This is a genomic window from Pseudomonas svalbardensis, from assembly GCF_030053115.1.
GTDB classification, from domain to species: Bacteria; Pseudomonadota; Gammaproteobacteria; order Pseudomonadales; family Pseudomonadaceae; genus Aquipseudomonas; species Aquipseudomonas svalbardensis.
In genome coordinates this window covers 929,059-1,390,431 of the sequence record NZ_CP125619.1, presented here as the reverse complement: position 1 = coordinate 1,390,431, position 461,373 = coordinate 929,059, and the positions used below count along the sequence as shown (strand labels likewise).

Genomic DNA, 461,373 nt, shown 5'->3' with positions numbered 1-461,373 from the left:
CAGGTTGGCAATTTCTTCGGGTGAGGGTTCGTGATCGAGTTTTTGCGTCAGCTCCCGTGCAGCCCGCAGGTACACGTTGAGCTCTTTGACCACATGAATCGGCAACCGGATGGTCCGGGTCTGATTCATGATCGCGCGCTCGATGGTCTGACGAATCCACCAGGTCGCGTAGGTTGAAAAGCGGAAGCCGCGTTCGGGGTCGAACTTCTCTACCGCCCGGATGAGCCCGAGGTTGCCCTCTTCGATCAGGTCCAGCAGCGACAGACCCCGATTGACGTAACGCCGGGCGATTTTCACCACCAGCCGCAGGTTACTTTCAATCATGCGTTTGCGCCCGGCCGGATCTCCACTTTGCGACAAGCGCGCAAAATGAACTTCTTCTTCGGGGGACAACAGAGGGGAAAAGCCAATCTCATTGAGGTACAGCTGCGTGGCATCGAGTGCACGCGTGTAGTCAATGTACTTGTGTTGCTTTAACGAGGCGGAGTGTTTGGATTTGGCACGAACGGAAGGTGGAGCAGCCCCTTCATCATTCGACATCGAATCCGTAGCGATGCCGGTCTCCATCAGGAGAACCTCATCGTCGATGTCAAACTCCGGCACTTCTTTACTGAGAGCCATTGTTATAGTCCTTTGGTGAGTTCGACCTCAGGCTCAAGCGGCGCCTATATCCTTGGCAACGCTGGAGCCTGTTCCCTCTACGCGACGGAACAGGCTGGAAAGCGATCAACGACGTGGCAGGAATTGCAGCGGATCTACAGGTTTACCTTGTCGGCGAATCTCAAAATGCAGCTTCACCCGGTCTGTACCCGTTGACCCCATTTCGGCAATTGTCTGTCCGACCTTGACCTGCTGCCCCTCCCGAACTAACAGCCTGCGGTTATGTCCGTAGGCACTGACGTAGGTATCGCTGTGTTTGATGATGACTAATTCGCCGTAGCCCCTTAAGCCACTCCCGGCGTATACCACCGTCCCATCAGACGCAGCTAAAACAGGCTGTCCCAAATCCCCGGCGATATCAATTCCTTTATTCAAACTGCCGTTTGAAGAGAATTTACCAATGAGAATGCCATTAGATGGCCATCCCCAGCCGGTCGGGGCCGGACCGGCAGGAGGCATCGGAGCAGGGGTCGGCTTGCTGGCGACGGACGGTGCAACCACTGCTGTGCTCGTGGTTGCGCCATTCGCCTGGCGCCGGATAACCGTGGTTTTCAGCGACGAAGAAGGCGTTGAATCGGCGGAGCTGACCACCGGTGTCGGCGTTGAACCGGTGCGACCGTCAAAGCGAATCGTCTGACCCGGATGGATCGTATAAGGCGTAGGAATGTTGTTGCGTGCCGCGAGGGCTTTGTAGTCCCAGCCGTAGCGAAAGGCAATGGAGAACAAGGTGTCTTTAGGTCGGACGACGTATTGACCCGTGGTCACTGCCGGACGCTGGGCGACGGCGTTGTTGCGATCGACGACGCGTACATCGCTCGATTTATTGCTGGAGCACCCGACTAGCAAGGTGCTCAAGACAAGGCCAGTCACCAGGCGCTGAAAGCTCGTTTTACCCATTCGCTGCGCAATGACTGTGAGACTCACCCGCCGCTCCCTTTGTGGTGGCTGAAAATGTGGATTGCCGTGTACCGGCATTGAAATGTCGCAAGTATAACGAGCCGTGCAGGCTTTACCTTTAATGAAGCGTAATGGCTTCGCGCACACGTTTGCTGCCTGACGATGATCCCGTTTAACTGATCGATCCCGCTGTAAGACAGGAGCAATCGAAGAGAATTCAGCGCCCTGAAACAAATGCTCAGGCAAGTGGCCCATTGAGCAACGGGACGAAGCGAACAGCCCCCAGAACACGCCTGGAAAAGCCCTGCTCTTCCCGGATGATCAGCATCAATTGTTGAACCTCACCCGATCCGACCGGGATCACCAGCCGCCCTCCCGGCGCCAATTGATCAAGCAGCGCCTGAGGTACATCGGTCGCCACCGCAGTCACGATAATGCCGTTGTAAGGCGCCAGCGCCGGCCACCCTTCCCAACCATCGCCCCAGCGGAACACCACGTTGCGCAGGTTCAGCTCCACCAGGCGTTCCTTGGCCCGGTCCTGCAGAACCTTGATGCGCTCGACGGAAAATACCCGCTCGACCAGTTGCGACAGCACCGCCGTCTGATAGCCCGAGCCGGTGCCGATTTCCATCACCTTGTCGAGAGGACCTGCCTCCAGCAGCAACTCGCTCATGCGAGCCACCATATAAGGCTGCGAGATGGTCTGGTTATTGCCGATCGGTAGCGCCGTGTCTTCGTAGGCGCGGTGAGCCAGCGCCTCGTCGACGAACAGGTGACGCGGTGTACGGCGAATGACTTCCAGCACCTTGGCGTTGCAAATTCCCTCTTCATACAGGCGCTGAATAAGGCGCTCACGGGTCCGTTGTGAGGTCATCCCGATGCCACGACGCAGAATATCGTCTTGTTCACGAGCCATTAGTTGAGCCCCTCCAGCCAGCCATCGAGACTTCTGAAGGCATCATTAAAGGTGCGATCCAGTTGCAGTGGGGTGATTGAAACATAGCCTTGCATCACCGCATGAAAATCGGTGCCCGGGCCGCCGTCTTCGGCATCCCCTGCCGCCGCAATCCAGTAACCGGATTTACCGCGCGGATCGACCATTTTCATCGGCGCTGCAGCACGTGCTCGATGTCCGAGGCGGGTCAGCTGAATACCGCGGATGTGGTCCAGCGGCAAATTGGGAATGTTCACGTTCAGTACCGTACGCGGTGGCAGTTCAAGGTCCGCGTGAGCCTCTACCAGTTTGCGCGCAAAGTACGCTGCTGTGGGAAGGTTCTCCACTTGCCGTGAGACCAACGAAAAGGCAAACGAAGGACGCGCCAGGAAACGTCCCTCAAGGGCCGCCGCCACAGTGCCGGAATACAACACGTCATCACCCAGGTTGGCGCCCAGGTTGATCCCCGAAACCACCATGTCCGGCTCGCGTTCCAGCAAGCCATTGAGGCCCAGGTGCACGCAATCGGTCGGTGTGCCATTGAGGCTGATAAAGCCGTTGGCCAGGGTTTGCGGGTGTAACGGACGGTCGAGCGTCAGCGAGCTGCTGGCGCCGCTTTTGTCTTGGTCCGGGGCGATAACCACGCATTCGGTGTAATCCGCCAGCGCAGCATAAAGCGCGGCGAGACCGGGTGCGGTTACCCCATCGTCGTTAGAAATCAGAATACGCATGGGCTGTCCGTCTGCCCCACCGGCACCAGATCAACGAGCTCGCGCACCAATACGGTGGCGAAGCATCCGGCCGGGAGGACGAATTCCAGTTGCAGAATGTCAGGCTCGGGATAATGCCACGTCAACCCATCAATGGGCAGCCGCAGGATGCGACGTTCGTGGCTCATACCGGCGTTAATCAACCAATCACGCAAGTCCGCTTCGCGAGTGGCGATTGCCTGCTCCAGTTCATGGACAGCGCCAGTGGCCGGCGAGTCACCTTCGCCCCACTGCGGACCGGTCGGGTGCAGATCGAGAATTGCCAGACGCGGGTCGCTGCACTCGGCAACACCTGCCGGAAAAAAGCTGCGACTGTCGGTGAAGGCCAGCAGATCGCCAACCTGGGCACGCTGCCAGCTGCCATCGGCGACACGCGCCGCCAACACCTGATTAAACAGAAAACTGCGCGCCGTCGAGAGCAGACGCGAACGCACGTTGCGCTGCTCCGGCAAGGCTTTGCGAGCAGCCCACGCACGGGCATCGACCACGTTACCGCCGTCAAACCCAAAACGCTGGGCGCCGAAATAATTGGGAATACCTTGCTTGGCGATCAGTTGCAGACGCTCCTCGATCGCCGCTTTGTCGCCAGCGAATTGCGTCAGTCGCAACGTGAAGCCATTGGCCGAATGAGCACCGCGTTGCAGCTTGCGTTTGTGCCGGCCGGTCTTGAGGATCTTCAGCGTATCGTTTTCCGCCGCCGACAGATCAGGGTCGGCCTTTCCCGGCAGCTGCACGCTGAACCACTGGCGAGTCAGCGCCTGACGATCCTTGAGCCCCGCATAACTGACAGTGCGCAATGGCACGCCCGCCGCCTTGGCGATTCGCCGTGCCGCTTCTTCGGTATTCAGACCGCGCTTTTCCACCCAGATCCACAAGTGTTCGCCGTCGCCACTGAGGGGGATATTGAGGACTTCATCGACCTGAAAATCTTCCGCCGTGGCTTTCAGTACCGCGGTGCCGAGGGCTTGGCCATAGGCCCGCGGGCCGAGCAATTGCAGTTCGTTCATGCGCGCAGCAACAAGGCAACGGAGTGCACGGCAATGCCTTCTTCGCGACCGACAAAGCCGAGCTTTTCGGTGGTGGTAGCTTTCACGTTCACTTGATCCAACTCAACTTGAAGATCCGCGGCAATCAGCGCGCGCATCGATTCGATATGCGGGGCCATTTTCGGCGCCTGGGCGACGATGGTGTTATCGACGTTGCCGACTTTCCAGCCCTTGGCGTGGATCAGTGCGACGACATGACGCAACAGCACCCGGCTGTCGGCGCCCTTGAATGTCGGGTCGGTGTCCGGAAAATGTTTGCCGATATCACCCAGCGCAGCGGCGCCGAGCAAGGCATCGCTCAAGGCGTGCAGCAGGACGTCACCGTCGGAGTGAGCGAGCAGCCCGAAGCCGTGTGCAATGCGCACGCCGCCCAGAGTAATGAAATCGCCTTCAGCGAAACGATGCACATCATAGCCGTGGCCAATACGCATAAAAAAACGCCCCGATTTTTGTCAGGGCGTGATTCTACCTGCATTAGACGCCTAGGGCGCGTCCATGATGTTGCAAGTGGTCGTCGATAAAACTGGCGATGAAGAAATAGCTATGGTCGTAGCCGGGTTGCAGGCGCAACGTCAGCGGATGACCGGCCAGTTTGGCGGCCTGTTGCAAGGCTTCAGGCTTGAGCTGGGTGGCCAGGAAATCGTCGCGATCACCTTGGTCGACCAACAACGGCAACTTCTCGTTTGCTTCGGCAATCAGGACGCAGGCATCCCACTCGCGCCATTTCGAACGATCTTCCCCCAGGTAGCGGGAAAAGGCCTTCTGCCCCCAAGGACAGTCCATCGGATTGTTGATCGGCGAGAACGCCGACACCGACTGATAACGCCCCGGATTACGCAACGCACAGACCAGCGCACCGTGGCCGCCCATGGAGTGACCACTGATGCCGCGCTTGTCCGACGCCGGGAAATGGGCTTCGACCAATGCGGGCAATTCCTGCACGACATAGTCATGCATCCGATAGTGCCGGGACCAGGGTTCCTGCGTGGCATTCAGATAAAATCCGGCACCGAGACCGAAGTCCCAGGCGCCATCCGGATCACCCGGCACATCGGGACCGCGAGGGCTGGTGTCCGGTGCAACGATGATCAGCCCAAGCTCGGCGGCCAAGCGCATGGCGCCGGCCTTTTGCATGAAGTTTTCGTCGGTGCAGGTCAGGCCGGACAACCAGTACAGCACCGGCAACTTGCCGCCCTGCTCCGCTTGCGGCGGCAGGTACACGGCAAACACCATGTCGCAGCCGAGCACATCGGAGCGGTGCCGATAGCGTTTGTGCCAGCCGCCGAAGCTTTTCTGGCAGGAGATATTTTCCAGGCTCATGACCGACCTCAGAAATGGATGACGGAACGGATGCTCTTGCCTTCATGCATCAGGTCGAACGCCTTGTTGATATCTTCCAGGCCCATGGTGTGGGTGATGAACGTATCCAGCGGGATTTCGCCGGTTTCAGCCATCTCGACATAGCTTGGCAACTCGGTACGGCCACGCACGCCGCCGAACGCCGAACCGCGCCAGACGCGACCGGTCACCAACTGGAATGGACGCGTGGCGATTTCCTGGCCAGCACCGGCGACGCCGATGATTACCGACTCGCCCCAACCCTTGTGGCAGCATTCAAGTGCGGCACGCATCAATTGCACGTTGCCGATGCATTCGAAGGAAAAGTCGACGCCGCCGTCGGTCATGTCAACGATGACTTCCTGGATGGGACGATCAAAATCTTTCGGGTTCACACAATCGGTTGCGCCCAACTGCTTGGCGATCTCGAATTTGGCCGGGTTGATGTCGATGGCGATGATCCGCGCAGCCTTGGCTTTGACGGCGCCGATCACCGCCGACAGACCGATGCCGCCGAGGCCGAAAATGGCGACGGTATCACCTGGTTTTACCTTGGCGGTATTAAGGACTGCACCGATGCCGGTGGTGACACCGCAGCCCAGCAGGCAGACTTTTTCCAGCGGCGCTTCTTTTGGAATTTTGGCGACGGAGATTTCCGGCAGCACGGTGTACTCGGAGAACGTCGACGTCCCCATGTAGTGGAAAATTGGTTGGCCCTTGTAGGAAAAGCGCGAAGTGCCATCCGGCATCAGGCCTTTACCCTGAGTCGCACGAATCGCCTGACACAGGTTGGTTTTGCCCGACAGACAGAATTTGCACTGGCGGCATTCCGGGGTGTACAGCGGGATCACATGATCGCCAACTGCGACGGAGGTCACGCCCTCACCAATCGCCTCAACCACCGCGCCACCTTCGTGACCGAGGATCGACGGGAAGATGCCTTCCGGGTCCGCGCCCGACAGCGTGTAGGCATCGGTATGACAAACACCGGAGGCAACCACTCGCAGCAGGACTTCACCGGCCTTGGGCATGGCGACATCGACTTCAACGATCTCGAGGGGTTTCTTGGCCTCGAAGGCAACGGCAGCGCGCGACTTGATCATGTGGGTTCTCCAGTGAATAAAAACGAGACAAGGAGTGTAATACACCGCCTGACGGTGAATAATCCGGACAAAAGCAAAACATTATTGCCATACAGGGATAATCCTTGATGTCCGAAAACCGCTGGGAAGGTATCGACGAGTTCGTCGCCGTGGCCGAGTGCAGCCAGTTCACGGCTGCCGCGGAACGCCTCGGAGTTTCCTCCTCCCACATCAGTCGACAAATAGTACGCCTCGAAGAGCGCCTTCAGACGCGACTGCTTTATCGCAGCACTCGCCGGGTCACGCTGACCGAAGCAGGGCAAACCTTTCTGCAACATTGCCAGCGCTTGCAAGATGGCCGCGAAGAAGCGCTGCGGGCGGTGGGTGACCTGACCAGCGAACCCAAAGGCATGCTGCGCATGACCTGCGCCGTGGCGTACGGCGAGCGATTCATCGTGCCGCTGGTGACGCGATTCATGGGGTTGTATCCGCAACTGCGCATCGACATCGAACTGAGCAACCGCCAACTCGACCTGGTCCATGAAGGCTTGGATCTGGCAATCCGCCTTGGCCGTCTGCAAGACTCACGCCTGGTGGCGACACGTCTGGCGCCACGACGCATGTACCTGTGCGCATCGCCGTCCTATCTGGAACGCTACGGCCGCCCGCATAGCTTGTCGGAACTCAGCCGCCACAACTGCCTCATCGGCGGCTCGGATATCTGGCAACTGGAACAGAACGGGCGGGAATTTTCCCAGCGAGTGCAGGGAAACTGGCGCTGCAATAGTGGGCAAGCAGTTTTGGATGCGGCCTTACAGGGTGTGGGTTTGTGCCAGCTGCCGGACTACTACGTGTTGGAGCATCTGAAAAACGGCGAATTGATTTCGCTGCTGGAAGCCCACCAACCGCCGAACACTGCCGTGTGGGCGCTTTATCCACAGCAACGGCATCTGTCACCCAAGGTGCGCAAGTTGGTGGATTACTTGAAGGAAGGATTGGCGCAAAGGCCAGAGTATGCAGCTTAGCGGCGGTTAGACCAGCGCTGGCGCAACCACTCAAGGTCTTCGGGGCGAGTTACTTTGAGGTTGTCGGACCGACCTTCGATCAAACGTGGCGCCAGGCCTGCCCACTCCATGGCCGAGGCTTCGTCGGTGATGACCGCATCGGCCACCAGACTGTCGGCCAACGCCCGATGCAATGCGCCAAGGCGAAACATCTGCGGCGTGTAGGCTTGCCAGATCACACTGCGATCCACGGTTTCGACCACACGACCTTGTTTGTCGACCCGTTTGAGAGTATCGCGTGCCGGAACCGCCAGCAGTCCACCGACCGGATCATCTGCGAGTTCACCCAGCAACTTGTCCAGATCATCACGGCTCAGATTCGGCCGCGCAGCATCGTGAACCAGCACCCATTCCTCATCGTCAGCGCCTTGCGCATGCAAATGCAGCAACGCATTGAGCACCGACCCGGAGCGCTCGGAGCCGCCTTCAACCCGCTGAATTCGCGGATCACTAGCACACGCCAGGTTCGGCCAGTAAGGATCATCAATAGCAAGACTGACCACCAACCCTTTCAGGGAAGGATGATCAAGGAAACAGCCGAGGCTGTGTTCGAGAATAGTGCGCCCGCCCAGTTGCAAGTATTGCTTGGGACGGTCCGCGGCCATACGGGCACCGACGCCCGCGGCAGGAATTACAGCCCAGAAGGCCGGTAACGAGGGATTCATTGAGCCAACTGGTAAAGGGTTTCACCGTCCTTGACCATGCCCAACTCATGACGAGCCCGCTCTTCAACGGTCTCCATGCCCTTTTTCAATTCACTGACTTCAGCGTCCATCACCCGATTGCGCTCAAGCAGCCCCTCGTTCTCAGCGTGTTGATCTGCGATCTGCTGAGTCAGTTCGGCCACTTGCGCCAGACTGCCATTACCCACCCACAGGCGGTATTGCAGGCCAGCCAGCAGCAGGAGCAAAACGAGGAACAACCAATTGGGACTGCGCATCGAATATCAGGTATCCAGTGAAAAAAGACAGCCATGCCAAAACTTTGAAGCTTCTGATAGCACGAAGCCTGGAAGACCCAGGCTTGTGCTTATAAGGCATCAGATTAGTGGCAAATCCATCGCTGTAGCGATTTTTCCGACACAATCCGGTGTCTTTTTACCAATTAACGATTAACCGCGGAATTCGCTGCGACCGTTGTACTTGGCTTTGCCATTCAACTGCTCTTCGATACGCAGCAGTTGGTTGTACTTGGAAACACGGTCCGAACGGCACAGGGAGCCGGTCTTGATCTGGCCAGCCGCGGTGCCCACAGCCAGGTCGGCAATGGTCGAATCTTCGGTTTCGCCGGAGCGGTGCGAGATCACGGCAGTGTAACCAGCGGCCTTGGCCATCTGGATGGCTTCCAGGGTTTCGGTCAGGGTGCCGATCTGGTTGAACTTGATCAGGATCGAGTTGGCGATCTTTTTATCGATGCCTTCTTTCAGGATCTTGGTGTTGGTCACGAACAGGTCGTCGCCCACCAACTGAGTTTTCTCGCCGATCTTGTCGGTGAGGATTTTCCAGCCAGCCCAGTCGGACTCGTCCAGACCGTCTTCGATCGAGATGATCGGGTAACGCTCGGTCAGGCCTTTCAGGTAGTCAGCGAAACCTTCAGCGGTGAACACCTGGCCTTCGCCGGACAGGTTGTATTTACCGTCTTCGTAGAATTCGCTGGCCGCGCAGTCCAGCGCCAGGGTCACGTCGGTGCCCAGCTTGTAACCGGCGTTGGCCACGGCTTCGGAGATCACTTTCAAAGCGTCTTCGTTGGAGGCCAGGTTCGGTGCGAAGCCACCTTCGTCGCCCACAGCAGTGCTCAGGCCACGGGCCTTCAGAACAGCTTTGAGGTGATGGAAAATCTCGGTGCCCATGCGCAGGCCTTCCGAGAAAGACTTGGCGCCGACTGGCTGAACCATGAATTCCTGGATGTCGACGTTGTTATCGGCGTGCTCGCCACCGTTGATGATGTTCATCATCGGAACCGGCATCGAGTAAACACCCGGGGTGCCGTTCAGGTTGGCGATGTGAGCGTACAGCGGCAGGTCCTGGTCCTGTGCGGCTGCCTTGGCGGCTGCCAGGGAAACGGCGAGGATCGCGTTGGCGCCCAGGGAACCTTTGTTTTCAGTACCGTCGAGCTTGATCATCGCGTGATCCAGCGCTTTCTGGTCGCTTGGGTCTGCACCTTTCAACAGGTCGCGGATCGGACCGTTGATGTTGGCGACGGCTTTGAGTACGCCCTTGCCCAGGTAACGGCTCTTGTCGCCATCACGCAGCTCGAGCGCTTCACGCGAGCCAGTGGAAGCACCGGACGGCGCGCAAGCACTGCCGATGATGCCGTTATCGAGAAGCACGTCCGCTTCCACGGTGGGGTTGCCACGGGAGTCGAGAACTTCACGACCTTTGATGTCGACGATTTTTGCCATTGTTGTAAACACTCCAAAGTTGACGAAAACGACGCAGCTGAAGGAAATCTTGTATCGCCGGCAAGTAATGTGCAGCGGGCAGACTTGCGGACGATAAGGCCCAGACCCGAGGGCCTGAGCATTAATTCGTGCGGTACTTTACCGGAGAAATGAGGATTACGCGGTTTCTACCGTCGGAAAACTCTTCACCAGTTCGTCCAAAGCTTTGAGCTGGGCCAGGAATGGCTCCAGTTTGTCCAGACGCAAGGCGCAAGGGCCGTCGCATTTGGCGTTGTCCGGGTCCGGGTGGGCCTCAAGGAACAGGCCGGCCAACGACTGGCTCATACCCGCTTTTGCCAGGTCGGTGACCTGGGCGCGGCGACCACCAGCGGAATCGGAGCGACCGCCGGGCATTTGCAGCGCGTGGGTCACGTCGAAGAACACCGGGTATTCGAACTGCTTCATGATGCCGAAGCCGAGCATGTCGACGACCAGGTTGTTGTAGCCGAAGCTCGATCCGCGTTCGCAGAGGATCAACTGATCGTTACCCGCTTCCACGCATTTGCTCAGGATGTGTTTCATTTCCTGAGGCGCGAGGAACTGGGCTTTCTTGATGTTGATCACCGCACCGGTCTTGGCCATCGCGACCACCAGGTCGGTCTGGCGCGACAAGAAGGCCGGCAGCTGGATGATGTCGCAGACTTCAGCGACGACCGCGGCCTGATCAGGCTCGTGGACGTCGGTGATGATCGGCACGCCAAACGCTTGCTTGATGTCCTGGAAAATCCGCATGCCCTCTTCCAGGCCGGGGCCACGGTAAGAGGTCACGGAGGAACGGTTGGCCTTGTCGAAGCTGGCCTTGAACACGTAAGGGATACCGAGTTTCTCGGTGACCTTTACGTATTCTTCGCAGACCTGCATCGCCATGTCGCGGCTTTCCAGCACGTTCATGCCACCGAAAAGCACCATTGGCTTGTCGTTGGCAATCTCGATATCGCCTACGCGGATGATCTTCTGGGCCATCGGATTTACGCCTTCTTCTGGTGTTGAACCAAAGCTGCTTTAACGAAACCGCTGAACAACGGGTGACCGTCGCGTGGTGTCGAGGTGAACTCAGGGTGGAACTGGCAAGCGACGAACCATGGGTGATCCGGGGCTTCAACCACTTCTACCAGGGCGCCATCACCGGAACGACCGGTAATTTTCAGACCGGCTTCCATGATTTGCGGCAGCAGGTTGTTGTTCACTTCGTAGCGGTGACGGTGACGCTCGACGATCACGTCCTTGGCGTAGCAATCGTGCACCAGGGAACCCGGTTCCAGCAGGCAATCCTGAGCGCCAAGGCGCATGGTGCCGCCCAGATCGGACGTTTCGGTACGGGTTTCGACGGCGCCGGTGGCATCTTCCCACTCGGTGATCAGACCCACGACCGGATGACCGCTGGCACGATCGAACTCGGTGGAGTTGGCGTCTTTCCAGCCCAGCACGTTACGAGCGAACTCGATCACGGCCACTTGCATGCCCAGGCAGATGCCCAGGTACGGAACCTTGTTTTCGCGAGCGTATTGAACGGCAGTGATCTTGCCTTCCACGCCACGCAGACCGAAGCCGCCAGGTACCAGAATCGCGTCGACACCTTCCAGCAGCGCAGTGCCCTGGTTTTCGATGTCTTCGGAGTCGATGTAGCGCAGGTTGACCTTGGTGCGGTTGCTGATGCCGGCGTGACTCATCGCTTCGATCAGCGACTTGTAGGCGTCCAGCAGTTCCATGTACTTGCCGACCATGGCGATGGTGACTTCATGCTCAGGGTTGAGCTTGGCGTCGACCACGGCTTCCCACTCGGACAGATCGGCGCCGCCACATTGCAGGCCGAAACGCTCGACGACGAAATCATCCAGGCCCTGGGCGTGCAGAATGCCCGGGATCTTGTAGATGGTGTCGGCGTCTTCCAGCGCAATCACCGCACGTTCTTCAACGTTGGTGAACTGAGCGATCTTGCGACGCGAGGAGATGTCGATCGGGTGATCGGAACGGCAGACCAGGACGTCTGGTTGCAGACCGATGGAACGCAGTTCCTTGACCGAGTGCTGAGTAGGCTTGGTTTTGGTTTCACCGGCAGTGGCGATGTACGGCACCAGTGTCAGGTGCATCAGCATTGCGCGCTTGGCGCCGACTTCGAAACGCAATTGACGGATCGCTTCGAGGAACGGCTGGGATTCGATGTCACCCACGGTGCCACCGATCTCGACCATGGCCACATCGGCATCGCCGGCGCCCTTGATGATCCGGCGCTTGATTTCGTCGGTGATGTGCGGGATCACCTGAATGGTGGCGCCCAGGTAATCACCACGGCGCTCTTTGCGCAGGACGTGTTCGTAGACACGGCCGGTGGTGAAGTTGTTGTTCTGGGTCATGGTCGTGCGGATGAACCGCTCGTAGTGGCCCAGGTCCAGGTCGGTCTCGGCGCCGTCGTGGGTGACGAACACTTCACCGTGCTGGAACGGGCTCATGGTGCCCGGGTCAACGTTGATGTACGGGTCCAGCTTCAGCATGGTGACCTTAAGTCCCCGCGCCTCCAGGATGGCCGCCAATGAAGCCGATGCGATGCCTTTCCCCAATGAAGAAACAACACCGCCCGTGACGAATATGTAGCGCGTCATGAAAAACCCTAGAAGTCTGCGTTAAAGCGGTCCGAGCCGCCGGGGAAAGCGAAGGAAGGCCGAAGCCCCCGATCACCTGCATTAATCACAGTGCACCTTTCAAAAAAACCGCCGCGTTGGGACAGACCGGAAGATGAAACACCGGTACGTTGCTCGCTACACATTTTTTGGAATCGCCCAGCAAAGACTGCTTGGTAATCGGCAACTCCTGCAATTCAGGCGAATCCACAGAAGTTGTATCAAGAAGGGAGCGTAGTCTACCGGAAAGCCCCTTTCAGCTCAAACCTAGATCTTCGTGCGGCGGCTGCCAATGTAAATTCCAACGGTCCTTTGCACTGCCGTCCAAGCCCCGCAGGTTGGCCACCGCCAGCAATTGCTCGCCGCGGTACAGCAGCGGCAATCTGCCACGGGCGAACGCCGGCACACCACGTTCATTGAGCAAACGCTTCAGATCGCGATGGCCGCGACCGGGCAAATTCATTACCTCACCTCCCTCACGATAGCGGATATGCAGCAGGCCATCGGGGATTTGGCCGGTGAGTGTGAGCACGCCGTTGTCCGGCAACACCAGCGATAGCGAGGGGTCGGGCCAGTTTCCGACGGCGGGCGGCGGGCGCAACCAGCTACCGGACAACCACCAGATGCGCCCACCCGCCCGATGCAGTTCGCCATCTGCCAGCCGCCAGATCGGACAGGCATCGCCGGTGGCATCACGTAAATTCTCCCAACCCGACCAATGGTCACTGTCCGGCAGTCGCGTCAGCGGTTCGAGCCAATGACTTAACGCATTACGCTGACGAGCAGCGGACAGCGTTTCCAATGCCCCCAGTTCCAGGGTCGGCAATCCCAGCCAATCAAAATCATTGGCAGTGCTGGCGCCAACCAGGTCGATTTGCGCAAGCTCGTCGAGCAATCCCTGCGCTTCGCTCAGGTGCGCAGCGCTGCGGGCCATGGTCGTTACCGCTTGCGGCCAGCGCTCGGTCAATACCGGGAACACCTGATGGCGCAGGTAATTACGCGAGAATTGCCGATCCTGGTTCGATGGGTCTTCGATCCAGCTCAGCCGATGCTCCGCCGCATAGGCCTCAAGCTCAGCCCGAGTGACATCGAGCAATGGCCGCAGCAGCCGCCCTTTACCGAGTGGGCGCTGGCGTGGCATCCCCGACAACCCCCTCACCCCTGCCCCACGCAACAGCCGAAACAACAACGTTTCCGCCTGATCGTCACGGTGCTGGGCGGTCATCAACACTTCATTGGCCTGAGTCGCCTCGATGAACGAGGCATATCGCGCATCCCGGGCGGCACGCTCAAGGCTGGCGCCGGGTTGAACCTGCACACGAACAACCTGCAGCGGCACACCCAGCGCATCACAGACCGACTGACAATGGTCCGGCCACGCATCAGCCACAGCCTGAAGGCCGTGATGAACATGGATGGCGCTTAGCGCCGGAAGGGATTCGGTTTTTGCGAGGTGTACGAGAAGGTGCAGCAGAACGGTGGAGTCGAGACCACCGGAGAAGGCGATGCGCCAGGTTGCGACGTTGCGCCAAGACTTGAGATTCAGCAAGAGCCTGGCAGGAAGATCAATCTTCGAAGGATTCATAGACGTCTGTCGCTTCACATAGACCCAATGTGGGAGCGAGCCTGCTCGCGAAGGCTGCTTAACATTCAACACATTTGTTGACTGTTATACCGCTTTCGCGAGCAGGCTCGCTCCCACAATGGTTTTGCGTCGTTTACCGAAGCAACGTCAGATCAGAGACCGTAGCTCATCAGACGCTCGTAACGGCGAGCCAACAGCGCTTCGTTATCGAACTTCTTCAACATCGCCAGCTGCGAGCTCAGCTCGGCACGGATCGATGCAGCCGCGGCAGCCGGATTACGGTGCGCGCCGCCCAAAGGCTCGCTGATTACTTTATCCACAATACCCAAGCCTTTGAGGCGCTCGGCAGTGATGCCCATGGCTTCAGCGGCGTCCGGTGCTTTTTCGGCGGTCTTCCACAGAATCGAAGCGCAACCTTCCGGCGAAATCACCGCGTAAGTCGAGTACTGCAACATGTTCAGTTGATCGCAAACGCCGATCGCCAGAGCACCACCGGAACCACCTTCACCGATCACGGTGGCGATGATTGGGGTCTTCAGGCGCGCCATGACGCGCAGGTTCCAGGCAATCGCTTCGCTCTGGTTGCGCTCTTCAGCGTCGATACCAGGGTAAGCACCCGGGGTGTCGATGAAGGTCAGGATCGGCATTTTGAAACGTTCGGCCATTTCCATCAGGCGGCACGCCTTGCGGTAGCCTTCCGGACGCGGCATGCCGAAGTTGCGGCGAACTTTCTCGCGCACTTCACGGCCTTTCTGGTGACCGATGATCATCACCGGCTGGTCGTCCAGACGGGCAATGCCGCCGACGATCGCAGCGTCGTCGGAGAAGTGACGGTCGCCGTGCAGTTCGTCGAACTCGGTGAAGATGTGTTCGATGTAGTCCAGGGTATACGGACGTTTCGGGTGACGCGCCAGACGCGCGATCTGCCAGCTGGTCAGCTTGCCGAAGATGTCTTCGGTCAGCGTGCTGCTTTTGTCCTGCAGGCGGGAGATCTCATCGCCGATATTCAGCGAATTGTCATTACCGACCAAGCGCAACTCTTCGATCTTGGCTTGCAGGTCGGCGATCGGCTGTTCGAAATCTAGAAAATTCGGGTTCATAGGCGTCCGTCTTGGGTCGACATCCAAGAGAGCTTGGGCCGGCCGGTTGTCTATTCGCGCCCTACCTTAAGGGAGAGGCGCGTTCAGGTCGAGATTAAAAATTGGGTCGAGATCAGAGCTGCTCCCTTTTGGAAGAGCGGCACCTGACCGTCAACGGTATTGGAGGAAGACGTTGTCTCGCCCGAACTGGTCACGCAGGGCTTGAATCAAGGCATCCGCCGGGTCGATCCGCCAGGTCTCGCCGAACTGCAGCAAGGCCTTCGCATCGGGACTGGTGTATTCCATGGTGATCGGGCACGCGCCACGGTGACGCTTGAACAACTCACCGAGCCAGCGTAGCTGATCGCCTTTCAAATCCTGGGTCTGCAGCTTCAAGCGCAGGCTTTCGGCCAGGTTGGTGCGCGCATCTTCCATGCTCATCACCCGCTTGACCCGCAGCCGCAAGCCACCGGAGAAATCGTCGTTGCTGACTTCGCCTTCGACCACCACCATCGCGTCGGTCTGCAACAGCGACTGCGCCGAATGGAATGCTTCGGCGAACAGCGACGCTTCGATCCGCCCGGAGCGGTCGTCGAGGGTAATGAAACCCATCTTGTCGCCCTTTTTGTTCTTCATGACTCGCAGGGCGATGATCATGCCCGCAACGGTCTGGGTATCACGGGCCGGTTTCAGGTCGATGATGCGCTGACGGGCGAAACGGCGGATCTCACCTTCGTATTCGTCGATCGGGTGACCGGTCAGGTACAGGCCCAGGGTGTCTTTCTCCCCTTTCAGGCGTTCCTTGAGGGTCAGTTCCTTGGCCTTGCGGTGATTGGCGTAGACATCGGCGTCTTCTTCAACGAACAGACCCCCAAACAGGTCGACATGACCACTGTCGTGGGTACGCGCGGTTTGTTCGGCCGCCTTGATCGCACCTTCCATCGCGTTCAGCAAGACCGCTCGGTTGCGGTCGATATTGGCCTGATAGGCTTTCTGCTCGTCATGGAAGTAAGGCCCCAGACGATCCAGCGCACCGCTACGGATCAATCCATCCAGGGTGCGCTTGTTGATACGTTTGAGATCGACACGGGCGCAGAAATCGAACAGATCCTTGAACGGACCTTCCTGACGCGCCTCGGTGATGGCTTCCACCGGACCTTCGCCCACACCTTTGATCGCGCCGAGGCCGTAAATAATTCGGCCTTCGTCATTCACCGTGAACTTGAACTCCGAAGTATTCACATCCGGCGCGTCGAGACGCAGCTTCATGGTGCGAATTTCTTCGATCAAGGTCACGACCTTGTCGGTGTTGTGCATATCCGCCGACAGTACCGCAGCCATGAATGGCGCCGGGTAGTGCGTTTTCAGCCAGGCGGTCTGGTATGACACCAGGCCATAAGCGGCGGAGTGGGATTTGTTGAAGCCGTAACCGGCAAATTTCTCTACCAGGTCGAAAATGTTACCGGCCAGGTCGGCGTCGATATTGTTGGTCTTGCAGCCGTCAATGAAACCGCCGCGCTGCTTGGCCATTTCTTCGGGTTTTTTCTTACCCATGGCTCGACGCAGCATGTCCGCGCCGCCAAGGGTGTAACCGGCCATGACCTGGGCAATCTGCATCACCTGTTCCTGATACAGGATGATGCCGTAAGTCGGTGCCAGAACCGGTTTGAGGCCTTCGTACTGGTAGTCCGAGTGCGGGTACGCGAGCTCGGCGCGACCGTGCTTACGGTTGATAAAGTCGTCCACCATGCCCGATTGCAACGGGCCCGGACGGAACAGGGCTACCAATGCGATCAAGTCTTCCAGGCAGTCGGGCTTGAGCTTTTTGATCAGCTCTTTCATGCCGCGCGACTCAAGCTGGAACACCGCGGTGGTTTCGGCTTTTTGCAGCAACTGGTAAGTCGGCTTGTCATCCAGCGGGATGAACGCGATATCCAGCGGCGGCTCATCGACCTTGGCGCGATCGCGGTTGATGGTTTTCAGCGCCCAGTCGATGACCGTCAGGGTCCGCAAACCGAGGAAGTCGAACTTCACCAGACCCGCCGCCTCAACGTCATCCTTGTCGAACTGGGTGACCAGACCATCACCGGCCTCATCGCAATAAATTGGCGAGAAGTCAGTCAGTTTGGTCGGGGCAATAACAACACCACCGGCGTGCTTACCGACGTTACGCACAACGCCTTCCAGCTTGCGGGCCATTTCCCAGATTTCCGCAGCTTCTTCATCGACCTTGATGAAGTCACGCAGGATCTCTTCCTGTTCGTAGGCCTTTTCCAAGGTCATGCCGACTTCGAACGGGATCATCTTCGACAGACGATCCGCCAAACCGTAGGACTTGCCCTGCACCCGCGCCACGTCGCGGACTACAGCCTTGGCCGCCATGGAACCGAAGGTGATGATCTGGCTTACCGCGTTGCGGCCGTATTTTTCGGCCACGTAGTCGATTACACGGTCACGACCGTCCATGCAGAAGTCGACGTCGAAGTCGGGCATGGATACCCGTTCAGGGTTAAGGAAGCGTTCGAACAGCAGGTCATATTCCAGCGGGTCGAGGTCGGTGATCTTCTGCACATAGGCCACCAGCGATCCGGCACCCGATCCACGGCCAGGGCCGACTGGCACGCCGTTGCTCTTGGCCCACTGGATAAAGTCCATAACGATCAGGAAGTAACCGGGGAACCCCATCTGGATGATGATATCCAGCTCGAAATTCAGCCGGTCGACGTAGACCTGACGCTTGGTTTCGTAGTCTTCGGTGGTGTCCTTGGGCAGCAGAACGCTGAGGCGATCTTCCAGACCATCGAAGGAAACCTTGCGAAAATACTCGTCGATGGTCATGCCATCGGGAATCGGGAAGTTGGGCAGGAAGTGAGTGCCCAGCTTCACTTCGATGTTGCAGCGTTTGGCAATCTCGACGGTGTTTTCCAGCGCTTCCGGAATGTCGCTGAACAGCTCGGCCATTTCCTCAGCGCTTTTGAGGTATTGCTGATCGCTGTAATTCTTCGAACGCCGCGGATCGTCGAGGGCGCGGCCCTCACCGATGCAAACGCGGGTTTCGTGAGCGGCAAAGTCTTCCTGCTTGATGAAGCGCACGTCGTTGGTCGCGACCAGCGGCGCACCGATTTTTGCAGCCAGGGCTACGGCACCGTGCAACTGTTCTTCGTCGTTGGGGCGGTTGGTGCGCTGGATTTCCAGGTAGAAGCGATCCGGGAACACGGCCATCCATTCGCGTGCCAGGTTTTCCGCTTCGGCCGGGTTGCCACTGAGCATGGCCAGGCCGATCTCGCCTTCCTTCGCCGCCGACAGCATGATCAGGCCTTCGCTGGCTTCGGCCACCCACTCACGCTCGATGATGACCGAGCCATTGCGCTGGCCGTCGATGAAGCCGCGAGAGATCAGTTCCGTGAGGTTGCGATAACCCACGGCGTTCATCGCCAGCAGGCTGATCCGGCTCAGAGCGTTATCCGGATCCTTGTTCGACAGCCACAGGTCGGCGCCGCAGATCGGCTTGATCCCGGCGCCCATGGCGGCTTTATAGAATTTGACCAGGGAACACATGTTGTTCTGGTCGGTGACCGCTACGGCAGGCATGTTCATGCCGACCAGGGTCTTGACCAGCGGTTTGATCCGCACCAGACCGTCGACCAGGGAATACTCAGTGTGCAGGCGTAGATGAACGAATGAAGCCGGCATAGTGATCCTGTCTAGAAACGTGAAGACAACAAGGCCCGGAAATCCGGCATTTAAAGCTACTACGCTTGGTAATCCAGCGTTGAACGGCAACTCGAAATGCTCATTGACTGACGTCAACTCCGCTTTCTCGCTGCCGTTCGCCTTGTCTTACCTGCGCTCGTGACGCTTTAAATCGCCGGATTGTACCGGGCCTTGGCAAAAACATCAGCCTTGCGACTAACTCTCGATCAGGCTTTCCCGTGCCTCGTAAGCCAGGCGTACCGGGGCGAACGAGCGGCGGTGAATCGGCGTTGGCCCCAAGCGGGCCAGCGCCTCCAGATGAACGGGCGTCGGGTAGCCTTTGTGGCCACCGATGCCGTACCCCGGGTAAATCAATTCGAACGCTGCCATCTCGCGGTCGCGGCTGACCTTGGCCAGAATCGACGCTGCGGCGATGGCCGGTACCTTACCGTCGCCCTGCACCACCGCTTCGGCACGCATCGATAGCTTCGGGCAACGATTGCCATCAATCATCGCCAGTTTCGGCGTGATGTGCAGACCTTCGACCGCGCGCTGCATGGCCAGCATGGTGGCGTGCAGGATGTTCAGCTCGTCGATTTCTTCAACTTCGGCGCGAGCGATGCACCAGCTCAGGGCTTTTTCGCAGATCTCATCGTAGAGCTTTTCGCGGCGTGCTTCGGTGAGTTTCTTCGAATCATTCAGGCCCAGAATCGGACGGTTTGGATCGAGGATCACTGCGGCTGTCACCACTGCACCACAAAGCGGGCCGCGACCGACTTCGTCAACGCCGGCGACCAGATCTTCAACTTCGGCGACCAGGGTGAAGTCCAGGCCCATCTGAATGTTTGCTTTGCTCATTGTGTTTTGCCGATCAGGTTCAGTACCGCGTTCGCCGCCTGATTGGAGGCGTCCAGACGTAAGGTACGGTGAATTTCATCGAAGCCGCGGGTCTGCTCTTCACCGCCTTCGATCAGTGGCGACAGCGTTTGGGCCAAGGCTTCAACCGTCGCATCGTCCTGCAACAACTCGGGCACCAACAGGCGCTGGGCCAGCAGGTTCGGCAAGGAGATGTAGGGACTTTTCACCATGCGCTTGAGAATCCAGAACGTCAGCGGTGCCAAGCGGTATGCGACCACCATCGGCCGTTTGTACAACAACGCTTCCAGGGTCGCCGTTCCGGAGGCAATCAGTACCGCGTCGCAGGCCGCCAGAGCCAGATGGGATTTGCCATCGAGCAATGTCAGCGGCAGATCTCGGCCCGCCAGCAGCTCTTCAAGCTGCTTGCGGCGCTCGGGGCCGGCGCAAGGCATGACGAACCGCACACCAGGGCGCAGGGCTCGCAGACGCTGGGCCGTATCGAGGAACAACGCACCTAGCCGGCCAACTTCGCCACCACGACTGCCCGGCATCAGAGCAACCAGCGGCCCGTCGGGCAAGCCGAGTTCAGCCCGCGCGGCGGCGCGATCGGCTTCAAGCGGGATCGCATCGGCCAGTGAGTGCCCGACAAACCGCACCGGCACGCCCTTCTCTTCATAGAATTTCGCTTCGAACGGGAACAACGTCAGCATCAGATCGCAGCCTTCGCGAATCTTCAGCACCCGTTTCTGCCGCCACGCCCAAACCGACGGGCTAACGTAATGCACGGTCTTGATTCCGGCCTGACGCAGCTTGAGTTCGATATTGAGGTTGAAGTCCGGGGCATCAATACCGATGAACACGTCCGGCTTCTCGGCGATCAGGTCGGCAACCAGTTTCTTGCGACGTGCCAGCAACTCGCGCAAGCGGCCCAGCACTTCCACCAGGCCCATGACCGAAAGACGCTCCATCGGGAAATACGAGGTCAGGCCTTCGGCCTGCATCAGCGGACCGCCGACACCGATGAACTCGACTGCCGGGTGCTGAGCCTTAAGTGCGCGCATGAGACCCGCGCCAAGAATGTCGCCGGAAGCCTCACCCGCCACCAGCGCAATACGCAGATTAGCCATGATTAACGAGTGATGCCGCGGGTCGAAGACTGGATGGAATCACGGAACACCGCGACTTCCGGAAACTGGGCCGACGGTTCGGCCAGTTCGGCGAGCGCCTGTTCGACCGTCAGCCCCTGGCGATAAACCACCTTGTAGGCACGACGCAGCGCGTGGATCGCATCTTCGCTGAAACCGCGACGACGCATGCCTTCGAAGTTCATGCTGCGAGCTTCGGCCGGGTTGCCGAACACCGTAACGTAAGCCGGGACGTCCTTGCCGATAGCCGTGCCCATACCGGAAAAGCTGTGGGCGCCGATATGGCAGTACTGATGAACCAAGGTAAAACCGGACAGGATTGCCCAGTCTTCAACGTGCACATGGCCCGCCAACGCGGTGTTGTTGACCAGGATACAGTGGTTGCCGATGACGCTATCGTGGCCGATGTGGGCATAGGCCATGATCAGATTGTGATCGCCCAGGGTTGTTTCAGAGCGGTCCTGAACGGTCCCACGGTGAATCGTCACGCCTTCACGGATGACGTTGTGGTCACCGATGACCAGACGGGTTTCTTCACCCTTGTATTTCAGATCGGGCGTGTCCTCACCTACCGAAGAAAACTGGTAGATGCGGTTGTGCTTTCCGATTCGGGTCGGGCCTTTGAGAATCACATGCGGCCCGATCACTGTCCCCTCGCCGATTTCCACACCTGCACCGATGATCGACCAAGGGCCGACCTCGACGCCGTCGGCCAGGATAGCCGTCGGATCGATGATTGCGCGAGGGTCAATCAAACTCATAGTTTGCGTTCCGCGCAGATGATTTCAGCAGAACAGACTGGCTTGCCATCGACCGAAGCCTGGCATTCGAACTTCCATATCTGGCGCTTGCAGCTGATGAAGCGGGCTTCGAGGATCAACTGATCGCCTGGGGTGACGGGCTGGCGAAAACGCAGCTTGTCGGAGCCGACGAAGTAGTAGAGCGTGCCGTCGGCAGGCTTCACGTCGAGCATTTTGAAGCCAAGGATGCCGGCAGCCTGAGCCATCGCTTCGATGATCAACACACCCGGCATGATTGGATGCGCAGGGAAGTGACCATTGAAGAACGGTTCGTTGATGCTGACATTCTTGTAGGCGCGAATGCGCTTGCCTTCCACATCCAGATCCACGACCCGGTCCACCAGCAGGAACGGGTAACGGTGAGGCAGGTATTCGCGAATCTCGTTGATGTCCATCATTTCGGGGGGAAGCCTATGTAAAGATTGGGAGGCGCGACTGACGCGCACCCCTCTAGCAAATCAAGGAGGCAGTCTAGCGGCTGTGCACACTTGATATGGAAATGGTATCAGCCATCTGATGAAGCATTACCGTCAGGGGTCACTTCCCCTACACGCTTTTCCAGCTGTCGCAGACGCCGCGCGATGTCATCGAGCTGACGGATGCGGGCCGCGCTTTTGCGCCATTCGGCTGCCGGTTGCATGGCTGTACCGGAAGAATAGGAACCCTTTTCGGTAATCGAGTGGGTCACCATGGTCATCCCGGTGATGAAAACGTTGTCGCAAATTTCGATATGCCCCACCAGCCCTACGCCACCGGCGAGCATGCAATGCTTGCCGATTTTGGTGCTGCCGGAGATCCCCACGCACGCGGCCATGGCGGTGTGATCACCGACCTGGACGTTGTGGGCGATCTGAATCTGGTTGTCGAGTTTCACCCCGTTACCCAGAACGGTATCGGCTAGCGCACCGCGATCAATAGCGGTATTCACGCCAATCTCCACGTCATCACCGACCAGCACACCACCGATCTGGGCGATTTTCTGCCAGACTCCTTTCTCGTTGGCAAAACCGAAACCTTCGCCACCGAGCACGGCACCCGATTGAATCACCACCCGTTTACCGATGCGAACATCGTGGTACAGCGTGACTCGCGGGGCCAGCCAGCCGCCCTCGCCAATCTCGCAGCGGGCACCGATGAAGCAGTGCGCGCCAACGGTCACGCCCGCAGCAATACGCGCGCAGCTTTCGATCACCGCAAAGGCGCCAATGCTCGCCGCCGGATCGACCATTGCATCCGCTGCCACAACGGCTGTCGGATGAACACCGACAGCGGCCTTTGGCTTGGGATCGAACAGATGGGAAATCCGCGCGTAGGCCAGATAAGGGTCAGGCACCACCAGCGCATTACCTGCAAAACCTTCAGCGTCAGCGGCCTTCAGCAACAGGGCTGCGGCCCGGCTGTCAGCCAGGTATTTACGGTATTGGGGGTTTGCGAGAAAGCTCAACTGAGCTGGGCCAGCCTCTTGCAAAGTGGCTAGCCCAGTAATTTCTTTCTCCGGGTCGCCACGCAGTGTGGCGCCGAGGAACTCGGCCAATTGGCCGAGCTTTATAGTCGCTGTCATGGTTACTTCAGCTGATTCATGCGCTCGATAACCTGGCGAGTGATGTCGTACTGAGGTTTGACATCAATCACTGCGCCACGCTCGAAGACCAGGTCAAAAGCACCTTTCTTGATGACTTCTTCCACAGCGCTGTCCAGTTTCGGCTTGAGCTGCTTCAGCATTTCACGGTCGGCAACGGCTTTGGCTTCGTTCAGTTCCTTGGACTGGAACTGGAAATCACGGGCCTTTTGCTTGAACTCGAGTTCCAGGCGTTCACGCTCGCCTTGCTGCATCTTGTCGCCGCCAGCCATCAGACGATCCTGAATACCTTTGGCACTGCTTTCCAGAGTCTTGAGCTTGGACAGCTGTGGACCGAACTTCTTCTCGGCATCAACGGCGTACTTCTTGGCCGCATCGGATTCCAGCAGAGCCATCTGATAGTTCAGAACGGCGATTTTCATGTCGGCAAAAGCCGGACCTGCTACCAGTACGGTCGCCAGGAGAACCAATTGAGTCAACTTACGCACGATGCACTCCTACAAAATCCATTGTCGTTATCTTGGGTCAGACGCTTAGAACGTCTGGCCGAGGGAGAATTGGAACACTTGAGTCTCAGCGTCATCCGGTTTCTTGATCGGCATGGCCAACGCGAAGCTCAGAGGACCCAGTGCGGTAACCCAGGTCACGCCTACACCGACGGAGCTGGCCACGTTGCTCAGGCTGATGTCGTTACACTCTGTTTGAGCGGCTGAACCGACATTTGCGTTCGTGGTTTTTTCGCAATTGGAGTCGAATACGTTACCCACATCCCAGAATACCGAAGTACGCAGGGAACGCTGATCCTTGACGAATGGCAGCGGGAACAGAACCTCGACACCACCCTGGATCAAAACGTTACCACCGAACGGCAGCGGATCCTGGTCCGGGTCAGCGAGCGTACCGGTGTTACCCGTCACAGCCGCACCGCGACTTGGGGTACTGCGAGGACCGAGGGTGCTGTCCTTGAAGCCACGAACCGAGTTGAAACCACCAGCATAGTAGTTTTCATAGAACGGCAAGCCATCGGTAGAACCATAACCATCGCCATAGCCCAGTTCGGTGTGCAGGCGCATGGTGTAATTTTCAGACAATGGCTGGAACAACTGGCCACGGTAATCAAGCTTGAAGAACGACAGGTCGCTGCCTGGCGTGGTGGTTTCCAGTGTCAGGCTTTGGGAATGACCACGGGTCGCCAATACGCCTTTGTTCAGTGTGGATTCGGACCAGCCGGCCGAAGCCTTGAAGTTCAGGTAGTTGTCGCCTTCCTTGTTAACGAAGTCGAAGATCTCGTCAACGGTGTACTGACCGGTCTTGATCTTATCTTGTTGCGCAGTCAGGCCGAAGGTCAGACGCGAAGTCTCGCTGATCGGATAGCCGACGCTCACACCTGCACCCAGGCTGTCTACGGCATAGCTGGCTACATCGACGTCAAGGTCGTCGTAGTCGGTGGTGCGATAGAACGCGTTGTAACCCAGGCTCACGCCATCAGCAGTCCAGTACGGGTCGACATAACCGAAGTTATAGCGACTCTGGTATTCACTGCGGGTCAAGCCAACGCTGACCTTGTTACCGGTACCGAGGAAGTTGTTCTGAGTGATCGAACCACCGAGGATCAGACCGGCACTCTGGGCGAAACCGACGCTGGCAGTGATCGAACCGGAAGCTTGTTCCTCAACGCTGTAGTTCACGTCAACCTGGTCATCAACGCCCGGTACAGCCGGGGTTTCGACGTTGACTTCCTTGAAGAAGCCCAGACGTTCAAGACGAGTCTTGGATTGGTCGATCAAGTAAGTAGAAGCCCAGCCGCCTTCCATCTGACGCATTTCACGGCGCAGCACTTCGTCTTCGGACTTGGTGTTGCCACGGAAGTTGATGCGGTTCACGTAAGCACGCTTGCCCGGATCGACGGCGAACGTGATGTCGACGGTGTGGTCTTCATCGTGAGGCTGAGGCACGCCATTGACGTTGGCGAAGGTGTAACCCTCGTTACCCAGACGGCGGGTGATCAGTTCGGACGTGGTGGTCATCAACTTGCGCGAGAACACCTGGCCTTTCTGGACCAGCAGCAGGGACTTGACCTGGTCTTCAGGGACTTTCAGGTCGCCGCTCAGCTTGACGTCACGGACGGTGTACTTCTCGCCTTCATTGACGTTGACGGTGATATAGACGTGCTTCTTGTCCGGAGTGATGGACACCTGGGTCGAAGCGATATCCATGTTGATATAGCCACGGTCCAGGTAGTAGGAGCGCAGACGCTCCAGGTCACCGGAAAGTTTTTCACGAGCATACTTGTCATCGTTCTTGAAGAACGACAGCCAGTTGGTGGTCTTGAGTTCAAACAGGTCGATCAGGTCTTCATCAGGGAAGACGGTGTTACCCACCACGTTGATGTGCTGGATAGCAGCAACGGTGCCTTCGTTGATATTGACCTTCAACGCAACGCGGTTACGCGGCTGCGGCACCACTTCAGTGTCGACGGTAGCCGAGTAGCGACCCTGAGCGACGTATTGGCGCTGCAGCTCGTTACGCACACCTTCGAGGGTGGCGCGCTGGAAGATCTCGCCTTCGGCCAGACCGGATTGCTTGAGGCCTTTCATCAGGTCTTCAGTGGAGATCGCCTTGTTACCCTCGATCTCGATACTGGCGACCGACGGGCGCTCGACTACCGTGATGACCAGGACGTTGCCATCGCGGCCCAGCTGGATATCTTGAAAGAAACCGGTTTTGAACAACGCACGAGTGGATTCCACCAGGCGACGATCATCCGCCTGTTCCCCGACGTTCAACGGCAAAGCACCAAAGACGCTACCCGCGGAGACCCGCTGGAGGCCATTGACGCGAATATCAGAGATAGTGAAGGACTCGGCGTGAACTTCGGCGATCATCAACACGGTGAGAACCGCAGTTAGCAGCAGACGTTTCATGAAGTCCTTTCTTATTCCAACTGGCAATAAACAAACTGCCGCAAAATGCGGCAGATTCGCAATTCAGCGAAGCGTTACAGTCGACCCAGATCATTGACAAGAGCAAGCAACATCACCCCGATCACCAAACTGATACCGATCTGTATCCCCCAACCCTGCACCCGATCCGACAAGGGGCGACCACGCGCCCACTCGATCAGATAAAACAACAAATGCCCCCCATCCAGTACAGGAATGGGCAACAAATTCAGAACTCCCAAGCTAATACTCAGATAAGCAAGGAAATTCAGGAAATCAGCGACACCCGACTGGGCAGAAGCGCCCGCCACTTTAGCAATGGTTATCGGTCCACTCAAGTTTTTTACCGAGAGCTCACCGAACAACATTTTCTTGAGCGAATCGAGGGTCAGTACACTCATGGTCCAGGTGCGTCGAGCACCCTCCCCAATCGCTGCCACAGGACCATAACTCACTTCGCGAATCATCTCTGGCGGCCAATCAACTGCCTTCACCCCAGCTCCCAGATAACCACTGGGTGCCTTCTTCTCGCCGCGAGCGGCCAGCGTCACAGGGACGTCGATTTGAGCACCATCACGCTCGACGCGCAGCATGATTTTGGTATCAGGGTGCATACGGACCGTGTCCACCACCTGCTGCCAGTCATCAAGCGACTTACCGTCCAGAGCCAACAGTCGGTCACCGGTCTTCAGGCCAGCAGCCTGTGCCGGGCCTTTCGGGTCAAGTTCGGCCAGGACCGGTGGCAGCGCCGGACGCCAAGGGCGTAAACCCAGCGAACGAATCGGATCTGGCTCATCGGCACCCTTGAGCCATTTATCCAGCATCAGCTCACGGGGCGAATCCGCGGTGGAACCCTGATCACGGACCAGCAACTGCAGGGAACCGCTCTCCCCAAGACGACGGACCAACTGCAGGTTCACCGCGGCCCAGCCGGAAGTTGGCTCGCCATCGATGGCAATGATTTCCTGGCCCGCGCTCAAACCAGCCTTGGCGGCGATGCTGCCGGATTCGACTGCACCAATGACCGGGCGCACTTGCTCGCTGCCGAGCATGGCGAGTACCCAGAAAAAAATCATCGCCAGTAAAAAGTTGGCAATCGGACCCGCCGATACGATAGCGATGCGCTGGCGGACGGATTTGCGATTGAAGGATTGATCAAGCTGATCGGCCGGCACTTCGCCTTCGCGCTCGTCGAGCATTTTCACGTAACCGCCCAGCGGGATCGCGGCGACGACGAATTCAGTGCCTTTCTTGTCGTGCCAGCGCAGCAACGGCATACCGAAGCCCACGGAGAAACGCAGCACTTTGACCCCACAGCGACGTGCGACCCAAAAATGGCCGAATTCGTGGAAGGTGACCAGCACACCCAAAGCCACCAGGGTGCCGACAATCATATAGAGCGCGCTCATCTACTTTCTCCGCAATCCTGTCCAGTGCCGCATGGGTCAACGTATTGCAGCACTTACCGCCCGTGACGACTCAACCATTGTTCGGCCAGTACTCGCGCTTTTGCGTCGGCCGTGAACACTGCCTCGAGATCGTCAACCGCAACCACGGGCTCGAGATTCAATACTTCTTCGATGATACTCGCGATTTCCGGGTAGCGAACACGTCCGTCGAGAAAGGCCGCGACCGCCACTTCATTCGCCGCATTTAGCATGGCCGGCGCGCTATTGCCGGATTCAGCCGCCTGACGCGCAAGGCGCAGACACGGGAATCGCTCTTCATCAGGCGCCTGGAAGTCCAGCCGCGCAATTGCAAACAGGTCCAGCGGCGCAACACCCGAGTCGATTCGCTCCGGCCAGGCCAGCGCGTTAGCGATCGGCGTGCGCATGTCAGGGTTACCTAACTGGGCCAATACCGAACCGTCGATGTAATCGACCAGCGAATGAATCACGCTTTGAGGATGAATCAGCACTTCGACCTGAGACGGCTTGGCATCAAACAGCCAGCAGGCTTCGATCAGCTCCAACCCCTTGTTCATCATGCTGGCCGAATCCACCGAAATCTTGCGCCCCATGGACCAGTTCGGGTGGGCACACGCTTGCTCAGGGGAAACATGCACCAGTTCAGCCATAGGTGTCTGTCGGAACGGACCGCCAGAGGCCGTGAGTAAAATCCGACGCACCCCGACGGCACTGAGCCCACGAGCGAAATCCTGTGGCATGCACTGGAAAATCGCGTTGTGCTCGCTGTCGATCGGCAGCAACACCGAACCACTCTTGCGCACTGCCTGCATGAACAGCGCACCGGACATCACCAGTGCTTCTTTGTTGGCCAGGAGGATTTTCTTGCCGGCTTCGACCGCCGCCAGGGTCGGTCGCAAGCCCGCAGCGCCAACGATGGCCGCCATGACCGCATCGACCTCAGGATCGGAAGCAACCTGACACAGGCCCTCCTCACCCACCAACACGCGAGTCGACAGACCTGCGGCGCGCAAGTCGTCCTGCAAGCCTCGGGCAGCACCCGCCTCAGGCACCACGGCAAACCGCGGCGTATGACGAACACACAGCGCCAACAGCTCGCTCAGACGGGTGAAACCGCTCAAGGCGAAAACCTGATAGCGCTCGGGATGGCGAGCGATGACGTCAAGCGTGCTCAGACCAATCGAACCGGTCGCCCCCAGGACGGTAATCTGCTGCGGGCGGCTCACGGTGCCGCCATCCACAGCAGCACGGCAAACACTGGAATCGCTGCAGTCAGGCTGTCGATACGGTCCAGCACGCCGCCGTGACCCGGCAATAGATTGCTGCTGTCCTTGATCCCGGACTGACGCTTGAACATGCTTTCGGTGAGATCACCTACCACCGAGATAAACACGATGATGGCTGCACCCATCAGACCTTTGAACAGCTGCGCCACCGTCCAGTCTCGAACCAGACCGACAATGACAGTAATGACCAGACTCACCGCGAGGCCGCCGTAGACGCCCTCCCAGCTTTTGCCGGGACTGACCTGTGGCGCCAGCTTGCGCTTGCCAAAGGCCCGACCGGAGAAGTAAGCACCGATATCAGCGCCCCAGACCAGCACCATCACCGCCATGATCAGCCAGTTGCCCAAAGGCTCCTGCTTGATCTGAACCAGACCTTGCCAGGCGGGCAGCAGGATCAGCAGGCCGATCACCAGCTTACAGGCAGCGCTGGACCAAAGTTCGCTGGAGCGCGGATACGTCAGCACCAGATAGGTTGCAACGCCCCACCAAAGTACCGACGCGCCCAATACCCAAGGCGCGAGCCCAGGCAGGATATGCATGACAAACAGCATCAACGCGACGACAGCCGCATAGGCAGCGCGGACCGGCTGCTCAGTGAAGCCCGCCAGGCGTGCCCACTCCCATGCACCAAGGGTCACGACCAGCCCGATGAACAGCGCAAAACCGGTGCCTTCGAGCAGGAAAAACCCGCACAGGGCAATCGGCAGCAGGATCAGCGCGGTGATGATTCGTTGTTTAAGCATTAAACCCGGGCTCCAGCCTCGACCTGCTCGCTCGTTTTACCGAAGCGGCGCTGCCGAGAAGCAAAATCGGCCAGCGCGGTACGCATGGCATCGTGTTTGAAGTCCGGCCAGAACAGGTCGGAGAAGTACAACTCGGCGTAAGCCAGCTGCCACAGCAGGAAGTTACTGATGCGGTGCTCGCCACCGGTACGGATGCACAAGTCCGGCAACGGCAGATCGCCGGTAGCCAGACAGGTTTGCAACAGTTCCGGGGTAATGTCTTCGGGGCGCAGGTGCCCGGCCTGAACTTCCCGAGCCAGACGCTGTGCAGCCTGCGCGATATCCCACTGTCCGCCATAGTTGGCAGCAATCTGCAGAACGAAGCGATTGGTGCCCGCCGTCATCGCCTCGGCTTCACGCATGGCAGCCTGAAGCTCTGGATGAAAGCGCGAACGGTCACCAATGATGCGCAAACTGATGTTGTTTTCGTTCAGGCGCTTGGCCTCGCGACGCAATGCCTTGAAGAACAGATCCATCAAGGCACTGACCTCGTCGGCCGGGCGCTGCCAGTTCTCGCTGGAGAAGGCGAACAGGGTCAATACTTCGACCCCGGCCTCGGCGCACACCTCGATCACCGCACGAACAGCATCCACGCCCGCTTTATGACCGGCGACACCCGGCATAAAGCGCTTTTTCGCCCAGCGATTATTACCATCCATGATGATCGCGACATGGCGCGGCACCGCGGACGGCGCAGTCTGCTTGGTCTTTTCCATGAAAACGTGACCCTTATACGGCCATCAGGTCTTTTTCTTTCTGCGCCAGATTCGCGTCGATTTCAGCCACGAACTTTTTGGTCAAATCATCGATCTCGCCAGTGGCGCGGCGCTCTTCGTCTTCGCTGATTTCTTTTTCCTTGACCAGATCCTTGAGCTGACTGTTCGCATCACGACGGATGTTGCGCACCGCAACACGAGCATCTTCAGCGACATCGCGAGCCTGCTTGGTGAAGCCCTTGCGGGTTTCTTCGGTCAGGGCCGGCATGGAGATCAGCAGCAATTCACCCAGGTTGGTCGGGTTGAGGTTCAGGCCCGCGCTACCAATGGCTTTGTCGACGGCACCCAGCATGTTGCGCTCAAAGGCAACGACTTGCAGGGTACGGGCGTCTTTGACAGTGATGTTCGCCACCTGTTTGATCGGGGTGTCAGAACCGTAATACGGCACCATCACGCCTTCCAGAATGCTTGGGTGCGCCTGTCCAGTACGAATACGGCCGAAGTTGTGCATCAGCGACTCGACGGATTTCTGCATACGCTCTTTAGCGTCTTTCTTGATTTCGTTGATCATTGTTGGCCTTCCTCGATCAGGGTCCCTTCAGCGCCGCCATGTACGATGTTCAGCAGGGCGCCGGGCTTGTTCATGTTAAATACGCGCAACGGCATCTTGTGGTCGCGGCACAGGCAAATGGCGGTCAGATCCATCACGCCCAGCTTGCGATCCAGCACTTCATCGTAAGTCAGATGATCGAACTTCTCGGCATGCGGGTCTTTGAATGGGTCAGCGGTGTAGACGCCATCGACCTTGGTCGCCTTGAGCACGACATCGGCATCGATTTCGATTGCACGCAAGCACGCTGCCGAATCCGTGGTGAAGAACGGATTGCCGGTACCGGCCGCGAAAATCACGACTTCCTTGGCGTTCAAGTGGCGCATGGCTTTGCGGCGATCATAGTGATCGGTTACGCCAACCATGGAAATGGCCGACATCACGATGGCCGAGATATTGGCACGTTCCAGCGCATCGCGCATGGCCAGGGCGTTCATCACAGTGGCCAGCATGCCCATGTGGTCGCCGGTGACCCGGTCCATGCCGGCCGCGCTCAGCGCTGCACCGCGGAACAGGTTGCCGCCGCCGATCACCAGACCGACCTGAACACCGATGCCGACCAGTTGGCCGACTTCCAGCGCCATGCGATCCAGAACTTTCGGATCGATCCCGAACTCTTCCGAGCCCATCAGGGCCTCGCCGCTAAGCTTGAGTAGAATGCGTTTATAGCGAGCCTGATAACCACTGCCCTGCTGAGCCATTGCGAATCTCTCCTGCGGCGTATTTTAAAAATTCTTTGCGAGCTGTTTACAGCTGGCGTTCACTCTAACTTGGCGCTGCTTCAGCGCCATCGGAACATGGCTTTGTAAGCCAGTTCCAAGGGGAAACCAATTAAAAATTGGTGCCCCATCTGAAAAGAGGCTGCGCGCGTGAGCGGGCAGCCTCTTCAGGGCGACAGTTAAAAAACCGTCTTATTGCTTGGCGGCAGCCAGCTGGGCAGCAACTTCTTCAGCGAAGTTGTCGACCGGCTTCTCGATGCCATCGCCTACTTTGAAGTAGGTGAAGGAAACAATTTCAGCACCGGCTTTCTTGGCCAGTTCGCCAACCTTGATTTCAGGGTTCTTGACGAACGCCTGCTCAACCAGGCTCGCTTCAGCCAGGAATTTGCTGATACGGCCTTTGACCATGTTTTCAACAATGTTTTCTGGCTTGCCGGCGATCTTGTCAGCGTTGAGGGTCAGGAACACGCCCTTCTCACGCTCGACCGCTTCAGCGGAAACTTCCGATGGCAGCAGGAATTCAGGGTTGGTCGCCGCTACGTGCATGGCGATGTCCTTGGCCAGCTCAACGCTGCCGCCTTTAAGGGCAACCACAACACCGATCTTGTTGCCGTGCAGGTAACCACCAACAACGTCACCTTCAACGCGAGCCAGGCGACGGATGTTGACGTTTTCGCCAACCTTGCCGACCAGAACCAGGCGATCGGCTTCTTGAGCTGCGATCAGAGGAGCAACGTCAGTCAGTTTGTCAGCGAACGCTTTTTCAACGCTGGAAGCGACAAATGCCTTGAAGTCATCCTGCAAAGCCAGGAAGTCGGTCTGCGAGTTCACTTCCAGCAGAACGGCGGATTTACCGTCTTCCTTCAGAGCGATTGCGCCTTCAGCAGCCACGTTGCCTGCTTTCTTGGCAGCCTTGATAGCGCCGGAAGCACGCATGTCATCAATGGCTTTTTCGATGTCGCCGCCGGCCTTGGTCAAGGCCTTTTTGCAGTCCATCATGCCTTCGCCAGTACGCTCGCGCAGTTCTTTGACCAACGCTGCAGTAATCTCTGCCATTTCAAAATTCCTCTTGGATAGGTTTTCAACCATTCCACCCGATCGAACGGGCGATCAATTCTTCCCGAACCACCCTTGCTGGCTGCTGCAGGTTACAAGGACTGTAACTGCGCTGCCGACAAACGGTTTTCGAGGTGGCAAAAAGGGGGCCAAGCCCCCTTTTTGCTTACTGAGTCAACGCCAAGGCGTCAATTACTCAGCTGCTGCTACCGGAGCTTCTTCAACGAACTGCTCGGTGCCACCAGCAACGTGGTTGCGACCGCGGATTACAGCGTCAGCCATCGAACCCATGTACAGCTGGATAGCGCGGATTGCGTCATCGTTGCCTGGGATGATGTAGTCAACGCCTTCCGGGCTGCTGTTGGTATCGACTACGCCGATAACCGGGATGCCCAGCTTGTTGGCTTCGGTGATCGCGATGCGCTCGTGATCAACGTCGATAACGAACAGAGCGTCTGGCAGACCGCCCATATCCTTGATACCACCCAGGGAACGATCGAGCTTCTCAAGATCGCGAGTGCGCATCAGCGCTTCTTTCTTGGTCAGCTTGGCGAAAGTACCGTCTTCGGCTTGCACTTCAAGGTCACGCAGACGCTTGATGGAAGCACGGATGGTTTTGAAGTTGGTCAGCATGCCGCCCAACCAGCGGTGATCGACGTACGGCGAACCGCAACGTGCTGCTTCTTCAGCAACGATCTTGCCAGCGGAACGCTTGGTGCCGACGAACAGAATCTTGTTTTTGCCCTGGGCCAGACGCTCTACGAAAGTCAGAGCTTCGTTGAACATTGGCAGGGTTTTTTCAAGGTTGATGATGTGGATCTTGTTACGCGCGCCGAAAATGTACTTACCCATTTTCGGGTTCCAGTAACGGGTCTGGTGACCGAAGTGCACACCGGCCTTCAGCATATCGCGCATGTTGACTTGGGACATGATAGTTCCTTAATAAGTCGGGTTTGGCCTCCACGTATCCCAATGACCAACCAGCAGCATCAGCTGAAGGCACCCAGGTCATCGTGTCGACACGTGTGTGGATTTAAGCCTTTCGGGGGATCCCCGGAAAGCGGCGCATTTTATATCACAAGGCTGAAAAAAACGGAACCCGGATTGTTAAATCCTGACGCCTGCCTTGGTTCCGTCCCTTGGAATCCTCCAAGAATGCGCCATTCTATAAGGAGAAGCGATGCACAGAGGCTCAGATTTGCGCTGCTCGTCTGTTAGAATCGCGTTTTTCAGGGCCGCGAAGATCGACCGCGCAACGCCCATTCCGTTTTAGAAGGCGCCATCGAGCGCAGAGAGAGCCTGTATGACCGTCACCCTCAAAACCCCAGAGGACATCGCAAAAATGCGCATCGCCGGCAAACTGGCCGCCGATGTGCTGGAAATGATTGCCGAACATGTCAAGCCGGGCATTACCACTGAAGAACTGGACCGCATCTGCCACGACTACATCGTCAACGAGCAAAAAGCCATCCCTGCCCCGCTCAACTACAAGGGCTTCCCGAAGTCGATCTGCACCTCGATCAACCACGTGGTCTGCCACGGCATTCCGAACGAGAAGGCCTTGAAGGATGGCGATACGCTGAACATCGACGTCACCGTCATCAAGGACGGCTACCACGGCGACACCAGCCGCATGTTCCATGTCGGTACCGTGCCGGTCTGGGCCGAGCGCCTGTCGCAAGTGACTCAGGAATGCATGTACAAAGCCATCGAAATTGTCAAACCCGGCTGCCGCCTGGGCGACATCGGTGAAGTGATTCAGAAGCACGCTGAAAAGAACGGTTTTTCCGTGGTTCGCGAATTCTGCGGTCACGGCATCGGCAAGGTATTCCACGAAGAGCCGCAGATCCTGCACTACGGCCGCGCCGGCACCGGCATGGAACTGAAGGCCGGCATGACGTTCACCATCGAGCCGATGATCAACCAGGGCAAAGCCGACACCAAGGTATTGGGCGACGGCTGGACCGCGATCACCAAGGACCGCAAGCTGTCGGCACAGTGGGAACACACCCTGCTGGTAACCGAAACCGGTTACGAGATCTTCACCCTGCGCGCCGACGACACCATCGCGCGCGTTTCGGTCTGATCCGAGCGCGCAGCTCCTCAGCCTTACAGACAGGAAAGCCAATCGATGCCGCAGGTGGATCCCGAACTCTTCGACCGTGGCCAGTTCCAGGCTGAACTGGCCCTGAAGGCAAGCCCGATCGCGGCCTTCAAGAAGGCGATTCGCCAGGCCCGCGAGGTGCTCGACGAGCGCTTTCGCAGCGGCCGCGACATTCGCCGGTTGATCGAGGATCGTGCCTGGTTCGTCGATAACATCCTGCAAAAGGCTTGGGAGCAGTTTAATTGGAGCGAAGACGCCGACATCGCGCTGGTCGCGGTCGGCGGCTACGGTCGCGGTGAGTTGCACCCTTATTCCGACATCGATTTGCTGATCCTGCTGGACAGCGCCGATCACGAAGTTTTCCGAGATTCCATCGAGCGTTTTCTGACGCTGTTGTGGGACATCGGCCTTGAAGTGGGCCAGAGCGTTCGCTCTGTGGACGAATGCGTCCAGGAGGCCCGCGCCGACCTGACGGTCGTCACCAACCTGATGGAAAGCCGGACCATCTGCGGCCCCGAGCGTTTGCGCCAGCGCATGCTGGAGGTCACCAACACCGCGCACATGTGGCCGAGCAAGGACTTCTTCCTGGCCAAACGCGCCGAGCAGAAGGCCCGTCACCACAAATACAACGACACCGAATACAACCTGGAACCCAACGTCAAAGGCTCTCCCGGCGGCCTACGGGATATTCAGACGATTCTGTGGGTGGCCCGTCGCGAGTACGGCACCCTGAACCTGCGGGCCCTGGCCGGCGAAGGTTTCCTGGTCGAGAGCGAAAACGCACTGCTGGCCTCCTCCCAGGAATTCCTGTGGAAGGTTCGTTACGCCCTGCACATGCTCGCCGGCCGTTCCGAAGACCGCTTGCTGTTTGATCACCAGCGCACCATCGCCGGGCTGCTGGGCTTCAAAGGCGATGACGCCAAGCAAGCCATCGAAAACTTCATGCAGCAGTATTACCGGGTGGTCATGAGCATTGCCCAGCTCAGCGACCTGATCATCCAGCACTTCGAGGAAGTCATCCTCGCGCCGGAAGACGAAGCGCCGCCGCAGCCGATCAACTCGCGATTCCAGCTGCACGACGGCTACATCGAGGCGCGCAACGACAACGTATTCCGCCGTACACCGTTCGCCATGCTGGAAATCTTCGTACTGATGGCCCAGCAGCCGGAAATCAAAGGCGTGCGCGCCGATACCATTCGTCTGCTGCGAGAACACCGCCACCTGATCGACGACGATTTCCGCAACGACATCCGCAATACCAGCCTGTTTATCGAGCTGTTCAAGTGCAAGATCGGCATCCACCGCAACCTGCGACGGATGAACCGTTACGGAATTCTCGGGCGCTACTTGCCGGAATTCGGCTTCATCGTCGGGCAGATGCAGCACGACCTGTTTCACATCTATACGGTCGACGCTCACACCCTGAACCTGATTAAACATCTGCGTAAGTTGCAGTACACCCAGGTGTCGGAAAAATTCCCGCTGGCCAGCAAGCTCATGGGCAAACTGCCCAAACCTGAGCTGATCTACCTGGCCGGCCTGTACCACGACATCGGCAAGGGCCGGCATGGCGACCACTCGGAAATCGGTGCAGTGGATGCCGAAGCCTTTTGCCAGCGCCACCAGTTGCCGGTGTGGGACAGCCGCCTGATCGTCTGGCTGGTGCAGAACCATTTGGTGATGTCGACCACCGCCCAGCGTAAGGACTTGTCCGACCCGCAGGTCATCCACGATTTCGCGCAGATCGTCGGCGACGAAACCCACCTCGATTATCTGTACGTGCTGACCGTCGCCGACATCAACGCCACCAACCCGACGCTGTGGAATTCCTGGCGCGCCAGCCTGTTGCGCCAGCTCTACACCGAGACCAAGCGTGCCTTGCGTCGCGGCCTGGAAAACCCGGTGGACCGTGAAGAGCAGATTCGCCAGACCCAGAGCGCAGCACTGGACATTCTGGTGCGCGGCGGCACCGATCCAGATGACGTCGAGCAGCTGTGGTCGCAATTGGGCGATGACTACTTCCTGCGCCACACCGCTGGCGACGTGGCCTGGCACAGTGACGCGATCCTCCAGCAGCCGGCCGACGGCGGGCCGCTGGTGCTGATCAAGGAAACCACCCAGCGCGAGTTCGAAGGCGGCACGCAGATCTTCATCTATGCGCCGGATCAGCACGACTTCTTCGCCGTGACCGTGGCTGCAATGGACCAGCTCAACCTGAACATTCACGACGCCCGGGTCATCACCTCCAGCAGCCAGTTCACCCTCGACACCTACATCGTGCTCGACACCGACGGCGACTCGATCGGTGATAACCCGGCACGGGTCAAACAGATTCGCGAGGGCCTGACCGAGGCCCTGCGCAACCCGGACGACTACCCGACCATCATTCAGCGTCGGGTGCCGCGCCAGCTCAAACATTTCGCGTTTGCGCCACAAGTGACGATCCACAACGACGCCCAGCGTCCGGTGACCGTGCTGGAGCTCAGCGCCCCGGACCGTCCGGGCCTGCTGGCACGCATCGGCACGATCTTCCTCGAATTTGATCTGTCACTGCAAAACGCCAAGATTGCGACCCTCGGCGAGCGCGTGGAAGACGTGTTCTTCATCACCGATGCCAACAATCAGCCGCTGTCCGACCCGTTGCTGTGCAGCCGTTTGCAGGATGCAATCGTCGAACAGCTGACCGTCAGCAACGAACCCGATATTAAACTGTCGCGCATCAGCATCTGATTGCGCGTCAGGATTCAGCCGCTTTGAACGAGACCCCGTACCGATGAACAACGCTCTGAACCAGTTGCAGCCCTACCCGTTCGAGAAGCTCCGTGCCCTGCTCGGCAGCGTCACGCCAAACCCGGACAAGCGTGCCATTGCGCTGTCCATTGGCGAGCCGAAACACCGTTCGCCAAGCTTTGTCGCCGAAGCCCTGGCAAGCAATCTGGATAAGATGGCCGTGTACCCGACCACCCTCGGCATTCCGGCCCTGCGTGAAGCCATCGCTGCGTGGTGCGAACGTCGTTTCAGCGTTCCGAACGACTGGCTCGACCCGGCGCGCAATGTGCTGCCGGTCAACGGCACTCGTGAAGCACTGTTTGCCTTCACCCAGACCGTAGTCAACCGTGGCGACGACGCCCTGGTGGTCAGCCCGAACCCGTTCTATCAGATCTACGAAGGTGCAGCGTTCCTTGCCGGGGCCAAGCCGCATTACCTGCCATGCCTGGACGAAAACGGCTTCAACCCGGATTTCGACGCCGTTTCCCCAGACATCTGGAAACGCTGCCAGATTCTGTTCCTGTGCTCGCCGGGCAACCCGACCGGCGCGCTGATCCCGGTCGGCACGCTGAAAAAACTGATCGCCCTGGCCGACGAATACGACTTCGTGATTGCCGCCGACGAGTGCTACAGCGAACTGTACTTCGACGAACAAACCCCTCCGCCCGGCTTGCTCAGCGCCTGCGTGGAACTGGGCCGCAAGGACTTCAAGCGTTGCGTGGTGTTCCACAGCCTGTCCAAGCGCTCCAACCTGCCGGGCCTGCGCTCGGGTTTTGTGGCAGGTGATGCCGAGATTCTCAAAGGCTTCCTGCTGTATCGCACCTACCACGGCTGCGCGATGCCGGTGCAGACCCAATTGGCCAGTGTTGCCGCATGGAATGACGAAGTGCACGTGCGCGCCAACCGTGCGCTGTACCGCGAGAAGTACGATGCGGTGCTGGAAATCCTCAGCCCGGTGATGGATGTGCAGCGTCCGGACGGCGGTTTCTACCTGTGGCCGAACGTTGAAGGCGATGATGCCGCGTTCTGCCGTGATCTGTTTGTCGAAGAACATGTGACCGTGGTGCCGGGGTCTTATCTGTCCCGTGAAGTCGATGGGCTCAATCCGGGTGCCGGACGGGTGCGCATGGCATTGGTTGCACCGCTGGCAGAGTGCGTGGAAGCGGCAGAGCGGATTCGCGCATTTATCACTCGCCACAAGTAAACGATAATTAAGCCCGCACTATGCAATGTAGTGCGGGCTAACCCGGCGCCAACATAAAGCAACAACCCCAACAACAAAACCCTTCCAAGCTGCGCACTAAACATTAATACTCGCCCCATCCCACTCCAACTAAAACCAATCGCTCAATCAATTATAAAAATATTCTAATCGAATACACACAAATAAGCCGGCAGGACAACTGCCATTTACCGCAACCGATAAAACATGGACGTTATAAGCATGAATAACAAACCTTGCACTGTCACAAATAGTATTAACCCAATCGCCTCCTATGAAGCAGCCATCAATGAGCGACCAGACAACGTCGTACCCAACAGCTCCACACGCCCCAAGAGGAGCGTTGCCAGTCATACAAAATACTGGAAGCCGGGCCGCACATTGAAAATAGCCATATATGACGGAGACCAGGAAACTATCGAACTGGTAAAAAAAGCTGCAAGCAAATGGTTACCGCACATCAACCTGAAGTTCGATTTCGTCTCGGGAGAAGAAGGTGATATTCGCATCTACATCAATTACAGCGGCGATGGTGGAGGCACATCAGCACTCGGGACGGATGCTTTAACAGCACCCGCTGATCGTTCAACAATGACTTTACATATCGACCCGACGAACGCCAGATTTGGATACGTAGTGCTGCATGAGTTCGGCCATGCACTGGGATTTGCGCATGAACATCAACATCCCGATGCCGACATTCCATGGGACAGGCCAAAAACTTATGCACTGTATCAACAGAAATTTGGCTGGAACCGCGAGGTAGTTGACTCCAATGTTCTGCCGCTATCACGTGTACCAGGTCATACCTACGGCAGCTACGATCGCCATTCAGTGATGCATTATGAAGTCACCAACGAATACACCATCGGTGACTGGAAACAGGACGAAAACTGGACGCTGAGTGCAAAAGATATCGAGGCAGCCCAAAACGCATACCCTCGGTAATTTGCGTCTTGGCTGCAGAGGGAGGTAAAACGCTCACTGACCTGCCTTGAATTGACCTGACTCAACGCCAGTTCAACCAACACTTCCCGCCATACGTCATCACCCTCTGGGTGATGACGACTGAGGCTATAGAGTTCCAGGTGCTGCGCCCGTAGCGCCTCCAGTCACATGCATCACTCAAGCAAATCCATCTGAAACGTCAGCGTCCCGACTTGCACCGAATCATTAAACACTCCCAGCTGATGCTGATACTCGGACATGATCCGCGCCTTGAGGGCACTCGACATCATCGAAGCGCCATACTAGTCGCTTAGACTGTTGGCTGACCGACACACCAATGTCGCACGCAACCAGCGATTGCCCGGATAAAAAGACAAACCCGAGCACGACCGACGCGAAACCGTCCGGTCATGGCATAATCCGTCACCTTTAATTTCCAGCACCTGCAAAGGGGGCAATTCCTTGACCGTTTCAAGCAAAACGTTGCACCTTTTCGGCATCAAAGCCTGCGACACCATGAAAAAGGCGCGCACCTGGCTCGATGAACACGCTGTCAGCTATAACTTCCATGATTACAAAGCGGCCGGAATCGACCGTGAACACCTGACCCAATGGTGCGATGAGCACGGCTGGCAAGTGGTGTTGAACCGTGCAGGTACGACCTTTCGCAAGCTCGACGACGAACGCAAAGCCGATCTCGACCAGCCGAAAGCCATCGAACTGATGCTCGCACAACCCTCGATGATCAAGCGCCCGGTGCTTGATCTCGGTGACCGAACCCTGATTGGCTTCAAGCCAGATATCTACGCGGCAGCGCTCAAGTAAGGCAGCCCGTTCCATTTTGTTAGAGGTATCAACATGTCCACTACCCTGTTCAGCCTGGCCTTTGGTGTCGGTACTCAAAACCGTCAAGGCGCATGGCTGGAAGTGTTTTACGCGCAGCCACTGCTCAACCCGTCGGCCGAACTGGTCGCTGCCATCGCGCCTGTTCTGGGCTACACCGAAGGCAATCAGGCCATCGCGTTCAGCACCTCTCAAGCGTCGCAACTGGCCGAAGCACTGAAAAGCGTCGACGCTGCCCAGGCTGCCTTGCTGACCCGTCTGGCCGAGAGCCACAAGCCGCTGGTCGCGACCATTCTGGCCGAGGACGCTCAGCTGACGTCTACGCCTGAGGCTTACCTCAAGCTGCACCTGCTGTCCCATCGTCTGGTCAAGCCACACGGCCTGAACCTGGCGGGTGTGTTCCCGCTGCTGCCGAACGTGGCATGGACCAGCCAGGGCGCAATCGACCTGGCCGAACTGGCCGAGCATCAACTGGAAGCCCGTCTGCGCGGTGAGCTGCTGGAAGTGTTCTCGGTGGACAAGTTCCCGAAAATGACCGACTACGTGGTTCCGGCCGGCGTGCGTATCGCTGACGCGGCACGTATTCGTCTGGGCGCTTACGTCGGCGAAGGCACCACCGTGATGCACGAAGGTTTCGTCAACTTCAACGCTGGCACCGAAGGCCCGGGCATGATCGAAGGCCGCGTTTCCGCTGGCGTATTCGTCGGCAAGGGTTCGGACCTGGGCGGCGGTTGCTCGACCATGGGCACCCTGTCGGGCGGCGGCAACATCGTGATCAAGGTCGGCGAAGGCTGCCTGATCGGCGCGAACGCCGGTATCGGCATCCCGTTGGGCGATCGCAACACCGTTGAGTCGGGCCTGTACGTGACCGCTGGTACCAAAGTGGCGCTGCTGGACGAAAACAACAAACTGGTCAAAGTCGTGAAGGCGCGTGAACTGGCCGGTCAACCTGACTTGCTGTTCCGTCGTAATTCGGAGACCGGTGCCGTGGAATGCAAAACCCACAAATCGGCGATCGAACTGAACGAAGCGCTGCACGCTCACAACTAAGCGTCGCATGATCACCTGTGGGAGTGAGCCTGCTCGCGAAGGCGTCCGTGAAGTCGCCAAAAGCTTCGCGAGCAGGCTCGCTCCCACAGGTTCGGCGCAACCCCACCAGGGCCGAACAACATGATGATTCCCTCTCCCTGGCGCGCCGATTTTCCGGCCATCGCCGCATTGCAACGGCAAGACCAGACCTATCTGGACAACGCCGCCACCACGCAAAAACCTCAAGCCCTGCTGGATGCCTTGGCGCATTACTACGCCAACGGCGCGGCCAACGTGCATCGGGCGCAACACCTGCCCGGCGCCCACGCCACCCAGGCGTTCGAGGCCAGCCGCAGCAAAGTCGCCCACTGGCTCAATGCCGGCGATTGTGGGCAGATCATCTTTACCCACGGCGCAACGTCTGCGCTGAACCTCCTGGCTTATGGCCTGGAGCATCTTTTCAATCCGGGCGATGAAGTTGTCATCAGCGCCCTGGAGCATCACGCCAACCTGCTGCCGTGGCAGCAACTGGCCCACCGCCGCGACCTGAAACTGGTGATCCTGCCACTGGACGCTGACGGTTTGATTGACCTTGATGCCGCCGCGCAGCTGATCGGTCCGCGAACCCGTTTGCTGGCGGTCAGTCAGCTGTCCAACGTGCTCGGCGCCTGGCAGCCGTTGCCCGCCCTCCTGACGATGGCCAAGGCGCATAACGCGCTGACCGTGGTCGATGGCGCTCAAGGCGTGGTCCACGGTCGGCACGACGTGCAGGCGCTGGGCTGCGACTTCTATGTGTTTTCCAGTCACAAGCTCTACGGCCCCGATGGTCTGGGCGTGCTGTTCGGGCGCAACGAAGCGCTTGAACAACTGCGCCATTGGCAATTCGGCGGTGAAATGGTGCTGGACGCGGATTACCACAGCGCTCGCTTTCGCCCGGCGCCGCTGGGTTTCGAGGCGGGTACGCCGCCAATTGCCGGTGTGATTGGGCTGGGGGCGACACTGGATTATCTGGCCGGGCTTGATCAGGACGCGGTTTGCGCCCACGAAGCAGCGCTGCATGACTATTTGCTTAAAGGCCTTGAAGCGCGCGACGGCATTCGGTTGTTGGGCAAACCGCAATTGGCATTGGCCAGTTTTGTCGTCGAGGGTGTGCATAACTCTGATTTGGCGCATTTGCTGACGGAACAGGGGATCGCGGTGCGCGCCGGTCATCACTGCGCCATGCCGTTGCTCAAGCGTTTTGAGCTGGCCGGGGCGATTCGGGTGTCGTTGGCGCTGTACAACGATTCCGAAGACCTGGAGCGGTTCTTTGAAGCGCTGGATCAGGCGCTGGAGCTGTTGCGATGAACTTGCCTGCCGATGCGGTTGCGGCGCTGGAGGTTTTTCAGAATGCTGCCGGTTGGGAACAACGGGCGCGTCTGTTGATGCAATGGGGCGACCGTCTGCCGGCGTTGAGCGATGTGGAAAAGGTCGATGCCAACCGCGTGCATGGCTGTGAAAGTCAGGTATGGCTGGTGGGTAACTTAAAGGATGGTCACTGGCAGTTCGCCGCGAGCAGCGATGCGCGGTTGATTCGCGGGCTGGTGGCGTTGCTGCTGGCGCGGGTTAACGGGTTATCAGCGGTTGAGTTGCAGCAGGTGAATTTGCCGGATTGGTTTAATCAGCTTGGACTGAGCAGACAGTTATCTCCGTCGCGTAGTAATGGCCTTAATGCAGTGCTACAGCGAATGCGAGAAATCGCCGCCTGACTGATCGTTCCCACGCTCTGGTCTGCGTGGGAACGATCACGGTTCAAGCAGGTTTAACCCGATCCGCGGGGCGTCTTACACCCGCCACAATCTTATCCACAGCCTTGGTCGCCGCGACCATGCCAAACGTCGCCGTCACCATCATCACCGCACCAAACCCTCCGGCGCAGTCGAGCTTCACGCCATCCCCGACAAAACTCTTCTGCAAGCAAATGCTGCCATCCGGTTTCGGGTAGCGCAGTTGTTCGGTGGAAAATACGCACGGCACGCTGTAATGGCGGGTCACGGTACGTGAGAAGTTGTAATCCCGGCGCAAGGTCGAGCGCACTTTCGAGGCCAACGGATCATTGAAGGTCCGATTCAAATCGCAAACCTGAATCAGCGTCGGATCAATCTGCCCGCCCGCACCGCCGGTGGTGATGATCTGAATCTTGCGGCGCTTGCACCAGGCAATCAGCGCCGCCTTGGCATTCACGCTGTCGATGCAATCAATGACGCAGTCGATGTTCGGCGTGATGTATTCGGCCATGGTCTCGCGGGTGACGAAATCCGCCACCGCGTGCACGGTGCAGTCCGGGTTGATCCCGCGCAGGCGCTCGGCCATCACGTCAACCTTGGGTTTGCCGACGGTGCTGTCCAGCGCGTGTAACTGACGGTTGGCGTTGCTGACGCAGACGTCGTCCAGGTCGAACAGCGAAATCTCGCCCACGCCACAACGGGCGACGGCTTCCGCCGCCCAGGAACCGACGCCACCAACGCCGACGATCGCCACGTGGGCCGCGCGCAATCGCTCCAGGCCGTCGATGCCATACAAACGGGCGATGCCTGCAAACCGCGGATCTTCTGTACTCATGACCATTACCCCAAAAACCGGCGCGCATTATAGGGCCGTCGGCGGCCAAGAGCATCTTTGGGCTATGAACGGGCGTCTTTACCTCTTTAATCAGCCTACACAGAACCAAGATTTAACCTACAAGGTCCAACGAAAGAACTTAAACCGAGTTGGATTGCCCAACGTCCGGCATTTCCCTGTCCGCTGTACGGTCAGTGAACGCCCGGTGTAGGATGCGCGCCCTCTGCCCCTTTAGCAGCCAGCCGCAGACCGTTCCTTCGTTCCACAGCCTCCGGAACCTGAAATAGCTATGTCATCGCGTAAATTTGGACTCAACCTGGTCGTGGTGCTCGCCATCGCAGCCTTGTTTACCGGCTTCTGGGCGCTGATCAATCGCCCGGTCACCGCCCCCAACTGGCCTGAACAGATCTCCGGCTTTTCGTACTCGCCATTCCAGCAAGGGCAGTACCCGCAAAAAGAGCAATACCCGACCGACGATGAAATGCGTCGCGATCTGGAGATCATGAGCAAGCTGACGGACAACATCCGTACTTACTCGGTCGATGGCAGCCTGGGTGATATCCCCAAGCTCGCCGAAGAATTCGGTTTGCGCGTGACGTTGGGTATCTGGATCAGCCCGGATCTTGCGCGCAACGAGCGTGAAATCCTGCGCGCCATTGACCTGGCCAATACCTCCCGCAGCGTGGTTCGCGTTGTGGTCGGTAACGAGGCGATCTTCCGTAAGGAAATTACCGCCGCCGAACTGAGCGTGATCCTTGATCGCGTCCGCGCGGCAGTGAAAGTACCGGTGACGACCTCCGAGCAATGGCACGTCTGGGAAGAAAACCCGAGCCTGGCCAAGCACGTCGACTTGATCGCCGCCCACGTCCTGCCGTACTGGGAACATGTTCCGATGGAGCAGTCCGGGCAGTTCGTACTCGACCGCGCCCGTGATCTGAAAAAGATGTTCCCGAAAAAACCGCTGCTGCTGTCGGAAGTCGGCTGGCCGAGCAACGGCCGTATGCGCGGTGGCGCCGACGCGTCGCCGGCAGACCAGGCGATTTATCTGCGGACCTTGGTCAACAAGCTCAATCGCCAGGGCTTCAATTACTTCGTGATCGAAGCCTTTGACCAACCGTGGAAGGCCAGTGACGAAGGTTCCGTGGGCGCTTACTGGGGTGTTTTCAACGCCGCGCGCCAGCAGAAATTCAACTTTGAAGGCCCGGTCGTCGCGATCCCGCAATGGCGCGTGCTGGCCATCGGTTCGGTGGTGTTGGCTCTGCTGTCCCTGACCCTGCTGATGATCGACGGCTCGGCATTACGTCAACGTGGCCGCACCTTCCTGACCTTCATCGCGTTCCTCTGTGGTTCGGTGCTGGTGTGGATCGGTTACGACTACAGCCAGCAATACAGCACTTGGTTCAGCCTGACGGTGGGCTTCTTGCTTGCCCTCGGCGCACTCGGGGTGTTTATCGTGCTGCTGACCGAGGCCCATGAACTGGCCGAAGCGGTCTGGACCCACAAACGCCGGCGTGAATTCCTGCCGGTGGTGGGTGATTCGGACTACCGACCGAAAGTCTCGATTCACGTACCTTGCTACAACGAGCCGCCGGAGATGGTCAAACAGACCCTCAACGCCCTGGCCAACCTCGACTATCCGGACTTCGAAGTCCTGATCATCGACAACAACACCAAGGACCCGGCGGTCTGGGAACCGGTGCGCGATTATTGCGAAACCCTCGGCCCGCGCTTCAAGTTCTTCCACGTTGCACCGTTGGCCGGTTTCAAGGGCGGCGCGTTGAATTACCTGATTCCGCACACCGCCAAGGATGCCGAAGTGATTGCGGTGATCGACTCGGACTACTGCGTCGACCCGAACTGGCTCAAGCACATGGTGCCGCACTTCGCCGATCCAAAAATCGCCGTGGTGCAGTCGCCGCAGGATTACCGCGACCAGAACGAAAGCACCTTCAAGAAGCTCTGCTACGCGGAATACAAAGGTTTCTTCCACATCGGCATGGTCACCCGTAACGACCGTGACGCGATTATCCAGCACGGCACCATGACCATGACCCGGCGCTCGGTGCTCGAGGAACTGGGCTGGGCTGACTGGTGCATCTGTGAAGACGCCGAGTTGGGTCTGCGTGTTTTCGAAAAAGGCTTGTCAGCGGCGTATTACCACACCAGCTACGGCAAAGGCCTGATGCCCGATACCTTTATCGACTTCAAGAAGCAGCGTTTCCGCTGGGCTTATGGAGCGATTCAGATCATCAAGCGTCACACCGCCAGTCTGTTGCGCGGCAAGGACACCGAGCTGACCCGTGGCCAGCGTTACCACTTCCTCGCGGGCTGGTTGCCGTGGGTGGCGGATGGCATGAACATCTTCTTCACCGTGGGCGCCCTGTTGTGGTCGGCAGCGATGATCATCGTGCCGCAGCGGGTCGATCCACCGTTGTTGATTTTCGCGATCCCGCCATTGGCGCTGTTCGTGTTCAAGGTTGGCAAGATCATCTTCCTGTACCGCCGTGCGGTCGGGGTCAACCTCAAAGACGCATTCTGCGCGGCACTGGCCGGTCTGGCGTTGTCGCACACCATCGCCAAAGCGGTGCTGTACGGCTTCTTCACCAGCAGCATTCCGTTTTTCCGCACCCCGAAAAACGCCGATAACCACGGCTTCTGGGTGGCGATTTCGGAAGCTCGCGAAGAAATGTTCATCATGCTGCTGTTGTGGAGCGCGGCACTGGGGATTTTCCTGGTGAACGGCCTGCCAAGCAACGACATGCGCTTCTGGGTGACGATGTTGCTCGTACAATCGCTGCCGTACCTGGCGGCGCTGATCATGGCGTTCTTGTCTTCGCTGCCGAAACCTTCGGTCGAGGCCGAACCGGCACCGGCGGTCTAAATCGTTCCAGATGCACTAAACGGCGGCCAATGGCCGCCGTTTTGCTTTAAGATAACCGCCATTTTGCGCGCCTTGCCCCCCAGCTTTCGGAGTTCCCCATGACGGCCCACGCCGACCTTTCGCCGACCCTTCAACTCGCCATCGACCTGATCCGCCGTCCGTCCGTGACGCCGGTCGACGCCGATTGCCAGAAGCAGATGATGCAGCGCTTGGGCGATGCCGGTTTTGCGCTTGAGCCAATGCGCATCGAAGATGTGGATAACTTCTGGGCGACCCACGGCAAACACGACGGTCCGGTGCTGTGCTTCGCCGGCCACACCGACGTGGTGCCGACCGGCCCGGTGACTGCCTGGCAGATCGACCCGTTCAACGCAGTTATCGACGAACACGGCATGCTCTGCGGCCGTGGCGCGGCGGACATGAAAGGCAGCCTCGCCTCCATGACTGTGGCGGCCGAGCGTTTTGTCACCGACTACCCGGATCACAAGGGCAAGGTCGCTTTCCTGATCACCAGCGACGAAGAAGGCCCGGCGCACCACGGCACCAAAGCGGTGATCGAACGCCTTGCCGCCCGTAAGGAGCGTCTGGACTGGTGCATCGTCGGCGAACCGTCGAGCACCACCCTGGTGGGTGACGTAGTCAAGAACGGCCGTCGCGGTTCCCTCGGTGCCAAGATGACCGTGCGCGGCGTGCAAGGTCACGTGGCCTATCCGCACCTGGCGAAGAACCCGATCCATCTCGCCGCCCCGGCACTGGCCGAACTGGCCGCCGAGCACTGGGACCACGGCAACGATTTCTTCCCGCCGACCAGCTTCCAGATTTCCAATGTGAACTCCGGCACTGGCGCGACCAACGTGATTCCGGGTGACCTGGTGGCGGTGTTCAACTTCCGCTTCTCTACCGAATCCACCGTGGAAGGCCTGCAAAAGCGCGTCGCCGATATTCTCGACAAACATGGCCTGGACTGGCACATCGACTGGGCGCTGTCCGGCCTGCCGTTCCTCACCGAACCGGGCGCGTTGCTGGATGCTGTCGCGTCGAGCATCAAGGACATTACCGGTCGCGAAACCAAAGCCTCCACCAGCGGCGGCACCTCCGACGGGCGCTTCATTGCGACCATGGGTACGCAGGTGGTTGAACTGGGCCCGGTCAACGCGACGATTCACCAGGTCAACGAGCGTGTACTGGCTGCCGACCTCGATGTGCTGACCGAAATCTACTACCAGACCCTGATCAAGTTGCTCGCCTGATGCTGGCCTGCCCGATCTGCAGCGAACCGCTGAACGCGGTGGACAACGGCGTGGCCTGCCCCGCCGGGCATCGTTTCGACCGTGCGCGTCAGGGTTACCTGAACCTGTTGCCGGTGCAGCACAAGAACAGCCGCGACCCTGGGGATAACCTGGCGATGGTCGAAGCCCGACGCGATTTTTTGAACGCAGGCCATTACGCGCCGGTGGCCAAGCGTCTGGCCGAACTGGCAGCTCAGTACGCACCGCAGCGCTGGCTGGACATCGGTTGTGGCGAGGGTTACTACACCGCGCAAATCGCCGAGGCTTTGCCGAGCGCCGACGGTTACGCGCTGGATATCTCCCGGGAAGCCGTCAAACGCGCCTGCAAACGTAACCCGCAGCTGACCTGGTTGATCGCCAGCATGGCGCGGGTGCCGTTGGCCTCCGGCAGCTGTCAGTTTCTCGCCAGCGTCTTCAGCCCGCTGGACTGGGACGAAGCCAAACGCCTGCTCAGCCCCGGTGGTGGCTTGATGAAAGTCGGGCCGACCAGCGGCCATCTGATGGAATTGCGTGAGCGGCTTTACGACGAAGTGCGTGAATACACCGACGACAAGCATCTGGCTTTGGTGCCGGAAGGCATGGCGCTGCAGCACAGCGAAACCCTGGAGTTCAAACTGCTGCTTGCAAGTGGTCAGGACCGGGCGAACCTGTTGGCCATGACGCCCCACGGCTGGCGCGCCAGTGCTGAACGCCGGGCGGCGGTCATCGAACAGGTCGAGCCGTTCGAGGTCACTGTTTCAATGCGCTACGATTACTTCGTACTTCAATAATTTTTAATTTTTTGGTCTTCGGCATTTGCCGTAGACCGGCTAAATCCGCGAATGGATTTTTCAGACCCGCAGTGAGGACATCCATGCGCCAACCCGATATCGAGATTTACCTGAAAGACGCCGACGTCGACTACAAGGCCGTCGCGGCCTGGCTCGGCACTGCTTTGGGCCCATGCACCGACTGGGTCCAGAAAGGCCAGACCTACAAGTGCAAGGCCGGCAACGTGTCGGTCACCTGGCTGCCGAAAGCCGTGGGCAAATGGAACAGCCTGTTCCTGGACAGCGACCAGACCCCGTGGGAAGACGACATCGCCTGCGCCCGCGCAGCGTTTGCCGCGCTGAACGTCGAAGTGCGTTGCGCACCGGGTAGCTGGGTCGAGGAAGAAGGTGAAGAGACCGCGGATCGCTGGATGCGCATCAGCGCGGATGGTGAAGAAGAAATCACCTGGAAAACTGCCTGAACACCTCAAACGCCATGCTCGTTGATGAACGAACATGGCATCGGGTACCAATCCCTTTTAAATTCCTTGGTCTGCGCCAAAGTAGCTGAAGACATTGCCCGTCGTGATATTCGGCGTGACCCGAATCACAGGAATTCGCCTGCCTGTCATTTTGAGGAAGTCCCTCTGGATGTTCTTCGCCCCTTCGACGCCCACCGCTCGGCTCGCGGTATTGAAGTAGATGAAAGCCTTGATCGGAAGGTTCGAGGTGTTCTGGGGCCAGGTTTTGATCATCACCTCATTCTGTCGCCAAGCGGCAAGCTCTGCCGCAGGATTTTCTCGCGAGGTCAGGCTGAGTGCGAATGACGCCTGATCCGGACCGAAACTGCATTGATGGTGATAGCGGTTAGTACTGTTTGCCGGATACTGCTGAAAGTGTGCACGCCAGGCCGTCAGTGTATTGATCCCCTGCGCAGCACACGGGCCACTGTTGCTTGGAAAGTTGGACGCCGCACCGCAGCCGGCAGCACTGCGATTCAAAGTGCCTCCATCATAAGGATATGAACACAACACCTGAAGGGGATAGCCTCCGTTGGCCGTAAAGTATTGACCCGGCTCAAGTACAAAGCCTTGGGTACGACTGCCCTGCAGCTGATTCATACCAATGCCGATTTTCATGTAGCTGAACGAGACCCCACCCAGCGTGACCGCCCCGGGGCTTGGATTCCAGGCACGAAACGCCGTCGAATCATCCACTGTGCGGATCAGCACGCCATTGCATTCATATGCAGCTTTATTACCCGGACAGGTATTGCTGGTGTTGGAATACTGCGCATTAAGCTCATTCGCCACACGCTGTCCATCGGTCGGAGCTGTTGAACCAACGATCCTGATTTCCAACGGCGACGACGTAATCAGACTGCCCGCGCCGCTCACCTTGTAGGTGTAGGTGAGGTTGACACTGCGGTTGAGGTTCTCGGTGATCCATGCTTTAGGCAAGCTGAAGCTTAAGACGCCGACCGTGGATACCGTCTGGATTGGCGCATCCCGCAGTGTCACGCCGGCCAGGCGCACGCCGACGGTATCGCGGGTCGCCAGTGTCGGGTAATTCACCTGCACGGTGGCGTTAGCGCCCAGGGTGTCGGCATTCAACTGACCGGCCGGCGCTTCCACGACCTTGAACACCGCTTGGCCCTGAGCTGCACCCACTACGCGGATGCTTAAGGGTGAGGAGGTAATTAAGCTGCCTGCACCCCCTACCTTGTAGGTATAGGTCAAGGTTACCGTGCGATTGAGGTTCTCGGTAATCCACGCCTTGGACAAGTTGAACGTCAGTACGCCGACCGTAGAGACGGTCTGAATCGGTGCATCACGCAACGCCACGCCTGTCAGTCGCACACCGACGGTATCGCGGGCCGCCAGCGTCGGGTAACGCACCTGCACTGTTGCGTTATCGCCCAAGGTGTTGGCGTTCAACTCGCCGGCTGGTGCTTCGACGACCTTGAACACCGTTTGGCCCTGAACGCCTATCACACGGATGCTCAAGGGTGACGAGGTGATCAGATTGCCGGCTCCGCCCACCTTATAGGTGTAAGTCAAGGTCACCGTGCGATTGAGGTTCTCGGTAATCCACGCCTTGGACAAGCTGAACGTGAGTACGCCGACCGTAGATACGGTCTGAATCGGCGCATCACGCAACGCCACGCCTGTCAGTCGCACACCGACGGTATCGCGGGTCGCCAGGGTCGGGTAACGCACCTGCACGGTGGCATTGGCGCCCAGGGTGTCGGCATTCAACTCACCGGCAGGTGCTTCGACCACCTTGAACACTGTGGCTTGCTGGGTAGTGGCTACCTCGCTACCGCCCTGCACCGGTATTGCCATGACCGAAGACTTTGCCTGGCCGGAAGTTGGCAGTTCATGGTCGGATGGGATGGCTTGTGAATTGCACCCGGCCACAGTCAACACCAGCAAAAAGCCAATGATTCTCCACATGTCGATCACTCCCGACTGTTCCTGCGCCCGCCAATGCGAGCTCAGAGATGATGTTCGCCGAGGTTAGGCTGGTGAAAAAAAGCAGTCTACTGTCAGATATGACAGGTGGTTGAACATCCAGCATCAACGTAAGGGTGAGAAAATTACGCTACGTGGGTTGAGGAGGAAGGTAAGGAGACAGCGGATCGCTGGATGCGCATTAGCGCTGATGGTGAAGAAGAAATCACCTGGAAGACTGTCTAAAAGCTGTACACAAAACCTGTGGGGGAGCTTGCTCGCGATAGCGAACTGACATTCAACATTGATGTTGACTGAAAGGGCCTCATCGCGAGCAAGCTCGCTCCCACAGTGGTTTTGGGTGATCCGTAATATATGGATTACAGGCCTACAACATCCTCAGCCTGCAAGCCCTTCTCGCCGGTCACCACGCCGTATTCAACCTGCTGACCTTCAGCCAGCGAGCGGTGCCCTTCGCCGCGAATCGCGCGGTAATGCACGAACACGTCCACCCCGTCCTCGCGCTGAATGAAGCCGTAACCCTTGGCGTCGTTGAACCACTTCACATTGCCGGTTTCGCGCGTTGCCATGTAACAGTACCCCTTCTTTTTATTGTTGAGCCGCCGAGTATATGACAGGCGCGAAAACTCTCAACTCAACTTTACTTAGGCGCTTTTTTGCCGATTTTCGGCGAATACGGCACACTAGGGGGCTTTCTCAACCAGTTTCCGCGCCGCGCCGAAACTGGTTGAGAAAGCCCCCTACGACCGCCCGAGCAAACGCTCGGTTTTATTCACTCATGCAGATGCCGTATGACCCGTTCCCCGTTCCGCCGTCTTGTGTTTGGCACCTTGCGCCGACTGCTCTACCTCTGGGTTCGCTCGGAGACGATCAATCAGTCGTCGTTCACCCTCAACCTCGACCGCAGCCGGCCGGTGTTCTACGTCCTGCAAAACCCTTCGCTGACCGACCTGGCCGTGGTCGATACCGAGTGCAGCAAGGCAGGTTTGCCCCGCCCGGTGTTGCCGGTCTCGGCAGGTACGCTGGAGGAACCCGCGGCGTTCTTTTACCTGACGCCAGAGCCCGATTGGCTCGGCCGTCAGGATAAGCGTGGTGCACCGCCGACCTTGACTCGTCTGGTCAGCGCGTTGAGCCAGAACGCCGCCGAAGACGCGCAGATCATTCCGGTCAGCGTGTTCTGGGGTCAGTCGCCAGACAGCGAGTCGAGCCCATGGAAATTGCTCTTCGCCGACAGCTGGGCGGTCACCGGGCGCCTGCGCCGGTTGCTGAGCATCATTGTGCTGGGGCGCAAAACCCGGGTGCAGTTCTCGGCGCCGATTCATCTGCGTGAACTGATCGATCACAACAAAGGCCACGAACGCACCGTGCGCATGGCCCAACGAATTCTGCGGGTGCACTTCCGCAACCTGAAAGCGGCGGTGATCGGTCCGGACATTTCCCACCGTCGCAATCTGGTCAAAGGCCTGCTGAATCAGCCGCTGGTCAAGCAAGCGATCCTTGACGAAGCCGAGCGAGAGAACATCTCCCCAGAGAAAGCCAAGGCCCAGGCCCTGCGCTATGGCAACGAGATCGCCTCCGACTACACCTACACCGCGATCCGCTTTCTGGAAGTGGTGCTGAGCTGGTTCTGGAACAAGATTTACGACGGGATCAAGGTCAACCACATCGAAGGCGTGCAGAAGGTCGCTCAGGGTCACGAAGTGATCTACGTGCCGTGCCATCGCAGCCACATCGACTATCTGCTGCTGTCCTACTTGCTGTTCCGCAACGGCCTGACCCCGCCGCACATCGCTGCCGGGATCAACCTCAACATGCCAGTGATCGGCAGTCTGCTGCGGCGCGGCGGTGCGTTCTTCATGCGCCGCACCTTCAAAGGCAACCCGCTCTACACCTCGGTGTTCAACGAATACCTGCACACCCTGTTCACCAAAGGCTTCCCGGTGGAGTACTTCGTCGAGGGTGGCCGTTCGCGCACCGGGCGCATGCTGCAACCGAAAACCGGCATGCTGGCGATTACCTTGCGCAGCTTCCTGCGCTCGTCGCGGATGCCGATCGTCTTCATCCCGGTCTACATCGGCTACGAGCGCGTGCTGGAAGGCCGGACCTACCTCGGGGAACTGCGTGGCGCGAGCAAGAAGAAAGAATCGATCTTCGACATCTTCAAAGTCATCGGCGCCCTCAAGCAGCGCTTCGGCCAAGTGGCGGTGAACTTTGGCGAACCGATCAAACTGGCGGAATTCCTCGACAGCGAACAGCCTGACTGGCGTAAACAGGAACTCGGCCCGCAATTCAAACCGGCCTGGCTCAACGAAACCACCAACCGCCTCGGCGAGAAAGTCGCGCAGCATCTGAACGAAGCGGCGGCGATCAACCCGGTCAATCTCGTGGCCCTGGCGCTGCTGTCCACCAGCCGTCTCGCGCTGGATGATCGCGCCATGGCGCGGGTGCTTGATCTGTATCTGGCGCTGTTGCGCAAGGTCCCGTATTCGCCGCACACCACGCTGCCGGAAGGTGACGGCCGCACGCTGATAGAGCATGTGAAGGACATGGATCTCCTGTCCGAGCAGAGCGATGCCCTGGGCAAGATTCTGTATCTGGACGAGCAGAATGCCGTCCTGATGACCTACTACCGCAACAACGTTTTGCACATCTTCGCCTTGCCGGCGCTGCTGGCGAGTTTCTTCCAGAGCGCCTCGCGCATGAGCCGCGAACAGATCCTGCGCTACACCCGCGCGCTCTATCCGTACCTGCAATCGGAATTGTTCATTCGCTGGTCGCTGGACGAACTGGATGCGGTGATCGATCAATGGCTCGAAGCCTTCGTCGAGCAAGGTCTGCTGCGTTTTGAGAATGACGTCTACCTGCGGCCGGCGCCGAGCTCGCGGCATTTCGTGCTGCTGACCCTGCTGTCGAGAAGCATCGCCCAGACCTTACAGCGCTTTTACATGACGGTCTCGCTGCTGCTCAACAGCGGTCAGAACAGCATCAGCGCCGAAGAGCTGGAAGACCTGTGCACGGTCATGGCCCAGCGCCTGTCGATCCTCCATGGCCTCAACGCCCCGGAGTTCTTCGACAAGAGCCTGTTCCGCCACTTCATCCAGACGATGCTGGATCTGGACGTGCTCAAGCGCGACGAGGCCGGCAAGCTGAGCTATCACGAATTGCTCGGCGAACTGGCCGAAGGCGCGGCCAAGCGGGTGTTGCCGGCGGAGATTCGCTTGTCGATCCGCCAGGTGGCGTTGCATCGCAGTGAAGATGCGGCGGATCAGGTCGCGGCTCCGACTCTATCCGACTAAATTCCTACGGGCGCCAGGCCTCTTCTGGCGCCTTCGATACGGAGATCTCCGATGAAAAAACTCTCTTTATTGGCCATGACCACCCTGATGGGTGCCTGTCAGTCGATGCAACCTGCCGCCAAAACCAGCCTAGATGGCGAAGTCTTCTACTTGCAACGCATTGCCCTGCCGCCCAGCGCCATCTTAAGCGTCAGCTTGCAGGACGTGTCCCTGGCCGACGCGCCCGCCGTGATCCTCGACGAACAGAAAGGCCCGGTCAAAGGCCAGGTGCCGCTGCCGTTTCATCTGAGTTACGATCCAACGCAGGTCAAACCGGGTCATCGTTATTCGGTCAGCGCACGGATCGAAGTGAATGGCGAACTGATGTTCATCACCACCGAACATCACGCCGTGCAGCTGGATGGCAGCGACCCGCAGCCTCTGAAAATCCGCGTCGACGCCGCTCGCTAACTCTCAATTTTTGAACAAAGGAAGCTGCCATGTTCCGCCCTACCCTTCGCTTCGCCGGCCTGTGCGCAGGCTTGATGATCTCCGCCAGCGCCCTGGCGCTGTCACTCAGCGACCTGTCGCAAAAAGACGCCACCGGCGGCCTCAAGGATGCCCTGACCCAAGGCGCGCAGCTGGCCGTGAAACAACTCGGCACGCCGGGCGGTTTCAGCAACAACCCGGACGTGAAAATCGAACTGCCGGGCAAACTGGGCAAAGTCGCCAGCAAGATGAAGCAGTTCGGCATGGGCGAACAGGTCGACCAGCTGGAAACCAGCATGAACAAAGCGGCTGAAACCGCCGTGACCCAGGCCCAGCCAATCCTGGTGGACGCAGTGAAGAAGATGAGCGTGGAAGATGCCAAGGGCATTCTCAGCGGCGGCAAGGACTCGGCCACTCAGTACCTGAGCAAAACCAGCCGCGAACAGATCCGCGTCAAGTTCCTGCCAATCGTCAAGCAAGCCACCGACCAGGTGGGCCTGGCCAAGCAGTACAACTCGTTCGCCGGGCAAGCCGCGACGATGGGTGTGGTGGATGCGAAGAGCGCCAACATCGAAAGCTACGTGACCGAGCAGGCGTTGAACGGTCTGTTCGAGATGATTGGTAAACAGGAAGAAGCCATTCGCCAGAATCCTGCAGCAGCAGCGACGAGTTTGGCGAAGAAGGTGTTTGGTACCCTCTAATACTCTCTCCCGCTGATCGTTCCCAGCTCCGCGTGGGAACGATCAGAACGGGGTTGTGTTTTGAGCCCTCAGAAAGAAGACCCACTCGCGCCTAATGCCAATCAGTTAAGCCAAAACGCGATCCGTAGCAGCTGGCGAAGCCTGCGTTCGGCTGCGCAGCAGTCGTGAAATCAGACGATGCGGTGTTTCAGGAAGACCGCAAACTCAGGTTTTACGACTGCTGCGCAGCCGAACGCAGGCTTCGCCAGCTGCTACGGATTGTGTCGTTCCTTAACTGATCGGCATTACCCACTCGCGACCGATCTTTCGCTTCTCAAAAACTCGGCATACACCAGACTTTTCCGATATGCCTCGGTGAAACCGCTGACAGCCCGCAGGATGACCGAACACTGGAAATCGATGAAATAAGTCAGATCGAGGTCATCAGCCTCGGAGTTCAGATACGAGCGCCCGTATTTCACCGGCGCACTGCGCAGCAAAATGCTGATCGCAATGTAACGAAAGGCAGAGAAGTCATTCTTGAACATGAACCAATAAAACAGCGCCCGCGCCACCCGGCCGTTGCCGTCGCGGAAAGGATGCTCATAGCCCAGTGCAAAATGCAGTGCGATGCCTTTGGTCAGTGGATGAAGGTAATCCACTTGATCGGGATCGTTATGGGGCTGGTTGATCCACGTCGACAACACCCGCAATCGTGACATCAGCCCTGCTGCGGGCGGCGGTGTATGCACGGTGTTGCCCTCGCCGTCCTGCACCACTACATCATCGTTGGCCCTGAACTCCCCCGGCGAATATTGCGTGTCATCAATGCCCTCGACACCCACCCGGTGCATGGCTGAAATCAGTTCGACACTCAGGGCGTCATAACGCTTTTCCCAGGCGAAATTCATCATCTTGTAATTGCCGATCACCATTCGCTCATCCGGCGTGCGCGGCAGGCGATTGCGTTTGAGCATGTCCTTGGCCACCCGCGTGGTGGTCGCCGCGCCTTCGAGCTGGCTGCTGCTGATGGCTTCGTCTTCGATCAAATCGTTGAGCAGATAGCTGAAGTGCGCATGCTCGCCAATCTGACTGGTCATGTACTCCAGCTCGGCCGTTGTGGCTTGTCGATCGACGGCGGAAATAGCTTTCTGCGCCAACGGCGTGAGCACAAAATTGCCCCATTGAAGCGGCTCGCCCAGCGGCAACAAACTTGAGTACTGCGCAGTCCGGGCTTTCTTCACCAGCGCCCAGCACAGATTAGAATCCAGCCCCGGCGCCCAGCGGTAGCGCAACTCATCGAAAGGCAGATAACGCCCCTGATCGTCCAGCGGCTTGAGCAGGGCAAGGTAGTCCGAAAGGCGTTCCTTGTGGGGTGACTTCCCCAACAGGTCGAATACCGGGTCGGTCCTCCCCATCAAAATGGGTGGCTTTTTCATTATTGCTGTCTCAAAAACTCATAAAACTGAGTCTTGAGTACAGCACTCAGATCTCTCTGACTCAATATCAGAGGGATCTGAAATACACGTAGGACGTTAGACCGGGTCTTTCTTGATCCTGAACCACGCCGCATACAGCGCTGGCAGAAACAGCAACGTCAGCGCCGTCGCCACAATCAACCCGCCCATGATCGCCACCGCCATTGGCCCGAAGAACACGCTACGCGACAGCGGAATCATCGCCAGCACCGCCGCGAGTGCAGTCAATACAATCGGCCGGAAACGCCGCACCGTGGCTTCAATAATCGCCTGCCAAGGCTTGAGCCCGGAAGCAATGTCCTGCTCGATCTGGTCCACCAGAATCACCGAGTTACGCATGATCATCCCGGACAGCGCGATCGTCCCGAGCATGGCGACGAAACCGAACGGCTGACGGAATACCATCAGGAACAAGGTCACACCGATCAAACCCAAAGGCGCCGTCAGAAACACCATTATCGTGCGTGAGAAACTGCGCAGTTGCAGCATCAGTAACGTCAGCACCACCACGATGAAAAGCGGCACACCGGCCTTCACCGAATTCTGCCCGCGAGCCGAGTCTTCCACCGTGCCACCGACTTCCAGCAAGTAGCCGTCGGGCAGTTCGGCGCGAATCGGATCGAGGGTCGGCATGATCTGCTTCACCAGCGTCGCCGGTTGTTCCTTGCCGTAGATGTCGGCGCGGACCGTCACGTTCGGCAAGCGGTTGCGGTGCCAGATGACGCCTTCTTCGAAGCCGTATTCCAGGGTCGCAATTTGCGACAACGCTACGCTGCGGCCATTGTCGGTCGGCACCGCCAGGCTTGGCAGAAGCGACAGTTCGGTGCGTTCATGCAACGTGCCGCGCAACAGAATCTCGATCAACTCGTTGTCTTCACGGTACTGGCTGACGCTGGAACCAGTCAGAGAGCTTCGCAGGAACGTCGACAGGTTCGCAGTGCTCACGCCAAGCGCCCGTGCGCGGTCCTGATCGACGTTCAGATAAACGACTTTGCTCGGCTCTTCCCAATCCAGATGGACGTTGACCACATGCGGGTTCTCGCGAACCTTGGCGGCCACTTTACGGGCCAGCGCGCGAACTTCCTCAATGTGCTCACCGGTGACCCGAAACTGCATCGGATAGCCAACCGGCGGCCCGTTCTCCAGACGTGTCACCCGCGCTCGCAGGGCCGGGAATTGTTCCTTGAGGGCTTCGATCAGCCAGGTGCGCAGGACTTCGCGCTCCTCGATGGTTTTGGCCAGGACTACAAACTGCGCGAAGCTTGCTGCAGGAAGTTGTTGATCCAGCGGCAGATAAAAACGTGGCGAACCGGTGCCCACATAAGCGACATAGTTGTCGATACCGGCGTGATCCTTGAGCAGTGCTTCGAGGCGTTTGACCTCATCGCGGGTGTTGCTCAACGAGGCGCCTTCGGCCAGTTTCAGATCGACCATCAATTCCAGACGACCCGATGCTGGGAAGAACTGTTGCGGCACAAAGCGAAACAGGATGACAGAACCGATAAACAACACGGCCGTCAGGACAATGACCGTCTTGCGCCGCCGTACGCACCATTCCACCAGGCGTCTGACGCGCTGATAGAACGGCGTGCCGTAAGGGTCGGGCTGGCCGTCGCCGGTGCCATGTTTGGCTACATGAATCTTCGCCAGATCCGGCAAGAGTTTTTCCCCCAGATAAGGCACAAACACAACCGCGGCCACCCACGAGGCCAGCAACGCGATGGTCACCACCTGGAAGATCGAACGGGTGTATTCACCCGTGCCCGACTGCGCAGTGGCAATCGGCAGGAAGCCGGCAGCGGTAATCAGCGTACCGGTGAGCATCGGGAATGCGGTGCTGGTCCAGGCGTAACTGGCCGCCTTAATCCGGTCGAAGCCCTGCTCCATTTTGATCGCCATCATTTCCACGGCGATGATCGCGTCGTCCACCAACAATCCCAGCGCCAGTACCAACGCCCCGAGGGAGATCTTGTGCAGGCCGATTCCCAGGTAATACATGCAGGCGAACGTCATCGCCAATACCAAAGGAATCGCCAGCGCGACCACCATGCCGGTGCGCACACCGAGGGAGAAGAAACTCACCAGCAGGACGATTGCCAGCGCTTCCACCAGCACCTGAACAAATTCACCGACACTGCTTTTCACCGCGGCGGGCTGGTCGGAGACCTTGCGCAACTGCATACCGGCAGGAAGGTTTTTCTGGATCCGGTCGAACTCGACTTCCAACGCCTTGCCCAGCACCAGAATGTCGCCACCGTCCTTCATGGCCACGGCCAGACCGATGGCGTTTTCCGCCATGAAGCGCATGCTCGGCGCCGGCGGATCGTTGAAACCCCGACGCACATCCGCCACATCGGCGATGCGGAACGTACGATCACCGACGCGGATCGGGAAGCTCTTGATCTCCTCGACCGTCTGAAAATTCCCCGAGACGCGTAGTTGCAATCGCTCGCTGGAGGTCTCGAAGAACCCGGCGGTGGACACCGCGTTCTGCTCTTCAAGGGCCTGCTGCACCGCCGACAACGGTAGGCCGAGGGTGGCGAGTTTGACGTTGGAAAGTTCGATCCAGATCTTCTCGTCCTGTAACCCGAGCAGATCGACCTTGCCCACATCCTTGACCCGTTGCAGCTGAATCTGCACGCGGTCGGCGTAGTCCTTGAGCACCGCGTAATCAAAACCTTCGCCCGTCAGCGCATAGATATTGCCAAACGTTGTGCCGAACTCATCATTGAAGAATGGCCCCTGGATGCCCGGTGGCAAGGTCTGACGAATGTCGCCGATCTTCTTGCGAACCTGATACCAGAGGTCCGGGATGTCCACCGAGTGCATGGAATCGCGGGCGACGAACGTCACTTGGGATTCGCCCGGACGGGAGAACGAAACGATGCGTTCGTACTCGCCGGTTTCCATCAGCTTCTTTTCAATGCGCTCGGTGACCTGACGCGACACTTCCTGCGCCGTGGCCCCAGGCCAGTTGGTACGAATCACCATGGCCTTGAAGGTGAACGGCGGGTCTTCACTTTGGCCGAGTTTGGTGTAGGACAGTGCGCCAACAACTGCCAGCAAGAGCATCAGGAACAGTACGATCTGGCGATTACGCAGCGCCCATTCGGAAAGATTGAAACCCATCGGGATTACTCCTTGTCCGCCAGATTGACCACGCGGTTGGAGCGATCCACCGGGCGCACTTGCTGTCCTTCAAGCAGCACATGGACGCCAGCGGCCACCACCCAGTCGCTGGCATTCAGGCCTTCGAGCACCGGTACGGTTTTCTCGCCGAAGGCACCGACCCGGACCGGGGTTTTCTTCAAGGTGTTGTTGGCAGTGACAACCCAGACGTAGGTCGCGCCATTTTCCGCGGTCAGCGCGGAAAGCGGCACCGACAGCGGCACCACATCGGAGGTTTGAACGAACACCCGGGCACTCTGGCCGAGTTCAGCGGGAACCTTGCCGGCGGTGAAGGCTATCCGGGCGGCAAAGGTGCGCGATTTTGGATCGGCAGCGGGCGACAGCTCACGGATGCGCCCGGCGAAACGTTGGTCGGGTTGGGTCCAGAGTTCGACTGACACTGGCTGACCGACCTTGAAGCGGCCAAAGCTCTGCTCCGGCAAGCTGATCAACACTTCGCGTTCGCCATCGGTGGCGAGGGTAAATACGGTTTGCCCGGCCGCCACCACTTGCCCGACTTCAACTGCGCGCTTAGCCACAACCCCATCCTGAGGCGCACGCAGCACAGCGTAACTGGCCTGATTGGTCGAAACGTTGAATTCGGCTTTGATTTGCTTGAGGCGTGCTTCACCGGATCGGTAAAGGTTTTCGGAATTGTCGTACTGCGAACGGCTGACCATCTGACGGTCCATCAGGGTCTTGTAACGATCACGTTCGGCGCGCACCAGGCTCAGATTGGCCTCGGCAGCGGCGACCTGGGCACGGGTGGCTTCCAGTTGCAGGCGTACGTCCTGAGGGTCGAGCTCCGCCAGAGGTTGGTCGGCCTTGACCCGCTGCCCTTCCTCGACCAGTCGTCGACTGACTTTACCACCAATGCGAAACGCCAGGTCCGGCTCAAACCGTGCACGGACTTCACCGGGGAAACTTTCCATCGCCTGGGCCGATGGCTCTGGCTGCACGACCATGGCCGGGCGAACGGTGACTTGAGGCGCCTCTTCGTGGCCACACGCAGACAATAAAAACGCCAGACTGACTGGCAACGCGAGGGGCAAGGCATAGCGGAACATGGTGAAGGACCTTTCGCTAATGGTGCTTGGAATAATTATACTGAGCGGTATGTTATTAATAGCAAACTCACCAGTCCAGTATTAAAAGCGAAGAATGTCGAACAATCTTTCAGCACCCAACGGTCCGGGCCGTCCCAAGGATCTGGCCAAGCGCCAGGCGATCCTCGATGCGGCGAAAATTCTGTTTCTGAGCAAGGGTTATGCGAATACCAGCATGGACGCCGTCGCGGCCGAGGCCGGTGTGTCAAAGCTGACGGTCTACAGCCATTTCAACGACAAGGAGACGCTGTTCTCCGCTGCCGTGATGGCAAAGTGCGAAGAGCAATTGCCGACGCTGTTTTTCGAATTGCCGGACGGCACTGCCGTAGAAACGGTGCTGTTAAACATCGCGCGCGGCTTTCATCAGCTGATCAACAGCGACGAATCGGTCAACCTGCATCGGCTGATGATGACGCTGGGCAGCCAGGACCCGAAACTCTCGCTGATCTTCTTCGAGGCCGGGCCTGAGCGCATGCTGCAGGGCATGGAGCGGTTGCTGGCCAAGGTTGATCACAGCGGCGCGTTGAGCATCGACAAACCGCGCAATGCGGCCGAGCATTTCTTCTGTCTGCTCAAGGGTGCGGGGAATTTCAGGCTGCTTTATGGCTGCGGCGAGCCGCTGACCGGGGATGCGGCCGAGAGCCATGTGCAGGAAGTGGTGGAGTTGTTTATGCGGGCGTATCGGCCAGAGACAGCCTGATAGGTTTCGGTTGTCTGATCGGCCCCTTCGCGAGCAGGCTCGCTCCCACACTGGATCTATGCAACACCGTAGATCCCCTGTGGGAGCGAGCCTGCTCACGAAGGGGGGCGACGCGGTCTTAAGGCTTCAGCGCCTTCTTCGGATAAATGTCATACCGACTGGATTTACCGTCCAGCGCATGGCTCGGCTTCGGCCCTTCAATGCACGGCGCCTTGCGCGGCCGCTTGACCACCACCCGGTGGCTGGCCAACGCCAACGCCGCTTCGAGCAGTGCAGGCGCATCCGGGTCATCGCCTACCAGCGGCCTGAACAGGCGCATTTCCTTCTTTACCAGAGCCGTTTTCTCACGATGGGGAAACATCGGGTCTAGGTAGATCACCTGCGGCGGCTCGCCTTCCCAATTGCGCATCACCTCGATCGAGTTGCCCTTGAGCAAGCGCATCCGCGCCACGATCGGTGCCACGTCAAAGTCTTCCGCGCCGCGTGCCAGGCCATCTTCAAGCAACGCGCCAATCAGCGGCTGACGCTCGATCAGGCTCATCTCGCAGCCCAGGCTCGCCAGCACGAACGCATCTTTGCCCAGCCCCGCCGTGGCATCCAGCACGCGCGGACGCACGCCTTGGGCAACCCCGACAGCCTTGGCGATCATCTGACCGCTACCGCCTCCGTACAAGCGGCGATGGGCCGCACCGCCCTCGACAAAGTCCACCCGCACCGGTCCCGGCGCGTCCGGGCCCAGTTGCTGCAGCTGCAAACCCTGGTCGCCGACCTGCAAAGCGAACTCACCGTCATCCACCTGCATCGGCAAACCCAGGCGCTCGGCCCATTGTTCGGCCTGTGGCTGAAAAGTCGCGGCCAGGGCCTCGACATGGATGCGGCAGGCCGCAGGTTGCTCAATCATGAGAAAACACGCTCAAAAAATTAATGATCGGCAAAAACGGCCGATAACAAAACTATCGAGCATTTTGCCAGAGCTGAGCGTCGACCGAGAGAAATGTCAGACATTCAAACCACATCCATAGGCTACCTATCGCGTCATGGCGATTTTGGTCTACGAAACTCCCAAGCACTGAGCGGCGTCAGTCACCTGTGGCAGGATTTTTTTGCCCAGGCCCTGGCCGAACAGTCGAGCGATGTGGTGCCTGCCTGCGGGACTTTCCCACCGGTTGATCTCGAGAGCCCGGTCGAGCCGACCGTCGGCAGCGAGCTCTACGCACACATCGTTTCCCAACGCGAATGCGATGTGAAAGAAACCCAGGTCAAACCGCCAGAGCCGCTGTTCCTGCCGATTGCCGAGTTCGAAATGGACTTGGCCGACAAACCCTTCCCGCCGTTCCCGCCGGAAGAAATCGTCGCTCAACAGCAGCAGCAGAACTTCGAAAGTGGCTGGGTCCGTCCGATCGTACTCACCGCCGGCCAGCCTGTACCCGAAGCCGGCCCGGCACCGCAGCCGCGTCCGCTGCACCTGCCAATCGCCGAGTTCGAATTGCACCTGCTGGACAAACCGTTCCCGCCGTTCTCGCCCGAAGAGCGGGTGGAGCAACAGAAACAACTCGATTTCGATAACGGCTGGGCTCGCCCGATCGTCCTGCAAAACCTGCGCATCGCCGCCTGACTTTCAATAACAAGCCCTCAGCGACACACCCACCACGGCCCGACATCCACATGAAAGTGATTGCGATGGGCGGCGTTGTAATCCGGACTCAAGACCACACTGAACATGTCGCAGGCGCCATCGCGGACCTGACGTAAAAACCGTGCGTCCTGATTATCCTTCGGCCAATCCTTGAGCACGCTGATGGATCGGCCATCGGCCAAGCGAAAACCGGCGATATCCAGCGCATCGGCACTGGCATGCTGGCTGCGCCTGCCATTTTCGCGGCCGTAGACGTTGCGACAGGCAAAGCTGCCGAGATGGTCGACACGCGTTACTGCTTGACCATAGACCGCTTGCGCCGCGGGTTGCAGGGCGTGGTGTTCGAACAGGGCGAACGACACCGCCAGGCGGCAACTGGCGAGGAAACTGCTGCTCAGCGCCACCTCGCCGCCTTGCACACGCAAGGTGTTGATCAACGGGCACGTGGCGTCGGGGCTGTCGGCCTGATGGGTTACGCGCAATCCAGAGCTGCTCAGGGCTTGATCGCACAACTGCGGATCATCGCGCAGGCGCATCAGTTTGTAGCGGGTCAGAAAATTGGGCGCGGCCTTCACGTCCAGCGGCGCCCAGGGATTCCAATGGGGTGGCAGCGAGATCCAGCCACGCCAGACGCTCACGGCTGCCGCGCCAAGAATTAACAGCATCAACAGCAGCCACCACCGAAACCGCATCGTCAGCCCTTGAACAATTGATTGGCCTGGGCATACGGCATGGACCGCGACGTGAACCCGAACGTGCCCGATGTCTTGATCTCTTCGGCAGCGCGGAAAAACTCCCCATACGCCGCCAGCGCCAGAGCCGAACCGACGCTGATGCGCTTGACGCCCATTTCGCTCAACTGCTCGACCGTCAATTTCAGTCCGCCAGACATCAACACATTCACCGGTTTCGGCGCCACAGCACGGACCACCGCCAACACGTCTTCAGCACTGCGCAGACCCGGCGCATAAAGTACGTCGGCACCTGCCTCGGCAAACGCCTGCAAGCGGCGAATGGTATCGGCGAGATCAGGATTGCCGTGCAGAAAGTTCTCCGCTCGCGCGGTCAACATAAAGGGAAACGGCAAGCTGCGAGCGGCTGCCACGGCAGCCTCGATGCGCGCCACGGCATGTTCGAAGCAGTAGATCGGCGCTTCTTGACGGCCCGTGGCATCTTCGATCGAGCCACCAACCGCGCCGGCCTCTGCCGCACGCAAAATACTCTGTGCGCATTCGGCTGGATCGTCAGCGAAGCCGTTTTCCAGGTCGACGGCGACGGGCAGATCAGTTGCCGCAACAATCGCCCGAACGTTTGCCAGGGTGTCGTCCAGCGTCAGCGCGCCATCGGGGCGGGCGTTGGAAAAGGCGTATCCGGCACTGGTGGTCGCCAGCGCTTCGAAACCAAGGCTGGCGAGCATTTTCGCCGAGCCGGCGTCCCATGGGTTGGGAATGACAAAAGCCCCCACGCGTTCGTGCAGTGCTTTGAACGCTTGGGCTCGAAGGGTTTGCGCATCCATTGGCAGGCTCCTGAAAAGGGCAAGGAATCCGCTTCAGAGCAGGCCAAGTTGCTCGGCAGCGGGCTCTCTGTATAGCTCAGGCAGCGGCGGCAAGCCAGGCAAACGCAGCATCAGTTTTGCGTGAAAACGTTGCGCCAGTTTGGCGGCCAGCAGGTTGTCGGCGGTGTGCAGGAAGATATAGGGCGTGCGGCCCTCTTCGATCCACACGGCAATTTTCTCGATCCATGGCAGCAGGAACGGGTCGTTGGCCTCAAGCTGTGGATGGCCGATGAAGCGTACCTGCGGACATTGCGTGAAGGCGGCCGGACGCGGCGGCACCCTGGGCTTTTTCGATTGGGCGTGAAGTACAGAAGGATCGGTCGATGTGCAGCTGAACAGCGCGCGGGGATCGAGGCAAATACGCTCGACACCGCGATCCAGTAGCAGGCGATTGAGCATTCGCTCGGCATCGCCCTTGGCGAAGAACTCGTCATGCCGCACTTCAACCGCCAGAGGCCGGTCCACGGCGTCGATAAAACCGGCAAGCTCTGACAGTCGTTGAGGTGTAAAGCTTTTGGAGAGTTGCAGCCACAGCGGTGAAACCCGCTCACCGAGGGGACTGAGCAATTGCAGGAAGGTTTCGACAGCGGTCAATTGTTCGCGCAGATCACCGCTGTGACTGATGTCACCGGGGAACTTGGCAGTGAAGCGAAAGTGTTCGGGCATGGTCTCGGCCCAACGCTGCACGGTGGTCGCAGCCGGGCTCGCGTAGAAGGTCGTGTTGCCTTCCACGGCGTTGAACACTTGGGAATAGAGATTCAGAAATTCGGCGGGTTTTGCGTCTTGCGGATACAGGTAGTCACGCCAGGCGTTTTCACTCCAGGACGGACAGCCCAGGTAGTAAGGCAGCTGCATCAGATGTACAAGTCGAGGCCCAGCACATCCGAATCCCAATCAACAAAACCGGCGGTGCTCAGGTAGCTGGCCAGGGCCTTCGCGACACTGTTGCTCATGGCACGGTGATAAATCATGTCTTGTTGACGGGCGGGGAGATTACTCAAGCGTTGCGCAGAGGCTTTGGCGGCGCGGGCGGCCATTTGCTCTTCGGATGGAATTTCCAGCTCGCCGTCGATATCGACGTAGTCGTCATCCGCCACAGGGCCTTTGCGAGGCTTGCGCTTGATGGGGTAGGACTGAGAGGGAACGCCGTCTATACGCATGAGTACATGTCCGGGATCAATGATGGCAGTTTAGTGGCGCAAAACCCACTGCGCAAACCGCCGAGTGATAACTAGAACACAGAAAATGGAAAAGGTTTAAAAGCGGGGGCATAAAACGACGATTGGCTGCGTTGCGCAGTCCGCCTTCGCGAGCAGGCTCGCTCCCACAGGGCTTTCGCTAACCCTGTGGGAGCGAGCCTGCTCGCGAAGGGACCAACTCTAGAGAATCAACGTGCTTTTGGGGTGGCGACTTTATCGCGCAAGTACACTGGCTGAGCCTCATCAGCCACGATCGCCTCGCCACGCGCCCAGGCAAAACGCGCCAGGGTCAGCAGGTCCTCAGCGTGAGGCAACATGCCCGCATCCTGCCCGGTCAGGCTGACGGCGATACGCTCGGCATAACCCCAGCCAGTGCCGGCGCCAAACCACTCACCGCTGGCGTCAGCCGGCAACGCGGCCACTTCCGGCGGCAGCACTGCTTCATTGCCGACCAGCCGCATCTCCCCCGCCGTTTCGCGGTAGCAACCCCAATACACCTCATCCATCCGCGCATCGATAGCGGCAGCCACCTGGCTCACGCCGTTTTCGCGATAGGCCCGCTGCGCCAGCACGGCCAGATTCGATACTGGCAACACCGGACGATCCAGCGCAAACGCCAGCCCCTGCACCACGCCGATGGCGATCCGCACGCCGGTAAACGCACCCGGACCACGTCCGAAAGCGATTGCATCGACCGCTTGCAGGGTGGTCCCGGCATCCGCCAGCAACTGCTGAATCATCGGCAGCAGCTTCTGCGCATGCAGGCGCGGGATCACCTCGTAATGGCTCGTGACTTTGCCGTCATGCAGCAAGGCAACGGAGCAAGCTTCAGTCGCGGTGTCCAGGGCCAGCAAGGTGCTCATCGATGTTTCCGTAAGAGAGGTCAGAAAAAGTGCGCCAGTATAAACAACTACGGCCCGCAAGCGGGCCGTAGAAGATGAAGCGATTCAGACTTTTCAGCTCAGTGCTTCAAGCACCTTGCCGGTGATCACTTCAACCGAGCCGACGCCCGCAATGTGGCTGTACTTCGGCTTGCCATCAGTAGCAGCAGACAGCGTCTGGTAGAACTCGACCAGAGGCTTGGTCTGGGAATGGTAGACCGACAGGCGATGACGAACGGTTTCTTCAGTGTCGTCCTTGCGCTGCACCAGCTCTTCACCGGTGATGTCGTCCTTGCCGGCGATTTTCGGCGGGTTGTAGACGGTGTGGTACACGCGGCCGCTGGCCTCGTGAACGCGACGACCAGCGATACGCTGAACGATTTCTTCGTCGTCGACGGCGATTTCGACCACGTGATCCAGCTCCACGCCGGCTTTCACCAGGGCTTCAGCCTGAGGAATGGTGCGCGGGAAACCGTCGAACAGGAAACCGTTGGCGCAATCGGCCTGGCTGATGCGTTCCTTGACCAGATTGATGATCAGGTCATCGGAAACCAGACCACCGCTGTCCATGACGCTCTTGGCGATCAGGCCCAGCTCGGTGCCAGCCTTGACCGCGGCACGCAGCATGTCGCCGGTGGAGATTTGCGGAATGCCGAATTTTTCGGTGATGAACTTAGCCTGAGTACCTTTACCGGCCCCGGGAGCTCCCAGCAGAATGACGCGCATCGATGTGCTCCTCAATTTTTTATATAGATAACGTCAGATTCGCCTCGTGGGGCCAATCTCAAAATAAGGGTCGTAACCGCCCAAACGGTCAAAGGCTGATCAAGATACACAGCAGGCCCGGAGCACACAAGCCGCCGAAAGTCGGAGAAACCCACGCCTGATGTGGCCTTTCGTCGGGGTAACCCTAGTCGCAACCCCATCACTAACTGTCGCCTGGCAGCACTTTCCAAGCCCTCGCCCACAGGCAACTCGACGCGCGCGCCGAGTGCCTTGCCCCACGACGAAAACCTTAGCCGGTATTACGCAAACCGGCGGCAATCCCCGCCACAGACACCAGCAGCGCCTGTTCTACCGGGCTGCCCTGCGCCACTTCCTGTTGTCGCGACCGCGCCAACAACTCGGCCTGCAATAGATGAAGAGGGTCGAGGTAAGTGTTGCGCAAGCGGATGAATTCAAGCGTGGCTGGGCTATGTGCCAGTAGCTGCGACTGACCAGTCAACCCAAGGACCACCGAGCAGGCCTGCGACAATAGGTCGCGTAAATGCGCACCCAAAGGGAGCAGATCCGGCTCGACCAAGCGCTCATCGTAGGACCGGGCGATATCGGCATCGGCCTTGGCCAACACCATTTCCAGCATATCGATGCGCGTGCGGAAGAACGGCCACTGCTCACGCATCTGCCCCAGCAGCTCACCTTCGCCGCGCTCCAGCGCCTTGCTCAGCGCCGCTTCCCAGCCGAGCCACGCCGGCAACATCAGACGCGTCTGGGTCCAGCCGAAGATCCACGGGATCGCCCGCAGGCTTTCAATCCCGCCGGCGCGGCGCTTGGCCGGGCGACTGCCCAGCGGCAGGCGTCCCAGTTCCTGCTCCGGGGTGGACTGGCGGAAATACTCAACGAACTGCGGGTTTTCCCGCACCACGGCGCGATAAGCGCTGACACCGTCGGCGGCCAATTCGTCCATCAGATTGCGCCAGGCTGACTCTGGTGGAGGCGGCGGCAGCAAGGTCGCTTCCAGTACTGCTGCCAAGTACAGATTGAGGTTCTGCTCGGCGATATCTGGCAGGCCGAATTTGAAACGAATCATTTCCCCCTGCTCGGTGGTACGGAAACGCCCCGCCACCGAACCCGGCGGCTGCGACAGAATCGCCGCGTGTGCCGGGCCGCCGCCACGTCCCACGGTGCCACCGCGACCGTGGAACAACAGCAGTTCCACTTGTTGCTCGCGACAGATGTCGACCAAGCGCTCCTGCGCCCGATACTGCGCCCAGGCCGCTGCCGTCGTGCCGGCGTCCTTGGCCGAGTCGGAGTAGCCAATCATCACTTCCTGCGGCCCTTGCAGGCGCGAGCGATAACCGGGCAGCAGCAACAGTTTTTCAATCACCGGGCCGGCGTTGTCGAGGTCGGCAAGGGTCTCGAACAGCGGCACCACACGCATCGGCCGCAACACGCCAGACTCTTTGAGCAGCAGTTGCACGGCCAGCACGTCGGAAGCAGCGCCGGCCATGGAGATCACATACGAACCGAGCGATGCGCCCGGTGCGGCAGCGATTTCCCGGCAGGTCGCCAACACTTCAGCGGTGTCGGCCGATGGCTTGAAGTACGCCGGCAGCAACGGCCGGCGGTTGTTCAGTTCGCGCATCAGGAAAGCAATGCGCTCTTCCTCGCTCCAGTCCTCGTAGCGCCCCAAGCCCAAGTAATCGGTGATCTCGTTCATGGCCGCGGTATGTCGCGTCGAGTCCTGACGCACATCGAGCCGCACCAGGAACAGCCCGAACGTCACCGCCCGGCGCAGGCAATCAAGCAGCGGACCATCAGCGATCACGCCCATGCCGCACTCATGCAGCGAGTGGTAACACAGCTCCAGCGGATCGAGCAGCTCGCGGTTGTTTTGCAACACATCGGTGGGTGCCGGCGTGGTCTTCGTCAAGGAGGCGTGAGCCCAGTTACGCGTCGCGCGCAGGCGTTCACGCAGCTGTTTAAGCACTGCGCGGTAAGGTTCGGCGCTGTCCCCGGCCTTGGCCTTCAAGTCGTCGCTGGCCTGCTGCATCGACAACTCGGCTGCCAGGTGATCGACATCGCGCAGGTACAAGTCCGCGGCCATCCACCGCGCCAGCAGCAAGACTTCACGGGTTACGGCAGCGGTCACGTTGGGGTTGCCATCCCGGTCACCGCCCATCCACGAGGCAAAGCGAATCGGTGCGGCCTCCAGTGGGAGGTGCAGGCCAGTGGCGTCATGCAGGGCTTTATCAGCCTTGCGCAAATAGTTGGGGATCGCCTGCCACAGCGAGTGTTCGATCACAGCGAAGCCCCATTTGGCTTCATCCACGGGGGTTGGGCGGGTGCGACGGATTTCTTCGGTGTGCCAGGCTTCGGCGATCAGGCGCTGCAACTTCGTGTGGATCTGCTCGCGTTCGGCAGTGGTCAGGTCGCGATGGTCCTGGGCGGCCAATTGAGCGGCAATTGCGTCGTACTTCTGGATCAGCGTGCGGCGCGCCACTTCGGTCGGGTGCGCGGTGAGGACCAACTCAATCTCCAGCCGTCCCAGTTGCCGGGCCAGGGATTCAGCGCCATGGCCTTCGGCAAGCAGGCGAGCAAGCAATTCCGGCAGTACCCGCGCTTCGAACGGCGCAGGCTGTGACTCTTCGCGACGGTGAATCAGCTGATATTGCTCGGCGATATTGGCCAGGTTGAGAAACTGGTTGAACGCCCGCGCCACCGGCAGCAACTCTTCTTCGCTCAATTGGTTGAGGCTGGCGCTCAGTTCAGCGTCCATTGAACCGCGACGGTCGGCCTTGGCGCCCTTGCGGATCTGCTCGATCTTGTCGAGAAAACCGTCCCCGTACTGTTCACGAATGGTGTTGCCCAACAGCTCACCCAACAGGTGAACATCCTCGCGCAAGCGTGCATCAATATCGGTCATCAGCAGTTCTCCAGCGAAAATCCGGGTGTGCTTTGTCGTTAGAGAGTGCCGCTCTAAAGCGGTTCTTACAAGCGGGCGACGATGGGAATGCTGTTCGCACGAGAAAGTTCTGGGATTGGGATTGGGGTTGGTGGGTACATATCCGTTGCTGCGGTGATGGCTGATTACGGTTTCGCTTTTACAGCGAGTCACTTTCGAAAAGCGCGAAAGTAACCAAAGCGCTTCTGCCCCGCCATTCGGTGCCTCGCCTAGGCTCGGCATGCCCTCACTCCGGCATTGCTCCGGGGGCCCGCCGCCATCGGCCATCCATGGCCGGGGGCGGCTACCGCGGCATCCTTGCCGCGGTGCCCCCTGCGCAACACCTGCGTTCGGCCTCTGGGAAAGGGGCAACAGATCAAAATCAAAAGCAACGGCAACCGCAACCGCAACGGCAACGGCAACGGCAACGGCAACGGCAACGGCAACGGCAAGATCAACAGCTTCGCGAGCAAGCCCCACACATAAAGCAGATCGGCGTACAGCTTTTGCTTCTCACCACTCAACAGGCCGAGCGTTAGCTCGCCTGCAGCTTTTGATCTTGATGCACCGCCCCTCGAGAGGCCGAGTGGAGGTTCTGCGTAGTGGGCAACCCGGCATGGATGCCGGGTTAGCCGCCCCCGGCCATGGATGGCCGATGGCGGCGGGCCCACGGAGCAGGACCGGAGCGAGGCACCGAACGAAAGGGGCAAGAGCCCTTGGTTACTTGGGGCTTTTCCAAGTGACTCGCTGTAAAAGCGAAACCAATAGCCGCCGCTACCGCAAAAACGGATATACACCCAATCCCCCACTAAAGCCCCCAGGCAACGCTCACCATTAGACGACGAAGGGACTTTAAACCTTGGGCGTTAAAGCTAGTCTGAAGAGTAAGCCTTACAACGGCTGCCGCCGGCGATTGCCGGACACTGACACTGCCTGCCACGAGCAGGTGCGCATTGAGGTCACTATGAAAATCCGCGAGCTTGCCCATCACTGGGAAGAAAACGCCAAGGGTCGCCTGACCGACACCGGATACTCGATTCATCTGGATGTGGAGGCCGCCGCACGGCTGGCGGCAATTATCGATATGTACCCCAAACGGCAGCCCGAAGAACTGCTCGGCGAGCTGATCGGCGCCGCCCTGGAAGAGCTCGAAAAGAGCTTCCCGTATGTGAAGGGTTCGACCGTCGTGGCCACCGACGAAGAAGGTGATCCGCTGTACGAAGACGTCGGTCCGACTCCACGTTTTCTCGCGCTGTCCCGTCGTCATTTGCACGATTTGTCGGCCGTTGACGATAAACAGAAACACTGATTACCGCGCTTCTTTTCCCTCCAGAAATGCCTATTCCCAGGCCCGTTCAGGGCCGGGAATACTCCTGCATGTGATGGTAATTCCCGATTTAGAGCCTTGTCCGCTCGGTCAAAGTTTTTTCGGGCGATTGGCCATATTCTCTGAACTTTCGAAAAACGCCTTGGGTCACAGCCATTAACCACGCCTGGGACGGCCGTTTCAAAACACCCCCGGAAATTGAAGGTTGCGGCTCCTTGCCCAGGATGGATTTTTAAGTTTTTCAGGAGTTATTCCAATGGAGTTGAAGACCATGAAAACCCGAACTGCCAAATCCTCATTCACCCACCTGCGTGGCCTGAAACTGGCTGCCCTGGCAATCGGCAGCAGCTTCGTTCTGGCCGGTTGTGCCGGCAACCCGCCAAGCGAGCAATTCGCCGTGACGGAATCGGCGGTCAACAGCGCCGTCAGTGCCGGCGGCACCGAGTTTGCGGCGGTGGAAATGAAGTCCGCGCAGGACAAGCTCAAACAAGCCGAAATCGCCATGCACGACAAAAAGTATGCCGAAGCCAAAATCCTCGCCGAACAGGCCGAGTGGGACGCTCGCGTGGCTGAACGCAAAGCCCAAGCGATCAAAGCTGAACAGGCTGTGAAGGACTCTCAGAAAGGGGTTCAGGAACTGCGTCAGGAAAGCCAGCGCACTGTGCAATAAGCGGCGCCGCACGACGTACTTCTTACTCGACTAAAAGGACGAAACCACCATGCGTAAACAATTGATGATTCCTGCCCTGCTCGCCGTAAGCGTTGCACTGGCTGCCTGCTCCACGCCGCCGAACGCGAATCTGGAACAGGCCCGCACTAACTACACCGGCCTGCAAACCAACCCGCAAGCCAGCAAAGTCGCGGCGCTGGAAACCAAAGAAGCCAGCGATTACCTGGACAAGGCCGACAAGGCTTATCAGGACAAAGAAGACCAGGCCAAGGTCGACCAACTGGCTTACCTGACCAATCAACGTGTTGAAGTGGCGAAGCAGACCATCGCCCTGCGCAACGCTGAAGCCAACCTGAAAAATGCTTCTGCGCAGCGTGCCCAGGCTCGTCTGGATGCCCGCGACGCGCAGATCAAGCAATTGCAGGACAGCCTGAACGCCAAGCAGACCGATCGCGGCACCTTGGTGACGTTCGGTGATGTGTTGTTCGCCACTGACAGGGCTGATCTGAAGTCCAGCGGTCTGGTGAATATCAACAAACTGGCGCAGTTCCTCTCGGAAAACCCTGATCGCAAAGTGATCGTCGAGGGCTACACCGACAGCACGGGCACCGCAAACCACAACCAGTCGCTGTCCGAACGTCGTGCCGGTTCCGTGCGCACGGCGCTGGTGAAAATGGGCGTTGATCCAGTGCGTATCGTGGCGCAGGGTTACGGCAAGGAATACCCGGTGGCCGAGAACAGCAGCGTCTCGGGCCGTGCGATGAACCGTCGGGTGGAAGTGACCATTTCCAACGACAACCAGCCGGTGATCCCGCGTTCGGCGGTTAGCTCGAACTAAGCTCCACTCGCTGAAACACAAAAGCCCCGCCTGATCTGATCAGGCGGGGCTTTTGTTTTTAAGATCAAAAGATCGGGCGCGCTACGGTTGCAGCTTCTGCGGGGTTTCCTCGCCCATGCAACGCACGGCTTTTTTCTTGTTGTTGACCAACACGCCGCTCAGGCCTTTCTGTTCGGTGTCGAACATCACCAGCACGCCATCGATGCATTGCGCCACTTGCGCGGCCGGTTCCAGGGAGATCTTGTAGTCTTCGCCCGGCACCGTCTTGAGCAGGGTGAAGTCGCTGAGCAGCAGCGCATCTTCGGGTTTGGCGAAGTGCAGGTAGCCGTAGAACCACAAGGCCCCGACGGTGCCGAGGATGGTGCAGATACCGGTGATGATCAGCGGGATGGCGTTACGTTCTTCACTCATTGCGGACTCTCTGGTGGTTCATCTTCAGAATTTTTCGGCGCCGGGTAATTCGGGACTTCGCCCAGGCGGCGCAGACCGTTGAAATGCTGCGGGTCGTCGAGAAAACGCAGCATGACTTTGCGCCAGACCGGGTCGGCGAACGTCTGCACATGACCACCACGGGTCAGTTGCAGCACCCGCGGCGGCGGCGCAGCTTGATACAGACGTATGCCGTTGGAAAGGGGCACGATCGGATCGTCGATGCTGTGGTAGATCAGTTTCGGCACGCCATTGAGCTGCGTCATGGAATGGATCGCGCTGTCGCCGTCCGGCACCAGCCAGGACAGCGGCACCTGAACCAGCCAGGTCAGCCAGGAATGGCTCAGGGCAAATTGACCGATACTGCGGTAACTGGCGGGCACGCCGTCGAGGACGAAGGCCTTGAGTTGTTTCTGGCGTTCAGGGTGCTGAACCAGATAATGCACGGCCATCGAACCGCCAAGGCTTTGGCCCAGGAGGATCAACGGCTTGCCCTTGACCTCCGGCGCCTGATCGAGCCATTTGAACGCGGCGTCGATGTCCTGGTAGATCGCTGGCAGCGTCGGTTCACCCTCGGACAGACCGTAGCCGCGATAGTCCAGCAGCAACACTTGATACCCTTCTTTTGGCAACCACCAACTCCCCCCGAGATGCATGGGCAGATTGCCGCCGTTACCGTGCAAATGCAGCACCGTGCCCTTGACCTCGACACCTTGTTTGGCCGGCAACCACCAGCCGTGCAGCTTGAGGCCGTCGGCGGTGGTCAGGGTGACGTCGCGGTATTCGAGTTCGGCTTTTTCCGGGGTAAACAGCTGGCCGGGCTCGGGGTAAAACAGCAGCGAGCTGCAACCGTTCAAGGTCAGCAGCAGGCAAAAAATCCCGAGGAATCTCATCCGTTGAAACCTCGCAAAAATAGGGGTTGGAACACAGTACCTGTGGGAGCGAGCTTGCTCGCGATAGCGGTATGTCAGGCGATACAAATGTTGAATGTAATTCCGCCATCGCGAGCAAGCTCGCTCCCACAGGGGATCTCATTGTTCACAGGATATTGGAGTAATCCGCTTCGATCCGGTCCAGGCTCAGGTGATTGAGGAAGTTGGAGAAGCACATCCACGCCGACAGCGCGTTCAGGTCACGGATCTGATCCGGCAAATACTTCGGTGGCACCACCAGCCCTTCATCCACCAACTGGCGCAAGGTCCGCATGTCTTCCAGCGTGGTCTTGCCGCAAAACAGCAGCGGTATCTGCTCAAGCTTGCCTTTACGCACGGCCAACTGAATGTAGTTGTAAACCATGATAAAGCCCTTGAGGTAGGACAAGTCTTTGGTAAATGGCAGACCTGTCGGCACCGAGCCACGGAAAACCCGACTGGCGTTGCCGTAGCTTTCCGCCATTTCAAAACCTTGCTCGCGGAAGAACTCGAAGATCTGCAGGAAGTCCGCGCCCTCTTCCACCATGTGAATGGCGCGGGTGCGGTTGGTCAGTTTGCGCAGGCGACTCGGGTACGAGGCGAAAGTGATGATTTCCATCAGGATCGCCAGGCCTTCCTGAGTCACCGTCGACGACGGCGGACCTTTGGAGAGGAAGGTGCAGATCGGCTGGTTCAGACCATTGAGCGTGGTCCCCACATGCACCAGCCCTTCGTGGACTTCCAGGGCGCGCACGTCACGGTCGTTGAACATCGCGTCGGTGCGGATCTTGATGTAGTCGGCGCCAGCCGCCGCATCGGCAACGATCCCGTCGGACTCGAATACGCGAATGGTTTCCTCGGCCTCGCCGAATACCTTATTCAAGCGGGTTTGCAGCAGGTGGACGGCTTCCTTGGCGGTGAGGATTTTCGGTTCGTCCTTCAGGTCGCCACGGCCATCGATATTGTTCAGGTAATCCGAGAGCATCAGGCCCAGGTCGGAAAGTGTCGGATCGCCAGCGTGGAACGCGTCGGAAGCGGCACCATAAAGCTCCTGTGAAATCAGCCCGAAATCCTCGGTGCCGCGCGCTTCGAGCATGCGCACCACCATGCGGTATTCCTTGCACATGCGGCGCATGATCTGGCCGACCGGGTTGAACTGACCAAGCTGACGGGTGATGTCGCGTTCGATGTTCTGGAATTCCAGCTTCACCTTGCTGGAGTCGAACGCCAGCGGCCGGTTCAGGTAGTAATCGCGATCCACCGCCGGCATTTCCTTGCCCTTGGCCTTGAGGAAACCCTTGCGGATGCTGTCGTCCCACTTCACCGCATCCAGGACGCGAATCGGCGTCTGCGCCAGCACAATGCGATCGGACAAAATGCGTATCGACTGCTGGTAATCGTCCACCCGAAACTCCTGTAGAAAAACCGTTTACGTGCTGGGTTTATTTGGCTTTGGCCAGGCGCTGATAGCGCACGGCCTCGACGAACACATCGGAATTGGCCGGATCGTCGAGGTAGGCGAAAACCTGGTCCAGATCGTTGTTGATCAACACGCCGTCGCCGTCGTCGGTCTGGAAGCCTTCGCCGCTGAGGACTTTTTGCCTCAGGGCCTGGTTGATCTGCTCGAGGTCGAGGTTGTAGACCACCAGTTCATGCTTATCGGTGAGTTCGAAACCGAAGAGCGTGAAGTGCCCGCCGAACTGCGCCGGCACCTTGGCCGACAGGTACCAGCGACTGCCATGGCGGGTCACCGTGAAGGGATAGGCTTCACGCTCCTTGGGTTTAGCCTTGAAGTAGCTGACCGCCTGATAGTGATTGTCGCCCAGGCGTGTCAGTTCCAGATTCAGCGGTTCGCCCCAGGCGTTGGTGCTGGTCCATTTGCCGAGCAACCCTTTAGGCGCGGGCTCGCTCGAGGGCAGCGGCTCCTTGAAGGTCACCAGACAGCCGCTAAGCAGCAGGAACGACAAGGCGATCACAACGACACGCCAGGCTTTCATTCAACACTCCCTATGAACACACTTTGCCCTGGGCTAACACCGGCCCCCTGTGGGAGCGAGCCTGCTCGCGAAGGCGGAGTGTCAGACAACAGAGATGTTGAATGTCAGACCGTATTCGCGAGCAGGCTCGCTCCCTCAGGGGTTGAGCGTACAACCCTGAGGGTTACACCGACGCCAATACCAGGTGCATATACCGCGTGAGGATGCCGAGCATTTCGGCTTCGGCGACAGGCTCGCCGTCGTTGAGCAGGCCCTGATATTCCATCCGTCCGATAATCGCCGTCAACACTTTGGCATCCTGTTGTGGCTCGCGGGAACCCAATACCTCGAAAAAATGGCAGGTGCCTTGCAGAAGAATTTGCTGATGCGAGCGCACCAACTCCGCCAGACGCGGGTTCAACAGCGCCTCCTGACGGAACGCCTGCTCGGCCATCAAGTGTTCGCGACGGTTGTGCAATTGGCGCTGCACGTAATCGGCGGTCAGCCGCGCGATATCGTCAGCCAGCTGGGAACGCGACTCGGGGCTGCCATCGCCATAAGCAACCATCTCGCGCAGCAAGCCTTCGTTGCTGGCCCACAGCTTGGCCATGAACGCCGCGCTGCGTTCCACGTATTGGGCAAAGGTATCGGTGAGCAGGTCATCGATGTCCTTGAAATAGTAAGTGGTGGCCGACAGCGGCACACCGGCCTCGGCAGCCACCGCGCGGTGACGCACGGCCCGCACGCCATCGCGCACGACAATGCGCATCGCCGCATCGAGAATGTCCTGTCGACGCTGCTCACTGCCCTGTCGGCTGGCCTTGCGACCCTGGTACTGAACACTTTCAGCGACCGCAGTGGCGACGTCCGCTGCACCCTCTTGAGCAATTGCACGGTTCACGACAGGTATTCCTCTCTTACTTCAAAAGTAACCAATTGATACGTTTGTACCAGACAGGCAATAAAAAGCCGCCTGTTTTAGGCGGCTTTTTTATTGAAACACTTACGCTTGTGGCCGCATGTGCGGGAACAGGATCACGTCGCGGATCGACGGGGAGTTGGTCAACAGCATCACCAGACGGTCGATGCCGATACCTTCACCGGCCGTTGGCGGCATGCCGTACTCCAGCGCGCGAACGAAGTCGGCGTCGTAATGCATGGCTTCGTCGTCGCCGGCGTCCTTGTCAGCCACCTGCGCCATGAAGCGCTCGGCCTGGTCTTCCGCGTCGTTCAACTCGGAGTAGGCGTTGGCGATTTCGCGGCCACCGATGAACAGTTCGAAACGGTCGGTGACGTTCGGGTTGTCGTCGTTACGACGGGCCAGCGGCGACACTTCGAACGGGTATTGAGTGATGAAGTGCGGCTGCTCCAGCTTGTGCTCGACCAGCTCTTCGAAAATCATCACCTGCAATTTGCCCAGACCTTCGAAGCCCAGCACCTTGGCGCCGGCCTTCTTGGCGATGGCGCGGGCCTTGTCGATGTCGGTCAGGTCGTCAGCGGTCAGCTCAGGGTTGTACTTGAGGATCGAGTCGAACACCGACAGACGCACGAATGGTTCGCCGAAGTGGAACACTTTGTCGCCGTAAGGCACGTCGGTGCTGCCCAGAACCAGCTGCGCCAGCTCGCGGAACAGCTCTTCGGTCAGGTCCATGTTGTCTTCGTAGTCGGCGTAAGCCTGGTAGAACTCCAACATGGTGAATTCAGGGTTGTGACGAGTCGAAACGCCTTCGTTACGGAAGTTGCGGTTGATCTCGAACACTTTTTCAAAACCACCGACCACCAGACGCTTGAGGTACAGCTCCGGCGCGATGCGCAGGTACATGTCCATGTCCAGGGCGTTGTGGTGTGTTTCGAACGGCTTGGCCGCTGCACCGCCTGGAATGGTTTGCAGCATCGGTGTTTCGACTTCCAGGAAGTCTCGCTTCATCAGGAAGCTGCGGATGTGCGCGATGACTTGCGAACGAACGCGGAAAGTCTGGCGCACGTCTTCGTTGACGATCAGGTCAACGTAACGCTGACGATAACGGGATTCGGTGTCGGTCAGGCCGTGGTGCTTGTCCGGCAGCGGGCGCAGGGATTTGGTCAGCAGGCGCACGCTGGTCATTTCGACGTACAGGTCGCCCTTGCCGGAACGCGCCAGGGTACCTTCGGCGGCGATGATGTCGCCCAGGTCCCATGTTTTCACCGCGGCCAGGGTTTCTTCGGACAGGGTTTTACGGTTGACGTAAACCTGGATGCGCCCGGACATGTCCTGGATCACCATGAACGAGCCACGGTTGAGCATGAGACGACCGGCAACCTTGACCGGGATTGCAGCTTCTGCCAGCTCTTCCTTGGTCTTGTCCGCGTACTGTTTCTGCAGGTCTTCGCAGTAGTTGTCGCGGCGGAAGTCGTTCGGGAAGGCATTGCCCTTGGCGCGCTCGGCAGCCAGCTTTTCCTTGCGCAGGGCGATCAGGGAGTTTTCTTCCTGTTGCAGGGCTTGCGGGTCGAGTTCTAGGTCGCTCATGTCTTTAAAAATTCCATCACAGGTTCGTTGCCCCCGCGGGTGGCAGGGGACTTAAGGTCTTGACTGGCGGTTTACAGGCCTTGCTTCAGGCTGGCCACCAGGTATTCGTCGATGTCGCCGTCGAGCACCTTGTCGCAGTCACTGCGTTCGATGTTAGTGCGCAAATCCTTGATCCGCGACGCATCGAGCACGTAAGAGCGAATCTGGTGACCCCAGCCGATGTCCGACTTGGTGTCTTCCAGGGCCTGGGAGGCGGCGTTGCGTTTCTGCACTTCCTGCTCGTACAAGCGCGCCCGCAACATTTTCATCGCAGTGTCTTTGTTCGCGTGCTGGGAGCGTTCGTTCTGGCAGCTGACCACGGTGTTGGTCGGTACGTGCGTAATACGCACGGCCGAGTCGGTGGTGTTTACGTGCTGACCACCGGCACCGGAGGAGCGGTAGGTATCGATGCGCAGGTCCGACGGGTTGATGTCGATTTCGATGTTGTCATCGATTTCCGGCGACACGAACACGGCCGAGAACGAGGTGTGGCGACGGTTACCGGAGTCGTACGGGCTCTTGCGCACCAGACGGTGCACGCCGATTTCGGTACGCAACCAGCCGAAGGCGTATTCACCCTTGATATGGATTGTGGCGCCTTTGATCCCGGCGACTTCACCGGCCGACAGTTCCATGATGGTCGCGTCGAAACCGCGTTTGTCGGCCCAGCGCAGGTACATGCGCAGCAGGATGTTGGCCCAGTCCTGAGCCTCGGTGCCGCCGGAGCCGGCCTGGATGTCCAGGTAGGCGTTGTTGGCGTCCATCTCACCGCTGAACATGCGACGGAATTCGAGTTTTTCCAGGGATTCGCGCAGACGCTCGACTTCGGCAGCGACGTCATCGACGGCGGCCTGGTCTTCTTCTTCGGCGGACATCAGCAGCAGGTCTTTGGCGTCGGCCAGGCCTGTGTGCATTTCGTCGAGGGTTTCGACGATCTGAGCCAGCAGGGACCGCTCGCGGCCCAGCTCCTGAGCGTACGACGGGTTGTTCCAGACAGACGGATCTTCAAGCTCGCGATTGACTTCAGTCAGACGCTCATGCTTTTGATCGTAGTCAAAGATACCCCCGAATAGTTTCGGAGCGCTCGGACAGGTCCTTGATACTGTTAAGGATCGGGTTGATTTCCATGGCGGGCAGCACTCGTTGGCGAACTTTTGAAAGCCGGCGAGTATAACGTAATCAAGCTGTCACGGCAGCCCGCCTGGCGGCTTTAGGGGCGAATGGTTTTTGCTGAAGACCGGGGGGGGGAAACGCGTGTAGCAGCTGCCGAGCTGCGCGAGGCTGCGTTCGAGGACGAAGTCCTCGCAAATCGTCTGTACGCGGTTTACCCGAAAGAACCCGTTGCCTGATTTGGCGACGGCTACGCCGCCGAACGCAGCCTCGCGCAGCTCGGCAGCTGCTACAGGGAGTTGTATTTCGTAGCGAATTACTCAATCCCAACCTGATTACGCCCATTGTTCTTCGCCAGATACAGCCCCTTGTCCGCCGCCGAGATCAATTGGCGGCAATCGCCGCCCTGTTGCGGGGTTAGGGTCGAAAGGCCGATGCTGATGGTCAGGCTCGAACCTTCGGCCGGGAAAATGTGCGGGATCTTCAGCGCCGCAACGGTCTGGCGGAGCTTTTCCGCGACCAGTCGCGCGCCGCCCAGCGAAGTATTGGGCAGCACCAGGGCGAACTCTTCGCCGCCATAACGGGCCGGCAGGTCCGAAGGTCGCGCGCCGGCATCACGAATCGCCGTGGCCACTTTGCGCAGGGCTTCATCGCCTTCAAGGTGGCCGAAGCTGTCGTTGTAGGATTTGAAGTAGTCGACATCGATCATCAGCAGCGACAGTTGACTCTGGTCACGCAGCGAACGGCGCCACTCAAGCTCCAGGTATTCGTCGAAATGCCGGCGGTTCGACAGCCCGGTCAGGCCGTCCGAGTTCATCAAGCGCTGCAGCACCAGGTTGGTGTCGAGCAACTGCTGCTGGCTGACCCGCAGCGCGCGATACGCTGCGTCACGCTGCAGCAACGTCATGTAGGAACGCGAGTGATAGCGGATGCGTGCCACCAGTTCGATGTTGTCCGGCAACTTCACCAGGTAATCATTGGCTCCGGCCGCAAACGCCGCGCTCTTGATCAGCGGGTCTTCCTTGGTCGACAGGACAATGATCGGGATGTCCTTGGTCGCCGGATGGTTGCGGTACTCGCGCACCAGGCTCAAGCCGTCAAGACCGGGCATCACCAGATCCTGAAGGATCACCGTCGGTTTGATTCGGATCGCCTGGGCGATGGCCTGGTGCGGGTCGGCGCAGAAGTGGAAGTCGATATTGGCTTCGTTCGACAACCCGCGGCGCACCGCCTCGCCGATCATTGCCTGATCGTCCACCAACAACACCATGGCGGCGTTTTCGTCGGTTTTGAAGTCGTCGAGCTGTAAATCATTCATAGGCAGTCACCTGAGTACTACTTGGGCCAGATTGCTGTGAAATGTCTTCATTTGGGGAAAATCTCCAGCAATCGTGGCGCTATCTTTTCCAGTGGGCGAATCTCCACAGCGGCACCAATGGCCGCTGCCGCCTTCGGCATTCCGTACACCGCGCTGCTGTTCTGATCCTGAGCGATGGTCAGGTAGCCCTGTTGGCGCATGAGTTTAAGCCCCTGCGCACCATCGCGTCCCATGCCGGTGAGCAAAACACCCACGGCATCGCCGTTCCAGTAATTGGCCACGCTCTCGAAGAACACATCGATCGAGGGCCGGTAGATCTCGTTGACCGGTTCGGCGGTGTAAGCCAGCGTGCCGTTTTTCAACAAGCGAATATGGTGGTTGGTGCCCGCCAGCAACACCGACCCGGCCTGCGGAGGCTCGCCTTCCTGGGCCAGGCGCACGTTCAGGCCGCTGGCGCTGCTGAGCCATTCGGCCATGCCGGCGGCGAACACCTGGTCAACATGCTGCACCAGCACGATGGCGGCCGAAAAATCTCGCGGCAACCCCTTGAGCAATACTTCCAGCGCGGCCGGCCCACCTGCCGATGAGCCAATGGCGATCAGGCGCTGGCGCGAAGCTGAACTGCGCAGCGGGCTCGGGGCGGCTCGCTCCCGATTGCCCCGGTCACCGATCAGCCAACCGATGTTCATGATCTTGCGCAGTAACGGGGCCGCTGCCTCTTTGGCATTGCCGGCACCGATGGCCGGCGTATCGACCACATCCAGCGCTCCGTGGCCCATGGCCTCGAACACCCGATGCACGTTCTGCTCGCGGTCGACCGTAACGATGACAATCGCGCACGGCGTCTCGGCCATTATCCGCCGGGTCGCCTCCACGCCATCCATCACGGGCATGATCAGGTCCATCAGGATCAGATCCGGCGTATTTTCAGCGCATCGCTGCACCGCCTCGGCCCCATTACTGGCGACCCAGACCACCTCGTGCGCCGGATCGAATGCCAGGGCGCGGCGCAGAGCCTCCACCGCCATGGGCATGTCGTTGACAATCGCTATTTTCATGCACGCGCTCCTCCAATGAGCTCAACCACCGCGTCAAGCAGGGCGTCGTCATGAAAACTGGCTTTGGCTAGATAATAATCGGCTCCAGCGTCCAATCCACGACGACGGTCCTCTTCACGATCTTTGTAAGACACCACCATAACCGGAAGCGATTGCAGGCGATTGTCCCGGCGCAATAAAGACACCAGTTCAATGCCATCCATACGCGGCATATCAATGTCGGTGATCAGAAGATCGAAATCCTCCGAACGCAAGGCGTTCCAGCCATCCATACCGTCCACCGCCACCGCCACGTCGTAGCCGCGATTGAGTAACAACTTGCGTTGCAGCTCGCGCACGGTCAGCGAATCGTCGACCACCAGAATCCGTTTTCGAGCCGCTTCAACCGCCTGGCTGCCTTGACGGGCAATGCGCTCAAGACGCCCGGTATTGAGCAGTTTGTCCACCGACCGCAGCATGTCTTCGACGTCGACGATCAGCACCACCGAACCGTCGTCGAGCAAGGCCCCGGCGGAAATGTCCTGCACCTTGCCCAGACGCTCGTCCAGCGGCAAAACGACCAACGTCCGCTCGCCGATAAAACGCTCGACCGCCACGCCGTAAATCGCCTCGCGCTCGCGAATCACCACCACTTTGAGGGTTTGCTGACTGTTCTGGCTCACCGGACGTTGCAACAACTGACTGGCCGCGACCAGCCCGACATGCCGGCCTTCGTGCCAGAAATGCTGACGGCCTTCGACCTGGACGATGTCCGCCGGCTCCAGATCGCACATCCGTTCGATGTGGGCCAGCGGAAAGGCATACGCCTCGTCACCGACTTCCACCACCAGACTGCGCACCACCGACAGGGTCAGCGGCACTTCGAGATGGAAGCGACTGCCCTCGCCCGCCACCTGCTCCAGCACGACCGCGCCGCGCACCTGGCGGACCATGTGCTGGACCGCATCCAGTCCGACGCCGCGCCCGGAGACTTCGGTGACTGTGTCGCGCAGGCTGAAACCCGGCAGAAACAGGAAGGTCAGCAGCTCTTCTTCACTCAATTGCGCGGCGGTTTCGGCCGGGGACAATTGGCGCTCGATGATGCTGCGGCGGACCTTTTCCAGATCGACGCCATTGCCGTCATCGCTCAGCTCCAGCACCAGCAAACCGGCCTGATGGGAAGCGCGCAAACGGATCAGGCCTTCAGCGGGTTTGCCCGCCAATAGCCGTAGCTCCGGCGATTCGATGCCGTGATCCACGGCATTGCGCAGCAGGTGGGTCAGCGGCGCTTCAAGCTTCTTCAGCACGTCGCGATCGACCTGGGTTTTCTCGCCCTCGATCTCCAGTCGCACCTGCTTGCCGAGGCTACGACCGAGGTCGCGAACCATGCGCTCTTGCCCAGTCAACACATCGGCAAACGGCCGCATGCGACAGGCCAGCGCGGTGTCGTACAACACTTGCGCCCGTTGACTGGCCTGCCAGGCGAACTCATCCAGTTCGGCGTTCTTTTCCATCAGCAACTGCTGAGATTCAGCCAGTAGCCGACGAGCGTCTTCGAGGGCTTCCTGTGCTTCCAGACTCAAGGCATGTTCCTTGAGGTGGACGTTGAGGTTTTCCAGTGCCCGCAGCCCGTTGTTCTGCATACGCTTGAGGCGTTGCATGGTGGCCAGGTGCGGTTTGAGCCGCAGGGTTTCCACTAGGGATTTGCTCGACAGATCAAGCAGGCTGTTCAGGCGTTCGGCCGTGACCCGCAGCACCCGCTCGCCGTTTTCGGTGGTGCGTTTGGCCTTGCGCGGCGGCTCTGCGGGGTGCAGTTCGGCGACCGGAACTGGCGTCTCGACCTTGGGCGTCGGTGGTTCGAGCTGAAGTTCCGCCATCACTGGGGCGACAGGCGCAGTGACCGGCGCGGGCGCCGCCATCGGATCAAGCAACCGCGCCATCAACACCACATAGGCCTCGATCTCCGCCAGTTCAGGGTTGTTGTCCGGCGTCGCAATACGCATCAGCAAATCGGTGCCTTGCAACAAGGCATCGATGTGCTCGGGTCGCAGGTACAGGCGGCCTTCCTGGGCGCAGACCAGGCAATCTTCCATCACATGCGCAACGCTGACCCCGGCATCGACGCCGACAATCCGCGCCGCGCCCTTGAGCGAATGCGCCGCGCGCATGCACGATTCAAGGTGATCGGCCTGGGTCGGGTCGCGTTCCAGCGCCAAAAGACCTGCGCTCAGCACCAGCGTCTGGGCCTCGGCTTCCAGACTGAACAGTTCCAGCAAAGAGGCGTCGCGCATTTGCTCGGGGGTCATGTAAGGCTCCGGGTCACGGCGGACAGCAGCTGTTCTTCATCCAGCCAACGCAGGCTGCGACCTTTGAATTGCAACACGCCACGGGTGTATTTGGCGCTGGCCTGAGTGCCAGAGCGGGACGCAGCCTCGAGGATGCGTTCGTCGATGGCGTGAATCCCGTCCACTTCATCCACCGGTACCACCACCGGCCCGCCGTGGGCGGCGATGATCAGCATCCGCGGCATGACTCGCGCGCCGGACGCCACGCTGCTGGCGCCGTCGAGCCCGAGCAATTCCACCAGCGACAGGCACGCCACCAACGCGCCGCGCACATTCGCCACGCCGAGCAAGGCCCGGGAGCGCTGGTGCGGCAACGAGTGAATCGCTTGCAGCGGCGCGACTTCCACCAGACTTCGAGTGGCCAGGGCCAGCCATTCTTCGCCCAGACGGAACATCAGCAGCGAACGGGTTTTCACCTCGCTCTCGACCGCCGTGGAAACTTGCCCCCGATCTTCCTGCTGCAACGCGTAGCGGTCGAGCAAGCGCGTAGCCGCGGCCGAATACACCGCGCAATTGCGGCAGTGAATGTGATCGCTCAGTAGCGGGCAGGACTTGTCGCCGTGGATACCGATGCGGTTCCAGCAGTCGTCGATGGCCTGGGCATCTTCATGGGTGAGGCTAAAGGTGTCGGCGGCGTTCATCGGTTACGCTCACTGTCAGCGGCGCGCTCGCTGCGGGCGGCGCGGTCCTGAAATCGTTTGGCTCCTGCCGTGTCGCCCAAGGATTGCAGCAACGCCGCCAGGTGCATTAACGCGTCGGGATGTTGCGGGTCGAGGTACAACGCCTTGCGATAAAAACCCTGAGCCTCAAGAACTCTGCCGGCGACATCGCTGAGCAAGCCCAGCCAGTAAAAGACCTGGGCCACCGGCTCGTGACTGCGCAAATAGCTATCGCACGCGGCGCGGGCCTCGGCACTTTTGCCTTCGTTGGCCAGCGCGGCGATATTCGCCAGCAGCGCGGCAGTGTCCGGGTTGGCGACTTTCGCCACGACAGGCAGCGGCGCTACCGTTGCGAAGGGCCGACTGAGAACGAGCGGCGGTGTCACGCTGCGCACCGGTTGGCGCACGGGCAGAGGCGTCGGCACGAACGTCGCAATGGGCGCAGGCTCTGGTGCACTTTGACGACTGAACGCAAAGGACTGCGGGATGCCGATCGAACGCATGCCAAAACGGCCGAGCAAACTGCCCTCGGCCGGGCCGATAAACAGCACGCCATCCACATGGGTCAGACGCTTGAGCACTTCGAACACTTGCTGCTGGGTCGGCTGATCGAAATAGATCAGCAGGTTGCGGCAGAACACAAAATCATAAGGCGGCTCGTTGGCCAGCAACGTCGGATCCAGCAGATTGCCGACCTGCAAACGCACTTGTTCGAGCACTCGCCCGCTGAGGCGATAGCCCTCGCCTTCGGCGGTGAAATGCCGGTCGCGAAAGGCAATGTCCTGACCCCGGAACGAATTCTTGCCGTACAACGCGCGCCGGGCTTTTTCCACCGACAACGGGCTGACGTCCATGCCTTCGACCTTGAACTGGTGCAGCTGTAGCCCGGCATCGAGCAACGCCATGGCGATGGAATACGGTTCTTCACCGGTGGAACACGGCAGGCTGAGAATCCGCAGCGCGCGCATATTGTTGATGTCGCTCAGGCGTTTGGTGGCCAGTTTTGCCAACGTGGCGAAGGATTCCGGGTAACGGAAAAACCAGGTCTCGGGGACAATCACCGCTTCGATCAGCGCCTGCTGCTCGTCCTGCGAACCCTGCAAGGTGTGCCAGTACTCATCGGCGGTCAGCGCTTTGGACGCCGTGCTGCGTTGACGCACCGCACGCTCGATGATCGCAGGTCCCACCGAGGTCACGTCAAGACCGATGCGCTCTTTGAGGAAATCGAAAAACCGCTGATCGCTGCTCATGGCCGCTCCTCAAGCAGCGCCAGGTCCAACGGCTGCGACGGAAACAGCAACGCGCGAACCTGATCGTCGAGCAAGTCGGCGACCCGCACCCATTGCAGCAAACCCTGGGCATCTTCACGTACCGGCCCGAGGTACGGCGCCTGACGATTGTCCAGGCCATAGGGCTGAAAATCCGCCGGGTTGCAGCGCAAGGTATCGGAGGCCTGTTCCAGAATCAGCCCGAGCAATTGCGCCTCAGCGGTTTCATCCGGACGGTAATTGACCAGCACCAAGCGCGTGCTGGTGCGGGCCTGAGCCGGTTGGCCGAACGTCAGCGCACTGAGGTCGATCACCGGCACCACCGCGCCGCGATAGGCGAACACCCCGGCGACCCAGTCCGGCGCGCAGGGAATCGGTTTCAACGGCAGGCGCGGCAGCACTTCCGCCACCTCGACGGCCTGCAAGGCAAAGCGCTCGTTGCCGATGCGGAACACCAGAAACAATGATTGCAGCGCCGGCTTCACGGCGGTGCGTTTGGCCGTGAGTTCGCTCATCAGACTTTGAATCGCGAAACGCCGCTGCGCAGCCCTACGGCCACCTGGCTCAGTTCATCGATGGCGAAACTGGCCTGACGCAGGGACTCGACGGTCTGGCTGCTGGCATCGCCCAACTGCACCAACGCATGGTTGATCTGTTCGGCGCCCGTGGCCTGGGCCTGCATGCCTTCGTTGACCATCAACACCCGTGGCGCCAGCGCCTGAACCTGATGAATGATCTGCGACAACTGCTCGCCGACCTGCTGCACTTCGGACATGCCGCGGCGCACCTCTTCGGAGAACTTGTCCATGCCCATGACCCCGGCCGACACCGCCGACTGGATCTCGCGCACCATCTGCTCGATGTCGTACGTGGCGACGGCGGTCTGGTCCGCCAAACGCCGCACTTCGGTGGCGACCACGGCAAAACCGCGGCCGTATTCACCCGCCTTTTCGGCCTCAATCGCCGCGTTGAGCGACAGGAGATTGGTCTGATCGGCGACCTTGACGATGGTCACCACCACCTGGTTGATGTTGCCGGCCTTCTCATTGAGGATCGCCAACTTGGCGTTGACCAGATCAGCCGCGCCCATCACCGAGTGCATGGTCTCTTCCATCCGCGCCAGGCCTTGCTGCCCGGAACCGGCAAGCACCGAGGCCTGATCGGCGGCGGTGGAGACTTCGGTCATCGTGCGCACCAGATCCCGAGAAGTGGCGGCAATCTCACGGGACGTCGCGCCGATTTCGGTGGTGGTGGCGGCGGTTTCAGTGGCGGTCGCTTGCTGTTGCTTGGAGGTGGCAGCGATCTCGGTCACCGAGGTGGTGACCTGCACTGAGGAGCGTTGGGCCTGGGACACCAGCGAGGTGAGTTCGGCCATCATGTCGTTGAAGCCGGTTTCCACGGCGCCGAATTCGTCCTTGCGCGCCAGGTTCAAGCGGCCGCTCAAATCACCCGTGCGCATGATTTCGAGGATCTGCACGATACGGTTCATGGGCGCCATGATCGCGCGCATCAGCAACAGGCCGCAGAGACCAGCGGCCAAAACCGCCACCAGCAGGGAAATGCCCATGATGACTTCAGCGGTGAGCACGGCGTCATGGATGTCCGCCATGGCCTGATCTGCCCTGGCTTTGTTGTGCTCAAGAATGTCATTTAGTTTCAGACGCCCCGCGGCCCACGTCGGGGTCAGCTGTTCGTTGAACAACTTGATGGCGTCGGCTCGCTGATTGCGCTGATGCAAGTCGAACACCGCGGCCAGCATCTTGCCGTAATCCTGATGGATTTTTTGGAAAACCGCGAACTCAGCTCTGTCTTCTTCGGTAGTCACAGTGCCGCGATAGTTGTTGATCGCTTCCTGCACTTGCGCTTCATAGTTCTTGAGGTCGGCGACATCTTCGGCACTGATACCCTGCTCTTCCTTCAAACCCAGCATCTCCTCGATGTGGAGGAAGCTGTCGACCCAAGCGCCACGAATCATCGAACTGTAATAGACCCCGGGAAGCGCGTCGTCACGTACGCTGTCTTCGCTGACCTCGATCTTCAACAGCCGGGAATACGAGACGACGACCATCAGCAACATGATGGCGATAATCACCGCAAAGCTCGCCAAAATGCGTTGGCGCAACGTCCAGTTCTTCACAGTCAGTCCTCGGGGTGCAGTTGAAATGTTGCGGAGTATAGCTGAGGGCGGTGTTTCATTTGTAAGACGGGTGCGCACCACGTCTCATCCCTGTGAAAATCGCTGAAATACCTGTGCGGCGAGGGGCTTGAGTCGTTTCGGAGCGCACTGTTGTGATGCAAAAAATCGCAGGCTCCGCCAGTGCCTACGGTCGATGTAGGCATTGGCGAAACCTGCGATTTTTTAAGACAACGCTTAAATAGAAGCCTGACGCACCTGCTTCTCCAACTCAGCCTTCAACCCCGGCTCAAGCTTCAGTTGCCGCGCCAGTTCATCGAGATAGGACTTCTCCATGAAGCTCTCCTCATCCACCAGCATCACACTGGCGATGTACATCTCAGCGGCCATTTCCGGTGTGCTCGCAGCGCGGGCGACGTCGGCCGGGTCCAGCGGTTTGTTCAGTTCGGCGTGCAACCAGTGCTGCAACTCTTGATCGTTATCGAGCTTGGTGAACTCGCCTTCGATCAGCGCACGCTCACGCTCATCGACATGACCATCAGCTTTGGCGGCGGCCACTAGCGCTTTGAGAATCGCCTGGCTGTGCAGCTCGACTTGCTCTGCTGGCAAACGATCAAGGGTTTGTGGTTCGGTTTTGGGTGCGATGCCTTGCTGAGCCTGCCAGTTGCCATACGCCTTGTAGGCAATCACGCCCAACGCAGCCAGGCCGCCATAAGTCAGGACCTTGCCGCCAACACTGCGCCCTTTCTTGCTGCCCAGCAGCAAACCCATGGCACCGGCCGCCAACGCCCCGCCGCCTGCGCCCGAGAGCAAACTGCCGAGGCCGCCCGAACCGCCGCTGCCGCCGAGCAATCCGCCCAGGCCACCGCCGGAGCTCTTGTTTTGTGAGCCGCCGGCCTTGTTCTGCAACATGTCCTGACCGGACTTGAGTAGCTGATCGAGCAATCCACGCGTGTTCATTTTCCGCCTCCAAAAAAGGGGTTAACCGGATCAATAAGGCCATTAGCCTAGATCGAAAGTGCCCGGCATCCGGGGCGAGAGTGCTTCTAGATGTTGCGCAGTGCCGCTCAGCCGTCCGCAGCACCTCAGAAAAATAGATATACACTCCAGTGAATCTATAAAAACCGCCCACCGGGTACTTTCTCCATGATGACCTTGCGTCAGATTCGTCATTTCATCGCCGTGGCCGAGACCGGTTCAATCTCCGCCGCCGCGCAAACCGCGTTCATTTCTCAATCCACCTTGACCCTGGCCATCCAGCAACTGGAGCAGGAAATCGGCGTCGGCCTGTTCAACCGTCACGCCAAGGGCATGACGCTGACCCACCAGGGCCACCAATTTCTACGTCAGGCGCACCTGATTCTGGCGACGGTGGACAACGCCAAACGCAGCCTGCAACAGAGCACCGATCAAGTCGCCGGGCAGTTGATCATCGGCGTGACCAGCCTGGTGGCCGGTTACTACCTTGCGGATCTACTCACCCGTTTCCAGCGCGCCTACCCCAACGTCGAGATCCGCGTGATGGAGGACGAGCGCCCTTACATCGAGCATTTGCTGGTCAGCGGTGAGATCGATGTCGGCGTGTTGATCCTCTCCAACCTCGAGGACCGCCACGCCTTGCAGACCGAAGTGCTGACCCACTCGCCCCATCGGTTATGGCTACCAGCCCAGCATCCGCTGCTGGAACACGACAGCATCAACCTCGCCGACGTGGCCCGTGAGCCGCTGATTCAGCTGAACGTCGATGAAATGGACCGCAATGCGCAACGCATGTGGACGGCGGCCTCCCTACAACCGCGGATCACCTTAAGAACGGCGTCGACAGAAGCGGTGCGAAGCCTGGTGGCAGCGGGTTTGGGCGTGTCGATCCAGCCCGACATGACCTACCGCCCGTGGTCACTGGAGGGCGACATCATCGAAGCGCGCCCGATAGCGGACTTGAGCCAGACCCTCGACGTCGGTCTGGCCTGGCGTCGTGGCACCGCACGCCCAGCGCTGGTGGACCCGTTCCTGACCGTCGCCCGCGAACAACCCCACGGCGGGCGCAAGCCATCTATTTAATCGAACGCCACCTTCAGTATTTAGTATTTGTCGACCTCGGGTGCGGCGCCTAGTCTTGGTACATCTATAAGACGGCCGCGCCCCAGTCACAGGGAGCAGCATGGCCACACAAGAAAAGAGAACCCGAAAAATGGCTGGCGCGCAGACCCCGTTGTTCACCGCGTTATTGATCGATGGCGAATTGGTCGCGGGCCAGGGCTTTGTCGAACCGATCCTCAACCCGGCCACCGGGGAAGTGCTGACGCACATCGCCGAAGCGAGCACCGAGCAGGTTGAAGCCGCGATCCTCGCCGCTCACCGCGCCTTTGCCGGTTGGTCGCGGACCACGCCGCAACAACGCTCGAACCTGTTGCTGGACATCGCCAACGCCATCGAAAAACAAGCCGACCTCCTCGCCCGCCTCGAATCCTTGAACTGTGGCAAGCCGTTGCACCTGGCTCGTCAGGATGACTTGAGCGCCACGGTCGATGTGTTCCGCTTCTTTGCTGGCGCCGTGCGTTGTCAGACGGGTCAGCTCAGCGGCGAATACCTGCCGGGTTACACCAGCATGGTCCGCCGCGATCCGATTGGTGTGGTGGCATCGATTGCGCCGTGGAACTACCCGATCATGATGGCCGCGTGGAAAATCGCCCCGGCCCTGGCCGCTGGCAACACGCTGGTGTTCAAACCGTCCGAACACACGCCGCTGTCGATTCTGGCCCTGGCGCCCGCGCTGGCCGAGATCCTGCCGCGCGGTGTGATCAACATCATTTGCGGTGGCGGTGAAGGCGTCGGCAGCCACTTGGTCAGTCATCCTAAAGTGCGCATGGTGTCGTTGACCGGCGATATCGTCACCGGGCAAAAAATCCTTCAGGCCGCTGCAAAAACCCTGAAGCGCACTCACCTCGAACTCGGCGGCAAAGCGCCGGTGATCGTTTGCAACGATGCGGACATTCAAGCCGTGGTCGAAGGCGTGCGCACTTACGGCTATTACAACGCCGGCCAGGATTGCACCGCGGCCTGCCGAATTTATGCACAGGCCGGGATTCATGATCGCTTGGTGGCTGAACTCGGCGCAGCGGTCAGCAGCCTGCGCTTCGCCGGCAAACGCGACGCCGACAACGAGATCGGCCCGTTGATCAGCACCCGCCAGCGCGACCGGGTAGCCAGTTTCGTCGAGCGTGCCCTCGGCCAGCCGCATATCGAACGAGTGACCGGCGCGGCGGTGCATTCCGGTGCCGGCTTCTATTACCAGCCCACGCTACTGGCCGGTTGCAAGCAGAGCGATGAAATCGTCCAGCGCGAAGTATTCGGGCCGGTGGTCACCGTGACCCGTTTCGATCAGCTCGAACAAGCCGTGGACTGGGCCAACGACTCGGAATACGGCCTCGCCTCCTCGGTCTGGACCCAGAACCTGGACAAGGCGATGCAAGTCGCGGCGCGCTTGCAGTACGGCTGCACCTGGATCAACAGCCATTTCATGCTGGTCAGCGAAATGCCCCACGGCGGCCTGAAGCGTTCGGGCTATGGCAAGGACTTATCCAGCGATTCGCTTCAGGACTACAGCGTGGTGCGGCACATCATGGCCCGCCACGGCCAGCATTTGTAAAAGCGCACTACGCTAACAATTAGCCGTAAAGGCATCGGCTTCACCACGTTCAAAACTGCCCCGACCATAATTAAAGAAGAGGGAAACCCCATGTTCGTGCACAAGACCGCACTGCTCAGTGCAATCACCACGGCGCTGTTGGCCAGTGCCAGTATCCAGGCCGCCGAACCGCTGAAAGCCGTCGGCGCCGGCGAAGGTCAGCTGGATATCGTGGCCTGGCCCGGCTACATCGAACGTGGCGAAAGCGACAAGGCCTACGACTGGGTCACCGGCTTCGAAAAGGAAACCGGCTGCAAGGTCAATGTGAAAACCGCCGCCACTTCCGATGAAATGGTCAGCCTGATGGCCAAGGGTGGTTACGACCTGGTGACTGCGTCTGGCGATGCCTCCCTGCGGTTGATCGCCGGCAAGCGTGTGCAGCCGATCAACACGGCGTTGATCCCGAACTGGAAGAACATTGACCCTCGCCTCAAGGACGGCCCTTGGTACGTCGTCAATCAGCAAACCTACGGCACCCCGTACCAATGGGGCCCGAACGTATTGATGTACAACACCAATATCTTCAAAACAGCGCCGGACAGCTGGAGTGTGGTGTTCGAAGAGCAAACCCTGCCGGACGGCAAGTCCAACAAGGGTCGGGTCCAGGCCTACGACGGCCCGATCTACATCGCCGATGCGGCGCTTTATCTCAAATCGAAACAGCCGGAACTGGGCATCAAAGACCCATACCAGCTCAACGAAGCACAATACAAAGCGGCGCTGGACCTGCTTCGCAAGCAACAGCCCTTGATCCACCGCTACTGGCATGACGCAACGGTCCAGATGAGTGACGTCAAAAACGAAGGCGTGGCGGCGTCCAGTACTTGGGGTTACATGGTCAACGGCCTGGTGGCGGACAAGCAGCCGGTTGCCTCGGTCATTCCAAAAGAAGGTGCAACGGGTTGGGCCGACACCACCATGCTGCACGCCGAAGCCAAGCACCCGAACTGCGCCTACAAGTGGATGGACTGGTCGCTGCAACCGAAAGTCCAGGGTGACCTGGCGGCATGGTTCGGTTCGCTGCCGGCGGTTCCGGCGGGGTGCAAGGAAAGCGAATTGCTCGGTGCCGAGGGCTGCAAAACCAACGGCTTCGACCAGTTCGAGAAGATCGCCTTCTGGAAAACCCCGCAGGCTGAGGGCGGCAAATTCGTGCCGTACAGCCGCTGGACCCAGGACTACATCGCGATCATGGGCGGCCGTTAAGGCCCCTTCGCGAGCAGGCTCGCTCCCACATGTAATCGCATTCCAATGTGGGAGCGACGGTGCGGCGATCCGACCTGCTCGCGAAGCTTTTAAGATTCTGTTTTTCGGAGCACCGCACCATGACGCTTGCAGTCCAGTTCACCAACGTTTCCCGTCAGTTCGGCGAAGTGAAGGCCGTTGACCGGGTTTCCATCGATATCCAGGACGGCGAGTTCTTTTCCATGCTGGGCCCTTCCGGTTCGGGCAAAACCACCTGTCTGCGCCTGATCGCCGGTTTCGAACAACCGAGTACAGGCTCTATCCGTATTCACGGCGAAGAAGCCGCCGGGCTGCCGCCTTATCAGCGTGACGTGAACACTGTGTTCCAGGATTACGCGCTGTTCCCGCACATGAACGTACTCGACAACGTCGCCTACGGTTTGAAAGTTAAAGGCGTCGGCAAAACCGAACGCCAGAAACGCGCCGAAGAAGCCCTCGACATGGTCGCCCTCGGCGGTTATGGCGAGCGTAAACCGGTGCAGCTTTCCGGCGGTCAGCGCCAGCGTGTGGCCCTGGCCCGCGCCCTGGTCAATCGTCCGCGAGTGCTGCTGCTCGACGAACCGTTGGGCGCGCTCGACTTGAAGCTGCGCGAGCAAATGCAGGGTGAACTGAAGAAGCTGCAACGCCAGCTCGGCATCACTTTCATCTTCGTCACTCATGACCAGACCGAAGCGCTGTCGATGTCGGATCGTGTGGCCGTGTTCAACAAGGGGCGCATCGAGCAGGTCGACACCCCGCGCAACCTCTACATGAAACCGGCTACAACGTTTGTGGCGGAATTCGTTGGCACCTCCAACGTGATTCGCGGCGATCTGGCGAAACAATTGAGCGGCAATCCACAGCCGTTTTCGATTCGCCCGGAACACGTGCGTTTCGCCGAAGGTCCGCTGGCCAGCCATGAAATCGAAGTCAGCGGTTTGCTCCATGACATTCAGTACCAGGGCAGCGCCACGCGTTATGAACTGAAACTGGAAAACGGCCAGACCCTGAACATCAGCCAGGCCAACGTCCAGTGGCTGGACGTCAGCGCGCAACATCAGACCGGCCAACGCATTAGCGCGCGCTGGGCACGGGAAGCGATGATCCCGCTGCACGACACCGTTGTCGGCGGGGTGTGAGATGAACAGCGTGGCTCTCCCTCAAACCCCGGCCGGCGGCTCGGCGTTGCGCAGGTTTTCCAACCTGCTGTATCGCCGGCCAAACCTGTACCTGTCGATGCTGCTGGTCCCACCGCTGCTGTGGTTCGGCGCGATCTACCTCGGTTCGCTGCTGGTTCTGCTGTGGCAAGGTTTCTACACCTTCGATGACTTCACCATGGCGGTCACGCCCGACCTGACCCTGGCGAACTTCGCTGCCCTGTTCCAACCGTCGAACTTCGACATCATCCTGCGCACCTTGAGCATGGCCGTCGTCGTCTCGATCGCCAGCGCCATCGTCGCGTTCCCGATCGCCTACTACATGGCGCGCTACACCACCGGCAAGACCAAGGCGTTTTTCTACATCGCGGTGATGATGCCGATGTGGGCCAGTTACATCGTCAAGGCGTATGCCTGGACGTTGCTGCTGGCCAAGGGCGGCGTCGCGCAGTGGTTCGTTCAGCACCTGGGTCTTGAGCCCGTGTTGCAGTTCGTGCTGGGCATTCCGGGGGTGGGCGGCAGCACGTTGTCGACCTCGCACCTGGGCCGTTTCATGGTGTTCGTCTACATCTGGCTGCCGTTCATGATCTTGCCGATCCAGGCCTCGCTGGAACGTCTGCCGCCGTCCTTGCTGCAAGCGTCTGCTGACCTTGGCGCCAAGCCGCGTCAGACCTTCATGCAAGTGATTCTGCCGCTGTCGATTCCAGGCATCGCGGCCGGTTCGATCTTCACCTTTTCGCTGACCCTGGGCGACTTCATCGTGCCGCAACTGGTGGGGCCACCGGGCTACTTCGTCGGCAGCATGGTGTACGCCCAGCAAGGCGCAATCGGCAACATGCCGATGGCCGCGGCTTTCACGCTGGTGCCGATCGTGCTGATCGCCATTTACCTGTCCATCGTCAAACGACTGGGGGCCTTCGATGCGCTCTGACGCTTCGTCTCAAGATCAGGCTTCTCTGGGCCTGCGCATCGCAGCCTGGGGCGGGTTGGTGTTTCTGCACTTCCCGATCCTGATCATCTTCATGTATGCCTTCAACACTGAAGACGCAGCGTTCAGCTTCCCGCCCAAGGGCTTCACCCTGAAGTGGATCGGCGTGGCGTTCTCCCGTCCCGACGTGCTGGAAGCGATCAAGCTGTCGCTGCAGATTGCCTCCGTCGCGACGTTGATTGCATTGGTCCTCGGCACCCTTGCGTCGGCGGCGTTGTACCGCCGGGATTTCTTCGGCAAGCAAGGCATTTCCCTGATGCTGATCCTGCCGATTGCCCTGCCGGGGATCATCACCGGCATCGCGTTGCTGGCGACCTTCAAGACGCTGGGCATTGAACCGGGGATGTTTACCATCATCGTCGGTCACGCGACCTTCTGTGTGGTGATCGTCTACAACAACGTCATCGCCCGCTTGCGTCGCACTTCTCACAGTTTGATCGAGGCTTCGATGGACCTCGGCGCCGACGGCTGGCAGACCTTCCGCTACATCGTCCTGCCGAACCTCGGCTCGGCATTGCTGGCCGGCGGCATGTTGGCGTTTGCCCTGTCGTTCGACGAAATCATCGTCACCACCTTCACCGCCGGCCATGAACGCACCCTGCCGCTGTGGCTGCTCAACCAGCTCAGCCGCCCACGGGACGTGCCGGTGACCAACGTCGTCGCGATGCTGGTGATGATGGTGACCATGCTGCCGATCCTCGGCGCCTATTACCTGACCCGTGGCGGCGAAAGCGTTGCGGGCAGTGGTGGTAAATAACTGACAACTCATTACCACTGTCGAAACCGAATCAATGTGGGAGCGGCGGTGCGACGATTCGACTTGCTCGCGAAGAGGCCATCACATTCAACATGAGTGTTGGCTGACACACCGCTTTCGCGAGCAAGCCCGCTTGTGTCTTGCGCAGGAATTAGACTGAGGGTGAGAGCGGTGAGTGGCAAGCTGAATGCCCGGAGTGCTTAAAGCACGTGTGGGAGCCCATGCTGCCATTCACCTCTCCGCTCTGGTTATTGAGCCCGAACAGTTGAACGAGCCGACCTCGAACATTACAAGCGTGGTGCCCAGCCAGAGCGCTCTCACCTTTGAGTGTAAGAGGGATCGGCTATGTTTTCCTGCGCAGGCATCGATGTTTCCAAAGATACCCTTGAAGTTCGGATTAACCCGCAAGACGTTGGCGCGAGTCACCTCAATACCGCCAGTGATTTCCTTGCGCTGATTGACTGGTTAAAGCGCTATCAGGTCAGCCGCGTATTGCTGGAAGCCACCGGCGGCTATGAGCGAGAGGTCATGAAAGCGCTTCAGGCTGCCGGCTTCGAAGTCTTGCGGATCAACCCTCGCCGAGCCAGGGATTTTGCCAAGGCCATGGGGCAGCGCGCTAAAACCGACCCGATAGATGCGCGGCTGCTCGCGCAGTTTGCCGAAGTCATAAAGTCGCCAAGCAACCGAATCACCAGCCCTGAACAGGACAATTTGCGTGCGCTGGTACAGCAGCGCGAAAATTTTGTTCAGCAGCAAGGCGACGATATACGGCGCCTTAAAACAGCCTCTGCTGACACGGTAAAACCCTGTCTGCGAAGTCATATCGACTATTTATGCCAAGCCATAAAGTCGATAGAAAAGCTGATCCGTCAAACTGCTAAAGACCTGGACAGTGATAAAACGGCCCGTTTGTGCTCGGTCAAGGGTATAGGGCTCGTGACGGCAGCCAGCTTGATGGCCTACTTACCCGAACTGGGCGAGGTTGGACGGCACGAGATTGCAGCGCTGGCAGGCATAGCCCCCTACAACGACGACAGTGGCAAGCATGAAGGCCCCCGCCACATTAGCGGCGGCAGGTTTGCTGCGCGTCGGGCAATGTACATGGCGTGCTGGGTGGTGATTCAGCGACAGCCTGAGTTCAAAGCGCGGTATGACGCACTGCGTCATAAGGGTAAATGCGCAAAAGTAGCGCTCATCGCCTGTATGCGTGTGTTGTTGATACGGCTGAACGCCATGATCCGAGACCGAACTGAGTGGAAACAACCCTTGGCCTAAAACGGGTCGCGGTGTTCCTGTAGGGCATCGCATGGCGTAAAGCTGTGGGAATTCAGCTGTCTATCAATATGCTTTCAAAATAAAGGTCATCAAGACAGTTGCTCCCACATTTGGGTCGGTTCCGACAGAGAAAAAACAACAGTTCCGAAGAGGACAAAGCCATGCAAACCAAACTCTTGATCAATGGCCAACTGATCAACGGAGAAGGCCCCGCCCAACCGGTGTTCAACCCGGCCCTCGGTCGTGTGTTGGTGGAAATCAACGAAGCCAGCGAAGCCCAGGTCGATGCCGCCGTGCGGGCCGCCGACAGCGCCTTCGAAGGCTGGTCGCAAACCACGCCGAAAGAACGTTCGCTGCTGCTGCTCAAACTCGCCGACGCCATTGAAGCCCACGGCGAAGAGCTGGCCAAACTGGAGTCGGACAACTGCGGCAAGCCTTACAGCGCTGCACTGAACGACGAGATCCCGGCAATTGCCGACGTGTTCCGTTTCTTCGCCGGCGCCAGCCGTTGCATGAGCGGTTCGGCGGGCGGTGAATACCTGCACGGCCACACCTCGATGATCCGTCGCGACCCGGTTGGCGTGATCGCGTCCATCGCACCGTGGAACTACCCGCTGATGATGGTCGCCTGGAAAATCGCCCCGGCCCTCGCAGCGGGTAATACCGTGGTGCTCAAGCCGTCGGAACAAACCCCGCTGACCGCGCTGCGTCTGGTGGAACTGGCGTCGGAGATTTTCCCGGCCGGCGTGCTTAACCTGGTGTTCGGTCGTGGTCCTACGGTTGGTAGCCCATTGGTCACACACCCGAAAGTGCGCATGGTCTCGTTGACCGGTTCGATTGCCACCGGTTCGAACATCATTTCCAGCACCGCCGACAGCGTCAAACGCATGCACATGGAACTGGGCGGCAAGGCTCCGGTGATCATCTTCGACGACGCCGACATCGACGCCGCCGTGGAAGGCATTCGCACCTTCGGCTTCTACAACGCCGGCCAGGACTGTACCGCCGCCTGCCGCATCTATGCGCAGGAAGGCATCTACGACACGTTCGTCGAGAAACTCGGCGAAGCGGTCAGCAGCATCAAGTACGGTTTGCAAGATGATCCGTCGACCGAGCTCGGTCCGTTGATCACCGCGCAACATCGCGACCGCGTGGCCGGGTTTGTCGAGCGTGCCGTGGCGCAAGCGCACATCCGTTTGATCACGGGCGGCAAGGCTGTTGAGGGTAATGGCTTCTTCTTCGAACCAACTGTGTTGGCCGACGCTCAGCAGGACGACGAGATTGTTCGTCGCGAAGTATTCGGACCGGTGGTGTCGGTGACCAAATTCACCGATGAAGCGCAGGTGCTGAGCTGGGCCAACGATTCCAACTACGGCCTGGCGTCATCGGTCTGGACCTCGGACGTCGGTCGTGCGCATCGCTTATCCGCACGCTTGCAGTACGGCTGCACCTGGGTGAATACGCACTTCATGCTGGTCAGCGAAATGCCTCATGGCGGTCAGAAACTGTCCGGTTATGGCAAGGACATGTCCATGTACGGGCTGGAGGACTACACCGTCGTTCGGCATGTGATGTTCAAGCACTAAAAGCATCGCAACACAAAACAAAAATTACCGATCCGGGCAGCGCCGTCATGGCCCTGCCACGGTTTCGGACATCCGAAATCTGCCGATTTTCCGGAGTTAACACACCATGAGTGCATCATCCGAACTCTCCGCAGTCGTTGCCGACAGCGACGCCGAGCAACTGCGCAAGCTGGGCTACACCTCGAACTTCAATCGCAGCATGAGCCTGTGGGAAAACTTCGCCCTGGGCTTCACTTATCTCTCTCCGGTCGTAGGGGTTTATACGCTCTTCGGCCTGTGCCTCGCCGCCGGTGGGCCACCGATGTTCTGGGCTTATTTGCTGGTCGGATGCGGCCAGTTGTTGGTGTGCCTGATCTTCGGTGAAGTGGTCTCGCAGTTCCCGATTTCCGGTGGCGTGTACCCGTGGGCTCGTCGCTTGGTGGGCAAGCGCTGGGCGTGGATGGTCGGCTGGATCTACTCCATCGCCCTGTGCGTCACCATCGCCGCCGTTGCGGTGGGCGCCGGTCCGTACCTTGCCGCCATGATGGGCTTTGAACCGAGCAACAACACCAACATCGTCATCGCACTGTTCCTGACGTTGTTCGCCACCCTGGTCAACCTCAGCGGCACCAAAGTGCTGGCGCGGATCGCCATGTTCGGCTTCCTGTGCGAGCTGGTCGGTGCGGTGATCGTCGGCGTTTACCTGCTGATCTTCGAGCGTCATCAATCGATCAGTGTGTTGTTCAACACCTTCGATATCAGTGTCGATGGCTCGTATCTGCCGGCGTTCCTCACCGCTTCGCTGGCGGGGATGTTCCTGTACTACGGCTTCGAGGCCTGCGGCGACGTGGCCGAAGAAACCCCGAACCCAAGCAAGCAGATCCCGGTGGCCATGCGCATGACCATCTACATCGGCGGCATCGCGGCGATGTTCGCCTGCCTGGCGCTGATCCTCGCCGTGCCAGACATGCAAGCGGTGATCAACGGCACCGACAAGGATCCGGTCACCACTATTCTCAACAACGCCTTCGGCCCGGTCGGTTCGAAAGTGGTGATGGGCGTGGTCATGATTTCCTTCATCTCCTGCGTCATCAGCCTGCAAGCGGCGGCGAGCCGTCTGCTGTATTCGTACGCTCGGGATGAAATGGTCATCGGCAGCTCACTGCTGAAGAAGATTTCCCCTACGACTCAGATTCCAGTTGCGGCGCTGTTCGTGTCCGGCGTCCTGCCGGCGCTGATCATTGTGCTGGGCTTCTTCCTGCAGGATGCAGTGGCAACCATCGTCAGCTTCGCGGCGATTGGTATCTACCTGGCGTTCCAGATGATCGTGCTCGCCGCTTTGTATGCGCGCATGAAAGGCTGGAAACCAAGCGGCAAGTTCACCCTCGGCGCCTGGGGCTGGGCCGTGAACATCGGCGCACTGGTCTATGGCGTTGGCGCGATCATCAACATGGCCTGGCCGCGCACGCCGGATGCGGCGTGGTACATCAACTACGCGATGGTGTTGAGTACTGCCATCGTGATTGGGTTGGGGCTGGTTTACATGTGGCTTGCCAAGCCGTATGACCATGGGACTGCGCCTGCGGGGGATGCTTGGAAGGTTAGTCGATAAGGATTTTGCTCTCTCGGCACCGTTAGTACTGCCGATGCTGAAATATCCCCTTTCTCACACTCCTAGAGAAAGGGGAGTTAATGGCAGCTATTGACTGAAGAGAAAACCATCAAAGCAACAGTTCTGCTTGATCGTGCTTCAGCAAAGATATGCGATCGAAAAGCTTGATTTTTTCATCTGCCTTTTGTTTAGCGTAGTCCGACATAAACGCAACAAGCTCCTCAAGCTGACTCACATTCCCTACCACCTTAAAAGCTTTTTCTTTATTAACGAAAACGAGCGACTTTTTCTTTCGAGACAACAGCTCAATTACGTTACTCAATGTTCCAGTACTTTTTGCATCCCATATCATCAAGCCGTAATCCGCGGCCTCGGCCATGACAACATCCTTCGCCGTAAAAAAAGCTCGCGACCCTTTGGAGTGCTTGGTTTCCACTGTCCTAGCCGGCCATTCTCCAAGATTGTTTCGCGGGACCACGCCACTGCAATAAATAGTAGTTTTAGATCGGGCCAGGCTTAACAGATACTCTTGAATAGAAGTATCGGCTCCGCCTGCGTCGCCAACCACGACATCAAACTCTGAATCAACGATATTACTGATACGCTCTTTAACCTTCGGATCAAGGTGCTTGATATTAATAGAGCCCGCAATAAATACAGTTGTCATCTATCTTATTTCCAAGTTAATGCCGCGACGTAGATTGGTGCTTGTCCAGCACCCATCCCAGGCCCCAAGGACCGTTTATCTGTTTGAGGGATACTTTCAAGATATTCTCCATTTTTAAACCCTGTCCATAAGCACCGAAATTTCCTTGGCGCTTTTTGACCATAGGCAATGAAAAACAGAGTTTCCAGTCAAACGCCGCGTGGCGCTGACTCTCGTGCAAAAACAGGCAATTCCTACAGATCGAACCTTCCAGAAAAGACACCGATTCCTACAGCATGCGGCGCCAAGGTAGACTTGGCGCCGCGAGCGCCTGAACGATAGGCTTTACCTCGTCGCTGCAAAATCAGCGACCCGGGGTCGAAGCCGGGAAATTTCAAAACGGTGCTTATGCGCCCCCATAGAATTGAGGCAGTTTCATGTCTTCAGTTCTGATTTATGGCGGGCCGTGTGGCGCGGGCCTTCCGGCTTCCGTTTTGATTGGAAGTGTCCCGACTTCGAACGCCACTCGGTCCGCCACCCAACCTGTCGAAGGGTTGGTGGCGACTTTCCTACTCAAAACGGAAGTCACTTCATGTCAGCACACGCTCAAAACTCGCTTCTACCTTACTTCTCCCCAACCATCTTCACCCGCCACAACCGCTTCCTCCACGCCTTCATGCAGGACAACCAAGCCTGGTTCTGCGTCCAGGATCTGGGTCGTTTGATGGGCCGTCCGATGGACCAACGCCTTACCCTGAAACTTGATCCCGATCAGCGCCAATATGTCTGGATGCTGAAGAACGGCAAAACGGTCGAATCGCTGATGGTCAGCGAATCAGGGATGTACGCCCTATTGATTCACCATTTTGTCCCAGAAAACCGAAACCTGCGCCAATGGCTGAGCAATGAAGTCATACCCACGCTGCGTGAGTCGAAAGCAACATCTGTGGATAACATTCCAAGCCTGAGTTCATTGCAGTGGGCCGGGATCTCGGTGCCGCTGCTGCGTTGGCAGCATCAGGCCTGGATCAAATGGCGGGACATGCCTGATCTGATGCAGGCACAACGGCCATTCACCACTGGTTGCCGTTGAGTTGATGCACAAAGGGACGGACTTTGCAGTCCATCCCTTTGGTTTTCCAACATGCCTCAATCTCCTTCCTTCAAAACCGCGAAACACTCCTCATCGCATCCACCAGATACCGCATCGCAATCTGGTCGCTTTCCGACAACTCCCGATAGCGCTCCAACAACTTCATCTCGTCCGAACTGACCCGACGCCTTCGGCGCACAGTGGTCAGGCAAGGAAGGATTCCCAGCAACTGGGTGATGCCTTGTACTTTCGTCATGGACGATGTCCTTCTATAAGCCCGAGAAAACTTCAAAAACCGCATCGCCCTCTCCTTTTTGTAGTCGCCGGCCTGAAGGGCAGAGGTCGGTCATGAACACAGAATAGAAACTATCGCGGCGGTGAAAAGCGATTTTTAGAGTAATTAGTCAAAAAAAGCAGAAATGCCCTATAAATCAGAAAGTACTGTCAGAAAACTTAACCGACATTTCTTGTTTCATTGCCACGAAGCCAAAGTGCTACCAATCATTTTTTCTACACAACCGAACGGTTTAAGCTATTTGTTATCTGTTTAATGTCCGTTGCGTTTGGCCGAAGGCATGTCCGAACCTTTATTTTTGATCCAGCACGTGCCAGGAACGGCCCGGGATTGTTCACGACAGGTTGAACTTATGTACCGCAGGAATTTGCTCAAAGCATCCATGGCCATCGCTGCCTACACCGGATTATCAGCCACCGGTTTGCTGGCTGCCCGGGCCTGGGCCGGTACCGGCGCGGCGGATGGCGAGGCTCAGGCGTTCGACTTCGAAGCGCTGAAGATCCAGGCCAAGCAGCTCGCCGGCAATCGCTATCAGGACACCAAGCAGGTGTTGCCGCCGACCCTGGCGACCATGACACCGCAAAACTTCAATGCGATCCGCTACGACGGCAACCACTCGCTGTGGAATGACCTCAACGGTCAGCTGGATGTGCAGTTCTTCCACGTCGGCATGGGTTTCAAGCAACCGGTGCGCATGTACAGCGTCGACCCCAAGACTCGTCAGGCGCGGGAGGTGCATTTCCGCCCTTCCCTGTTCAACTATGAGAAAACCACGGTCGACACCAAGCAGCTCACGGGCGATCTGGGGTTTTCCGGGTTCAAGCTGTTCAAGGCTCCGGAGCTGGACCAGCACGACGTGCTGTCCTTCCTCGGCGCCAGCTATTTCCGTGCGGTCGATGCCTCGGGCCAGTACGGTCTGTCGGCACGCGGTCTGGCGATCGATACCTATGCCAAGAAGCGTGAGGAGTTCCCGGACTTCACCAAGTTCTGGTTCGAGACCCCGGACAAGGACAGCACCCGCTTCGTGGTCTACGCCCTGCTGGATTCACCGAGCGCCACCGGTGCCTACCGTTTCGACATCGACTGTCAGGCCAGCCAGGTTGTCATGGGCATCGATGCCCACATCAATGCGCGCACTGCCATCGAACAACTGGGCATCGCGCCGATGACCAGCATGTTCAGCTGCGGCACCCATGAACGACGCATGTGCGACACGATTCACCCACAGATCCACGACTCGGATCGCCTGGCCATGTGGCGCGGCAACGGTGAGTGGATCTGCCGCCCGCTGAATAACCCGGCCACCCTGCAATTCAACGCCTTCGCCGACACCGATCCGAAAGGTTTCGGCCTGGTGCAGACCGATCATGAGTTCGACAGCTATCAAGACACCGTCGACTGGTACAGCAAGCGTCCGAGCCTGTGGGTAGAACCTACGACCGCGTGGGGTGAAGGCTCTATTGATCTGATGGAAATTCCTACAACCGGCGAAACCCTGGATAACATCGTCGCGTTCTGGACCCCGAAGAAACCGGTCGCCGCCGGCGACTCCCTGAACTACGGCTACAAGCTGTACTGGAGCGCACTGCCACCGGTCAGCACGCCGTTGGCGCGGGTCAACGCCACTCGTTCGGGCATGGGCGGCTTCATCGAAGGTTGGGCCCCCGGCGAGCATTACCCGGAAGTCTGGGCGCGACGGTTTGCCGTGGACTTCACCGGAGGCGGTCTGGACCGTTTGCCTGAAGGCGCAGGGATCGAGCCGGTGGTCACGTGCTCAAATGGGCAAGTGAAGGATTTCAACGTGCTGGTGCTGGATGACATCAAGGGTTACCGCATTACCTTTGACTGGTACCCGACCAATGACAGCGTGGCGCCGGTGGAACTGCGGTTGTTCATTCGCACCAATGACCGGACGTTGAGTGAAACCTGGTTGTACCAGTACTTCCCGCCTGCACCGGATAAGCGTAAGTACACCTGAGGGTAAGTCACCGTTTGAGAGGTCCCCTTCGCGAGCAGGCTCGCTCCCACAGGTGATCTTTGTCGGACAAAAATTTGGTGTCTCATGGAGATCCAATGTGGGAGCGAGCCTGCTCGCGATGACGCCAGGCCAGACAATAAAAATCCCGGCCTAGAAACGCAAAAGCCCCGGTCAACTCGATCGGGGCTTTTTGGTTTTACAGCATCACTCAGTCGCGCAAATCCGACTCGTGAATCGGCTGTTCACGATGGGTGGCCCGCTGATACTGCGCCGGCCAGATGGCCTTGCGTCCACCCAGGTCATCATCGGCATGCAGCGGCCAGTACGGATCACGCAACAGCTCACGGGCAAGGAAGATGATGTCCGCCTGGCAGGTGCGCAGAATGTGCTCGGCCTGCGCCGGCTCGGTAATCATTCCTACCGTGCCGGTGGCAATACCTGACTCTTTGCGCACTCGTTCGGCGAAGCGGGTCTGATAACCGGGACCTGTAGGAATTTCGGCGTTGGCCGCAGTACCGCCCGACGAGACGTCAATCAGGTCTACGCCCAACGCTTGGAGGCGTCGCGCCAGCTCCACGGTTTCATCCGGGTTCCAGCCGTCTTCCACCCAATCGGTGGCCGAGACCCGCACGAACAGCGGTAGCTCTTCAGGCCACACCGCACGCACCGCTTCGGTGACTTGCAGCACCAGCCGGATGCGATTCTCGAATGAACCACCATATTGATCGCGCCGCTGATTGCTCAGGGGCGAAAGAAACTGATGCAACAGGTAGCCGTGAGCGGCGTGTATTTCCACCACTTTGAAACCGGCGGTCAGTGCTCGCTGGGCTGAAGCGACAAAGGCCTGAATGACCTCAGCGATCTCACCATCATCGAGCTGCTTGGGGTGGGTGTGCTGCGGGTCGAAAGCAATCGGCGAAGGGCCCACCGGAACCCAGCCACCGTCTTCGGGTTTGACGCTGCCATGTTTACCGATCCACGGCCGATGGGTGCTGGCCTTACGCCCGGCGTGAGCCAACTGAATGCCGGCCACAGCGCCTTGTGCCGCAATGAAGCGAGTGATGCGTTGCAACGGTTCGATCTGTTCATCGTTCCACAGGCCGAGGTCCTCGGCGGTGATGCGTCCGTCGGCGGTCACCGCCGTGGCTTCGGTAAATACCAGGCCGGCCCCGCCGACAGCGCGGCTGCCAAGGTGGACCAGGTGCCAATCATTGGCCAGTCCATCAATGCTGGAGTACTGGCACATCGGCGATACCGCAATGCGGTTGAGCAGGGTCAATTGGCGAAGGGTATAGGGTTCAAGCAGCAGACTCATGGGGCACCTCTCGAATCAGTGGGCAGGCTCCAGGGTTCTGTTTGAAAAGTCGACGAGTGACAGGAAAAAGGTGCAGCACCCGCCCCCGCGGGCAAAAAATTCGACAAGACGTCACAAGGATAATCAAGCAGTGCTTAGAGACTAGTCGACATCGGGGGATGAGGGAGGGTTCAGATGGATTGGGTGCCAGAAGATCGCTTCAACGCGGTTCGATATGGGCAATCATCAACTGCACCGTCTCGTTGCCACGGAACTCGTTGAGGTCGAGTTTGTAGGCCAATTCCACCCACTTGATGGTCGGATTCGGCCAGATGTCGCGGTCGATTCCGAAGGCAATGCCATCCAGCTTTACCGAGCCGCATTCGCTTTTCAGCACCACTTTGAGGTGCCGCTCGCCGACCACCCGCTGCTCGACCAACTGGAACACGCCGTGGAACAGCGGTTCCGGGAAGTGCTGCCCCCAAGGTCCGGCATGACGCAGGGCGCGGGCCAGTTCAAGGTGAAATTCCTCGACCGCCAGTGTGCCGTCCGACAGCAATCGCCCGGTCAGGTCTTCTTCGCGTAATTGCCTGCGCACTTCCGCGTCAAAGGCTTCGGCGAACAACGGAAAGTTCGCTTCCGGCAGCGTCAGTCCGGCCGCCATCGCATGGCCGCCGTATTTGCTGATCAGGTTCGGATGCTGCGCCGCCACCACGCTCAACGCGTCGCGAATATGAAACCCCTGAACCGAACGCCCCGAGCCCTTGAGCAAGCCATCGCCGGCATCGGCAAAGGCAATGGTCGGACGGAAATAGCGTTCTTTCATACGCGATGCGAGGATTCCGATGACACCTTGGTGCCACTCGGGATCGAACAGGCACAGACCGAACGGCATCGACTCGACCGGCAAATCCTTCAGTTGAGCCAGCGCTTCACGCTGCATGCCCTGCTCAATGGATTTACGGTCCTGGTTCATGCCGTCGAGTTGAGCGGCCATTTCACGCGCCAGACCGGCGTCTTCGGTGAGCAGGCATTCGATGCCCAGGCTCATGTCATCCAGACGCCCCGCCGCGTTCAGACGCGGGCCAACAATGAAACCCAGGTCGGTAGAGGTGATGCGTGTGTGGTCACGCTTGGCGACTTCGAGGATCGCCTTGATCCCCGGCCGCGCGCGCCCGGCGCGAATCCGCTCCAGGCCTTGGTGCACCAGAATCCGGTTGTTGGCATCCAGCGGTACCACGTCGGCGACGCTGCCCAGCGCCACCAAGTCCAGCAACTCGCCGATGTTCGGCTGCGGCTTGCTCTCGTACCAGCCGAGGCTGCGCAAACGCGCACGCAGGGCCATCAGCACATAGAAAATCACCCCCACGCCGGCCAGCGCCTTGCTCGGAAACTCGCAACCTGGCTGGTTGGGATTGACGATGGCATCGGCCAACGGCAACTCGTCACCGGGCAAGTGGTGATCGGTGACCAGCACCTGGAGCCCGGCCTTTTTCGCCGCCGCCACGCCTTCAACGCTGGAGATACCGTTGTCCACAGTGATCAGCAACTGTGGTGTACGGGTCAGCGCCACTTCAACGATTTCCGGCGTCAGGCCGTAGCCGTACTCGAATCGGTTCGGCACCAAATAGTCGACGTGCGCCGCGCCCAGCAAGCGCAAGCCCAGCATGCCCACGGTACTGGCCGTCGCGCCATCGGCGTCGAAGTCACCGACGATCAGAATCCGCTGACACTGCTCGAGCGCCGTCACCAGCAAATCCACCGCTGCATCGATGCCTTTGAGTTGCTGGAATGGAATCAACCGCGCCAGGCTCTTGTCCAGTTCAGCCTCGGACAGCACGCCCCGCGCCGCGTAAAGACGGGTCAGCAGCGGCGGCAGATCACCGAGGAATGGCAGGGTGTCGGGCAACAGGCGAGGTTCGATGCGCATGGGGTGACAGGTGCTTCTCTTGGATACGTAGGACAAAACCGGATAAAGCGGACCAGCAGCGAGTAATCAGCCGCGTTCGCCGCTCAGCCACTGCAACTGGACTTCATGCTGACCACGGTCGTCGGTGACGAAAATCGTCCCTTCGCTGATCATCACGTCCCACTTGATAACCCGCGGCATGTCCTTGGCCAGGGTTTCCAGCACTTCCTGCGGAACAGCAGCGATGTGCACGTTTTTCAGGTTTTTGATCGCCGGGATCACTTTGGTCTCCCAGACGCGCAGGCTGCCGTAGGCCAGCAGGCTGGTGCGTTCGGTGCGACGCGAGCACCAGGTCAGGCGATCGGCGTCTGGCTGGCCGACTTCGATCCAGTGCAGAACGCGGTCGTCCAGGCTCTTTTCCCACAGGGCTGGTTCGTCCACGTCTGACAGACCGCGACCGAACGACAACTGCTCGTTGTACCAGAAGGCGTAGGCCAGCAGCCGCACGGTCATGCGCTCTTCGGTCTCCGAAGGGTGACGGGCGATGGTCTGCTTCACGCTCTCGTACACGCTGCGGTCGAGGTCGGTAAGGTTCAGTTCAAACTTGTAGGTCGTGGACGGCTGGGCCATGAACGGGCTTCTTGATACGGGGAAAGGCGGCAAGTCTAACCGATGCGGTAGGCAATCCACGAATTGAAGGCGATCAACCTTGGTCGTCTGACGTTCGGCTATGTTAAAACCCTGTATTCGCTCAACCTTTGTCCTACAGGATCCAGCATGCCGCTCACCGGAAAACCGCTCTCAGGTCTGAAAGTCATTGAATTGGGTACGCTGATCGCCGGGCCGTTTGCCTCGCGCATTTGCGGCGAGTTCGGTGCCGAGGTGATCAAAATCGAGTCCCCCGATGGTGGCGATCCGTTGCGTAAATGGCGAAAGCTGTATGAAGGCACCTCGCTGTGGTGGTTCGTCCAGGCGCGCAACAAGAAATCCCTGACCCTGAACCTCAAACACCCCGACGGCCTGGCGATCCTGAAAAAACTGCTCAGCGAAGCGGACATTCTGATCGAGAATTTTCGCCCGGGCGTGTTGGAAAAACTCGGCCTGGGCTGGGACGTCTTGCACGCTTTGAACCCGAAACTGGTGATGGTGCGTCTCTCGGGTTTCGGTCAGACCGGGCCGATGAAGGATCAGCCAGGCTTTGGCGCCGTCGGTGAATCCATGGGTGGCCTGCGCTACATCACCGGCTTCGAAGACCGACCACCGGTGCGCACCGGAATTTCCATCGGCGATTCCATCGCCGCACTCTGGGGTGTGATCGGCGCATTGATGGCGTTGCGTCATCGCGAGGTCAACGGTGGCCTCGGCCAAGTGGTGGATGTGGCGCTGTATGAAGCGATCTTCGCCATGATGGAAAGCATGGTCCCGGAGTTCGACGTGTTCGGTTTCATCCGCGAACGCACTGGCAACATCATGCCGGGCATCACGCCCTCCTCGATCCACACCAGTGCCGACGGCAAACATGTGCAGATCGGCGCCAATGGCGATGCGATCTTCAAACGTTTCATGCTGATCATTGGTCGCGAGGACCTGGCCAATGACCCTGCGTTGGCGAGCAACGACGGACGCGATAGCCGTCGCGACGAGATTTATGGGGTGATTGATCGCTGGGTTAACTCGCTGCCGCTGGACACTATCATCGAGCAGTTGAATCAGGCCGATGTACCGGCCAGCCGGATCTTCAGTGCTGAAGACATGTTCAGTGATCCGCAGTACCTGGCCAGGGAAATGTTCCTGAAGGCCAAGTTGCCGGACGGTAAAGATTTCAAGATGCCGGGAATCGTGCCGAAACTCTCTGAGACACCCGGTACTTCGGAATGGGTCGGGCCGCAGTTGGGCGAACACAATGCGCAGGTACTCAACGATCTTGGTTACGACAAGGAACAGATCGCAAAACTGCGTGAAGACGGGGCCATCTAAGCTGAGGCGCCTGCTTGCGCGGCCCATCAACCACTGCCTGACGCGCGGCGGACGAGCATTGTGCGCGTACGCGTTTTTCCTGTTGCTCGCCGGCCAGGCTCAGCCAACGTTGGCGCAACCGAGGGAAACCCTGGTCTGGCTGTTGCGCGATCTTCCACCGCTGATGATTTTCGAAGGATCGAAAAAGGGCCAGGGCGTCATCGATAAACTGTTACCGCTGCTGATCGCCCGCATGCCGCAATATGAACACTCCCTGATGCGAGTCAATCGCGCTCGTGGCTTGCAAATGCTCCACGAGCCATCCCTCACGTGCGATGCAGCGCTGAACTGGAGCAAGGAGCGCGATGGCTGGATCGCATTTTCCATTCCGGTGTTTCGGGCCATGAGTAACGGCCTTGCAGTGCGACGCGTTGATCGGGAGATGTTGACGCCCTTTATCAAGGACGGCGAAGTGGACCTGGCGGCTCTGCTGGCCAGTGGCCGCGAGACACTGGGCATTATTGCCGAGCGCAACTACGGCGAATATCTCGACGCGCTGCTCAAACAAGCGCCAGCCAACTCACTGACCCTCCACTACGGCAACGACGCTTTGGGCAGCCTGTTGCAAATGCAACGCTTGGGGCGCTTGCGGATGCTGTTGGGGTACCGCTCGGAAATCCGCTACCAGGCCCAGCAGCAAGGGATCGCGGAAGATGAATTGCAGTTCTACCCGATTCGCGGCACGGGCAAATACCTGTCCGGTTACATTGGCTGTACTGACACTCCCCAGGGCCGGCAGGCGATCATCGAGATCAACCAACTGCTGCGCACCCTGCCCCACGATCACTTAAGCGAGGCATACGCCGCCTGGCTGGACCCCGAGAGTCGCAGCGACTACCTGGAAGCCAGCCGGGCATTTTTCTTACAGCAGGCCGAGCAATGACAAATCGCAGGCAAAAAGAAACCCCGAGAAGTGGGGAGACGACTCGGGGTTAAACGTGGCCTATATAAAGGCCAGTGGCAGCAAGCTACAAGCACCGGAGCACAATGCTTGATCCTGCTGTTACATGGTCTGACTGACCTAAGCGCAGGAAGGTTCCCACAAAAAACAATTCAATTTCGGTTGGCCAGGATCTTGTCCTGAGCAGCATTACGCAACGCCGCGATGACGCAGGGCTCCAGCCTGCCTTCGGCGATCAGCACGTCGCGATGCAAACCGTCGACGACATCCGTCAGCAGACGTTTGCTGGTCAACTGGTCCTGATTGAACGCCCGCTCGACCACGATCGCGCCGGTCGCATTTTTCAGTGTCACCAGGCATTCGCCATGGGTCCCCGACGGGGTCAACGTTACCTGATACGGGCTCAGAGCTTCACCGAGCAATAGACTGATACTTTCCATCTCGATCACCACTCAATAGTCCGAAAACAAAGTGCCTGGGGCGTGCCTACAGTAAATGACCACTGGCTCGAGAAGAAAGTTCTGGATACCGACTGCTGGTGAAACTGCGCCGCGGGTCAATAGAGCATGCACGGCCAAGATGACAGAGAAAAAACAGCCGCGTCACGCCTGCTTCTTACGCTTGCCAATATCGGTCCAGCCTCCCAGCAGGCCCCGCAATTGTCCGTCGGCACTGTAAAAAGGCACCGTCCACTGATAGACATGCCTGACGCCGTTGTTGAACATCAATTGACGCTCACTGAAGCGGGTCTTGCGCGTTCCGAGCTGGGCCATGAACTCTGCATGCAGCAGTTCGGCAGTCTCTTTGGGCAAGACGTCCAGTTCAATCAGCTGTCGCCCCTGAACCTGGTCGAAACGGGTCGACAAGCCCTCCTCATAACTTTTGTTGCACATGATCAAACGGCCTTCCAGATCACGAACAAACATCGGATCGGGCATGGCGTCCATCAACGCATGCTGGAAGGCGAGCTGATCACTCAGACTTTTCTCGGCATCCATGCGTTGCTGGATCAATACCGTGAGCCGTCGGTTCCAGAGCAGGGACAACAGGCCGAACAGACTGACGATAAACATTCCCCAGCAGCCCCACTCGGCGAGTCGGTGCCAGGCGCCAGGCACCTTAATGGGGGCAATCCCATTGAGCCATTTCAGGCGAATGGCGCGCAATTCAGCAGGATCAAGCGCTTCAAGCGCCTTGTTGAGGATGCTCGACAGCTGAGGCTGACCTTTGCGTACGGCCAGGTGGTCCGCCTCCCATTTGCCCTCGACCGTATACCCGACCTTGAGCTGCCCGGACGGATAGAGTTGTGCTCCGGTTTCGTTTTCGATGGTGGCATAGGCCTCACCGCTCTCGACCAGCGCCCGGGCCTCCGCATAGGTTTTAACCGAGCGCAGGTCGATGTCCGGATAGTCGCGGCGAATCGTGGCCTCCAGCGCATGCCGGGTCGGCAACACCAGAACCTGTCCCGACAGCTGCTCCAGGGATTGCACCTCTGGCGCCCCGGCCCGCCCGACGAACACCCAGCCAGCGCCACCGAACGCATGACTGAAATCCAGAAACGTCTTGCGTTCGTCATTCATCGCCAGCGTCGTGCTCATGTCCGCTGCGCCACTTTCCAGTCGCCCGAGCAACTGATCGGTGGAAAACGATTCCTCGTGAACAAACTGCAATCCCGTCATCGCACTGATGCGGTTGAGCAGATCATTGTTCAAACCGCTCCATTGACCGTGCTCATCCTTGAACAGGTACAGCGGATATTGCACCGATGCGACGATGACTTTTGAATGCTCGGCAATCCATTTCGACTCCTGAGCATCCAGCTCGATCATTAGGCCAGCAACCGATCCTTTGGAATCGGTCGCCGCCAATTGCGACGCGCTCCCCCATTGAGCAAAACCCAGGGTGCCGACTAAAAAAAACATCCAGCATGCAGCTGGTTTTAACCCTTTGAAAAACAGCATTGCCACTTCCTTCGTGATCAACTCGCCCGTCCTTCATGGGGCGAAAACCCAACAAGTGTGACATGCAGAAATGAGAAAGCCCGTCAGGAGACGGGCTTCAAAATGTGACAGTTTTAATTGGTTACAGAGGCTTGCCGCGGTTGCCATGCTGACTGACAAAGGCCTGCACGGCTTTCAGGTCATTTGGCAGCACGGTGCAGCGCTCATCTCGCTCAAACAAATCAGAAAGATGTGCAGGTAGTTCGAGTGCTTTTCCTACGCCTGCTTTTTCCACTGCGTCCGGAAATTTGACCGGATGCGCCGTACCGAGGATCACCATCGGGATATCCAGGCTGCGACGGCACTCGCGCGCCGCCTTCACGCCGATGGCGGTGTGCGGATCCAGCAGTTCGCCGGTTTGCTCAAAAACTTCGGCAATGGTTTCGCAGGTTTGAGCGTCATCCACGGCCAGCGAATCGAACAGCTTGCGGGCTTCGGTCCAGCGTTCCTGTTCGACGCTGAAACCACCACCTTGTTTGAAGGTGTCCATCAGCCCGGCGATCGCTGCGCCGTTGCGACCGTGCAGGTCGAACAGCAGGCGTTCGAAGTTCGACGACACCATGATGTCCATCGACGGCGACAGCGTGGCGTGCAGCGTGTCCTTGACGTACTGATTGCCGCTCATGAAGCGGTGCAGGATGTCGTTGCGGTTGGTGGCGACGATCAACTGGTTGATCGGCAGGCCCATGTTGCGCGCCAGGTAACCGGCGAAAATGTCGCCAAAGTTGCCGGTCGGCACCGAGAACGATACCGAACGTGCCGGGCCGCCCAACTGCAGGGCTGCATGGAAGTAGTAAACGATCTGGGCCATGATTCGCGCCCAGTTGATCGAGTTCACGGCCACCAGACGCGTGCCTTTGAGGAAGCTCTGGTCGGCGAAGCTGGCCTTGACCATTTCCTGGCAGTCATCGAAGTTGCCTTCGATGGCGATGTTATGGATGTTCTCGCCGAAGATGGTGGTCATCTGGCGACGCTGCACTTCGGACACACGGTTGTGCGGGTGCAGGATGAAGATGTCGACGTTTTCGCAGTGCTTGCAGCCTTCGATGGCGGCCGAACCGGTGTCGCCGGAGGTGGCGCCGACAATCACTACGCGCTCACCGCGTTTTTCCAGCACGTAGTCGAGCAGACGACCCAGCAGCTGCAAGGCAAAGTCTTTGAATGCGAGGGTCGGGCCGTGGAACAGCTCCAGCACCCATTCGTTGCCGTTTAGCTGACGCAATGGCGCTACGGCGTTGTGGGAAAACACGCCATACGTTTCTTCAAGAATCTTCTTGAAGTCGGCATCGGGGATGCTGCCGGTCACGAACGGGCGCATCACCCGGAAGGCCAACTCGTGATACGGCAGGCCGGCCCAGGAAGCGATTTCTTCCTGGGTGAAACGTGGCAGGTTTTCCGGGACGTACAGACCACCGTCCGTGGCCAGACCGGCCAGCAGGACGTCTTCGAAATTCAGGGCCGGTGCCTGGCCGCGGGTACTGATATAACGCATAACTGGCTCCAATAGACAGTGTTCGCAAACCCGGGCTCGCAGGCGAGCCCGGTGAACGATAACGGCTTAGTTCAGGTGCTCGACGCGGATCCGTACGACCGGACCGACTACGCCCGCCAAGGCTTCCAGGGCGGTGATCGCGTCGTTCATGTGCTGTTCCAGCACGCGGTGAGTCAGCAGGATCATCGGCACCAGGCCGTCGTGTTCTTCGACTTCCTTCTGCATGATCGATTCGATGTTGATGCCGCGCTCCGACAGGATGCTCGCCACCTGCGCCAACACGCCCGGATGATCCTTGGCCTGGATGCGCAGGTAATAGGAGCTTTCGCAGGCCTCGATCGGCAGGATCGGGTGGGCCGACAGCGAATCCGGCTGAAAGGCCAGGTGCGGTACGCGGTTTTCCGGGTCGGAGGTCATGGCGCGAACCACGTCCACCAGGTCGGCGATCACCGACGAAGCGGTCGGCTCCATGCCAGCGCCAGCGCCGTAGAACAGGGTCGAACCGGCGGCATCACCGTTGACCATCACCGCGTTCATCACGCCATTGACGTTGGCGATCAGGCGGTCGGCCGGGATCAGCGTCGGGTGCACGCGCAGTTCGATGCCGGCCGCGGTGCTGCGCGCCACGCCCAGGTGCTTGATGCGATAGCCCAGCGCTTCGGCGTAGTTCACGTCAGCGGTGGTCAGCTTGGTGATGCCTTCGGTGTAGGCCTTGTCGAACTGCAGCGGAATACCGAACGCGATGGACGCCAGGATCGTCAGCTTGTGGGCCGCGTCGATGCCTTCAACGTCGAAGGTCGGATCGGCCTCGGCATAACCCAGGGCTTGCGCCTCGGCGAGTACGTCTTCGAAAGTCCGGCCCTTCTCACGCATTTCGGTGAGGATGAAGTTACCGGTGCCGTTGATGATTCCGGCGACCCAGTTGATGCGGTTGGCCGACAGACCTTCACGGATCGCCTTGATCACCGGAATGCCACCGGCCACGGCGGCTTCGAACGCCACAATCACGCCCTTCTCCCGGGCCTTGGCGAAAATTTCATTACCGTGAACGGCGATCAACGCCTTGTTCGCGGTCACAACATGTTTTCCGTTCTCGATCGCTTTGAGTACCAGCTCGCGGGCAACGGTGTAGCCGCCCACCAGCTCTATGACGATGTCGATCTCAGGGTTCGTGGCCACTTCGAAGACATCGTTGGTAATCGCAATACCGGTCGTCTGGAACTGAGGCTTTGGCGTGCGCATGGCAATTTGTGCCACTTCGATTCCACGCCCGGCACGACGAGCAATTTCCTCGGCGTTACGCTGAAGTACGTTGAAGGTGCCGCCACCGACGGTCCCTAACCCACAGATGCCTACTTTGACCGGTTTCACTGTGAACTCCCCATAAAACGGCCGACTCAAGGCCGGCCGTGAAAACAACCGCATACTCGCGGTTCTCTATTAATGGCTCGGCGAACGCTGCCGCCGAACCATGATCGTCAATGGCTGACCGTGACGATGCGAATTTATTTCGCGTCCAGCGCCAGTTTGGCGACTTGTGGCGCAGGCTGGTAGCCCGGAATGACCTGGCCGTCGGCCAAAACGATGGCCGGTGTACCGTTCACGCCGATCGACTGACCGAGGGCGAACTGCTTGGAAACCGGGTTATCGCACTTGGCGGCCTTGATTTCCTTGCCGTCGACCATCTTGTCCATGGCGGCTTTCTTGTCTTTCGAGCACCAGACCGCTTGCAGCTGCTCATCACCCGGTGAGCCCAGGCCCTGACGCGGGAACGCGACGTAACGCACTTCGATGCCGCGCTTGTTCAGCTCAGGCACTTCAGCGTGCAGCTTGTGGCAGTACGGGCAGGTGGTATCGGTAAACACAGTGATGTGCGATTTGGTTTCGCCGATCGCCGGGTAGACCACGGTTTCCGCGACTGGAATTGCGTTGACCAGTTTGGACACGCCCAGGCGTTCGGTCTTTTCGGTCAGGTTGACCGGTTTGCCGTCCTTGAGCTGGAACATGTAGCCCTGAACGACGTACTGGCCATCGGCGCTGGCGTAGAGCACGCGGCTGCCCTTGAGTTTGACTTCGTACAGACCTGGCAGCGGGCTGGCGGTGATGGTTTCTACCGGCACCTCGAGCTGGAGGTTTTCCAGGCTTTTACGAATGGCTTTGTCGGCCGCGTCATCGGCGACGGCAAAGGTGCTGACCAACGCAATAGCTGCGGCGGCGAAAATCTGGGTCAGACGCATGAGAACTCCTGAAGGCGGACAAATGGGACGATCAGAACGCCCGTGCCGAAACACCGGGTCATAAACGCCCATCGTGCAAACCGGCAAAGCCTACCACATAAGGCCCGCGTGGCCGAATGCGGGTGACAAGACACCTAACTCCCGGTGTACGACGCTTTATGTAGCAGCTGGCGAAGCCTGCGTCCGGCTGCGTAGCAGTCGTAAACCCTGAATCGTCGGTTTAACTGAAGTACCGCAGTGTCTGATTCACGACTGCTGCGCAGCCGGGCGCAGGCTTCGCCAGCTGCTACAAAGCCCTGCGCTTATCCGCGCGGGTGATGTTTGGCATGCAAGTCCTGCAAGCGGGCGCGGGCGACGTGGGTGTAGATCTGCGTGGTCGACAGATCGCTGTGGCCGAGCAGCATTTGCACCACCCGCAAGTCCGCACCATGGTTGAGCAGGTGCGTGGCGAAGGCATGGCGCAAGGTGTGCGGCGACAGCGATTTGCCGATCCCGGCAACCTTGGCCTGGTGCTTGATGCGATGCCAGAAGGTCTGCCGAGTCATCTGCTCGCCGCGCTGGCTGGGGAACATGACATCGCTGGGACGCCCGCCGAGCAGCTCCTGGCGGCCATCGCGCATGTAACGCTCGACCCAGACAATCGCCTCCTCGCCCATCGGCACCAGCCGCTCCTTGCTGCCCTTGCCCATCACTCGCAACACGCCTTGGCGCAGATTGACCTGCTCCAGTGTCAGGCTGATCAACTCAGTCACACGCAAGCCGCAGGCATAAAGCACTTCGAGCATGGCGCGGTCGCGCTGGCCGATGGCTTCGCTCAGGTCTGGTGCTTTTAGCAGTGCTTCCACGTCGGCTTCCGACAACGATTTAGGCAATGGCCTACCGAGTTGAGGCATATCGACGCGTAACGTTGGATCGACCGCGATCAACTTTTCACGCAGCAAATAGCGATAGAAGCCACGCACGCCGGAGAGAAATCGCGCCGTCGAGCGGGGTTTGTAGTTTTGCTCCAGACGCCAGGCCAAGTGATCGAGGATCAATTCGCGGCCGGCATTGACCAACTCCAACCCTTTTTCCTGCAGCCAGCCGTGGAACAGGGCCAGGTCGCTGCGATAGGCATCGCGGGTGTTATCGGAAAGACCTTTCTCCAGCCACAGAGCGTCGAGGAATTGGTCTATCAGTGGATGATCGATGGCGGGCATAAAGGCTCAGGCAAGACGGGCAATACGGCCAAGGAAGATAAATCGCGGGCAACAAAAAAGCAGCCCGTAGGCTGCTTTTTTCTGCATCGGAAGCTGGACTTAAGCCAGTTTTTCCTTGATGCGAGCTGCTTTACCGGACAGGTCACGCAGGTAGTACAGCTTGGCTTTACGTACGTCACCGCGACGTTTAACGGCCATGCTGTCGATTTGCGGGCTGTAGGTCTGGAAAGTACGCTCTACGCCAACACCGTTGGAGATTTTACGAACGGTGAAAGCACTGTTTACGCCGCGGTTACGCTTGGCGATAACAACACCTTCGAACGCTTGCAGACGCGAACGGTCGCCTTCCTTCACTTTCACCTGAACGACAATAGTGTCGCCCGGGGCAAAGGTAGGGATCTCTTTGGTCATCTGCTCTGCTTCGAGTGCAAGGATGATTTTGTTAGTCATGCTGTGCTCCTAAGGTAAATCGTCGGATCTACCATCGATACGTTGTTAACTATCGTCCCGCTCGCGGATGTATTCCTCGAGCAGCTTCTTCTCTTCTCCAGAAAGCGAGCGGCTTTCCAGAAGATCGGCGCGTCGTTCAAAGGTCCTACCAAGGGACTGCTGTAAACGCCAACGCCGGATATGCGCGTGATTGCCACTTAGCAACACGTCGGGAACACGCTGATCCGCATACACCTCCGGTCGGGTGTAGTGCGGGCAATCCAGCAAACCATCCGTAAAGGAATCTTCCTCGGCGGAGTCCGCATGCCCTAAAGCTCCAGGCAGCAGTCGTGTAACCGCATCGATCAGGACCATCGCCGGCAGCTCGCCGCCAGACAGTACATAGTCGCCAATCGACCACTCTTCATCGACATGAGCCTCTATAAAACGCTCGTCAATGCCTTCATAGCGGCCGGCAATCAGGATCAATGCATCCAGATTCGCCAACTCGCGTACCGCCGACTGAGTCAGTTGACGGCCTTGGGGGGACAGGTAAATTACCTTCGCCGCCTCCCCGGCTGCTGCCTTGGCCTGAACCAACGCATCTTCCAGGGGCTTGATCTTCATCACCATGCCCGGGCCACCGCCAAATGGGCGATCGTCCACAGTGTGATGTCGATCCGTCGTGTAGTCTCGCGGATTCCAACAGGTGAGCTGCAAGAGCCCCTGTTTCACCGCACGACTGGTGATGCCGTACTCGCTGATGGCGGAGAACATCTCGGGAAACAAACTGATCACTTCTACGCGCAAGTTAGCCACGCTTAGAAGTCCGCATCCCATTCCACCTTCATCTCGCCTGCGGCAAGGTCGACGGCCAACACGCATTGCTCCGTATAGGGCAACAGGCGTTCGCGATCATCCAGGCTGCCAGCGCAAGGCTTGACCACCATTACATCATTGGCGCCGGTTTCCAGAAGATGATCGATTTTCCCGAGCAATTGCCCGAGTTGATCAATGACCTTCAGACCTTCCAGCTGGTACCAGTAGTACTCGCCGTCGGTCAATTCAGGGAACAGGTTGCGCGGCACGCAGATCTCATAACCGGCCAGAAGACGCGCTTCTTCACGATCATCAAGACCCTTGAGCTTTGCGACCAGGAACTTGTCGCTCCCACGTCCGCTGACCAGCTCGACCTGTTTCACATTACCTTCGCGCTTGAGCGTCCAGGTTTTGTACTGCAACAGGTTTTCAGTCGGATCAGTAAAGGAATACACCTTCACTTCGCCGCGAACGCCATGAACCGAATAAATTTTGCCGATAACGATCAAATCATCAGCAACAGCTGGCGTCGCGTTCATATTGCTCAGGCCGCAGCCTTAGCCGCGTCCTTCAACAACTGAGCAACACGCTCAGAAGGTTGTGCACCAACGCTCAGCCAGTAGGCTACGCGCTCTTGGTTCACGGACAGACGGACTTCTTGACCACGAGCAACAGGGTTGAAGAAACCAACCTGTTCCTTGTGCGAACCGTCGCGCGGGTTGCGGCTGTCGGTTACGGTCAAGTGGTAAAACGGGCGCTTTTTGGAGCCGCCAAGGGCAAGACGGATTGTTAGCATGTGAACATCGTTCCTGTAGTCGGTGCTGCAAATCTAAAGGCACAGCGGGCATAGGTGCCCGAAAGGCCGCATATTCTAAGGAATATCCGGACTTTTGCAAATGTCTTTTTCCGGCTGCCTATCGGCCGCCATCAAGATTTGCTATAGAGCCGTCGTTGAAAACGGCCAGTCAGCTCCCGCCAAGTGCGGGTTTGCTGGAGATCCCACTTCCGTGTGGGAGGTGCAAGGGCAAGCCCCTGCGTAAATTATTTACATTCTCGGCATGCCGCCGCCGGGCAACATACCGCCCATGCCGCGCATCATTTTGGCCATTCCGCCTTTCGCGGAGAACTTCTTCATCATCTTCTGCATCTGCTTGTGCTGCTTGATCAAGCGACCGATGTCCTGCACCTGAGTGCCGGAACCCATGGCGATCCGGCGTTTGCGCGAACCACTGATCATCTCAGGGTCGCGGCGCTCGGCCGGGGTCATGGAATTGATGATGGCTTCCATCTGCTTGAATTGTTTCTCTGCCGCGCCCTGGGCGTTGCCCATCTGCGCCAGGTTCATACCGCCCATGTTTGGCAGTTTGTCCATGAGGCCGCCGAGGCCGCCCATGTTTTTCATCTGTTGCAGCTGATCGCGGAAGTCTTCGAGGTCGAAGCCCTTGCCCTTTTTCAGCTTCTTGGCCAGTTTGTCGGCCTTGTCCTTGTCGAGGGTCTGTTCGGCCTGCTCGATCAGACTAAGCACGTCGCCCATACCGAGGATGCGCGAAGCAATACGCTCCGGGTGGAACGGCTCGAGCGCGTCGCTCTTCTCGCCCATACCGATGAACTTGATCGGCTTGCCGGTGATGGCGCGCACCGACAGTGCGGCACCGCCACGGGCATCGCCGTCGACCTTGGTCAGGATCACACCGGTCAGCGGCAGCGCGTCGCCAAAGGCCTTGGCCGTGTTGGCGGCGTCCTGACCGGTCATGGCGTCAACCACGAACAGCGTTTCGACCGGATTGATCGCGGCATGCAGCGCCTTGATCTCGCCCATCATCTCTTCATCGATGTGCAGGCGACCGGCGGTATCGACGATGACCACGTCGATAAACTTCAGTTTTGCTTCTTTAATAGCTGCTTGCGCGATGTCGACCGGCTTCTGGCTCAGGTCGGACGGGAAGAAGGTTACGCCGACTTCACCCGCGAGCATTTCCAGCTGCTTGATCGCCGCCGGACGGTAAACGTCCGCAGACACGACCATGACCGACTTCTTCTTGCGCTCTTTGAGGAAGCGCGCGAGCTTGCCGGCGGTGGTGGTTTTACCCGCACCCTGCAAACCGGCCATCAGCACGACGGCCGGAGGAACGGCGCTCAGGTTCAAGTCTTCGTTGGCCGCGCCCATCAGGCTTTCGAGTTCGGCCTGGACGATCTTCACGAAGGCCTGGCCCGGCGTCAGGCTGCGCGACACCTCAGTGCCGACGGCGCGTTCCTTGACCGAATTGACGAAGTCCTTGACGACCGGCAAGGCGACGTCAGCTTCGAGCAACGCCATGCGCACTTCGCGCAGGGTGTCTTTGATGTTGTCTTCGGTCAGCTTGGCCTTGCCGGTGACATGGCGCAGCGTCTGCGAGAGACGGTCGGTTAAGTTTTCAAACATTGCGCGATCCTTTCAGGCCCTGTGTAGACCGGGATAATGGCGGCCCAGACCGGAATAAACATGTGCTCGGCGAGCCTGCGGCGTGGGCAGGTCGCGGATTATAGCGAAGACTGCGTCTGGCGGACACCTCGTCGTCAGGTTGCATGGTCTTTCGTGCTGCGGGGGTTCTATGCCAAACTCAGCGCCTTTCGGGCTTGCCTAACAGGATTTATGCTCCCCTTGTCACCCAGTTTGCTAACTACCCTCGCCGCCGCCTGCTTATATGCCGCTGCGACCCTCTATCAGGGCACTCGTCTGGCCACCGGTGCCAAGGCGAACAAACGCCTGCTGGTCACGCTCGGCGTGCTCGCCGTGCTGGCTCATAGCGCCAGTCTGTTCACCCACCTGCTGACACCGATTGGCCTGGGCCTGGATTTTTTCAGCGCCGCCAGCCTGATTGCCGCCGCGGTGATTGCCCTGACCCTGTTGGCCTGCTCGCGGATCCCGGTGGAAAACCTGCTTGTATTGTTGTTCCCGCTCGGCGCCGCCACCGTGCTGCTCGCACAGTTGGCCCCCGCCGGCACAGTGCAGATCATCGACGAAGAACCGGGCATCCTCGCCCACATCCTGCTGTCGATCCTCGCCTACGGCATGTTCACCATCGCGGTATTCCAGGCGTTGCTGCTGCTGGTTCAAGACCATCAGCTCAAGCACAAGCACCCGTCCGGCCTGATCAAGAACTTCCCGCCGCTGCAAACCATGGAAAGCCTGCTGTTCGGCTTCCTCTGGGCCGGCTGGACCCTGCTGTCGCTGTCGCTGATCTCCGGCTGGCTATTCGTCGACAACCTGTTCGCCCAGCACCTGGTGCACAAAACCTTGCTGGCCTGCATCGCCTGGATCGTATTCAGCGTGCTGCTCTGGGGCCGTAACCGCCTCGGCTGGCGCGGACACAAGGCCATTCGCTGGACCCTCGCCGGTTTCTGCCTGCTGATGCTGGCCTATTTCGGCAGTAAGCTGGTTCGTGAATACATCCTGCATATCTGACGGGCGGCATTAATGGACGACTTGCCCATAGGGCCGATGCTCGCGGTAGTGGCCCTGCTGATTTTATGGTCGGGGCTGTTTACCGCCATCGAAGCTGCGCAACAGCACTTGCTCGCCCAGCGGACAGCTTCGCGCTCGAGCGACAAGCCGGTGGCAAAGCTGAGCTTTTCACTCAATAGCCTGATCCTCTGCAACACCCTGTGCCGCGCACTGGTCGTGGTCATCAGCACCTTGCTGGCGATTTTCACCTGGGCGGAAAGCGGTCCATGGGTGGCCTTCCTGGGGGCTGGCGCCGTGCTTCTGGTGTTCGCCGACTACCTGCCGCGTACCCTCGCCGTCCGTTATCCGGACGCAGTCCTGGCCCTGGGCAACACCTTGCTTGGCGCGCCACTGAAAATCATCTATCCCGTCGCCTGGTTGCTCAGTGGCATAAGCCAGCTGCTGATGCGACCGTTCGCCCGCAAAGTCAGAGTGGTGCAGCAGAGCGAAGACGAGTCGCCGAACGATCGGCTCGACGATCACGAACACGCCGCCTGCCGCCCTCACCCGCTGTCAGGCATCCATGCGCTGGACAACATCACGGTCAACGACATTCTGGTGCCACGCAGTGACGTCGACGGGGTCAATCTGGACGACTCCCTCGAGGAAATCATTGAGCAGCTTCGCGCCAATAAACGCACACGCTTGCCGGTTTTCCACAGCGACATCAACCAGGTCGAGGCAGTGCTCAATACCCGGCAGATCCGCCATCTGCTGTCCGACGCCAGTCTGACCCGAGAAGCACTGCTGGCAGCCTGTCACGACCCCTACTTCGTGCCGGAAAGCACCCCGTTGCAACTGCAGCTGTTGAATTTCCACAAACAACAGCGACGCCTGGGCATGGTGGTCGACGAGTACGGCGAAGTGCTCGGCGTCGTGACTCTGGAAGACATTCTCGAAGAAATCGTCGGCGAGTTCGAAAGCCAGCACAGCCTGAATAACCCGCACATCCACCCACAGGCCGATGGCCGACTGGTGATCGAAGGGGCGGCGTCGATTCGCGAATTGAACAAGAGCCTGGGCTGGCACTTGCCGAGCGACGGTCCGAAAACCCTCAACGGGTTGGTGACCGAGGCGCTGGAGACGATTCCGGAAAGTGCGGTATGCCTGAAGATTGGGCGTTATCGGCTGGAGATTCTGGAGACTGAAGACAATCGGGTCAGTCGCGTACTGATCTGGCATACCAGTTTAGTTCCCGTTCTCCAATAACCACCACCGATCACGCTCTGAAGCAGCTGGCGAAGCCTGCGTTCTGCGGCGCAGCCGTCGTAAATCCCGAGCCCACGATTAACCTGAAAGATCGTATCGCCAGATTTCACGACGGCTGCGCCGCCGAACGCAGGCTTCGCCAGCTGCAATTACAAAGGGTTTGCCCCTTGTTCGATCGTTAGCCGCCTTTCTATAATCGAGCCGCTTACCCAAGCCCCGCCATACCCAAGTGCTACCCGCACTCTGCGCTAAGCCCACATCCCTGGGTGTTCGACCATAATAATTCGCTCCACTGGGGCACATGACTGTCAGGGATAACCGCATGACGACCAGTACGACTTATAACGACACCGCGCCTGCGCAACCGACGAACTCAGCCACCCGCGTGGCGACCGCAAGTTTCATCGGCACCGCCATTGAGTTCTACGACTTCTACGTCTATGCCACTGCCGCTGCGCTGGTAATCGGTCCGGTGTTCTTTCCGCAAACTTCCGGCACGGCCCAGATGCTGTCGGCGTTCCTCACCTTCGGCATCGCCTTCCTGGCTCGACCGCTGGGATCAGCACTTTTCGGTCACTTCGGTGACCGCATCGGGCGCAAATCGACGCTGGTTGCCTCGCTGCTGCTGATGGGCGTGTGCACCACACTGATCGGCGTGCTCCCGGGATACGACAGCATCGGGGCCTGGGCGCCGATCCTGCTCTGCGTGCTGCGCTTCGGCCAAGGCCTGGGACTCGGCGGCGAATGGGGCGGCGCGGCGTTGCTGGCGACGGAGAATGCGCCGAAGGGCAAACGCGCCTGGTTCGGCATGTTCCCGCAACTCGGCCCCTCGATCGGTTTCCTCGCAGCCAATGGCCTGTTTCTTACGCTGGCAATGACCCTGAACGACGAGCAGTTCCGCTCGTGGGGCTGGCGGATTCCGTTCCTGCTCAGTGCCGCGCTGGTGATGGTCGGCCTGTATGTGCGCCTCAAGCTTCACGAAACGCCGGTGTTTGCCAACGCAATGGCTCGCCAGGAGCGGGTGAAAATCCCGCTGGTCGAGCTGTTCAGCCACTACTGGGCGCCGATGTTGCTGGGTGCCGGGGCGATGGTGGTGTGCTACGCGCTGTTCTATATCTCGACGGTGTTTTCGCTGAGCTATGGCGTGTCGACGCTCGGCTACACCCGCGAAACCTTCCTCGCACTGCTGTGCTTCGCCGTGCTGTTCATGGCCGCCGCTACGCCGCTGTCGGCCTGGGCCAGTGATCGATACGGGCGCAAACCGGTGCTGATCATCGGCGGTGTGCTGGCGATTCTGTCCGGCTTCCTGATGGAGCCGCTGCTGACCCAAGGTTCGACCTGGGGCGTGGCCCTGTTTCTGTGCATCGAGCTGTTTCTGATGGGCGTGACATTTGCGCCGATGGGCGCGCTGCTGCCGGAGCTGTTTCCGACTCACGTGCGTTATACCGGTGCGTCGGCAGCCTACAACCTGGGCGGCATTGTCGGAGCCTCGGCGGCGCCGTTCTTCGCACAGAAGCTGGTGGCGATGGGCGGTTTGAGTTATGTCGGCGGGTATGTGTCGGGGGCGGCGGTGCTGAGCTTGATTGCTGTGCTGTGCCTGAAGGAAACGCGCAATAACGATCTGAATCGGGTTGCCTGATAGAAAAAGCTTCGCGAGCAGGCTCGCTCCCACAGGGATCACACTGAACCTGTGGGAGCGAGCCTGCTCGCGAAAGCCGCGCCTCGGTTACAGCTCTACAACAACAGCCTGAGCAGCGCGGGTGGCTTTAGCACGAGCCGCGTCAATCGACTCATCACGCGCCAACGCCACACCCATCCGACGCTGACCATTGACCTCAGGCTTGCCGAACAGACGCAACGCCGTATCCGGTTCGCTCAACGCAGCACCGAGATTGGCGAAAGCCGTCTGAGTCGACTGCCCTTCCACCAGAATCACCGCCGAAGCCGATGGACCGAACTGACGGACCAGTGGAATCGGCAGGCCCAGAATCGCCCGTGCGTGCAGCGCGAACTGCGACAGGTCCTGGGAAATCAACGTCACCAGACCGGTGTCATGTGGACGCGGCGAGACTTCGCTGAACCAGACTTGATCGCCTTTGATGAACAGCTCAACACCAAACAGACCACGACCACCCAAGGCTTCAGTGACGGCTTTGGCAACGCGCTCGGATTCGGCCAGGGCAATCGGGCTCATGGCTTGTGGCTGCCAGGATTCCTGATAGTCGCCCTTCTCCTGACGGTGACCGACTGGCGCGCAGAACGTAGTGCCGCCAACGTGACGCACGGTCAACAGGGTGATTTCGTAGTCGAAGTCGATAAAGCCTTCGATGATCACGCGGCCTTTACCGGCACGGCCGCCTTCTTGAGCGTAATCCCAGGCTTTCTGCACGTCATCGACGCTACGCAGCAGGCTCTGACCTTTACCCGAGGAACTCATGACTGGCTTGACCACGCACGGGAAACCCAGGTTCTGAACGGCCTGGCTGTAATCCTCGAAGGTGTCGGCGAAGTGGTACGGCGAGGTGGGCAGGTCCAGCTCTTCAGCGGCCAGGCGACGGATGCCTTCGCGGTTCATGGTCAACTGCGCGGCGCGAGCAGTCGGGATCACGGTGAAGCCTTCGGCTTCCAGCTCCACAAGGGTCGCGGTGGCAATGGCTTCGATTTCCGGCACGATGAAATGCGGCTTTTCGACTTCGATCACCGCACGCAGGGCGGCGCCGTCGAGCATGTTGATCACATGGCTGCGATGGGCTACTTGCATGGCCGGCGCATTGGCGTAGCGATCCACTGCAATCACTTCGACGCCCAGACGTTGCAGCTCGATCACCACTTCCTTGCCCAACTCGCCACAGCCACACAGCAATACGCGGGTCGCGGTTGGCGACAATGGAGTTCCGATACGGGTCATCTCAGGTCCTCAAGAAGCGGATCATCGAGGGTCGCAGCGCCTGGCGCGCTTCCCATGGGGAGAAAGCGCGGCATTTTACATGAACCTGCGGGTTTGGCTTCAGCTGACGACGGCCTGTTTGCGCAAGCGCCAGGCCATGATCAACCACACGACCGTCACGCCGGCGAACTTCGAGCCCATGGCGGTGAGGATCACGCCTGGAGTGAACGCATCGATCATGCCGAAGAAGATGAAGGTATCGAGGGGAATGCTCAGGGCCGAACTTATCCACAGGCGGTCGTGCAAGGGACGCTTGGTGATGCTGAACACCAGCCAATCGATGCATTCGGACACCGCGAACGCCGTGGCGCTGGCCAGCGCGATGGAGGGATCGGACGTCACGTAAGACAACACCAGCGCTGCGAGCATCGCCGCGATCGCGCCATGGCCGAAACGGGTTTGCACCATGTCGCGCAAAACGAACACCAAACCACCCCAGGCCGACCAGATGATGTCCAGGTGCGGGGCGGTGGAAAAGGCGTAGTTGATCAGCACGACGCTGCTGATGTAAGCGATCAGGAAGAACATGGGTCGGCGGGATACCTGTCAATTTGGCGCACAGGGTACTTCAGCCATACACAAGCACCAAACCCAAACGCGAGTCCATCCAATTACAGATTGGGAGTTTTGCCGATCATCCAGAGTAGGCCACTGGATTTGGCCCGCTCATGACACAACCCCAACACCTTGCGCCGCTCCTCGTTGTCCATCCGGCTCCAGCGTGTGATCTCTTCCACCGTGCGCTGACACCCGGTGCAAATATCGTCATCGTCCAATGCGCAAATGTTCACGCAGGGCGATAGCACCGGCCGTTCAGTGGCGCTCATTCTTCCTGCTCAACCAGATCGCGGGCATAACGTTGCGAGTTATGAACATAGTGAGCAGCGCTGGCCTCCAGCATTTTTTTCTGCGGCTCGGTCAGCTCGCGCACCACTTTGCCCGGGGAGCCCATGACCAGCGAACCATCCGGGATTTCCTTGCCTTCGCCGATCAGCGAATTGGCGCCGATGATGCAGTTCTTGCCGATTTTCGCGCCATTGAGGATCACCGCATTAATCCCGATCAAGCTGTAATCGCCCACCGTGCAACCATGAAGCATGGCGTTATGGCCGATGGTCACGCCGGTGCCGATCGTCAGTGGGTAGCCCATGTCGGTGTGCATCACCGTGCCGTCCTGGACGTTGCTGTTCTTGCCGATCAGGATCAGTTCGTTGTCGCCACGCAGCACAGCGTTGAACCAGACGTTGGCGCCCTCTTCCAGTTTGACCTTACCCACCAGCACGGCATTGGGTGCGACCCAGCTCTGCGGATGGGTTTCGACGCGGGCGTCGCCCAGGCGATATTTCATCTTATTGTCCTCAAGGCCAGGCTGGCTCACTTACAAAAAGCGGGGGTTCACGCCTTACGGGCGATGGCTTCAGGTATTGATAAACGTCTTGGGTGGCTGGTGCAGGCTGATTTTGGCGTCATAGAGCAGGTTGATCAACTCGACGATCATAATCGCCGTGAGGCCCCAGATTTTGTACTCGCCATAACGATAGCTCGGCACGTACCAACTGCGGCCCTCGTAATCGATGCGATGGGTGTGTTCGCGCGGATCCTTGCGGAAGAACTCCAGCGGTACGCTGAAGACTGCGGCGATCTCGGCGTCGTTGGGCTGGTACTCGACAAAGTCCGGAATCACACCGACATAGGGGGTGACCTTGATGCCGTGCAGGGAGATCAACGGGCTCAGCGGGCCGATCACTTCAACCAGTCCCGGCGGCAGGCCAATTTCTTCTTGGGCCTCACGTAGCGCAGTGAAAATCAGGTCAGGGTCTTCAGGGTCACGTCGACCTCCGGGAAAGGCCACTTCACCACCATGGGTCGAGAGCCCGCTGGCGCGCAGGGTCAGAACCAGTTCAGGTTCGTCACTGCGGGTGATGGGCACTAATACCGCGGCTTCGGGGAAACGTCGGTCGGTTTCCAGGGTTAGCGGCGTGTGGTTGCTTACCCGGTGAAGTAGCTCGTCCAGCATGAGTCTTCTCGATTTGTTCTCTACTTTGCATCATGCACCAATCGAACCGACCGCCCAACCCCATAACCACTGCATGTCGCTAAACGACAACTTGCCGACAGACACCGTCGCACGCCAAGATAGGCGCAGCATTCAGGAACCCAAGCATGAAATTTTGCAGTCAGTGCGGCAACCCGGTGACCCAGCGCATTCCAGAGGGCGATTCGCGCCTGCGTTTTGTCTGTGACAGCTGTCAGGCGATTCACTACCAGAACCCCAATATCGTCGCCGGTTGCGTGGCGACCTGGGGCTCCAAGGTCTTGCTGTGCCGACGCGCCATCGAGCCTCGGCTCGGTTACTGGACCCTGCCCGCCGGTTTCATGGAGAACGGTGAAACCATCGAGCAGGCAGCCATTCGCGAGACGGCCGAAGAAGCCTGCGCGCGGGTGCGCAACCTGACCCTCTATACGTTGATCGACGTGCCGCACATCAGCCAGGTGCATGTGTTCTTCCGCGCCGAACTGGTGGACCTGGACTTTTGCGCCGGTCAAGAGAGCCTGGAAGTGCAGCTTTTCGAAGAAGCCGACATCCCTTGGTCCGAGCTGGCTTTCCGCACAGTGGGCCGTACCTTAGAATGCTTCTTCGCTGACCGGCGGACCGAGGTCTACCCCGTGCGGTCCGAGTCGATCCCGCCGCTTGCTCAGCCTGCCATCACATAACGCTCCTGGTTCTAAAATCACCTATAACTTAATAGTCGCGACACCTCTTAGGGATATCGTTTCAATGCGCTGGCTGCTTGCCCTGTTTTGCTTGTCATTTGTCGTTATCTCCCAGGCTTCCGTTGCGGAAACCCTGGACGGCAAAGTCATCGAAAAAATCCTGGTTCTCAAATCCGCCCACCAATTGCAATTGATCAATGACGGCAAGCCGCTCAAGACCTATCGCATCTCATTGGGAAAAAGACCCGTCGGCCCGAAACTCATGGAAGGCGACAAACGCACGCCTGAAGGTTTTTATTGGATGGACTGGCGCAAGACCAGTGACCGTTTCAACCTGTCGATGCACATCTCCTACCCGAACATCAGTGACTCCGTCCGCGCCCGGCGCGAAGGCGTCGAGCCCGGTGGCATGATCATGATCCACGGCACCCCGGACACCGAAGAAAACCCCGAAGACCTGTTCCACACGCTGGACTGGACCGACGGCTGCATCGCCATGCGCAACATAGACATGCGCGAAGTCTGGAATCTGGTGCCGGACGGCACGATGATCGAAATCCGTCCGTAATTCCCCCCCACAATGATCGTTCCCATGCTCTGGAACGATCAAAACGATCAATTGGCTACCTTCGGTCGCCATCGAAAAAATAAATTCAAAAGATCGTCCGAACGCGGCCCGAACCTTCGGCAGCTCCGGGTAGATACCACTCCCATCGGTAGGAGCTGCCGCAGGCTGCGATCTTTGCTTTCAAAACCCCCACCTCTAATACCACTTAAAACCAACATGCTTTCAGCCATCCAGCAGGGCAAGCTTTTCTGCGCCTTGAGCAAAGTGGCCTCATTGACATGGTATTCAAGTGGTATTAGGTTTCACCCCACCACCGGGCGACAACAATCCTATATCCGCATCGGACCAAACCTACATGAATGACCTCCAGGCCCTACGCCCTGACGACACCCAGCCCACGCCGTTGTACCTGCAACTGGCGCGCAATCTGGAAGCGGCGATCCATGCCGGCCAGTGGAAAGCCGAACAGGCCATGCCGTCGGAGCGCAACCTCAGCGAAATGCTGGGCATCTCCCGGGTCACTGCACGCAAAGCGCTGGAAGTTCTGTTCGAGCAAGGCCTGATCCGCCGCAACCAGGGTTCCGGCACCTTCATCACCCCACGCCTGGAACAACCGCTGTCGCGCCTCTCGGGATTCAGCGAAATGCTGCGGTTAAAGGGCTTCGTCCCCGGCTCGCAATGGCTGGAGCGTGAAATCACTCCGCCGACCCACGAAGAACTGATCCGCCTGGGCCTCTCGCCGAACGACAAGGTCGCGCGGCTCAAACGCCTGCGTAAAGCCGACGATACGGTAATGGCGATCGAGATGAGCACCCTGCCCGCCTCGATCATTCCCAAGCCGCAAGCCGTGGGCGACTCCCTGTACGAATACCTCGACGGCATCGGTAAGCCGATCGTCCGTGCACTGCAGCACATTCAAGCGATCAACGCCTCGGACGAATTCGCCGCCCTGGTGGGCATCGCCCCCGGCACCGCCATGCTGCTGATGACCCGGGTCGGTTATCTGGAAGACAACACACCGATCGAAGTCACCGACACCTATTGCCGCAACGACTACTACGACTTTGTCGCAGAGCTTCGTCGATAACCCGCTTCGCCGCTAAAGAACCGAGAACCGATCATGTCCGTAGACAACATCCTCACCGCCCACGGCTGGGTTCGCGGCCGGCTGATTCACGAACACGGCAAGGTCGTGTCGATCGAAGGCGAATCGTGCGATCCGGCCGACAACGACCTGCCTTACCTGCTGCCGGGTTTCATCGACCTGCACGTTCACGGTGGCGGCGGAAAAGACATCATGGAAGGTGCGTCAGCCTTCGAGACCATCACCAAAACCCACGTGCGTTTCGGCACCACGTCGCTGCTGGCGACCACCATGACTGCGCCGCCTGCAGAAATTTCCAGCGTGCTCAAAGCCGTCGGCGAATATTGCGAACAGCGCCCGAAAGGCAGCGCCCGAGTCCTCGGCGTGCACCTCGAAGGCCCGTACATCAACCCCGGCAAACTCGGCGCCCAACCGAATTTCGCCCACACCGCGTTGATGGCCGAAGTCGAAGAATACCTGGCACTGGCGCCGATCCGGGTGATCACCATCGCCCCGGAAATCGCCGGCCACGACGCCTTGATCCGTGATCTCAGCGCTCGCGGCGTGCGCATGCAAATCGGCCACACCCTCGGCAGCTACGAGGAAGGCGTTGCCGCGCTGAATGCCGGCGCCAGCAGTTTCACCCACCTCTACAACGCCATGAGCCCGCTGCATCACCGCGAACCAGGCATCGTCGGCGCGGCACTGGCTCACGCCAAATACGCCGAACTGATTCCGGACTTGCTGCACGTGCACCCCGGCGCCATCCGTGTGGCCCTGCGCTCGATCCCGTGCCTGTATTGCGTCACCGATTCCACCGCCGCCGCTGGCATGCCCGACGGTGAATACAAGCTCGGCAGCCACACCGTGACCAAATGCCTGGGCGGTGTGCGCTTGCCCGACGGCACGCTGGCCGGCAGCACGCTGACCATGGATCAGGCCCTGCGCAATCTGGTGAAGATCGGTTTGCCGATCGCCGAGGCCTCTCAACGTCTTTCGCAATTCCCCGCCGACTACCTCGGCCTCACCGAACGCGGGCGCCTGCAACCCGGCAGCTGGGCCGACTGCGTGCGGCTCGATCGCTCACTCACACTGACCGCCGTCATGGTCGAAGGAGAAGACATTGACTTCAAAAATGCTTGAAGAGGCGCTGTCCTCATTCGAGGCCGTGCAAGCCCAATTGCAGCAACTCGACCCGCAGATGATCGAGATCGCCGGGCGCCTGCGTCGTCAACCACCGCAAGTGGCGATGACGGTCGCTCGCGGTAGCTCCGATCATGCCGCCAGTTACTTCGCCTACCTGACCATGCAGCAATTGGGCTTCCCGGTGGCGTCGTTGCCGATGTCGGTGGTGACCATGCTGCAAGCGCCGTTGAAGGTCAGCGGCCAAGTGGCGTTCGCCTTCTCGCAGTCCGGGCAAAGTCCCGATCTGGTGAACAGCATGCGTCTGCTGCGCAAGCGCGGCGCCCTGAGCATCTCGATGGTCAACGCCGAGAGTTCGCCGCTGGAAGCCGCGTGTGAGTTCAGCCTGCCGCTGTGTGCAGGCACCGAAAAAAGCGTCGCCGCGACCAAGAGTTTTATCGCCACCCTCAGCGCCAGCGCCCGTCTGATCGCCCACTGGAAAGAGGATGCGCAATTGCTGGAGGCTGGCCTCGCACTGCCGGAAGGTTTGCGCGAGGCGGCAAAACAGGACTGGAGCCTGGCCATCGATGCCCTGCGTGATTGCCAGCGCCTGATGGTGATTGGCCGTGGCGCCGGTTTCGCCATCGCCCAGGAAGCTGCGTTGAAATTCAAGGAAACCTCGGCGATCCAGGCTGAAGCCTTCAGCAGCGCCGAGGTCCGTCACGGCCCGATGGCGTTGATCGACGAAAATTACCCACTGCTGATCTTCGCCCCTCGCGGCGCCGAGCAAGCCGGTTTGCTGAGCCTCGCCGCCGACATGCGCCAGCGCGGTGCCCGCGTATTGCTGGCCGCACCGGATGACATTGCCGAACGCGACCTCACCCTGACCCGCGCCGAGCACCCGGCCCTCGACCCGATTCTGGCAATCCAGAGTTTCTACGTCATGGCCGCCGGTTTGGCCGTCGCCCGAGGCATGGACCCGGACCAGCCGCGTCACTTGAGCAAAGTGACACGCACGCACTGAGTGGAGAACCCTGTAGCAGCTGTCGAGTGAAACGAGGCTGCGATCTTTTCAACGCAGGATCAAAAGATCGCAGCCTCGTTTCACTCGACAGCTGCTACAGGGCGAGTTGATCCGAACCGTTTTTACTGATGAGACCGAGCCATGCACAACAATAATAAAGAGCTGACCCTCAGCGCCCCGCTCAGCGGCCCGGTGCTCACGCTCGCCAAAGTCCCGGACCCGGTGTTCGCCAGCGGCGCCATGGGCGACGGGATCGCCATCGACCCGCTGAACGACACCCTCCATGCCCCGTGCGCCGGCATCGTGGTACACGTCGCGCGCACCGGCCACGCCATCACCCTGCGTGCCGACAACGGTGCCGAATTGCTGCTGCACCTGGGCCTCGACACGGTCGAGTTGCAGGGCGAAGGCTTCTCGATGCTGGTCAAGGACGGCGCGCGAGTCAGCAACGGCCAACCGTTGTTGCGCTATGACCTGGACAAGGTCGCGCAACAGTGCAAAAGCCTGGTCAGCCTGATGATCCTGACCAACAGCCAGGACTTTCAGGCGCGACCGATCACGCTGAAGTCGGTAAAAGTTGGCGAGCCATTGCTGCACATCATTCGTCGGCACGCACCTGGAGCGCAGGCTGACGCGGAGCTATCCGGGGAAGAGATTTACGGCCACATACGTATCGCCCATCGCGGCGGACTGCATGCTCGTCCGGCAGCGCTGATTCGTCAGACGGCGCAAGGTTTCAAAAGCAAATCGCAGCTGCACTTCGCTGGCAAATCGGCGACCTGCGACAGCTTGATCGGGTTGATGGGTTTGGCTGTCGGCGAGCAGGACGAGGTTCAGGTCAGTTGCCAGGGCCCGGACGCCGAAGCAGCGTTGCAGGCGTTGCTGATCGCGTTATCCACAGCACTGGCCGAAGACAGCCACGCCGCCGCGCCGACACCGCTTGCCCGACGCACCCGAGCTGCAGAAGCGGGCGTGCTGCACGGTGTTTGTGCAGCCCCCGGTTTGGTTGGCGGGCCGTTGTTCCGCTTGAACGCAATCAGCCTGCCGGTGGACGTCGGCAACCATGATCCCGAGCAACAGCTGCGAGCCCTCGACACCGCACTGATCGTCGTGCGCAGCGAAATCGATCACACGCTGGTCCAAGCCAGGAAACATAAAAACACTGACGAAGAAGCGATCTTCGCCGCGCACCTCGCCTTGCTAGAAGACCCGGCGCTGCTGAACGCAGCGAACACCTCCATCGACCAGGGCATGGCCGCAACCCACGCCTGGAGCCAATCGATCGACGTACAGTGCGAGGTTCTCCAGCAACTTGGCAGCCCGCTGTTGGCAGAACGCGCCAACGATCTGCGCGACCTCAAACAACGCGTGCTGCGCGCCCTGCTCGGCGAAACCTGGCACTACGACGTGCCGGCCGGCGCCATCGTCGCCGCGCATGAATTGACGCCGTCCGATCTGCTGCAACTCAGTCAGCAAGGTGTCGCCGGGTTGTGCATGGCCGAGGGCGGCGCGACTTCCCACGTGGCGATTCTCGCTCGCGGCAAAGGCTTGCCGTGCATGGTTGCACTGGGTTCTACGCTGCTGGATCAGCAGCAAGGCCAAGCGGTTGTGCTGGATGCCGATGGCGGTCGCCTTGAACTGATGCCAAATGCCGAACGTTTGGCCGAAGTGCATCAGGCGCAACTCGATCATCAACAGCGCCGCGCCGAGCAACAGGCTCAGGCTCACATCCCGGCGCTGACGCTCGACGGTTTGCAGATTGAAGTCGCCGCCAATGTGGCCTCCAGCGCTGAAGCGGCCGAGGCGTTGGCCAATGGCGCCGACGGCGTCGGCTTGCTGCGTACCGAGTTTCTGTTTGTAGATCGCAGCACCGCGCCGGACGAAGAGGAACAGCGCGCCGCCTATCAAGCCGTGCTCGACGCCATGGGCGACAAGTCGGTGATCATCCGCACCATTGACGTCGGCGGCGACAAACAACTCGACTACTTGCCGCTGCCGGCTGAGGCCAATCCAGTGCTCGGCCTGCGCGGTATTCGCCTGGCTCAGGTCCGTCCGGAAATCCTCGATCAGCAACTGCGCGCCTTGCTGCATGTCAGCCCACTGTCGCGCTGCCGGATCCTGTTGCCGATGGTCACCGAAGTCGATGAGCTGCTGCACATCCGCCAGCGCCTCGACGCGTTGTGCACTGAACTCGGTGTGAATGAGCGCCCGGAGCTGGGCGTGATGATCGAAGTCCCCGCCGCCGCGCTGCTGGCCGAGCAGCTTGCAGAGCATGCGGACTTCCTGTCCATCGGCACCAACGATTTGTCGCAATACACCCTGGCCATGGACCGCGACCACGCTGGCCTCGCTTCGCGGGTCGACGCCATGCACCCGGCGCTGCTGCGGCTGATCGCCCAGACCTGCGCCGGTGCTGCGGTGCATAACCGTTGGGTCGGTGTCTGCGGCGCGCTCGCCTCCGATCCGCTGGCCACGCCGGTCCTGATTGGCCTGGGGGTGAGCGAATTGTCGGTCAGCCCGGTACAGATCGGTGAAATCAAGGACCGTATCCGCCACTTGGACGCGAGCGAATGCCGACGCATCAGCCAGGACCTGCTCAAGTTGAGCAGCGCCGCTGCTGTGCGTCACGCCTGTCACCAGCAATGGCCTCTGAGCTGAACAACTACAAAAAGAATCCAGGGAGATCCGCCATGTACCAATACTTTATCGAAGGCCTGCAACGCCTCGGTCGCGCGCTGATGCTGCCGATCGCGATCCTGCCGATCGCCGGCCTGTTGCTGCGCCTGGGCGACACCGATCTGCTGAACATCGCGATCATCCACGACGCCGGCCAGGTGATCTTCGCCAACCTGGCGATGATCTTCGCCATCGGCATCGCGGTCGGTTTCGCCAAGGACAACAACGGCACCGCAGGCCTCGCCGGAGTCATTGGCTACCTGGTGATGATCTCCACCCTCAAGGTGCTCGACGCGAGCATCAACATGGGCATGCTCGCCGGGATCGTCAGCGGCTTGATGGCCGGCGCGCTGTACAACCGTTTCAAGGACATCAAACTGCCGGAGTACCTGGCATTCTTTGGCGGCCGGCGCTTCGTGCCAATTGTCACCGGGTTCGCCGCCGTCGGTCTGGGCGTCATCTTCGGCTTGATCTGGCCGCCCATCCAACACGGCATCAACAGCTTCGGCACGTTGATGATGGAAAGCGGCAGCTTCGGCGCGTTCGTCTTTGGCGTTTTCAACCGCCTGCTGATCGTCACCGGGCTGCATCACATCCTCAACAACATGGCGTGGTTCGTCTTCGGTAACTTCACTGATCCGACCACCGGCGCCATCGTCACCGGCGACTTGTCGCGCTACTTCGCCGGTGACCCTAAGGGCGGCCAGTTCATGACCGGCATGTTCCCGGTGATGATCTTCGGCCTGCCCGCCGCGTGCCTGGCGATGTACCGCAATGCCTTGCCGGAACGCCGCAAGGTCATGGGCGGGATCTTCCTGTCGATGGCGCTGACGTCGTTTTTAACGGGGGTGACTGAGCCGATCGAATTCGCCTTCATGTTCCTCGCGCCACTGCTTTATCTCGTGCATGCGTTGCTGACTGGCCTGTCGATGGCGATCACCAACCTGTTGAATATCCATCTCGGCTTTACGTTTTCCGGTGGCCTCATCGACATGATTCTCGGCTGGGGAAAATCCACCAACGGCTGGTTGATGGTACCGGTCGGTCTGGCGTATGCGTTGATCTACTACGTGGTGTTTGATTTCTGCATTCGTCGGTTCAACTTGAAGACGCCGGGGCGTGAAGATGTTTTGAATGGCGACAAAGTAGTCATCGCCGAGAATGAACGGGCCGGGGCTTACATCAAGGCGCTGGGTGGTGCACAGAATTTGATCACCGTGGGTGCGTGCACCACTCGGTTGCGGCTGGACATGGTGGACCGCAACAAGGCAAACGATGCGGAGTTGAAAGCGCTGGGGGCGATGGCGGTTGTGCGTCCGGGCAAGGGTGGGAGTTTGCAGGTCGTGGTCGGGCCGATGGCAGACAGCATTGCCGATGAGATTCGCTTGGCGATGCCTGCGTTGGGGCGCGCACTTGTTTCCTCCCCTCCTGCTGTTATCGATGCGCCGAAACCTGCTGCGGTGGCGAATTCAGAAGCACAGCAATGGCTGAACGCTTTGGGCGGCGGCGAGAATGTGTTGCAAATGGATTGCATCGCCATGACCCGGATCCGGTTGCAGCTGGCGGATGGCAAGGCGTTGTCGGAATGTGATTTGAAGGCGCTCGGTTGCCAGGGTGTGAGTCAGTTGGAAGGTGGGATTTGGCATCTGCTGATTGGCGACAAGGCATCGAGTTTGAATGATGCACTGGATGCGCTGGTGAATCGCAGTGAGGTGACTGCCAAGGTTTAGATTGTTTGTGCCTGGCAGTCAGTCATCGTCGGAACGCCGCCCGGAGCAAGCTCCCACAAAAAGCGAAGCAGCGCATACCCTAATGCCGATCAGTCAAGGTACGACACAATCCGTAGCAGCTGGCGAAGCCTGCGTTCGGCTGCGCAGCAGTCGTGAAATCAGACGATGCGGTGTTTCAGGAAGACCGCAAACTCAGGTTTTACGACTGCTGCGCAGCCGAACGCAGGCTTCGCCAGCTGCTACGGATCGCGTTTTGGCTTAACTGATTGGCATTAGCGCATACCCGCCTTGCTTCTCACCACTCATCAGGCCGAGCGTTAGCTCGCCAGCAGCTTTTATCCCCGTTCAGTTGCGCAGCAGCCGTAAAACCTGTGGATGCGGTATGAAAGGACACAGGGGAGCGCTTGACGATGAGAATTCAAGATTTGTGTATTCACAATTTTTTCACCAAGGCCAACCACCGTCTAAGCTTCAGACAAGTCCTCTCAATCTGCGTGAATGGATCAGTCGACTATGGGCGTTTTATGGCAAACCGATCCGAGAAAAAATGTGGTTCCGACTGAACGTGTGGATGAAGCGCCTTTACCTGAAAAACCCCCTCGCAGTCGTACGAAGCACGGTTGGGGGGCGTTCTGGTTGTTGTTGCTGATAATTCTGATTGTCCTGGGGCTGGCCGCGGCCAAGGAAATGCGCACGTCGAAGTTTCAATCCCGGGAACTCAGCCAATTCGCCGCCACCCTGAGCTACGAGCTGAAACCCGGTCCCAGCGATGCCATTCACTATCCCGGCGCCGGTCCTTTCGACCTGCGCCTGGGCTACAGCTCTCTGGATGAATTCCTGCCGCGTCTGATCAAGCGTGACTACGTTGTGTCGTCACAGACCCGGTTTTCCCAAAAGTTGATGGACTACACCGATAAGGGCTTTTTCGTGCCCTACGCGGAGAAAATCCAGGCTGGATTGTCGATCACTGATTGCCGTGCGGCACCGCTTTACCAGTACAAATACCCACAACAACTGTATTCAAGCTTTGCGGCGATCCCCCCCGTGGTGGTCAACAGTTTGCTGTTCATCGAAAACCGCTTTCTGCTCGATCCCCGTCAGCCCCGGGCCAACCCTGCCGTGGATTGGCCTCGGTTCGGCATGGCGGCGTGGTCCCAGGTCGCCAAGTTGTTGCACCTGCCGGGCCAGTCGGCGGGCGGCAGTACCCTGGCAACGCAACTTGAGAAGTACCGGCATTCGCCCAATGGCCTGACCGTGTCAGGTGCGGAAAAAATCCGTCAGATGATTTCTGCCAGTGTGCGCGCCTATCAGGCCGGACCGCAGACCCTCGAAGCCCGGCAGAACGTGATTCGCGATTACCTCAACAGCGTGCCCCTGTCGGCAGTGCCGGGCCACGGTGAAGTGCATGGCATGGCCGAAGGTTTGCGCGTCTGGTACGGCGCCGATTTCAACCAGGCCAACGAGCGGCTGGCCAGCAAGGAGACGGATCCGAAAAGCATGTCGGAAAAAGGTCTGGCCCTGCGTGAGATGCTGTCTTTAATGATTGCCCAGCGCCGCCCTTCCCACTACCTGACCAAGGGCCACGATGAACTGGCCGACCTCACCGAGAGCCACATTCGTCTGCTGGCACTGAATGGCGTGATCGATGCGCCACTCGCGGCAGCGGCATTGACCAGCAAAGTGACCTATCGCGACTGGCAGACACAGCCAACCATTCAGCCGATCGAAACCAACAAGGGCATCAGCGTGGCACGCAGTCGTCTGGGCGGGTTGCTCAACCGTCCGCTGTACGACCTCGATCGCCTTGATCTTTCCGCCACCAGCACCCTGCAAGGCGAGTTGCAAACCCAGGCCACCGAGTACCTGAAGCATCTGGCCGACCCTGTGTTTGCGGCGCAGATCGGCTTGATGGGCGAACGCCTGCTGACCCCCACCAGCACCACCCAAGTGCGCTACAGCTTCACGCTGTTCGAACTGACCCCGGACGGCTCGCGGGTGCGGGTGCAGACCGACAGCACCGACCAGCCGTTCGATATCAATGAAGGCAGCAAGCTGGAACTGGGCTCCACCGCCAAGATGCGTGTGCTGACCACCTATTTGCAGATCATCGCCGAGCTGCACGATAAGTACGCAACGATGACCGTCCCGGAACTGAAGAAGGTCGACGTCCCTGATCAGGACCGCCTGAGTCGCTGGGCCGTCGATTACCTGATCGAGAACAAAGACCGCAACTTGCCAGGCATGCTCGGCGCTGCGCTGGATCGCAAATACTCGGCCAGCCCCGGCGAAGCTTTTTTCACCGGTGGCGGGCTGCACACATTCGTTAACTTTCGCAAAGAAGACAACGGCCGCCTCCCTACCCTGCGCGATGCCCTGCGCGAGTCGATCAACCTGCCGTTCATTCGGCTGATGCGTGACCTGGTGCGTTACACCACGTATTCCGGGGCCAATAGCAGCGCCGAATTGCTCAAGGACGACCGCGACCCTCGGCGTCAGGAATACCTGGCCTCGTTTGCCGACCGCGAAGGCACATCGTTCCTGCTGAAGTTCTGGAAAAAGTACAAGAACAAGGACACCCAGGCGCGGCTCGAGACCTTCCTCGACAGCATGCGCCCGACACCGATTCGCATGGCCGCAGTGCATCGTTACCTGTTGCCACAGGCCAGTCAGGAAAGCTTCAACATGTTCGTGCGCTCGCACCTCAAAGGCGCCAAGCTCACCGAAAAACTGACCGACGAACGCCTCCAACGGCTCTATGAAAGCTACGGCCCTGGCGCCTACGACTTGCCGGACCAGGGCTTCATCGCCAAGGTTCACCCGCTCGACTTGTGGTTGATGGGTTACCTGTTGAACAACCCCGACGCCAAGTTCAGCCAGATCGTCAAAGCCAGCCAGTTCGAACGCCAGGAAGTCTATAGCTGGCTGTTCAAAAGCCGTCACAAGGGTGCCCGCGACAGCCGCATCCGCACCATGCTGGAGATCGAGGCGTTCCTCGACATTCACCAGCGCTGGCAGAAAGTCGGCTATCCGTTCGATCACCTGGTGCCGTCGCTGGCCACCGCCATCGGCAGTTCCGGCGACCGTCCGGCAGCATTGGCGGAGCTGATCGGTACCATCCTCAACGACGGCGTGCGCATGCCGACACTGCGCATCGACAACCTGCACTTCGCAGCGAACACGCCGTACGAAACCAAACTGATCAATGACCCGGATGTCGGTAAACGGGTGATGCCTTCCGAGGTGGCCACGGCCATGCGCGAAGCCTTGTCGCAGGTGGTGGATGCCGGTACGGCCAAGCGCGTGTCCGGCAGTTTCGTGACGCCCGATGGCAAAGCATTAGGCATGGGCGGCAAGACCGGCACCGGGGACAACCGCATCGAAGCCTTCGGTTCGGGCGGGCGAATTCTGAGTTCGAAATCCATTAACCGCACCGCGACCTTCGTGTTCTACATCGGCGATCGTCACTTCGGCACGATGACTGCGTTCGTGCCCGGGCAATCGGCCGAAACGTTCAAGTTCACCTCGGCGTTACCGGTGCAAGTGCTCAAGGGGATGGCGCCGATTCTGACGCCGTACCTGCAGCCGGGTAGCCACACGATGTGCCTGCCGGTCGAGACGGCGCAGCGTTGAGCGCCTCCATTCAGAGGGCGAGCTGAGTCGCCCGTTGCGCGAGCCACACCGCTGGTGCCGGGTTCGCCTATGGGAGCGAGCTCGCTCCCACAGTTTTCTATCAAACTTCCGAATCCCAGATAACCGTGACATCGCCGGAATACGTACTGGCAACACCCGATACCAGCATTTTCTCGACTTCGTCGCGTCCGACTTCGAAGTGCAGCGTTCCCTCCCCACGACTCACATAAAAAGCGGGCTGGAAGAAATCAGTACCGACGCCATCCAGACGCAAGGGACGGCTTTTGACGGCTTCTCCGCCACGGCTGGTCAAGCCATAGGGCAAGCTCACGGCAATATCCAGCGCCACCGTTTGATTAGACACCGGATCCTTCAAGGCACAGGTGTTATTAGCCTGATGCTGGCATTCCAACGTCATTTTAAAAGCCGAGGAGGACGAAACGCTGAAGGTCTGGTCCCTGAACAACCGCGTCGGTTTGCGTCCTTGATTCAGCCAGGCTTGCCAGCCGCCCTGGGGCACCAGTTCGACTTTATTGCCGCCCGGTGGAACCTCGATCTTCAGCTGATGCTTCACAGTGAGGGTGAAGTTGAATATGAAAGTATTACCGCTCACGACATTCATAAGGTCACCGAAATCGAAGTCATTACTTCGACCCACCGAATAACTCGTGGTGCCTGTGTACTGCCCGTCGGACATCCCCAATGGATTAGGCGTTTTGAGTTCGTAGGCAAATTCAAGTGAGCGCAAAGTGAACCAATTGACATCCATCGACGGTTGCCGGCTGCAGGCACCCGCCCCCTCCGGCACAAGCCAGAAAAAACTGGCGTCCCTGACGCCTGCCGCCAGATGGCCAGTTCTCATGCACGGGCTGGGGGCTTCCCGCCATTGAGCGATCCAGCCCCCTCCCGCCTCCGGTGCCCAGGCGCTGACCCCGGGTGGTCGAGGCATTTTCCACGCCGAGCCGACGCCGGCAATCCGCATTTGAACAACCTCCGTTCTGTTCGTACCGACATGATTTACCACCACGTCTTTGAACGTCGAAGGAACCTTGAACATTGCTCCTTCTCTGGGGTTTGTATGGTTCGCCAGAAAGGGCCCTGTGCTGTCTGCGGCGAACCCTTCAAATCGAAGACTGAAAATGTTCAGGCTTTTGCATTGTGCGGGAATATGAACCCGGCAAATGCTGCTTATTGGCGTGGTATTTTTAAAGATGTTTTCAGTCGGCTTGTTCACATTCGGCTCAAATAACGCCTCGATTTCATAGACGAGGTCATCGGCACTGGCGGCCTGCAAGTGCAGAAACAACAACGCCCCGAGAGCAAGTACCGAAGCACGGTTCTTTGTAATTCTCTTGTTTAAATACATCATTTGGGTCCTGAAAAGCAGCAAAGTGGCCGTTCTTGAGGCGGTCTTGCGATTCACCTTCAGAGCGTTTTCCATCACGTCCAGCTAAGGCGCCAAGGCCTCGAAAATCATGTACACGCTGCCGTAGTAACTGCCCGGCTGATAACCATTCGGCACTTCCACTGCGGCCACTTCCAGACCTACGCGCCGGCCGGCCCGCCCATCCAGTTCGGAAATCACCTCTTCGGCGTCCACAGTCAGTCGCTTACTGTTGAACGTCACGATCAAGGGAATGTCTTCACCGGCCTGGCCATTGCTCAGATACGGCTCGACACTGAGCCTGGCGGAAATACCGCCGTTGGTATTTTTCACATCGAAGTTTTTGCGCAACGGAGCCAACCGGTTTGTTATCGGGCTATAGGGCAGCAGTTGTTGCTGATGAATCCAGCCCGGTTCCGACGGGATCACGTAAAACTCCGCGATGGGAATGGTCACCGCCACCTCGAAGGTTTCCCGGAAGGCGGTCGCCTGAACGACGCCACTGACCGCTATGAGCAGCGCCAGCGATGTAGTTACGAGTGTTGCCTTGAACATGATTAATCACCTGACACGGTCAAAAATGGCGCTTGCGCAGCGAGCTTCAGCCCTTGAGCTCCAGCACCTTCGTAGCCTTGCCTTCGATCATCGTGAAGCGATATTCGCGACCGCTCTGTTTGTCGAACTGGAATGTGCGGCCCGGCAGGATGTGATGCTTGGTGGTCGGCTGGCAGTCGGATTCGTTCTTGGCCGAGCAGTCCCTGAACTCATCGATCACCACCACCGAATTGCCTTGATTGCGGATGCGGTACTGACCCGGGCCGTCATCGATCGTGCTGTCGAAGCGTGTTTGCTCGGGTCGGACAAAAAATATCGTGCCGTAACCGGCCAGCACATTGACCCCGGCTGACAGACCTTTTTTGTACGCTTCGCGCTCGTCGCTGGACACGGCGAACTCGTCTTCCTTTTCCGGTACGACAGGCACAAATCGCACTCGAAAATAACGCTCACGGTCCCGCTTGCCCATGTACACCAGACGGGTGCCCTGCATGCCGTTGGCCGGAACGATCAAGCGTGCGGGGCTGGCCATCAGACCGTTGCGGGCAGCCATATCGGCCTGAGCCGTCAGAGGAATTTCCCGCGAGGTGCCATCCGCGTCATAGACGATTTCCAGGATATTGACCTTGACGAAGGCCGTGGCATCGCCGCCGTTGAACACCCGTTTCAAGTACGTACTTTTGTCAGCGTCCAGGTAGTCGTAGACCACCCCGACATTGATCGCCGGCCCCGCATTGGCCATCAGCGGCAACCAGCCAGCAAACAGCAGTGCCCATCGATAATTCATTTTCTTGTCCTCTTGGTGGTGACCTGTGAGCAGCCTTGATTGAGTCCTTGAACCGCTCATCAACCCGGTGCATGAAGGGTGTCGGGCCCCTGCGCCAACGTATCGCTGGTGCACCGAAGATCGCCGATCAGCAACAGGTTGTTTTCAGTGCGGGCCTTGCTCGGATCAAGCCGGAATTGACACAGCAACTGCTCGCCGCGTCGTACTTCCAGCGTCGGCGAACCGGCATTCATTTCCATGGAGAAGAAACCGTCCACTTCCGTCACCCCACGACTGGCATGATTGATGATGTGGTGACCCTTGAGCGGCTTGCCCTGGGGGTCGAGCAACCGACCGAGCACGGTCAGGGTTTTGCTCACGGTGATCTTTCTGTAATCCACCCCGCCCTTGTTCAGGTGATAGCGGGTGCGCGGCGGCTGAATGCTCGCCGACGGCACGTGATTGCCTTCGAAGTCGAAGCTGACCGAACTGTTTTTGTAGGCGGTCAGCGGCACGTAGTTGCGGCCGGGCCGCAACGTCGCACTGCCGCCGCTGAAGTCGTCGGCTCGCAGGGCGATCTCATCGAGATCGGTTTCCACATCAATGATCATCCCGGCGCCACCGCGGTGTTGCTCGCTGCTCATGACGATGTGCTGCCCGCCCACGGCCACGGTGCTGTCGAAGTTCAAGCCGCCGGTGTAATTGCCGTTGTAGGACGACCGCTGGACGAAGGCATCGCCATTGAACGTGTCGGTCCGGAAACTGCTGAGTCCGGAAAGGCCCACGCCATAAGTGTCGGCGAGGGCCATGACCGAGACGTTTTGCAGAACGTGGTCTTCAAGGGTTTTGCTATAGGTCAGCGAGCCGTTGTTGTCGCGTCCGCCCTCCCGGGCCGTACGAGTGCCGATGCTGCCCGACCATTGTTCACCCGGTCCGCCGAGCGCCACGTTGACGCTCAGGTCGACCCCGCGATTACGTTCGTCGCCACTGCTGAAACTGCCCGGCCGGTCGAACACCGAGAAGCGCCAACTGGCGTCACTGCCGAACAACCGGGTTCTTTGCGACCAGCCCAGATCAAGCGCGACACCTTCCGTGTTGCCCTCACTGTAGGAAACCCGACCATTGAATGAATTCTTGCTGCTGAGCCGATGGTTGATCGCCAGTGAGCTGTTGCTGGTCTGGCCGGTGAACACGTTGCGCTGGCGTATGCGTGTGCCGTCCGGCAAGTTTTCATACGTATTGGTGGTGTCCAGCCAACTGCGGGTGTGCGTGGCGAAAAGATTGCCTGAGCCGTAGTTGTAGAGGGCTTGCAGGTCCATGCCGGTGCCGTGGTCTTTGGTTTGATAGAGGTTGGCATACAGGCTGGTGTTGTTGGCCAGGGACCAGTCGATCGACGAACCATACTGCTGTTTGTCCTGCAGCTGACGCGCCGACAACCCCAGAATCACCCGCGGATGCAGCAGGTAATTGACTGCCGCACCGGCCGTCAAATCGCCATGGGACTGTTGATCCCAATTGCTCAGCAATTTGCTTTCCTGGCCGGCGAACAGGCTGTAGCGCCAGCGCTCATCGTGGTTACGCCAGTTGGTGGGTTTGTACACCAGCTCCTCGGTGGTCGAGGTGATCTGGCCGTCTTCGATCAACCGCACCTCGACTTCGTAGATGCCGCCGGGCAATGACCGCGTATCGAGGGTTTGCAGGCCAGCACCGATAGCCTGGGTGTTGATCAAGACGCCGTTGCGAAAAATCTCCACCGACGCCTGGCGGTTGGCCGTGACGTAGATCGGATAAACGCTGGGTGCCGAGCTGTTGATCGCCAGACTGTCGGAGCTGCCGTACATCAGGCCTGCTGCCGTATCGGGGCTGGCACCAAACGAGCGCAGTTGTCGGGTAAGGCCTTCGGAGCTGGGGGTGAAATAGCCGAGTCGCAGAAAACTGCCCTGCAATTCCCGCTGGCTGAATAACTCGTGAACCGCGTGATAGAGCTTGTCATCCGGGCCACCGAGCCGGGCCAGTTGCAGGTTCACCCGCTGGGTCCAGTTACCCAGGCTGCTGCTGGCCTCAAGACCATAGCGCCCACCCAGGTCCTGATCCTGGCCGCCATTGAGGTTGAGCTGGTTGCGCACGATCAGGCCAGTACTGCCGCTGTCGGGTAATTCGTAATAACGCGGGGTCTCGACATCGCGCTCGGCATTTTCGGTGGCCATCGAAAGCAGTGAGTTCTGCAGGTTGTAATGCACCGCCTGCATCTGTTCCGGGCAGCTGCCCTGGCAGGCACCCAAGGCAACGCCTTGCTTCAGGTAAGTGGCCCAGACCTCTCGCTCACTGGCGGGGATGCGACTGTCACCGACGTCGGTAAAATCTATCAGGGTGACACGATCATCTTTGGTCAAAACGATCATCGCCTCACCGAGAAACTGCTGATCACGCTCCACCCGAACCGCTAATGGCACATCGAAGAAGTGCTCTTCGAATTCCGCCGGCAACCCTTTGGCCTGCGCAAGCAGACTGCGCGGTGTGTTGTCGTTGTTAGTGGGGGCAGCGACGGCACTGGCACAAAAAAAAAGTGCGAGCGCGGTCGCGATGGTGGTCATCGGGAACATGATCTGAAATCTCAATTACATAAGAACTCGGCGCCCACTTGTCATCCAGTGATGACAAGTGGGCAAGACCGCTGAATAAAAAACTTTATTCAAAAAGATATTTCAATTACGGCTTGATAACAGGTTCAAATACCACAGCAAAACTGGTTGAGTAATCACCCGTCTGGGTCGCTGTCGGAGTTTGGGCCCTGATGACCATTTCCCGTTGCACGCCCGGTACGGAGTCCAGTTCGTTGACGACTTCAGTGGTGGTGCTGCCCAATTCAACGCCACCAATCGTAACTGTCAGTGGAATGCTGTCACGGCCGTTGTACAGCGCCGCATCACCATCGATCAGTGCGTTGATGGCACCTTTCGGGTCGGTGTGTTTCAGGTTGAAGAGACCGCGTACGGTGGTCAGATCACCGCTGCCCTGCCGGGTCATGGTTTCGTCACGCCCGAAATCCGGGTTTTGCGGCGCAACATTGAACAGCGAAGTAGGAACGAACGCCTTGATGTTGATGACCTGGTTAATCGGTTCTGCGGCGAATGCCATGGACGAACCCAGTGCCAGGACGGCCAGAGGAGCAGCAAATGCGATTTTTTTGAACATCGATCAGTACCTGTTTTTTAAGTGATTAGATCATTGAAAGTTCAAACAACACCTACCAGGTTCGGTCATGTTTACCTGCACTTCCAACGCCAGACCATGATCGACTGTTCGCTCTGGAAAATAAGCAAGCAACTTCCGACAATCACGTAGTTAATCGCCCCCATGACCAGCCAGAAAAAAGAACAAAAACAAGAATCACAACACAACAACTGTAGGCTGTGCCCTACATACAGTTTTACGGAAAAAAACATACAGCGCTTTCAACTAACAAACTTGGGACTTTCGAGGACTTTTATAATATAAACTCAGTAATTATTAGAGCAATGACTTTAATTAATTCTCAACTCGCAGTAACTAAAGAGTAAGCGTGCCACGCCAATTGAAAGTCAACGTTCAGGTTGCCTGCCACTCGTCGCTTGAAAGGTGCTGCCCAAAAAACACCTTGCTTTCGCATTAAGATATATCTTAAGTTGTATCTAAATACGACGAGAGAGAAGGAAAATGAGAGACCATCATTCCCCCCACCGCGAACACAGCGACGGCCGCGACGGCTTCGAGAAACGCCCTGGCCCCGGCCGCGAACGCGGTGGCCGAGGCCCACGGGTGTTCGCCCCCGGTGATCTGAAACTGCTGCTGCTGGCGCTGATCGCCGAACAGGCTTGCCACGGCTATGACCTGATCCGCCAGATCGAAAGCATGTTCGACGGCGCCTATAGCCCCAGCCCCGGTGTGATCTACCCGACCCTGACCTTCCTTGAAGAAAGCGAGATGATCCTGGGCGACGCCGAGGGCGGAAAAAAACGCTACACCATCACCGATGCCGGACGTCTGTCGTTAAGCGAACAGGCGATCGCACTGGACGGCGTGCGGATGCGTATCGAAGTCAGCAAGCGCTCATTGCGCGGCCATGACCGCCCCGCCGAGATCCACGAAGCGGTGCACAACTTGCGTCATGCCTTGCAGATGCACCACGGCCGCTGGAGCCCGGAAGAAATCCTGCGTGTGCGCGACCTGCTCAACAACACCGCCAAAGCCATCGTCGATGGCCCTGTCGTTCAACCCGTTCAGGAGCAAGCCGAATGACTGAAGTGATCGTGCAAACCATTCACCGTGTCAGCCACGAGATCAAACGCCGTCGTCTGGAAGTGTTGCGGGTGGTCGACCTGACGCCGCGCATGCGCCGTATCACGCTGGGTGGACCGGAACTGGCGGGCTTCGTCAGTCTCGGCACGGATGACCACGTCAAACTGCTGTTTCCACAAACCGCGGCGGAACAAGCGGCGCTGGAAACCCTGGTGCTCGGTGCCGGTAAAGACAACGGCCCGATGCCGGCGATGCGCGACTACACACCGCGTCGTTACGACCTGAACACGCTGGAACTGGACATCGACTTCGTGCTGCACGGCGACGGCCCTGCCTCGACCTGGGCCGAACAGGCCGAGCCCGGCCAATTCCTGCACATCGGCGGCCCACGGGGCTCGATGATCGTGCCGGACATCTTCGACAGCTACTTGCTGATCGGTGACGAAACTGCCCTGCCCGCGATCGCTCGGCGGCTGGAAGGCCTGGCGGCCAATCGCCGGGCATTGGTGATTGTGGAAGTAGAGAACGGCGCCGAACAGCAACGACTGGAAAGCGCCGCGCAGGTCAACGTGATCTGGGTCTTGCGCGAGGGCGGCAAGGACAACCTGCTGAAGACGGTGAAGCAGCTGCAAGTGCCCAGCGGCAATCTGTACGCCTGGGTGGCGACCGAGAGCAAAGTGTCGCGGCAGATACGCCGGGTGTTGCTGGATGAGCACGGGCTTAACGAGCAGTCCGTCAAAGCCGTCGGCTACTGGCGGCTGGGTGACAGCGACGAGGAGTGATTCGTGCTGGCGACGCTATCGGCGCCGCCCAAGCTGGCGGTCGATACCCATCAATAGCAGGGCAATCACCACAAACCCCACCAACAACCCGCCAGCATTCACGAACACCTGTGGATAACCAAGCTTCTCGACATCAATGAACGGATAGGGATAAACCGCCAGCAGACGCCCGCGCCACAACGCATACGCGAAGTACACCACTGGATAGATCACCCACGCCGCGATATGCCGCAGTCGTAACGTGCCTTTCGGCACACAAAACCACCAATAAGCCAGAAACAGCAGTGGCATGACGTCATGCATCAGCTCATCGGCCAGCCATTGCCAGCCTTGCGGATGCCATAAATGGCGCAACAACACGTTGTACCCCAGGCCGACCACGGCGATGCTCACGGCAATGCCGCTACTCACCCACGGCTGCAAAAACCAGCGGCGCGCCGCCGACTCGCGGGACGTCAGCTCACACGTCAGCACGGTCGCCACCAGCGTATTGCTCAGCACGGTGAAATAGCTGAAGAAGCTTACCAGCCCACCGAGCAGGCTGGCCGCCAGCGTCCAGCGTGAGTAGAAAATCAAGTACAGCTGAATGCTCAGTCCCGCCCAGCCGAGCACCGCCGCCACAGCGACAAAACGACGCCTCGCGGCAGAACCTGGCGTCGGTGGGTTGACCATGCTCAGACCGGGCGCTTGGTGCGCATCAACTTCACGTACAAGCGTTCTACCTTCTCCCGTGCCCACGGGGTTTTGCGCAGGAAAGTCAGGCTCGACTTGATGCTCGGGTCACTCTTGAAGCAGCGGATATCGATGCGCTCGGCCAGCCCCGACCATTCGTAGTGTTCAACCAGCGCGTTGAGGATTTGCTCCAGCGTCACGCCGTGCAGCGGGTTGTTGTTCTGTTCGGTCATGCCGGGCCTTCGAGCGGTGAAAGAATGGGAAGCCGCGCACCTTAGCCGAGGGTGTGGTCGGGTGGAAGCGCTCTGTGCGCTATCTGTTAAATGTAGGTGAACCCGCAAAGATCGCCTCCCGGCACTGTTACCGAATACGAAAGAATTCATGTCGTTAAAAGCGCTTTCTCTATTTGTAACAGGACATTATCCTTGCGCCCGTCAAGCTGAAACGCTTCCGCTGCCCGCGACATACTGCCGCTTCAGTTCACTTCTCAGAAAAAGACCCAGAATTACGTCCCCTATGCCTTATCTTAAAACTCCGCGAGACAGCGCTGTCTGCACCACTATTGCTCGTCGAAAAGCCCTGAACCTGATCGGCGGATTCACCGCGTTGGGCCTCGCCACTTGCACCCAGGCGGCTCCGGCCTTCGATAGCGAGTCGCCGTGGGTGCTCGGCGACTGGAACGGCACGCGCACCGAACTTTCGGAAAAAGGCTACGACTTCAAAGTCGATTACACCGGCGAAATGGGCAGCAATCTGCACGGCGGTTACGACCATGACCGCACCGCTCGCTACAGCGACCAGTTTGGCCTCGGCACTCACATGGACTTGCAGAAGATTCTGGGCTGGGACGACGCCGAGCTTCAGCTGACCATCACCGAGCGCAACGGCAATAACATCAGCAACGACCGGATCAACGACCCACGGGTCGGAGGTTTCACCTCGGCCCAGGAAGTGTGGGGCCGTGGCCAGACCTGGCGCCTGACGCAGATGTGGTATCAGCAGAAATTCTTCGATCAGAAACTCGACATCAAGGTCGGCCGCTTCGGTGAAGGCGAAGACTTCAACAGCTTCCCCTGCGACTTCCAGAACCTGGCGTTCTGCGGCTCGCAGGTCGGCAACTGGGTCGGCGGCATCTGGTACAACTGGCCGGTCAGCCAGTGGGCGATGCGGGTCAAATATCACCTGACACCGGAACTGTACGCGCAGGTTGGCGCCTATGAGCAGAACCCGTCGAACCTTGATCGCGACAATGGTTTCAAGCTCAGCGGCAGCGGCACCCAGGGTGCGATCCTGCCGGTGGAACTGGTCTGGTCGCCGAAGCTCAACGGCCTGCCGGGTGAATACCGCGCCGGTTATTACTACAGCAACGCCAAAGCCACTGATGCCTACAAAGACAGCAACGGCCAGCCGGCCGCCCTGAGTGGCGAGGCGTACCGCAGCGCGTCGAGCAAACACGGCGTGTGGCTCGGTGTGCAGCAGCAGATCACCAGACGCGCCAGCGACAACTCCCGCGGCCTGAGCGTGTTCGCCAACGGCACGATGCACGACAAGAAGACCAACGCCATCGACAACTATGTCCAGGCAGGCGTCGTCTACAAAGGCTTGTTCGATGCACGCGCCAAGGACGACATCGGTTTCGCTTTGGCTCGCGTCCACGTCAACCCGGCCTATCGCAAGAACGCTGAGGCGACCAATCAGGCCCGCGCGGTCTTCGACTATGACGACCCGTCCTATCTGCCACCGCAGGACACCGAATACAGCGCCGAACTCTATTACGGCGTGCACGTCACGAACTGGCTGACCGTGCGCCCGAACCTGCAATACATCCGCCACCCCGGCGGCGTGGACAAGGTCGATGACGCGCTGATTGGCGGTATCAAAGTGCAATCGTCCTTCTAACCCAGTTTCTTAATGAACCCTGCCCGCACAGTATCGTCATCTACAGTGAACTTGCGCGGGACTACTTGAAACGTCACGGAGAACCACACTATGAGCACTGATGGTGCTTTGAGTCGAAGCCGTCTGCTGCCGAGCCTGCTCGGCATCCTGCTTCTGCTAATGGGCCTGGCCATGCTGGCCGGGGGGATCAAGCTGAGCTTGCTCGGCGGCTCGCTGTATTACCTGCTGGCCGGTATCGGCCTGGCGCTGACCGGCGTGTTGATGATCTTGGCACGCCGCGCTGCGCTGGGCCTTTACGCGCTGGTGCTGTTCGCCAGCACCGTTTGGGCCTTGTGGGAAGTCGGCCTCGATTGGTGGCAACTGGTGCCGCGCCTGGCGATGTTGTTTGCGCTGGGCCTCGTCATGCTGCTGCCGTGGTTTCGCCGTCCGCTGCTGATTACCGGCCCTGCGCCGATGGGCACCGGTGCACTGAGCGTGGCCGTGGTGCTGGCCGCCGTTGCTGCGCTGGCCAGCCAATTCACCAACCCCGGTGAAATCAAAGGCCAACTGGACCGCGACAGCGTGCCGGGCATGACCAACACCGCCCCGGCCATGCCTGACGGTGACTGGAATTCCTACGGCCGCAGTGCTCACGGCGATCGTTACTCGCCACTGGCACAGATCACCCCGCAGAACGTGAACAAGCTCGTTCCGGCCTGGACCTACCGCACCGGTGACATCCCGGGCCCTAACGACCCGGGCGAAACCACCGCTGAAAACACTCCGCTGAAAGTCAACGGCATGCTCTACGTCTGCACGCCGCACAGCCAGGTGATCGCGCTGGACCCGGACACCGGCAAGGAACTCTGGCGTTTCGATCCGAAGCTCTCCACGCAAAACGCGGCGAACTTCAAGGGTTGGGCGCACATGACCTGCCGTGGCGTGACGTATCACGATGACGCCGCTTACGCGTCCGAGCAAAGCCCGACCGGCACCGCCAACCCTGCGCCGGTCAGCAACGTCTGCCCACGCCGCATTTTCCTGCCGACTGCCGACACCCGCCTGATTGCCCTCGACGCCGACACCGGCAAGATGTGCGAAGACTTTGGCGACAAGGGCCAGGTTGATCTGCGCGCCAACATCGGCGGCTTCACAGCGGGCGGTTACTACTCCACCTCACCTCCAGCGGTCACTAAAGACCTGGTGGTGATTGGCGGCCACGTCACCGACAACGTCTCCATCGACGAGCCTAGCGGTGTGATCCGCGCGTTCGACGTGCACACCGGCAAACTGGTGTGGAACTGGGACAGCGGCAATCCGGACGACACCACGCCGATTGCCGAAGGCAAGGTCTACACCCGCAACTCGCCGAACATGTGGTCCATGTTCGCCGTCGATGAAAAACTCGGCATGCTTTACCTGCCGATGGGCAACCAGACGCCGGACCAGTTCGGTGGCGCGCGTACGCCTGAATCGGAACTGCACGCCGCCGGCCTGACCGCCCTCGACATCGCCACCGGCAAGGTGCGCTGGCACTTCCAGTTCACCCACCACGACCTGTGGGACATGGACGTCGGCGGCCAACCAACCCTGATGGACCTGAAAACCGCTGACGGCGTGAAGCCAGCGGTACTCGCGTCCACCAAGCAAGGCAGCATCTACGTGCTGGACCGCAGCACCGGCCAGGCGATCGTGCCGATCAACGAAGTGCCGGTGCCACAAGGCGCTGTCGAAGGTGATCACACCTCGCCGACCCAACCGAAATCCGACCTGAACCTCATGCCGCCGCCGCTGCAAGAACGCGACATGTGGGGCGTGACGCCGTTCGACCAACTGATCTGCCGGATCGACTTCAAATCCATGCGCTACGACGGCCCGTTCACGCCGCCATCGCTGCAAGGTTCGATCGTGTATCCAGGCAACTTCGGCGTGTTCGACTGGGGCGGCATCTCGGTTGACCCGGTGCGTCAGATTGCTTTCATGAACCCGGACTACATGGCGTTCAAATCGAAAATGATCCCGGCCGCCGAAATCGCTGCCCAAGGCCCGCGTAAAAGCGAAACCGAAGGCGTGCAGCCGAACAAAGGCGCGCCATACGGCGTCGTCCTCGAACCCCTGCTCTCGCCATTGGGCCTGCCGTGCCAGGCACCGGCCTGGGGTTACGTGACAGCGGTCGACCTGACCACCAGCAAAATCATCTGGAAACACAAAAACGGCACCGTGCGCGACAGCTCACCGGTTCCGATCCCGCTGAGCATGGGCGTACCTAGCCTGGGCGGGACTTTCACCACTGCCGGTGGCGTGGGCTTCCTGAGCGGCACACTTGACCAATACCTGCGTGCCTATGACGTGAAAAACGGCAAGCAGTTGTGGGAAGGCCGCCTGCCAGCCGGCGCGCAAACCACGCCGATGACCTACACCGGCAAGGACGGCAAGCAATACGTGCTTGTTGTTGCAGGCGGTCATGGGTCGCTGGGCACCAAGCAAGGTGACTATGTGATTGCGTACAAACTGTCCGAGTAAGTTTTAGCGGCGGTTAAAGGAAAGGCGACTCCTGTGAGGGGGTCGCCTTTTTTGTGCTGACCGGGCATGGACGCAATCCCTTGTAAGAGCGAAGCTTGCTCGCGAAAGCTTGACCGTGAACAGAGTATCTACAGGGATCGCATGCGAATCGGTGTTATTTCTCAATCACGTCAGGGCGCATGGGTGCCAGTCTGGCGATCAAGCAGTTTTGTACGGGGACGCTGATGCCCTGTTCATCCATCGCGGCGATAAGGTCTTCGACCAGTGCATTGAAGTCGCTGCGGCTGACGTTCTGACCCTTGTGACTCTCGGCCATGCTGTCGCCGGTGTACACACAAGGACCGCCCGCTTCGACGCAGAACTGTTCGATCAGTTTGTCCCGCAGGCGCTGGATATCAATCTTGCGAAAACGCTCGACGATGCGTTCATCTCTGGCGATGTTCAGCAACATGCCTTCAACAATCCGAGTGATCCCCGGACGCTCGCCGAGGTCGCGGTAGAGGCTGTCGTCCTTGGGCGGTTGCTGTACGCAGGCACTCAACAGCAGCGCCAGAATCAGAGGGGAAATCCGCATCAGAAACTCCCCTGGATCGACAGATACGTGCCGTTCTGGTTATCCAGCGTGGCGATTTCGCCGAGCCGGGCGTAGGCCAACACCACCGAGACATGCTTGTTGGGGAAATAGCCGACAAACAGATCCGCCCAATCGCTTTCCCCGGAGAACGACAGGTTGTCTGGTTTCTCTCGATATTCAACGCCCACCGCCCAACGCGGATTGAACAGCACCGCGACCGAACCTTCTTTCAACAGGCTGCGCGAGTCGCGACGATCACCGCCAAACCCCAGCAACCCCAACTCGTTCGCACGGCTGTAACGCAAGCTACCATTGACCAACAGGTTGTAGCCAAACGCTGCGCCCATGAACAAACGACTGGCGGCCAGATAACCTTCGGTATCGCTGTCACGCTTGGCGCCAACCAGGCTGGGGATCAAAAAATCACGATGATGTTTGTATTCCAGTCCCAACGAAACCTGCGGCAAGTCGTCGTAGATCACGTCGCCAAACAGCCGAACCTTCACCCCAAGCACGTCCTGTCCGAGGCTGTCTTCCGGCAGGTTCAGCTTGTGCACCAACGAACCGAGATCAAAGCGTTGCCGGGCAAAGGACAATTCAACGCGGTTGTCATAGGCCAACGCGAGACCCGCCACATCCAGCCGATAGTCCGGCAGGTTGACGGTGGTGGCGAACGCCGTGGCGCCCCACTCACTCTTTTCGCCATAACCGGCGAGCACCGCCCACGGCGTAATGCCACCGCCCGCCGTACCTTCGAGGCTGCTGGCGCCGCCGGTGGCGATCAGACGACCGTTATCGGCCACGGCGGTTTGCAGGGTCAGGCCGACGAGACAGCCGAGCAACAGGGAAAAACGTGAAGTCATGAATCAATGAACCATGGAAGTTTGAGCGCTCAGGGGCAACGCCACCCAAGCTTCGAACGCCGCCGCGCTCAGCGGGCGACTGATGAGATAACCCTGCGCCGTGTCGCACTGCCAGCGTTCGAGCAAACGCAGGCTGTGGGCATGTTCAACGCCCTCGGCCACCACTTTGAGTCCCAGGTTATGGCTCATTTCGATGGTCGAACGAACGATCACCGCGTCCTCGCTGGTTTCATCCAGATCGCGAACGAAGGACTGATCGATCTTCAACTCTTGCACCGGCAAACGCTTGAGGTGAGCCAGCGATGAGTAACCGGTGCCGAAGTCATCCACCGACAAACTGATGCCGCAATCACGCAACTGATGCAGCACTTTCAGGGCTCGCTCCGGTTCACGCATGACCGCGCTTTCGGTGATTTCGAAAATCAATTGTTCAGCCGGCAAGCGATAAACCCGCAACAGCGCCGAGACCCGCTCGGCCAGGTCATCACTGAGCAAGTCATCGGCAGAAATGTTCAGCGACAGCTGCAAACGCAGGCCCCGGCGATTCCATTCCGAGAGCTGGCGCATGCCTTCGCCGATCACCCAATTAGTCAACGTTTGAATGCTGCCGGTGCGCTCGGCCAAGGGAATGAATTCTGCCGGCGAGACCATGCCAAATTGCGGATGCTGCCAGCGCAGCAAGGCTTCTGCCTGGCGTACATGGCCTTTGCTGATGTCGAGTTTGGGCTGGTAATGCAGCAGGAATTCGCCATTGCTTGCGGCGTGGCGCAAGTCACGGATCAGGGTGATCTGGCGGCGATGTACGAGGTCACGGCCCTGTTCGTAGATTTGCAGGCGACCGGGCAATTGCGCCGCGTCTTTCATCGCAATCGCGGCGCGCTCCAGCAAGGTGTTCGCGCTCAAGCCATCCACGAGATAGGCCGCGATGCCCAGACGACACTCAAGCATCAGGTCATGGCCGTTGATGCGTTGGGGCTTGAGCAACAATTGTTGAAGCTGATCGGCCACCGCCACAGCTGCGTCACTGTCCATACCGTCGAGTAACAACAGGAATTCATCGGCAATCAAATGCGCCACGGTATCGCCGGGGCGCAGCGCGACTTGCAGGCGTTCGCCGGTCTGGCGCAGTAGTTGATCGACCGACTCAGGGCCAGCGGTTTCGTTGATCGCCCGCAGGTTATCGATGCCCATGTACACCAGCGCCATCGGTCGTTGTGCGGAGATCGCACTGCCCAAGCGTTCCATCGCCAGCGTGCGATTGGGCAGGCCGGTGAGTGGGTCGTGCAAAGCGTTGTGGGCCAGTTGCAGTTCACGCTCGGCGATGCCGCTTTGCATGGAATTGAACGCCGTGGCGAGCAGGCCCAGTTCATCGCTGCGCTTGAGGCTGACCGGCGTCTGGTAATCGCCCTGACCAATCCGCTCGGCGGCCTCGGCCAGCGCGCGCACCGGTTGCGACACACCACGGGCCAGTAACAAGGCGCCGGCCAGCGAGCCGAGCAACGCCACCAAGGCAATGCCGAGGATCTTTTCATCCAGCGGCGCGAAAGCTTGCATCGCTGCATCCAGCGGACTTTGCAACAGCGCGATCACCTGGTTATCGCTACCTTGCGGAGCACTCGCCAGCATCAACGACTGGCCGAGGAAATTCTGATCGTGAAGCTCACTCAACTGCACCTGGCTGCCCTGCCGACTGCCGAGCATTAATCGCATGAGGCTGTCGTTCATGGCACTGGGCTGGGTGCTAACCAACTCGCCGACGTGCTGGCGATCGACGGTGAGGAACGACACTTCAAGGTTGGTCAGCGACTGCAATTCAGCCGCCCAACTTGCGTCCATGCTGAACCCCATGACCACCCGAGCGATCGGCAGCGGCGCCAGCACCGTGGCTTCCACCAACAAATGCGGCTTGCCTTGCAACGGCACGATCACCATGGTCTGTTGCGTGCGTCGGGCTTCTCGCAAGGCTTGGTCGTAGCGGAACGGCGTACCTTCGACGACGTCATCGAGGGTGCTGGCCAGGACCTTGCCGTCCATGCCCAGCAAAATCATGTCGCTGGCATTGATGCGTTTGCCATGGTTGAGCAGCACCGAGGCCATGGTCGCTGCGTCGCCGCTGGCCACCGCTTCGCGAAAACCGAAATCCGCCGCGAGCAACTGCGCGCCGTCGGCCAGCCGTCGGCCCCGCACTTCCAGTAACCGTTCGAATACCCGTGTGCCGACTTCCAATTGCGCACTGGCCTGGCCGCGCACCGCCGAGTTGGTCGCCGCCTTCACGCTGAAGTACAGCGCGCCGACCACCACCAGCAACAGCAGAACCAGGACACAGGCGACCCGCGCCTGAAAGCTACTGCGTAGTTTCATGGGTGGCTCGCTTAAAGGCATCGCCAAAGGCACTCGGTGCCGGCGCGGTCGGGGTTTGCTCGGCCTGGGCCTCGATGGTCAGGGTGAAGGCCTGCGTGAGGCCGGCCGCAGCGATTTTTACTTCTCCGCCGTCGACCGGTTGCATCCCCGAGGCTTGCGGGTGCCAGAGGGTGGCGTGATAAACCCCGGCCGGCGCGTCGAGGGTCAATTGGCCTTGGGCGTCGGTCACTCCGAAACGCGGGTCATCGGTGACATAGACGTAGCCGAGCATCCAGTCGTGAATGTTGCAGCCGAGCACCACCACGCCAGGTTTGTCGAACAGCACCGGGTCGGACGGCGTGCCTTCGTACAGCCGCAGTTCAAAGCGCTTGGCCGGCGAAAACGAATAGACCTGATGGCGGATGTTGTCGCTGTTGGGAAATTTGATCGGCGTGCCGGTGTGCACCGCCAGCACGTGGGGCGCGAATTGCTGACTGCGCTGGTCCATGTCGGCCTTGAACGCGCCCACCGGCAGACCGACCGGACCTTGCAGGGTGACGACCGCATCGGCCAGGGATTTGCCATTTTGATCGTGCATCTGGATTTGCAGCGTCGCGGCATTGGCCAAACCAATGAGGCAGAGCGCTGCGGCTATGAATAAAGCAGAAATCAAACGGGCCATGGGCTTCCAAAAAAGTCAGGGAGTCGAAATGGCCTGCCTTGGCGATAGGATCGTACTGAAGCCCGACACGAAGCGGATGATGCCTGAATTAAGGCCAAGTGCCATCACTGAATAGTACATGACAGATGACCGCTCGCCCGGCCAAAACTTATGCAACAAGTTAGCTTCTGTATAAGTTATCGACCACGAATGAAAAAACTGAAGACGGGACGCACGTCCTATCGGGCAATGACCTGTCAAAATCCTGAACACACCCTGAAATATCCATCGCCATTGAAACCACCCCCCACCTGCCCCATCTAACACCCATACCCAATTGCGCAGGTGCCCCATGAGCGACCAGCAAGAATTCCCTGAAGACCCGAGCGAATACGCCGACCCAGAGAACGCCGAACACCACTCCACCGGCAAAGGCCTCGCCCTGCCAGGCCAGAACCTGCCGGACAAGGTCTACATCATCCCGATCCACAACCGCCCGTTCTTCCCGGCCCAAGTACTGCCGGTCATCGTCAATGAAGAACCGTGGGCTGAAACGCTGGACCTGGTGAGCAAATCCGATCACCACTCCCTGGCCCTGTTCTACATGGACACGCCCCAGGAAGATCCGCGTCATTTCGACACCTCGGCCCTGCCGCTCTACGGCACGCTGGTCAAGGTGCATCACGCCAGTCGCGAAAACGGCAAACTGCAATTCGTCGCCCAAGGCCTGACTCGCGTGCGCATCCGCACCTGGCTCAAGCACCATCGCCCGCCGTACCTGGTAGAAGTCGAATACCCGCACCAGCCCACCGAGCCGACCGACGAGGTCAAGGCCTACGGCATGGCGCTGATCAACGCGATCAAGGAACTGCTGCCGCTCAATCCGCTGTACAGCGAAGAGCTGAAGAATTACCTCAACCGCTTCAGTCCCAACGATCCGTCGCCGCTGACCGACTTCGCCGCCGCCCTCACGTCGGCCACCGGCAGCGAGCTGCAAGAAGTGCTCGACTGCGTGCCCATGCTCAAACGCATGGAAAAAGTCCTGCCGATGTTGCGCAAGGAAGTCGAAGTCGCGCGCCTGCAAAAAGAGATTTCCGCCGAAGTTAACCGCAAGATCGGCGAGCATCAGCGCGAGTTCTTCCTCAAGGAACAACTCAAGGTCATCCAGCAAGAGCTGGGCCTGACCAAGGACGACCGCAGCGCCGACATCGAGCAGTTCGAACAGCGCCTGGAAGGCAAGGTTCTGCCCGCTCAAGCGCAAAAACGCGTCGAAGAGGAAATGAACAAGCTGTCGATCCTCGAAACCGGTTCGCCGGAGTATGCGGTCACCCGCAACTACCTCGACTGGGCAACCTCGGTGCCGTGGGGCGTGTACGGCGAGGACAAACTTGACCTCAAGCACGCACGCAAGGTGTTGGACAAACACCATGCCGGCCTCGACGACATCAAGGACCGCATCCTCGAGTTCCTCGCGGTCGGGGCCTACAAAGGCGAGATCAGCGGCTCCATCGTGCTGCTGGTCGGCCCGCCGGGCGTAGGTAAAACCAGTGTCGGCAAATCCATCGCCGAATCCCTCGGTCGGCCGTTCTACCGCTTCAGCCTCGGAGGCATGCGCGACGAAGCCGAGATCAAGGGCCATCGCCGCACCTACATCGGCGCGCAGCCGGGCAAACTCGTCCATGCGTTGAAAGATGTCGAAGTGATGAACCCGGTGATCATGCTCGACGAGATCGACAAGATGGGCCAGAGCTACCAGGGCGACCCGGCCTCGGCTCTGCTGGAAACCCTCGACCCGGAGCAGAACGTCGAATTCCTCGACCACTACCTGGACTTGCGTCTGGACCTGTCGAAAGTGCTGTTCATCTGCACCGCCAACACCCTGGACTCGATCCCCGGCCCGTTGCTGGACCGGATGGAAGTGATTCGCCTGTCGGGTTACATCACCGAAGAAAAAATCGCCATCGCCAAGCGTCACCTGTGGCCCAAGCAACTGGAAAAGGCCGGCGTGTCCAAAGGCAGCCTGAGTATCAGCGACAGCGCCCTCAAAGCGTTGATCGACGGATACGCCCGTGAAGCCGGCGTGCGGCAGTTGGAAAAACAACTGGGCAAACTGGTGCGCAAAGCCGTTGTGAAACTGATCGACGAGCCGAAAGCGGTGATCAAGCTCGGCCCGAAAGACCTCGAATCCTCACTCGGCCATCCAGTCTTCCGCAATGAGCAAGTGCTGTCCGGTACCGGCGTCATCACCGGGCTGGCCTGGACCAGCATGGGCGGCGCGACCTTGCCGATCGAAGCCACGCGCATTCACACCCTGAATCGTGGCTTCAAACTCACCGGGCAATTGGGCGATGTAATGAAGGAGTCGGCGGAAATCGCCTACAGCTACGTCAGTTCCAACCTGAAGTCTTTCGGCGGTGATCCGAAGTTCTTCGACGAAGCCTTCGTCCACTTGCACGTCCCGGAAGGCGCCACCCCGAAAGACGGCCCAAGTGCTGGCGTAACCATGGCCAGCGCCCTGCTCTCGCTCGCCCGAAACCAGGCGCCGAAAAAAGGCATCGCCATGACCGGCGAACTGACGCTGACCGGGCATGTACTGCCGATTGGCGGAGTGCGCGAGAAGGTGATTGCAGCGCGGCGGCAAAAGATCTTCGAGTTGATCCTGCCGGAGCCTAATCGCGGTAGCTTTGAAGAATTGCCGGATTATCTGAAGGAAGGCATTACCGTGCACTTTGCCAAGCGGTTTGCGGATGTGGCGAAGATATTGTTCTGATAATCATCTAGCGCCTGCACCACTGCTTTCGCGAGCAGGCTCGCTCCCACAGGGTTATCGCAATCCATTGTGGGAGCGAGCCGGCTCCGGGCGGCGTTCCGACGAAGGCGTCGGCACTGATGACGATGACTCCCTGTCGCCGTCACACTTTGTCTCATCTTCAGTTATGCTCGCCGTTCGTCGTGAACGCCGGAGCCACTGACCTTATGTCCCCCACCCGCGTGTTTGTCCCCCTCGCCCTCTCCTTGCTGGCCGCGTGCGCCACGCAACCGAAACAGAACGTGACCGTGGAAAAACAAAGCGAATGCCCGGTAAAACTGCACAGCGGGCAAAACCTGATCCTGACCCTGCCAAGCAACCCGACCACGGGTTATCGCTGGGCGATCCAGGATTCGGCCGGTGGCGTATTGCGCGCGCTCAGCCCCGAGGTCTACAGCAATCCGCAAGACGCGGGGATCGTCGGCAGCGCCGGCCTCTCGACCTGGCGCTTCCAGTCCTTCGCCGCTGGCACGGGCCGTTTGCGCCTGACCTACTCACAGCCATGGGCACCGGAAGTACCGGCAGTGGAAACCTTCGACTGCGCGATCTCGGTTAACTGATCGTGGGCTGGCTGATTCTGGCGCTGATGGGCGCGGTGACCTTTCTCTACGGCGTGAGCGTGCACGCTGCGTTGCTCTGCCTGCTGGTCAAGCCGCTGCCAGTATTGGCGCTGCTCGGTTGGTTGCACGACGCACCGCCCAGCGAGTACCGCCGCTGGATCAGCCTTGGATTGATTTTCTCCCTGCTCGGCGATGTGTTGCTGGCGTGGCCGGGGGATTTGTTTGTGTTTGGTCTTGGGGCGTTTTTGGTCGCCCACTTGGCGTATCTGAAAGCCTATTTGAGCGATTGCCGGCGGGTGGCGCCGTTACCGCTGATCATCGCTTTGAGCGTCGGCGCGGTGTTGTTGGGGATCTTGATTTCCAATGGGCTGGGTCCGCTGCTCATCCCGGTGATCGTCTACGGTCTGGCCATCAGCGCCATGCTTTGGCGGGCGCTGGCTCGACTCGGCACTGACGTGCCCAAACGCTCGGCGCTGCTGGCGGCCGCAGGTGCGGTGGCGTTTGTGTTTTCGGACAGCGTGATTGGCATCAACCGGTTTGTTGCGCCGTTCCATGCCGCACCTTACGTCATCATCCTCAGCTACTGGCTGGGACAATGGGGTATCGCAGCCTCGGCATTTAATAAGGACAAATAGCAACTTAGCCAGGTTTCATAACCATAAAATCGATAAACCATCTCGAAAAGTTATAAAAACCTGTCAGCTCTGACAGTAGCTCAGATTTTCTAACCCACTTACTCTCCCAGTGGCGTTATCCAACCACGAGCGTAAACCAAGGAAGAAAATCATGAGTCTTTTTAAAAGCAAAAATTCGACACTTTCTTTAGACCCCTTTGTCAGCGTCAACTGCGATATTGAAGCCAAGGTTTCAAACCGCGTAAAGTTTCATACTCAAAACATCCAGTTCGACAAAGACACTAACAGCAATTTGATTGCTTATATCGGTCGAAGCTATGAAAACGGCTTTAACGATTCCAAAAAAGGGATGATGTTTGTTTTCCCAAGTGACATTCAGTCCGACACCTATTCACCCAAAGACTCAAACTTTCCATTTGAGACATTTTTTTATTATGAAAATGGAGCTAACGCCGACTTTACGACGGCTTACCAATACAAACCCGAAAGCGGCACTATTACCGTCGAAGTAGTCCAGAACAACTCCGAGGCATTGCGCTACCTCATCAACTTTGACTTTAAAGGCAAAGACAACAGGACCGAAGAGCTGCACATCGCTGGCAAAGCCGAACTCAATGTTTTCATGCGTCCTAGATGATCTCGCTCTAAACAATAAATGACCAAGTCTTGCTTCTCGACTTGGTCATTCATTTGTCTTTTCCACATGCTCTCTGCAGCCAAATCCCCATCTGCCCCCTTCGCAAATCCCCCACGGTTTATCAGACAACCCGCGCATCCCCCCGTCAATTTGGCTAAAATGCCGGCCTTTTCCACTTATGCCGCTGGAACCGCCGTGAGCAAAGAACCCGATCGCCTTTTCGCCCAGCCTTTGGCCCAGGTGCCTGACTTCGCCTTTAACGAGGACGTGGTGCGGGTGTTCCCGGACATGATCAAGCGCTCGGTGCCGGGTTATCCGACCATCGTTGAAAACCTCGGCGTACTCGCCGCGCAGTTCGCCCAGCCCAACAGCGTGCTCTACGACCTCGGCTCGTCCTTGGGCGCCGTGACGCAGGCGCTACGTCGCCATGTGCGCACTGACGGCTGCCGTGTCATCGCTGTGGATAACTCGGCGGCGATGGTTGAACGCTGCCGCGAGTACCTCAATGGTCAGGACTCGATGTTCCAGGAGCTGCTGCCGGTGGAAGTGATCGAAGGCGACATCCTGGCCCTCGAATTCCAGCCAGCCTCGGTGGTGGCGCTGAACTTCACCTTGCAATTCATCGCCCCGGAGCAACGCACAGCGTTGCTCTCGCGTATCCACCAATCGCTGTTGCCCGGTGGCGCGCTGATTCTGTCGGAGAAGCTGCGCTTCAACGACCTTGAAGAACATGCGCTGCTCACTGACCTGCACGTCGCGTTCAAACGCGCCAACGGCTACAGCGAACTCGAGATCGCCCAAAAGCGCAGCGCCATCGAAAACGTCATGAAGCCCGACAGCCTCGAAGAACACCGTGAGCGCCTGTTGGCCGCCGGGTTCTCGAAAGTCGTGCCGTGGTTCCAGTGTCTTAACTTTGCCTCGTTGATTGCCTTGCCATGATTGATCTGTCCCCCCTCGCCCGCCGTCTGGCCGGCACACCGCTGGCCGACTGGGCCAACACCCTGCAGCGTCAGCTCGACAAGAAAATGGAAAAGGGTCACGGCGATCTGGAGCGCTGGCAGAGTGCGCTGGACGCTTTACCGAAGATTCAGCCGAGCGAAGTCGATCTGCTTAACGGCCTGACGCTGGACACCGATTGCGACGACGAAACCCGTGCGCAAATGCGCATCGCGCTGATGGGACTGTCACCGTGGCGCAAAGGGCCGTTCGATTTGTTTGGTGTGCACGTCGATACTGAATGGCGTTCGGACTGGAAGTGGTCGCGGGTTGCACCGCATCTGGATCTGAAGGGTAAACGCATCCTCGATGTCGGCTGCGGCAATGGCTACTACATGTGGCGCATGCTCGGCGCCGGGGCCGATAGCGTGATTGGTGTCGACCCGAACTGGCTGTTCTTCTGTCAGTTCCAGGCGGTGCAGCGTTACCTGTCCGAACCCAATGCCTGGCACCTGCCGTTCCCGTTCGAAGACCTGCCGCCGAACATGGAAGGCTTCGACACGGTGTTTTCCATGGGGGTGTTCTATCACCGCCGCTCGCCGATCGAGCATTTGCTGGCGCTGAAGGATTGCCTGGTCAAAGGCGGCGAGTTGGTGCTGGAGACCCTGGTGATTGAAGGTGATCAGCAACAGGTATTGGTGCCGGAAGACCGTTATGCGCAGATGCGTAACGTGTGGTTCCTGCCGTCAGTACCGGCGCTGGAGCTGTGGCTGCGCCGGGCCGGGTTCACGGATGTTCGCTGTGTGGACGTGAGCGTGACGACGGTCGAGGAACAGCGCGGGACAGAGTGGATGAAGTATCAGTCGCTGAGCGATTTCCTTGACCCGGAAGATCACAGCAAGACGGTTGAAGGGCTGCCGGCGCCGATGCGCGCCGTGATCGTCGCCCGTAAGTAGCGTCACAGTCCCCCAAACACCGAAGAAACCTGTGGGAGCGAGCCTGCTCGCGATGAAGGCCTGACAGTCAACGATGAGGTTGAATGACAGATCGCTATCGCGAGCAGGCTCGCTCCCACATTGGTTTTGTATCTAGTCTGAAGGCTTTGCGCGTCGGGCCTTGAAGAACTCACTCAACACCGCCCCGCATTCCTCAGCCAACACCCCGCCTTCATACAGCACCCGGTGATTCAAAAATCCCTGGGTAAAAAACTGCCCCTGGCTCTGCACAATCCCGGCCTTCGGCTCCAGCGCCCCGTACACCACCCGCGCAATCCGCGAATGCACGATCAGCCCGGCGCACATGCTGCACGGCTCAAGCGTCACGTAGAGCGTGCTGCCGGGCAGACGATAGTTGCTGGCCGCCAACGCGGCAGCGCGGATCGCGACCATCTCGGCATGGGCGCTCGGATCATTACCGCTGATCGGGCAATTGAAACCCCGACCGATGATTTCACCATCCTGAACCAGCACCGCGCCCACCGGCACTTCACCGAGCGCCGCGCCTTGGGCGGCCAGGGTCAGGGCTTCGCGCATGAAGTCACGATCACGGCTGCGGTCGATGATTGCTGTCGGGCGTATCTGACGCATCACACCACCTCGATGGCGGCCATCAGGCCGGTTTCCATGTGGTCGATCACATGGCAGTGGAACATCCAGATCCCAGGGTTATCCGCCACCAGCGCGACTTGCGCGCGCTCGTTTTTGCCGAGCAAGTAGGTGTCAGTGAAGTACGGTATGACCTTGTGCCGGTTCGAGGCAATGACCTTGAAGCTCATGCCGTGCAGATGAATCGGGTGTTGATACTGAGTCATGTTCTTCAATTCAAAAATGTAGCTCTTGCCCTTCTCGAGCTTGGCAATCGGGCGGTCGGCGCAGGTTTTGTCGGTGATGTCCCAGGCCTTGCCGTTGATCTGCCACAGGCTCGGCGGCTTGCCATTGTCGACGTTCACCGACACTGAGCCTACCCATTCGAAATTGAAGTTTAGTTTCTCGGCATTGGCCAGGTCCGGCTCGGCCACCGGGTTGGCGGGCAACGCGGGTGGCCATTCGGTCGGTGTATCGGTGTTCGCTACCGAACGGAACGTGCCCAGTCGTACCGGGCCATTGCGCAGGGACAGTTCTTCACCGGCCGGCGGTGCCTTGATCGCCAGACAGATACGCATGCCCGGGCCGAGCCAGTATTCCTTGCCCAACGGGCGCGGTTCGATCGGGTTGCCGTCCAGCGCGTAGATCTGCGCTTCGACGCCTGGAATGTTGAGGCGGTAAGTCAGAGTGTTATCGAGGTTGAGCAGGCGCACCCGGGTGATCTGCCCAGCGGGCAACTCGATCACCGCTTGCGAGACACCGTTGATGGTCGACAGGCGCCCCGCCGTGCCACCACGGGCCGCTTCGCGAGGAATGCTGAACGCAACAAAAGCGCCCTCTTCATCGACGTGCCAGCTCTTGAGGCTCAAAGTCTTTTCGTACTTGAAGCCGGTAGGCTCGCGCTCTTCGATGATCAACGGGCCGACCAGCCCGCGTCCGAGTTCTTCGCTGCTGTTCACATGCGGGTGATACCAGTAGCTGCCGGCGTCGGGCACGCGGAATTTGTAGTCGAAATATTCGCCTGGCAGCACTGGAAGCTGCGAGACGTAGGGCACCCCGTCCATTTCCAGCGGCAGGCGGATGCCGTGCCAGTGAATGGTGGTCGCCACCGGCAGGTGGTTGATGAAACGTACCCGCAGCCATTCGCCCTGACGCACGCGCAACTCGGTGCCCGGCGCCGACGGGCCGAAGGCCCAAGCTTCGGTCTTGTGCCCGGCCACCAGTTCAACGTCCAGCGGTGCGGCGATCAGCTCATAGTCGTGGCCCGCGTCGGCGTCGGCCATCTTGCCCAACCAGTACCGCGACGCGCCCCCCGCTCCGACACCAACGACAACAAGACCGGCCAGGCCACCGAGGATTTGGCGACGGGTAAAGGACATGAACTCAACTACCTCACGTATCAGCGACAGGCCTGGGGCCTGTAAAAGGCGAATACGATACACCTGCGGTTGAGAAACAGTAAGGGCGGCGCGGCGTTCTGGGACAAGTTCAAAGGCCACCCCTCACCCTAACCCTCTCCCTAGGGGGTAGAGGGGACTGACCGAGTTGTTCTTGAGCTACATCGACCTGAGAAATCGAGTCGAACTCAGGCTTGAAAACCATGAAGATCAGCTCCCTTTCCCCCTCTCCCCGTTGGGGAGAGGGCTGGGGTGAGGGGTGGTTCTTGAAGCTGATCAACTAACGTCCGGCGACCACCAACCCCATCAACAAATGCACAACGCCTTCGTCCAGCACCATGACTCCAGGTACACCTGCCATATTTAAAGCCTGCCGATCCATCCGCCCAACATCCCGCAACTTCACCCGAACCCGGGTCAGTGCCACCGGCTGCTGCGACTTGAGGTTATCCATTCCGCCCAGTGCGGCGACGATTTCCGGGGCCAGACCAGAAACAGGCTGAGCAACCACTTTCGGCTCATCCACGATCAGGTCCGGAGTCAACGCTTTCCAGAACGCCCGCTGCATTTTCTCGAACATGCTCAGTTCTCCAGTACCCGTGAAGTATCGACCGTCGCCTCGTGATACAGCCGCAACGCCTCGCGCACTTGCTCGGCGCTTTCCAGCCCCAGCACCTGCTGGGCGATGGCCTGGCAGTCCACCAGATCCACTTCGCGAACCGCCGCTTTGATCGCCGGAATCAACGGCACGCTCACCGACAGTTCATCCACCCCCAATCCCAGCAGCAGCGGCACCGCCAGCGTCTCGGACGCCATGGCGCCACACACGCCGACCCATTTGCCATGGGCGTGGGCAGCCTTCACGGTGCTGGCAATCAAACGCAGCACCGACGGATGAAAGCTGTCGGCCTGACTGGCCAGGCGCGGATGATCGCGATCCATGGCCAGGGTGTATTGGGTCAGGTCGTTGGTGCCGATCGAGAAGAAATCCACCTCGGGCGCAAACAGATCCGCCATCAGGGCTGCTGCCGGCACTTCGATCATGATCCCCAGTTTCGGCAGGTCAGTGAGCCCCAATGACAGCGCCTCTTCCTCAAGCAACTGCCGGGCCCGTCGCAACTCCGATAGCTGCGTGACCATGGGCAACATGATGTGCAGACGGGCCAGCCCGGCGCTGCTCAGGATCGCCTTGAACTGGTCGCGCAACAGCTGCGGGCGCTCCAGACACAATCGAATTCCGCGCATGCCGAGGAACGGGTTGGTTTCGCTGTCCATCAGCACGTAGGCCAACGGTTTGTCGCCGCCGACATCCAAAGTCCGCACCACCAGATTGCGCGCCGGCCCCAAGGCGCGGGCGATGGCGCTGTAGGTGGATGCCTGTTCGTCATGGCTCGGCGCATGATTGCGATCCAGATAAAGAAACTCCGAACGCAGCAATCCGACGCCCTCGCCTCCCAGTGCCATGGCCTGCTCCGCTTCAGCCAGCGAGGCGATGTTGGCCGTCACTTCAAAGTGGTGACCATCGCGGGTACAAGCCGCCAGCGCAGCGTGCGCCAACTCATGTTGATGGCGCTTCTGCTGGCGCTGACGATTGGCTTGCAGCTGCTCGATGGCTGCCAGGTCCGGGGCCAGATGCAGCTCGCCCTTGTCGGCGTCGAGCAATACTTGAGTGCCATTGACCAGCGCCAGCACCTGAACGGGCAACCCGCAGATCGCCGGTAATCCGGACGCCCGAGCGAGAATCGCGACGTGGCTGGTAGCGCCGCCACCGACCGTGGCGAACCCCAGTACCTTGCGGGTATCGAGCCCGGCGGTCTGTGACGGCGTCAGTTGTTCGGCGATCAGGATCGCCCCCTCAGGCAGCTCCATCGCCTGATCCTGTATGCCGAGGATCAGCTTGAGCACTCGCTGGCCGACATCGGCCAGATCCGCCGCCCGCTCCGCCAGCAAGGCATTGCCCAGGCTTTTGAACAAGGTTGCCGCCGACTCGGTGGCCGCGCGCCAGGCGAACCCGGCACTTTTGCCTTCGTCGATCAGCACGTGAGCCACTTCCAACAAACCCGGGTCTTCGAGCAGTTCCTGGTGAGCCTTGAAGATGTCTGCCTGCGCGCTGCCAATGGCGTTGTCACGCAACTGTTGCAGGGCCACCAGCGCCTCGGCCAAGCCGCGGGACAGATGATCGCGTTCAACCTGCGGTGTGGCGCCGAGTTCATTCACTTCCAGGTGTTGTTCGGCTATCTGCACCACTTGGCCAAACGCCGATCCGGCCGATGCGCAAACCCCACGCAACACCGTCAGCGATAAAGCCGCAATCGCATCCGCCTGCACCTGCACCTGCGCCGAGGCCGCCACCGCTTCACCGCATCCAGTCAGCAGCAGCTCGGCCAGCGTCTTGATCGCCGCTTCAGCATCCGGGCCGGCCGCGCTGACTTGCACAACGTCACCGTGAGCGGTCTGCAACGTCATGATCGCCACCAGGGATTTCGCGTTCACGCTGACCTGCTGTTTATGCAGGAAAATACTCGCTGAAAACCTCTTGGCGGCCTGAGCGAACACCGCCGCCGGGCGGGCGTGCAAGCCGTTCGGGTTGGCCAGCGTCACCGGTTTGGAGAACAGCGCCTCGCCCTCCTCCGGCACCACTTCATCCGTCATCTGATCGGCCGTATTCAAACCCAACAACGGTTGGCCGCTGTCCACCAGACCCGTTTCAGGTACCAGCCAAGTGAAGGGCTCGGCACTGACCACCAGCATCAAAGTCAACAAACTGCGCGCATGCAAGGCGATGTAATCGGCATCGAACTCGATCAGCGACTGCCCAACGTCAACCTGCTCGCCCTCCTCCACCAACCGCGTGAACCCCTTCCCGGCCAGGTTCACCGTGTCGAGGCCAATGTGCATCAACACCTGCACGCCATTTTCGCCGGTGATGCTGATCGCATGCCCGCTGGCCTGCACATTGCTGACAACCCCTGCCAGCGGCGCGCACAACGTCGTTGAAGTCGGATCGATGCACAGGCCATCGCCGATCACGCGGCTGGAAAACACCGGATCGGGCACGAAGTCCAGTGGCATCAATACGCCGGACAGGGGCGCGTGCAGTTGCAATTGTTGGGGTGTGGCCATGACGTCACCTGCTGTTTTGTTCTTTGAAGTGCCGATGGAGCGCGAGGCTCCGACAGCATCGCTTATTTCCACCAGTACTCGACCTGCAATCCGACATTCGAACCGTGTCGCGCCGTGCCAAAGGCGCCGGTGTCGGACAATGCCGAACCCTGCGCCAGTTCATTGGCCGCCCGTTTGGCCGCCTCGTTCCAGCTGGCATAGGTGTAATACAGACGCACCTCGGGGCGCGCCCAGAATTCCGGACCTTTGGGCGACCAGGTCGGGGCGAAGGTGAACTTGCTCAGCTTGCGCGTGCCGCCCGTGGCTTCGACCTGATCGTGACCCAGTTCGGTCACCAGTTTGAACTGCTCGGTGAGCGCATAAGTCGGGCGAACGCCCAGGGAAATCCAGTTCTGGTCCGATCCGTCCGGGCGAATGTCTTTCTGGTAAACCGCCTCGACTTGCCCGCCAAATCGCGGCGTCACCTGCCAGTCGAAGAACTCCACCACCCGGTAACTTTTGTTGCTGTCGTCCAGCTTTACGTTACCGGTATAACCCAACCCGGTGCCGGGACCTTCGCCGTACTGGAAAGCCAGTTTGTTCTTGCCGCCCAGAAAACCTTTCTGCACATGCTGGGTGGTGATCGCCCAGCCACGGTGAGCATCGCGGCTGTCGGGTTTGTCGATGTAACTCAGGCCAAACTCCAGTTCACCGCCGGGGTTGGTGTTGAAACCAGCGACGTTGAAGTCGTGACGGTTGATGTAGTCCTTCTGGTACAGGTTGTCCTTGCGCGAGAAGGCATAGCTGTATTTCAGATCGCCGATCAGCACGTCCTCGATACCGCCGCCGGTGGCGCTCTGGTTCCAATAGTAGAAGTCGGAAATGTGAATATCGTTCCGTTTGTAGTAACGCCGACCGGCCCACAGCGAACCGCCGTTGAGGCTGGGCATGTTCGACCATTGCACGTACGCCTGCGGCAAGCGCACCGAGCCATTGTCACCGTTGAACGTCAGGTCCTTGTCGTACTGGTTATACAGCGACGCCATGCCATCGACGCTCAGCACCGAACCGTCATCCAGCGTGTACAAATCCTGTCGTAGTTCCAGCTCCGCGTACTGCTCACACTCGTTGCCCAAGCGGTATTTGGTCTGCGCACCCGGCAGTTGGAAACACTGCTGTTTACCGCTGTTGACCGAGGTCCCGACGCCGCTGCGCAAGTAACCGGCGAACTCCAGCGCCTGGGCCGAAAGAGGCAAAACCAGGCATACGCTCGCGGCCGCAAGACTGCGATTTATTGTTGTTTTCAAGAACCACCCCATTATTTTTATTGTGTTCAGCGGCAAAATCGGCGCGCAAAACTCCCCCGCGCAGCGTTCTGCGTGTTGTTTTAAAACAGTGTTTTTTAGTGGTTGGTCAGGTGCAGAACGAACGACTCAAAGGGCCGTAAAAACACCTGCCGATTACGCGGCGGACAGTCCGGGTAGTTGCTGATCACCAACCGCTGCGTCATCGCCTCGCTGATCACTTCATTCGGCAATACGACTTCACAGGTTGTGCCGTAGAAGTTGTTCAACACCAGTAACCGTTCGCCATTGCCCTCACGCACGTACGCCCAGATTTGCGTGTGCTCGGGCAACAGTTGCCGGTAAACGCCGTCGGACATCAACGCTTCACTGCGGCGCAGAGCGATCAGTTGGCGGTAGTGATGAAGCACCGAATCCGGGTCATCGAGTTGGGCGGCAACGTTGATCTGCGTGGCGTTGGCCGGCACACCGATCCACGGTTCACCAGCGCTGAAACCCGCGTTGGGCTCGGCATTCCAGTGCATCGGCGTACGGCCGTTGTCCCGGGACTTCTGCATGATCGCCGCCATGTTGTCGGCGTCGCTCGCACCCGCCTCGCGCTTGAGCCGGAAGATGTTCAGCGTCTCGACATCGCGGTACTGATCGATGTGATCGAAACCCGGATTGGTCATGCCCAGTTCCTCGCCCTGGTACACGAACGGCGTGCCCTGGAGGAAATGCAGCGCCGTGCCGAGCATCTTCGCCGAGAGCACGCGATATTCGCCGTCATGACCAAAACGCGAGACCACCCTTGGCTGGTCGTGGTTACACCAGAACAACGCATTCCAGCCACCGCCGGCCTGCATGCCGGTTTGCCAGTCGGAGAGAATGCGCTTGAGTTCGAGGAAATCGAAATCGGCACGAATCCACTTCTGCAGGTTCGGGTAATCAACCTTCAGGTGATGGAAATTGAAGGTCATCGACAGCTCTTTCGACTCTGGCCGCGAGTAACGAATGCAGTGTTCCAGGCTGGTGGAAGACATCTCGCCGACGTTGATCAGGTCATGGCCTTCGAAGACTTCACGGTGCATTTGCTGCAAGTACTCATGCACGTTCGGGCCATCGGTGTAGAAGCGTCGACCGTCGGTGTTGTCCTCGGGGAAGTCCGCCGGCTTGGAGATCAGGTTGATCACGTCCAGACGGAACCCGCCTACGCCCTTGTCGCGCCAGAAACGCATCATCTTGAAGACTTCGGCGCGCACCTTGGGGTTGTCCCAGTTCAGGTCGGCCTGAGTGTGGTCGAACAGGTGCAGGAAATACTGACCGGTCTGGGCTTCGTACTCCCATGCCGAGCCACCGAACTTGGATTCCCAGTTGTTCGGCTGGTCGCGCCAGATGTAGAAATCGCGGTATGGGTTGTCGAGGCTGCTGCGGGCCTGCTGGAACCAGGTGTGCTCGATGGAAGTGTGGTTGACCACGATATCGAGCATCAGCTTGATCCCGCGCTTGCCGGCCTCGGCGATCAATAACTCGCAATCGGCCATGGTCCCGTAGCTCGGGTCGATGGCGTAGTAATCGCTGATGTCGTAGCCATTGTCGCGTTGGGGTGAGCGCAGGAACGGCGTGATCCACAGGCAATCGACACCCAGCCAGTGCAGGTAATCGAGTTTAGCCACAACGCCAAGCAAATCACCCGTGGGGTTGCCGGCGTGGCTGTGAAAACTCTTCGGGTAGATCTGGTAGATCACCGAACGTTGCCAGTCTTGCATGGCGGGATTCCTTCAACAAATTGATGTGGCGACCGTCAGGCGACCCGATACCCAGGCCGAACAATCTTCATGCTCAATCCGCAGGTCAGAACAAACGGCACGACCATGGCAATGACCATCCCGATCACGAATAACGGAATGAACTGCGGAATGATCGAGATAAAACCGGGCAAGCCGCCGACGCCGATCGCCGAGGCCTGGACCTTGTTCAGCGACAGGAAGATACAACCCATGGCCGAACCGATCAGGGCTGCGTAAAACGGAAATTTGTAGCGCAGGTTGACCCCGAACATGGCCGGTTCGGTGATGCCGAAGTACGCGGAAATCGCCGAGGTCGATGCCATGCTTTTATCCCGCACGTTACGGGTCATGTAGAACACCGCCAGTGCCGCGCTGCCCTGGGCCAGGTTGGACATGACGATCATCGGCCAGATAAAGGTGCCGCCCTGGGTGGAGATCAGCTGCAAGTCGACCGCGAGGAACATGTGGTGCATGCCGGTGATCACCAGCGGCGCGTAGAGCAGACCGAAAATCGCACCGCCGACCATCGGCGCCAGGTCGAACAGCATGACCACACCTTCGGTGATGAGAATCCCCAGATGCCGGGTCACCGGGCCGATCACTGCCAGCGCCAGCACGCCGGTGACGACAATGGTGGTGATCGGTACGACCAGCAATTGAATCGCGTTCGGCACCCGCGCCCGCAGCCATTTTTCGATGACGCTCATCACATAGGCCGCCAGCAGGATCGGCAAGATCTGTCCTTGATAGCCAACCTTCTCGATCTGGAACAACCCGAGGATGTCGAAGTAGGGCAGGCTCTGCCCATCCAGCCCGGCCACCGCTTTGCCATAGTTCCAGGCATTGAGCAAATCAGGGTGAACGAGCATCAGGCCGAGCACGATGCCGAGGATTTCGCTGCCGCCAAACCGTTTGGCCGCCGACCAGCCCACCAGCGCCGGGAGGAACACAAACGAGGTATTGGCCATGAGGTTGATCAGACTCCAGAGCCCGTCAAGCTTCGGATAGGCGTCGAGCAGGGTCTGGCCCTCGATGAACATGCCCTTGGCGCCAATCAGGTTGTTGATGCCCATCAGCAGGCCGGCAATGATCAACGCCGGGAGGATTGGCATGAAGACGTCGGAAAACACCCGCACCAGGCGCTGCATCGCGTTGATCTTGTCGGCGCTTTTTTGTTTAACGTCGGCGATGGTTGAAGCCGCGAGACCGGTTTGACGGCGCAGTTCGGCGTAGACCTTTTCAACCTCGCCAGGGCCGATAACCACCTGAAACAGGCCACCGGTGAAGAACGAACCTTTGACCAGATCAATCTGGTTCAGCGTGGCGCTGTCGACCAGGCTCGGGTCCTTTAGGGCCAGGCGCAGGCGGGTGACGCAGTGCGCGGCCTGCTCGAGGTTGTCGCTGCCACCGAGGCTTTGCAGCAGCTCGCTGGCGATGTTCGGGTAGTCGTGGCTCATGCTTGTTCTTCCGCTGTAGTTTTTTGTTATTGGCAGCACGCCGAAACGAAAAGTACTCGTCTGTACGAGTTAAAGCAACAACTCGTACAGACGAGTTTGTTTTTGTTTCTCCTGAACCCGACCGGCGGCGACATTTCCTACCTCAAAAGTCAAAGAAACCTAACGCCGCATGGACAAACCCCTACCCTGCCCTTAAGGTTCGAAACCTTGAGCACAGCGCCGTACAGAGCCATCCCCATGAGTAAATACAACCAGATCTACAGCGATCTGCTTGCCAGCATCACGACCGAACGTCTGGAACGCGGCGCCCGGTTGCCTTCCGAAACCGAACTGATGGACAGCTACCAGGCCAGTCGCGGCACCGTGCGCAAGGCCATCGAGCAACTTCAGGAGCGCGGTTTCGCTCAGAAGGTCCACGGCAAAGGCACGTTCGTCCTGTCGACCAACCCGATCGAATTCCAGTTGGGCGGCATCGTCAGCTTCCAGGAGACCTACCCGCGCCTGGGCAATGACGTCAGCACCGAAGTGGTCGAGTTCACTCAAATCTCCCTCGAAGGCCCCTTGCTTGAACACATCAAGGCCGAAGAAGGCAGCCTGATCACACGGATCAAGCGAGTGCGGCGGATCGACGGCAAACGCGTGATCCTCGACATCAACCATTTCGTCAGCGACGTGATTCCCGGCCTGTCCCGAGACATCGCCGAGCACTCGATCTACGCCTTCATCGAGCAGACCTTGCAACTGCAAATCGCCTACGCCCAGCGCACCATCGAAGCAGTGCCCCGGAGCAAGGACGACCAGCAACACCTGGACCTCGACGGCCAGAGCCATGTGATCGTGGTCAGCAACCAGACGTTTTTGCAGGACGGACGGCAGTTCGAATACACCGAGTCGCGGCACACCCTGGACAAGTTTTACTTTTCTGACATTGCACGGCGCTGAGCCTGACTCAGACCTTCGTCATGCCCTACTTCTTCTATCAGCAACAGACCATCACCAGATACCCAGTAGCTTACAGATGGCACCGATGCCCCTTGAGATAGTGAGCGCCCCAACCACCTCTCAAGGAAAACATCATGGACGATGCTCAAAAAATCACCCTGCCCGACGCTGCAGATGTGTTGGCCCTCCAGGCCCTGATCACTGATCTCGTTGCCGATTGCCCCGACCTGCACGCCATGGCGTATCAGGTCGCCAAGGACATTCTCGTCCAGCACAACATCACGGATATCGAACCCGACAAGGTCTACTGGCATCGGTTTAATGCCGCTCAAAGCAGCTCGAAGACCTTTACCGGCTGGCAGCATGTGTTTGAAACACCCAGGGAGTCGATGACCTTCCCGCAACTGGTCATGCAGCGTTTCAGTGTCCACGACCAGGACAACGGGGACCTGCTGGACGTTGACAGCGGTTTCTACCGTGCCGACGGCAATGCCGGAAACTACGATGAAACCAACGAGATTCGCCTGCATGCCAGGGATGTGTTGAAAACCTTCTGGGATATCAATTTCGCTGACCGTTACAAAACGGCCATCGCGACGTTCTGGGAAAAGCACAGCGACATCTTCCGTGCGCTGGCCAAGTGCACGTTTATTGCCAAAGCCATTGAAGACTACGAGAAGGGTCACTTGACCCGAGAACACTTCACCACGGTGCTCAGGGCTGTCGTCGGTAATGTAAGCAGGCCGCTCACCGGGCAAATGCTGCTGGACGAGGCGTCAGCGGGCAGCGGTTTATCGATTCGCAAGTTTTGCATTGACCACTTCGTGTCGACGGACATCCTCAGCATCACTGACGACAGTGACCTGAACATTCTCTACATTCCGGGCGAACCCAGAGGATTTCACTGCTTTAACAAGGTCGAGGAGCTGCACGAATGGCTGGTCAATGAGGTCAAGGACGCTGAAGGCCGCGAACGCATGCTCATGCACTTCAAACAGGAAGAGCGGGATATCCTTCAGGAAAAGCCCACTTCCCTGGGGCACAAGCTCGCCAATTTCACCGGCATTGGTCTGATCGTTCATGCGTTTGAGGAGACGGAAACCGAAAATATCGGCCTCACCCATGCCTATGACGTATTGCCCGGCGAATATGCAGGCGCGGACCATCATTTGCTCCACTACCGTGGCGAGAAAATTGCCGGTGATGTGTTCACCCATCTGAACCGGTCCACTCATGAGCGCATGCTCAGCGACGCCAATTACCTGCTGCACTCCAACGGCGAGATCAGGAAAAAACTGTGGATAGGCTATCTCAATGCCTTCAACCACACCTTTGGACCGATGGCCGCCCTTGCTTGGCCGGCAGCGCTGGTTGTCATTGGCGCGGGCATTGCCAATGTCGGGCTTCACATCGACCAGGCCATCAACGCTACTACCCCTGCGGAACGCAAGGCAGCCGTCACAGGTGCCATTCTCGGTAGCGTGGACGTGCTGTTCAACTTGCCATTTTTACGAGGGGCGGCCGAATTCGCAGAAGCAGCGGAAACAGAAGAAGCCGAGGAGGTACTCACGGCCGAGGAAGATCCAGGAGAGTCGGGCATAACAGTGCATCCCCCCGTCGAAGCCATTGCACCCCGCCCAAGCGATTCCGACATATTGGCTCCTTTTGAAACCAATGAAATTCTCGATGGCTATTCCCCAATCAACGCCGAAGGCAAGTTTCAAGGTATCTATCAGCCTGAGACAGGCGGTAATTACATTGCCATCGGTGACAGTTTCTACCTGGTGCGTTACAGCAAACTGAAAACCTGGGCAATCATTGACCCGGTCAATCCTTACTCCTTTTACCGCAACATACCGGTACGCCTGAATGACATGGGTGAATGGGTGCCCCTCACGCGTCCCGGCCTGGTGGGCGGGGGCAAGTTTGCCGATCTGTTTGCCAGGGCCGAGCCGCCACTCCCGGACTTCGATGCCCCGGCGACTGAATACGATGTTCCGCAGGACATCAAGCCAGCCCTCAAACAGGCGGCCAAGGGTATGGCCTCGAAGGGGGATTTGAAGGACGGCTTTGTCAATCCCAATAATCCGAACGATGAGCTGGAAGCCTTCAAAAGACTGCGCCGAACGCTGCACGACGACGCCGTGACCTTCTATTCGCAACCGCCGCTGCCACCCAGACCGACCATTCCATCGTTCATCGCGAATGCAAAGCTCCAGGACATCATCAAGACCCTTTTCAAGCGGTCACAGAGCCTGGTCATCGGTGAAAGCCACGACAGCGTGGGCAGCAAACAGTTTCTGGTCGAGAACATGAGCGTGCTGCGCAAACAAAAGGTCAAAACCCTGTACATGGAGCATCTGCTGACCGATTTCCATCAGGCTGACCTGGATGTGTTCAATCGCACTGGAGTGATGTCCGAGGATCTGGAAAGCTACCTCAAGGACCTTGATGCAGGTTTTTCGACTGACCCCAGCGAACAATTCACCTTTGAGCAGGTGGTCAGGACGGCGCAAAAAAACCATGTTCGCGTTCAGGCCATCGACTGCCTCGCCAGTTACCGCAGCACTGGCATTCAGGGAGCAAACATCAATTTTCGGCAAAAAATGATGAATTTCTTCGCCCGCCAAGTCATCGGCGCCGACCAGACGGCCAGAGGCGCGCATCGCTGGGTGGCGTTGGTCGGGAACAGCCACGCCAATACCTATGCCGGCGTAGCGGGTGTCAGCGAACTTGAAGGCAGCATCGGGCTGCGTATTGAAAGCGTGGGCCCGGATGAGCTCGGCGGTATCAAGGTCGACCCGGGGGTGGCCGACGAGCCGCGCCCGGGGCAAGCGGCCGGTTTTGCCAAAAATGACTTGTTGCTGCAAATCCCGACGCCGAAAAGCGTGATCCTGGCGCAAAGGCTGGAGGATGGCCTGCCCAGGCCGGGCATGTACGCCCTCAGCACCAGTACCGGTGAACCCTTTCTGGTTCACCGCAGCAGAACCCTCACCAACAGAGTCATCACCAGTAACGGCATCATCACCCGTGGCAAACTCGTTCGAACACCCATCAAGCATGATGCAGAGGGGTACTACGTCGAACGGGATGCCTGGCAGATCAACGGCCGACGCTTTCAAACCCCCGACACCTTGAGTTCAGCGCTGCACAGAATGGGCATGACCCCCGTCCGACTACCCGGCGTCTAAAACGAAAAAGGCCGAGTGAACAGTGTTCACACGGCCTTTTCGGTTACCTGCGATCAAGCCATCAAGGCTAGCGCGGGATTATTCCCACTCAATCGTCGCTGGCGGCTTGCTCGACACGTCGTAAGTGACGCGGGAGATGCCTTCGATTTCGTTGATGATCCGGCCGGAAACAGTTTCCAGCAGTTCGTAAGGCAGGTGCGCCCAACGCGCGGTCATGAAGTCGATGGTTTCCACGGCTCGCAGGGCAACCACCCAGGCGTAACGACGGCCATCACCTACAACGCCAACCGACTTCACCGGCTGGAACACCACGAATGCCTGGCTGACTTTGTGGTACCAGTCGGCCTTGCGCAGCTCTTCGATGAAGATGTGGTCGGCGCGACGCAGCAGGTCGGCGTATTCCTTCTTCACTTCACCGAGGATCCGCACGCCCAGGCCCGGGCCCGGGAACGGGTGACGGTAGACCATGTCGTACGGCAGGCCGAGTTCCAGGCCCAGACGACGGACTTCGTCCTTGAACAGCTCGCGCAGGGGTTCAACCAGCTTGAGGTTCATTTCTTCCGGCAGGCCACCCACGTTGTGGTGCGACTTGATGACGTGAGCCTTGCCGCTTTTGGCGCCAGCCGACTCGATCACGTCCGGGTAGATAGTGCCTTGTGCGAGGTACTTGATGTTGTCCAGTTTGTTGGACTGGGCATCGAAGACGTCGATGAAGGTACGGCCGATGATCTTGCGCTTCTTCTCTGGGTCGCTTTCGCCAGCCAGGTTGTTCAGGAACTGATCTTCAGCGTTGGCGCGGATCACCTTGACGCCCATGTTCTCGGCGAACATGGCCATCACTTGCTCACCTTCGTGCAGACGCAGCAGGCCGTTGTCGACGAAGACGCAGGTCAGCTGGTCGCCAATGGCTTTGTGCAGCAGCGCGGCAACCACCGAGGAGTCCACACCGCCGGACAGGCCGAGCAGTACGTTGTCGGTGCCGACCTGGGCGCGAATGTTGGCGATGGCGTCTTCAGCAATCTTCGAAGGCGTCCACAAGGCTTCGCAGCCGCAGATGTCGAGGATAAAGCGCGAGAGGATGCGACCGCCCTGCTTGGTGTGGGTCACTTCCGGGTGGAACTGCACGCCGTAGTAGCCACGCGCGTCGTCGAACATGCCGGCGATCGGGCAGCTCGGGGTGCTGGCCAGGATGTGGAATTCCTGAGGCATCTTGGTGACCTTGTCACCGTGACTCATCCACACGTCGAGGCCGAACAGGCCGTCGGCGTCGATGTGGTCTTCGATGCCGTCGAGCAGGCGGCTCTTGCCGACCACGTCGACACGGGCGTAACCGAACTCACGCAGCTCGGAACCTTCGACCTTGCCACCCAGCTGTTCAGCCATGGTCTGCATGCCGTAGCAGATACCGAAGACCGGTACGCCCAGGTCAAACACCGCTTGCGGGCAGCGCGGGCTGTCGGCTACGTGCACGGACTCGGGGCCACCAGCGAGAATGACGCCTTTTGGAGCGAATTCGCGAATCGCTTCGTCGTCCATGTCGAACGGATGCAGTTCGCAGTACACGCCGATTTCACGCACGCGGCGGGCAATCAGCTGGGTGTACTGGGAACCGAAGTCGAGGATCAGGATGCGGTGAGCGTGAATGTCGAGGGCCATGATTCAGTCTCGTCTAAGTAATTCAGAAACAGTCGTGATTCAGAAACAACTCGGGGCTGAATAAAACAGCCCCGGTTACTTAACTTTTTGCTGGAAGGCTCAACCTACGCGGTAGTTTGGCGCTTCTTTGGTGATCTGTACGTCGTGAACGTGGGACTCGGCCATGCCAGCACCGGTGATCCGCACGAACTCAGGCTTGGTGCGCATTTCTTCGATGTCGGCGCTGCCGGTGTAACCCATCGAGGAACGCAGGCCGCCCATCAGTTGATGGATGATGGCGCTCAGGGTGCCCTTGTAAGGAACACGCCCTTCGATACCTTCCGGAACCAGTTTCTCGGCGCCTGCCGAGGAGTCCTGGAAGTAACGGTCGGAGGAGCCTTGAGCCTGGGACATGGCGCCCAGCGAACCCATGCCGCGGTAAGCCTTGTACGAACGACCCTGGAACAGTTCGATCTCGCCCGGCGCTTCTTCAGTACCGGCGAACATCGAGCCCATCATCACGCAGGAAGCACCGGCAACGATGGCCTTGGACAGGTCACCGGAGAAACGGATGCCGCCGTCGGCGATCAACGGAACGCCAGTGCCTTCAAGGGCCGCGGCGACGTTGGCGATGGCGCTGATTTGCGGGACGCCAACACCGGCGACGATACGGGTGGTGCAAATCGAGCCTGGGCCGATACCGACCTTGACGGCGTCGGCGCCTGCTTCGGCCAAAGCCTTGGCGGCAGCGCCGGTGGCGATGTTGCCGCCGATGACCTGCACTTCAGGGAAATTCTGTTTGACCCAGCGAACGCGGTCGATCACGCCTTTGGAGTGACCGTGAGCGGTGTCGACCACCACCACGTCAACGCCGGCATTGACCAGGGCAGCTACGCGATCACCGGTGTCTTTACCGGTACCGACAGCAGCGCCAACACGCAGACGACCTTGATCGTCCTTGCTGGCCAGCGGATAAGCCTTGGCTTTTTCGATGTCGTTGACGGTCATCATGCCTTTGAGGGCGAATTTGTCGTCGACGATCAGCACGCGTTCGATGCGGTTTTTGTGCAACAACTCGCGGACGTCGTTCTTGTCGGCGCCTTCCTTGACCGTGACCAGACGCTCTTTAGGCGTCATCACTTCACGGACGGTGGCGTCCAGACGGTTTTCGAAACGTACGTCGCGGGAGGTGACGATGCCGACCAGGTCGCCATCGTGCAGTACCGGAACGCCGGAGATGTTGTGCATGCGGGTCAGTTCGAACAGTTCACGAACCGTGGCGTCAGCCTCGATGGTGATCGGGTCCTTGACCACGCCGGCCTCATAACGCTTGACCTTGCGCACTTCGGCAGCTTGCTGCTCGATGGTCATGTTCTTGTGGATAATGCCGATGCCACCTTCCTGAGCCATGGCAATTGCCAGACGGGCTTCAGTAACGGTGTCCATGGCGGCAGAAACCAGAGGAATATTCAGCTCGATGCCACGGGTTAGGCGGGTCTTGAGACTGACTTCGTTAGGAAGCACCTCGGAATAACCAGGCACTAGGAGAATGTCGTCGAATGTCAGAGCTTCTTGGCTGATACGCAGCATCGCGGGGGCTCCCGAGCGGGAAAATGGAAGCGCGCCATTATAGTCAGACACCCCCTCGGGTTCAATGTAAAACTTTGTCTATTATTAGCATTACTGATATACGGAAAAACGACGTCCCTGTAGGAGCTGCCGAAGGCTGCGATCTTTTGACTTTGATTTTCAAAAACAAGATCAAAAGATCGCAGCCTGCGGCAGCTCCTACAAAGGCGCCCGCGTTCAGAGTTCGACCTTGACCCAACTCACGGGTTGATCGAGCCAATCGGCAAATTCGTCGATAAAGCTCTGCTTGAACCCGGCCTCGGCCCAGTTGTTGAAGATAAAACCCAGGTTGGAAAAGCCGCATTCCTGCAGGAAAAGAAAGCCGTTGATGTCATCTTCATGCCCGCACTCCGGACACGTGAAGTTATCGGTGCGCCCCGGCATCCAGTCTTCCAGGCTTTCGAACAGCGCTTCGCCGACTTCCTTGCGGCACTCGGCGCAGCCCGCCTCTTCAAGGAAACCCTTTGCGGGCGTATAGATGCAGCGCTTGGTGATGATTTCCAGGCCATTGATCGGTTCGCCGAACGGCAGCGCTTCAGGATGCAGCACGACAGCGCGGGCGCCGTCGCCGATGGCATGAGCCATGCGGTTGCCGGTACGGCCACAGGTGGTCAGTTCTTCCTTGACGATGTTCTTGCGCACCAGCCAACGCACGACCGCCCGGGCCCGGGGTTCGTGCACCGGCAGTGTGGAGATTTTCGGGACAATAATGCTTTGCGAATTCATGGTGCGGCCTGCTGCAACGCTTTAACGAAGCCCGGCAGCATAAGCACCCGGCTTCAGAGGTCAAGCACTCAAATATCGTCCGATCAAGGCGATTCCGCTGACCAGCACCAACCAGGTCACCAGCCGCACAAACGCCTCACGGGACAATCTCATGGTCAACCGCCGGCCGATCCACAGCCCCAATGCCATGGCCGGCAACAAACACAGCGCCAAGACCAACAAGGGTAGCTCGGCATACACACCCGCGACAGCAAACAGGCTCAAGCGCACCACCGTGCTGCAACTGATCAGTGCACTCTGGGTCGCCCGGGCCGCCTCTTTGGGCAGGCGACTGTTCAAGTAGATCGCATATAAAAAGCCGCCACTGCCAAACAATGCCCCGAACATGCCGCCCACCGTGCCCATCGGCACGGCCCAACCGGCGGACAATTGCGTCGGCCGGGTTTTGACCCACAAGCTGTAAATCGCATAAGCGCTGATAAACAGCCCCATCAACAGCAAAAGCACATCGGATTTCAGGTTCAACAGAAAAATCACCCCCAGCGTGCAGCCGACCGCCATGCACGGCAGCAGCCGCAACAACTCAGGCTTCGCCACATCCCGCTGCGAAGGCAGCAAATTACCGAACGCCGCGACGAAATCCAGCAGCACCAACAGCGGCACGATCTTCGACAGCGGCATGAACAGGATCAATATCGGCCCGGCCACCAACGCAGTGCCGAAACCGGCAATGCCGAACACGATGTAGGCCAGGGCGATGCCCAACCCGATCACCAGCCAGTCCGTAGCGCCGAATGGCCATTGGTTCAACAACTCAAGTACATTCATTCCATGTCTTCCCTGAATCCCGGAGCTGACTTTAAACCTGTGGGAGCGGGCTTACTCGCGAATGCGGAGTATCAGTCGATAGCAATGTGAATGACAGAATGCATTCGCGAGCAAGCCCGCTCCCACAGGCAATGCTGTTCACTTAAGGATTGTTGACTAATCCTCAGGCAGCCGGAAAATCCGGAATCTGATAAGGATTCCGGATTTTTTATGTCTGTTGCTCAGGATTTAAGCGCGGTTTTGGATTTTGCTAAGCAACCGCTCTCTCGCCTTGAGGTGTTCACCGATCATATTCCTCATGATTGGATCACCGCAGCGGCCGCTCTGGCGGATAAAGCCACGATCCGACGTCGGCGCTTGCCTTCGGACATAGTCCTTTGGCTGGTAGTCGGGATGGCACTTTTCAGAGGTGAGCCAATAGTCGAGGTCGCTCGCCGACTGAATATTTGTGCCGACGGTCTTGCTAATGAGGTGCTGTTAGCCAAAAGCGGGTTGTCGCAGGCGCGCCAGCGTCTGGGGAATCAGCCTGTCGCTTGGTTATTTCAACAGTGCGCCAATGTCTGGGGATACGAGCGCTACCCGCAAGATGACTGGCACGGTCTTCAAGTCTTTGCCGTCGACGGTGCCTTGTTTCGAACCCCGGAAACGTCGTCATTGCGGGACCATTTTGGCTCCGGCAATACCTCCTCCGATCGTCAAACCCCTTATCCGGTGCTGCGCCTTGTTGCGTTGATGAACGCCCGTTCTCATATCATCGCCAACGCGGCCATCAGCCCTTACCGCAAAGGGGAGATCCCGCTGGCCAAGGACTTCATCGAGAGCATACCCAACCACTCAGTGACCCTGCTGGACAAAGGGTTTTTCAGTGCGGACCTATTGTTGAGTATCCAAAGTACTGAAAAAAACCGGCATTGGATGATCCCGGAGCGTAAGGGTACTGTTCGCACGGAAATTGAACACTACGGCGATGGTGATTACCTAGTCCAGATGAAGGTCTCGCAGCAAGCGCGTAAAAAGAACCCACTGTTGCCTGAGTACTGGCAAGTACGGGCGGTCACCTACGAGGTCGCCGGGAAAGAAAAAACCGTCTTCACCTCCCTGCCAGCCTCGCACTTTAGCGCTGAGCAGGTCGCCACCCTTTATCACGAGCGATGGGAAATCGAACTGGGTTTCAGGGATATCAAAAGCTCAATGCAAGACAATGCCTTGACCCTTCGCAGCAAGACTGTAGATCTGGTGTATCAAGAATTATGGGGGCTGTTACTGGCTTATAACGTAGTGCGTCGAGAAGCCAGTCAGGCGGCTGTAGCTCATAAGCGGGCTCCCAGCGAGGTGAGTTTCAAGTTTGCCTGTCAGCACATCGCCAGCCATCTGGTGGTCATGGCCGGAGCGGTCTCGCCCTCACACACGCCAAGACGCCTGGACGAGCTTCGCGGCAGCATTGGTGTGCTCTTCATAGTAAAACGCCCCAGGCCTGCGAGGCCTAGGGCGGTGAAGATGTCAAAAACCCGGTATCCGGTTAACCGCAAGGCTGCTCCGCTTAAGTGAACAGCATTGCGCTCCCACAGGGGATTTGCGTGGACTCATGGAGATTGTTTGCCGAATGCCTTTATCATGCGCCCCATGATTAAAGATCCCTTTGCAAGACTCGGCCTGGACCGTGAAGTCCTGACTGTCAGCCAGCTCAACGGCCGCGCGCGGGTGTTGCTCGAAGACGTGTTCAGCAACATCTGGGTCGAAGGCGAAATCTCCAACCTCGCCCGCCCTGCGTCCGGCCACGTGTATTTCACCCTCAAGGACAGCGGCGCCCAGGTGCGTTGCGCGCTGTTCCGGCAGAACGCGGCGCGAGTGCGTCAGGCATTGAAGGATGGCCTAGCGGTCAAGGTCCGCGGCAAGGTTTCGCTGTTCGAGGGCCGTGGCGACTATCAGCTGATCCTCGATACCGTGGAGCCGGCCGGTGACGGTGCGCTGCGTCTGGCCTTCGATGCGTTGAAGGAGAAACTCAGCGCCGAAGGCCTGTTCAGCGCCGAGCGCAAAGTGCCGCTGCCAGCGCATCCGCAACGCATCGGCATTATCAGCTCGCCCACCGGCGCGGTGATTCGCGACATCATCAGCGTATTCCGGCGCCGTGCGCCGCAGATCCAACTCACGTTGATCCCCACTGCCGTGCAGGGCCGCGAAGCCACTGCGCAGATTGTCCGCGCACTGAAACTGGCGGACGCCCGCGGTTTCGACGCGCTGATTCTGGCCCGCGGCGGTGGTTCACTGGAAGACCTCTGGTGCTTCAACGAAGAAGCCGTGGCCCGCGCCGTGGATGCTTGCGTGACGCCGATTGTCAGCGCCGTCGGCCATGAAACCGACGTGTCGATCAGCGACTTCGTGGCCGACGTTCGCGCCCCGACGCCTTCCGCCGCCGCCGAACTGCTCGCGCCGGATTCCAGTGACCTGGTCCGCCGGGTCGAAAGCCTGCATCGACGGCTGGTGATGCGTATCCGCGACCGCTTGATGCGTGATCGACTGCGCCTGGAAGGCATGTCTCGCCGCTTGCGCCATCCCGGCGAACGCCTGCGCCAGCAAGCGCAGCGCCTGGATGATCTGGACATGCGCATGCGCCGCGCGTTCGAACGCAGCCTCAATACCCGTCGCGAAAGGTTGATCCGTCTGGAAACCCGCCTCGCCGGGCAACATCCCGGGCGGCAACTGGCGATGCTCCGTCAGCGCCTCGACAGCCTTGCCGAACGCCTGCCCCGTGCCATGCGCGAAGGGCTCAAATCCCGTCGCCTGCAACTGCAAAGCCAGATGCAGACGCTGCATGTGGTCAGCCCTTTGGCGACCCTTGGCCGTGGCTACAGCATTTTGCTGGACGAACGCGGCAACGCGATCCGCAACGCCGCGCAAACCCACAATGGTCAGCGCCTGAAAGCCAGACTTGGCGAAGGCGAACTGCAAGTGCGGGTCGAAGACAATCACCTGACGCCTGTCACCCTTTCTTTACTGGATTGATCCATGCCGCGTTTTTTAGCTCCGCTGCTGTTGCTGTGCCTGACCTTCAATGCCCACGCCGACAGTTACATCACCCGCCTGTTGAACAAACCGGTGCCGGGCGGCGTGGCCGTGGTGGATCTGGGTGCCTCTGCGCAGGCGCCGAAGGCCAGTTATCAAGGCAAGCCTGTGCTGGTGGTCAAGGAACAGAACAACTGGCTGGCGATTGTCGGTGTGCCGCTGACGGTTAAACCGGGCACGCAGCAGGTCAGCAGTGGCGGGCGGAATCTGAGTTTCACGGTCGGCAACAAGAAATACCCGGAACAGCACATCACTCTGAAGAATAAGCAGCAGGTCAACCCGGATCCGGAAAACCTCAAGCGCATTGAGCGCGAATTGGCCGAGCAGATTACTGCCTACCGCACGTTCAGCCCGAATACGCCGAGCAATTTGTTGTTGGACAAACCGGTGAACGGCCCGCTGTCGAGCAAGTTCGGCGTGCGCCGCTTCTTCAATGGTGAAGAGCGTAATCCCCACTCTGGCCTGGATTTCGCCGTCGGCGCTGGCACACCGATCAAGACCCCGGCTGCCGGCAAGGTGATCCTGATCGGCAACTATTTCTTCAACGGCAACACAGTGTTTGTCGACCATGGGCAGGGGTTTATCAGCATGTTTTGCCACATGTCGAAAATCGACGTGAAGGTTGGCCAGCAATTGGCCCGTGGTGGGGTGGTCGGGAAAGTGGGGGCCACCGGGCGGGCGACCGGGCCGCATATGCATTGGAACGTCAGCCTGAATGATGCGCGGGTTGATCCGGCTATCTTTATAGGTGCATTTCAGCCCTGAATATTGAGTGAGGCGACTGGCCCCATCGCGAGCAGGCTCGCTCCCACAGTTGATCGGCGTGAATGCAGATTTTGTATTCACCAAAAATCCAATGTGGGAGCGAGCCTGCTCGCGATGGGGGCATCACTGACGCCGTTTATTCCGCCTCAAGGTCTTCAATCCCATGGATTTCCCTGTGCGCCAGGCACTCTTTGATCCAGGCCTGAGTTTCCTCCGAAAAGCCCGCCAACTCCTCAGCGCTGATCAACTCATGAGTACACAACCCCAGCAAGTGACCAGGCGCCTCATTGCGTGAGTGCCTGAACACGCCAAAAGCCCAATACAGTTCTTGTTGACCGGCCTTCAGCCTTTCTTCGCTGGCTTCTATCCGCTCATAAGGTCCAATGCTTTTATCCAGCACCGTGCGCTCGACCTCCTCCATGATCCGGATGCATAGCCGCTCATGGGCCAACGGACGCAGTGCGCTATAAAGCTTCCAATCCGACTCGTTCATTGTCGACTCCTGCCTGCCAGTAGTCCTTGGTGAGGCTTTAAGAATAGCCGCGCTGACACGCCCCATCACCGAAAGCCTTCAATTGCGCATCGCTCAAACCTCGCGCAAACATAAAAACAATCACCACCCTTCACCGCAATAAAATCTCGATATAGAAGACTTTTAGAGGATTCCTCTCAATTTTTTTCGACCGCTTGCCATCCTTCACCCTCGCGGTTAGGGTTGAAGGCATGAAAACCTCTCACACCCTCATCCAGCTTCGCCAGCACCGCAGCCTGTGCCTTGTCAGTGCACGACTGCCGGGCTGAATTTGCGGTGCCTCGCCCTTCGCTTTCCCCAAGAACATTTGATCCACCGGCAGGCCGCCTTTTTTCGGCCCACACAATAAGGATTTCCCGATGAGCATGCTCAAAGACCCGTCTTCGAAATACCGCGCGTTCCCGACCATCGACATCCCGGACCGCACCTGGCCGTCGAAGACCATTACCGCCGCGCCGATCTGGTGCAGCTCCGACCTTCGGGACGGTAACCAGTCGCTGATCGAGCCAATGGACGCGGTCAAGAAGCTGCGTTTCTGGAAAACCCTGGTGTCGGTCGGCGTGAAAGAAATCGAAGCGTCGTTCCCGGCGGCTTCGCAAACCGACTTCGACTTCGTGCGTACCCTGATCGAAGGCAACCACATCCCGGACGACACCACCATTCAGGTGCTGACCCAGGGCCGTGAAGACTTGATCGAGCGCACCTTCGAATCCCTGCGCGGGGCGAAGAAAGCCATCGTTCACCTGTACAACGCGACCTCCCCTTCCTTCCGCCGCATTGTCTTCAACCAGGACAAGGAAGGGGTCAAGGCCATCGCCGTGAACGCGGCCAAGCTGTTCGTCAAATATGCCGCCCAGCAGCCAAACACCGAGTGGACCTTCGAGTACTCGCCAGAAACCTTCAGCGCCACTGAGCTCGAGTTCGCCAAAGAAGTCTGCGACGCAGTCATCGAAGTCTGGAACCCGACGCCTGAGCACAAGGTGATTCTCAACCTGCCAGCCACCGTCGAATGCGCGACCCCGAACATCTATGCCGACCAGATCGAATGGTTCGGCCGGCACATCAACCGTCGTGACAGCGTGATCATCAGCCTGCACACCCACAACGACCGTGGCACTGGCGTTGCAGCTACCGAACTGGGCCTGATGGCCGGCGCCGACCGTGTCGAAGGCTGCCTGTTCGGCAACGGCGAACGTACCGGTAACGTCGACCTCGTGACCGTGGCGCTGAACCTCTACACCCAGGGCATTCACCCTGAGCTGGACTTCTCCGACATCGACGGTGTGCGCAAAGTCGTCGAAGAATGCAACCAGATCCAGGTGCACCCACGCCACCCGTACGTCGGCGACCTGGTTCACACCGCGTTCTCCGGCTCCCACCAGGACGCCATCCGCAAAGGCTTCGCCCAGCAGAAACCGGACGCCCTGTGGGAAGTACCGTACTTGCCGATCGACCCGGCCGATATCGGCCGCAGCTACGAGGCGGTGATCCGTGTCAACAGCCAGTCGGGCAAGGGCGGTATCGCTTACCTGCTGGAACAGGAATACGGCATCAGCTTGCCGCGTCGCATGCAGATCGAGTTCAGCCAGGTTGTGCAACGTGAAACCGATCGTCTGGGCCTCGAAATGACGGCTCAGCAGATCCATGCGCTGTTGCACAGCGAGTACTTGCAGGCCAACACCCCGTACGCGTTGGTCAGCCATCGCCTGCAGGAAGAAAACGGTCACAGCGCCGTGGAAGTGGAAGTCTCTGGTAAAGGTCAGGGTGAAACCAACCTGCACTGGCGTGGCAAGGGCAACGGCGCCCTGGAAGCGCTGGTGGCCGGTCTGCCGATTCCGGTTGAAATCATGGACTACAACGAACACGCCATCGGTTCGGGCACCAATGCCAAGGCGGCGGCCTACATCGAGCTGCGTGTGAACGGTGAACGTGCGGTGCACGGCGTCGGTATCGATGAAAACATCACCACCGCCAGCTTCAAGGCCCTGTTCAGCGCACTGAACCGCTCGTTGAGCCAGCCGGAAGCGAAAGCGGCGTAAGCCTTCGCTGAAATGCAAAAGGCCCCAGGGTGAGAACCTCGGGGCCTTTTTGTTTGCCTGTATTTTTTGTGTCGCCTGTCATGGCCTCATCGCGAGCAGGCTCGCTCCCACATTGGGTTTTGGATGAACACAAAATTGGGGGTTCACACGATCTACTGTGGGAGCGAGCCTGCTCGCGATGACGGCAGGTCAGGCAACGACAATTTCAGGTGAACTCGAAGGTATCGGCGTCCAGATTCGCTGGAAAGCGAGTTCTATAAGCCTGAAGATCTGCAGCGTTCAGAACGACCTGAAACACGCCATCGGCTTCGCCCGCACTGAGTAACGTCTCCCCCTGGAAGTCCAGCACCTGGCTGTCGCCGGTATACGCAAAACCTTTGCCGTCAGTACCAATGCGATTCACAGCCGCCACGTAGCAGAGATTTTCGATCGCCCGTGCTGGCAGCAAACGGTTCCAGTGCTGACGCCGTGCCCCCGGCCAGTTGGCGGTGTACAGCAGCAAATCGGTGTCCTGAGCATCGCGGCTCCAGACCGGGAAGCGCAGGTCGTAGCAAATCAGCGGACGCACTCGCCAGCCCTTGAGTTCGAACTGCACCTGACGCTCGCCGGGGGTGAAGTGGTTGTGTTCGCCGGCCATGCGGAACAGATGGCGCTTGTCGTAGTGCCACACCTCCCCGTCCGGCCGCGCCCACAACAGGCGATTGCGATGGCTGCCGTCAGCCGCCTGGACGATCACGCTGCCGGTGATCACCGCATCGAGTTTCGCTGCCTGAACCCGCAGCCATTTGCTGGTCGGACCGTTTTCCGATTCGGCGAGGGTCTTGGACTCCATCGAGAAACCGGTGGTGAACATCTCCGGCAAAATGATCAGGTCAGCGCCGCGAGCCTGTTCCAGCAACGGCTCGAAATGCTCCAGATTGGCCTGACGATCGTGCCACGCCAGGGTGGTCTGGATCAGCGCGATGTTCAGATTGGGTAGCGCACTCAGATCACGCATAGTTTTGCCGCTGCTTCACGCAGGGTCTCCTCGCGTTTGGCGAAGCACAGGCGCACCAGGCGCTGGCCTTCGGGTGGGGTCTGGTAGAACACCGAGATCGGGATGCTCGCCACGCCATGTTCGCGGGTCATCCACAACGCCATCTCGACGTCATTGAGGTCCGGGCGGATCTGCGAGTAATCGACCAATTGGAAATACGTGCCGGCCACTCGGGTGAAACTGAAGCGAGACGGCGCCAGCAAATCGCAGAACAGATCGCGCTTGGCCTGATAGAAAGCCGGCAGTTCTTCGACGTGTTCCGGGTGCTCGGCCATGAAGTCGGCCAAGGCATATTGCAGCGGTGTGACGCCGCAGAAACTGACGTATTGGTGAACCTTGCGCAGCTCGGCGGTGAGGGCCGGCGGTGCGACCACGTAGCCGGTTTTCCAGCCAGTGACGTGATAGGTCTTGCCGAAGGAGCTGACCACGAATGCTCGCTGATACAGCTCTTGGTGATTCAGCACGCTGACGTGGGGCACGCCATCGAACACCAGGTGTTCGTAGACCTCATCGCTGATGACATAGATGTCGCGGTCGCGAATCAAAGCCGCCAGTTGATCCAGCTCGGCACGACTGATCAGCGCGCCGCTTGGGTTATGTGGAGTGTTGAGGATGATCATCCGCGTGCGTGGGGTAATGGCTTCACCCAGCTTCTGGAAGTCGATGTCGAAGTCATTCAGGCCCAACTGCACATGAACGCAGCGCCCCCCGGCCAGCTCAACTGAGGGCTCATAACTGTCGTAGGCCGGATCGAAAACAATCACTTCGTCGCCGCTGTGGATAACCGCCTGAATGGCGCAAAAGATCGCCTGAGTTGCACCGGGCGTGACTGTCACTTCATGGTCGGCATCCACATTGACGCCGTAGCTGCGGGCGATCTTCGCCGCAATCTGCTGACGCAATGCAGGAAGGCCGGTCATCGGCGAATACTGGTTGTGGCCACTGGCGATATGCCGACCGACCGCATCGCACAGGGCCTGCGGCGCATCGAAATCGGGAAAACCCTGGGACAGGTTCAGCGCCCCGGTTTGCGCCGCGAGCTGAGACATCTGAGTGAAGATAGTGATGCCGACATTCGGCAGCTTACTGGTGATCATCGGTGATTCCCTGCTCTACACCCGGCGCTAACGGCGGCGCGGGAGAGCCGAGGATAGCCCAAACGGCGCCCATAAAAAAAGGGCGCCTTAAGCGCCCTTTTTGGAACCCGATCCTGTGGGACAGGAGCCAGGCAAGTCTACAATCAGCGCTTGTCTCTACGCTTCTTGTCGGCTTTCTTGTGGTGCGACATCATGCGACGCTTCTTGTTGACCTGACGGTCGGTGAGCGAGTTCTTGTTGCCTTCGTACGGGTTCTCGCCGCCCTTGAACTCGATGCGGATCGGCGTACCGACCAGCTTCAAGACACGACGGTAAGTGTTTTCCAGGTAACGAACGTAAGACTTCGGCACCTTCTCGATCTGGTTACCGTGAATCACGATGATCGGCGGGTTGGCACCACCCAAGTGGGCGTAACGCAGCTTGATCCGGCGGTTGTTGACCATCGGTGGCGCGTGCTCACCGACCGCATCTTCCAGAATCGTGGTCAGGCGGTTGGTTGGCCAGCGGGTGACCGCAGACTTGAACGAGTTCTGTACGGAGGCGTAGAGGTTGCCCACGCCCGTGCCGTGCAGGGCCGAGATGAAGTGAATGTCGGCGTAGTCAACGAAGAACAGTCGACGTTGCAGCTCGACCTTCACGAAGTCGCGCTCGCTCGGCGTCATGCCGTCCCACTTGTTGATCGCGATCACCAGCGCACGACCCGACTCAATGGCGAAGCCCAGCAGGTTGAGATCGTGATCGACCACGCCTTCGCGGGCGTCCATCACAAAGATCACCACGTTGGCGTCTTTGATCGCTTGCAGGGTCTTGACCACGGAGAACTTTTCAACTTCTTCGTGGATCTTGCCGCGCTTGCGCACACCGGCGGTGTCGATCAGCGTGTACTTCTCGTCGTTACGCTCGAACGGGATGTAGATACTGTCGCGGGTGGTGCCGGGCTCGTCATAAACGATTACCCGGTCTTCACCGAGCATACGGTTGACCAGGGTCGACTTGCCGACGTTCGGGCGGCCGATGATCGCGATCTTGATCCCGTCTTTTTCGCTCGGGCCAGGAATGCGCTTGGCTTCCTCGCCTTCGGCAACGATCTCTTCCTCGCCTTCTTCCAGCTCGTCATCGTCTTTCGGGAAGGTGCTCAGCGCGATTTCCAGCATCTGGGTGATGCCACGACCGTGGGCACCGGCGATCGGAATCGCGTGGCCCATGCCCAACGGGGCGAATTCGGCGCGGGCCATTTCAGGGTCGATGTTGTCGACCTTGTTGGCAACCACGTAAGAACGCTTGTTACGTTTGCGCAAATGCTCGGCGATCATCTGGTCGGCGGCGGTAAAACCAGCCTTGGCATCTACCAGGAACAGAACGACATCCGCTTCTTCAATGGCCAGCAGCGACTGCTCGGCCATTTTTTCGTCCATACCGTGCTCGTCACCGGAGATACCGCCGGTGTCGACCAGAATGTAGGAACGCCCTTGCCACTTGGCCTCACCGTATTGGCGATCACGGGTCAGACCGGACAAGTCGCCGACGATGGCGTCGCGAGTCCTGGTCAGGCGGTTGAACAAGGTGGACTTGCCGACGTTCGGTCGGCCCACCAGGGCGATTACGGGAACCATGCGGCTCTCCACTTCGTTATTTCAGAAAATACAAAAGCCGCTGCGAGGCAGCGGCTGGTGCTCGGGGCAGCGCTTGAGGGCGCTGCGAACCCCGTCAAACGGGGCTGCCTGGGGGTTAACCCCAAGCATAGTCAAACCTTTACTTAATGGTCAGGGCTTCCAGCTTGCCACTGTTGCCATACAGATAAATCGTGTCACCCACCACCAGCGGACGGGCACGCAGGCCGTCGCTGTCGATGCGCTCGCGGCCGACGAAACGACCGTCCACCTGGCTCAGCAGATGCAGGTAACCTTCCATATCACCGACAGCAACATAGCTGGAGAACACTTCCGGAGCCGACAGTTGACGACGGGCCAGCGAATCGTTGCTCCACAAAGCTGTGGTGGAACGTTCGTCGACGCCTTCAACGGTGCCCGAAGACAGGCTCACGTAGACGCTGCCAAAACCCTGGGCGACACCGGCATAGCTGGAAGCATCACGCTGCCAGAGCTGACGACCGCTTTCCAGATCCAGTGCCGCAACGCGACCCTGATAGCTGGCGACATACAGCGTACCGCCGGACAGCAGCAGGCCACCATCGATATCGACAACGCGCTCCAGTTCCGAACGACCTTGTGGAATTGCTACACGTTGTTCCCACACCGGCACGCCGTTGGAAATATCGAGAGCGACCACTTTACCGGTCGACAGGCCAGCCACCGCGAGGCGGTTGGTGACGATCGGCGCGCTGGTGCCGCGCAGGGTCAATACCGCTGGAGTGCTGTCATACAACCAGCGCTGGGTGCCAGTAGCGGCATCCAGACCGATCAGACGGTCATCCTGAGTCTGAACGACAACGACATCACCGTTGTTGACCGGCGGTGCGAGGACTTCACTGGACACGCGAGCGCGCCATTTCTCTTCACCATTGATGGCGTCCAGGGCAACGATTTCACCCTTGACCGTACCGATCAGGAGCAAACCGTAACTCACGCCGACGGCACCGGAAACAGGCAGTTCGAGATCTTTCTTCCATTTGACGTCGCCATTGCTGCGATCCATCGCCATCACCACACCGGTGACGTCGGCGGCATAGATGGTATCGCCATCGATCGCCGGAACCAGCATGTTGTACGATTCGCCCTGACCGTCACCGATCGAACGACTCCACTGCTTTTGCAGAACCACTTCTTCTTTGAAGTCGGTCAACTCGGCCGGTGGCAGTTCTTTTTTGCTGTTGCTGCTGCAACCCGCGGCCAATATGGCCAGAGCCAGCAATGCTGCATGTTTCCAACGAATCACGTCACGCATCCCCTTTGGCCAGGTCGTCCAGCTTGATTTGTAGGCCACCCACTGCCGCTTCATCCGACAGTGCTGCCTTGGCTTTTTGATACGCCGTGTTCGCTTCGTCGGTACGACCCAACTGCACCAGCAGGTCGCCTTTGAGTTCTTCGCGAGTGGCCAGGAATGCTTTATCGGCATCGCCTTCGAGCAGTTTCAAGGCTTCATCGGCCTTGTTCTGCGCGGCCAGCACCTGTGCCAGACGCTGACGAGCAATTTCGCCCAACGCCGGGTTGGCCGGTTTGGCAACAATGGCTTTCAGCTCGCTGGCTGCGTCATCCAGCTTGCCGCTGTCGACCGCGACTTTTGCCACGAACAGGCTGCCGTACTGCGCGTAAGCGCTACCGCCGAACTCGCTGTTGAGCTTGCCGGCCAGGTCCGCAACACGGGCGGCATCAGGCTTGCCGTCTGGCGTCAGCGTGGTTTCCAGCAGTTGCTGATAGAGCATCGAGGCGCCTTGCGACTGATTGCTCTGATACTTTTGAAAGGCCTGCCAGCCGAACACGATGACCAGCGCCAACAGGCCGCCAGTGACCAGGGGCTTGCCGTTGCGTGTCCACCAGTCCTTCAAATCCGACAGCTGTTCGTCTTCGGTACTCGACACCCCAATACTCCTTAATCGCTAAATCGGCTGTTTGACAGCTTCAACCCTGCACGACGCAGGTGGCCAGGTGTGCAGCAAGCGCATCCCAGGCAATGCTTTGTTGTTCGCCCTGGCCACGCAGGGGTTTGAAACCTACCACTTGCTGGGCCATTTCGTCGTCACCGAGGATTAGCGCGTACAACGCACCGCTCTTGTCGGCTTTCTTGAATTGGCTTTTGAAGCTGCCGGCGCCGGCATTCACTTGCAGGCGCAGGTTGGGCAATTGATCACGAACACGTTCACTCAGGGTCAGACCGGCCAGCTCGGCGGCTTCACCGAAGGCGCAGAGGTAAACGTCGACCTGACGGGAAATCTCTTCCGGGATCTGCTCCAGGGTTTCAAGCAGCAGCACCAGGCGCTCGATGCCCATGGCAAAACCAACGCCCGAGGTCGGCTTGCCGCCCATCTGCTCCACCAGACCGTCGTAACGACCGCCGGCACACACGGTGCCTTGGGCGCCCAACTGGTCGGTGACCCATTCGAAAACGGTCTTGCTGTAGTAATCCAGCCCGCGAACCAGCTTCGGGTTGATCACGTAAGGAATGCCGGCGGCGTCCAGGCGAGCCTTCAGGCCCTCGAAGTGCACGCGGGATTCTTCGTCGAGGTAGTCGGCCATTTTCGGCGCGTCGACCAGGACCGCTTGAGTGTCGGCGTTCTTGGTATCCAGAACCCGCAAAGGGTTGGTTTTCAGACGGCGCTGGCTGTCTTCGTCCAGCTTGTCCAGGCGGGCCGAAAGGAATTCGACCAGCGCTTCGCGATAACGACCGCGGGACTCGGCAGTGCCGAGGCTGTTGAGTTCGAGCTTGACCGCATCACGGATGCCCAGCTCGCCCCACAGGCGCCAGGTCAGCACGATCAGCTCGGCATCGATGTCCGGACCATCTAGGTTGAAGACTTCGCAACCGATCTGGTGGAACTGGCGATAACGGCCTTTCTGCGGACGTTCGTGGCGGAACATCGGGCCGATGTACCAGAGTTTCTGCACCTGGCCACCGCCGGTGATGCCGTGCTCAAGCACCGCACGCACACAGGCCGCCGTGCCTTCAGGGCGCAGGGTCAGGGAGTCGCCGTTGCGGTCGTCGAAGGTGTACATCTCTTTCTCGACGATGTCGGTTACTTCACCGATGGAGCGCTTGAACAGCTCGGTGAACTCGACGATCGGCATGCGGATCTGTTTGTAACCGTAGTTATCCAGCAAACGCGAAACGGTGCCTTCGAAATGACGCCACAGGGGAGTCTGCTCGGGCAGGATGTCGTTCATGCCACGTATGGCTTGCAGAGACTTGCTCACTATAAATCCTTAAATTCGTTCGACTTAGCCGCGCGCAATGACTGCTGCGTCAGCTTCGACCTTTTCGGCCGCTTTCTGACGGATCAAGCGTTCAAGCTCATCCACCAGATTGTCATTCGACAGTTTCTGCGACGGCTTGCCGTCGATGTAAATCAGGTTTGGCGTGCCGCCGGTCAAGCCGATGTGGGCTTCCTTGGCTTCGCCCGGTCCGTTGACCACGCAACCAATGACCGCAACATCCAATGGCACCAGCAGGTCTTCAAGGCGCCCTTCCAGCTCGTTCATGGTTTTGACCACATCGAAGTTCTGCCGCGAGCAGCTCGGGCAGGCGATGAAGTTGATGCCACGGGAACGCAGATGCAGGGATTTGAGAATGTCGTAGCCGACTTTCACTTCCTCGACCGGGTCGGCCGCCAACGAGATGCGAATAGTATCGCCAATCCCTTCGGCGAGCAGCATACCGAGGCCCACGGCGGATTTCACCGTGCCTGAACGCAAACCACCGGCTTCGGTGATGCCCAGGTGCAGCGGCTGAACGATTTCCTTGGCCAGCAAGCGGTAAGCGGCGACGGCCATGAACACGTCGGAGGCTTTCACGCTGACCTTGAAGTCCTGGAAGTTCAGACGCTCGAGGTGCTCGACGTGACGCAGGGCAGATTCAACCAGCGCAGCCGGAGTCGGCTCGCCGTATTTCTTTTGCAGGTCTTTTTCCAGGGAACCGGCGTTCACGCCGATGCGGATCGGAATCCCGCGATCACGGGCGGCATTGACTACCGCACGCACGCGGTCTTCGCGACCAATGTTGCCCGGATTGATGCGCAGGCAGTCAACGCCCAGTTCGGCTACGCGCAGAGCGATCTTGTAGTCGAAGTGAATGTCGGCAACCAAAGGTACTTTGACCAGCTTCTTGATCTTGCCGAAGGCTTCAGCGGCATCCATGTCGGGCACGGAAATTCGCACGATATCGACGCCAGCCGCTTCCAGACGATTGATCTGGGCCACGGTGGCCGCGACGTCATTGGTGTCGCTGTTGGTCATGCTCTGCACAGCGATAGGCGCATCGCCGCCAACGGGCACGTTACCGACCCAGATCTTGCGGGATTCGCGACGTTTGATTGGAGATTCGCCGTGCATGACTTATTGACCCAACTTCAGGCGAGCAGTCTCGCCACTGGTGAACGGAGCGACATCAACCACCTGCCCGTTGTAGCTGACCTGCGCGCCACGGGCGAAGCCCAGACGCACGGAAAACGGTGGCTTGCCGCTCACGGAAACGTTTTCGCCTTTACGCTTGAGACCGCTCAACAGCACTTTACCGCTGCCATCGGTCACTTGCGTCCAGCAATCGGCAGTGAATTGCAGTTGAACCTGACCCTGGCCAGCGACCGGAGCAGCCGCTGCTGGAGCGGGGATGGTCGGAGTAACCGAAGCGCTCGCAGGCGGGGTCGATACAACAGGAGCAGTGGGGGATGTCGCGGCCGGAGTCGCGACAACCGGAGCAGTGCTATGCGCAGGTGCAGCGGGTGTTGGCGCTGTAGCAACCGGTGCAGCAGGCGCAGTCGCTTCAGCTTCGGCCGGTGCTTCACTCGAAGTCTCGGATTGCGGCAACGCAAGAGCGGTTGTGCCTTCAGCCTGACCTTCCGCGACGGCCTGGTCTTCCGGCTCGTCCAGCGGATGGATCTGGGTGGTGCCGTCAGCGCCTTCGACTTCAACGTGTTCCGGGCTCAGGCTAGTCAGGTCTTTGGTGCGCAATGAGGTTTGATCCTGCCACCAGACAAAACCACCACCAATCACTGCGAACAGCAACAGCAGGCTGACAATTCGCAAAATAGTGTGGGAAACCCGAACCGGCTCTTCGATACGTCCCAGGCTATGAACGTTGCTGCCCTGGGAGTCGGTGCCGGTGGATTGGTCGAACTGTTGGACCAGTACGGTTTGATCCATGCCGAGCAGTTTCGCGTAGGCGCGAATATAACCTCGAGCAAAGGTATGCCCAGGCAGCTTGTCGAAAGCGCCGGCTTCCAGATTGCTCAGGGAATTTACGGTGAGGTTGAGCTTGAGGGCCACTTCGGCCAGCGACCAGCCATTGCTTTCGCGAGCCTGGCGCAAAGTCTCACCGGGATTAACGCGATTCGCTGCTACAACTTCGGGATGCGCCGCTTTCATCATTGCTCCGACAGGTATTGCTGATATTCCGGCGTACCGGGATAGAGTCGTTTTAGTTGCAGGCCAAAACTGGCGGCCTTGTCGCGATCATCAAACACTTTTGCCAGTCGAACGCCGAGCAATAGACTACGTGCATTTTGCTCGGTGAGCAGGCTAAAACGATCGTAATAGTCACGCGCGGGCACATAATGCCTGTCTTCGAAGGACAACTCAGCCATTTCCAGCAATGCACGTGGCTGTTGGCGATTCAAACGCAGAGCTTTTTCCAGCTGCTGCTGCGCCAGATCGCGCTGCCCCAGCTTCGAAGCGGTCATTCCAAGGTTCTCGAACACCCGCGAACGCTCAGGATACAAGGTATCGGCGGCGGCCTGTTCAAAGCGCTCATACGCCTCTTTGTAGCGTTTCTCTTCGAAAAGAAAACTGCCGTAGTTGTTCAGGATTCGCGCATCGTTGGGGCGGGAAGACAGCGCCTTGCGAAAATGCTGATCCGCCAGCTCCGGCTCCATCTCGGCCTGGAATACCAGACCCAGCGCAGCGTTGGCGTCTGGATCCGAGTCATCCAGATCCAGCGCTTTCTTCAACGGTACTTTCGCCCGTTCGGTCATGCCCTGCTGCAAGTACCCCAAGCCCAGCTGCACATAGGCAACGCGCGCCTCATCGCGGCCCTTGCTGGTCTTCATCGGGTTGAAATCGCCCGACAGGACACAACCAGCACACAGGCTGGCCAACAGCAAAAGCAGCGCGAAGCGCAGGGACATAGAGATCCTCTCTTAATTATTGTTCGCAGCGTTCTGTGCGATATCGTTTTCGGCGCTCAACTCGCGCACGGCGATATAACGTTCGCTGCGACGGGTGCGATCCAGCACCTGTCCTACCAATTGGCCACACGCGGCATCGATGTCTTCACCGCGGGTGGTGCGTACGGTGACATTGAAGCCGGCATGGTGAAGCTGATCCTGGAAACGACGAATCGCGTTGTTGCTCGGGCGCTCGTAACCGGAATGCGGGAACGGGTTGAACGGAATCAGGTTGATCTTGCACGGGATGTTCTTGAGCAACTCGATCATTTCGACCGCATGTTCGACCTTGTCGTTGATGTCCTTGAGCAAGGTGTACTCAATGGTCAGCACGCGCTTCTCACCCAGGGACGACATGTAGCGCTGGCACGACTCGAGCAGCATCTTAAGCGGATACTTCTTGTTGATCGGTACCAATTGGTTACGCAATGCGTCGTTCGGTGCGTGCAGGGACAACGCCAGGGAGACGTCGATGTGCTTGGACAGCTCATCGATCATCGGCACCACACCCGATGTAGACAGGGTTACACGGCGCTTGGAGATCCCGTAGCCCAGGTCATCCATCATCAGATGCATGGCAGCCACGACGTTGTCGAAGTTCAGCAGCGGCTCACCCATGCCCATCATCACCACGTTGGTGATGGCACGGTCGGCGGTCGCCGGGATGCTGCCGAACGATTTATTGGCAATCCACACCTGGCCGATGACTTCGGCGGCAGTGAGGTTGCTGTTGAATCCTTGCTTGCCGGTGGAGCAGAAACTGCAATCCAGGGCACAGCCTGCCTGGGACGAAACGCACAAAGTGCCGCGTTTGCCCTGGGGAATGTACACGGTCTCGACGCAGCTACCGGACGCCACGCGCACCACCCACTTACGGGTGCCGTCGGTGGAGATGTCCTCGCTGACAACTTCAGGACCGCGAACCTCGGCAATAGCCTTGAGCTTGTCGCGCAAGGCCTTGCTGACGTTCGTCATGGCGTCGAAATCATCGACGCCAAGGTGGTGAATCCATTTCATTACCTGACCGGCACGGAAACGCTTCTCCCCGATTGAGTCGAAGAATTTTTCCATTTCCAGCTGAGTCAGACCCAGCAGGTTGGTTTTTACAGTCGATGTAGTCATGGATTCACCTTCACTCTTAAGCCAATGCTTAGCGAGTGGTTACTTCAGTAGCTGCGAAGAAGTACGAGATTTCGCGAGCAGCAGCGGCTTCGGAGTCCGAACCGTGCACAGCGTTGGCATCGATGGAATCAGCGAAGTCAGCACGGATGGTGCCGGCAGCAGCTTCTTTAGGGTTGGTAGCGCCCATCAGCTCACGGTTCAGAGCGATAGCGTTTTCGCCTTCCAGAACCTGAACGACAACCGGACCGGAGATCATGAAAGCAACCAGGTCGCCGAAGAAACCACGAGCGCTGTGCTCAGCGTAGAAGCCTTCAGCTTCAGCTTTGGACAGTTGCTTCAGTTTCGAAGCTACAACGCGCAGGCCAGCTTTTTCGAAACGAGTGGTGATCTCGCCGATAACGTTTTTTGCAACAGCGTCAGGCTTGATGATGGAGAAAGTACGTTGAACAGCCATGATGTAACTCCAGAAACGGTAATTTGCGAAAAATTAAACCCGCGAATTATACGCGGGTTCTTGGGTATTGCCTAACTGCATACGGCGCAGACTCAGTCTGCTTCTTCGATCCAGGCGGCCTGAATGGCTTCAAGCACCTTCTCGCCACCGCGGGTCGGATCATCACTGAACTCCGGCAATGCCAGCACCCATTTGTGCAGATCGACGAAGTTCACGTAACGCGGGTCCACATCCGGTTTGGATTCAGCCAGTTGGATCGCGATTTCCAGCACATCAACCCATTTCAGACTCATTTCAGTTCCTTGAATCAGTGCGCCGCTTCGGCCGCATGGTTGAGCGAGTATTTCGGAATTTCGACGGTCAGGTCTTCAGTCCCGACGACCGCCTGACAGCCTAGACGCGATTGCGCCTCCAGACCCCAGGCACGATCAAGAAAGTCTTCTTCCAGCTCGTCCGCCTCTTCCAGCGAGTCGAAACCTTCGCGGATGATACAGTGGCAGGTGGTGCAGGCGCAGACGCCGCCGCAGGCACTCTCCATCTCGATATGGTGCTCATGAGCCAGCTCGAGGATGGATGTACCGGGCTCAGCTTCCACAACCATACCTTCCGGGCAGAACTTCTCGTGTGGCAGAAAAATGACCTGCGGCATCGTTATTCCTCAATCTCATTCAGGTTGCGCCCCGCCAGCGCGGCTTTCACCGTCGAGTCCAGGCGGCGGGCAGCAAAGGCGTCGGTCACTTGCGACAGACGTTTGGTCTGCTGCTCGATGGCGTAACCATCAGTACCTTTCATCAGTTCGGTCAGTTCCTGCATCTGCAATTCGATGACCATGCGCTCTTCGGCGTCGAGCAAACGCTCGCCATCGACATCGAGGGCGCCCTGCACCGCTTCGATCAGGCGCTGAGCATCGACCTGCTGTTCACGCAACACCCGAGCGACCTTGTCGTCGCTGGCGTGCTGGAACGAGTCCTTGAGCATTTTGGCGATTTCGCCATCCGTCAGACCGTAGGACGGCTTGACCTGGATGCTGGCCTCAATGCCCGAGCCCAACTCGCGGGCAGAAACGCTGAGCAGACCGTCGGCATCGACCTGGAAGGTCACGCGAATCTTCGCCGCACCGGCCACCATCGCCGGAATGCCGCGCAATTCGAAACGTGCCAGGGAACGGCAGTCGCTGATCAGCTCGCGCTCACCCTGCAATACGTGGATCGCCATGGCCGACTGGCCATCTTTGTAAGTCGTGAAGTCCTGAGCGCGGGCGACAGGGATGGTGGTGTTGCGAGGAATCACCTTCTCCATCAGTCCGCCCATGGTTTCCAGCCCCAGGGACAACGGAATCACGTCAAGCAACAGCAGTTCATCGCCATCGCGCTTGTTGCCGGCCAGCGTATCGGCCTGGATCGCGGCACCGATGGCCACCACTTGATCTGGATCGATTTCGGTCAACGGTTCGCGACCGAAGGCTTCTGCGACGGCTTCGCGGACGCGAGGCACACGAGTCGAACCGCCGACCATGACCACGGCATGCACTTCGTCCAGCTCGATGCCGGAATCACGCACAGCGCGGCGACAGGCTTTCAGGCTGCGGGCAACCATTGGCTCGATCAGCGCATTGAAGGCTTCACGGGTCAGCTCGGCTTTCCAGTCGCCATAAGCCACTTCAACGGACGAGGCATTGGTCAGGGCTTCTTTGGCCGCACAAGCGGTTTGCAGCAGATGGCGTTGCGCACCCGGATCGAGGTCGGCGGACAGACCGGCGCTCTCGATGATCCAGCCAGCGATTGCGTGGTCGAAGTCATCGCCGCCCAGCGCGCTGTCGCCGCCGGTAGCCAAAACTTCAAACACACCGCCAGTCAGGCGCAGAATCGAAATATCGAAGGTACCGCCACCCAGGTCATAAATAGCGACCAGTCCTTCAGCGTGCTGATCCAGACCGTAAGCTACAGCGGCGGCGGTCGGCTCATTGAGCAGACGCAGCACATTCAGACCGGCCAGTTTGGCCGCATCCTTGGTGGCTTGACGCTGAGCATCGTCGAAATAGGCCGGAACGGTGATCACCGCGCCCACAAGTTCGCCACCCAACGTCGCTTCGGCGCGCTGACGCAACACTTTCAGGATATCGGCGGAGACTTCGACCGGGCTTTTCGGCCCCTGAATGGTGTCGATGAACGGCATGTGCGACTCGCCGCCGACAAACCGGTACGGCAGTTGATCGCCCAATTGCTTGACGTCGGACAGACCACGACCCATCAAGCGCTTGACCGACAGCACGGTGTTCAAAGGGTCGGTAGCGGCGGCCAGTTTGGCGGACTCGCCGACTTCGACACGATCGGCGTGGTAGCGCACGGCAGACGGCAGAATGACCTGCCCGTGAGCGTCAGCCAGAGGCTCGGAAAGACCACTGCGCAACGCAGCGACCAGCGAATTGGTAGTGCCCAAGTCGATCCCCACAGCCAGACGACGCTGGTGCGGTTGAGGACTTTGGCCGGGTTCGGCGATCTGCAGTAGGGCCATCGTAATCAGGACTTATCTGTATATCAGGCGTGCGACCGGAGCGGCACTGGGTTAATCGTCGAGGCGCTCTTCTAACTGGCGCACTTCGTAGGTGAGCTTGTCGAGGAACTGCATGCGTCGCATCAGGCGTTCGGCCTGTTCACGTTGCGCTGCATCATCCCAACAGGCTGCGAAGCTTTCGTTCAGTTCATCCTGCGCAGTCTTCAGGCGACGCTTGAACACTGCAACACCCGCCAGGTCGGCGCTGTCTTGCAGGTCTTCGAGCTCTTCACGCAGTTCCATTTGCTGCAGAAGAAACTCCGGATCATGCACCGTGACCTCCAGCGGCAGCTCGCGACCGCCCATGGCGAGCAAGTAACGCGCGCGCTTTGGGGGACTTTTGAGCGTCTGGTAGGCCTCGTTGAGGCTCGCGGATTGCTCTAGCGCCAGCCGTTGCTCTCGCTCGGAAGCGTCTGCAAAGCGGTCCGGATGAACGCTGCGCGCCAACTCACGGTAGCGCGTAGCCAGCTGGTCGAGATCCAGTTCGAAGCTCGGTTGCAGCTCAAATAAAGCGAAATGACAAGGAGTACCCACGAGTAGCCTCAGATATTGAAGCTTTCGCCGCAGCCACATTCACCGCGTACGTTGGGGTTGTTGAACTTGAAGCCTTCGTTCAACCCTTCCTTGACGAAATCGAGCTCGGTGCCGTCCAGGTAGGCCAGGCTTTTCGGGTCGATGATCACTTTCTCGCCGTGACTTTCGAACACCTGATCCTCTGCAACCACCTCGTCGACAAACTCCAGCACGTAGGCAAGGCCGGAACAGCCTGTGGTGCGAACACCCAGACGAATCCCTTCACCTTTGCCGCGCCCGTTGAGGGAGCGTCGCACGTGTTGAGCAGCCGCTTCTGTCATGCTGATAGCCATCGGTGACTCCTTACTCGTCGCCAAAACTTGAAAGTCAGATCAAGCCTTTCTTCTGCTTGTAGTCGCGAACGGCCGCTTTGATGGCGTCTTCAGCAAGTACGGAGCAGTGAATTTTTACTGGCGGCAGAGCCAGTTCTTCAGCCAGCTGAGTGTTTTTGATGGTCTCTGCTTCATCCAGAGTCTTGCCTTTCATCCACTCGGTCGCCAGGGAGCTGGAGGCGATGGCCGAACCGCAACCGTAGGTCTTGAACTTGGCGTCTTCGATGATGCCTTGCTCGTTAACCTTGATCTGCAGACGCATCACGTCGCCGCACGCCGGAGCGCCGACCATGCCGGTGCCGACATCAGGGTCTTCCGCGTCCATCTTGCCGACGTTGCGCGGGTTCTCGTAGTGGTCGATGACCTTTTCGCTGTAAGCCATGATTCTTAATCCTCACTCATCAGAGAGTCGCTCTTAAGCCCTGAAAACCTGCGTCTTACAGGGCCGGTTTGCGGCGACTTGAAATCAGTGTGCCGCCCACTCGATTTTCGAAATGTCGACACCGTCTTTGTACATGTCCCACAGCGGCGACAGAGTGCGCAGCTTGGTAACGGCCTCGCAGACTTTCTGCGCGGCGTAGTCGATTTCTTCTTCGGTGGTGAAACGGCCGAAGGTGAAGCGAATCGAGCTGTGGGCCAGTTCGTCGTTGCGGCCCAGGGCGCGCAGTACGTACGAAGGCTCAAGGGAAGCCGAGGTGCAGGCCGAACCGGACGAAACCGCCAGATCCTTGAGCGCCATGATCAGCGACTCGCCTTCAACGTAGTTGAAGCTCAGGTTCAGGTTGTGCGGTACGCGAGCGGTCATGCTGCCGTTGATGTACAGCTCTTCCAGGCCTTCGACCTGCTTGAAGAAACGGTCGCTCAAGGCCTTGATGCGGATGTTCTCGGCAACCATGTCTTCCTTGGCTACGCGGAAGGCTTCGCCCATGCCGACGATCTGGTGGGTCGCCAGAGTGCCGGAACGCATACCACGTTCATGACCGCCGCCGTGCATGGTCGCTTCGATGCGAACACGCGGCTTGCGGCTCACGTACAGTGCGCCGATGCCTTTAGGGCCGTAGGTTTTGTGGGCAGAGAACGACATCATGTCGACTTTCAGCTTCGACAGGTCGATATCGACCTTGCCGGTGGACTGAGCAGCGTCAACGTGGAACAGGATGCCCTTGGAACGGGTCAGTTCGCCGATGGCAGCGATGTCGTTGATGGTGCCGATTTCGTTGTTCACGTGCATGACCGAAACCAGGATGGTGTCGTCGCGCAGGGCAGCTTCGATCATCTCTGGGGTGACCAGACCATCAGTGCGAGGCTCGATGTAAGTGACTTCGAAGCCTTCACGCTCCAGTTGGCGCATGGTGTCGAGGACAGCCTTGTGCTCAATCTTGGTGGTGATCAGGTGCTTGCCTTTGGTGGCATAGAAATGCGCCGCACCCTTGATTGCCAGGTTGTCTGACTCGGTGGCACCGGAGGTCCAGACGATTTCACGCGGATCGGCGTTGACCAGGTCAGCGACCTGACGACGAGCGTTTTCGACGGACTCTTCAGCTTTCCAGCCGAACACGTGAGAACGGGACGCCGGGTTACCGAAGTTTCCGTCAACCAGCAGGCATTCACTCATTTTTTGCGCTACACGCGGATCAACCGGGGTGGTCGCAGAGTAATCAAGGTAAATCGGCAATTTCATGGACTATCTCCTAAATCAGGCTGGCTGGCGTGCCGCTAGCTCTTTGGCTGTCATTCGACGGCGGACGCTTCAATCTTGTCCAGGTGTGGCGCTTTGCTGTTGCAACGGCGCTGATCCTGACGCTGGGCTACTTCTTGTACCTCACGGCGAGTGACAAGGTCAGCCAAGCTGATACCGCTGAGAAATTCGTGAATCTGCAGGCTCAGATCGCACCACAAGTGGTGGGTCAAGCAGGTGTCGCCTTGATGGCAATCACCTTGGCCCTGGCATTTGGTGGCATCGACCGATTCGTTCACCGCATCGATCACCTGGGCGACCTGAATACCCTGCATGTCGCGCGACAGCTGATAGCCGCCGCCTGGACCACGGACGCTGGACACCAGATTGCTGCGGCGCAATTTGGCGAAGAGCTGTTCGAGGTAGGACAGGGATATGCCTTGGCGCTCGGAGATATCGGCCAGGGACACCGGCCCGTGCTGCGCGTGCAACGCCAGGTCAAGCATGGCAGTCACGGCGTATCGGCCTTTTGTAGTCAGTCGCATGGACAATTACCACGGAGTTCAGAATGGGGCGAGTATGCAATTCCCGAGTATTTAAGTCAACTATAAGACCTAGTACTTTAGTCAGGATTACCCGCAAAAGAGCGGCCGCATCATAGCAAAGGCTGACCGCGAACAGCCAGCAATTGCTTGCGAAGGGGTCAGCCCGGAGTTAGCTCGCCTTGCTTTCATCCTTATCCTTGACACAGGCGAAGTCTTCTTCGCGCAACTCAGGCAGATCCTTGGCGCAATAGTTGCTGCCTAGGTCCTTCAACGCTCCGCACATCCCTTCCAGACGGCCGTCGACGGCCTGCAGGTGATCAAGCAGCTGACCAATGGCGCGCGCCACCGGATCAGGCATGTCTTCGCCGACCCCATAGGCATCGAAACCGATCTTCTCGGCCATGGCCTTACGCTTGGCATCTTGCTCATCGTCAGACTTGACGATGATCCGACCTGGAATGCCAACCACCGTCGCACCCGCCGGCACCGCCTTGGTGACCACAGCATTGGAACCGACCTTGGCGCCGGCGCCGACCGTGAACGGGCCAAGCACCTTGGCCCCCGCCCCGACCACCACGCCATCTTCAAGAGTCGGGTGACGCTTGCCCTTGTTCCAGCTGGTGCCACCCAGGGTCACGCCCTGATAAAGGGTGACGTCATTGCCGATCTCAGCGGTTTCACCGATGACGATGCCCATGCCATGGTCAATAAAGAAGCGACGACCGACCTTGGCACCCGGATGAATTTCGATCCCAGTCAACCAGCGACCGAAGTTCGACACCAGTCGCGCCAGCCACTTCCAGCCCATGCTCCACAGGGCCGACGACAGGCGGTGAATCCAGATGGCGTGCATGCCCGGGTAGCACGTCAGAACTTCAAAGGCGTTGCGCGCTGCCGGATCACGATGGAAAACACTCTGGATATCTTCACGCAAACGCTCGAACATTTTTAATCCTTCCGCTTAAGAAGCTCGCCACGGGCCGCTTTCTGGGTTTCCGTGAGGATGCCACGCAATATATTCATTTCCGCCCGGCTGACCGAGCTGCGTCCGTACAACCGGCGCAGGCGCGCCATCAAGTGCCGTGGTTTTTCCGGATCGAGGAACTCGATGGCCACCAGGGTTTGCTCCAGGTGCTCATAGAATCGCTCCAGTTCATCCATGGTCGCCAGCTCACCACTTTTGGTGGACGCCACTTCATCCTTCTCGACCTTGCTCGGCTGACCTTGGGCCGCGAGCCAGGACATCCGCACTTCATAGCTCAACACCTGCACCGCTGCCCCAAGGTTCAGCGAACTGAACTCAGGGTCTGATGGGATGTGCACGTGATAATGACATCGCTGCAACTCTTCATTGGTCAAACCGGAATCTTCACGACCAAAGACCAAGGCGATCTCAGCACCTTGCGAGGCTTCCTCTACAACCTTCACTCCGCATTCGCGGGGATCGAGCAACGGCCAGGGAATGCGACGGTCACGGGCGCTGGTGCCGAGCACCAGATTGCAGCCGACCAAGGCATCTTCCAAAGTGGCGACAACTTGCGCGTTTTCAAGGATGTCACCGGCACCGGAAGCACGAGCATCGGCTTCGTGATGCGGGAACAACCGCGGCTCGACCAGCACCAGCCGCGACAGGCCCATGTTCTTCATGGCACGCGCAGCCCCGCCGATATTCCCGGGATGGCTGGTATTGACCAGGACGACACGAATGTTTTGCAGCAAGGGAGGCGCTCTCGAACACTTTAATGGGGAGCAGAATCTTACAGCTCAACCTACCGTTAAGCTATGAAAGCGAACACCGACCTTCACCTGTAGAAACTTTCTGATAGAATGCCCGGCTTTCTTTAACAACCTTAGGTGACACATCCATGCAGCCCATGCTGAATATCGCGCTGCGCGCCGCCCGCAGCGCCAGTGAATTGATCTTCCGCTCCATCGAGCGCCTGGATACCATCAAGGTCGACGAAAAAGACGCCAAGGATTACGTATCCGAGGTGGATCGCGCCGCCGAACAGAAAATCATCGACGCGCTGCGCAAGGCCTATCCTACCCACGGCATTCTCGGCGAAGAAACCGGCATGCACCCGGGTAGCGGCGAAGGCGAAGACTACCTGTGGATCATCGACCCACTGGACGGCACCACCAACTTCCTGCGCGGCATTCCTCACTTCGCCGTCAGCATTGCCTGCAAATACCGCGGTCGCCTGGAACACGCCGTTGTTCTGGACCCGGTTCGCCAGGAAGAATTCACCGCCAGCCGCGGTCGCGGCGCCCAACTGAACGGTCGTCGCTTGCGTGTCAGCGGTCGTACCAGCCTGGACGGCGCCCTGCTGGGTACCGGCTTCCCGTTCCGCGATGACCAGATGGACAACCTCGACAACTACCTGGGCATGTTCCGCGCCTTGGTTGGCCAGACCGCCGGCATCCGCCGTGCTGGCTCGGCGAGCCTGGACCTGGCTTACGTAGCGGCCGGCCGTTTCGACGCATTCTGGGAGTCGGGCCTGTCCGAGTGGGACATGGCTGCAGGCGCCCTGCTGATCCAGGAAGCAGGCGGTCTGGTGAGCGACTTCACCGGCGGTCACGACTTCCTTGAGAAAGGCCACGTCGTTGCCGGTAACACCAAATGCTTCAAAGCAGTACTGACGGCCATTCAACCGCACCTGCCGGCCTCGCTGAAACGCTAAGCGAGCAGCCACAAAAAAGCACCCTTCGGGGTAATGCCGATCAGTTAAGCCCTCTTGCTTGACCTTTGGCCGCAAGAAATCAAAATCCGATGCCTGTACTGGCATCGGATTTTTTTATGCGTCTCGCTCGGGCCCTGGAACTGACCCACAACATCGCCTCCACTCCGAATTCAATCGAGGGATTGGATTCCTTGCTCGATCCTTCTTTGGTCGAACAGGCACTGGAGCAGGCAGGCGTAGCGACCCTGCGCAAGCGGCGTTTGCCGCTGGAAATGATGCTTTGGTGCGTGATCTCCATGGCCTTCTTTCGCCGCATGTCGGCGTGGGATGTGGTCAGCCGCATGAACATCATGCTGCCGGGCCAACGTCCATTGGTGGCACCCAGCGCTGTGGTTCAAGCCCGTCAGAGATTGGGCTGCGAGGCTGTACGACAAGTCTTCCATCTGACTCAGAAAAGTTGGCATGAGGCCGTGGATCACCCAACTTGGGCAGGCTTGCGTTTGCTGGGGGTCGACGGTGTCGTATGGCGAACGCCCGATACACCCGAAAATCGGGCGCGCTACGATTCCGCCAGCAACCAGCATGGCGACACCGGTTTCCCCCAGGTGCGCATGGTCTGCCAAATGGAGTTGACCAGCCACATGCTGATCGGCAGCGCGTTGGATGGCTATCGCAGCAACGAAATGAAACTGGCGGAGCAACTGATCGAAACCACGCCCGATCACTCGCTGACGCTGTTCGATCGCGGTTTTTACTCCTTGGGTTTGCTGCATCAGTGGCAGCAAGCAGGCATCGAGCGGCATTGGCTGATGCCTCTGCGCAAAGGTGCGCAGTACGAAGTGATTCAGCGCTTGGGGCGCCAGGACGCTGTGGTCTCGTTGAGCACTTCGCCGCAGGCCCGCACGCAATGGCCGGGGCTGCCGGAGCGCCTGACCGCGCGATTGCTGAGCAAAACCGTCAAGGGCAAGGTTTGTCAGATCCTGACGTCGATGGCCGATCCGCTACGCTTCCCGTCCGACGAAATCGTCGACCTGTACAGCCAGCGATGGGAGATCGAATTAGGGTTTCGCGAGATGAAACAGACGCTGCTCAACAGCAGCTATACATTGCGTAGCAAGACGCCCGAGATGATCGAGCAGGAACTGTGGGGTGTGTTGCTGGGCTACAACCTGCTGCGCTACCAGATGGTGGAAATGAGCCGCCACTGTCCAGGTATTTACCCGTGCGAAATGAGCTTTGCCGCGTGTACTTGGGCAATTTTAGGGTTTATCAACAGCGTTTCGGCCGACCGTTCCGGGAACATCCCCAAATATCTGGCCGAGCTGCACGCCTCTGCCCCGCATTATGTTCTGCCGCATCGACGGGAAGAGCGCATTTATCCCCGCGCCATAAGGCTCAAATCACCGAAATATCCGATCAGAAAGAAAAATGCCAGTCAGCTTAACTGACTGGCATTACCCTTCGGGGTGCTTTTTTTATGCCTGAAATCCAATCTCCCACACCACAACAGATCCCTGTGGTGGCATATAAATCCCAGGCACAAAAGAAGCACCCCGCAGGGTAATGCCGATCAGTTAAGCCCTCTTGCTTGACCTTTGGCCGCAAGAAATCAAAATCCGATGCCTGTACTGGCATCGGATTTTTTTATGCGTCTCGCTCGGGCCCTAGAACTGACCCACAATATCGCCTCCACCCCTAACTCAATCGAGGGACTGGATTCTTTACTCGATCCATCTTTGGTCGAGCAGGCACTTGAACAGGCCGGCGTGGCGACCCTGCGCAAGCGGCGTTTGCCGCTGGAAATGATGCTTTGGTGCGTGATCTCCATGGCGTTCTTTCGACGCATGTCGGCCTGGGATGTGGTCAGCCGCATGAACATCATGCTGCCGGGACAACGTCCGCTGGTGGCGCCCAGCGCCGTAGTCCAGGCCCGTCAGCGATTAGGCAGCGAAGCTGTACGACAAGTCTTCCATCTGACTCAGAAAAGTTGGCATGAGGCCGTGGATCACCCAACTTGGGCAGGCTTGCGTTTGCTGGGGGTCGACGGTGTCGTATGGCGAACGCCCGATACACCCGAAAATCGGGCGCGCTACGATTCCGCCAGCAACCAGCATGGCGACACCGGTTTCCCCCAGGTGCGCATGGTCTGCCAAATGGAGTTGACCAGCCACATGCTGATCGGCAGCGCGTTGGATGGCTATCGCAGCAACGAAATGAAACTGGCGGAGCAACTGATCGAAACCACGCCCGATCACTCGCTGACGCTGTTCGATCGCGGTTTTTACTCCTTGGGTTTGCTGCATCAGTGGCAGCAAGCAGGCATCGAGCGGCATTGGCTGATGCCTCTGCGCAAAGGTGCGCAGTACGAAGTGATTCAGCGCTTGGGGCGCCAGGACGCTGTGGTCTCGTTGAGCACTTCGCCGCAGGCCCGCACGCAATGGCCGGGGCTGCCGGAGCGCCTGACCGCGCGATTGCTGAGCAAAACCGTCAAGGGCAAGGTTTGTCAGATCCTGACGTCGATGGCCGATCCGCTACGCTTCCCGTCCGACGAAATCGTCGACCTGTACAGCCAGCGATGGGAGATCGAATTAGGGTTTCGCGAGATGAAACAGACGCTGCTCAACAGCAGCTATACATTGCGTAGCAAGACGCCCGAGATGATCGAGCAGGAACTGTGGGGTGTGTTGCTGGGCTACAACCTGCTGCGCTACCAGATGGTGGAAATGAGCCGCCACTGTCCAGGTATTTACCCGTGCGAAATGAGCTTTGCCGCGTGTACTTGGGCAATTTTAGGGTTTATCAACAGCGTTTCGGCCGACCGTTCCGGGAACATCCCCAAATATCTGACCGAGCTGCACGCCTCTGCCCCGCATTATGTTCTGCCGCATCGACGGGAAGAGCGCATTTATCCCCGCGCCATAAGGCTCAAATCACCGAAATATCCGATCAGAAAGAAAAATGCCAGTCAGCTTAACTGACTGGCATTAACCCCGCAGGGTGCTTCTTTTGAATCTGAATTTCAGCTATTTACTGGGCCGGCTCGTTCTGCGACAGGATCAATTTACCTTCCTTATCGACCGGAATCTGGTTGCCCGGATCGCGATCCATCCGCACTTTGCCTTCCTTGCCATCCAGTGAATAACGGACGTCGTAACCTACAACCTTGTCGCTGATGTCATTCACAGTGTTACACCGCGTCTGAGTCGTGGTGTAGGTATCACGATTCTGCATACCTTCCTGGACCTTGTTGCCCGCGTAACCACCGCCAACTGCACCTGCCACGGTGGCAATCTTCTTGCCAGTGCCACCACCTATCTGATTACCGAGCAAACCACCCGCCACGGCACCCAATACGGTACCGGCGATCTGGTGTTGATCTTTCACCGGCGCTTGCCGGGTTACTGCAACGTCCTTGCACACTTCACGTGGCGTCTTGATTTGTGTCTTGACCGGTTCAACGGCTAGAACTTGCGCATATTCAGGGCCGCTTTTAACCAGCTTGTAGGTGGCAACAGCACCCCCGGCAGTTACGCCGACAGCACCCAATACCGCACCAACCAGCAACGACTTGTTCACATGAACCTCCTGACCATCACATGCGGGACAAGCCCGCGCTTCTCCCAGCCTTGGAGCATAAAAAAAGGCGCGAGTTCAATACTCGCGCCTTTTCGGCCGACAGCTGGAAAACGATAGCCGTTATGGGCGGTCGTCGACTTCCTTATCGGTAGCCACTGTAGGAATCAGATCCTCAGTACTCAAGTTCAGCCAGATCAGCACGACGTTGGCGATGTAGATCGACGAGTAAGTACCCGCCAACACACCGATAAACAGCGCGATGGAGAAGCCGAACAGGTTGTCGCCACCAAAGAACAACAGGGCCGCGATCGCCAGCAAAGTGGAGATCGACGTTGCCATGGTCCGCAGCAAGGTTTGCGTGGTCGAGATGTTGATGTTCTCGATCAAGGACGCCTTGCGCAGCACACGGAAGTTCTCACGAACCCGGTCGAATACCACGATGGTGTCGTTGAGCGAGTAACCAATGATCGCCAGTACCGCCGCCAGCACCGTCAGGTCGAAGGTGATCTGGAAAAACGACAGGATACCGATGGTCACGATCACGTCGTGGATCAGCGAAACGATCGCACCGACCGCAAACTTCCACTGAAAGCGGAAAGCCAGGTAGATCAGGATGCCGCCCAACGCCATCAGCATGCCGAGGCCGCCTTGGTCGCGCAGCTCTTCACCCACCTGCGGGCCGACGAACTCGACGCGCTTGACCGTCGCCGGGTTGTCGCCGCCGACTTTCAGCAGCGCTTCTGCCACTTGATGACCCAGCTGCGGGTCTTCACCCGGCATGCGCACCAGCAAATCGGTAGTCGCACCGAAGCTCTGCACGATTGCCTCGTGATAACCCGAAGTGGCCAGTTGCTCACGCACCTTGGTGACATCGGCCGGACGCTCGTAGGTCAGCTCGATGAGCGTACCGCCGGTGAAGTCCAAGCCCCAGTTCATGCCCTTGGTAGCGACGCTGAACAAAGCCAGCACGGTAAGGAACAATGTGACGCCGAACGCAACGTTGCGAACGCCCATGAAGTTGATTGTACGTAACATGGCAGCCCCTTAAATCCACAACTTCTTGAAGTCACGACCGCCGAAGATCAGGTTGACCATCGCGCGGGTCACCATGATGGCCGTGAACATCGAGGTAAAGATCCCGAGGGACATGGTCACTGCGAAGCCTTTGACCGGGCCGGTGCCCATCGCAAAGAGAATCCCGCCGACCAACAAGGTTGTCAGGTTGGCGTCGAGAATCGCGGTGAATGCCCGGCCGAAGCCTTCGTTGATTGCCCGTTGTACGGTCATGCCTGCCGCAATCTCTTCACGTATCCGCGAGAAGATCAGAACGTTGGCGTCGACGGCCATACCCATGGTCAACACGATACCGGCGATACCCGGCAGGGTCAGCGTTGCACCCAGCAGCGACATCAGGGCCAGCAGCATCACCATGTTCACGGTCAGCGCGACGGTGGCAATGATGCCGAAGAAGCGGTAGATGGCGATGATGAACAGCGAGACAAACAGCATGCCCCACAGCGATGCATCGACACCCTTGACGATGTTGTCGGCACCCAGGCTTGGGCCAATGGTACGTTCTTCAGCGAAGTACATCGGCGCAGCCAGACCACCGGCACGCAGCAGCAGCGCCAGTTCGGACGACTCGCCCTGGCCATTCAGGCCTGTAATGCGGAACTGAGCACCCAGCGGCGACTGGATGGTCGCGAGGCTGATGATCTTCTTCTCTTCCTTGAACGTCTGGACCGGCACGTCTTTCTCGACGCCATTGACCACTTGCTTGACGTAAGTGGTAACCGGACGCTGCTCGATAAAGATCACAGCCATGCTGCGACCGACGTTGCTGCGAGTCGCACGACTCATCAGCTCGCCACCGTGGCCATCCAGACGGATGTTCACTTCTGGCGTGCCTTGCTCGCCGAAGCCAGCCTTGGCGTCAGTCACCTGGTCGCCAGTGATAATCAAGCCACGCTCGATCTGTGCTGGCGGACGATTGCCTTCACGGAATTCGAAGCTTTCAGAAGTGGCTTTCGATGCACCAGGCTCAGCGGCCAGACGGAACTCAAGGTTGGCCGTCTTGCCGAGGATACGCTTGGCTTCGGCGGTGTCTTGCACGCCCGGCAGCTCAACCACGATGCGGTTGGCGCCCTGACGCTGAACGATTGGTTCGGCAACACCCAGCTCGTTGACGCGGTTACGTACCGTGGTCAAGTTCTGCTTGATGGAGTATTCGCGGATTTCCGCCAGCTTGGCCGGGGTCATCGCCAGACGCAGCACCGCCTGACCATTGAGGTCGGCCGGAACAATGTCGAAATCGCTGAAGTTCTTGCGGATCAGTGCACGGGCCTGTTCGCGGGACGCTTCATCACTGAAACCCAGCTGAATGGCACCATCGAGTTGTGGCAGGCTGCGATAGCGCAGTTTCTCTTTACGCAACAGGCTCTTGACGTCGCCTTCGTAGACTTTCAAGCGCGCGTCGAGGGCTTTGTCCATGTCCACTTCGAGCAGGAAGTGCACACCACCGGACAAATCCAGACCCAGCTTCATCGGGTGCGCGCCAAAGCTGCGCAGCCATTGCGGGGTGGTTTGCGCCAGGTTCAGTGCAACGACGTAGTCATCACCCAATGCCTTGCGCACGACGTCTTTGGCAGGCAGCTGATCTTCAGCCTTGGTCAGACGAATCAGACCGCCCTTGCCGTTCGCTGCCAGGGTGGCAGCCTTGACGTTGATCCCGGATTCCTTGAGCGCTGTGCCCACACGATCCAGATCAGCCTGAGTCACTTGCAGCGCAGTGCTTGCACCACTGACCTGAATAGCCGGGTCATCAGGATATAGATTGGGAGCGGAATAAATCAGACCGACCGCTAGCACCGCCAGGATCAGAATGTATTTCCACAGAGGGTATTTGTTCAGCATCACGCCGCCCGCTTATGACGCGGGGCGCCTTGCGCGCCCCGTCGATTGAGTAGAAGTTGAAACTTAGATCGCTTTCAGCGTGCCTTTTGGCAGCGTGGCGGCAATGGCGCCTTTCTGGAACTTCATTTCGATGGTGTCGGAAACTTCCAGAACAACGAAGTCGTCTGCCACTTTAGTGATCTTGCCGGCGATACCACCGGTGGTCACAACTTCGTCGCCTTTCTGCAGGCTGCTCAGCAGGTTTTTCTGCTCTTTGGCGCGCTTGGCCTGTGGACGCCAGATCATCAGGTAGAAGATGACCAGGAAACCGACCAGGAAAATCCACTCAAAACCGCCACCCATTGGGCCTGCAGCAGGTGCAGCAGCATCAGCCATGGCATTAGAGATAAAAAAGCTCATTTAGCACTCCAGTTGCAAATGTTGAATCTTGGGGTCAGGAAACTCAGTCCAAAGGCGGAACAGGAAGCCCGCGTTTGGCGTAGAAGGCATCGACAAAGGCGGCCAATGTACCCTGTTGAATAGCCTCGCGCAAACCAGCCATAAGCACCTGGTAATGGCGCAAATTGTGGATGGTATTCAACATGCTACCCAGCATTTCGCCGCACTTGTCCAGATGGTGCAGATAAGCACGGGAGAAGTTCTGGCAGGTGTAGCAATCGCAGGTCGGATCCAGCGGCGAATCATCATGGCGATGGAACGCGTTACGGATCTTCAGCACGCCTGTATCAATGAACAGATGCCCATTGCGGGCATTACGGGTTGGCATCACGCAATCGAACATGTCCACACCGCGGCGCACACCCTCAACCAGATCTTCCGGTTTGCCAACGCCCATAAGGTAACGAGGTTTGTCAGCCGGCATCTGACCTGGCAGGTAATCCAGAACCTTGATCATCTCGTGTTTCGGCTCGCCCACCGACAGACCGCCGATGGCCAGGCCATCGAAGCCGATATTGTCGAGACCTTCCAGGGAGCGCATGCGCAGATCCTGGTGCATGCCGCCCTGAACGATACCGAACAGCGCCGCCGTGTTGTCGCCATGCGCCTCTTTTGAACGCTTGGCCCAACGCAACGACAGCTCCATGGAAATACGCGCGACGTCTTCGTCAGCCGGGTATGGCGTGCATTCGTCGAAAATCATCACGATGTCCGAGCCCAAATCACGCTGGACCTGCATTGACTCTTCCGGGCCCATGAACACCTTGGCACCATCGACCGGAGAGGCGAAGGTCACGCCCTCCTCCTTGATCTTGCGCATCGCGCCGAGGCTGAACACCTGAAAACCGCCGGAGTCAGTCAGAATCGGGCCTTTCCACTGCATGAAATCGTGCAGGTCGCCGTGCTTCTTGATCACTTCGGTGCCAGGACGCAGCCACAAGTGAAAGGTGTTACCCAGAATGATTTCCGCGCCCGTGGCGGTGATATCCCGCGGCAACATGCCCTTGACGGTGCCGTAGGTGCCCACCGGCATGAAGGCCGGGGTCTCGACGGTACCGCGCGGGAAGGTCAAACGACCGCGACGAGCCTTGCCGTCGGTGGCAAGAAGCTCAAAAGACATGCGACTGGTGCGACTCATTCTGTTTCCTCAGGGCCACGTGGTGCGGGATTACGGGTGATAAACATCGCATCACCGTAGCTGAAAAAGCGGTAACCATGCTCAACGGCGGCTTTATAAGCGGCCATGGCTTCGGGATAACCGGCGAACGCCGAAACCAGCATCAACAGCGTGGATTCGGGCAAATGGAAGTTGGTGACCAGGGCGTCGACCACATGAAACGGGCGGCCCGGGTAGATAAAGATGTCGGTGTCACCACTGAACGGCTTGAGCACGCCATCGCGCGCGGCACTTTCCAGGGAGCGCACACTGGTGGTCCCCACGGCCACCACGCGACCACCGCGAGCGCGGCAGGCGGCAACCGCATCCACTACGTCCTGGCCGACTTCCAGCCATTCACTGTGCATGTGGTGGTCTTCGATCTTCTCGACGCGCACCGGCTGGAACGTGCCTGCGCCGACGTGCAAGGTCACGAATGCAGTCTCGACGCCCTTGGTGGCAATCGCCTCCATCAGCGGCTGATCGAAATGCAGCCCCGCCGTCGGCGCCGCTACCGCGCCCAAACGCTCGGCGTAGACCGTCTGATAACGCTCGCGGTCCGAGCCTTCATCCGGGCGGTCTATATAAGGAGGCAACGGCATATGCCCGACGCGATCGAGCAGCGGCAACACCTCTTCGGCAAAGCCCAGTTCAAACAGCGCATCGTGACGCGCCAGCATCTCGGCTTCGCCACCGCCGTCGATCAGAATCTTCGACCCCGGCTTCGGCGACTTGCTGGACCGCACATGGGCCAGCACCCGATGACTGTCGAGCACCCGTTCCACCAGGATTTCCAGCTTGCCGCCGGAAGCCTTCTGGCCAAACAGCCGCGCCGGAATCACCCGGGTATTGTTGAACACCATCAAATCGCCCGGGCGCAAATGCTCGAGCAAATCAGTGAATTGACGATGTGCCAGGGCGCCGCTGACCCCATCAAGGGTCAACAGGCGACTGTTGCGACGCTCCGCCAAAGGATGGCGAGCGATCAGCGAATCAGGGAGTTCGAAAGTAAAGTCAGCAACGCGCATGATGGGGTTCGTCTAGCAGGGGCCGGAAGTCTAGCCGAAATAGTGAAAATTCTCTATGTACCTGATTGACCGACGGTAATCTCATCTCTATACTTCGCCGCCATTGAGCCCTGATGGCGGAATTGGTAGACGCGGCGGATTCAAAATCCGTTTTCGCAAGAAGTGGGAGTTCGAGTCTCCCTCGGGGCACCAAAATTAAGAAAGGTCTTGCTTTGCAAGGCCTTTTTTTCGTCTGTAGAAAAGCCACTGCACCCCACCGCGTTCGCGTAGGGGCTGCCGAAGGCTGCGATCTTTTGATCTTGCTGCTCTTCCGCGCCTCCCGTACCGGTGAAACATTTCACAAGGATTCCCCCCATGGAATTGCTGCTGGAAACCGTCGCTCTGTTCTGCCTCAAGCTTGCTTATGAGACGGAGGATTCGAGTCCAATTCTTCGGGATGATCTGATGATGAGCGATTATGAGAAGGAGGTGTTTGGGTTGCTGGTGCGCAGGGGAGATGTTGAGGTGATTCAGATGAAAGTGGATGAGTGTCTGGGTTTGGCGCTGAATGCTATCGGTGGTGTTGATACAGTCCTGGGCCGCGAGCTGAATAGATTGGCGGCAGATTTCAGCGCTGCGCAGACGATGGGACAACTTGATGCCCCACTCTTCGCGCTGAAGGAATACTTAAAAGACATCCTGTAAATAATGGACCGCATATAGATGTAGGCTCGGCAAAAAAATCGAGCAGTCTTACCTTCTGCAAAATGCTGTACATACTTTAAAAGAGCCGTGGAGCAATCAGTGACTGCTGAAAATCGAGACCAGTTTGCTAACGTTTATTCGCCCAAAACCAGAGTTAAAAAATTTAACTCTTATTGTTAGGACGCCCCAAATTACTCAATTAAAGTCTTTCGAAATATTCTTCATATTTATACGCTCTACAGCTTTCCCAGCGCGATGCAATTTGTAGTTTACATAACTAGAAATCCGGGAATCATGAGTCGACAGTATTAATTGATGCCCACCAAACTCATACTTCAACAATTGGATTAAAGAAGCCATATTCACTTCATCCATTGACTGGACAGGATCATCAATTAAAAGCGCCTGTAATTTTGATGGATAAATCTTATTCATCGAGAGAGCAAAAGATATAATCAAGCCAGACAGTTGACCAGAACTCATGGTATACCAAGCATCATGCTCATCGTACTTACTCGAACAAAACCTTATATAAGGCACAGTTTCTTTTTTATTAGCATCTGGAGTTCTCAAAAATATACCGGTTCCCTCGGGACGAGTTTGCAACACTTTTGAACTATAAATATAGAATGGAATTGCTATTTGCGCCGCAATATTAGATTCGTGCTTCTGAATTTCTTGTTTGTACACCGCCGAAATTGTCGACAATTTATTTTTCTCGACAGTGAGATTTTCTATTTTTCTAGAAAGCAGCCTTCTTTTCTGCATACTAGCGCCAACAATAGAATTAGTATGATTTCTCTCTACCGAAGTAATAAACCTTAAATCCTTCAATAGATCTTCTTCAGTGATCGAACGTATTGCATCTTCACCCAACTCGAAATATCTAAGAGAGTTACGTATTACAGAAAACGGAGGTACATCACCTTCTATAGGATTTTTCAGTTGACCAATCATACTTTTTAATTTAATAAATCTTTCTGTATAGCTTAATGAAAAATCCGTAACCTTTCCATCAACTAGAAACGCATAATCAATCGACTGTCCATCAAGCCAATTTTGCACCTTCTTAAAATCACTGTATCTATCTAGATCAATAGCCTTTTGATCAAAAAAAGAAATAATATTATCATTAGAAAACTTCTTGTACTTATCAAGCATGACCTTGCACCTGGCAACAGTCGGCGCTATATAATTTTCAAAAATATAATCTTTCAGGTTTGCTATTGAAAAAACCCCACCCGAAGCCTGTTCCATAACAATCTTTTGATGCGACTCAATTTCCTCAATCAATTGAGGCAATCCACTTTCCTTTACAGCCCCGCACAGCGGACAACTAACTATCGAATGCGACTCCTCTTCCAATATTTTTTGATATGCATCGATGAGGCTTTTCCTACTTGACGCCATGCTCACTAACAGCGCCTTAATTCCTTTATTATGAGCCCGCTCATTCTGAAGATCAATTAACCGACTATTAATTAAATCAGCTGGAGGAAACTCCCTACTAATTAAATCAAGAAAAGCAACCCCTAGATTTTGATTATCATTTTCAGACGCATCAACGATATCCTGCAACCGTTTCAATCTAGCTTGAAGCCGTTGATGCTTTGCCCTAGTTCGATGCAAACGATTTATCTTAGAGTAATCATTTATCATTCCTAGCCGCAGAATATCATTAAGCTGTTGATCTCTACCTTGAAGCAACAGATCAACCCTATTACTAGATTTCAATTCTTCATAAGCTTCAGGCTTTTTAACACAAAACAATAAAATGTTAAGATTTTCCACAAGAGCAGAATAGCCAGCTGCAGTAAGACCTTTAGTGCTAAAGGTATCCGGCAGCCTCAACACTCCTGACGGATGTAACACACCTTCGTTCGGGTCTGTTTCTAGAGGTTTTATCGTCTTTAGCTGCGCATCAATTACACCTATAGAATCTTTGTATATTTTTATTTTAGAATCAATTATCTTTCTCAGCCTGTCTATTTTAAACAATTCATTCGACTGTGAAACCGTCCCAAACAGATGACTTAATTGCTTGTGCCGAGAACCCTCACTGTTATCTTTTAAAAAACCTGCAGTTTCTTCCTGCTGTATATAATGCTGAATATAAAACAAATCACTTATCGAATCCAACCCTATAAGCCTTTCAACAAAGCTATTATTTAAAGGAAGCCACTCATCATTTAGAAAGCTCGAGCACCTATAAGATCTTTCGATATTGATCTTGTAATCTTTAATTGATGCCTTAGCCCCTTTGATATTTTCAACAATCACAGATCGTATAAAATAAACTTCATCTGTCGCCGTGTTATTCAGCTCTAGTATTATTTCTGTTCTTCGGTCTCCTGCATTCTTGAGTAGATGGTTACTTTTAGCTTTAGAATCTGCCGAACCACCTGCCGCATCAATACGACTTATCCCTCCGGTAAAACTTATTTCAATAGCATCAAACAACGTTGTTTTCCCAAAACCATTGGGACCATCAAGTATCACTACATCCAGATCACAGAAATCTAAAACAATCTCCTTGCTTATCGACTTGAAATTATCAACCGTTAACCTTCCTAGTTTAAACATCTTCGCCACCTTCTATAGAAGCTATCCATGCATCAACTAAAACCTGATCATCTTCTACAACATTTAATAACACCATACACTCTTCATGCAGTTGGATTTTTTTGAGTTGTGCTTCAATCTCAAAAGATAAATTTATCTGCTTTTCAGGACTCAAGCTATAAGTTAAAAATGGAATCTTCGTATATAGTTTTGATATCACTCGAAACAAAACATCATCATCTCGCTCACGAAAATTTATGAAGCGAGCATAATTTTGCATTACAAGAGCCAACGCATCTCCAATACTATCTGGCTTATCTACTATCAACGCTTGATTTAAAGACACTAGTTCTTCTTCGTTATATACGATAAGACTTTTCTTAAAAAAATATGGATTCTCCTCAATTTCGGAGATTTTACGATTTACAACTCCTTGTGATTTTGCATCACCTTTGTATTCGTATTTTTTAAGCAAAACCAAATTTGTGTTTTTTTCAGCACCATCTGTAAGATTAAAAAACTCATTTAAGGTTGCATGTAATTCAGCCTGCAGCGGGTCTATATCTGAAGCTTTTCGATGCGTTATATCTGCAACAATAAAAAACTCATCTTGGACGTCCCCTTCTTTTATGTACAACACTGAATTCTCATTAACAATCGTATTTGACTTCATATAACCAAAAGCGTTAAATATTAAATTTATTATATCAATCATAACTCACTCATTAATTTTTTTTAATGCTTTATTAATTGTTATCAACTTAGTCATTAATTTTTCTGTAAAAACTGGATACGCAGGACGATCATCCACAAAATCGTCCCCTATAGCTGGTGGTTGGATTGTTTTATTCTCAGGCCCACCGTCTTCAGCTTTGATTGTTATATAATGATAATTGTAAATCAATGCATCAGTGAATGCGTCCACTGCGCATGCCTTAGTAATAGCCAGAGATAAACGGTTGTAAATATTGTCAGGCCTACCAGGCACCGACTCAATATCTATAAAACTTGGCGAATAGCGAAAATTTTTAGCACACACAGGATGGAAGTTTTCTAACGGGGAGTTAACACCAAGTATAAAATTTAAAAAAACCTTCACAAAATCAGTTGCAGAAAATATTCTCTGATAGTACGTTTCAAACGGCGCCATTCTCTTTATCTGAGGCGAGCATTGTTGCAGCTTAGTGTGTATCTCACTAATTGACAACTTGGACACCACCGTAGAACGGTAGTGTCTGAGCGCGAGCAACTTTCGTTCAAGATCTTTGTAAATCGGCGACTCCTGCTCTTCCTCATAATCAGTTACAGCATCTAAAACCTGCAGTTCGTATCGATCGAGTGCATCCTCTAAAAACAGTTTAGACAACAACTCAAAATATTCATCGTTCTGGACACGCACATCTTTATTCAGCACTTCAAGAATAGTACTGAACATAAGCGGATTTACTTTTTTTGAGTACTTCCCCTCGGCAATTTCTGCCTCACCAAGTTGCTTATGCCTATTCTGAATATGTAACTCTATCTCAAACAACAGAGCACTTTTATAGCAATCAAAACCGGCATCTGCAATCAACGTATATTCGTCAGGAGAGATTATTTTTTTTATATTTATTATGAGTTTTTTTATCTCAACATTTAACTCATCATCCTTAAGTACAATTTGGAAATCCATAGCTGATGTCTTGACTACATGAATCTTATGATATTCAAGACTTTTCCCAGTTAGCGCCAACACGATCTCGGGTGATGACCACTTATATTTTTGTAGCAGACGAGTGGGAGCTGAGATTTCTTGATATGTATGAATATAGTTAGGAACCATATTCTTATAAGCACTTTCGTGCAGTATCGCATGTTCATGCAAGCATTTAGAAATTGCTCTTTGATATTTTTCAGAAAGCTTAGAAATTTTTCCTCGCCAATCAGAAGCTAAGAAACCACCGCTCAAAAGCACACCTTGCAAATTCAACTCAACTATAGCTTCATCTGTTTCTTTTTCGAGCGCTTTAAAACCCGCCACATCTAAATAATTTTGAATATCAGACCTTGCGACTGCTCCTAATTTTCGTGTAAGAATCGTGTCTATCGCATCTTTGTAAGAGCCAAATCTAGAGTCCTTGTAGTGTTTCACTTGATGCAGCGATATATATTCATCGCCCTTTTTAATTGAAAAATCCTCGATCCATTCATACTCTAAAGAATAATCACTCATGAAAGAAGTCATATCATCTAAATCTAGCTTTTGCCCCAACTCCTTATGGATCAGACTGAGCGCGACATATAGCCCTACTTTACCTTGGTAGTTAAAACCATTCCAAGAAGGTGTAGCATCATGCAGTGTAGACTTGCTTTCGCGCTCTTCCATTTGCGTTAATTACCCCATCGGAATTTGAATCATTATATGCCTGACATTACGACACATCAGGACGTGATGTCAAACTGACTCCACACTAATTCGCAACGCCAGTCGCGCCATCTGCATTTATTAGAAAAATAATTTTCGCTAAAAACATTAGCAACAATTTTTCATTAACGCGATTAGTTATATATTAAAAGCAACACAGCTGCAGATCATTAGCGAGAGTCTAGTGACTCTGAGAATATGTGACGATGCATAGGTTCCTGCATAAGACTTTGGGCAAGGAGTTTTGGTGCTTGCAGGGTAGGAAACTGCACGCTACTCTTCCGTCCGTCGCTGCCAATTCAGCGACCGGGTGTGGAAACCCGTGTAATTCAAGGCGCAACAGCGCCCCCATCACGTCTGCCGGCGCTTTTTTTATGCCTGCGGCGTGAGTTATGGCGGCTGTGCGTGGGACGTCTTCGGGCGTGCCGGTTTCCTTGATTCCCGGTTTTCCACCCTGCGCACAGCTGTCACCCATTCGTGTGGAAACGAATGTGGCAGCTCCCCATATCAAGGAGTCTGATAATGCGCAGCATCAATCCGTACAAAACTTGGCTTTTCCCTCAACGCGACTCCCAGTTGCGTAATGCCCCACCATCCACCCTCTCCCACCACATCTCCCTCATCGGAGGTGGCCAATGACCGATCAACCCGAACTCAAAACCATCGGCCTAACACCCGCCATCTACTGCGCGGATCAAGCCCTATTCCACGTCACTCGCGGCGTCCCCCTCGGCGATGCGTTATCAATGGCTTCTGACTTTCTGTTCCTCGCCAAGAAGCTGACCGAAGATGCTGCCTACGCCACAGATACCGACCGCCACGCCTGGGCCGCGCATTATTTGACGGCGATGAGCAAGGCGGTGGTGGATGATGCGGTGAAGGTGCTGAATCGGAATCGGGACAATGAGATGGCGTCTAAGCGGGCGGGGGCGAAGGCTGAGGGGTAGTGGGCGCGCCAGGATAGCTTTTGGTTTCAAGAGTTAGGCGTGATGTTGTGGGAGCGGGTTTGGTTGCGGTGGGTGTGGTGTTCAGCGGGATAGGTGGATGCCTTGCGTTTTTCGCGAGCGAGCTCGTTCCTACAAGGGATTGTGGTCACTTCAGGGTTTTGCGTTGGTTGGGCTGGCGCTATCGCGAGCAGGCTCGCTCCCACAGGGGTTGTGTGTGGTGGCTGGCATTCAGGATTGGCCCCGAGGTTTTTCGGGGCTTTTTATTTTTCGGCTCAGGGTGAATGAGCTTCGGTTTACAGCGGGATAGATCAACGCATCTGCTCCCTGAATGGCCCACTGATCTGACACTCCCGTTTGTTAGTAAACACCACGCCGTCGCGCATGGATTTGCAGGAGTCGATGACTTGCTCCCCTTCCAGTAGCAACCAAGCATGACTTCACGCCGTCGGCTTACCCGGCTCTTTCTGCCCCGACGCCCGCACTGCAACCTCAATCGCCCGAACACTGATTGCCGCAAATATCGCAGTCATCAGCACCCCGTTGAACCCCAGAAAAATCGCCAGAACCCGCGAGGCGCCAAGTTTCGGCACGAGCTCTCCATAACCAATGGTCAAACCGGTCACGAAGCCGAAATAGATGCCGTCAAAAGGATCCCATCCCTCCAGGTGGCTGATGATAAGGCCGAACAGCACGATCAGAAAAAACAGTATGGAAAAGATCGGCCAGACAACGCGCAAGTAGAACCCGATTGCTTTGAAGAATTCTCGACGGACGTGCGATGCATGAGTGGGCTTCATGTCATGGGCTTCCTGAGGTTTGCCTGAGCGGTAGGCGTATTAACACTCCATCAGCTTGGCACAAGCGCCGGAAACTGGTGACCAACTGTGTAGTGGTCAACTAATTCCGGACACCTCGATAGGTGACTTCGACGCCATCGACCATTCAGGGACGACGCCTCGGGCCGCACTCTTCTAGACTCAATAGAAGGTCGTAGAAAGAACCGAACACGTCGCTTTGGTGCAGATGAATCAAAAGCAGCGTGGCAAGCTGCCTTAATGCCCTTATAGAGGTGCGGCGAAGACCGCGCCGGGCACAACAAGATGCCCGCTCAGGGTGCCCTGGCCAACGGCCTGAAATTGCCACGATACCGTGACGTGGTGTGAGTGCCGCAGCCGACACTTTCGGACGAACGACAACCATCTGGTTTGTCCGTGACCGTGAGGAATGCTGTATGCCTGATGAGATGTTGCACCTGCCTATGGTCAACAGCCTGCTGGAGCGCCACAAACGCTCCCCGGGCGCGCTGTTGCCCATTCTTCATGAGATTCAGGAGGGCATCGGTTACATCCCCGATGCCGCCATCCCCGAGATTGCCCACGCGCTAAACCTGAGTCAGGCCGAGGTTCGCGGGGTGATCAGCTTCTACCATGACTTCCGCACCGCGCCTCCGGCCCGGCATATCCTGCGTCTGTGCCGGGCCGAGTCCTGCAAGAGCCGCGGCGCCGAGCAGCTCGCCGCGCAATTGCGCGAACGCCTGCAACTCGACGACCACGGCAGCAGCGCCGACGGCAACATCAGCCTGCGCCCGGTGTATTGCCTCGGCGCCTGCGCCTGCTCGCCAGCCCTGGAGTTGGATGGTCAGGTGTATGCGCGGCTCAGTGCCGAGCGTCTGGATGCCTTGCTCGACGCTTGCCGGGAGGACGCATGATGCCGACTCTTTATCTGTCCGCTGACTCTCTGGCCCGTGCCGTGGGCGCCGATGAGGTGGCCTTGGCCCTTGCCAATCAGTCCCCAGAAAGCAATCTGGACCTGCAACGCACCAGCTCTCGCGGCCTGTATTGGCTGGAACCACTGCTGGAAGTGGACAGCCCGCAAGGACGGATCGGCTTCGGCCCGCTGACCGCCGCCGATGTGCCATCCGTGCTCGAAGCCCTGCAAGGCGAGCCGTCCACCCATCCACTGGCCTTGGGCCTGGTGGAAGAGCTGCCATATCTGAAGACTCAACAACGCCTGCTGTTCGCCCGCGCCGGTATTACCCGGCCGCTGTCGCTGGACGATTACCGGGCCCACGGCGGCTTCGAGGGCTTGACCCAAGCCATCGCCCTGGGCGGCGAGCAGACCGCGACCGCGGTGTTCGATTCGGGCCTGCGTGGCCGTGGCGGCGCAGCCTTCCCGGCCGGGATCAAATGGCGCACGGTGCGCGCCACTCAGGCGGCGCAAAAGTACATTGTGTGCAACGCCGACGAAGGCGACTCCGGCACCTTTGCTGACCGCATGTTGATGGAAGGCGACCCCTTCCTGCTGATCGAAGGCATGGCCATTGCCGGCATCACCGTCGGCGCCAGCTACGGCTACATCTACGTGCGCTCGGAATATCCACAAGCCGTGGCGACACTGCGCGAGGCACTGAACATTGCCCGATCCGCCGGTTACCTCGGCGCCAATGTCGGCGGCAGCGGTCAGGCATTCGATATGGAAGTGCGAGTCGGTGCCGGCGCTTACATCTGCGGTGAGGAAACCGCGCTGCTGGACTCTCTCGAAGGCAAGCGCGGGATCGTTCGCGCCAAGCCGCCTATCCCCGCGTTGCAGGGCCTGTTTGGCTTGCCGACCCTGGTGCACAACGTGCTGACCCTGGCCTCGGTGCCGCTGATTCTGGCCAAGGGCGCGCAGTTTTATCGCGATTACGGCATGGGCCGTTCCCTCGGCACGATGCCTTTCCAGCTGGCGGGCAATATTCGTCATGGCGGTTTGGTGGAACGGGCCTTTGGCCTGACCCTTCGGGAACTGGTGGAAGACTACGGCGGTGGCACCGCGAGTGGCCGACCGCTGAAGGCCGCCCAGGTCGGTGGCCCCCTCGGCGCCTGGGTGCCGCCAAGTCAATTCGACACGCCGCTGGATTACGAAGCCTTCGCCGCCATCGGCGCCATGCTCGGTCACGGCGGTGTGGTGGTGGCTGACGACAGCCTGGACATGGCCCACATGGCGCGCTTCGCCATGCAGTTCTGCGCCGAGGAATCCTGTGGAAAATGCACCCCATGCCGCATCGGCTCGACCCGGGGCGTGGAGGTGATCGACCGTCTGCTGGCCGCACCTGACCAGAACGGTCGCGATGAGCAGGTGATCATCCTCAAGGACCTGTGCGACACCCTGCAATACGGTTCGCTGTGCGCGTTGGGCGGCATGGTCTCTTTTCCGGTAGCCAGCGCCCTCAAGCACTTCCCCGCCGACTTCGGTCTGCAACCTTCGGAGGCCGACCAATGATCACTCTCTTCGACCCTGCCACAGATATCGATCTAGGCGCTCTTGACCTTGGAACCCCGGCCCGCCACAGCCAGGTGCAGGTCACCCTGAACATCGACGGCCGCAGCATCAGCGTGCCCGAAGGCACTTCGGTGATGCGCGCCGCTGCGCTGCTGGGCACCACCATTCCCAAACTGTGTGCCACCGACAGCCTGGAAGCCTTCGGCTCCTGCCGCATGTGCCTGGTGGAGATCGACGGCATGCGCGGCTACCCGGCGTCTTGCACTACGCCGGTCAGCGAAGGCATGAGCGTGTACACCCAGACGCCGAAGCTCGCGACCCTGCGCCGCAACGTTATGGAGCTGTACATCTCCGATCACCCGCTGGACTGCCTGACCTGCTCGGCCAACGGCAACTGCGAACTGCAAACCGTCGCCGGCCAGGTCGGCCTGCGGGAAGTGCGTTACGGCTATGAAGGCGACAACCATCTGGCCGACACGAAAGACACTTCCAACCCCTACTTCGACTACGACCCGAGCAAGTGCATCGTCTGCAACCGCTGCGTGCGCGCCTGCGAAGAAACCCAGGGCACCTTTGCCCTGACCATTACCGGGCGCGGTTTCGAATCCCGGGTCGCGGCCGCCGGTGGCGAAAACTTCCTCGACTCGGAGTGCGTGTCCTGCGGCGCCTGTGTGCAAGCCTGCCCCACCGCGACCTTGATGGAAAAAAGCGTGGTCGAACTGGGTCAGCCGGAACGCAGCGTGATCACCACCTGTGCCTATTGCGGCGTGGGCTGCTCGTTCCGGGCCGAGATGAAAGGCGACCAACTGGTGCGCATGGTTCCGGACAAGAACGGCCAGGCCAACCACGGCCACTCTTGCGTCAAAGGGCGCTTTGCCTGGGGCTACGCCACCCACCCGGATCGCATCACCAAGCCGATGATCCGCCAGCACATCAACGATCCTTGGCAGGAAGTCAGCTGGGATGAAGCGGTGACCTACGCCGCCAGCGAATTCCGCCGACTGCAGCAGAAATACGGCCGCGACTCCATTGGTGGCATCACCTCCAGCCGCTGCACCAACGAAGAAACCTATCTGGTGCAAAAACTGGTGCGCGCCGCGTTCGGCAACAACAACGTCGACACCTGTGCGCGGGTCTGCCACTCGCCGACCGGCTATGGCCTGAAACAAACCCTTGGCGAGTCCGCCGGCACCCAGAGTTTCGACTCGGTGATGCAGGCCGACGTGATCCTGGTGATGGGCGCCAACCCCAGCGACGCCCACCCGGTGTTCGCCTCCCAGCTCAAACGCCGCCTGCGTGAAGGCGCGCGACTGATCGTCATCGACCCACGACGCATTGATCTGGTGGACTCGGTGCATGCCCGCGCCGAACTGCACTTGGCCCTGCGCCCGGGCACCAACGTCGCCATGCTCAACGCACTGGCCCATGTCATCGTCACCGAAGGCCTGCTCAATCAGCCCTTCATCGACGCTCGTTGCGAGGGAACGGATTTCGCCCACTGGAGCGAGTTCGTCAGCCGCGCGGAAAACTCGCCGGAAGTCCTTGGCCCCATCTGCGGCGTAGACGCTGCCGACATCCGTGCCGCCGCCCGTCTGTATGCCACTGGCGGCAACGCGGCGATCTACTACGGCCTGGGCGTCACCGAGCACAGCCAGGGCAGCACCGCGGTCATGGGCATCGCCAACCTGGCCATGGCCACCGGCAACATCGGCCGCGAAGGCGTGGGCGTGAACCCACTGCGTGGACAGAACAACGTTCAGGGTTCCTGCGACATGGGCTCCTTCCCCCATGAGCTGCCCGGTTACCGACACATTTCCAACGAGGTGGTACGGGCACAGTTCGAACAAGCCTGGAACGTCACCCTGCAACCCGACCCGGGCCTGCGCATCCCCAACATGTTCGAGGCTGCTTTGGGCGGCAGCTTCAAGGGCTTGTATTGCCAGGGCGAAGACATCGCCCAAAGCGACCCCAATACCCAGCACGTCACCGCGGCGCTGTCGGCCATGGAATGCGTGGTGGTGCAGGATATTTTCCTCAACGAAACCGCCAAGTTCGCCCACGTGTTCCTGCCGGGCAGCTCGTTCCTGGAAAAAGACGGCACCTTCACCAACGCCGAGCGGCGCATCTCTCGGGTGCGCAAAGTCATGGAACCGCTGGGTGGCAAGGCCGACTGGGAAGGCACGGTGGCCCTGGCCAACGCTCTGGGCTACCCGATGAACTACCAGCACCCGTCAGAAATCATGGATGAAATCGCCAGCCTGACGCCGACCTTCACCAACGTCAGCTACACCGAACTGGATCGCCACGGCAGCCTGCAATGGCCGTGCAACGCAGCGGCACCGGACGGCACGCCGACCATGCACATCGATGAATTTGTACGCGGCAAGGGGCGTTTCATGCTCACCGGCTATGTGCCCACCGAGGAAAAGGTCAACAATCGCTATCCGCTTCTGCTGACCACCGGGCGCATCCTCAGCCAGTACAACGTCGGCGCCCAGACCCGGCGTACCGAAAACGTCGCCTGGCACGACGAAGACCGTCTGGAAATCCACCCGACCGACGCCGAGAGCCGTGGCATCAACGAAGGTGACTGGGTCGGCATCGGCAGCCGCGCCGGACAGACCGTACTGCGTGCGCGGGTCACCGAACGGGTCGCCCCGGGCGTGGTGTACACCACTTTCCACTTCCCTGAGTCGGGGGCCAACGTCATCACCACCGACAACTCCGACTGGGCCACCAACTGTCCGGAGTACAAGGTCACCGCCGTGGAAGTCAGCCGCGTCTACCACCCTTCCGAGTGGCAAAAACGCTATCAGGAATTTAGTGACAACCAACAACGCTTGCTCGACGAACGCCGCCAGGCGCGTGGCTCTAAAGCCGAGGTACGCCGATGAGCACTGAAAATCTGATCAAAATGGCCAATCAGATCGCCCAGTACTTCGCCAGCCAACCGGACCAGCAACAGGCCGTACTCGGCGTGCGTAATCATCTGCAGATGTACTGGACGCCTGGTATGCGCAAGGAGTTGCTGGCCTGGCAGACGGAGCATCAGGGGGCAGATTTGCATCCACTGGCTCAGGCAGCGGTCAGTGGGGCGGGCTGGGAGGCTTAGGTTCAGATGATCCCTTGGTCTGTGAAGACAGGCCAAGGGGCTAATGTCGATCAGTTAAGCAAAACGCGATTCGTAGCAGCTGGCGAAGCCTGCGTTCGGCTGCGCAGCAGTCGTGAAATCAGCCGATGCGGTGTTTCAGGACGACCGCAAACTCAGGTTTTACGACTGCTGCGCAGCCGAACGCAGGCTTCGCCAGCTGCTACAAAGTTTGCGTTGCGGCTGAAATGGCTTAACTGATCGGCATTAGCCAAGGGGCGTTTCATGACTTCACGCTGCCGGATGCACCGGCAACACCACCAACGCCTCCAACCCACCCGTCGACCGATTACGCAGTGTCAGCTCGCCTCCGTGTTCCAGCACAATCGCCCGCGCCGCCGATAACCCCAAACCAACACCCCCCGTGCTTTTGTTCCGCGACCCCTCCATTCTGAAGAACGGTGCAAAAACCTGTTCAAGACTGGACTCAGGAATACCCGGCCCACGATCCAGTACGTTGATCCTCACCTCCCCGGCTCCGGGGATCAGTTCAATCCCCGGTTCATTACCGTACTTGATCGCGTTATCCAGCAGATTGGTCATCACCCGCTTAAGCCCCAACGGTCGCCCGAAATACACCCACCGCAGCGGCCCGCTGAACGTAATGTCGACTCCCTGATCGCGATAATCATCCAGCAACGTTTGCAGCAGTTCCGCCAGATCAAACTGGGTCGCCGGCTCAAGCCGGGCGTCATCGCGGAAGAACTCCAACGCCGAGTTGATCATCGCCTGCATTTCATCCACATCACGAAACAACCGCTGCTGTTGCTCGCTGTCCTCGATGAATTCGCCCCGCAAGCGCATCCGCGTCAGGGGCGCGCGCAGGTCGTGGGAGATGGCGGCGAGCATTTGCGTGCGGTCGCGGATGAAGTGCTGCAACTGGGCCTGCATGGCGTTGAATGCGAGGATGGCCTGGCGAATTTCCTGTGGGCCCAGCGGTTCGATGGGCGGTGCGCGGAAGTCCACGCCGAAGCGTCGGGCACCGTCGGCAAAGTGCTGCAAAGGTGTGGCGAGGCGCCGGGTGGCGATCAGTGCGACCAGTGCGGTGGAGATCAGCACCAGCAGGATCACGATCAGGTAGCGTGGCGTTTCGTCGAGGCCCCAACTGCGTGAGGGCGCGGAGAACATCAGCCAGGACGAATCCGATAGCTCGATCAGCAGCGCGTAACGTGCGTCCGCCGTGTGCTCCGTCCAGTCGGCCGGTTCATAGGCTTCGATGCGCCGGTCAGGGGCTCTGAGCATCGGCTGCAAGATGGTCGAGCCGATGCCGGACTTCGGATCGTCCACGGTCGGCAGATTGAGATCGTGCCGATCAGGGTGCCAACTGACGGTGAAGCCATTCTCGCTGGCGGCTTGCGCCAACGGATTGCGCAGGGGCGCCGGAGCGGCCTCGATGACGCGGCTGATGGCCGCGGCTTTTTCCAGCAGACCGGTTTCGGTCAACGGCGGACGGGCCCACACGCCGGCCAGTTGGATAAACAGCCCGTTGAGTGCCAATGAAATGAGCATGGCCAAAATGATCGTCAATGCGATCCAGCGCGCCACCGTATCCCGACGAATCCGCTTCAGCCAGCTCATCGCCGCGTCACGCTGGGCGTGAACAGGTAACCGCCATTGCGCACGGTGCGAATCATCGCCGGTCGTTTGGTGTCGGACTCGAGTTTGCGCCGCAGGCGGCTGACTTGAACGTCGATGCTGCGATCAAAAGCGTCATGGCAATGCCCGCGCGCCAGGTCCAGCAATTGCTCGCGGGTGAGAATGCGCTGCGGGTGTTCGACGAAGACCAGCAGCAAGTCAAACTCACCGGCCGACAGCGGAATCATCACGTTGTCCGGCGAACGCAGCTCCCGACGCGTAACGTCCAGGTGCCAGTCGGCGAAGTCGATCAGCGGCCGTGGCCGTTCCTGCGATACCGGACTGCGCTCGTCCACGCGGCGCAGCACGGCGCGCACTCTGGCCAGCAGCTCACGGGCGTCGAAGGGTTTGGTCAGGTAATCGTCGGCGCCCAGTTCCAGGCCAACGACCCGGTCGCTGAGTTCGCCCATGGCGGTCAGCATGATCACCGGTATTGCGTGTCGGATCCGCAGTTGCTGGCACAGGATCAGCCCGCTGTCCCCCGGCAACATCACATCAAGAATGATCAGGTCTGGCGGCTGGCGCTCGATGGCCGCCCACAGCGACGGGCCGTCGGTGGCGACCTCGACGCTGTAGCCGTGCTGCACGAAGAATTTTTTCAGTAGATCGAGGACTTCAAGGTCGTCGTCCACAATTAAAAGGCTGTTCACCGAAGGTCACTTAAGGGGGCGAATGGAGCCGCCATCTAAAACCATTCACGGCAGCGCGTCATATATTTCAATCCTGCAATAAAACGTCAGCGCCGCAACAAACCAGACATCTTTGCGCAAGGCTTGGGGCTCAGCCTCTCGGCGAATTCCTCCCCCGAGACTTGCGTCCATGTTGCCTTTCAAATGTGCTCCCTGGCTGGCCCGCACCACTTCGATTACCTTGCTGGCCGCAGGGCTGGCGGGTTGCAGCAGTCAGCCGCCGTCCACCACCGAAGTGAGTTGCGCCGACATCGCCTATTCGGTGTACGACCCGGCGGAGCCGCTCAATCGCGGCGTCTTCGCGTTCAACCAGGTGGTCGATGACTATGCCTTGGCGCCGGTCGCTCTCGGCTATCGCTACTTGCCGAACGTTTTCCAGACTGGCGTGCATAACTTTGTGGCGAACTTTGGCGAGCCCAAGGTTTTCATCAATGACCTGCTGCAAGGCAACCCGATGCGCTCGGCCAATACTCTGGGGCGTTTCGTGCTGAACACCACCGTCGGCGTGGTGGGCTTGATCGATGTCTCCGGCATGGCCGGTATCCCGCGTCACGACGCAGATTTCGGCCAGACGTTCGGCGTGTGGGGCATCGGCAACGGGCCAATCGTCGAGTTGCCATTGCTCGGCACCTCGAACAGCCGCGACGCCGCCGGCCGCGTGCTCGGTTTTGTGGTCAATCCGTTTGGCAGCAACAGCGACACCGTGGACACGTTGTCCACCATCAGCACCGTCGGCGGCATCGTCGATGGTCGCGCAGAAGCCCTACCGCTGACCGACAGCCTGCAAAAACTGCCGGACTACTACAGCGCGTTACGCAACGTAGTCGCCGAGCATCGTGCCGCTTATGTCGCCGATGGCAAACAAGGTTCGGCGCAGACAACCAAACATCAATGCACAGGAGCACCGGCCGATGGTTTCTGAAGGCAATGGCCTGATTCTGCAGCAACGGGTCATCCAGCACGACCCGGCCACTTTGCACTGTCGGGAAATTACCCTGCGCCTGTCAGCGGACTGTCGCCATCTGGTGCTCAGCCGCTACACCGAACACTATGGCCCGGCGCTGGTGCGATGGATTGAACGCAGCCACACGGTGTCCGTGACAGAGCTGTTTCGCTGGCTTGTGGCCAATGGCGAGACGGATGTAATGAAGGCGGACAGCGAGCTGCTGCCTTGACTGTCAGATTCGAGCCAGTTGCGTTTCATTGACCTCAGCTGCGTTATCATCGCGCGCTTCTCTGTTCCAAAAACCCGGATGTCCATGTCTTTGCCGCTGCCTGACGATCATCAATCCCTGCCCCCTGTCCTGGTCGGGCCGCTGTTGCGGCGTCTGGAGCCCACGCGGCTGGTGATGTGGCTTGTGGGGTCGCGGGCGTTGTCGCTGACGTTACGTCTGCAAGATCGCGACGCCATCCACCTCGACGCGAGTCAGTGCACGGTCATTGCGGTGGGCACCCAGGCCTTTGTTCATTTGATCGACGTGTCGCTGGACGCCGCCCTGCCCTGCGATACGTTAATCGAATACGACCTGTTGATTGACGACGCTGGCACAGGCATCGCCGATTGGGCCCCGCACTTGCTGTACGGCGACGCCCGTTGCCCAAACTTCGTCCTGCGCAAACGGGCCGATCATCTGTTGCACGGCTCCTGCCGCAAACCTCACCATCCGGCCCTGGACGGTTTGCTTTGCGTCGATCGATTGCTGGAGGCGGAGGCGGACGCACACAAACGCCCGGCGCTGTTGATGATGAGCGGCGATCAGGTTTATGCCGACGATGTCGCAGGGCCGATGCTGCGAGCCATCCATGACTTGATCAAGCGGCTTGGGCTGTTCGAAGAGCACCTCGAAGGTGCGGTGGTCAGCGACAGCGCCAAACTCTACGAGCACCCCGCCAGCTACTACCATCGTGCGGATTTATTACCGGCGCTGGAGAGCAACAAAACCCTGCGCGAGCGATTTTTCGGTGGGGCGCGTAAGCCGATTTTCACCAGCAGCAGTGCCGACAACCATCTGGTGACGTTCGCCGAAGTCATGGCCATGTACCTGCTGGTCTGGTCGCCAACACCCTGGACATTGATCGCCCCACAACCACCGGCACTGACACCGGCAAGACGCGAGCGTTATGCGCTTGAGCAGACGCGCATCGATGGCTTCAAGGCCGGTCTTGGAGGCGTCGCCCGAGCACTCGCGCACCTGCCGTGCCTGATGATTTTCGACGACCACGATATTACCGACGACTGGAATCTTTCCGCGCAATGGGAGGAAACGGCCTACGGCCATCCGTTCTCCAGGCGCATCATCGGCAACGCACTGATTGCTTACATGCTGTGCCAGGGCTGGGGCAACAACCCGGATGCGTTCGGCGCGGTGCTGAAGAAGACCGGCGGCTTGAGCGCGACCGGGCATGACCGCTACCTCGACAGTGACATTCAGGACGGGTTGATTGACGAACTGCTGAGATTTCAGAACTGGCATTACGTGCTGCCCACCAGCCCGGCCATCGTCGTGCTCGACACCCGCACTCGACGCTGGCGCAGCGAAATGAACCTCAAGCAGCCATCAGGTTTGCTGGACTGGGAAGCCCTCAGCGAACTGCAACAGGAACTGCTCGATCACCCTTCGGCCATCATCGTTTCGCCAGCACCGATCTTCGGCGTCAAACTGATCGAAACCGTGCAGCGCGTTTTCAGTTGGTGCGGTTATCCCCTACTGGTGGACGCCGAAAACTGGATGGCCCATCGCGGCGCGGCCCAGGTGATCCTGAACATTTTCCGACACTCGCGCACACCCGGTAATTACGTGGTGCTGTCGGGCGATGTGCATTATTCCTTCGTCTACGAAGTACTGATCCGACACCGCAAGGCCGCCCCGCGCATCTGGCAGATCACCAGCAGCGGCATCAAAAACGAGTTCCCGCCCGCGCTGCTCGAGTGGTTCGACCGCCTCAACCGCTGGCTCTACTCGCCCCGCTCGCCGCTCAACTGGCTGACCAAACGCCGGCGCATGCGCATTGTTCCGCATGTCCCGGAACATGCTGAAGCAGGTGAACGGCTGTGGAATTCGGCAGGGATCGGGCAGGTGTTCTTTAATGAAAAAGGACAGCCACAGGAGATCTATCAGCACAACTCAAACGGTTCGCCGAAGACGCGGATGGTTGCTCCTGAGAATGACGACTGAAGGCCGATCGTTCCATTCTGCGTGGGAATGATCGGATTACGGCTCCCTTACATGACCGGTGTCGCTCATGAACCTCACTCGAACCCTGATCATCGGCAACTCCGGCTCCGGCAAAAGCTGGCTGGCCGAACGACTGGCCGAGCACTTGCACATACCATGGGTCGATCTCGACTCGATTCACTGGTTGTCCGACGAACACAGCATCGCCCGCCCCCGTGCCGAGGCGTTGGGCATGGCACGGGTGGTGGCCAGTGAAGAGCGCTGGGTGATCGAAGGTGTTTACGGCTGGATCATCAGCGAACTCTTGCCCCGGGCGACAGCACTGATCTGGCTGCGCGTTGAAGATGAGGAATGTGTTGCCAATATTCGTCAGCGAGAGGCGCAGCGGGACAAGAATGACGAGTTGTTGATTGCGTTGCTCGACTGGGCCGGCAGCTATCGTACGCGCGAAGACTCCAGTGGATTTGCCGCGCATCAACGTCTGTTCGAAGGGTTTGGCGGTTCGAAACTCAAATTCAGGGATCGAACCGAAATCACAACATTCGCGAACACCGTGTTACAAGCCAACTAACTCACACTGTTTACCAAGGATACGTATGTTTGCACGGAGCAAATTAGTCCCCGAACTGATGGTCACGGACATCAAGAATAGCCTTCACTTCTGGACATCCCTGATCGGTTTTCAAATCGCCTATGAACGCCCCGAAGTCGGTTTTGCCTACCTCGATCAAAACGGCGTTCAGATCATGCTGGAGCAATACGACCCGGCCGAAGGCCAGTGGATGACCGGCGCACTGCAAGCGCCGTTTGGTCGAGGCATCAACTTTCAAATCACGGTCGATGTCGTCGAGCCGATACTCCAGCGCCTGGCCGACGATGAATGGCCGCTGTTTCGTCCCTGCGCCGATGTCTGGTATCGCGCCGATGCGGTAGAAGTCGGCCAGCGTGAATTTCTGGTGCAGGATCCAGACGGTTATCTGGTTCGTTTGGTGGAGAGTTTGGGGGAGCGGCCGTTTGCGTCCGTAAGGCACTGAGCCGATGCCTAGGCCGTGTGCATTTCACCCTCGATCATTCCCACGCGGAGCATGGGAACGATCAAAAAACTTGGGTGCCGGGGGATGTCGAGTAAATCGGATCGGGATTACATCGATCACGGAAACGTCTTGAAGAATCTTCGGTGATACTCAGGACAAGCGCGGATGCATCGTCTGCGCAACGACCACTCGTAGGTATCGCCTTGTCATCCTGTACTCATTTCTGTACGTTCTTTGCATCGAGCGAGGACTACAACATGCAAACCATCAACTACACCACCGCACGTGCACATCTGGCCGAAACCATGGATCGGGTCAATGAAGACCGCGCTCCACTGTTGGTCACTCGCCAGAAAGGCGAACCCGTGGTGATGATGTCTCTGGCGGAGTACAACGCCCTCGAAGAGACAGCCTATCTACTTCGCTCCCCTGCTAATGCAGAACGCTTGATCAAATCGATCGGCAACCTGCGAGCAGGGAAAACTAAAACCAGGCAACTCATCGAAGAATGAATATCGAGTTCACTCCTGAAGGTTGGGAAGACTATCTGTGGTTCCAACAAAACGATAAGGCAGGACTCAAGCGAATCAACCTGCTGATCAAATCAATCCAGCGCGAGCCGTTCGATGGACTCGGAAAACCTGAACCGCTCAAATACAACTTGAGCGGCTTCTGGTCGCGCCGGATTACAGCCGAGCATCGCTTGGTCTATGCAGTCGAGGATGGTGAAATCCGCGTTGTGATGTGTAGATATCACTACTGAGATAAATCTCAGGCCGCGTTCACTGCCCGGCAAACCCCTCTGACAATCATCTCCACTTCCCGCTCATCAATCGTCAGCGGCGGCAGCAAGCGAATGGTCTTGCCCCGTGTCACGTTGATCAGCAAGCCGTGATCCCGCGCGGCGATGAGGGTCAGGTCGCGAATCGGCTGCTTGAGTTCGATGCCAATCATTAATCCTTGTCCACGGATCGCCAATACATTCGGATCGTCCGCCAATTCGATGCGCAATCTGGCCAGCAAACGCTCGCCCTGAAGTTTGGCGTTGTCCAGCAGTCCTTGTTCTTCGATGATCTCCAGCACGGTGCAACCCACGCGACAGGCCAGTGGATTGCCGCCGAAGGTGCTGCCGTGACTGCCGGGGGTGAAGAGGTCGGCGGCTTTGCCCCGGGCCAGGCAGGCGCCGATGGGAATGCCGTTGCCCAGGCCTTTGGCCAGGGTCATGACGTCCGGAATAATGCCTTCGTGCTGAAAGGCAAACCACTGGCCAGTGCGGCCGATGCCAGTCTGGATTTCGTCGAGCATCAGCAGCCACGAACGCCGAGTGCAGAGTTCGCGAATGGCTTTCAGGTAACCGGGCGGGGCCATTTGGACACCGCTTTCACCCTGAATCGGTTCCATCAGGATCGCCACGATGCGCGGGCCGTGGGCTTGCTGCACCTTGTCCAGCGCCTTGAGGTCACCGAATGGTACTTTGACGAAGTCCCCCGGCAACTCGTTGAAGCCCAGGCGCACGGCCGGGCCATCACTGGCGGACAAGGTGCCCAGGGTGCGGCCGTGAAAGGCGTTTTCCATGACCACCACCAGCGGTTGTTCGATGCCTTTTTGCCAGCCATACAACCGTGCGAGTTTCAGCGCCGTCTCGTTGGCTTCTGCACCGGAGTTGTTGAAGAAGGCTCGCTCCATGCCCGCCAATTGCGTCAATTTCTGCGCCAGCCGCTGTTGCCAATCAATGCTGTAAAGGTTGGAAGTGTGCAACAGCAACCCGGCCTGCTCGCTGATGACCGAGACTATTTTCGGATGGGAGTGACCGACGTTGGTCACTGCCACGCCCGCCACCGCGTCGAGGTATTCACGACCCGCCTGATCCCACAGGCGCGTGCCCAGGCCCTTGCTGAAACTCAAGGCCAAGGGTTGGTAAGTGCTCATCAGGCAGGCGGCAGTCATGACATCAAGCTCCATCAATAGTCGGTGTTTTTGCAGTATGGTTAGCCACCTGAGCTAGATAAACGCTGCAACACTTCAATCATTTTAAAGCTGAGCTTGATAATGGATTTGTTCCAGGCAATGACCGTTTACGTCAAAGTGGTGGAAACCGGCAGCATGACCGCCGCCGCTTTCCAGTGCGAAATGTCCACCACCATGGTCGGCAATCACCTGCGGGCGCTGGAGCAACGCCTGGGTGTACGCCTGCTCAACCGTACGACGCGACGCCAGCGGTTAACGGAATTCGGTACCGCTTATTACCAGCGCTGCCTCGAAGTGCTGGGGCTGGTGGCCGATTCCGAACGGTTGGCCGAGCAAACCCTCGATGAACCGAGCGGCACCTTGCGCATCACCGCACCGCTGACGTTCGGCACTGAAAAACTGGCACCCGCCCTGAGTGAATTCACCCTGCTGTGCCCACGCGTGAAATTGGATGTGGTCCTCACCAATCGCCGTCCGGACCTGCTCGAAAACGGTTTCGACGTAGCGTTTCGCCTGGGCAATACCGTGGAGAACCACCTGATCGCCCGTCTACTCCTCGACTACAGCCTGACCATGTGTGCATCACCGGACTACCTGGCGCGCAAAGGCACACCGCAGAAACCTGATGATCTGCAACACCACGACTGTCTGTCCTTTGCCTATCCGGCAGGGGATGACTGGCAGTCGGTGGAAAAACATTGGCGCCTGACCGGTCCCGAGGGAGAAGTGGCGGTAGCGGTCAATGGACCGATGTTGATCAACAGTTCGGCAGGACTGCATCAAGCGGCGCGAACCGGTATGGGCATCGTGGTGTTGCCTGATGCGTTGATGGAGCAAGATCTCAAGGACGGAAAACTGGTGGCATTGATGCAGGATTACCTGCCGCCGAGCCGACCGATGAACCTGATGTATGCCCAGGATCGCTACCGTTTACCAAAACTGCGTAGTTTCGTCGACTTTGCCTTGCAGAGATGGGGCAAGCACTAGCCGACCGAATGCGCCATCGACTAATCTCCTCGACTGGCGGGTCACTTATATATCAGGGCGGCAGGGAGAGCGGAGATGGGTGAGGCGTCGAATATCGAGCCGTTGAAGTTCAATCTGTCGGATTTGAACGAGAACATGCTGCACACCATTCTGGAACTGGTCAGCGACGGCATCTGGGACTGGAATGCCAACACCGGGTTCGTCTATCGCAACCCCGGGTGGTACGAGATGCTCGGCTACCCGCCTCATTCCCTGGACAACAATGTGTTGACCTGGGAAAGCGTGATCCATCCCGACGATTACCTGCAGGTTATGGCGCTGTTCGATGACTACCTGAATCAGCGAGCCCCCGGTTATCAGGCTGAGTATCGCTGCCGCATGCAGGATGGCAGCTATACCTGGATCGAAGACCGTGGCTACGTATTGGCACGCAATACCGACGGCTCGGTGGCGCGGATGGTCGGCGCGCACCGCAGCATCGAAGACAAGAAGCGCCTGTACGAAGCGCTTGAACGGCGCAACCAATCCCTTGAAGCGATCGTTGAAGAACGCACCCGAGAGTTGTCTCGCGTCAATCAGCAACTGCAAATCCAACTCGAAGAAAACCGCAAACTGGCGGAAACCGACACACTGACCTCAATCGCCAATCGCTATCTTCTGGAAAAAGTCCTGCCTCAGGAATGCGAACGCGCCCAACGCTTTCGACAACCGCTGTCGCTGATCGCCATGGACATCGACGACTTCAAGAACATCAACGATCACTATGGCCATGCGCTGGGCGATGCGGCATTGGTACAAGTGATCGAGAGCGTGAAGCACTGCGTGCGTGAAGGCGATCTGCTCGCGCGTTGGGGTGGCGACGAGTTCATCCTGATCCTTCCCAATACACCACTCGCCGACGCCCGAGCCCTCGCCGAACGTATCCGCCATGGCCTCGCAAGCCTGCTGCCCGTGGGGGACTTTCAAGTGACCATGAGTTTTGGCGTGGTTCAGCGCTTTGAAGAAGAACAACAGACCGGGTTGCTGGCCAGGGCCGATCAGGCGCTGTATCGGTCGAAGATCGCGGGCAAGAATGTGATTTCGGGGTAAGGGTTATGCCCTTCACTTCTCACATCCCCGCCTTCACCAATACCGGTTTCTCCTGATACCGATCTGGATAAAGCTTTTTCAGCTGCGCGACCTTCGGTAGATCGTTGATCACGATGTAGGGATAGGTCGGGTGCTCGGCCAGAAAATCCTGATGTTCCTCCTCCGCCGGGTAGAAACCGTTGTAGGTTTCCAGCTTGGTGACAATGGGTTTGTTGAACGAACGGGCAGCGTCGAGCTGGGCGATGTAGGCCTGGGCGATACGCTGCTGCTCGCTGTTTTCCGGGAAAAGCGCCGAGCGATACTGAGTGCCACGGTCAGGTCCCTGACGGTTGAGTTCGGTAGGGTTGTGAGCCACCGAGAAGTAGATTTGCAGCAAGGTGCCGTAGCTGACCTGACGGGGGTCGAAGGTGACTTCGACGGATTCCGCATGACCGGTATCGCCATTGCTGACCCGCTCGTACTGAGCCGTGTTGGCTGCACCGCCGGCGTAACCGGAGACCGCTTTCTTCACCCCTTTGACATGCTGGAACACGCCTTGGACGCCCCAGAAGCAACCGCCGGCAAAGACCGCCCTTTCGCTGTCGGCCTGGGTGGTTTCGTCGAGGGTGGGAGGGGGAATGATGACTGCGTCTTCCGCCGCACCGAAGGAGAACGCCAGGCATTGGCCGATGACGCCGGCAGCGGCCAGGCCCAACAGGGTGCGACGCCAGGTGAATAGGGTTTTCATGAGGTTGATTCCTGAATGAATGGAATGACGATCAACCGAACGCAAACGCATACGCCGGCACTCCGGGATCAAGAAACTCGATACTGAAGGTCCGATCCGTCACGCCGCCGGTTTGGCGCACCAACTGGTACAAACGTTGTTCAGTCACGCTGCCGCTGCCGTCGGGCGCCACGTCGGTACCGTGGACATCGCCGGGGGCTTTTCCGTCAATCAACACTTTGAAGCTCACCGGTTTACCGTCAGCACCAGGCCCCAACACCAGATGCAGATCGCGGGCATGGAAGCGGTAGACGATGCGACTGGCCGGCGCGCTTGCAGTCGCCCGCTCCGAGCCGACATTCCATTGACCGTCCAGGCTCCAGTCGTTGAGTGCCAATTGCGATGGAGCGCTATAGGCCGACACCTTGTCCGGCACCAGGCTGGTTTCAGGCACGAAATGCTCGGCACGCTGGTAGCCGACATAGATTTCCGGTGATTGCACTTCGTTCATGTCCGGGGCCCGTTGAACACCTTCGGCGCGGGCATTGATCAGGCCGTCCGCGACCTTCGCGGCACCTGCTTCGCGCAGCAGTTGCTGGATCACCCGTTCCGATTCGGCGTACTCGCCTTCCCCAAAATGGTGATAACGGATGCGACCTTGAGCGTCGGCAAAATAGTGGGCTGGCCAGTATTGGTTGTTGAAAGCTCGCCAGACCTTGAAGTCATTATCGATGGCTACCGGGTAGTTGATGCCCAGGTCCTTCATCGCTTTGGTGACATTGCCTACGTCTCGTTCGAAAGCAAACTCGGGCGCATGGACGCCAATCACCACCAATCCCTGATCGCGGTACTTCTCGGCCCAAGCCTTCACATAAGGCAGCGAGCGCAGGCAGTTGATGCAGGAATAAGTCCAGAAATCCACCAGCACGACTTTGCCTTTCAAGGCCTGCGTTGTGAGGGGTGGCGAGTTGAGCCATTGCACCGCGCCGGCCAGCGGTGGAAGGTTGCCTTCAATCGGCAATGTACCCGGCGCTTTGCCGGCCGCTTTCATTGCACTTCCCGTGGCGGGAACCTGGGCCATCATCGCCCCACTAACGTTCGGTGATTGGCCGGCCAGTCGTCCCACCAACGCCTGCTCGATACCGCCGGTGGACGCCGTCGAAATCCGCGCCAGAATACCGGTGTCGAGTCCCAGGGCAATCGCCGCCACACCCGCCAGCATCGCGGCGCCCAGACCTCGACGCAGCCACTCGCCAGCGCCGATGGAACGCTTCATAGCCGCGAAGACTTTACCACCCAGCAGCAGCGCCACCGCGAGGGAAGTTGCGGCACCCGCAGCGTAGGACAGCAACAACAAGGTGGTTGCGATGCTTGCCCCTTGCAGCGCGGCTCCAGTCAGCAACAGACCCAGAATCGGCCCCGCACACGGTGCCCAGAGCAGGCCCGAGGCGACGCCGATCAGGAACGACGCGCCGGGACGCGGCCGGGCATCCGCGCCCGCGGCTTCCGACAGCCGGCTGCCAGCCGCCACCAGTGGTCGAGTCAGACGCTCGGCCAATCGCGGCAGCAACAGGACCAGAAGCCACATAACGTCGACCTGCAAAAATGAGTGAACGGGAGTACCCGCGGATCAAGTCGCCTGCGGCACAAAAGTCATCGCCAGGCCGTTCATGCAGTAGCGCAAGCCGGTGGGTTTGGGCCCGTCGTCGAAGACATGACCCAGATGACCGCCACAACGCCGACAGTGGACTTCCTCGCGCAGCACCCCGAAGGAACGGTCCTGACGAGTGGCCACAGCCTTGTCCAGCGGTGCCCAGAAGCTCGGCCAACCGGTGCGGCTGTCGAACTTGGTCGCGGAAGAAAACAGCGGCAGGTCGCAGCCGGCACAGGCAAACGTACCTTCACGGTGCTCGTTGTTCAGCGGGCTGCTGTAGGCCCGTTCGGTGCCCTCTTCGCGCAGGATTTCGTACTGCTCGGCGCTGAGCATGGCGCGCCATTCGCTGTCGCTGTGAGTCACCTCGAACACCTCCGCCGCGCCGGCATCACTGACCAGCGCAGAACGCGCGGCAAATTCTGGCAATACACCGATGACCAGGGCTGCAGCGCCTAGCCCGCCGCTTGCTACGAGAAACTGTCGCCGTGAAAACATGGTCGTCTCCGAAAATTCCAGGTGCCTGTCATGGAACACAGCCTAGGCTTGAGTTGATCGCCAAATCCTCACGAGAAGTTAAACAATTCGTGATAACTCAGGCCCCGGAAAACCCGCACAATGCGCTCATTGCGCCGAAGGATTGAGCTTGATGGAACAGACCAAACGCGTCCTCGTGGTCGAGGACGACCTGCATATCGCCGACCTTATCTGCCTGCATCTACGCGATGAGCAGTTCGAGGTGGTGCACTGCGCCGATGGCGATGAAGGCATGCGCCTGCTGCAGCAAGGAAGCTGGGACGCACTGATCCTCGACCTGATGCTGCCCGGCGTCGATGGCCTGGAAATCTGCCGCCGCGCCCGCGCCATGGCCCGCTACACACCGATCATCATTACCAGTGCGCGCTCCAGCGAAGTGCACCGGATTCTCGGACTCGAACTCGGCGCCGACGATTACCTGGCCAAACCCTTTTCGATGCTAGAACTGGTGGCCCGGGTCAAAGCACTGTTGCGACGGGTCGACGCCATGGCCCGTAACCTGAAAATGGACGCCGGCAGCCTGATCACGGACGGCCTCGCCATCGACCCGATCACGCGCGATGTGTCCCTTGACGGTCGCCGCCTCGACCTCACGCCACGGGAGTTCGACCTGTTGTATTTCTTCGCCCGTCAGCCCGGCAAAGTGTTCTCGCGCATGGACCTGCTCAACGCAGTCTGGGGCTACAGCCATGAAGGCTACGAGCACACCGTCAACACTCACATCAACCGCCTGCGGGCAAAGATCGAGGCTGATCCGGCACAACCGGTGCGCATCCTCACGGTGTGGGGACGAGGCTACAAATTCGCGGCCAGGGAGGAGCAGCCGTGAGATTGACCCTGACTCAGCGCCTGTCTCTGGTATTCGCCGTGTTGCTGCTGGTGTGCTGTGGCACGTCGGCCTGGATGCAGGTGCGGTCCAACAAGATGCATGAGCTGGAAGTGGTGCAGGGGTTGTCGCGGGATCTGGCCCGGCACATCGCCCATGACACCGTGCTGATGGACACCAAAGGCCTGATGCCCGACGCTGTGCGCGACCTGTTCAGCCAACTGATGCTGGTCAATCCCAGTGTCGAGGTCTATCTGCTCGACCCCGAGGGCCGGATTGTCGGCAGTGCTGCGCCCGAGGGTCGGATACGCCGGGAGCGGGTCGATCTGGCGCCGATCCAGCGCCTGCTCAAGGGCGATGCCCTGCCGGTTCTCGGCGACGATCCGCGCAGCGTCGATGGCCGCAAAGTGTTCAGCGCCGCGCCATTGCAGGTCAATGGCAAACCGGTGGGGTATCTCTATGTGGTGCTGCTGAGCGAAGAGCACGACCGCTTCGCCGAACGCGGCGCCACCAGCGCCGCCCTGAATATCGCGTTGTTGTCCATCGGGCTGGTGGCGTTGCTGTGCCTGATTGCCGGTCTCACGGCATTCGCCCTCATCACCCGACCTTTGCGCCGTTTGACCGAAACCGTCAGCCAGTTCGACATTGATGGTGCTCCGGTAACGCCGCCGGCATCCGTCCCGGCGGAAAAAGCCGCCAGCCACGATGAAATTGCCATACTCGACGCCACCTTCCGGCAGATGCAGGCGCGCCTCGGCGAGCAATGGCGTTCGTTGACCCGCCAGGATCAGGAACGCCGCGAACTGGTGGCCAACATCTCCCACGACCTGCGCACGCCTCTCGCCTCGCTGCACGGTTACCTGGAAACCTTGTCGTTGAAGGACGCCACGCTGTCACCCGCCGACCGCCGCCGTTACCTGGGCATCGCGCTGGATCAAAGCCGCAAGGTGGGTGGTCTGGCGCAATCGCTGCTGGAACTGGTGCGCCTGGAACATGGTTTCGTGCAACCGGTGCTGGAGCGTTTCTCACTGACCGATCTGGTGCAGGACATTTTCCAGAAGTTCGAACTAACGGCCGAGGCGCGTCACGTCGAACTCAAGGCCACCTTCGCACCCAATGTCTCGGCGGCCTGCGCCGACCTTGGATTGATCGAGCGGGTGCTCACCAACCTGTTCGACAATGCCCTGCGCCACACCCCGCAAGGGGGAGAAATCGAGCTCAGCCTGCGCCCTCAAGGACCTTTTATTGAAGTCACCGTCAGCGACACCGGCCCTGGCATCACTGCCGAACTGCGCGAAGGTCTGTTCCTGCGCCCGTTCAACATTGGCGGCGCACGGCGTGACGGTGGACTGGGGTTGCGGATCGTGCACCGGATCCTGCAATTGCACGGCCGCGAGATCCAGCTGATTGACGTTCCCGGCCGCGGCGCGACCTTCCGCTTTTCGTTGCCGGTGGACCAGCAAACGGCTGAGCAATTGGCGGTTCGGTCGATGAATCTGAATACGCTGGGGAAATAGTCGACTGCCTGGGCCACAGCAACGGCTAATATCCCGGCACTCATTTCGGCAAGGACGCTGCACGATGCTTAACACCCTGCAAAACACCCCGCTGTGGGTTTACGCGATATTTCTGCTGCTGTGCTACTACGGCGTCAAAGCCCTGTCCCCGACCCGCGAAAGCAAAACTTCATTGCTCGTCACAGCGCCGATATTGCTGAGCTGGTCACTGTATTCGCTGAACCTGACGCTAAATCCGCAGCTATCGGTCGGTTGCTGGTTGGCCGCCGTCATCCTGGGCAGCCTCGCGGCACTGCTGATTTTCCCACGCAAGGGCATTGAGCTGGATGATCCACAAACCGGCCTGATCGTGCCGGGCACAGCAAAAATCCTGATGCTCTACCTGCTGTTTTTTGCGGTGAATTATTACTTCGGCTACCAGGATGACGTTCACCCGGAGCTGGCCGCGACCCTTGAGATGTTGCTGCTCAAGGCATCGGCGTCCGGTTTTGTCTGTGGACTGATCAGCGGTCGGGCGTTGACGTTTTATCGGCTGCTGCTGGCACTTCAGGCAAAACGCCCCCAGATAGTCGCCGGTTAAAAGCCGCTGTGCCAAAAATGATGACCAGCCGCCTGTTCATCCGTGACAACGCCGCCTCGGTCCAATAGATTAGGCGGCCTGAAAAGGCCCAGAGCTTTCTCGCCTCAACCCAAGTTAAAAGAAGTAGTGAAATTTCAATGTCCGATTCCAATACCGCTGAATCCGTAGTCACCTTGTCGTCCAAAGCGGAATACGAAAACTCCATCAATCTTTCACAGCACGTGCCCCAGGCCAAGACCATCAGCGAGATGGTCTTGGACGCTTTCCAGTCCACCCGGGAAAGCGACCAGATCCGCGAGCTGCGCGCCGCGATTCGCCAGGCTCACGACAGCTTCGACGACGATAAAGCCTACGAATTGATGGGCGAACTCAAGCAACTCAAGGACGCTGAGACTGCCGACATTGCAGCCCTGGAAGACTTGAGCAGCAAATTCCCGATCAGCCGGATTCTCTCCAGTTTCAAGGACGACCCGGCATTTCAGGAATTGGTCTATGGCCTCGCACTGAAAGTGCTGAACCAGACCCACCAGGCCATCAGCAACCCGAGCAGTGGCAAAAGCAAGACTGCTCGCGCCAAGAAAGATGTCGAAGTGTTCACCATCAGCAAAGACGGTATCAGCGTGACGTTGCCGCTGCGTACTCCGCGTTCGCGACTGAACGTTGACCGTGAAGCGCTGGAGTTCCTGGGCTTTACCTTCGTCGGCGAAGGCGAAGAAGCGGAGCTGGAAAGCGAGACGTTCCTGGACAATGCCGGGGCCGAACAAGCGGCTAACCGCAAGAACATCATCACCGCGCTTCAGCAGCAAACCGCGTTCGATGGCTACAGCATCGCCGCGCAGTAACACACGTCATCGATGACTGAAAAGCCCCGCACTGAGATTCAGCGCGGGCCTTTCAATTGCCTGCTGGTTCATTGTTAGAGCGTTGATGGCCGTATCGCCACGATCATGTCAACTTCAATGGCTGCGTCTTTCGGCAGTTGATAAACGCCGATCGTGGTTCGTGTATGTTTACCGGCATCGCCCAGTACATGACTGAAAACGTCCGATGCGCCGTTGGCCACTTCGCTCAAATCGACAAAATCCGCGGTGGACTTTATGTAAACCGTGACGCGCAATAGCGACTTGATCTTGTCCAGCGAACCGATGGAATCAACAATCAATGCCAGACCGCGCAACGCACTGATGCTGGCAGCGCTCTGTGCATCTGCCAGCGTCAGATCCTGGCCTACTCTGCCCGGATACTGAATTTCACCATTCATCCGCGGCACCAAACCGCTGATGTAAAGCTCATCGTGATGCCGCACCAACAGCGCGTAATGCCCGCCGGCCGTATTCTCACCGTAGATGTCGTAACCGAGCTCTTTTGCCAGCGCGATGAATCGTTCATCACAGGTCATGTGTTCAGTCATCTATCCTCCTCGATCAAAAATTGGATCCGTTTTTTTTGACAGATTAGCCCAAAGATCTCGATTCGGGTGCTGGCCTATGAAAATCAGCTCGGATCAAATTGATGTCCCTTAGATTCGAAAACGATTGAACTGACGAGCGAACACCTGAATGCCCCGCCTTCGAAAGAAGTGCGGGGTTTTTTTGTTCAAGCGCGGTTGCTACACGGAGCGTCGAGCACCTTCAACACGTCATCGATGATCGCTTTGCTCATATCCTGCAAAAAATGCGCCGCCCAGGCATGGATGTCGGTATAGCGAACCATGGCGGCGTCTGATGCAAGGAGTTTGGCGACGTGGAGCAGATCAGAGGCGTGGGAGAGGGCTTGAATCACCGGGACGCCGGCGTTTATGCGGAATAGCAGTTGGTTAGGCCTGGCGTGCCACTGGTCCAGCAGATCGTCGACCAATTGTCGGTGGCGATCAGCCAGGGCGGACTGCCTCACGGGGCCAAACTGCCGCCAATCCGCGAACTCTCCGACTTGATGAACGTTGGCAAGTCGACACCGTGCTGCTCGACGATCGGTGTTACTTCACCATGCACACCAATCTGGCCTTGCATGGTGCCAAGGTCATCACAATCCCCCGCGGGAGTGACGGCATGGACCTTGAGGCCTTCGAGCAACCGCTGATTGCCCATCGTCCCGTGCTCTACATGGCCAACAATACCTTGCACAACCCGACCGGGCATTCGTTCTCCCCGGCGCAGGTTTATCGCTTGCTGGAGTTGAGTCACCGCTATGGTTTCCACATCCTCGAAGACGATTTGTATTGCGACCTGCAGCAACGAACGACGCCGCGACTGGCGGCGGGCGGGCTGGACAATGTCAGTTACGTGTCCGGCTTCTCCAAGACCCTGACGGCTAACAGCCGCGTCAGCTACGCGGTACTGTCACCGCAACTGGCTGCGCGGCTGGTTGCGCTCAAAATGGCCTGCGGTGTCATGACTTCGGAACTGGCGGAGCAGATTATCTGCACGATGCTCAGTGACGGCAGCTATGCCAAACATACCCGGCGCACGGTGGATCGGCTTTAAGAGTCGAGCAGTCGGGTGACGAGTTGGCTGGTGAAGGCAGGTTGCTCGGCGTCTTCGCTGCCGGGGGAAGGGTTGTTTATCTGGACGCGTCTGCCCGAAGGGCTGCATGCCGAAACGCTGGCAAGGAAAGGCCTGGAAATCGACCTTGTACTGGCGCCCGGCACCCTGCTCAGCAAAGCGCCGAGCGCTAGCCACTTCCTGCGTTTCAACGTGGCGCACAGCGATAACAGCCAGGTGCGGGAACGGTTTTTCCGGTTGCTAGACACATAAAGTAAATAACTGACTGATATCAATTCTGTGGGAGCGGGCTTGCCCGCGAAGGTGGCGCATCAGGCAACATCAATACTGACTGTGACGGCCTCTTCGCGGGCAAGCCCGCTCCCACAAGGATTGTGGTGATCACACTGTCGACCGACAGGATCAGACCAAAGTCATCTTCTACAAGATGTCGCCTGACATGCTCACAAGCCACCAGATCGCTACGATTGCGGCTTCTGAAAATGCCCGATAGCTTGAGGCTGTCGCTGCCAATTCAGCGACCGGGCCTGATAACCCGGTAATATGCGCGCGTACCAGCGCCCAAATCATGATTGCAGGCGTTTTTTTATGTCTGCAAACTCATGCACTGGCGGCTGTGCGCGGGAGACCTTCGGGTCTGCCGGGTCGTGCATACCGGTTTATCAGCCTGCGCATAGCTGCCACCCATTCGCCTGATAACGAACGTGGCAGCTCTACTTTGGTTCTGGAGTTTGTTCATGCACGTTATTGATCCGTCCAAAATCTGCACCTCTGCTCCACCGGTCATCCCCCACCACCGCCCAACCACCGGAGGTGCCCAATGACCAACCCCCAAGACCTGAAAACCATCGGTCTCACCCCTTTCTCCTACCACGCCGACCAACCGCTGTTCCGCATCAATGCCGGTGTCCCGGTGATCAAAGCCCTCTCCCACGCCTCCGACCTGCTCCACGTCGCCAAACTTCTCGCATCAGACGCCGCCATGGTCCGCGACACCGACCGACACGCCTGGGCGTCGCATTTTTTGCAGGATATGAGTAAGGCGATTATCGATGACGTGGTGAAGGTGCTCGACGCACCGGGTAGCAACCGCGCTTGAACAAAAAAGCCCCGCCCCTCTCTCGAGGGCGGGGCTTTTCAAGTATCAGACCAGTAGCTCAACCATGACGGGGATTTCCCCCACCAGCCTGACCAAAAAGGCAGCCTGCGCCCTGGTCTTCGACTTGATCTTGCGAACATGTTTCGAGAGCGGGCTTGTTCTTCACCAAATTGCTACACAGCTTATTAAGCTTGCCTTGGCGTTGGGCAGACATGTCGTCAACGCCCCGCATCAACTCCGCAAAAAGATCGCGCTTTGTCATGAGCTACCTCATGGTTGCCCGCTGCTCAGCCTCGTAATGCCGAGTCTGGAAAGGCATGAGCGTTTGAGCCTTCAGGCCAAGGCCTTCACTCAACCCCCAAGAGACGGCGAGCTCATCACGACGTCGGCGCAGCGGTGCGACTGCTTGTGGCGCCACCTCTCGACTGGAAGTCGTATATGCAAAAAGCTCAAGAGCATTGAGGGTTTCAGAAACGCGGATATCGGATACGCACGCAAAGCGAGTGAATCGTTCAAGCAGATAGCCTGCACGGCGAACCTCCACTTCGTCAGTGTGGCAATTCAGAAAAGCTGTGACTTCGCTCTCAAGGTTCGAATTCGAGTACCAAACAGCTTTGGCGGCGCTCACAAGCGCAGCGTCATCCGCTTGATTTAAGGGGCTTTTGACCAGTGTGTCCAAGGCGGATGAGAGGACGTGGCCGTTAAGAGGCTTCGTCATCTGTATTCTCCAAGTAGTCTTGCAAAATATTGGTGAGAACCGAGGTTGGTGGCTCTTTGTTGCCAACATATACATCAATCGCCTGCAATGCCAGTCGATGGAGCTCGGTGCTCAGTATGAAGCCCCCCCTGAGAAGCGCCATGATATCGCCGATGTCCTGTTCGGTAGCTCTACCCAGCTTAGAGATGGCAATGGCGATAGGTGCGGCAATGTGGACGTGCAAAGGAGATTCGATCGGAAACTCCATAAGAGGAAGGCTCCGCTCCCAGTAGTCCTCGTGAATTGGGCCAAAGCTTGTGTTGTATTGAAGGTCATAGTTCAACTCCATCAATCGACCGGATCGCTCATCGACAAATTGCTCAGGTATCTCCGCGAGCATGGTTTGAAGGTGAAGAGCTTCCGGGACATTCGCCTCATAGATCTCGGCATCGACGTCCGTGGAAACACGATGATTTGTATAAAGGTGAACTGCGCAGCCACCGAACACGATAATTTTGACCGCCCCAGGTTCTGCGCTCTCAAGTACCAGTTCCGCTTCGACGGATTTGAACATCGAAATCAAAGCCTGCCCCAATGCCTTGCTCGTATTCACGCAGGGGGTGATTGCGTCCGGCAGTTCCATTTTCGAACCTCTAACACTGTTGGGGTGTGGCGCGGCGCCTAACAAATATCGCCGCTGTATTGGCAGCGTCAGAAGGTTAGGGAGGCGACTTCCGACCGACAACCTGAAAACCCTGTGGGAAGATTCTTGTGTAAGCCCGACCAACAAAAAGCCCCGCGCTTCTCACGAAGGCGGGGCTTTTCTTTGCAGCGTATGAATCTTAAGGCGCGTACGTCAGCAACAGCTCACTTGGCACTTTAAAGTCCAGCGACATCATCACGCTCAACGCGGTAATGGTGAAGATCGAGAACACGAACAGCTTGCGTGCCCAGACCGTGTCATCCACTGCCTTGTAGCCGGTCCAGGCCATGTACAACCAGTACATGCCCATGGCCGCGGCGACGGCGAGGTAGCTCATGCCGGCGTAGCCGCTGAAGGTCAGCATCAAGGTCGCCACGAGGAACGCCAGGATGTAGAGCAGGATGTGCTTCTTCGCCACTTGAATCCCGCGCTTCACTGGCAACACCGGAATCGATGCGGCCAGGTAATCGTTGAAGCGGAAGATCGCGATGGCGTAGGAATGCGGCATCTGCCACAGGCTGAACATCACCAGCAACGTCAGTGCGGCCATGTCGAAGCTGTTTGTCACAGCCACGTAGCCAATCACCGGCGGCATGGCGCCCGACAGACTGCCCACCAGCGTGCCGTGAACCGACTTGCGCTTGAGGTACAGGCTGTAGAAGCCGACGTAGATGACAAAGCCGATCACCGCGAACAACGCGGCCAACGGGTTGGCCACTTTGTACAACAGTGCAACGCCGAAAACACCCAGGACGGTCGCAAAAGCCAGGGCCAGTTTCAGGGAGATCAAGCCCTGGACCAGTGCCCGGTTCTTGGTGCGTTCCATCTTCAGGTCGATGTCGCGGTCGATGCAGTTGTTGAACACGCAACCGGAAGCCACCACCAGCGACGTGCCGATCATGGCGGCCAGGAAAATGGCCAGATCGACATGCCCTTTCGAGGCCAGGAAAAATCCGCCCGCCACAGAAAGCACGTTACCGAAAATGATCCCCGGTTTGGTGATTTGGATAAAGTGCTTAAAGGACATCCGGACTTTCCTCAGTGCGCCATCATGTTGGTGTGGATGCTGAACATGATCCACAACGACAGGCCAACCAGCAGGACAATCACGATCGCGGCGAAAACAAACGCAATCACGTTGTTACGCTGCGCGGCCGAACGGTCCAGGTGGAGGAAGTACACCAGGTGCACCAGCACCTGGATGACTGCGAAGGCCAGTACGATCCACAGGGTCAGGGCTTTCGGCAGCGATGGGTACATCACCAGACCGAAAGGAATGACGGTCAGGATCACCGACAGGATGAAACCGATAGCATAGGACTTGACGCTGCCGTGGCCGGCGTCGTGGCTATCGTGGGAATGAGCGTTAGCCATTTACATAGTCCCCATCAGATAAACAACGGTGAATACGCAGATCCACACCACGTCCAGGAAGTGCCAGAACAGGCTCAGGCAGCTCAGACGGGTCTTGTTGGTCGCCGTCAGGCCATTTTTCTGCACCTGATACATCATGATCGCCATCCAGATCAGACCGCTGGTCACGTGCAGACCGTGGGTGCCGACCAGGGTGAAGAACCCGGACAGGAAGCCGCTGCGGCTAGGGCCGTAGCCTTCGGAAATCAACACGTGGAACTCGTTGATCTCCATGCCGATGAAGCCGGCACCGAACAGGAAGGTCATGCCCAGCCAGCCCAGGACCTGGTTCTTCTTGCCCTTGAACAACGCCAGCATGGCGAAGCCGTAGGTGATCGAACTGAACAGCAGCAGAGCGGTTTCGCCCAGTACGTATGGCAGCTCGAAGATGTCGTGGCCCGACGGGCCACCCGCTACGTTGTTAACCAGTACCGCGTACGCCGCGAAGATCGACGCAAACAGAATGCAGTCGGTCATCAGGTAGAGCCAGAAACCGAATACGGTCATCTCGCCCGAGTCGTGGTGATGGTCGTCGTGCCCATGGTCCGTGCCATGGGCGTGTCCAGCAGTGGTCACTAAGTTCGACATGGTTTAAGCCTGTTCCAACGAGGTTTCAACACGGGTGGCGGTGGCTGGAACTTTCCCGGCCGCTACCAGACGCTTGTGCTGCTCGGCTTCGATGCGCTCGATCACGTCGACCGGCACCATGTAGCCTTGATCATCACGTGCAGCGTGGATCACGAAGTAGACCACGGTGCCAACCAGACCAACGATGGCCAACCACCAGATGTGCCAGATCATCGCGAAACCGAACACGGTCAACAGAGCCCCCATGACCACACCGGTCGCGGTGTTGTTTGGCATGTGGATCGGTTCGTACTTGGCCGGAGCCTTGTACGCGGTACCGTTTTCCTTGGCTTCGGTGAACGGATCGATGGTTTCCGCTTTTGGCAGCACGGCAAAGTTGTAGAACGGTGGTGGCGACGAGGTCGACCATTCCAACGTGTGTGCATTCCACGGGTCACCGTGTTCGCACATGTTTTCCGGCTTGTTGCGATCACGCACGCTGACGTACAGCTGAATCAGCTGGCAGGCGATACCGACCGCGATCATCACCGCACCGAACATGGCGACGTACAGGTACGGCACCCACTCAGGGTTGGTGGTGGCGTTCAGACGACGGGTCATGCCCATGAAGCCCAGTGCATAGAGCGGCATGAACGCGACGAAGAAGCCCGAGATCCAGAACCAGAACGCTGCCTTGCCCCAACCTTCGTGCAGCTTGAAGCCGAACGCTTTAGGGAAGTAGAAGCTGAAGCCTGCGATGTAGCCGAATACCGCGCCGCCGATGATCACGTTGTGGAAGTGAGCGATCACGAACAGGCTGTTGTGCAGGACGAAGTCCGCACCCGGAATGGCCAGCAGTACGCCGGTCATGCCGCCGATGGCGAAGGTCACCATGAAGCCCAGGGTCCACAGAACCTGGCTGGTGAAACGCAGACGCCCTTGGTAAATGGTGAACAGCCAGTTGAATAGCTTCACCCCCGTCGGGATCGAAATCAGCATCGTCGCCAGACCGAAGAAGGCGTTGACGCTGGCACCCGAACCCATGGTGAAGAAGTGGTGCAGCCAGACCATGAAGCCCAGGATCGAGATCGCGCCCGATGCGTAGACCATCGAGTGGTGGCCGAACAGACGCTTGCCGGTGAAGGTCGAGATGACTTCGGAGAAGATCCCGAACGCCGGCAGAATCAGGATGTAAACCTCGGGGTGACCCCAGGCCCAGAACAGGTTGACGTACATCATCGGATTGCCACCAAGTTCATTGGTGAAAATGTGGAAATCCATGTAACGGTCAAGCGTCAGCAGTGCCAGGGTAGCGGTCAGGATCGGGAACGAGGCCACGATCAGGACGTTGGCCCAGGTGCAGGTCCAGGTGAAGATCGGCATGTCCATCAGCTTCATGCCCGGGGTACGCATTTTCAGCACGGTGGCCAGGAAGTTGACCCCCGTCAGCGTCGTACCCAACCCGGATAGCTGTAGCGCCCAGATGTAGTAATCCATCCCCACGCCCGGGCTGTATTGCAGGCCCGACAGCGGCGGATAGGCAACCCAGCCGGTCTTGGCGAATTCGCCGACGCCCAGGGACAGGTTGATCAGCACCACGCCCGACACCAGCAGCCAGAAGCTCAGGGAGTTCAGGAACGGGTAGGCCACGTCACGCGCGCCGATCTGCAGCGGCACTGCAAGGTTCATTAAGCCTGTGAAGAATGGCATCGCCATGAAGATGATCATGATCACACCGTGAGCGGTGAAGATCTGGTCATAGTGTTCAGGCGGCAGGTAGCCAGGCGAACCCTCGGTGGCCATGGCCAACTGGGTACGCATCATGATGGCGTCGGCAAAACCGCGCAGCAGCATGACCATGGCAACGATGATGTACATCACGCCGATTTTCTTGTGGTCGACCGAGGTCAGCCACTCGGACCACAGATAGGTCCACTTCTTGAAATAGGTGATTGCAGCGAACAGCGCCAGACCACCGAGCGCGATCATGGCGATGGTTATCATCACGATCGGTTCGTGGAACGGGACCGCTTCCCAACTTAATTTACCAAACATCGTTTACTCCTCTGCCCCGGCAGCTGAATGCGAACTCATGTCCATCCCTTCCATGGCGGCCATTTCGTGCTCTTTCTTCTCGTGGTGCATCGGCTTGCCCGGTTTCATGCCTTCGTACTTGTCGACGATGATCTGGAACAGGTTCGGCGTGACCGAGGAGTAGAGCTCGACTGGGTTGTTCTGGCTTGGCTTGGAAAGGGCTTCGTATTCAGCTTTTTCAAGCTGTTTAGGTGCCTTTTTGACTTCGCTGACCCAGGCGTCGAAATCTTCCTGAGAGGTGGCGATAGCTTTGAATTTCATGCCGGTGAAACCAGCGCCGCTGTAGTTGGCGGAGATACCGTCCATTTCAGCGTTCTGGTTGGCGATCAGGTGCAGTTTGGTCTGCATGCCGGCCATCGCGTAGATCTGGCCGCCCAGGGCCGGGATGAAGAACGAGTTCATCACGGAGTCCGAAGTCACCTTGAAGTTGATCGGCGTGTGCGCCGGGAACACGATCTTGTTGACGGTGGCGATGCCTTGCTCTGGATAGATGAACATCCACTTCCAGTCCAGCGCGACTACTTCAATGGTGATCGGCTTGACGTCGGATTCCAGCGGCTTGTAAGGATCCAAGGCGTGGGTCGACTTGTAGGTGACATAACCCAGGGCAATGATGATCAGCACTGGAACAGCCCACACCGCGATTTCGATCTTGGTGGAGTGCGACCATTTCGGCGTGTAGACGGCGTCGGTGTTGGACGCGCGGTATTTCCAGGCGAACAGGAAGGTCATGACGATGACCGGAACCACGACCAACAGCATCAGCAGCGTTGCGGTGATGATCAGGTTTCGCTCGTCCAGGCCGACCTGGCCCTTGGGATCGAGCAAGGTCATGTTGCAGCCTGACAGCAACAACGTGCCGATCAGCGGCAATAAGCCTAGTAGTCTGGGGTACCTGTTTTTACTCATCTCACGACCTCTAAAGCAGCTTGCGCAATGCAGTTGGGTTTTGATCGCCAACACTTCGCCCTGCCAAGGGTTGGCATTTTTCTTGGATTGAATAAGTGGCTGCCCGTCGCGCGTCAGACGCTGTTCGACAAATCCTGGGCTAGCGTTGAGTTCTTATTCGAATTCGTGGTCAAAGGCCTTGTTACAGACCAATTCCATTTGGTGCGGATAATTGGAAGGCACCGACACCTGGGAGTCGCATGAAGCCAAAGAGCCTCTCGACGCCCTATTCCTGCTCAGGGATGAGCAGTGCCGGGAATTCAGTGCGGGCGATTGTAGATATGTAACGTTTTATAAACCATGTCTCATCCAGAAATAATTCTTATCCATTCCAGCAACAATCATTAACGGTATTTGCAAAAGTGCGCCATGGTATCGAAATTCATTCTCAACAAAAACACCAAAAATTGTAGGTCTACCTCAGGCAGTTCAGACAGTATCGAAGGCTCTGCGCCCTCCTTCGACCCTGCCAAAACCCCCATGTGACAAGGGCTTCGGCGATTCGCCAAGGCCTGTTAAAACTGCCTGTTCCGGATTTTTGAGGCTGAAGTTGCCAGACGCTAAAACAGGCCAATTTTGTTGCGTAGCCATGTACCAATTCGGCGCCCTGTAATGCCTTGCGACACTCCCGCTGTGACAACATGTCGCACACGTGCCGCACCCATACTTGTCGCGCATCAAGGTCATTTTACCTGCGCCCTGAAATGCAAAACGCCCCGACCCCCTCAACGAGGGCCGGGGCGTTTTTTTGTGTGGCAGCGATGCGGCGGATGACTTCAGCGCAGGGCTTTGCGATTACGCGAAGTGAGCAGCGGCACCAGCACCACGATTAGCACAAAGGCTAGCAGCGCCCATTGTGCAAGCGACAGACCGAGGATCGGCGGGTACGGCGTGGAGCAGAAGCCGTCGACCTGGAAGCCCAGCGGGAAGATCTTCGCCAGTGGCAAACCGTCCACTATCGGTTGCAGTACATCGATGCCGCAGCTGACCGCCGGATAGAACTGGGTATAGACGTGATGCCCGGCCACCCCGACGCCTGCAATGGCGCAGATCACCACCAGGGTTTCAAATACCGTGATGCTGCGCCGGGTGCGCATGGCCGCGCCGATGAACGCGAAGAGCGCAATCAGCAGCAACGCATAACGTTGCAGGATGCACAGCGGGCATGGCGCCTCGCCCAGAACAATTTGCATGTACATCGCGCCACCGATCAGCCCCAGGCAGATGAAGCCCAGCAACACCAGATAGCGCCGTTCACGGCCCAACCGCATCGTTTCCTCGCTCATTGCGTTTCCCTTCTAAATATCGATTGCCCAGAAGTCTACACGCTGGCCCTGACCTTTGAGAGTCCGGCGCGCACATCGGGGTATCGGGGAATAGACGACAAGCCGGTTAAGAAGGGATTAACTTTCAAGCGTTTTTCAGGAATCGGAACCGCGCAGAGGCTTTCGTGAGAAAGCCCCCGCCAGCAATTGATCAATCGCCGTAGATATCAGACTTGAAGTACTTCTCTGAAATCTTCTGGTACTCGCCACTGGCGCGAATGCCGTCGATGGCCGTGTTCAGCTCGGAGACCAACTCAGTGTTGCCCTTGCGCACCGCGATCCCGGCGCCCTCGCCCACGTATTTCGGATCCTTGAGCTCCGGCCCGACAAAGGCATAACCCTTTCCACGCGGCATCGTCAGGAAGTCATTCAGCGGGATGGTATCGGCAAAAATGGCATCGAGGCGACCGGCAGCCAGATCCATGTAGATCTCTTCGTTGTTGCCGTAACGCTTGACGTTGATACCCTTCGGTTCAAAAACCTCAGTGGCATAACGGTCGGTAGTGGTGGCGCGCTGCACACCAACAGTCTTGCCCTTGAGGCTGGCGTACTGGTCATCCACGACCGCACCGTCCTTCATCACCAGACGCGATGAGGTGAAATAGTACTTGTGGGTGAAATCCACCGACTTCTTGCGGTCTTCGTTGATGGTCATGGACGACAGCGCCATGTCGATTTTCTTCACTTTAAGGGAAGGAATCAGACCGTCGAACTCACCTTCGACCCAAACGCACTTGACCTTCATCTGCGCGCACAGGGCACTGCCGATGTCGTAGTCGAACCCGACAATCTCACCTTTATCGGTTTTGGACGCGAACGGCGGATAAGCCGCTTCGATACCGATGCGCAGGGTTTTATCGGCGGCGGACAGGCTGCTGCACGCCAACAGGCTCAGAGCCAGACCGGTGATGAGGGGGAATTTCTTCATGTTCGTTCTCTCGCGGGTTGTTGTTGGTTTGGCAAGACAGAAGAATGAGCAGAAACGGGGAAGCGCTTTTTTGTACTTATAATTCCATACTGGACTTTTATGTATAGGCCGTCAATCGGGGTTCTTGAAGATGTGGCCGCCGATGGTCGGGAGGTCAATCAGTGGGAAATGGGGTGATGCAGATGGCCTCTTCGCGAGCAAGGCGGACTGACAGTCAATGAAGAACTTACTGGCTGTTTACTGCTTCCAGCGATCCGCCGCCGCATGATCACTGTCGCGCCCTTCAACCCAACGCGACCCGTCAGGGGTGTTTTCTTTCTTCCAGAACGGTGCGCGGGTTTTCAGGTAGTCCATGACAAAGGCGCAGGCATCGAACGCGGCCTGGCGGTGGGCGCTGGCGGCGCCGACGAAGACGATCGGCTCACCCGGTTCCAGGGCACCGATGCGATGCAGCACTTCAAGTTTGAGCAGCGGCCAGCGCTGCTCGGCCTCTGTGGCGATCTTGGCGAGGGCTTTTTCAGTCATGCCCGGGTAGTGCTCAAGGAACATCCCGGCGACGTCGAGTCCGTCATTGAAGTCGCGAACATAGCCGACAAAACTCACCACCGCCCCAACGCCCACATTGGCGGCGTGCATGGCGTTGACTTCAGCACCCGGATCGAACGCCGTGGATTGCACGCGAATCGCCATGGCTCAGCCTCCGGTCACAGTCGGGAAAAATGCCACTTCATCGCCATCGCTCACCGGCTCATCGAGCTGGCACAGGTCTTCGTTGCGGGCGCACATCAGGTTCTGTTCGCTCAGCACATCGGCACCCTCACGCTGGGCCAGCAGCGCACGCACATCGTCGACCGTAGCGAAATCACCTTCAACCTTCACCGAGTCCACGCCGAGCGCTTCACGGTAACGGGCAAAAAACTTTACGGTGAGGTTCATGGCTGATCCGCCTGGAAATGGCCGCTCTTGCCGCCGAGTTTCTCCAGCAGGCGCACGCTTTCGATGGTCATGCCGCGATCCACAGCTTTGCACATGTCGTAGATAGTCAGCGCCGCGACGCTGGCAGCAGTCAGGGCTTCCATCTCTACGCCGGTCTGCCCGGACAACTTGCAGCGCGCGACGATGCGCACGGTGTCGTCGCCTTCGGCATTGAGTTCGACCTTGACGCCGGTGAGCAGCAGCGGATGGCACAGAGGGATCAGATCGCTGGTTTTCTTCGCGGCCTGAATGCCAGCGATACGCGCCACGGCGAACACATCACCCTTGGGGTGACCGCCGCTGACGATCATCTGCAGGGTTTCGGGCAGCATGCGCACGAGGGCTTGGGCCGTTGCTTCACGGAACGTCACGGCTTTTTCAGTGACGTCGACCATATTGGCGCGACCTTGGGAATCGAGATGAGTCAGCACAGGGATACTCCTGATCAGGAGCACCGATTGTAAACCTGTGGGTCAAAATTCCGCACGCAAGATTATCCGATCACCACAAACCCAATGTGTGCGGGCTTGCTCGCGAATGCGGTGTGTCAGTCGCATTGATGTCGGATGTGCCGCCGTCTTCGCGAGCAAGCCCGCTCCCACAGGGTTATGTGTTGGGCATAAAAAACCGGGCGGCCTGTGAGGCGGCCCGGTTTTGGTGAGGGTTTACAAATGCGATTCGGCGTATTCAGCCAGAATCGAACGTGGCACCCCTTGCAGGGTGATGTGCACACCGTTGGGGAAATCCTTGAAGCGCTCTGTCAGGTACGTCAGCCCGGAACTGGTCGCGGACAGGTAAGGGGTGTCGATCTGCGCCAGGTTACCCAGGCACACCACTTTGGAACCGGCGCCGGCACGAGTGATGATGGTTTTCATCTGGTGCGGCGTGAGGTTCTGGCACTCATCGATCAGGATCAGACTCTGCTGGAAGCTGCGGCCTCGAATGTAGTTGAGGGATTTGAACTGCAACGGCACTTTGCTGAGGATGTAATCGACACTGCCATGGGTGTTTTCGTCATCCATGTGCAAGGCTTCGAGGTTGTCGGTGATGGCGCCCAGCCAAGGCTCCATTTTTTCCGCTTCAGTGCCGGGCAGGAAACCGATTTCCTGATCCAGGCCCTGCACGCTACGGGTCGCGATGATCCGGCGATAACGTTTGCTGACCATGGTCTGCTCGATCGCCGCCGCCAGTGCGAGAATGGTTTTACCGGAACCTGCTGCCCCGGTCAGGTTGACCAGGTGGATATCCGGATCGAGCAAGGCGTACAGCGCCAGGCTTTGATAGATGTCCCGCGGTTTCAGGCCCCAGGCTTCCTGGTGCAACAGGGGTTCCTGATGCAGGTCGAGAATCAGCAGCTTGTCTTCCTCGATCTCCTTGATCCAGCCGACAAAACCCTGTTCGTCGATGATGAACTCGTTGATGTGCACCGCCGGCAGGTTGTCGATCAACTGCACTTGGTGCCAGGTGCGGCCATGATCCTGACGGGTGTCGACATTCCTCACACGGTCCCAGAAGGAGCCGGTCATGTTGTGATAACCGTTGGGCAGCAGCGACACGTCGTCAACCAGTTGGTCGGTGCTGTAGTCCTCGGCCGCAATCCCGCAAGCCCGGGCCTTGAGGCGCATGTTGATGTCTTTGGTGACCAGCACCACGGGCAGCTTTGGTTCGCGCGCGTGCAGGTCGATCAACTGGTTGATGATGATGTTGTCGTTCAGGTGCTCAGGCAGAATGATGTTCGGTTCGGCACGTTTGCTCATCAAAATTGACAGCAAACCCTTGGGCCCACTCTTGCCGCGCTGGATCGGCACACCGAGTTCGACATCTTCGGGGCTGGCATCGCCCAGAGTCTTGTCGATCAGGCGAATCGCCTGTCGGCATTCCGCAGCCACGCTGTGATGCCCGCTCTTGAGCTTGTCGAGCTCCTCAAGCACGGTCATCGGGATGGCGACGTGGTGTTCTTCGAAGTTAAGCAGGGCGTTTGGATCGTGAATCAATACGTTGGTATCGAGTACATAAAGGATTGGCTGGTTGGAGGAAGAACTACGTCCGTGATCATCCATACTCGGTCACCTTTGTGGGAGCCAGTCGACGCAATACCGTGACAGTGCTGCGCCTCGAAGTGGCCACCGAATTCACCCCGCACTACCGACAAAGAGCGGACGCAAGTGAACTGCATCAAGCTGGGTCTTGGAAGACGCCACCTGTCTGCAGGTTTCGGCGGTCTGTCTTCGTAATACTCCAAAACCTGTGACAGAAAAAAGTACTTTGACGTTTTTTTGAAGTTTATTTTTCAGAGTGACCAATAGCACTAGGCGGATTGCCATCATCCCGTTAAAGTCGGAAGTCCGCCTGCATCGAATTCTCGCCAAAAATCACTCATCGCCCAGTGTTTACGGCCTTTCGCCGTTTTCAGCGAAACGCGTCCTGACAGTCTTCCCAGCCGATTCCGCTTTGCGCCGTTTGCGTGATGAGCCAGGGCATTGCCGTTTTCAGCGCATCCTGCTTCACGTTGAAGTTGATCACCCCGTGGCGCCACAACAGCATCAGGCTCAACACCCGTTGCGCGCTCTGATTGGCTTTTAGCTTGCCGGCACCGTCCTGGGCATCGATATCCCACAGCGCCACCTGCAAGCCTTGGGATTTGAAGAATCCTTCAGCATCAGACCGACGCTGACCATCGGGCGGCCGAAACAATGGCACGTAGTTCTCGGGCAGTTTGCTTTTGACCAGATCGACGCTGCGTCGCACCGAGTCCTGCCAGTCCTGCCAGTGGCTGTGGGAGCGAAACTCCCAGCCTTGCGCGCCAATGCACTGCTTCGAGTACGTCGCTTGCAGGCTGGCTACCGAACGATCGGCCAGACGGGCCTGGATGTCCTTGCCGAGGACGAAGAACGTGCCGCTCATGTTCGACTTGCGCAGGTATTCCGTGGCCCAGGCGGTGTTATCCGGCGCGGTATTGGCGGCACTGTCGAAAGTCAGCAAAAACAGCCGGTCATGCATCTGATCGCCGTTGCGCTCATAGTCGCCAAAACGATCGACTTCGCTGCTGGTTTGCGGAAACAGCGCTGCCTTGCGCAATTGCTCGTCCAGGTACTGGGCGTGGAACAGTCGGCTCGGCTCGGCCCACTTTATGTAGTAGCTCTCATCGCTGACCTGAAACTTGGCGGCTTGCTGGCGCAGGGTGTCCATGTCCTCGACCAGGAAACAGAAGGAGGCATCCTGATCGCAGCTCTGCTGGGCGTAGTTGTAGTTGGTAAGCAGTCGCTGCCACATGCGCTGGCGCAGGTTGTTGATCGATTCCAGATTGACCGTGCGCAACCCCAGGCGCTGGGCAAGGCTCACTTCATCCAGGGATTCGCTGGCCAACAGGACGCGAGAAAACATTAGGATCTCGGCCCGTGATGCCACATCAAACAGGGTCGGGCTGTTGAGCTGTTCAGGCCAGGTGCTGCGATCAAGCGTCGCCACATCGCCCGACGCCGCCATGGCACCAAAGCTCAACAGCCAGGCCGAGAATAGAAAAACGATACGCAATGGGATGTCTCCATAACAAAACCCGCGCGGCACTATATCGCGGGAAGATCAAAAGATCGCAGCCTCGCTTCGCTCGACAGCTCCAGATGTACGCGCACAGTAGGAGCTGTCGAGCGGAGCGAGGCTGCGATCTTGTTCCATGGCACCACCGATCACCTATGACGCTCATAGCTGGAGTCAACACGGACAACCCCCTAGAATCGCCCCCACGATTAAAGGAGACGACTTCATGCTGATGGTGATTTCCCCCGCCAAGACCCTCGATTACGAAACACCGCCGGCGACCCAGCGCTTCACCCAGCCACAATACCTCGACCATTCCCAGGAGCTGATCCTGCAATTGCGCGAGCTGGCCCCTGCGCAGATCAGCGAGTTGATGCACGTCTCCGACAAGATCGGCGGGCTCAACGCCGCGCGTTTCGGCAGTTGGACGCCCGCGTTCACTCCGGAAAATGCCAAGCAGGCACTGCTGGCATTCAAGGGCGACGTCTATACCGGGTTGAATGCTCAAACCTTCAGCGAGGCCGATTTCGATTACGCCCAGCAGCACTTGCGCATGTTGTCCGGCCTGTACGGCCTGCTGCGCCCACTGGACCTGATGCAGCCGTATCGACTGGAGATGGGCACCAAACTGGCGAATGCCCGTGGCAAGGACTTGTATGCCTTCTGGGGCACACGGATCAGCGAATGGCTGAACGAAGCCCTGGCCGATCAAGGCGATGACGTGCTGCTTAACCTGGCCTCCAACGAGTACTTCTCGGCGGTCAAACGCAACGCCCTGAACGCGCGCATCATCAATACCGAATTCAAGGATTTGAAGAACGGCCAGTACAAGATCATCAGCTTCTACGCGAAGAAGGCCCGCGGCATGATGACTCGCTTCGTCATTGAAGAGCGCATCAACGACCCGCAAGCCCTCAAAGAGTTCGACGTACAAGGTTATCGCTATAGCGCCGAGCAGTCTAAACCGGACAATCTGGTGTTCCTGCGCGATCACGCCCCCGAGTAAACACCCGGTTGGCGCACGCCTTATTAATGGGTCGTGCGCCACGTCCAATCGTCCAACAATTCCCCGCCCCATTCGTCACTCTACTGACGTCAAAAATCAATCACTCGATTTTCTAACTTTAGCTTCACTCGACTTTGTTGATTCTTTTCAGTAGTGGCACTTAATTTTTTTATCAGTAGTGGCAAATAACCATCTAAACCGACAATAACCCTATGTATCAAGGGCGAAACAGGCGTTGCTATCAATATGAAAGCAGTGCCATCTTTTTCAATATTTCAAGAAATTTCAGAATTCGCGATGGACGGACAGGAACTATGTCCAAATGCGTCGCTCATACCACCGGTAACCATTCTCTCTGAGCTTGTACGAGATAACTTACACAGAGAAGAGATTCACATAGCAAAGTTGTCACATTAACTTCTGCTTACTGATCCCTGATTTGGGCAACACATGAAGGACAGGAGGTAAACATCATAAATATCCCCTACAAGGCCAAGGCTGCGCCCCTATAAACGTGCTCACCTGAGCACCCAACCGCTTGATTTACGGGCTTCTGGCCTGGCATTGAGCGCGCAAGACCTTTGCACGAAGGTCTTCTGATTAGAAGATCAGCTGCATAACAGGGCACGCCATAACAATAAAAGCCTAGTTGCGCACATCTTGAGTGAACTTATTTAGACACTCGGAACTTATATGCCTGCACGCGGCATTGTGACGCCTTTAAGGCGCACTTCCGAGTGCACTATAACCGCTGAACACCATTAACTCCGGCCATGTAATGGCTTGATAAACACAGAGGTAATTGCGATGCGCATCAGCATATTTGGTTTGGGTTACGTCGGCGCAGTATGTGCCGGCTGCCTGTCTGCACGGGGCCATGACGTCGTTGGCGTCGATGTTGCCAAAGACAAAATCGATATGATCAACGCCGGTAAATCGCCGATCGTTGAACCGGGTCTGGGCGAGCTTCTGCAGAAGGGTATCGAGACGGGCAAATTGCGCGGCACGACCAACTTCGCCGAGGCGATTCGCGACACCGACCTGTCGATGATCTGCGTCGGCACGCCGAGCAAGAAGAACGGCGATCTGGAACTGAACTACATCGAAGCCGTGTGCCGCGAGATCGGTTTTGTCCTGCGTGACAAGACCACCCGTCACACCATCGTGGTTCGCAGCACCGTACTGCCAGGCACTGTGGCAAACGTAGTGATCCCGATCCTCGAAGACTGCTCCGGCAAGAAAGCCGGCGTCGACTTCGGTGTTGCGGTGAACCCTGAGTTCCTGCGTGAAAGCACCGCGATCGCCGACTACGACCTGCCGCCAATGACCGTCATCGGCGAGTTCGACAAAGCTTCGGGTGACGTTCTGCAATCGCTGTACGAAGAACTCGACGCTCCGATCATCCGCAAGGACATCGCAGTGGCCGAGATGATCAAGTACACCTGCAACGTGTGGCACGCCACCAAGGTGACCTTCGCCAACGAGATCGGCAACATCGCCAAGGCCGTCGGCGTCGATGGTCGCGAAGTGATGGAAGTGGTCTGCCAGGACAAGACGTTGAACCTGTCCCAGTACTACATGCGCCCTGGTTTCGCGTTCGGCGGTTCCTGCCTGCCGAAGGACGTTCGCGCCCTGACCTACCGCGCCGGCTCCCTGGACGTGGAAGCACCGCTGCTCAACTCGTTGATGCGCAGTAACGAGTCCCAGGTGCAGAACGCCTTCGACATCGTCACCAGCCACGGCAAACGCAAAGTCGCCCTGCTGGGTCTGAGCTTCAAGGCCGGTACTGACGACCTGCGCGAAAGCCCGCTGGTTGATCTGGCGGAAATGCTGATCGGCAAGGGCTACGACCTGAGCATCTACGACACCAACGTCGAATACGCCCGTGTCCACGGTGCGAACAAGGATTACATCGAGTCGAAGATCCCTCACGTCTCGTCCTTGCTCAATTCCAATTTCGACGACGTGATCAACAATTCCGACGTGATCATCCTCGGCAACCGTGACGAGAAATTCCGCGCCCTGGCGCAGAACGCTCCACACGGCAAGCAAGTGATCGACCTGGTCGGTTTCATGTCCCAAGCCACCAGCGTGAGTGGCCGGACTGAAGGCATCTGCTGGTAACAAGCGGCATCGGGAGGGTTTGCGGGGGCTCACATCGCCAGCAAACCCTCCCGGCTTTTTCGCCTGCCTTAACCCCATCGGGCCACCCCACAGGCTCGCCCGAGATAGAGACGGATGCAGATTATGCACAGGCTAAAGCACGGCCTACTTCAGGTCGCCGGTTGGCTGTTTTACTTAAGTATTTTGATGGGCATCGCCATGGCGTTGCCTGCGTCCACGTTCGACGCCGAGTCGAAGGACTTCATCCTCCTGATCGGTATCGTCGGTATCTGGCGCTACTCGATGGGTGCTACGCACTTTCTGCGCGGCATGCTGTTTCTGTACGTGGTCTACCCGCACCTGCGGCGCAAAGTGCGCAAGCTGGGTAAAGCGGCAGACCCGTCCCATGTGTTTCTGATGGTCACCAGTTTTCGTATCGACGCGCTGACCACCGCCCAGGTCTACGCCTCGGTGATTCGCGAAGCGATCGACTGCGGCCTGCCGACCACCATGGTCTGCTCCATCGTGGAAATGTCCGATGAGAAGCTGGTGAAAAGCCTTTGGGCCAAAATGAACCCACCGGCTCGCGTAAAGCTCGACTTCGTGCGCATTCCCGGCACCGGCAAGCGCGATGGCCTGGCTTACGGTTTCCGCGCCATCTCCCGCCACCTGCCGGACGACCGCGCAGTGGTTGCAGTGATCGATGGCGACACTGTGCTCGCCGAAGGCGTCGTGCTCAAGACCGTGCCGTGGTTCCAGCTGTTCGGCAATGTCGGCGGCCTGACCACCAACGAGTTCTGCGAAGTGCGCGGCGGCTACATCATGAGCGAGTGGCACAAACTGCGCTTCGCCCAGCGCCACATCAACATGTGCTCGATGGCCCTGTCCAAGCGCGTGCTGACCATGACCGGGCGGATGTCGGTATTCCGCGCCACTGTGGTGACCAACCCAGATTTCATCGCCGACGTGGAAAGCGACTCGCTGCAACACTGGCGCCTGGGTCGCTTCAAATTCCTCACCGGTGATGACAAGTCGAGCTGGTTCAGCTTGATGCGCCTGGGCTACGACACGTTTTATGTGCCGGACGCCGCCATTCACACCGTGGAACATCCGCCGGAAAAAAGCTTCATCAAGGCCAGTCGCAAACTGATGTTCCGCTGGTACGGCAACAACCTGCGGCAGAACTCCCGCGCCTTGGGCCTGGGGATGAAACGTCTCGGCCTGTTCACTTCGGTGGTGCTGTTCGACCAGCGTGTGTCGATGTGGACGTCGCTGCTGGGTCTGACCGTCGCGCTCATTGCCACCTTCAAATACGGCGCCGCGTTCATCCTGGTTTACCTGCTGTGGATCGGCATTACCCGCCTGATCCTGACCGTGCTGCTGTCTTTGTCCGGTCACACGATCGGCCCGGCCTACCCGGCGATTCTCTATTACAACCAGATCGTTGGCGCGCTGGTGAAGATCTACGTGTTCTTCCGCCTCGACCGACAGTCCTGGACTCGCCAGCCCACTTCCCTGACCCGTGATCTCGCCAGCTTTCAAGGTTGGTTCAACACTTGGTCGTCTCGGACCATGACCTTCTCCGCCGGCAGCATCTTTGTTGCTGTGCTGCTGCTGATGGTCTGACCGAACTCGCCTGAATTAACTAGGAAATCGTCCATATGAATACCGCCGTCAACGCCAACGTAGTGCATGAATCAGAAGCCCAGCGCCAACACGCCCGAGTAAAAATTCCGGCCAAGCTGCGTTTCTTCGGTCCTGACCGGACCCCGGTCGAAGCTCGGGTCATCGACCTCTCCGCTGGCGGCCTGGCTTTCAACGCCGGTCCGCTGCCATTGAAGATCGGCGATGTGTACAAGGCTCGCCTGCAGTTCGTTATCGATAACCTCGGCCTGGCCATGGACGTCGAGTTACTGGTGCGCTCCCACGACCGCGAAACCGGTCGTACCGGTTGCCAGTTCCAGAACCTCGAATCTCAGGACATTTCCACCCTGCGCCACCTGATCACTTCTCACCTGGCCGGCGACATCGTCACCATGGGTGAAGTGCTGGCCACCCTGCAACGCGACAACTTCACCAAGGCGCGCAAGGTCAAGGATGGCGGCCACGGCATGACTCCGTTCGGTCGTCTGCGTGCCGTGACCTTCAGCTTCGCGATATTCCTCGTCGGTCTGACAGCATTCGGCTTCATTTTCAAGTCGGTGTACGGCATGTACTTCGTCAGCCACGCCCAGGCCGGTTTGGTCAGCGTGGCGGGCATGAACATCACCATGCCGCGCGACGGCACGGTGCAGAGCCTGGTGAAAACCGACGGCGTTGCGGCCAAGGGCGCCCCGCTGGCGACGTTCAGCACCAGCATGCTCGACGTACTCAAGGGCCATCTGGACGATAACCAACTGCAACCGGCCAAGGTTGAAGAGCTGTTCGGCAAACAAATGACCGGCACCCTGACGTCGCCGTGCGATTGCACCGTGGCGCAGCAAATGGTCGCCGACGGCCAGTACGCCAGCAAGGGCGACGTAATCTTCCAACTGGTGCCGCGTAACAGCGAAGCCAACGTTGAAGCGCGCTTCTCCTATCGCCAGTTCGGCGACGTGCTGCCAGGCAGCACCGTCAGCTTCCAGATCGCCGGCGAAGACAAAACCCGCAGCGGCACGATCGTCAGCAGCACCAGCCTGAAAAGCGCCGACCTGTCGTCCGACATCCGCGTGCTGATCAAGCCTGACGAGCCGCTGGACAGCAAATTCGCCGGTCGTCCGGTTGAAGTGAACAGCACTCGTGGTCCGAACCTGAACTGGCTGATCGATAAAGCCATGGCCGCCGGTCGTTAAAAACAAGAGGACATGCCCGTGACTAGCCCACTCAGAATCCTGCCAGTCCCGCTGACTCTGGCCATGGCAATTGCCCTGGCCGGATGCGCCGGCCTGCCCGACCAGCGTCTGGCCAACGAAGCCCTCAAGCGCGGTGATACCACGCTGGCGGCGCAGAATTACCAGCAACTGGCAGACCTGGGCTACAGCGAAGCACAGGTTGGCCTCGCCGATATCCAGGTCGACAGCCGTGACCCGGCGCAGATCAAGAAAGCTGAGGCGACTTATCGCGCCGCGGCCAGCGTCTCGCCGCGGGCCCAGGCTCGCCTGGGTCGTCTGCTGGTGGCCAAACCCGGCTCAACCGAAGCCGAACAGCACGAAGCTGAAGGCCTGTTGAAGAAAGCCACTGCCGCAGGCGAAGGCAACACCCTGATCCCGCTGGCGATGTTGTACCTGCAATACCCGCACAGTTTCCCGAACGTCAACGCGCAACAGCAGATCAGCCAATGGCGCGCCGAAGGCAAGCCGGAAGCGGGCCTGGCCCAAGTGCTGCTCTATCGCACCCAGGGCACTTACGACCAGCATCTGGACGAAGTGGAAACGATCTGCAAAGCCGCGTTGAACACCACCGACATCTGCTACGTCGAACTGGCCACGGTTTATCAGAAAAAAGCCCAGCCAGAGCAACAGGCCGAGCTGATCAAGCAAATGCAAGCCGCTCAGGCTCGCGGCACGGTTTCCGCCCAGCGGGTGGACAGCGTGGCTCGCGTGCTGGGCGATGCATCCCTGGGCACGACCGACGAGAAAACCGCGCAGTCGCTGCTCGAAGGCATCGCACCCGGCTACCCCGCTTCCTGGGTCAGCCTGGCGCAACTGCTCTACGACTTCCCCGAACTGGGTGACGTCGACACGATGATGAAGTACCTGGACAACGGCCGCGCCGCCGACCAGCCGCGCGCCGAACTGTTGCTGGGCAAGCTCTACTACGAAGGCAAAATGGTGCCGGCCGACGCGAAGGTCGCCGAAGAACATTTCAAGAAAGCCGTCGACAGAGAAGTGGCCGCCGATTACTACCTCGGCCAGATCTACCGTCGCGGTTACCTGGGCAAGGTCTATTCGCAAAAAGCGCTGGACCACCTGCTCAAGGCTGCGCGTAACGGCCAGAACAGCGCCGACTTCGCCATTGCCCAACTGTTCTCCCAAGGCAAGGGCACCCGGCCCGACCCGCTTAACGCTTATGTCTTCAGCCAATTGGCCAAGGCCCAGAACACCCCGCAAGCCACCGAGCTTGCGCAAACACTCGAAGCCCAACTGCCGCCTGCCCAGCTCGCCGAGGCCCAACGCCTGTTGAAACAAGAACAGGCCGTTCGTGGTGCCTTGAGCCAGAACACGCTGGAACTGCATGCCCTGGAAGAAGAAGACGGCGAGGAATCCCTATGAAGTTGAATCCATTCGTTAAGGCCGGTATTGGCCTGTCATTCGCCCTGCTGTGGTCGTGCCCGACCCTGGCGGCCCTGACTGAAAGCAAGAACTACGGCCTTGACGTGAAAGTCACCGCCCAGTCCGAAGACGACACTGACCTCGGTACGGCGAGCGGCGGCGACGTCAATGGCGTCGGCCTCGACCTGCGTCCATGGATCTACGGCGAGAGCGGCGCGTGGAGCGGCTACGCCATGGGTCAGGCCGTGACGTCCACCGACATCATCGAGACGGACACCCTGCAACAGTCCGACAGCGACGGCACCCAGGCCACCGACAACGGTGATCGCAAGAGCAAGAAAAACTACCTGGCGATGCGCGAGTTCTGGGTCGGTTACAGCGGCCTTACGCCCTACCCCGGCGAGATTCTCAAGCTCGGTCGCCAGCGCCTGCGCAATGACGACGGCCAATGGCGCGACACCAACATCGAAGCCCTGAACTGGACCTTCGACACCACCCTGTTGCGCGCCAACGCCGGTGTTGCCGAGCGCTTCAGCGAGTACCGCACCGACCTCACCGAACTCGCGCCCAAGGACAAGGATCGCCTGCACGCTTACGCCGATGCGGCGTACCAGTGGAACCCGGGCAACTGGGTCGGCATTCGTGGTCACCACACCCACGATGACGGCAAGCTCGATTACCCGACTCCGGGCGTTGCCGCCGATTCTCTGGACAAGAAAGAGAATGGCGATATCAGCTGGCTCGGCCTCACCGCCGACAGCGATGCCTACAACTGGCGCAACACCAACACCGTCAACTACTGGGGCAGCGTCACCGGCATGAGTGGCGACCGCGACACGGTCAACCCGCTGACCGCCGAGGGCACCGCACCGGCACAAGCCAAAACCAGTGGCAACGTCGATGGCTGGGCCACTGACCTGGGCGTGCGTCTGCGCCTCGATCCGCAATGGCAAGTCGGTGCAGCTTATGCCCGTGCCAGCGCTGATTACGAACAGAACGGCCTGCAAAGCAACCGTTCGAACTACACCGGTACTCGCTCGCGGGTTCACCGTTTCGGCGAAGCGTTCCGTGGTGAAACGAACAACATGCAGTCCGCAACCTTGTTCGGTTCGTGGATGCTCAACGACGAATACGACGCCAGTGTGATCTACCACAAATTCTGGCGCGTCGACGGCAACAAGCCGGTCGGCAGCAACGGCATCAACGCCGTCCAGAACGACACCGACGACGTGACCGGCGCCGTGCTCTCCAGCACGTCCCTGCCGCTGGAAGATGGCAACAAAGACCTCGGCCAGGAAATGGACGTGGTCGTCACCAAGTACTTCAAGCAAGGCCTGCTGCCCGCCTCCTTGAGCCAGTCGATCGATGAGCCTTCGGCCTTGGTGCGGTTGCGTGGCGGTGTGTTCAAGCCCGGCGATGCGTATGGCAAAGGCGTCGACTCGTACATGCACCGCGCGTTTATCGACGTGATCTGGCGCTTCTGATGCGAACCGCTAAGGGAGTTCCTGACATGAACAGTCCGAAGAGAGGCTCGATAACCTTGCTGGCCGGCGCGATGTTGCTGGCCAGCACGGCAGCCTTCGCCACGGTAGAGCCAACCGCTCCCGTTCAAAAAGGCCAACCGGCGACCATTGCCAAAGGGTTGCAACAGGCCAAGACCTACACCGTCAGCAGCGCACCGACCGCGCCGCTGGAGCTGGCGAAGCCGAAACTGCCGGACACCTCCGGCTACACCGCCGAAGCCATCGCCGCGAAAATCGTGCGCACCAAGCCCGGCAAAATCAGCGTACGCCGGATGATGCAGGAAAACGCCCTGAAGGACTTCATCGGCGGCGATAACAAGATGGCCGAATGGGTCGTGCGTCAGCACGGTATCCCACAGGCGATTTTCATCGACGACGGCTACATGAACCTCAAGGATCTGGCCAAGAAAGTACCCAAGCAGTACTTCAGCGAAACCTCGCCGGGTGTATTCCTGGCGAAGCTGCCGATCGTGGTGGGTGAGAAAGGCATCCTGGAAATCGACAAGCAGACCCAGGAACTGCGCCTGTCCCAAGAGGCCGGTTCGTTCCTGGTCAACGACGGTCAGCTGTTCGTGCGTGATACCAAAATCACCGGTTGGAGTGAGAAGGCAAACGGTCCGGCGACGTTCAAGTCGTCGAAGGAATTCCGTCCGTTCATGTTGTCCTGGGGTGGCACCGAGACTTACATCGCCAACAGCAAGATCGCCAGTTTCGGTTATGCCAACAGTAAGTCTTACGGCGTGAGTATTTCCCAATACACGCCGAACATGGCCAAGGTGCTCAAGCGCCCTGAACCGACCGGCTGGATTGTCGGCTCCGAGTTCTCGGACATGTGGTACGGCTTCTACTGCTACGAAACCCGCGACTTTGTGGTCAAGGGCAACACCTACAAAGACAACATCGTCTACGGCATCGACCCGCATGACCGTTCACACGGTCTGATCATTGCCGACAACACTGTGTTCGGGACCAAGAAGAAGCACGGGATCATCATTTCCCGTGAGGTCAACAAAAGCTTCATCTTCAACAACCGCAGCTACGACAACAAGTTGTCGGGCCTGGTGATCGACCGTAACAGCGTGAGCAACCTGATCGCCTACAACGAGATCTACAAGAACCACACCGACGGCATCACCCTCTACGAGAGTGGCGACAACCTGCTGTGGGGCAACAAGGTGATCAGCAACAAGCGCCACGGCATCCGGATTCGTAACAGCGTGAACATCCGCCTCTACGAAAACCTGTCCATGGCCAACGGCCTGACCGGTGTCTACGGGCACATCAAGGACCTGAGCGACACCGACCGTGACATCAAGCTCGATCCGTTCGACGCCCAGGTGTCGCTGATCATCGTCGGTGGCGAACTGGCCGGCAACGGCAGCGGCCCGCTGTCCATCGACTCGCCCCTGAGCGTCGAGTTGTATCGCGTGTCCATGCTCGCGCCGACCAAATCCAGCGGCATCAGCTTCAACGGAATTCTTGGCGAGCGCCAGGATGAAATTCTCGACCTGCTGGTGCGCCAGCAGAAAGCCGTGCTGATCGACCCTGTCGAACGCCAGACCGAAATGCAGGACTGAGGATAATTTTATGCACTCACACTTGATCAAATTACTCAGCCTGTCGGCCCTGACCGTCGGCATTCTCGCGGCCAGCGCCGGCGCTCGTGCCGATGAAGCCAAAGCACCTGCTTTCAGCGCCGAACCGTGCTGCAACCTGTGCCCGGCAGCCCACGACGCGAAAAACTACACCACGCGTTACCAGCAGAACTTCACCACGCTGGTGCAGGCTCAGGGCGATTGGCTATTCCGTACGCAAGAAGACTTGCGCACCGAGTTCGACACCACCCCCGCCGGCTACAAACGCATGAAAGAACTGCACGATGCGTTCAAGAGCAAAGGCGTGGAACTGGTCATCGTCTACCAGCCGACCCGTGGTCTGGTGAACCGCAACAAGCTCAACCCGGAAGACAAGGCCAAGTTCGATTTCGACAAGGCCTTGAGGAACTACAAGACCATGCTCGGCCGTTTCGAGCAGATGGGCTACACCGTGCCGGACCTGTCGCCGCTGACCAACGAGTCGCTGCCTGACACCCTGCCAGCCCACGATTTCTACTTCCAAGGCGACCAACACTGGACGCCGTATGGCGCCCAGCGCACGGCGAAAATCGTCGGTGAGCAAATCAAGAAAATGCCGGCGTTTGCCGACGTGCCGAAACGCGAATTCGAGAGCCATAAGTCGGGTCGCATGGGCAAGACCGGAACGTTACACAACATGGCTGGTCAACTCTGTGGCACCAGCTACGCGATCCAGTACATGGATCAGTTCACCACCGAGCCGAAAGGCGAAGCAGCTGATGGCGATCTGTTCAGTGATTCCGGCAATCCGGAAGTCACCCTGGTCGGCACCAGCCACAGTGGCAAGAACTACAACTTTGCCGGTTTCCTCGAAGAGGCCATCGGCGCCGACATCCTCAACGTGGCGTTCCCCGGCGGTGGCCTGGAAGGTTCGATGCTGCAGTACCTGGGCAGCGAAGAGTTCCAGACCAAGCCGCCGAAGATTCTGATCTGGGAATTCTCGCCGCTCTATCGCCTCGACCAGGAAACCATCTACCGCCAGATGATGGCGCTGCTGGACAACGGTTGCGAAGGAAAGGATGCGCAGATGACCGGCAGCACCACGTTGAAACCGGGCAAGAACGAATTGATGGTCAACAGCAAGAACCTGAATCTGCAAAACCGCAGCCACCAGGTTGACATTCGCTTCGCCGATCCGTCGGTGAAAAATCTGCAAGCCACCCTCTGGTACATGAACGGTCGCCACGAGGACATCAAGATCGAAAAACCGGAAACCTCCGATACCGACGGGCGTTTCGCCTTCGAGTTGCGCACGGACGAAGACTGGGCCTCGCAGAATCTGCTGGCCGTCGAAATCCAGGGCCCTGAAGCAGGTGCCGCGCCACAGAAAGTCGAAGCGAAAATCTGCAAACGCAACGTGTTCCCAGGCGCTGAGCAGCGTACCGCTCAGGCCGGGCAATGAGGTTCATATGCAAACCCGAACTTTGAAAAAGTTACTCGCGCCCTCCCTGCTGACTCTGGCGATGTTCGCCGGGGCCACCCAGGCAGCCGCGCCACTGCGTCCGCCGCAGGGATACTTCGCGCCGATTGAAAAAGTCAAAACCGGCGACAAGAGCGAAGGCTGTGATGCGATGCCGACGCCGTATACCGGCTCGCTGCAATTTCGCAGCAAGTACGAAGGCTCCGACAAGGCCCGTTCGACCCTGAACGAGGCATCGGAAAAGGCCTTCCGTGACACTACTGCCGACATCACCAAGATTGAGCGCGGCACCAGCAAGCGCGTGATGCAGTACATGCGTGACGGTCGTCCGGAACAGCTGGAATGCACCCTGAGTTGGTTGACTGCCTGGGCCAAGGCCGATGCGTTGATGTCCAAGGACTTCAACCACACCGGCAAGTCCATGCGCAAATGGGCGTTGGGCAGCATGGCCTCGTCCTATATCCGCCTGAAATTCTCCGACTCGCATCCGTTGGCGAACCATCAGCAAGAGGCGCAACTGATTGAGGCCTGGTTCAGCAAAATGGCTGATCAAGTCGTCAGCGACTGGGACAACCTGCCGCTGGAAAAAACCAACAACCACTCGTACTGGTCCGCCTGGTCGGTGATGGCAACGTCCATCGCCACCAACCGCCGCGACCTGTTCGACTGGTCGGTAAAGGAATACAAAGTCGGCGTCAATCAAATCGACGCCCAGGGTTTCCTGCCCAACGAACTCAAGCGCCAGCAACGCGCCCTCTCCTATCACAACTACGCCCTGCCGCCTCTGGCGATGATCGCCAGTTTCGCTCAGGTCAACGGTGTGGACTTGCGTCAGGAAAACAACGGCGCATTGAAGCGCCTGGGTGATCGAGTGCTCGCGGGTGTCGAAGACCCGGAAGAATTCGAGAAGAAGAACGGTAAAGAGCAGGACATGACCGACCTCAAGGTCGACTCGAAATTTGCCTGGCTCGAACCGTTCTGCACGCTCTACACCTGCTCGCCGGATGTGCTTGAGAAAAAGCGCGAAATGCAGCCGTTCAAGACCTTCCGCCTCGGTGGGGATTTGACCAAGGTCTACGACCCGGCGAGTGAAAAAGGCAAAAAAGGTTCGTGAGTTGTGGAGGGGCTGAAAAACAGCCCCTCACCCTAACCCTCTCCCCGGAGGGGCGAGGGGACTGACCGAGGCGTCTGGTTAAGTTTCGGCGACATGCGATATCGAGTCGATCTCAAGTTTTGAAAGCCATCGAGATCAGGCTCCCTCTCCCCTCCGGGGAGAGGGCGGGGGGTGAGGGGTTGGTCTTAAGGCCAACCACACCCCTCAAGGAAACACCGTTTTACCCCTCGATTTCGGTGGGGGGTTTGGGGGGGCCGTTGGCCCTTGACTGTTGGTTAAACATGGAGAGACCGGGATGGTATTTTCATCCAACGTGTTCCTGTTTTTGTTCTTGCCGATCTTTCTCGGCATGTACTACTTAAGCGGAATACGCTATCGCAACCTGCTGCTGCTGATCGCCAGCTACGTGTTCTATGCCTGGTGGCGTGTGGACTTCCTTGCGCTGTTCGCAGCCGTCACCCTGTGGAACTACTGGATCGGCCTCAAAGTCGGTGCCGCAGGCGTTCGGACCAAACCGGCACAACGCTGGTTGCTCCTGGGCGTGGGCGTCGACCTGTGCATTCTCGGCTACTTCAAGTACGCCAACTTCGGTGTCGACAGCATCAACGCGATGATGACCTCCGTCGGTCTGTCGCCGTTCATCCTGACCCACGTGCTGTTGCCGATCGGGATCTCGTTCTACATCTTCGAGTCCATCAGCTACATCATCGACGTCTACCGTGGTGATACCCCGGCGACCCGCAACCTGATCGACTTTGCCGCTTTCGTGGCGATCTTCCCGCACCTGATCGCCGGTCCGGTGTTGCGCTTCCGCGATCTCGCCGACCAGTTCAACAACCGCACCCACACCCTCGACAAGTTCTCCGAGGGTGCCACGCGGTTCATGCAGGGTTTCATCAAGAAGGTTTTCATCGCCGACACCCTGGCGGTCGTGGCCGACCATTGCTTCGCCTTGCAGAACCCGACCACGGGCGATGCCTGGCTCGGCGCGCTGGCCTACACTGCGCAGCTGTATTTCGACTTCTCCGGTTACAGCGACATGGCAATCGGTCTGGGCTTGATGATGGGTTTCCGCTTCATGGAAAACTTCAAACAGCCGTACATCAGCCAGTCGATCACCGAGTTCTGGCGTCGCTGGCACATCAGCCTGTCCACCTGGTTGCGTGACTACCTGTACATCACGCTGGGCGGTAACCGTAAAGGTACGCTGATGACCTATCGCAACCTGTTCCTGACCATGCTGCTCGGTGGTCTGTGGCACGGCGCGAACATCACTTACATCGTCTGGGGTGCGTGGCACGGCATGTGGCTGGCGATCGAAAAGGCCCTCGGCCTGAACACCTCGCCGCGCAGCATCAACCCGATCCGCTGGGCGCTGACCTTCCTGCTCGTGGTCATGGGCTGGGTGATCTTCCGCTCGGAAAACCTGCACGTCGCCGGTCGTATGTACGGCGCGATGTTCAGCTTCGGCGAATGGTCACTGTCTGAACTCAACGCGGCCAGCCTCACCGGCCTGCAAGTGGCAACTCTGGTGGTGGCTTACATGACCCTGGCGTTCTTCGGCATTCGTGACTTCTACAGCAACCTGCCGCCTGAGAAGACCAAGCCTGTTGTGAACGTCGAGGCCGATGGCCCGGCTGCCGCTACGCCTGGAATGATCAAAGCCGTACCGGGCGACAGCCCGGGCAGCATCCACGAGCCTGGCTACACCGTCGGCGTTGAAGCGACTGTGCAACCGGCCTACTGGACTGCGGACTGGTCTCGTTACGTGATGCGCACGCTGGTACTGGTGCTGTTCATCGCCTCGATTTTCAAACTCTCGGCGCAAAGCTTCTCGCCGTTCCTTTACTTCCAGTTCTGAGGGATCTGACTATGACCCGCTCATTACGCATCCTCTACATCACCCTGTTCATGGTGACGCTGTTGGTCCTGGGCCTGTGGTCCACGCGCAGTTTCCTCGGCTTCAGTACCTCTGCCGAAACGACGGTGCTCAACGGCCGCTGGACCAAAGCCGTGGAAACGCATTACGACGACGAGTTTCCGATCAAGCGTCTGGGCACCAACCTTTGGGCTGCGCTGGATTTCAAACTGTTCAACGAAGGTCGTCCGGGCGTCGTGCTCGGCCGCGATCAGTGGTTGTACAGCGATGAGGAATTCAACCCGATCGTCAACGAAGAGCTGAACCTGCAAGGCAACTACGCGCTGGTTGAAGGCGTGCGCCAGGAACTGAAAGCCAAAGGCGTGAAACTGGTCATGGCGATCGTGCCGGCCAAGACTCGCCTGTACCCGGAACACCTGGGTGAAGTGAAACCTTCGAGCATCCACGCCAACCTCTATGAGGACTTCCACGCTCGCGTGGCGGCCAACAAGGTCCTCGCTCCCGACCTGTTCGGCCCGATGCTGAAAGCCAAGCTGAACGGTCAGCAAGTGTTCCTGCGCACCGACACTCACTGGACCCCGGAAGGCGCGCAAATCGCCGCCGAAACCCTGGCGAAATCCATTACCGACAAATACCCGCTGAGCGGCGAGCCGCAACACTTCGTCACTGAACCTGCGGAGAACGTGACTCACAAGGGCGACCTGCGGTTGTTCCTGCCGCTGGACCCGCTGTTTGAAAACCTGATGCCCAAAACTGAGCCGTTGCAGAAACGCAACACCGTTGCGGCGCAAGACCAGCCGGCCGGTGATGACGCCCTGTTCGCCAACACTGAAGTGCCGGTGGCCCTGATCGGCACCAGCTACAGCGCTAACCCCAACTGGAACTTCGTCGGTGCGCTGAAACAAGCGCTGAACAGCGACGTGGTCAATTACGCCGAAGACGGCCACGGCCCGATTCTGCCGATGCTCAGCTACCTGAAAAGTGATGCTTTCAAGAATAGCCCGCCACAGGTACTGATCTGGGAGTTTCCTGAACGTTATCTGCCTGTGAACAACGAAATCGGTGACGCCGACCCGCAGTGGGTCGCAGAGCTCAAAGAAGCCGGCGTAAACCAACAAAACGTTGCACTAAACAACACTAAATCCGAGACGCCCGACCGGGCGCAAAACTGAAAGAGAGGTACACCATGACTTTCACTACTACTACTCCTCGCCGTCTCGCCAAGACCTTCGCACTCGTTGCTGGCATGAGCGTTCTGTCGATGTCCGCCTTCGCAGGCGATGCCGCGCTCTATGGCCCGACCGCACCGAAAGGCTCAAGCTTCGTGCGTGTCTACAACGCCGGTAACGCTGAAGTCAGCGCCACCGTCGGCACCACCAACCTGGCCGAAGTCGCGCCGCTGTCCAGCACTGACTTCAGCTTCATGCCGGGCGGCGACTACAGCGCCAAGGTCGGTAGCCAGTCCCTGCCGGTGAAACTGGCCGGTGATCACTATTACACCCTGGTCAACAACGCCAGCGGCGCACCGCAACTGATCGAAGAGCCGCCGTTCAAGAACAAGCAGAAATCCCTGGTTCGCGTACAGAACCTCAGCGACAAAGCACTGACCCTGAAAACCGCTGACGGCAAGACCGAAGTGGTCCCTTCCGTGGCCGCCAAGGGCCGTGGCGAGCGTGAAATCAACCCGGTTAAAGTCAGCCTGGCGCTATACGATGGCGACAAGAAAGTCGGCGACGTGAAACCGGTTGCCCTGGAACGCGGTGAAGCCGCCGTGCTGTACGTCACCGGCACCGGCAGCAGCCTGGCGCCAGTCTGGGTAAAACGCCCGGTTTCGACGCGCTAATCATTTTGCCGGGTAGCCCACGGGCTACCCGGACACGGAATAAGAACAAGAGTGAAACGACAGAACGCAGTAGCTCTGACCCATACGATATTCAAGGAGTAACAACATGATTCCGGTGATCTTGTCAGGTGGTAGTGGCTCACGTCTTTGGCCGCTTTCGCGCAAACAGTTTCCTAAGCAATTCCTCGCCCTGACCGGCGAACAAACATTGTTCCAGCAAACTCTGGAACGCCTGGTGTTCGAAGGCATGGACACCCCGATCGTTGTCTGCAACAAGGAACACCGTTTCATCGTCAACGAGCAGCTGGGCGCCCGTAAACTGGACGTACAGCGCATCCTGATGGAACCGTTCGGCCGCAACACCGCACCAGCCGTGGCCTTGACCGCACTGATGCTGGTCAACGAAGGTCGCGACGAATTGATGTTGGTGCTGCCAGCCGACCACGTGCTGGAAGATCAGAAAGCCCTGCAACGCGCCCTGGCCCTGGCCACGGTCGCTGCAGAAAACGGCGAAATGGTGCTGTTCGGCGTACCGGCCACCAAACCGGAAACCGGCTACGGCTACATCAAGTCGGCCAATGATTCGCTGCTGCCCGAAGGCGTCAGCCGCGTCTCGCACTTCGTCGAAAAACCGGACGTGAAACGCGCCACCGAGTTCGTCGAGTCCGGCGGTTACTTTTGGAACAGCGGAATGTTCCTGTTCCGTGCCAGCCGTTTCCTCGAAGAGCTGAAAAAACACGATCCGGACATCTACGACACCTGCGTGCTGACCCTGGAACGTAGCGAGCAGGATGCCGACACGGTCGACATCGACTCCGCCACCTTCGCTTGCTGCCCGGACAATTCCATCGACTACTCGGTGATGGAAAAAACCCAGCGCGCCTGCGTTGTACCGCTGACCGCGGGCTGGAGCGATGTCGGCTGCTGGTCGTCGTTGTGGGAAGTGAATGAAAAAGACGCCAACGGCAACGTCACCAAAGGCGATGTGGTCATTCAGGACAGCAAAAACTGCATGATCCACGGCAACGGCAAACTGGTGTCGGTGATCGGTCTGGAAAACATCGTGGTCGTCGAAACCAAGGACGCCATGATGATCGCCCACAAGGACAAGGTCCAAGGCGTGAAACAGATGGTCAACACCCTCAACGAACTGGGCCGTAGCGAAACCCAGACCCACTGCGAAGTCTATCGTCCGTGGGGCTCCTACGACTCGGTGGACATGGGCGGCCGCTTCCAGGTCAAGCGCATCTCGGTCAAACCTGGCGCGTGTCTGTCGCTGCAGATGCACCACCACCGCGCCGAACACTGGATCGTGGTCAGCGGCACGGCTGAAGTGACCTGCGACGAAAACGTGTTCCTGCTGACTGAAAACCAGTCGACCTACATTCCGATCGCCTCGGTCCACCGTCTGCGCAACCCGGGCAAGATTCCACTCGAAATCATCGAAGTGCAATCGGGCAGCTACCTGGGCGAAGACGATATCGAGCGGTTTGAAGATATCTACGGTCGCTCTACCCCGATCGACCGCGGCGTATCGGTGAAAACCATCGCGCGGTAATTGATCTGTAACACAAGAAGCCCCCGCCCGACCCGCTGCGTTTCCCTATCCGCAGCGGGTTGGGTGGGGGCTTTTTTATTTCTCGTTCCCACTCTGCGTGGGAACGATCTAATGGCAACAGACCTTGATCGACGAATGTCCATTCCTTCGGCCCTTCGGTAGGATGGTGGCTAAGAGTTCAAGGAGCGTTCAAACATGTTCATCGGCGTCCTGCTGGTCATCACCTGGCTGATTTTGTTGCTGCGCTACCCGACCAAGGCGTTGCCGGTCTCCGTGGCGGCGGCCGTTGGGTTGGGTGTGGTGGCAATGTGGGTGATCTGGATGGACAACCGCGAGGTCAAGCAACTGGCGCGCCTTGAGTTGCGCATCACCTACGCGCCCGAACACTGCCCGGCGGACCGACCGTTGCAACTGAAAATGAACAACGGCAACGACGTGCCGCTGACCGAGTTACGCTGGCGCGTCGCCGCGTATGCGCCGGGCGATACGGTTAATCTGGCCGACAATCAATACGCCGCACCGCGCTATCGCGGCCCCGGCGAACTGCAGGCCGGCGCGAACTGGGAAGACTGTTTGCCCCTGCCGCCGCTGCGCCCGGGCTATCGCCCGCAAACGCTAGAGTTTCGCGCTGAGCGTTTGCAAGGTAGTTTCTCCGATTGATCTTCCCTTCCTCTTTGCACAAGGACCGCGCCATGCCCGTTGCGTTAATTACCGGTTGCTCCAGCGGCATTGGACGCGCCCTCGCTGATGTGTTCAAAAATGCCGGATACGACGTCTGGGCCAGCGCCCGCAAGGCTGAAGACGTGGTGGCCCTGGCCGCTGCCGGTTTCACCGCCGTGCAACTGGACGTCAACGACGGCGCCGCACTCGAACACTTGAGCGAGCGCATCAACCAGCAACATGGCGGCCTCGACGTGCTGATCAACAATGCCGGTTATGGCGCCATGGGGCCGTTGCTCGACGGCGGTGTGCCGGCCATGCAACGGCAATTCGAAACCAACGTGTTCGCCATCGTCGGCGTCACCCGCGCGATGTTCCCGGTGCTGCGCCGGGCCAAAGGTCTGGTGGTGAACATCGGCAGCGTGTCCGGGGTTTTGGTCACGCCATTCGCCGGCGCCTACTGCGCCTCGAAAGCGGCGGTGCATGCCTTGACCGATGCGTTGCGCATGGAACTGGCGCCGTTTGGCGTGCGGGTCATGGAAGTCCAACCGGGCGCCATAGCCTCCAGTTTTGCCAAGAATGCCGGTCATGAAGCGGAGCAGTTGATTACCGAACAATCGCCTTGGTGGCCGCTGCGTGACGGCATTCGCGCACGGGCCAAGGCCTCCCAGGACAACCCGACCCCGGCCAGTGAATTTGCCGCCGGCTTGCTCAAGGCCGTGCAGCAGAGCAAACCACCGCGCCTGATTCGTCTGGGCAACGGCAGTCGGGCGTTGCCGTTACTGGCGGGGTTGTTGCCTAAAGGGCTGCTGGAGGCGGGGTTGATGAAGCGGTTCGGGTTGAAGGGGCAACTTCCATGACTGATTACACCGAATATTTTGACGAAGTGATCCAGGCCCACGTCGCCATCGAGCAATGGTTGGCCGAGGAACAGGACGAATCGGCGCTTGAACAGTTGCTGACGCGTTTTTCACCGCAGTTTTCCATGGTCTCGCCGTTGGGCCGGGTGCTGGATTTCGACGCGTTGAGCGAATTGTTTTTGATGGCGGGCGGGAAGAAACTCGGGTTCAGAATTGAGCTCAGCGAGTTGCGCGGCATCGCTCTGCTCGACGGTGGTGCAACGGTGAGTTATCGCGAGCAGCAGACGGATGCGACGGGGTTGCACTCTGATCGGCGGTCGACGGTGATGTTTGAGAAGCAGGCGGATGGCAAGGTGGTTTGGCGGCATTTGCATGAGACGTTTTGCAAGGGCTGAGCTGTCGCCTTTTAGCTGCGGGACCGAGTTGCCCCCTTCGCGAGCAGGCTCGCTCCCACATTGGCCGAGTTCGAATGCAGATTTTGTGAACGACGCCCCCCCTGTGGGAGCGAGCCTGCTCGCGAAGGCCGCGACTCGGTCTAATGGCTAGTTCACCACCACCGTGCACGTAATCCCCGCCGCCAACAGCACACCCTCCGGCACTTCATCAATGTGAATCCGCACCGGCACTCGCTGCGCCAAACGCACCCAGTTAAAGGTCGGGTTCACATCCGCAATCAGCTCGCGACTCTGCGGGTTATCACGGTCGTAGATGCCGCGAGAAATGCTTTCCACATGCCCCTTCAACACTTCCCCACTCATCAACTGCATGTCGGCTTTATCGCCGACCCGCACATGGGGCAATTTGGTTTCTTCGAAGAAGCCGTAGACCCAGAACGAGTTCATGTCGACCACGGCCATTTTCGCCTCACCGATGCGCGCGTAATCGCCGCGATGCACATTGAGGTTGGTCACGTACCCGTCCACCGCTGCGCGGACCTCGGTGCGTTTGAGGTTCAGTTCGGCGGCTTCCAGTTGCGCTTGTGCGTGCTGGTAATCGGCCAGGGCTGAGTCAGCGATGTTGCTGGCGTCGTCGCGGTTTTCCCTGGAGATCACCAGGTTGTCCATGTCAGCGCGGCGGTGGGCGTTGACCTTGCGCATTTCCCACGTCGACTTGCGCGAGGCCACCAGCGACTGTGCCTGTTTGACCGCAATGCGGTAGTGCTCGGGGTCGATCCGCATCAGCAAATCACCCTTCTTCACCTGTTGATTGTCGCGCACCGGCACGTCCACCACTTCCCCAGTGACGTCGGCGGCGACGTTGATGATGTCGGCGCGCACCCGGCCGTCGCGGGTCCATGGCGTGTCCATGTAATGCACCCACAGGGTCCGGCCGATCCACATCGCAAGGGCCAGCACCAGCAAGGTGGCGAGCAGGCTGAAAAGCTTTTTCATCAGGGCCTTCTTCAGTGATAGAGAGTCAGTGATAGAGAGTCAACGGTAAACAGTCAGCGCCAGGGCGCCGAACAGACAGGTAAACAGACTCAGGCGCAGCAGCGCCGGGTGCCAGAAGAAACGGTACAGATCGAACCCGGACAGGAACCGATCAAGTGCCCAGGCCAGTGCCGCCGCGATGAAAAACATCAGGGTCATGGTTGGCATGTACACGCCGTGGAAGGCGATTTCACGAGGCATGTTCAAGTCCTTGGGGCTTGGCGGTGGCGTTGGCATTTATGTAGCCGGCGAGCGGTGATTGCGGGTCCAGCAACGACGTGCGGATGAAGTGCAGGTAGCTCTTCACCCGGCGCAGGGCCGAGGTGTCGAAGTGCGGCGCGAAAGGTTCGTCGGTGGCTTGCGCGCGGCTGATCGCGTGATCGACGGCGATCAGGCTGCGCTCCAGATTGCTCTGACTCGGTTGCAGAAACAGCCGCACCAGCGAGCGCCCCATCACCCGGATCGCCTGACGCCACGGTTGGGATTCGGCATAGGCCGGATGCACCGGCAGGATCGCCTGCTCCTTGCGCAACTCGATGATCGCGTGGCCGACTTCCAGCACCACGAACATCCAGCACAGCAAGTCCCGTTGCACCTGCGGTTGCCCTGCCGCGAGACCGTAGGCCTGATGCAGCAAGTCCCGCGTACTGCTTTCGAAACTCGACGCCAAACCCTTGAGTTTGCCGCTGATCGCGTACACCACTTGCCCGCGCAAATCCTGCTCCAGCCGACGCCACAACCAGCGGCTGTTGGGCGGCAGAATGATCGCCCCGGCCGCCGCGCACACCAGCATGCCGAGCACCATGGCGATGTAGTCATTGATAAACGCGTAAGGGTTGTAAACGGTGAGGTTGTCCGGCACCGAACCGGTGCTGAAGAAGATCAGCAAACCAAGACCGACACCGGCGTATTGCGGCCGCGAAGTGAGGAACGAACCGAGCACGATCACCGGCGCGAGCATCACACAGAGCAACGGAAAACCGTCGATCCACGGGAAGATGAAAAACATCTCGACGAAGCCGATCAGGGCCCCGAGGAGCGTCCCGCAAGCCATCTGAAACGCCATGCGTTTTGGATTCGGTGTCGCCGCTGAAAGGCCCACGGTCGCGGCGGCAATCAGCGTCATCGTCGCCCCACTCGGCCACGCGGTGGCGACCCAATAGCATCCCAGAACCACCAGAATGAACGCCGCGCGAATCCCCGAGGCGGCCGATGCCATCCAGTTGGTTTGCGGGGTGAACGGTTCATCCCATTGCTCGCGCACATGGCTGTGATCGGCCAGGGACGCGTGGGTCTGTGCATAATTGTGCAAGTCGTCGACGAAGCGATAGAGCAGTTCATACGCGGTATGAAAATCCAGTTGCTCGGCGTCGCTCGGATCGCGCTCCTGAAAAGTCGCCCGCAAGCTGCGAACGCGTGCCGGCAAACCTTCTTTATAGGCGGTCAACGCGATCACCAGACGCCCTGCATCAGCGTTGGTCAGGGCGCGGCCGCTAAAGCCGTCGAGCAGTTCGGCGAGGTCTTGCAAACCCGGTTTGATCGCCGCGACCACGTGCTCGGCGCCGCTGCTGCGCAGGCGTTCGAGCAACTGATGCAAGGCGTTGAAACGGGTGGTAATGCCCATGAACTCGCTGTTCAAGCGGCTGAGCCGGCCGTTGCGCCGGCGCATGTGCGGGTCTTCGAACACGGTGACGCTGCGCAACCCTTCCAGCCCCACGGCCTCGGCAATGAAGCGCACGTTGCTCGCCTCGAAAGCCTCCCGTTTGCTACGACCACGTAAGCCATCCGTGACGAATAGCGCGAACACGCCGAAGCGCTGATACAAGGCGTTGCGCATGGCGGCGCTGGCGGATTGCGGCAGGATCGCGGCGCTGACCAGCGTGGAGCAAATAATCCCCAGGGAGATTTCCAGCACCCGCCACACGGCGGCCATGAACGCGCCGTCCGGGTGCGCCAGTGCGGGCAAGCCGACCATCGCGGCGGTGTACCCGGCGAGCACGAAACCATAGGCGCGGAAGTTGCGATAGCGCGCCGCGCCGGCCGAACAGATGCCGACCCAGATCGCCAGCGAACCGAGGAACAGCTCGGTGTTCTGCGCAAACAAGGCAATCAACGCGACCATCACTGCCGAGCCGGCCAATGTCCCAAGGAAGCGATAGAAACTCTTGGCCAGCACGTGGCCGCTTTGCGGTTGCATGACGATGAACACGGTGATCATCGCCGTGCGCGGCTGCGGCAACTCCAGGCGCATGGCCAGCCACAGCGTCAGAAACGCCGCGAACAAGACCTTGAAAATGTAGACCCAGGTCACGCCATCGCTGCGCGCCCAGTCGAAGAAACCCCGGCGCCATTCAAGGGAATACAGCCAGCGCAAAGGTGCGGGCAAGGGAGTCATGAAATCCTGCTCAGTGATTGAGGGCCTGGAGAATGGCCGGGGTTTTCGGTGCCTGGGTCTGGCTGTCCTTCGGCACGTCGTTACCCGCGCCTAGCCCACCGCCGAGCGCCGTCACCAATTGCGCATGAGCACTCAGTCGCGCGGCCTGCACCTGCTGCTGAACCTTCTGCTGTTTGAACAACAACGTCTGGGCGTTGAGCACGTTGAGGTAGTCGGTGAGCCCGCGCTGGTAGGCGATCATCGCGATGTCGTAAGTCTTCTGGGCCGTGGCCACCGACTCGGCGGCGAAGGTTTGCTGCTTGTTCATGGATTCACGGCGGATCAACTGGTCGGAGATGTTTTTCAGCGCGTTGACCAACGTCTGGTTGTACTTGGCCACGGCGATGTCGTAACCGGCCGAGGCTTCGCCCAGCTCCGAACGCAAACGGCCGCCGTCGAAGATCGGCAACGAGATGGCCGGGCCGACGCTGTAGTTAAGCTTCTTGCCAGTCAAAAATTCCAGCGCTCCACCGCCAGTGGCCATGTAGCCGAGGCTGCCGACCAGATCAACGTTGGGGTAGAACCCGGCATGGGCGACATCAATGCCCCGTGCCTGAGCCGCCACTTGCCAACGACTGGCGACCACGTCCGGGCGTTGGCCGAGCAGTTGCGCGGGCAAGGACACCGGCAACTTCAGCGCCGCGCCCAACGACAACGTCGGCCGTTGCAACTGCGCGCCCTCCCCCGGACCTTTGCCCGCAAGTGCCGCGATCTGGTTGCGACTCAGGGCGATGTCTTCCTCCAGCGCATCGATCTGACGATGGGTTTCCGGCAGCGGCGTTTCAGCCTGACTGACTTCGAAATGGGTGCCGATGCCACCGTTCAGGCGCTTCTGCGCGAGGTCGAGAATTTGCTGTTGCTGTTTCAGGGTCGCTGCGACGATGTCCCGTTGCGCGTAATGCAACGACAGCTCGATGTAGGCGCGCACCATGTTGTTCTGCAATTCGAGCTGAGCCAGACGCGCTTCGGCGGCGCTCATGTGAGCCATGTCGACGGCGTGCTCGGTGGCGTTTCTTTCGCGGCCCCAAAGGTCGAGGGCATAGCTGAAGCCCAGCGCGGCGTTGTTGTCCCACGTCGTCGTGTTGGCCAACTCGCCCGGCCCGTAGAACTGATCGGTGGGCCAGTTGTGGCGTTTGAGGGTGGATTCGCCATTGATCTGCAGCGACTCGGCGGACTCGGCGATCCCGGCCATGGATTTGGCCTGACGCACTCGCGCCGCCGCCATGGCCATGGTCGGGCTGCCTTGCAGGGCGAGGTCGATCCAGCGGTTCAATTGCGGGTCGTCATACGCCTGCCACCATTGGGCGGTCGGCCAGTGTGCGTCCTGTGCAGCGTTCTGGATGGCTTCGTCGGTGGCCAGTGAATCGGCCTCCAGTGCCTTGCCCTGCGGGGCAATACCTCCGGTACCGATGCAGCCGCTGATTGCCAGGGTTAAAGCCAAAACACTGAGCGTCTGAAGCGCTCTGCTGATGCGACGCGGCACTGCTGCGATTTCCTGAGGTGGGGAGTTGTTCCTGAGGTGCGCAATTCTAGGGGTCGGCTTTGTTGGCGATAAGCTGGGAATCCTGTGAATCTTTGTTACCGTTAACGCGATAATCCGTTAGTCGGGGTCTCAGACCCTGAAACTTCGTGTCACAATTTGCCATCGACTCCGAGAGCACCTCATGGACACTTTGCAAAACATGCGCGCCTTCAGTTACGTGGCCGAGGCCGGCAGCTTCACCGCCGCCGCCGTGCAACTCGACACCACGACGGCCAACGTTTCGCGCGCGGTCTCCAACCTGGAAGCCCACCTGCAAACCCGCCTGCTCAACCGCACCACCCGACGCATCGCCCTGACCGAAGCCGGCAAACGCTATCTATTGCGCTGCGAGCAGATCCTGGCCTACGTCGAAGAAGCCGAAGCCGAAGCCAGCGACGCCCATGCCCGTCCGGCCGGGCAGCTCAAGGTGCACACCATGACCGGCATCGGTCAGCACTTCGTGATCGACGCCATCGCCCGCTACCGCAAGACCCACCCCGACGTCACCTTCGACCTGACCATGGCCAACCGCGTGCCGGACCTGCTAGACGAGGGCTACGACGTGTCCATCGTGCTCGCCAGCGAGCTGCCGGACTCGGGCTTCGTCTCTCAGCGTTTGGGCATCACCTACAGCATCGTTTGCGCCTCGCCGGCCTATGTAAAAGCCAACGGCTGCGCGCAGAAACCCAGCGATTTGCTGAACCACGCGTGCCTGCGTTTGGTAAGCCCGGTGATTCCGCTGGAGAAATGGACCTTCGACGGCCCGGAAGGCCAGGAGATGGTGACGATTAATAGCTCACCGTTTCTGGTGAACTCCGCTGATGCGATGAAGACGGCAATCATCAGCGGCATGGGGGTTGGGGTTTTGCCGGTGTATGCAGCGATTGAAGGGTTGCGCAACGGTACGCTGGTGCGGGTGATGCCGAATTACCGGTCGCAGGAATTGAATCTGTATGCGATCTACCCGTCGCGGCAGTATCTGGATGCGAAGATCAAGACGTGGGTCGAGTACTTGCGCGGGTCGTTGCCGGAGATTTTGGCGGCGCATCAGGCGGAATTGGTGGCGTATGAGTTGAGCGGGAGTATGGGTGGGGTTCGGGTGGCAAACTGATTTCACCGGTCCTGCAGAAGGTTTTTTTTGGGGGAATGTTTCCCCCGATCAGCGCGCCTGATCAACGGCGTACACCCGGCAATCCGGGTGCTCGCACAACAGCGAAGAAGAATGTTAGCGTGCTTGGCATTCTCCAAGCCCGACGAGCCCTCAACCCATGAAAAAGACCGTCCTCGCCTTCAGCCGCATCACCCCCGAAATGGTCGAACGCCTCAAGCAAGACTTCGACGTCATCGTGCCAAACCCGAAAAACGGCGACATCAACGCCCAATTCAACGAAGCCCTGCCCCACGCGCATGGCCTGATCGGCGTCGGTCGCAAACTCGGTCGCGCACAGTTGGAAAACGCCGCCAAACTGGAAGTTGTCTCCAGCGTCTCGGTCGGCTACGACAACTACGACGTCGCCTACTTCAACGAACGCGGGATCATGCTCACCAACACCCCCGACGTCCTCACCGAAAGCACCGCCGACCTGGCCTTCGCCCTGCTCATGAGCAGCGCCCGCCGCGTCGCCGAACTGGACGCCTGGACCAAGGCCGGCCAATGGCAAGCCACCGTCGGGGCGCCATTGTTCGGTTGCGATGTTCACGGCAAAACCCTGGGCATCGTCGGCATGGGCAACATTGGCGCGGCCATTGCCCGACGTGGACGGCTGGGCTTCAACATGCCGATCGTCTACAGCGGCAACAGCCGCAAGACCGAGCTGGAGCAAGAGTTCGGCGCACAGTTCCGCAGCCTTGATCAACTGCTGGCCGAAGCTGATTTCGTTTGCCTGGTGGTGCCGCTCAGCGAAAAAACCAGACACCTGATCAGCCATCGCGAACTGGCGTTGATGAAGCCGAGCGCGATTCTGGTGAACATTGCCCGCGGCCCGGTGGTGGACGAACCCGCCTTGATCGAAGCCCTGCAAAACAATCGGATTCGTGGCGCCGGGCTGGACGTTTATGAGAAAGAACCGCTGGTCGAGTCCCCCCTGTTCCAACTGAAAAACGCGGTGACATTGCCGCACATCGGCTCGGCGACTCATGAAACCCGCGAAGCCATGGCCAACCGTGCCTTGGCTAACTTGCGCAGCGCTTTACTCGGTGAGCGACCGCAAGATCTGGTGAACCCACACGTCTGGAAGCACTAACTAAAACGGGCAGGCGTTTAACCGCCTGCCCGTTATGTACACACCTTGCAATTCAGTTCACTGCTACAAAAAACACACTCACTATAGACTCCAGTTACTTAGTCGCCCCTACGAACCTAAGTTATGGAGAGCACCTACATTGAACGACCTTACAACAGACAAACTCATTAGATACAGCAAAGTAATTCTAATGACTTACATAAGCTTCTTTGGCTTAATGGTGATATACAGCAACTTTACCGACTACCCATCCAATTACGAATACGTCGGCCACATCCTCAGCATGGACACCACTCGAGAAAACCTGAACCTGAGTTACAGAGCAATCACTTCACCAATGCTCCATCACCGCATTTATTGGTTCATCATCACTCTGGAAGTTGTTTACACGGCTTTTTGCTTGCTGGGCACCTACCATCTTTATCGAAACATCAATACACCTGCAGCCGTTTTTCACGAAGCGAAGAAATTTGCGATCGTCGGACTATTGATCGGTTTTTTTGTTTATTACATCTGCTTGCAAGTGATCGGCACCGAATGGTTCAACATGGATGAATCTGCAAGCTGGAACGCCAAGGATTGGGCTCGACACATCGTGGACTTCATGTTTCCACTGCTGATTTACATCACGCTCAACATCGAACGCTGAAGTTCCAGCGCTCGATTAACCAAACCTTCACGCCAGTTTGCCGTTCCCTTGCACCATCGGCGCCCTGGGCTTACGAAACACCAGCACATTGCCCAGCATCACCAGTACCAACCCCATCAATGCGGGCGCGGTCCATTGATAGCCTTCGGCAAACGCCGATACGTTCAGCGCTACGACGGGGAACAGTACGGTGCAATAGGCTGCGCGTTCCGGCCCCATCCGCCCGACCAACGTCAGGTAGGCTGTGAAACCGATCACCGAACCCGGAATCACCAGGTACAGCAGCGAGCCGATGTAACGCGCACTCCATTCCATGTCGAACGGAATGCCTTTGACCAGGCACCACGCCGACAGCATGGCCGCGCCATAGGCCATGCCCCAGGCGTTGGTGGTCAGCGGTTTGAGTCCGGCTTTCTGTTGCAGGCTCGACAGCATGTTGCCCGCCGAAAAGCACAGTGTCCCGAGCAATGCCAGGCCCAACCCGAGCAAGGTTTGCGGGCTCGCGGTGTGGCCCGCCACCTCAGGCCAGAACAACAGGCCAAGCCCAAGCAGCCCCAGCGCACCGCCCATCAGCACATTGCGAGCGACTTTCTGGCCGAAGAACATGCGTGCATTGAGTGCGTTCCACAACGTGGCGGTGGAAAACACCACCGCGACCAGACCGCTGGGGATCCACTGGCTGGCAGTCAGAAAACACATGAAATTGATGCAGAACAGGCACAATCCCTGCGCCAGACAGATCAGATGCCCGCGACGGTTCATCACTTGCAGGCGGCGACTCAGCAGCAGCATCACGAACAGCACCAACGCTGCGAGGCCGAAGCGATAGACGATCGACACCGGAATCGCCACCACGCCCAGTTGCCATTTCAAGGCAATCCAGGTGGTGCCCCAGATCAGCACAGTCAGCAGATACAACGAAAGGTTCATGGCAAAGACTCCTGAATAGGCCTTCAGTGTCCTGCGCCAAGGCCTTTCGCACTTGCATAAACTTGCGCTTTTGTCGGGCCACAGGCTGGCAGCCGAACGGCTACGGAGTAGGATGCAAGGCGTCGGAGAGAAGCCATCATGCCTGCACTGGAAACCCTGCAAGTCTTTCAAGCCCTCAACCGCTCGCCCAATGCTCGCCTCGAGCACAGCGCCGAGCTCGGTGACGGCATGGCTGCAGCCTTGTGGAGCAACCATCACGACGCCCAGGATTACGAAGCGCCGAGTCATCACACCCTGTCCTGCTACATCGCCGGTGGCACCGGGACCTTTCGCCGCGACCGACCCGGCACCAAGGGCGGCCCCGACAAGCTGTGCATCCTGCCGGCCGAGCATCAATCGGGCTGGGTGATCAACGGCGACATTCGCCTGGCCCACGTGTATTTCAGCCCCGAACAATTTGCCCTCGGCTGCGTCACGCTGCTGGACCGCGAACCTCGCGAGCTGCAGCTGCGCGAAGCCACCTTTCTGGACGACCCGGCGCAAGCCCGGCGCTTTCGGCAAATGCTCACACTCAACTGGGACGAACCCGGCGAACGCGTGCTCACCAGCAGCCTGGCCCATGAAATGCTCAGCCACGTACTGCTCGGCCAGGTTGGAATGCGTGAGGGGTTGCGGCTCAAGGGTGGACTGGCGGCGCATCAGCGGCGGCAGTTGGTGGAGTTCATCGACAACCAATTGGCCGAGGCCATCAGCCTCGGGCAATTGGCGGCATTGTGTGCGTTATCCGAATACCACTTTGCGCGAATGTTTCGCGAGAGCTTTGGGTTGCCACCGCATCAGTATGTGCTGTCGCGGCGACTGAGCCGGGCGCGGGAGTTGTTGCGCTCGACGTTGCAGCCGTTGGGGGTGATTGCGTTGGCGTGCGGGTTTGCCAGTGCGAGTCATTTCACCAATCGGTTTCGTCAGGCATTGGGGGGAACACCTGGAGAGTATCGCCAGGCGTTTTTGCGGTAGGCCCGAAGATTATCGGTGCCTGGGATGCCGCCATGACGCGGTCTGCGGTCAGAACTCCAACGTGCTGGACAAGGACACCTGCCGCGAATCCCCCATCGACACAAAGAACCGGCTCGCCGCCGAGGTGTAGTAGGTGCGGTCAAACAGGTTCTTCACGTTGAGCTGGAACTTGACCTTCTGCCCCTCGACTTTGGTGTCGTACGTGGCGAACGCATCGGCCACGGTGTAGCTCGGCAGGTCGAAATCGTTCACAGCGTTACCCGCTCGCTCACCGACATACCGCGCACCCGCGCCAACCCGCAGTTGGTCACCACCGATGATAGTGCCAAAGTCATAAACCGCCGACAGCGAGCCGCTGTTCTTGGCGACGTTTTGCAGTTTCTTGCCTTTGTAGGTCGGGTCTTCAGTGACTTCAGCGTCGGTGTAGGCATAGCTGCCGATCATGCTCCAGCGATCAGTCAGCTGCCCGCTCAAGTCCACTTCCAGACCACGGGAACGCACTTCACCGGCGGCGCTGTAGATCGTCACCGGACCTTCGGAGTTGGCCACCAGCACGTTGCGTTTTTTGATGTCGAACAGCGCGACGTTACCGGTGACGCGGCCCGGCATGTCGAGCTTGGCGCCGATTTCCCAGGACTTGGCTTCTTCCGGCGCGACGCTGCCGTCCAGCACGGTGCTGCTGCCGCTCAACGGCGCGATGGTCGAGTTGGGTTTGAACGACTCGGTGTAGCTGCCGTAGAACGACAGTTCATCGGTGTAGCGATACACCAGGCCTGCGCGAGGCACCCATTTCTGGCCGTTGCTGTCGGTGTTGGCCTTGAACGGTACGCCTTTGCCGGCGTACTGGTCGTATTCCTGGAAGCGCCCGCCGGCCACCAGAATCCATTGATCGGTCAGGTGAATCGAGTCCTGCAAAAACAACGAATCGCTGCGCAGTTCGTCGGTCTGCGCGCTGTCGGCCGGGCTGACCGTGGTGCCGGCGACTTCGCGACCGTAGACCGGGTTGACGTAACTAAAGGTACTCAGGCTTTTCTGACGGATCAGGTCTTCGCGGTAAATCTTGCGGTACTCATCATCAACGCCGAACACCAGGTCATGCTTCATCCCCGCGAGCTGGACATTGCCTTCAAGGCTGGCAGTGGTGAAGCGGTCGGTGCTGATCGCGTTCTGAGTGCCGTCCATGCTGCGGGTCAGGGTGCCTTTCCTGGTGTCGATGGCGGTGATGCGCACCTGACTGGCATCGTAGGTTTCGCGGTTCCAGCTGTAGCCGAAGTGCGCTTTCCAATTGTCGTTGAGCTCGTGATCGGCCTCGAAGTGATAGAGGTCCGAGCGGCCTTCCATGTTGTTGAACGGCTCGTCGAGGCGACGCTCGCGGGAGATGTCCAGCGGATGATTGTCACGCGGGTCGATGATCGTGCCACGGTCGAACGGGGTCAGAAACTCGCGGTGTTCGTAAGCAAACAGCAGCTTGGTGCTTTCGCCGAACCAGGCCAGTGACGGTGCTACCAATGTCTCGCGGTGAGTACCGAAGTTGCGCCAGTAATCTTCGTCTTCGTGGTCCAGGACCATGCGATAGGCCAAACCGGAATCACCCAACGCGCCGGTGCTGTCGAGACCGCCACCGCTGCCGTTTTTGCCGTCGCCATAGGTCGAGCCACGCAGGGTCAACGCATTGTACTGCTCAAGCTCGGGCTTTTTGCTGACCATGTTGACCACGCCACCCGGGTCTTGAATGCCGTAAAGAAGCGAGGCCGGGCCCTTGAGGACTTCGACCCGGTCCACGGTCGCATTCATGCCACGGCCCTGCACGATCGGCATGCCGTCGCGCATGATCGAGCCGTTACGGTTGTCGCCGAAGCCGCGAGTCATCACCGAGTCCTGAGTGCTCGCCAGTGTGTTGCCTTGAGTAATGCCGCTGACGTTGGCCAACGCGTCATCCAAATTGCGCGGCGCCTGATCGCGAATAACCTGCGCCGGGATCACGTTGACGGTCTGGGGGATTTCCTGAAGCAAGGCCGATGAGCGCATCACCGAACTGGTAGGCGGTGGCTGATAGCTCATGGATTGATCGGCCACCGAGGTGATGGTGGTCGCGCCCAGGTTCAAGGCGCCATCGGTAGGCAACGGCTCCAGCACCAATGTATGGCCGTCGGTGCGACGGAAGGTGAACCCCGAACCGCTGAGCAAACGCTGCATTGCCTGCTCAGCACTCATCTGTCCGCTGAGCGCTGGAGCGTTGATGCCGTAAGGTGCCTCATCGGTGTAGACCACGCTGATGCCAGTGATCCGGCTGAAGTCACTCAAGGCCTGGGGCAGCGGTTTGGCGGCCATCGCGAAGCTGAACGGCGCACTCTGTCGGGCACTGCCGGCCTCAGCCGCCACCGCCACACTCAACGGCAGCAATGCCAGCGCCGAAAAGCTCAAGGCACACGTACCCAACCATTGTTTGACCGAACCCGATTTTGCCCTGGACTTCATCGCTCATGACCTGTGTAGAACCTACGGGATGCGAATGACTCGCAGTTTCAGTCACTACACGGATGGCGTCGGGGTTTACCTCATCAGAATTCTGAAAATATTTTTATCGGGAGTTCAGTAGTGTTTGATCTGACGCCTTCGTCGGAACGCCGCCCGGAGCAAGCCCGCTTGTGTCTTGCGCAGGAATTAGACTGAGGATGAGAGCGGTGAGTGGCAAGCTGAATGCCCGGAGTGCTTAAAGCACGTGTGGGAGCCCATGCTGCCATTCACCTCTCCGCTCTGGTTATTGAGCCCGAACAGTTGAACGAGCCGACCTCGAACATTACAAGCGTGGTGCCCAGCCAGAGTGCTCTCACCTTTGAGTGTAAGAGGGATCGGCTATGTTTTCCTGCGCAGGCATCGATGTTTCCAAAGATACCCTTGAAGTTCGGATTAACCCGCAAGACGTTGGCGCGAGTCACCTCAATACCGCCAGTGATTTCCTTGCGCTGATTGACTGGTTAAAGCGCTATCAGGTCAGCCGCGTATTGCTGGAAGCCACCGGCGGCTATGAGCGAGAGGTCATGAAAGCGCTTCAGGCTGCCGGCTTCGAAGTCTTGCGGATCAACCCTCGCCGAGCCAGGGATTTTGCCAAGGCCATGGGGCAGCGCGCTAAAACCGACCCGATAGATGCGCGGCTGCTCGCGCAGTTTGCCGAAGTCATAAAGTCGCCAAGCAACCGAATCACCAGCCCTGAACAGGACAATTTGCGTGCGCTGGTACAGCAGCGCGAAAATTTTGTTCAGCAGCAAGGCGACGATATACGGCGCCTTAAAACAGCCTCTGCTGACACGGTAAAACCCTGTCTGCGAAGTCATATCGACTATTTATGCCAAGCCATAAAGTCGATAGAAAAGCTGATCCGTCAAACTGCTAAAGACCTGGACAGTGATAAAACGGCCCGTTTGTGCTCGGTCAAGGGTATAGGGCTCGTGACGGCAGCCAGCTTGATGGCCTACTTACCCGAGCTGGGCGAGGTTGGACGGCACGAGATTGCAGCGCTGGCAGGCATAGCCCCCTACAACGACGACAGTGGCAAGCATGAAGGCCCCCGCCACATTAGCGGCGGCAGGTTTGCTGCGCGTCGGGCAATGTACATGGCGTGCTGGGTGGTGATTCAGCGACAGCCTGAGTTCAAAGCGCGGTATGACGCACTGCGTCGTAAGGGCAAATGCGCAAAAGTAGCGCTCATCGCCTGTATGCGCGTGCTGCTGATACGACTGAACGCCATGATCCGAGACCGAACTGAGTGGAAACAACCCTTGGCCTAAAACGGGTCGCGGTGTTCCTGTAGGGCATCGCATGGCGTAAAGCTGTGGGAATTCAGCTGTCTATCAATATGCCTTCAAAATAAAGATCATCAAGACAGTTGCTCCCACATTTTGGAATGCATTCCCCTGTGGGAGCGAGCCTGCTCGCGAAGAGGCCAGCAGCCTCAACGCAAAATAATCAGATGCCCCAAAACCTTGTGCTGCTCAAACCCCAAAACCCCTTGCAACGAACTCAACACCGCTTGCGGATCCTTGCTCGGAAAGCTGCCACTGACCCGCCGCGCCGCGAGTTCATCGTTGAGCAGCACAATCCGTCCCGGGTAATAACGCCCAAGGTCTTGCACCACCTCGGCGAGTGTTGCCTTGTAGTAGTTGAGCCAACCTTGACGCCACGCCAATTGCGCTTCGCTGTCGACCGCGTGGAGTGTTTCCGCCGAACCCTCGCCATAGGCCACTTGCTGGCCAGCGATGAGGATTTGTTGCGCGGCGTGCTCGTCCGCCGTCACACCAACCCGCCCGGACAACACCGTGACCTGCGCGCCGTGCGGTTGCAGTCGCACTTCGAACTGAGTCCCCAGCACCCGCGCCTGGCCTTTTTCAGCGTCCACCACAAACGGATCGCCGGTGTGGGTCACGCGGAAAAATCCAGCGCCGCGCCGCAGCTGAACGTGCCGCTCACCACGACTGAAATCCACCGCAATCGCGCTGTCAGCATCAAGCGTGACTTGCGACTGATCCGCCAGCGTGACGGTGCGAATCTCGCCCGGCGCCGACACATAGTCCGCGCCCAGATCGTCGACCCAGCGCGACGGTTGCCAGCCAGCACCGACGCCGATTATCAGCACCAGACACGCGGCCATCGCCAACGCACCGGACCAACGCCGAACGCTGGTACGGCGCGAGCGATTCATCGCGTTGAGGTAACCCTGCAAGGCAAACGCGTCTTCATCGGCCAACGTTCGGGCCGGTGTTTCGGTCAACTCCCACACCACTTGCGCCTGGGCGTAAGCCTCGGCATGGGCTGGATCGGCCTGTAGCCAATGGCTGAAGGTGGCCTGATCGCCGCTGCTGGGCTGATCATGCAACAGACCCAGCCAGGCGAAGGCCGCCTGCTCCTGAGCGGGCGTCGGGGTGACGCGTTCGGTGTTGTTCACAGTGCTTTCCCTGGCGTGCGCGGTTCGGGTTCCCGCAGGCTGGCCTTGCAAGCCTCGAGGGCGCGCATCATATGTTTTTCCACGGCGCTTTGGGACAAACCCATGGCCTTGGCGATCTCGGCGTATTTGCGCCCGTGAATACGGTTGAGCAAAAAAATCTGCCGCGTGCGCTCAGGCAGCGCGCGCAACGCCGCTTCGACGTGACGCAAGTCGTTGCCCGCCTCCAACGCCGCTTGCGGTTCGCTGCCGTGACTGTCGGGTTGATCCGGCATCCAGCCCTCGTTGACCCGCACCCGCGTGCCTTCACTGCGCAAATGGTCGATGGCGATGTTGCCGGCGCAGCGCAACAGGTAAGTGCTGAGCTCTTCAACCTGCACCAGCGGCCGACGCCAGAAACGCAGGAACAAGTCCTGCACCAGGTCCGCGGCCGTCGCCCGACAACCGACACGACGGCTCACCAGCGCTTCCATTTGCGAACGCTGGGAAAGGAACACCTGCAGGAAATGCGCACGCGCACCGCGATGTTCATCGTCATGGGATTCCGGTGGACTGGTGATCATCAGGTCAGCCCTTTGCAAACACGGCGACGGGGCTGGCGAGCACGCTCAACCCGGCCAACGCCAAGGCCAGGCGCGGGCGATACGGCATCAACAACACCAGCAGCAAAGCGCTGAGCATCAACACCGCAAACCACTCCACCAATCCAAGTCCCCAGCCCGTCGACGACACCGCAGCCCACAGCGATAACGCCAGCAACAGCCAGCCACTGAGTTTCATTCCTTGACGGCGACGAGCCGAGGGCTTGCGCCCCAACAGTTCGGCGTGATGCCGATCCATCGATAAACAGAGCGCGGTGAAACCGCCGTAGCACAGCAACAAGGCCAAGAACATTCAGTGCGCCTCTTGCTCAAGCATTATCGATTTCGCCCGCGGTCGGGCGACGATTCCAGCCTGCCCCGCGCGCTGCATTTTCCACGCAGCCCACGCGAAAAACAGACCACTGCCCAGGCACGTCAGATCGAAACCGGCCATGGCCCAATCGCCCTGCATCAGGGTGACGCCCAAGTGATAGGGAGTAGTCAGCGCGTTCAGCAGCGGCACCGCACAGAACAGCAACGCCGCCAGCGCCAACTGTTCGACCCACACTGCACGACCACGGCGGACCATGGCGTGCAACACACTCAAGCCCCAGACGATGAAGAAGCCGTTCACTTCCCAATCCGCCCGCTCGGCCATTCCGACCGGTAACAATCGATTGGCCCAGAAGAACGCCGCTACCGCGACCATCAACCCTGACATGCTGGCGATGTTCAGGACTTCCACCAGTCGCAACTCAAGCGGCATCACACCGCTCTTCACATGTTTGAGCTGACGCTTGCCGAGCCAGATCACCAGCCCGGTACCGATCATCGCAGTGCCCGCCAAACCACAAATGAAGTACAGCCAGCGCAACACCGGACCGGCGAAATGGCCCATGTGCAAGCCATAGAAACTGCCGGCAATCGCCATTGGCAGTGCTTGCTTCGGCGTCGTGCTGAGTAGCTGCCCGGTCACGCCGTTGAATGTCAACGCGCTGCCAAAGTCGTGGACCACTCGGTCGGCGCCGTCACGCGCAAGAATGACCGAGGCATTCGCATCGCCCGGATTGTTCACCGTCAGCCGCCCGACCCGCCCGCCCGACCATTGCTCGCTGGCCCGTTCCAGCAGCGGTACCAACGGTGCCAACTGACCCGGTTCACCGGCAAGTTCGGGGACACTGGAAGCAGGAAACACCTCATCGTAAAACGTATCGAAGTCACTGCCATAAGAGGCGACGATGCTCGCCGGCATCACCATCGACATGAAAATCACCAGGCTGCTGTAAGTGATCATCAGATGAAACGGCAACACCAGAACACCCACCGCGTTGTGCCCGTCGAGCCAGGAGCGCTGGCCCTTGCGCGGGCGGAAGGTGAAGAAGTCCTTGAAGATTTTCTTGTGGGTGATGATCCCGCTGATCAGCGCGACGAACATCACCATCGCTGCGATGGTCGACAGCCAGCGACCCCACGGATAGGGCATTTGCAACTGAAAGTGGAAGCGGTAAAAGAACTCGCCACCGCGTGTGTCCCGGCCCTGCACTTCTGCGCCGGTTTGCGGGTCGAGGCGTTTTTCGGTGAATTGACCGCGCGTGCCGGGTTTGGCCGGTGCTTGCTGCCACCTCACCGATAGCCCGGGTTCGCGAGCATCCGGTAAATCGATGAGCCATCGCGAGGCACCCGCGGCGTGCTGCTCAAGGTAGTGCTGGGCCAGGGTCAGACTGGCTTCGGAGGACACCGCACGGGCGGGAATTTCCGGCTGCATCCAGTGGCTGATCTCATCCTTGAAATAGGCAAGCGTGCCGGTCAGGAAAATCGCGAACAGCAGCCAGCCGAAGATCAACCCGGCCCAGGTGTGCAGCCAGGCCATGGCCTGTCGAAAGCCCTCTTTCATGAGTGGCCCATCCAGTAGGCCAGCCCCGACACCGCAGCCAACACCACGCTCGGCACGAACAATCCGAACCAGGCTTGCCACGCACTGCGACAGGCAAAGCACCAGAGGACGGCGACCAGATAGACCAGAAACGAGGTCATCATCCCGGTGACCACCGCTTCGCCGCGAGCCATGGGCAGCCACATCGTCAGGCTGACACTGGCCAATGCCGCGACGAGGTAACCCCCCAGCACGGCGGCCAGCACTCGGGAAGTGACGGCCAGTCGGTAGGAAACGGCGAGCGCGGTGATTTTGCCTTTCATGTTTCGACCTTGAAACGGGTGAAGCCTCGTGAACGTCACGGGGCCAACAAGTCCGCAATATTAATGATAAATATTCTCATATGCAAAAGAGTCCGATGAGATCGCCGATACAGTCGATTGCCGGATACGGATACCCACCACTACAATGCGAACAATTCTTGTTCTCTAGCGTATCCGAATGCGCTCGGAGTGGTCCCGTTGCAGCCAGCCCATACCGTCGAAGTCCTCTATCACGCCCATCACACCTGGCTCACCGGTTGGTTGCGACGCAAGCTCGGCTGCCCGGACAGCGCCGCGGATTTGGCCCAGGACACCTTCATGCGGGTGCTGACTGCACGGGAAACACCGCAGATCATCGAGCCGCGAGCCTTCCTGACGACGATCGCCAAGCGCGTGCTGCTCAACCATTACCGGCGTCAGGATCTGGAACGTGCCTACCTCGATGCGTTGGCGCAGATGCCGGAAGTCGTGGCGCCATCAGAGGAAGAACGGGCAATCATCCTGCAAACCCTGATGGAGTTGGACCAGTTGCTCGATGGCCTGCCGCGCCTGGTCAAGCGCGCGTTTCTGCTGGCGCAGGTCGATGGCCTGACTTATCCACAGATCGCCACCGAGTTGGGGATTTCCATCGCCACGGTCAAACGTCACCTGAACAAAGCGGCGATGCGCTGCTACTTCGCCTTATGAACAACTCAATAAACTCTCCACCGGACTTTTCATCCCAAGTCGCCGAACAGGCGGTGCATTGGTTGATGGAAATGCAGCAAGGGCCGTTGACCCCACGCCAGCAACTCGCCTGGCAGCGATGGCATGATGCGCACAGTGAACATCAACGGGCCTGGGAACATATTCAGAGGGTCAATCAGCGCTTGCGCGGTTTGTCTTCGCCATTGGCCCACGCAGCCCTCAACGCGCCGAAATCCGGCAGTCGTCGTCAGGCGCTGAAACTGCTGCTGATTCTCGGTGCCGGTTGCGCAGTCACGTGGGGGATGCGCGAGCACAACCCACTGCCGCCGTTATTGGCCGATTACCGCAGCCCGGTCGGCCAGCGACGCAAGGTGCCGCTCGGTGATGGCAATCAGTTACAGCTCAATACCGCCAGCGCCGTGGATGTGCGCGTTGAAGGTCAACAACGGCTGATCCACTTGCTCGAAGGCGAGATGCTGCTCACCGCTGCCCAAGCGTTTCAGGTTCGTACCGCCCAAGGCCTGTTGAAGACTCAAGGCGCGCGTTTGAACGTGCGGCAGTTCTCCGATCACACCCAGGTTGCGGTGTTCGAAGGCAGCGTTGAGTTGACGCCCGACGGTCGTTCACCGCTGATACTGCAAAGCGCCCGACAGTTGAGCTTTGGCGCAAAAGGCATCGCAAACGCTGTGCCGCTGGACGCCAACAGCGGCGCCTGGGTCGACGGCATGCTGGTGGCCGCGCACTTGCGCCTCGGCGATTTCCTCGACGAACTCGGTCGCTATCGCCGCGGGCAACTCAATTGCGATGCGAAGGTCGCGGATTTGCTGATCTCCGGGACGTATCCACTGGATGACAGCGAACGGATTCTTGACCTGCTGGAAATCAGTTTGCCGGTGAAAGTGAAGCGCTTTACCCGGTATTGGGTGACGGTTGAGGCACGTGCGTAATGATCGTCTAAATAAATGAGCCGTTTTTCAGATCTGGCGTGACAGAGAAGGAAAGCCACCTTGATTCCACCTTCTCAGGATCGTCGTCCATGCAACTCACCCGCCTCACCCCGCTGGCCCGCACCTTGCGCCAACTCTTGCTGGGCGCCAGCCTGAGTTTCGGCGCTGTAGCGCTGGCACACGCCGCTGACGCCAAGCCGTATCACATCGCACCGTCCTCGCTGGAAAACGCCCTCAACCAGTTCGGCCGTGAAGCCGGTGTGCTGATTTCCTTTGGCTCGCAAGTTACCAGCGGCGTGCAGAGTCGCGGTCTGGAAGGCAACTACACCCCCGAGCAAGGTTTGAACGCCTTGCTCGAAGGCACCGGCCTGCAAGCCCGCGCCGAAGGTGACAATGCCTTCAGCCTGCAACCGGTGGACGATACCGCGTTGGAACTGGACACCTCCAAAGTCGTCGGCGACTGGCTCGGCGATGCGGCGCAAATCAACGTCTTCGAGCATCCCGGCGCGCGTGACGTGATCCGCCGCGAAGAGTTCGAACGCCAGGGCGCGACTCAGGCCAAGGACGTGCTCAACCGCATCCCCGGCGTGAATGCGCCGGACAACAACGGCACCGGCAGCCACGACATGGCGCTGAACTTCGGCATTCGTGGGCTCAATCCGCGGTTGGCCTCGCGCTCGACGGTATTGATGGATGGTATCCCGGTGCCCTTCGCACCTTATGGTCAGCCGCAGTTGTCGTTTGCACCGATCAGCATGGGCAACATGGACGCGGTGGACGTGGTGCGTGGCGGCGGTGCCGTGCGTTACGGTCCGCAGAACGTCGGCGGCGTGGTCAACTTCGTGACCCGGGCGATTCCCGATGAGCCAACGGTCAAGGGTGGTTTTCAGACCGAAACCAGCCCTTCCTCCAGCCACGACGGTTTCAAGACCACTGGCAACCTGCTGGCCGGCGGCACTGCCGACAACGGTCTGGGCGGTGCGTTGTTGTATTCCGGCACGCGCGGTGGCGACTGGCGAGAACACAGCGATACCGAAATCGACGACCTGATCCTCAAGGGTAAATACCAGCTCGACGAGGCCAACAGCTTCAACGCGATGGCCCAGTATTACGAAGGCAAGGCTGACATGCCCGGCGGCCTGAACGTCGCCGATTACGACGCTAACCCTTACCAGTCGACGCGTGCGAAAGACCAGTTCTGGGGCCGTCGGACGATGTTCAACGTCGGTTATCGCTATCAGGAAGATCGCCGGGAATTCACCGCCAACACCTTCTTCACCAAGACATTGCGCAGCGGCTACCTGGATCAGGGCACGTTCCTCTCGCTGTCGCCTCGCGAGTATTGGGTGCGCGGCCTGGAAACCCGTTTTGCCCAGGGCTTTGATGTCGGCGCGACCAGCCACGAAGTCGGCGTCGGCTATCGCTACATCAACGAAGCCGGCCACGAATTGCGCTATCGCACGCCGATCGCCAGCAACGAGTACCCGACCACCGACAGCCGCAACGACCGCGACACCCGTGGCGGCACCGAGGCCAATGCGTTCTTCGTCGACGACCGGATCGACATCGGCAAGTGGACCTTCACTCCGGGCATCCGCTACGAGATGATCGAATCGCAACAAACCAACAACCTGACGAACGTGAAGTACAAGGGCGACTACAACACGGCGCTGCCGGCGTTGAACGTGCTCTATCACGTGACCGACACCTGGAACCTCTACGCCAATACCGAAGGCTCGTTCGGCAGCGTGCAATACAGCCAGATGCCTAATCGGGTGACCAGTGGTGAAGTGAAACCGGAGAAGGCGCGTACCTGGGAGCTGGGCACCCGTTATGACAACGGTGCGCTGCGGGCAGAGATCGGCGCGTTCCTGATCAACTTCGACAACCAGTACGAAAGCAACCAGACCAACGATTCGGTGATCGCCCGTGGCGAGACTCGCCATCAAGGTATCGAAACCAGCGTCAATTATGCCCTCGATGATTTGAGCCCTTCACTGGCTGGTTTCGATGTTTATGCCACTTACGCCTATGTGGACGCGACCATCCGCGAAGATGGGCCGAACAAGGGCAATCGTGTGCCCTTCTCCTCAAAACACAAAGGCACGGTTGGCGTGGGTTATACCGAAGGCGCTTGGAAGCTGAACCTGGACAGCAGCTATCAGAGCGACCAGTTTGCCGACAACGCCAATACCTCGACTGAAAGCGCTGATGGCAGCACCGGCAAGATTCCTGGGTACATGTTGTTCAGCAGCCGCGCAGCGTATGACTTCGGGCCGAAGTTATCGGACTTGAATGTGGCGGTGGGGGTGAAGAACATTTTCAACCATCAGTACTTTACCCGCTCGTTTGATGACAACAACAAGGGTAAGTATGTGGGGGAACCACGGACGGTTTATGTGCAGACGACTGTTGCGTTCTAATCACGATCAGTAACGATCAGCCCAAACCAAAACGGGCCTGCATAAGCAGACCCGTTTGTCAGTGGGAAGATAAAAATTAATCAGGCTTCAACCGTTTTGCGCAGCCTGTTCGTTCTCGAGAAACTCGTCTTCCAGCAACGCATCGGCAGCGACTCTCTCGAACGGCACCACAGCGGCACGTGGTTTGCCCCGCAGTTTGCCGAACAGGTGCTCAAGCGCATGTTCAAGTTTTTCGGCCGCACCGTCGATCGCTTGCTCCAAGGTATCGGCTTTATGGGTGACAGAAATCGGTTGGTGGCCTTTTGGCCGCGCTTCCAGCTGACAGCGCATGTCATGGGGACCGGGCTTGTCGCCGTTCTCGTCCCGCAGATGAACCTCGACGCGTGTCAGGTCTTCTTCATAACGTTCTAGCGTGCTCTCAATGGTAGTACGTACCCACTCCTCCAGTCGGATGCTGCTTTGAATATGGTTATCGCTGTTGACTTGGATTTGCATAGTTCATCCCTTATTTCAGCTAGCTCGCGAGAGGCACATCGGCTGGCCCTTGGGCGTCATCACCGTGACCTCTTACTTACACAATCGGTCTGCTCGCAGAACAATTCAACCCCTAAAAAAAGATAAATTTTCATACGCAAAAAAAGCCGGACAAGGAGCAAAAGCGCTGTTAAGGTCGGGAGTTGGGTCGCCGGACTCTTTTGTCACAATTGCTCACATCTGCCGCTCCGCCAGCGGATGCAGGCTTCGAAATATCCCCGCCTCTTCCACCAGCCAGTCATGCACCGCACGCACGCCCGGATGGCTCAACGCCCCTGGCGCATAGAGCAGCACGTAACGCTTGTGATTGGGCACCGCCAGGCCAAACGGCACGATCAACGTCCCTCGCTCCAGCTCGTCATTCAGCAAGGTTCGCCGCGCAATCGCCACCCCCATGCCGGCAATCGCCGCTTCGATGGTCAGGTGATTGCGATTGAAGGTGTGCCCGCGCCGCACGTCCGCGCCTTCGAAGCCGATGGCGTTGAGGTAGAACTCCCACTCTGCATACTCGTAACTGCCGCGCCAGGCGGTAATGTCGTGCAGCAACGGGAAATGCATCAGGTCCGCCGGGCCATGCAGTGGCGGCCGGCCGCGCAGCAGGCTTGGGGCGCAGACCGGAAATATCTGTTCGTCGAGCAAGGTTGTCGATAACAAACCGGGATAGCTGCCGTCATTCAGGTCGATGGCCAGGTCGAAGTCGCCTTCGTGCAATGGCACGCTGCTGTCCTCGGCCACCAGCCGTAATTGAATGTCCGGAAAGCGCTGCTGCAAACGCGGCAACCTTGGGGTCAACCATTTGCTCAGGAACGATGGAATCGAGCGCACCCTCAGAATCCCACTGATCATTCCGGCGTCCAGTCGTCGCAATTCCGCATCGATGCTGCCGTAAGCCTCGTTGACCGTGATGGCCAGTCGCTGGCCTTCGGCGCTCAGTTCCACACCGCGAGCACGACGGTGAAACAGGCGAAAACCCAGCCGCTCTTCCAGTTGCCGAATCTGCTGGCTGACCGCACCCGGCGTGATGTGCAGCTCTTCGGCACATCGAGTGAACGACAAGTGCCGCGCGGCACAGGAAAACACGTGCAGCCAAACGTAAGTCTGGGCGTGCAATTGGCGGCTCATTGTTTAGTCCTGCTAAAGGCTGTCTTAGGAAGTTTCGTTGGTCACGTAGGACCGAGGTAGGCAGTATCGCCGACATTGCGCTTGTCCTACAAAAATGGCAGCGATTTCTCTTCCATTGCTTGTATAGGCTTTAGCATGGCTATCAGTGTTTTCGATCTCTTCAAAGTCGGCATCGGTCCGTCCAGTTCCCATACCGTCGGCCCGATGCGCGCCGCTGCGACCTTCGCCCAAGCCCTGATTGACCAACAATTGCTGGCCGACGTACGGCGCGTAGAAATCCGACTTTACGGATCCCTGTCGGCGACCGGCGTCGGCCACGCCACCGACCGCGCCTGCGTCATGGGCCTGATGGGCGAATGGCCGGACAGCATTGATCCCACGTCCATCGACAGTCGAATCCAGTCTCTGCGCGAAACTGGCGAACTGTCTCTGGCAGGCAAAACCACCATCGCCTTCAACTGGCAACGCGATCTCCTGCTGCTCGACGAAAGTCTGCCCTACCACCCCAATGCGATGTCTCTGACAGCCTTCGGCGAAACCGGTGAGTTGTGGGAGCAAACGTACTACTCGATCGGCGGCGGTTTCATCATCGAAGCGGCGGAAGCCGAGTCCGGCATCGCGCCCACCAGCGATGTGGTGCTGCCGTACGATTTCTCCAGCGCCGCCGAACTACTCAAGCTCTGCAACCTGCACGGTCTGCGCGTTTCCGAGTTGATGATGGCCAATGAATTGGCCTGGCGCAGCGAAGCCGAAATCCGTCAGGGCCTGCTGCACATTTGGTCGGTGATGCGCGAATGCGTCGAGCAAGGGCTTCGCCATGAAGGCATCCTGCCCGGCGGTCTGAATGTTCCGCGTCGTGCTGCGAAATTGCACCGCAGCCTGCTGGAAATCGGCAAGCCGAATGTCATCACCTCCACGCTGTCGGCCATGGAGTGGGTGAACCTGTTCGCCCTCGCCGTGAACGAAGAAAACGCAGCGGGCGGGCGCATGGTCACGGCGCCGACCAACGGCGCGGCGGGGATCATTCCGGCGGTGCTGCACTACTACATGAAATTCAACCCGGACGCGTCGGACGATGACGTGGTCGCGTTCTTTTTGGGTGCTGCGGCCGTAGGAATCCTCTGCAAGAAAAACGCGTCTATCTCCGGCGCCGAAGTTGGCTGCCAGGGCGAAGTCGGCTCCGCCTGCGCCATGGCCGCTGCCGGTCTGGCGGACATACTCGGCGCCACGCCCGAGCAACTGGAAAACGCCGCCGAAATCGGTTTGGAACACAACCTCGGCCTGACCTGCGACCCGGTCGGCGGCCTGGTGCAAGTGCCGTGCATCGAGCGCAATGCCATCGCCGCCGTGAAGGCGATCAACGCCACGCAAATGGCCCTGCGCGGCGACGGCAAACACTTCATTTCCCTGGACCGGGTGATCCGCACCATGCGCGATACCGGCGCCGACATGCACGACAAATACAAAGAGACTTCACGGGGCGGCCTGGCGGTGAGCTGGGTGGAGTGCTGAGGAGCATTCCCTGACCGTCCTTAACACGTGAGCCCGAGCAAGAACAATAACGAGGCCTAACGATGACCGATGTACGTACACCTGCTGCCGATAACCCAGCTGTAGAACTCAAACGCGACACAGCAACAGTCACCAAGGGCTGGAGCAAACACGACACCACCTGGATGCTCGGCCTCTATGGCACAGCCATCGGCGCCGGCACGCTGTTCCTGCCGATCAACGCCGGCGTGGGTGGCTTCTGGCCGCTGCTGGTACTGGCAGTGCTAGCCTTCCCGATGACCTTCTTCGCCCACCGCGGCCTGACCCGCTTCGTGTTGTCCGGACGTTCCGGGGACATCACCGAAGTGGTGGAAGAACACTTCGGCATCGGCGCCGGCAAGCTGATCACGCTGCTGTATTTCTTTGCGATCTTCCCGATTCTGCTGGTGTACAGCGTGGCGCTGACCAACACCTTGAGCAGCTTCATCGAGCATCAGTTGCACATCGCCCCGCCACCGCGGGCGATTCTGTCGTTGGTGCTGATCCTCGGTCTGATGACGATCGTCCGTTGCGGTCAAGGTGTCATCGTCAAATGCATGAGCGTGCTGGTTTATCCGTTCGTTGCGGCGTTGCTGCTGCTCGGTTTGAGCCTGATCCCGAACTGGAACGGCGCATTCTTCGCCACCGCCAGTGAAGGCATGCCGATGCCCCTGTTCTTCAAGACGTTGTGGCTGGCGATCCCGGTGATGGTGTTTTCGTTCAACCATTCGCCGATCATTTCCGCTTTCGCCGTCGACCAGAAACAGCGTTACGGCGAGCAGGCCGAACGCAAAAGCAGCGGCATCCTCGCCATCGCCCACGCGATGATGGTAGTGACGGTGATGTTCTTCTGCTTTAGCTGCGTGCTGGCCTTGTCACCGGCGGATTTGGCGGCGGCAAAGGCGCAGAACATCTCGATCCTGTCGTACCTGGCCAACCACTTCCAGACGCCGGTCATCGCTTACGCCGCACCGCTGATTGCGCTGGTGGCGATCACCAAGTCGTTCCTCGGCCATTACATCGGCGCCAGCGAAGGCTTTCAGGGCCTGATCGTGAAAAGCCTGCGCGGCCGTGGCCGGGTGATGTCTGCCAGTTGGCTGAACCGCGTGACCGCGCTGTTCATGATCCTCAGCTGCTGGGCCGTGGCGACGTTCAACCCGAGCATCCTCGGCATGATCGAAACCCTAGGCGGGCCAATCATCGCGTGCCTGTTGTTCCTGATGCCGATGTACGCCATCCGTCGAGTGCCAGCTTTGCGCCAGTATTCGGGTCAGGCCTCGAACGTGTTCGTGGTGTTGATCGGTTTGATTGCACTGTCTGCGATCATCTACTCATTCATGCCCTGAAACGGGCAGGCAAAAAGAAGGCGGGCTGAAGCACGGATTGCGTTGCAGTGTGAATACTCAGCAATAGCCACGGTGCCCGCCTCTTTTTTGCCGTGTCTATTGTTCGACAATTTTTCCGGCATGCCCCTTGCTATGACTCTGCAGAGGCAAAAGGACTTTTGAAAACCTCAGCGAGCGACGTGCCGGTGGTCTGGTGTTGCGAACTAATCCCGATCACGGCGGGTCAACAACTGCACGTTCAATCAGGCGGTGACGCATCATGGACAACCCCTTTCAGCTCATTACCGATGCTTTTGCACCGGATTATCAGATCAACCTGAGCATTCAGGGTCTGGATGGCAGCATCATGCTGACCCTGTCCAACAGCGGTCACGTAGTCGCCAAACGGATGATCAGCGCCGAACAACGCAACGACCCCCAGCGCCTCAAACGCCTGGTGCAGAGCATTCAATTCGGCATTGCTATCGAACAGGGCCACAGCGCCGTGGCCATCCTCGAAGCCATGACTGACGGCGACAATCACAACCTGCCGCCGCCACGCGTCAAGGGCCACAGCCGGCCAGCCATGCGGCTTTAAATCTCGCCCTTCTCGACTTCGGGATGCTCACCGGAACCCGCACCGATCTTGCGTTGCGGGTGTTCGATCTTCACCGAAGGGAATTGCGACGAGGCGTAACGCACCACCAGAATCGCAAACGCCAGCAGCAGAATCCCGCCGCACAGGTAGATGATGCCGATATCCGGCGGATTGTGGTGTGAGACGTTGGAGATCAGCAGTCGCGTCAATGCAGTGATCGCCACGTAGATCAGGAAACGCACCGGCATGTGATTGGTCTTGAAGTAAATCCCGACCATCGCCCCCAGTTCCAGGTAGATGAACAGCAGCAAGATGTCATCGATCTTGATGTGCCCCTCTTCGATCATCCCCAAAAACTCCATCACCGCCGCCCACGCGGTAACGGCACCGATGGCGAACAGCGCCAGGTAGTGGAAGGTCTCGACGAACAGGTTGCCCAGGGACTCGGCCAGTTGGTGCACGTTCTGCCGCAGGTTCTCGGCCCAGTTGATTTTCACGATGATTCTTCCTTAGCTCGGTTCGAGCGGATGATGCGGTTTTGACGTGACGGTTGTTCTGCATGCAGAAAAAAGGCCAGAGACGCCTGCCATATGATGGCGAGGTGCTCTAAAACGCGCTCCGTGGCGTTTGGTCGCACCCGGTGGGTTCGGGCTGACAAACCCCTATTTCGGTCTACATTAAAAAGCCACTACCCAAAGCGCAGGGATTCGCTTATCCTTTTCGCTGTATATAAATACAGTAGTCGAATAAGACAACTTAATGTGAAGGCATGTGAGGTGGTGAATGGCCGTCGAAGTGGTATACCGCAGCAGCCGAGATCTGGAGCGCTTGTTCATGGATAAAGCCGAAGCTGACCGTCATGACAAAATGCTCGAACTGGCCGAGTTGCTGGCCGAAGTGTTGCAAAAAGCCGTTCCGTCCCTGACCGAACAGCAAGTGGAAGAAGCCGGGATCTACATGGCGAAGAACCGCGATGTGTTCGCCAAGGCGTTCAAGAGCCAGCCGGACGCGTTGGCCGAATTGCTCAATGCGCCTGCTGAAGCCGTTGAAAAGGCTGCACCTGCTGAGGCGCCTGCACCTGTTGAAGTCGAGAGCGCTGAGCCTACCAAGCCAGCTAAATCCCCCAAGGCTGCCAAGTAAGCAACGCCCGAATTGAATAGGCCCTGAGTCAAATGACTCAGGGCCTTTTTCATGCCTTCGAAAAACCTAAGCTTCGGGTTGCTCCAGCGCCTCGACCAGGGCCTTGAAGAAACGCGCCGCCTCGCCGCCCGTCACCACGCGATGATCGAAGGTCAGGGACAGCGGCAGGACCGGATGCACCACCACTGCGCCATCGACCGCCACCGGTTCGTCGCGGATCGCGCCAGCAGCGAGGATCGCCACTTGCGGCGGCACCACCACCGGGTTGGCGTAGCGACCGAACAAGGTGCCGAAATTCGACAACGTCAGGGTTGCGCCCATCATTTCCTTGGGCGGAATCGATCGCGCCTGCACGTCGGCCCTTAATCGCATGACGCCTTCCTTCAAATCAGCCGAAGTGCGATGACCGACATTGCGCAGCACTGGCACGAACAGGCCGTCCGGGGTGTCCACTGCGATGCCTAGATCGAGCCGTTCGTGTTGTTTGAGCGACAGGTTTTTGCCATCGAAGGCACTATTGAGCACCGGCTCCACAGCGCACGCTGCCGCCATCGCTTTGGCGAGACGAATCAGCGGTTCGCGGGCCTGACCCCAGCGATGCAGGTCGGCGTCACCGAAAATCGTCACCGGCACGACTTCGGCGTGGGACCGGGCCATGTTCAGCGCCATGCTGCGCCGAACACCGCGCAACCGTTCGCCGCCGAAGCGATCCAGTTCAGTTTGAGCCGCGTTTTCCACATCCGTACGGGTGATCAGCCCCTCGTGGCCAGAGCCCGTCAACCCGCTCAACTCCACGCCGAGTTGCCGAGCCAGTTGCCGCACGGCCGGCGTGGCGCGAGTCGCCAGGTGCTCCCGGGTCGAGGGGGCCGCCCCGATGAAAAACGAGTCCTCCTGACTGCTGCCGCCACCTTCGAGTCGCCCGACCACGGTGCCCGCATCGGCTTCACCTTCGTAGCCGAGCAAGGGTTCACCAACGTGAATGATATCGCCCTCGCCGCCGTAGAGCTTCGCCACCACGCCGTCATAGGGTGCGGGGATATCCACCAGCGCCTTGGCGGTTTCTACCGATACCAACAGTTGATCGGCATTGACGGTATCGCCGACTGCGACGTGCCAACGGACGATTTCCGCCTCCTGCAAACCTTCGCCCAGATCCGGCAGTTTGAAATATTTCATCGCGGCTCCTTGGATTGGGTTCAAGCGAAATTCAATGTCCTATCGCAGGCCTGAAGAATGTCTTCAACATTGGGCATATACAGCGATTCCAGTCGATACAGCGGCGGCGGGATGTCCGGCGCGGTAACCCGCTGAATCGGCGCCTGCAAGTCCAGCAACACCCGCTCATAGAGACTCGCGGCGATTTCCGCACCGACGCCGCAGGAGCGCGGCGCTTCATGAACGATCACGCAACGACCGGTCTTGCGCACCGAGGCTTCCAGGGTGTCGAGGTCCAGCGGCTTGATACTCGCGACATCGATCACTTCCGCCGAGACGCCCCGCTCGGCCAATGCGGTGGCGGCTTGCAGGGTTTCCATCACACTGGCGCCCCAGCTGATCAGCGTGATGTCGCTGCCTTCGCGCAGGGTGAAACAGCTGTCCAGCGGCAGGCGTTTACCGTCATCCACCAGCGTTTGCGGGTTCATGCGATAGAGCCGGGTCGGTTCGAGAAACACCACCGGATCAGGGTCATCAATGGCCGCCAGCAACAAGCCATAGGCCCGGGCCGGCGATGACGGAATCACCACCCGCAGACCTGGAATGTGCGCGAACAATGCTTCAGTGCTTTCGCTGTGATGTTCCGGCGCGCGAATCCCTGCGCCCATCGGCGTGCGCATCACCATCGGGCACGTGATCCGCCCGCGCGTGCGATTACGCATGCGGCTGGCGTGGGACACCAGGTGTTCCATGGCCGCGTAGATGAAACCCATGAACTGGATTTCCACCACCGGTTTCAAGCCCTGAGCGGCCATGCCGACCACCAGTCCGCCGAGCATGGTTTCGGCCAGCGGCGAGTCGATGACTCGCTTGAAGCCAAAGCTGTCGCGCAGCCCTTGGGTGGCGCGAAACACGCCGCCGTTCACTCCGACATCCTCACCGAGGACGATGACGTTCTCGTCTTCGCTCATCGCCCGATGCAGCGCGAGATTCACCGCTTCCAGCAACGTGACTTTGCCGTTACTCATGGCTCGAATCTCCCGCGCGGCGCGCCGCTCTTTCGAGCAACTCTTCACGCTGCCCGGCGAGGGACTCCGGCCATTGGGCGTAGACGTGATCCATGATCGATTCGGGCGCCTGAGTACCCGCCGCTTCGAAGTTATCCACAGCATGCTGCACCAAGCCTTGGCATTCGCTGATCAGCGCCTGTTCGCGGCCTTCGTCCCACACGCCCTGGTCGACCATGAAACGTTGCAGGCGTTTGACCGGCTCTTCGAGCCAGGCCTGCTTGACCTCGTCCGCCGGCCGGTAGCGTGTGGCATCGTCAGCGGTGGTGTGATCGCCGAGGCGATAGCTCAGGCATTCCAGCAACACTGAGCCTTTACCGTGACGCGCCCTTTCGAGGGCCACGTGTACTCGGTCGTAAACCGCGAGCATGTCATTGCCGTCGACCTGCTCACCGTGGAACCCGGCACCGATCGCTTTCTGTGCCAGGGTCGGGGCGCCGCACTGAATCCGTCGTGGCACCGAGATCGCCCATTGGTTGTTATTGACCACGAACACCACCGGCAACTGCCAGGCACCGGCGACGTTGAGGGCTTCGAGGAAATCGCCCTTGCTGGTGGCGCCGTCACCGCAGGTGGTGACGGCGACCCGATGTTCGCCGCGGATTTTGAATGCACTGGCAACGCCGCAGGCATGCAAGGCCTGGGTGGCAATCGGCACACAAATCGGAAAGTCCTGGGCCGCCGCCGGTTCGGCAAAGTCGCTGCCGCGCTCGTCGCCGCCCCAGTACAGGAGGATTTCTTCCATTCGCACCCCACGCATCAACTGCACGGCGGTGTCGCGGTAATACGGAATCAGCACGTCTTCGGCGTGCATCACGCTGCCGACGGCGACGCCAATGGCTTCCTGGCCCAACGTCGGCGCATAAGTGCCGATGCGCCCGGTGCGTTGCAGGGCGACGGCTTTCTGATCGAAAAGGCGGGTCAGGACCATCTGCCGATAAAGGCGCGTCAGCAAATTGAAATCGTCGGCCCAAGAGGGAAGATCGCCGAGCAATTGACCTTCGGGGGATAAAAAACGGGTGTAAGGCAGCTCAACCTTGTGAGGTATCACAGTGGCTCCTGGCACGCCGCGTCAGCGTGCGTCAGTCAAGCTTGACGCTTGTGGCACCAGCCTTGGGAGCAAGTCTGCCGGATAGGCCCTCACTCCTTCATCGGTTCAACCTCATCGATACAGCACTTTCTCCGCCAACTCGTCAGCCACTCGGGCCGGCGAGCGTTTTTCCGCCTGGGCATGGGCGAAGACTTCGGTCAGGCGTGAGCTGATTTTCGACAGGTGTGCGGTGATGGTCGTGAGTTCTTCGCCGCGGTGTTTGAGCGAAACGTAGATCAGCCCGCCGGAATTGATCACGTAATCCGGCGCATACAGAATGCCCCGCCGCTCCAGTTGATCGGCGACTTCCAGATGGGTCAATTGGTTGTTCGCCGAGCCGGCCACCGCCGCGCAGCGCAATTGCGTCACGCTGTGGCTGTTGAGCACGCCACCGAGGCCGCAGGGCGCGAGAATGTCGCATGGGGTGCTGAGCAGCGCGTCGTTGGCGATCGGGTGAGCGCCGAGTTGCTCCATCGCCAACTGCACTTTGCCGTGATCAATGTCACTGACCAGCAGCTCGGCACCGGCGGCGTGCAGTTGTTCGGCGAGGGCATAACCAACGTTGCCGAGCCCTTGAATCGCCACTCGCAGGCCTTCGAGGTTATCGCTGCCCAGCCGGGCCATGGCGGTGGCACGAATACCGGTGAACACGCCCATCGCCGCGTGCGGTGCAGGGTCGCCCGCCGAGGTGGTGCTGGTGACGTATTGGGTCTGTTGGGCGATGCAATCCATGTCCGCCACCGAGGTACCACTGTCGATGGCAGTGATGTAGCGGCCGTCAAGCTGATTGATGCAACGCCCGAAAGCTTCAAATAGCGCGGCGCGGTTTTCCACATGAACGGGGCGAACAATCACCGCAACGCCGCCACCCTGAGCCAGGCCGGCCAACGCCGCCTTGTAACTCATGCCTTGGGCGAGGCGCACCGCATCCTCGACGGCGGACTCGTCGCTCGGATAGGCAAGGTAACGACACCCGCCGAGGGCAGGCCCCAGACGGCTGTTATGAATGGCAATGACCGCCTTCAACCCGGTGACCGAATCGACGCTCAGATGCAGCGATTCAAGGCGAGTGCTTTGCATGAGAGCGAACATCGTAGGGCTCCCGAATCACTTCTTGTAGTCGCCAGTATAGGCTTGCGCCCGAAAATTGCAGAAGCGCACCGGAATAAGCGACGCCGCCATGCAGACTTTCGGACATAACCTGCAACCGCCTATGTTCGGCACTGGACGAATGCCGGAGACGGGGCTAAAACGAGGCATTACCCGGAGATTTTGATGACCCCCCGCCAACGCTTCTTCGACTGCCTGCAACGTTCACCGCCCGCGCTGTTCGAGGCGGCGCTGTGGATTGCCACCGAACACGACACTGAGGTAAATCCCGAGGCGGTGCTGAACGATTTCAAGGACCTGCAACAACGGGTCAGTCATGGCTTGCCGATGTTGCCGGTGAGCGAGTTGGCCCAGCCGTTGTTACGGCGTATGAATGACCTGGGATTCGCTCAGGACGACTCCACGCCATTGCGTCCGCAAGTCGCGCTGGTCAATAAAGTGCTGGAACGCAGACGCGGGCAGCCGCTGAGTCTGGGATTGATTGCTCTGGAACTGGCCAAAGGTTTGGAAATTCCCATGGTTGGCGTCAACTTCCCCGGGCATTTCCTGCTACGGGTACCGGGCGCCGATCACCTGCTCGACCCATGCGGCGGACGTCGGTTGTACCCCAACGATTGCCGGGAACTGCTGCAACGCCAGTACGGCCCGAACATGAAGCTTGGCGCCGAGCATTTGCTCACCGCCGAGCCGGTGCAAATGCTGCAGCGGCTGTCGCGCAACTTGCGTCAGTTACACCTTTCTAACGATGACTACATCGGCGCCCTGATCGACGCCGAACGAGTGCTGGAACTGGGCAACGCCAGTGCCTCCGACTACCTGGCCCGGGCCAGCCTCTATCAACGGCTGGATTGCCCGAACGCCGAGCGCTTTGACCTGGAGCATGCCCTGCTGCTCAGTGACGACCCGATCCAGCGGATTCGCCTGACTGAGCGATTAGGGCACCTGCCGCCTAACTCCATCGTCCATTGATAACGTTTTACGGTGTGTCTGGCTGGTTCGCCGGATGCGCCTCGATGAATGCCGGATGCGTCGCCGCCAACGCCGCCACTCGACGAATCCGCGGATACGCCTCAAGTGCAATGCTGAAGCGATCGGCCGCGTACAGCTGCGGAATCAGGTAAACATCCGCCAGCCCAGGCGTCGGACCAAAGCAGTAACCCTCATCGCCGATCAACTGCTCCACAGTCGCCAAACCTTGGCTGATCCAGTGCCCGATCCACTCCACCACTTGCGGTTCATCGTGCCCCAACTGCCGCAGCTTGTTGAGTACGCTGACGTTGTGCAGAGGATGCACGTCGCAGCCGATCACCGCCGCCACACCACGCTCATGGGCGCGAGCAGCGAAGTCCTTGGAGAGCAGCGGTACCTGTGGATAACGTTCCTCCAGGTATTCGATGATCGCCGGCGACTGGATCAGCAGTTCGCCTTCGTCGGTGCGCAAGGCCGGCACCCGGCCTTGCGGGTTGATGCCGAGATACGGCGGCTGTCGATGTTCGCCACCTTGCGGTGCGATCAGATTGATCGGCAGCGCCTGGTGATCCAGCCCCTTGAGCGCCAACGCAATGCGCACCCGATAGGACGATGTCGAACGGTAGTAGGTATAGAGTTCCATGACCCGATCCTCTTAGCGCGCCGGCAGCACTTTGCCGCGGCATTCACCGAAACCGATGGAGGCAAAACCGTCGCGGGTGCAACGAGCCCGCAGGATGATTTCGTCACCGTCCTCAAGGAACTTACGCACTTCGCCGGACGCGAGTTCGATCGGTTTTTTACCGCCCTCGGTGATTTCCAGCAGGCTACCGAACTGACCGTTTTCCGGCCCCGACAAGGTGCCCGAACCGAACAGGTCTCCGGCCTGCAACTGGCAGCCGTTGACGCTGTGGTGCGCGACCATTTGCGCCACGGTCCAGTACATATGTTTGGTGTTGCTGAAGGTCAGGCGATGGGCCGGCAGGTTTTGTTCGCGCAGGCCTTCGGTAAGCAGCAGCACTTCCAGTTCGATGTCGAAGGCACCCGCGGCCTGATCGCGCTTGTCGAACAGGTACGGCAGCGGCTGCGGATCGCCTTCCGGACGTGCCGGCTGAGCACGACGGAACGGCTCCAGCGCTTCGGCAGTCACCACCCAAGGCGAGATGCTGGTGATGAAACTCTTGGACAGGAATGGCCCCAGTGGCTGGTATTCCCAAGCCTGAATGTCGCGCGCCGACCAGTCATTGAGCAGGCAGAAACCGGCGATGTGATCGGCAGCGTCACCGATGGCGATCGAGTCACCCATCTCGTTGCCCTGACCGATCCAGATGCCCAGCTCCAGCTCATAGTCCAGACGTGCGCACGGGCCAAAAGTCGGCTCGGTCTGGCCGGCTGGCAATGTCTGGCCTTTCGGACGGCGAACGTCAGTGCCAGACGGGCGAATGGTCGAGGCGCGGCCGTGGTAGCCGATCGGCACATACTTGTAGTTCGGCAGCAGCGGGTTGTCGGGACGGAACAGTTTGCCGACATTTTGCGCGTGCTCGATGCCGACGTAGAAATCGGTGTAGTCGTTGATTTTTGCCGGCAAGTGCATCTCGCAATTCGCCGCCAGCGGCAGCAGTTTTGCGCCTTGGGCTTCGATCTTGCCGTGCAGGGTGCTGCCTTCTTTGAACAGTTCCAGCAGGCGTTCGCGCAGGGCAACGCGAGCCTCGCGACCCAGTTCGAAGAACGCATTCAACTGGCCGCCACGGGTGGCTTCGACAGCAGTTTTTGCGACGCCATCGAACAGCCCGGCGTCCAGTGCAGCTTCCAGATCAAAGATATGTTCGCCAATGGCCACGCCACTGCGCGGTGCCGAACCCTTCACGCTGAACACGCCCAGCGGGAGGTTCTGCAGAGGGAAATCAGCATGGCCGTTGGCGGAGGCAACCCAGCTACGAGTGATGGAAGTCTGAGTCATGGGTTATCTCCGGGTCGGGTCGAAAGTGGCGGGCAGCGTGGCCCAGCAGGCATCGTAGTTGTTTTGCAGTTGCGGGCAATCCAGCGCGAAACGGCTCGGGCGCAGCACCTGGCTGGTCTCGAACATGAAGGCCATGGTGTTGTCGATTTTCGCTGGCGCGAGTTCAGCGTTGATCGCCTTGGTACAGGTTTCGCCGTCCGGGCCGTGGGCGCTCATGCAACTGTGCAAGGACGCACCGCCGGGCACGAAACCTTCGGCCTTGGCATCGTACTCGCCCTTGATCAGGCCCATGAATTCGTTCATCAGATTGCGGTGGAACCACGGTGGCCGGAAGGTTTTCTCGGCGACCATCCAGCGTGGAGGGAAGATCACGAAGTCGAGATTGGCCAGACCGTGGACGCTGGTCGGCGACGTCAGGACAGTGAAGATCGACGGATCCGGGTGATCGAAACTGACCGTGCCGATGGTGTTGAAACGACGCAGGTCATATTTGTACGGCACGTTATTGCCGTGCCAGGCGACCACGTTCAGCGGCGAATGGTCGAGCTCACAACCCCACAACTGGCCGAGGAATTTCTGCACCAGCGTGGTCGGTTGCTTGAGGTTTTCGTAATGCGCGACCGGGGTCAGGAAGTCCCTCGCGTTGGCCAGGCCGTTGCTGCCGATCGGCCCCAAGTCCGGCAGGCGCAGCGGCGCGCCGTGGTTCTCGGCCATGTAGCCGCGAGCTTGCGGGTCGAGCAGTTCGACGCGGAATTTCAGACCGCGCGGCAGCACGGCGATTTCCAGTGGCTCCAGTTCCAGCACGCCCAATTCGGTGGCGATGCGCAGGCGTCCCAGTTCCGGCACCAGCAGCAGTTCGCCGTCAGCGTTGAAAAACACGCGCTCCATGGAGCGGTTGGCGCGGTAGCTATAGATGCTGATCCCGGCCGGTTTTTCCGCACCCGAGTTGGCGGCCATGCTCACCAGCCCGTCGATGAAATCGGTTGGCTCGCTCGGAACATCCAGCGGGTTCCAGCGCAGACGGTTGGGGGTCACTTCACCCAACGGGCCGCCGGCCAGTTGCCGATCCAGTTTGACGAACGCCGGGTGATTGGCCGACGGCTGAATGCGGTACATCCAGGTGCGCCGCGCTTCGCTGCGAGGCACGGTGAATGCCGTGCCGGAGAACAGTTCGGTGTAGAGACCGTAAGGCGCTTTTTGCGGGGAATTCTGGCCGACGGGCAGTGCGCCGGGCAGCGCTTCGCTGCTGAATTCGTTGCCGAAGCCGGACTGATAAGCCAGCTCGGGCGCCGTTGAATCGAGGTTCATGGAGCCTCCTGAACAGGGAGTAGGCATGGCCCGTTGCTCCATTGAAGAGGTCTCGGCACGCCCGGGTTATTTTTATCGTAATTCGATTACGCTTAACGTAATTTGATTGGTATTGACCGTCAAGCTATAAAGACGCCCATTCGTCCCGGGATCAGACCGCCTCCATGGAAACGCCGCGCAGCAACGATAAACAGAAAGTCCGCTCGGCCGAGGTCGGCACCGACATCCTCAAGGCCTTGGCCGAGTTATCGCCATCGACTTCACTGTCGCGCCTGGCCGAACACGTACAGATGCCGGCGAGCAAGGTTCACCGCTATTTGCAGGCGTTGATTGCCAGCGGTTTTGCTGAACAGAACGCAGCCACCAACCATTACGGTCTGGGGCGCGAAGCCTTGCGCGTCGGACTCGCCGCACTCAACAGTATGGACGTGCTGAAAGTCGGCGCCCTGCCCCTGGCCGAATTGCGCGATGAGTTGAACGAGACCTGCTTTCTGGCAGTGTGGGGCAATCAAGGCGCGACCGTGGTGCACATCGAACCGGCGGTGCGCGCGGTGACGGTGGTGACGCAGTTGGGTTCGGTGTTGCCGTTGCTCAGTTCTTCAACAGGGCTGGTGTTCGGCGCCTATCTGCCGAAGCGTGAAACCGTGGACTTGCGCGAGCAGGAGCTGCAAAGCGGCGCTTCACATGCGCTGGCGGACGATCAGGCCTATAAAGCGTTGTGCGAACAGATCCGCGAACGCGGTCTGCATCATGTACATGGCTTGTTGATGCCGGGGGTCGACGCCTTGTCGGCCCCGGTGTTCAACGCCGTCGGACAGGTCGCGGCAGTAATGACCATCGTCGGCCCGACCTCGTTGTTCCATGCCGATGAAAACGGCCCGGCAGCGCAGCGCTTGCTGGCAGCGACCCGGGCCGTTAGTTGGCGAATGGGGTATCAGCCTGAGTAACGGCTGCCCCCGCGAGATCAGCCTATGATTCGGGTTTCACTGTCCGAAATCACGTACGTGGACGTCATCGCAGTGACATAGTCGACGCCCACCGGAACGCCGGTCGCGGTCGACACGATGTCCGAGATGTCCTTGATCCGCGACAACAGGCCCACCGCCGAAGTCGACGTGCCGACCCCCGCGACGATGCCCACATACAAGAGGATGGCGCCTCTCCAGGCCGAGGTGAGATGGGCTTTGCCGGCATCTTCATCGCCCAGGCTGTAAGCAATCACACCTTGAACGATCGAGCGCGTGATACGCAGGACGCTGGCCACCAGAGCAACTGGAGGGACAAACAGCGAGATGACGTCCACCACCAGCTCCGCACCGACCATCACATTACGCCAGAAGATTTCCCCATGCGTGCTCGTCTGATAGTCGACGTCGTAGATAAGCCGCAACACCATACTGTCGTATTCGAACCTGAAGTGGGTCACAGCGTAACTGTCTCGCAACCTTGGCGTCGGCAAGGCACCTGGAGTGTCGCGGCAGTTGTCGACATAACTTTTCACCACGCCTCTGTCTTCCAACCTGACAAGTCCGACAACATGGTTGCCCAGTGCGCCCCCCTTCAAGCCCTGAGTCAACGACTCAATAGGACGAAATGCCAGGCCATCCGGTGCTTTCGGAATGTAGATCAGGTATTCCAACCTGCCAGCCACGTTGCGCCCGAACGTATAGGCACCCTCCAACCGTCGCCCCTCGAGCGCCAGCGTATAAACGCCTTCGCCTGGCGCGACGCCCGTCAGGAACGGCACCGGATTGTGAGTACGATCATGATCCAGCCCCTCGATCAGCCCCTTGAGCCAATTGAAGTGTTCACCGGAAAGAGAGCCCTGCATTTTTTGCGTCAATGCCGCCCTGAGCATTTCGTTCTGCACGGTTTTGCAGTAAAGCTTCGCCTTGAGATCATAAGAAGGTGTTGTCAGGAAATCCTGCCGCAGATATTGCTCATATTTCTCGCCCGGCAATAAATTGATCAACGCAGTGACAGCGGCTGTACCCAAGCGCCCCAGCGGCGAGTTGTCCAGGGAGCGGAACGACACATATTCATCAGTACTCCAGATCTGCCACTGAATGAACACATTGGTGAGTGTCATCCAGTCGTGTCCACGCAACTTGACGTTCACCCGATCCGGGTCAATTTCCGGATGCGGGCCAGATCGACGCAAATAATCGTTCAACGCCTTCATGACCAGATTTCGTGAGAAGACGGAAAACGTTTCGATATGTAGTGGTTCTTTTGATAGCTGGTAGATGGCTTTGAAATCCGTGTTCAACCTGGTGAAAAGCTCGCGATCTTGCGCAGCGGCCTTTCTGTACCAGCCGGGTGTGACCACCTGTTCTTCAGCAATTTCCCAGTCGATGATTTTATGGATGGCGCCCATGAACGGCCCGCCTTCCAACCCGCTCGCCCATTGCACCAAAGCAACGCCGTCCCACCACCACCGTTCGGACACCGTCGCCGACTCGACAAAGGAGAGATAGTTCTTCACGAACTTCGCACGATCGATGTTGAAAGTCTGCCCGATCAGGAAGTCACGATCGCGCTGCTCGAAACCCCAATTGATGAACTGTCGCTTCAACGCCGTCAGATCGGGAAACTCATACCATTGCTGCCCCGTCGGGGCACCGGGAGCGTAGAGTACATGCATCGAATTATCAGGCATTGCGCCTTTTGCACGATAAACGATCATGTCTTTGAACGGCCGGTAATGGCTGCGAAAAGCAACGCCGCATGCCTCCATTCCCGGATCGCCAAACAGATAACGCTGCGAAATGTCCTGTGCTTTCGGGCTGATATGGTTTTGAAGTAACGCTGCGAAGTTACTGAGCGCAGTTTGCTGCCCCAATACTTCCTGCATGGCTTCTTTTACTTGCGGATCGCTGAGGCGATGACTTCGTTCATTGGCGTATTTCAAACGAAGATCAAATTGCCGGATGGCGTATTCGATATTGGAAGCTGACAGTCGTGGATTGTTGTGGAAGGCTTCGAACTGAATCGAGTATTGCCCTGCCGCATCATGCACACCGTACATGAACAGCTGCGTCAGGGTTTTACGCTGGACATGCTCGATGTTCCTTGCCCCCATACGCACCCAGTGTTTCACGACTACCCAAACAGTATCGGGATCAACACGATTGGCATCGCCCTGGGAGATATGTTCTCCGACGACACCCCGCACATACTCCTGAAATGAGGAGAGCCCCCCCATCGCCTCATGCAATGCCACCTGGCTTTTGAGCAACGCCTGTTCCAGAGAGGCAAATACTTCCTGATTGGTTGTGGAAGTGTCCTTCAGCCATTGCGGCCGGGCGTTTTTTGAAATCAATGCGAGCAGGTTGGCGGTTCGGCCCTTGGCATCGTCGATCACTTCATTCAGGCCATGAGCCGACTCAATTGAACGTACAACGCTCTGCAGGTCCGCGCCCGGCGCCAGTAATCGACGAAGACTGAAAGCAACGTCACGCCGTTGTTTATCCAGCAGATTGTCGATGACGTTCTGGAAAATTTCGCCATGGGTTTTCAAATACCGGATATCAGGCGCACTTCTGACGTGTTCGGCGTCCTCCAGTGAAACACCTTTGAGCAACCGCACCCGGCTGTTCGCGTCGCTCAGGCGCTGCTCCAGCGAGCGGTGCATCAATGCCGACGTCCGGTACGTTTCCAGCCCTTTTGCGGGGGTGTAAAGGATGACCCAATCATCGCTGGCAGGTACAAGTTCGTCGCTGATCTGACCATTCAGACGCATGGCGAAACAACAGGCCAGCGTTGCGAATCGTCCACTTTCGAGTTGCAATGAAAGACTGTAAGCCGGGGTCTGGGGATTGCCCCTGAGAAAAGCTTCAAAACTGAGATCTACCTCCGGCATCACCCCTTGCACTTGTATCATTGCTTTCAACTCTTGCCAGAAAAGCGCCGCATACACGTTGCGCAGATCACTGCTGCGAGAGCCCAGTTCACGACCCTTGGCATCCTTGCCCACAGACGCTGCCCAGCGTCGATCCAGGTCTTGCGTGTATTTTTGCGCCAGCGTACCCAGCACATCGCCGATCAGCGCCCCCAGAGCAACCACGTCCAGACCGTCGACCCGGTCCAACTCATCCATGGAGTCGGGCCAGTCATAGACGCCGTACTGACTCGCGTCATAAACAGGAGCACGCCCACGACTCAGACATTCCATGAACACGTCCATGAACAGACCGGTCGGCTCCTGATTCGCAATGCCTGAACGTCGGGCATTGATGTAAGTCCTGCTGATGTAGACCTCCGGCAACAGCTGCTGAAGTTCCTTTAACAAAACGTCTTGCAGGATTGATTTAAACGACGGGGTTTTCTTCAGCGCTTCTTCCAGCGCGGTAAAACTTTCAACCACCTTTCCCAGATTCGCCTGTATCAACGATATTTCCTGAACGCCCATATACATATTCCATTAATGCACTTTAAAAAATCAGACAACGAAAAACTGCCTGAACCAGTGCAATTAACTTAACGCAATAAAAACCAATAAAAACACCCACAACCCTTTGCAAAACATTAAATACCCAGGACATCAAAACAGATCCACAACATTATTAAAAAACAATTAACCGCACAAACCCAGCATTCTTGCCCTTGCCACTGCATGCGTCCTGCGCTCAACCCCTAACTTTCCATGAATCCGCCGGACATGTGTTTTAACGGTATGCAATGAGATGAACAACTTATCGGCTATTTGTCGGTTCGAATTCCCTGACGCAATCAACTCGAGCACTTCCAACTCCCTCAGGCTCAGTGGACTCTCATTAATACCTTTGTCAGGAAATGGCTCGTTATTAGCTATTTGCAGTTCCGATAAGAGACCGGGACAACGCCGATTCAACTGCGCCAATAACTGCTGCAAGTTACAACGGCTCGCCTTCTCTTCGCCCATGTCGAAAAACTGCCGGGCACTCTCCTGTTCACCCATCATGAAGGCCGCCTCGGCCATCGCCAGCAGAAGCTCGGCTTCCAGGCTGACCATCCCGTTCGCTTGCGTGTGTTCAAACAGGGTTGAGAGCCGAGCCAAGGGATCCTCCACCCCTTGCAGTTTGACCTCAGCCAGAATCAACAAATACTCAATCCGCGGAATCAACTCCAGTGTCGCCGGGGGGGCCTGCCGGGCCTGTGGCCCCCGATAATGTTTGAGCACCCGGCTCAACGCCTCACGGGCCAGTTCGGGACGCCCCTGTTGCAACCAGAGCTGGCTGCTGACTTGCAGCAGAACGCCGCGGTAGACCATGTCCGGAATCTGCCGCTGCTGCATCAATCGCTCAGCATCGCGCAGGCGGACGAAGGCTTGGGCGTAGTCGCCCTGATTGGCGGCCAGTTCTGCCTGTCCGAGAAAACCGTACAACGCACGCTTGTCTTGATTGCGGACGCAGTCCTCCAATCCGGCCTGAAAAAACTCCGCTGCCCGTTCATCCAGCCCCTGACACAAGGCCAGTCGCCCACGGCGCAAGGCAATTCTCCCCAGTAAAGGCGCTACGCGGTCAGATTGCAGGCAGAGCAGTTCATGAATATTGGCAAGCAGACTTTCAGCGCGCCCGGGGGCGCCACGCTGCTCCAGCAACTGCGCATGATCGAGTTCCATCAGGCCCTCGAACACCAGCGAACCTCGTGCCCGCGCCAGGCACAGCGCCTCGCGGTTGTGGGCTTGCGCCACGTCGAGCTCGCCCCTTAACAACGCCTGTTGCGTCAGACCGGACAAACACATCAAGCGCGCCGTCCAGCATTCGGGATCGAGCGCGCTCAACGCGTCAAGAAAGTGCGCGTGCGAAGCCTCCATTCGTCCCTGTAAATGCAGCAACCAACCCTGCAGGGCCTGCCAACGTGCAATCAGTTGACGCTGAAGCACGGCCGAAGGTTGAGGCGTGAAATGCGCCAAATGAGCGATACAGGCAGTCGCCTGTTCGAAACGTCCAGCGAATAACAGCGCAGCTGTAATCAATCCGACCAATTGTGGGCTGCCCAGCGTCAGTTCCTCGCCTTGCTGCTCATGCAAACGCAACAACAGCACTACCGTTTGCTCCTCGAACAAATGCTCGAAACTGAAGTGCTGCAACAGGCTGACGGCGACCTCGAACTCTTCAGCCAGCAGCGCTTGTTCGAAGGCAGCTTTCCAATCGAGTTCGGCCGCAAACCACTGGCAGGCACGACGATGCCAGGAACGTCCCGCCGGCCATTGCTCATCGCGCATCAACTGAGTGAGTGGGGGGAAAATCTGCAGCCAGTCTGCCGAGCCCTGCCAAGGCTCGATAAAACAACCCAGTTCTTGCAACGTCCTCAAACATTGCGCACCTTCACCCGCGCCAAACAGGTGATCGCACAGCCTTGCATTGAATCGCGGTAAATGGGCGAGTACGCGCCAGGCTTCCGTCAGCTCCGGCGTCAGCGTAATGAACAACTCATGCTCCAGATAATCGAGCAAGGTGTTCGTTCGGCTATGTAGCGTGTTGTTGTGTGACCAGTCGCATTTTTGCAGCAGCGCAATCCGTACGCCGGCGCACCAGCCGCCACTGTGCTGGATGATCTTGCCGGCGACGGCGTATGCATCCGTGGGTGGCAGGTGGTGCAACAGCATGGCGACTTCAGCTTGATTGAACGCCAGCGTGGCGCGCTCGCACTCATACAACTCATCATCGAGCAGCAAGCGCGGCCAGTTGCATTGCGGGCGACGGCGGGCGCCCAACCACCAGGTCAACATCGGGCTGCTGACCGTTAGCATGCGATCCAGCAGCAGGTCCAACTCGGGGTTCGGGACGCGGCAATAGTCATCGAGAAACAGCCAGGTCGCCGTCTGTGACCGCGCCAGATACTCCAGCAACGCGGGCTCATCCGACGAGTTCAGCCCCAGCGCCTGAGCCAACCGCTGCCGAAAATCGACCACATTGATCGGCTCTCCCACCAACGGCAACCAACAGACCTGACACTGCGCGGGCGCCTGCAACAGGCACTCGGCGAGCAGCGCACTCTTGCCACTACCGGCAGGCGCACAGAGCAATTTCACCCGCGCCGTCGATGCCAGTAACGGTTCGATCAACCGGTCGCGAGACAGGTGGTGTGAAGACAGACGGGGCAGGTGTCCAGGACGATCCAGACACAGCGTCATGGCGGTCATAGTGGTGCGCCTTTTTATAGTTGTGGCGCCACCCTAGCCCTCTCTTTGCAGCTTGTTGAAGAAGTATTCAACACACTGATCGGCACCTATAAAAAAGGTGACCATGAGGTCACCTTTTTGTGTAGGAGCCTGTAGGACTGATTACCTCACCCCTGTACTCCGCAAGGCTGCTGGCGTGTAGTCCCCTGCTTTGGCATCAATGTTGAATTCGAAGCTGCGCTTTTCCTCGTTCTTCATCCCCAACGCAATGTAGCGACCGGCAATGAGGTCATACAGGGCTTCGACCGTATAGGCCGGAACCTGGTGATCGTAGTAGAACTGAGCGTGACCTTCTGCGACGCGCCACAGCTGACCGCGACCGTCGTAGTGATCGGCCAGCGCCACCTGCCAGCTGTCTTCGTCGATGTACATGTGACGCTTGGCATACACGTGCCGCTCGTTCGGCTTGACCGTGGCCACGATCTCCCAGACCCGGTGCAACTCATAGCGGGTCAGATCCTGATTGATATGCCCGGCCTTGATCACATCGGTGTACTTGAGGCTGGGCGAGTCGAGCTTGTAGCTGTTGTAAGGGATGTACATTTCTTTCTTGCCGACCAGCTTCCAGTCGTAGCGATCCGGTGCGCCGGAAAACATGTCGAAGTTGTCGGTGGTGCGCAGCCCGTCGGACGAGGTCCCCACGCCGTCATAGGCCACTTGAGGCGCACGGCGCACACGTCGCTGGCCCGCGTTGTAAATCCAGGCCTTGCGCGGTTCCTTGACCTGATCGAGGGTCTCGTGAACCAGCAACACGTTACCCGCCAGGCGCGCAGGCGCGGTGACTTCCTGCTTGAAATAGCTGAGGACGTTTTCATCGCTGCCCGGTTTAAAATCACCGAGCAACGAAGGTACCGCAACCTCGTCCTTGAATCGGATGACGGTGAAATCACCATTGGACTGAGGCGTTGCCTGGGTGATGGTGCGACGCAGGTTCCCGCCGTGATAACGGGTGATATGGTTCCAGATCACCTCGACACCGTTCTTCGGAATAGGAAAGGCGTAATAGCGGTTGCCGGTGAAATTGGCCAGACCGTTACCGTCGTTGATCGGCGTCACGTTCAAGGCGCTGCGCTTGGCCGACTCATCGATGTCCGCTGGTACGGCCACGGTACGGTGGGTTGGATAAACCGGGATCTTGTAGGTCTCGGGGTAGCGCTTGAACATCGCTATCTGGCCATCGGAGAGCTTGTCCTTGTATTTGTCGACCGTCGCCGCGGTGATGGTAAACAGCGGCTTTTCATTGGCAAACGGGTCAGCCAGGAAACCTTTACTGTCCACCGCGCCGCGTTTTTCGGGATGCCACCGGTCCAGGCCGGGATCGAGCCATCGGCATTGCCGGCCTTCTCGGCGCCCAACGGCGTGAGGCTGGTGCCGAGTTTGTTCGCTTCTTCCGGCGACACCGCCGCCATCACGTTGGCAGCCAGCAGACTCAAGGCCAGGGCGCCGCATTGCAGAATCATCTTGCGCATTAAAATCATCCTTCTCAGCCAGATCAGAAGTTCACGCCGAAGCTCAGCGCCAGGAAGTCGCGGTCTTCCAGGACGTTGTAGTCACCACCGAAGAAATCGGTGTAACTGAGGCTCGCGGTATAGGTGTTGCGGTAGTCGGCATCGACGCCGACGCTGACCGCCTTGGCGCCTTCGTTGAACAGCCCGTTGGGGCCGTAGCCGGCGACGTCGTGGGACCAGGACAGGTTGGGCTTGAGGTTGATCCCGGCGATGACGTTGTTGTAGTCGAGGATCGCGCGGGCGCGGTAGCCCCAGGAGGTCGAGGTGACAAAACCGTCGGTATCGCCGCCAAAACCGTACTGGCCATAGACCGAGTCACGGCCGTAACGCAGTTTGGTTCGCGATTCCAGACCACCGACTCGCACCACCGCCGCCTCGCCGACCAGGGTCAGCCGCTGGGCACCCAGCACTTGGTCGACGAAGTGGGTCAGGGTGCTCTGGATCTGCGTCACTTCCTTGCGGCGGTAACCTTTGTTGTCGGCACCTGGCGTGGTGGCGATAGGCGATGCCGCGCCGCCTGCGATCGGGTTGAGCAAGGCCAGAGTCAGGTCGTTGGTGTTGACTTGTACCGGAGCGTTGGGGCGATAGCTGATCTCACCAGTCCACGCCGTGCCGGTAGGCAAGGTGGTGGAAAAGCTCGCGCCGTAGAGACGAATGTCTTCCGGGTACTCAAGGTAATACTGGCCGCGTCCGAGCATCACACTCTGAGCCAGTGCAGACCCGGTACCGGGCGCGATTCTGTTGGCGGCACCGACAATGGCCGGGATCCGTGCCAGCGTTGTCAGGCCGGCAGTGGTGGTGCCGACCGTCGGGCTACGGCTGTGATAGTTCATGAAGTACAAACCGTACTCGGTGTCGTCGCCGAGCCAGCGCAGCGCCGTCCCCCACTGCCCGGAGTCGCGGGCGTCGCGGTCACCGCCACGCGGTACGATCACACCTTCCTGACTGACCTCGAAGCCTTGGCCAAACGCTGCAGCGATCGGTTGCAACGGTGCGATCGCCGGGCTGGCAACCGTGTAATTCTTGTTGCAGCCGTCTGCCGCCACATCGACACCGAAGAAGGTGCCGCAGTTATCGAGAACGGTCTGGTCCCACTCCAGTTGATAGAAACCTTCCACCGAGAGTTGGTCAGTCAGGCTTTGCGAGGCGAACAGCATGTTCACCGGAATCAGGCCTTCCTTGATTTCGGCGCCAGGACGACGGAACGCTGAAACGTCGATCGGGTTGATGCTGTTGATCGAGTTGCCGATGAAGGTACTTTCACCCCAACTCACCACCTGCTTACCGGCGCGCACAGTGCCCGGCAGATCGGCGATGGAATAGTTGTGATAGACGAAGGCGTCGAGCAGCTGCGCCCCGGAGGACTTGGCGCCTTCTTTACGACCGCTGTCACTGATCGGCTTGAACTCACGATCCTCGTCCTTGAGTTCGAAGTCATACCAGTACTTGCCACGCACGAACACCCCGGTGTCGCCGTACTTCAATTCAAGGTCATGAATACCCTTGAAGATCTTGGAGAAGGTTTCGCCCTTCTTGAAGTTCAGCCGCCCGTCATCCCCGGTCGAAGACTGGCCGGTCCCGCCATTGACGACGCCCACCAGGGATTTGTCGGCATCGCGCATGCCCCAGCTCGCGCCGACGGATAGCGAAGAGTCAAAGGTCCCCTCGATTTCCCCGATGTTGAATGAAACAGCCTGCGCCTGGGCACAGCAACCCAAGGCCACCGCGGCGGCCAGCGCCTGCGGTTTGAAGATGGCGCGCATTGTTGTTTTTGTCATGCGTCTTCCCCGGTGAGTGACAGAAGGCCACACCCTACTGCCGCACGTTGGGAGCGATAAGCGCACCAAGGAGGTATTCGCGATGTACCTCCTAAGGATGAATGCCCACATGGAACGGGGATTTGCGCGGGTTATGGATGGGCTGGATGGGGGGTTATCAGTCAGGTGCATAGGGCGTTGTGAACGCAAACCTGTAGCAGCTGCCGAAGGCTGCGTTCGGCTGCGCAGCAGTCGTTTAATCAACCACCTCGGTATTTCAGGATGACCGTGCAGGCAGGGTTTACGACTGCTGCGCAGCCGAACGCAGCCTTCGGCAGCTGCTACAGGAATGAGATCCCCCATGAGGAGCGGAACTGTTGCCGATACTGCAACAGTGCATGTCATGAATCGCTGTTTTTCCTTTTGGCTCAAGGCCTTATTCTTGCCGGGCTTTCACGGCAAACGGCCGGAAAGCACGAAGCAATGGCGGTGGCTAGTCCACGCCGTTAGCGACAGATTTCAGATGAATTGAAGATTTTCGGTTCATCGCCCTGTGTTCACTGACGTTGATTTATTGCTCCTTGATCAATCGTCTTACTTTGGCCGCTGCGTTTGCAGCGGCCTTTTTTATGGACGAGTTTTGTCCCATTGCTGAATTCCCCTCGTTAGAGCAAGTACTGCTCGACAACTAGAGAATGTTCTTACATAAATTAAGGACTAATCTTTATATTCACAAAAACAGCACAAAACTGCGCACATTCCAAATAGAAACCACCTACAACCTTCTCGGACCCAGCCTCACCCGCCCTGACGTAAGCTTGTTCAACACCACCGATTAATTACGTTCATGGAAGATCCAAAATGTCAGGAAAACACGGCCCCCCACACGAATTACCGGCAACTAGTATTGTTGGACAAAGCACTACCATTGAATTACCAACAACTTATGTTGGAAAACAACCGAAACCTGGAAAGCACCCAAATGGCGGTGGGTTCAGCGTTCCGCCGACACGTCCAGGGGGAATAGGCCCTGGCATTACATACAAGGAACATTTAAGAGGTCAAACTCTGAGGAACGTCGCTGCTACGGAGAAGTCAGCACAAAATGACTACGCGGTGAAATCCCAGGACTTGCCAAGAGCAACGGAGGTCGAATTCGCATATTTTAAAACCCAATACCCCGCTACAACATCTACACAGACACAGGCATACCAACACGAACTAAACATCAGTAATATTTCAATTCAGCAGAAAACAGTTGAACTGCATGTACAAACAGGGATCGCCAACGCGTTCTACGGGCACAACCCTCTCAATGCGACAGTAAAAGACTATATCGCCAAGGTAGAAACTCTGGAGAAAACTGTACAGCCTTATGGAACAGCTTATAAAACATGGGCTAACTCCTACAAAGCTGCTTACTCTGCAAAACTACTGACAGAGCAAATTCAGCTTTTAAATAACAAACAAGTCCATGTGCAGAACCTTCTTGCCGCTGCGCATGCGCAAGACCAAAGGCAGCAAGCATCTGATCAGGAAGCTCGACGGGTAGCTGCTGAACAGGAGCGACTGGCGAAGGAGCAAGAAACAAAACGCGTAGCCGCTGAAGAGGCCCGGTTGGCAGCGGAACATAAAGCACAACGCGTTGCCGCCGAACAGGCGCGATTGGCGGCAGAACAAGAAGCACAACGCGTTGCCGCTGAAGAGGCCCGCAAAGCGCAAAAGAAGAGAGCAGCAGAGGAAGCTGCTGCCAAAAGCCGTGCAGAACAGGATGTACGATTGAAATATCTTGGCTCCTGGTCGGAGTCGTTAGATACCGACCAAGCCAATCGCCTGTTCCCCGTATCGGGTTCAGCGGCTTCGGTAGTTCCGGTATTTACCGTAGCAACAGGAAGCATCTTTACAACTGCGAATAACGCTTTGGCAATCAAGGATGCACTGCGATTGGCAGTAGCAGCAGTTATTGCAGCATTTACCACGTCTACCGGTGTGGTAATTGGCGGATTTGCGGCGCTCCTGTTCCCCTCGCCACTTAGTAACAGCGAGCTCTACGCTTTGAGCGTCCCGCTCTCGGATCTCACTCCCGACGATCTCGATGACTTGTACGCCATCGCCGAGGCCAGTGGGGAAATCGAATTGCCGGTATCCATCGGCTCGAGAACTGTGGATGACACCATAGAGTTTGTTGTCGCCGCCACAAACGGAACGACGGTGCCTTCCAAGGTATTGGTGCGGCTCGCAACTCTCGATCCAGGCCAGAATATTTACAGGTCCTACAGCCCAGATGCACCTTCTATCGGCATGACCTGGACGCCGATTGTTGAGCAAAAAAACGCATCAACAACGTCTCCGGCTCGCGAGTCGAGGATTTTCATTTACAACGGCACTACTCCGGCCCCTTTGGAAGGAAGACTTGATGAATATCCGGAACTGGATCTCTACAGCTTTGGTGGTTTCATCAATGTCTTTCCGGCTGAATCGGGTATTCCTCCGATCTACACGATGTTCAGGGATCGGCGGGATGATCCCGGAGTGGCTAGTGGGTATGGAGAGCCAGTATTGGGTATTTGGCTGGGATCAGCCTCGCAGGATAATGGAGCGGTGATTCCCAATCAGATTGCGGATAAACTTCGAGGACAAAATTTTTCGAGTTTCAGGGCTTTTAGAGAGGCTCTCTGGAGAGCTGCAATTGCCGACTCTGAGTTATCCAAACAGTTTACTGCCAACAATATTCAAGAAATGAAAAACGGAAGAGCCCCTTTTTCGCGAAAAGACGACAGGTCAGGTGGCAAAGTAAAATTTGAGTTACACCATGTGAACCGTGTTTCTAGAGGCGGCGAGATCTACGATATCGAAAACATCCGAATTGTCACTCCCAAACGACACTCCGAACTACACAAAGGAGGAAACTGACATGAGCAACATTTCCGATTACACCGAAGAAGAATTTCTTGAATTTTTAACTGAGATCTGCAGATCGGAATACCCGACTGAAAAAGAACAAATAGCTGCAGTACTTTTGTTTGAGGAGCTGACGGAGCATCCAGACGGTTCTGACTTAATTTACTACGCAGACTCAGACGAAGACTCCACCCCCGAAGCCATCATTAAAAAAGTAAAAGCCTGGCGAGCTGAAAACGGAAAACCGGGTTTCAAAACCGAATAATAAATAAACGCGATGACTATTCAAACCAAGTGCAAACCCGACTTCAGCCGCTGCATTTTCAGCGGCTATTTTTATAGGCGACTATCCGACTGAGTTCGTCACATACAAAACGCATGTCTGAAACTCCACTGGTCCCAAGCCGCGTCCCTGCGACTCATGGCACAAGGCTTAAATCGAATATTTCTGCAAATTCGCCATCATTTCCTTCAACGCTTCAAGGTTGTCCTGCGGATGCACCGCGCCTTCGAAATCACAAATCTGCTCCCAATGCGCTGCCACATCTTCGGGGGAGAAACCAACCCGAGGATCAAACCCCGCGCCGAGGCTTCGTTCCCAGCGCACCTTGCCCATCCAGCCGCCACCGACTTCAAACAGCCCGGAGGTTTCCTGGCAGTTCTCGCTGGCGAGGTACACCACCAACGGGCTGACCAGTTCCGGTTTGAGTTGTTCGAAGACTTGCGGCGGGATCAGGCCTTCGGTCATGCGGGTGCCGCCGGTGGGGGCGATGGCGTTGACCAGGATGTTGTTCTTGCGGCCTTCGATGGCCAGGGTGCGGGTCAGGCCGTAAAGTCCGAGTTTGGCCATGCCGTAGTTGGACTGGCCGAAGTTGCCGTAAATGCCCGAGGTCGAAGCGGTGAAGATGATGCGGCCGTAGTTTTGCTCGCGCAGGTACGGCCAGGCGGCGCGGGTGACTTTGTAGGCGCCTTCGACGTGGACGCGGTAAACCAGGTCCCAATCGCCGTCTTCCATTTTGTGGAAGGTTTTGTCGCGCAGGATCCCGGCGTTGTTGACCACTACATCGACACGGCCGAAGGTGTCCAAGGCGTTCTGAACGATTTTGTCGCCGTCGGTGACGGAGTCATGGTTGGCCTCGGCGATGCCTCCGGCCTCGCGAATTTCGGCCACTACCCGATCGGCTGCCGAAGCGTTTGCGCCTTCGCCCTGAGCCGAGCCACCGAGATCGTTGACCAGCACTTTGGCGCCCTGTTTGGCGAACAGCAGCGCGTGGGCCCGGCCCAGGCCGCCGCCTGCACCCGTGATGATCACGACTTTATCTTCGAAGCGCACAGACTCATTCATTGGGGGGACTCCAGCAGGCCAGGGGACAATGAGTCCGAGTGTCAGGCACGGCGATGCGGGTCACAATGAACTGGGGTGAGGCTGAATGGTGCGCAATAAGGCAGGGGGATAATCAGGAACAGGCGACCTTGCGCGGCGGTGAAACCAACTGATCGCGAAACTCCAGATAGTGCTTGAGCACCTGCCCCGGCGCCTCGGTTTGCGGGTAGTGGCCAATGCCGGGCAACAAGACCGTGTCCGGGTTCGGGATCAGTTCCCGATAGCGCTCGACCATGTGCGCGCCCGAGATCGGATCGACCTCACCATCGATCACCCGCAACGGCACTTCACCACGCTGCATCGCGCTGACCCAACGCTCGCGCTGGGCACGCCGCTCAGGGATGTAGGCGATCAATTTGTGCATGATCCGTGGCCCTTGATTGCTCTCGATCAAGCTCCAGAAATCATCCATCTCGCTCTCTGTGGGGCGACTTTGCGGACCGAAAATCTGCCGGAAACTCTTCACCAGACCGTCACGGGAAAAGGCTCGCCCGATCATCCAGCCCAAGGGGCTGAGCAGAAGTTTTTGCATCAGTATCGGGCGATGGGTTTCGGGAAAGAGGCCGCCATTAAGGAACACACAACTGGCGATATGGATGCGTGCTTCGTAATGCCGGGCCAACAGTTCCTGGGCCACGCTGTCGCCATAATCGTGGGCCAACAGGTGCACCGGCTGCTCGACTCCCAGGTGTGCCAGCAAGGCCTGTTGCAGATCGGTCTGCTCCAGCAGGCTGTATTCGTGATTCACCGGTTTGGCGGAGTCGCCAAAGCCGAGCATGTCGCAGGCAATCACCCGATAGCGCTGGGTCAGCGGCTGCCACAGGAAGTGCCAGTCCCAACTGGCGGTCGGGAAGCCGTGAATGAGCAACAGTGGTTCACCCTGCCCGGCCGTCCAGTAACGGATGGTCTGGCCACGGAATACGAACGTCTGGCCGCGTTTGCGCCAGACACACAGGGGGATCTCGGCGAGTGCCATTAGAGTTTATAACCCGCGTCTTGTTTATCGAGTTTGCGCAGCAGCGCTGGCCAGGCCAGTGCGCCGCCCATCCCTTGAGCACTTTTGGTGACGCCGGCGATCATTGCCTTGGCGCCTGCCAGAATCTGCGGTTCGATGGCGATTAACTCGGCGCCACCGTTCTGCGCGAGCACCTGGATATCGCAGGCGCGCTGGAAGGTAAACATCATCAGGAACGTGTCGGCGATGGTCGCGCCGCAGGTCAGCAGACCGTGGTTGTGCAGCATCAGGAAATTGTTTTCGCCGAGGTCGGCTTGCAGTCGCGCCTTCTCTTCATGGTTAAGCGCAACACCTTCGTAGGCGTGATAAGCCAGGCTGGACAAGACAAACAATGATTGTTGGCTGATCGGCAAAATGCCTTGTTTCTGCGCCGACACCGCGACACCCGCCGCCGTATGGGTATGCAGCACGCAGACGACATCGTGACGAACCTCGTGCACCGCACTATGGATGGTGTAACCCGCCGGATTGATCTCGTAAGGGCTGTCCATCAGCTTGTTGCCGGCCTGATCGACCTTGACCAGGCTGGACGCGGTAATCTCATGGAACATCAGCCCGAACGGGTTGATCAGAAAGTCTTCGGTACCGGGGACCTTGGCCGAGATGTGGGTAAAAATCAGGTCATCCCAGCCATGCAGGGCGACCAGACGATAGCAGGCGGCAAGATCGACGCGGGTCTGCCACTCAGCGGCGCTGACCTGATCTTTGACACTGTGTGGCGATTGGACGGGGGCTACGTTCACGGCAAGGAACCTCTGATTTTTATTCTTGGGGTTTCTATTGTTTACCGACGTTACAACAGTCTAGTCACGCCCCGGGGATCGTGTAGTTGCATTGGCAGCCAGCTTGATGGCCTAGCGAGTCAGTGCGCCAACGAACGTGGATCCATGTCAAAGTACTGCCGCCAACAATGGTGCGGCGAACAGGTTCAGCAACCCCGTCAGAACCATGACTAACCCCGCCACCGAGCCCTCTTCACCCCCCACTTCATGCGCCCGACTGACCCCGGCACCGTGCGCGCCGACGCCATACAAGGCCCCTCGAGCCAAGGCGCTGTGCAGGGGCAACCACTTGAGCAGAATGCCGCCGAGCATCGCCCCGAACACCCCGGTGAACATCACAAACACCGCCGTCAGTTCCGGTACGCCGCCGAGGTCCTGGGCCAGCGGCATGGCAAAAGGCGTGGTGATCGAACGTGGCACCAGCGACATCGTCACCGAACTGTCCAGCGCCAGCGCCTTGGCTAGCCCGAACGAACTGCCGATGGACGCCACGCTGCCCGCCAGCATCCCAAGCAACAACGCCGACCAATGCCGCATCAGCATCTGCCGCTGCTGCCAGATCGGTACTGCAAAAGCGACGGTAACCGGCCCCAGCACCAACATCAGCCAATGGGTGTTGCTCGAATATTCGGCATACGCGGTGTGCAGCGGCACGGCGAGAGCCAACAAAAGAGCTGGGACCAGAATCAGTGGCGACAGCACATAGTGCCCAGAGCGTCGGTAGATCCAACGGCTGAACAAATAGGCCAGCAGCGTGAAGGCCAGCCAGAACATCGGCATCAGCTCAAGCTTCACGAGACCTCCTCAACCGCACCACCAGTTCCACGGTAAATGCGGTCACCAGCATCACCATCAGCGTGCTGACGCCGATCACCAGCAAAATTCGCCAACCGTCGCTGCGCAGCAGACCGCCGTAATCGAGCAGGCTCATGAGCGCCGGAATGAAGAACAACAGCATCTCGGCCATCAACAGGCCGGCGCCCATTTGCAGCGCTGCCGGTTTGACCACTCCCAAAGCGAACGCCAGCAGCAACAGCACCATGCCGATGACACCACCGGGAATCGGCCAGGCAAACCACACGGCCATCTGGCAGCCGAGCAGATAGATGGCCAGTAGCACGGCTAATTCGGTCGCCAGTCGAGCCAAGCTTTTTAAGGTTGATGCGTTCATGTCTTCGGTCCTCCCAGGTGCTCATTTTACGGAGCGGGCTGCCATAGCCGAAGCGAATTGTTAGACTCGCAGTCATTCCAAAATGGAATCAGGCAGATGGAATTCAAACAGCTACGCAGCTTCGTCGAGGTCATGCATCAGGGTGGTTTTACTCAGGCCGCCAAGACCTTGCACATCAGTCAATCGGCGGTGAGCAAGCAGGTCGCCCAATTGGAGCAGAGCCTCGGTACACCACTGCTCGAACGACTGGGTTCACAGCTGCGTCTGACCGCCGCCGGCAGCGTGGTTCTGCAACGGGCCGAAGGCATGTTGCGGTTGCGCAACGAACTGCTCAGTGAGCTGGATGACTTGAGCCAACTGGCCCGCGGGGAATTGCGTCTGGGTTTGCCGCTACTGGGCAGTGACGCGCTGTTCGCCGGACTGTTCGCTGAATACCGGCGACGCTACCCCAACATCAGCATTCAATTGCTTGAGGGCGGCAGCCTGAACATCGAACAGGCTGTTTTGAGTGGAGAGCTGGAACTGGGTGGCAGTCTGTTGACGAAGGACCCGCAGTTCGCCTTCCAGCCTTTCTGCGATGAACCGCTGGACGCCCTGCTGCCGGCCGATCATTCGCTGGCGTCGAAGACTGAGATTGGGCTTGAGGAATTGGCCGACACGCCATTCCTGCTGTATCAGCGCAGCTTCGTGCTCAACGACCGTTTGCTACAAGCCTGCAAGCAGCTGGGATTTACGCCCAAGGAAAGCGGCCGCAGCGGCCAGGCGGATTTTCTCGCGGCGCTAGTGGCCGCCGGCCAAGGTGTGGTGTTGTTGCCCCGCGTGGTGGCTCGCGGGCTGGTGCGGCCAGGCGTGGTGCGTCTGACCTTGAACGCGCCGAGCTATCTGCGTTGGGACATCGCCTTCATCTGGCGTCAGGGCGCGTACCTGTCAAAGGCCGCGCAAGCCTGGCTCGCCTTGCTGCGCGAGCGTCCGGTCAGCCCCGCAGAGCGCTGACCAACTCCGCCAGCCAAGGCTCGGCGTCGGTTTCCGGCGTCACGCTTTCGCTGGCGTCCAGGCGCAGCATGGGCAGGACTTCGCGTAGGCCCAGTTCGCCAAACAATTCGCGCATCAACTCGCCGCCACCGCAGAACGTATCGCCGTAGCTCGCATCGCCCAGGCCAATCACGGCGCCCGGCAAGCCACGCCAGGCAGCAGGCAACTGATCGCGAATTGCGAAATACAGCGGTTGCAGGTTGTCAGGCAACTCGCCCATGCCGGTGGTCGAGGTCACCGCCAGGAAGGCTTCGGGACCAAAGGCCTGAACATCGGCGAGGCTTGCACGCGGGTTGTGCCAGGTTTCGAAACCCGCAGCTTTTAAAATATTTGCGGCGTGGCGGGCGACTTCTTCAGCCGTGCCGTACACCGAGCCGGAAAGGATGGCGACTTTCATCAATCTGATCCTGAAGCTGAGTAAAAAGACGGGGGATATTAACAGCCGTGGCAAAAAAGCTGCGATTGACTCTCAATTAACGCTGGTGGCCAGTAGAAAGTTCTCAGTGTTCTTTTAGAATGCATCCCACCATCAAATTGGAAAGGACTCTCCGATGATTAACGCCCAACTGCTGCAAATGGTGATCAACGCTTCCAACGACGGCATCGTGATTGCCGAAAAGGAAGGCGAGCAGGACAACATCCTGATTTACGTCAACCCGGCATTCGAACGCCTGACGGGTTACACCAGCGAGGAAATTCTCTACCAGGATTGCCGTTTTCTTCAGTCCGGGGACCGCGACCAGGAAGCTCTCCCGTTGATTCGCGAGGCCTTGAGCAGTGGCCGGGCTTGCCGGGAAATCCTCAGGAATTACCGCAAGGACGGCACGCAGTTCTGGAACGAGCTGTCCCTTTCGACGGTGAAGAACCCGGATGACGGACAGACTTATTTCATCGGTGTGCAGAAAGACGTCACCCTTCAGGTCAAGGCGCAGCAGCGAGTCGCGCAGTTGGAGGCGCAATTGGCCGAGGTCCAGGCCGAGCTTGCCGCACTAAAAACGACGAACGGCGAAAACAAAACGAAGAATTGAATGTCATTAACTACAATCACCGGTGACTTTGTAAATTTTTTGTCGAGCAGATCATGCAACGCGACGCACTCCTGACCCAGGATGAGCTGGATTTTATCCAGACAATGCAACACAACCCGCAACTCAATGTGCGGGATGCGACGTCGAGCCTGCTCGTCAACGGTGGTTCACAGATTCGTGACCTGCTCACGCGCCTTGCCGCTCATGAGCAAGTCACCATCCAGGCCAACTTCGAAAATCAGCAAATGACCTTCCCGCTGCACCTGGTGGAAGACGAGTTTCATGCGCTGCATTTACGCCTCGGCGTCCCCAGCATCTATGAAGACGGACCGATGGTCCGGCCATGGCGCCTGGTACTCGAAGAACCGGTAGCGCTGGAGAATGCCAATGGCCAGCCCGGTACGATGTGGGTGCACGAAGTATCGTTCAAAGGGGTCTTGCTGGAAGTTCGCAACAAGACCAAACCGCCCAAACATTTCGCCTTGTGGTTCAGCCCGTCTGGCTACGAGCGCATCGCATTGCGCGGCACCTTCGAGAAAGAAACCAAGAACGGCTTCTTTGCCTATCAGTTGAATCAGGGTGACAAGGACGAAACCGAGCGTATGCGCCAGTACATCCTTCAACAGCATCGGCTGACGCATCCGGCCATGCATCTCTGATTCAAGTGTCCAGGTTGCCTGTCAGGAACTGTTTCAAACGCTGACGCATGACCAATCCTTCGTTACCCAGACATCCAATCGACGATCCAGCCAGGCTTTCCTGCACCAGATCGGACGCATCCCCCGCCAGCATCAACTGACAATCCAGGCTCAAGGCCAGGCGCTTCAATCGCCGTGGCAACTCGGGCGCAGGCGCGTGATTGGAGAACAGCACCAGCGCCTGGGGCTTGATCCGCTCGCAGACCAGAGTCAATTCGTCGAATGGCTGACCGATAGCCAACACTTGAATAGCCGAATCGATACTGCTCAGAAACAGCGCCGTTACCAGCACTTCGAGTTCACGACACTGATCGTTCAGGGCGCAGACAATCACCCGTCGCGGCTGCAGGACACGCACCAGCAGCAGGCGTTGCAACACTCGAGAGCGCAGAAAACCATCCAGGAAAAGCCACTCGCTGGCCTGACCGAACGCTTCATGGCGCTGCAGCAATTGCTTCCAGAGTGGAAGCAGAATGTCCTGAAACACGACAGTCAGGGGATAACTGGAAAAGATCTGTCCATAGACCTGCTCCAGTTGAACCTCGTCAAAGGCATTCATCGCCACCTGAATTTGTTGCTGCCACTGCGTGTAGTCAGCGTGTACGAGTTCATTCGGGATGATGTGCGACAGGGCCTGAAGCGGTGCAATCCTGGCCAGGATCTTGCCGACTTTACTGACAGCAACGCCGCGTTCGATCCAGCCAAGGATGCTGCGAACACGATCGATATCGGTCATCGAATACAGTCTGTGCCCACTTTCGGTGCGCGCGGGCTGTATCAGCCCATAGCGGCGTTCCCATGCACGTAGCGTGACCGGGTTGACCCCGGTCAGGCGCGCCACTTCGCGTATCGGAAACAGTTCCTCCTGCTCGAGAGGAAGACCGGGCTGCAATCCAGGGACAACGTCAGTCAGGACAGGCATTTTATAATTCTATGTCCATGTATAAATTGGATCCCATTCTACCTCCCCTGCCCCCACACCCTACAAGACGTTGATGGCGACGAATACCACTGACGTTCCAGGCAGAATCAGGAATAGTCCTTGCTTGTTCCAAGACGCAGCCCACCACCCCGGCGCTGCGCCTGGCGAAACTCCTACCCGGAGCGACGCGATTGTTATACGGAGATGCACAATGTCTACCTCACCCGTCACGCTGATGGTTGCGCGCCGCGTCGCCGATGGGCGCTATCAGGACCTGATCGCCTGGTTACGCGAAGGCGAACAACTGGCCACCGATTTTCCCGGTTATCTCGGCTCTGGCGTGCTCGCTCCGCCGCCCGGCGATAACGAATTCCAGATTATTTTTCGCTTTGCCAACGAGCAAACCATGCACGCCTGGGAGCATTCAGCTTCGCGTACCGCATGGCTGGCCCGCGGCAGCGATCTGTTTGCCCATCCAACAGAACATCGGGTCAGCGGCATCGAAGGCTGGTTCGGCGCGTCCGGCCAGCGCCCACCACGCTGGAAACAGGCCGTGGCGATCTGGTTGGCATTCTTTCCGGTTTCCCTGCTGTTCAACTTTGTCCTCGGGCCGTTGCTGAGCGACATGGGTCTACTGAGCCGGGCGCTCATCAGCACCTTGTGCCTGACCCCGCTGATGGTCTACTTCTTCATTCCGCTGTCGACCCGCCTGCTGGCCAGTTGGCTGAACACCTCGCCGCAACGGCCGCTGCCAGCCGAGCCCTCAACGCAGAATCGCTAAGCCTGCTACCACAATAGGTGTACGCCTCTCGTCGCTGGTATAGTTTTGCTCTTACCGCGACGCGAGCCGTTCATGACCTCTTTCGTAGCTCCAATCCTCATCACCGGTGCCGGCCAACGTGTTGGTCTGCACTGCGCGCAGCGTTTGCTCGAGGATGGCCAGCCGGTGATCTTCAGCTACCGCAGTGAACGCCCCGGCGTGCAAACCCTGCGCGACCTGGGAGCGACCGCGGTGTTTGCCGACTTCTCCACTGAAGCCGGAATCTTCGCGTTCATCAGCGAACTGAAAAACCACACCGACAGCTTGCGGGCGATTGTCCATAACGCCTCCGAATGGCTGGCCGAAACCCCGGACACCGACGCCGCAGCCTTCACCCGCATGTTCAACGTCCACATGCTGGCGCCCTACCTGATCAATCTGCATTGTGCCGACTTGCTGCAACGCTCAAGCCCCGCCGACATCGTACACATCAGCGACGACGTGACCCGCAAGGGCAGCAGCAAGCACATTGGCTACTGCGCCAGCAAAGCCGGGCTCGACAGCCTCACCCTGTCCTTCGCCGCGAAATACGCGCCGACAATCAAGGTCAACGGTATCGCGCCAGCCCTGTTAATGTTCAACCCCGACGACGACGCGGCGTACCGCGCCAAGGCACTGGCCAAGTCCGCGCTGGGTATCGAACCCGGCTGCGAAGTGATCTACCAGAGCTTGCGCTATTTACTCGACAACCCTTATGTCACCGGCACGACCCTGACCGTCAACGGCGGACGGCACATCAAATAAGCGGCCCCCGCGAGGATGTTCCATGACGTTATCCCTGCCCCAGAACGCCCTGTCCCAAAGCTATCGCGAGATCCTCATCGGCCTCGGTGAAAACCCCGACCGCGAGGGTCTGCAAGACACCCCGGTTCGCGCGGCAAAAGCCATGCAGTACCTCTGCCATGGTTATGAGCAAAGTGTCGAAGAGATCGTCAACGGCGCGCTGTTCGCTTCCGATAACGATGAAATGATCATCGTCGACAACATCGAGCTGTACTCGCTCTGCGAACATCACATGCTGCCCTTCATCGGCAAGGCGCATGTGGCTTATATTCCAACGGGCAAAGTGCTGGGCCTGTCGAAGATTGCACGACTGGTGGACATGTTCGCCCGTCGCCTGCAAATCCAGGAAAACCTCACTCGACAAATCGCCGACGCGGTGCAGCAAGTGACCGGTGCGGCGGGCGTCGCAGTGGTCATCGAAGCCAAGCACATGTGCATGATGATGCGCGGCGTCGAGAAACAGAATTCGACCATGAACACCTCGGTGATGCTCGGCGCCTTCCGCGAGTCGAGCAACACCCGCCAGGAGTTCCTGCAATTGATTGGACGGAGCAAGTAGCAATGCCACAACTTCAACCAGGAACGGCACGCATCCGGGTCAAGGACCTGTGCCTGCGGACCTTCATCGGGATCAACGAGGATGAAATCCTCAACAAGCAGGATGTGCTGATCAACCTGACCATCCTGTATGCCGCTCAGGAAGCGGTGCGTGACAACGACATCGATCACGCGCTGAACTACCGCACCATCACCAAGGCGATCATCGCCCACGTGGAAGGCAATCGCTTCGCCCTGCTCGAGCGCCTGACTCAGGAAATTCTCGATCTGGTCATGGCCAACGAGTCGGTGTTGTACGCCGAGGTCGAAGTCGACAAGCCCCACGCCCTGCGATTCGCCGAGTCGGTGTCTATTACCCTGGCCGCGAGCCGCTGACCGTCTGGCACATTGCTCGTCAGACTTTTATCATCCGCGCACGATTTGATTGCACAGAGCCCGCCATGACCGATCAACAACGCCTGGAACTCGAAGCCGCCGCCTTTCGCCGGCTGGTCGCACACCTGGACAGCCGCAAGGATGTGCAGAACATCGACCTGATGAACCTCTCCGGTTTCTGCCGCAACTGCCTGTCCAAGTGGTACAAGGCCGCTGCCGATGAACGCCAGATCGAGGTCAGCCTCGACGACGCCCGCGAAGTGGTTTACGGCATGCCGTACGCCGAGTGGAAAGCCCAATACCAGCAAGAAGCCAACGCCGAACAACAAGCGGCGTTCGCCAAAGGAAAACCCAATGAGTGATTTGAACGCCCTGCGCACCAGCCTCAAGAGCGGCGAACACGTTTTTGCCGACACCCTGGCCTTCATCGCCGCCGGCTACGACTATCAGCCTCAGGCTTTCAACAATGGCGGCGTGGAAAACGCAGCCGGGCAGAACGAAGGTTCGTGCAAGACATTGGGTCTGGCGCTGCTGGAAGGTCTGAGCGATGAAGAAGCGCTGTTAGCGTTTGGCGAGCATTATCGTTCGGTGGTGGCCACGCCTGAAGACAGCGATCACGGCAATATCCGCGCGTTGATTGCTCATGGGTTGGCCGGCGTGAAGTTTTCGCAGCAACCGCTGACTCGCCGCTGACCCAACGCCCACCAAGCACATCCCGACTTTTAAGATTGACCCGGCAACTTTATTTCGTTTGCCGGGCACCGCTGCTCACGGCTTAGATAAAAAGAAGCATCCCTTCTTCTGAGTCAGGTATCCATGAGCAGCGAAACCATCAGCCAGTCGATCAACATCGTTCATCCCGTCACACTCAGCCACGGCAAAAATGCCGAGGTCTGGGACACCGATGGCAAACGCTACATCGACTTCGTCGGCGGCATCGGTGTTTTGAACCTCGGCCATTGCCATCCGCGCATCGTCCAGGCCATTCGCGAACAAGCCACCCGGCTGACCCACTACGCGTTCAACGCCGCTCCGCATGCGCCCTACATCGAACTGATGGATCGTCTCACCGCGTTTATTCCGGTGAACTACCCGGTCAGCGGCATGCTCACCAACAGCGGTGCGGAAGCGGCGGAAAACGCCCTGAAGATCGTGCGTGGCGCCACCGGTCGCACGGCCGTCATCGCCTTCGACGGCGCCTTCCACGGCCGCACACTCGCCACGCTCAACCTCAACGGCAAAGTCGCGCCCTACAAACAGAAAGTCGGGGTGCTGCCGGGTCCGGTTTATCACCTGCCCTTCCCGAGCAAGGACAACGGCGTGACCTGCGCGGAGGCCCTGAAAGCCATGGACCGCCTTTTCAGCGTCGAGATCGACGTCGATGACGTCGCCTGTTTTATCGTCGAACCGGTGCAGGGCGAATCGGGCTTCCTGACGCTGGACGTGGAGTTCGCCCAGGCGCTACGTCGCTTCTGTGATGAAAAAAACATCCTGCTGATCGCTGATGAAATCCAGTCCGGCTTCGGTCGCACCGGCCAGCGCTTTGCCTTCTCGCGACTGGGCATTGAACCCGATCTGATCCTGCTCGCTAAAAGCATCGCCGGCGGCGTACCACTGGGTGCGGTGGTCGGGCGCAAGTCGCTGCTCGACACCTTGCCCAAGGGCGGACTGGGCGGCACCTATTCAGGCAACCCGATTGCCTGCGCCGCGGCACTGGCAACCCTGGACGAGATGACCGATGCGAACCTGCACGCCTGGGGCTCGCAACAGGAAGAAGCCATCGTCAGCCGCTACGAGGCCTGGCGCGCCAGCAAGCTGTCGCCGTATCTGGGCCGCTTGACCGGCGTCGGTGCGATGCGCGGCATCGAGCTGACCAATGCCGACGGCACACCGGCCTCGGCGCAATTGACGCAGCTGCTGGCGCTGGCGCGAAACGCGGGCTTGCTGCTGATGCCCAGCGGCAAGTCGCGAAACATCATTCGGCTGCTGGCGCCGTTGACGACTGAGGCAGCGGTGCTGGAAGAAGGGTTGGATATCCTTGAGGCGAACCTCGCGAAATTGACCTGAAGCAGAACCTTATGCGCACAAAAAAACCGGCCAAGGCCGGTTTTTTCATCGCTACGAAATCAGAATCAAGCGTTCTGCAGATCGTCGAGGTAACGCTCGGCGTCCAGTGCCGCCATGCAGCCGGCGCCGGCCGAGGTGATGGCCTGACGGTAAACGTGGTCAGCCACGTCACCGGCGGCAAAGATACCTTCGAGGCTGGTGGCAGTGGCGTTACCGTCACGGCCGCCCTGCACAACCAGGTAGCCGTCTTTCAACGTCAACTGACCTTCGAACAGCGAAGTGTTCGGGGTGTGGCCGATGGCGATGAACACGCCGTCGACTGTCAGCTCGTCGAAGCTACCGTCGTTGTTCTTCAGGCGGGCACCGGTCACGCCCATGTTGTCGCCCAGGACTTCGTCCAGAGTCGAGTTCAGCTTCAAGACGATTTTGCCTTCGGCAACCCGGGCATTCAGCTTGTCGATCAGGATTTTCTCGGCGCGGAAGGTTTCGCGACGGTGGATCAAGGTCACTTTGCTGGCGATGTTGGCCAGGTACAGCGCCTCTTCAACGGCGGTATTACCGCCACCGACCACGGCCACTGGCTTGTTGCGGTAGAAGAAACCGTCGCAGGTTGCGCAGGCCGAAACGCCTTTGCCCATGAACGCTTCTTCCGACGGCAGGCCCAGGTAACGAGCGCTGGCGCCGGTGGCGATGATCAGGGCGTCGCAGGTGTAAGTCGCGCTGTCGCCGGTCAGGGTGTACGGCTTGGCAGCGAAGTCCACGGCATTGATGTGATCGAAGATGATTTCGGTTTCAAAGCGCTCGGCGTGCTCTTTCATGCGGTCCATCAGCGCCGGGCCGGTCAGACCGTGGACGTCGCCAGGCCAGTTGTCGACTTCTGTGGTGGTGGTCAGTTGACCGCCGGCTTGCATGCCGGTGATCAGCAGTGGCTTGAGGTTGGCACGGGCGGCATAGACCGCGGCGCTGTAACCGGCAGGGCCGGAACCGAGAATAATCACTCGCGAATGACGGACTTCAGACATGACCTGCTCCTGTTGACCGGCCCGAAACATCTGGCGCGGAACGCCGGGTTGCCGGCGGGAATAAAAAAGGACCGTTGAAAGCACTTGGGGAAGGCTTGAGCTCGACAGTCCTGTAAAAAGTATGGGGTGCAGCGTATCGAGGGGGCGAAGATTAAGGAAATACGGTTTAACAATCCAGCTCATAGGCGGTCTCTATCCCCTCACGATGGATACATAGGCGCCTTTGTTACAGTTAATGTCGATGCTGCTACCGCGCTTTCGCCTGTCAGGCAAAGCCGGTAAGGTCGGCGCGTTTCCCCTTTGCTCGGAGCACGTTATGCCCGCCCCCGTTCTGTCCGGCCCGCAATACCTGCGCGAAGGCCTCAAGCTGGTCCTGAGCCCAAGCCTGCGTTTGTTTGTGCTGTTGCCGCTGGTGATCAACCTGGTGCTGTTCGTCGGATTGATCTACCTGGCCAGCCATCAATTCAGCCTGTGGGTCGATACGTTGATGCCGTCCCTGCCCGACTGGCTGAGTTTTCTCAATTATGTTCTCTGGCCGTTGTTCGTGGTGCTGGTGGCGTTGATGGTGTTCTTCACCTTCACCATGCTGGCCAACGTCATCGCTGCGCCATTCAACGGCTTCCTCGCGGAAAAAGTCGAAGTCGTGGTGCGTGGCACTGACGACTTCCCGTCCTTCAGCTGGGGCGAACTGATCGAAATGATCCCCCGCACCCTGGCCCGGGAGATGCGCAAACTCGGCTACTTCCTGCCACGCGCCATCGGGTTGTTCATCCTCTCGTTCATTCCGGTGGTGAACATCATCGCTGCGCCACTGTGGCTGCTGTTCGGGGTGTGGATGATGGCGATCCAGTACATCGACTACCCGGCGGATAACCACAAACTCGGCTGGAACGAGATGCTCGCCTGGCTGCGCGAGAAGCGCTGGCAGAGCATGAGTTTCGGCGGCAGTGTTTATCTGGTACTGCTGATTCCGGTGGTCAACATCCTGATGATGCCGGCCGCCGTGGCGGGTGCGACCTTGTTCTGGGTGCGTGAACGCGGCGCGGAAAACCTGGTGGTCCAGCGCTGATCCGGTCACAAATCCATCATCCCACCGTCACACTGACGACATGGCCTCAGCCTACACTGAGGTCATGACGACAGCTCTGCATATCACCCTGATCACCGAAACCTTCCCACCGGAAATCAACGGCGTAGCCAATACCCTTGGCCGCTTGTGCGACGGCTTGCGCGCGCGCGGGCATCAGGTGGAATTGGTGCGACCGCGTCAGGGTTGCGACCAGCAGTTGGGCAGCGACGATGCGTTGTTGCTGTGTCGGGGCTGGCCGTTACCGGGTTATCCCGGCTTGCAATGGGGTCAGTCGTCGATGCACAAGTTGCTGCGGCGCTGGAAGCGTCATCGGCCGGACGTGCTGTACATCGCCACGGAAGGACCGCTGGGATTGTCCGCGTTGCGCGCGGCACGGCGCTTGGGGATTTCGGTGGTCAGCGGCTTTCACACTAATTTCCAGCAGTACTCCAGTCAGTATGGGCTTGGACTGCTGACGCGATTGCTGACCCACTACCTGCGCTGGTTTCACAATCGTTCGACGCTGACCCTGGTGCCGAGCGTGAGCCAAAGAATGGAACTGGAACGCCGGCATTTCGAGCGCCTGGCGTTGCTGTCCCGTGGGGTCGACAGCCAGTTGTTTCACCCGACCAAGCGGCTGACGTCGCTGCGCGAACAGTGGGGTTTGGCCGACAGTGACATTGCCGTCATCCATGTAGGTCGCCTGGCACCGGAGAAAAATCTCGGCTTGCTTAAGCGCAGTTTCGAAAGGCTGCGTACGACTTATCCACAGAAAAACCTGAAGTTGATCGTGATCGGCGACGGTCCGCAACGAGTGGTCTTGGAGAAAGAACTGCCCGAGGCGATTTTCTGTGGCTCTCAACGCGGCGAAGCCTTGGCCAGTCACTATGCCTCGGGGGATGTGTTTCTGTTTCCAAGCCTGACCGAGACTTTCGGCAACGTGGTGCTTGAGGCACTGGCTTCAGGTTTGGGTGTGGTGGCTTACGATCAGGCTGCGGCGGCTCAGCACATCCGCCATGGCTACAACGGCGTACTGGCGATGCCGGGGGACGAAGAGGCGTTCTGCGATGCGGCGTGTTGGCTGTTGGAGGAGCGCGAAACCTTGCGCTGCATGCGGCTTAATGCGCGTCAGCATGCGAGTCGCCAGGGCTGGGCAGCGATTATCGAGCAGTTTGAGAGGCAGTTGCGCGGGGCTTGTGTTGGGGAGCAGGTGGTTCCTGGTGCAGCGACATTGCCCTGAATTCTTTGGTGATATCAAGTGAGTCATCGCGAGCAAGCTCGCTCCCACAGGTGACCGAGTTTTCTCAGAGAAACGCGGTCGAATGTGGGGCTTGCTCGCGAAGGCGTCAGTGCAGGCGCCGCTTAAACCAGAGTCATCAACGCCTCACGGCTGAACGGCAGGATGTCTTCTTCACGGCCGTCACGCACCTTCTGCGCCCAGTCCGGGTCCACCAGCAACGCACGACCGACGGCCACCAGATCGAACTCATCATTGTTCAAACGCTCCAGCAGTTTTTCCAGACTGGCCGGCTGCGCGATCTTGTCGGTGTTGACCATGAACTGCAGGAACTCGCCGTCCAGGCCGACGCTGCCCACGGTGATGGTCGGCTTGCCAGTGAGTTTGCGGGCCCAGCCTGCCAGGTTCAGCTCGGAACCGTCGAATTCCGGCTCCCAGAAACGGCGCGTCGAGCAGTGGAAAATATCCACGCCGGCGTCGGACAACGGCTTGAGGAATTCGCCCAACGCTTGCGGCGTTTGCACCAGACGCGCGGTGTAATCCTGCTGCTTCCACTGCGAGAAACGGAAAATAATCGGGAAACCTTCGCCGACCGCTGCACGCACCGCCTGGATCAGTTCAATGGCGAAACGCGAACGGTTAGCCAGGCTGCCGCCGTATTCGTCAGTGCGCTGGTTGCTGCCGTCCCAGAAGAACTGGTCCACGAGGTAGCCGTGGGCACCGTGAATTTCCACGCCGTCCATGCCGATGCTCTGGGCATCTTTGGCAGCCTGGGCAAACGCGGCGATCACGTCCTGGATATCTTGCTGGGTCATGCCGTGAACCACGACCTGACCGTCCTTCAATTTCTCCGACGGACCGTAACCCGGCACGCTGGCGTCCGGCTCGGTGCCGATGCGGCGCACGCTGCCGACATGCCACAGCTGCGGAACGATCTTGCCGCCTTCAGCGTGAACCGCGTCGACCACTTTCTTCCAGCCGGCCAGCGCTGCTGCACCGTAGAAATGCGGCACGTTTGGGTAGCCGCTGGAAGCCTTGTGGCCGACGGTGGTGCCTTCGGTGATGATCAGACCCACACCCGCAGCGGCACGACGACGGTAGTACTCGATCACCTTGGAATTGGGAACGCCACCCGGCGAAAACGAACGGGTCATCGGCGCCATGACGACGCGGGTCGGCAGTTCGAGGGTGCCAAGGTGGAACGGTTTGAACAGGGCTTTGACGGGCATGGGACGCTCCACGAAAACGGTATCGACGGGACAGAGGTTTTATGACGGCGATAATATGCGGGACGGCAAGCGATGCACAGCACTATTGATTGCGGTGATTAAGGTTCAAAAGGCAGGCATAAAAAATCGCAGCTCAGTGGCTGCGATTTTTTGGGTTCAGCTCAGCGCTTTTTCGATCGCATGAACGACAGACGGATCATCCGGCGCCGTGCGCGGCGAGAACCGCGCCAGCACGCGACCATCCTTGCCCATCAGGAATTTTTCGAAGTTCCAGGTAATGTCACCGGGAAATTCAGCACCCTCGCCCGCCAGCAGACGGTACAGCTGATGACGATCGTGACCGTTGACTTCCAGCTTGCTGGACAACGGAAAACTCACGCCGTAGTTGAGGCTGCAAAACTCCTGGATCTCTTGCTCGGTACCCGGTTCCTGCCCGGCAAATTGGTTGCACGGCAGGCCCAGCACGCTGAAACCTTTGTCCTTGTATTGCTGGTAGAGGTTTTCCAGCGCCGCGTACTGTGGGGTCAAGCCGCATTTGGAGGCAACGTTGACCACCAGCACGACACGCCCCTTGAAAGGCGCCAGCGGTAGTTCCTGACCATCCAGGGCTGTCAATTTAAGGTCGTGAAAAGCACTCATGACGAACTCCAAATTCCCGTGTTCTTCTCGAAACAGCCACTTGGCGGTGTCACCTGGGACAGCCGCGGACTAAAAAGGCGCCCCTCGGGCGCCTCTCCAGTTCTCGAAAGCTTAGCGCAGAAAATCAGTGGTGATGGCCACCTTCGCCATGGACGTGACCATGTGCGATTTCTTCCTGGCTGGCGTCACGGATGTCGATGATCTTGACCTGGAAATTCAGGCGCTGACCGGCCAACGGGTGGTTGCCGTCGACGGTGACATCGTCGCCGTCCAGATCGCGAATGGTGACGATCTGCATCTGGCCGTCTGGAGCGGATGCGTGGAACTGCATACCCACTTCCAGCTCGTCGACGCCTTCGAACATGCTGCGGCTCAACGTGCTGACCAGTTCGGCAGCGTATTCGCCGTAGGCATCTTCAGGTTCTACGGCGACAGTCAGTTCGTCACCGACTGCTTTGCCTTCCAGAGCCTTTTCCAGGCCCGGAATGATGTTACCTGCGCCTTGCAGGTAGACCAGCGGCGCGCCGCCGGCGGAGCTGTCGATGACCTCACCAGCGTCGTTGGTCAGGGTATAGTCGATGGAGACAGCCTTATTGGCGGCGATCAGCATGGGGCGAGACCTTTTGCATAAGAATGAAGAATGGCCAAGTTTAGCGAAGCAATCGCCCGAAAGCGAACACAACCCGGACAGACGGGGGGCGGCGAAAGGCTCAACGGTCACAGGCTTCCATCAAGATGAGGACGGGCACTGGGTGGCCGAGCTTTCCTGCGGTCACACCCAGCACCTGCGCCACCAGCCACCGTGGCAATCGCGCGCCTGGGTCCTGGACTCCACGCAACGTAGTAAAAAAATAGGCCAGCCCTTTGATTGCGGTTGGTGCGCACAAGGCTCGGTTAGCGATAACCTTGGCGACTGAATTTCGGTAAACGGCCAGACATAGGTCGTCACCTGGCGGCCCGTACGGCCTTTGCGTCAGATCAAATTCGGATGCCTGGAATCCATAGCCAAGGCGCTGCGACGAGTCATAGCTCGCTATGGGGAGGAGCAGCAACGCAGTATATGGATTTCAGGCGCCGAATTTGACTGACAGCAAAGGCCACACGGGCCGCCCATATGCACCTCCAGAGAATTCGCATGCAAACTTTTTTTATCGCGCCCACCGATTTTGGTGTGGGTCTGACCTCCATCAGCCTCGGGCTGGTGCGCACACTAGAGCGGGCGGGCCTCAAAGTCGGCTTTTTCAAACCGATTGCCCAGCCGCATCCGGGTGACACCGGGCCTGAACGGTCCACCGAACTGGTGGCGCGCACTCACGGTTTGAAACCGCCTCAGCCGCTCGGTCTGGCCCATGTCGAGCGCATGCTCGGCGACGGTCAACTGGACGAGTTGCTCGAAGAAATCATCACCCTTTATCAGCAGGCGGCAGTCGGCAAGGATGTGCTGATCGTCGAAGGCATGGTCCCGACCCGCAGCGCCAGTTATGCCGCGCGGGTCAATCTGCATTTGGCGAAAAGCCTCGACGCCGAAGTGATCCTGGTCTCGGCACCGGAAAACGAAGTGTTGACCGAACTGTCCGGCCGAGTGGAATTGCAGGCGCAATTGTTCGGCGGACCGAAAGACCCGAAAGTCCTCGGCGTGATCCTCAACAAAGTCAAAACCGACGAGAGCATGGAGGCCTTCGCCTCGCGCTTGAAAGAGCATTCGCCGTTGCTGCGCAGTGGCGATTTCCGTCTGCTGGGTTGCATCCCGTTCCAGCCGGAATTGAACGCCCCGCGCACCCGCGACGTCGCCGATCTGATGGGCGCGCAAATTCTCAATGCCGGTGACTACGAAACCCGGCGCATGACCAAAATCATTATCTGCGCCCGCACCATGCGCAACACCGTGGAGCTGCTCAAGCCCGGCGTGTTGGTGGTGACGCCTGGCGATCGCGACGACATCATCCTCGCCGTCAGCCTCGCCGCCATGAACGGCGTGCCGCTGGCCGGCCTGTTGCTGACCAGCGACACCCTGCCCGACCCGCGTATCATGGACCTCTGTCGTGGCGCGTTGCAGGCTGGCCTGCCGGTGTTGTCGGTAAGCACCGGCTCCTACGACACCGCTAACCAGTTGAACGGTTTGAACAAGGAAATCCCGATCGACGACCGCGAGCGTGCGGAAATCATCACCGATTTCGTCGCCAGCCATCTGGACGCGAACTGGCTGCACCAGCGCTGCGGTACGCCACGGGAAATGCGCTTGTCGCCCGCCGTGTTCCGCTATCAATTGATTCAGCGTGCCCAGGCCGCCAACAAGCGCATCGTTCTGCCCGAAGGCAGCGAGCCGCTGACGGTGCAAGCCGCAGCGATCTGTCAGGCACGCGGTATCGCTCGTTGCGTGTTGCTGGCGAAACCTGCGGATGTCGAAGCCGTCGCCCGCGCCCAAGGCATCGAGCTGCCGCCGGGGCTGGAAATCCTCGACCCGGACTTGATTCGCGAGCGCTACGTCGAACCGATGGTCGCCCTGCGCAAAACCAAAAGCCTCAACGCGCCGATGGCCGAGCAGCAACTGGAAGACACCGTGGTGATCGGCACCATGATGCTGGCGCTGGATGAAGTCGATGGCCTCGTGTCCGGGGTCATTCACTCCACCGCCAACACCATCCGCCCGGCCTTGCAACTGATCAAGACCGCGCCGGGCTGCACGCTGGTGTCGTCGGTGTTCTTCATGCTCTTCCCCGAGGAAGTGCTGGTCTACGGCGACTGCGTGATGAACCCGCACCCGAGCGCCAGCGAACTGGCCGAGATCGCGCTGCAAAGCGCCGACTCGGCAGCCGCCTTCGGCATCACCCCGCGCGTGGCGATGATCAGCTACTCCAGCGGTGAATCGGCCAGCGGCGAAGAAGTCGAGAAGGTACGCGAAGCGACATTGCTCGCCCACGAACAACAGAACTCGCTGTTGATCGACGGCCCATTGCAGTACGACGCCGCCGCCAACGAAACCGTCGCCCGACAACTGGCGCCGAACAGCCAGGTCGCTGGTCGCGCCACAGTGTTCGTATTCCCCGACCTGAACACCGGCAACACCACCCACAAAGCGGTGCAGCGCAGCGCCGACTGCGTCAGCCTCGGGCCGATGCTGCAAGGCCTGCGCAAACCGGTGAACGACCTGCCGCGTGGCGCGCAGGTCGACGACATCGTCTACACCATCGCGTTGACCGCGATTCAAGCTGCCAACCGACCTTTGGATCTTTAAATGCTGGATTCCCTACCTGCACCGCTGCGAGGCGTGATTGCCTCGCTGCTGTTGGCGCTGAACACGATTGCCTGCTGCACACCGCTGTTCATCGTGGCGATCTTCAAACTGCTGCTGCCTTTCCCCGCCGCCCAGCGCTTTACCGATTGGCTGATGAGCCACATCCACGAAGCCTGGATCAGCAACAACAAAGCGTGGATGGATTTGCTCGGACACACGCGCTGGAAACTCAGCGGCCTGGAAGGTCTGGACTATCAGCACTCGTATTTGATCACCAGCAACCACCAGAGCTGGGTCGACATCATGGTGTTGCAGTACGTGCTGAACCGGAAGATTCGCCCGCTGAAGTTCTTCCTCAAACAGGAACTGATCTGGGTGCCGGTGATTGGTCTGGCGTGGTGGGCGCTCGGCTTTCCGTTCATGAAGCGCTACTCCAAGGCCTACCTGGAGAAGTACCCGGAAAAGAAAGGCAAAGACCTGGAAACCACCCGCAAGACCTGCGACAAGTTCCGCCATAACCCGGTGGGGATTTTCAACTTCGTCGAAGGTACGCGTTTCACCGAAGGCAAACATGCCCAGCAGAAATCGCCGTTCCGTCACTTGCTCAAACCGAAGGCTGGCGGCATTGCGTTTGTGCTGGATGCCATGGGGGAGCAGCTGGAAGCCATCGTCAACGTGACCATTCACTATCCGGCCGGGCGTCCCGGTTACTGGGATTTGCTCTGTGGGAACGTTAAGGACGTGGTGGTGCACTTTCAGGAACTGAAGATTCCGCCGCAATTCATCGGCAAGAACTACGACCAGGACGGCGAGTATCGATTGCAGTTTCAGGGCTGGATCAATCAGCTATGGGAAGACAAGGATGCGCTGCTGGGGCAGATGCATCGCGAGTATCCGACCAAGTCCTGAAGCGCCTGTACTGGCCTCATCGCGAGCAGGCTCGCTCCCACATGGGATCTCCATGGAATACAGATTTTGTGTTCACTTGAGATCCCTGTGGGAGTGAGCCTGCTCCGGGCGGCGCTCCGACGATGGCGATCTTAGGGACACAAAAAACCCGCCGATGATCACTCATCGGCGGGTTTTTTATTAACGGCTAACGCTTAGATCGCGCCACGCTTGCGCAGTAGATCCAGCACTTGCTTGACGCTTTCTTCCAGCGACAGCGACTGGGTATCGACCACAAGGTCGGCGTCCAGCGGCACGTCGTACGGGAAGGAATCGCCAGGGATGTTATCGCCGGCCGCCGCGTACAGGCCTTGTGGGTCACGCTCGGCACAGACCGTCGGAGAGGCCTGGACGTAGACCGTCAGCAGACGCTCCTTGCCGATCAGTTCCCTGGCCTGCTCACGACCTTCGGCACTCGGCGCAACGAAGGCTGCCAGTGTCAGCAGACCCGCTTCGTTGAACTGACGCGCAACGTGCGCCGCACGACGCCAGTTCTCGGTACGCCCGGCGCGATCCTGTGGCAGGCCTTTGTTCAGGTCATGACGCAGGTTCTGGCCATCGAGCACAAACACCGCGCGGCCCATGTCGAACAGCTTGCGCTCAACCGCGTAGGCCAGGGTGCTTTTGCCCGCGCCCGACAAACCGCTGAACAACACGGTGGCCGGTTGCTGGCCGAAGCGCTGGGCGCGTTCTTCGGTGGCGACGTGCGCCAGTTTGCCGTGATGCGTGCTGGTGCCATGGCTCAACGGCTGGGCGATGATCATGCCGGCCGCGACGGTGCCATTGGTCAAACGATCGATGATGATGAACGAACCGGTGGTGCGGTTGCTCGCGTAACCGTCCAGCGCAATGGCCGCGTCGAGGCTGATCTTGACGCGACCGATCTCGTTCAGATGCAACGAACTGGCCGGACCTTCTTCCAGGGTGTTCACGTCAACGCGGTTGACGATGCTGGTGATCGAACCCGGCACGTAGGTGGTCGCGCGCTTGATGTCGTATTTCTTGCCCGGCAGCATCGGCTCTTCCGCCATCCACACCAGCATGGCGTCGAAGGCGTCAGTCACTTGCGGCAGATTGTCGGCATGCACCAACAAGTCGCCGCGAGAGATGTCGATCTCGTCTTCCATGGTCAGCGTCACCGCTTGACCAGGACCGGCGTGCTCCAGCTCACCTTCGAAGGTGACGATGGATTTCACGCGGCTGCTCTTGCCCGACGGCAGCACAACGACTTCGTCGCCCTTGTGCACGACGCCGCTGGCCAGGGTGCCGGCGAAACCACGGAAGTTCAGGTTCGGACGGTTGACGTACTGCACCGGGAAACGCAGGTCGGTGTAGTTACGGTCGCTGGCGATTTCGACGGTTTCAAGAATTTCCATCAGCGACTGGCCGGTGTACCACGGCGAGCGCTCGGACTTGTTCACCACGTTGTCGCCCTTCAGCGCCGACATCGGCACGAACGCCATGGTGGTCGGCTTGAACGCGATGCCTTCGGCGAACTTCAAGTAATCGGCCTTGATCGACTCGAAGACTGTTTCGTCGAAGCCGTTGAGGTCCATCTTGTTGATGGCGACAACGATGTGCTTGATGCCGAGCAACGAGGCAATGAAGCTGTGGCGACGGGTCTGGGTCTGCACGCCATAACGGGCGTCGACCAGGATGATCGCCAGGTCACAGGTGGACGCACCGGTGGCCATGTTGCGGGTGTACTGCTCATGGCCAGGGGTGTCGGCGATGATGAATTTGCGTTTGGCGGTGGAGAAATAACGGTAAGCGACATCGATGGTGATGCCCTGCTCCCGCTCGGCCTGCAGGCCGTCGACCAGCAATGCCAGGTCGATGTCATCGCCGGTGGTGCCGACTTTTTTCGAGTCGCGGGTAATGGCTTCCAGGTGATCTTCGTAGATCATTTTGGAGTCGTGCAGCAGGCGCCCGATCAGGGTGCTCTTGCCGTCGTCGACGTTGCCACAGGTAAGAAAGCGCAGCATTTCCTTGCGTTCGTGCTGGCCCAGATAGGCGAGGATGTCCTCGCTGATCAAATCAGATGCGTGCGACATGACAACCCCTTAGAAATAACCCTGACGTTTCTTTTCTTCCATCGAGCCGGCGCCATCGTGATCGATGACTCGGCCCTGGCGTTCGGAAGTTCGCGTCAGGAGCATTTCCTGAATGATGTCGGTCAGGCTGATGGCCTCGGACTCGACCGCACCGGTCAACGGGTAGTCGCCGAGTGTGCGGAAGCGGACCTTCTTCTTGACGATGCGCGCCTTGTCTTCATCGCTCAGGTGATTGAGCAGGCGTTCGTCGTCGATCATGATCCAGGTGCCATTCATCTCGATGACGTCGCGCTCGGCGGCGAAATACAGCGGCACAATCGGGATGCCTTCGAGGTAGATGTACTGCCAGATGTCCAGTTCGGTCCAGTTCGACAAAGGGAACACGCGGATCGATTCACCCTTGTTGACCTTGCCGTTGTAGACGTTCCACAGCTCGGGACGCTGGTTTTTCGGGTCCCAGCGGTGCTTGGTGTCGCGGAAGGAATACACGCGCTCTTTGGCACGGGACTTCTCTTCGTCGCGACGGGCACCACCGAAAGCAGCATCGAAACCGTACTTGTCTAGGGCCTGCTTGAGGCCTTCGGTTTTCATGATATCGGTGTGCTTGGCGCTGCCGTGGGTCAGCGGGTTGATGCCCTGCGCGACGCCATCGGGGTTCACGTGCACGATCAGGTCCAGGCCGAGTTCTTCGACCATGCGGTCGCGGAACGCGTACATTTCCTTGAACTTCCACCGGGTGTCGACGTGCATCACCGGGAACGGCAGTTTGCCCGGGAAGAATGCCTTGCGCGCAAGGTGCAGCATCACGGCGGAGTCTTTACCGACGGAGTACAGCATCACCGGGTTATCGAACTCGGCGGCGACCTCGCGGATGATGTGGATGCTTTCGGCCTCCAGCTGTTTCAGATGCGTCAGTTTGTCGACCATGGCTACTCACGAAAACGATCTTATGGACGGCCAGCGGGCCGTGTTCGAGCGAGGAATGCTAGCACAGCGACCTCTTCTAATCAGGCCGCCGACTAGATCGAAAGGGTATATCAATATACCTGCCTGTTCGGGTGTACTGGGTCCTGTGGGAGTGAGCCAGCTCGCGATAGCGGCGTGTCAGTCACATCAATGTCGAATGTGACGCAGCCATCGCGAGCAGGCTCGCTCCCACAGTGGGTATGGGGTGATTCAGATAGGATTCGGGCAATCGATGAAGATGTGCTCAAGGGCAAAACGCCGCGCCAGATAATCCCCGAGTGCCTGCACTCCATAGCGCTCGGTGGCGTGATGGCCGGCGGCGATGAAGCTGATGTCGTTTTCCCGGGCGCTGTGGAAGGTCTGCTCGGACGCCTCACCGCTGAGGTACAAGTCGACACCAGCCAGCACGGCCTGATCGATGTAACCCTGACCGCCACCGGTGCACCAGCCAACGCGGCGAATCATCTCGCTGCCTTCGATCAGCAATGGCTCGCGGCCCATGACTTCTTGTACGCGACGGGCAAAATCGCGGGCCGTCACCGGCTCGTTCAATGAACCGACCAGTCCGACAACTTTAAGGTTGTCCGGGTCCAATGGGCCTTCGACGGTGATGTCCAGCTGGCGTGCCAGCTGCACGTTATTGCCGACTTCCGGGTGCAGATCCAGCGGCAGGTGGTAGGACAACAGGCTGATATCGTGCTTGAGCAGGGTTTTCAACCGACGCTGCTTCATGCCGGTGATGCAGGGATTCTCGCCTTTCCAGAAATAACCGTGATGCACCAGCACCAGGTCGGCGCTGGCTTCCACAGCGGCGTCGAGCAACGCCTGGCTGGCGGTGACGCCACTAACGATGCGCATGACCTGCGGCCGGCCTTCGACCTGCAACCCGTTGGGGCAGTAATCGGCAATCTTGGCACTGTTAAGGTAACGGTCGGCTTCTTCGACCAGGGTTCTCAGGGCGACGGCCATAAAAGACTCCTAAATATCCCGTTCAGAGGCACGCTTCGCCTCGTATAATGCGCGACATTATGGGCGGTCTCATACCGCCTGCAACCTCTCAGGACGTGCTTAATGCTTAAGGCGCTGCGTTTTTCCGGCTGGCCGCTGTTGGCCGGCGTGCTTATCGCTCTATTGATAATCCAGCGTTACCCGCAGTGGGTCGGGCTCCCGAGCCTCGACGTCAACATGCAGCAAGCCCCGCAAACCACCACCATGCAACAGGGCCCCGTGTCCTATGCCGACGCCGTGACTACCGCCGCGCCATCGGTGGTCAACCTGTACACCACCAAAGTCATCAACAAACCGAACCATCCGCTGTTCGAGGACCCGCAGTTCCGCCGCTTCTTCGGCGACAACTCGCCCAAACAGAAGCGCATGGAGTCGAGCCTCGGTTCAGGCGTGATCATGAGCCCGGAAGGTTACCTGCTGACCAACAACCACGTGACCACCGGCGCCGACCAGATCGTGGTGGCGCTCAAGGACGGTCGTGAAACCTTGGCCCGAGTGATCGGCAGCGACCCGGAAACCGACCTCGCTGTCCTGAAGATCGACTTGAAGAATCTTCCATCGATCACTGTCGGGCGTTCCGACAACATCCGCATCGGCGACGTAGCCCTGGCCATCGGCAACCCGTTCGGTGTCGGCCAGACCGTGACCATGGGCATCATCAGCGCCACCGGGCGCAATCAGCTGGGCTTGAACAACTACGAAGACTTCATTCAGACCGACGCAGCGATCAACCCCGGCAACTCCGGCGGCGCGCTGGTGGATGCCAACGGCAACCTGACCGGCATCAACACGGCGATCTTCTCCAAGTCCGGCGGTTCGCAGGGCATCGGTTTCGCAATCCCGGTGAAACTGGCCATGGAAGTGATGAAGTCGATCATCGAACACGGCCAGGTGATTCGTGGCTGGCTCGGCATCGAAGTGCAGCCGTTGAGCCAGGAACTGGCGGAATCGTTTGGTCTGTCGGGGCGACCGGGCATTGTGGTCGCGGGGATTTTCCGTGACGGTCCGGCGCAGAAGGCCGGCCTGCAATTGGGTGACGTGATCCTCAGCATCGACGGCGAGCCGGCTGGCGATGGTCGCCGTTCGATGAACCAGGTCGCGCGGATCAAACCGACCGACAAGGTCACGATCCAGGTGATGCGCAACGGCAAAGAGCTCAAGCTCACCGCCGAGATCGGTTTGCGTCCGCCGCCTGCGCCGGTCAAAGAGAAAGTAGAAGAGTAAGCCCGTAGGAGCTGTCGAAGGCTGCGATCTTTTGCATCCTCGACCGCTCCAAAACTCCGAAGCCTCTTAACAACAGACATTCTCATTAGGCATGTTATATTGTTTCAATATCACTATTGGAACAACATAACATGTCGTCTCGAACAATGGCTTCCCTCGCAGGCCTGGCCCTCGGTTTGCTGGGGGGGCCGGTCTTCGCCGAAGAATTGCAAACCGTTGAACTGGACGCCATCAGCGTCACCTCCGAGTACGAATCCCCTACCGACCCGGTCAAGGGTTACCGCGCCACGCGCTCTTCCAGCGCAACCAAGACCGACACGGCCATTCGCGATATCCCACAATCGATCAGTGTGATTCCCGTCAGTGTGCTCAAGGATCTGGGCAGCACCAGCGTCGAGCGCGCCCTGGATTTTGCCGGTGGCGTGTCGAAGCAGAACAACTTCGGCGGCCTGACGCTCTACGAATACAGCGTGCGCGGCTTCACCACTTCGGAGTTCTACAAGGACGGTTTCAGCGCCAACCGCGGCTATCCAAGCACCCCGGATGTGGCCAACATCGAACGCATCGAAGTGCTCAAAGGCCCGGCCGCCAGTCTCTATGGTCGTGGCGATCCGGGCGGTACGGTGAACATCGTCACCAAGAAGCCCCAACCCGAAGCCTTCACCACACTACAAACCAGCGCCGGCAGCTGGGATCGTTATCGCACCGCCGTGGACGTCAACACGCCGCTGGATGATGACGGCAACGTTCTGTCCCGGGTGAATCTGACCGTCGAGGACAACCACAGCTTCCGCGATCACGTCGACAGCCAGCGTGTGTTTGTTGCGCCTTCCTTCAGTTGGCAACTGAGCCCGGACACCAGCCTGTTGGTGGAGAGCGAATTCGTTCGCCACAGCTCGACATTCGATCGAGGTATCGTCGCGCCGAACAATAAATGGAGCCGCGTCTCCCGTTCGACCTTCCTTGGCGAACCCAACGACGGCAACATCGACAACCACAACAATCTGCTGCAAGCCGCCCTCGAACATCAGCTCAACGACCGCTGGAAACTGCGCCTCGCCAGCCATTACAAGGAAGGCAAGCTCTGGGGCTTCGCCTCAGAAAATCGTCTCTTGAACGCCGACGGCCACACCGTGAACCGTCGCTACCGCGAGCGCGATACCAACTGGCATGACAGCATCACCCAACTCGAACTGCGCGGTTTGTTCGACATCGGCAGCTGGCAACACGAACTGCTGATCGGCAGCGAATACGAGAATTTCCGCAAGAACGAACGGGTCACGACCATTGCTGGCGGCCCGTATGCCATCGATATCTATCGGCCGATCTACGGCCAGCCGAAACCCAATGGCACACGCTCCGGGACCGACCTCTTCGAGCATGTCGAAAGCCAGGCACTGAACCTTCAGGACCAGATCGTTTTCACCGACAAACTGCGCGGCATGATCGGTGCGCGCTTCGAACATTTCGAACAAAGCATCAACGATCACAGCCGCAACGCGACCAGCCGCCAGCGCCACGATACCCTGACCCAGCGGGCCGGCCTGCTCTACCAACTGACGCCCGAAGTAGGGTTGTTCGCCAACGCCTCTACTTCATTCAAACCGAACAACGGCCTGGACGCCACCGGCAAATCCTTCGACCCGGAAGAAGGCGTCGGTTATGAAGTCGGGATCAAGAGCGAGCTGTTCGACGACCGCTTGAGCACCACCCTCGCCGCCTTCCATATCGAAAAGGAAAACGTCCTGGCGCTCGATCCGAGCACCGATTCCAGCCGCGCCATGGGCAAGGCCCGCAGCCAGGGTGTCGACCTGCAAGTCACCGGGCAAGTGACCGACGCCGTGCGAGTGATCGGCGCCTTCGCTTACATCGACGCCGAAGTCACCCAAGGCGACAAGGTGATTCCCACCGGCAGCCGAATTCTCGGTGTGGCCAAACGCAGCGGCAGTTTGTTGGGCGTTTATGAATTTCAGGATGGCCATTTGAGCGGTTCGGACCTTGGTGCAGCGCTCACCTATGTCGGCGATCGCTCAGGTGAAGCCGGCAGCGATTTCGAACTGCCGTCCTACCACACCGTCGACCTGCTGGCCCATTACAAGGCCAGCGAAAACGTCACCGTGGGCCTGAACCTGAACAACCTTTTCGACGAGAAATACTTCGAGCGCTCCTACAGCAACTACTGGGTCAACCCCGGCGAGCCGCGCAATTTCACCGTCAGCCTGACACTCAACCTGTAAAAGGACGTCCACCATGCAACACCTGAAATCCCTGGCGCTACTCAGTCTGCTGTGTGCCAGCCAAGTTTCGGCCCACGGTCTCTGGACCGAAGAGCGTCGCGGCAACATCGAAGTCATCTACGGCCACGGCGCCGAAGACAACGCCTTCAAAGCGCAGAAAATCAGTGGCGCCTGGGCCTATGACGCAGCCGGAAAAATGATCCCGGTTAATGTTCAACGCCAGGCCGATCATGCCCGTCTGCAACCGCTGAAACCGCCGGCGGTGATGGCGGTGGCGCTGAACAACGGCATGTGGTCGCAAACGGCGGATAAAAAATGGATCAACGAAGGACGCAGCAAAGTGTCGGGGGCCATTGAGTCGACCCAGACCTTCAAGTACAGCCTGGCGATATACCAGCCGGGGGCGAAACTGCCGAAGCTCGATCAGATGAAATTGCTGATTCTGCCGGAGGTTGATCCGCTGACCGTCGGCCCGGGTAAATCGTTGCCGGTTCGAGTGCTATTGGACGGTAAGCCGGCGGCGGGTGTGAAGTTGGTGGGCGACTATCGCAGCGCGCCGAATACCTTGAGCACCGAGACCGACGCAGAAGGTCGGGCGCAAGTATTGGTGCGTAATGAAGGATTGAATGTGATTGCGGCGCAGATGGAGATTCCGCTGAAGGACAACCCGGATGTGGCGACACGCGGGCTGTTCACGTCGCTGACCTTCCTTGGCGAACCGCATCACGAGTAACCCACCAAATCCTGTATGAGCGAGCGGTGCGGGCAAGCCTCGCTCCTACATAGGATCAGCGGTGGATCAGAGGTCGCCGAGGCCGTCGATCAGCGCCTGATTCTGCTCCGGCGTGCCGATGGAGATCCGCAGGAACTGGGCAATCCGCTCCTGCTTGAAGTGCCGAACGATCACGCCTTGTTCACGTAACTTCGCCGCCAGCGCTGCCGCATCGTGTTTCGGATGACGGGCGAAGATGAAGTTCGCCGCCGACGGCAGCACTTCAAAGCCCTTCGCTTCCAATTGCGTAACGACCCATTCACGATTCTCGATGACCAACCGACAGGTCTTGTCGAAGTACTCACGATCCTCGAACGCTGCGGCTGCACCGACATTCGCCAGGCGATCCAGCGGATAGGAGTTGAAGCTGTTCTTGATCCGCTCCAGCGCCTCGATCAAATCCGGATGCCCCACTGCCAGCCCCACCCGCAGGCCGGCCAGCGAACGGGATTTGGACAGGGTTTGGGTTACCAGCAGGTTCGGATAACGATCCACCAGGCTGATCGCCGTCTCACCGCCAAAATCGATGTAAGCCTCATCCACCACGACCACTGAATCCGGGCTGGCCTTGAGGATTTGCTCCACGGCATCCAGCGCCAACAGGCAGCCAGTCGGTGCGTTCGGATTCGGGAAGATGATCCCGCCGTTCGGCTTGGCGTAGTCCGCCGGGTTGATCTGGAACTGCTCGTCCAGCGGCACCGCGTCGAACTTGATGCCGTACAACCCGCAGTAAACCGGATAGAAGCTGTAGCTGATGTCCGGGAACAGGACCGGATTATCATGTTGCAGCAAACCGTGAAAGATGTGCGCCAGGACTTCATCGGAACCGTTGCCGAGAAACACCTGATTGCTCTGCACGCCGTAGTACTTGGCGACTGCTTGCTTGAGCACATCACTGTTCGGGTCCGGGTACAGACGCAAATTGTCATTCAGTTCGGTCTGCATCGCCGCCAAGGCTTTTGGCGAGGGACCGTACGGGTTTTCGTTGGTGTTGAGCTTCACCAGTTTCGCCAGTTTCGGCTGCTCGCCCGGCACGTAAGGCACCAGATTCTTGACGAAGGGACTCCAGAATTTACTCATGCTCAGTTGCCCTTCTTGTCGTCAACGATGCGGTATTCGGCGCTGCGGGCATGGGCGGTCAGCGACTCGCCACGGGCCAGCACGGAAGCGGTTTTGCCCAGTTCCGACGCCCCCTGCTCGGAGCAGAAGATGATCGACGAACGCTTCTGGAAGTCGTACACACCCAGCGGCGAGGAGAAACGCGCGGTGCCGGAGGTTGGCAACACGTGGTTCGGACCGGCGCAGTAGTCGCCCAAGGCTTCGGAGGTGTGACGGCCCATGAAGATCGCGCCAGCGTGGCGAATCTTCGGCAGCCAGGCCTGCGGATCAGCAACGGACAACTCAAGGTGTTCCGGCGCGATGCGGTTGGCCACTTCGATGGCTTGCTCCATGTCGCGAACCTTGATCAGCGCACCACGGCCATTGATCGACGTTTCGATAATCTCGGCGCGCTCCATGGTCGGCAGCAGTTTGGCGATGCTGGCGGCGACCCTGTCGAGGAACTCGGCGTCCGGGCTGACCAGAATCGCCTGGGCGTCTTCGTCGTGCTCGGCTTGGGAGAACAGGTCCATGGCGATCCAGTCCGGATCAGTCTGGCCGTCGCAGACCACGAGGATTTCGGATGGGCCGGCGATCATGTCGATGCCGACCTGGCCGAACACGTGGCGCTTGGCGGTGGCGACGTAGATGTTGCCCGGACCGACCACCTTGTCGACCTTTGGCACGCTTTCGGTGCCGTAAGCCAGCGCGGCAACCGCTTGAGCGCCGCCGATGGTGAACACGCGGTCGACGCCGGCGATGCAGGCTGCGGCCAGCACCAGCTCGTTGATTTCGCCACGAGGTGTCGGCACCACCATGACAACCTCGGTCACCCCGGCCACCTTGGCCGGAATCGCGTTCATCAGTACCGAGGACGGATAAGACGCCTTGCCGCCCGGTACATACAGGCCGGCGCGATCCAGCGGCGTGACCTTCTGGCCCAGCACGGTGCCGTCGGCTTCGGCGTAGCTCCAGGAATCCTGCTTCTGTTTCTCGTGGTAGCTGCGTACTCGGGACGCGGCTTTTTCCAGCGCTTCACGCTGAGGCACGGTGATTCGGGTCAGGGCCAGTTCCAGGCGTTCACGAGGCAGGATCAGGTCCGCCATGGACGCGACCTGCAGGCCGTCGAACTTCTGGGTGAACTCCACCAACGCGGCATCGCCACGCTCGCGCACAGCCTTGATGATGTCCAGCACCCGCTGATTGACCGAGTCGTCAGACACACTTTCCCAGCTCAGCAGATGATCCAGATGATGTGCGAAATCCGGGTCAGCAGCGTTGAGTCGGCGAATTGCAGTCGGTGCGGTCATAGCGAGAGCCTCATAGGAATGGCAAAAACTCAGGCGCCCTAACTTAGCAGTCGTTTCCGCTTGGGCACCTGAGAATTCTGGCTATGAGGCGGATAGACGGGCGCGACTTAACGTCGCGCAGGTGAATCAGCCGCGGTGTCGAGACTCCACTGCCTTGCGCAGGGTGTCGATCAACGCCTGAATACGGGCGTGCTGCATTTTCATTGAAGCTTTGTTGACGATCAGCCGTGAGCTGATGTCGGCAATGAAATCCTGGGGTTCCAGGCCATTGGCGCGCAGGGTGTTGCCGGTGTCGACCACGTCGATGATCTTGTCTGCCAGACCGATCAGCGGCGCCAGTTCCATCGAGCCATAGAGCTTGATGATGTCGACCTGACGGCCCTGTTCGGCGTAGTAGCGCTTGGCAACGTTGACGAACTTGGTCGCCACACGCAGGCGGCCCTTGGGCTCGACATCGCCGACACGGCCGGCGGTCATCAGCTTGCAGAGGGCAATTCGCAGGTCCAATGGCTCGTACAAGCCCTGGCCGCCGTATTCCATCAGCACATCTTTACCGGCGACGCCCAGGTCAGCGGCACCATGTTCGACGTAAGTCGGCACATCGGTGGCGCGCACGATCAGCAGACGTACATCGGCCTGAGTCGTGGGGATGATCAGCTTGCGGCTCTTGTCCGGATTCTCGGTCGGCACGATGCCCGCTTCAGCCAGAAGCGGCAGGGTGTCGTCAAGGATGCGGCCCTTGGACAGTGCGATGGTCAACATGGGAAACGTCAGTCCTTATCAAGGTACTCATGCCCGGTCGCAAATGGCGCCGGACACACATCGAGCCGGTAACCGGCTCGACTTGAAACGAATTCAACGGGCACGTCCCTGTGCCCATGCAACAGAAACTAGCCCGGTACGCGGCGGATCTTGGCGCCGAGCATCTGCAGTTTCTCTTCGATGCACTCGTAACCACGGTCGATGTGGTAGATGCGGTCGATCAGGGTGTCACCTTCAGCGATCAACGCCGAGATCACCAGACTGGCCGAAGCACGCAGGTCGGTGGCCATGACTGGCGCGCCCTTGAGCTTTTCGGTACCGGTGACGATGGCAGTGTTGCCTTCGACCTGGATCTTGGCGCCCATGCGGTGCAGTTCGTAAACGTGCATGAAGCGGTTTTCGAAGATCGTCTCGATCACGGCACCGGTGCCTTCAGCAATGGCGTTGAGGGAGATGAACTGCGCTTGCATGTCTGTCGGGAATGCCGGGTACGGAGCGGTGCGCACGTTAACGGCTTTTGGCCGCTTGCCGTGCATGTTCAGCTCGATCCAGTCTTCGCCGCAGGTGATTTCGGCACCCGATTCCTTGAGTTTCTCAAGAACGGCTTCGAGGATGGTCGGATCGGTGTCCTTGACCTTCACACGACCGCCGGTTACAGCAGCTGCGACCAGGTAAGTGCCGGTCTCGATTCGGTCAGGCATCACTTTGTAAGTGGTCGGGTGCAGACGCTCGACGCCATCAATGGTGATGGTGTCAGTGCCGGCGCCAGTGATCTTGGCGCCCATGGCGATCAGGAAGTTCGCCAGGTCGATGACTTCAGGCTCGCGAGCGGCGTTTGCCAGAACGCTGCGGCCCTTGGCCAGAGCGGCCGCCATCATGATGTTTTCGGTACCGGTCACACTGACGGTGTCGAAGAAGAAGTGGGCACCGCGCAGGCCACCCTCAGGCGCCTTGGCCTTGATGTAGCCGCCTTCGACGTCAATGACCGCGCCCATGGCTTCAAGGCCACGAATGTGCAGGTCAACCGGACGCGAACCAATGGCGCAACCGCCAGGCAGTGCGACTTCGGCTTCACCGAAACGAGCAACCATCGGGCCCAGCACCAGGATCGACGCACGCATGGTTTTCACCAGTTCGTACGGAGCGATCAGAGTCTTGATGGTGCGCGGGTCGATTTCGACGCTGAGTTTCTCGTCGATCACCGGCTCGATGCCCATACGACCGAACAGCTCGATCATGGTGGTGATGTCGTGCAGGTGCGGCAGGTTGGCAACAGTCACCGGGCCATCGCACAGCAAGGTTGCAGCCAGGATCGGCAGGGCAGAGTTCTTTGCCCCGGAGATGCGGATTTCGCCATCAAGACGAACGCCACCGGTAATTATCAATTTATCCATAAGAATCTCGACGCCCTTGGGCTCAGGTGCGCTCGGCCCAGGCCGCGCTGCTGAAAAATTTCATAGTGACCGCATGGATGCTGCCATCGGTGATCCATGGGTTCAAATGGGCATAGATCTGCTGCTGACGCTTCACCGGGCTCAACGCCGCCAGTTCATCGCTAATCACGTTCAGCTGAAAGTTGCAGCCTTCGCCCTCGACTTCTACTAGGGTTCCTGGCAGCTTTCCTTCAAGGAAGCTCTTCACTTCTACGGCCTGCATGCTCAACCTCAATCGGCGCCCTGTGCGCGCGGGTCGGACATCATACAAAAAAGCCCCGCGCCTGCGAACCCCGCGAAGCAGGACTCTGACGGGGGGCTTCTTAATAGATGCGGTTAGGGATGCGCCAACAGCTCGGTCAATTCGCTGACCTGAGCGATTTCGCGCATGTCTTCTGGCATCCCGCGGATGCTCAACGCCTTGCCGGCCGCCTCTGCATCACGCATGAAGCACAGCAGCAGCGACAAGCCGACACTGCTGGACTTCAACACTGCCGAGCAATCGACCACCAGTACAGCGGCCTTGCTGGATTTGATCAGTGCCTGCCCCTGCTTGCGCAAACCGGGGCCAGTGCGGTAATCCAGCATGCCGCTAAGCGTCAGCTCGCCGGATTCGCTCATGCGAATGGCCGACACACTCATTGAGCTTGCGTCTCGGTTGTTTGCTTCTGACTGGCTTCCTTGGCTTTGGCGACTTCCCCGGCCCAACCATTGATGGTCTTGTCCAGGTCATTGCCATTGCGCTGCATCGCATCAGCGAACTGATCACGGAACAGCTTGCCGATGTTAATGCCGTTAATGATCACGTTGCGCAGTTTCCACTCGCCATTGATCTTTTCGAGTGTGTAAGAGACAGGATAAATCGAGCCGTTGCTGCCTTTGAGCGTCATGGCGACGCTTGTACGATCTCCCGACTCATCCTTGGCAGGGTCGACGACGATCCCCTGATTGTTGTATTCGAGCAAAGCGTTGCCATAGAACTGGAACAGACCCTTTTTGAAGTTTTCTTCAAAGGTCTTCATTTGCGCAGGCGTGGCTTTGCGCGAGTATTTGACCGTCATGATGCTCTTGGAAATGCCCTCGGCATCCACAACAGGTCCGACGATGCTGTCCAGCGCGGCATAAAAGTCTTTCGGATCCTGCTTGTACTTCTCTTTATTGGTCGCCAGATCGGCAAGTAACCGATTGGTGGTGTCCTGTACCAGTTCGTGCGCGGAAGGCGCCGCCACAGCGTTAGCCATCAAAGGCAGGGCCGAGAGTAATACCAACAGGCCACGTCGCAAGGTAGAGATCATTCAAAAGCTCCTCATTTGGCGTCTTTACTAACGGTATTGAGCAGAAATTTACCGATCAGGTCTTCGAGTACCAGCGACGACTGCGTGTCGTGGATGGTTGAACCATCCTTGAGCAAGGTTTCTTCCCCGCCCACGCTGATGCCGATGTACTTCTCGCCCAACAGGCCAGCGGTCAGGATAGATGCAGTGGAGTCAGTCGGCAGGTTATCTACGCGTTTTTCCAGCTGCATGGTCACTCGACCAGTGAAACTGTCGCGGTCCAGATCGATCGCCGTGACCTTGCCAATGGTCACACCGGCCATGGTCACTTTAGCTCTGACAGTCAAACCGGCGATATTGTCGAAATACGCATAAGTTTTATAAGTATCGGTGGTTGTGCTCGGGGACAGGCCACTCACCCGCAACGCCAGCAACAGCAAAGCCAGGATGCCAGCCAGCAAGAAAAGGCCGACACCGATTTCCAGGGTGCGGTTTTGCATCAGAAATCTCCAAACATCAAGGCGGTCAGAATAAAGTCCAGGCCGAGTACAGCCAAAGAGGCATACACCACGGTCTTGGTAGTGGCACGACTGATCCCCTCGGAAGTGGGCTCGCAGTCATAGCCTTGAAATACGGCGATCCAGGTCACGACAAAGGCGAAAACGATGCTTTTGATGATGCCGTTGAGCACATCGTCAGCAAAGGTCACGCTGTTCTGCATGTTGGACCAGTAGGAACCTTCATAGACACCCAGCCAGTCGACGGCCACCCACGAACCACCCCAGATTCCCACCACGCTGAAGATCATCGCCAGCACCGGCAGGGAAATGAAGCCGGCCCACAGGCGCGGGGCAATGATGTACTTGAGCGGGTCGACACCAATCATTTCCAGACTGGACAACTGCTCGGTGGATTTCATGTTGCCGATTTCGGCAGTCAATGCCGAACCGGCGCGCCCGGCGAACAGCAATGCCGTGACCACGGGGCCCAGTTCGCGCAACAGCGTCAGCGCAACCATCTGGCCGACCGCCTGCTCCGAACCGTAGCTGGATAGAATATTAAAGCCTTGCAGCGCCAGCACCATGCCGATGAATACCCCGGAGACCACGATGATCACCAGGGACATCACGCCCACTGAATGCAGTTGCTTGATCAGCAGGCCAAAACCGCCACCAATGCCACCACGGCCGAGCAAGGCATGAAACAGGAATATCGCCGAACGGCCAAACACCCCCAGCACGTCAATGCCAGAGTGGCCGAACCGGCGAACCCGCTCTATTAGTGAAATCTTGCGCATCAACGCTTCCCCAGAAGATCTGCGCGGTAATCCGTCGCTGGAAAGTGATAGGCGACCGGACCGTCCGGCTCGCCTGTCATGAATTGACGGATGCGTGGCTCCTGCGAGTTCATCAGTTCCTCGGGAGTGCCCTGCCCCAACACCTGACCTTCGCCGACGACATAGATGTAATCGGCGATGCTCGCGGTCTCAGCCAGGTCGTGGGAGACCACGATACTGGTGATGCCCAGCGCATCGTTGAGCAGGCGGATCAGGCGCACCAGCACACCCATGGCGATGGGGTCCTGGCCGACAAAGGGCTCGTCATACATGAGGATTTGCGGGTCGAGGGCAATCGCCCGGGCCAGAGCGACACGACGCTTCATGCCGCCGGACAACTCGTCAGGCATCAGGTCGATGGCGCCACGCAAGCCCACGGCCTGCAATTTGAGCAGGACAATGTCCCGGATCATTTCTTCCGGCAGTTCGGTATGAACGCGTAGCGGAAAGGCGACGTTCTCGAACACATCGAGATCGGTGAACAGTGCACCACTCTGAAAAAGCACGCCCATGTGCTTGCGCGCATCGAATAGATCACTGCGCGACAGCTTCGGCAGGTTCTGCCCGTTGACCCAGACTTCGCCTTTGGTAGGCCGCAACTGTGCGCCCATCAGCCGCAACAGCGTAGTCTTGCCACACCCGGAAGGCCCCATGATGCCGGTGACCTTGCCGCGCGGGATACGTATATCGACGTTATTGAAAATGCTGCGCGCACCGCGCTTGAAGGTCAGTCCCTTCAGCTCGACCGCGTAGGCTTTATCGGCACTCATCTAAACTCCTTGCGATGCAGCCTCTCACTCGGACGCCTGACTTTCTGACGAAAGCACATACCTCCCGGCAGGCCGAACTGGCCGCGAACTATATCACTGCAAAGGCCAAGCGCCCAAGGCCCAAGCCGGGCCATGTTCAGTAACATGACGGGGTAAAAGCTTCTATTTAGGGGTATTCGGTAACAGGGAATGACAAAGCGCGACGAACTTGCGTGAGGGTTTCGATCATTACCGTTATAATCGCCGCCTTTTCATCAGGCTATACGATTTCTGACATGAGCCAATCCAGCGACCTGATTCAATCAGCACAACGCACCATCCGCCTCGAACTGGAAGCCGTACAAGGCTTGTTGCCCCGTATCGACGCAGATTTCGTACGCGCTTGCGAGATGATTCTGGCCAGCAAAGGGCGCGTGGTCGTAGTCGGCATGGGCAAATCGGGGCACGTCGGCAACAAGATCGCCGCCACCCTGGCCAGCACCGGCACCACGGCCTTTTTCGTGCACCCGGCCGAAGCCAGCCACGGCGATATGGGCATGATCACCCGCGACGACATCATCCTGGCGCTGTCAAATTCCGGCTCCACCAATGAAATCGTCACCCTGCTGCCGCTGATCAAGCGCCTGGGCATTCAATTGATCAGCATGACCGGCAACCCTGATTCACCGCTGGCGAAGGCTGCTGAGGTCAACCTCAACGTTCACGTCGAGCACGAAGCCTGCCCACTCAACCTGGCACCGACCTCGTCGACCACTGCCGCGCTGGTCATGGGCGACGCCCTGGCCGTTGCGCTACTGGAAGCCCGCGGTTTTACCGCTGAAGATTTCGCCTTTTCCCACCCCGGTGGCGCGCTTGGCCGACGCCTGCTGCTGAAAGTGGAAAACGTCATGCACGCCGGCGCAGAACTGCCCCAGGTGCAACGTGGCACGCTACTCAAGGACGCCTTGATGGAAATGACCCGCAAGGGCCTGGGCATGACCGCGATTGTGGAGCCCGATGGCAAACTCGCCGGGATCTTCACCGACGGCGATTTGCGTCGCACTCTGGACCGCACCATCGATATCCATCACGCGACCATCGACGAGGTCATGACCGTTCACGGCAAGACCGCCCGTCCCGAGATGCTCGCGGCCGAGGCTCTGAAAATCATGGAAGACCATCGAATCAACGCGCTGGTGGTGGTGGACAAGGAGGACCGTCCGATCGGCGCCTTCAACCTGTCCGATCTGCTGCGCGCAGGAGTAATGTGATGAGCACCGACCTGCTGCAACGCGGCAAGAACATCAAACTGGCGGTTTTTGACGTCGATGGCGTACTGACCGACGGACGCCTGTACTTCCTCGAAGACGGCAGCGAATTCAAGACGTTCAACACCCTCGACGGCCAAGGCATCAAGATGTTGATGGCAGCCGGCGTGCAGACCGCTATCATCAGCGGCCGCAAGACCCCGGTGGTCGAACGACGAGCGAAGAACCTCGGCATTCCACACGTGTACCAGGGGCGCGAAGACAAACTGGTGGTACTCGACGAGCTTCTTGCCCAACTCAACCTAAGCTATGAGCAAGTCGCCTATCTCGGCGACGACCTGCCGGACCTGCCGGTGATTCGCCGCGTCGGCCTTGGCATGGCGGTGGCAAACGCTGCCAGTTTCGTCCGTGAACACGCCCACGGCATCACCCAGGCCCGCGGTGGCGAGGGTGCCGCTCGCGAATTCTGCGAATTGATCCTGCGCGCGCAGGGCCGCCTTGATGCGGCAAACGCCGCGTACCTGTGAGCCAACTATGCTGAGCAAAAAGATTCGCAAATTCCTGGTGTTTGGCTGCATCGCAGCGATATTCGCGGCGGTCGGCTACTGGAACATCAGCCCGGAACGCTTCCTCGACCAGCCGGTGGCAAAGATCGATGAAACCGCGATCGACTATTACGCGATCAAAGCCCACAGCGTGCAGTACCTGCCTGACGGCAAACTGCAATACGAAATGACGTCCGACAAGGTTGAACACCTGAAAGCCACCGAAGTGACGCTGTTGACCAATCCCGACCTGAACATGTTCCGCGGCACCGAGTTTCCGTGGCATATCCAGAGCGAGCACGGCGAAGTGAATTCCGACGGAACTCAGGTCGAACTGATTGACTCGGTGCGCATCACGCGCTTCGACGAGAAAAACCGCAAGACCCTGATTACCACCACCCGCATGACAGTGTTCCCGCATCAGCAATATGCGCAGACCGAGCAACCCGTTAGAATCGACGGCGCTGGTGGTGTGTCGACTGGCAAGGGAATGAAAGCGTATTTGAAAGAAAGCAGGATACACCTGCTATCGAACGTAAGAGGACAGTATGAGGCTCGTTAAAACCCTCCCTATTTTGCTCGGTCTGAGCGCAGCACTGGGAAGCGTGAGCGCCTGGGCTCTGCCGAACGATCAAGAGCAGCCTATCCGCATCCAGGCCGACGATGCCCAACTGGACGACAAGAATGGTATTGCCACCTATAAAGGTGACGTGATCATTACCCAGGGCTCGATGATTGTTAAAGGCAATACTGTAACCATCACCCGCACCCCGGCCGGCGACATCGACGTGGTGACTTCGGTGGGCAATCTGGCCTACTTCGAGCAGATGCAGACGGCTGGCGACACCAAGCCGGTTCAGGGCTACGGAGTGACCATCCAGTACCACGCCTCGCAAAACCGCGTCGTATTGATCGATCGTGCCAAAGTCATCGACAAGGACAACAACGTCACCCAAGGCGAGAAAATCGTCTACGACACGGTTAAAAAGCTTGCGAGCGCCGGTCGCGCGACGGGCAACAAGGTCACCGAGTCGCGTCCGCGCATCGACATGGTGATCCAGCCGAAGAAGAAAACCGACGAGCAAAAGGCCCAGTAATGGCAACTCTGAAAGCTCAGCATCTGGCCAAGAGCTACAAGAGCCGCCAGGTCGTGCGTGACGTCAGCCTGTCGATCGACAGCGGTCAGATCGTCGGCCTGCTGGGTCCCAACGGCGCCGGCAAGACCACCTGCTTTTACATGATTGTCGGCCTGGTACAGGCCGACCAGGGCCGCGTACTGATTGACGACCTGGATGTCAGCCACCAGCCCATGCACGGTCGTGCGAAGGCCGGTATCGGCTATCTTCCGCAAGAAGCCTCGATCTTCCGCAAACTCTCGGTAGCCGACAACATCATGGCGATCCTCGAGACCCGCAAGGAACTCGACAAGGCCGGTCGTCGCAAAGAGCTGGAAAGCCTGCTGCAGGAATTCCATATCAGCCACATCCGCGACAACCTCGGGATGAGTCTGTCCGGTGGTGAACGCCGCCGCGTGGAAATCGCCCGGGCACTCGCTACCAACCCGAAATTCATCCTGCTCGACGAACCATTCGCCGGCGTGGACCCGATTTCGGTGGGCGATATCAAACAGATCATCTATCACCTCAAGGCCAAGGGCATTGGCGTGCTGATCACTGACCACAACGTCCGTGAAACCCTGGATATCTGCGAAACCGCCTACATCGTCAACGATGGCCAACTGATCGCCGAAGGTGACTCTGCCACCATCCTGGCCAACGACCTGGTCAAGGAAGTGTATCTGGGCCATGAGTTCCGCCTGTAAGCACTGAGGTGTCTGGCTGGTTGCTCGGGCGCTTGTCTCGATAAAAAATCAACATTTTTTTATTGTTACAGCGCTCTAGGCAAACGCTGCAGTTTCGGGCATATAATTTGCTTATGTTTGGCGCTCCGGCGCCCTGTAGTGGATGGCGCATGTGCGCCGGCGAATAAGGTGTTAAGCCCCTGCCATGAAACCATCGCTAGTCTTGAGAATGGGCCAGCAGCTGACGATGACACCGCAGCTGCAACAGGCCATCCGCCTGCTCCAATTGTCGACCCTGGACCTGCAACAGGAAATCCAGGAGGCCCTGGAGTCCAATCCGATGCTCGAACGCCAGGAAGAAGGCGACGACTTCGATAACGCCGACCCCTTGGCCGACAAAGCCGAACAGCCACCCAACGCCGATGTTTCGGAACCCTCCTACCAGGAAACCGCTCCGACGGTGGACAACCTCGAGGAAGGCGACTGGAACGAGCGGATTCCCAACGAACTGCCCGTCGACACCGCGTGGGAAGACGTCTACCAGACCAGCGCCAGCAGCCTGCCGAGTAACGATGACGACGAGTGGGATTTCACCACCCGTACATCGGCCGGCGAAAGCCTGCAAAGCCACTTGCTGTGGCAACTGAACCTGGCACCGATGTCCGACACTGATCGCCTGATTGCCGTGACCCTGATCGACTGCATCAACAATCAGGGTTACCTGGACGAAACTCTCGAGGAGATTCTCGAAGCCTTCGATCCGGAACTGGACATCGAACTGGACGAAATCGAAGCCGTCCTGCACCGCATCCAGCAATTCGAACCCGCTGGCATCGGCGCCCGTAATCTGGGCGAATGCCTGCTGCTGCAATTGCGTCAGTTGTCCGCCAAGACGCCTTGGCTGGTCGAGGCCAAACGCCTGGTCACCGATTACATCGACCTGCTCGGCAGCCGCGACTACAGCCAGCTGATGCGTCGCATGAAGCTCAAGGAAGATGAACTGCGCCAAGTGATTGAATTGGTCCAGAGCCTCAACCCGCGCCCAGGCTCGCAAATCGAGTCCAGCGAAGCCGAATACGTCGTTCCCGACGTGATCGTACGCAAGGACAACGAGCGCTGGCTGGTGGAACTGAACCAGGAATCCGTGCCGCGCCTGCGGGTCAATGCTCAATACGCCGGTTTCGTGCGCCGCGCCGACACCAGCGCCGACAACACCTTCATGCGCAATCAGTTGCAAGAGGCCCGCTGGTTCATCAAGAGCCTGCAAAGCCGCAACGAAACCCTGATGAAAGTAGCCACTCAGATCGTCGAGCATCAGCGCGGTTTTCTTGAATACGGCGACGAAGCCATGAAACCGCTGGTCCTGCATGACATCGCCGAAGCGGTGGGCATGCACGAGTCGACGATTTCTCGGGTGACCACGCAAAAGTTCATGCATACCCCTCGGGGTATATATGAACTGAAATACTTTTTCTCGAGCCACGTCAGCACCTCAGAGGGCGGTGAATGCTCGTCCACGGCGATCCGCGCGATCATCAAAAAACTGGTTGCCGCGGAAAATCAGAAAAAGCCGTTGAGTGACAGCAAGATCGCTGGTTTACTGGAGGCACAAGGCATTCAGGTGGCTCGCCGCACCGTCGCCAAGTACCGCGAATCCCTCGGGATCGCGCCTTCGAGCGAACGCAAGCGGTTGATGTAGAGCCACGCCACAGCGTTCCAGTGGCAGGCATTTCTGCCTGCCGCTTTATGCACTGGCAACGAAGGAGAGCTGTATGCAAGTCAACATCAGTGGACACCAACTGGAAGTGACCGAACCTCTTCGCACCTACATCGGCGAAAAACTCGAACGATTAGAGAGGCATTTCGACAAGATCACCAACGTGCAAGTCACGATGACGGTCGAAAAGCTCAAGCAGAAAATCGAAGCCACGCTGCATATTCCCGGCAATGAAGTGGTCGCAAACGCGGAGCATACCGATATGTACGCGGCGATCGACGCACTGACCGACAAGCTGGATAAACAACTCAAAAAGCATAAGGAAAAGACCCAAAGCCTCCTCCAGGGCGCGACCGGTCGTTAACACTCCCAACCCATGATCCGACTTGAAAGCATCCTGACCCCCGGCCGTTCCCTCGTGAACGTGCCGGGCGGCAGTAAAAAGAAAGCCCTCGAGCAAATTGCCAACCTTATCCACAAAGAAGTGCCGGATCTGGAGATGCAAGATGTCTTCGAGGCTCTGATTGCCCGTGAAAAACTTGGCTCAACCGGTTTTGGCAACGGCATCGCCATTCCCCACTGCCGCCTGAAGGGCTGCACCTCGCCCATCAGTGCCCTGATGCACCTTGATGCACCCATCGATTTCGACGCCATCGACGGCGCCCCGGTTGACCTGCTGTTCGTTCTGCTGGTCCCGGAAGCCGCTACCGATGCGCACCTGGAGTTACTGCGCCAGATCGCCAGCATGCTCGACCGCAAGGAAGTGCGCGAAAAACTGCGCAGCGCCCCGAGCAATGAAGCCTTGTATCAGGTTGTCCTGGACGAGCAAAACGGTCATTAATCATGCGCTTGATCATCGTCAGTGGCCGCTCCGGCTCAGGTAAAAGTACCGCACTCGATGTTCTCGAGGACAACGGCTACTACTGCATCGACAACCTGCCCGCCGGCCTGCTGCCGGAACTGGCCGAACGCGCGTTGATTCACACCGAGCTGGCGCAACCGCTGGTTGCCGTATCGATCGATGCGCGTAACTTGCCGAGTCACTTGTCGCGGTTTCCCGAACTGCTGGAAGAAGTACGCAGCCGGCATATACAGTGTGATGTGCTTTATCTGGACGCCGACGAAGAAACCTTGCTCAAACGCTTCTCGGAAACCCGCCGTCGCCACCCGCTGAGCAATGCCAATCGCTCGCTGGCCGAGGCCATCAACGATGAGACCGCCCTGCTCGGGCCGATTGCCGACCTCGCCGATCTCAAAGTAAACACCACCAACCTGAACCTGTATCAGCTGCGGGATACCATCAAGCTCCGCCTGCTGAACCAGCCGGAACCCGGTACGGCGTTCCTGGTGGAGTCTTTCGGCTTCAAGCGTGGCATGCCGGTGGACGCTGACCTGGTGTTCGACGTGCGCTGCCTGCCGAACCCTTACTGGAAGCCAGAGTTGCGCGATCAATCCGGGCTCGACCAACCGGTTGCCGAGTACCTGGCGGCACAGCCGGACGTCGAAGAGATGTTCCAGGACATCTCCACCTACTTGTTCAAGTGGCTACCACGCTTTGCCGCCAGCAACCGCGCTTATGTCACCATTGCCATTGGCTGCACCGGCGGCCATCACCGCTCAGTCTACCTGACCGAACGTCTAGGCCAGGCCCTGCAAAAAACCCTGAAGAACGTCCAGGTTCGCCACCGCGACCTCAGCTAAAGGATTCACACCGCGATGCCTGCTCTGGAAATTGAAATCATCAACAAGCTGGGCCTGCATGCCCGCGCTTCTGCAAAATTCGTTGGCGTCGCCGGTGAGTTCAAGGATTGCACGATCAGAGTAGGACGCACGCCGGAATCCACGGTCGACGGAAAAAGCATCATGGCAATGATGATGCTCGCTGCGGGCAAGGGCACCAAAATCCACCTGAGCACCGAAGGTGAACAGGCTGATGAGGCGCTGCAGGCATTGGTGAATTTGATCAATGACTACTTCGGCGAAGGCGAATAACGCTCGCCTAAGCGAGCGCTGTATCCATCACCATCATCAAGCAAAACCCGATCAGCAACCCAAGACTTGCAAGCTTGTCGTGACCATTGCGGCGCGACTCGGGGATGACTTCATGGGTGACCACCAGCAACATTGCCCCGGCCGCCAGTGCCAACCCCAAGGGCAACAACAATTCGGCCAGGCTCACTAGCCAGGCACACAACAACGCGAAGACCGGCTCGACCAACCCTGACGCAGCACCAATCAGGAACGCCTTGACCCGCGACATCCCTGCCCCGGCCAATACCAGCGCGATCACCAGACCTTCCGGCACATCCTGCAAGGCGGATGCCCATGGCCAGACTATCGGCGTCAGGCATGCCACCCCCCGCCGACACTCCGACCGCCATGCCTTCGGGGATATTGTGGGCAATGATCGCAAACACAAACAACCAGATTCGCGTCGGGATGACCGGTCGCTCCAGCGTGCCTACGAGCATTTCCGGCGACGCACCTGACACCTTGCGATCAACCAGGAACAATCCGAACGCACCCAGCATGATGCCGAAACTGATCAGTCCGCTGGCCGCCCAAGGCGTCAGCCCCAGGTTTTCAGCGGCAGAGATCCCCGGAACGATCAACGAAAACGCTGTCGCCGCGAGCATTACCCCGGCCCCGAAGCCGAGCAGCGTATCGCTGACCGTCTGGGGCATCCGTCGAATTACCAGCACGGGCACCGCGCCCAAGGCAGTGCCCAAAGCGCAGATCGCCCCGCCTTGCAGCGCGCGCAGCAGTTTCGGCTCGAGGTCCAGCCACGCTAAGCCTTGGGCAACCAATAACGTCATGCCTGCCAGCAGTAACAGCGATCCGAATGCGTAACGAAACATTCGTCCACTTCCGATCGCCAGTGTTTCAGTGCCCATAGCTAGCCTTGGATTGTTTTTGCAGAAGTCTTAAACCAGTGCAGCCTGATAGCGCGCAGCGACTTCAGGCCAATTGATCACGTTGTAGAACGCGTTGATGTATTCCGGGCGACGGTTCTGGTATTGCAGGTAATAAGCGTGCTCCCAGACATCCAGGCCGAGGATTGGCGTATTGCCGTTCATCAATGGACTGTCCTGATTGCCGCTGCTTTCAACGACCAGCGTCTTTTGCGGCGTCACACTGAGCCACGCCCAGCCGCTGCCGAAACGAGTCAGCGCGGCTTTGGTGAAGGCTTCCTTGAAACTGCTCAGGCCGCCCAGTTGCTCATTGATCGCCTCAGCCAAGGAGCCTTCAGGATTGCCGCCGCCGTTGGGCGCCATCACTTCCCAGAACAGCGAATGGTTGGCATGCCCACCGCCCTGATTGATCACCGCCGCGCGCAGCTTCTCCGGCAGTTGCCGGACAGCTGACACCAGTTTTTCCACCGGCCACTCGGCAAACTCGGTGCCTTCCACCGCAGCGTTGAGGTTGTTGATGTAGGTCTGGTGATGCTTGGTGTAGTGGATTTCCATGGTCTGCGCATCGATGTGCGGTTCCAGGGCATCGTAGGCGTAAGGCAAGGCAGGCAAGGTAAAAGCCATTTCAATGAACTCCATGATGTAGGGGCGCAGGCGAGGCGGCATCGATGTGCAGCAAACGATGGGTGCGCGGGTATTCGCCGTGTTCGCTGATGAAATTCAGCAGCTCGACGTAGGTCTTGCTGCTCTGGCGCAGCGCGGCTTCACGCAAGGCTGGCACCAGTCGTGGGTCCTGCATGGTCTGCAACAACCGCTGATGGATGGCGCACAAGTACTCGGCGCTCTCCTCCGGCTGGTTCAGACGCAAATGCAGGTCCGCCAGGTTGTGGTGGGAAATCACGCAGGCCGCGACCGCCTCGTCGGCATCTGCCCATCGCTCGAACAACACCTGGGCCAGGGCCAATGCCTGCAAGTAGGCCTCGCGGGCATCGACGTATTCGCCCAGCATGAAACAACGATTAGCCCTTTCGATCGTGCGTTTCCAGTGTTCCATGGTGAGCCTCCAAAGCGGTTGCGGTGATTACACGCCGCCTGCGGTGAGTTTCTCCGGGTCCAGCAAGACCTCAAGCTGGCTGCGTGTCAGGTCGGTGTGTTCCAGAGCGACATCGATCACCGGACGGCCCTGTTGATAGGCTTTCTTGGCGATCTCCGCGGCTTTTTGGTAACCAATGATCGGGTTGAGTGCGGTGACCAGGATCGGGTTACGCGACAGCGCTTCCTTGAGCCTGGCTTCGTTGACCTTGAAGCTGGCGATGGCCTTTTCACCCAGCAGATGGCTGGAGTTGGTCAGCAACTCGATGCTGCTCAGCAGGTTCTGGGCGATGATCGGCAGCATCACGTTCAGCTCGAAATTGCCCGACTGACCGGCGATGGTGATAACCGTGTCATTGCCGATGACCTGAGCGGCGACCATGGCGGTCGCTTCCGGGATCACCGGGTTGACCTTGCCAGGCATGATCGAAGAACCCGGCTGCAAGGCTTCGAGCTCGATTTCACCAAGACCGGCCAGCGGGCCGGAGTTCATCCAGCGCAGGTCATTGGCGATTTTCATCAGCGAAACGGCCGTGGCCTTGAGCTGGCCGGAAACACTGACCGCCGTGTCCTGAGAGCCGATCAGCGCAAACAGATCCTCGCCCGGTTTGAATTGCACTTGGGTCAGCTTGCTCAGTTGCGCACTGAAACGCGCCGCGAATTGAGGATGAGCGTTGATTCCGGTACCCACTGCCGTGCCGCCCTGAGCCAGGGATTGCAGGCTCGGCAGCAGATCCTGCAGATGGCCAATGTTGGCCTTGAGCTGCTGCGCCCAACCGTTGAGCACCTGGCTCATGCGCACCGGCATCGCGTCCATCAAGTGAGTGCGGCCGGTTTTGACGTGGTGATGAACCTCTTCGGCCTTGCGCTCGATCACCTGAACCAGACGCACCAGCGCCGGCAACAATTGGTCGTGCAACGCCAACGCAGCACTGACGTGGATGGTGGTCGGGATGATGTCGTTGCTGCTTTGGCCGCAATTGACGTGATCATTGGGGTTCACCGGTTCGCCGAGCAGACGGCTGGCCAGGGTGGCGATCACTTCGTTGGCGTTCATGTTCGAACTGGTGCCGGAACCGGTCTGGAAGATATCCACCGGAAAATGCTGCATGAAGTCGCTTTGGAGCAGGCCCAGCGCCGCATCGACGATGGCTGTGCCCTGGGATTCGCTGATTTGTTCGAGCTCGACGTTGGCTCGGGCAGCGGCAGCCTTGGCCAGGATCAGCGCGCGGATGAACTGCACGGGCATCGGCTTGCCGCTGATGGGAAAGTTATCCACTGCACGTTGAGTCTGTGCGCCGTAGAGGGCGTCCACCGGGACTTGAAGCTCACCCATGCTGTCGCGCTCAATACGTGTCTTGGTCATCTGTAAATCCTTGCACCAGTTCTATGAGAGGAATCGAGGGCTGCAACTCGCAGGTCGCCAGTTGCCAGGTGTAGCTCTGCCAGCGCTTGAGGCGGCACTTGCACAGAGAGAGGCGTTCCAGATCGCGCAATGGCCGCCAGGCCTGGTCCAGACAAAAGGTGCGCCAGTGCCAGGGCAGCGCAACATCAGCGGCGGTGTCGAGTAACAGGCGGAAAGAAGTTTCGGCGATTGTCCAGGGAGACGTTGCCGTGCAGCAGGCGAGGTACCGGCCTTCGGCCAGGTAATGTTCGATCAGGCGAGGCTCGTCAGGGTCCATCGCGCAACGGATCTGGCGACTCATCCAGCGCCAGCTTTCGAGGTAAGGCTGCTCGTGCAAGGCAGAACTCATGATCCGGGCCCATTCGGTAATGAGATTTATTATTAGATGATAATGAGAACCAAAACAACCCCGAGAAAACCAACGCACAAAAAAGGCGCGCCACCCAACGATGGGTGGCGCGCCTTTTTGTGTAACGGTTAAGCGTTAGCTACCCGCCACCGTCATACGTTCTATCAGCACCGAACCTGTACGAATGTTGCTGCGCAGTTCCAGGTCATTACCGACGGCAACGATCTGTTTGAACATGTCACGCATGTTGCCGGCGATGGTCACTTCCTGAACCGCAAACTGGATTTCACCATTCTCGACCCAGTAACCCGCCGCGCCACGGGAGTAATCGCCAGTGACCATGTTCAGGCCCTGGCCCATCAATTCAGTCACCAGCAGCCCGCGACCCATGCGGCGCAGCAAGGCCGCCTGGTCTTCGTCACCATGGGTGACGAACAGGTTGTGCACACCGCCGGCATTGGCGGTGCTCGGCATCCCGAGCTTACGGCCCGAGTACGTGCCGAGAATGTATGACACCAACTCGCCTTTTTCGACGAATGGTTTGGCGTAAGTGGCCAAACCATCGCCATCGAACGCCGAACTGCCCATCGCGCGCATCAGGTGCGGACGCTCATCGATGGTCAGCCATTCCGGGAACAGTTTCTGCCCCAGCGTGCCTTCAAGGAACGACGATTTGCGATACAGACTGCCGCCAGAAATCGCCGAGAGGAAACTGCCGAACAAACCGCCAGCCAGTTCTGCGGAAAACAGCACCGGCACTTCGCAGGTCGGCACCGGACGTGCACCCAGACGGCTCGCCGCCCGTTGCGCGGCACGCTGGCCGATGCTCACCGGGTCGGCCAGCAATTCGCCCTGACGGTTCACGTCGTACCAGTAATCGCGCTGCATCTGGCCGTCGGCCTCGGCGATCATGACGCAGCTCAGGCTGTGACGGGTCGACGCGTAACCGCCGATAAAACCGTGGCTGTTGCCGTAGACACGGCAGCCCTGATGGGTGCTGAGGGTGGTGCCATCGGCGTTCTTGATCCGGCTGTCGGTGGCAAACGCCGCCGCTTCACAGGCCAGGGCCTGCTCGATGGCTTGCTCCGGGGTGATATCCCATTGGTGGAACAGGTCAAAATCCTGCAGATCCTTGGCCATCAGCGCGGCGTCTGCCAGGCCCGAAGCTTCGTCTTCCGACGTGTGCTTGGCGATGGCCAGTGCGGCGGCGACGGTTTCGCGAATCGCCTCCGGACCGCTGGCGGACGTGCTGGCCGAGCCCTTGCGCTGGCCAGCGTACAGGGTGATGCCAAAACCCTGATCGCGGTGGAATTCGACGGTTTCGACTTCACGCTGACGCACCGTGGTGGACAGGCCCTGCTCCAGGGACACCGCCACTTCACAGGCGCTGGCACCTTGGCGCTTGGCTTCAGCGATGATCTGCTCGACTTGTTCTTGCAGTGCCGGCAACGCTTGTGGGCCGACGCTTTCAACTGCACTCATGCTGTTCTCCACTCAAATTCTGCTTTCGGCTAGGGCCTTCGAGCGACCGGGCCGGACAAGCGGCCCCCGACTGGTTATCATGGCGGCGTTTCTTTGCGGACGGCCACCATGGTTGATTCTTACGACGACTCCCTCGATACGGGAGAAAAAAGCAAATCCCAGGTTAAACGCGAGCTTCATGCTCTGGTTGACCTTGGCGAGCGCCTTACAACACTCAAGCCTGACTTGCTGGCAAAACTGCCGTTGACCGACGCCATGCGCCGGGCACTGGCTGATGCGCCCAAGCACACCGCGAATATCGCGCGTAAACGGCACCTTATGTTCATCGGCAAACTGATGCGCGATCAGGACACTGACGCCATTCTGACTCTGCTCGATCAACTCGATGCCTCCACTCGGCAGTACAACGAACGTTTCCATGGCCTGGAACGCTGGCGCGATCGCTTGATCGCGGGCGACGATGCAGTCCTGGAGAAGTTCGTGGTCGACTACCCGGAGGCTGATCGTCAGCAATTGCGCTCCCTGATCCGTCAGGCCCAGCACGAACTGGCGACCAACAAGCCACCGGCATCGAGCCGTAAAATCTTCAAGTACATCCGTGAGCTGGACGAGACTCAACGCGGTCTGCGTTAAGTCCCTTCTCGGGTGAGCCGCTACGCGGTTCACCCAAAGCTTCACTTTTTCAAGAGCCCCTCAAGATCCTGTGCCACCCACAGTGATCGCATCGATTTTCAGCGTTGGCTGGCCGACACCCACCGGCACCGACTGCCCATCCTTGCCACACGTCCCCACGCCGCTGTCCAGCGCCAGATCGTTACCGACCATCGACACCTTGCTCATGGCTTCCGGCCCGTTGCCGATCAACGTCGCGCCTTTGACCGGGGCAGTGATTTTGCCGTCTTCGATCAGGTACGCCTCGCTGGTGGAGAACACGAATTTGCCGCTGGTGATGTCCACCTGACCGCCGCCGAGGTTGGCGCAGTAGATGCCGCGTTTCACCGAGGCGATGATTTCTGCAGGGTCGCTTTCGCCCGCCAGCATGTAGGTGTTGGTCATGCGCGGCATCGGCAGGTGCGCATAGGATTCGCGACGACCGTTACCGGTACGGGCCACGCCCATCAGACGGGCGTTGAGTTTGTCCTGCATGTAGCCTTTGAGTACGCCGTTTTCGATCAGTGTCGTGCACTCGGTCGGGGTGCCTTCATCATCGACACTCAGGGAACCGCGACGACCGGCCAGCGTGCCGTCATCGACGATGGTGCAAAGCTTGGACGCAACCATCTCGCCCATGCGCCCGCTGTAGGCGGAACTGCCCTTGCGGTTGAAGTCGCCTTCCAGACCGTGGCCGACCGCTTCGTGCAGCAACACGCCGGACCAGCCCGAACCCAGCACCACCGGCAACGTACCGGCCGGCGCAGGAATGGCTTCCAGATTCACCAACGCCTGACGCAGCGCTTCACGGGCGTAGCTCATGGCGCGGTCATCGCTGAGGAAATAACGGTAATCGGTACGACCGCCACCGCCATGACCGCCGCGCTCTCGACGACCGTTCTGCTCGACGATCACGCTGACGTTAAAACGTACCAACGGCCGTACATCGGCGGCCAGGCCGCCATCAGTGGAAGCCACGAGGATTCGTTCCCAGACGCCAGCCATGCTCACGGTGACTTGCTGGATACGCGGGTCGAGGGCGCGAGTCGCGACGTCGATACGCTTGAGCAGTTCGACCTTCTCGGCACGGGTCATCACTTCGAGTGGGTTGTCCGGCCCGTACAACTGGGCGACATCCTGAGTCGTGAAGGCTTGCACCGTGCCGTTCTGACCGGCGCGGGAGATCGAACGTGCAGCACGGGCCGCAGCGCCGAGGGCTTCGAGGGTAATGGCATTGCTGTAGGCAAAACCGGTTTTCTCACCCGATTGCGCTCGCACGCCGACACCTTGGTCGAGGTTGAAGCTGCCTTCCTTGACGATCCCGTCTTCCAGCGCCCAGGACTCGGAAATCTGCCCCTGGAAATACAGGTCGGCGGCATCGATGCCCGGGCCGGCCAGATCGCCGAGTACACCTTGCAGGCTCTCGATTGTTACGCCGCCGGGCGCCAGGAGGTGTTCACTGACTGAGGACAACAACTCGCTCATATGCTTTACGCCTTAAATTCATCGTTCTGAGGCAGGTCGCCGGGCGCCCTGCGAGAAAAAGCGCCGGTGACTGGACACCGGCATCCGCGCCCTGATGGACGCCTGTTCGCTGCTATCGCGTTCGGCCAGCAGCACGGCCTCGCCTTGATCCTGTTGCGCCAGCACACGCCCCCACGGGTCGATTATTGCGGCATGGCCAAAGGTTTCCCGCGGCCCCGGATGCGTCCCACCCTGGGCAGCCGCGAGCACATAACATTGAGTTTCGATGGCCCGCGCGCGTATCAACACGTCCCAATGCGCCGCGCCGGTCACCGCGGTAAAGGCTGACGGGGCAGAAATCAACTCTGCACCGGCAGCGCGTAATTCGCTGTACAGCTCCGGGAAGCGCAGGTCGTAACACACTGTCAGCCCGACTCGGCCAACGGGCGTATCCGCCACGACTACCCCACTGCCATAAGCATAGTCATCGGATTCGCGATAACGCCCGCGATTGTCCGCCACATCGACGTCGAAAAGGTGCAACTTGTCATACCGTGCAACGGTTTCGCCGCGGTCATCCACCATCAGCGAGCAGGCATGCACTTTGGCCGTCGGTTGATCCACCGGCGGCAACGGCAATGTGCCGGCCACTATCCATAACTTGAGGTCGCGGGCGGTCTGTTTCAACCATGGCAGGATCGGTCCTTCACCCAACGCCTCGGCGCGGCCGATGTCGGCAATGTCGCGACGGCCCATGGCGGCGAAGTTTTCCGGCAGCACGGCAAGCTGCGCACCACTGGTCGCCGCTTGCTCGAGCAGCCGACGGGCCTGGGCCAGATTGGCCTGCACATCGCTCTGACTGACCATTTGAATCACCGCTACAGACATGGCGCGCTCCTTCATCGCTTTTTATAAGGGCAGGCCGCCATGCTACTCCATAGGCTTGGGAAGTGCGTTTTCAAAAAGTTTGTCAAAAAGGCTTGTCAAAGGTGATTTTCGGCTCTTTCCACGGACCCTTGACGGTGTATTTGACGCTCGCGAAACGCGCTACGCGGTCACCGATCAGCTTGTCGATCAGGAACAGCGCGCCGCCGATAGCCGGTGCACCGACGATCAGCGCGGCAATCGGCAGGTTGTTGGTCACAGGCAACGTCACCAGCAACTTGGCATCGACCTTATCGCTCACCAGGTCCAGCGTCCCGTTGAGTTCGATGTTACTCGACGGACCGGTCAGCCGAATCGGCTCACGCGTCACGTATACGCCGTTGGTCGCGACCAGCAGGCCTTTGACCCGGTCGTAACTCAAGCCTTTGCCGAACAGATCGGAGAAGTCCAGACGCAGCCGGCGGCCGATGGAGTTGAAGTTCAGCAAGCCAAACACTCGCAATGCCTGGGCGCTGCCCTCAACTTCAACAAACTGGCCTTTACTCAGCGAAGCATCGAGGGTTCCAGAGAAGCGCTTGGTGGCCAGCCAGGCCGGCGAACCGGGCCAGCGACCATCGACATCCATATGAAAATCTTCACTGGTGACACTCGGCGCAAAGCCCCAACCCTTCAGTACATCGGCGAGATTCTTGCCGCTGATACGGCCCTTGTACCAACTGCTGCTGGAACCGGGCACGCCTTCCCAACCGCCGCTGCCCTGCAGGAGAATGCCTTTGAGGCCCAGATCCAGCGTATTAAGCGCAATGCCCTTGGCGATCGGACGGACTTTCAGATACCAGGCCCCGACGAGGTCCTTGCCCTGGAACAGCTGATTGATGGTGATATCCAGTGCCGGGATCTTCGTCGGATCCACCGAGGCCAGCGGATCTGGCGAGTTTTCGTCGGCCAGGACCGTCGGGGCTGGCGCCGGCAAACGCACGTATTGCAGATTGATCGCAATCGGCGCGGCTTTCGCATCGGGGATGCTGGCGCTGCCCTTGACCTGCTGGCTGTCGAGTTGCAAGGCCCACGCAGCAGGTTTGCGATTCAACTGTACGGAAGCCTGATCGAGCGTAGTGCCGACACCGCTGAGCTTGCCAATCTTGAAATCCGCACTGCTGAGCAACTGTTTGGCGTTGCCGCCCGGATCCTGGCCGGCGTACTTGTCTACCAGGTCCTTCCAGGGGCGGACATCCAGTTCCGACAAGACACCGCGCACCCGCAGGCCTTTGGCGCCGGGTAGCACGGCATTACCGCCACCCAGGAACAACTCGCCACGACCGTCGGCAAAATTGCCGGGCGGTGCCGCAAACGTGAAGTTAGCCAGCTCACCGTAATTGACCCAGTAGCGCCGCTCCGCCCCTTGCAGGGTCATGCGGAACGTGGTGTCGCGGCCGACGTCGGGCGCCATGCCGAACGGCGCCGGCAAATCGATTGCTACGCCCTTGAGGTTGGAGCTGACCATCAATTGACTGTCGGGCCCATCAAGGTTCAGTTGCAGCTGATAAGGGATCACACCGGACACTGGCAACGGCTGAGTAACACTCAGCCAGTCAGTCAGTTTCTTGACCTCGACCTGGCCCGAGGCGGCGACGCGAGTCTTGAGGTTGCCGGGGCTGCCATCGGCGAAAATCTGTGCAGTAACCGGTTTATCGAAGGCGCGCGCGGTGATGTTTTGCCCGCTCAAACCCTTGGCGCTATCGAAACGGAAATCGCCCTTGAGCTGAGTCAGTTCCAGGGTTGGCTCGGCCAGTTTCAGACGGGCCTTGGCGGTCTTGAAGTCGACGAGGATCTTCGGCTGCTCGCCTTTGACCAATGGAATGTCCAGTTTCAGTTTGCCCCGCAGATCGCCCTCGCCTTCCCAACCGGCAAAGGTGGCTGCGGTGCCGATCGGCGCTTCCTGGAGAATCTTCAGGCCATCGCCCAGCCCGCCGGCGAATCCACCGTCGAGGAACAGATGGACGTTTTGCCCCGCTGGCGCATGGGGAATATTGACGTAAATGTCGCTGACCTGGGTATTGAGCAACTGCCCCTTGCTGGCCAGAATCCGCACACCGCTGTCTTCAACAAACACGTCACCCGTGACTTTGCTGACATGTGGCCAGCCTGGCTGGAAGGCCAGTTCGGCGTCGTGAACCTTGAAGAACAGGCTGATGCTGCGGGCAGTCTCGGCGGCCCCGTGGTTCAGCGAACCCTGGTACTGGAAGAAGCCTTCGTCCACCGCACCTTTGAGAATCGCCGTACGCAGCCATTCGTCCAGCCCCGGGCTGAGCATTGTCGGCAAGTACTTGGCGGTGTAACGACCGTCGCCGTCCACCAGACCGACCCGCAGGTCCATGTAGTCTTCCTGGGTGTGGTCGAAATGCAGGCGGATCAGAAAATCGCCGGCAATTTTGCCCTCCTCGCCCAGCACCTTCAGGTATGGCGCGATCAAGGTGAAGGCTTCTTTATCGAGTTTCCAGGTCAGGCGGGCATTGGCCTGAATGTACTGCCATGGTTTGGCGAAGATCGGGTCCAGGTGCAGGGAAAAATCCTTGCTGTCCATGCGCAGCTCGCCACCGCCCAGATCACCGCTGATGCTGCCACTGACATTTCGCGCCGCTGGAGCGCCGTGATAGGCATCGAAGCCGACCCGATCCAGGTTGGCGGCAAAGCTGAACTTGCTGTCGTCGGTAGCATTGGGCCGGAAGTCGATCAGCACGTTGCGCAGGCCACCCGTCACTTTGAGTCGCTCGACGGCGGTGGCAATGCCTTCGGGCAGCGGCCCCAAGGCATTCAGTATCGGGGTGATCGGGGTGAGATCGAGGCGGTCGGCTTGCAGATGCCAAAGCTCTTCAGTCTTGTCGGTCGCCGCGTTTTGTTTGAGTTGCAGATGCGATTCCCAGCGGGTCTCGCCGAGGTTCATGGCCAGCGAATCCAGGGTGATCAGGGCGCCTTCGGAACTGCGCTGGAAATAGCCGTTGAGCGCCAGATTGTTGATCTGGATCGGCTTGCGCTCGGCGTACGCGCCCTTGAGTTGCGGCGCGTTCAAGCGAATCGCAGCACTTTGCAGGGCACCCTTGTTCCAGTTCACCCAAAGCTCGCCGCCGGCCTTGAACTCGGAAAAATTCCATTGTTGGGTCAGGCGCTCAGGCAACCATTTCGACCAGTCGCTTTGCGGCAGGCTCAAATAAGCTTCGGCCTCGCCGTCTTTCCATTCGCTGGCGCGCAGACGGGTTCGCAAACTGATGGCCACCGGTTGTCCGTCGGGCAGGGTCAAACGGGCGTCGAGTCGCTGGCGGGAGACGCCGGTTTTCAGATTCAGCCCGACGTAAGTCAGGGTCAGCGGCTGCTCTTGCAGTGGCTGCAAAGTGACTTGGCTATCGAGTACCGACAGTTGCTGAACCACCTGCATGCGATTGAGCAATTGCGCAGGATCCAGCGGCTGATCCTGCTGCACCGGCAAACCTTCCAGCGCCCAATGGCCGTCCTCACTTTCCTTGAGGCTGATCTTCAGGCCGCTGAGTTCCAAGTGAGCGATGCGCACTTCGCGAGCCATCAGACTGGCCCAAAGATCCGGCACCGCACGCACCTGATCCAGACGCAGGGCATTGGCGCCCTCGCCGACCATCACGTCGTGAGCCAGCATGATCGGCGCAAAGCCGCTCCAGTTGCCTTCCAATTCGCCGATATTCAGCGGAATACCCAAGACAGCGCTGGCTTTGGCCTCGACTTCGGCACGGTACTCGGCCATCAGCGGGGTCAGCTCTCGGCCGAGGCTGACGTATAGCGCCAACAACACCAACACCAACGCACACAGCCCCAGACCCCAGCGGGTCAGTGCGGCCAAAATGCGTGTCAGACGTTCCATGTCAGTTGGCTCCCATGGCAAAAATGCTGCAAAAAGCTGAGGCCAGCCGTTCTAACAGGGTTGAAATACAGCGATTCAGAGCAGCACCACGTCGTATTGTTCCTGGGAATACATAGTTTCCACCTGGAACCGGATGGTGCGTCCGATAAAACCTTCGAGCTCGGCGACATTGCCCGATTCTTCATCGAGCAAACGGTCGACCACTTTCTGGTTTGCCAATACACGATAGCCTTCCGCCTGATAGGCGCGAGCTTCTCGGAGGATTTCGCGGAAAATCTCGTAGCAAACGGTTTCCGGCGTCTTGAGCTTGCCGCGGCCCTGACAGCTGCTGCACGGCTCGCACAGCACTTGCTCAAGACTTTCGCGAGTGCGCTTGCGGGTCATCTGCACCAGGCCCAACTCGGTGATGCCGATGATGTTGGTCTTGGCGTGATCGCGCTCCAGTTGCTTCTCGAGGGTGCGCAGTACCTGACGCTGGTGCTCTTCATCTTCCATGTCGATGAAGTCAATGATGATGATCCCGCCCAGGTTGCGCAGGCGCAGCTGACGAGCGATCGCGGTCGCGGCTTCGAGGTTGGTCTTGAAGATGGTTTCTTCGAGGTTGCGATGACCGACGAACGCCCCGGTGTTGACGTCGATTGTACTCATGGCTTCCGCCGGATCGACCACCAGATAACCGCCGGACTTCAGCGGGACTTTGCGCTCCAGGGCTTTCTGGATTTCGTCTTCGACGCCGTACAGGTCGAAGATCGGCCGTTCGCCAGGGTAATGCTCAAGACGATCGGCGATTTCCGGCATCAGTTCGGCGACGAACTGCGTGGTTTTCTGGAAGGTTTCCCGGGAGTCGATCCTGATCTTCTCGATCTTCGGACTCACCAGGTCACGCAAGGTGCGCAGCGCCAGGCCGAGGTCTTCGTAGATCACACTCGGCGCGCTGATGGTTTTGATCTGCTCGTTGATCTGATCCCAGAGACGACGCAGGTAGCGGATGTCCATGAGGATTTCATCGGCACCGGCACCTTCGGCAGCGGTACGCAGGATGAAGCCACCGGCCTCTTGGATGCCTTCTTTGGCCACGCAATCAGTGACCACTTGTTTGAGACGTTCGCGCTCGGCTTCGTCTTCGATCTTCAACGAAATGCCAACGTGCGCGGTGCGCGGCATGTACACCAGATAACGCGATGGAATCGACAACTGAGTCGTCAGGCGTGCGCCTTTTGAGCCGATCGGGTCCTTGGTGACTTGCACTACCAGGCTCTGACCCTCGTGAACCAGAGCGCTGATGCTTTCGACCGCAGGGCCTTCGCGCAGGGAGATTTCCGAGGCGTGAATGAACGCGGCGCGGTCCAGTCCGATGTCGACGAATGCCGCCTGCATGCCCGGCAATACCCGGACAACTTTGCCTTTATAGATGTTGCCGACGATCCCGCGCTTTTGCGTGCGCTCGACATGGACCTCTTGCAGAACACCGTTTTCAACCACCGCCACGCGCGATTCCATCGGCGTGATGTTGATCAGGATCTCTTCACTCATGGCAGGGTCTCGTTCAGGCATGTTCACGATAATGGCCGCATCTTGTCAGTACGACGCTCAACGCGCGTTAAGGGTTTGCCAACAGGGTATGCCGAAATGGCCCAGCAGCTCAGCGGTTTCGCACAGCGGTAACCCGACCACCGCCGAGTAACTGCCATTGAGCCCGGCGACAAACACCGCGCCGAGCCCTTGAATGCCGTAGCCGCCGGCCTTGTCCTGCGGCTCGCCGCTGGCCCAGTAAGCCACCGCTTCATCACGACTGATGTTGCGAAAGCGCACCAGACTGCGCACCACCCGAGACTCGCAACGCTCACCCTCTCGCACCGCAATCGCCGTCAGGACTTCATGTTCGCACCCGGACAACATCATAAGCATGGCGCACGCCTCGGCTTCATCAACCGGCTTACCGAGAATTTTTCCGTCCAGCACCACGGCGGTGTCGGCGCCCAGCACGCAAAAATCTGCGTCGGACACGACAGTCCCGCGCCCGGCCTCGGCTTTGCCGCGCGCCAGGCGCTCGACATAGGCCGACGGGGATTCATTTTCTAACGGGGTTTCATCGATGTCCGCACTGATGGCGGAGAACGGCACGCCGATCTGCGTGAGCAGTTCACGCCGACGCGGCGAGCCTGAGGCGAGGTACAGCTGTTTCATCAAGACATCTCCCTGTTTAGTGCCCTGCCTCACAAATACTGTTCCTTTTTGGCGGCGCCTGTTGTTGCCATACTGCGTTGCCGCTCCTCGCCATAGCGAGCTATGACTCGTCGCGGCGCCTTGTCTGGCAACAACAGCCACTCGCCAAAAAGGAACGTATTTGCGAGGCAGGGCACCGGTACGGGCCAATGCCTGACCGAATCAATTGATTTTGTAGCGTCGACGCAAACCGCGCAAACCGTAGCTGATCCATGGCCAGAGCAATGCACTGACTAATGCCGGCAAGACTAGCGCCAGCGTCGGCTGACGATTGCCGGTCAGGGCGCTGAGCCATAGTTGAACAAGCTGCGCGAGGCCGAAGATCACCAGGATCACCAGGCTCTGTTGCCACATTGGGAACATGCGCAGGCGTTGTTGCAGCGCCAGCACCAGGTACGTGATCAACGTCAGGATCAACGCGTTCTGACCCAACAGCGTGCCATAGAGCACGTCTTCGGCCAGGCCCAGGCACCACGCGGTGACCATCCCGACTTTCTGCGGCATGGCCAACGCCCAGAACGCCAGCAGCAGGGCTAGCCACAGCGGACGGAGGATTTCCATGAATTGTGGCAGCGGCGAAACGCTGAGCAGCATGCCTATGGCGAATGTCAGCCAGACCATCCAGTCGTTTCGGGAGGCAGTAGCACCCACCATTATTCTCGTCCCCCAGTGGTAGCCGGCGCAGAGACAGGCGGTTTGGCAGCAGACTTCACGGCAGCGGGCGGCGTGGCCGGCGGTTTAGCGGCTGCAGGTTGCGTCGCAGGCGGCTTGCTGGCGGCAGGTTTCGCAGCCGCAGGGTGAGTTGCCGCAGGTTTGGGCGGGGTTGTAGCAGCAGGGGTAGCCGTCGGCGCAACCGGCGTCACGGGCGCAGCAACAGCAGCCGGGACGATGGCAGGTTTCGGCACGGTCGCTGGAATGATCGGTCCACCACCGTGCTGGTCCAAAGCCTCTTGAGCCTGGGCAGCTTCGTTGGCGCGCTCTTCGGCTGTACGACCATCGGTGAACACCAGCAGCAGGTAACGGCTACGGTTCAAGGCGGCGGTCGGTACGGCACGCACAATAGCGAACGGTTGACCGGAGTCGTGAATCACTTCCTTGACCGTCGCCACCGGGTAACCCGCCGGAAACCGCTGCCCCAGACCGGAGCTGACCAGCAGATCGCCTTCTTTTATATCGGCGGTATCGGCCACGTGACGCAGCTCCAGGCGTTCCGGGTTACCGGTACCGCTGGCAATCGCCCGCAGACCGTTGCGGTTCACCTGCACTGGAATGCTGTGAGTGGTGTCGGTCAGCAACAGCACACGAGAGGTGTACGGCATCAACTCGACCACCTGACCCATCAGGCCGCGGGCATCGAGCACCGGCTGACCGAGGACCACACCGTCGCGCTCACCTTTATTGATGATGATGCGGTGGGTGAAGGGATTGGGGTCCATGCCGATCAGCTCGGCCACTTCGACCTTCTCGTTGACCAGCGCGGAGGAGTTGAGCAACTCGCGCAGCCGAACGTTCTGCTCGGTGAGGGCGGCAAGCTTTTGCATGCGGCCCTGCAACAACAGGTTTTCGGTTTTGAGTTTTTCGTTTTCGGCGACGAGTTCGGTACGGCTGCCAAATTGGCTGGCCACACCCTGCCATAGCCGCTGCGGCAGGTCGGTGATCCAGTAAGACTGCATCAGTACCAGCGACATTTGGCTACGCACTGGCTTGAGCAGTGTGAAGCGGGCATCGACCACCATCAGCGCGACCGATAGCACGACCAGCACTAACAAGCGCACGCCCAGTGAAGGCCCTTTGGTGAAAAGCGGTTTAATAAGCCGCTCCTCCCAGGCAAATTTTCTCTTTATTCATACGGCATCAAACCGGCCTGGATGCAGACTGACAGAAGATAAACGCCAACAGGCAGCACTGCAAAGTGCTGCCTGCGCGCCAACAGCATAGATGCGTCGGGCGAGATCACTCGCTCGACAGCAGGTCCATGGTGTGTTTATCCATCATTTCCAATGCACGGCCACCGCCGCGAGCAACGCAGGTCAGCGGGTCTTCGGCAACGATTACCGGCAGACCGGTTTCCTGGGCCAGCAACTTGTCGAGGTCACGCAGCAAGGCGCCACCACCGGTCAGTACCAGACCACGCTCGGCGATATCGGAAGCCAGTTCCGGAGGCGATTGCTCCAGTGCACTTTTCACAGCCTGAACGATGGTGGCCAGGGACTCTTGCAGAGCTTCCAGCACTTCGTTGGAGTTCAGGGTGAATGCGCGTGGAACGCCTTCGGCAAGGTTACGGCCACGAACGTCGACTTCGCGAACTTCGCCGCCCGGGTAGGCAGTACCGATTTCCTGTTTGATGCGCTCGGCAGTGGATTCGCCGATCAGACTGCCGTAGTTGCGACGCACGTAAGTGATGATCGCTTCGTCGAAGCGGTCGCCGCCAACCCGTACGGATTCGGCGTAAACCACACCGTTCAGGGAGATCAGCGCGATTTCAGTGGTGCCACCACCGATATCGACAACCATCGAGCCGCGAGCTTCTTCAACCGGCAGGCCGGCACCGATCGCCGCCGCCATTGGCTCTTCGATCAGGAACACTTCACGAGCACCGGCACCGAGGGCCGATTCACGGATGGCACGACGCTCAACCTGGGTGGACTTGCACGGAACGCAGATCAGCACACGAGGGCTAGGCTGCAGGAAGCTGTTTTCGTGAACCTTGTTGATAAAGTACTGCAGCATCTTTTCGCAAACGCTGAAGTCGGCGATCACACCGTCCTTCATCGGACGAATGGCAGCAATGTTGCCCGGCGTACGGCCGAGCATGCGCTTGGCTTCGGTGCCGACAGCAACGACACTTTTCTGGTTACCGTGTGTCCGAATAGCCACAACCGAGGGCTCATTCAGGACGATACCGCGCTCGCGCACGTAAATAAGGGTGTTGGCAGTGCCCAGGTCAATGGAAAGATCGCTGGAAAACATGCCACGCAGTTTCTTGAACATGGGAAAGGGACCCTAGGCAACGCGTGGGTAAAAAAGTGCGGCAAACTCTAACAACGACAGGGATTTTGGGCAAGGCGCCAATATGTTAAATTGGCCGCTTTTCTGTGCACCAACCCCCACAATCGCGGCCTTATGACCGTAGAAATGCGGTAGTGTTCCGACAATCTAACACACGGATAGCATCCGTTCTGTTTTCCTTCCACTGGAGAATCCCATGACGCTTGAACGCTCCGACGTGGAAAAAATCGCTCATCTGGCCTGCCTTGGCCTTAATGATGCCGATCTTCCACACATCACTTCGGCCCTGAACAGCATTCTGGGGCTGGTCGACGAAATGCAGGCGGTCAATACCGATGGTATCGAGCCGCTCGCCCACCCACTGGAAGCCAGCCAGCGCCTGCGTGCAGACGTCGTGACCGAGACCAATCATCGCGAGGCCTATCAGTCCATCGCACCAGCGGTCGAAAACGGCCTGTACCTGGTTCCGAAAGTCATCGACTAAAGGGAAAGAGCCTGCAATGCATCAATTGACTCTGGCCGAGATCGCCCGCGGTCTCGCCGATAAAAAGTTTTCTTCCGAAGAGCTGACCAAAACCCTGCTGGCGCGTATCGCCCAGCTCGACCCTCAGCTCAACAGTTTCATCAGCCTCACCGAAGACCTGGCGCTCCAGCAGGCGAAAGCCGCTGACTCACGCCGGGCCAATGGTGAGAGCGGCGCCCTGCTCGGTGCGCCTATCGCCCACAAAGACCTGTTCTGCACCCAGGGCATTCGCACCAGCTGCGGCTCGAAGATGCTCGACAACTTTAAAGCACCGTACGACGCCACCGTGGTCGCCAAGCTGGCCGCCGCGGGTGCCGTGACGCTGGGCAAGACCAACATGGACGAATTCGCCATGGGTTCGGCCAACGAGTCGAGCTACTACGGCGCAGTGAAAAACCCGTGGAACCTGGAACATGTTCCAGGTGGCTCGTCTGGCGGTTCGGCGGCTGCGGTTGCCGCTCGTCTGTTGCCGGCGGCGACGGGCACTGACACCGGCGGCTCGATTCGTCAGCCCGCCGCGCTGACCAACCTCACTGGCCTGAAACCGACATACGGTCGCGTTTCGCGCTGGGGCATGATCGCCTACGCGTCCAGCCTCGACCAGGGCGGCCCATTGGCCCGCACCGCCGAAGACTGCGCGATCCTGCTACAAGGCATGGCCGGTTTTGACCCGCAGGACTCCACCAGCATCGACGAGCCGGTGCCTGATTACAGCGCCAGCCTCAACGGTTCGCTGCAAGGCCTGCGCATCGGCGTGCCGAAGGAATACTTCAGCGCAGGTCTCGACCCGCGTATCGCCGAGCTGATCCACAACAGCGTCAAGGAGCTGGAAAAGCTCGGTGCCGTGGTCAAGGAAATCAGCCTGCCGAACATGCAGCACGCAATCCCTGCTTACTACGTGATCGCCCCGGCAGAAGCCTCTTCCAACCTGTCGCGTTTCGACGGCGTGCGTTTTGGCTATCGCTGCGAAGACCCGAAAAACCTGGAAGACCTGTACAAGCGTTCCCGTGGCGAAGGTTTCGGCGCGGAAGTGCAGCGCCGGATCATGGTCGGTGCTTACGCGCTGTCGGCCGGTTACTACGATGCCTATTACCTGAAGGCCCAGAAGATTCGTCGTTTGATCAAAAACGACTTCATGGCTGCCTTCAATGAGGTCGACATCATCCTCGGCCCAACCACGCCGAACCCGGCCTGGAAGCTTGGCGCCAAGAATAGCGACCCGGTCGCTGCGTACCTGGAAGACGTCTACACCATCACCGCCAACCTCGCCGGTCTGCCGGGCTTGTCCATGCCAGCCGGTTTTGTCGATGGTCTGCCGGTCGGCGTGCAATTGCTCGCCCCGTATTTCCAGGAAGGCCGTTTGCTCAACGTTGCGCACCAGTATCAGTTGAACACTGACTGGCACACCCGCACCCCAACCGGCTTCTGAGGAGAAACACATGCAATGGGAAGTCGTGATCGGGCTGGAGATTCACACCCAGCTCACCACCCGGTCGAAAATCTTTTCCGGTAGCTCCACCACTTTCGGTTCCGAGCCGAACACCCAGGCCAGCCTGGTTGACCTCGGTATGCCCGGCGTATTGCCGGTGCTGAACCAGGAAGCGGTGCGCATGGCGGTGATGTTCGGTCTGGCGATTGATGCCGAGATCGGCCAGCACAACGTGTTCGCCCGTAAAAACTATTTCTATCCGGACCTGCCCAAGGGCTATCAGATCAGCCAGATGGAATTGCCGATCGTTGGCAAAGGCCACCTGGACATCGCGCTGGAAGACGGCACGGTCAAGCGCGTCGGCATCACCCGCGCGCACCTGGAAGAAGACGCCGGTAAAAGTCTGCACGAAGAATTCAGCGGCGCCACCGGCATCGACCTGAACCGCGCCGGCACGCCGCTGCTGGAAATCGTTTCCGAGCCGGACATGCGCAGTGCCAAGGAAGCCGTGGCTTACGTCAAGGCTGTCCACGCGCTCGTTCGCTACCTGGGCATTTGCGACGGCAACATGGCCGAAGGCTCGCTGCGTTGCGACTGCAACGTGTCGATCCGTCCGAAAGGCCAGGTTGAATTCGGCACTCGCTGCGAGATCAAGAACGTCAACTCGTTCCGTTTCATCGAGAAGGCGATCAACACCGAAGTGCAGCGCCAGATCGAACTGATCGAAGACGGCGGCAGGGTGATCCAGCAGACCCGCCTGTACGATCCGAACAAGGACGAAACCCGTCCGATGCGTAGCAAAGAGGAAGCCAACGACTACCGTTACTTCCCCGATCCGGACCTGCTGCCGGTGGTCATCGAAGACTCGTTCCTCGACGACGTGCGCGCCACCCTGCCGGAACTGCCACCGCAGAAACGCGAGCGCTTCCAGGCGCAGTTCGGTCTGTCGGTCTACGACGCCAGCGTCCTGGCCACCAGCCGCGAGCAAGCCGATTACTTCGAGAAAGTCGTGAGCATCGGCGGCGACGCCAAACTGGCGGCCAACTGGGTGATGGTTGAATTGGGCAGTCTGTTGAACAAACAGGGCCTGGACATCGATCAGTCGCCGGTCTCGGCCGAGCAACTGGGCGGCATGCTGCTGCGCATCACCGACAACACCATCTCCGGCAAAATCGCCAAGGTGGTGTTTGAGGCCATGGCCAACGGCGAAGGCAGCGCGGACGAGATCATCGACAAGCGCGGCCTCAAGCAAGTGACCGACACGGGTGCGATTTCGGCAGTGTTGGACGAAATGCTCGCGGCCAACGCCGAACAAGTTGAACAGTACCGCGCGGCAGACGAAGCCAAACGCGGCAAGATGTTCGGCTTCTTCGTCGGCCAGGCCATGAAAGCCTCCAAAGGCAAGGCCAACCCGCAACAGGTTAACGAACTGCTGAAAAGCAAGCTCGAAGGCTGATCGCAATGGAGCCAGTTTTAAAGCCTGGCTCTACCCCTTGTGGGAGCGAGCCTGCTCGCGATGACGGCGGCACATCCATCATTGATGTGACTGACAGTCCGCCATCGCGAGCAGGCTCGCTCCCACATTTGTTTTTGGGAACTTTCTAAATGAAGCGTCTGCTCAGTGCCTTCGCCCTGTTCTCTCTGCTGGCCGGTTGCGCCAGCACCGATGCCATCGATCCACACGGTTACAACAAGACTGGCGTTGCCTCGTATTACGGCGCCAAACACCATGGCAAACGCACCGCCAGTGGCGAGCGTTTCAACAAGAATTCCCTGACCGCTGCCCATCGCCAGTTGCCGTTCGGCACCCGGGTGAAGATTACCAACCTGAATAACGACAGGTCCTGCGTGGTGCGCATCAACGACCGCGGGCCATACTCTCGTGGGCGCCTGATCGACGTGTCACGTGAAGCGGCCGAACAGTTGGGCATGCTACGCAGTGGCACCGCGAAGGTTCGCGTGCAAGCCCTCGACGACTGATAGACGGAGCACCGACCATTTTCGGACTTGCCGATATACCCCTGATCAGCGTGATTGAATTGCTCAGCGGCTTGCTGTTGCTGATCGCCGGCGCTGAGTTGATGGTGCGCGCCGCCGTGCGCCTCGCCGCGCGCCTGCATGTACGACCGCTGATTATCGGCCTGACCATCGTCGCCCTCGGCAGCAGCGCACCGCAGATGGCGGTCAGCCTGCAAGCGACCCTGGCGCAGAACGCCGACATCGCCGTCGGCAGCGTGATCGGCAGTAGCATCTTCAACATCCTCGTCACCCTCGGGCTCTCGGCGCTGATCATCCCGTTGCGGGTTTCACGGCAACTGGTGCGCCTGGATATTCCGCTGATGATCGGCGCCAGTCTTTTGGTGTTCGTATTGGCGTGGAACGAAGAACTGACCCGCGCCGATGGCGTGTTGCTGCTCGCGGCACTGGTGCTGTATCTGGGCCTGCTGCTGCGCCAGTCGCGGCACTCGACCCGCCCGCAATCGACGACCCACGAAGTCCCGCAAGCGCCATGGATCAGCAGCCTGCTGATGATCGTCGTGGGTTTGGCGATGCTGGTCTACGCCGGGCACTTGCTGTTGGGCGCAGCGGTTTCGGTCGCGACCGATCTGGGGTTGTCGGAGCGGATCATCGGCCTGACCATCGTCGCCGTCAGCACCTCCCTGCCGGAACTGGCCACCTCGTTGATCGCCGCCTTGCGTGGTGAGCGCGAGATCGCCGTGGGCAACGTGATCGGCAGCAACCTGTTCAACCTCTTGGGCGTGCTGGGTTTCACCGCATTGATCGCTCCGACACCGCTGTCGGTATCGCCCAACGCCCTGGATTTCGACTTGCCGGTGATGCTCGGCGTCGCGGTGCTGTGCCTGCCGGTGTTTTATTCCGGTTACCGGGTGACCCGCGCCGAAGGTCTGCTGTTTTTGGGTTTGTATCTGGCTTACGGTCTGCACGTGGTGTCGTTCACCACCGGCATGCCGTTGGCCGGCAAGCTTGAACACCTGATGCTGTTTTTTGTCCTGCCGGCGCTGATGGCGTTTTTGCTGTTCACGTCGCTGCGCGCCTGGCGTCGCCAACACCACAATAAGGAATTGCCATGACCGATGATAAAAAGCCTGGGGTTGAAGTCCGCCGCCAAGTGATGGGCGACGCCTTCGTCGACCGCGCGCTGGGCAATGCCACCGAGTTCACGCAACCGCTGCAGGATTTCGTCAACGAACACGCCTGGGGCAGCGTCTGGAACCGCGAAGGTTTGCCATTGAAAACCCGCAGCCTGATCACCCTCGCCGCGCTGACCGCGTTGAAGTGCCCGCAGGAATTGAAAGGTCACGTGCGCGGTGCGCTGAACAATGGCTGCACCGTGGAAGAGATTCGTGAAGCGCTGCTGCATTGCGCGGTGTATGCCGGTGTTCCGGCGGCCATCGATGCGTTTCGGGCGGCGCAGGAAGTGATCGACAGCTACCAGAAGCCGGAGTAACAGGCTGGCGTTTGTAGTGTAAGAAAGATTGCTATCGCGAGCAGGCTCGCTCCCACAGTTGAAATGCATTCCCATGTGGGAGCGAGCCTGCTCGCGATGAGGCCCTGAAGAACACCGAAAATCCCGGAGCTAAATCCACCCGCCCCACTGCAACAGGAAGATCCCGATGTTGGTGGTGACCGCCGCCATCAATGTGGTGATCACGATGATCGCTGCCGCCAGTTCATGATTGCCATTGGCCTGACGGGCCATGACAAAACTGGCCGCGGCGGTCGGGCTGCCGAAGTACAGGAACAGAATCCCCAACTCCGCACCACGAAAGCCCCAGAGCCACGCCCCCAGTGTCGCCAGCACAGGCAGGCCGATCATCTTCACCAGGCTTGAGCTCAGCGCCATGTTGCCGCTTTTGCGCAGGGCCGCCAGCGACAGCGTGCCGCCAATGCAGATCAGCGCCAACGGCAAAGTGGTTTGCGCCAGGTATTGGCCGGACGTCTCCAGCCATCCCGGCAAGCTGATCTTGAAGTAGGCAAATGGCGCCGCAACCAACACGCTGATGATCAGCGGATTGACCATCACGCTTTTGCAGATGCTCCAAGGGTCGGACTTGATCACCGGGCTGTAAACCGCCAGCACAATGGTCGAGAGCGTGTTGTAAAACAAGATCACCAACGCCGCGAGAATCGCCCCGAGGGATATCCCGTAGTCGCCGTACATGCTTGCCGCCAGTGCGAGGCCGATGACCCCGTTATTGCCGCGAAAAGCGCCCTGGGTGTAGATCCCCCGGTCTTCCCTCGGGCACTTCCAGATCGCCCAGCCCCAGGCGATGGCAAAACTAGCCAGGGTGGCGAGCGAGAAGTAGATGAGCAGCGCCGGTTGCAACGCGGCGTGCAGGTCGGCATGCAGGATGCCCAGAAACAACAACGCCGGCATGGTGACGTTAAACACCAGGGCCGACGCGGTATGGATGAAATTGTCGTTGATCCAGTCGATGCGCTTGAGCAGCGCCCCCAGAAACAGCATGGCAAACACCGGCGCGGTGATGTTCAGGGTTTCGAAGAAGATAGCCAGCATGCCAGGGGTAACCTTGGGTGAGCGTCGTTAGGGGGCTAATGATAAGCCAGCAAGTCCCTCGGCGTCTGTTAGGCCGCTATCGTCGGAACGCCGCCCGGAGCAAGCTCGCTTGTATGTTTAGACTTGAAGGGGTGGGCGGGACTAAAAGCTCGATTCTGACCAGTACAGACCGTGGGAGACTTCTCATCCCGCCCCTTCTACCCAAAGCGCCGATAAGGAATTCATCGGTAAAACCGACGATAGAGGCAAGCCAGCGCAACGGTAGACCCCGACAAGCTCTTAAACCCTAGCTCCGAGGATTCGTCATGACAATCCTTACTTCGCAGACGGTGGTTGGCGTCGATATCGCCAAGACCGAAATAGTTGTCTATCGCTCCGACCGGCTAACCACTGACACCATCAAGAACGATCGAACAGCCCTCAAACGCTGGCTTAAAACATTGCCCGCCCAAAGCGCTATCGCCGTTGAAGCCACCAACATCTACCACCTGGACACCGTCGAGCTGGCCCATGCGATGGGGCACCAGGTCTATGTCGTGGATGCTTATCGGGTGAGCAACTATCGCCGCGGCATCGGCCAACGAGCCAAGAACGATCCCTGCGATGCCCGTCTGCTGGCGCGTTATTTGACGAACGAACAAGACGGACTGCGGATCTGGAGCCCACCACCCAAGGCCTACACCTCGCTGAAAAGCCTGCTCCACAGACGTGCAACGCTGATCCAGAACCATGCCGGTCTGATGCTGAGCTGGGCCAATGAACCCTTGTTGAAGAAAGTACAGAGCGCCCAGCAAAAGGCCTTCAAGCAAGCGGATCAGGCCATTCAGAAACTGCTGCGCAAGGTCAGCAAAGAGGCGGGTATTGAAGAGAATATCGACCGCTGCAAAGCCATCGAAGGGGTTGGCGAACTGACTGCAACCGGGTTGGCGACGACCTTTATGCGCGGTGATTTTGCCAATAGTGATGCGTTCATCGCGTTTCTAGGGATGGACCTTACGGTCGATGACTCCGGGAAGAAGAACGGCCCCCGGCACCTGACAAAAAAAGGGGATCCGGAAGTCCGCCGGTTGGCTTACAACGCCGCAATGGCAGCCTGTCGCTCAGCTAAATGGAAACCGTTTTACGAGTCGTATTTGGCAAGAGGCTTCTCGAAAACCCAGGCCTTGGTGGCCCTTGCCCGGAAACTCTGCCGGGTGGCATTTGCCCTGATGAAAAATCAGAGCGAATACCACCCGGCCTGAGGTTGCGGGGTTGCCCTGCAACATAGAATCTCCCACATTTGTCCAGCGTCGAACACAAAATCTGTGTACGAAGAAGATCCACTGTGGGAGCGAGGCTGCTCGCGATGAACGATAACGCGGTATCAGGTGATCGGTGCAGGGTTGAACAAGGTAATGTCGTTATGCAGTTTGTGCTTCTCCGCCCACGTCTGCTTCTTGCCGCTGGCCACATCCAGGTAGTAGTGAAACAACTCCCAGCCAAGGTCCTCAATCGACGCCCGCCCGGTCGCAATCCGTCCGGCATCGATGTCGATCAGGTCTGGCCAACGCTGCGCCAGCTCGGTCCGGGTCGACACCTTCACTACCGGCGCCATCGCCAAACCATACGGCGTGCCACGCCCGGTGGTGAACACATGCAGGTTCATCCCCGCCGCCAATTGCAACGTCCCGCAGACAAAGTCACTGGCAGGGGTCGCACAGAAGATCAGCCCTTTGCGCTTGAAGCGCTCGCCAGGGCCAAGCACCCCGTTGATCGCGCTGCTGCCGGATTTGACGATCGAGCCCAGGGACTTCTCGACAATGTTCGACAACCCGCCCTTCTTGTTCCCCGGCGTGGTGTTGGCGCTGCGATCCGCTTCGCCCTTGGCCAGGTAACGGTCGTACCAGTCCATCTCGCGCACCAGTTCCTGAGCGACTTCCTCGGTCTCCGCACGGGACGTGAGCAGGTAAATCGCATCGCGCACTTCGGTGACTTCGGAAAACATCACCGTCGCACCCGCGCGCAATAACAGGTCCGAGGCATAGCCCAACGCCGGGTTGGCGGTGATGCCGGAAAACGCATCGCTGCCGCCGCACTGCATACCGAGAATCAGCTCGGACGCCGGCACGGTTTCCCGGCGACGCTGATCGAGCTTCTTCAAACGGGTTTCGGCCAGCGCCATGATCTGCTCGATCATCTCGGTGAAACCGTGACTGGAATCCTGCAAGCGGTACAACCACGGATCGCTCAAATCCACCGAGCTGTCGTTCTCGTGCATCACCTGCCCGGCCTGCAATTTCTCGCAGCCAAGGCTGATCACCAACGCTTCGCCACCCAGGTTCGGGTTGCGCGCCAGGTTGCGCACCGTGCGGATCGGGATGTACGCGTCAGTCGCGGTAATCGCCACGCCGCAGCCGTAGCTGTGAGTCAGCGCGACCACGTCATCGACGTTCGGGTACTTGGGCAGCAACTCGTCCATGATGCGCTTGACCGCGTGATCAAGCACGCCGGTGACGCACTGAACAGTCGTGGTGATCCCGAGAATGTTGCGCGTGCCGACGGTTCCGTCGGCGTTGCGATAACCTTCGAACGTGAAGCCTTCCAGCGGTGCCTGCGCCACCGGCACTTCGGTGGATAGCGGCAAGCTGTCCAGCGGTGGCGCGGTGGGCATGCGCAGTTGATCTTCCTTGACCCAGCTACCGCGCGGAATCGGCTGCAACGCGTAGCCAATGGTCTGCCCGTAACGAATCACCTGGCCACCCACGGGAATGTCTTCCAGGGTGACCTTGTGGCTCTGTGGCACGAAGTCCACGGTGACCAGGCCGTCCGGAAATTCGGTACCGGCCGGCACGCCTTGGTCATTGACCACGATCACTACGTTGTCCCGCTCGTGCAGGCGGATGTAGCGCGGCGAGTCGGAATGTTCAATCAACTGCATGACGCCGCTCCTCAGGAATGCGCTTGAGACAATTTGTTATTGGTTTCAGGACCGCTGACTGGCGGTTCCTTGAGTACCACACGCTTGATCGGACCGACGATCACCAGGTAACTGAACACTGCGACCAGCGCGTTGCAACCGACAAACACCAGCGCCCATTTGAACGAACCGGTGGAGCTGATGATGTAGCCGATGACAATCGGGGTGGTGATCGAAGCGATGTTGCCGAAGGTGTTGAACAAGCCACCGCTGAGACCAGCAATCTGTTTTGGCGAGGTGTCAGACACCACGGCCCAACCCAGCGCACCCACGCCTTTGCCGAAGAACGCCAGGGCCATGAAGCCGACGACCATCCATTCAACGTCAACGTAGTTGCAGGCCACGATGCTGCTGGAGACCAGCAAGCCAGCAATGATCGGCGCCTTGCGGGCGAAGGTCAGGGAATGGCCCTTGCGCAGCAGGTAGTCGGAAATCACGCCGCCGAGCACACCACCAATAAAGCCGCAGATCGCCGGCAACGAGGCGATGAAACCGGCCTTGAGGATGGTCATGCCACGTTCTTGCACCAGGTACACCGGGAACCAGGTCAGGAAGAAGTAGGTGATGCCGTTGATGCAGTATTGGCCCAGATACACACCGAGCATCATGCGGTTGGTCAGCAACTGGCGGATGTAGTCCCACTTCGGACCGTCTCCCTTTTTGCCTTTGCCTTTGTCCTGGTCCATGTCGACCATGCCGCCGTTGTCGGCGATGTGCTTGAACTCGGCGTCATTGATCATCGGATGCTGACGCGGGCTGTAGATCACCTTCAGCCAGATCCCCGAGAAGATGATGCCAATCACGCCCATGACGATGAACACATGCTGCCAGCCGAAGCTGTAAACGATCCAGCCCATCAGCGGCGCAAACAGCACCGTGGCGAAGTACTGCGCCGAGTTGAAGATCGCAGACGCCGTACCGCGTTCAGCGGTCGGAAACCAGGCCGCAACAATGCGTGCGTTACCGGGGAAGGATGGCGCTTCGGCCAGGCCCACCAGGAAGCGCAGCATGAACAGCGCAACCACCGCCGTGGACATGCCGAACTCACCGACATAGCCCTGCAGCACGGTGAACAGCGACCAGGTGAAGATGCTGAGCGCGTAGATTTTTTTCGAGCCGAAACGGTCCAGCAACCAGCCACCGGGAATTTGCCCGGCCACGTAGGCCCAACCGAATGCGGAGAAGATGTAACCGAGGGTGACCGCGTCGATGCCGAGGTCTTTTTGCAGGCTGGAGCCCGCGATGGCGATGGTAGCCCGGTCGGCGTAGTTGATCGTGGTCACCAGAAAAAGCATGAGCAAAATCAAATAGCGGACGTGGGTCGGCTTGGTCGCTTGCATGTAGATGTACTCCCACTGATTATTTTTATGCGCGGGTGAAACGGTTTATCCCTGTAGCAGCTGTCGAGTGAAACGAGGCTGCGATCTTTTGATCCTGAAAAGCAAAGATCGCAGCCTCGTCCCACTCGACAGCGGCTACAGAGGTTGCGGTATCGATGCCGATACCGCGGTGTTTCCTGTCAGCAGCCGATGTAGCTAGTCTTCACCACGGTGTAGAACTCTTGCGCGTAGCGACCTTGCTCGCGGGAGCCATAGGATGAACCTTTACGCCCACCGAATGGAACGTGGTAATCCACGCCCGCCGTCGGCAGGTTGACCATCACCATCCCGGCCTGGGAGTGACGTTTGAAGTGGTTGGCGTACTTCAACGACGTGGTGGCGATGCCCGCCGACAGACCGAACTCGGTGTCGTTGGCCATGGCCAGCGCGGCCTCGTAATCCGCTACGCGAACCACGTTGGCCACCGGGCCGAAGATCTCTTCGCGGCTGATGCGCATCGCAGCTTCGCTGTCGGCAAACAGGGTTGGCGCGAGGTAGTAACCTTCGGTGTCGCAGGTCACCAGACCACCGCCGCTGACCAGACGTGCGCCTTCGGACTGGCCGATGTCGATGTACTTCAAGTCCTGTTCAAGCTGCGCTTGCGAGACGACCGGACCAATGTCGGTGCCGGCTTTCAACGCGTGACCGACCTTGATCGACTTCATGCGCTCGGCCACGGCGTCAACGAACTTGTCGTGAATCCCGGCGGTGACGATGAAGCGGCTCGAGGCAGTGCAACGCTGGCCGGTGGAGTAGAACGCGCTCTGTACCGACAGCTCGACCGCTTGCTTGAGGTCGGCGTCGTCGAGAATGATCTGCGGATTCTTGCCACCCATTTCCAGCTGAACCTTGGCCTGACGCGACACGCAGTTGACCGCGATCTGACGACCGACACCCACGGAACCGGTGAAGCTGATGCCATCGACTTTTGGACTCTGCACCAGCGCATCGCCCACCACACGACCGCTGCCCATCACCAGGTTGAACACGCCGGCCGGGAAGCCTGCGCGGGAGATGATTTCGGCCAGCGCCCAGGCGCAACCCGGCACCAGATCGGCCGGCTTCAGCACGACGCAGTTACCGTAGGCCAGGGCCGGGGCGATTTTCCACGCAGGGATCGCGATCGGGAAGTTCCACGGGGTGATCAGGCCAACGACGCCCAATGCTTCGCGAGTGACTTCGACGTTCACACCCGGGCGCACCGACGGCAGGTAGTCGCCGGACAGGCGCAGGCACTCACCGGCGAAGAACTTGAAGATGTTGCCGGCGCGAGTCACTTCGCCGATGGCTTCGGGCAGGGTCTTGCCCTCTTCCCGAGCCAGCAAGGTGCCGAGCTCTTCGCGACGCGCGAGGATTTCGGTACCGACTTTATCCAGCGAATCGTGACGCGCCTGAATGCCCGAAGTGGACCAGGCCGGGAACGCAGCGCGAGCGGCGTCGATGGCAGCGTGGACCTGGGCCAGATCAGCCTTGGCGTAGTCGCCGATGGTGTCGGTCAACTCCGATGGGTTGATGTTGGTGGAGTAGTCGGCGCCGGCAACCCATTGGCCACCGATGTAGTTATCGAAACGCTTTGAATCAGCCACAGGCCTTTCTCCTTAAAAGAAGTCCTCACACAAAAAGCCGCTGATCACTCAGCGGCCTTGTTTAATCGGATGTGTTACTGCGCACCTTGCTTGTCGATCAGCGCGGCGAGCATTTCATACTCTTCTGGCAGCAGATCAGTCAGCGGTGCACGCACAGGACCTGCGTCATAGCCGGCAATTTTTGCCCCGGCCTTGACGATGCTCACGGCGTAACCGGCTTTGCGGTTACGGATGTCCAGGTATGGCAGGAAGAAGTCGTCGATGATCTTGCCGACGGTGGCGTGATCTTCACGGGCAATGGCGTGGTAGAAATCCATCGCGGTTTTCGGGATGAAGTTGAACACCGCCGAGGAGTAAACCGGTACGCCCAGTGCCTTGTAGGCTGCGGCGTAGACTTCGGCGGTCGGCAAGCCGCCCAGGTAGCTGAAGCGATCACCGAGGCGGCGACGGATCGACACCATCAACTCGATATCGCCCAGACCGTCCTTGTAGCCGATCAGGTTTGGGCAGCGCTCAGCCAGAAGCTCCAGCAGCGGCGCGGTCAGGCGGCAGACGTTGCGGTTGTAAACCACCACGCCGATTTTCACCGATTTGCACACGGCTTCAACATGGGCGGCAACGCCGTCCTGGCTAGCTTCGGTCAGGTAGTGCGGCAGCAACAACAGACCTTTGGCGCCCAGACGCTCGGCTTCCTGTGCGTATTCGATGGCTTGACGCGTCGAACCGCCAACGCCGGCCAGAATCGGCACGCTGGTTTCGCAGGTGTCGACGGCAGTCTTGATGATTTCCGAATATTCGCTGGCCGCCAGAGAGAAGAACTCACCGGTGCCGCCCGCGGCGAACAATGCCGAGGCGCCGTATGGGGCCAGCCATTCGAGACGTTTGATGTAGCCCGCGCGATGGAAGTCGCCCTGAGCATTGAAATCGGTAACCGGGAAAGACAGCAGACCGGAAGAGAGGATGGACTTCAGTTCTTGTGGATTCATTATTCGAACACCCTGGATAGCGACGTATGTGTGTGAGAAAACCGTTCAGCCTGCGCCGAAGTTGTAGGTCATCGTACAACTTAAATAATAACCGTCAACTGCATTTCATCGCCAACCGCAGAATTTGAGTCGGAAAGGTATTTCCTTGACGTAGGAAATTTCTCATCTATGATTCGAATAACTGTATATCTATACAGTTGTTTTTAATCGCACCGACGACATATCAAGGAGATAGAAATGTCAGGTCTACACGCACAACCGAAGGAAAAACTGAAACAGGTCATTGCCGGACTGGATGATCTTTTTACCGAGCATGGCATCCCTCTCATCGGGGATAACCAACACGTGGTCTTGCAGATTGCTGATCATCACAACTCTGCGCCTGCCCTTCCCGCGTCGCTACCCACAGCCTCCGGTAAAGCCCTGAAAGGCAAGCCACAGCTGAGGTTCGAGGGTGGCGAACACACCGCCATCGGCGACAGCACCCTGCTGCGTTTCGTCAAGGATGCGCCCGCTATCCCGGCTTCACAGGTGGAGTTGCATTTGCCCAATGGGCTGGCGCTGACCTATGGCCAAGTCATTGCGCTGGGAGGTGATTTCTATGGAATTCCCGATCAACCGATCAGCGAAGGCGCGACGGCCGTCGACCGAATCCAGCGCTTTACCAACGCCTTTAATTCGCTGGCCGTACTGCCTGCTTCTAACGCCGAGGCCAAGCTGATCCTCGGCGTGATGCAAAAGGAAATCGCCGCGATCAAGCAGGCGATCAAGGACGGTAAACAACCTCACGAGGCTTATGACGCCCTCGGTGATACGTTGTCAGAAGAGTGGAACAAGATCACCGGCGGTGGCAGTGTCGTTTCGGCGTTGTTCCCATTTGGCCGCTACCTGAAACTGGCCGCCAACAATGCCGATCACTTCGCCGAATGGGCGCTGCTGGCCTATATCGCCGGGCACACCGCGGCGGTGCAACAAGCGGTGCGGGCCCACACCAGTGGCGATGAAAAGCACCTGGAGCTGGCCTATGCGATGAACGCTTTTGCCGATCACTACCTGACCGACCTGTTTTCCGCCGGCCACCTGCGAGTGCCGCGCAAGCAATTGGCAGCGGTGGTTACACCCAGCGATCTGGGTTCGTTGATCACGCGCTTCATGCACGACGAAGACAGCAAGTTCGGTCTCAACGTGCGCAATGGCAACGGCGATCAGTGGCACGCGTATGGGGACAAGCGCTACTTCGACGCCATCGATAGCGCTAATCGCGCCCAGGTGAATCAGGCGGTTCAGGTGTCTGCGGATGAAGTGTTCGCGGCGTATCTCAGTGGAATCGCCCCGTCGGCCGGCCAATTCGGCGCCTTGAAAAAAATGCCTGATCTGCAAGCCGTACTTAACCTGGCGACCAACTTTTCGCCGCTGTTCAGGGTCGAGGGCAACAAGGTGTTGCGACGCAAGGATGTCAACAACCTCAACGACACCGCCACCGTGGACGACTGGTGGGGCTGGAGCACTTATTTGCTGCTCAAGGATTACAAACCCACTGGCAATGTTGCCTGATAAGGAGATCGATGATGACTATCAAATTGAAACTGGAACTGGCCTCGGGCCAATCGCTGAAGGGTGCGCCGCTGGAATTGTTGGCCAAGGGGATGGTGATTGCGCGGGCGGTGGTGGATGAGCATGGGCATGTGGCATTCGATGCCAAGGCTGGGGCTGCCGAGTGGGCCGTGAGGGTGGATCGTTCGATTCTCAGGACTGGCTGATTCCCCTCACCTGATCGTTCTCACGCCCTGCGTGGGAACGATCTACATCACCGCGGCAGGTGCGGATTGACGCCGACCGTTCATCGAAACTGTTATTTCTTACAGTATCGAACCCTCTGCCTCCGAGGCTTAATCGGGCAGTCAATCACTGCATAGGCGAAGACCCCATGAGCACAATCCACCGGTTTAACTTTCCTGCAAAAACCAGACATGCAGCTCTAGAGCTGCCATCAGATTTTGACCTGAATGTGAGCGTGGACAACATCGTCGAGTTTGAAACACTGCCCGGTCAGTACTGGAAAATCACCCTGAAGATATTCAAGGTGTTGCTGAACAACACCGTTGAGTATGTCGATTACAAAACGGTCGAGGTAGAAGACCCTTACCCTTAGCCGCGCTGCGCCTCCGCCTCTTCATGAGCATGACGCAGCCGCTCTCGGCTATTAGTCAGGTGCAACCGCATCGCGGCCCTGGCCGCATCGGAATCCTGACGCGCAATCGCATCGTAAATCTCTTCGTGCTCACGGCTCAGACGATTCATGTAGTGCTGTTGGTCGTCATGGGCCAGGCGCGCGGAATTGAGGCGCGTACGCGGAATGATGCTGGTGCCCAGGTGGGTCATGATGTCGGTGAAGTAGCGATTGCCCGTCGCGAGGGCGATTTGCAGGTGGAACTGGAAGTCGGACGCTACGGCATCGCTGGCATGGGAAACACTTTCATTCAATGCATCCAGCGCAGCTCGCATCAATGCCAGCTGCTCGGGGCTGCGGCGTTGCGCGGCGAGGCCGGCGGACTCCACTTCGAGGCTGATGCGCAGTTCCAGAATCGCCAGCACGTCCCGCAGCGTGACCACGGTCGCCGGGTCGATACGGAAACCGCTCGGGCTTGGGGTATCGAGCACGAAGGTGCCGATGCCGTGGCGGGTTTCAACCTGCCCAGCTGCCTGCAAACGGGAAATCGCTTCGCGCACCACGGTGCGGCTGACGCCATGGGCATCCATGATCGCCGACTCGGTGGGCAACTTGTCGCCACGCTTGAGGTGACCGTCGCGGATCTGCTCGGACAGCACCGTCACCAGTTCCTGAGCGAGGCTGCGGCGCTTGCGAGGGAGGCGTGGTGCGTCGATCGGGTTTTCCATGGTGAACGTCTTTCTCAAAAGTTGCGGCTGAAACCGCATCATAGCTCAACGCGGTTGTACGATCACCTAACCCCTGGAGGAGCGAGGCTTGCCCGCGAAGGGCTCCACGCGGTTTCCGACTGAGGACCGAGTGATCGTTCTTCGCGGGCAAGCCTCGCTCCTACAGAGGTTGTGGTGTTTATGCGGTCACGGTCTGGTCCACCAGATGGCCATTCTCGATACGGACATGCCGTGGATGGAAGCGCTTCAGGCTGCTGCGATGCCCGACGCTGACAATGCTCAACCCCGGAATCTCATCGATCAAGGTCTGATACAGCGACGCTTCGTCCTCCTCGTCCATCGCCGAGGTGGCTTCGTCCATGTACAGCCATTGCGGTGCGTAAAGCAGCGCTCGTGCGAAGGCCAGACGCTGTTGCTCACCCGGCGACAACATGCGCTGCCAGTGATTGGCTTCGTCCAGACGGGCAACGAGATGCGGCAAACGGCAGGCTTCCAGCACGTGAACGTAGCGCTCGTGCGGATACGTATCGCCAGACTGTGGATAACTCAGCGCTTCACGCAGGCTGCCAATCGGCAGATACGGTTTTTGCGGCAGGAACAGATAACGCCCCGTCGGCAGACGAATACTGCCGTGGCCAGCCGGCCAAAGGTGCCCCATGGCTCGAAACAACGTGGATTTACCGCTGCCGGAGCGACCGCTGAGCATGACGCGCTCGCCCTCCTCCACGGTCATGTCGGCGTTGCTCAGCAGGTGACGACCATCCGCCAGGTCGAGGCCAAGGTTATGCACCTTCAACGCCGAGCCATGGTTTTGCACATCAATCGCCGGCGCACGCTCTTCGTTGTCAGTCATGGCCTGGCGGAAACTCAGCAGACGATCACAGGTGGCCCGCCATTCGGCAAGGTCCTGGTACGCCGTGATGAACCAACTGAAGTTGTCCTGGACGTTAGCGAACGCCGAGTTGATTTGCATCAGCTCACCCAGCTCGATCTTGCCAGTGAAGTAACGCGGCGCGGCGACCATGAACGGGAAGATGACGGCGATCTGCTCATAACCGGAGGTAAAGAAGGTCAGGCGCTTGGACACTTTCATGATGTCCCAGTAGTTGTGCCAGACCATCCCGAAACGGCTGCTCAAGCGGCGGTTCTCATTAGGCTCGCCGTTGTACAGCGCAATGCTTTCGGCATTCTCGCGAATCCGCACCATGGAGAAACGCAGGTCGGCTTCGAAGCGTTGCTGGTTGTTGTTGAGGCCGATCAGGCGACGGCCAATCAAATGCGTCAGCCAACTGGCGACGGCGGCGTAAACCAGCGCGCACCAGAACATGTAACCGGGAATCGTGAAACCAAACACTTCGATACTGCCCGATACGCCCCACAGAATGATCGAGAACGATACGAGGCTGACGATGTTGCGAATCAACCCGAGCCCCAGGCCCAACGTGTTGCTGGTGAATTTATTGAGGTCTTCGGAAATCCGCTGGTCCGGGTTATCGGTGTATCCGCCCTGCTCCAACTGGTAGTAATTCTTGTGGCTGAGCCAACGGGCAAAATGCTTCTCGGTGAGCCAGGCCCGCCAGCGAATCGTCAGCATCTGCGTCAGGTAGAGCCGATACACCGCGCCAAGGATCGCCACCGCCGCGATGCCGCAAAAATACAGAATCAACTGCCAAAAGGCCGCTTCGTCCTTTTTCTGCAAGGCGTTGTAGAAGTCCTTGTACCAACTGTTGATCCACACCGAAATCGCCACGCTGAACAACGACAGCGCAATCACGGCGATCAGCAACGTCCAGGCCTTGCCCTTCTCTTCGCTGCGCCAGTAAGGCGTGATCATGTCCCACACTCGGCGGAAAAACTGCCCGCGCACAGCATCATTGACCGCGGAATATTCAGCGTTCTGATTCATGGATAAGGCTCGATAAAGAAAAGAACACACACGAACCGATCATAGATGATCGGCTTGTGTTGTAACGCTGTGTGACAACAATTGTTCAGGGGCGGTTCAGCGTTGAGGCCATTTTGACAAGCAATCCCCAATCGGTTACCGCCGGTCGCCACTGTCAGATATGACAGTAGATAGGTGGCGATATTTCGCGCCTACTGATCGCAACCCGTCGCCATGACGTGCGCCGGGCAATCTGGTTAAAACGCATACAAAGGAGCTATTACGATGGGCAATAAACCCAAGGTTACATACCCGATTCCAAGGGCGAAAGACGTACAAAATAATGCGTTCTTCCTCAGTGGATTAGGTAAAACCACTGAGCTCAGTATTGGCGCCGGGGGTGTACTTCCACCAGGTGCTGAATACAAGTTTGTAGCCGCTTTTCTAGGGACTGATGATAAGTGGGACAGTGGCTACAAATCAGAGAGTGCATTACAAGCCGAATTGCCTGTCAACGAAATGCGCCCGCACATCCATCGAGAAGTCGAAATCAAGTTCTACGCGAAATCCCAAGGCGTTGAACACTCCTCTGATCCATTGACCGTCCGGATCTTGCCGTAGAGGCATTAAAGGGGCGAACAAACGATACTCCATGAACATGGTTTATTCGCCACTCCCTCAAAAAACTACAGTCAACGACGAACCGGACGCTTCTGCAGTTTGCGCTGCAGCGTGCGGCGGTGCATGCCCAGGGCGCGGGCAGTGGCGGAGATGTTGCCTTCGTGTTCGGTCAGCACGCGCTGGATGTGTTCCCACTGCAGGCGATCCACCGACATCGGGTTCTCCGGCACCAGCGTGTCGAGGTCGGCATGCTCGGAGAGCAGCGCGGCCAGCACGTCATCGGCGTCCGCCGGTTTGCACAGGTAATTGCAGGCGCCGCGCTTGATCGCCTCGACGGCGGTGGCAATGCTCGAGTAACCGGTGAGGATCACCACGCGCATTTCCGGGTCCAGTTCAAGCAGTTTGGGCAACAGCACCAGACCGGAATCACCGTCCATTTTCAGGTCCAGCGCGGCGTAGTCCGGCAGGTCGGCCTGAGCGATGGTCAGGCCTTCTTCGGCGGAACCGGCGGTGCTGACGCGAAAGCCGCGGCGGGCCATGGCACGGGCCATCACCCGGGTAAAAGTTGCGTCGTCGTCTACCAGCAGCAAATGCGGCAGTTCTTCGCCTTCGCCTTCGACTTGGATCTCGTCACTCATGTTCGTCTCCTCGGGCGACACGGGGCAGGCGCAGCTCGGTGAGCGTGCCGCCTTCCTCATGACTGTAGAGTTTCACTGAGCCGCCGGCGCGTGTCACGCTGGCCTTGCTCAAAAACAGGCCCAGGCCGAAACCTTTGCCCTTGGTGGTAAAAAATGGTTTGCCGATCTGCTCGGCGATGGCCAGCGGCACACCGGCGCCGTGGTCGCGGATGCTGATTGTCAGGTCGTCGGCATTCCAGTCCAGCGTCACTTGCAGCCCTTCGGGGCAAGCGTCGGCGGCGTTGTTGAGCAAATTCAGCAGCGCCTGGGTCAGGTCCGGTGGCGGCGCCATGCGCGGCACGGTGCCTTGGCCCAAGCGCTGGAAGCGGTAACTGGCTTCCGGGCGCATCAAGTGCCAGCGATTCAGGGCTTCATCGAGCCAATCGGTGACGTCCTGCATCTCCACGGCCAATCGACGATTGGCCTCGGCGGCGCGCACCAGTTGCTGCAAGGTTTCTTTGCAGAGTTTGACCTGATCCTGCAGCACGCTCAGGTCGTCCTGCAACATCGGGTCGTGATGGTCCTGACGCATTTCCTTGAGCAACACACTCATGGTCGCCAGCGGCGTGCCCAGCTCATGGGCAGCACCGGCGGCCTGGGTGGCGACGGCCAACAGTTGCTGATCGCGCAGGCCCTCTTCGCGACGGATGGCGCGCAGTTCTTCCTGACGGCGCAGCTCTTCGGCCATGCGCGCGGCGAAGAAGGTGATAACCGCCGCGGCCAGGGCGAAACTCAGCCACATCCCGTAAACCTGCAGGTTTTCCCGAGCGATCGGGAAGGTTTGCAGCGGATAGAAGCGGGCCAGCAGCAGGGTGTACATCGTCAACGCGATACCGGACAGAATCACCGAATAACGCCACGGCAAGGTCACGGCAGCGATGGTCAGCGGCACCAGGTAATAAGAGACGAAGGGGTTGGTCGAGCCACCGGAGAAATACAGCAAGGCACTGTGGATAAACAGGTCGCAGGCCAGTTGCACGGCGTATTCGAGTTCGGTAACTGGCCATGAGGTACGCAAGCGAATCGCCGTGAACGCGCACAGCAACATCGAGCAACCGAGGGTCGCAGCCAGTTGGAACCAAGGCAGCGGCAGTAAGTCGAGCCAGTAGGCCAGGCCCACGGAACCGGCCTGAGCGGCCAACACCAATGTGCGGATGAACGTCAGCCGCCAGAGATTCTGGCGAGTAGCGGAAGTGATTTGAACGGGGGCGAGCATGAGCTCTCCTGATGAGCGCTCCAGGCGGATCGCACGGAGTATAACCAAGCACGGGGGCTGGCAGGCAAAAGTGCGGCAAACGGCCACAGGCCTTCAGCCAACACAGAGCCCTTGTAGCAGCTGCCGAAGGCTGCGTTCGGCCGCGAAGCGGTCGTAAAACCTGAGACCTCATTCCTTCATGCAAAACGCGTCAACCCAATTGCGACCGCTTCGCGCTCGAACGCAGCCTTCGGCAGCTGCTACAAGAGATCGCGTCGATCTGTATAGAAGTTGTAACTGTGCGAACCGGATCATAAAAGCTAGAGTCTGATGGGTTCACGCAGGCTCGGACCTTAACCCCTGCGCACCGTCCAAGGAGTTTTCATGCACAGTTTCAGCCGCAGCGCCGCCCTTCTTGCCCTTAGCGTTGGCACCGTCGCCAGCCTCCCGGCCCTGGCCGCCGACGAACTTCATTACAACCAGATCGCCCTGCGCGCCGAAGTCAGTCAGGAAATCGCCCGCGACCTGATGATCGTGACCCTCTACACCGAAGAACAAAACACCGACCCGGCCAAACTCGCCGCCGACGTCAGCACCACCATGAACAAAGCGCTGGCCCAGGCCAAACAGGTCAAGGAAGTCACCCTGCGCCAGGGCAGCCGCAACAGCTACCCGATCTACGATACCAAGGGCCAGAAAATCACCGGCTGGCGCGAACGCGCCGAACTGCGCCTGGAAAGCTCCGACTTCGCGACACTGTCGAAACTGACCGGCGAACTGCTCACAGACCTGAAAATGGGTGGCATGGACTTCGCCATCGCCACCCCAACCCGCAAGGCCAGCGAAGATGCGTTGCTTAAAGAAGCCGTGACAGCCTTCAAGGCCCGCGCGCAATTGGCTACCGATGCATTGGGTGGCAAGGGTTATAAAATCGTTAACCTGAACTTGAACAGCAACGGTTATCCACAGCCGTACATGCGTGGACCGATGATGATGAAAGCGGCGAGCATGGACTCGGCACCGGTGACGCCTGAGGTTGAGGCGGGTACCAGCCAGGTCAGCATGACGGCGGATGGTTCGATTGAAGTGTTGATGCAGTGATTTGATTCGGGCGAGAGAAAGAACGGCGATCAGTAATGATCGCCGTTTTTTTGTGCCTGAATTTTGTGGCAACTCACCTGCTGCCTCTCCCAGCCCCCTACCGTCCGTCGGAACTGTAATTTCTGACCGTAGCCGAACAATCGTCACCCAGCCCCAAATAGGTCCCGGTTAAAAAAACCGGGTCCATCAACGATGATTGCCTGACGGTACTCATCACTCAAAGGATTTGATCATGACAACACAATCGAACGGATTGCCCGCGCCCGAACTGAAGGAAGCGGAAGGTGGTGTAGTTTACCTGGATAAAATCAAGGGCGACGCGCACGGCATCATACCGCGGTATTCGGGCCCCTTAGCCGGTGATCAGCTTACCTTCAAGGTCGATAGCGGCACCACAACTCTCTTCAACAAAGCACAGCAAGTCCTGGAAGGTGACTCCGAACAATCCTACGTTTTTTCCATTCCGAAGACAGTCTTAGAAAAAGTGCATGCATCTGGCGCAGAAGCCGAACTGCATTACATTCTGATACGCTTTCGAGAATTCCGCCTTCAAGAGTCACAGATACTTCGCGTAACTGTAAAAAAATGAAAGGTAGTCAATGAGTCACCATTCAGGTTTCTGGTCGGCTCAAACCTTCAGCACGTCCGAAGTATTGCAGTGACTTACATGCTGCCATCGCCAGCAGGTTTCTGCTGGCGATGAACGATAACGTAGTGGTCAGCCCTGCGGATCAACCCGATCCAACGCCCGATTCACCGCCAGCTCAACTAGCATGATGATCTGCTGAGTTGCCAGCGCCGTATTGCGCTGAGGCCGGCCGAGTTGACGAGAAACATCGTGCTGGCTTGGTGGGTTTGGGCAGGTTCGGGGCAGAGATAAAAGTCGAGGGCGCGTTTGATGGCTTCGCGGTTTTTGGCGTGGAGGGTGTCGTGGATTCGAGTGGCGGATCCGGAACTGGCTTAGTCATTGGCAACCCTATTTTGCAAATGGGGCCATCCCTTGCCGTTTCTCACGCGGCGAAGTGGGTGGCATTTGCCCTGATGAAAAATCAGAGCGAATACACCCGGCCTGAAATTGCGGGGTTGCCCTGCAACATAGAATCTCCCACAGTTGAATCGTGTCGTACGCCGAATTCATGAACAACATTGCACCCTACGCCGGATCGACGTTGTACAGCGCCTATGGTTGTGTAGCGACGGACAGAGGCTAGATACACGACTTCCTACCCGGCAACCTGAAAAGTGCGTGGGAAAGCGCTGTGTGTCTCACACATCGCTCAACACAAAAAATGGAACGCGGAGCGTCCCTGGCTGCATTCCTACGCGGAGCGTGGAAACGATCAATTGGATGCAGCAGAAAGAGGTCGGCTATCAGGCTCGCTCCCAACATCTGCCCCCTGCACATCTGTCAGAAAGCGCTCAGTTATCAGACGCTCAACACTTGGAAAAAAGCCAAAAGCGCTACCGCAAGCAGCAAAGGTTGCACCCCGGTACTACCAACACGACCACGCAGCCTCCCCAAAATCCCAAAGCCAAGCATCACCCACAGATGTCCACTGACAAACAGTAACGGAACAATCTGCCCCCACAGACACAACAACCCTTTAAACAACAAACACCTAGCCACCAAACCAGAACTCAATCTCATTCACGCCCGCCCTCCCCGTTCACACCCATCAATGATGGGTATAAATAAGTAACACCGCGCTCCAATCGGGTGCGCAAAACGTCCAGATCGCCCCGCGCAGGTGCGCCATATGCACTGAAAAAAACCTGCGCAAACGGTCAAATGCGCGCGAATTTATACAAATGCGACATTAAGGTACGTTCGTGCCACTGTTTAAGACTTGTGCCCGCTCCGGATCTTGCAATGGGTATGGCCCCTGCATAAGTATCCGCAGGCACGACTCACGAGGTCGTCCTCTAATTCCAAAAATGACAACAAATCATGAGGCCACCATGCTTAAACACGCGGTCATTCCGTTTTTAGTCGGCGCAGGCTTGTTAGCTAGCGCACCTTTCGCCCAAGCGGCGACTAACCTGGTGTTTTGCTCCGAAGGGAGCCCGGCCGGTTTTGATCCTGGTCAGTACACCACCGGAACCGACTTCGACGCCTCTGCAGAAACCATGTTCAACCGTCTGACTCAGTTCGAACGTGGCGGCACTGCTGTCATTCCTGGTCTGGCGACCAAGTGGGACATCTCCGATGACGGCCTGACTTACACCTTCCACCTGCGTGAAGGCGTCAAGTTCCACACCACCCCGTACTTCAAGCCGACTCGTGAGTTCAACGCCGACGACGTGCTGTTCACCTTTAATCGCATGATTAACAAGGATGATCCGTTCCGTAAGGCGTACCCAACCGAATTCCCGTACTTCACCGACATGGGGATGGACACCAACATCACCAAGATCGATAAAGTCGACGACAAAACTGTCAAGTTCACCCTGAAAGAAGTCGACGCCGCGTTCATCCAGAACATGGCCATGAGTTTCGCTTCCGTTCAGTCCGCCGAGTACGCCGCCCAGCTGCTGAAAGAAGGCAAAGCCGCCGACATCAACCAGAAGCCGGTCGGCACTGGCCCGTTCGTGTTCAAGAGCTACCAGAAAGACTCCAACATCCGCTACACCGGGAACAAGGACTACTGGATGCCTGACGACGTCAAGATCGACAACCTGATCTTCGCCATCACCACCGACCCGTCGGTACGTATCCAGAAGCTGAAGAAGAACGAGTGCCAGATCACTCTGTTCCCACGTCCAGCCGACCTGAAGGCGCTGCAAGCAGACAAGACTCTGAAAGTGCCTGACCAGGCTGGTTTCAACCTGGGTTACATCGCCTACAACGTGATGGACAAGATCAAGGGCAGCGATCAGCCGAACCCGATGGCCCAACTGAAAGTGCGTCAGGCGCTGGACATGGCCGTCAACAAACAGCAGATCATCGATTCCGTTTACCAGGGTGCTGGTCAGCTGGCCGTCAACGCCATGCCGCCAACCCAGTGGTCTTACGACACCACCATCAAGGATGCGCCGTACAACCCTGAGAAAGCCAAAGAGCTGCTCAAGGAAGCTGGCATCAAGGAAGGCACCGAGATCAATCTGTGGGCGATGCCGGTTCAGCGTCCTTACAACCCGAACGCCAAGCTGATGGCTGAAATGCTGCAGTCCGACTGGGCCAAGGTCGGTATCAAGGCCAAGATCGTGACCTACGAGTGGGGCGAGTACATCAAGCGCTCCAAAGGCGGCGAAAACGGCGCGATGCTGATTGGCTGGAGCGGCGACAACGGTGATCCGGACAACTGGCTGAACGTGCTGTTCGGCTGCGACTCCCTGGAGGGCAACAACTTCTCCAAGTGGTGCGACAAGAAGTTTGACGGCATCGTGAAAGAAGCCAAGCGCACGACCGATCAGTCCAAGCGCACCGAACTGTACAAGCAGGCGCAACACGTCCTCAAAGATGCCGTTCCAATGACACCTATCGCTCACTCGACGGTGTTCCAACCCATGCGCGACAACGTGCAGGACTTCAAGATCAGCCCGTTTGGCTTGAACTCCTTCTACGGCGTCAGCGTCAGCAAATAAGGTTTTGCAGCGGCGACGTTTTTAACGTCGCCGCTGCTTTATCTGCCGAGAAAGTAGGAAACCACCTACATCCAATTCCGCTGAGCATTACATCAGCGGCGTCGGACGCGTTGCCATTTCCTACGAGTCTTTAGGACTCTACGCATTTACTGCCAGGCCCACGGCTCCTACCGTCGGGATCTGACCAGTTCGTGCGTGGGCTCTCGGTTATTGCTGCCTGTCATGGCTTGAGATCAGTGATGCCTCCACGTCCCCGGACGGGATGGCGATTCATTGAAAACACTTAGAGAAAGAGAAAAGGGAGCGTCATGCGCCATACCTTGGTTTTATCCGCATTGCTGGGCACCGGCCTGTTGGCCGCCACGTCCATCAGCCAGGCCGCCAATAACAGCCTGGTGTTCTGCTCCGAAGGCAGCCCTGCTGGCTTCGACACCGCGCAATACACGACCGCGACCGACAATGACGCCGCCGAGCCGTTGTACAACCGACTGGCAGAGTTCGAAAAAGGCGCCACCAACGTCGTACCTGGCCTGGCCACTCGCTGGGATATTTCCGAGGACGGCCTCAAGTACACTTTTCACCTACGCGAAGGGGTGAAATTTCACACGACCAAATACTTCACGCCGACCCGTGATTTCAACGCCGACGACGTGCTGTTCACGTTCAATCGCATGCTCGATCCGCAGCAACCTTTCCGTAAGGCTTATCCGACCGAGTTCCCGTATTTCAACGGGATGAGCCTGAACAAGAACATCGCCAAGGTCGAGAAGACCGGGCCGCTGACCGTGGACATGACACTCAACAGCGTGGACGCCGCGTTCATCCAGAACATCGCCATGAGCTTCGCCGCCATTCTGTCCGCCGAATACGCCGACAAACTGCTGGCCGAAGGCAAGCCGAGCGACATCAACCAGAAGCCGATCGGCACCGGGCCGTTCGTGTTCAAGAGCTACCAGAAAGATTCCAACATCCGTTACACCGGCAACAAGCAGTACTGGGACCCGAGCCGGGTCAAGCTCGACAACCTGATTTTCGCCATCAATACCGATGCCTCGGTGCGCGTGCAGAAGCTCAAGGCCAACGAGTGCCAGATCACCCTGCACCCACGCCCTGCCGACGTGACCGCGCTGAAGAACGACCCGACACTCAAGCTCATCGAGAAGCCCGGTTTCAACCTCGGTTACATCGCCTACAACGTGCGCCACAAGCCTTTCGACCAGCTCGAAGTGCGCCAGGCGCTGGACATGGCGGTGAACAAGCAAGGCATTCTCAACGCCGTCTATCAAGGTGCCGGTCAACTGGCCGTCAACGCCATGCCACCGACCCAATGGTCCTACGATGAGACCATCAAAGACGCCGCCTACAACCCGGAAAAAGCCAAGGAATTGCTCAAGGCTGCCGGCGTGAAGGAAGGCACCGAAATTACTTTGTGGGCGATGCCCGTTCAGCGCCCTTACAACCCGAACGCCAAATTGATGGCCGAGATGCTCCAGGCGGACTGGGCAAAAATCGGCCTCAACGTGAAGATCGTCAGCTACGAATGGGGCGAGTACATCAAGCGCACCAAAAACGGCGAACACGACGTCAGCCTGATCGGCTGGACCGGTGACAACGGGGACCCGGACAACTGGCTCGGCACGCTTTACAGCTGCGACGCCATTGGCGGCAACAACTACTCCATGTGGTGTGATCCGGCTTACGACAAGCTGATCAAGCAGGCCAAGGTCGTCACCGACCGCGACCAGCGCACCGTGCTTTACAAACAGGCGCAACAGTACCTCAAGCAGCAGGTGCCGATTACGCCAGTCGCCCACTCGACGGTTAACCAGCCGTTGAGCGCCAAAATCGAAGGATTCAAGGTGAGTCCTTTCGGTCGTAACGTGTTCTCGGGCGTCAGCATAGAAAAATAACCGATTAGCCAGAATCGCTGGGGGCGGATTCCGCCCTCACGCAAGCGTATTGCCGTAATTCGTCAATCCGTTCTACAGCAAACGTTTGCGATGCCTTGGATGAGTTCGAAACCAAATAGCCGGATCATCAAAAAAGACCGGCATTAAAAAAAAAGAAAGAAAGGAGCTTCACCCCATGAAACTGAGTAGCACCGCGTTATTGGCCCTGGCCATCAGCAGCGTAACCGCCACGGCTTACGCAGAAACCCAAAGCCAGGCGTTCACGCCGGTTACCGTTAAAGAGAAAAGCGCCCAAAGCGAAGCCACCGGTTTTGTTGAAGGTCAATCGATCACCGGTTCCACGCGTAACTGGTATGCGAATGAGTCGTTCAAGCGGGGCGCGACGCTCAACTATCGTAAAAATGGTGAGACTCGCACGACTGATCGCCGCATCAACTGGGTACAAGGCACGATCATCAAGTACAACTCGGGCTTCACCGAGGGTACTGTAGGTTTCAGCACTGAAGTGGCTGCCTACAACGCAATTGCTCTGGACCGTGATCGCAAAGACCTTGCGTCCGGTAACGGTGGTGCTCCTGAGCCAGGCCGGGGCGGCCGTGGTAACAACCGTACTTTGACTGAAAATGGCGGTGACGCTGTTGATCAGTGGAGCAAACTGGGCCTGGCCAACGTCAAGGCGCGTTTCTCCAACACCACACTGACTGCCGGTCGCCAGAACTTCAGCAGCCCGCAAGTGGATGTCATCGGTAACCGTCCACTGCCTTCAAGCTTCGAGGGTGTGACTCTGCACAGCGAAGAGCTGGAAAACCTGACCTTCGACCTTGGCACCTTCGACCGTAACTCGCCGCGTACCGAACAGAGCCAGCGCAAGTTCCGTTCCGAATATGGCGACGGTACCGCTGAAGCCGATCACGTCAACACCGCCGGTATCACCTACACGCCGTTCGCCAGCCTGACCACCAGTCTCTGGGGCACCCAGGCTGAAGACCTGTGGAACCAGTACTACTTCGGCGCCAGCCACGTTTTGGGTGACAGCCAGGTGCTGAGCCTGACCACCGGCCTGAACTACTACAAAACCGTCGATGAAGGCAAAAAGCTGTTGGGCGAAATCGATAACGACACGTACTCCCTGTCGCTCGGTCTGACTCACCAGGCCCACAGCCTGACCTTCTCGTATCAGGAAGTGAACGGTAACGAGTACTTCGACTACCTGCACGAAACCAACGGCATCTACCTGGCCAACTCCCTGTTGTCGGACTTCAACGGCCCGAACGAGAAATCCTTCCAGATCGCCTACGGCTTGAATATGGCCGAATACGGCGTGCCAGGCCTGAAGTTCAACATCTACCAGGCTCGTGGTTGGGGCATCGACGGTACTCACTATGCCGGCGGCGGTTACGACGGCGTGCAGTCGATGGACGGCGAAAACCACTATGAATACGGTATCGGTACTTCGTACGCCGTGCAGAGCGGCCCTCTCAAGGCCACCACTGTTCGCGCGACCTACACCGCTCACCGCGCCAGTGAAAACCAGGCGGATGGCAGCCTCAACGAGTTCCGTCTCGTGACCACCATCCCGTTCAACATTCTGTAATGCACCTGCCGAACGGCTGATTCAATGACGAATCGGCCGTTCGGCTTTTGTCCTTCTAACCGATTGCAGAGGGTTCTTTGATGAAAATGCTTCCCCTACGTGCGGCCATCGCTGCCGCGTTGCTGAGTGTCGCTGTTGGCGTCTCGGCCAAACCCCTGGTGGTCTGCACCGAAGCCAGTCCGGAAGGCTTCGATATGGTCCAGTACACGACTGCAGTCACAGCCGATGCGGTGGCCGAAACCATCTTCAATCGTCTGGCGGACTTCAAGCCTGGCACCACTGAAGTGATTCCGGCACTGGCCGACTCCTGGGACATCAGCGAGGACGGTCTGACCTACACGTTCCACCTGCGCAAAGGCGTCAAGTTTCACACCACCGAATACTTCAAGCCGACCCGCGACATGAACGCCGACGACGTGGTCTGGAGCTTCCAGCGTCAGCTGGACCCGAAGCACCCGTGGCACAAACTGTCGAGCGTGGGCTTCCCGTACTTTGAAAGCATGGGCTTCAAGGAACTGCTCAAAAGTGTCGAGAAGATCGACGACAACACGGTCACCTTCACCTTGACCCGCCGCGAAGCGCCGTTCCTGGCCGACATCGCCATGGCCTTCTCCTCGATCTACTCCGCCGAGTATGCCGACCAGTTGCTCAAGGCCAACAAGACCGGCGACCTGAACAACAAGCCTGTCGGCACCGGCCCGTTCGTTTTCCAGCGTTACAACAAGGACGCTCAAGTCCGCTTCAAGGCCAACCCGGATTACTTCCGTGGCAAGCCACCGGCTGATTCGCTGATCCTGGCCATCGCCACCGACAACAACGTGCGCCTGCAAAAACTGAAAGCCAACGAATGCCAGATTGCGCTGTATCCCAAGCCGGATGACATTCCGAGCATCAAGAAAGACGACAAACTGAGTGTCGATGAACTGAACGCGATGACCGTCTCGTACATCGCCATGAACACCTCGCACAAGTACATGAGCGATGTGCGCGTACGTAAAGCCATCGATATCGCCTTCGACAAGGCCGCATACGTCAACGCGCTGTTTGGCAAAGGCAATGCGACCGTGGCGGTCAATCCGTACCCGGACACCCTGCTGGGCTACAACCACGACCTGAAGAATCCGCCACGTGATCTGGACAAGGCTCGCGCCTTGCTCAAGGAAGCCGGCGTGCCCGATGGCACTACGTTTACCCTGTTCACCCGTAACGGCGGCGGCCCGACCAACCCGAACCCGATGCTCGGCGCACAGATGATGCAGGCCGACCTGGCCAAGGTCGGGATCAAGGTCGATATTCGCGTCATGGAATGGGGCGAAATGCTCAAACGCGCGAAAAACGGCGAGCACGATATGGTTTCCGCCGGATGGGCGGGCGATAACGGCGACCCGGATAACTTCCTGACGCCTATGCTCAGTTGCGAAGCCGCGAAGAACGGCGAAAACTACGCGCGCTGGTGCAATGAAAAGTTCCAGGCCCTGATCGACCAGGCCCGCGAAAAAACCGACCCGGCCGAACGTGCAGCGCTGTACGAACAGGCTCTGGTTATTTTTAACCAGGACCAGCCATGGATCAGCATGGCGCACACCCGTATGTTCACTGCAATGCGTAACAACGTGGAGGGCTATCACATTAGCCCGCTCACCACTAACAACTTCGCCACCACTCAGGTGAAGTAGATAAGAAACTACCGGCATTCCTGACCCAGGAATGCCGGGCACGCCTAACCGGCTGATGAGGGACACCACAAGATGTTTAGTTTTATTGCCCGCCGATTGGGGTTATTGATCCCCACGTTCTTCGGCATCACCTTGCTGACTTTCGCGTTGATTCGCATGATTCCAGGCGACCCCGTGGAAGTGATGATGGGCGAACGTCGAGTCGACCCCGAAATGCACGCTCAGGCAATGGAGCGCCTGGGGCTGAACAAACCCCTGTATGCCCAATACCTGGATTACGTTGGCAAACTGGCCCACGGCGACCTTGGCGAATCCCTGCGTACCCGTGAAAGTGTCTGGAGCGAATTCACTTCTCTATTCCCTGCGACCCTGGAACTGTCCATGGCCGCCCTGCTGTTCGCCGGCATCCTGGGCCTTCTGGCCGGGGTGATCGCGGCACTCAAGCGAGGCTCCCTGTTCGACCACGGGGTGATGGGCATCTCCCTGGCGGGATATTCGATGCCGATCTTCTGGTGGGGCCTGATCCTGATCATGTTCTTCTCGGTGTCCCTGGGCTGGACCCCTGTGTCCGGGCGGATCGACCTGCTCTATGACATCGAGCCGCGGACCGGCTTCATGCTCATCGACACGCTGCTGGCCGATGACGTCGGTGCGTTCTTCGATGCCCTGCATCACCTGATCCTGCCGGCCATTGTGCTCGGCACCATTCCGCTGGCGGTGATCGCGCGGATGACCCGTTCTTCGATGCTCGAAGTGCTGCGTGAAGACTACATCCGTACCGCCCGCGCCAAAGGCCTGTCGCCGTCGCGCGTGGTATTCGTTCACGGCCTGCGTAACGCGCTGATTCCGGTACTGACCGTGGTCGGCCTGCAAGTCGGCACATTGCTGGCCGGTGCGGTCCTGACCGAAACCATCTTCTCCTGGCCCGGCATCGGCAAATGGCTGATCGAAGCCATTGGCGCACGGGACTATCCCGTGGTGCAAAACGGCATCCTGTTAATCGCCTGCCTGGTGATTCTGGTCAACTTCGTGGTGGACATCCTCTACGGCTTTGCCAACCCACGCATTCGTCACCAGCGCTGAGATCATTATGACCATGACCATTTCAATTCCAGCGGTAGCAGTCGATCAAAGCCTGCTGTATCCGTCCCCGTACAAAGAATTCTGGCAAGCGTTCTCCAAGAACAAAGGCGCCGTCGCCGGCCTGATGTTCATGCTGCTGGTGATTTTCTGCGCCCTGTTCGCCCCTTGGGTCGCGCCGCATAACCCGAGCGAGCAGTACCGCGACTTCCTGCTGACCCCGCCGTCCTGGCTGGAAGGTGGGCAAATCCAGTTCCTGCTCGGCACCGATGAACTGGGTCGCGACCTGCTGTCGCGGCTGATCCACGGTTCGCGCCTGTCCCTGCTGATCGGCTTGTCGTCGGTGGTGATGTCGCTGATTCCGGGCATCCTTTTGGGTCTGTTCGCCGGGTTCTTCCCGCGCTTGCTCGGCCCGACCATCATGCGTCTGATGGACATCATGCTGGCCCTGCCGTCCCTGCTGCTGGCGGTGGCGATTGTCGCCATCCTCGGCCCTGGCCTGATCAACACCATTATTGCCATCGCCGTGGTTTCGTTGCCGTCCTATGTTCGTCTGACCCGCGCCGCGGTGATGGGCGAACTGAACCGCGACTACGTAACCGCCGCGCGCCTGGCCGGTGCCGGTCTGCCACGCCTGATGTTCGTCACCGTGCTGCCTAACTGCATGGCGCCACTGATCGTTCAGGCCACCTTGAGTTTCTCCTCGGCGATTCTCGATGCCGCCGCATTGGGCTTCCTCGGCCTTGGCGTACAACCGCCAACTCCTGAGTGGGGCACCATGCTGGCTTCGGCTCGCGACTACATCGAACGCGCCTGGTGGGTCGTCAGTCTGCCTGGTTTGACCATTTTGCTCAGCGTGCTGGCAATCAACTTGATGGGCGACGGCCTGCGCGATGCGCTGGACCCGAAACTCAAGAACGCCGCCTGAGGAGATTCAAATGTCACTGTTAGAAATCAAGAATCTCAACGTTCGCTTCGGCGACAAGAACGCCGTTCCGGTGGTCGACGGTCTCGACATTACCGTGGACAAAGGCGAAGTTCTGGCCATCGTTGGCGAGTCGGGTTCCGGCAAGTCCGTGACCATGATGGCGCTGATGGGCCTGATCGAACATCCGGGGATCGTCACCGCCGACGCCCTGAATTTCGATGGCAAGAACATGCTCAAACTGAGCAATCGTCAGCGTCGGCAGATCGTCGGCAAAGATCTGGCCATGGTCTTCCAGGACCCGATGACCGCGCTGAATCCAAGTTACACCGTCGGTTTCCAGATCGAAGAAGTGCTGCGCCTGCACCTGAAAATGTCCGGCAAGCAAGCCCGTGCACGCGCCATCGAACTGCTGGAAAAAGTTGAAATCCCGGGCGCCGCCAGCCGTATGGATGCTTACCCGCATCAACTGTCCGGTGGTATGAGCCAGCGTGTTGCGATCGCCATGGCGATTGCCGGCGAACCGAAATTGCTGATCGCCGACGAACCGACCACGGCACTGGACGTAACGATTCAGGCGCAAATCATGGACCTGCTGTTGGCCCTGCAGAAAGAGCAGAACATGGGCCTGGTGCTGATCACTCACGACCTCGCGGTCGTGGCCGAAACCGCTCAGCGTGTGTGCGTGATGTACGCCGGCCAAGCGGTCGAAGTGGGTCAGGTGCCTCAGCTGTTCGACATTCCGGCGCACCCGTACAGCGAAGCGCTGCTCAAGGCGATTCCGGAACACAGCCTGGGCGCCACGCGCCTGGCGACGCTGCCGGGCATCGTTCCCGGTCGTTATGACCGCCCGCAGGGTTGCCTGCTGTCGCCGCGTTGCCCGTATGTGCAGGATTCCTGCCGTCAGCAACGTCCAACCCTTGACCCGAAAAGCAACAGCCTCGCCCGCTGCTTCTACCCGCTGAATCAGGAGGTGGCGTAATGGCCGTCGTACTTACCGCCCGCGACCTGACCCGTCACTACGAAGTGTCCCGTGGCCTGTTCAAGGGCCATGCGACCGTGCGCGCCTTGAACGGTGTGTCGTTCGAACTGGAAGCCGGCAAGACCCTCGCTGTCGTCGGCGAATCAGGCTGCGGCAAATCCACCCTGGCCCGCGCCCTGACGCTGATCGAAGAGCCGTCCTCTGGCTCCTTGAAAATCGCCGGGCAGGAAGTCACCGGCGCGAACAAGGCTGAACGCAAGCAACTGCGCAAAGACGTGCAGATGGTGTTCCAGAGCCCTTACGCGTCGTTGAACCCACGGCAAAAAGTCGGTGACCAGCTCGGCGAACCGCTGCTGATCAACACCAACCTAAGTGCTTCCGAACGTCGTGAGAAAGTGCAGGCGATGATGAAGCAGGTGGGCTTGCGTCCTGAGCACTACCAGCGTTATCCGCACATGTTCTCCGGCGGTCAGCGCCAGCGGATCGCCCTCGCCCGCGCGATGATGTTGCAGCCTAAAGTGCTGGTAGCGGATGAACCGACCTCGGCGCTGGACGTGTCCATTCAGGCGCAGGTGTTGAACCTTTTCATGGACTTGCAGCAAGAGTTCAACACCGCTTACGTGTTCATCTCCCACAACCTGGCGGTGGTGCAACACGTCGCTGATGACGTGATGGTGATGTACCTCGGTCGCCCGGTGGAAATGGGCCCGAAGAACGACATCTACGAGCGCCCTCTGCACCCGTACACCCAGGCGTTGCTGTCGGCCACCCCGACCATTCACCCGGACCCGAACAAGCCGAAAATCAAGATCGTCGGCGAGTTGCCCAACCCGCTGAACCCGCCGTCCGGCTGCGCTTTCCACAAGCGCTGCCCGTACGCGACCGAGCGCTGCAGCACCGAAGAGCCGGCCCTGCGCCTGCTCGACAGCCGCCAGGTGGCTTGCCATTACGCCGAGCAGTTTCTCGACGGCGCGGCATAAAAAAACGCGCCTCAGTCACTGAGGCGCGCTTTTTCAGAGTTAACCAAACCCCTTCTTGCCGGATGGCGCATCAGCCCGACAGTCGGGGTTTTCTTTTGCCTGTCATTTAAGCCCCTTCTGCCTCGTCGCTGTCCGGATCATCGGTGGTCGAGTCGTCATCGTCCGCGCTGCCGCCCTGCCCCTGATCACCGGGCTCCGATTCGGATTTGGCGATCATCAGATCACTGTGCCCGACCTGCCCGCTCGAAGCCTGGGTATCGTGATTCTCGCACTCGGCCCAGACCGCCGAACTGCCGAGGGCCAGCATTACCAATACTTTCGACATCAGTAAAACGCGTAGCAATCTGTTCATAACCGATTCCATCCATTTGTAGGTGAAACAGCGGTGCCTCTCTGGCGCTGAATAAAATCTAGTTCCGATTGATTCAGTTCTCCAGATAGGACGCTGACGAATGGACGGAATGCCCTTGGCGGGAAGATTGGTTGTGAATAACGCCTATAACCAGATCAGCTAAGTGACGCAGGCTCGCCGCGCGCCGAGGAGAGAACCCGTTGCCGCTCCGACAAACGCGTTGTTTGATAAAACAGCGGTATGGACAACACCGCCAGAGCCGCGCTTGCGAGCCAGACACTGTGGCCACCGAAATGACCGTAAAGCTGACCGCCAAGTACAGGTGAAAACAGCGCGCTCGCACTCCAGCACATGAAGAACAGACCGAAGTACTGGCCGCTTTTTCCGGCTTGCGCGTGCTGCATGACGAGTACATTGAGCGGCGGCATGAACAGGGCTTCCCCCAGGGTCCAGACCACAGTGGAAAGGCAGGCGTAAAACATCCCGGAACCGAGCGGCAACATGCCGAGTCCGACCGCCAGCAACACACATCCCGCCGCCAGTTGCCGGCGCGCGCCCCAGCGTTCACCCCAGTGCGAAAGCGGTATTTGCAATACCACAATCAGCATCGCATTGAGCCCAAACTGCCAACCGATGGCTTCAGTGCTCAACCGGTAGTAATCCCGCAGGTAATTGCCGAGCATGCTGTAGATCGAGTCGAACGCCATGCCAAGCAGGATCACCGCTGCCAGCAACCAGAGGAACGGTCGATCTCGATAGGGGACGCCTGTGCCTGTGCCTGTGCCGACATCGGGCGTTTCGTCAGGAATCAGCACCGGTCGATGCCATGTCGTGCGGACAAACCAAAGCAATGCCAGCAGCGTCATGGCCGCGCTGACAAAAAACACCCAGCGAAAATCGGTCTGCGCCAGCACCCCGCCCGCCAAGCCGGCGGCAGCCATCCCGAGGTTTCTGGCGACACGGCTCAAGGTCTGCGCGCGAGAACGCTGCGCCACCTCGCAGTACTCCATGATCAGCCGCTGATGCAGCGTACGAATAGCTCCGTCGAGTGTCCCGCTGAGCAAAAGCAAACCTGCCAGCAGCGGCACCTGCGTGGTCAGCCCGAGCAAGACCAGCGTCCACACCGAGGCAAAAAACAGCGCAGCCGTCAGCCGCGCCGTGGGCACATGATCGCTCAGCCATCCGCCCAGCATCGAGCCGATCAGCAGTCCGGCGCCGTAAGCGGACAGCAGCCAGCCGACTGTTTCAATGGCCAGCCCCAGTTCCTGACGCAGGTACAGCGCCATGAACAGCTTGACCATGCTGCTCAAGCGATTGATGAAAAGCAGCGCCGCCAGCACCCAGGCCATGGTGCAGAAATAGCCATCCAGCCGCAGCAGGTGAGTCAGCCGACTCATCATTCCATTGATCCTTAAAAAGACAGCTATTTGCCAATTGCCTTTCGAACAGTAGACGGCTACGACTGAGTTGTCTCGAGTAGAAACGCCAACAACGCAAAACCAGAGTCAAGCTACCCGGCCAAAGGAAAAAACCTACAGAAAAACCGTTGCGCAACATCCCATTCTCATGGGTTAGCAGCGCTCCGGAGCCTTGAGTTATGGTATCGCTGAACCTTCAGACAAAGGCTGGCTGGCGTATTTGCGAGCAACTGAGTGCATTCGCTGTAGTGCTGCATGCACTCATGAAGCGAAACGACAATTCCCGAGCCGCCATTGGCCCTGACCTGCGCAGTCATTTCCAATGCGGTAGGTGGCAGGTGCGTATAAAAAGTGGGTTCGAGAACCTCGTCAGGACTCCAGGTCGCGCCAGGAAAATGCGCATATTCCGACTGTACCCATAAACCGTTGGCTGTCTGCGTATAGCGTGGAGCAGAAGCGCCCTCGAAATTTCCGTCGAGTAAGTGCAGAACCATGTCGCTGGTCGCGAGATGTTGAACCAACAAAAATGAAGTAGTGGCAACCTGTGTCCAGTGATGTTTCGTCACTTCCACACCTGAGCAATACCCCAAAAGACCATAGGCACTCGGCGTCACCATACTAGATGCAGCATGGGTTGCCTGACGGCAGAAAACCCGATTGCCGTGGCGCTGAATGAAAACTAGTTCCGATCAGCCAGGTTCTCCAGATAGGACGCTAACGAATGGACGGAATGCCGTTTGTGGGGAGATTGGTTTTGAATAAGAGTTATCTCCAAACCAACTAACAGCGTCGAAATCGGGGCATTAAGAAACCCCGCAGTTTTCACAGCGGGGTTTTTAGGCACTTACTTTTTACTTCTTAATTTAAATTGAGTCTCAACTTCATCGAGCACAGACAATTTCGACAAGCCAGAAAGATTTGCACTTCCTGTCACATCAACCCTCTTGGGCTCCCCTCTATCGCTTTCAACGGTACATTTAAAAACCACTTCGATTTCATTTTTGACGGCATCAATATTACTCACACGAACTGTCCCCCCAGACACGGGGTGCCACTGGACGCCGTCGGCAGTTCTAAAGTAAAACGACACGGCACTGTCACTTGGCAGGTCGTCATTTCTATCGGGATAAAGTTTATACTCCTTACCCTTTTGGATTTCGCGTATATAAAAGAAGTCTACAAAAGATGCGTTGCCTGCATCATCGCCCCCCGATAAGTGGCTTTCGAAAAAAGGCGGGCGATATAGCCGCAACTCACACTGGGTTGCGTTAAATTGAAACATCCCCTTGAGATCAACTTTATATTCACCTGTAGTTCCAGAATCTGTATTAGCTGTCATGACAATCTCCTTTAAAAAAATACTGTAGAGAATCATTTCTCCCCATTTTTTATACCGAAGATGCCCCCACAGTTCTACTGTCAAATCTGACAGTTGAACCTGTTTTCAACCATGAAATCGACGAACGGACACCCAACAAAAAACCCCGCAGCTCTCGCAACGGGGTTTTCGGTGTAGCCGATCAGCGCCTAATGGTGCTCACGCGTCGCGCGGAATTTCACGTCCGGCCAACGCTCTTCCATCAGCGCCAGGTTGACCCGCGTCGGGGCCAGGTAGGTCAGGTGACCACCGCCGTCGATGGCGAGGTTTTCCACAGCCTTGATCTGGAATTCTTCGAGCTTCTTCTTATCGCTACAATCGATCCAGCGCGCGGAATAAACGGTAATCGGCTCGTAGGAGCACTCGACCTTGTATTCCTCTTTCAAACGGCTGGCGACCACATCGAACTGCAGCACACCGACGGCGCCGAGAATGATGTCGTTGCTGCGCGTCGGGAAGAACACTTGGGTCGCGCCCTCTTCCGCCAGTTGCTGCAAGCCCTGACGCAGTTGCTTGGATTTCAGCGGATCACGCAGGCGCACGCGACGGAACAGTTCCGGGGCGAAGTGTGGAATGCCGGTGAAGCCCAGGACTTCGCCTTCGGTGAAGGTGTCGCCGATCTGGATGGTGCCGTGGTTGTGCAGGCCGATGATGTCGCCGGCAAACGCTTCTTCCAGTTGCTCACGCTCGGAGGAGAAGAAGGTCAGCGCATCGCCGATCCGCACGTCCTTGCCGGTGCGCACGTGGCGCATCTTCATGCCTTTTTCGTACTTGCCGGAGCAGATACGCATGAAGGCGATACGGTCGCGGTGTTTCGGGTCCATGTTCGCCTGGATCTTGAACACGAAGCCGGCGAATTTCTCTTCAACCGGTTCCACGGTACGTTCGTTGGCGACACGGGCCAGCGGTTTCGGCGCCCAGTTGACCACGGCGTCGAGCACGTGATCGACACCAAAGTTGCCCAGTGCAGTACCGAAGAACACCGGGGTCAGTTGGCCGTCGAGGAATTCCTGTTGATTGAATTCGTGACAAGCGCCCTGTACCAGTTCCAGCTGATCGACGAAGCGATCGTACTCGTCGCCCAAGTGCGCGCGGGCTTCATCGGAGTCGAGCTTCTCGATGATTTTCACATCGGTGCGCTCGTGGCCGTGGCCAGCGGTGTACACGATGATGTAGTCGTCAGCGAGGTGATAAACACCCTTGAAATCGCGGTAGCAACCGATCGGCCAGGTGATCGGCGCTGCCTTGATCTTCAGGACCGCTTCGATTTCGTCGAGCAGTTCGATCGGGTCGCGGATGTCACGGTCGAGTTTGTTGATGAAGCTGACAATCGGCGTGTCACGCAGACGGCAAACGTCCATCAGCGCGATGGTCCGTGGCTCTACACCCTTACCGCCGTCGAGAACCATCAATGCCGAGTCAACCGCCGTCAGGGTGCGGTAAGTATCTTCGGAGAAGTCTTCGTGGCCCGGGGTGTCGAGCAGGTTGATCATGTGGTCGCGATACGGGAACTGCATGACCGACGTGGTAATGGAAATACCCCGTTGTTTTTCCATTTCCATCCAGTCGGAGGTGGCATGGCGGTCGGACTTGCGAGATTTCACCGTGCCAGCAATCGCAATCGCCTTGCCCATCAGCAAGAGCTTCTCGGTGATGGTGGTTTTACCGGCATCGGGGTGGGAAATAATGGCGAAAGTGCGGCGTTTCGCGACTTCGGCGGCCTGTTTGGTCATGGGAAATCGCCTGGCAGGTGATTCAAAAAAGGGCGGCGAGTATAGCGCAAACCGAGCCTTACGGACCACCGCTCGCCCTGTCGCCAACGGCGATCGACGGGCCGGAAGGGAGATCAAGGGTGGCTAAATGCTGTTAATTATGGAACCTTTTAAAAGGTGTAGACGTCCACTCCCCTGTTACGGCACTCGTACCAGGGGCTGAAAAATCAGCAAGTTGGCCTGACGAGGCTGCGCTTATGGCTCGATCTCATGCGGTTTTATCAGCATGAAGAGCTGCTTCTCGCGAACGTTGATAATCCCGGCAGCCAGGAATGGCATGCCACTCGGGACTGCGTTCGCCGACAAAGAAAAAGGAGTCTGCCTGTGGCTATTCGCTATGGCAAAGGGCTGATAGGAGGTGCGGTTGTCGTCGCCCTTCTGGCCCTGCTGGTCCACTGGATTGGCATCAACACGATCGAACATTACCGCGACGATTTGTTGTTTTACCTGCAAGCCCATTTGATTCTCGTCCTCGCTTCCATGCTGGCCGCCCTCGTTGTGGGCATACCCGCCGGTATCTTCCTCAGCCGCCCGACCATGGTGGGCCGCGCTGAACGCTTCATGCAGATCTTCAACATTGGCAACACCGTGCCGCCTCTTGCCGTACTGGCCATCGCCCTGGGTATCCTCGGCATCGGCAGCGGCCCCGCGATTTTCGCCCTGTTCCTCGCCTCGCTGTTGCCGATCGTGCGCAACACCTATGAAGGCCTGAAAAACGTTCAGGGTTCGCTCAAGGAAGCGGCCGTCGGCATCGGCATGACACCGACTCAGGTGCTGTGGCGGGTCGAACTGCCGAACGCCGTGCCGATCATCATCGGTGGCGTGCGCGTGGCGCTGGCGATCAACGTCGGTACCGCACCGCTGGCGTTCCTGATTGGCGCCAACAGTCTGGGCAGCCTGATTTTCCCCGGCATCGCCCTGAACAATCAGCCGCAACTGCTGCTCGGCGCGGCCTGCACCGCCCTGCTGGCCTTGCTGCTCGACGGCCTGGTGACACTCGCCAGCCGCCTCTGGCTCGAACGCGGCCTCCGCCCGTCTTAAGCCTCGGCAAAGGAATTTTTATGAAGACATTAAGCTTTTTAATAGGCTGCGTTCTGCTGTTCGCAGGATTTGCCCAAGCCGCTGAAAAACCGGTGATCCGCATCGGTGCCCGGGTGTTCACCGAACAAACCCTGTTGGCGGAAATCACCTCCCAATACCTGCGCACCAAGGGTTACGACACCCAAGTGACCGGCGGTCTGGGCAGCAACCTGGCCCGCAGCGCCCACGAAAGTGGTCAGCTGGACCTGATGTGGGAATACACCGGCGTCTCGCTGGTGGCTTACAACCACATCACTGAAAAACTCGACAGCGCTCAGTCCTACGCCAAGGTGAAAGAACTCGACGCGAAAAAAGGCCTGATCTGGCTCACCCCGTCGAAATTCAGCAACACCTACGCGCTGGCCCTGCCGGAAAACACAGCGAAGGCCTACCCGCAGATCAACACCATCAGCGAGCTGAACACGGTGATGCAGGCTGAGGCGAAGACCCATCACCTGGTGGCGCTGGACACCGAGTTCGCCAACCGTTCCGACGGTCTGGACGGCATGGTCGACCTCTACGGCATGAACCTGACCCGCAAAAACATCCGCCAGATGGACGCCGGGCTGGTCTACACCGCCCTGCGCAATGGTCAAGTGTTTGCCGGTCTGGTCTACACCACTGACGGTCGTTTGAACGCCTTCAAGCTGAAACTGCTGGAAGACGACAAGCATTACTTCCCGGACTACACCGCAGCACCGGTGGTGCGTCAGGTGTATCTCGATGCTCATCCGAAACTCGCCGAAGAACTCAAGCCGCTGGCTGAACTGTTCGACGACGCCACCATGCGCCAGCTCAATGCGCGGGTCGACGTCGATCACGAAAGCCCTTCATCCGTTGCTGCAGATTTCCTGCGCCAGCACCCCATCAAATAAGGAGGAAAAGACATGGAATTTCTGAACGCCTTTTCCCATCTCGACTGGCCGCTGGTCCTGCAACTGACCGGACAGCACATCACCCTCGTCGGCATTGCTGTGACGCTGGCAATCCTCGTCGGCGTGCCGCTCGGCATCCTGATGACACGCTTCCCGACCCTCGCCGGCCCCTTGCAGGCCAGCGCCACGGTGCTGCTGACCGTGCCGTCGATTGCGCTGTTCGGCCTGCTGCTGCCGTTCTACTCCAAGTTCGGCCAGGGCCTGGGCCCGATGCCGGCGATCACTGCGGTGTTTTTGTACTCGCTGCTGCCGATCATGCGTAACACCTACCTCGCCCTGACCGGCGTCGACCCCGGCATTCGTGAAGCCGCCCGCGGCATCGGCATGACCTTCGGCCAGCGCCTGCGCATGGTCGAGCTGCCGATCGCTGTGCCGGTGATCCTCGCCGGTGTGCGCACCGCCGTGGTCATGAACATTGGTGTGATGACCATCGCCGCCACCATCGGCGCCGGTGGCCTCGGTGTACTCATTCTCGCTTCCATCAGCCGCAGCGACATGTCGATGCTGATCGTCGGCGCCGTGCTGGTCAGTCTCCTGGCCATCTTCGCCGACCTGCTTCTGCAATGGCTGCAACGCACGCTGACTCCAAAAGGACTCCTGAAATGATCGAACTTCAAAACCTCAGCAAGACCTTCCAAAGCAACGGCAAAGATGTGAAAGCCGTGGACTCGGTAAGCCTGACCGTCAATGAAGGCGAGATCTGTGTGTTCCTCGGGCCATCGGGTTGCGGCAAAAGCACCACGCTGAAAATGATCAATCGCCTGATCAAGCCGACCTCCGGCAAGATCCTGATCAACGGCGAAGACACCACCGACCTCGACGCCGTGACCCTGCGCCGCAACATCGGTTATGTGATCCAGCAGATCGGTCTGTTCCCGAACATGACCATCGAGGAAAACATCACCATCGTTCCGCGCCTGCTCGGCTGGGACAAACAGAAATGCCACGACCGCGCCCGCGAGTTGATGAGCATGATCAAGCTTGAGCCCAAGCAGTATCTGAATCGCTACCCGCGCGAACTGTCCGGTGGACAACAGCAACGGATCGGCGTGATTCGTGCGCTGGCGGCGGATGCGCCGTTGTTGCTGATGGACGAACCGTTCGGCGCGGTTGACCCGATCAACCGCGAGATGATCCAGAACGAGTTCTTCGAGATGCAACGCGCGCTGAACAAGACCGTGATCATGGTCAGCCACGACATCGATGAAGCCATCAAGCTAGGCGACAAGATCGCAATCTTCCGCGCTGGCAAACTGCTGCAGATCGATCACCCGGACACTTTGCTCGCGCACCCGGCGGATGACTTTGTCAGCAACTTCGTCGGCCAGGACAGCACCCTCAAGCGTCTGTTGCTGGTGAAAGCCGAAGACGCGGCGGACAACGCGCCGTCGGTGAGCCCGGAAACGCCAGTGGCTGAAGCCCTTGAGTTGATGGACGAACTGGACCGTCGCTACGTGGTGGTCACTGATGGCGAGAACAAAGCGCTGGGCTACGTGCGCCGTCGCGACCTGCACCGTCAGACCGGCACGTGCGCGCAATACCTGCGCGAGTTCAACGCCACTGCGGTGTACGACGAACATTTGCGCATCCTGCTGTCGCGCATGTACGAGTTCAACCGCTCGTGGTTGCCGGTGATGGATGCGGAGCGGGTGTTCCTGGGTGAAGTGACACAGGAATCGATTGCCGAATACCTGAGCTCCGGCAAGTCCCGTGGGGGCAAGACCAGTATTGTTTCGCCAGCTGAGACTGCCGTCGCCTGATCTGACGCCTTCGTCGGAACGCCGCCCGGGACAAGCCCGCTTGTGTCTTGGGCAGGAATTAGACTGAGGGTGAGAGCGGTGAGTGGCAAGCTGAATGCCCGGAGTGCTTAAAGCACGTGTGGGAGCCCATGCTGCCATTCACCTCTCCGCTCTGGTTATTGAGCCCGAACAGTTGAACGAGCCGACCTCGAACATTACAAGCGTGGTGCCCAGCCAGAGTGCTCTCACCTTTGAGTGTAAGAGGGATCGGCTATGTTTTCCTGCGCAGGCATCGATGTTTCCAAAGATACCCTTGAAGTTCGGATTAACCCGCAAGACGTTGGCGCGAGTCACCTCAATACCGCCAGTGATTTCCTTGCGCTGATTGACTGGTTAAAGCGCTATCAGGTCAGCCGCGTATTGCTGGAAGCCACCGGCGGCTATGAGCGAGAGGTCATGAAAGCGCTTCAGGCTGCCGGCTTCGAAGTCTTGCGGATCAACCCTCGCCGAGCCAGGGATTTTGCCAAGGCCATGGGGCAGCGCGCTAAAACCGACCCGATAGATGCGCGGCTGCTCGCGCAGTTTGCCGAAGTCATAAAGTCGCCAAGCAACCGAATCACCAGCCCTGAACAGGACAATTTGCGTGCGCTGGTACAGCAGCGCGAAAATTTTGTTCAGCAGCAAGGCGACGATATACGGCGCCTTAAAACAGCCTCTGCTGACACGGTAAAACCCTGTCTGCGAAGTCATATCGACTATTTATGCCAAGCCATAAAGTCGATAGAAAAGCTGATCCGTCAAACTGCTAAAGACCTGGACAGTGATAAAACGGCCCGTTTGTGCTCGGTCAAGGGTATAGGGCTCGTGACGGCAGCCAGCTTGATGGCCTACTTACCCGAGCTGGGCGAGGTTGGACGGCACGAGATTGCAGCGCTGGCAGGCATAGCCCCCTACAACGACGACAGTGGCAAGCATGAAGGCCCCCGCCACATTAGCGGCGGCAGGTTTGCTGCGCGTCGGGCAATGTACATGGCGTGCTGGGTGGTGATTCAGCGACAGCCTGAGTTCAAAGCGCGGTATGACGCACTGCGTCATAAGGGTAAATGCGCAAAAGTAGCGCTCATCGCCTGTATGCGTGTGTTGTTGATACGGCTGAACGCCATGATCCGAGACCGAACCGAGTGGAAAGAACCCTTGGCCTAAACGGGTCGCGGTGTTCCTGTAGGGCATCGCATGGCGTAAAGCTGTGGGAATTCAGCTGTCTATCAATATGCCTTCAGAATAAAGATCATCAAGACAGTTGCTCCCACATTGGTCCGTGTTCATCCACAAGATTGTGAGCTGACACAGGTCCAATGTGTGGGCTTGCTCGCGAATGGAGCACCACAAGTTCCACTGAAACACCTCAAAGATCCCTGCAAAGGGAACATCACACTGTCACACAGGTCGGTTACATCAGTAACAGTCCAGGACCGCACGACGGATGCGTGTAAAAACGCGACATTTTTTGTTGATCTCAAGCCCCTCACGCCCTAAAGTTCGCGCCGAACGTCCATGCTGGAAACGATCCATCCGGCTCAAGTACTGACGACGAGACAGCAAGGCCAAGGGAAAGCCCCGCTTCCCATGGCCTTTTTGCTTTCGGCGACATGCCTTGGGAAGTAGGCGAACCAAAGTGGGGATACGGAGGACGTTCATTTGCACCCATTGATTAATCTAGTTTGCCAGTAGGAGTTCCCAGCATGTCGATCAACGTCGAAGACTATTTCGCGCGCGATACCTTCAACAAAATGAAGGCCTTCGCCGACAAACAAGAAACCCCGTTCGTGGTGATCGACACCGCGATGATCAGCCAGGCCTATGACGACCTGCGCGCCGGTTTCGATTTCGCCAAGGTCTACTACGCGGTCAAGGCCAACCCGGCCGTCGAAATCATCGACCTGCTCAAAGAGAAAGGCTCGAACTTCGACATCGCCTCGATCTACGAGCTCGACAAAGTGATGAACCAGGGCGTCGGCCCGGATCGCATCAGCTACGGCAACACCATCAAGAAATCCAAAGACATTCGCTACTTCTACGAGAAGGGCGTGCGTCTGTATGCCACCGACTCCGAAGCCGACCTGCGCAACATCGCCAAGGCTGCACCGGGTTCGAAAGTCTACGTGCGCATCCTCACCGAAGGCTCGACCACCGCTGACTGGCCTCTGTCGCGCAAATTCGGCTGCCAGACCGACATGGCCATGGACCTGCTGATCCTCGCTCGCGACCTGGGCCTGGTGCCTTACGGCATCTCGTTCCACGTCGGCTCGCAACAGCGCGACATCAGCGTCTGGGACGCGGCGATCGCCAAGGTCAAAGTGATCTTCGAACGCCTGAAAGAAGAAGACGGCATTCACCTGAAGCTGATCAACATGGGCGGCGGCTTCCCGGCCAACTACATCACCCGCACCAACAGCCTGGAAACCTACGCTGAAGAAATCATCCGTTTCCTCAAGGAAGACTTCGGCGACGAGCTGCCGGAAATCATCCTGGAACCGGGCCGTTCGTTGATCGCCAACGCCGGCATCCTGGTCAGCGAAGTGGTGCTGGTCGCCCGTAAATCCCGTACCGCGGTAGAGCGATGGGTGTACACGGATGTGGGCAAGTTCTCCGGCCTGATCGAAACCATGGACGAAGCCATCAAGTTCCCGATCTGGACCGAAAAGAAAGGCGAAATGGAAGAAGTGGTCATCGCCGGCCCGACCTGCGACAGCGCCGACATCATGTACGAAAACTACAAGTACGGTTTGCCGCTGAACCTGGCGATTGGTGACCGTTTGTACTGGTTGTCGACCGGTGCGTACACCACCAGCTATAGCGCCGTTGAGTTCAATGGCTTCCCGCCGCTGAAGTCGTTTTACGTGTAAGCGCTACTCGTAGAAATGGAAAAGCCCATGACGATTCATGGGCTTTTTTGTGTCTGAAATCCGCCCCCGAAAACACCCCGCTGCCCTGTAGGAGCTGTCGAGTGCAACGAGGCTGCGATCTTTTGATTGTTAAGGGCAAGATCAAAAGATCGCAGCCTCGTTGCACTCGACAGCTCCTACAGGGGTTTAAGATCGTGCTCCAGTTCGGCGGAGCGATGGGCATAATCCACCGCCAACGCTCGAATTTTCGGATCCGTCGCGCTCGCCAACGCCTTACTGGCGACCCGCAAGAAATTCAGGTTCCCCCCGGCCAGTGCTTTGTGCAGCCAACCCAGCGCCTCGTCGATATCGCCTTCATCCGCCAGCACGGCGGCATAACTGAACTGCCCGCGAAAATCCCCGCCGAGCGCCGAGCGTCGATACCAGTCACGCGCAGCTTGCGGATCTGCCGGACACACCCGCCCGTCTTCCAGGTAACGCCCCAGCAGGTTCATTGATTTCGCATGGCCCAGCTCGGCCGCCTGGCGATACAGGTTCAGCGCGTGCAGCTGATCCTCAGTCACCCCGCGTCCGGTGGCCAACAGATTGGCGTAGTTGTACAACGCCCAATCCAGTCCGGCTTCGGCGGCCTGGCGATAATGCCCTGCAGCAACCGAAGCATTGGCAACGCAACCCCAGCCATGCTCATGACAACGACCGAGCATGTTCCGCGCCATCAAGTGCCCGCCCTGGGCGGCGATCTCGAACCAGCGCACCGCCAGCGGTTGATCCTGCTCGATGCCCTGCCCATCCAGCAGAATCTGCCCGAGCAAGGCCTGAGCATCGAGTACACCTTCGCGGGCGGCGATTAGAATTGCCTGGGCGGCACGTGCAGGACTTTCGTCGAGCATGGCTTTGAGACGATCACCGTCGAGCACTTCCTCACGCCGCAGTTGATAACTCATACCTCGACCCAGCGACGCAACAGGTTGTGATAAGTACCGGTGAGGCGAATCAGCGAAGGGTGATCAGGCATGTCCTGGGTCAGCTGCTGGATCGCCCCGTCCATCTCGAACAGCAAGGCGCGCTGACTGTCTTCGCGGACCAGGCTTTGGGCCCAGAAGAACGAGGCGTAGCGAGTGCCGCGTGTCACGGCGTTGACCTTGTGCAGGCTGGTGCCGGGGTACAGAACCATGTCGCCGGCCGGCAACTTCACCCGTTGGGTGCCGAAGGTGTCCTGGATTTCCAGTTCGCCGCCGTCGTAGTCGTCCGGTTCGCTGAAAAACAGAGTGGCCGACAGATCGGTGCGCACTCGCTCGATGCTGCCTTTGGGCTGGCGCACGGCGTTATCGATGTGAAAGTCGAAACTGCCGCCGGCTGTGTAACAGTTCAGCAACGGAGGGAAGACCTTGTGCGGTAACGCCGCGGACATAAACAGCGGATTTTTCCACAGCCGTTCCAGCATCGCCGCGCCGACTTCCTTGGCCAGCGGATGACCTTCCGGTAACTGCAGATTGTGCTTGGCTTTGGCCGACTGGTAGCCGGCGGTAATCTTGCCGTCAGCCCAATCTGCGTGCTCCAGAGCCTCGCGGATGCGCTGCACTTCTTCTTTCGCGAACACGCCGGGAATGTGCAGCAGCATGGAATGACACCTGAAGACAAAGAGGCGGCAATGGTATTGATTCTTATTGCCCTTGTAAAACCCCTGTGACGAACGAGCCACCAAAAACCGTAAGGTTAAATTGTAAAGAATGTAAATTTGTCGCGAATAGTAACGTTTCGCAATTGATACAAATACCTGTTTACCCTATATTCCGCGGCCTCAAATCCTTGGGGAGGGGAATTCTCATGTCACGCCAACAACTACAATTACCGGTCAGTTCACCGCGTTTGCTCGCGTCTGCAATTGGCGTGGCAATCACCGCCAGCTCTGCGGGCCACATGGCTTTCGCGGCTGAAAAGACCGACGAAAAAGCACCGAGCAACTCGATTTCCCTGGGCGCTACCGCTATCAACGGCGAAGCTCAGGACGAGACCTCCTACAAGACCGATACCTCGGCCAACAAGAAGTACACCGCGCCACTGCGTGAGACGCCGAAAAGCGTCACCGTGATTCCGCAACAAGTGATTCGCGACACCGGCGCCACTAGCCTGGTCGACGCGCTGCGTACCACACCGGGTATCACGTTCGGTGCCGGTGAAGGTGGCAACCCGGCCGGCGATCGTCCGATCATTCGCGGCTTCAACGCCGAAAGCGACACGTTCGTCGACGGCATGCGCGATCCGGCGTCCCAGAGCCGCGAGATCTTCAACGTTGAATCGATCGAAGTCAGCAAGGGCCCGGGTTCCGCCTTTACCGGCGCCGGTTCCACCGGTGGCAGCCTGAACCTGGTGAGCAAGACCGCCAAACTGGGAAATGCCTACAACGGCGGCTTCACCTGGGGCTCGGATCAGACCAAGCGCACCACCCTCGACCTGAACCAGCAGATGACCGACACCTCGGCCTTCCGTCTGAACCTGATGAAGCACGAAGCCAACGTCGCCGGCCGTGATGCCGTGGACGTCAGCCGTTGGGGCGTGGCACCTTCCTTCGCGTTCGGCCTGGGTACCGACACCCGCCTGACCGTCGGCTACTACCACGTTGAAACCGACGACATGCCCGACTACGGCATCCCGTTGACCTTGAGCCCCAACCGCAGCAAGTACAACGTCGATAAACCTGTGAATGTCGATCGCGACAACTTCTACGGCCTCACCGGTCGCGACTTTCGCGAGACCAGCAACGACAGCGGCACCCTCAAGATCGAACACGATCTGAATGATGACCTGACCGTGTCGAACAGCTTCCGCATGTCCCGTTCCACGCTCGATTACATCGTCACCAACCCGGACGACAGCAAGGGCAACGTGGTCAATGGCAGCGTGTATCGCGGCGCGAAAAGCCGTAACTCGACGTCCAGCGGCTGGATCAACCAGACCGACCTGAGCGCCAAGTTCAACACCGGCGCCATCGAGCACAGCCTGGTCACCGGCCTTGAGTTTTCCTATCAAGACACCCACAACCGCCCGTACATCCTGACCCAGACCGCCAGCGGCACTCGCTGCAACCGCGCCCTGTTCAACTCCGGCGACTGCACCAGCCTGCAGAATCCGACGCCTGGGGATAACTGGAACGGCTCGATCGCCGACAGCGCTGCGTTCACCGACACCGACACCAAAACCGCTGCGGCCTACGTGTTCGACACGCTGAAGTTCAACTAGCAATGGTCTCTGAACCTGGGCTTGCGCTATGACAACTACGAGGTCGAATCCAGCGGCTTCGCCAACGCTAGCAGCACAGCTCCAGCGGGCAGTTTCTCCCGTCAGAACACCAGCGACCTGGTGAACTACCAGATCGGCGTGGTCTACAACCCGTTGCCTAACGGCAGCATTTACGCGGCCTACTCGACCTCCAGCAACCCGGCTGGCGAAACCAGCGGCAACGGTGGTCTGGAACTGGCAGCGAACAACAGCCGTCTGGATCCAGAAAAGAACCGCAACTACGAGATCGGCACCAAGTGGGACTTCTTCGGTGACGATCTGTCGCTGACCGCCGCGCTGTTCCGTACCGAGAAAACCAACGCCCGCATCAACGATCCGGACGGCGGCACCACTCAAGTGCTGGACGGCGAACAGCAGGTCAATGGTGTAGAACTGAGCTACAGCGGCAAGCTGACTCGTAACTGGAGAGTCTTCGGCGGCTACACCTACATGGACAGCGAAGTGGTCAAAACCACCCTCGCCGCCGATGAAGGCAACCACATGCCAAGCACTCCACAGAACAACTTCACGTTCTGGTCGACCTACGATCTGGTGCCGGACAAGTTGACCGTCGGTGCCGGTGCAACCTACGTCGATTCCCAGTTCGGCAACGTCGCCAACTCGGTAGAGATCCCGTCCTACTGGCGTTACGACGCGATGGCCAGCTACCGCCTGACCAAGAACGTCGACCTGCAACTCAACGTACAGAACCTGACCGACGAGCGTTACTTCGATCAGATACTGCAGAACCACTACGCCCACGTGGCGGCGGGCCGTACCGCCCTGCTGAGCGCCAACTTCCACTTCTGATTGCCAGTCACACCGCAATCCCTGTGGGCGCGGGCTTGCTCGCGAAGAGGGAGTGTCAGTCGCCATCAATGCCACCTGACATACCGCTTTCGCGAGCAAGCCCGCTCCCACAAGGGATTGCGTGTAAAGACTGAAATCAGGGACAGGCCCCGTTCATCCAGGTGAACGGGGCTTTTGTGCGTAATAAAGAATGTTTCTCGACAACCCACGGCATAATGCGCGCCGTGATCAATATTTTCGAACGAACAAGGCGAGCAACGTGTTGAAGAAAACCCTGTTCCAGTTGCACTGGTTTTTCGGCATCAGCGCCGGACTGGTCCTGGCCCTGATGGGCATCACCGGGGCGACGGTATCGTTTCAGGATGAAATCCTGCGCGCGCTGAACCCTTCTGTGCTGCTGGTCGAGAAGCAGGTCGCTGGCGTCCTGCCGCCCGCCGAACTGGTGGAAAAAATCGAGGGCGCCTCCGGCAAGAAAGTCGCGATGCTCTGGGTCGAGACTGACAGCGGCAACGCCGCGCGGGTGTCCTTTACCCCACCGCCGGGTGAGCGCCGCGGCGAGATGCGCTACTTCAACCCGTACACCGCCGAGTTCATGGGCGACGCCACTGGCCGGGACTTCTTCGGCTTGATGCTGCAACTGCACCGCTTCCTCGCCATGGGCGATAGCGGTCGGCAGATCACCGGTGCCTGTACGCTGATTCTGGTGTTCTTCTGCTTGTCCGGTCTTTACCTGCGCTGGCCGCGTCAATGGAAAAGCTGGCGCGCCTGGCTGACCCTCGACTGGAAGAAAAAAGGCCGCAGCTTCAACTGGGATTTGCACTCCGTCGCCGGTACCTGGAGCCTGGTGTTTTACCTCCTGGCAGCGCTGACCGGGTTGTCCTGGTCCTATGAGTGGTACAACAAGGGCCTGACCCGATTGCTTTCCGACTCACCGCAGAACGAGCGCGCCCGCAGCGGTCGCGGCCCTGCGCCAAGCGGCCCGGCGCCCACCGCCGATTACGCAGTGATGTGGAGCAGCATCTACAGCGCTGCCGGTCCTGCACTGAGCGCCTACAACATCCGCATGCCGTCAGTGGCCGGGCAGCCGGTCAACGTGTTCTACCTTTTGAGCAGTTCGCCCCACGACCGCGCGCTGAATCAGATCAGCCTCGATCCGGCGACCGGCATCGTCAAACGGCATGACCGCTACAGCGACAAGAGCCTCAAGGCGCAACTGCTCACCAGCATTTACGCGCTGCACGTCGGCAGCTACTTCGGCATTGTCGGGCGGATCATCCTGACGATCAGTGCGCTGACAATGCCGCTGTTTTTCGTCACCGGTTGGTTGTTGTACCTCGATCGTCGACGCAAGAAAAAGCAGATCAAGGATGCCCGCAAAGACCTCGCACAACCAGACAGTGACGCACCGGCGTGGCTGATCGGCTTCGCCAGCCAGAGCGGCTTTGCCGAGCAACTGGCGTGGCAGACCGCCGGGCAATTGCAGGCGGCGGGCCTGCCGGTGAAGGTTCAGCCGCTGGCGGACGTCAGCGAGCAAGACTTGCGTGATTCCAGCAATGCGTTGTTCGTGGTCAGCACCTTCGGCGACGGTGAAGCGCCGGACAGCGCCCGGGGGTTTGAGCGCAAAGTGCTGGGCCGGACGTTGAGCCTGGAAAGCCTGAACTACGCCGTGCTTGGGCTTGGCGATCGACAGTATCAACATTTCTGCGGCTTCGCTCGACGCTTGCACACGTGGCTGGGCGAGCACGGCGGCAAGACCCTGTTCGCCCCGGTGGAGGTCGACAGCGGCGATCCTTACGCCTTGCGTCACTGGCAGCAGCAACTGGGCCTGCTGACCGGACAGGCGCCCGTGGACACTTGGCAAGCGCCAAGCTATGACAACTGGAACCTGACCCGCCGTGAGTTGCTCAACCCTGACAGCACGGGTTCAGGCGTGTACTTGCTGGGCCTCACCGCCCCCAGCACCAGCAGTTGGCTGGCCGGTGACCTGGTGGAAGTGTTGCCGCGCAATTGTCCGTGGGCGATCGAACATTTCCTGGATGGCCTGGGCATTGACGGTCGCGCCACGGTTGCGCTCGGTGGCCTGTCACAACCGCTGGAGCAAGCCCTCGCCAGTCGACAACTGCCAGAAAACAGAACTCACTTGGTCGGCCTGCATGCTCAGGCGCTGGTGGATGCGCTGGTGCCCTTGGCCATGCGCGAATACTCCATCGCCTCGATCGCCGCCGATGGCGTGCTGGAATTGATCGTGCGCCAGGAACGGCATCCTGACGGCAGCCTGGGCGTCGGCTCCGGCTGGCTGACCGAACACGCCCCGGTGGGCGGCACCATCAGCCTGCGCGTACGGCGCAACAGCGGTTTCCACCTGCCGACCGAGCCGGTGCCGATGATCCTGCTGGGCAACGGCACCGGCCTGGCCGGGCTGCGCAGCTTGCTCAAGGCGCGGATCGCCGATGGACAGCAACGTCATTGGCTACTGTTTGGCGAACGCAATCGCGAGCATGACTATCTGTGTCGCGATGAGCTGGAAGAATGGTTGATTTCGGGGGATCTGGAGCGGCTGGACCTGGCGTTCTCGCGGGATCAGGCCGAGAAGATCTACGTGCAGGATCGACTGCGCGAGTCGGCGGACGAGCTGAAAAAATGGCTGGCCGAGGGCGCGGTCATTTACATCTGCGGCAGCTTGCAAGGGATGGCTTCAGGCGTGGATCACGTGCTTAACGAAATACTCGGAATTGAAGAGGTTGACCGCTTGATCGAGCAAGGTCGCTACCGGCGTGACGTGTACTGAAAGAGCCCCTCACCCTAGCCCTCTCCCAGAGGTAGAGGGGACTGACTGTCGTGGTCAACTAATTCCGGACACCTCGATAGGTGATTTTGATGCCATCGCCCGTTCATAAACTGTCGGTGGCAGATATCCCAGTTTCGAGTGCAGCCGTTCGTTGTTGTAAAACCCAACGATGTACTCAGTGATGTCGCGTATCGCCTCGCCATGGTTGGCGTAATCACGTCGCCATACCCGCTCCATTTTCAAGCTCAGGAAGAAGCGCTCCATCACTGCGTTATCCCAGCAGTTACCTTTACGGCTCATGCTTTGCTGCATGTCACTTCTTGCCAGCAGCGCTCTGTAGCTCGCACTCGCGTACTGGCTGCCGCGATCCGAGTGGGCGATCAAGCCGGGTGGCGGTTGACGTTGAGCAACCGCCAGCTGCATTGCACTGCACACCAGTTCAGCGGGCATGTTCGGCGCCATTGACCAGCCCACTACCTTGCGTGAGAACAAGTCCAGCACCACAGCCAGATACAACCAGCCACTGCGGGTTCGGATGTAGGTAATGTCTGCTACCCAGGCCTTGTTCGCCGCCTCGGGTTCAAATTGGCGGTTCAATACATTTTCAGCAATCGGCAGGTCATGTTTGCTGTCGGTGGTGTGCACAAATTTACGCTTCCAGGCCGAACGCAGGCCGTTGACGCGCATCATGCGGCGAATCTTGTAAATGCCTACTTCCATACCCTTTGCACGTAACGCTTTACGCAATGGGCGACTGCCATAGCAGCCGCCACTTTCAGCAAACGACGCCTTGAGTTGCAGAGCAACGGGGCAGATCGATGCAGGAGCCTCAGCGCGCTTGTTGGCCTCGTAGAAGCCGGATCGACTAACCCCCAACAAACGACACACATACGCCACCGAATAAGCCTTCTGTTGCAGCTGCCGAACCAAGCGGTACGTTACTTCAGCTCGCGGGCAAAGAAGGCGGTGGCTTTTTTTAATACATCGTTATCCATCTTGAGTTGACGGTTTTCTTGCTCCAACTGACGAATACGCTGTTGCTCAGAGGTCAGCGGCTTGCCGATCCCGGCTTGTCCCAACTTCTCGGCCTCATACTGTTGTACCCAGCGTCGAACGGCCGTATCACCAATATCAAGATCACGACAAACCTGTGAAACACTCAGGCCCTGGTCCTTGATCATCTTTACAACTTCCAGCTTGAAGCTGTCGTCGAATACTTTACGTTTGTCGGTCATGGAGAACTCCTCAATAGGTGCATTTTCCACCTATCGGGGTGTCCGGGGAAATTAGACCACTGCACTCAGGTTTCGAATCCAATGGAGATCGGCCCCCTTTCCCCCTCTCCCCCGTGGGGAGAGGGCTGGGGTGAGGGGTGGATCTATCAGACTGGCTGCAACTTCTGCTCAAACACCCCAACCCCATCCAAATCCCGCAACACCACACTCATCTCCCCCGTCTGCCCATCAATATTCACCTCACAAAAAAACTGAAACCCGGCAAACGGTGAGGTGTTCTGTGCCGGTGGTGCTTTCTCGAACACCACTTCCGGGCCAAAGGTCTTATCCAGCGAATCAGGCCCGAAACTCCCCGCATTCAAAGGCCCGGCGACAAACTCCCAGAACGGTTCGAAATCCTGAAACGACGCACGGTCCGGGTGGTAATGGTGCGCGGCGCAATAATGCACATCCGCCGTCAGCCAGACTAAATTGCGCACCTTCTGCGCCCGCAGGAAGCCCAACAACTCGGCAATTTCCAGTTCACGCCCCTGGGCCGGCCCCGGATCGCCATTGGCCACGGCTTCCCAACGCGCCACACCGGGACTGACTTCACCATCCGGTACGCCGAGGCCAATCGGCATATCAGCAGCGATGACTTTCCACTGGGCATTGGAGGCCTTCAATTCACGTTTGAGCCAGTCCAGTTGTTCACGGCCAAGGAAAGGTTTAGCGGCACCCAGGTTGTCGTCATTGGCCCCGCGATAGCTGCGCATATCGAGCACGAACACATCAAGCAATGGCCCATAACCGAGCTTGCGATAAATCCGCCCGCCGTCATCGGCGCTCTGCAATCGCATCGGTGCGTATTCGAGCCAGGCCTGACGCGCGCGGCCGACCAGGCTGTGGATATCTTTGCTCTTGTAGCGCTCATCCAGTTGCTTGCCCGGCGACCAGTTGTTCACCACTTCGTGGTCGTCCCACTGCCAGATCTGCGGGACCTCGGCGTTGAAGCGGCGGATGTTTTCGTCCATGAGGTTGTAGCGGTAATTGCCGCGATAATCGTCGAGGGTTTCGGCGACTTTGCTCTTGGCTTCAGTGGTGATGTTGCGCCACACGCGGCCGCTCTCTGTGGTGAGCTGCGCAGGTACGGGGCCGTCAGCGTAGATGGTGTCGCCGCTGTTGATAAAAAAATCTGGCAGGCGCAATCGCATGGCTTCGTAGATGCGCATGCCGCCGATGTCCGGGTTGATGCCGAAGCCCTGGCCGGCGGTGTCGCCGCTCCAGACGAAACGGATATCGCGACGGGTTTGCGGCACGCTGCGCAGATGGCCGAACCAGGGGTCGCTGGCGACGCCGCTCTGGGCATCTTCGAAGTGCACACGGTAGAAAATCGCTTGGTCGGCGGGCAGGCCAGTGAGTTCGACGCGGGCAGTGAAATCGGTATTGGAATCGGCCAATGGCGAGACAAAACGACGAGGGTTGCTGAACAGGCTGCGGGTGTCCCACTCCACCACCATTCGCGCAGGGCGATCACATCGGCTCCAGATCATCGCCCGGTCGCCCAGCACGTCGCCGGACTGCACGCCATCGGTGAGTTGCGGACGATCTTTGACCGAAGCAATCACCGCCGGCGCCAGGCCTGGCAACAACAGCCCGGCACCGACGGCTTGTATGACGCGACGACGGCCGAGGTCGAATTCGCTCATAGTGTTCTCCCTGAAAAGGAAAACTAAAGCACATACGCATGAAATGACTGTGACACAGCCCCCTGTGGGAGCGAGCCTGCTCGCGATAGCGGTGTAACAGTCAACTTATCTATTGAATGTTAAGCAGCCATCGCGAGCAGGCTCACTCCTACAGGAGATTGTTGGGGTGTCAGGCGCTGACGGGTTCTATTGCCAGCTCAACGACTTCCGGCCGCTTGACCACCGCATAAACCACCGCCGTCAGCAGACTCCCCGCCACAATCGCCAGCAAATAAAGCAGCGCATGGTTGATCGCATTCGGGATCGCCAGTACGAACAGTCCGCCGTGCGGCGCCATCAGTTTGCAGCCGAAATACATCGACAACGCACCGGTCAGCGCACCACCGGCAATGCTCGCCGGAATCACCCGCAGCGGGTCTTTCGCGGCAAACGGAATCGCGCCTTCGGAGATAAAGCACAACCCCAAAACCAACGCGGCCTTACCGGCCTCGCGTTCAGCCTGGGCGAACTTGCGTCGGGCAATAAACGTGGCGATGCCAAGACCAATCGGCGGCACCATGCCGGCTGCCATGGTCGCGGCCATCGGTGCATAACTTTGCGACGCCAGCAGCCCCACCGAGAACGCATACGCGGCTTTGTTGATCGGCCCGCCAAGGTCGACGCACATCATCCCGCCCAGCAACACACCGAGCAGAATCGCGTTGGTGGTGCCCATGCTGTCGAGGAAATGCGTAAGGCCTTCGAGCATCCCGGCCACCGGTTTGCCCACCACGTAGATCATCACCAGACCGGTGAACAGACTCGCCAGCAACGGGATGATCAGGATCGGTTTCAGCGCCTCAAGACTTTGTGGCAAGCGCGCATAACGGTTGATCGCCTGCGCTGCGTAACCGGCGATGAAACCGGCAATGATCCCGCCGATAAATCCGGCGCCCAGAGTACTTGCCAGCAAACCACCAATCATCCCCGGCGCCAGGCCCGGACGGTCGGCGATCGAGTAGGCGATGTAACCCGCCAGCAGCGGCACCATCAGCTTGAACGCCGTCTCGCCGCCGATCTGCATCAGCGCCGCCGCGAGCGTGCCCGGTTCCTTGAACGCAGTGATGCCGAACACGAACGACAAGGCGATCATCAGACCGCCCGCCACCACCATCGGCAGCATGAACGACACGCCGGTCAGCAGGTGTTTATAGACGCCACTTTTCTCTTGCTTGGCCGGGCCTTTGGCACCGCTCGAAGCGGTTTCCTGAGTGCCTTCGGCCAACGCTTTATTCAGCGTCGCTTCGGCTTGTTTGAGGGCGATGCCGGTGCCGCAACGGTAAATCTTCTTGCCGGCAAAACGCTCGGTGGCGACTTCGATATCGCAGGCCAGCAGCACTACGTCCGCATCGGCAATCGCCGCTGCACTCAACGGATTGCGGGCACCGACCGAGCCCTGGGTTTCCACTTGCAGGTCGTAGCCCAGACGCTTGGCCGCTTGCTGCAAGGCTTCAGCGGCCATGAAGGTGTGAGCGACGCCAGTCGGGCACGCAGTAATCGCGACCAAACGCGGGGCGTTTTTTACGAGTGCGGCAGGCTCGGCCACGGCGTCGGGGGCGATGTAAACCTGAGCCTCTTCAGCACCGCGACGCAGCACCGCTTCAACATCTTGCAGGGCTTGCGCCGGGGTGCTTTGGAACACCCGCTTGCCGACGAATCGCGACATATCCACCGGCGCACTGGTCACCAGCAATACCCACTCGGCCGCCTCGATCGTGGCCGCCGACAATTGGCGTTCAGGGTGCGCGGCATCGTTGACTTCGACACTGGTGCTCCAGCCCTGACGCTGGGCCGCCGCATCAAGCAAACGGGCGCACAGCACACTGGTGACCATGCCGTTCGGGCAGGCCGTAACAATGGCTAACTTCATGACAAACCCTCTTATTGTTCTGTCAGGGTGCGCATGCGCACGCCCTGTTCGAGCCGCGCCAACTGCGTGGCGTCGCCAATACCGAAACCGATCTGGGTGACCGCCATCGCGGCAATCGCCGTGGCGGTGCGCAAGGTCTGTTCCGGCGTGTCGGCGCTGAGCAAACCGTGGAGCATGCCGGCCAGCAACGAATCGCCTGCGCCCACGGTGCTGACGACACTGACCTTGGGCGGCGTGGCATGCATCGCCGAGCCGACACTGAACCAGTTCACACCATCGGCGCCGTCGGAGATCACCACGTGCTCGATGCCTTGAGCGTGCAAGCGGCTCGCGGCTTGCGCTTGCGCAGCCACCGAAACCACCTCGCAGCCCAGCACGTCGGCCAGCTCTTCGGTGTTTGGCTTGATCAGCCACGGGCCGGCGTTGAGCGCTGCTCGCAAGGCTTCACCACTGGTGTCCAGCGCCACGTTCAAACCGAGATTTTTCAAACGCACAATCAACGCCTGCAACCATTGCGGGCTGATGCCTTGAGGCAGGCTGCCGGCAACGACGACCGCGTCATGATCGGGCGCAATTTGATCAAGTCGATCAAGCAACGCCTGCTGCGCGGCTTCACTCACCAAGGGGCCGGGACCGTTGATGTCGGTGATGCGCCCATCGCTTTCCGCCAGTTTGATGTTGCTGCGCGTCTCACCCGGAACACGGATGAACGCGTCGACAAAACCGCGTTTGGCGAACAGGGTTTCGAACGCTTGAAGGTTGTCCTCCCCGAGGAAACCGCTGACCGTGAGCTGATGCCCAAGGTCCGCCAGCACTTGTGCCACGTTCACGCCTTTGCCGGCGGCATGCGTGTGCATCTCGTCGCTACGGTTGACTTGGCCGGGGGCAAGTAGCGGCAACTGGACGGTGAGGTCCAGCGCCGGGTTGAGGGTCAGGGTCAGGATCTTGGCCATTACAGGGCCTCCACTAATGCGCGCACTTCATTTGCGCTGCCCATGGCCAGGGCCTGTTGGGCAAGAATTTGGGTCTGGGCCAGGCTGAGTTCGCGAACCCGCGCCTTGACCTCGGCAATGCTGCGACCTGAGACACTGAGCTCGTCCACACCCAGTCCGACCAGCACCGGCACCGCCAGCGGATCGGCCGCCAACTCGCCGCACACGCCGACCCACTTGCCGTTGGCATGCGCCGCGCGCACGGTGATGTCGATCAGTTGCAGCACCGCCGGGTGCAAGCCGTCAGCCTGGGCCGACAAGGTTGGATGACCACGGTCGATGGCCAGGGTGTATTGGGTCAGGTCATTGGTGCCGACGCTGAAGAAGTCGACCTCTTTGGCCAGCACCGGCGCCAGCAATGCAGCTGACGGCACTTCAATCATGATCCCCAGTTGCAGGTCCGCCACCGGAATTTCCAGACGCAGACGTTCGGTCATGTCCCGCGCCTGACGCCACTCATCAACGCTGCCGACCATGGGAAACATGATCCGCAATGGCCGGTTGTCCGCAGCGCGAAGCAAGGCACGCAATTGCGCTTCCATGATCTGCGGACGTTGCAGGGTCAGGCGAATTCCGCGCACGCCGAGGAACGGGTTTTCTTCTTTGGCGATCGGCCAATACGGCAACGGCTTGTCGCCACCAACGTCGAGGGTGCGCACCACCAGCGGCCGACCGGCCAGGCCATCGAGTACGCGGCGGTATTCGACTTCCTGGGTCGCCTCGTCCGGCGCTTGCGAGTGAGCCATGAAAATCAGTTCGGTGCGCAGCAGGCCAATGCCTTCGGCGCCCTGCTCCACCGCGCTGGTCACGCCGGCACTTTCACCGATATTGGCGAACACTTCGACTGCATGGCCGTCAGTGGTCAGTGCCGGTTGATGACGTTGTTCTGCGGCGGCTTTCAGACGTTGCTCGCGGGTGTCGCGCTCTTCGGTGGCGCGCTGCAAGGTCGCCGCGTCGGCGTCCACGTGCAGGCGACCGCGTTGGCCATCAATCAGCAACGGCGTGCCCGGTGCCAGCAGCAACACGGCCGGGCCGGCGCCGACCAACGCCGGAATTCCGAGGGCTCGGGCGACAATTGCACTGTGAGCGGTGGCGCCGCCACGGGCAGTGAGGATGCCAGCGACACGGGCCGGATCAAGGCGGGCGACGTCGGACGGACCGACTTCATCCATCACCAGAATGTACGGTTGCTCAGGCTCGCTCGGGGTTTCGACGCCACTCAGTTGCGCCAGCACTCGACGGCCGATGTCGCGCAAGTCGGCGGCGCGCTCGGCGAGCAAGGCGTCCTGCAGCGATTCCTGTTGTTTGGCCGCCGCTTCAATCACCGCCATCCACGCCGCTTCGGCGCTTTCGCCCTGCTTGAGACGGGTGTCGACATCATCGGTCAATTCCGGGTCGTCGAGCATTTCCTGGTGGGTGATGAAGATCTCGCGAATGGCCTTGGACTTGCTGCGTTCAATCAGGCCTTCGATGTCGCGACGCACGTCCGCCAACGCCTGTTGGAGACGCTCGCGCTCGATGGCGGCAGACTCACCGCGCAGCGGGTACTCAATGGTTTGCAGCACTTGAATGTGCGCCGGGCCGATGGCGATGCCCGGTGCGGCGGCGATGGCCTGAACCAGACTGCCGGAGGCTGGTGCGAGGACCACTTCGGCCACATCGGCAATCACTTCGCGCTGCTGGCTCACGGCTGGCAGCGGCTCGACTTCTTCACCGAGGCCTTCTTGGATGGCGGCCAGCAAGGCTGGCAAGGCATCGGCGGCGATGCTCGGTTCGGCGACAAATTCCAACACCTGACCGCGACGAGCACCGAGGCTGAGCAGTTTGCTCAAGCTCTTCACCGACACCGCGCTGTCCTGGCCATCGACGATGCGTACGCGGATTTCACCTTCAAAACTCTTCGCCAGTTGCGCGAGGATCTTCGCCGGGCGCGCGTGCAAGCCGTGGGCGTTGGCCAGGGCGATGCGAGCGCTGGGCCAATCGGCCGGCAGCTCACCGCCCAGGACTTCGAGGACTTTACGGCTGCTGGTGGCGCGGCCCAATTCGTGGCCGCGACCTTCAATCAGCAACGCACAAAGAAGCTCGAGCAAGGCCTGATGGGCTTCACCGAGGCTGGCCAGACAGAACAGACCGCTGAGCGGCTGGCCGAGGTAGCGCATGGGTTTATCCGGCGTGACGAAGGCCAGGCCCGGACGCTTGACCGTTTGCTCGCTGTGCAGCCACCACAAGCCATCGCCCAGCGGCAGCGCGTCGACCTGCTGCAACACGGCAGAGAAACCGTTGCTCACGCAGTCGGCCTGGCGCAGCAAACGTGCACCGCGCCAGACCAGCTCTTCGAAGTCATCGGCGGACACAC

At 58.7% G+C, this 461,373-nt stretch carries 412 protein-coding genes, 1 tRNA gene and 9 pseudogenes (2 of these 422 cut by a window edge); 177 read left to right on the top strand and 245 right to left on the bottom strand.

Translation table 11 applies throughout. The annotated features are described in order from the left end of the window. The 8 genes from rpoS to QFX16_RS06095 all read right to left on the bottom strand — a co-directional run. On the bottom strand, window positions 1–621 hold the 5' portion of the coding sequence (rpoS, locus tag QFX16_RS06130) for an RNA polymerase sigma factor RpoS (protein ID WP_054047143.1). It extends 387 nt beyond the left edge of the window; only the first 621 of its 1,008 coding nucleotides appear in the window; its start codon is at window positions 619–621; its stop codon lies off the left edge, out of view. Window positions 622–726: 105 nt separating this feature from the next. Further along, entirely contained in the window at window positions 727–1,584 is an 858-nt protein-coding gene (locus QFX16_RS06125) for a peptidoglycan DD-metalloendopeptidase family protein (RefSeq protein ID WP_283183220.1), read from the bottom strand. Between the two features lie 211 nt (window positions 1,585–1,795). Further along, window positions 1,796–2,431 (bottom strand): protein-L-isoaspartate(D-aspartate) O-methyltransferase, encoded by a 636-nt coding sequence (locus tag QFX16_RS06120; RefSeq protein ID WP_177327881.1) that lies wholly within the window; start codon window positions 2,429–2,431, stop codon window positions 1,796–1,798. Window positions 2,432–2,472: 41 nt separating this feature from the next. After that, window positions 2,473–3,222 (bottom strand): 5'/3'-nucleotidase SurE, encoded by a 750-nt coding sequence (gene surE / locus QFX16_RS06115; protein ID WP_283183219.1) that lies wholly within the window; start codon window positions 3,220–3,222, stop codon window positions 2,473–2,475. Next, window positions 3,210–4,268 (bottom strand): tRNA pseudouridine(13) synthase TruD, encoded by a 1,059-nt coding sequence (truD, locus tag QFX16_RS06110; RefSeq protein ID WP_283183218.1) that lies wholly within the window; start codon window positions 4,266–4,268, stop codon window positions 3,210–3,212. The genes surE and truD overlap by 13 nt, the downstream gene beginning before the upstream one ends. Beyond that, a complete protein-coding gene (gene ispF, locus QFX16_RS06105; protein ID WP_010462780.1) occupies window positions 4,265–4,738 on the bottom strand; it encodes a 2-C-methyl-D-erythritol 2,4-cyclodiphosphate synthase in 474 nt (157 codons plus the stop codon). Before ispF ends, truD begins: the two co-directional genes overlap by 4 nt. A 43-nt stretch (window positions 4,739–4,781) precedes the next feature. Beyond that, entirely contained in the window at window positions 4,782–5,627 is an 846-nt protein-coding gene (gene fghA, locus QFX16_RS06100; RefSeq protein ID WP_283183217.1) for an S-formylglutathione hydrolase, read from the bottom strand. A gap of 8 nt (window positions 5,628–5,635) precedes the next feature. Continuing rightward, window positions 5,636–6,748, bottom strand: a complete 1,113-nt coding sequence (locus tag QFX16_RS06095; protein ID WP_129441645.1) for an S-(hydroxymethyl)glutathione dehydrogenase/class III alcohol dehydrogenase — start codon at window positions 6,746–6,748, stop codon at window positions 5,636–5,638. 107 nt (window positions 6,749–6,855) lie between these two features. On the opposite strand from QFX16_RS06095, the gene QFX16_RS06090 reads away from it, so the two are divergent. Then, window positions 6,856–7,752 carry a LysR family transcriptional regulator gene (locus tag QFX16_RS06090; protein ID WP_283183216.1) on the top strand — a complete coding sequence of 299 codons (897 nt, stop codon included), beginning with the start codon at window positions 6,856–6,858 and terminating at the stop codon, window positions 7,750–7,752. Here the strand turns inward: QFX16_RS06090 and ispD are convergent. The 23 genes from ispD to rpsB form a co-directional block, all read right to left on the bottom strand. Beyond that, window positions 7,749–8,456: a 2-C-methyl-D-erythritol 4-phosphate cytidylyltransferase gene (gene ispD / locus QFX16_RS06085; RefSeq protein ID WP_283183215.1), complete on the bottom strand. Its 708-nt coding sequence runs from the start codon at window positions 8,454–8,456 to the stop codon at window positions 7,749–7,751. The genes QFX16_RS06090 and ispD overlap by 4 nt on opposite strands. Then, on the bottom strand, window positions 8,453–8,731 hold the full coding sequence (ftsB, locus tag QFX16_RS06080; protein WP_008028992.1) for a cell division protein FtsB: 279 nt from the start codon (window positions 8,729–8,731) through the stop codon (window positions 8,453–8,455). Before ftsB ends, ispD begins: the two co-directional genes overlap by 4 nt. 171 nt (window positions 8,732–8,902) lie before the next feature. Next, complete coding sequence (eno, locus tag QFX16_RS06075) at window positions 8,903–10,192, bottom strand: phosphopyruvate hydratase (RefSeq protein ID WP_008154033.1); 1,290 nt, start codon at window positions 10,190–10,192, stop codon at window positions 8,903–8,905. Window positions 10,193–10,348: 156 nt separating this feature from the next. After that, a complete protein-coding gene (gene kdsA, locus QFX16_RS06070; protein ID WP_046054578.1) occupies window positions 10,349–11,194 on the bottom strand; it encodes a 3-deoxy-8-phosphooctulonate synthase in 846 nt (281 codons plus the stop codon). Window positions 11,195–11,199: 5 nt separating this feature from the next. After that, entirely contained in the window at window positions 11,200–12,831 is a 1,632-nt protein-coding gene (gene pyrG, locus QFX16_RS06065) for a CTP synthase (RefSeq protein ID WP_283183214.1), read from the bottom strand. 274 nt (window positions 12,832–13,105) lie between these two features. Beyond that, on the bottom strand, window positions 13,106–14,434 hold the full coding sequence (tilS, locus tag QFX16_RS06060; protein WP_283183213.1) for a tRNA lysidine(34) synthetase TilS: 1,329 nt from the start codon (window positions 14,432–14,434) through the stop codon (window positions 13,106–13,108). Window positions 14,435–14,586: 152 nt separating this feature from the next. Then, window positions 14,587–15,534 carry an acetyl-CoA carboxylase carboxyltransferase subunit alpha gene (locus QFX16_RS06055; protein ID WP_008154040.1) on the bottom strand — a complete coding sequence of 316 codons (948 nt, stop codon included), beginning with the start codon at window positions 15,532–15,534 and terminating at the stop codon, window positions 14,587–14,589. A 150-nt stretch (window positions 15,535–15,684) separates the two neighbouring features. Beyond that, window positions 15,685–19,206, bottom strand: a complete 3,522-nt coding sequence (dnaE, locus tag QFX16_RS06050; protein WP_283183212.1) for a DNA polymerase III subunit alpha — start codon at window positions 19,204–19,206, stop codon at window positions 15,685–15,687. 216 nt (window positions 19,207–19,422) lie between these two features. Next, window positions 19,423–20,049, bottom strand: coding sequence for a ribonuclease HII (gene rnhB / locus QFX16_RS06045; RefSeq protein ID WP_283184524.1), 627 nt, complete (start codon window positions 20,047–20,049; stop codon window positions 19,423–19,425). Between the two features lie 11 nt (window positions 20,050–20,060). After that, complete coding sequence (gene lpxB / locus QFX16_RS06040) at window positions 20,061–21,191, bottom strand: lipid-A-disaccharide synthase (protein WP_283183211.1); 1,131 nt, start codon at window positions 21,189–21,191, stop codon at window positions 20,061–20,063. Between the two features lie 2 nt (window positions 21,192–21,193). Continuing rightward, on the bottom strand, window positions 21,194–21,970 hold the full coding sequence (gene lpxA, locus QFX16_RS06035) for an acyl-ACP--UDP-N-acetylglucosamine O-acyltransferase (protein WP_282482280.1): 777 nt from the start codon (window positions 21,968–21,970) through the stop codon (window positions 21,194–21,196). Beyond that, window positions 21,967–22,407 (bottom strand): 3-hydroxyacyl-ACP dehydratase FabZ, encoded by a 441-nt coding sequence (gene fabZ, locus QFX16_RS06030; RefSeq protein WP_008154051.1) that lies wholly within the window; start codon window positions 22,405–22,407, stop codon window positions 21,967–21,969. The genes lpxA and fabZ overlap by 4 nt, the downstream gene beginning before the upstream one ends. A gap of 107 nt (window positions 22,408–22,514) precedes the next feature. Then, entirely contained in the window at window positions 22,515–23,570 is a 1,056-nt protein-coding gene (gene lpxD, locus QFX16_RS06025; protein WP_283183210.1) for a UDP-3-O-(3-hydroxymyristoyl)glucosamine N-acyltransferase, read from the bottom strand. A gap of 2 nt (window positions 23,571–23,572) precedes the next feature. Next, entirely contained in the window at window positions 23,573–24,076 is a 504-nt protein-coding gene (locus QFX16_RS06020) for an OmpH/Skp family outer membrane protein (RefSeq protein ID WP_010462812.1), read from the bottom strand. Window positions 24,077–24,121: 45 nt separating this feature from the next. Continuing rightward, window positions 24,122–26,512 carry an outer membrane protein assembly factor BamA gene (bamA, locus tag QFX16_RS06015; RefSeq protein ID WP_283183209.1) on the bottom strand — a complete coding sequence of 797 codons (2,391 nt, stop codon included), beginning with the start codon at window positions 26,510–26,512 and terminating at the stop codon, window positions 24,122–24,124. 74 nt (window positions 26,513–26,586) lie between these two features. After that, window positions 26,587–27,939 (bottom strand): sigma E protease regulator RseP, encoded by a 1,353-nt coding sequence (gene rseP, locus QFX16_RS06010; protein WP_283183208.1) that lies wholly within the window; start codon window positions 27,937–27,939, stop codon window positions 26,587–26,589. 53 nt (window positions 27,940–27,992) lie between these two features. Next, the gene (ispC, locus tag QFX16_RS06005) at window positions 27,993–29,183 is read right to left on the bottom strand and encodes a 1-deoxy-D-xylulose-5-phosphate reductoisomerase (RefSeq protein ID WP_283183207.1); all 1,191 of its coding nucleotides are present in this window, start codon (window positions 29,181–29,183) and stop codon (window positions 27,993–27,995) included. Beyond that, a complete protein-coding gene (locus QFX16_RS06000; RefSeq protein ID WP_283183206.1) occupies window positions 29,180–29,986 on the bottom strand; it encodes a phosphatidate cytidylyltransferase in 807 nt (268 codons plus the stop codon). The genes ispC and QFX16_RS06000 overlap by 4 nt, the downstream gene beginning before the upstream one ends. Continuing rightward, entirely contained in the window at window positions 29,986–30,741 is a 756-nt protein-coding gene (gene uppS, locus QFX16_RS05995) for a polyprenyl diphosphate synthase (RefSeq protein ID WP_033056297.1), read from the bottom strand. The genes QFX16_RS06000 and uppS overlap by 1 nt, the downstream gene beginning before the upstream one ends. A 13-nt stretch (window positions 30,742–30,754) precedes the next feature. After that, complete coding sequence (gene frr, locus QFX16_RS05990) at window positions 30,755–31,312, bottom strand: ribosome recycling factor (RefSeq protein WP_033056300.1); 558 nt, start codon at window positions 31,310–31,312, stop codon at window positions 30,755–30,757. Then, window positions 31,309–32,052: a UMP kinase gene (pyrH, locus tag QFX16_RS05985; RefSeq protein WP_003172271.1), complete on the bottom strand. Its 744-nt coding sequence runs from the start codon at window positions 32,050–32,052 to the stop codon at window positions 31,309–31,311. The genes frr and pyrH overlap by 4 nt, the downstream gene beginning before the upstream one ends. Window positions 32,053–32,262: 210 nt before the next feature. After that, window positions 32,263–33,126 (bottom strand): translation elongation factor Ts, encoded by an 864-nt coding sequence (tsf, locus tag QFX16_RS05980; RefSeq protein WP_033056302.1) that lies wholly within the window; start codon window positions 33,124–33,126, stop codon window positions 32,263–32,265. Window positions 33,127–33,318: 192 nt separating this feature from the next. After that, window positions 33,319–34,056, bottom strand: coding sequence for a 30S ribosomal protein S2 (rpsB, locus tag QFX16_RS05975; RefSeq protein WP_003219330.1), 738 nt, complete (start codon window positions 34,054–34,056; stop codon window positions 33,319–33,321). 373 nt (window positions 34,057–34,429) lie between these two features. Here rpsB and map point away from each other — a divergent pair, with 373 nt between their 5' ends. The 4 genes from map (at window position 34,430) to QFX16_RS05955 (ending at window position 40,169) form a co-directional block, all read left to right on the top strand. Beyond that, entirely contained in the window at window positions 34,430–35,212 is a 783-nt protein-coding gene (gene map, locus QFX16_RS05970) for a type I methionyl aminopeptidase (RefSeq protein WP_283183205.1), read from the top strand. 45 nt (window positions 35,213–35,257) lie between these two features. After that, a complete protein-coding gene (locus QFX16_RS05965) occupies window positions 35,258–37,960 on the top strand; it encodes a [protein-PII] uridylyltransferase (RefSeq protein ID WP_283183204.1) in 2,703 nt (900 codons plus the stop codon). Window positions 37,961–38,003: 43 nt separating this feature from the next. After that, on the top strand, window positions 38,004–39,203 hold the full coding sequence (dapC, locus tag QFX16_RS05960) for a succinyldiaminopimelate transaminase (RefSeq protein ID WP_283183203.1): 1,200 nt from the start codon (window positions 38,004–38,006) through the stop codon (window positions 39,201–39,203). Window positions 39,204–39,443: 240 nt separating this feature from the next. After that, complete coding sequence (locus QFX16_RS05955) at window positions 39,444–40,169, top strand: M12 family metallopeptidase (protein ID WP_283183202.1); 726 nt, start codon at window positions 39,444–39,446, stop codon at window positions 40,167–40,169. A 38-nt stretch (window positions 40,170–40,207) separates the two neighbouring features. Here the strand turns inward: QFX16_RS05955 and QFX16_RS05950 are convergent. Next, a pseudogene (locus QFX16_RS05950) lies at window positions 40,208–40,444 on the bottom strand (Na+/H+ antiporter); the annotation flags it as partial. 187 nt (window positions 40,445–40,631) lie between these two features. Between QFX16_RS05950 and QFX16_RS05945 the strand changes: the two are divergent. From QFX16_RS05945 to QFX16_RS05930, 4 genes are all read left to right on the top strand, one after another. Continuing rightward, the gene (locus QFX16_RS05945; protein WP_149629936.1) at window positions 40,632–40,994 is read left to right on the top strand and encodes an ArsC family reductase; all 363 of its coding nucleotides are present in this window, start codon (window positions 40,632–40,634) and stop codon (window positions 40,992–40,994) included. A 33-nt stretch (window positions 40,995–41,027) separates the two neighbouring features. After that, window positions 41,028–42,062: a 2,3,4,5-tetrahydropyridine-2,6-dicarboxylate N-succinyltransferase gene (gene dapD / locus QFX16_RS05940; protein WP_283183201.1), complete on the top strand. Its 1,035-nt coding sequence runs from the start codon at window positions 41,028–41,030 to the stop codon at window positions 42,060–42,062. Window positions 42,063–42,182: 120 nt separating this feature from the next. Then, window positions 42,183–43,388: an aminotransferase class V-fold PLP-dependent enzyme gene (locus QFX16_RS05935; RefSeq protein ID WP_283183200.1), complete on the top strand. Its 1,206-nt coding sequence runs from the start codon at window positions 42,183–42,185 to the stop codon at window positions 43,386–43,388. Beyond that, complete coding sequence (locus QFX16_RS05930; RefSeq protein WP_283183199.1) at window positions 43,385–43,789, top strand: SufE family protein; 405 nt, start codon at window positions 43,385–43,387, stop codon at window positions 43,787–43,789. The genes QFX16_RS05935 and QFX16_RS05930 overlap by 4 nt, the downstream gene beginning before the upstream one ends. A gap of 43 nt (window positions 43,790–43,832) precedes the next feature. On the opposite strand, the gene tcdA is transcribed toward QFX16_RS05930, so the two are convergent. Next, window positions 43,833–44,642 carry a tRNA cyclic N6-threonylcarbamoyladenosine(37) synthase TcdA gene (gene tcdA, locus QFX16_RS05925; RefSeq protein WP_415771133.1) on the bottom strand — a complete coding sequence of 270 codons (810 nt, stop codon included), beginning with the start codon at window positions 44,640–44,642 and terminating at the stop codon, window positions 43,833–43,835. 289 nt (window positions 44,643–44,931) lie between these two features. On the opposite strand from tcdA, the gene QFX16_RS05920 reads away from it, so the two are divergent. The 4 genes from QFX16_RS05920 to QFX16_RS05905 all read left to right on the top strand — a co-directional run bounded on the left by QFX16_RS05920 (window position 44,932) and on the right by QFX16_RS05905 (window position 50,043). Further along, entirely contained in the window at window positions 44,932–47,523 is a 2,592-nt protein-coding gene (locus tag QFX16_RS05920; RefSeq protein ID WP_283183197.1) for a glycosyltransferase, read from the top strand. Between the two features lie 98 nt (window positions 47,524–47,621). Next, complete coding sequence (dapE, locus tag QFX16_RS05915) at window positions 47,622–48,773, top strand: succinyl-diaminopimelate desuccinylase (RefSeq protein WP_283183196.1); 1,152 nt, start codon at window positions 47,622–47,624, stop codon at window positions 48,771–48,773. Further along, window positions 48,773–49,582, top strand: coding sequence for a putative RNA methyltransferase (locus QFX16_RS05910; protein WP_283183195.1), 810 nt, complete (start codon window positions 48,773–48,775; stop codon window positions 49,580–49,582). Before dapE ends, QFX16_RS05910 begins: the two co-directional genes overlap by 1 nt. Window positions 49,583–49,665: 83 nt before the next feature. Next, window positions 49,666–50,043 carry a hypothetical protein gene (locus QFX16_RS05905; protein ID WP_074879738.1) on the top strand — a complete coding sequence of 126 codons (378 nt, stop codon included), beginning with the start codon at window positions 49,666–49,668 and terminating at the stop codon, window positions 50,041–50,043. A gap of 57 nt (window positions 50,044–50,100) precedes the next feature. Here the strand turns inward: QFX16_RS05905 and QFX16_RS05900 are convergent, their stop codons facing one another. Together QFX16_RS05900 and QFX16_RS05895 are read right to left on the bottom strand one after the other, a co-directional pair. After that, window positions 50,101–52,026: a hypothetical protein gene (locus tag QFX16_RS05900; RefSeq protein ID WP_283183194.1), complete on the bottom strand. Its 1,926-nt coding sequence runs from the start codon at window positions 52,024–52,026 to the stop codon at window positions 50,101–50,103. 368 nt (window positions 52,027–52,394) lie between these two features. Next, a complete protein-coding gene (locus tag QFX16_RS05895; RefSeq protein ID WP_008146705.1) occupies window positions 52,395–52,604 on the bottom strand; it encodes a cold-shock protein in 210 nt (69 codons plus the stop codon). Window positions 52,605–52,826: 222 nt separating this feature from the next. Here QFX16_RS05895 and plsB point away from each other — a divergent pair, with 222 nt between their 5' ends. From plsB to QFX16_RS05880, 3 genes are read left to right on the top strand one after another with little or no spacing between them, the layout of a single operon-like run. Then, the gene (gene plsB / locus QFX16_RS05890) at window positions 52,827–55,331 is read left to right on the top strand and encodes a glycerol-3-phosphate 1-O-acyltransferase PlsB (RefSeq protein WP_283183193.1); all 2,505 of its coding nucleotides are present in this window, start codon (window positions 52,827–52,829) and stop codon (window positions 55,329–55,331) included. Window positions 55,332–55,382: 51 nt separating this feature from the next. Further along, the gene (locus QFX16_RS05885) at window positions 55,383–55,781 is read left to right on the top strand and encodes a YbaY family lipoprotein (RefSeq protein WP_283183192.1); all 399 of its coding nucleotides are present in this window, start codon (window positions 55,383–55,385) and stop codon (window positions 55,779–55,781) included. Window positions 55,782–55,810: 29 nt separating this feature from the next. Beyond that, a complete protein-coding gene (locus QFX16_RS05880; RefSeq protein ID WP_283183191.1) occupies window positions 55,811–56,500 on the top strand; it encodes a DUF4197 domain-containing protein in 690 nt (229 codons plus the stop codon). Window positions 56,501–56,784: 284 nt separating this feature from the next. Here the strand turns inward: QFX16_RS05880 and QFX16_RS05875 are convergent, their stop codons facing one another. The 3 genes from QFX16_RS05875 to QFX16_RS05865 form a co-directional block, all read right to left on the bottom strand. Continuing rightward, window positions 56,785–57,918, bottom strand: coding sequence for a Fic family protein (locus QFX16_RS05875; protein ID WP_283183190.1), 1,134 nt, complete (start codon window positions 57,916–57,918; stop codon window positions 56,785–56,787). 96 nt (window positions 57,919–58,014) lie between these two features. Then, a complete protein-coding gene (locus tag QFX16_RS05870) occupies window positions 58,015–61,086 on the bottom strand; it encodes an efflux RND transporter permease subunit (RefSeq protein ID WP_283183189.1) in 3,072 nt (1,023 codons plus the stop codon). A 5-nt stretch (window positions 61,087–61,091) separates the two neighbouring features. Further along, a complete protein-coding gene (locus QFX16_RS05865; RefSeq protein ID WP_283183188.1) occupies window positions 61,092–62,192 on the bottom strand; it encodes an efflux RND transporter periplasmic adaptor subunit in 1,101 nt (366 codons plus the stop codon). 94 nt (window positions 62,193–62,286) lie between these two features. On the opposite strand from QFX16_RS05865, the gene QFX16_RS05860 reads away from it, so the two are divergent. Beyond that, a complete protein-coding gene (locus QFX16_RS05860; protein ID WP_283183187.1) occupies window positions 62,287–62,931 on the top strand; it encodes a TetR/AcrR family transcriptional regulator in 645 nt (214 codons plus the stop codon). Between the two features lie 118 nt (window positions 62,932–63,049). Here the strand turns inward: QFX16_RS05860 and QFX16_RS05855 are convergent, their stop codons facing one another. Then, complete coding sequence (locus QFX16_RS05855) at window positions 63,050–63,832, bottom strand: class I SAM-dependent methyltransferase (RefSeq protein WP_033056325.1); 783 nt, start codon at window positions 63,830–63,832, stop codon at window positions 63,050–63,052. 93 nt (window positions 63,833–63,925) lie between these two features. Here QFX16_RS05855 and QFX16_RS05850 point away from each other — a divergent pair, with 93 nt between their 5' ends. Beyond that, a complete protein-coding gene (locus QFX16_RS05850; protein ID WP_283183186.1) occupies window positions 63,926–64,546 on the top strand; it encodes an energy transducer TonB in 621 nt (206 codons plus the stop codon). 17 nt (window positions 64,547–64,563) lie between these two features. Here the strand turns inward: QFX16_RS05850 and QFX16_RS05845 are convergent, their stop codons facing one another. From QFX16_RS05845 to ppc, 7 genes are all read right to left on the bottom strand, one after another. Next, window positions 64,564–65,259, bottom strand: coding sequence for an extensin-like domain-containing protein (locus QFX16_RS05845; protein ID WP_283183185.1), 696 nt, complete (start codon window positions 65,257–65,259; stop codon window positions 64,564–64,566). 2 nt (window positions 65,260–65,261) lie between these two features. Beyond that, a complete protein-coding gene (locus QFX16_RS05840) occupies window positions 65,262–66,083 on the bottom strand; it encodes an isocitrate lyase/PEP mutase family protein (protein ID WP_283183184.1) in 822 nt (273 codons plus the stop codon). A gap of 33 nt (window positions 66,084–66,116) precedes the next feature. Further along, window positions 66,117–66,977 carry a DUF72 domain-containing protein gene (locus QFX16_RS05835; protein WP_283183183.1) on the bottom strand — a complete coding sequence of 287 codons (861 nt, stop codon included), beginning with the start codon at window positions 66,975–66,977 and terminating at the stop codon, window positions 66,117–66,119. Further along, window positions 66,977–67,282 (bottom strand): hypothetical protein, encoded by a 306-nt coding sequence (locus QFX16_RS05830; protein ID WP_283183182.1) that lies wholly within the window; start codon window positions 67,280–67,282, stop codon window positions 66,977–66,979. Before QFX16_RS05830 ends, QFX16_RS05835 begins: the two co-directional genes overlap by 1 nt. Before the next feature lie 227 nt (window positions 67,283–67,509). Beyond that, complete coding sequence (gene tsaB, locus QFX16_RS05825; protein WP_283183181.1) at window positions 67,510–68,184, bottom strand: tRNA (adenosine(37)-N6)-threonylcarbamoyltransferase complex dimerization subunit type 1 TsaB; 675 nt, start codon at window positions 68,182–68,184, stop codon at window positions 67,510–67,512. Between the two features lie 93 nt (window positions 68,185–68,277). Next, on the bottom strand, window positions 68,278–68,928 hold the full coding sequence (gene adk / locus QFX16_RS05820) for an adenylate kinase (protein ID WP_283183180.1): 651 nt from the start codon (window positions 68,926–68,928) through the stop codon (window positions 68,278–68,280). A 289-nt stretch (window positions 68,929–69,217) separates the two neighbouring features. Further along, entirely contained in the window at window positions 69,218–71,848 is a 2,631-nt protein-coding gene (gene ppc / locus QFX16_RS05815) for a phosphoenolpyruvate carboxylase (RefSeq protein WP_283183179.1), read from the bottom strand. 336 nt (window positions 71,849–72,184) lie between these two features. Between ppc and QFX16_RS05810 the strand changes: the two genes are divergently transcribed. The 4 genes from QFX16_RS05810 (at window position 72,185) to lptF (ending at window position 74,701) form a co-directional block, all read left to right on the top strand. Continuing rightward, on the top strand, window positions 72,185–72,352 hold the full coding sequence (locus QFX16_RS05810; RefSeq protein WP_283183178.1) for a hypothetical protein: 168 nt from the start codon (window positions 72,185–72,187) through the stop codon (window positions 72,350–72,352). Between the two features lie 478 nt (window positions 72,353–72,830). Beyond that, a complete protein-coding gene (locus tag QFX16_RS05805; protein ID WP_282482759.1) occupies window positions 72,831–73,175 on the top strand; it encodes a pilin assembly protein in 345 nt (114 codons plus the stop codon). Window positions 73,176–73,449: 274 nt separating this feature from the next. Then, complete coding sequence (locus QFX16_RS05800) at window positions 73,450–73,863, top strand: DUF4398 domain-containing protein (RefSeq protein ID WP_283183177.1); 414 nt, start codon at window positions 73,450–73,452, stop codon at window positions 73,861–73,863. A 49-nt stretch (window positions 73,864–73,912) separates the two neighbouring features. After that, window positions 73,913–74,701 (top strand): lipotoxin F family OmpA-related lipoprotein LptF, encoded by a 789-nt coding sequence (gene lptF / locus QFX16_RS05795; RefSeq protein ID WP_283183176.1) that lies wholly within the window; start codon window positions 73,913–73,915, stop codon window positions 74,699–74,701. 81 nt (window positions 74,702–74,782) lie between these two features. Here the strand turns inward: lptF and QFX16_RS05790 are convergent, their stop codons facing one another. From QFX16_RS05790 to QFX16_RS05720, 15 genes are all read right to left on the bottom strand, one after another. Further along, window positions 74,783–75,112, bottom strand: a complete 330-nt coding sequence (locus tag QFX16_RS05790; protein WP_283183175.1) for a PA3694 family proteiin — start codon at window positions 75,110–75,112, stop codon at window positions 74,783–74,785. Beyond that, window positions 75,109–76,023: an alpha/beta hydrolase gene (locus tag QFX16_RS05785; RefSeq protein ID WP_283183174.1), complete on the bottom strand. Its 915-nt coding sequence runs from the start codon at window positions 76,021–76,023 to the stop codon at window positions 75,109–75,111. Before QFX16_RS05785 ends, QFX16_RS05790 begins: the two co-directional genes overlap by 4 nt. A gap of 145 nt (window positions 76,024–76,168) precedes the next feature. Further along, window positions 76,169–77,446, bottom strand: coding sequence for a flavohemoglobin expression-modulating QEGLA motif protein (locus QFX16_RS05780; RefSeq protein WP_283183173.1), 1,278 nt, complete (start codon window positions 77,444–77,446; stop codon window positions 76,169–76,171). Window positions 77,447–77,483: 37 nt separating this feature from the next. Then, window positions 77,484–78,038: a hypothetical protein gene (locus QFX16_RS05775; RefSeq protein ID WP_283183172.1), complete on the bottom strand. Its 555-nt coding sequence runs from the start codon at window positions 78,036–78,038 to the stop codon at window positions 77,484–77,486. A 163-nt stretch (window positions 78,039–78,201) separates the two neighbouring features. Next, a complete protein-coding gene (locus QFX16_RS05770; protein ID WP_283183171.1) occupies window positions 78,202–78,918 on the bottom strand; it encodes a TetR/AcrR family transcriptional regulator in 717 nt (238 codons plus the stop codon). A 102-nt stretch (window positions 78,919–79,020) separates the two neighbouring features. Beyond that, window positions 79,021–80,523, bottom strand: coding sequence for a lysine--tRNA ligase (gene lysS / locus QFX16_RS05765; protein WP_283183170.1), 1,503 nt, complete (start codon window positions 80,521–80,523; stop codon window positions 79,021–79,023). Window positions 80,524–80,594: 71 nt separating this feature from the next. Continuing rightward, window positions 80,595–81,690, bottom strand: a protein-coding gene (gene prfB / locus QFX16_RS05760) for a peptide chain release factor 2 (protein WP_283183169.1) whose coding sequence is annotated in 2 segments (ribosomal slippage) — window positions 80,595–81,617 and window positions 81,619–81,690 — 1,095 coding nt in all. Because the reading frame shifts where the segments join, the coding sequence is not laid out codon by codon here. 298 nt (window positions 81,691–81,988) lie between these two features. Continuing rightward, the gene (locus QFX16_RS05755; protein ID WP_283183168.1) at window positions 81,989–82,990 is read right to left on the bottom strand and encodes a response regulator; all 1,002 of its coding nucleotides are present in this window, start codon (window positions 82,988–82,990) and stop codon (window positions 81,989–81,991) included. Between the two features lie 47 nt (window positions 82,991–83,037). Continuing rightward, entirely contained in the window at window positions 83,038–84,048 is a 1,011-nt protein-coding gene (locus QFX16_RS05750) for a chemotaxis response regulator protein-glutamate methylesterase (RefSeq protein WP_283183167.1), read from the bottom strand. Beyond that, window positions 84,045–86,333 carry a hybrid sensor histidine kinase/response regulator gene (locus QFX16_RS05745; RefSeq protein ID WP_283183166.1) on the bottom strand — a complete coding sequence of 763 codons (2,289 nt, stop codon included), beginning with the start codon at window positions 86,331–86,333 and terminating at the stop codon, window positions 84,045–84,047. The genes QFX16_RS05750 and QFX16_RS05745 overlap by 4 nt, the downstream gene beginning before the upstream one ends. Further along, entirely contained in the window at window positions 86,330–87,013 is a 684-nt protein-coding gene (locus tag QFX16_RS05740) for a chemotaxis protein CheW (RefSeq protein ID WP_046048170.1), read from the bottom strand. Before QFX16_RS05740 ends, QFX16_RS05745 begins: the two co-directional genes overlap by 4 nt. Further along, window positions 87,010–88,281 (bottom strand): CheR family methyltransferase, encoded by a 1,272-nt coding sequence (locus QFX16_RS05735; protein ID WP_283183165.1) that lies wholly within the window; start codon window positions 88,279–88,281, stop codon window positions 87,010–87,012. Before QFX16_RS05735 ends, QFX16_RS05740 begins: the two co-directional genes overlap by 4 nt. Next, the gene (locus tag QFX16_RS05730; protein ID WP_283183164.1) at window positions 88,278–88,814 is read right to left on the bottom strand and encodes a chemotaxis protein CheW; all 537 of its coding nucleotides are present in this window, start codon (window positions 88,812–88,814) and stop codon (window positions 88,278–88,280) included. Before QFX16_RS05730 ends, QFX16_RS05735 begins: the two co-directional genes overlap by 4 nt. Then, window positions 88,814–90,436 (bottom strand): methyl-accepting chemotaxis protein, encoded by a 1,623-nt coding sequence (locus QFX16_RS05725; protein ID WP_283183163.1) that lies wholly within the window; start codon window positions 90,434–90,436, stop codon window positions 88,814–88,816. The genes QFX16_RS05730 and QFX16_RS05725 overlap by 1 nt, the downstream gene beginning before the upstream one ends. A gap of 234 nt (window positions 90,437–90,670) precedes the next feature. Continuing rightward, window positions 90,671–91,393, bottom strand: a complete 723-nt coding sequence (locus QFX16_RS05720) for a tellurite resistance TerB family protein (protein WP_283183162.1) — start codon at window positions 91,391–91,393, stop codon at window positions 90,671–90,673. 186 nt (window positions 91,394–91,579) lie between these two features. On the opposite strand from QFX16_RS05720, the gene QFX16_RS05715 reads away from it, so the two are divergent. From QFX16_RS05715 to QFX16_RS05675, 9 genes are all read left to right on the top strand, one after another. After that, window positions 91,580–92,494, top strand: a complete 915-nt coding sequence (locus QFX16_RS05715) for a LysR family transcriptional regulator (protein ID WP_008151654.1) — start codon at window positions 91,580–91,582, stop codon at window positions 92,492–92,494. Between the two features lie 130 nt (window positions 92,495–92,624). Then, complete coding sequence (locus QFX16_RS05710; protein WP_150655387.1) at window positions 92,625–94,082, top strand: gamma-aminobutyraldehyde dehydrogenase; 1,458 nt, start codon at window positions 92,625–92,627, stop codon at window positions 94,080–94,082. 90 nt (window positions 94,083–94,172) lie between these two features. Beyond that, complete coding sequence (gene ydcS, locus QFX16_RS05705) at window positions 94,173–95,324, top strand: putative ABC transporter substrate-binding protein YdcS (protein ID WP_283183161.1); 1,152 nt, start codon at window positions 94,173–94,175, stop codon at window positions 95,322–95,324. A 119-nt stretch (window positions 95,325–95,443) separates the two neighbouring features. Continuing rightward, window positions 95,444–96,481 (top strand): ABC transporter ATP-binding protein, encoded by a 1,038-nt coding sequence (locus tag QFX16_RS05700; protein ID WP_283183160.1) that lies wholly within the window; start codon window positions 95,444–95,446, stop codon window positions 96,479–96,481. A 1-nt stretch (window position 96,482) separates the two neighbouring features. Continuing rightward, window positions 96,483–97,430 (top strand): ABC transporter permease, encoded by a 948-nt coding sequence (locus QFX16_RS05695; protein WP_283183159.1) that lies wholly within the window; start codon window positions 96,483–96,485, stop codon window positions 97,428–97,430. Further along, on the top strand, window positions 97,420–98,244 hold the full coding sequence (locus QFX16_RS05690; protein ID WP_283183158.1) for an ABC transporter permease: 825 nt from the start codon (window positions 97,420–97,422) through the stop codon (window positions 98,242–98,244). The genes QFX16_RS05695 and QFX16_RS05690 overlap by 11 nt, the downstream gene beginning before the upstream one ends. Before the next feature lie 345 nt (window positions 98,245–98,589). Continuing rightward, complete coding sequence (locus QFX16_RS05685; protein WP_283183157.1) at window positions 98,590–99,519, top strand: IS110 family transposase; 930 nt, start codon at window positions 98,590–98,592, stop codon at window positions 99,517–99,519. Window positions 99,520–99,680: 161 nt separating this feature from the next. Then, window positions 99,681–101,105: a gamma-aminobutyraldehyde dehydrogenase gene (locus tag QFX16_RS05680; RefSeq protein WP_283183156.1), complete on the top strand. Its 1,425-nt coding sequence runs from the start codon at window positions 99,681–99,683 to the stop codon at window positions 101,103–101,105. Between the two features lie 106 nt (window positions 101,106–101,211). Continuing rightward, window positions 101,212–102,696: an APC family permease gene (locus QFX16_RS05675; protein WP_283183155.1), complete on the top strand. Its 1,485-nt coding sequence runs from the start codon at window positions 101,212–101,214 to the stop codon at window positions 102,694–102,696. A 109-nt stretch (window positions 102,697–102,805) separates the two neighbouring features. Here QFX16_RS05675 and QFX16_RS05670 read toward each other — a convergent pair whose 3' ends face one another. Continuing rightward, a complete protein-coding gene (locus QFX16_RS05670) occupies window positions 102,806–103,363 on the bottom strand; it encodes a hypothetical protein (protein WP_283183154.1) in 558 nt (185 codons plus the stop codon). A gap of 571 nt (window positions 103,364–103,934) precedes the next feature. Between QFX16_RS05670 and QFX16_RS05665 the strand changes: the two genes are divergently transcribed. Next, entirely contained in the window at window positions 103,935–104,435 is a 501-nt protein-coding gene (locus QFX16_RS05665; protein WP_283183153.1) for a BRO-N domain-containing protein, read from the top strand. A 70-nt stretch (window positions 104,436–104,505) separates the two neighbouring features. On the opposite strand, the gene QFX16_RS05660 is transcribed toward QFX16_RS05665, so the two are convergent. Beyond that, complete coding sequence (locus QFX16_RS05660; RefSeq protein WP_008151642.1) at window positions 104,506–104,691, bottom strand: hypothetical protein; 186 nt, start codon at window positions 104,689–104,691, stop codon at window positions 104,506–104,508. 391 nt (window positions 104,692–105,082) lie between these two features. On the opposite strand from QFX16_RS05660, the gene QFX16_RS05655 reads away from it, so the two are divergent. Continuing rightward, a complete protein-coding gene (locus QFX16_RS05655) occupies window positions 105,083–106,708 on the top strand; it encodes a glucan biosynthesis protein D (RefSeq protein WP_283183152.1) in 1,626 nt (541 codons plus the stop codon). Between the two features lie 208 nt (window positions 106,709–106,916). Here QFX16_RS05655 and QFX16_RS05650 read toward each other — a convergent pair whose 3' ends face one another. The 3 genes from QFX16_RS05650 to QFX16_RS05640 all read right to left on the bottom strand — a co-directional run bounded on the left by QFX16_RS05650 (window position 106,917) and on the right by QFX16_RS05640 (window position 110,541). Beyond that, window positions 106,917–108,023, bottom strand: coding sequence for an NADH:flavin oxidoreductase/NADH oxidase (locus QFX16_RS05650; protein ID WP_283183151.1), 1,107 nt, complete (start codon window positions 108,021–108,023; stop codon window positions 106,917–106,919). A 199-nt stretch (window positions 108,024–108,222) separates the two neighbouring features. Then, window positions 108,223–109,932: a single-stranded-DNA-specific exonuclease RecJ gene (gene recJ, locus QFX16_RS05645; RefSeq protein ID WP_283183150.1), complete on the bottom strand. Its 1,710-nt coding sequence runs from the start codon at window positions 109,930–109,932 to the stop codon at window positions 108,223–108,225. Between the two features lie 66 nt (window positions 109,933–109,998). Beyond that, entirely contained in the window at window positions 109,999–110,541 is a 543-nt protein-coding gene (locus QFX16_RS05640; RefSeq protein ID WP_007897614.1) for a YaeQ family protein, read from the bottom strand. A 147-nt stretch (window positions 110,542–110,688) separates the two neighbouring features. On the opposite strand from QFX16_RS05640, the gene QFX16_RS05635 reads away from it, so the two are divergent. Next, complete coding sequence (locus QFX16_RS05635) at window positions 110,689–111,888, top strand: CaiB/BaiF CoA transferase family protein (protein ID WP_283183149.1); 1,200 nt, start codon at window positions 110,689–110,691, stop codon at window positions 111,886–111,888. Continuing rightward, the gene (locus QFX16_RS05630; RefSeq protein ID WP_283183148.1) at window positions 111,815–112,810 is read left to right on the top strand and encodes a TIGR02285 family protein; all 996 of its coding nucleotides are present in this window, start codon (window positions 111,815–111,817) and stop codon (window positions 112,808–112,810) included. The genes QFX16_RS05635 and QFX16_RS05630 overlap by 74 nt, the downstream gene beginning before the upstream one ends. A 170-nt stretch (window positions 112,811–112,980) precedes the next feature. Here QFX16_RS05630 and QFX16_RS05625 read toward each other — a convergent pair whose 3' ends face one another. The 11 genes from QFX16_RS05625 to ffh all read right to left on the bottom strand — a co-directional run bounded on the left by QFX16_RS05625 (window position 112,981) and on the right by ffh (window position 123,426). Then, window positions 112,981–113,268, bottom strand: coding sequence for a DUF3509 domain-containing protein (locus QFX16_RS05625; protein WP_283183147.1), 288 nt, complete (start codon window positions 113,266–113,268; stop codon window positions 112,981–112,983). A 162-nt stretch (window positions 113,269–113,430) separates the two neighbouring features. Beyond that, window positions 113,431–114,789 (bottom strand): transporter substrate-binding domain-containing protein, encoded by a 1,359-nt coding sequence (locus QFX16_RS05620; RefSeq protein WP_283183146.1) that lies wholly within the window; start codon window positions 114,787–114,789, stop codon window positions 113,431–113,433. A 121-nt stretch (window positions 114,790–114,910) separates the two neighbouring features. Continuing rightward, a complete protein-coding gene (gene thrC, locus QFX16_RS05615; protein ID WP_129441497.1) occupies window positions 114,911–116,320 on the bottom strand; it encodes a threonine synthase in 1,410 nt (469 codons plus the stop codon). 66 nt (window positions 116,321–116,386) lie between these two features. Then, window positions 116,387–117,691, bottom strand: coding sequence for a homoserine dehydrogenase (locus tag QFX16_RS05610; protein WP_283183145.1), 1,305 nt, complete (start codon window positions 117,689–117,691; stop codon window positions 116,387–116,389). 134 nt (window positions 117,692–117,825) lie between these two features. Further along, window positions 117,826–118,557, bottom strand: a complete 732-nt coding sequence (gene dsbC / locus QFX16_RS05605; RefSeq protein ID WP_283183144.1) for a bifunctional protein-disulfide isomerase/oxidoreductase DsbC — start codon at window positions 118,555–118,557, stop codon at window positions 117,826–117,828. A gap of 302 nt (window positions 118,558–118,859) precedes the next feature. Further along, complete coding sequence (xerD, locus tag QFX16_RS05600) at window positions 118,860–119,756, bottom strand: site-specific tyrosine recombinase XerD (RefSeq protein WP_283183143.1); 897 nt, start codon at window positions 119,754–119,756, stop codon at window positions 118,860–118,862. 99 nt (window positions 119,757–119,855) lie between these two features. Next, the gene (rplS, locus tag QFX16_RS05595) at window positions 119,856–120,206 is read right to left on the bottom strand and encodes a 50S ribosomal protein L19 (RefSeq protein ID WP_003175895.1); all 351 of its coding nucleotides are present in this window, start codon (window positions 120,204–120,206) and stop codon (window positions 119,856–119,858) included. Window positions 120,207–120,251: 45 nt separating this feature from the next. Beyond that, window positions 120,252–121,025, bottom strand: coding sequence for a tRNA (guanosine(37)-N1)-methyltransferase TrmD (gene trmD, locus QFX16_RS05590; RefSeq protein WP_154503229.1), 774 nt, complete (start codon window positions 121,023–121,025; stop codon window positions 120,252–120,254). Continuing rightward, the gene (rimM, locus tag QFX16_RS05585) at window positions 121,007–121,543 is read right to left on the bottom strand and encodes a ribosome maturation factor RimM (RefSeq protein ID WP_046053340.1); all 537 of its coding nucleotides are present in this window, start codon (window positions 121,541–121,543) and stop codon (window positions 121,007–121,009) included. The genes trmD and rimM overlap by 19 nt, the downstream gene beginning before the upstream one ends. A 5-nt stretch (window positions 121,544–121,548) precedes the next feature. Continuing rightward, on the bottom strand, window positions 121,549–121,800 hold the full coding sequence (gene rpsP, locus QFX16_RS05580) for a 30S ribosomal protein S16 (protein ID WP_007944872.1): 252 nt from the start codon (window positions 121,798–121,800) through the stop codon (window positions 121,549–121,551). 249 nt (window positions 121,801–122,049) lie between these two features. Continuing rightward, complete coding sequence (gene ffh, locus QFX16_RS05575) at window positions 122,050–123,426, bottom strand: signal recognition particle protein (protein ID WP_074879887.1); 1,377 nt, start codon at window positions 123,424–123,426, stop codon at window positions 122,050–122,052. A 210-nt stretch (window positions 123,427–123,636) separates the two neighbouring features. On the opposite strand from ffh, the gene QFX16_RS05570 reads away from it, so the two are divergent. The 3 genes from QFX16_RS05570 to QFX16_RS05560 all read left to right on the top strand — a co-directional run bounded on the left by QFX16_RS05570 (window position 123,637) and on the right by QFX16_RS05560 (window position 127,336). Next, complete coding sequence (locus QFX16_RS05570) at window positions 123,637–124,449, top strand: cytochrome C assembly family protein (protein WP_283183142.1); 813 nt, start codon at window positions 123,637–123,639, stop codon at window positions 124,447–124,449. 12 nt (window positions 124,450–124,461) lie between these two features. After that, window positions 124,462–125,697, top strand: a complete 1,236-nt coding sequence (locus QFX16_RS05565; RefSeq protein ID WP_283183141.1) for a transporter associated domain-containing protein — start codon at window positions 124,462–124,464, stop codon at window positions 125,695–125,697. 322 nt (window positions 125,698–126,019) lie between these two features. Then, window positions 126,020–127,336 carry an MFS transporter gene (locus QFX16_RS05560; protein WP_283183140.1) on the top strand — a complete coding sequence of 439 codons (1,317 nt, stop codon included), beginning with the start codon at window positions 126,020–126,022 and terminating at the stop codon, window positions 127,334–127,336. Window positions 127,337–127,423: 87 nt separating this feature from the next. Here QFX16_RS05560 and purT read toward each other — a convergent pair whose 3' ends face one another. From purT to QFX16_RS05535, 5 genes are all read right to left on the bottom strand, one after another. Next, window positions 127,424–128,605: a formate-dependent phosphoribosylglycinamide formyltransferase gene (gene purT / locus QFX16_RS05555; protein WP_283183139.1), complete on the bottom strand. Its 1,182-nt coding sequence runs from the start codon at window positions 128,603–128,605 to the stop codon at window positions 127,424–127,426. Window positions 128,606–128,704: 99 nt separating this feature from the next. Beyond that, a complete protein-coding gene (locus tag QFX16_RS05550) occupies window positions 128,705–129,172 on the bottom strand; it encodes a preQ0 transporter (RefSeq protein WP_283183138.1) in 468 nt (155 codons plus the stop codon). A gap of 83 nt (window positions 129,173–129,255) precedes the next feature. Further along, window positions 129,256–129,471 (bottom strand): DUF1289 domain-containing protein, encoded by a 216-nt coding sequence (locus QFX16_RS05545; protein WP_283183137.1) that lies wholly within the window; start codon window positions 129,469–129,471, stop codon window positions 129,256–129,258. After that, the gene (locus QFX16_RS05540) at window positions 129,468–129,992 is read right to left on the bottom strand and encodes a gamma carbonic anhydrase family protein (protein ID WP_007954617.1); all 525 of its coding nucleotides are present in this window, start codon (window positions 129,990–129,992) and stop codon (window positions 129,468–129,470) included. Before QFX16_RS05540 ends, QFX16_RS05545 begins: the two co-directional genes overlap by 4 nt. Window positions 129,993–130,061: 69 nt before the next feature. After that, window positions 130,062–130,661, bottom strand: a complete 600-nt coding sequence (locus tag QFX16_RS05535; protein ID WP_283183136.1) for a CoA pyrophosphatase — start codon at window positions 130,659–130,661, stop codon at window positions 130,062–130,064. A 146-nt stretch (window positions 130,662–130,807) separates the two neighbouring features. Between QFX16_RS05535 and QFX16_RS05530 the strand changes: the two genes are divergently transcribed. From QFX16_RS05530 to QFX16_RS05495, 8 genes are all read left to right on the top strand, one after another. Then, window positions 130,808–131,359, top strand: a complete 552-nt coding sequence (locus QFX16_RS05530; protein WP_283183135.1) for an NUDIX hydrolase — start codon at window positions 130,808–130,810, stop codon at window positions 131,357–131,359. Window positions 131,360–131,423: 64 nt separating this feature from the next. Beyond that, a complete protein-coding gene (locus QFX16_RS05525; RefSeq protein WP_283183134.1) occupies window positions 131,424–131,927 on the top strand; it encodes a L,D-transpeptidase family protein in 504 nt (167 codons plus the stop codon). Between the two features lie 355 nt (window positions 131,928–132,282). Further along, window positions 132,283–133,014 (top strand): GntR family transcriptional regulator, encoded by a 732-nt coding sequence (locus QFX16_RS05520; RefSeq protein WP_008151596.1) that lies wholly within the window; start codon window positions 132,283–132,285, stop codon window positions 133,012–133,014. Between the two features lie 33 nt (window positions 133,015–133,047). Then, window positions 133,048–134,154, top strand: a complete 1,107-nt coding sequence (gene nagA, locus QFX16_RS05515; RefSeq protein ID WP_283183133.1) for an N-acetylglucosamine-6-phosphate deacetylase — start codon at window positions 133,048–133,050, stop codon at window positions 134,152–134,154. Continuing rightward, on the top strand, window positions 134,135–135,157 hold the full coding sequence (locus QFX16_RS05510) for an SIS domain-containing protein (RefSeq protein ID WP_283183132.1): 1,023 nt from the start codon (window positions 134,135–134,137) through the stop codon (window positions 135,155–135,157). The genes nagA and QFX16_RS05510 overlap by 20 nt, the downstream gene beginning before the upstream one ends. A gap of 141 nt (window positions 135,158–135,298) precedes the next feature. Then, window positions 135,299–137,815 (top strand): phosphoenolpyruvate--protein phosphotransferase, encoded by a 2,517-nt coding sequence (gene ptsP, locus QFX16_RS05505; protein ID WP_283183131.1) that lies wholly within the window; start codon window positions 135,299–135,301, stop codon window positions 137,813–137,815. A 32-nt stretch (window positions 137,816–137,847) separates the two neighbouring features. Next, window positions 137,848–139,563 carry an N-acetylglucosamine-specific PTS transporter subunit IIBC gene (gene nagE / locus QFX16_RS05500; RefSeq protein WP_283183130.1) on the top strand — a complete coding sequence of 572 codons (1,716 nt, stop codon included), beginning with the start codon at window positions 137,848–137,850 and terminating at the stop codon, window positions 139,561–139,563. Window positions 139,564–140,076: 513 nt separating this feature from the next. Next, complete coding sequence (locus QFX16_RS05495) at window positions 140,077–143,193, top strand: transglycosylase domain-containing protein (protein WP_283183129.1); 3,117 nt, start codon at window positions 140,077–140,079, stop codon at window positions 143,191–143,193. 100 nt (window positions 143,194–143,293) lie between these two features. On the opposite strand, the gene QFX16_RS05490 is transcribed toward QFX16_RS05495, so the two are convergent. From QFX16_RS05490 to QFX16_RS05470, 5 genes are all read right to left on the bottom strand, one after another. Further along, window positions 143,294–144,634: a hypothetical protein gene (locus QFX16_RS05490; protein WP_283183128.1), complete on the bottom strand. Its 1,341-nt coding sequence runs from the start codon at window positions 144,632–144,634 to the stop codon at window positions 143,294–143,296. A gap of 9 nt (window positions 144,635–144,643) precedes the next feature. Continuing rightward, entirely contained in the window at window positions 144,644–145,132 is a 489-nt protein-coding gene (locus QFX16_RS05485; RefSeq protein ID WP_283183127.1) for a CS1 type fimbrial major subunit, read from the bottom strand. Between the two features lie 46 nt (window positions 145,133–145,178). After that, on the bottom strand, window positions 145,179–145,919 hold the full coding sequence (locus tag QFX16_RS05480) for a molecular chaperone (RefSeq protein ID WP_283183126.1): 741 nt from the start codon (window positions 145,917–145,919) through the stop codon (window positions 145,179–145,181). A gap of 59 nt (window positions 145,920–145,978) precedes the next feature. Continuing rightward, window positions 145,979–148,501, bottom strand: coding sequence for a CS1-pili formation C-terminal domain-containing protein (locus QFX16_RS05475; RefSeq protein ID WP_283183125.1), 2,523 nt, complete (start codon window positions 148,499–148,501; stop codon window positions 145,979–145,981). Between the two features lie 106 nt (window positions 148,502–148,607). Then, window positions 148,608–149,093 (bottom strand): CS1 type fimbrial major subunit, encoded by a 486-nt coding sequence (locus tag QFX16_RS05470; protein ID WP_283183124.1) that lies wholly within the window; start codon window positions 149,091–149,093, stop codon window positions 148,608–148,610. Between the two features lie 501 nt (window positions 149,094–149,594). Between QFX16_RS05470 and QFX16_RS05465 the strand changes: the two genes are divergently transcribed. Together QFX16_RS05465 and QFX16_RS05460 are read left to right on the top strand one after the other, a co-directional pair. Then, window positions 149,595–150,176 carry a PadR family transcriptional regulator gene (locus tag QFX16_RS05465; RefSeq protein WP_283183123.1) on the top strand — a complete coding sequence of 194 codons (582 nt, stop codon included), beginning with the start codon at window positions 149,595–149,597 and terminating at the stop codon, window positions 150,174–150,176. Beyond that, window positions 150,173–150,958, top strand: coding sequence for a siderophore-interacting protein (locus tag QFX16_RS05460; protein WP_283183122.1), 786 nt, complete (start codon window positions 150,173–150,175; stop codon window positions 150,956–150,958). The genes QFX16_RS05465 and QFX16_RS05460 overlap by 4 nt, the downstream gene beginning before the upstream one ends. Before the next feature lie 15 nt (window positions 150,959–150,973). Here the strand turns inward: QFX16_RS05460 and QFX16_RS05455 are convergent, their stop codons facing one another. Together QFX16_RS05455 and QFX16_RS05450 are read right to left on the bottom strand one after the other, a co-directional pair. Further along, a complete protein-coding gene (locus QFX16_RS05455) occupies window positions 150,974–151,630 on the bottom strand; it encodes a Pr6Pr family membrane protein (RefSeq protein WP_283183121.1) in 657 nt (218 codons plus the stop codon). Window positions 151,631–151,632: 2 nt separating this feature from the next. Then, on the bottom strand, window positions 151,633–151,863 hold the full coding sequence (locus QFX16_RS05450; RefSeq protein WP_007944895.1) for a VF530 family protein: 231 nt from the start codon (window positions 151,861–151,863) through the stop codon (window positions 151,633–151,635). A 283-nt stretch (window positions 151,864–152,146) separates the two neighbouring features. On the opposite strand from QFX16_RS05450, the gene QFX16_RS05445 reads away from it, so the two are divergent. Then, complete coding sequence (locus QFX16_RS05445; RefSeq protein WP_283183120.1) at window positions 152,147–153,529, top strand: carbohydrate porin; 1,383 nt, start codon at window positions 152,147–152,149, stop codon at window positions 153,527–153,529. Window positions 153,530–153,619: 90 nt separating this feature from the next. Continuing rightward, window positions 153,620–156,031: a glucose/quinate/shikimate family membrane-bound PQQ-dependent dehydrogenase gene (locus QFX16_RS05440; RefSeq protein WP_283183119.1), complete on the top strand. Its 2,412-nt coding sequence runs from the start codon at window positions 153,620–153,622 to the stop codon at window positions 156,029–156,031. Between the two features lie 154 nt (window positions 156,032–156,185). Here the strand turns inward: QFX16_RS05440 and QFX16_RS05435 are convergent, their stop codons facing one another. Genes QFX16_RS05435 through QFX16_RS05420 form a run of 4 tightly spaced genes read right to left on the bottom strand, consistent with a single transcriptional unit; the run spans window position 156,186 to window position 160,490 of the window. After that, window positions 156,186–156,605 (bottom strand): group I truncated hemoglobin, encoded by a 420-nt coding sequence (locus tag QFX16_RS05435; RefSeq protein ID WP_283183118.1) that lies wholly within the window; start codon window positions 156,603–156,605, stop codon window positions 156,186–156,188. Beyond that, on the bottom strand, window positions 156,605–157,468 hold the full coding sequence (locus QFX16_RS05430; protein WP_283183117.1) for a DUF3034 family protein: 864 nt from the start codon (window positions 157,466–157,468) through the stop codon (window positions 156,605–156,607). Before QFX16_RS05430 ends, QFX16_RS05435 begins: the two co-directional genes overlap by 1 nt. A 3-nt stretch (window positions 157,469–157,471) precedes the next feature. Then, on the bottom strand, window positions 157,472–159,829 hold the full coding sequence (locus tag QFX16_RS05425) for a putative bifunctional diguanylate cyclase/phosphodiesterase (RefSeq protein ID WP_283183116.1): 2,358 nt from the start codon (window positions 159,827–159,829) through the stop codon (window positions 157,472–157,474). Continuing rightward, window positions 159,813–160,490: a methylamine utilization protein gene (locus QFX16_RS05420; RefSeq protein ID WP_283183115.1), complete on the bottom strand. Its 678-nt coding sequence runs from the start codon at window positions 160,488–160,490 to the stop codon at window positions 159,813–159,815. The genes QFX16_RS05425 and QFX16_RS05420 overlap by 17 nt, the downstream gene beginning before the upstream one ends. A 331-nt stretch (window positions 160,491–160,821) precedes the next feature. Between QFX16_RS05420 and lon the strand changes: the two genes are divergently transcribed. The 6 genes from lon (at window position 160,822) to cmoB (ending at window position 167,002) form a co-directional block, all read left to right on the top strand. After that, window positions 160,822–163,239 (top strand): endopeptidase La, encoded by a 2,418-nt coding sequence (lon, locus tag QFX16_RS05415; protein WP_095131615.1) that lies wholly within the window; start codon window positions 160,822–160,824, stop codon window positions 163,237–163,239. A gap of 206 nt (window positions 163,240–163,445) precedes the next feature. Next, the gene (locus QFX16_RS05410) at window positions 163,446–163,838 is read left to right on the top strand and encodes a protease inhibitor I42 family protein (RefSeq protein ID WP_283183114.1); all 393 of its coding nucleotides are present in this window, start codon (window positions 163,446–163,448) and stop codon (window positions 163,836–163,838) included. Between the two features lie 2 nt (window positions 163,839–163,840). Further along, window positions 163,841–164,473: a lysoplasmalogenase gene (locus tag QFX16_RS05405; protein ID WP_283183113.1), complete on the top strand. Its 633-nt coding sequence runs from the start codon at window positions 163,841–163,843 to the stop codon at window positions 164,471–164,473. 151 nt (window positions 164,474–164,624) lie between these two features. Further along, the gene (locus QFX16_RS05400; protein ID WP_283183112.1) at window positions 164,625–165,110 is read left to right on the top strand and encodes a hypothetical protein; all 486 of its coding nucleotides are present in this window, start codon (window positions 164,625–164,627) and stop codon (window positions 165,108–165,110) included. Between the two features lie 159 nt (window positions 165,111–165,269). Then, entirely contained in the window at window positions 165,270–166,049 is a 780-nt protein-coding gene (cmoA, locus tag QFX16_RS05395; protein WP_223432750.1) for a carboxy-S-adenosyl-L-methionine synthase CmoA, read from the top strand. After that, window positions 166,046–167,002: a tRNA 5-methoxyuridine(34)/uridine 5-oxyacetic acid(34) synthase CmoB gene (gene cmoB, locus QFX16_RS05390; protein ID WP_283183111.1), complete on the top strand. Its 957-nt coding sequence runs from the start codon at window positions 166,046–166,048 to the stop codon at window positions 167,000–167,002. The genes cmoA and cmoB overlap by 4 nt, the downstream gene beginning before the upstream one ends. Window positions 167,003–167,134: 132 nt before the next feature. Here cmoB and tadA read toward each other — a convergent pair whose 3' ends face one another. The 7 genes from tadA to treP all read right to left on the bottom strand — a co-directional run bounded on the left by tadA (window position 167,135) and on the right by treP (window position 176,658). Further along, on the bottom strand, window positions 167,135–167,632 hold the full coding sequence (gene tadA / locus QFX16_RS05385; RefSeq protein ID WP_283183110.1) for a tRNA adenosine(34) deaminase TadA: 498 nt from the start codon (window positions 167,630–167,632) through the stop codon (window positions 167,135–167,137). Continuing rightward, complete coding sequence (locus tag QFX16_RS05380; protein ID WP_283183109.1) at window positions 167,632–169,008, bottom strand: multicopper oxidase family protein; 1,377 nt, start codon at window positions 169,006–169,008, stop codon at window positions 167,632–167,634. The genes tadA and QFX16_RS05380 overlap by 1 nt, the downstream gene beginning before the upstream one ends. Before the next feature lie 298 nt (window positions 169,009–169,306). Continuing rightward, window positions 169,307–169,606: a PTS sugar transporter subunit IIB gene (locus tag QFX16_RS05375; RefSeq protein ID WP_283183108.1), complete on the bottom strand. Its 300-nt coding sequence runs from the start codon at window positions 169,604–169,606 to the stop codon at window positions 169,307–169,309. Window positions 169,607–169,608: 2 nt separating this feature from the next. Further along, window positions 169,609–172,149, bottom strand: coding sequence for a phosphoenolpyruvate--protein phosphotransferase (gene ptsP, locus QFX16_RS05370; protein WP_283183107.1), 2,541 nt, complete (start codon window positions 172,147–172,149; stop codon window positions 169,609–169,611). A 62-nt stretch (window positions 172,150–172,211) separates the two neighbouring features. Continuing rightward, complete coding sequence (locus QFX16_RS05365; protein WP_283183106.1) at window positions 172,212–173,435, bottom strand: maltoporin; 1,224 nt, start codon at window positions 173,433–173,435, stop codon at window positions 172,212–172,214. Between the two features lie 95 nt (window positions 173,436–173,530). Beyond that, complete coding sequence (gene treC / locus QFX16_RS05360; RefSeq protein ID WP_283183105.1) at window positions 173,531–175,180, bottom strand: alpha,alpha-phosphotrehalase; 1,650 nt, start codon at window positions 175,178–175,180, stop codon at window positions 173,531–173,533. 35 nt (window positions 175,181–175,215) lie between these two features. Continuing rightward, window positions 175,216–176,658 carry a PTS system trehalose-specific EIIBC component gene (gene treP, locus QFX16_RS05355; RefSeq protein ID WP_283183104.1) on the bottom strand — a complete coding sequence of 481 codons (1,443 nt, stop codon included), beginning with the start codon at window positions 176,656–176,658 and terminating at the stop codon, window positions 175,216–175,218. A gap of 237 nt (window positions 176,659–176,895) precedes the next feature. Here treP and treR point away from each other — a divergent pair, with 237 nt between their 5' ends. Both treR and QFX16_RS05340 read left to right on the top strand, forming a co-directional pair. Further along, window positions 176,896–177,600: a trehalose operon repressor gene (treR, locus tag QFX16_RS05350; RefSeq protein ID WP_283183103.1), complete on the top strand. Its 705-nt coding sequence runs from the start codon at window positions 176,896–176,898 to the stop codon at window positions 177,598–177,600. A 134-nt stretch (window positions 177,601–177,734) separates the two neighbouring features. Beyond that, a complete protein-coding gene (locus QFX16_RS05340) occupies window positions 177,735–180,791 on the top strand; it encodes a membrane-targeted effector domain-containing toxin (RefSeq protein WP_349294208.1) in 3,057 nt (1,018 codons plus the stop codon). A 78-nt stretch (window positions 180,792–180,869) separates the two neighbouring features. Here QFX16_RS05340 and guaA read toward each other — a convergent pair whose 3' ends face one another. From guaA to QFX16_RS05320, 4 genes are all read right to left on the bottom strand, one after another. Beyond that, window positions 180,870–182,447: a glutamine-hydrolyzing GMP synthase gene (guaA, locus tag QFX16_RS05335; RefSeq protein ID WP_054045341.1), complete on the bottom strand. Its 1,578-nt coding sequence runs from the start codon at window positions 182,445–182,447 to the stop codon at window positions 180,870–180,872. Window positions 182,448–182,546: 99 nt separating this feature from the next. After that, window positions 182,547–184,016 carry an IMP dehydrogenase gene (guaB, locus tag QFX16_RS05330; protein WP_123368331.1) on the bottom strand — a complete coding sequence of 490 codons (1,470 nt, stop codon included), beginning with the start codon at window positions 184,014–184,016 and terminating at the stop codon, window positions 182,547–182,549. Window positions 184,017–184,232: 216 nt separating this feature from the next. Next, window positions 184,233–184,781, bottom strand: a complete 549-nt coding sequence (locus QFX16_RS05325) for a sugar ABC transporter ATPase (RefSeq protein WP_109634588.1) — start codon at window positions 184,779–184,781, stop codon at window positions 184,233–184,235. A gap of 60 nt (window positions 184,782–184,841) precedes the next feature. Further along, window positions 184,842–185,609 (bottom strand): sulfite exporter TauE/SafE family protein, encoded by a 768-nt coding sequence (locus QFX16_RS05320; RefSeq protein WP_283183100.1) that lies wholly within the window; start codon window positions 185,607–185,609, stop codon window positions 184,842–184,844. A 210-nt stretch (window positions 185,610–185,819) separates the two neighbouring features. Between QFX16_RS05320 and QFX16_RS05315 the strand changes: the two genes are divergently transcribed. The 3 genes from QFX16_RS05315 to QFX16_RS05305 all read left to right on the top strand — a co-directional run bounded on the left by QFX16_RS05315 (window position 185,820) and on the right by QFX16_RS05305 (window position 189,437). Continuing rightward, window positions 185,820–187,157 carry an IS4 family transposase gene (locus tag QFX16_RS05315; protein ID WP_283181394.1) on the top strand — a complete coding sequence of 446 codons (1,338 nt, stop codon included), beginning with the start codon at window positions 185,820–185,822 and terminating at the stop codon, window positions 187,155–187,157. A 75-nt stretch (window positions 187,158–187,232) separates the two neighbouring features. Further along, window positions 187,233–188,612 carry an exodeoxyribonuclease VII large subunit gene (gene xseA, locus QFX16_RS05310; RefSeq protein ID WP_033061484.1) on the top strand — a complete coding sequence of 460 codons (1,380 nt, stop codon included), beginning with the start codon at window positions 187,233–187,235 and terminating at the stop codon, window positions 188,610–188,612. A gap of 3 nt (window positions 188,613–188,615) precedes the next feature. Then, a complete protein-coding gene (locus tag QFX16_RS05305) occupies window positions 188,616–189,437 on the top strand; it encodes a peptidoglycan DD-metalloendopeptidase family protein (protein WP_283183099.1) in 822 nt (273 codons plus the stop codon). 136 nt (window positions 189,438–189,573) lie between these two features. On the opposite strand, the gene QFX16_RS05300 is transcribed toward QFX16_RS05305, so the two are convergent. After that, a complete protein-coding gene (locus tag QFX16_RS05300; protein WP_283183098.1) occupies window positions 189,574–189,930 on the bottom strand; it encodes a hypothetical protein in 357 nt (118 codons plus the stop codon). 398 nt (window positions 189,931–190,328) lie between these two features. On the opposite strand from QFX16_RS05300, the gene leuA reads away from it, so the two are divergent. Further along, entirely contained in the window at window positions 190,329–192,008 is a 1,680-nt protein-coding gene (gene leuA / locus QFX16_RS05295) for a 2-isopropylmalate synthase (RefSeq protein WP_008147766.1), read from the top strand. A 205-nt stretch (window positions 192,009–192,213) separates the two neighbouring features. Here the strand turns inward: leuA and QFX16_RS05290 are convergent, their stop codons facing one another. The 21 genes from QFX16_RS05290 to trmJ form a co-directional block, all read right to left on the bottom strand. Continuing rightward, window positions 192,214–193,005 (bottom strand): amidohydrolase, encoded by a 792-nt coding sequence (locus QFX16_RS05290; protein ID WP_283183097.1) that lies wholly within the window; start codon window positions 193,003–193,005, stop codon window positions 192,214–192,216. Next, the gene (locus tag QFX16_RS05285) at window positions 192,993–194,141 is read right to left on the bottom strand and encodes a pyridoxal phosphate-dependent aminotransferase (protein ID WP_283183096.1); all 1,149 of its coding nucleotides are present in this window, start codon (window positions 194,139–194,141) and stop codon (window positions 192,993–192,995) included. The genes QFX16_RS05290 and QFX16_RS05285 overlap by 13 nt, the downstream gene beginning before the upstream one ends. A gap of 143 nt (window positions 194,142–194,284) precedes the next feature. After that, window positions 194,285–195,754 carry a ribosome biogenesis GTPase Der gene (gene der / locus QFX16_RS05280; protein WP_283183095.1) on the bottom strand — a complete coding sequence of 490 codons (1,470 nt, stop codon included), beginning with the start codon at window positions 195,752–195,754 and terminating at the stop codon, window positions 194,285–194,287. A gap of 139 nt (window positions 195,755–195,893) precedes the next feature. Beyond that, a complete protein-coding gene (gene bamB / locus QFX16_RS05275) occupies window positions 195,894–197,045 on the bottom strand; it encodes an outer membrane protein assembly factor BamB (RefSeq protein ID WP_283183094.1) in 1,152 nt (383 codons plus the stop codon). Further along, window positions 197,038–197,679, bottom strand: a complete 642-nt coding sequence (locus QFX16_RS05270) for a tetratricopeptide repeat protein (protein ID WP_095131572.1) — start codon at window positions 197,677–197,679, stop codon at window positions 197,038–197,040. Before QFX16_RS05270 ends, bamB begins: the two co-directional genes overlap by 8 nt. A gap of 40 nt (window positions 197,680–197,719) precedes the next feature. Next, window positions 197,720–199,009, bottom strand: a complete 1,290-nt coding sequence (gene hisS, locus QFX16_RS05265) for a histidine--tRNA ligase (RefSeq protein WP_283183093.1) — start codon at window positions 199,007–199,009, stop codon at window positions 197,720–197,722. 24 nt (window positions 199,010–199,033) lie between these two features. Next, window positions 199,034–200,143 carry a flavodoxin-dependent (E)-4-hydroxy-3-methylbut-2-enyl-diphosphate synthase gene (gene ispG, locus QFX16_RS05260; RefSeq protein ID WP_283183092.1) on the bottom strand — a complete coding sequence of 370 codons (1,110 nt, stop codon included), beginning with the start codon at window positions 200,141–200,143 and terminating at the stop codon, window positions 199,034–199,036. Between the two features lie 3 nt (window positions 200,144–200,146). Further along, on the bottom strand, window positions 200,147–201,175 hold the full coding sequence (locus QFX16_RS05255; RefSeq protein ID WP_283183091.1) for a RodZ domain-containing protein: 1,029 nt from the start codon (window positions 201,173–201,175) through the stop codon (window positions 200,147–200,149). After that, window positions 201,175–201,933 (bottom strand): type IV pilus biogenesis/stability protein PilW, encoded by a 759-nt coding sequence (pilW, locus tag QFX16_RS05250; RefSeq protein ID WP_046046033.1) that lies wholly within the window; start codon window positions 201,931–201,933, stop codon window positions 201,175–201,177. The genes QFX16_RS05255 and pilW overlap by 1 nt, the downstream gene beginning before the upstream one ends. Before the next feature lie 12 nt (window positions 201,934–201,945). Further along, window positions 201,946–203,094 (bottom strand): dual-specificity RNA methyltransferase RlmN, encoded by a 1,149-nt coding sequence (gene rlmN / locus QFX16_RS05245; RefSeq protein ID WP_059403385.1) that lies wholly within the window; start codon window positions 203,092–203,094, stop codon window positions 201,946–201,948. Between the two features lie 28 nt (window positions 203,095–203,122). Next, complete coding sequence (gene ndk / locus QFX16_RS05240) at window positions 203,123–203,548, bottom strand: nucleoside-diphosphate kinase (protein ID WP_007916882.1); 426 nt, start codon at window positions 203,546–203,548, stop codon at window positions 203,123–203,125. 92 nt (window positions 203,549–203,640) lie between these two features. Beyond that, window positions 203,641–203,841 carry a Fe-S cluster assembly protein IscX gene (iscX, locus tag QFX16_RS05235; protein ID WP_008147746.1) on the bottom strand — a complete coding sequence of 67 codons (201 nt, stop codon included), beginning with the start codon at window positions 203,839–203,841 and terminating at the stop codon, window positions 203,641–203,643. Between the two features lie 14 nt (window positions 203,842–203,855). Further along, complete coding sequence (gene fdx / locus QFX16_RS05230) at window positions 203,856–204,197, bottom strand: ISC system 2Fe-2S type ferredoxin (protein WP_283183090.1); 342 nt, start codon at window positions 204,195–204,197, stop codon at window positions 203,856–203,858. A gap of 2 nt (window positions 204,198–204,199) precedes the next feature. Continuing rightward, window positions 204,200–206,062, bottom strand: coding sequence for a Fe-S protein assembly chaperone HscA (hscA, locus tag QFX16_RS05225; protein ID WP_283183089.1), 1,863 nt, complete (start codon window positions 206,060–206,062; stop codon window positions 204,200–204,202). A gap of 51 nt (window positions 206,063–206,113) precedes the next feature. Then, on the bottom strand, window positions 206,114–206,635 hold the full coding sequence (gene hscB, locus QFX16_RS05220; RefSeq protein WP_283183088.1) for a co-chaperone HscB: 522 nt from the start codon (window positions 206,633–206,635) through the stop codon (window positions 206,114–206,116). Window positions 206,636–206,643: 8 nt separating this feature from the next. Further along, the gene (gene iscA, locus QFX16_RS05215) at window positions 206,644–206,967 is read right to left on the bottom strand and encodes an iron-sulfur cluster assembly protein IscA (protein ID WP_007903589.1); all 324 of its coding nucleotides are present in this window, start codon (window positions 206,965–206,967) and stop codon (window positions 206,644–206,646) included. A 34-nt stretch (window positions 206,968–207,001) separates the two neighbouring features. Next, window positions 207,002–207,388, bottom strand: a complete 387-nt coding sequence (gene iscU / locus QFX16_RS05210; protein WP_003443374.1) for a Fe-S cluster assembly scaffold IscU — start codon at window positions 207,386–207,388, stop codon at window positions 207,002–207,004. Between the two features lie 84 nt (window positions 207,389–207,472). Further along, window positions 207,473–208,687 carry an IscS subfamily cysteine desulfurase gene (locus QFX16_RS05205; RefSeq protein ID WP_074873944.1) on the bottom strand — a complete coding sequence of 405 codons (1,215 nt, stop codon included), beginning with the start codon at window positions 208,685–208,687 and terminating at the stop codon, window positions 207,473–207,475. 50 nt (window positions 208,688–208,737) lie between these two features. Then, a complete protein-coding gene (gene iscR / locus QFX16_RS05200; protein WP_282481867.1) occupies window positions 208,738–209,229 on the bottom strand; it encodes a Fe-S cluster assembly transcriptional regulator IscR in 492 nt (163 codons plus the stop codon). 169 nt (window positions 209,230–209,398) lie between these two features. Continuing rightward, window positions 209,399–210,175: a serine O-acetyltransferase gene (gene cysE, locus QFX16_RS05195; protein ID WP_283183087.1), complete on the bottom strand. Its 777-nt coding sequence runs from the start codon at window positions 210,173–210,175 to the stop codon at window positions 209,399–209,401. A 2-nt stretch (window positions 210,176–210,177) separates the two neighbouring features. After that, window positions 210,178–210,948, bottom strand: coding sequence for a tRNA (cytosine(32)/uridine(32)-2'-O)-methyltransferase TrmJ (trmJ, locus tag QFX16_RS05190; RefSeq protein WP_140683976.1), 771 nt, complete (start codon window positions 210,946–210,948; stop codon window positions 210,178–210,180). Between the two features lie 146 nt (window positions 210,949–211,094). Between trmJ and suhB the strand changes: the two genes are divergently transcribed. From suhB to QFX16_RS05175, 3 genes are all read left to right on the top strand, one after another. Continuing rightward, window positions 211,095–211,910 carry a type III secretion system regulator SuhB gene (suhB, locus tag QFX16_RS05185; RefSeq protein WP_033061458.1) on the top strand — a complete coding sequence of 272 codons (816 nt, stop codon included), beginning with the start codon at window positions 211,095–211,097 and terminating at the stop codon, window positions 211,908–211,910. A 116-nt stretch (window positions 211,911–212,026) separates the two neighbouring features. Continuing rightward, entirely contained in the window at window positions 212,027–213,358 is a 1,332-nt protein-coding gene (locus QFX16_RS05180) for an IS4 family transposase (protein WP_283182085.1), read from the top strand. A 198-nt stretch (window positions 213,359–213,556) separates the two neighbouring features. Then, on the top strand, window positions 213,557–214,888 hold the full coding sequence (locus QFX16_RS05175; protein WP_283183086.1) for an IS4 family transposase: 1,332 nt from the start codon (window positions 213,557–213,559) through the stop codon (window positions 214,886–214,888). Between the two features lie 49 nt (window positions 214,889–214,937). On the opposite strand, the gene QFX16_RS05170 is transcribed toward QFX16_RS05175, so the two are convergent. The 6 genes from QFX16_RS05170 to queA form a co-directional block, all read right to left on the bottom strand. Continuing rightward, on the bottom strand, window positions 214,938–215,486 hold the full coding sequence (locus QFX16_RS05170) for a glycine zipper 2TM domain-containing protein (RefSeq protein WP_283183085.1): 549 nt from the start codon (window positions 215,484–215,486) through the stop codon (window positions 214,938–214,940). A gap of 120 nt (window positions 215,487–215,606) precedes the next feature. Continuing rightward, a complete protein-coding gene (secF, locus tag QFX16_RS05165) occupies window positions 215,607–216,521 on the bottom strand; it encodes a protein translocase subunit SecF (protein ID WP_283183084.1) in 915 nt (304 codons plus the stop codon). Between the two features lie 9 nt (window positions 216,522–216,530). Beyond that, entirely contained in the window at window positions 216,531–218,399 is a 1,869-nt protein-coding gene (gene secD, locus QFX16_RS05160) for a protein translocase subunit SecD (protein WP_283183083.1), read from the bottom strand. Between the two features lie 63 nt (window positions 218,400–218,462). Further along, the gene (gene yajC / locus QFX16_RS05155; protein WP_008147715.1) at window positions 218,463–218,798 is read right to left on the bottom strand and encodes a preprotein translocase subunit YajC; all 336 of its coding nucleotides are present in this window, start codon (window positions 218,796–218,798) and stop codon (window positions 218,463–218,465) included. A gap of 43 nt (window positions 218,799–218,841) precedes the next feature. Beyond that, a complete protein-coding gene (gene tgt / locus QFX16_RS05150; RefSeq protein WP_283184523.1) occupies window positions 218,842–219,957 on the bottom strand; it encodes a tRNA guanosine(34) transglycosylase Tgt in 1,116 nt (371 codons plus the stop codon). 14 nt (window positions 219,958–219,971) lie between these two features. Further along, the gene (gene queA / locus QFX16_RS05145; protein ID WP_283183082.1) at window positions 219,972–221,021 is read right to left on the bottom strand and encodes a tRNA preQ1(34) S-adenosylmethionine ribosyltransferase-isomerase QueA; all 1,050 of its coding nucleotides are present in this window, start codon (window positions 221,019–221,021) and stop codon (window positions 219,972–219,974) included. A gap of 107 nt (window positions 221,022–221,128) precedes the next feature. Between queA and QFX16_RS05140 the strand changes: the two genes are divergently transcribed. Both QFX16_RS05140 and QFX16_RS05135 read left to right on the top strand, forming a co-directional pair. Further along, window positions 221,129–221,213, top strand: a tRNA-Leu gene (locus QFX16_RS05140). A gap of 162 nt (window positions 221,214–221,375) precedes the next feature. Beyond that, window positions 221,376–221,705: a hypothetical protein gene (locus tag QFX16_RS05135; RefSeq protein WP_283183081.1), complete on the top strand. Its 330-nt coding sequence runs from the start codon at window positions 221,376–221,378 to the stop codon at window positions 221,703–221,705. A 195-nt stretch (window positions 221,706–221,900) separates the two neighbouring features. Here the strand turns inward: QFX16_RS05135 and QFX16_RS05130 are convergent, their stop codons facing one another. Genes QFX16_RS05130 through QFX16_RS05120 form a run of 3 tightly spaced genes read right to left on the bottom strand, consistent with a single transcriptional unit; the run spans window position 221,901 to window position 226,632 of the window. Next, entirely contained in the window at window positions 221,901–224,288 is a 2,388-nt protein-coding gene (locus tag QFX16_RS05130) for an AAA family ATPase (RefSeq protein ID WP_283183080.1), read from the bottom strand. Beyond that, complete coding sequence (locus tag QFX16_RS05125) at window positions 224,281–224,982, bottom strand: ABC-three component system middle component 1 (protein ID WP_283183079.1); 702 nt, start codon at window positions 224,980–224,982, stop codon at window positions 224,281–224,283. Before QFX16_RS05125 ends, QFX16_RS05130 begins: the two co-directional genes overlap by 8 nt. Before the next feature lie 3 nt (window positions 224,983–224,985). Then, window positions 224,986–226,632, bottom strand: a complete 1,647-nt coding sequence (locus QFX16_RS05120; protein WP_283183078.1) for an ABC-three component system protein — start codon at window positions 226,630–226,632, stop codon at window positions 224,986–224,988. A gap of 674 nt (window positions 226,633–227,306) precedes the next feature. On the opposite strand from QFX16_RS05120, the gene QFX16_RS05115 reads away from it, so the two are divergent. Then, the gene (locus QFX16_RS05115; protein ID WP_283183077.1) at window positions 227,307–227,618 is read left to right on the top strand and encodes a DUF3077 domain-containing protein; all 312 of its coding nucleotides are present in this window, start codon (window positions 227,307–227,309) and stop codon (window positions 227,616–227,618) included. A gap of 350 nt (window positions 227,619–227,968) precedes the next feature. Here the strand turns inward: QFX16_RS05115 and QFX16_RS05110 are convergent. After that, window positions 227,969–228,043, bottom strand: a pseudogene (locus QFX16_RS05110) (PH domain-containing protein); the annotation flags it as partial. Between the two features lie 12 nt (window positions 228,044–228,055). Next, window positions 228,056–228,415 (bottom strand): potassium channel family protein, encoded by a 360-nt coding sequence (locus tag QFX16_RS05105; RefSeq protein WP_283183076.1) that lies wholly within the window; start codon window positions 228,413–228,415, stop codon window positions 228,056–228,058. A gap of 434 nt (window positions 228,416–228,849) precedes the next feature. Between QFX16_RS05105 and QFX16_RS05100 the strand changes: the two genes are divergently transcribed. Genes QFX16_RS05100 through QFX16_RS05085 form a run of 4 tightly spaced genes read left to right on the top strand, consistent with a single transcriptional unit; the run spans window position 228,850 to window position 233,991 of the window. Then, window positions 228,850–229,326, top strand: a complete 477-nt coding sequence (locus QFX16_RS05100; RefSeq protein WP_283183075.1) for a formate dehydrogenase subunit gamma — start codon at window positions 228,850–228,852, stop codon at window positions 229,324–229,326. Continuing rightward, window positions 229,323–230,879, top strand: coding sequence for a formate dehydrogenase beta subunit (locus QFX16_RS05095; RefSeq protein WP_283183074.1), 1,557 nt, complete (start codon window positions 229,323–229,325; stop codon window positions 230,877–230,879). The genes QFX16_RS05100 and QFX16_RS05095 overlap by 4 nt, the downstream gene beginning before the upstream one ends. Continuing rightward, window positions 230,876–233,773: a formate dehydrogenase subunit alpha gene (fdhF, locus tag QFX16_RS05090; RefSeq protein ID WP_283183073.1), complete on the top strand. Its 2,898-nt coding sequence runs from the start codon at window positions 230,876–230,878 to the stop codon at window positions 233,771–233,773. Before QFX16_RS05095 ends, fdhF begins: the two co-directional genes overlap by 4 nt. Next, window positions 233,770–233,991 (top strand): formate dehydrogenase subunit delta, encoded by a 222-nt coding sequence (locus QFX16_RS05085; protein ID WP_095131521.1) that lies wholly within the window; start codon window positions 233,770–233,772, stop codon window positions 233,989–233,991. The genes fdhF and QFX16_RS05085 overlap by 4 nt, the downstream gene beginning before the upstream one ends. A gap of 267 nt (window positions 233,992–234,258) precedes the next feature. On the opposite strand, the gene QFX16_RS05080 is transcribed toward QFX16_RS05085, so the two are convergent. Next, entirely contained in the window at window positions 234,259–235,605 is a 1,347-nt protein-coding gene (locus tag QFX16_RS05080; protein WP_283183072.1) for a sensor histidine kinase, read from the bottom strand. Beyond that, window positions 235,602–236,312 (bottom strand): response regulator, encoded by a 711-nt coding sequence (locus QFX16_RS05075; RefSeq protein WP_283183071.1) that lies wholly within the window; start codon window positions 236,310–236,312, stop codon window positions 235,602–235,604. Before QFX16_RS05075 ends, QFX16_RS05080 begins: the two co-directional genes overlap by 4 nt. A gap of 169 nt (window positions 236,313–236,481) precedes the next feature. Here QFX16_RS05075 and QFX16_RS05070 point away from each other — a divergent pair, with 169 nt between their 5' ends. The 7 genes from QFX16_RS05070 to QFX16_RS05040 all read left to right on the top strand — a co-directional run bounded on the left by QFX16_RS05070 (window position 236,482) and on the right by QFX16_RS05040 (window position 241,324). After that, window positions 236,482–237,273 (top strand): MlaA family lipoprotein, encoded by a 792-nt coding sequence (locus QFX16_RS05070; RefSeq protein WP_283183070.1) that lies wholly within the window; start codon window positions 236,482–236,484, stop codon window positions 237,271–237,273. After that, entirely contained in the window at window positions 237,263–237,526 is a 264-nt protein-coding gene (locus QFX16_RS05065; protein WP_283183069.1) for a hypothetical protein, read from the top strand. Before QFX16_RS05070 ends, QFX16_RS05065 begins: the two co-directional genes overlap by 11 nt. Window positions 237,527–237,604: 78 nt before the next feature. Then, on the top strand, window positions 237,605–239,527 hold the full coding sequence (locus tag QFX16_RS05060; RefSeq protein ID WP_283183068.1) for an alkaline phosphatase D family protein: 1,923 nt from the start codon (window positions 237,605–237,607) through the stop codon (window positions 239,525–239,527). Between the two features lie 67 nt (window positions 239,528–239,594). After that, window positions 239,595–240,098 (top strand): P-loop NTPase family protein, encoded by a 504-nt coding sequence (locus tag QFX16_RS05055; protein WP_283183067.1) that lies wholly within the window; start codon window positions 239,595–239,597, stop codon window positions 240,096–240,098. A 25-nt stretch (window positions 240,099–240,123) separates the two neighbouring features. Beyond that, window positions 240,124–240,561, top strand: a complete 438-nt coding sequence (locus tag QFX16_RS05050) for a bleomycin resistance protein (protein WP_283183066.1) — start codon at window positions 240,124–240,126, stop codon at window positions 240,559–240,561. Between the two features lie 257 nt (window positions 240,562–240,818). After that, entirely contained in the window at window positions 240,819–241,073 is a 255-nt protein-coding gene (locus tag QFX16_RS05045) for a type II toxin-antitoxin system prevent-host-death family antitoxin (protein WP_134096615.1), read from the top strand. Continuing rightward, complete coding sequence (locus QFX16_RS05040; protein ID WP_283183065.1) at window positions 241,070–241,324, top strand: Txe/YoeB family addiction module toxin; 255 nt, start codon at window positions 241,070–241,072, stop codon at window positions 241,322–241,324. The genes QFX16_RS05045 and QFX16_RS05040 overlap by 4 nt, the downstream gene beginning before the upstream one ends. Before the next feature lie 8 nt (window positions 241,325–241,332). Here the strand turns inward: QFX16_RS05040 and QFX16_RS05035 are convergent, their stop codons facing one another. Beyond that, window positions 241,333–242,508 (bottom strand): aspartate aminotransferase family protein, encoded by a 1,176-nt coding sequence (locus QFX16_RS05035; protein WP_283183064.1) that lies wholly within the window; start codon window positions 242,506–242,508, stop codon window positions 241,333–241,335. Window positions 242,509–242,610: 102 nt separating this feature from the next. Between QFX16_RS05035 and QFX16_RS05030 the strand changes: the two genes are divergently transcribed. Then, a complete protein-coding gene (locus tag QFX16_RS05030) occupies window positions 242,611–243,516 on the top strand; it encodes a LysR family transcriptional regulator (protein WP_283183063.1) in 906 nt (301 codons plus the stop codon). Window positions 243,517–243,591: 75 nt separating this feature from the next. Further along, a complete protein-coding gene (locus QFX16_RS05025; RefSeq protein WP_283183062.1) occupies window positions 243,592–244,605 on the top strand; it encodes a sensor domain-containing diguanylate cyclase in 1,014 nt (337 codons plus the stop codon). Window positions 244,606–244,624: 19 nt separating this feature from the next. Here the strand turns inward: QFX16_RS05025 and msrA are convergent, their stop codons facing one another. The 3 genes and pseudogenes from msrA to msrB all read right to left on the bottom strand — a co-directional run bounded on the left by msrA (window position 244,625) and on the right by msrB (window position 247,460). Further along, on the bottom strand, window positions 244,625–245,332 hold the full coding sequence (gene msrA / locus QFX16_RS05020; RefSeq protein ID WP_283183061.1) for a peptide-methionine (S)-S-oxide reductase MsrA: 708 nt from the start codon (window positions 245,330–245,332) through the stop codon (window positions 244,625–244,627). A gap of 31 nt (window positions 245,333–245,363) precedes the next feature. After that, a pseudogene (locus QFX16_RS05015) lies at window positions 245,364–246,890 on the bottom strand (cytochrome c biogenesis protein DipZ); the annotation flags it as partial. A 51-nt stretch (window positions 246,891–246,941) separates the two neighbouring features. Beyond that, entirely contained in the window at window positions 246,942–247,460 is a 519-nt protein-coding gene (gene msrB, locus QFX16_RS05010) for a peptide-methionine (R)-S-oxide reductase MsrB (protein ID WP_283183059.1), read from the bottom strand. Between the two features lie 151 nt (window positions 247,461–247,611). Here msrB and QFX16_RS05005 point away from each other — a divergent pair, with 151 nt between their 5' ends. The 4 genes from QFX16_RS05005 (at window position 247,612) to QFX16_RS04990 (ending at window position 251,264) form a co-directional block, all read left to right on the top strand. Beyond that, complete coding sequence (locus tag QFX16_RS05005) at window positions 247,612–248,328, top strand: response regulator transcription factor (RefSeq protein WP_046045971.1); 717 nt, start codon at window positions 247,612–247,614, stop codon at window positions 248,326–248,328. Further along, window positions 248,325–249,842, top strand: a complete 1,518-nt coding sequence (locus tag QFX16_RS05000) for a sensor histidine kinase (protein ID WP_283183058.1) — start codon at window positions 248,325–248,327, stop codon at window positions 249,840–249,842. The genes QFX16_RS05005 and QFX16_RS05000 overlap by 4 nt, the downstream gene beginning before the upstream one ends. A gap of 64 nt (window positions 249,843–249,906) precedes the next feature. After that, the gene (locus tag QFX16_RS04995; protein WP_283183057.1) at window positions 249,907–250,422 is read left to right on the top strand and encodes a hypothetical protein; all 516 of its coding nucleotides are present in this window, start codon (window positions 249,907–249,909) and stop codon (window positions 250,420–250,422) included. A 137-nt stretch (window positions 250,423–250,559) separates the two neighbouring features. Continuing rightward, entirely contained in the window at window positions 250,560–251,264 is a 705-nt protein-coding gene (locus QFX16_RS04990) for a hypothetical protein (protein WP_283183056.1), read from the top strand. Between the two features lie 74 nt (window positions 251,265–251,338). Here QFX16_RS04990 and QFX16_RS04985 read toward each other — a convergent pair whose 3' ends face one another. After that, entirely contained in the window at window positions 251,339–251,833 is a 495-nt protein-coding gene (locus QFX16_RS04985; RefSeq protein ID WP_283183055.1) for a RidA family protein, read from the bottom strand. Window positions 251,834–252,018: 185 nt separating this feature from the next. Continuing rightward, entirely contained in the window at window positions 252,019–252,279 is a 261-nt protein-coding gene (locus QFX16_RS04980; RefSeq protein WP_283183054.1) for a DUF3077 domain-containing protein, read from the bottom strand. On the opposite strand from QFX16_RS04980, the pseudogene QFX16_RS04975 reads away from it, so the two are divergent. Next, window positions 252,235–253,175: pseudogene (locus QFX16_RS04975) on the top strand (aminotransferase class I/II-fold pyridoxal phosphate-dependent enzyme). The gene QFX16_RS04980 and the pseudogene QFX16_RS04975 sit on opposite strands and share 45 nt — an antisense overlap. Before the next feature lie 568 nt (window positions 253,176–253,743). After that, entirely contained in the window at window positions 253,744–254,022 is a 279-nt protein-coding gene (locus tag QFX16_RS04970; protein ID WP_283183053.1) for a DUF3077 domain-containing protein, read from the top strand. A 58-nt stretch (window positions 254,023–254,080) separates the two neighbouring features. Here QFX16_RS04970 and QFX16_RS04965 read toward each other — a convergent pair whose 3' ends face one another. From QFX16_RS04965 to QFX16_RS04895, 15 genes are all read right to left on the bottom strand, one after another. Next, window positions 254,081–254,284 (bottom strand): hypothetical protein, encoded by a 204-nt coding sequence (locus QFX16_RS04965; protein WP_283183052.1) that lies wholly within the window; start codon window positions 254,282–254,284, stop codon window positions 254,081–254,083. 3 nt (window positions 254,285–254,287) lie between these two features. Next, entirely contained in the window at window positions 254,288–254,740 is a 453-nt protein-coding gene (locus tag QFX16_RS04960; RefSeq protein ID WP_283183051.1) for a hypothetical protein, read from the bottom strand. Beyond that, window positions 254,724–255,362, bottom strand: a complete 639-nt coding sequence (locus QFX16_RS04955) for a DUF6036 family nucleotidyltransferase (RefSeq protein WP_283183050.1) — start codon at window positions 255,360–255,362, stop codon at window positions 254,724–254,726. The genes QFX16_RS04960 and QFX16_RS04955 overlap by 17 nt, the downstream gene beginning before the upstream one ends. Window positions 255,363–255,561: 199 nt before the next feature. Next, window positions 255,562–256,449 (bottom strand): heme o synthase, encoded by an 888-nt coding sequence (gene cyoE / locus QFX16_RS04950; RefSeq protein ID WP_095132943.1) that lies wholly within the window; start codon window positions 256,447–256,449, stop codon window positions 255,562–255,564. 11 nt (window positions 256,450–256,460) lie between these two features. Further along, window positions 256,461–256,796 carry a cytochrome o ubiquinol oxidase subunit IV gene (gene cyoD, locus QFX16_RS04945; RefSeq protein ID WP_008025399.1) on the bottom strand — a complete coding sequence of 112 codons (336 nt, stop codon included), beginning with the start codon at window positions 256,794–256,796 and terminating at the stop codon, window positions 256,461–256,463. Then, a complete protein-coding gene (locus tag QFX16_RS04940) occupies window positions 256,797–257,423 on the bottom strand; it encodes a cytochrome o ubiquinol oxidase subunit III (RefSeq protein ID WP_283183049.1) in 627 nt (208 codons plus the stop codon). It abuts the gene before it with no gap. Between the two features lie 3 nt (window positions 257,424–257,426). Beyond that, a complete protein-coding gene (cyoB, locus tag QFX16_RS04935; protein ID WP_283183048.1) occupies window positions 257,427–259,457 on the bottom strand; it encodes a cytochrome o ubiquinol oxidase subunit I in 2,031 nt (676 codons plus the stop codon). Between the two features lie 3 nt (window positions 259,458–259,460). After that, window positions 259,461–260,405 carry a ubiquinol oxidase subunit II gene (cyoA, locus tag QFX16_RS04930; RefSeq protein WP_283183047.1) on the bottom strand — a complete coding sequence of 315 codons (945 nt, stop codon included), beginning with the start codon at window positions 260,403–260,405 and terminating at the stop codon, window positions 259,461–259,463. An 815-nt stretch (window positions 260,406–261,220) separates the two neighbouring features. Beyond that, complete coding sequence (locus QFX16_RS04925; protein ID WP_283183046.1) at window positions 261,221–261,730, bottom strand: disulfide bond formation protein B; 510 nt, start codon at window positions 261,728–261,730, stop codon at window positions 261,221–261,223. Between the two features lie 190 nt (window positions 261,731–261,920). Then, window positions 261,921–262,697: an ABC transporter substrate-binding protein gene (locus tag QFX16_RS04920; protein WP_283183045.1), complete on the bottom strand. Its 777-nt coding sequence runs from the start codon at window positions 262,695–262,697 to the stop codon at window positions 261,921–261,923. Between the two features lie 237 nt (window positions 262,698–262,934). Next, window positions 262,935–263,387, bottom strand: coding sequence for a molybdopterin synthase catalytic subunit MoaE (gene moaE, locus QFX16_RS04915; protein WP_046045949.1), 453 nt, complete (start codon window positions 263,385–263,387; stop codon window positions 262,935–262,937). A 3-nt stretch (window positions 263,388–263,390) separates the two neighbouring features. Continuing rightward, a complete protein-coding gene (moaD, locus tag QFX16_RS04910) occupies window positions 263,391–263,633 on the bottom strand; it encodes a molybdopterin converting factor subunit 1 (protein WP_283183044.1) in 243 nt (80 codons plus the stop codon). Continuing rightward, window positions 263,630–264,103: a cyclic pyranopterin monophosphate synthase MoaC gene (moaC, locus tag QFX16_RS04905; protein ID WP_129438276.1), complete on the bottom strand. Its 474-nt coding sequence runs from the start codon at window positions 264,101–264,103 to the stop codon at window positions 263,630–263,632. The genes moaD and moaC overlap by 4 nt, the downstream gene beginning before the upstream one ends. Before the next feature lie 234 nt (window positions 264,104–264,337). Beyond that, window positions 264,338–265,732, bottom strand: coding sequence for a PhoH family protein (locus tag QFX16_RS04900; RefSeq protein WP_129438280.1), 1,395 nt, complete (start codon window positions 265,730–265,732; stop codon window positions 264,338–264,340). A 349-nt stretch (window positions 265,733–266,081) separates the two neighbouring features. Continuing rightward, a complete protein-coding gene (locus QFX16_RS04895; protein WP_283183043.1) occupies window positions 266,082–267,206 on the bottom strand; it encodes a polysaccharide deacetylase family protein in 1,125 nt (374 codons plus the stop codon). 229 nt (window positions 267,207–267,435) lie between these two features. On the opposite strand from QFX16_RS04895, the gene yaaA reads away from it, so the two are divergent. The 16 genes from yaaA (at window position 267,436) to QFX16_RS04815 (ending at window position 287,454) form a co-directional block, all read left to right on the top strand. Continuing rightward, window positions 267,436–268,215, top strand: a complete 780-nt coding sequence (yaaA, locus tag QFX16_RS04890) for a peroxide stress protein YaaA (protein ID WP_283183042.1) — start codon at window positions 267,436–267,438, stop codon at window positions 268,213–268,215. An 807-nt stretch (window positions 268,216–269,022) separates the two neighbouring features. Further along, complete coding sequence (locus QFX16_RS04885; protein ID WP_283183041.1) at window positions 269,023–270,339, top strand: nucleotide sugar dehydrogenase; 1,317 nt, start codon at window positions 269,023–269,025, stop codon at window positions 270,337–270,339. A 123-nt stretch (window positions 270,340–270,462) separates the two neighbouring features. Further along, on the top strand, window positions 270,463–271,944 hold the full coding sequence (alg8, locus tag QFX16_RS04880) for a mannuronan synthase (RefSeq protein WP_439900105.1): 1,482 nt from the start codon (window positions 270,463–270,465) through the stop codon (window positions 271,942–271,944). A gap of 35 nt (window positions 271,945–271,979) precedes the next feature. Further along, window positions 271,980–273,149, top strand: a complete 1,170-nt coding sequence (locus QFX16_RS04875) for an alginate biosynthesis protein Alg44 (protein WP_283183040.1) — start codon at window positions 271,980–271,982, stop codon at window positions 273,147–273,149. Window positions 273,150–273,161: 12 nt separating this feature from the next. Continuing rightward, entirely contained in the window at window positions 273,162–274,568 is a 1,407-nt protein-coding gene (gene algK, locus QFX16_RS04870) for an alginate biosynthesis TPR repeat lipoprotein AlgK (RefSeq protein WP_283183039.1), read from the top strand. Beyond that, entirely contained in the window at window positions 274,565–276,052 is a 1,488-nt protein-coding gene (locus QFX16_RS04865; RefSeq protein ID WP_283183038.1) for an alginate export family protein, read from the top strand. Before algK ends, QFX16_RS04865 begins: the two co-directional genes overlap by 4 nt. 26 nt (window positions 276,053–276,078) lie before the next feature. Then, window positions 276,079–277,668, top strand: coding sequence for a mannuronan 5-epimerase AlgG (gene algG / locus QFX16_RS04860; protein WP_283183037.1), 1,590 nt, complete (start codon window positions 276,079–276,081; stop codon window positions 277,666–277,668). Window positions 277,669–277,678: 10 nt separating this feature from the next. Then, window positions 277,679–279,127, top strand: coding sequence for an alginate O-acetyltransferase (locus QFX16_RS04855; RefSeq protein ID WP_283183036.1), 1,449 nt, complete (start codon window positions 277,679–277,681; stop codon window positions 279,125–279,127). A 7-nt stretch (window positions 279,128–279,134) separates the two neighbouring features. After that, window positions 279,135–280,259, top strand: coding sequence for a mannuronate-specific alginate lyase (locus tag QFX16_RS04850; protein ID WP_283183035.1), 1,125 nt, complete (start codon window positions 279,135–279,137; stop codon window positions 280,257–280,259). Window positions 280,260–280,554: 295 nt separating this feature from the next. After that, a complete protein-coding gene (locus QFX16_RS04845) occupies window positions 280,555–282,120 on the top strand; it encodes an MBOAT family O-acyltransferase (protein WP_283183034.1) in 1,566 nt (521 codons plus the stop codon). An 11-nt stretch (window positions 282,121–282,131) separates the two neighbouring features. Then, window positions 282,132–283,310, top strand: coding sequence for an alginate O-acetyltransferase (locus tag QFX16_RS04840; RefSeq protein ID WP_283183033.1), 1,179 nt, complete (start codon window positions 282,132–282,134; stop codon window positions 283,308–283,310). A 14-nt stretch (window positions 283,311–283,324) separates the two neighbouring features. Then, window positions 283,325–283,981, top strand: coding sequence for an alginate O-acetyltransferase AlgF (locus QFX16_RS04835; protein WP_283183032.1), 657 nt, complete (start codon window positions 283,325–283,327; stop codon window positions 283,979–283,981). 106 nt (window positions 283,982–284,087) lie between these two features. Beyond that, window positions 284,088–285,539 (top strand): mannose-1-phosphate guanylyltransferase/mannose-6-phosphate isomerase, encoded by a 1,452-nt coding sequence (locus tag QFX16_RS04830; protein ID WP_283183031.1) that lies wholly within the window; start codon window positions 284,088–284,090, stop codon window positions 285,537–285,539. 195 nt (window positions 285,540–285,734) lie between these two features. Next, window positions 285,735–286,199, top strand: a complete 465-nt coding sequence (locus QFX16_RS04825; RefSeq protein WP_283183030.1) for a multidrug transporter — start codon at window positions 285,735–285,737, stop codon at window positions 286,197–286,199. A 32-nt stretch (window positions 286,200–286,231) separates the two neighbouring features. Further along, window positions 286,232–287,059, top strand: a complete 828-nt coding sequence (locus QFX16_RS04820; protein ID WP_283183029.1) for an SDR family oxidoreductase — start codon at window positions 286,232–286,234, stop codon at window positions 287,057–287,059. Further along, window positions 287,056–287,454, top strand: coding sequence for a DUF4440 domain-containing protein (locus tag QFX16_RS04815; protein WP_283183028.1), 399 nt, complete (start codon window positions 287,056–287,058; stop codon window positions 287,452–287,454). The genes QFX16_RS04820 and QFX16_RS04815 overlap by 4 nt, the downstream gene beginning before the upstream one ends. 147 nt (window positions 287,455–287,601) lie before the next feature. Here the strand turns inward: QFX16_RS04815 and QFX16_RS04810 are convergent, their stop codons facing one another. Genes QFX16_RS04810 through QFX16_RS04795 form a run of 4 tightly spaced genes read right to left on the bottom strand, consistent with a single transcriptional unit; the run spans window position 287,602 to window position 292,406 of the window. Then, window positions 287,602–288,450 carry an efflux RND transporter periplasmic adaptor subunit gene (locus tag QFX16_RS04810; protein ID WP_283183027.1) on the bottom strand — a complete coding sequence of 283 codons (849 nt, stop codon included), beginning with the start codon at window positions 288,448–288,450 and terminating at the stop codon, window positions 287,602–287,604. Between the two features lie 39 nt (window positions 288,451–288,489). Next, window positions 288,490–288,690 carry a DUF1656 domain-containing protein gene (locus tag QFX16_RS04805; protein ID WP_007896379.1) on the bottom strand — a complete coding sequence of 67 codons (201 nt, stop codon included), beginning with the start codon at window positions 288,688–288,690 and terminating at the stop codon, window positions 288,490–288,492. Then, on the bottom strand, window positions 288,680–290,884 hold the full coding sequence (locus QFX16_RS04800; protein WP_283183026.1) for an FUSC family protein: 2,205 nt from the start codon (window positions 290,882–290,884) through the stop codon (window positions 288,680–288,682). The genes QFX16_RS04805 and QFX16_RS04800 overlap by 11 nt, the downstream gene beginning before the upstream one ends. Before the next feature lie 10 nt (window positions 290,885–290,894). After that, entirely contained in the window at window positions 290,895–292,406 is a 1,512-nt protein-coding gene (locus QFX16_RS04795; RefSeq protein ID WP_283183025.1) for an efflux transporter outer membrane subunit, read from the bottom strand. 181 nt (window positions 292,407–292,587) lie between these two features. On the opposite strand from QFX16_RS04795, the gene QFX16_RS04790 reads away from it, so the two are divergent. From QFX16_RS04790 to QFX16_RS04780, 3 genes are all read left to right on the top strand, one after another. Next, window positions 292,588–293,556, top strand: coding sequence for a LysR family transcriptional regulator (locus QFX16_RS04790; protein WP_095133002.1), 969 nt, complete (start codon window positions 292,588–292,590; stop codon window positions 293,554–293,556). A gap of 157 nt (window positions 293,557–293,713) precedes the next feature. After that, a complete protein-coding gene (locus QFX16_RS04785) occupies window positions 293,714–294,688 on the top strand; it encodes a 2-hydroxyacid dehydrogenase (RefSeq protein ID WP_283183024.1) in 975 nt (324 codons plus the stop codon). Window positions 294,689–294,827: 139 nt separating this feature from the next. After that, entirely contained in the window at window positions 294,828–295,337 is a 510-nt protein-coding gene (locus QFX16_RS04780) for a DUF2165 family protein (protein WP_283183023.1), read from the top strand. Window positions 295,338–295,364: 27 nt separating this feature from the next. Here the strand turns inward: QFX16_RS04780 and QFX16_RS04775 are convergent, their stop codons facing one another. Continuing rightward, window positions 295,365–296,267, bottom strand: coding sequence for a DMT family transporter (locus tag QFX16_RS04775; protein WP_283183022.1), 903 nt, complete (start codon window positions 296,265–296,267; stop codon window positions 295,365–295,367). 138 nt (window positions 296,268–296,405) lie between these two features. Between QFX16_RS04775 and QFX16_RS04770 the strand changes: the two genes are divergently transcribed. After that, window positions 296,406–297,281 carry an AraC family transcriptional regulator gene (locus tag QFX16_RS04770; protein WP_283183021.1) on the top strand — a complete coding sequence of 292 codons (876 nt, stop codon included), beginning with the start codon at window positions 296,406–296,408 and terminating at the stop codon, window positions 297,279–297,281. 48 nt (window positions 297,282–297,329) lie between these two features. On the opposite strand, the gene QFX16_RS04765 is transcribed toward QFX16_RS04770, so the two are convergent. Next, window positions 297,330–299,759 carry a TonB-dependent siderophore receptor gene (locus QFX16_RS04765; protein WP_283183020.1) on the bottom strand — a complete coding sequence of 810 codons (2,430 nt, stop codon included), beginning with the start codon at window positions 299,757–299,759 and terminating at the stop codon, window positions 297,330–297,332. Between the two features lie 380 nt (window positions 299,760–300,139). Here QFX16_RS04765 and QFX16_RS04760 point away from each other — a divergent pair, with 380 nt between their 5' ends. After that, window positions 300,140–301,069, top strand: a complete 930-nt coding sequence (locus QFX16_RS04760) for an IS110 family transposase (protein ID WP_283183019.1) — start codon at window positions 300,140–300,142, stop codon at window positions 301,067–301,069. A gap of 164 nt (window positions 301,070–301,233) precedes the next feature. Here the strand turns inward: QFX16_RS04760 and QFX16_RS04755 are convergent, their stop codons facing one another. From QFX16_RS04755 to QFX16_RS04735, 5 genes are read right to left on the bottom strand one after another with little or no spacing between them, the layout of a single operon-like run. Beyond that, a complete protein-coding gene (locus tag QFX16_RS04755; RefSeq protein ID WP_283183018.1) occupies window positions 301,234–302,223 on the bottom strand; it encodes a FecR family protein in 990 nt (329 codons plus the stop codon). Next, window positions 302,220–302,783, bottom strand: coding sequence for an RNA polymerase sigma factor (locus QFX16_RS04750; protein ID WP_008150603.1), 564 nt, complete (start codon window positions 302,781–302,783; stop codon window positions 302,220–302,222). Before QFX16_RS04750 ends, QFX16_RS04755 begins: the two co-directional genes overlap by 4 nt. 4 nt (window positions 302,784–302,787) lie before the next feature. Then, entirely contained in the window at window positions 302,788–303,114 is a 327-nt protein-coding gene (locus tag QFX16_RS04745) for a DUF3325 domain-containing protein (protein WP_283183017.1), read from the bottom strand. After that, window positions 303,115–304,695 (bottom strand): PepSY-associated TM helix domain-containing protein, encoded by a 1,581-nt coding sequence (locus QFX16_RS04740; RefSeq protein ID WP_283183016.1) that lies wholly within the window; start codon window positions 304,693–304,695, stop codon window positions 303,115–303,117. It abuts the gene before it with no gap. After that, on the bottom strand, window positions 304,692–304,997 hold the full coding sequence (locus QFX16_RS04735; RefSeq protein WP_283183015.1) for a DUF3649 domain-containing protein: 306 nt from the start codon (window positions 304,995–304,997) through the stop codon (window positions 304,692–304,694). The genes QFX16_RS04740 and QFX16_RS04735 overlap by 4 nt, the downstream gene beginning before the upstream one ends. A 198-nt stretch (window positions 304,998–305,195) precedes the next feature. On the opposite strand from QFX16_RS04735, the gene QFX16_RS04730 reads away from it, so the two are divergent. The 3 genes from QFX16_RS04730 to fecA all read left to right on the top strand — a co-directional run bounded on the left by QFX16_RS04730 (window position 305,196) and on the right by fecA (window position 309,054). Then, window positions 305,196–305,684: a sigma-70 family RNA polymerase sigma factor gene (locus QFX16_RS04730; protein ID WP_283183014.1), complete on the top strand. Its 489-nt coding sequence runs from the start codon at window positions 305,196–305,198 to the stop codon at window positions 305,682–305,684. An 8-nt stretch (window positions 305,685–305,692) separates the two neighbouring features. Beyond that, window positions 305,693–306,631 carry a FecR domain-containing protein gene (locus tag QFX16_RS04725; RefSeq protein ID WP_283184521.1) on the top strand — a complete coding sequence of 313 codons (939 nt, stop codon included), beginning with the start codon at window positions 305,693–305,695 and terminating at the stop codon, window positions 306,629–306,631. A gap of 89 nt (window positions 306,632–306,720) precedes the next feature. After that, window positions 306,721–309,054, top strand: coding sequence for a TonB-dependent Fe(3+) dicitrate receptor FecA (gene fecA, locus QFX16_RS04720; protein ID WP_283183013.1), 2,334 nt, complete (start codon window positions 306,721–306,723; stop codon window positions 309,052–309,054). A gap of 87 nt (window positions 309,055–309,141) precedes the next feature. Here the strand turns inward: fecA and QFX16_RS04715 are convergent, their stop codons facing one another. Both QFX16_RS04715 and QFX16_RS04710 read right to left on the bottom strand, forming a co-directional pair. After that, a complete protein-coding gene (locus tag QFX16_RS04715; protein WP_054049780.1) occupies window positions 309,142–309,549 on the bottom strand; it encodes an HPF/RaiA family ribosome-associated protein in 408 nt (135 codons plus the stop codon). 213 nt (window positions 309,550–309,762) lie between these two features. Further along, a complete protein-coding gene (locus tag QFX16_RS04710; protein ID WP_008150625.1) occupies window positions 309,763–310,710 on the bottom strand; it encodes a LysR substrate-binding domain-containing protein in 948 nt (315 codons plus the stop codon). A gap of 135 nt (window positions 310,711–310,845) precedes the next feature. Here QFX16_RS04710 and QFX16_RS04705 point away from each other — a divergent pair, with 135 nt between their 5' ends. The 3 genes from QFX16_RS04705 to QFX16_RS04695 all read left to right on the top strand — a co-directional run bounded on the left by QFX16_RS04705 (window position 310,846) and on the right by QFX16_RS04695 (window position 314,163). Beyond that, window positions 310,846–312,222 carry an L-serine ammonia-lyase gene (locus tag QFX16_RS04705; protein WP_283183012.1) on the top strand — a complete coding sequence of 459 codons (1,377 nt, stop codon included), beginning with the start codon at window positions 310,846–310,848 and terminating at the stop codon, window positions 312,220–312,222. Between the two features lie 62 nt (window positions 312,223–312,284). Next, window positions 312,285–313,586, top strand: coding sequence for a serine/threonine transporter (locus tag QFX16_RS04700; protein ID WP_283183011.1), 1,302 nt, complete (start codon window positions 312,285–312,287; stop codon window positions 313,584–313,586). Between the two features lie 259 nt (window positions 313,587–313,845). Then, a complete protein-coding gene (locus QFX16_RS04695) occupies window positions 313,846–314,163 on the top strand; it encodes a DUF3509 domain-containing protein (protein ID WP_129438355.1) in 318 nt (105 codons plus the stop codon). On the opposite strand, the gene QFX16_RS04690 is transcribed toward QFX16_RS04695, so the two are convergent. Next, complete coding sequence (locus tag QFX16_RS04690) at window positions 314,160–314,660, bottom strand: phosphate-starvation-inducible protein PsiE (RefSeq protein WP_283183010.1); 501 nt, start codon at window positions 314,658–314,660, stop codon at window positions 314,160–314,162. The two genes, QFX16_RS04695 and QFX16_RS04690, sit on opposite strands and share 4 nt — an antisense overlap. A gap of 286 nt (window positions 314,661–314,946) precedes the next feature. On the opposite strand from QFX16_RS04690, the pseudogene QFX16_RS04685 reads away from it, so the two are divergent. After that, a pseudogene (locus QFX16_RS04685) lies at window positions 314,947–315,201 on the top strand (YebG family protein); the annotation flags it as partial. Between the two features lie 168 nt (window positions 315,202–315,369). Here QFX16_RS04685 and QFX16_RS04680 read toward each other — a convergent pair. The 4 genes from QFX16_RS04680 to QFX16_RS04665 form a co-directional block, all read right to left on the bottom strand. Further along, window positions 315,370–316,479, bottom strand: a complete 1,110-nt coding sequence (locus tag QFX16_RS04680; RefSeq protein WP_283183009.1) for a dihydrolipoamide acetyltransferase family protein — start codon at window positions 316,477–316,479, stop codon at window positions 315,370–315,372. Between the two features lie 20 nt (window positions 316,480–316,499). Next, the gene (locus tag QFX16_RS04675; RefSeq protein ID WP_283183008.1) at window positions 316,500–317,486 is read right to left on the bottom strand and encodes an alpha-ketoacid dehydrogenase subunit beta; all 987 of its coding nucleotides are present in this window, start codon (window positions 317,484–317,486) and stop codon (window positions 316,500–316,502) included. Continuing rightward, the gene (pdhA, locus tag QFX16_RS04670; RefSeq protein ID WP_439900125.1) at window positions 317,479–318,573 is read right to left on the bottom strand and encodes a pyruvate dehydrogenase (acetyl-transferring) E1 component subunit alpha; all 1,095 of its coding nucleotides are present in this window, start codon (window positions 318,571–318,573) and stop codon (window positions 317,479–317,481) included. Before pdhA ends, QFX16_RS04675 begins: the two co-directional genes overlap by 8 nt. 114 nt (window positions 318,574–318,687) lie before the next feature. Continuing rightward, window positions 318,688–319,707 (bottom strand): Glu/Leu/Phe/Val dehydrogenase family protein, encoded by a 1,020-nt coding sequence (locus QFX16_RS04665; RefSeq protein ID WP_283183006.1) that lies wholly within the window; start codon window positions 319,705–319,707, stop codon window positions 318,688–318,690. Between the two features lie 183 nt (window positions 319,708–319,890). Here QFX16_RS04665 and QFX16_RS04660 point away from each other — a divergent pair, with 183 nt between their 5' ends. Next, complete coding sequence (locus tag QFX16_RS04660) at window positions 319,891–320,694, top strand: SirB1 family protein (RefSeq protein WP_283183005.1); 804 nt, start codon at window positions 319,891–319,893, stop codon at window positions 320,692–320,694. A 7-nt stretch (window positions 320,695–320,701) separates the two neighbouring features. On the opposite strand, the gene maiA is transcribed toward QFX16_RS04660, so the two are convergent. From maiA to hmgA, 3 genes are read right to left on the bottom strand one after another with little or no spacing between them, the layout of a single operon-like run. Continuing rightward, the gene (gene maiA, locus QFX16_RS04655; RefSeq protein WP_283183004.1) at window positions 320,702–321,337 is read right to left on the bottom strand and encodes a maleylacetoacetate isomerase; all 636 of its coding nucleotides are present in this window, start codon (window positions 321,335–321,337) and stop codon (window positions 320,702–320,704) included. 12 nt (window positions 321,338–321,349) lie between these two features. Next, window positions 321,350–322,654: a fumarylacetoacetase gene (fahA, locus tag QFX16_RS04650; RefSeq protein ID WP_283183003.1), complete on the bottom strand. Its 1,305-nt coding sequence runs from the start codon at window positions 322,652–322,654 to the stop codon at window positions 321,350–321,352. 3 nt (window positions 322,655–322,657) lie between these two features. Then, on the bottom strand, window positions 322,658–323,962 hold the full coding sequence (hmgA, locus tag QFX16_RS04645) for a homogentisate 1,2-dioxygenase (protein WP_283183002.1): 1,305 nt from the start codon (window positions 323,960–323,962) through the stop codon (window positions 322,658–322,660). A gap of 164 nt (window positions 323,963–324,126) precedes the next feature. Here hmgA and QFX16_RS04640 point away from each other — a divergent pair, with 164 nt between their 5' ends. Then, window positions 324,127–324,909 carry an IclR family transcriptional regulator gene (locus QFX16_RS04640; RefSeq protein WP_283183001.1) on the top strand — a complete coding sequence of 261 codons (783 nt, stop codon included), beginning with the start codon at window positions 324,127–324,129 and terminating at the stop codon, window positions 324,907–324,909. 17 nt (window positions 324,910–324,926) lie between these two features. Here the strand turns inward: QFX16_RS04640 and QFX16_RS04635 are convergent, their stop codons facing one another. The 4 genes and pseudogenes from QFX16_RS04635 to QFX16_RS04620 form a co-directional block, all read right to left on the bottom strand. Beyond that, a complete protein-coding gene (locus QFX16_RS04635; protein WP_283183000.1) occupies window positions 324,927–328,373 on the bottom strand; it encodes a dermonecrotic toxin domain-containing protein in 3,447 nt (1,148 codons plus the stop codon). Window positions 328,374–328,538: 165 nt separating this feature from the next. Further along, complete coding sequence (locus QFX16_RS04630) at window positions 328,539–331,091, bottom strand: LuxR C-terminal-related transcriptional regulator (RefSeq protein WP_283182999.1); 2,553 nt, start codon at window positions 331,089–331,091, stop codon at window positions 328,539–328,541. A 141-nt stretch (window positions 331,092–331,232) separates the two neighbouring features. Next, a pseudogene (locus tag QFX16_RS04625) lies at window positions 331,233–332,599 on the bottom strand (DUF1329 domain-containing protein). A gap of 23 nt (window positions 332,600–332,622) precedes the next feature. After that, a complete protein-coding gene (locus tag QFX16_RS04620) occupies window positions 332,623–334,416 on the bottom strand; it encodes a DUF1302 domain-containing protein (RefSeq protein ID WP_283182998.1) in 1,794 nt (597 codons plus the stop codon). An 840-nt stretch (window positions 334,417–335,256) separates the two neighbouring features. On the opposite strand from QFX16_RS04620, the gene QFX16_RS04615 reads away from it, so the two are divergent. Next, the gene (locus QFX16_RS04615) at window positions 335,257–337,308 is read left to right on the top strand and encodes a pyocin-S2/colicin E7-DNase domain-containing protein (protein WP_283182997.1); all 2,052 of its coding nucleotides are present in this window, start codon (window positions 335,257–335,259) and stop codon (window positions 337,306–337,308) included. A 1-nt stretch (window position 337,309) separates the two neighbouring features. Continuing rightward, a complete protein-coding gene (locus QFX16_RS04610; protein ID WP_283182996.1) occupies window positions 337,310–337,561 on the top strand; it encodes a bacteriocin immunity protein in 252 nt (83 codons plus the stop codon). A gap of 168 nt (window positions 337,562–337,729) precedes the next feature. On the opposite strand, the gene QFX16_RS04605 is transcribed toward QFX16_RS04610, so the two are convergent. The 5 genes from QFX16_RS04605 to QFX16_RS04585 all read right to left on the bottom strand — a co-directional run bounded on the left by QFX16_RS04605 (window position 337,730) and on the right by QFX16_RS04585 (window position 341,648). Then, the gene (locus tag QFX16_RS04605) at window positions 337,730–338,641 is read right to left on the bottom strand and encodes an SDR family oxidoreductase (RefSeq protein ID WP_283182995.1); all 912 of its coding nucleotides are present in this window, start codon (window positions 338,639–338,641) and stop codon (window positions 337,730–337,732) included. A gap of 112 nt (window positions 338,642–338,753) precedes the next feature. Beyond that, complete coding sequence (locus QFX16_RS04600; protein WP_283182994.1) at window positions 338,754–339,656, bottom strand: alpha/beta fold hydrolase; 903 nt, start codon at window positions 339,654–339,656, stop codon at window positions 338,754–338,756. Beyond that, the gene (locus QFX16_RS04595; protein ID WP_283182993.1) at window positions 339,656–340,438 is read right to left on the bottom strand and encodes a class II aldolase/adducin family protein; all 783 of its coding nucleotides are present in this window, start codon (window positions 340,436–340,438) and stop codon (window positions 339,656–339,658) included. Before QFX16_RS04595 ends, QFX16_RS04600 begins: the two co-directional genes overlap by 1 nt. A gap of 147 nt (window positions 340,439–340,585) precedes the next feature. Then, window positions 340,586–341,272, bottom strand: a complete 687-nt coding sequence (locus QFX16_RS04590; RefSeq protein ID WP_283182992.1) for an LrgB family protein — start codon at window positions 341,270–341,272, stop codon at window positions 340,586–340,588. Next, window positions 341,262–341,648, bottom strand: coding sequence for a CidA/LrgA family protein (locus QFX16_RS04585; protein WP_033057893.1), 387 nt, complete (start codon window positions 341,646–341,648; stop codon window positions 341,262–341,264). The genes QFX16_RS04590 and QFX16_RS04585 overlap by 11 nt, the downstream gene beginning before the upstream one ends. Window positions 341,649–341,744: 96 nt before the next feature. On the opposite strand from QFX16_RS04585, the gene QFX16_RS04580 reads away from it, so the two are divergent. Continuing rightward, window positions 341,745–342,641 carry a LysR family transcriptional regulator gene (locus QFX16_RS04580; protein WP_283182991.1) on the top strand — a complete coding sequence of 299 codons (897 nt, stop codon included), beginning with the start codon at window positions 341,745–341,747 and terminating at the stop codon, window positions 342,639–342,641. On the opposite strand, the gene QFX16_RS04575 is transcribed toward QFX16_RS04580, so the two are convergent. Further along, the gene (locus QFX16_RS04575; protein WP_123365302.1) at window positions 342,622–343,077 is read right to left on the bottom strand and encodes a flavodoxin; all 456 of its coding nucleotides are present in this window, start codon (window positions 343,075–343,077) and stop codon (window positions 342,622–342,624) included. The genes QFX16_RS04580 and QFX16_RS04575 overlap by 20 nt on opposite strands. A gap of 154 nt (window positions 343,078–343,231) precedes the next feature. Between QFX16_RS04575 and QFX16_RS04570 the strand changes: the two genes are divergently transcribed. Both QFX16_RS04570 and QFX16_RS04565 read left to right on the top strand, forming a co-directional pair. Then, window positions 343,232–343,708 carry a PAS domain-containing protein gene (locus QFX16_RS04570; protein ID WP_283182990.1) on the top strand — a complete coding sequence of 159 codons (477 nt, stop codon included), beginning with the start codon at window positions 343,232–343,234 and terminating at the stop codon, window positions 343,706–343,708. A gap of 53 nt (window positions 343,709–343,761) precedes the next feature. Beyond that, window positions 343,762–344,367: a hypothetical protein gene (locus QFX16_RS04565; RefSeq protein ID WP_283182989.1), complete on the top strand. Its 606-nt coding sequence runs from the start codon at window positions 343,762–343,764 to the stop codon at window positions 344,365–344,367. Between the two features lies 1 nt (window position 344,368). Here QFX16_RS04565 and QFX16_RS04560 read toward each other — a convergent pair whose 3' ends face one another. Next, window positions 344,369–345,328, bottom strand: coding sequence for a MerR family transcriptional regulator (locus tag QFX16_RS04560; RefSeq protein WP_283182988.1), 960 nt, complete (start codon window positions 345,326–345,328; stop codon window positions 344,369–344,371). A 211-nt stretch (window positions 345,329–345,539) separates the two neighbouring features. Here QFX16_RS04560 and QFX16_RS04555 point away from each other — a divergent pair, with 211 nt between their 5' ends. The 7 genes from QFX16_RS04555 (at window position 345,540) to QFX16_RS04525 (ending at window position 349,931) form a co-directional block, all read left to right on the top strand. Next, the gene (locus QFX16_RS04555) at window positions 345,540–346,109 is read left to right on the top strand and encodes an antibiotic biosynthesis monooxygenase (RefSeq protein WP_283182987.1); all 570 of its coding nucleotides are present in this window, start codon (window positions 345,540–345,542) and stop codon (window positions 346,107–346,109) included. A gap of 72 nt (window positions 346,110–346,181) precedes the next feature. Beyond that, window positions 346,182–346,892, top strand: coding sequence for a dihydromonapterin reductase (gene folM / locus QFX16_RS04550; RefSeq protein WP_150658822.1), 711 nt, complete (start codon window positions 346,182–346,184; stop codon window positions 346,890–346,892). 22 nt (window positions 346,893–346,914) lie between these two features. Next, window positions 346,915–347,490, top strand: coding sequence for a GTP cyclohydrolase I FolE (gene folE / locus QFX16_RS04545; protein WP_283182986.1), 576 nt, complete (start codon window positions 346,915–346,917; stop codon window positions 347,488–347,490). Window positions 347,491–347,492: 2 nt separating this feature from the next. Further along, complete coding sequence (gene folX, locus QFX16_RS04540) at window positions 347,493–347,864, top strand: dihydroneopterin triphosphate 2'-epimerase (protein WP_129438421.1); 372 nt, start codon at window positions 347,493–347,495, stop codon at window positions 347,862–347,864. Window positions 347,865–347,929: 65 nt separating this feature from the next. After that, window positions 347,930–348,226 (top strand): DUF1244 domain-containing protein, encoded by a 297-nt coding sequence (locus tag QFX16_RS04535; protein WP_008150700.1) that lies wholly within the window; start codon window positions 347,930–347,932, stop codon window positions 348,224–348,226. Then, a complete protein-coding gene (locus tag QFX16_RS04530; RefSeq protein ID WP_283182985.1) occupies window positions 348,219–348,557 on the top strand; it encodes a HopJ type III effector protein in 339 nt (112 codons plus the stop codon). The genes QFX16_RS04535 and QFX16_RS04530 overlap by 8 nt, the downstream gene beginning before the upstream one ends. A gap of 123 nt (window positions 348,558–348,680) precedes the next feature. Further along, window positions 348,681–349,931 carry a 2-aminoadipate transaminase gene (locus tag QFX16_RS04525; protein ID WP_283182984.1) on the top strand — a complete coding sequence of 417 codons (1,251 nt, stop codon included), beginning with the start codon at window positions 348,681–348,683 and terminating at the stop codon, window positions 349,929–349,931. Between the two features lie 65 nt (window positions 349,932–349,996). On the opposite strand, the gene trxB is transcribed toward QFX16_RS04525, so the two are convergent. Then, the gene (gene trxB, locus QFX16_RS04520; protein WP_283182983.1) at window positions 349,997–350,953 is read right to left on the bottom strand and encodes a thioredoxin-disulfide reductase; all 957 of its coding nucleotides are present in this window, start codon (window positions 350,951–350,953) and stop codon (window positions 349,997–349,999) included. 316 nt (window positions 350,954–351,269) lie between these two features. On the opposite strand from trxB, the gene cysZ reads away from it, so the two are divergent. Both cysZ and QFX16_RS04510 read left to right on the top strand, forming a co-directional pair. After that, a complete protein-coding gene (gene cysZ / locus QFX16_RS04515) occupies window positions 351,270–352,022 on the top strand; it encodes a sulfate transporter CysZ (RefSeq protein WP_283182982.1) in 753 nt (250 codons plus the stop codon). A 40-nt stretch (window positions 352,023–352,062) separates the two neighbouring features. Then, window positions 352,063–353,262 carry a glycosyltransferase family 4 protein gene (locus QFX16_RS04510; protein ID WP_283182981.1) on the top strand — a complete coding sequence of 400 codons (1,200 nt, stop codon included), beginning with the start codon at window positions 352,063–352,065 and terminating at the stop codon, window positions 353,260–353,262. A gap of 122 nt (window positions 353,263–353,384) precedes the next feature. Here the strand turns inward: QFX16_RS04510 and QFX16_RS04505 are convergent, their stop codons facing one another. The 3 genes from QFX16_RS04505 to QFX16_RS04495 form a co-directional block, all read right to left on the bottom strand. Next, window positions 353,385–354,488, bottom strand: coding sequence for an NADH:flavin oxidoreductase (locus QFX16_RS04505; protein ID WP_283182980.1), 1,104 nt, complete (start codon window positions 354,486–354,488; stop codon window positions 353,385–353,387). A gap of 156 nt (window positions 354,489–354,644) precedes the next feature. Next, complete coding sequence (locus QFX16_RS04500; protein WP_283182979.1) at window positions 354,645–355,127, bottom strand: glutathione peroxidase; 483 nt, start codon at window positions 355,125–355,127, stop codon at window positions 354,645–354,647. 124 nt (window positions 355,128–355,251) lie between these two features. Beyond that, window positions 355,252–355,737: an FKBP-type peptidyl-prolyl cis-trans isomerase gene (locus tag QFX16_RS04495; protein ID WP_007901600.1), complete on the bottom strand. Its 486-nt coding sequence runs from the start codon at window positions 355,735–355,737 to the stop codon at window positions 355,252–355,254. On the opposite strand from QFX16_RS04495, the gene QFX16_RS04490 reads away from it, so the two are divergent. The 3 genes from QFX16_RS04490 (at window position 355,706) to yihG (ending at window position 359,271) form a co-directional block, all read left to right on the top strand. After that, on the top strand, window positions 355,706–356,044 hold the full coding sequence (locus QFX16_RS04490) for a DUF3565 domain-containing protein (RefSeq protein WP_283182978.1): 339 nt from the start codon (window positions 355,706–355,708) through the stop codon (window positions 356,042–356,044). The genes QFX16_RS04495 and QFX16_RS04490 overlap by 32 nt on opposite strands. Window positions 356,045–356,262: 218 nt before the next feature. Further along, window positions 356,263–358,362: a phosphate acetyltransferase gene (gene pta, locus QFX16_RS04485; RefSeq protein WP_283182977.1), complete on the top strand. Its 2,100-nt coding sequence runs from the start codon at window positions 356,263–356,265 to the stop codon at window positions 358,360–358,362. Beyond that, entirely contained in the window at window positions 358,363–359,271 is a 909-nt protein-coding gene (gene yihG, locus QFX16_RS04480; protein ID WP_283182976.1) for a 1-acylglycerol-3-phosphate O-acyltransferase, YihG family, read from the top strand. A gap of 194 nt (window positions 359,272–359,465) precedes the next feature. Here yihG and cysN read toward each other — a convergent pair whose 3' ends face one another. The 3 genes from cysN to QFX16_RS04465 form a co-directional block, all read right to left on the bottom strand. Then, window positions 359,466–361,364, bottom strand: a complete 1,899-nt coding sequence (gene cysN, locus QFX16_RS04475) for a sulfate adenylyltransferase subunit CysN (protein WP_283182975.1) — start codon at window positions 361,362–361,364, stop codon at window positions 359,466–359,468. A 9-nt stretch (window positions 361,365–361,373) separates the two neighbouring features. Next, a complete protein-coding gene (cysD, locus tag QFX16_RS04470) occupies window positions 361,374–362,291 on the bottom strand; it encodes a sulfate adenylyltransferase subunit CysD (protein ID WP_283182974.1) in 918 nt (305 codons plus the stop codon). Window positions 362,292–362,540: 249 nt separating this feature from the next. Then, a complete protein-coding gene (locus tag QFX16_RS04465) occupies window positions 362,541–363,299 on the bottom strand; it encodes a Nif3-like dinuclear metal center hexameric protein (RefSeq protein ID WP_283182973.1) in 759 nt (252 codons plus the stop codon). Window positions 363,300–363,401: 102 nt separating this feature from the next. On the opposite strand from QFX16_RS04465, the gene algW reads away from it, so the two are divergent. The 3 genes from algW (at window position 363,402) to QFX16_RS04450 (ending at window position 367,532) form a co-directional block, all read left to right on the top strand. Continuing rightward, window positions 363,402–364,562: a Do family serine endopeptidase AlgW gene (gene algW / locus QFX16_RS04460; protein WP_283182972.1), complete on the top strand. Its 1,161-nt coding sequence runs from the start codon at window positions 363,402–363,404 to the stop codon at window positions 364,560–364,562. Between the two features lie 131 nt (window positions 364,563–364,693). Then, window positions 364,694–366,799, top strand: a complete 2,106-nt coding sequence (locus QFX16_RS04455) for a TonB-dependent siderophore receptor (RefSeq protein WP_283182971.1) — start codon at window positions 364,694–364,696, stop codon at window positions 366,797–366,799. A 13-nt stretch (window positions 366,800–366,812) separates the two neighbouring features. Beyond that, entirely contained in the window at window positions 366,813–367,532 is a 720-nt protein-coding gene (locus QFX16_RS04450; protein ID WP_283182970.1) for a DUF4198 domain-containing protein, read from the top strand. A 66-nt stretch (window positions 367,533–367,598) separates the two neighbouring features. Here QFX16_RS04450 and hisC read toward each other — a convergent pair whose 3' ends face one another. The 10 genes from hisC to QFX16_RS04400 all read right to left on the bottom strand — a co-directional run bounded on the left by hisC (window position 367,599) and on the right by QFX16_RS04400 (window position 375,554). After that, window positions 367,599–368,651, bottom strand: a complete 1,053-nt coding sequence (gene hisC, locus QFX16_RS04445) for a histidinol-phosphate transaminase (RefSeq protein ID WP_283182969.1) — start codon at window positions 368,649–368,651, stop codon at window positions 367,599–367,601. Between the two features lie 2 nt (window positions 368,652–368,653). After that, window positions 368,654–369,979 (bottom strand): histidinol dehydrogenase, encoded by a 1,326-nt coding sequence (gene hisD / locus QFX16_RS04440; protein ID WP_283182968.1) that lies wholly within the window; start codon window positions 369,977–369,979, stop codon window positions 368,654–368,656. Between the two features lie 126 nt (window positions 369,980–370,105). Further along, on the bottom strand, window positions 370,106–370,741 hold the full coding sequence (gene hisG, locus QFX16_RS04435) for an ATP phosphoribosyltransferase (protein ID WP_007901570.1): 636 nt from the start codon (window positions 370,739–370,741) through the stop codon (window positions 370,106–370,108). A gap of 128 nt (window positions 370,742–370,869) precedes the next feature. Further along, window positions 370,870–372,135, bottom strand: coding sequence for a UDP-N-acetylglucosamine 1-carboxyvinyltransferase (murA, locus tag QFX16_RS04430; RefSeq protein WP_046045865.1), 1,266 nt, complete (start codon window positions 372,133–372,135; stop codon window positions 370,870–370,872). Between the two features lie 22 nt (window positions 372,136–372,157). Next, window positions 372,158–372,397 (bottom strand): BolA family protein, encoded by a 240-nt coding sequence (locus tag QFX16_RS04425; protein ID WP_007912386.1) that lies wholly within the window; start codon window positions 372,395–372,397, stop codon window positions 372,158–372,160. 113 nt (window positions 372,398–372,510) lie between these two features. Beyond that, window positions 372,511–372,816 carry an STAS domain-containing protein gene (locus QFX16_RS04420; protein ID WP_283182967.1) on the bottom strand — a complete coding sequence of 102 codons (306 nt, stop codon included), beginning with the start codon at window positions 372,814–372,816 and terminating at the stop codon, window positions 372,511–372,513. Beyond that, window positions 372,813–373,469 (bottom strand): MlaC/ttg2D family ABC transporter substrate-binding protein, encoded by a 657-nt coding sequence (locus QFX16_RS04415; RefSeq protein ID WP_283182966.1) that lies wholly within the window; start codon window positions 373,467–373,469, stop codon window positions 372,813–372,815. Before QFX16_RS04415 ends, QFX16_RS04420 begins: the two co-directional genes overlap by 4 nt. Window positions 373,470–373,480: 11 nt before the next feature. Continuing rightward, complete coding sequence (gene mlaD, locus QFX16_RS04410; RefSeq protein ID WP_283182965.1) at window positions 373,481–373,948, bottom strand: outer membrane lipid asymmetry maintenance protein MlaD; 468 nt, start codon at window positions 373,946–373,948, stop codon at window positions 373,481–373,483. Beyond that, the gene (mlaE, locus tag QFX16_RS04405; RefSeq protein WP_008150745.1) at window positions 373,948–374,745 is read right to left on the bottom strand and encodes a lipid asymmetry maintenance ABC transporter permease subunit MlaE; all 798 of its coding nucleotides are present in this window, start codon (window positions 374,743–374,745) and stop codon (window positions 373,948–373,950) included. The genes mlaD and mlaE overlap by 1 nt, the downstream gene beginning before the upstream one ends. Continuing rightward, window positions 374,745–375,554, bottom strand: coding sequence for an ATP-binding cassette domain-containing protein (locus QFX16_RS04400; RefSeq protein WP_059403257.1), 810 nt, complete (start codon window positions 375,552–375,554; stop codon window positions 374,745–374,747). The genes mlaE and QFX16_RS04400 overlap by 1 nt, the downstream gene beginning before the upstream one ends. Before the next feature lie 275 nt (window positions 375,555–375,829). Here QFX16_RS04400 and QFX16_RS04395 point away from each other — a divergent pair, with 275 nt between their 5' ends. The 10 genes from QFX16_RS04395 (at window position 375,830) to QFX16_RS04350 (ending at window position 382,856) form a co-directional block, all read left to right on the top strand. After that, window positions 375,830–376,804 carry a KpsF/GutQ family sugar-phosphate isomerase gene (locus tag QFX16_RS04395; RefSeq protein WP_283182964.1) on the top strand — a complete coding sequence of 325 codons (975 nt, stop codon included), beginning with the start codon at window positions 375,830–375,832 and terminating at the stop codon, window positions 376,802–376,804. Continuing rightward, window positions 376,804–377,328, top strand: coding sequence for a KdsC family phosphatase (locus QFX16_RS04390; protein ID WP_033057989.1), 525 nt, complete (start codon window positions 376,804–376,806; stop codon window positions 377,326–377,328). The genes QFX16_RS04395 and QFX16_RS04390 overlap by 1 nt, the downstream gene beginning before the upstream one ends. Window positions 377,329–377,335: 7 nt before the next feature. Further along, window positions 377,336–377,908, top strand: coding sequence for an LPS export ABC transporter periplasmic protein LptC (lptC, locus tag QFX16_RS04385; RefSeq protein ID WP_283182963.1), 573 nt, complete (start codon window positions 377,336–377,338; stop codon window positions 377,906–377,908). Next, the gene (gene lptA, locus QFX16_RS04380; protein WP_283182962.1) at window positions 377,895–378,443 is read left to right on the top strand and encodes a lipopolysaccharide transport periplasmic protein LptA; all 549 of its coding nucleotides are present in this window, start codon (window positions 377,895–377,897) and stop codon (window positions 378,441–378,443) included. Before lptC ends, lptA begins: the two co-directional genes overlap by 14 nt. After that, window positions 378,443–379,168 (top strand): LPS export ABC transporter ATP-binding protein, encoded by a 726-nt coding sequence (gene lptB / locus QFX16_RS04375; RefSeq protein WP_027924532.1) that lies wholly within the window; start codon window positions 378,443–378,445, stop codon window positions 379,166–379,168. The genes lptA and lptB overlap by 1 nt, the downstream gene beginning before the upstream one ends. Before the next feature lie 184 nt (window positions 379,169–379,352). Then, entirely contained in the window at window positions 379,353–380,846 is a 1,494-nt protein-coding gene (locus QFX16_RS04370; RefSeq protein ID WP_282375089.1) for an RNA polymerase factor sigma-54, read from the top strand. Window positions 380,847–380,919: 73 nt separating this feature from the next. Next, window positions 380,920–381,228 carry a ribosome hibernation-promoting factor, HPF/YfiA family gene (hpf, locus tag QFX16_RS04365; RefSeq protein WP_007941242.1) on the top strand — a complete coding sequence of 103 codons (309 nt, stop codon included), beginning with the start codon at window positions 380,920–380,922 and terminating at the stop codon, window positions 381,226–381,228. Between the two features lie 12 nt (window positions 381,229–381,240). Further along, complete coding sequence (gene ptsN / locus QFX16_RS04360) at window positions 381,241–381,705, top strand: PTS IIA-like nitrogen regulatory protein PtsN (protein ID WP_056742951.1); 465 nt, start codon at window positions 381,241–381,243, stop codon at window positions 381,703–381,705. Between the two features lie 2 nt (window positions 381,706–381,707). Continuing rightward, on the top strand, window positions 381,708–382,565 hold the full coding sequence (gene rapZ / locus QFX16_RS04355; RefSeq protein ID WP_149630552.1) for an RNase adapter RapZ: 858 nt from the start codon (window positions 381,708–381,710) through the stop codon (window positions 382,563–382,565). Between the two features lie 15 nt (window positions 382,566–382,580). Then, window positions 382,581–382,856, top strand: coding sequence for an HPr family phosphocarrier protein (locus QFX16_RS04350; protein WP_033058002.1), 276 nt, complete (start codon window positions 382,581–382,583; stop codon window positions 382,854–382,856). 7 nt (window positions 382,857–382,863) lie between these two features. On the opposite strand, the pseudogene QFX16_RS04345 reads toward QFX16_RS04350, so the two are convergent. The 6 genes and pseudogenes from QFX16_RS04345 to pmbA all read right to left on the bottom strand — a co-directional run bounded on the left by QFX16_RS04345 (window position 382,864) and on the right by pmbA (window position 388,104). Continuing rightward, a pseudogene (locus QFX16_RS04345) lies at window positions 382,864–383,758 on the bottom strand (ZIP family metal transporter). Window positions 383,759–383,788: 30 nt separating this feature from the next. Further along, on the bottom strand, window positions 383,789–384,400 hold the full coding sequence (locus tag QFX16_RS04340; protein ID WP_283182961.1) for a superoxide dismutase: 612 nt from the start codon (window positions 384,398–384,400) through the stop codon (window positions 383,789–383,791). Between the two features lies 1 nt (window position 384,401). Further along, window positions 384,402–384,830: a DUF2753 family protein gene (locus QFX16_RS04335; RefSeq protein WP_283182960.1), complete on the bottom strand. Its 429-nt coding sequence runs from the start codon at window positions 384,828–384,830 to the stop codon at window positions 384,402–384,404. A 27-nt stretch (window positions 384,831–384,857) separates the two neighbouring features. Beyond that, the gene (locus QFX16_RS04330; RefSeq protein ID WP_283182959.1) at window positions 384,858–386,234 is read right to left on the bottom strand and encodes a class II fumarate hydratase; all 1,377 of its coding nucleotides are present in this window, start codon (window positions 386,232–386,234) and stop codon (window positions 384,858–384,860) included. Next, on the bottom strand, window positions 386,215–386,622 hold the full coding sequence (locus QFX16_RS04325; RefSeq protein WP_283182958.1) for a FagA protein: 408 nt from the start codon (window positions 386,620–386,622) through the stop codon (window positions 386,215–386,217). The genes QFX16_RS04330 and QFX16_RS04325 overlap by 20 nt, the downstream gene beginning before the upstream one ends. Before the next feature lie 135 nt (window positions 386,623–386,757). Next, entirely contained in the window at window positions 386,758–388,104 is a 1,347-nt protein-coding gene (pmbA, locus tag QFX16_RS04320) for a metalloprotease PmbA (RefSeq protein ID WP_283182957.1), read from the bottom strand. A gap of 108 nt (window positions 388,105–388,212) precedes the next feature. Between pmbA and yjgA the strand changes: the two genes are divergently transcribed. After that, window positions 388,213–388,737 (top strand): ribosome biogenesis factor YjgA, encoded by a 525-nt coding sequence (gene yjgA / locus QFX16_RS04315; RefSeq protein WP_033058015.1) that lies wholly within the window; start codon window positions 388,213–388,215, stop codon window positions 388,735–388,737. A gap of 60 nt (window positions 388,738–388,797) precedes the next feature. Here the strand turns inward: yjgA and tldD are convergent, their stop codons facing one another. The 8 genes from tldD to mreB form a co-directional block, all read right to left on the bottom strand. Continuing rightward, window positions 388,798–390,240 carry a metalloprotease TldD gene (tldD, locus tag QFX16_RS04310; protein WP_008148876.1) on the bottom strand — a complete coding sequence of 481 codons (1,443 nt, stop codon included), beginning with the start codon at window positions 390,238–390,240 and terminating at the stop codon, window positions 388,798–388,800. Window positions 390,241–390,258: 18 nt separating this feature from the next. Beyond that, window positions 390,259–391,107 carry a carbon-nitrogen hydrolase family protein gene (locus QFX16_RS04305; protein ID WP_283182956.1) on the bottom strand — a complete coding sequence of 283 codons (849 nt, stop codon included), beginning with the start codon at window positions 391,105–391,107 and terminating at the stop codon, window positions 390,259–390,261. Window positions 391,108–391,189: 82 nt separating this feature from the next. Continuing rightward, entirely contained in the window at window positions 391,190–394,993 is a 3,804-nt protein-coding gene (locus QFX16_RS04300; RefSeq protein WP_283182955.1) for a YhdP family protein, read from the bottom strand. Window positions 394,994–395,068: 75 nt separating this feature from the next. Continuing rightward, window positions 395,069–396,526 (bottom strand): ribonuclease G, encoded by a 1,458-nt coding sequence (gene rng, locus QFX16_RS04295; protein ID WP_033058026.1) that lies wholly within the window; start codon window positions 396,524–396,526, stop codon window positions 395,069–395,071. A 57-nt stretch (window positions 396,527–396,583) separates the two neighbouring features. Beyond that, window positions 396,584–397,180, bottom strand: coding sequence for a Maf family protein (locus tag QFX16_RS04290; protein ID WP_283182954.1), 597 nt, complete (start codon window positions 397,178–397,180; stop codon window positions 396,584–396,586). Between the two features lie 201 nt (window positions 397,181–397,381). Next, window positions 397,382–397,873: a rod shape-determining protein MreD gene (gene mreD / locus QFX16_RS04285; RefSeq protein ID WP_129438504.1), complete on the bottom strand. Its 492-nt coding sequence runs from the start codon at window positions 397,871–397,873 to the stop codon at window positions 397,382–397,384. Beyond that, window positions 397,873–399,030: a rod shape-determining protein MreC gene (mreC, locus tag QFX16_RS04280; RefSeq protein WP_283184520.1), complete on the bottom strand. Its 1,158-nt coding sequence runs from the start codon at window positions 399,028–399,030 to the stop codon at window positions 397,873–397,875. Before mreC ends, mreD begins: the two co-directional genes overlap by 1 nt. A gap of 142 nt (window positions 399,031–399,172) precedes the next feature. After that, window positions 399,173–400,210 carry a rod shape-determining protein MreB gene (gene mreB, locus QFX16_RS04275; protein WP_002555108.1) on the bottom strand — a complete coding sequence of 346 codons (1,038 nt, stop codon included), beginning with the start codon at window positions 400,208–400,210 and terminating at the stop codon, window positions 399,173–399,175. A 214-nt stretch (window positions 400,211–400,424) separates the two neighbouring features. Between mreB and gatC the strand changes: the two genes are divergently transcribed. The 6 genes from gatC (at window position 400,425) to QFX16_RS04245 (ending at window position 405,649) form a co-directional block, all read left to right on the top strand. After that, window positions 400,425–400,712, top strand: a complete 288-nt coding sequence (gene gatC / locus QFX16_RS04270; RefSeq protein WP_008026876.1) for an Asp-tRNA(Asn)/Glu-tRNA(Gln) amidotransferase subunit GatC — start codon at window positions 400,425–400,427, stop codon at window positions 400,710–400,712. 16 nt (window positions 400,713–400,728) lie between these two features. Continuing rightward, window positions 400,729–402,180, top strand: coding sequence for an Asp-tRNA(Asn)/Glu-tRNA(Gln) amidotransferase subunit GatA (gene gatA, locus QFX16_RS04265; protein WP_283182953.1), 1,452 nt, complete (start codon window positions 400,729–400,731; stop codon window positions 402,178–402,180). A 10-nt stretch (window positions 402,181–402,190) separates the two neighbouring features. After that, window positions 402,191–403,636, top strand: a complete 1,446-nt coding sequence (gatB, locus tag QFX16_RS04260) for an Asp-tRNA(Asn)/Glu-tRNA(Gln) amidotransferase subunit GatB (protein ID WP_111450415.1) — start codon at window positions 402,191–402,193, stop codon at window positions 403,634–403,636. A gap of 149 nt (window positions 403,637–403,785) precedes the next feature. Then, window positions 403,786–404,160, top strand: a complete 375-nt coding sequence (locus QFX16_RS04255; RefSeq protein ID WP_283182952.1) for a septal ring lytic transglycosylase RlpA family protein — start codon at window positions 403,786–403,788, stop codon at window positions 404,158–404,160. 50 nt (window positions 404,161–404,210) lie between these two features. Next, complete coding sequence (locus tag QFX16_RS04250; RefSeq protein ID WP_283182951.1) at window positions 404,211–405,272, top strand: calcium/sodium antiporter; 1,062 nt, start codon at window positions 404,211–404,213, stop codon at window positions 405,270–405,272. Next, window positions 405,269–405,649 (top strand): carboxymuconolactone decarboxylase family protein, encoded by a 381-nt coding sequence (locus tag QFX16_RS04245; protein WP_140681567.1) that lies wholly within the window; start codon window positions 405,269–405,271, stop codon window positions 405,647–405,649. The genes QFX16_RS04250 and QFX16_RS04245 overlap by 4 nt, the downstream gene beginning before the upstream one ends. 129 nt (window positions 405,650–405,778) lie before the next feature. Here QFX16_RS04245 and QFX16_RS04240 read toward each other — a convergent pair whose 3' ends face one another. Next, on the bottom strand, window positions 405,779–406,720 hold the full coding sequence (locus QFX16_RS04240; RefSeq protein ID WP_283182950.1) for an AEC family transporter: 942 nt from the start codon (window positions 406,718–406,720) through the stop codon (window positions 405,779–405,781). Window positions 406,721–407,025: 305 nt separating this feature from the next. Here QFX16_RS04240 and QFX16_RS04235 point away from each other — a divergent pair, with 305 nt between their 5' ends. Further along, a complete protein-coding gene (locus QFX16_RS04235) occupies window positions 407,026–407,961 on the top strand; it encodes an IS110 family RNA-guided transposase (RefSeq protein ID WP_283180612.1) in 936 nt (311 codons plus the stop codon). A 122-nt stretch (window positions 407,962–408,083) separates the two neighbouring features. On the opposite strand, the gene garD is transcribed toward QFX16_RS04235, so the two are convergent. From garD to kdgD, 4 genes are all read right to left on the bottom strand, one after another. Beyond that, window positions 408,084–409,637 carry a galactarate dehydratase gene (garD, locus tag QFX16_RS04230; RefSeq protein WP_283182949.1) on the bottom strand — a complete coding sequence of 518 codons (1,554 nt, stop codon included), beginning with the start codon at window positions 409,635–409,637 and terminating at the stop codon, window positions 408,084–408,086. Window positions 409,638–409,648: 11 nt separating this feature from the next. Next, window positions 409,649–411,016 (bottom strand): MFS transporter, encoded by a 1,368-nt coding sequence (locus QFX16_RS04225; protein WP_010463380.1) that lies wholly within the window; start codon window positions 411,014–411,016, stop codon window positions 409,649–409,651. A 179-nt stretch (window positions 411,017–411,195) separates the two neighbouring features. Continuing rightward, window positions 411,196–412,641 (bottom strand): aldehyde dehydrogenase family protein, encoded by a 1,446-nt coding sequence (locus QFX16_RS04220; protein WP_283182948.1) that lies wholly within the window; start codon window positions 412,639–412,641, stop codon window positions 411,196–411,198. Window positions 412,642–412,715: 74 nt separating this feature from the next. Further along, window positions 412,716–413,627 carry a 5-dehydro-4-deoxyglucarate dehydratase gene (gene kdgD / locus QFX16_RS04215; RefSeq protein WP_283182947.1) on the bottom strand — a complete coding sequence of 304 codons (912 nt, stop codon included), beginning with the start codon at window positions 413,625–413,627 and terminating at the stop codon, window positions 412,716–412,718. Window positions 413,628–413,864: 237 nt separating this feature from the next. On the opposite strand from kdgD, the gene QFX16_RS04210 reads away from it, so the two are divergent. The 3 genes from QFX16_RS04210 to QFX16_RS04200 all read left to right on the top strand — a co-directional run bounded on the left by QFX16_RS04210 (window position 413,865) and on the right by QFX16_RS04200 (window position 415,779). Further along, window positions 413,865–415,181: a phospholipase gene (locus tag QFX16_RS04210; protein ID WP_283182946.1), complete on the top strand. Its 1,317-nt coding sequence runs from the start codon at window positions 413,865–413,867 to the stop codon at window positions 415,179–415,181. A gap of 14 nt (window positions 415,182–415,195) precedes the next feature. Then, entirely contained in the window at window positions 415,196–415,387 is a 192-nt protein-coding gene (locus QFX16_RS04205; protein WP_283182945.1) for a hypothetical protein, read from the top strand. 167 nt (window positions 415,388–415,554) lie between these two features. Further along, window positions 415,555–415,779 carry a hypothetical protein gene (locus tag QFX16_RS04200; protein WP_283182944.1) on the top strand — a complete coding sequence of 75 codons (225 nt, stop codon included), beginning with the start codon at window positions 415,555–415,557 and terminating at the stop codon, window positions 415,777–415,779. Here the strand turns inward: QFX16_RS04200 and QFX16_RS04195 are convergent. Together QFX16_RS04195 and QFX16_RS04190 are read right to left on the bottom strand one after the other, a co-directional pair. Further along, the gene (locus QFX16_RS04195) at window positions 415,776–416,525 is read right to left on the bottom strand and encodes a FadR/GntR family transcriptional regulator (protein WP_046045828.1); all 750 of its coding nucleotides are present in this window, start codon (window positions 416,523–416,525) and stop codon (window positions 415,776–415,778) included. The genes QFX16_RS04200 and QFX16_RS04195 overlap by 4 nt on opposite strands. A 178-nt stretch (window positions 416,526–416,703) precedes the next feature. Further along, window positions 416,704–418,431, bottom strand: a complete 1,728-nt coding sequence (locus tag QFX16_RS04190) for an ABC transporter ATP-binding protein/permease (protein WP_283182943.1) — start codon at window positions 418,429–418,431, stop codon at window positions 416,704–416,706. 264 nt (window positions 418,432–418,695) lie between these two features. Here QFX16_RS04190 and QFX16_RS04185 point away from each other — a divergent pair, with 264 nt between their 5' ends. Then, window positions 418,696–419,031: a hypothetical protein gene (locus tag QFX16_RS04185; protein ID WP_283182942.1), complete on the top strand. Its 336-nt coding sequence runs from the start codon at window positions 418,696–418,698 to the stop codon at window positions 419,029–419,031. 71 nt (window positions 419,032–419,102) lie between these two features. On the opposite strand, the gene QFX16_RS04180 is transcribed toward QFX16_RS04185, so the two are convergent. Both QFX16_RS04180 and QFX16_RS04175 read right to left on the bottom strand, forming a co-directional pair. After that, window positions 419,103–419,669 carry a response regulator transcription factor gene (locus tag QFX16_RS04180; RefSeq protein WP_008148925.1) on the bottom strand — a complete coding sequence of 189 codons (567 nt, stop codon included), beginning with the start codon at window positions 419,667–419,669 and terminating at the stop codon, window positions 419,103–419,105. Further along, window positions 419,662–420,924, bottom strand: a complete 1,263-nt coding sequence (locus QFX16_RS04175; RefSeq protein WP_283182941.1) for an ATP-binding protein — start codon at window positions 420,922–420,924, stop codon at window positions 419,662–419,664. Before QFX16_RS04175 ends, QFX16_RS04180 begins: the two co-directional genes overlap by 8 nt. Window positions 420,925–421,287: 363 nt before the next feature. Here QFX16_RS04175 and QFX16_RS04170 point away from each other — a divergent pair, with 363 nt between their 5' ends. Further along, the gene (locus tag QFX16_RS04170) at window positions 421,288–422,004 is read left to right on the top strand and encodes an SIMPL domain-containing protein (protein ID WP_283182940.1); all 717 of its coding nucleotides are present in this window, start codon (window positions 421,288–421,290) and stop codon (window positions 422,002–422,004) included. 232 nt (window positions 422,005–422,236) lie between these two features. Continuing rightward, window positions 422,237–422,593, top strand: a complete 357-nt coding sequence (locus tag QFX16_RS04165) for a hypothetical protein (protein ID WP_283182939.1) — start codon at window positions 422,237–422,239, stop codon at window positions 422,591–422,593. Window positions 422,594–422,722: 129 nt separating this feature from the next. Here the strand turns inward: QFX16_RS04165 and QFX16_RS04160 are convergent. Next, window positions 422,723–422,972 (bottom strand): annotated as a pseudogene (locus QFX16_RS04160) (hypothetical protein). 991 nt (window positions 422,973–423,963) lie between these two features. Between QFX16_RS04160 and QFX16_RS04155 the strand changes: the two are divergent. From QFX16_RS04155 to QFX16_RS04120, 8 genes are all read left to right on the top strand, one after another. Next, on the top strand, window positions 423,964–425,589 hold the full coding sequence (locus tag QFX16_RS04155) for an ABC transporter substrate-binding protein (RefSeq protein ID WP_283182938.1): 1,626 nt from the start codon (window positions 423,964–423,966) through the stop codon (window positions 425,587–425,589). A 308-nt stretch (window positions 425,590–425,897) separates the two neighbouring features. Continuing rightward, window positions 425,898–427,499 (top strand): ABC transporter substrate-binding protein, encoded by a 1,602-nt coding sequence (locus tag QFX16_RS04150; protein WP_283182937.1) that lies wholly within the window; start codon window positions 425,898–425,900, stop codon window positions 427,497–427,499. A 175-nt stretch (window positions 427,500–427,674) separates the two neighbouring features. After that, window positions 427,675–429,093 (top strand): OprD family porin, encoded by a 1,419-nt coding sequence (locus QFX16_RS04145; RefSeq protein WP_283182936.1) that lies wholly within the window; start codon window positions 427,675–427,677, stop codon window positions 429,091–429,093. An 80-nt stretch (window positions 429,094–429,173) separates the two neighbouring features. Beyond that, window positions 429,174–430,769, top strand: coding sequence for an ABC transporter substrate-binding protein (locus QFX16_RS04140; protein ID WP_283182935.1), 1,596 nt, complete (start codon window positions 429,174–429,176; stop codon window positions 430,767–430,769). Between the two features lie 72 nt (window positions 430,770–430,841). Continuing rightward, on the top strand, window positions 430,842–431,852 hold the full coding sequence (locus QFX16_RS04135; RefSeq protein ID WP_027924494.1) for an ABC transporter permease subunit: 1,011 nt from the start codon (window positions 430,842–430,844) through the stop codon (window positions 431,850–431,852). Between the two features lie 13 nt (window positions 431,853–431,865). Beyond that, complete coding sequence (locus tag QFX16_RS04130; RefSeq protein WP_283182934.1) at window positions 431,866–432,777, top strand: ABC transporter permease subunit; 912 nt, start codon at window positions 431,866–431,868, stop codon at window positions 432,775–432,777. A gap of 10 nt (window positions 432,778–432,787) precedes the next feature. Next, window positions 432,788–433,756, top strand: coding sequence for an ABC transporter ATP-binding protein (locus QFX16_RS04125; protein ID WP_283182933.1), 969 nt, complete (start codon window positions 432,788–432,790; stop codon window positions 433,754–433,756). Beyond that, window positions 433,756–434,736: a peptide ABC transporter ATP-binding protein gene (locus QFX16_RS04120; protein WP_282375031.1), complete on the top strand. Its 981-nt coding sequence runs from the start codon at window positions 433,756–433,758 to the stop codon at window positions 434,734–434,736. Before QFX16_RS04125 ends, QFX16_RS04120 begins: the two co-directional genes overlap by 1 nt. A gap of 106 nt (window positions 434,737–434,842) precedes the next feature. Here the strand turns inward: QFX16_RS04120 and QFX16_RS04115 are convergent, their stop codons facing one another. From QFX16_RS04115 to QFX16_RS04095, 5 genes are all read right to left on the bottom strand, one after another. Further along, a complete protein-coding gene (locus QFX16_RS04115) occupies window positions 434,843–435,088 on the bottom strand; it encodes a hypothetical protein (protein ID WP_283182932.1) in 246 nt (81 codons plus the stop codon). Between the two features lie 155 nt (window positions 435,089–435,243). Next, on the bottom strand, window positions 435,244–436,488 hold the full coding sequence (locus QFX16_RS04110) for an MFS transporter (RefSeq protein WP_283182931.1): 1,245 nt from the start codon (window positions 436,486–436,488) through the stop codon (window positions 435,244–435,246). A 164-nt stretch (window positions 436,489–436,652) separates the two neighbouring features. Continuing rightward, window positions 436,653–437,180, bottom strand: a complete 528-nt coding sequence (locus QFX16_RS04105; RefSeq protein ID WP_283184519.1) for a DUF6002 family protein — start codon at window positions 437,178–437,180, stop codon at window positions 436,653–436,655. 170 nt (window positions 437,181–437,350) lie between these two features. After that, window positions 437,351–437,845 carry a hypothetical protein gene (locus tag QFX16_RS04100; RefSeq protein ID WP_283182930.1) on the bottom strand — a complete coding sequence of 165 codons (495 nt, stop codon included), beginning with the start codon at window positions 437,843–437,845 and terminating at the stop codon, window positions 437,351–437,353. Between the two features lie 188 nt (window positions 437,846–438,033). Then, window positions 438,034–439,617 carry a peptide chain release factor 3 gene (locus tag QFX16_RS04095; RefSeq protein WP_131062973.1) on the bottom strand — a complete coding sequence of 528 codons (1,584 nt, stop codon included), beginning with the start codon at window positions 439,615–439,617 and terminating at the stop codon, window positions 438,034–438,036. A 363-nt stretch (window positions 439,618–439,980) separates the two neighbouring features. On the opposite strand from QFX16_RS04095, the gene QFX16_RS04090 reads away from it, so the two are divergent. The 6 genes from QFX16_RS04090 to QFX16_RS04065 all read left to right on the top strand — a co-directional run bounded on the left by QFX16_RS04090 (window position 439,981) and on the right by QFX16_RS04065 (window position 446,316). Beyond that, window positions 439,981–440,697 carry an ABC transporter permease gene (locus QFX16_RS04090; RefSeq protein ID WP_008148956.1) on the top strand — a complete coding sequence of 239 codons (717 nt, stop codon included), beginning with the start codon at window positions 439,981–439,983 and terminating at the stop codon, window positions 440,695–440,697. Between the two features lie 20 nt (window positions 440,698–440,717). Further along, window positions 440,718–441,611 (top strand): glycine betaine ABC transporter substrate-binding protein, encoded by an 894-nt coding sequence (locus QFX16_RS04085; protein WP_283182929.1) that lies wholly within the window; start codon window positions 440,718–440,720, stop codon window positions 441,609–441,611. 12 nt (window positions 441,612–441,623) lie between these two features. After that, complete coding sequence (locus QFX16_RS04080; RefSeq protein ID WP_008148960.1) at window positions 441,624–442,277, top strand: ABC transporter permease; 654 nt, start codon at window positions 441,624–441,626, stop codon at window positions 442,275–442,277. Further along, entirely contained in the window at window positions 442,274–443,431 is a 1,158-nt protein-coding gene (locus QFX16_RS04075; RefSeq protein ID WP_283182928.1) for an osmoprotectant ABC transporter ATP-binding protein OsmV, read from the top strand. Before QFX16_RS04080 ends, QFX16_RS04075 begins: the two co-directional genes overlap by 4 nt. Before the next feature lie 252 nt (window positions 443,432–443,683). Then, window positions 443,684–444,613 carry an IS110 family transposase gene (locus QFX16_RS04070; RefSeq protein WP_283180508.1) on the top strand — a complete coding sequence of 310 codons (930 nt, stop codon included), beginning with the start codon at window positions 443,684–443,686 and terminating at the stop codon, window positions 444,611–444,613. A gap of 539 nt (window positions 444,614–445,152) precedes the next feature. Further along, window positions 445,153–446,316 carry a type III PLP-dependent enzyme gene (locus QFX16_RS04065; protein ID WP_059403206.1) on the top strand — a complete coding sequence of 388 codons (1,164 nt, stop codon included), beginning with the start codon at window positions 445,153–445,155 and terminating at the stop codon, window positions 446,314–446,316. A gap of 176 nt (window positions 446,317–446,492) precedes the next feature. On the opposite strand, the gene QFX16_RS04060 is transcribed toward QFX16_RS04065, so the two are convergent. Both QFX16_RS04060 and QFX16_RS04055 read right to left on the bottom strand, forming a co-directional pair. Continuing rightward, the gene (locus QFX16_RS04060) at window positions 446,493–447,260 is read right to left on the bottom strand and encodes a tetratricopeptide repeat protein (RefSeq protein WP_283182927.1); all 768 of its coding nucleotides are present in this window, start codon (window positions 447,258–447,260) and stop codon (window positions 446,493–446,495) included. Then, a complete protein-coding gene (locus QFX16_RS04055; protein ID WP_283182926.1) occupies window positions 447,257–447,937 on the bottom strand; it encodes a Fe2+-dependent dioxygenase in 681 nt (226 codons plus the stop codon). The genes QFX16_RS04060 and QFX16_RS04055 overlap by 4 nt, the downstream gene beginning before the upstream one ends. A gap of 206 nt (window positions 447,938–448,143) precedes the next feature. Here QFX16_RS04055 and QFX16_RS04050 point away from each other — a divergent pair. Both QFX16_RS04050 and QFX16_RS04045 read left to right on the top strand, forming a co-directional pair. After that, window positions 448,144–450,405, top strand: a pseudogene (locus QFX16_RS04050) (TonB-dependent receptor). 259 nt (window positions 450,406–450,664) lie between these two features. After that, entirely contained in the window at window positions 450,665–453,193 is a 2,529-nt protein-coding gene (locus QFX16_RS04045; RefSeq protein WP_283182925.1) for a PepSY domain-containing protein, read from the top strand. A 54-nt stretch (window positions 453,194–453,247) separates the two neighbouring features. On the opposite strand, the gene QFX16_RS04040 is transcribed toward QFX16_RS04045, so the two are convergent. From QFX16_RS04040 to ptsP (QFX16_RS04020), 5 genes are all read right to left on the bottom strand, one after another. Beyond that, window positions 453,248–454,428 (bottom strand): IS3 family transposase gene (locus tag QFX16_RS04040; RefSeq protein ID WP_283180883.1). Its coding sequence is split into 2 segments (ribosomal slippage): window positions 453,248–454,173 and window positions 454,173–454,428, totalling 1,182 coding nucleotides; the frame shifts between segments, so codons are not numbered across the junction. A gap of 146 nt (window positions 454,429–454,574) precedes the next feature. Next, window positions 454,575–456,116: an alkaline phosphatase D family protein gene (locus tag QFX16_RS04035; protein WP_283182924.1), complete on the bottom strand. Its 1,542-nt coding sequence runs from the start codon at window positions 456,114–456,116 to the stop codon at window positions 454,575–454,577. Between the two features lie 169 nt (window positions 456,117–456,285). Then, window positions 456,286–458,025, bottom strand: a complete 1,740-nt coding sequence (locus QFX16_RS04030) for a PTS fructose-like transporter subunit IIB (RefSeq protein ID WP_283182923.1) — start codon at window positions 458,023–458,025, stop codon at window positions 456,286–456,288. A gap of 11 nt (window positions 458,026–458,036) precedes the next feature. Beyond that, a complete protein-coding gene (pfkB, locus tag QFX16_RS04025) occupies window positions 458,037–458,978 on the bottom strand; it encodes a 1-phosphofructokinase (protein WP_283182922.1) in 942 nt (313 codons plus the stop codon). Next, a protein-coding gene (ptsP, locus tag QFX16_RS04020; RefSeq protein ID WP_283182921.1) for a phosphoenolpyruvate--protein phosphotransferase crosses the window boundary here: on the bottom strand, window positions 458,978–461,373 show its 3' portion. 466 nt of this gene lie beyond the right edge of the window; only the last 2,396 of its 2,862 coding nucleotides appear in the window; its start codon lies off the right edge, out of view; it ends in the stop codon at window positions 458,978–458,980. The genes pfkB and ptsP (QFX16_RS04020) overlap by 1 nt, the downstream gene beginning before the upstream one ends.

Coding starts and splice junctions, on each gene's coding strand:
- QFX16_RS04875 (WP_283183040.1), top strand. CDS start 271,980: ATGAATACCGCCGTCAACGCCAACGTAGTGCATGAATCAGAAGCCCAG.
- ffh (WP_074879887.1), bottom strand. CDS start 123,426: ATGTTTGAAAACTTAACCGACCGTCTCTCGCAGACGCTGCGCCATGTC.
- QFX16_RS06000 (WP_283183206.1), bottom strand. CDS start 29,986: ATGCTTAAACAACGAATCATCACCGCGCTGATCCTGCTGCCGATTGCC.
- QFX16_RS05120 (WP_283183078.1), bottom strand. CDS start 226,632: ATGGAAGAGCGCGAAAGCAAGTCTACACTGCATGATGCTACACCTTCT.
- mlaD (WP_283182965.1), bottom strand. CDS start 373,948: ATGCAAAACCGCACCCTGGAAATCGGTGTCGGCCTTTTCTTGCTGGCT.
- QFX16_RS05695 (WP_283183159.1), top strand. CDS start 96,483: ATGAACAGCGTGGCTCTCCCTCAAACCCCGGCCGGCGGCTCGGCGTTG.
- QFX16_RS05570 (WP_283183142.1), top strand. CDS start 123,637: ATGCTCCCCTTGTCACCCAGTTTGCTAACTACCCTCGCCGCCGCCTGC.
- QFX16_RS04075 (WP_283182928.1), top strand. CDS start 442,274: ATGATCGAACTTCAAAACCTCAGCAAGACCTTCCAAAGCAACGGCAAA.
- QFX16_RS04745 (WP_283183017.1), bottom strand. CDS start 303,114: ATGTTCTTGGCCTTGTTGCTGTGCTACGGCGGTTTCACCGCGCTCTGT.
- QFX16_RS05025 (WP_283183062.1), top strand. CDS start 243,592: ATGGGTGAGGCGTCGAATATCGAGCCGTTGAAGTTCAATCTGTCGGAT.
- surE (WP_283183219.1), bottom strand. CDS start 3,222: ATGCGTATTCTGATTTCTAACGACGATGGGGTAACCGCACCCGGTCTC.
- dapC (WP_283183203.1), top strand. CDS start 38,004: ATGAACAACGCTCTGAACCAGTTGCAGCCCTACCCGTTCGAGAAGCTC.
- secF (WP_283183084.1), bottom strand. CDS start 216,521: ATGTTACGTACAATCAACTTCATGGGCGTTCGCAACGTTGCGTTCGGC.
- trxB (WP_283182983.1), bottom strand. CDS start 350,953: ATGTCTGAAGTCCGTCATTCGCGAGTGATTATTCTCGGTTCCGGCCCT.
- rlmN (WP_059403385.1), bottom strand. CDS start 203,094: ATGACTACATCGACTGTAAAAACCAACCTGCTGGGTCTGACTCAGCTG.
- QFX16_RS05690 (WP_283183158.1), top strand. CDS start 97,420: ATGCGCTCTGACGCTTCGTCTCAAGATCAGGCTTCTCTGGGCCTGCGC.
- QFX16_RS04705 (WP_283183012.1), top strand. CDS start 310,846: ATGGCTATCAGTGTTTTCGATCTCTTCAAAGTCGGCATCGGTCCGTCC.
- yajC (WP_008147715.1), bottom strand. CDS start 218,798: ATGAGCTTTTTTATCTCTAATGCCATGGCTGATGCTGCTGCACCTGCT.
- treP (WP_283183104.1), bottom strand. CDS start 176,658: ATGAGCCACGACTACCCGAACATCGCCAGCGAGCTGCTGCAAAGCCTC.
- QFX16_RS05430 (WP_283183117.1), bottom strand. CDS start 157,468: ATGACTTCACGTTTTTCCCTGTTGCTCGGCTGTCTCGTCGGCCTGACC.
- QFX16_RS05420 (WP_283183115.1), bottom strand. CDS start 160,490: ATGGCCCGTTTGATTTCTGCTTTATTCATAGCCGCAGCGCTCTGCCTC.
- suhB (WP_033061458.1), top strand. CDS start 211,095: ATGCAGCCCATGCTGAATATCGCGCTGCGCGCCGCCCGCAGCGCCAGT.
- QFX16_RS04985 (WP_283183055.1), bottom strand. CDS start 251,833: ATGACTGAACACATGACCTGTGATGAACGATTCATCGCGCTGGCAAAA.
- ispG (WP_283183092.1), bottom strand. CDS start 200,143: ATGCACGGCGAATCTCCAATCAAACGTCGCGAATCCCGCAAGATCTGG.
- QFX16_RS04610 (WP_283182996.1), top strand. CDS start 337,310: ATGAGCAACATTTCCGATTACACCGAAGAAGAATTTCTTGAATTTTTA.
- treR (WP_283183103.1), top strand. CDS start 176,896: ATGAGTAAATACAACCAGATCTACAGCGATCTGCTTGCCAGCATCACG.
- QFX16_RS04555 (WP_283182987.1), top strand. CDS start 345,540: ATGTCTACCTCACCCGTCACGCTGATGGTTGCGCGCCGCGTCGCCGAT.
- QFX16_RS04785 (WP_283183024.1), top strand. CDS start 293,714: ATGAAAAAGACCGTCCTCGCCTTCAGCCGCATCACCCCCGAAATGGTC.
- QFX16_RS04990 (WP_283183056.1), top strand. CDS start 250,560: ATGTCCGATTCCAATACCGCTGAATCCGTAGTCACCTTGTCGTCCAAA.
- QFX16_RS05670 (WP_283183154.1), bottom strand. CDS start 103,363: ATGACAACTGTATTTATTGCGGGCTCTATTAATATCAAGCACCTTGAT.
- QFX16_RS04525 (WP_283182984.1), top strand. CDS start 348,681: ATGAGCAGCGAAACCATCAGCCAGTCGATCAACATCGTTCATCCCGTC.
- tsaB (WP_283183181.1), bottom strand. CDS start 68,184: ATGAGCACCTTGCTGGCCCTGGACACCGCGACTGAAGCTTGCTCCGTT.
- QFX16_RS04585 (WP_033057893.1), bottom strand. CDS start 341,648: ATGAACGCATCAACCTTAAAAAGCTTGGCTCGACTGGCGACCGAATTA.
- yjgA (WP_033058015.1), top strand. CDS start 388,213: ATGGTTGATTCTTACGACGACTCCCTCGATACGGGAGAAAAAAGCAAA.
- QFX16_RS06095 (WP_129441645.1), bottom strand. CDS start 6,748: ATGATCAAGTCGCGCGCTGCCGTTGCCTTCGAGGCCAAGAAACCCCTC.
- QFX16_RS05895 (WP_008146705.1), bottom strand. CDS start 52,604: ATGGCAACGCGCGAAACCGGCAATGTGAAGTGGTTCAACGACGCCAAG.
- QFX16_RS05475 (WP_283183125.1), bottom strand. CDS start 148,501: ATGTTCCCGATGACCACCATCGCGACCGCGCTCGCACTTTTTTTTTGT.
- QFX16_RS04225 (WP_010463380.1), bottom strand. CDS start 411,016: ATGCAAGCGACCAAGCCGACCCACGTCCGCTATTTGATTTTGCTCATG.
- QFX16_RS04955 (WP_283183050.1), bottom strand. CDS start 255,362: ATGGAACTGCCGGACGCAATCACCCCCTGCGTGAATACGAGCAAGGCA.
- QFX16_RS05965 (WP_283183204.1), top strand. CDS start 35,258: ATGCCGCAGGTGGATCCCGAACTCTTCGACCGTGGCCAGTTCCAGGCT.
- QFX16_RS04290 (WP_283182954.1), bottom strand. CDS start 397,180: ATGAAACAGCTGTACCTCGCCTCAGGCTCGCCGCGTCGGCGTGAACTG.
- QFX16_RS04925 (WP_283183046.1), bottom strand. CDS start 261,730: ATGAGCGAGGAAACGATGCGGTTGGGCCGTGAACGGCGCTATCTGGTG.
- QFX16_RS05680 (WP_283183156.1), top strand. CDS start 99,681: ATGCAAACCAAACTCTTGATCAATGGCCAACTGATCAACGGAGAAGGC.
- QFX16_RS05750 (WP_283183167.1), bottom strand. CDS start 84,048: ATGAAAATAGCGATTGTCAACGACATGCCCATGGCGGTGGAGGCTCTG.
- QFX16_RS04920 (WP_283183045.1), bottom strand. CDS start 262,697: ATGAAGAAATTCCCCCTCATCACCGGTCTGGCTCTGAGCCTGTTGGCG.
- QFX16_RS04495 (WP_007901600.1), bottom strand. CDS start 355,737: ATGCTGATCGCCGCCAATAAGGCTGTCTCCATCGACTATACCCTGACC.
- gatB (WP_111450415.1), top strand. CDS start 402,191: ATGCAATGGGAAGTCGTGATCGGGCTGGAGATTCACACCCAGCTCACC.
- QFX16_RS05440 (WP_283183119.1), top strand. CDS start 153,620: ATGAGCACTGATGGTGCTTTGAGTCGAAGCCGTCTGCTGCCGAGCCTG.
- QFX16_RS05305 (WP_283183099.1), top strand. CDS start 188,616: ATGCCGCGTTTTTTAGCTCCGCTGCTGTTGCTGTGCCTGACCTTCAAT.
- QFX16_RS05045 (WP_134096615.1), top strand. CDS start 240,819: ATGCAAACCATCAACTACACCACCGCACGTGCACATCTGGCCGAAACC.
- QFX16_RS04605 (WP_283182995.1), bottom strand. CDS start 338,641: ATGAATGAGTCTGTGCGCTTCGAAGATAAAGTCGTGATCATCACGGGT.
- QFX16_RS04715 (WP_054049780.1), bottom strand. CDS start 309,549: ATGCAAATCCAAGTCAACAGCGATAACCATATTCAAAGCAGCATCCGA.
- fdhF (WP_283183073.1), top strand. CDS start 230,876: ATGATCACTCTCTTCGACCCTGCCACAGATATCGATCTAGGCGCTCTT.
- QFX16_RS04235 (WP_283180612.1), top strand. CDS start 407,026: ATGACAATCCTTACTTCGCAGACGGTGGTTGGCGTCGATATCGCCAAG.
- QFX16_RS04350 (WP_033058002.1), top strand. CDS start 382,581: ATGCCTGCTCTGGAAATTGAAATCATCAACAAGCTGGGCCTGCATGCC.
- QFX16_RS05095 (WP_283183074.1), top strand. CDS start 229,323: ATGATGCCGACTCTTTATCTGTCCGCTGACTCTCTGGCCCGTGCCGTG.
- rng (WP_033058026.1), bottom strand. CDS start 396,526: ATGAGTGAAGAGATCCTGATCAACATCACGCCGATGGAATCGCGCGTG.
- QFX16_RS04830 (WP_283183031.1), top strand. CDS start 284,088: ATGATTCCGGTGATCTTGTCAGGTGGTAGTGGCTCACGTCTTTGGCCG.
- ppc (WP_283183179.1), bottom strand. CDS start 71,848: ATGACCGATATTGATGCACGCTTGCGCGAGGATGTTCACCTGTTGGGT.
- QFX16_RS05715 (WP_008151654.1), top strand. CDS start 91,580: ATGATGACCTTGCGTCAGATTCGTCATTTCATCGCCGTGGCCGAGACC.
- QFX16_RS05650 (WP_283183151.1), bottom strand. CDS start 108,023: ATGAGTCTGCTGCTTGAACCCTATACCCTTCGCCAATTGACCCTGCTC.
- QFX16_RS04810 (WP_283183027.1), bottom strand. CDS start 288,450: ATGAAAAAGCTTTTCAGCCTGCTCGCCACCTTGCTGGTGCTGGCCCTT.
- alg8 (WP_439900105.1), top strand. CDS start 270,463: ATGCACAGGCTAAAGCACGGCCTACTTCAGGTCGCCGGTTGGCTGTTT.
- QFX16_RS05685 (WP_283183157.1), top strand. CDS start 98,590: ATGTTTTCCTGCGCAGGCATCGATGTTTCCAAAGATACCCTTGAAGTT.
- QFX16_RS05050 (WP_283183066.1), top strand. CDS start 240,124: ATGTTTGCACGGAGCAAATTAGTCCCCGAACTGATGGTCACGGACATC.
- QFX16_RS04395 (WP_283182964.1), top strand. CDS start 375,830: ATGAGCCAATCCAGCGACCTGATTCAATCAGCACAACGCACCATCCGC.
- hisD (WP_283182968.1), bottom strand. CDS start 369,979: ATGACCGCACCGACTGCAATTCGCCGACTCAACGCTGCTGACCCGGAT.
- fahA (WP_283183003.1), bottom strand. CDS start 322,654: ATGACTCAGACTTCCATCACTCGTAGCTGGGTTGCCTCCGCCAACGGC.
- gatA (WP_283182953.1), top strand. CDS start 400,729: ATGCATCAATTGACTCTGGCCGAGATCGCCCGCGGTCTCGCCGATAAA.
- QFX16_RS05870 (WP_283183189.1), bottom strand. CDS start 61,086: ATGGGTTTCAATCTTTCCGAATGGGCGCTGCGTAATCGCCAGATCGTA.
- ndk (WP_007916882.1), bottom strand. CDS start 203,548: ATGGCTGTTCAACGTACTTTCTCCATCATCAAGCCTGACGCTGTTGCA.
- lon (WP_095131615.1), top strand. CDS start 160,822: ATGAGCGACCAGCAAGAATTCCCTGAAGACCCGAGCGAATACGCCGAC.
- map (WP_283183205.1), top strand. CDS start 34,430: ATGACCGTCACCCTCAAAACCCCAGAGGACATCGCAAAAATGCGCATC.
- QFX16_RS05530 (WP_283183135.1), top strand. CDS start 130,808: ATGAAATTTTGCAGTCAGTGCGGCAACCCGGTGACCCAGCGCATTCCA.
- QFX16_RS04575 (WP_123365302.1), bottom strand. CDS start 343,077: ATGAAAGTCGCCATCCTTTCCGGCTCGGTGTACGGCACGGCTGAAGAA.
- QFX16_RS04180 (WP_008148925.1), bottom strand. CDS start 419,669: ATGAGTGACGAGATCCAAGTCGAAGGCGAAGGCGAAGAACTGCCGCAT.
- cmoA (WP_223432750.1), top strand. CDS start 165,270: ATGCCGGCCTTTTCCACTTATGCCGCTGGAACCGCCGTGAGCAAAGAA.
- tgt (WP_283184523.1), bottom strand. CDS start 219,957: ATGTCTTTTGAGCTTCTTGCCACCGACGGCAAGGCTCGTCGCGGTCGT.
- QFX16_RS05905 (WP_074879738.1), top strand. CDS start 49,666: ATGCGCCAACCCGATATCGAGATTTACCTGAAAGACGCCGACGTCGAC.
- QFX16_RS04635 (WP_283183000.1), bottom strand. CDS start 328,373: ATGGGCGTTCAGGAAATATCGTTGATACAGGCGAATCTGGGAAAGGTG.
- QFX16_RS04765 (WP_283183020.1), bottom strand. CDS start 299,759: ATGAAGTCCAGGGCAAAATCGGGTTCGGTCAAACAATGGTTGGGTACG.
- QFX16_RS05035 (WP_283183064.1), bottom strand. CDS start 242,508: ATGACTGCCGCCTGCCTGATGAGCACTTACCAACCCTTGGCCTTGAGT.
- QFX16_RS05875 (WP_283183190.1), bottom strand. CDS start 57,918: ATGAAAAAGCCACCCATTTTGATGGGGAGGACCGACCCGGTATTCGAC.
- QFX16_RS04195 (WP_046045828.1), bottom strand. CDS start 416,525: ATGGAAAACCCGATCGACGCACCACGCCTCCCTCGCAAGCGCCGCAGC.
- QFX16_RS05480 (WP_283183126.1), bottom strand. CDS start 145,919: ATGAATTATCGATGGGCACTGCTGTTTGCTGGCTGGTTGCCGCTGATG.
- QFX16_RS05465 (WP_283183123.1), top strand. CDS start 149,595: ATGAGAGACCATCATTCCCCCCACCGCGAACACAGCGACGGCCGCGAC.
- QFX16_RS04505 (WP_283182980.1), bottom strand. CDS start 354,488: ATGCCCGTCAAAGCCCTGTTCAAACCGTTCCACCTTGGCACCCTCGAA.
- ptsP (WP_283183107.1), bottom strand. CDS start 172,149: ATGGCCACACCCCAACAATTGCAACTGCACGCGCCCCTGTCCGGCGTA.
- QFX16_RS05855 (WP_033056325.1), bottom strand. CDS start 63,832: ATGATTGAGCAACCTGCGGCCTGCCGCATCCATGTCGAGGCCCTGGCC.
- QFX16_RS04815 (WP_283183028.1), top strand. CDS start 287,056: ATGACTGATTACACCGAATATTTTGACGAAGTGATCCAGGCCCACGTC.
- QFX16_RS05885 (WP_283183192.1), top strand. CDS start 55,383: ATGAAAAAACTCTCTTTATTGGCCATGACCACCCTGATGGGTGCCTGT.
- pilW (WP_046046033.1), bottom strand. CDS start 201,933: ATGTCCCTGCGCTTCGCGCTGCTTTTGCTGTTGGCCAGCCTGTGTGCT.
- QFX16_RS05660 (WP_008151642.1), bottom strand. CDS start 104,691: ATGACGAAAGTACAAGGCATCACCCAGTTGCTGGGAATCCTTCCTTGC.
- QFX16_RS05785 (WP_283183174.1), bottom strand. CDS start 76,023: ATGAGATTCCTCGGGATTTTTTGCCTGCTGCTGACCTTGAACGGTTGC.
- pta (WP_283182977.1), top strand. CDS start 356,263: ATGCAAACTTTTTTTATCGCGCCCACCGATTTTGGTGTGGGTCTGACC.
- QFX16_RS04140 (WP_283182935.1), top strand. CDS start 429,174: ATGAAAATGCTTCCCCTACGTGCGGCCATCGCTGCCGCGTTGCTGAGT.
- QFX16_RS04175 (WP_283182941.1), bottom strand. CDS start 420,924: ATGCTCGCCCCCGTTCAAATCACTTCCGCTACTCGCCAGAATCTCTGG.
- QFX16_RS04120 (WP_282375031.1), top strand. CDS start 433,756: ATGGCCGTCGTACTTACCGCCCGCGACCTGACCCGTCACTACGAAGTG.
- QFX16_RS05930 (WP_283183199.1), top strand. CDS start 43,385: ATGAACTTGCCTGCCGATGCGGTTGCGGCGCTGGAGGTTTTTCAGAAT.
- QFX16_RS04210 (WP_283182946.1), top strand. CDS start 413,865: ATGTCAGGTCTACACGCACAACCGAAGGAAAAACTGAAACAGGTCATT.
- QFX16_RS04155 (WP_283182938.1), top strand. CDS start 423,964: ATGCTTAAACACGCGGTCATTCCGTTTTTAGTCGGCGCAGGCTTGTTA.
- yihG (WP_283182976.1), top strand. CDS start 358,363: ATGCTGGATTCCCTACCTGCACCGCTGCGAGGCGTGATTGCCTCGCTG.
- tldD (WP_008148876.1), bottom strand. CDS start 390,240: ATGAGCGAGTTGTTGTCCTCAGTCAGTGAACACCTCCTGGCGCCCGGC.
- lpxD (WP_283183210.1), bottom strand. CDS start 23,570: ATGACAGCGACTATAAAGCTCGGCCAATTGGCCGAGTTCCTCGGCGCC.
- QFX16_RS05320 (WP_283183100.1), bottom strand. CDS start 185,609: ATGAATGTACTTGAGTTGTTGAACCAATGGCCATTCGGCGCTACGGAC.
- QFX16_RS04565 (WP_283182989.1), top strand. CDS start 343,762: ATGCAACGCGACGCACTCCTGACCCAGGATGAGCTGGATTTTATCCAG.
- QFX16_RS05880 (WP_283183191.1), top strand. CDS start 55,811: ATGTTCCGCCCTACCCTTCGCTTCGCCGGCCTGTGCGCAGGCTTGATG.
- QFX16_RS04335 (WP_283182960.1), bottom strand. CDS start 384,830: ATGGAACACTGGAAACGCACGATCGAAAGGGCTAATCGTTGTTTCATG.
- QFX16_RS05845 (WP_283183185.1), bottom strand. CDS start 65,259: ATGCGGTTTCGGTGGTGGCTGCTGTTGATGCTGTTAATTCTTGGCGCG.
- QFX16_RS04805 (WP_007896379.1), bottom strand. CDS start 288,690: ATGCCTCGTGAAATCGCCTTCCACGGCGTGTACATGCCAACCATGACC.
- QFX16_RS04100 (WP_283182930.1), bottom strand. CDS start 437,845: ATGACAGCTAATACAGATTCTGGAACTACAGGTGAATATAAAGTTGAT.
- QFX16_RS05775 (WP_283183172.1), bottom strand. CDS start 78,038: ATGAAAGCCTGGCGTGTCGTTGTGATCGCCTTGTCGTTCCTGCTGCTT.
- QFX16_RS05745 (WP_283183166.1), bottom strand. CDS start 86,333: ATGACCCCCGAGCAAATGCGCGACGCCTCTTTGCTGGAACTGTTCAGT.
- QFX16_RS05560 (WP_283183140.1), top strand. CDS start 126,020: ATGACGACCAGTACGACTTATAACGACACCGCGCCTGCGCAACCGACG.
- QFX16_RS05130 (WP_283183080.1), bottom strand. CDS start 224,288: ATGTTTAAACTAGGAAGGTTAACGGTTGATAATTTCAAGTCGATAAGC.
- tcdA (WP_415771133.1), bottom strand. CDS start 44,642: ATGAGTACAGAAGATCCGCGGTTTGCAGGCATCGCCCGTTTGTATGGC.
- QFX16_RS05100 (WP_283183075.1), top strand. CDS start 228,850: ATGCCTGATGAGATGTTGCACCTGCCTATGGTCAACAGCCTGCTGGAG.
- rplS (WP_003175895.1), bottom strand. CDS start 120,206: ATGACTAACAAAATCATCCTTGCACTCGAAGCAGAGCAGATGACCAAA.
- QFX16_RS05445 (WP_283183120.1), top strand. CDS start 152,147: ATGCCTTATCTTAAAACTCCGCGAGACAGCGCTGTCTGCACCACTATT.
- algK (WP_283183039.1), top strand. CDS start 273,162: ATGCCCGTGACTAGCCCACTCAGAATCCTGCCAGTCCCGCTGACTCTG.
- QFX16_RS04145 (WP_283182936.1), top strand. CDS start 427,675: ATGAAACTGAGTAGCACCGCGTTATTGGCCCTGGCCATCAGCAGCGTA.
- frr (WP_033056300.1), bottom strand. CDS start 31,312: ATGATCAACGAAATCAAGAAAGACGCTAAAGAGCGTATGCAGAAATCC.
- QFX16_RS05055 (WP_283183067.1), top strand. CDS start 239,595: ATGAACCTCACTCGAACCCTGATCATCGGCAACTCCGGCTCCGGCAAA.
- QFX16_RS05470 (WP_283183124.1), bottom strand. CDS start 149,093: ATGTTCAAAAAAATCGCATTTGCTGCTCCTCTGGCCGTCCTGGCACTG.
- QFX16_RS04735 (WP_283183015.1), bottom strand. CDS start 304,997: ATGAAAGGCAAAATCACCGCGCTCGCCGTTTCCTACCGACTGGCCGTC.
- QFX16_RS04190 (WP_283182943.1), bottom strand. CDS start 418,431: ATGAATCAGAACGCTGAATATTCCGCGGTCAATGATGCTGTGCGCGGG.
- fghA (WP_283183217.1), bottom strand. CDS start 5,627: ATGAGCCTGGAAAATATCTCCTGCCAGAAAAGCTTCGGCGGCTGGCAC.
- pyrH (WP_003172271.1), bottom strand. CDS start 32,052: ATGGCTCAGCAGGGCAGTGGTTATCAGGCTCGCTATAAACGCATTCTA.
- iscU (WP_003443374.1), bottom strand. CDS start 207,388: ATGGCTTACAGCGAAAAGGTCATCGACCACTACGAGAACCCGCGCAAC.
- QFX16_RS04750 (WP_008150603.1), bottom strand. CDS start 302,783: ATGATCACCAGTCCACCGGAATCCCATGACGATGAACATCGCGGTGCG.
- QFX16_RS04420 (WP_283182967.1), bottom strand. CDS start 372,816: ATGAGTGTGTCGGCCATTCGCATGAGCGAATCCGGCGAGCTGACGCTT.
- algG (WP_283183037.1), top strand. CDS start 276,079: ATGAACAGTCCGAAGAGAGGCTCGATAACCTTGCTGGCCGGCGCGATG.
- QFX16_RS04970 (WP_283183053.1), top strand. CDS start 253,744: ATGACCAACCCCCAAGACCTGAAAACCATCGGTCTCACCCCTTTCTCC.
- ptsN (WP_056742951.1), top strand. CDS start 381,241: ATGATCCGACTTGAAAGCATCCTGACCCCCGGCCGTTCCCTCGTGAAC.
- lptB (WP_027924532.1), top strand. CDS start 378,443: ATGGCAACTCTGAAAGCTCAGCATCTGGCCAAGAGCTACAAGAGCCGC.
- pyrG (WP_283183214.1), bottom strand. CDS start 12,831: ATGACGCGCTACATATTCGTCACGGGCGGTGTTGTTTCTTCATTGGGG.
- QFX16_RS05070 (WP_283183070.1), top strand. CDS start 236,482: ATGTTGCCTTTCAAATGTGCTCCCTGGCTGGCCCGCACCACTTCGATT.
- murA (WP_046045865.1), bottom strand. CDS start 372,135: ATGGATAAATTGATAATTACCGGTGGCGTTCGTCTTGATGGCGAAATC.
- QFX16_RS04135 (WP_027924494.1), top strand. CDS start 430,842: ATGTTTAGTTTTATTGCCCGCCGATTGGGGTTATTGATCCCCACGTTC.
- mlaE (WP_008150745.1), bottom strand. CDS start 374,745: ATGCGCAAGATTTCACTAATAGAGCGGGTTCGCCGGTTCGGCCACTCT.
- hmgA (WP_283183002.1), bottom strand. CDS start 323,962: ATGAACCTCGATTCAACGGCGCCCGAGCTGGCTTATCAGTCCGGCTTC.
- QFX16_RS04700 (WP_283183011.1), top strand. CDS start 312,285: ATGACCGATGTACGTACACCTGCTGCCGATAACCCAGCTGTAGAACTC.
- hisC (WP_283182969.1), bottom strand. CDS start 368,651: ATGAGTAAATTCTGGAGTCCCTTCGTCAAGAATCTGGTGCCTTACGTG.
- ftsB (WP_008028992.1), bottom strand. CDS start 8,731: ATGCGCAGTCCCAATTGGTTGTTCCTCGTTTTGCTCCTGCTGCTGGCT.
- QFX16_RS04800 (WP_283183026.1), bottom strand. CDS start 290,884: ATGACTCCCTTGCCCGCACCTTTGCGCTGGCTGTATTCCCTTGAATGG.
- QFX16_RS05740 (WP_046048170.1), bottom strand. CDS start 87,013: ATGAACGCCGCCGACACCTTTAGCCTCACCCATGAAGATGCCCAGGCC.
- treC (WP_283183105.1), bottom strand. CDS start 175,180: ATGCAAGACTGGCAACGTTCGGTGATCTACCAGATCTACCCGAAGAGT.
- QFX16_RS05830 (WP_283183182.1), bottom strand. CDS start 67,282: ATGCGTATAGACGGCGTTCCCTCTCAGTCCTACCCCATCAAGCGCAAG.
- QFX16_RS05030 (WP_283183063.1), top strand. CDS start 242,611: ATGGATTTGTTCCAGGCAATGACCGTTTACGTCAAAGTGGTGGAAACC.
- QFX16_RS05840 (WP_283183184.1), bottom strand. CDS start 66,083: ATGGATGCGCAAACCCTTCGAGCCCAAGCGTTCAAAGCACTGCACGAA.
- QFX16_RS04150 (WP_283182937.1), top strand. CDS start 425,898: ATGCGCCATACCTTGGTTTTATCCGCATTGCTGGGCACCGGCCTGTTG.
- QFX16_RS05460 (WP_283183122.1), top strand. CDS start 150,173: ATGACTGAAGTGATCGTGCAAACCATTCACCGTGTCAGCCACGAGATC.
- QFX16_RS04425 (WP_007912386.1), bottom strand. CDS start 372,397: ATGCAGGCCGTAGAAGTGAAGAGCTTCCTTGAAGGAAAGCTGCCAGGA.
- eno (WP_008154033.1), bottom strand. CDS start 10,192: ATGGCAAAAATCGTCGACATCAAAGGTCGTGAAGTTCTCGACTCCCGT.
- ydcS (WP_283183161.1), top strand. CDS start 94,173: ATGTTCGTGCACAAGACCGCACTGCTCAGTGCAATCACCACGGCGCTG.
- QFX16_RS05520 (WP_008151596.1), top strand. CDS start 132,283: ATGAATGACCTCCAGGCCCTACGCCCTGACGACACCCAGCCCACGCCG.
- QFX16_RS06090 (WP_283183216.1), top strand. CDS start 6,856: ATGTCCGAAAACCGCTGGGAAGGTATCGACGAGTTCGTCGCCGTGGCC.
- QFX16_RS05920 (WP_283183197.1), top strand. CDS start 44,932: ATGTCATCGCGTAAATTTGGACTCAACCTGGTCGTGGTGCTCGCCATC.
- rpsB (WP_003219330.1), bottom strand. CDS start 34,056: ATGTCCCAAGTCAACATGCGCGATATGCTGAAGGCCGGTGTGCACTTC.
- QFX16_RS04110 (WP_283182931.1), bottom strand. CDS start 436,488: ATGATGAGTCGGCTGACTCACCTGCTGCGGCTGGATGGCTATTTCTGC.
- QFX16_RS05425 (WP_283183116.1), bottom strand. CDS start 159,829: ATGAAACTACGCAGTAGCTTTCAGGCGCGGGTCGCCTGTGTCCTGGTT.
- QFX16_RS04115 (WP_283182932.1), bottom strand. CDS start 435,088: ATGAACAGATTGCTACGCGTTTTACTGATGTCGAAAGTATTGGTAATG.
- secD (WP_283183083.1), bottom strand. CDS start 218,399: ATGCTGAACAAATACCCTCTGTGGAAATACATTCTGATCCTGGCGGTG.
- QFX16_RS04790 (WP_095133002.1), top strand. CDS start 292,588: ATGGACACTTTGCAAAACATGCGCGCCTTCAGTTACGTGGCCGAGGCC.
- QFX16_RS05285 (WP_283183096.1), bottom strand. CDS start 194,141: ATGATCACCAGTAAGCTGCCGAATGTCGGCATCACTATCTTCACTCAG.
- QFX16_RS04510 (WP_283182981.1), top strand. CDS start 352,063: ATGGCCTCAGCCTACACTGAGGTCATGACGACAGCTCTGCATATCACC.
- queA (WP_283183082.1), bottom strand. CDS start 221,021: ATGCGCGTTGCTGACTTTACTTTCGAACTCCCTGATTCGCTGATCGCT.
- recJ (WP_283183150.1), bottom strand. CDS start 109,932: ATGCGCATCGAACCTCGCCTGTTGCCCGACACCCTGCCATTCCTCGGT.
- QFX16_RS05380 (WP_283183109.1), bottom strand. CDS start 169,008: ATGTCCTTTACCCGTCGCCAAATCCTCGGTGGCCTGGCCGGTCTTGTT.
- QFX16_RS05135 (WP_283183081.1), top strand. CDS start 221,376: ATGGAATTGCTGCTGGAAACCGTCGCTCTGTTCTGCCTCAAGCTTGCT.
- QFX16_RS04535 (WP_008150700.1), top strand. CDS start 347,930: ATGACCGATCAACAACGCCTGGAACTCGAAGCCGCCGCCTTTCGCCGG.
- QFX16_RS05720 (WP_283183162.1), bottom strand. CDS start 91,393: ATGAACACGCGTGGATTGCTCGATCAGCTACTCAAGTCCGGTCAGGAC.
- adk (WP_283183180.1), bottom strand. CDS start 68,928: ATGCGCGTCATTCTGCTGGGAGCTCCCGGGGCCGGTAAAGGTACTCAG.
- QFX16_RS04390 (WP_033057989.1), top strand. CDS start 376,804: ATGAGCACCGACCTGCTGCAACGCGGCAAGAACATCAAACTGGCGGTT.
- QFX16_RS05040 (WP_283183065.1), top strand. CDS start 241,070: ATGAATATCGAGTTCACTCCTGAAGGTTGGGAAGACTATCTGTGGTTC.
- QFX16_RS04940 (WP_283183049.1), bottom strand. CDS start 257,423: ATGTCGAACTTAGTGACCACTGCTGGACACGCCCATGGCACGGACCAT.
- bamB (WP_283183094.1), bottom strand. CDS start 197,045: ATGCGTGACGTGATTCGTTGGAAACATGCAGCATTGCTGGCTCTGGCC.
- QFX16_RS05125 (WP_283183079.1), bottom strand. CDS start 224,982: ATGATTGATATAATAAATTTAATATTTAACGCTTTTGGTTATATGAAG.
- QFX16_RS05180 (WP_283182085.1), top strand. CDS start 212,027: ATGCGTCTCGCTCGGGCCCTGGAACTGACCCACAACATCGCCTCCACT.
- QFX16_RS04185 (WP_283182942.1), top strand. CDS start 418,696: ATGGGCAATAAACCCAAGGTTACATACCCGATTCCAAGGGCGAAAGAC.
- QFX16_RS05790 (WP_283183175.1), bottom strand. CDS start 75,112: ATGAGTGAAGAACGTAACGCCATCCCGCTGATCATCACCGGTATCTGC.
- folM (WP_150658822.1), top strand. CDS start 346,182: ATGACCTCTTTCGTAGCTCCAATCCTCATCACCGGTGCCGGCCAACGT.
- QFX16_RS04855 (WP_283183036.1), top strand. CDS start 277,679: ATGCACTCACACTTGATCAAATTACTCAGCCTGTCGGCCCTGACCGTC.
- QFX16_RS05800 (WP_283183177.1), top strand. CDS start 73,450: ATGGAGTTGAAGACCATGAAAACCCGAACTGCCAAATCCTCATTCACC.
- iscA (WP_007903589.1), bottom strand. CDS start 206,967: ATGGCTATCAGCATGACAGAAGCGGCTGCTCAACACGTGCGACGCTCC.
- QFX16_RS04600 (WP_283182994.1), bottom strand. CDS start 339,656: ATGGCACTCGCCGAGATCCCCCTGTGTGTCTGGCGCAAACGCGGCCAG.
- QFX16_RS05375 (WP_283183108.1), bottom strand. CDS start 169,606: ATGTTCGAGAAAATGCAGCGGGCGTTCTGGAAAGCGTTGACTCCGGAC.
- QFX16_RS05080 (WP_283183072.1), bottom strand. CDS start 235,605: ATGAGCTGGCTGAAGCGGATTCGTCGGGATACGGTGGCGCGCTGGATC.
- QFX16_RS06055 (WP_008154040.1), bottom strand. CDS start 15,534: ATGAACCCGAATTTTCTAGATTTCGAACAGCCGATCGCCGACCTGCAA.
- cyoE (WP_095132943.1), bottom strand. CDS start 256,449: ATGTCCTTTAAGCACTTTATCCAAATCACCAAACCGGGGATCATTTTC.
- QFX16_RS04130 (WP_283182934.1), top strand. CDS start 431,866: ATGACCATTTCAATTCCAGCGGTAGCAGTCGATCAAAGCCTGCTGTAT.
- QFX16_RS05805 (WP_282482759.1), top strand. CDS start 72,831: ATGAAAATCCGCGAGCTTGCCCATCACTGGGAAGAAAACGCCAAGGGT.
- QFX16_RS05490 (WP_283183128.1), bottom strand. CDS start 144,634: ATGGAAAACGCTCTGAAGGTGAATCGCAAGACCGCCTCAAGAACGGCC.
- moaE (WP_046045949.1), bottom strand. CDS start 263,387: ATGGCGATTCGCGTGCAATCCACGGCGTTCGATCCGGGTGCTGAAGTC.
- QFX16_RS05935 (WP_283183200.1), top strand. CDS start 42,183: ATGATGATTCCCTCTCCCTGGCGCGCCGATTTTCCGGCCATCGCCGCA.
- QFX16_RS04760 (WP_283183019.1), top strand. CDS start 300,140: ATGTTTTCCTGCGCAGGCATCGATGTTTCCAAAGATACCCTTGAAGTT.
- QFX16_RS04370 (WP_282375089.1), top strand. CDS start 379,353: ATGAAACCATCGCTAGTCTTGAGAATGGGCCAGCAGCTGACGATGACA.
- QFX16_RS04035 (WP_283182924.1), bottom strand. CDS start 456,116: ATGAGCGAATTCGACCTCGGCCGTCGTCGCGTCATACAAGCCGTCGGT.
- QFX16_RS05325 (WP_109634588.1), bottom strand. CDS start 184,781: ATGAATTCGCAAAGCATTATTGTCCCGAAAATCTCCACACTGCCGGTG.
- QFX16_RS04865 (WP_283183038.1), top strand. CDS start 274,565: ATGAAGTTGAATCCATTCGTTAAGGCCGGTATTGGCCTGTCATTCGCC.
- gatC (WP_008026876.1), top strand. CDS start 400,425: ATGACGCTTGAACGCTCCGACGTGGAAAAAATCGCTCATCTGGCCTGC.
- QFX16_RS05675 (WP_283183155.1), top strand. CDS start 101,212: ATGAGTGCATCATCCGAACTCTCCGCAGTCGTTGCCGACAGCGACGCC.
- QFX16_RS05665 (WP_283183153.1), top strand. CDS start 103,935: ATGTCAGCACACGCTCAAAACTCGCTTCTACCTTACTTCTCCCCAACC.
- QFX16_RS04840 (WP_283183033.1), top strand. CDS start 282,132: ATGACCCGCTCATTACGCATCCTCTACATCACCCTGTTCATGGTGACG.
- kdgD (WP_283182947.1), bottom strand. CDS start 413,627: ATGAATCCACAAGAACTGAAGTCCATCCTCTCTTCCGGTCTGCTGTCT.
- QFX16_RS04170 (WP_283182940.1), top strand. CDS start 421,288: ATGCACAGTTTCAGCCGCAGCGCCGCCCTTCTTGCCCTTAGCGTTGGC.
- QFX16_RS05835 (WP_283183183.1), bottom strand. CDS start 66,977: ATGCAGCTGCCTTACTACCTGGGCTGTCCGTCCTGGAGTGAAAACGCC.
- nagE (WP_283183130.1), top strand. CDS start 137,848: ATGTACCAATACTTTATCGAAGGCCTGCAACGCCTCGGTCGCGCGCTG.
- garD (WP_283182949.1), bottom strand. CDS start 409,637: ATGCAGTTGATTGAACATTCCGACTCGCCGCGCTACATCCGCCTGCAC.
- QFX16_RS04580 (WP_283182991.1), top strand. CDS start 341,745: ATGGAATTCAAACAGCTACGCAGCTTCGTCGAGGTCATGCATCAGGGT.
- QFX16_RS05635 (WP_283183149.1), top strand. CDS start 110,689: ATGCCGCTCACCGGAAAACCGCTCTCAGGTCTGAAAGTCATTGAATTG.
- QFX16_RS04695 (WP_129438355.1), top strand. CDS start 313,846: ATGGACAACCCCTTTCAGCTCATTACCGATGCTTTTGCACCGGATTAT.
- xseA (WP_033061484.1), top strand. CDS start 187,233: ATGATTAAAGATCCCTTTGCAAGACTCGGCCTGGACCGTGAAGTCCTG.
- QFX16_RS05710 (WP_150655387.1), top strand. CDS start 92,625: ATGGCTGGCGCGCAGACCCCGTTGTTCACCGCGTTATTGATCGATGGC.
- QFX16_RS04995 (WP_283183057.1), top strand. CDS start 249,907: ATGCTTAACACCCTGCAAAACACCCCGCTGTGGGTTTACGCGATATTT.
- QFX16_RS04065 (WP_059403206.1), top strand. CDS start 445,153: ATGTCGATCAACGTCGAAGACTATTTCGCGCGCGATACCTTCAACAAA.
- algW (WP_283182972.1), top strand. CDS start 363,402: ATGCTTAAGGCGCTGCGTTTTTCCGGCTGGCCGCTGTTGGCCGGCGTG.
- QFX16_RS04125 (WP_283182933.1), top strand. CDS start 432,788: ATGTCACTGTTAGAAATCAAGAATCTCAACGTTCGCTTCGGCGACAAG.
- QFX16_RS04240 (WP_283182950.1), bottom strand. CDS start 406,720: ATGCTGGCTATCTTCTTCGAAACCCTGAACATCACCGCGCCGGTGTTT.
- QFX16_RS04885 (WP_283183041.1), top strand. CDS start 269,023: ATGCGCATCAGCATATTTGGTTTGGGTTACGTCGGCGCAGTATGTGCC.
- QFX16_RS04900 (WP_129438280.1), bottom strand. CDS start 265,732: ATGGATGATCACGGACGTAGTTCTTCCTCCAACCAGCCAATCCTTTAT.
- der (WP_283183095.1), bottom strand. CDS start 195,754: ATGGTTCCCGTAATCGCCCTGGTGGGCCGACCGAACGTCGGCAAGTCC.
- lysS (WP_283183170.1), bottom strand. CDS start 80,523: ATGAGCGACCTAGAACTCGACCCGCAAGCCCTGCAACAGGAAGAAAAC.
- QFX16_RS04325 (WP_283182958.1), bottom strand. CDS start 386,622: ATGAGTTCTGCCTTGCACGAGCAGCCTTACCTCGAAAGCTGGCGCTGG.
- tilS (WP_283183213.1), bottom strand. CDS start 14,434: ATGAATCCTTCGAAGATTGATCTTCCTGCCAGGCTCTTGCTGAATCTC.
- QFX16_RS05340 (WP_349294208.1), top strand. CDS start 177,735: ATGGACGATGCTCAAAAAATCACCCTGCCCGACGCTGCAGATGTGTTG.
- moaD (WP_283183044.1), bottom strand. CDS start 263,633: ATGAACCTCACCGTAAAGTTTTTTGCCCGTTACCGTGAAGCGCTCGGC.
- ptsP (WP_283183131.1), top strand. CDS start 135,299: ATGCACAACAATAATAAAGAGCTGACCCTCAGCGCCCCGCTCAGCGGC.
- kdsA (WP_046054578.1), bottom strand. CDS start 11,194: ATGGCCCAGAAGATCATCCGCGTAGGCGATATCGAGATTGCCAACGAC.
- guaB (WP_123368331.1), bottom strand. CDS start 184,016: ATGCTGCGTATCAGCCAAGAAGCTCTGACATTCGACGACATTCTCCTA.
- QFX16_RS05495 (WP_283183129.1), top strand. CDS start 140,077: ATGGGCGTTTTATGGCAAACCGATCCGAGAAAAAATGTGGTTCCGACT.
- cysN (WP_283182975.1), bottom strand. CDS start 361,364: ATGTCGCACGCATCTGATTTGATCAGCGAGGACATCCTCGCCTATCTG.
- cyoB (WP_283183048.1), bottom strand. CDS start 259,457: ATGTTTGGTAAATTAAGTTGGGAAGCGGTCCCGTTCCACGAACCGATC.
- mreB (WP_002555108.1), bottom strand. CDS start 400,210: ATGTTCAAGAAACTGCGTGGCATGTTTTCCAGCGATCTTTCCATTGAC.
- QFX16_RS04095 (WP_131062973.1), bottom strand. CDS start 439,617: ATGACCAAACAGGCCGCCGAAGTCGCGAAACGCCGCACTTTCGCCATT.
- cysE (WP_283183087.1), bottom strand. CDS start 210,175: ATGTTCGAGCGTTTGCGTGAAGATATCCAGAGTGTTTTCCATCGTGAT.
- cmoB (WP_283183111.1), top strand. CDS start 166,046: ATGATTGATCTGTCCCCCCTCGCCCGCCGTCTGGCCGGCACACCGCTG.
- QFX16_RS04620 (WP_283182998.1), bottom strand. CDS start 334,416: ATGACAAAAACAACAATGCGCGCCATCTTCAAACCGCAGGCGCTGGCC.
- QFX16_RS05550 (WP_283183138.1), bottom strand. CDS start 129,172: ATGTTCTTCCTGATCGCTTACATCAGCAGCGTCGTGCTGATCAACTAC.
- msrA (WP_283183061.1), bottom strand. CDS start 245,332: ATGAAAACCCTATTCACCTGGCGTCGCACCCTGTTGGGCCTGGCCGCT.
- QFX16_RS04740 (WP_283183016.1), bottom strand. CDS start 304,695: ATGAAAGAGGGCTTTCGACAGGCCATGGCCTGGCTGCACACCTGGGCC.
- iscX (WP_008147746.1), bottom strand. CDS start 203,841: ATGAGTCTGAAATGGGTTGATGTGCTGGAAATCGCGATCCAACTGGCT.
- QFX16_RS05105 (WP_283183076.1), bottom strand. CDS start 228,415: ATGAAGCCCACTCATGCATCGCACGTCCGTCGAGAATTCTTCAAAGCA.
- thrC (WP_129441497.1), bottom strand. CDS start 116,320: ATGCGTTATATCAGTACCCGCGGCCAGGCACCGGCCCTGAATTTCGAA.
- ispD (WP_283183215.1), bottom strand. CDS start 8,456: ATGAATCCCTCGTTACCGGCCTTCTGGGCTGTAATTCCTGCCGCGGGC.
- QFX16_RS05065 (WP_283183069.1), top strand. CDS start 237,263: ATGGTTTCTGAAGGCAATGGCCTGATTCTGCAGCAACGGGTCATCCAG.
- guaA (WP_054045341.1), bottom strand. CDS start 182,447: ATGGCCCTCGACATTCACGCTCACCGCATCCTGATCCTCGACTTCGGT.
- tsf (WP_033056302.1), bottom strand. CDS start 33,126: ATGGCAGAGATTACTGCAGCGTTGGTCAAAGAACTGCGCGAGCGTACT.
- QFX16_RS05735 (WP_283183165.1), bottom strand. CDS start 88,281: ATGAGCAGCGATCAGCGGTTTTTCGATTTCCTCAAAGAGCGCATCGGT.
- tadA (WP_283183110.1), bottom strand. CDS start 167,632: ATGCGTCAGATACGCCCGACAGCAATCATCGACCGCAGCCGTGATCGT.
- cysD (WP_283182974.1), bottom strand. CDS start 362,291: ATGGTCGACAAACTGACGCATCTGAAACAGCTGGAGGCCGAAAGCATC.
- QFX16_RS04205 (WP_283182945.1), top strand. CDS start 415,196: ATGACTATCAAATTGAAACTGGAACTGGCCTCGGGCCAATCGCTGAAG.
- QFX16_RS05850 (WP_283183186.1), top strand. CDS start 63,926: ATGTCAGACATTCAAACCACATCCATAGGCTACCTATCGCGTCATGGC.
- dsbC (WP_283183144.1), bottom strand. CDS start 118,557: ATGCGTCTGACCCAGATTTTCGCCGCCGCAGCTATTGCGTTGGTCAGC.
- QFX16_RS04055 (WP_283182926.1), bottom strand. CDS start 447,937: ATGCTGCTGCACATTCCCGGCGTGTTCGCGAAAGAAGAAGTGCAGCGC.
- folX (WP_129438421.1), top strand. CDS start 347,493: ATGCCACAACTTCAACCAGGAACGGCACGCATCCGGGTCAAGGACCTG.
- QFX16_RS04330 (WP_283182959.1), bottom strand. CDS start 386,234: ATGACCAAGACACGTATTGAGCGCGACAGCATGGGTGAGCTTCAAGTC.
- QFX16_RS04665 (WP_283183006.1), bottom strand. CDS start 319,707: ATGTTCGCTCTCATGCAAAGCACTCGCCTTGAATCGCTGCATCTGAGC.
- QFX16_RS05755 (WP_283183168.1), bottom strand. CDS start 82,990: ATGAATGATTTACAGCTCGACGACTTCAAAACCGACGAAAACGCCGCC.
- QFX16_RS04245 (WP_140681567.1), top strand. CDS start 405,269: ATGACCGATGATAAAAAGCCTGGGGTTGAAGTCCGCCGCCAAGTGATG.
- trmD (WP_154503229.1), bottom strand. CDS start 121,025: ATGGGATGCGGACTTCTAAGCGTGGCTAACTTGCGCGTAGAAGTGATC.
- pmbA (WP_283182957.1), bottom strand. CDS start 388,104: ATGAGTGCAGTTGAAAGCGTCGGCCCACAAGCGTTGCCGGCACTGCAA.
- dapE (WP_283183196.1), top strand. CDS start 47,622: ATGACGGCCCACGCCGACCTTTCGCCGACCCTTCAACTCGCCATCGAC.
- QFX16_RS04070 (WP_283180508.1), top strand. CDS start 443,684: ATGTTTTCCTGCGCAGGCATCGATGTTTCCAAAGATACCCTTGAAGTT.
- QFX16_RS04490 (WP_283182978.1), top strand. CDS start 355,706: ATGGAGACAGCCTTATTGGCGGCGATCAGCATGGGGCGAGACCTTTTG.
- QFX16_RS05300 (WP_283183098.1), bottom strand. CDS start 189,930: ATGAACGAGTCGGATTGGAAGCTTTATAGCGCACTGCGTCCGTTGGCC.
- QFX16_RS04960 (WP_283183051.1), bottom strand. CDS start 254,740: ATGACGAAGCCTCTTAACGGCCACGTCCTCTCATCCGCCTTGGACACA.
- lptF (WP_283183176.1), top strand. CDS start 73,913: ATGCGTAAACAATTGATGATTCCTGCCCTGCTCGCCGTAAGCGTTGCA.
- hscA (WP_283183089.1), bottom strand. CDS start 206,062: ATGGCCCTACTGCAGATCGCCGAACCCGGCCAAAGTCCTCAACCGCAC.
- QFX16_RS05525 (WP_283183134.1), top strand. CDS start 131,424: ATGCGCTGGCTGCTTGCCCTGTTTTGCTTGTCATTTGTCGTTATCTCC.
- QFX16_RS05620 (WP_283183146.1), bottom strand. CDS start 114,789: ATGCTGTTTTTCAAAGGGTTAAAACCAGCTGCATGCTGGATGTTTTTT.
- QFX16_RS05910 (WP_283183195.1), top strand. CDS start 48,773: ATGCTGGCCTGCCCGATCTGCAGCGAACCGCTGAACGCGGTGGACAAC.
- hpf (WP_007941242.1), top strand. CDS start 380,920: ATGCAAGTCAACATCAGTGGACACCAACTGGAAGTGACCGAACCTCTT.
- QFX16_RS04400 (WP_059403257.1), bottom strand. CDS start 375,554: ATGAGTGCCGATAAAGCCTACGCGGTCGAGCTGAAGGGACTGACCTTC.
- lpxB (WP_283183211.1), bottom strand. CDS start 21,191: ATGGCTAATCTGCGTATTGCGCTGGTGGCGGGTGAGGCTTCCGGCGAC.
- xerD (WP_283183143.1), bottom strand. CDS start 119,756: ATGCCCGCCATCGATCATCCACTGATAGACCAATTCCTCGACGCTCTG.
- QFX16_RS04415 (WP_283182966.1), bottom strand. CDS start 373,469: ATGATCTCTACCTTGCGACGTGGCCTGTTGGTATTACTCTCGGCCCTG.
- QFX16_RS04305 (WP_283182956.1), bottom strand. CDS start 391,107: ATGTCTGTAGCGGTGATTCAAATGGTCAGTCAGAGCGATGTGCAGGCC.
- QFX16_RS04560 (WP_283182988.1), bottom strand. CDS start 345,328: ATGCCTGTCCTGACTGACGTTGTCCCTGGATTGCAGCCCGGTCTTCCT.
- mreD (WP_129438504.1), bottom strand. CDS start 397,873: ATGGTGGGTGCTACTGCCTCCCGAAACGACTGGATGGTCTGGCTGACA.
- QFX16_RS05540 (WP_007954617.1), bottom strand. CDS start 129,992: ATGAAATATCGCCTGGGCGACGCCCGCGTCGAAACCCATCCGCAGAGC.
- QFX16_RS06120 (WP_177327881.1), bottom strand. CDS start 2,431: ATGACCTCACAACGGACCCGTGAGCGCCTTATTCAGCGCCTGTATGAA.
- fdx (WP_283183090.1), bottom strand. CDS start 204,197: ATGCCGCAGGTCATTTTTCTGCCACACGAGAAGTTCTGCCCGGAAGGT.
- rimM (WP_046053340.1), bottom strand. CDS start 121,543: ATGAACGCGACGCCAGCTGTTGCTGATGATTTGATCGTTATCGGCAAA.
- QFX16_RS04570 (WP_283182990.1), top strand. CDS start 343,232: ATGATTAACGCCCAACTGCTGCAAATGGTGATCAACGCTTCCAACGAC.
- QFX16_RS04825 (WP_283183030.1), top strand. CDS start 285,735: ATGTTCATCGGCGTCCTGCTGGTCATCACCTGGCTGATTTTGTTGCTG.
- QFX16_RS05565 (WP_283183141.1), top strand. CDS start 124,462: ATGGACGACTTGCCCATAGGGCCGATGCTCGCGGTAGTGGCCCTGCTG.
- truD (WP_283183218.1), bottom strand. CDS start 4,268: ATGAACGAACTGCAATTGCTCGGCCCGCGGGCCTATGGCCAAGCCCTC.
- rseP (WP_283183208.1), bottom strand. CDS start 27,939: ATGAGCGCGCTCTATATGATTGTCGGCACCCTGGTGGCTTTGGGTGTG.
- QFX16_RS04500 (WP_283182979.1), bottom strand. CDS start 355,127: ATGAGTGCTTTTCACGACCTTAAATTGACAGCCCTGGATGGTCAGGAA.
- QFX16_RS04835 (WP_283183032.1), top strand. CDS start 283,325: ATGACTTTCACTACTACTACTCCTCGCCGTCTCGCCAAGACCTTCGCA.
- QFX16_RS04200 (WP_283182944.1), top strand. CDS start 415,555: ATGAGCACAATCCACCGGTTTAACTTTCCTGCAAAAACCAGACATGCA.
- QFX16_RS04085 (WP_283182929.1), top strand. CDS start 440,718: ATGAAGACATTAAGCTTTTTAATAGGCTGCGTTCTGCTGTTCGCAGGA.
- QFX16_RS05115 (WP_283183077.1), top strand. CDS start 227,307: ATGACCGATCAACCCGAACTCAAAACCATCGGCCTAACACCCGCCATC.
- QFX16_RS04675 (WP_283183008.1), bottom strand. CDS start 317,486: ATGAGTAACGGCAAAGTCACGTTGCTGGAAGCGGTGAATCTCGCGCTG.
- QFX16_RS05485 (WP_283183127.1), bottom strand. CDS start 145,132: ATGTTCAAGGCAACACTCGTAACTACATCGCTGGCGCTGCTCATAGCG.
- QFX16_RS04455 (WP_283182971.1), top strand. CDS start 364,694: ATGTCGTCTCGAACAATGGCTTCCCTCGCAGGCCTGGCCCTCGGTTTG.
- rpsP (WP_007944872.1), bottom strand. CDS start 121,800: ATGCTAACAATCCGTCTTGCCCTTGGCGGCTCCAAAAAGCGCCCGTTT.
- QFX16_RS05545 (WP_283183137.1), bottom strand. CDS start 129,471: ATGAGCGCCACTGAACGGCCGGTGCTATCGCCCTGCGTGAACATTTGC.
- QFX16_RS04165 (WP_283182939.1), top strand. CDS start 422,237: ATGACAACACAATCGAACGGATTGCCCGCGCCCGAACTGAAGGAAGCG.
- msrB (WP_283183059.1), bottom strand. CDS start 247,460: ATGTTTTCACGGCGACAGTTTCTCGTAGCAAGCGGCGGGCTAGGCGCT.
- QFX16_RS04465 (WP_283182973.1), bottom strand. CDS start 363,299: ATGGCCGTCGCCCTGAGAACCCTGGTCGAAGAAGCCGACCGTTACCTT.
- QFX16_RS04845 (WP_283183034.1), top strand. CDS start 280,555: ATGGTATTTTCATCCAACGTGTTCCTGTTTTTGTTCTTGCCGATCTTT.
- QFX16_RS04640 (WP_283183001.1), top strand. CDS start 324,127: ATGGAAACGCCGCGCAGCAACGATAAACAGAAAGTCCGCTCGGCCGAG.
- QFX16_RS05700 (WP_283183160.1), top strand. CDS start 95,444: ATGACGCTTGCAGTCCAGTTCACCAACGTTTCCCGTCAGTTCGGCGAA.
- QFX16_RS05175 (WP_283183086.1), top strand. CDS start 213,557: ATGCGTCTCGCTCGGGCCCTAGAACTGACCCACAATATCGCCTCCACC.
- QFX16_RS04775 (WP_283183022.1), bottom strand. CDS start 296,267: ATGAACCTTTCGTTGTATCTGCTGACTGTGCTGATCTGGGGCACCACC.
- QFX16_RS04530 (WP_283182985.1), top strand. CDS start 348,219: ATGAGTGATTTGAACGCCCTGCGCACCAGCCTCAAGAGCGGCGAACAC.
- nagA (WP_283183133.1), top strand. CDS start 133,048: ATGTCCGTAGACAACATCCTCACCGCCCACGGCTGGGTTCGCGGCCGG.
- leuA (WP_008147766.1), top strand. CDS start 190,329: ATGAGCATGCTCAAAGACCCGTCTTCGAAATACCGCGCGTTCCCGACC.
- QFX16_RS05005 (WP_046045971.1), top strand. CDS start 247,612: ATGGAACAGACCAAACGCGTCCTCGTGGTCGAGGACGACCTGCATATC.
- QFX16_RS04060 (WP_283182927.1), bottom strand. CDS start 447,260: ATGAGTTATCAACTGCGGCGTGAGGAAGTGCTCGACGGTGATCGTCTC.
- QFX16_RS04255 (WP_283182952.1), top strand. CDS start 403,786: ATGAAGCGTCTGCTCAGTGCCTTCGCCCTGTTCTCTCTGCTGGCCGGT.
- cyoD (WP_008025399.1), bottom strand. CDS start 256,796: ATGGCTAACGCTCATTCCCACGATAGCCACGACGCCGGCCACGGCAGC.
- uppS (WP_033056297.1), bottom strand. CDS start 30,741: ATGGAAAAGACCAAGCAGACTGCGCCGTCCGCGGTGCCGCGCCATGTC.
- pfkB (WP_283182922.1), bottom strand. CDS start 458,978: ATGGCCAAGATCCTGACCCTGACCCTCAACCCGGCGCTGGACCTCACC.
- fabZ (WP_008154051.1), bottom strand. CDS start 22,407: ATGATGGACATCAACGAGATTCGCGAATACCTGCCTCACCGTTACCCG.
- QFX16_RS05435 (WP_283183118.1), bottom strand. CDS start 156,605: ATGCGGATTTCCCCTCTGATTCTGGCGCTGCTGTTGAGTGCCTGCGTA.
- QFX16_RS05410 (WP_283183114.1), top strand. CDS start 163,446: ATGTCCCCCACCCGCGTGTTTGTCCCCCTCGCCCTCTCCTTGCTGGCC.
- QFX16_RS05630 (WP_283183148.1), top strand. CDS start 111,815: ATGCGCAGGTACTCAACGATCTTGGTTACGACAAGGAACAGATCGCAA.
- QFX16_RS05400 (WP_283183112.1), top strand. CDS start 164,625: ATGAGTCTTTTTAAAAGCAAAAATTCGACACTTTCTTTAGACCCCTTT.
- QFX16_RS05315 (WP_283181394.1), top strand. CDS start 185,820: ATGTCTGTTGCTCAGGATTTAAGCGCGGTTTTGGATTTTGCTAAGCAA.
- folE (WP_283182986.1), top strand. CDS start 346,915: ATGACGTTATCCCTGCCCCAGAACGCCCTGTCCCAAAGCTATCGCGAG.
- QFX16_RS04615 (WP_283182997.1), top strand. CDS start 335,257: ATGTCAGGAAAACACGGCCCCCCACACGAATTACCGGCAACTAGTATT.
- QFX16_RS04300 (WP_283182955.1), bottom strand. CDS start 394,993: ATGGAACGTCTGACACGCATTTTGGCCGCACTGACCCGCTGGGGTCTG.
- bamA (WP_283183209.1), bottom strand. CDS start 26,512: ATGAAACGTCTGCTGCTAACTGCGGTTCTCACCGTGTTGATGATCGCC.
- QFX16_RS05865 (WP_283183188.1), bottom strand. CDS start 62,192: ATGTTCCGCTATGCCTTGCCCCTCGCGTTGCCAGTCAGTCTGGCGTTT.
- QFX16_RS05255 (WP_283183091.1), bottom strand. CDS start 201,175: ATGAAAGCGGCGCATCCCGAAGTTGTAGCAGCGAATCGCGTTAATCCC.
- QFX16_RS05655 (WP_283183152.1), top strand. CDS start 105,083: ATGTACCGCAGGAATTTGCTCAAAGCATCCATGGCCATCGCTGCCTAC.
- QFX16_RS04030 (WP_283182923.1), bottom strand. CDS start 458,025: ATGAAGTTAGCCATTGTTACGGCCTGCCCGAACGGCATGGTCACCAGT.
- QFX16_RS04965 (WP_283183052.1), bottom strand. CDS start 254,284: ATGACAAAGCGCGATCTTTTTGCGGAGTTGATGCGGGGCGTTGACGAC.
- QFX16_RS05450 (WP_007944895.1), bottom strand. CDS start 151,863: ATGACCGAACAGAACAACAACCCGCTGCACGGCGTGACGCTGGAGCAA.
- QFX16_RS05290 (WP_283183097.1), bottom strand. CDS start 193,005: ATGCGTGATCTGAGTGCGCTACCCAATCTGAACATCGCGCTGATCCAG.
- QFX16_RS04850 (WP_283183035.1), top strand. CDS start 279,135: ATGCAAACCCGAACTTTGAAAAAGTTACTCGCGCCCTCCCTGCTGACT.
- lptC (WP_283182963.1), top strand. CDS start 377,336: ATGCTGAGCAAAAAGATTCGCAAATTCCTGGTGTTTGGCTGCATCGCA.
- QFX16_RS04080 (WP_008148960.1), top strand. CDS start 441,624: ATGGAATTTCTGAACGCCTTTTCCCATCTCGACTGGCCGCTGGTCCTG.
- maiA (WP_283183004.1), bottom strand. CDS start 321,337: ATGGAACTCTATACCTACTACCGTTCGACATCGTCCTATCGGGTGCGC.
- hisG (WP_007901570.1), bottom strand. CDS start 370,741: ATGTTGACCATCGCACTGTCCAAGGGCCGCATCCTTGACGACACCCTG.
- rapZ (WP_149630552.1), top strand. CDS start 381,708: ATGCGCTTGATCATCGTCAGTGGCCGCTCCGGCTCAGGTAAAAGTACC.
- QFX16_RS04770 (WP_283183021.1), top strand. CDS start 296,406: ATGCCTGCACTGGAAACCCTGCAAGTCTTTCAAGCCCTCAACCGCTCG.
- QFX16_RS04820 (WP_283183029.1), top strand. CDS start 286,232: ATGCCCGTTGCGTTAATTACCGGTTGCTCCAGCGGCATTGGACGCGCC.
- purT (WP_283183139.1), bottom strand. CDS start 128,605: ATGACCCGTATCGGAACTCCATTGTCGCCAACCGCGACCCGCGTATTG.
- cysZ (WP_283182982.1), top strand. CDS start 351,270: ATGCCCGCCCCCGTTCTGTCCGGCCCGCAATACCTGCGCGAAGGCCTC.
- QFX16_RS05085 (WP_095131521.1), top strand. CDS start 233,770: ATGAGCACTGAAAATCTGATCAAAATGGCCAATCAGATCGCCCAGTAC.
- lpxA (WP_282482280.1), bottom strand. CDS start 21,970: ATGAGTTTGATTGACCCTCGCGCAATCATCGATCCGACGGCTATCCTG.
- cyoA (WP_283183047.1), bottom strand. CDS start 260,405: ATGAGTAAAAACAGGTACCCCAGACTACTAGGCTTATTGCCGCTGATC.
- QFX16_RS05060 (WP_283183068.1), top strand. CDS start 237,605: ATGTCCATGTCTTTGCCGCTGCCTGACGATCATCAATCCCTGCCCCCT.
- QFX16_RS04680 (WP_283183009.1), bottom strand. CDS start 316,479: ATGAAATATTTCAAACTGCCGGATCTGGGCGAAGGTTTGCAGGAGGCG.
- QFX16_RS05205 (WP_074873944.1), bottom strand. CDS start 208,687: ATGAAATTGCCGATTTACCTTGATTACTCTGCGACCACCCCGGTTGAT.
- QFX16_RS04340 (WP_283182961.1), bottom strand. CDS start 384,400: ATGGCTTTTACCTTGCCTGCCTTGCCTTACGCCTACGATGCCCTGGAA.
- QFX16_RS05730 (WP_283183164.1), bottom strand. CDS start 88,814: ATGAGCGAACTCACGGCCAAACGCACCGCCGTGAAGCCGGCGCTGCAA.
- lptA (WP_283182962.1), top strand. CDS start 377,895: ATGAGGCTCGTTAAAACCCTCCCTATTTTGCTCGGTCTGAGCGCAGCA.
- fecA (WP_283183013.1), top strand. CDS start 306,721: ATGCAACTCACCCGCCTCACCCCGCTGGCCCGCACCTTGCGCCAACTC.
- iscR (WP_282481867.1), bottom strand. CDS start 209,229: ATGCGACTGACTACAAAAGGCCGATACGCCGTGACTGCCATGCTTGAC.
- QFX16_RS04450 (WP_283182970.1), top strand. CDS start 366,813: ATGCAACACCTGAAATCCCTGGCGCTACTCAGTCTGCTGTGTGCCAGC.
- QFX16_RS05455 (WP_283183121.1), bottom strand. CDS start 151,630: ATGGTCAACCCACCGACGCCAGGTTCTGCCGCGAGGCGTCGTTTTGTC.
- ispF (WP_010462780.1), bottom strand. CDS start 4,738: ATGCGTATTGGCCACGGCTATGATGTGCATCGTTTCGCTGAAGGCGAT.
- QFX16_RS04630 (WP_283182999.1), bottom strand. CDS start 331,091: ATGACCGCCATGACGCTGTGTCTGGATCGTCCTGGACACCTGCCCCGT.
- QFX16_RS05955 (WP_283183202.1), top strand. CDS start 39,444: ATGAATAACAAACCTTGCACTGTCACAAATAGTATTAACCCAATCGCC.
- yaaA (WP_283183042.1), top strand. CDS start 267,436: ATGCTGATGGTGATTTCCCCCGCCAAGACCCTCGATTACGAAACACCG.
- dnaE (WP_283183212.1), bottom strand. CDS start 19,206: ATGCCGGCTTCATTCGTTCATCTACGCCTGCACACTGAGTATTCCCTG.
- QFX16_RS04710 (WP_008150625.1), bottom strand. CDS start 310,710: ATGAGCCGCCAATTGCACGCCCAGACTTACGTTTGGCTGCACGTGTTT.
- plsB (WP_283183193.1), top strand. CDS start 52,827: ATGACCCGTTCCCCGTTCCGCCGTCTTGTGTTTGGCACCTTGCGCCGA.
- QFX16_RS04660 (WP_283183005.1), top strand. CDS start 319,891: ATGACCCCCCGCCAACGCTTCTTCGACTGCCTGCAACGTTCACCGCCC.
- dapD (WP_283183201.1), top strand. CDS start 41,028: ATGTCCACTACCCTGTTCAGCCTGGCCTTTGGTGTCGGTACTCAAAAC.
- QFX16_RS05640 (WP_007897614.1), bottom strand. CDS start 110,541: ATGGCCCAGCCGTCCACGACCTACAAGTTTGAACTGAACCTTACCGAC.
- QFX16_RS05535 (WP_283183136.1), bottom strand. CDS start 130,661: ATGCTGGACGAGCTACTTCACCGGGTAAGCAACCACACGCCGCTAACC.
- QFX16_RS05860 (WP_283183187.1), top strand. CDS start 62,287: ATGTCGAACAATCTTTCAGCACCCAACGGTCCGGGCCGTCCCAAGGAT.
- QFX16_RS05625 (WP_283183147.1), bottom strand. CDS start 113,268: ATGGAAAGTATCAGTCTATTGCTCGGTGAAGCTCTGAGCCCGTATCAG.